We start from the raw sequence: 453360 nt of genomic DNA, 5'->3' as shown, positions 1-453360 counted from the left end.
TAACATCTAATAACGATCATAAATCGCTAAGGATGGTGACCTTCCTACAGAGGACTTTCACCTCATTAGTTCATGCCCATGCTGGGCGTACACAAGGCAAGCCAAAATCGTTGCGCTTCGCTCCACTGGACGCGCTAGCGCGCGCCTTTGCTTGCAGCGTTAAGCATCAGAGAGAGATATGAGTTCATCTGAAAATAATGAGTTCTTTAATGAAATTCAAACTGATCTAAAAGGCTAGATGAGCATCTTGACTCAATTAATAGAAATCTTAAGCACCATAATTTTCAAGAGATTAGTCGAAATACTGGAACAAACTCCCTTGAGCAACAGTTCACGGCTAATCCTAGTGGCGTTGGCGCTTTTGGGCCGGGCGGCGGAGCTGAGCAAAATGCTTTTAAGTAAACTGAAACGGCCAGCTTATTGGTGAATCGCGCTGTGGTTATGCTCGCTACTTGGCTGGTGAGCGCTTTGATGAATAAGCATTGTGTATAGCGGGTAAAGCGCTAAGACGATCAGCAGCGCAGCGAAACCGTAACGGGTGAGGGGGTTTTTAATTGCGCTGCGCAGGCCGCTACTCAAACTTCCTATGCTTAATACCGCTGGTGCAGTGCCCAAACCAAAACAGGCCATGAGTATGGCGGATTGGATGGCACTGCCGCTCAGTGCCGACCATGCCAGCGCACTGTAAATTAGTCCGCAGGGCAGGAAACCCCATAATCCACCGATCGCGATCGCTTTTGCTGGCGAGTCGATTGGAATAAGTCGTTTGCGCACAGGTTGTAATTTCTGCCAAACACGGCCACCTAATTGTTCAAGGATCGTTGCAATGCTGCTCCAGCCGGCAATGGACAGCGCCATAATGATGAGCATCACACTGGCGAGAATTCGCAATGCTTGGCTAATGGGCATGAGCTGTGTTGTCGCCAATGCGCCAGCGGCGGCAACTGAGCCGCCGAGAATAGCGCCGAGTAGGGCGTAACTCGAAATACGACCGAGCTGGAAGAGCACGCTGAAGTAGATATGCTGAAGATTCGCGGCGGTTTTTGTGCTGGTAATGATGGCGCCGCCAGGGTGCAGTGGCTGTGGTGGCGTAGTAGACGCGCCCAGCAGTCCCGCGATTCCGCCGCACATACCGACACAATGCGGGCTGCCGATTAAGCCCAGTAAAAATGCCGCAGAATAGCTAAGCACTTCAGGCATCATTATGGGGGTCTCGCTTTTCTGGCGGCACTGAACTGCGCGGTTTTTCTTCTTCGTCAAATAAGATGCGCTGTCCTTCGCGATCTAAATCGTCAAATTGTCTGTTGCCGACCGACCACCAAAATAAAAATATCGCTAAGCCGAAAAAAATCAGCGCAATGGGTAACAGAATAATTAAGCTAGCCATTGTAAGCCCCACTCGTTGTAAGTGTATTGCGTATTGGTGTGGCCTCAGCGGCATGTGAGGTGGAATCTGTTTGCTTTGCACCAATTCGCAGTGCATTTAATACCACAACAAGTGAGCTGGCAGACATGCCCAGTGCCGCCAACCAAGGTGGCACCAAGCCCATCGCCGCTAAGGGCAGTGCCATCAAATTATAGAGCAGTGCCCAGCTGAGGTTTTGTATAAGGATAGCTCTACTCAGTTTTGCTTTGCTAAACAACACAGCGATATTGTGAAGTTTATTATCGAGTAGTACCACGTCTGCTTGGGTGCGTGTTAATTCGCTAGCGCTGGTCATGGCAACCGAGATGTCGGCGCTGGCAATGACTGGCGCGTCGTTAATACCGTCGCCGACCATCATGACAACAGCACCCTGTGCTTGCAGGTTTTTAACATGGGCGAGCTTTTGCGCTGCGCTACACCCAGCCTGATAAGCATTTATGCCGAGTGCGCCGGCGACTTCGGCAACTTGTCCGGAGTTGTCGCCGCTGAGAATTTCAAGGCTAAGGCCGCTATTTTGCATGGCTTGCACCAACGACAGCGCGTCGGAGCGAATTTCGTCAGCAAGTTGAAAGTGGGCTAGGACGTTACTGTCGTCGGCGAGGTAAACATTCAAATGGGCGCTATGGTGTTGGCGGGGCACGTTACAAAATGCAGCGCTGCCAATGCGGTAGACCTTGCCGTTGATGCGGCCGCGAATTCCGGCGCCGCTGACCACTTCGCCATTTTCCACGTTATAGCGGGTACTTGCTACTTTACTGCTTTGTTTAAACGCATGGGCAATGGGGTGGTGAGACAGCTGTTCTAGGCTAGCCGCAATTTCCCGCGCGGTTTCGTCGCTGATACCACCGAACACGCGACACGACAAGATATGTGGGCGGCCCTCTGTGAGGGTGCCCGTTTTGTCAAATACAAGGTGACTGACGTTACGCATCTGTTCGAGAACGCGGCCATTTGTAAGCAAGACGCCTTGCCTACTGAGTGCTTTGATTGCGGCGGTATAGCTTGTTGGGGTTGCGAGTGATAGGGCGCAAGGACAGCTAACAACCAATACTGACAAGGCAATAATAAACGCTGATCCACCCTCGTGACTGTACCAGTAGGCATAGCTGACACCGGCTAATAGCATAACTAACATCACAAAATGACTGGCCATTCTGTCTGCTAGCTGCGCCACGGCTGGCTTGCTGGCTTGAGCTTGTTCTAATAATTCGGCTATTTTGGCCCAGGCGGTATCGCATGTCGTTTGGGTAATTTCAATATCGAGGTTACCATCGATATTGCCGCTCCCCGCCATCACGCTATCGCCAATACCACAGTGAACGGGCAAAAATTCGCCGCTAAATGCACTGCTTTCGATACTGCTTGTTCCGCGCCGAATAATGCCATCAACCGCTAAGGTTTCCCCTGGTTGCACGCTTATAAGGTCGCCGACCTTGAGCGATTTTACGCCCACCCATTCAAATTTGCTGTCGCCAAGCTGCGTGATTTTTCGGGCAGATGTCGGCAGCGATGTACCGCGATGCTGATACTGGCTTACCCGCAATTGCAAGTAGCGGCTCAGCAATAAGAAAAAGGTAAACATGCTTATGGTGTCGTAGTAAACGTGGGCGCCTTGGCTAATAGTGGATACAACACTCGCGGTATACGCTGCGGTTAAGGCAATCGAAACGGGTATATCCATGCCAGGATGGCCACGACGCAAAGAGCGCCATGCATTTTTAAAAAAGGGTTGTGCGGCGTAGAGCAGTGCCGGCGTGGTAATGATTAAGCTAAAGACCCTGAGTAATGTGCGGCTATTATGGTCGATCCCCTGAAAGTCTCCAGCGTAAAGACCAATGGCAACCATGCCTACTTGCATCATGCCGATGCCGGCTACACCCAGCCGGCGTAGAAGCCCCGTCATTTCTTCCTGCAGTTGAATGTCGCGGGTGGTCGCGGACCAGGGTAAGGCTTGGTAACCGAGTGCGTGAAAAGCCTTAAATATAGCGCTGGGGCTGAGTTGTTGCGGATTCCACCTTACCGTGGCGACAGCATTTTGCAGATGTACACTGACCGATTCAATGCCGTCTATGCGCAGTAGATGTTGTTCGATCAGCCAAGCGCACGCGGCGCAGCGCAAGCCACCAACACTAAAGCGGCTGACCCATGACGAACCGTCTTGCGTGGAGAAATCTTCGATTAATTCTTGTTGATCAAAACGGCTGTAATCGTCAATGCCTTCGCTGGGGGTAATAGCGGCGGCGGAACGCAAACGGTAGTAGTCGTTTAAACCTGCTGTAAGTATGCATTCGGCAACGGCCAGACAGCCGCCACAGCACATATTACGTTGGCTGCCATCCACTAAGAGTTGGAAATTGGCGCTGGCGGGAATAGTTTCGCCACAGTGGAAGCAGGCATTTGTCATGGCGTCTTCGCGCCTTGATTGTTGGCCTGATCGTCCATGACAAATTGCTGAGTGTGGTCAGTGTCAAACTCAGTTTTTAGACGCCAGCGACTCGCTTCATTGTTGTTGAATGACGCTAATGTAAGATACCAGCGCCCTGTAATACTCTGGGTGAGTTGCGCGCTGTAATGGTTTTCGCCGTCGTTGATAAGAACCGTTTGGAAGTCCAACTCTTCACTTGTCGGGTGTTGCCACAACAGAAGCAGTTGATTGTATTCGGTGAGGGCGGTGCCCTTGAGTGTAATTTCGATATCGCCGTTAGTTAGCTGCCCGCCAGCACTGAGCTGCATCTGGCTCGCAAATGCGTCTTGCTCAAGATAGCGATTTATCGCCAAGCCGTCTTTGTAATAGTCGTCGCGCACCAAGTTGTCGCTGTGGATAATTGCAATGACCAAGGTGATGATGCTGGCAATGACGACGGTGCCAGGTAATACAATTAAAAACCAAGGCCAGAATTGTCGATACCATTTTTCTGACGCGCCGTGTTTGATCTGCATAGATACATTCGCTGTCATGGTGGATTACTCGGCAGGCGCAAAAAAGCGACTTTCATGGCTAACAATGTCATTCTCGGCATCTAATCGCTGGGCGCGAAATTCAATATTAAAAAAACCGTGAACCTGCTGCTGGGCGTTAAGACGTAGGGTTATGGGAATATCAACGACCTCGCCACTGAGTATTTGAAATTCTACCGAACCAATGATGTCGACCGGGTAGGGGGCAGACACAGACAGTTGGTAGCGGTGATTCGCTTGTGTTTTATTTGCGACTTTCAGCGTGAAGCGATTGTCGATGGCGCCTTGCTCGCTTTGATAGTACAGCGCTTGGCGATCCCTTAGCACACTGACCTCAATCGTTTCACGATCGATTATGCGGTAGGCTAATAAACCGCACATCACCACAACAGCGAGGATATAGGCTAACAGTCGTGGTCTAAAAATCTGAGAAGGCTGGCCATTTAACGCGTTTTCAGTGGTATAGCTTATTAAACCTTTGGGATAGTCCATTTTTTCCATAACAGAGTCACAGGCATCAACGCACAGGGCGCAGCCGATACACTGATATTGCAGGCCGTCACGAATATCGATTCCGGTTGGGCAAACCTGAACGCAGAGCTGACAGTCAATGCAGTCACCTAAGCCAACATCGGCTGACTTTTCATTTCGTTTGCGCGAACCGCGTTGTTCACCGCGTTTTGGGTCGTAGGAAATGATTAAGGTGTTTGGGTCAAACATTGCCGATTGAAAACGCGCGTAAGGGCACATATACAGGCAAACCTGTTCGCGCAAATAGCCGGCGTTACCGTAGGTCGCTAAGGTAAAAAAGCCGATCCAAAAAGCTGCCCAGAGGTTTACGCTGAACGTAAAAAAGTCGTAGCTAAGATCCAAAATTGGCGTGAAATAGCCGACGAAAGTAAAGCCGGTATAAAAAGCCACCGCAAGCCACATGCTGTGTTTGACGAATTTTTTGGCAAACTTGCTCGCGGTATAGGGCGCAGCATCTAACTTGATACGCTGATTACGGCTTCCCTCAACTTTTTGTTCAATCCACATGAAAATGCTGGTCCACACCGTTTGCGGACAGCTGAAACCACACCATACCCGGCCAGCAAAATTGGTTACCGCAAATAGCATAAACGCCGCAATGATCAGCACCCATGCGAGCATGCTTAGATCTTGCGGCCAGAAGGTGATGCCGAGCACATGGAATTGACGGGCGGGCAGGTCAAACAGAACGGCTTGCCGGTCATCCCATTGTAACCACGGTAACAGGAAATACCCCATTAACAGCGGCCATCCGGTTAAGGTACGAATGCGTTGAAAAAAGCCCTCGATCTTTCGGGTGTATATTTTCTCTCGCTTTTGATACAGGTCGAGTTCCGCAACTTCTGCAGGAACAAATTCCTCGACCGGAATGCGATCAGGGTCGACGCCTACTGGGTTCCCACTGCTTTGCGAACCGGCCGATTCAGCACTCATGCTATTAATGGCTCCATCGCTGCTTTCAAGGTTTGTTCGTATTTTCAGCCGACGACAATTGGTAGACGTAGGCTGTCAGTAGATATATCTTCTCTTCGCTGAGTTTGTCGTGATGGGCCGGCATTTGTCCGTTGCGACCTTTGGCGATGCTTTGTTTTATACGACCGGCGTCACCACCATATAGCCAAATATTGTCACGGAGATTTGCTGCGCCCATCATTTGATTGCCGCTGCCATCTGCGCCATGGCACGCTGAACACATCATCGCAAATTGCTTGGCGGCGGGGTTGTCATCTGCGGTTGTCGCCTTGCTCAAGTTAACAACATAATCAGTCATGGCAGCCAGACCATCATGGCCGAGCATACTCCCCCAAGCAGGCATGCTGCCGCTGCGTCCATTGGTAATTGACGTGCGTATCTGCTCGGGCGAGCCGCCGTATAGCCAATCATGATCGCTGAGGTTAGGGAAACCATATGAGCCTTCAGCGTTAACGCCATGGCAAATTGCACAGTTGTTGGCGAAGATCCGCTTTCCGAGGCGCATGGCTTTTTTGTCCTGGGCCAGCGCAGGAATATCTTTGTTCATAAAGTCTTGATAAAGCGACTCGGTTGCCTGTTCAGCTTGCTGAACTTCGTTTTCCCATTTGCCTACGGATGTCCAGTTAAGTAGGCCTGGGAAATTCCCCATGCCGGGATACGCAATCAAATACCCGATGGCGAATACAATACTGGCGACAAACATCTTGAACCACCAAGACGGAAGCGGGTTGTCGTATTCTTCTATGCCGTCGTAGACGTGCCCAGTGGTTTGGTTCGCTTTTGTACTTTTAATCTTTCGGTTGCTAAAAAGTAACCAGGTAATAAGGACGATAGAGATGGTCGTTAGGACGACGATCCACATACTCCAAAAACTACTCATTGTGGCTCTCCACATCTTTTGCGTCAGATTTGCGTTTGCGGCTGATGTCGTCGTCGGCAAACGGCAGCAGGGCTGCATCTTCGAAATAGCTTTTACGGCTCTTGCGGAAAACACTAACGCTGAGGCTTATAAACGTAATAAATACTAACAGGGTTGCTATTGCTCTTAGGTTGTCTTGATCCATGGTTTCCGTCCTTCGCCTAGCGCTTGTACTTGAGCAGCGTGCCGAGCTGCTGCAAGTAGGCCACCATGGCATCAATTTCTTTTTTACCCGCCACTTGCTCTGCGGCACCCGCGATGTCGGCGTCGGTATAGGGCACGCCGACTTTACGTAACGCTGCCATATTCCTGCCGACCATATCGCCGTCAATGTCATTGTTAAATAACCAGGGGTAGGCGGGCATGATCGACTCCGGAACCACCGCGCGGGGGTCGAACAGATGGGCTCGATGCCATTCGTCGCTATAGCGTTCGCCGACACGTGCTAAATCTGGCCCAGTGCGTTTAGAGCCCCACAGAAAGGGGTGTTCATAAACACTTTCACCAGCCACAGAATAATGGCCGTAGCGCTCCGTTTCCGAGCGAAGCGGGCGAATCATTTGTGAATGACATACATGGCAGCCTTCACGTATATAAATATCGCGACCTGTTAACTGCATAGCGTTAAGCGGCTTTAAACCCTTAATTGGTTCGGTGGTCTCTTTTTGAAACGCTAAGGGTACAATTTCAACTAAGGCGCCAAAGCTAATGGCAATGATTATGAAAATAATCATTAGTCCGATATTTTTTTCAACGAGATCGTGATTCATGCCGCTACCTCCGCTGGGCTGCTAGCCGCTGCCAGTTCTTCGCCGTTGCGAATGGTCTGCCAAACATTCCATGCCATCACCAGCATGCCGAACAGGAAGATACTGCCGCCGATAAAGCGAACAATGTAGCCGGGATGACTCGCAACCACTGATTCTGCAAAGCTGTAAGTCAGGCTGCCGTCACTGTTGTAGGCGCGCCACATTAACCCCTGAACAATGCCGTTAACCCACATGGAAGCGATATACAGAACTGTGCCAATGGTCGATAGCCAAAAGTGCAAATTAATCGCCGGAATGCTGTGCATTTTTTCTTTTTCGAACAACACCGGGATCAGGTGATAAATGGTCCCGATGGAGATCATCGCCACCCAGCCAAGCGCACCTGAATGCACGTGACCAATCGTCCAATCGGTGTAGTGAGAAAGTGAATTGACGGTTTTAATCGCCATCATTGGCCCTTCAAAAGTCGACATGCCATAGAAGGACAGTGACACTACTAAGAATCGCAAAATCGGATCAGTGCGCAATTTATGCCAAGCGCCAGACAAGGTCATCATGCCGTTGATCATGCCGCCCCAAGAAGGCGCTAGCAGAATCAATGACATTACCATGCCTAGGCTTTGCGCCCAGTCAGGTAGTGCGGTGTAGTGCAAATGATGTGGGCCAGCCCAGATGTACACAGACACCAGCGCCCAAAAGTGAACGATTGATAAACGGTAGGAGTACACGGGCCGACCAGCCTGCTTAGGAACGAAGTAGTACATCATTCCCAAGAAGCCCGCCGTCAAATAAAAGCCGACAGCGTTATGCCCATACCACCATTGCACCATGGCATCTACTGCGCCGGAGTATATGGAATAGGATTTGGTCAAGCTAACCGGTACCGCTAGGCTGTTCACAATGTGCAGTACGGCCACGGTGATGATAAACGCACCGTAAAACCAGTTGGCCACATAGATGTGCGACATCCGCCTTTTCATGATGGTGCCAAAAAAGACAATGGCATAGGCCACCCAAACGAGGGTGATCAGAATATCAATTGGCCATTCTAATTCCGCATATTCTTTTGTACTGGTATAACCCATTGGTAAGGTTATGGCCGCCAGCACAATAACCAACTGCCAGCCCCAAAATACAAATGGGATCAGTGGACCGCCAGCGAGACGGGCTTGACAGGTGCGCTGCACCACATAGAAAGACGAACCCATTAACGCACAACCGCCAAAGGCAAAGATTACTGCGTTGGTGTGCAAGGGTCGAAGCCGGCCGAAGCTAAGCCAAGGAGTGTCAAAATTGAGTACCGGCCAGATCAGCTGGGCCGCAATCAGCACCCCGACAGACATGCCGACAATGCCCCAGACAACAGCCATAACGGTAAACATTTTCACCGCGCGGTAGTCGTATAGAGGTTGCTGGGTTTGCGAGTCCATTTGGATTCCTTTGAAAGTAAAATATATATTTTTGCGACCTATACCGCCGCGATTTATTGGAGACGACTTAGCGCGTTCTGCGCTTGCAACGTTCAGCTTTGCAGGCTTAACCGTCGACAAATACCGGCGCTAATCCCATTTCCCACAGAATGACAACGCCGCCCATAAGCGCCATAAATATCACCATGCACACCCCGACCACCGCAGAGGCGTAGAGAAAACCGCGCTCAGTGGGGATATTCATTACAATGGGAATGCCGACATAAAGTAGGTAAACCGCCCAGCTCAAACTGGCGATGCCGAGGAGCATATCTAGCCAAAAAATAGGGAAGAAGCCAGAGAGGCCAGCAATAAAAAGGGGGGTGGCGGTATAACTCGCCACGACCATGCCTTTGGTCATGGTCGACTCGCTGCCATAGGTTTCGGCCATCCAATGAATGAAGTAGCCGATAATGGCGAGGGCACCGAGCATGGCAATATAGAAAGCAATAACAATGCGCAAGGCACTGGCCGTTGTAAGTAATACTTGCTCGCCATCGCCGATGCTCCAACCGACGACGGTGGTACCGTAATACCACGCGAGACAGGGTCCAATTGCCAGAACAATGGCATAAAGCAGTTTGCTGGGCAGTGCGTTGGTAGGCACACGAGCAACAGCATGCCACTGTTTATGGGGTGAAAATAGAAATCCCAAGGGATTGCTGACAAAATTAGCCACGGCGTACTCGCTTGCGCTCATCTAATGATAATCGGCAAGATAGCAAAGCGATAATGCTGGCTAGTTGATCTACGTCAACTAAACTATGCTTTATGGTTAATTTGCGAGTCTGGGGCAAATTTAACCCCAATATAAAATTGGCTAATTAAGAGCGTGCAAAAAAACGCAGAGTTTAAGGAGCGTTGTATTACTTCAATATAGCTAAATTAGTGGCCTAGAGACGCAATGGTTTTTAGCGCATCGATATCGAGCACGACAAGTTCTTTCTTGTCGACTTCAATCAAACCCTGTTTTGCAAAGCGACTGAATACACGACTTACGGTCTCTATGGTAAGGCCAAGAAAGTTGCCGATGTCGGTACGAGACATAGGTAAGCGAATGTTTAAGGGCGATAAATTCCGGCGCGCATTGCGGGCAGAAATACTCACGATGAGTGAGGCTAAACGTTCCTCAGCAGTGTGTTTGCTGACGAGCGTGATATGGCGCTGATCCTCTACGATTTCTTGGCTAAGCAATTTGAAAAAGTGCTTTTGCATATTTGGGAGCTTACCGCTGAGGTCCTCGATATTTGCGAAGGGGATTTCGCAAATTGCCGATACCTCCATAGCCACGGCGGAGCTGGCGTAACGATTGTGGCCAATGCCGTCCATGCCGAGGATTTCACCTGGCAGATAAAAACCGGTTACTTGCTCTTCGCCACTATCTGACATGCTATAGGCTTTCACTGCGCCGGAGCGCACGGCGAAAACCGATGTGAAATTGTCATTTTCGCGATAGAGGTGTTGGCCTTTTTGCAAAGGTCGACCACGCTGCACAATTTCATCTAATTGCACAATTTCGTCTTGGGCCAGCGCCAGTGGTAAGCATATAGCGCTTAATCGGCAGCTTGCGCAATTGATTGCGGCGTTGTGCGGACAGTGCTTGTCTGACGGTGCGTTGTGCTCACTGACAGCGATCATGCTAGGTGTTTCCTTATAGCGTGTTTGATTACACTAGATGATACCTACTCTGACGTATTTTGTGGTCATATTTCAAGTGTATGGCATGACTTACTAATAAGGTGTCATAGTCTAAATGTGTGGGAATCTTTGGTAGGCTTGCTTTGTTAAATTGTTTTTGAGTAGCTCTGGGTATGTGCGTTGAGATATTGGTCAAAGACCATGCAAACATAGCGCAGCATCATCCGCCCGGTTTCAGTAATGGTGATGCCGTCGTGTTCGATGACGACGATACCGTCTTGTTGCATCTCCTCGAGCTTTGGCTGAACATCGGCGAACTTTTCCCAGAGCGATATACTAAATTTGTCGGTGAAAGCCTGAGCGGAAACCCGGAGATTACAAGCGAGTTGCATAATGACATAAGCCCGTATTTGGTCCTCAGTTGATTTTATGAGCCCTCTATCGATGGGGAGCTGGCCAGCGTCTAATTTCTTATAGTAGTCACTAATGTCGCGACTGTTTTGGGCATAGCAGTCACCGATGGCGCTGATGGCAGATACGCCAATGCCAAGCACATCCGGCGCTAAGGTGTTGGAATAGCCCTGAAAATTGCGCTGTAAATGCCCCTCTTTTTGGCACTGGGCTAGTTCATCCTCTGGTCGAACGAAATGGTCCATGCCGATGTATACATAGCCAGCCTCGATTAAACGCGTGGTCGCTAGGCTGAGCATGGCAAGTTTTTCACTGGCGCTGGGTAAATTGTGCCTCTCTATTGCCTTTTGCGCGGCAAAGCGCGCGGGCAAATGAGCGTAGTGGTACAAGGCGATTCTATCTGGTAATAGCGCAATAACGTCATCTAGTGTGTGGTTAAGCGTCGTGCAGTTTTGTCGTGGTAAACCGTAGATGAGATCAAAACTGATGGAGTTAAAGCGGTAAGCTCTTGCCGCGCCGACAAGTGCAATAATTTCCTCGGTATGCTGCACTCGGTTAATAGCTTGCTGCACATGTGGGTCAGTGTCTTGTATGCCAAAACTTAGACGATTAAAGCCCAAGCCGCGCAGTAACGCTAAGCGGTCGGGGCTTACTGTGCGTGGGTCAATTTCGATTGAGTACTCTCGTTCTTGATTGGCGTCCAAATTAAAATGACTTGCGAGTAAATGTACTAACTCTGTTAATTCTGCGTCGTCTAGATAGGTGGGGGTGCCGCCGCCAAAATGGAGCTGGGTTACTTGCCGCGTTGCGCCAATTTGCGTTGTCAGTAATTCAATTTCTATTGCTAGGTGATCGAGATATTCCCGCGCTACGCCGGGCTTTTTGGTGACAATTTTATTGCATCCACAGTAATAACACAGCCAGCGACAGAAGGGTAAGTGCACGTATAGCGACAAAGGGGCCGCAATCGGTCGCGCTCTTAATAGGTGCCGCTGGTAATCGTCTGCGGTGAATTGATCAGTAAATTGCAACGCGGTGGGGTAGGAAGTGTAACGTGGCCCCTGCGTGCTGTATTTAGCAATCAAGCCGGCTTCTAGCGCTAGCGGAGCAGTGCGCGGCTTTACTGCGGTAGTTTGTATAAGTGTTGTCATGGTTAGTGTAAGTCGCCACTTGTCAGAATGTGGCTTTGGTTTAGCGCTTTAGATCGTGAGATATATTCAAACTGAGCCAGATCATCGTTATTGGCTGTATTTCTGCGAAGGGCATTCGCCACGGACTGCCAGTCGGCTTCGTCGAAACGCGAGGTAATGGCGGAAAAAACACTCCGCTCGTCGTGAATATGGGAGATTTGCTTGCTGCAGTAATGCCTGCTTAAGCGCAGAACACTTGTTGTAGGTGCCGTCGCCGTTGCGCGTAGTTCGCTGTATATCAGCGAAAGCTGACTGCTCAGCGCCTCGAGGCTAGGGTGATCACGCAATAAGCTTTGTACGGCAACAATGTTGACATTGTCTTTGCGTAAAAGCTGATGGAATAGAATATCTTCGGTCGGATGGTGCCATATTTCAGGATAGACTTGTATGTAGTCCAGAATCTCGAGAATTCGATCGCAGTTGGGCGTTCCTTTATCAAGACCTGTCAGTAGATTGATCTCTTTACTCAGTAGATACATCATTTTCAAAATGCGCTGGTGGTCTTGTTCTAGCTGACTCAGTAGATATTGCATGGCCTTTGCTCTCGGGGTGTTAGCGATACTGGGCTGCGGTGATTAAATAATGCGTATAGAATCTAGCAACTTACAGCCCAGTCGAGTTTGATGTGAATCAACAAGCCGGTATTTAACGTTGCGCTATAATCTGCTTTTAATGCTAATTCGCGCCGAGGGTCGAATAGTCTATGGATGACTACAAAGAGATATTACGAGCCCTGCAAATTGAGTTAGTCAAACTACAGCGTCATTTTATTGCCTGTGAACACCGTATTTTGGTTATTGTTGAAGGCCGAGACGCCGCCGGTAAAGACGGTGTTATTAAGCGCTTGGTTCAGCATTTGAGCCCCCGCGAAACCCGGGTTGTCGCTCTGGGTAAACCTAGCGCGAGAGACGAGGCGACATGGTATTTCCAGCGCTACGTGCCTTATTTGCCCGCGTCTGGCGAATTCGTGATTTTTAACCGTAGTTGGTATAACCGCGCCGGTGTTGAACGCGTTATGGGCTTTTGCAGCGAGGAAGAATATCAGCGTTTTTTCCTGATGGTTGCGCCGTTTGAGCAGATGCTGATTGATTCAGGCATTCAATTGCGGAAATATTTTTTAGATATAGACAAATCTGAACAGCAGCAACGATTTCTAGCGCGAGAACAAGATCCGCTCGCGAATTGGAAAATCAGCCCTATTGATCGGGAGGCTCAGGTAAATTGGGCTAATTACAGCCACGCGCGAAATGAAATGCTGCGCCGTAGCCATAATGATATTGCGCCTTGGGTGATTATTCGGGCCAATAATAAAAAGGCGGCGCGCATTAATTTAATTAAAAGCTTGTTGTCTAGTTTGGACTATGAAGGCAAAGACGAGGCGCTTTTAAAAGCGGATTCAAAAATTATTCAGCGCTATAAACCGGAAATGCGCGATACCGGATTTTTGGCCGATTAATTTTGCCTTGGACCTGAGTAATTAAATACCGTGGCGGTCTTTAATCGTGTCTAACAGGCCTTTTGCTGCGATTTCAATTTGCTGGATAACACTATCAAAGCTGTGTTCATCGTCGTAGTAGGGGTCGGGTATCTGGCTATTCCCATTGTGCCCGCAGTAGTCCATTAGCAGCTTAATCTCACCGTCATAATCAGCTGGGGCCCACGCTAATACATTGGTGAGGTTCATGCGATCCATGGCAATGACATAGCTGGCATGCTGGTAATCATGATCATCAATCTGACGGGCAATTTGCTGCGTTATGTCGTAGCCAGCACGGCCCGCCGCTGCAATCGAGCGTGGATCCGGGGACTTGCCCAGGTTAAACGCCGCTGTACCACAAGAATCAACGCTGACTTTGTCAGCCAATCCCGCGTCGAGCACGTATTTTTCAAACACACCTTGGGCAGCGGGTGAGCGGCAGATATTGCCAAGGCAGACAAAAACAACATGGATCGGCATGCAAATCTCAGGCTTTGCTAGAAAGGCTCATTTAAGCACGCGAGTTGACCTTGCAGTATCACCCGTTTGACGGGGTTGTTTTTCGTGCCCGCAGCACCACGAATTTGCTGTCGGAGTTGATTGTTTCACAGTTGCCGAACAGTTTTTTGAGTAATACGTGGTAGCCAAGGTGCCGATTGCCGACTACACACAATACGCCGTCCGCGGTCAAATGCTTGTGGCTGTCGCGAAACATCTGGCGGGCGATTTGGTCGCCAACATGATGGTCTTGATGAAAGGGCGGATTACAGAGAATTAAATCGAAGTCGTCACCTCTATAAGCGTGAAGGCAGTCACTCGCACTAAATTGACTGCTGGACGCAGCCGCAAGATCACCTAAGTTTTGCCTCACATTATGCTTTGCGCTGTCTACGGCCAAAAATGAATCGTCAAAGAAATGAAGCTGGGCGTCGGGCCATTGTCTGGCGGCGCTTATACCAAGAACACCGTTGCCGCAGCCCAAGTCGGCGATATTGGCGGGGGCATCGAGCAGCGGCAGACTAGCAAGCATGATTCTACTGCCGAGATCGAGTTTGTCCCGAGAGAATACATTCGCGCGATTGGCTAGGACGATATCGTGGTCCACTAGCGAGATTGTTTTGGTGTCAGATTGCGGTGATTCGCTGATAATTTCGCCGTCCAAATGGATAAGGCGTGCCTTCTTTCTCGCTAAACTGGGTTTGGCCGTTGCAATATTTTTAGCAAAGGCACTTACAATATTCTGGTCAATATGGCGGGCCATCGCGGCGCCAATAAATTGAGCGCCATCCCGGCAGAGCGGGGCAAGGCATTGCAATTGGTAGTTTAGTAAGGACCGACTTTTGGGTAATCGATACAGTATGACATCGAACTCGCCGGTCGGTGGCGTAGTGGCAGGGCTAAATTGCGGGGCGGGGCGCTTGTTGCGCTCGGCATTTTCGGCGCTACAGAGCTCGCTAATGGCTGAGTCTGCCCACAGTGTGCAGCTGTATTGTGCTAACGCGGTACTTAAACTACCAAAACTGTCATTTACGATGAGGATTCTCGTGCTGTCAGCCAAGTTTAGTTCAGCGAGATAGTGGAGGAGATAGTCATCTGCTGCGTCCCACGCCTGAAGGGTTTCTCTGGGGCGAAACGGCCTACGGAATAAGGTGAGTTCGCCATAGGCAGAGTTAAATACGCGAGTTTCCATAGATTATATTCCGGCTGCTGGCTCTAGTAATAATTCACGAAGGCGGCCGCATTCGGCCTCGCCAAAGCCGAGACCGATTTCAACAAAACTGGCGAAATTGCCATAATGTTCATCAATACTTTTATAGGCTTCGTTCAAAAACCGCGACTGCACCTTAAACAGCACCCTGACAACATCTTCGTTAACCTGATGCATGGTCATTTCATTTATGTGGTGCACAATCCGCTCGATTCGTTCGCGAGTGAATGTATTGGTGGCAAGGTAATCATTCATTACGTCGTCGGCGCTCACCCCAAGAATTCGCAATAGTAAGGCCGCGGCCAATCCGGTGCGGTCTTTTCCTGCAGTGCAATGAAATACTTGTGGGTAGCTGCTGTCGTCTAATAAGGAGTGAAACCATTGTTTATACACTGGCGCAAAGCGTTCGATCATCTCGCGATTGGCCTCTATTAAAAATTGGGCCATGTCTTCGGCGGTGACGTCTTCTTGCTGGAGCCGGGCAGTGACCTTCTCTATTTGGGCTGCATCGACGGTGATTGGCAGGGCTTCGATGATAATATTACTTGTGGCTAATATGCTATGGGGTGACTCGCTGCGCTCTTCGTCTGAGCGAAAATCGACAATCTTGCGTAATTTCAAGCGCTCAAGGTAGAGTTGGTCTTGGTCAGATAACCCAGAGATTTTGTCAGCGCGGTAGACCATGCCCCATTTAACGCATAGTCCTGTGGCGGATTTAAAACCGCCGAGTTCGCGGAAATTATGCATATTATCAAAGGGCAGTTTGCGCCGCTTTTCTCGTTCAGGGTGGTCGAGCTCGGCGGGAATGAGGCGTTGTTCCGCCAATATCGATTCATCCTTAGCGGTGGGCAGGGCCTTTATTATATCTATTGGATTCATAAAAGGATTAACGACCTTCCGTAGATACCGAGCTTAAGTTGGTTGGCGATTGATTTTGATTTAGGGCGCTGGGTTGGCGGCTGGCGCGATATTCCCCCGGGGTCATCCCAGTCCACTTTTTAAACGAGCGATGAAAGGCACTCGGCTCATCAAAGCCGAGTAGGGCTGACACCGCGTTAATTTTTAATTCCGGTTGGTTTAACCAGCGGCAGGCGTGTTCTTTGCGCAGCTCATCTTTAAATTGTTGGTACGTAGTGTCGAGGTCTTTTAAGCGCCGTCGCAGGGTGCGGACTGACATGTGTAACTGTTCTGCCATGGCGACAACGCTGGGGAACTCATGACTTAAATCTGTGCCGATGATGCGCTTCATTTGCGATAGCAAAGAGCTGTCTTCATCCTCTTGGGCAACCAAGAGATGATAGGGCGCATTGCGAAGGAATTTACGCAAGGATTCTTCAGTATGTATTAACGGACAGTCGAGATTGTGTTCAGCAATCAGAAACGCGTTGTGCTCACTGCCGTAATATACTTCGCAGCCAAATAATTGTTCAAAATAATTACCTTTGTCTGGCCCTTCAATCTGCAAATAGACACCTAAAAGGTCTAGCGGTTTGCCTATCAGCCATTGGCAAAACCGGCGCCAAATCGCCATCATTCTGGCCGTGGTGTAACTGGCCTCTAATTCAGAGTGAAGCTGAGTGGTATCGACCAGCTCCGCGCTTTGGGCAAAGCGGTAGATGGCGGTGCCATTGCTGAGTCGTTCGACCGGCCGCTTAGGGGTATTGTGCATGTCGCTAAGGCTGCGGCAAAAATTGATAAATTCCGATGCCCGTTGCAGTGCTTGCTCTAAGGTTTCGCAGTGAATAATAAAGAGACAAAGCATCCTAAAGCTGCCCGCCGGTGTGCGCCGCTGTAGTCCTAGACCGAATGATTCATCTTGTAATAGCCACATAACCCGATTGTAAATTTGGCTGTAGTCGCGGCTGTCAATTAGGCTGTTTAAGTCCGCCCCGGCGGCCATAGGATTAAATGAGAGCTGCAGTGAGCGAAGTAGGTCCGCACTGCTATACCCCTGAGCTTCAGCAACTTGGAGCATACTGCGCGCATATTTAAGCGGTACGCGATCTTTATGGGGGGAATAACTGTTACGCACAAATAGCCTGCTGAAAGGGTGACGGTCTTGTTTACTCAGGAGGACAAGTTTACCGCGTATCACTGTGAAAATGGATTAAATATCCCCTGTGCGTGCGTAAGTACCGTGTTTAAACCCCTCCTTCACTTCATGCGAGCAGCCGCGTGGTCGCGATTTCAGGCCAGAAGTGGCAAGCGGTTGCGTGCTCGCTGCCCTCATTGGCTTGTAATATCGGGGCTTCTTGTTCACAGCGTGCTTGCCGATGTGGGCAGCGGGTGTGAAAGCGACAGCCCGAGGGCGGTGCAATAGGCGAGGGTAGATCGCCACTGATGTGCGCTTCAATGGGTGACGTTTCACCTAGACGGGGAATCGACGCTAACAGGCCCTGGGTATAAGGGTGTCTTGGCTGGCTATAGATGGACTCGGCATCGGCAATTTCTACTATTTGACCTAAGTACATCACGGCGATGCGGTCACTCATGTGCCGCACTACCGCTAAATCGTGGGAGATAAAAATGATGCTGAGTTTGAGTTTTTGTTGAATGTCCAAGAGCAGATTCAGAATTTGCGCCTGTACGGAGACATCAAGCGCGGATACCGCTTCGTCGCAGATTAAAATCTCAGGCTCTAGCGCAATGGCCCGCGCAATGCCGATGCGTTGGCGTTGGCCCCCGGAAAACTCATGAGGGTACTTACTGGCAGCACTTAGCGGCAAGCCAACCATTTCCAGTAATTCTGCCACGCGCCGCCGCCGACTTTCTCGATCACCAACCTTGTGGATGATGAGCGGCTCCTCAAGAATTACCTCAACGGTGTGGCGGCTATTTAAGGACTCAAAGGGATCTTGGAAAATCATTTGCAAGGCGCGGCGATATTTACGCATTGCGCTATCTGAGAGGCCAGCTATATCGGTCTCACGATAATGAACAGAACCAGCGTTTGGCTTATGTAAATTCAATAGCGCCTTGGCGAGACTGCTTTTGCCGCAACCAGATTCACCCACTAGCCCGAGAGTTTCGCCTTCGTACAGCTTAAAACTGACACCGTCTACGGCGCGCAGATAAGTGCGCGAGGAACGGAATAGCCCGCCGCCCTGACCAAAATGCAGTTGCAGCGCATTTACCTTAAGAATTGCCTTGTCGTTGTTCAAACTCATGGCGAAATACTTCTCCATAAATGGCATGCGACGCTTACTACCTCGTGGCTGTCCGCCTGTTTCGTGATGACTTCGTTAGCCGGGGGCGTTTGACAAATGTCTTGGGCATAGCGACAGCGGTTAGCGAACCGACAGCCCACAGGCATATTGTCGATTGCAGGGACTTGACCATCTAAGCTGTGCAGCGGCGATTTAGGTGGATGTCCCGCGCCGGGCAGTGAGGCGAGCAAGCCTTGGGTATAGGGATGACGTGCCTGGCTAAATATCTGCGTAGCGGGGCCGTATTCAACTATTTTACCCGCGTACATCACCGCTATGTGGTCGCTAAGCTGGGATACCAGCGCCAGATCGTGGGTGATAAAAAGCATGGCCATGCCATTTTTTGCCTGGAGCTTCTTCAATAATCTGACGATTTGTGCCTGTATCGTCACATCTAGCGCGGTGGTCGGCTCATCGGCGATGAGTAGCTCTGGCTCGCAGGCCAGTGCCATGGCGATCATGACCCGCTGACGCATACCGCCAGACAATTGATGGGGGTAGGCATTGAGGCGCTCTGCGGGCGCCGGAATGCCGACCTCAGTCAATAATTCTAAAACGCGGGCGCGGTGAATTGCGTTGGACTGTTTGGGGAAATGCAATTTCAGCACTTCCATAATCTGGCGGCCAATTTGCTGTACTGGATTCAGGGCGCTCATGGGGTCCTGAAATATAACCGCAATTTTGTGGCCGCGAATCTCGCGTAAAGCTTTGTTGTTTAACTGGCTTAAGTCACTGCCTTTGAAAAGTATCTTGCCACCGCTGCGCAAAGCTTGGGGTTTTGGCAGCAAATCGAGTATTGCCATTGCGGTAAGACTCTTCCCGCAGCCAGATTCACCCACCAGCCCCATCGTTTGGCCGGTGGCAATCGCAAAAGAGATTGCGCTAACCAATTCGCGTTGTATGCCATCGTCACCACGAATCGCGACGCTCAATTGTTCCACCGATAGCAAACTCATGGTGCGATTCCCCACGTTTTGTCCACGATGATTTCAGGGGGCAGGGAGTCGCCGTCGCCTTTAGCCTTTAGGATGTCCCGTCGGGCTTGCTTGTCTATCCAAAACAAACCGCCACTGCCGCCCAGCGGATCAAACAGCGAATCACTGGTACGGGTGCCGTGGTTTGGCGGCAATTTTAGCCAGCGCCAATACGCCTCGCGGGTATAAGGAACTTTGAAGGTTGGAATAAATGAGCCTTGATCGTGGATCATTTGCTCAAGCTCATGAGCAAGCTTAACGCGCTCGGCTTTATCGGTGCCCTTGCGATAGGCCATGATTTTGGCGTCCATGAGGGGGTTGTCAGTGTTCGTGACATTATTGGTCTGAGATATATGGGCGTTTTCAGAATGGTAAAACTCCCAGTATCTCGGCGACAATCCGCCACCAGACCAGCCCATCCATGCTGCCTGATGTTTATTCTCCATTATTTGCTTGAAGGCCGCCGACGGGTCGAGTAGCTGCAGTTTAAATTCGATCCCAGCCTTGAGTGCCTCCTGGCTCAAGATCACCAGGCGGTCGTTGTGGCCGCTATTGTAATAGGTGATGCGAATACTCAGCGGCTGTCCGTCTTTAACACGTATGCCGTTTTTATTGCGCGTGTCCCAACCGGCTTTATCAAGGTATTCACCGGCTTTTTTAAGATCAAATTCGCGGGCGCGAATTTTAGTATTGGTGTAGTCACCATAGCCCTCGTGAGCGCTTTGCAGCCGTTCGTAGTCACCATGTAATACGGTATTGATCACTTTATCGACATTGAGTGCATGGGCAATACCGTAGCGCACATTGATGTCGTCGAGCGGCCTAGCATCTTCGTTCAGAAACAGCCCGCTGATTGGCTGTGGCACATCATTGTAAAACTTAATTTTGCCGACATAGCCCTTTTCGTAGATATCGCCTTGCGCCTTTTTATGCCAAAAACGGGGCATCAGCAGGGGAAAATTATCTAGCTCGCCTTTGCGAAAATACTGGTAGGCAATATTAATGTCGCGAATAAGTTTTACTCGCAAATGATCTGGATTATAACGGTGTTTGAAATAGCGTTTATCGTTTGCCCACCAGTCCTTTTTGCGGCTAAATTCAACGTACTTTCCTTTGCGAATCTCGCTGATAATATAGGGGCCAGTGTTCGGCTCTACACGCCAGTTGTAATCCCTAACCCAATTTTCATCTAGGGTATGAAAGTGCTTCGGCACGGGAGACACGCTGTACTCAAATAGCATTTCATCTTGCGGCTTGGCCACTGCGCCTTCAATACCAATGGTGTGGTCGTCATATTTAACAAGATCGGTTATGACCTCGCTGAAATAATTGTTATACCACGGCGCCAGAATAAATTTCGAGCGCATAAACTCTAGGCCGAAAACGTAATCGTCGGCAGTAACCGGCTTGCCGTCCGACCACCGAGCGTCGGGGTCTAAACGAAAGTAAATGCTGTGGCCGTCGTCGCCAAACGCCCAGTGAGTAGCGAGTTCGGGTAGTGGGTTCAACGTATTGGGGTGTATGCCCACAAGGCTCAGATTATTGGCCCGCATATAGCCCGCAAAACTGCCATTAGAATCTGGCCCCACCAACCTCAGTGTTAGTGGGAAAGTGGTGACAAAGGTTCGGTATCGGCCGCCCGGTTTCGCGCTGGGGTCTGCAAATACCGGATCGCTCAGATTGCTTTGCCAGTCGAGCCCGCTAGGCAATGCGCTCGGCAATGCCCGCACAAGAGGGCTGCTAAAAACAGCGATAAGCAGCAGGAATACAAATTTATTCATAATAGCTAAATTGCCTTGGGTCATAGGCATCGCGAATGGCTTCGCCGATATAGGCGACGAGCATTAAAATAACCGTCATGGCGATAACAACCGAGCCGACTAACCACAATGATTCCAAATTCTCAGTGCCTTGTTTGAGCAGTTCACCCCAACTTGAAACCGGCGGTGGCAAGCCAAAGCCCAGATAATCCAATGCGGTGAGCGAGGTGATGCCCGAGGCAACAGAGAAGGGGATAAAGGTGACCAAGGTCGATACGCTATTGGGTAAAATGTGACGAAAAACAATTCGACTGCCAGAGGCACCGATTGCCCTAGCAGCCATTACATAGTCACGAGCGACTTCTTTATAGGTGGCGGTTCGCATATACCACGTCATCGCTGTCCAGCCAAAAAAAGCCATGATAAATAGCAGGCTCCAGAAACTGGGCGTAATAATAGAGGCCACAATCATAATGACGTACAGAAAGGGGATGTTTGACCATATTTCAATTATGCGTTGAAAGATCAAGTCAAAGGCGCCGCCCCAAAAGCCCATTAAACAGCCTATGGCGACGCCAATCGCGTAATTAAACACCAAAAGTAGCAGGGAAAAAACAATAGCCGTGCGGAAGCCGTAAAGCAGACGAGCAGCAACGTCGCGGCCACTGGTGTCAGTGCCCAGGTAATGTCCTGTGCTTAAAGAGGGTGCATGGGGTGGAAAATCACCAGCAATCAAATCCGTTTCCAAGGGGCTGTATGGAATTAGCGGCATTAACACCCAACCATTGCCGTTCTCGCTGAGTTGATTTTGCAGATCACGGTAATTCACTTCGTAGCTGTAATCTAAGCCGAACTCCTTACCACTGCGAACATCGCCGAATGTGGGGAAATACCATTGATTTTCATAGACCACCAGTAACGCCCGATTACTGGCAATGAGCTCGGCACCAAAGCTGCCTAGGGTTAACACGAGAAGAATCCACGTCGAGTAAAAGCCGCGTTTGGACTGCCGAAAGCGCTGCCACCGCTTTTTGGCAACCGGGTTGCGCAGGGTAAAAATACTCATGTGCTACTCCCTCCACCAAAGCGAATGCGGGGGTCCACCAACGCGACGCAAATATCGGAGAGAATATTGCCCAGCAAATAAAGAAGCGACGAGATAACCAGAATACCCATCACAATTGGGTAGTCCCGCTCAACAATGGCTTCGTAACCCAACAGTCCGATGCCGTCGATATTGAAAATGGTTTCTATCAAAAATGAGCCGCCCAAGAGCAATGAAATATTGTTGCCAAACGAGGTTGCGACGGGAATTAGGCTATTGCGCAGCGCATGGCCACTGACACTGGCGCTGCGGCTGAGGCCTTTGGCTGCGGCAGTGCGCATATAATCAGCTGACAAATTATCCATTAAGGCGTTTTTCATCATAAGCGTGGTAACAGCAAAACTGCCCGCTAAATAAGCGATGAGTGGCAGTGCCGCATGATGAAAAATGTCACCCGCTTTGGCAAGCGGCGAAAGCTCATCATAGTCGTCACTAATAAACCCGCCGAGAGGAAACCAATCCCAGTATCCCGCAAATAAAGAAATGAGCGCGATACCAATCACATAACTGGGTAGGGCGTAGCCCAAAAATACAAGCGCCGATGACCAGCTGTCCAGCGCGCTGCCGTGATACATGCCCTTGGCGAGCCCCAGGGGTATGCAGACTAAGTAAGTGAGCACGAGGGTGCATACGCCATAGAATATTGAAACCGGAAATCGCTCTTTTATTATTTGCCACACTGGGTCTTGGTAGCGGGTAGAGGTACCTAAATCAAACTGCACAACTTGTTTAAGCCAGCGCACATAGCTGCTGAGCATGGGCTGGTCAAAACCGTAGTAGTGCTTTAGTTCAGCAAGCTGCTCGTCAGAGAGGGTGCCGCCGCCTTGGCTGCGCTGCAACGATCCGGTTTCGCCGCCAAGCTGGGCCTGAATCATTAATTGTTCGATAGGCCCACCCGGAACTAGCCGGGTGACTGCGAATACCAATAAGGTAATGCCAATAAAGGTAGGAATAATTAATAAAAAACGGCGAACAAAATAGCCTGTCATAAATGCAGCAAAAACCTGAGTCGCGCTATGGGGCGTATACTATATCAAACCCATCAAAGGTCTGCGTGGGTAATGTCGACATACAAGGTTAGCGATTGTCCAGGCCGTAAATATTGGCTGGTTTTAATCGAGTTCCATTCAGCTATATCGCGGATGCGTAAATTGAAGCGGCTGGCAATTAGCGATAAAGAATCTCCATTGCGAACCTTGTAACCGACTTTACGGATAATTCCCTGATTGCTGGTATTGGGCGCCTTGCCCCATATAACGAGCTTTTGGCCGGGACGAATCGTGGCGTTACTCGCCAACTTATTCCAGTTGTTAATTTGTGTTGATTTCACACCGTACTTATTAGCGATGTCGCTGATGGTGTCGCCGCTAGCTACCGTGTGCTGAAGGCGACTGGCGTCGCTGCTGGCCTGACCGCGATTTAATCCCTTCAGCGGCGACAGACCATTACCGGCATCGGGGATAAGCAGTACTTGACCCACTTTTAAAAGGTCTTTGTCGAGCTGATTGCTCGCTCGTAGGGTTGCAACATCAACATGGTGCTCCCGACTAATACCAATGAGGTTGTCGCCACGCTCAACGGTATAGCGCTGCCAACGTACGCGGTCTCTGGGTGGAACCTTGGCTAGGCGTTGTTTAAATGTTTTTGATTTGCGGATCGGGATCAGTAATCGGTGCGGGCCATCAGGTGCCGTGACCCAGCGGTTGAAACCGGGGTTCAGGCGGTAAAGTTCGTCGACACTGATCTCCGCGAGCTTTGCTGCTTGGGCCAAGTCGATTTGGGTGCCAGTGTCTACAGCAACAAAATGCGCACTATTGGGAACCTTTGGCAGCGTTAAATTGTAACTGGCAGGATTTTGGAAAATTTTAACCAGTGCGAGCATCTTAGGAACGTAGTTTTCGGTTTCTTTGGGCAAATTCAGCGACCAAAAATCAGTCGGCAGGCCTTTTCGGGTGTTCTTGTTGATGGCTTTATTAACCGTGCCCGCGCCAGCATTGTATGCAGCGAGGGTGAGAAGCCAATCGCCGTCGAAGCGCTTATTTAAATCATTTAGGTAATCAAGCGCGGCATCGGTTGCGGTAATAACGTCGCGGCGGCCGTCGTACCACCAGTTTTGCTCTAAGCCGACGTGTTTAGCGGTACTTGGTATAAATTGCCACAAGCCCGATGCGCGGCCGTGGGAGTATGCAAATGGGTCGTAGGAACTTTCGACAAAGGGCAGCAAGGCCAGATCTGCCGGCATGCCCCTAGATTCTAAGTTTTCTAGAATATAAAAAATATAGCGGGCGGCGCGCTTGCTAACATTGGCGAGGTAATACGCGTGTTCAGCGTACCACTCTTCGCGCTCCTCTACGGCTTCTTGCTTAGCTAACTCACCAAAACTGAGTTCTCTTGCTAGCCTGATCCAGAGTTCTTCCGGACGCGCTGTCTTTTCTGCTTTTTGTGGAGTTACGCTGGCGACTGCCGTGGGTATGGGACGCTTTTTCTTTGTTTCCTCTGCCGATTTTGTACGCGTCGGGAGGTTTTTACTGTTGCTGCTGTAATATTCCGGTAATCCCTGGAGAGTATAGTGTGCGGGGTCTCCAGTCTGCTTTCTACGCTCAACGTCGCGCTGGTATTTGCACATACTTGCCGATCGGTGCTCAGCCTTTTCACAGTAGCGTGCATCACTGGCTGTGCGGACGTTACGGCGCTCCGGTGTCTGGGCGCAAGCCGCCATCAGAGACAGTAAAAGTGCACCAATTGTGAGTCTGTATATGTAACTTTTTATTTTCATAATAGTGCAATTATTCAGTTATAGTATTCAAAAGTCATCCTTCCATTTCCGTAGATTTGCAAAAATATCCTTTTCATCCCGACACTTACCTTCAGTGTGGGCATTTACGCTGGCCTGCACTGCACTTTTTCCTGTCCTCAGGAATGGATTGGTGAGCAACTCTAATGCCAATTTAGACGGCACAGTGGGTAGGCCCTCTGCACGACGCCGACTAGCGTCTGCAATCCGGTGTTCTAAATCTTGGTTCGACGGTTCCACTGTTTGGGCAAAACGGAGGTTGCTCAAGGTGTATTCGTGCGCGCAGTACACCGCCGTATTGGTGGGTAAAGCAGATATTAGTCCTAGCGACTCCAACATTTGTTCCGCAGTGCCCTCAAACAATCGCCCACAACCGCCTGCGAACAAGGTATCACCACAGAATAGCAGGGGGCTGGGTGCGCAGTCTGAGATGTAGTAAGCAATGTGATCTAATGTATGGCCTGGTACCGCGATGACCTCGATACGATGGCCGAATAACGTGAGGGCTTGACCGTGAGACATTCGTTGAGTAATACCCGGGCATTCATTGTTAGGCCCGTATACTGGCGCCTGAGGGTAATGCTCGCTTAGCAACTCAATACCGTTAACGTGGTCGTAATGGTGATGCGTAATCAGAATTGCGCTAAGCTTTAACTGATGCTCTTCTAGGTATTTTAGTACCGGCGCAGCATCGCCAGGATCGACAATAATTGCCTCTCCGTCGTGGGCGACACACCAGATATAGTTGTCGCTAAAAGCAGGTATGGGTGATATTGATAACATAATCATTATTTTGGGGTCGACAGCCCAGCTTAAACATTCTGATCACGACCTGCAATAGTGGGCCCTGGAATGTTTTATGGAGGATTAATATGGCGAAATGGCGAACACAGCACGCGCCCGACGTATTGTTGCCTGCCCTCAGAGGCTGGTTTCAAAGCAATGTTGGTCGCACAGTTTTGGCGGAAGAACGCGCTTTAATCGCTGGCGCAATCAGCGATACCAGTACCGCCAAGTATAATCTTCTCAATTTGAGTGTTATTCCCGACCGCTGCCCGATTGATGTCAATGTTTATCAGCGCCAATTTTGCCTAGGTGGTATCGGTCATTACGGTTTGAGCCAAGTGCTAGACGTGGTTTGTGACTTTGAGGAGCTGCCTGTCGCTAACGAGTCACAAGATGTGGTGTTGCTGCACCATTTGCTGGAATTTGTGGGCGACCCTCATCGCGTTCTACGCGAAGTTGAGCGGGTGATCGTGCCTCATGGCAAGGTCGTGATCTGCGGCATTAACCCCTACTCGCCACTGGCGATGCGAGGGTACCTCGGGCGCCTCAAGCGCAGTCCCATGTGGCAAAACCATGCATTAAGTTTGCACCGTATTAGTGACTGGCTGTCGCTACTGGGTTTTGAGGTCAATATTGTGGAATATGCTTTCCACCGACTGCCTTTAAATACCCCTAACTTCTTTATGACACATAAACCTGCATCGAAAAAGTTACCAATGGGTGGTGTTTTCGTGCTGAGCGCGACAAAATACCGCGCGCCCATGACCCCGACCCAAGAAAAGCCCATGAGCCGCGCTAAAATTCTTCGCCATCCTGCGATGGTCGGAGCAACTCGAAACATTAAAGCACGAGCAGATTATGAGTGACGTCCCAGAACAGGTTGAAATTTTTACCGACGGCGCCTGTCGCGGTAATCCAGGGCCTGGCGGCTGGGGCGCGCTGCTGCGCTATCAGGGTAAAGAACACAATCTGTTTGGCGGCGAACCCCAAACTACCAATAATCGCATGGAGTTAATGGCCGCTATTGAAGCGCTGCGCGCCTTAAAACGTCCCTGCGAGGTGGTTTTAACAACAGATTCGCAGTATGTGCGCCAAGGCATAACCGAGTGGATGGTGAACTGGAAAAAGCGCGGCTGGAAAACAGCCGCTAAGCAACCCGTTAAAAATGCAGACCTATGGCAGCAATTAGATGCGGCAGCGCAAGCCCATAAAGTTGATTGGCGCTGGGTGAAAGGCCACAGCGGTCACCGAGAAAATGACATTGCGGACGCCTTGGCGAACCGTGGTATTGACGAAATGAGAGGCGCGTAATATGCGGCAAATTGTCCTAGATACGGAAACAACAGGCTTAGATCCCGGCCAAGGTCACCGTATTATTGAAATAGGCTGCGTAGAGCTGGTTGACCGCAAACTCACTGGTCGTCATTACCATCAATATATTAACCCTGAGCGCGAGGTCGAGGCTGGGGCGATTGAAGTGCATGGTATTACCAATGACATGCTCAAGGATAAGCCCCTATTTGCCCAAATAGCCGATGACTTTTTGGACTTTATTCGCGGTGCGGAACTCGTTATTCACAATGCACCGTTTGATATTGGCTTCCTTGACGCTGAATTTAAGTATTTGGCACGCAACACCCCCAAAATAGCGTCTATATGTGGGGTCGTTGATACCTTGGTCATGGCGCGGCAAAAGCATCCGGGCCAACGCAATAGCCTCGATGCCCTATGTTCACGCTATTATGTTGATAACTCTCAGCGCGACTTACACGGCGCGCTGCTAGACGCTGAGATCCTGGCCGACGTCTACTTGCTGATGACCGGTGGGCAGACGGCCTTATCACTGGCGGCTGACGATGGGTCCCAACAGGGCGAGGGCGGCGTTGCCGGTGAGCATCGTCAAATTACAAGTATCCAAAAGCGGCCTCGCGTCATTATGGCGAGCAGCGATGAACTCGCCTCACACCAAAAGCAGTTGGCTGAAATTGATAAAAGCAGTGGTGGTAACTGTGTCTGGCAGCGGCCGGTCAGCGTCGAAAACTGAGACTTTTACCATGCTGTGATAGGTAAATTTCCTCAATAGTGCTGTGCTTCTCAGTCGTTTAGTGCTAAATAGTCTATAAATAACCGCTAGTTAAATGACTAAGTCAAAGCAAAACTTGATGACGGCCCGGCGGGCTATAAGGAAATTGTGTGGCACTGAAAGTGGAAATCAATACCAGCTCTTACGCAGTTGTGGCCGAAGAACTCGGTAAAACCCTGCAGCAGGCCACTAATGTTTTTGAAACGTTTTTGTCTGAACGCCACAACCTAAGCTTATTAGAACAATGCGAAGTCGATCTGCGCCAAATTGGCGGAACTTTGCGCCTATTACAAATCCCCGGAGCCGCGCTGCTTGCAGATGAAATGCGCGCACTGAGCCACGCGATCTTAAGTAGCACAACAGCTGTCCCAGAAGGGCAGCTAAACGCTCTTAGTACGGCGTTCTTTGTGCTGCCTCGGTATTTGGAGTTTGTGCAATCGCGGCACTCCGATATTCCGCTCATGGCGTTGTCTCACGCCAATGAGTTGCGTGCTGCTCATGGTCAACTTTTGTTGCCAGATAGCTACTTTGACACTGCCGAGAGCCCCTTGTTTAGTCGGGACTCCAATATTCGCTTACGCGGTAATCCCCTGGCGAACGCAGAGTTAGACATCGCCTTAAAGCGTATCCGCCACCTCTATCAAACCGGCCTCTTGGGTTTGCTGCGCGACGCGCAAGTTCCCTTACAACTGACAATCATGTCGCGAGCGGTTCGTCGGCTCTGTAATGTTATAGAGTCAGGCCCCCAGCAACGATTTTGGTTGCTTGCCGACGCCGTACTCGAGGCGTTTGTTAAGAATGGCTTAGAACTTAATGCGCACAGGAAAAAGGTGCTTGCCGGCTTGGAAGGGCAGCTGCGCGGCCGTATTAAGAATCGTTTGACCTTAAACGAAGTGCTGGAGCAAGAGTTACGGTATTTACTAACAATTAGTGCTTATCGTGACGGTATGACCGGTAAAATCATGAAAGTGGCGCAGATTGAACCCGCAGAGATCAGTGATGAGCAAATATGCTCACTGCGCAAATTGATGCTAGGTTTGAGCTATGACACGGTTTCCTCTGTCATTAACGAGCTTCGCGGCGAATTGCGCCACGCCAAAGATGTATTAGAGTTGCTGGCCCAACATCAACGCAGTGATGAAGAGGAAATTAAGCCACTCATCGCCGTGTTAAAACAAAGCGCTGACATTTTAATGGTCTTGAATTTACCTGCATTTGCGGGAAGCCTAAACGAACACACAAACACATTAGAAAGTTTGATCGGCCGAGATTTAGTTCAAGAGCGAGGCCAATTAGAAGACTTAGCCGAGACCTTGCTATTTATTGATGGCAGCCTGGCCCAGATCGACCGCCGCAAGTTAAATTATGAAGATCTCGGTGATTTAAGCATCGAACGCCGTGATGCGATTAGCGCCGACAATCAGCTCAGTGAGGCTCGCAGTATTGTTATTGAAGAGTCTAAAGCGGCCATCGGTATGGTGAAACGAGCTATTTCTGCCTATATTGAGTCCGATTTTGACAGCACTCATATTTCGAATTTACCCCAATTGCTAAATTCAGTACGGGGCGCATTTTATATGATTGGGGTGGCGAAGCTGCCGGAAGTCACTGGCGGAGCAACGGAATTTATTCGCGGATTTGTCGAGCGCCGCCATATTGATCCGGCCAAAGATGTTCAATCTCTAGAGACCTTGGCGGATGCGATGATCAGCATTGAGTATTTTCTTACCGAATTTGGGCGTCGCCATATTGCCGATGAGCGTATACTGCAAGTAGCAGAAGACAGTGTTGCACTGCTGCGCGCACCCAAGCAAGTCACAATCTGATGACCTTAGCACTATGACCTTGGACTATATTCTCATTCTTATTTCGGCCTTGGGATTATTGCTCTGTCTCTTGGCCGTGCTGCGCTTGCGCCGACATTTATTCAGCGGGTCGCTTGCAGTGATACTGACCTTTGTCTTTACTGCCGGCGTCATTCTTGTCAGTAAAGACGTCTTGAGTTATCGCAACCTAGCCGACGAGACCATGGTTGCCCGGGTGTTTGTTGGCGCTAATCAAGACGCTAAGCAGTTTTTGGTGAGTGTCGACACCCTCAATGGCCAGCCCCTGCAATCGTATTTATTAATGGGTGACCAGTGGCAGATTGATAGCCGGGTGATGCGCTGGCAGCTTCCTGCTGCACGTTTAGGCTTTGACAATCTATATCGCTTAGAGCGTTTGCTAGGTCGATACGCCGACATAGAAAACGAACGTAATGCCCCCCGCACAGTGTATTTACTGAGTCTTTCTGAACCACTTGATGTTTGGGATCTATTGCGTAGCAATGATTTTTTCCACAAGTGGGTGGAAGCCAATTACGGCAATGCAGTTTTTGCGCCGATGGTCGACGGCGCCCAATTTGGTGTCTATCTCGGCCGCAGTGGACTCTTTATTCGCCCCGAAAATCCAATAGCGGTCAAAGCCTTACGCAATTGGCCTGCTTGACTTAAACTACCTTGCCGTATGAATATGTGGCACTTTTAAAACCTCTCTGGGAGTACTTTTTTGGAATTTCTACTGGAATACGGCTTGTTTTTAGCCAAATCCATCACTGTGGTCGTTGCCTTTGTTGTGATTGTTAGCGCTATCGCGGTGGCGAGTCAGCGCAACAAAAAAGAGAGCACTGACGGTCATATAGAGGTGACAACGCTCAATCACCGCTATGAAGATTGGGAAGACTTGCTTAAGTTTGAGATTCTTGACGAAGACAGTTTTAAAAAAGAACGTAAGGCCAAGAAAAAGCAGCTAAAGGCTGACGCCAAGAAAAATGCTGATCAACACCGTAAACGTCTTTATGTACTTGATTTCGACGGTGATGTGAGTGCCTCGGATGTCGAATTTTTACGCCACGAGATTTCTGCCATCCTGACTGTTGCCCGGCCTGAAGATGAGATATTGCTGCGCCTTGAAAGTCCCGGCGGCATGGTGCACAGCTACGGCTTGGCGGCATCGCAATTACAGCGTATTCGCGCCCACGGCATTCCATTAACAATCGCCATCGACCGCGTTGCGGCAAGTGGTGGTTATATGATGGCCTGTATAGGCGATCGGATTATGTCAGCGCCTTTTGCTGTAATTGGCTCGATTGGTGTCGTGGCGCAACTGCCTAATTTTAACCGTCTGTTGAAAAAGCATGATGTGGATATTGAATTGCACACCGCCGGCGCTCATAAACGCACCCTGACCATGGTGGGTGAAAACACCGAAGAAGGCCGCAAAAAATTCATTGAAGAGCTAGAAGAAACCCACATTTTGTTCAAAGAATTTGTGAGTGAAAATCGTCCCCAACTGGAAATCGACAATATTGCTACCGGTGAGGTGTGGTACGGTTCTAAGGCGCTTGAAGTGAAGCTAGTTGACGAGATTCGCACTAGTGATGACTATTTGTTAAGTCAGCGTGCTGACAGCGATATTTACGCCGTTAGTTACCGTCAAAAGCGCAGTTTATCAGAACGTTTGGGCTTCGCAGCGGAAGGCGCAATGAATCGTACACTGGCGTCTTTACTCGCTAAACTGAGTCAAAACAGGTTTTAGGCGCCTGTATCTTGCATTTGAAATTATATCCATTGAGACCATATGCTAAGCCTTCTTTGAAGAAGGCTCCGGCGTCAATCAGACGGCAACGGGGCATTAAACTCTGGGAAGTTGCACTGGTGCTCGCCATCAGTTGCGGTATCGTGATTTTCATCAGTGTTATTGTAAATAAACGTATCGATACTGCGCTCAAAGAACAGGTGAACAGCGATTTTCGTCGTATCTCCATGGCCTTGCATCAGTACAAGCTCGACAATAAACGCTACCCAAGCAGCGAACAGGGCTTGATGGCGCTCTATTACGCACCCCAAATTGCCCCTCTAGCCGAGAAGTGGAACGGCCCATATATTAATCGTGAAACACTGATCCATGATCCATGGAAGAACGCGTATCGCTACCGCAGCTCAGATGCACCGCCAGGGTTTGAAATAACGAGCTTAGGTGCAGATGCAAAAAATGGTGGTAAAGGCCAGAATGCGGATGTGAGCGTTAGTTACCAAAGCGATGAACATTGATGCGCCAACGGCGTCTCTGTTCATTTGTTTGAAAGGTAATATCAAAAGGTTGAATTCAATAAAGGTTACTCTGGCGGCGCGCGATTTTTATCGAAGTCTCGATAAACAACCGCTCAGCGAAGCTAATTAACATATCCCCCGCGTAATTTAAATTTGCTTAGTGACGCCGTTGGGCGGGACTGTCAGTCTCTCGTTATTTTAGCGGTGGCTTGGCCTTCGACACTCTGTAATTTTACTCCCGGCCCCGGTCCAAAATTACCCCGAGGCCTTCTGTCACCCCCTATATAAGCCGAAATATCAAAACCAGGGCAAGTAAGGTTACCATCCAAGCAACCATGCTGCTGATGGATATGGTGCGCGAAAATACCCCATCGCTGCCATTAAGCGCGGCTAAGCGCTGCTCAAGTGCATTGCCTAGGCTGATGATACGACCGCGCACCGCCAGATCCACACTATTCACTAATCGGCCACAGGCATTAATCAGTCGTGGCACGGGCCGTCGATACATCCAATCGAAGTCCAGATTGGTAGATGGTAGCTCCGGCGGGTACATGCCTTTTAGATTCAGCCAAACAAACGCCAATGCTGAGAAAAACAGCAGCTGGGTCTGAGTGAGAATATGGCTCACATCATAGGCACTGTAATCGGTTGGGAAGGGCAGGTGTTGGTAAAGCAATTGTGGGAAGATACCTATCGCAAGGCACAGGGCCGCCGCGATGCTCATGGCGAGTAGCATATTCCACGGCGCTTCTTTGCAGCGAATACCTGAATCGTGTGCGAAAAACGCGAAGTAGGGGATTTTGATACCGGCGTGATGGAATACCCCTGCTGAGGCGAACAATAACAATAGCCAGACGATATTAAAGTGCTCTTTGAGCGCTGCCGACATGATCATGGATTTGCTGACAAATCCGCTGAACAAAGGGAAGGCCGATATCGACGCCGCGCCAACAATACAGAGTATGGCCGTTTTGGGCATAGACTTGTATAAACCGCCAAGCTCAGAGCCGTTAATGCGGCCGGTGCGGTATAGCACCGCGCCCATCGACATGAACAATAAGCCTTTAAAGATAACGTCGTTAAAGGCGTGGGCAACCGCGCCATTAATACCTAACTCAGTGCCGATACCTATGCCAACCATCATAAAGCCTAACTGGTTGACCAAGCTGTAGGCGAGGACTCGGCGCAAGTCGTTTTCAATAACGGCAAAGAAGATTGGAAAACACGCCATAGTAGCGCCGATATAAATCAGCATTTCGGTGCCAGGGAAGCTCCTAGCCATTGCGTACACCGCAACCTTGGTGGTAAAGGCGCTCAAAAATACGGTACCGGTTGGGGTCGCTTCCGGGTAGGCATCGGTTAGCCAGTTATGAAAGAACGGGAAAGCGCATTTAATGCCAAATGCCAAGAACATAAACCAACTGGCAATTGAATCGAGTCCGATTTCGGTAAACATCAGACTGCCACTTTCTTGGAAATAGAGAATGATGCCAACCAGCAGCAACAGTCCCGAAATTACCTGGATGATTAGGTAACGCATACCGGCGCTGTAGGCGGTATCAGTACGACGCGCCCAGATCAAAAAGACTGAGGTGACGGCCAGCATTTCCCAGAAAATGAATAAAGTCAGCAAATCGCCCGCAAAGACCGCCCCTAGAGCGCTGCCAGCGTAAAGCATAGCGGCGACCTGTTGGGTTCGATCCTTAACGTGCAGGGAATAAATGACACTGATCAAGGCAGCGATATGAAATAAATAGCCGAACAACAGACTCAAGCGATCGATATGAATTGGCTTGAGCGCCATGCCCATTAATTGAGTCTCAAGGCCAAAACCGCTCGGCAGCTGCCACAGGTTTAAAGCGCTGACAACAACGACCACAATTAATGCGGGGCCGCGCCATGTCGCGCCGCCAACTAAAGCGATTAACGCGCCAAGGTAAAAAATCAGAAACGGCGGTAACTCAATCCCCAGCATGAGTTTCCTCCTTGGTGCTCTGGTTTACTTGCTGATAATAATCTTCACTGCGCATCAAACCTTTGCGCATCCACTTAGCAACGAGCACAAGTACGACGCAGCCAATAAAGCCGTATACCGGATAAAAACCATACAGTCCCTCCCAGGGGTGCACAGAGTGGCGGTGAATGACGAAATCTAATCCAAATAGCACAGCGCAAATAACGTACAGGCTACGAAGTATCCAGCGCAGTGTCTCTGGGCGATCAAAAAAATCCTGGGAGTGGCTCATTGCGATCCCTCGGTGAAAATCTGGGATACCAACTCGAAAAGCGGGTTGGGAAAGAAAAATAACAAAATACAGGCGCCAGCCGTGATACATAAGGCAATAAGCGATGCTGTGGGCGCCTCTTTAATAGCGATTGGCCCGTCAGTTTGGGGCTCGCTAGGGAAGAAAGCGCGTAGCGGTATAGGTAGTAGGTAGGCGATGTTCAGCAGGGAGCTGAGCAACAGCACGGCCATTAATACCAGTTGATCTGTTTCTAGCGTCGCAGTGAGTAGCCACCACTTGCTCCAGGTTCCCGCTGTGGGCGGCAAGCCGATGATGCTGAGTGACGCAATAAAAAAGGCAATCATGGTGATTGGCATCCGTCGGCCTAGGCCGGCCATCTCACTAATATTGCTTTTGTGGCTAGCCACTAAAATTGCGCCAGCACAGAAGAACAGGGTGATTTTGCCAACTGCGTGCGTGGCGATATGCATCGCGCTGCCCACCACGCCGCTTTCAACCGCGAGCAGTGCACCAACGGTGATATAGCCGAGTTGGCTGACGGTGGAATAGGCCAGTCGAGCCTTGAGGTTATCTTGACGAAGCGCTACCAGCGAAGCCAACACCACGCCTGCACCGGCAAGATACAGCAGGTAATCGGTTGCCGGAATTTGCTGGAGGGTGTCTAGGCCAAAGATAAAGACCAGTATTTTAACGAGACTAAATACACCCGCCTTAACCACCGCCACCGCATGTAGCAGGGCGCTAACCGGGGTAGGGGCGACCATCGCCGCAGGTAACCAGCGATGAAAGGGCATTACCGCTGCTTTGGCAACGCCAAAAACATACAGCACCAGCAATACCGACAATAATGCGATGCCCGTTTGCTCGGGGAACACTCCGCCAGCCTGGAAATCAAGGGTGCCCGCGACCAGCCACGTCACGATGATGGCAGGTAGGAAGAAGGCAACAGACGTGCCCATCAAAATCCCGAGGTAAATCCGACCTCCCTGTTTGGCTTTTTCGGTGCCGGCGTGGGTCACTAGTGGATAAGTGCACAGCGACAGAACTTCGTAAAAAACAAATAGGGTAAATAGATTTTCTGCATAGGCAATCGCCATGACCGCCGCAATGGCAACCGCAAAACACACGTAAAAACGGGTTTGATTATCTTCCTTGTGGCCGCGCATATAACCAATGGCGTACAAGGTGGTTACCGGCCATAACACGCTGGCTACGAGGCTAAACAACATTCCCAAGGCATCAATTCTGAAGCTCAAACTGAGCCCAGGCACAATATCTACCCAGTGGCGTGTCAGTGATTGACCTTCATTAAAACTGTTGTATAGCTCGATGTTAATCAACAGGAGTGCTAAGCCGGCGAGTATGGATACCGCCTCGCGCAGATTAGGCATGCGGGCAAAAGCGAGTATGCCGACCACAGCGATTAACGGAGTGAAGATGGCGGCGTCAATTAGCATATTTGGTGCGCTCATTATGGGCGTCCCTCCTGCAATGCTATCGCCGCTTCGGCACTAATCGACACCGGCAAGCGGGTATCAATGCCAAAATAAATATTGCCGAATACCAGTAACCAGAGAGCCAGTAGCATTGCCAGTGGAGCTTCCTTGAGGGGCGTACTGTCGGCAGCTGGCTTAAAGTACAGCGCCTCCACAACCCGCCAGATGTAAACGATCGCGAGTAGCGACCCAATCATGATGAGTAACACCAATAACCACCGGTCTGACAGCGCAGCCGCCGACACCAGATACCATTTACTGATAAAACCAGCGGTAAGCGGAACACCAATTATGCTGAGTCCGCCGACCACAAAACCGAAACTGGTCCATGGCATTTTTCGACCCAAGCCCTGCATTGAGGTCAGGGTGGTGACGCCGATGCGGCAGGCGATTGCGGCAAGCGCCATAAAAAGGGTCGCTTTCATTAGTGCATGGTTGAACACATGCAGCAGCGTAGCCTGCAGCCCCAGGACACCGCCAATCCCTAGGCCCACAACCATATAACCGACCTGAGCCACACTGGAATAGGCAATAGCGCGTTTTACGTCTGCCTGATAAATAGCAGCAATTGACGCGCTGATTACCCCAGTGATACCCAGTACGATGAAAATTTCCTCAAGTGGGATATCGATTTGGCTGAAATGACTGGGGAATACCGTGTAAGTGAAACGGATCATCAGGTAAAGCGCGACCTTAGTGGCGCTTGCAGCCAAGAAGGTTGTAACAATCGATGGCGCGTGGGTGTAGGCGTTAGGTAGCCAAAGGTGAAGTGGGAACAACGCGAGCTTCAAACTAATCCCGACGATAATAAAAGCATACGCCGTAAATACGGTAGAGGAATCACTGGCCAATGGCAGACGTTGGGCTAAGTCTTGCATATTGAGCGTGCCGGTCATGATGTACATGAGACCGATGCCAATCAAAATAAAGGTCGCGCCGATCGTGCCCATGATCAAGTAACGAAAGGCCGCCCATAGGCTCTCTCTCTTTGGTCCCAGTGAGATGAGCGTATAAGTAGACAGCGATGAAACTTCTAAAAACACGAAGACGTTAAACGCGTCCCCTGTCGCCAATATCCCCAGTAAGCCAGCGAGGCAAAGTAGCCAAGCGACAAAAAAGATAGTTTGTTTTTCCGGGGCAATTTCAACGTCAATACTGCTCTGCGCGGCCAGTAACGCAACCGTGCTACTGCCAGAAACAATCAATAGCAGCCATGCATTGAGTAAATCAATGCGGTACTCGATACCCCAGGGCGCTTGCCAACCACCTAAGGCATAGCTAATTACACCTTGATGGTAGACCGTATGCAGCAACATGGCGGCGATACAAAAACTGAGGGCGCTGATAAGCAGGGCGAATAGCCATGCGAGTTTACCGCGGCCTAGAATCAGGCAGGCGGGTGCGCCGAGCAGTGGCAGAATAACTTGTAGAACGGGTAAATGGCTTAACACGAATGGTCTCGCTGCTGAATTTCAGACTCTTCAATAGTGCCGTAGGCTTTATTGATTCTTATCACGAGTGCCAGCCCCAGTGCGGTGGTGGCAATCCCGACTACGATCGCGGTGAGGATGAGAACATGGGGCAGCGGGTTGGAATAGACGGTGATGCTGTCATTCAAAATTGGCGCGCTGCCGCCATGTATTTTTCCTGCACTGATATAAAGAATAAAAACCGAGGTCTGAAAAATATTCAAACCAACGATCTTTTTAACCAGATTACCCTGTGCTATCACGATGAAAAAACCAACCATCATCAGTGCTACAACAATCCAATAGTTGTAGTGGGACATTAATAAGGTCATTCCTCTGCCTCTACTTGCTTATTCTGCTGGCCGGCGAAGCAATAAAAAATCATCACCATGACAGCCGCCACCGTAATGCCAACGCCAAGCTCGATAACAAGGATGCCAATGTGTTGACCGGTAATTGGGTTCTCGGCCAGCACTGAGTAATTCAAGAACTCACCGCCGTTAAGCATTGAGACCAGCCCCACCGATCCGTAGAGCAATACACCGAAGGCAGCGAGAACCCTTAAAAGAGCGGAGCTTACCACCTGCTGAGCGACATCGACGCCGAAAAACATGGTGTATAAAATAATGCCCGCAGCGAATATCACACCGGCTTGAAAGCCGCCACCAGGACCATAGTCACCGTGAAACTGCACATAAAGCGCAAATAACAGAATTGGCGGAATTAAAATTTTACTGACGATACGCAATACAGTGTGGTGTCGAGCGCCATTGCTTAGAGGTGCTTGGCTCGGAGCCGGTTTTAACATGAGCAAAGACAAAACGCCGATACCTGCGGTGAAAATAACGGCGACTTCGCCAAAGGTATCAAAACCACGATAGCTAGCCAGCACGGAGGTAACCATATTGGGTATACCTATTTCGGCGCCAGATTGTTCTATATAGCGCGGGGCTACATGTGTATGGGCTGGCGCAGTGGCTGAGCCAAATTCCGGCATACCAAAGGTAGCAATAATCAGCAGTGCACCAGTGATTGTTACCAGTATGAACGCAAAAAAATTGCGGCTACGGCTGGCTTGTTCCTTACGCCCGACCATTGCTAAGGTTAGCAGCATAAGTAGCGGCGATATCCCCGCACCAACGGCAGCCTCGGTAAATGCAACGTCGACGGCATCCATGAGGACGAAAAAACTCGCCGACAAAAACCCGTAAATGCCGGTTAGCATAACAACCGCAATCAGGTCGCGGCTGAGCACAATCCCTATTGCGGTAGCGAACAGCATGCTTAGCAAAGCAAGATCGATAAATAGTTCTATGGGGAAACCCTCCCCGCCGCAGCGGTGCCATTGTTATCATTAGTCATGGCGACCTCCCTTTGTTTCGTGTTCTTGATGGCGCCAAACGGCTTTCGCTAAAGCATGGCTTGATGTGGGGCTGGTAAACAAAATGAATAATAGAATCATAATCAGCTTGAGAAGAACCAAGCTCCAGCCAGCCAATAGCATCAAACCCATGAGAAGCAGGGTGGTTGCGAGTGTTTCGGTAACACCCGCTGCATGCATGCGACTGAGGGTGTCGGGAAATCGCAATACCCCCAGCGCGCCGGTAAAAATCAAGAAGCTGCCCAAAAGAAGCAGCGCACCACTTAGGAATTCTATTGCATCATTCATCGGCAGAGCGACCTTCCTCAGCTTTCTGAGTGTGTTCAAAATAGCGCAGAATTGCGATCACACTGATGAAATTCATTAGCGCGTAGAGCAGCGCAATATCCAGAAACTCTGGCCTGCCGAACAAGAAGCCCAGCACAGCAATAAGTAAAACCGTTTTGGTGCCAAATAAATTCGCGGCGAGCACACGGTCGAAGATACTCGGGCCCGCAAAGCCCCGAACCATCGCCATGGCCATAACCAGTAAGAGGGTGAAGGTTGTTACAGCCAGCATCATTTTTCCAATTGATCCACCCGACGGGACATTTCACCCGCGTCGAGATCATTAAGGTTGGCTTGAGTGAGGCCGTGTACTAAAACCTCGCTGTCGGAAAGTTCTACAGAAATTGTTCCGGGCGTAAGATTGATCGAGTTAGCATAGACAACCCGTCCAATGTCGGTCTTTTGCCCTACAGGAAAGCGTCTAGTGCCAGGGGAAATTGTGCTGCTACCCAGCCAGATGCGCTTTACTACGTCGATGTTACTGATAATGATCTGCACTACCAGCCAACTGTAATACCGAGGAAGGTGGCGGGTTAAGTGAATAGGCTGCGACTCATGATCAACTACGTCCATGCGATGACAGACCCAAACAACCAGTGCTACCGACACTACGCCAAAGGACAGCAATAAGCCGGTGTAGTGGCCGGAATTGGCGAGCCATATAGTGGCTAATAGCGCAGAAATACTAACCGTGTGTTTCATAGAGGCCTTAAGTATTTTTCTTGGTATTAATCGCTGCAACAGCAGTTGGTCTTTAATATTTGCATTAGCTCACTAAAGCCAGTGAGCATCTATCCAAATTAAGTTTCGCAAATTTAGCACGCTTAGCATTGTTGAGTAAGCAATAACGTCCGCTTTTTAATGCCCCGGTGCTCTTTTCCCTTTTGCACTCAACCTATTGTGGCGCTCAGCAGCGCTCACACAGCAAACAACTCTGCTACAGGGACACCCGCCTGCGAAAGAGGCCTTCAGTTCGAAGGGCTGCATGCAAGAGATGCCCAAGCTTAGCGTAAAGTAGCCTTTATAAACAAGCGTTTGGCTTAGTCATACAGTAGGCGGGGAGGCTGGTCGCCGTTTCAAGCGAAGCGGGGTTTATTTCATCTTACCTGCAGCCTAAATCATAGCTTGTGCCGCGAGGGGTATTATGGTGAGTAATCGTTTTTTATCCCCCGACAAGTGCACAGGGTGGTTTTATTAGCAAGTTTACCGGTGTGCTGTTAAACCTTTTGCTGAGGCGGACGCATTTTTTAGCCAGCAGCGGCTAACCGTTATTGGTCCAATCTCCAAACAAACTTTCCAGTTCATCACGAGGCTCTATGTTGCTGGAGTGAACTCCGTCCGCTAAGGCTCAAGGTCGGAGCTACTAGGAGGGCAATGCAATTTATCACTAACCAGCACAGCAACATCGAGGCCAGTGTGTGACTAAAAAAATGATGACCAAGGAGCATTTTATACCCACCCATGGCCCAACCTGCCGTTAGCGCTAGGACTACCATTTGGCGCCGTCGACGCCGTGACTTAGGTAAATAGTAAAGCGTTAACAGAGCAAAGCCAGCGCTGGCGTGGCCGGCAGGGAAGCATCGCTGCTGCTTTGTTGGCTGTTTCTCGGCAGGGTAGCGTTCAAATAATTTGAGATAGGGCAGCTCGCCGCCGAACTCACTCAGTGCATAGGGGCAGGCGACGTTCGTAGTGCCTTTTAATAAGGATACAGCGGCTGGGCCAAGGGGCAGGGCAAGCAATACAATAAGTAAGCCACGTTTGTAGTGTTGGACAAATGCCGCTTTTCGAAAAAACAGCACACTGGCTAACAACGCAAACTCAAAAAGGATTAAGAGCCTTTTAGGGCCATCGTAAAAGAAAAAATGACGCCAAGGATTTCCGTCTATCTGGAATAGCCAGCGCTGACTACTGGCATTGTAAAAGAAGCCCTGAATCCATAAATCCAAGTTACTCAACTCAAAGCACAGTATTACTACAATGAACGCAGCCAGAGTGTATTGAATATGCTTAGCGGGCGACATTGTGATTCTTCTCGTCTTCTTCGTCCTCCAGAACCACCAATTTTACCTCGGCAGCGGGCAAGAGCTCGGTCGTCACCTCAAACACCGCTAGCAGGGTGTCAAAAACCACATCGTGGGAGTTTGCCTGATCTCTTAATGCAAGTGACTGCGCGTAATCAATATCTGACGATGGGCCTATCCAAGCAATGACCGGAACATGAGTCTGCGCCTCGGGCGCAAAGCTATAAGGCATGCCGTGTAAATAAATACCCGACTCACCCAAGGATTCACCGTGGTCGCTAACATAGAACATTGCCGCCTCATACTTTGGCGAATTGGCTTTTAGCAGCGCGATGACCTGGGACAGGAAATAATCGGTGTAGAGAATCGTATTATCATAGGCATTTATAATCTCATCTTGCGTGCAATCGGCGAGCTCATTCGACTGACAGGCAGGGGTGAATTTTTCAAATTCCGCTGGGTAGCGACGGTGGTAGGCGGGGCCATGACTCCCCATTTGGTGTAACACAATCAAAATATCGCCACTTTTACCGTCAATATAGGCCTGCAAGCCATCCAACATGCCGATGTCGCGACATTCTTCATCGCAGGCGGGATTTAACGCGGCACTGCGAAAATTTTCAAATGGCACCCTGTCTGCCACGCCTTTAGAGTCTGAGTTATTATCACGCCACAGCACATTTACACCGGCTTTTTGCAGCAAATCTAGGCCGTTTTCGGTGTTTCTCGCGCTTTTTACATCAAAGCCATCATGCGCTGAGTAAGAAAACATGCACGGCACGGATATCGCTGTTGACGTTCCACAAGAATGAATATTACTGAAACTGATTAAATTAGCTTCGACGCTAAGCCGGGGATTGGTGTTTCGTTGGTAGCCATTTAAGGAAAAATGATCCGCTCGCGCAGTTTCACCAACCACGAGGATCACTAGCTCCGCATGGGCATCTTCGGTTTCCAAAATATTTGCCATCGCATCTAAGCCCATAAAAGGAAGCGGGGCAGATGTTGGCGCAAAGCTAGCGGCAAACTGCATGGCTGAGTAAATAGGGTATGCCGGACTAATATAGTAGCGAACTGTTTTGTGTTCCCTGAAAAAACTTGCGTATTGGCTGCTAAAACCAAACACGCAAATAGCCATAACGCCCACAGCTAACAGGCCAGTGAGCGCATGAAAGACTTTCTCGCGAACGAAAACAGTCGCTGGTGTTGGGAGCCACCAAAGCAAGACTACAGGCGCCACACCAAGGAAAAACACACGAAAAAGAAGGCCGCTACTGAATAAATCAATAGATTCTGCAGCGTCGGTTTCATAGACATTACGAATCATATCTAAATCGATAACCGTGCCGAACTGATCCGAAAAATACGAAGTCCCGGCGGCAGTTAATAAAAATAGGCTTACTGTCCATCGCCAAGGTAACACCAAGCTGAACGCCGACATCAAGAGCGTCAAACAAGCGGTCAACAAAATCGCTATCGACACCACAAAGCCCATATTATCTGCCACAGGATACAGTGCGAGCACTGCACGGAAAAACGTCAGATTTGCGGTGGCAACGAGGAATAATGCCGCGGCAATGATAATTCGGTTCGGGCTTAGGCGATAAGGCAAAGACATAAGGTTTCTCTGTAGTACACGCTGATCGCTATGTGGCGACGGATGATTCACTGAGCCAAATAGCGCGCAGTTAATATAATTAGCTGGTTCGCAGTGTAGCTAGCGTAACGGCCAATAATTAAGAAACGCTTAAGATTGATCATACACCGAACACCCATAACTTCGTATAATGTATATTATGTTAAATAAAGGAAAGAACTGAGCTAAACCTTGTTTGATATTTGGTCACCTGCGTAAGATCTGTCGCCAGAGTAAAATGACAGCGCTACTCATTAGCACTACTAACGCTACATAGAATGCTGACTCAAACACGGTAAACCATTTCGCGTAGCAATGCCCAGATGCACGAAAATACGGTGCACAGTAGTCTCGTTCAACCCACAGAAATAATTTGAGTAAGATTGCAGCTATCAATATTTCAACTAGCAATAAGCTGAAACCAAATAATAGCCATTTTCTCACGGGTTTCACTTGTGCGTGACTGTCGCTGCTGCGGTTAAAATCATTGTGAGGCTTCATTGTTTTCAGTTAATGGACAAGTACTGCGTTCAAACACGATGCCAGGCTGCGGGCCTGGCCGCCCTAGATTTAACACGCTAGGCTTGCTCCGCACGAATTTTGCCTCACAGTTATTGTTGTAGAAAACCGTTAGCGATAATAGATCGATGCTTTCTAGGCCCATCGCTACATATTGATGTTTGCGAATAAACTCAAGCATCGTCTCCACGTCCCTAAGATGAACAGCCGCTGGTACTAATGCGGCATTCCCTAAAACACTCCATCCGAGTAAAGCCGCGACAGCCGCCCTCTTAATCTGCTTCATGTTTCCACCTTTTTTAATTTTACATCTTGGCTGACGTTTCAATTAGCGCACGTTCAATTTCTCGTACCGTAGCTAATGCATAGCCACTTTCATCGATTTGACTTAAGCGATAACTGTTGGCCAAAGCCGAAATAGCGGGCAAAACTCGGGCAAAATAGTGTGCTAACTCCTCCGAATCAGGCGAGCTCAATATTATTTCACACTCTGCGGCAGCATTTTCGACCTGCCAGCCTATATTGCCCCAGTGGAATGACTTTTTCTGTTTACCTCGTGCATCCTTAAATTGCTTCATGAGTACTGTATTCATCTCAAGCTGGACGCCTACTTTACTGGCTCGATATTTGGTTATCGACGCCCTCTTTGGCGAATAAATAGACGCTGCCCTAGCCATAAAACGCAAGTATTTAAGGGTCAGCTGCAATTTTAGCCTAGTCCACGTGTTCACATAGTCCCCTTCACTCTAAAGGCGCTGGATCTAGCGTCGATAGGAACCAGCAACGTGTGTTCATTCCCGCTCAACCACCGCGAACATTAATGTATCAAGAGCAATATCGACGCTCGCTAAGCTGCCCCACCAGTCGCAGCCCGCAATACAAAGCGTCCCGGAAAGTAGGTTTTCGCTTGGCCGGTCAATATCGCTAATCGCATTGAAGGATTTACTATTTCCCCGTACGTAATACCAAACAGACCATTGCTTATCCTGTTTAAACATCCCAAGGGAAACCGATCCGTAAATGGGGTTTCTATGTTCAATAATGACCCAGTGACGATTGTTTACGGTTTCCTCAAAGGTAATAACCTCGTTAGCGCGGGCTTCTGCGACTAAGTGGTCCACTTGAGCAGCGTCCTCTATTATCCTTGGATTAAGCTGAGCTGCTGATGCATTTAAATACAGGCCAGTTTGAAACTCGCCAAGTAAATCATGCCAGTTATTCCATTGTAATTGCTGCCTGATAACACCGCTGAAATCACATTCGCAATTAACGGTCGTGCCATCTAGGCTCCAATTACTGGCAGCAGTAGTGCAGCCTTCAAGTTCATCAACGCTCCCTACGCCACCTACACTCGGGAGTGTTATTAATTGCCAGCTATTGTCTTTCCTCAGAACATAGACTTGCTCAAGCCCGACTCCCTCTAGGACTTCTGCCACAATAAAACTTGGAAAATCGGTACTTTTCTCAAGACAAACACCGTATAACTCGCCGCGATTCATTGGTCGTTCAAAAATATTATTCTTATCAATGCTAAGAGTTAACCTTCCAGGCTCATCAAATCCGCTAGAAATGCTAATCGCCATTGCCTTTTTGCCCGGCGCGGACAGCTGCCAACTACGGTTAGAAGCCTCTAATGCAAGGCTGAATTGAACAACAAAAAACAGAAAATGAAAGACCAATACGCGAGTCGCCAATACTGTGAATACCATCTAGCTATCACCTATGACATGCATCGAAAACCACATCGGACTTTGGCAGCCGAGGTCTTAAGCATGAACAAAAATATTGCATGGCCGCGCCCTCTTAAAATATCGATTAGGGCTTCGTGACAACAATTTTTATTTTATTCTCTGGCAACACCTGCCCCGACATACCTCGGGACATTTTATTGTCAGGGACTACCCACGTTTCACCTAGGCTATTGGCGGTTAAATAGCAAACCTCACCACCAAAAATAACACCAGGAGAACGGAACGGTATCAAACTACGCTCATCCTTGCAGGCTACACTCGCAATTTGCGGAGAGATCGAGCTGACGCCGGGGTAAAATCCCCACCACCCCGGAAAACCATTACTTACAGCTAGAATTTCTTTGGTTTCGCCTAGCGACAGGTAAATAGCCGTAGTATCATTTTTTGTCTCTATAAGAGATTCATAACTGGCTCTACTGCCAGCACAGGCCTGCAGTAATAAGCTGATGACAAGTAACATAATGATCTTAATGTGCATGATATGAACCCTGTACAGAATGTATTCAACAAGAATTGACCGATGCGGCACACTTCGCGCCCGCTAGCACCCCATAGGAATACTCATATTAATAACGGTTACCACATGCCAGCCAGCAGCCGTGTTCTCCTCAATCTTTAGGCGAACCGTACTAAGCGAAATTTCAACAGGCTTATAACCCTCGGGCCAGCCCTCACCCTCCAGTATGCTTAGCCACTGTTCACCGCCCGCGCGTAACACCTCTGCTTTGAGTTCTTGATCAGAAACCGCTGGAAAACAGTCGACATCAATGTCATTGAAATCGGGCAGCGTATATTCTCCGCCCTTCACTTCCGCGATACGATGCCATTGGGAGGTGCAGTGCTTCCAGTCAGTTAAATCGAGGTGAGGGCCTTCGGCTGTAACCGTCATACTGGTTTCGAGCTGAATAGTGGCGCGATAGTTTTTGCTATTTTTGTTAAGCAACTTTAGCGTACCTTTCGACAGGCTATCGCCAAGGTCTAGTGTATCTTTTATCTCCTTTTGGAGCGGCGCAGCGTATTTAATCGTTTTCTGAGGCGACGCTTCAGCGCTACTTAATAGCACAATACCATCGAGCGCATAGCTGAAATTTGCTAACAAAAGGGCTAGTGCTACGATGTAATATTTCATATATAACCCCATTCAAATATTGTCGCAGGAGATTAGGCGCGAGCTTATTTGATCCGAACTGCGTTAGCGAAAGGCAGCATTGCGCTATGTATGAGTGCATAGCGCAAAGACAATAACGGTAAATTCACTACAATAAAGTGAGCTGAGATGTACCCCGCTCACTTGCCCAAAAGACGCCTTTTAATTGTTGAACTCCCGCTTCACGAGCGGCCACGGCAAGTGCCTTTGCTTGTTTCTCGCCATAACGCTGTATTGAGAACGTCGCTTTACCAAAATCGCCCGGCTTTTTGGCGGGCCAGTGAGCCTCCCAATACCAAATTTCTTTAATGCAGCCGTCTTTAAGTTTGTAGCGCTTTGCATAGCGATAAACACCGGGAATGCCGGAGGTGTTGTGGCGCCTAGGGGCATTGCAGAATTGCTGGCGAGTCGTTGGTGGGTATTGGTCAATAACCTGATCCCGATGGGCTTTAGCAGCGAGTAAGGCTTTGCGTTTTCCACCGTAGGTTTTATCAGGGAAATTTTTAACGAGTAGTTTGTTCTGGCGCCGCAGACTCACCCGCCAAGCGTGTGTGCGGTAAATCTCATCGTCTATTCTGGAAATGCCATACATGGCCTTAGGTTTAGACATGTGTCCGGTGAGTCTCACTTCTTTAATAATTTAGGGTGTATATACACCAATTCTAAGCTAGTCAGCCTGTGACCAGCAATTTAGCGTTTCGGTCAATAGTCCGGCAAGGAGAAGCCCTAAGACAGTATAGTACCCTTCAAATGGTACGCATTCTGTCGAATGTCCTACCCAAAGCCTTATATGACAGCGGTGAGCTACAGCCGTTCCCCGCTAGACTTTATTGCGAGCTACCCATCATCCGGGAGGCTTGAACCTGGTAGCGCGATAACAAGCGCGCTAAGAGATGTAAGCAGCCGTAAAGCAACCCACTCAGCACAGCAAGAGAAAGGCCTATATACAAAAATAAATCTGGGGCTTGCATCATGGTCGACATCAACGACTCATGGTAATAAAAAAACCATTGGTGTTTATCTGGAAAGATCAGTGTGTGAAGTTTATAAAAGACGCTAACCCACCCGACTACCATGATCAGTATTGTGACGGCGCCGATCCAGAAGGCATTTGCCAGTAATAACTGGCGCCAAGATGGCAGACGCCAGGCTTTAGCAATAAAGGTCGCTAGAAGAGCCGCCCACACCAAATACAGTAATGGCTCGCCTTTTTGTAGGGTGCTAATTAAATTGGCAACATCTTGTAAGTGAATGATTTCGGCCTGGTGTAATAAGGGGCTGTTAATGCCTTTTTCGGGAATTGAATAGCGTATGTCAGCCAGGCCCGCGCCTTGATGACTAATCGAGTGACAAATTTGGCTAAATAATTCAATACGTTGTGCGCGAGTGGTGTCTGCAAAGCCCGTTCGATATATATTCTCTGGCCCATACTGACGAATATTCTCAGCAATCCCGATATGGTCATGCCAAAAGCCATAAAAAAAATCGCCGGCTAAGAGTAAATGCCAGGCGATAAACAAGCTGACGCTGAGCGTAAGTATGTTGTAGAGCATGTTACGGCTAATAATGGCAATATTCTGCACCATCTTTGCGTATTCCTAATTGGGTTCGGCGCCAAGCTTAGCTGATCTGCCTTGGGCTTGGTACCGTCTAAGCAATTTGGCATGCATTGCCACATCACCCCTAAAAGCCGAGTAGAATGAGGGTGTAAAATTTGCGCTAGGCTATTTAACAGAGACTTGCTGATGAGTATGACGAGCACCGGTATCGGTAAACGCATTATAAAAGATCTGCACCCTAAGCAAATCTTGGCCGCACTGGATGAAATTGATAGCAATGCGCCGAGCTATACCTTGAGCCGCCCCCATGCCCTGCGTCGAGTATTCGTGGTATTGGCCTGCGTTTCGGTCTGTTTGTTAATCATTCACTACCTTAAATACTCTTCGGTATTCCTCGCCCTACTGCAAATTTTGAGTGAAGTAGTCGATAAGCCATCGCATTATCTGTATCAGGCCCTTAGGCAGACAGGCTTCGTCGAGCTAATGACTTATGCTTGGTGGACAGCCTGGCACGTTGTTGGCTATGTACTGATTCCGGCACTCGTCATTAAACGCTATATTAAACTGCCCGTGGCTGATTTCGGTTGGCGCTGGAATAACACTAGCCAGCACTGGGCGGGCTATTTATTGCTACTCTCGCCAATATTACTTTTTGTCGTCATTGCCGCGTCTAACCGAGACTTTGTTGCCCACTACCCTTTTTATCGCTTGGCTGGGCGTAGCTGGTTCGACTTTCTCGCTTGGGAATGCCTTTATCTTAGCCAGTTCATATGCCTCGAATTTTTCTTCAGGGGGTTTTTCCTGCAGGCATTACGGCCCGCAGTGGGCGCCAATGCAGTATGGATAATGTGCGTGCCGTATCTAATGATTCACTTCCCTAAATTATGGCCGGAAGCCGGGGGAGCGATTTTGTTTGGGCTGTTTTTAGGGATTTTGGCGCTGCGTTCGGCGTCAATTTGGGGAGGATTCTTTGTACATGCCGGTGTTGCTGTGGGCATGGATGTGGCGTCGCTTTTGAAGCAGGGAAACATCCCCAAGGTTTTTTGGCCTTTCTAGCGCAGCTCTGTTCCGCGCGGCTAAGATTGAGTAAGCAAACAACGCTGGCGATTCTAGGTCGCCAGCGTTGGAGTTAAGCCTTACCCAAAACTCGCCGCTTTTTTGTATGCATCTCTGCCCTGGAGTTTACTCAGATACGCAAGGGTATTCGTTTTACCAGTAAGCATGTCATGCACAAAAGCGATCTCCAAAATCATGCACATCATGATATCTGCCGCCGTGAACCGATCCCCAGCAAAATAGTCCCTGCGGCTCAATGTCGCCTCTATGTAACTAAAATCGAGAGCGAGCTCTTTGGCAATATAGCCATCTAGCGGCTTATCACCCGCCCGTTCTTCGCGCTTCATAATCATGTTTATAATCACTGGCATGGCCAGAGAGCCTTCGGCGAAATGCAGCCACTCTAAGTAGTCGTAATAGCATGGCTCGCTTTTAGCCGGACGTAAGTTGTGTTGAGGAGTTTGGTCTAACAGGTATTCCATTACCGCGCCCGACTCACACAAAGTGCGCTCACCATCGACAATAACCGGTGATTTAGCGAGCGGATGAATTGCCGCAAGGCTCTCTGGCGCAAGATTAGTTTGCGAGTTGCGTTGGTGATGCACCACCTCGTAGGGTGTTTGCAGCTCTTCTAAAAGCCAAATTACGCGTTTTGAACGCGATTGATTTAGATGGTGAACAGTAATCATGTCGGCGCCTTTTAAATGAAGTAAAGTTTAGCGAGTCCTAAAACGAGAAGCTGACGCTTTCGCGTCAGCTCAACAAACATCGATTACACAGCCATCTCTAGGATTTGGCGGCTAATAACAGGCGTGACTTCGCCCTGTTCACCCAATTTCACCATGCCATGTTCAGTAAGTTTGGCAAGTAGCTCATCGATATGCTCCGCGCCAAGATCGACCTCTGACAGCCTGACAGGCAAGCCCATGGCGGTAAAAAACGCTTCGGTTGCGGCAATTGCCTGATCAACTCTAGCGTCTTCGTCTCCGTCCTTAATTCCCCAAACCCGGTCGGCGTACTGAAGCAGTTTTTCCCGCTTAACGCTCCGTCGTACTTTTAAAACTGCTGGCAGCACGATGGACAAAGTGCGGGCGTGGTCAATTCCGTGCGCTGCGGTAAGTTCATGGCCAATCATGTGGGTGGTCCAGTCTTGAGGAACACCAGCACCAATCAAGCCATTGAGGGCGAGGCTGGCAGCCCACATAATATTGCCGCGCACGGCAAGATCATTTTTAGTTGCTGGCGCCAGTGCCTTTGGCCCCTCTTCGATTAAGGTTTGCAAAAGTCCTTCAGCAAAGCGATCTTGCACTTTGGCATTAACGCTGTAAGTGAGGTACTGCTCCATGGTGTGGACAAAGGCATCAACGACGCCATTGCCTATTTGGCGATCTGACAAGCTCAATGTCACCGCGGGGTCGAGTACCGCAAATTTAGGCCTAACGAGGGGACTTGAAAATGCGCCTTTGTGGCCGTGGCGGGTAACCACCGCGCCGGAGTTACTCTCGGAACCCGTGGCAGGCAGGGTCAATACCACACCGATGTCCAGCGCCGCACGAATCCGCTCGCGCTTTGCAATAATGTCCCAAGGGTCTTGACCTTCGTAGCAGGCTGCAGCGGCAATAAACTTTGCGCCGTCGACTACAGAGCCGCCGCCAACGGCTAAGATATAGTCAAGGCTGTTTTCGGTAATCAAGGCTTGCGCCTTCATTAAGGTTTCATAGCTCGGGTTGGGTTCAATGCCAGAGAATTCCACAACACTATGATTGGCCAGTGCGAGGGAGAGCTGTTCGTAAATGCCATTATTTTTTATCGAACCACCGCCGTAAACTAATAGGATCTTGGCGTCGGCAGGTATTTCCTTGGTTATAACCTGAATTTGGCCCTCACCGAAATGGATGCGGGTTACGTTAGAGAAACTGAAATTCAACATGAAATACCCTTTTAATCACTTAAAAAAAGACTTGTACGGGTAGTCTACGCTAATCGTTTTTATACCAGTGATAAAACCTTAGCGAATCTACCCGCTAAAACTGTCCCACTGCAGCGAGGAGACGCATCAAAGCGCGGCTAAGATTATCACAGCTTATGGTTAAGGAAGTATTGTACAGCTGCCAATACCATCTGCGGCCAAGTCTTCGATGTAAATTTGGCCAGCGCTCGCCGTTGCCAAACGAGCCATACAGTCCGCAATGCTGACGCGATCCGTTGTGAGACCAGTAATAGGGTCTATTAGTAAGAGAAACGCAATATTTTCGATATCAGCAGGAATGGTACTTGGATCTGGCACTTCGTTTAATAGCACTTCACACTGACCAGTCAAATCGCCACCAAGCACTTTGGCAATATTAATATTGTAGCGGGTGGCGCTGGATATACAGTCCAAAATACTGACTTTTTCCGTTATGACCACCAATGCCAAGGGATCGGGATCGACAACATCTAAAAAAGGAATCTCGCTGTACACTGGCGCGCTTGGACCTGGATCGGTCGGTGTTAAGGGTCAACAACGGGGTCGAGTGGGTCAATTGGCGGGTCTACTGGATCTGTGGTGGTGTCGTCGTTATCTCCAGTAATTAATATTACCCCACCCTCTCCATTGTTGTTTGCAATATACGCCGAACGCCCTGAAAAATTAGTCGGCGAAGAGTTTTCGAATGCGTTGGGCTGCTGACCAGCGGACAAGCCGTCAAACGCGAAATAGGTGTTTGCCTCAATGGCGGAGGCGAAATCAAACATCTCCTGCAGGAGTGCATCGCGTATGGCGATCCAGCCAATGATTGTACCCACGAGCAAGGCAGCGGCGAGAAGCACCAGTTCTGTGGTGATCACATAGCCGGCCTGTTTAGCGCCTCTTACTTTAATTCGCAAATTGCGACGCAAGACTGAGCTCATCGCTCACAGCCAAACAATGCCGATGCATCGTCTAAAAATAAGGGCATATTAATCAATATGTTACGCATATTACTGTCATCTTATATCGGATTTAATTATAGAGTAGCAAGATGCGAGCCGTTATAGCGGTTAATTTCGCAAAGCCTAATATCCTCACTTTGCAACGAGGGGTCAAACCAAAGACCAACTTCTGCGTAAGAATCGCTTCGGGCATGAATAGCCCTTTCTCGCTTTTATCCCGAGATTCAGGGTGCTATGTCTCAGAATTTGCGCTGCGTGTAACGCCCCAGCTTGGTTCAAGCGAAATACCCTCTTCGCGATATTTTGCCCAATTATAATCCATTCTTACCACGCCACCCCTATGGCCATTTTTACAGCAGCGGCAATTTGAGCTGATTTAAGAATCTCACTCCAAATTTTTCGTATAACAGCAGAGTCTGATATACCCGGTTTATAAGGCTTAAATCACCTGTCATAGGCGATCATTTTTACGGTGACACCGCCTAAGATTAGGCTTTGGCACCGAATTTGCTGAGCCATGATTGAAAACCAACTTGTGTCATAGCTATTTATCTACGTGAGGAAATTACCATGAAAAAGCACTGCGTCGCCTTAACATTACTTTTATCAATTAGTGCCGTAAGTCACGCTCAAGACTTGCTGTCTGGAGCGCTTGGGCCCCTTAGCGGAAGCGCAATACCGTCATTAAACCTGCTTGATGCTGGCCTGCCAACGTCAGCTATCTTAGGCGGTTTAACCCCGCTCGCAATTGATACGGTCAATACTGCATTGCCACTGGTGAATAGTGTTCTGGTGAGTACGCTCCCACTCGTAACAGACCTAAGTAGCAGTGTTTTGGCAGGTTTAGGGCCTGTTGCAATTGACGGCGTAAATACTGCCTTGCCCTTGCTTAATGGTGTTTTGGCCAGCGGTTTATTGGATGCAGGCATTCCATTGGTAGGCGGAGATTTAACCGCTGGTTTACTCCCCATCGCCATTGACTTGGTAAATACAGCCGTTCCCGTGCTAGCTACCGTTTTGTAATGTTAGTCGCACTGCCCAGGTAATTTAATGTAGCTATGCAGTGCGACTTGTGTCTGATATATAAACGCAGCCATGATTGACTCGTTTTTTATAAGTGTGACATAGAGTGCGTTCACTCTCGCCATTGCAAGCTACCTTGAATTGGTTTCGCCTTACTTACTTGGTTTTAGTTAGGGCTGTCTCGCCGCTGCAAATATGCCAGTAATTGTCATCCAAATACGCTAGCTTTAACGCCGCAAGTTTTCGTAGCGCGTCATCAACGTCAAAGTCTAATTGGCACTGCCAGCGCTGGGAAAACCAAACCTCAATACGCTGATCGAGTTCTTGCGCGCTGAGGGGCTGGTGCGCCGCCAATAGAAAGTAGTAGGCCAGTAAGCTTTCTTTACACTCGGCTTCTTCAGCGTCGTCGAGTAGGCGATACAGAACCCCCGCATTATTATCCAGTAATTTAAAGTAGAGATTCCTCGTAAGCGCCTCGGTAAAACGCAATTTACGATTTTTAAAATTACTGAACTGTTTAAACAAATAGGCGCCAATAGTGCCAGCGCCCGCCAACAGTACAATGATGGCGTTGCGGTCTAATGTCACCGCTTCCTTGTGCCAACCCAGCCAAAAACCTAACAAAGACGCAGTTAAGACCAATGTCGCGCCAAGCTTGGTGGTGAGCACAATCCCTCCGCTCACGAGTGCGGGTATACCTATCATTAATTTGTCGCGCAAACGCATTCCAACTTGAGTGTTGGGGAAAAGCATTTCCAAGTCGGCGTCCGGCACGTTTTGGAATAGTTTCAACATAGTTGATCCGGGCCGACAGTCCGCCGCTGTGCTGCTTCCGTTCACGGTATCTTTAAAACGTAAATACAGGACAACTCTATCGTAATTAACAAAATGAACCGTCTTGCGCCACAGATTAAACGGCCCACGTATTTCTTCAGTGCGTTCGCTGGCGCCACGGGTGTACAGTAAGACCTCGTCAAAATCATCTAGGTTTACCATAAGTCTAATATGAAATAACGACGCAGAATCCAGTGCATTAGCAAGCGTCTCAGGGGTCACCTTGTCGTAATTCGCGCGTTCGAGTAACTGCGCTACCTGCTGCGCTAAGTCCTTGGCACTGGCCAAGCTATCGCTATTATCCAGATACACTAAACGAGTATCGGCGTCGGGATCTAGGCTGAAATAGGTATCTTTAAGAGCATGCTTGGTACGGTGAAAATCGTCGCGAAAGTGGCTTTCAATATGGGCGGCACCGGCCCTGAATTGCACCAGACTTTCCGCGTCTAACTGCCCTTCTTGTAGGCACATTTGTAAAATATCTGCACGACGAAACGGGATAAAGTGGAGTAAGGCCAGATTTGGCATGGCAACAACCTTTTGTCTTTATAGAGAGCGCTTTGTTTAGTTTAGAGGATTCCCTGCCTCGACATTGCCACGCAGCATAGGCTATTGTTTTTGCGAGGGGTAATGTTTTTGTCCTACAGTCCATCAATCTGCGAGAAAACATGCACGATCACCATCACCATAGCGCCTCAGAACGTATAGGTTGGGCTTTCGCCCTCAATTTTGCTTTTACCATCGTTGAGTTTGTTGGTGGGTATTTAACCAATAGCACGGCGATAATGGCGGACGCGGTTCATGATTTAGGAGATTGCCTTGCCATTGGCTCCGCCTGGGTGCTGAGTAAAATCTCCGACAAAGAGGCCAGTCACCACTATAGCTATGGTTATCGCCGTTTTTCCTTACTTGGCGCGCTAATCAACGGCGTGGTATTGGTGCTGGGCGCAGTGTGGATTTTGAGCGAGGCCATTCCGCGCTTGGCGCATCCAGAAATGCCTAATGCTACTGGAATGCTAGGTTTGGCCATACTGGGCGTGGCGGTTAACGGCTATGCAGCCTACAAATTAAGCCACGGCAAAACCCTGAACGAACGCATGCTCAACTGGCATTTACTTGAAGATGTCTTGGGCTGGGTTGCCATCCTAGTATTGTCCTTGGTGTTAATGGTGGTTGAACTCCCCATTTTAGACCCCCTGCTCTCCATCGGTTTTACCCTGTTTATCCTCTTTAATGTGGTCAAAACCTTAATCGAAACCCTGCGCCTATTCTTGCAAGCGACCCCAGATCGCGAGCTGCGCAGTCAAATTCAGGATGAACTGCTGGCCATCGACCATGTTAGTGACATTCATCACCTCCACCTTTGGTCCTTAGACGGTGAGCATCATGTGCTAACCGCCCACCTAATCCTGAATCAACATTACGCACAGCCCGAGTTAGTATCGCTCAAAGCGGCTATTGCCGCCGCGATGGCAAGGTACGAGCTAAGCCACACCACAATCGAACTGGAGTTTCCGGACGAATTTTGCCGAGACGCCTCAAAACATTCTCACTAATTAATGCGGTTAATTTACAGACCGCGCTATTGTGAATATTGCCAGTGCTATTCAGGCCCTGAGCAATGGAAATCATTGGCATATTTTATTGCCATTCGCTAGATTGCGCGCAATCGCTAGCCTGTCGAGTCTAGCGTCTAGTAAGAGGTTTGGTGTGACATGATAGATCCCGTCATTTTGTTTTTTATCTTCGGTCTCAGTGCCGGCCTGCTCCGCTCTGAGTTACGACTTCCCCCTGCCATTTACGACCTTGTTAGCATTATGTTACTGCTAACAATTGGTATGAAAGGCGGTATTGAACTTGCCAAACAGCCCTTTTTGGAACTGTTGCCGCAGATGCTCGTGGTGATTGCCCTCGGCATTGTATTGCCTTTAATCGCCTTCCCCTTACTACGTTACCTAGGCCGTTTCAGTCGTGTCGACGCCGCCTCAATCGCCGCGCACTACGGTTCGGTGAGTATGGGTACCTTTGCCGTTGCGGTTGCCTATATGAGCGCCCGAGGCATTTATTACGAGGAGCAAATGCCGCTGTTTGTGGTCATGCTGGAGATCCCTGCCATTCTAGTCGGCATAGTGATCGCCAAGGGATTTTCTAAGCAGACAAATTGGGCGCAAGTTGGCCACGAAGTTCTGCTGGGTAAGAGCATCATTCTGATGATTGGTGGCCTGCTCATTGGCTGGATCGCCGGTGAAGAACAACTGGCCTCAATCAAACCCCTATTCTTTGATTTGTTTAAAGGCATATTGGCGCTCTTCCTTTTAGAGATGGGCTTAATTACCTCTAAGCACGTCGGCAGCCTTAAAAAATACGGCCCTTTCCTGATCGTATTCGGGATCAGCATGCCGATGCTGTCGGCAGTGCTTGGCGCGAGCACCGGATGTTTATTAGGATTTTCAGTCGGCGGCACCGCAATGCTGGCCATTCTCGCCGCCAGCGCATCCTATATCGCGGTACCTGCGGCAATGCGGATCTCGGTACCGGAGGCCAACCCGACCTTGTCTTTGGCGGCGTCACTGGGTATCACCTTCCCCTTTAACGTGGTCATCGGCATCCCCATTTATTACGCGATGGCGGAATACATACACGCTTTTTTTGGAGCTTAAATAATGAGCGACAACATAAAAAAACTTTTAACCATTGTCACCGAAGCGGCGCTAGAAAATATCTTAATCAAGGATATTGAGCGCCTCGGCGCGCAGGGCTACACCATTACTGATGCCCGCGGCAAAGGTGGTCGAGGTAGTCGCAGTGCCGCCTGGGATGCCAGCGGCAATATTCGGATTGAGGTCGTTAGCGACGCGGCTATCGCCAGCCAGATTGCCAGCCACCTAAAAGAAACCTACTACGACAACTACGCCATGATTCTGTTTATGAGCGATGTTGAAGTGATTAGACCAGGGAAGTTTTAGCACGATTTGAGTCGCTACTTTAAGCCCCAACCTGCCGCAAAACTTATTATTTGTGGGGAGGGTCGCGGCTCCGCGATCCTCCAATTTTTTAAGACAGCAAATCGCCGCGTTCATTGGTCACTTTGGGTTTACGCCAAGCCAGCCTGTATAAGCCGGGAAGCACAAACAAAGTGAGCAACGTCGACGAGATAATGCCCCCTATCACAACTGTTGCCAGCGGTCGCTGAACCTCAGCCCCCGTACTCGTGTTAAGCGCCATTGGCAAAAAGCCCAGTGCCGCCACTAGGGCAACCATCAAGATCGGCCTTAGGCGGAGCATGGCGCCATCGTGAAGCGCTTTGTCTATTGGCGTACCGCGCTTTAGTTCATCTATAAATGCCGACACCATCATTACCCCCGTCAGCACGGAAACCCCGCACAGGGTGATAAAGCCAACTCCAGCGGTAATAGACAAAGGAATATCCCGTAGCCATAGCGCAATAACCCCGCCTGTTAAGGCCAGCGGCACACCGCTAAACACCAGTGCGGCATCTTTTGCTGAGCCAAAGGTCATCATCAACAGCGCAAAAATCATCACCAATGTGACCGGCACTAATAGGCTAAACGCTGGGATGCGGATTGTAGCTGCTCAAAGGTGCCACCGTATTCTAGCCAATAGCTCGGTGGAAGCGTTAGCTGCTGCGCAATTTCGCGCTGCACCTCGGCCACAAAGCCGCCTAAAAATACTAACCCAAAAAATTTAGCGGCGAGGACAAAAGCATAGCATCTTAAGAGCTAAATTAAACACCCACTAGGCGATCCAATCTCTGGGTAAAAAATACGCAGTGCTAAATTCTACTGAGCAACTGCGCTTTTTTTGTATTGAATTCATCTTCAGACAAGGCGCCGGCATCGCGCAATTGCGCCAACTTGCCTAGCAAATCCAAGGTTTGATTTACATCGTAGTTGGTATTGCTCGTATTTGAGTTGTTGCTGGCGGTATTTAAATTGCCGGAGTTTGCATTGCTGTGATTAGCCGGCGGATTATTTTGCGGTGCAAGCTGGCTTGGCGGAGCTTGTTTGAATTCAGTAGGCTGTGCAAAATTTGTCTGGGCTGGAGGCTGCATTCCTGGACCAGAAATTAAGGGTAGGTTATTGGTCGCAATGTTGCCGAACTGGCTAGTAAACGTTAGCGTTTGATTATTGCCCTGCTGCTGGCTCACCCCGCCAATATTGTGATTAAGGGTGTCGTATACCGAGACTTGACCATTTAATTCCACGGCAAGACGATTAGGGAAAACCGCATAACGGCTGTTATTTTGCGCGCCGCTACTAAACGGACTGCCCAGCTCCGCTGGCCACCACTGATTACTACCAGGCGTGCCCGCAGGAACAACCGGAAACATCTGATTATTGGCCAGCGCATTCGCCAGCTCACTGCATAAATTATTAACAGTGGCTTTTAGGCCATTATTGAACATATCGCCAACCATGGTCATGCCGCCGCGCATCCACTGCCCCGAGCCGCCAAGCTCTGGGCAATTGAATTGCGCCATAGTGCCACCACCGTTATTAACTGCAACAAGCATATGCACAACTGCGCCATAACTTAGGCCGTAACGCGAGGCGATATTATTGACGATATTTTCGCCGACATTGCTGAGCTTTTGCATAAAAACATCCTGTTAGATAAAAGGCGTATCTGGCGCCTCGCTGGCAGCAAACTCCGCTAGCAGCAATAATATGTTTTAGTGGGCAGGCTTTTAGTATAGCGCTGCAAATATGACACTTATGAATTGGCGGTGCAGTGATAAGAACTAGCCTTGGCAGGGCCTGCGTCAAAAATTGACTTAAAGAAAGTATGACTAGAGAAATGAAATGATAGGCATTTGCTTTACATAAAGCTATAAGCTTTGAAGAAATAGTGTTCAATTGAGCATAGTCGCTAGGGCCTCCTCCATACTTACTCTGTCATGCCCCATTACTGAGCAGAATATGAGTAGTTTTAATCCCGCGACGAGGACCGGAAAGCATTGGCATCGATGCCCAATTTGCGCAATTTAGCGCGCAGGGTACTCACATTAATACCTAGACGCTTGGCCGCGCCGAAGGGGCCATCTACTCGGCCCTTGGTGTCGGTGAGCACGTATTTAATATGCGCGGCAATCACCGCCTCTAACGACTCATCTACTGGGTCGCTGACGCTATTCACAAGGTCGGCTGCCTCACTTTTGTTAGGGCTTTTGAGCTTTGGCGACGGTGCGCCCAGCGCCATCTCTAAATCGAGATACTCGCCATGACCTAATATTACTGCGCGCTCCAGCACCGAGCCCAATTCCCTGATATTACCTGGCCAGCTATAGCGTTTTAAATTGCGCACATCTGCTGCCGACAACGGTGGCACCGGCACCCCCATGCGCATCGCGGCGCGCTGAATAAAATGCTTGGCGAGGTCTTCAATATCGTCAAGACGTTCATTCAGGGTTGGTAAGATGATCGGAAACACCGCGAGGCGATACCACAAATCCTCGCGAAAACTGCCCTCTTGTACCATTTTAGGGAGGTCGCGATGAGTGGCTGCAATCACCCTAACATCGACTTGCACGTCGTGCTCGCTGCCGACTTTTTGAATAATCCCGTCTTGTAACACACGCAGTAATCGCACCTGCGCCGCAGGGGGAAGCTCGCCCACCTCGTCAAGGAACAAAGTGCCGCCCCCTGCCCGCTCAAACCAACCACGTCGGCTGGCAAGCGCACCGGTGAAACTGCCTTTTTCGTGACCGAATAATTCGGAATCAATTAGTTCAGGGGGCAGCGCGCCGCAGTTAACGCGCAGAAACGGCCCGTTGTGGCGCGCCGAGCGCTCGTGAATCGCGCGGGCGATGACCTCTTTGCCCGCGCCAGTTTCGCCTAGAATAAGGACCCCAGCAGGGCTCGGCGCAACTTGATTAACACGGTGCATCACCTGCTTTAATCCGCCATCGGCGCCGACAATATTCTCTGAAATAGAACGCAGCCCCAGACGGCCCAAAAGGCTTTGGCGATCCGCCTCGGCTCTGACCCGCAAGCGCTGAATATGGGTGAGTTGTTGGTCATTCTCGATGCAGGCCAGCAGTGGTTCGGCGAGGGCGATGAGCTGCTCGCACTGACTGCTCGTGCATGCCGATTCGCATACCAAGACCGCAATACCCAGCATGCCTGTGTCACGCCGCAGCGGCATTAACACGGATATTCGCCCGTCGTAATCTGAGCCCAGCAGAATCCTGAGCGCAGCCCGATGCGTGGCATCGCTTTGCTCACTTAACTGTGCAGTAGCGCGCGCCCAGCGCTGAATCGTCTCTAATGCAGAGGCCTCAGTAATCGGCCGCTGAGTGAATATCTCGGGCACATACTCATCTCGCCAGCCACCGCTTAAGCGCCACTCATCGGCGCCGTTAAACGCAAATAAGTACAGCTCGTCGATACTCGTTATTTCCCGTAACACCGCAATAAGCGACGGCATTAGCTCGCTAAGCACGGCATGCTTTCCCGCTTCAGTCCACAGGGCAAGAAGGTGCTTATCAGCTTGAACAGTCATTTTCAGCGTCTTATTTGGCGTAAATTACGCTAAATATAGCGCATAAATACTTCATATATGACTAATTATTTTATAAGCCATAAAAGAAGATAAAAATAAGCTTATAAAACAGACCCTTAACGTCGCCAATAAAGCTGGCATAGAGTTTGACTATAAGATCCCAATTGCCATTTTCTGCTTTATAGGACTGTAAATGAAAACGCCACGCCGTACTCGTTTGTTCGCCCACCTCGCTGTGCCATTAGTGCTCGCCAGTTTGCTATCGACCACAACGGCTATTGCCAAAGATTACAGCTTGCTGAATGTTTCCTACGATCCAACCCGGGAACTGTATCAAGAGTTTAACGCTGAGTTCAGTCGCTACTGGAAGGAAAAAACCGGTGACCAAATTGCCATCAAGCAGTCTCACGGCGGTTCCGGCAAACAAGCTCGCTCAGTAATTGATGGTTTATCCGCCGATGTGGTGACGCTGGCGCTGGCCTACGACATCGACGTCATCAGCAAGCAAACCGGCAAATTGCCGGAAAACTGGCAATCGCAACTTGCCAGTAATAGTGCCCCCTACACGTCCACCATTGTGCTGCTGGTGCGTAAAAACAACCCGAAGAAAATCCACGATTGGGCCGACCTGATCAAACCTGGCGTTAGCGTGGTAACACCAAACCCTAAGACATCCGGCGGTGCGCGCTGGAATTACTTGGCCGCATACGCGTTTGCTAAACACGCCTACGGCAGTGATGCCGCTGCGGAAGAATTTATCAGCACCTTATTCAAACGGGTCAGCGTATTAGACACCGGTGCAAGAGCTGCAACCACGACCTTTGCCCAACGCGGCATTGGTGACGTGCTTATTACTTGGGAAAACGAAGCGTATTTAGCCCTCAATGAATTTGGCGCCGACAAATTCGAAATAGTATTGCCGTCGCTGTCAATTAAGGCAGAGCCTCCGGTTGCCGTGGTTGCTGCTAATGCCCAAAAGCACGGCGTGGCCACTATTGCGCAAGGCTATCTTGAGTATCTATACAGCCCCCAAGGGCAAACTATTATCGCCAAACATTATTTCCGCCCCGCTAAACCTGAGCTGATAAGCAGCGCGGAGATCCCTCATTTACCCGAACTCAAGTTAGTCAATATCAACCAAGAATTTGGCGGCTGGGAGCAGGTGCAAGCCAAGCACTTTAAAGATGGCGGCTTGTTTGACCAACTCTATCGGCCTCGTCGTTAATTACTGTGACCTAAACAATAAAGGCTAAGGCTGAAATCAGTATGAAATTCAAAACTAACTCGCCGCTCCCAGGCTTTGCGCCAGCGCTATTTTATACCGTGCTGTATCTCGCCCTGATCGTCGTTATTCCGCTGTCGGGTCTATTCTTTAAAACCGCCGAATTAGGTCTAGCGCAATTTTGGGATTTAATCTCTGGTGAACGGGTGACCCACGCCTTGATGATCTCCTTCGCCACTGCCTTAGCGGCGGCCATGATCAATGCGGTGTTTGGCTTAATTATCGCGTGGGTGTTTGTGCGTTATGACTTTACTGGCAAGGGTCTATTCGATGCCATTATCGACCTACCCTTTGCTCTGCCAACGGCGGTTGCCGGTATAGCGCTAAGCACCCTTTACTCGGGTAGCGGCTGGCTTGGCAACTTGTTTAACAAGGTCGGTATTGAAATTGCGTTTACCCCCATTGGTATTGTGATCGCATTGACCTTTATTGGCTTACCCTTTGTGGTGCGCAGTGTAGAGCCAGTGTTGCGGGAGCTGGAAAAAGAGCTTGAAGAAGCCGCCGCCTCGCTTGGCGCCAACCGCTGGCAAACCCTGTATCACGTGGTATTCCCCACCCTGCTGCCGGCTTTATTAAGCGGCTTTGCGCTGGCCTTTGCACGTGGCGTTGGCGAATACGGTTCGGTGATTTTTATTGCTGGTAACGTGCCCTATGTGTCTGAAGTGGCGCCTTTACTGATCGTAATTAAATTAGAGGAATACGATTACGCTGGCGCCACCGCAGTGGCCGCCGCCATGTTGCTCATTTCCTTTGTGCTGCTGATTCTCATTAATGCCTTACAAGCCTGGAGTCAGCGTTATAAAGCTAGCTCGGGCAATGTAAATGCTGCTCCAGATAAGGGGTTTGTCGCATGAACCCGTCTACGCAGAAAAATAGTATAAAAGTGGCAGGCCATTCGGCTATTAGTGAAGGCAAGCTCACGCGCTGGGTATTAACGACTATTGCGCTGAGTTTTTTAATACTGTTTTTGCTACTGCCCTTATTTACCGTGTTCGCCGAAGCATTACGCAATGGCTGGCAAACCTACGGCAAGGCCTTGAGCGATGCCGACGGCCTAGCGGCAATTAGGCTCACGATCATCGCCTCGGCGATTGCCGTACCCTTGAATCTTATTTTTGGGGTCGCAGCAGCCTGGTCAATTGCCAAGTTTGAGTTTCGCGGCAAGGTCTTATTAACCACCCTGATTGATTTGCCATTTTCGGTATCGCCAGTGGTCACCGGTTTGATCTTTGTGCTGATGTTTGGCGCCAGCGGCTGGGCGGCGCCTCTGCTAGAGGATACCGATATTCAAATTTTGTTTGCCCTGCCCGGCATTGTTTTAGTGAGTATCTTTGTCACCTTTCCGTTCATTGCACGGGAATTGATCCCGTTAATGCAGGAGCAAGGCAGCGACGAAGAACAAGCTGCCCTGAGTCTCGGCGCCAATGGCTGGCAGACGTTTTGGCATGTCACTCTGCCCAATATTCGCTGGGGTCTGCTCTATGGTGTGCTGCTCTGTAATGCCCGTGCCATGGGTGAGTTCGGTGCGGTGTCGGTGGTGTCTGGGCATATTCGCGGCGAAACCAATACCCTGCCCCTGCACGTGGAAATTCTTTACAACGAATACAACTTTGCCGCCGCCTTTGCCATGGCCTCGATTTTAGCCTCCTTGGCACTCGTGACGCTGGCCATAAAAGCCGTGCTTGAAAAAGCCCACGGCTTAAAACATTAATCTCGACGTTATTGGGAAACACAAACAATGGAAATTCAATTAAGCGGCATAAGCAAACAGTTTGGCCAATTTAAAGCCTTGAACAACGTTGGCCTTAATATTCAGTCCGGTGAACTATTAGCCTTGCTTGGACCGTCTGGCTCAGGCAAAACCACCTTGCTGCGCATTATTGCCGGACTAGAAAACGCTGACATTGGCAGCGTTTACTTTGACGGCGTGGACATGGCCAACACCCCATTGCGTGAGCGGCAAATTGGTTTTGTGTTTCAGCATTACGCCTTGTTTAAGCACATGACCCTGCGCGAGAACGTGAGCTTTGGCCTGCGGGTTAAAACCCGCGCCTTTCGTCGCCCCGCTGCAGCGATTCGCGCCCGCGCCGATGAATTATTAAAGCTAGTGCAATTGGGCGGTTTAGAAGATCGCTATCCCCACCAATTGTCTGGCGGCCAGCGTCAGCGTGTGGCCCTTGCCCGCGCTTTGGCTATCGACCCCAAAGTCCTGCTTCTTGACGAACCCTTCGGCGCCCTAGACGCCAAAGTCCGCAAAGAACTGCGGCAATGGCTGCGAGATTTGCACCAGCAAACCGGCGTCACTACGGTGTTCGTTACCCACGATCAAGAGGAAGCGCTAGAATTGGCCGACCGGGTGGTAATTATGCAAAAAGGCGAAATCGCCCAGCTCGGCAGTGTCGATCAAGTTTATGAACAACCCGCCTCGCCTCTGGTATTCGACTTTTTAGGCGACAGCAATATTATCGCCGCGCAATGGCGGGGCGACGTAGTGCATGTTGGCGACTCAGCAATCGGTGCCTATCCAAGCACGGCAAATACTGCCGTGCTGGATGAGGGCGCGGTCGATGTTTATGTTCGCCCCAGCGATTTACGCATTGCCGACGCTGAGCAAGCGGGCATAGACGTGGTGGTAAATAGCATTCAACGCACCGGGCCAATTGTGCGCGCCGAAGTTAGCTTTGCACATAGCACTTTTGCCCAAAGCCATTCCACCCTTCGTGTCGAGTTGCCGCATTTACATCACGATGTGCCCCGTTTCCAGACCGGCGCCACCTTGCGGCTACGTTTAATGCAGTTCAGCGTGTTTGCCCCGCAAACAATCACGCCAGTACGGGAGCAACTCAGCGCGCCAATTCTCATTGGCAGAGAGCGCGAACGTCTCGCCGGATAATGTTAATAAAGCCCTTGACCTTACCATTGTGGTAAGGTCAATGATCAAGCCTCGATCAACGGAGGGCTTAATCATGAGCGCATCTAAACGTAATACCCCTAGCAGTGTTCACAATAAAACGACGTTGCAACTGACTATTCTTGGATTGAACTGCGGCGCCTGCGTAGGCAGGATCACACGCGCGCTCAATGAACTTGACGGTATTGACGGGATCGAGATTAATTTGGCGGCTAAAACAGCAGACATCATCGTTAACGACGCCGACATTGATTCCGACACCATCATTGCCGCCATTGCTGAGGCGGGCTATCAGGCGTCACCGATAGCACTCGCTAACCATGAGTAAAGGAGCTAGCCATGACTGCAGCCGCACCTAACACCCACTCGACTCAGCAGAAACTCCGCTTTGGCATAGAAGGCATGAGCTGCGCCTCCTGCGTCAGCCACATTGAAAAAGCCTTAAACGCCGTCGATGGCGTTGCCAGCGTTAGCGTTAATTTAGCCACCGAAACGGCGCAAATTACCTTAGCCAAAGCGGTGCCCAGCGAACAACTGAGCGCGGCAGTTGAAAATGCGGGCTACCATGTAAGTACTAGCACGGTTCGCCTTAACATTGACGGCATGAGCTGCGCCTCTTGCGTTGGCAGAATTGAAAAAGCCTTGCAAGCAACACCCGGTGTGCTTGCGGTGAGCGTAAATTTAGCAACAGAAATCGCCAATATTGAAATTGCTAAAGATGCCATTAGCAGCGCCGAATTAATCGCGGCCGTCAGCAATGCGGGTTACCAAGCATCGCTAGACACTGAGCACGCCAAGGTAAAATCAGATACACAAAACAGCGCCTCCAATAAAGAAGCCCGCGCCGTTATTATTGGCGCCATTTTATCGGCGCCCTTATTTTTGCCGATGGTTTTCAGCGTGTTTGGCAGTCAGTGGATGGCGCCGGGCTGGCTGCAATTTCTACTCGCGACACCGGTACAGTTTTGGCTGGGCGCGCGCTTTTACCGCGCTGGCTGGGCCGCGATTAAAGCCAAAACCGGCAATATGGATTTACTGGTCGCGCTCGGCACCAGCGCCGCTTACGGCCTGAGTGTGTTTGAATTAGTGCGCCCGTATTTTGCGGAGCAGGCGCATGGCGGCGGCCATGCTAGCGGCCACTATTACTTTGAAGCCTCTGCGGTTGTTATTACCTTGGTGCTGCTGGGTAAATGGTTAGAAGGCCGCGCCAAACGCCAAACCACAGCGGCCATTCAGGCCCTGCAATCCCTGCGTCCCGCCACCGCGCGAGTTCGTGGCGAGAATGGTGACAAGGAAGTGGCCGTCGAGAATATTCGCAGCGGCGATTTGGTTATTGTAAAACCCGGCGAGCAAATCCCAGTAGACGGCGTGATTAAAGAAGGTTCCAGCCACATCGACGAGTCCATGCTCACTGGCGAGAACCTGCCGGTTAGCAAAGACGTGGGCGATAAGGTCACCGGCGGCGCGATCAATGCCGACGGCGTCTTACTGATTGAAACCACCGCAATCGGCAGCGAATCCACTCTATCTCGCATTATTCGCATGGTCGAAAATGCCCAAGCCGCCAAAGCGCCGATCCAACGTTTGGTAGATCAAGTCAGCGCGGTGTTTGTACCGGTGGTGTTAATTATTGCCCTCGCTACCTTGGTCACCTGGTGGATTTATAACGGCGATATTCAAGGCGCAATAATCAATGCGGTAGCGGTATTGGTTATCGCCTGCCCCTGCGCACTTGGTTTAGCCACGCCCACGGCGATCATGGCCGGTACTGGCGTGGCAGCAAAATACGGCATATTGATCAAAGACGCTGAAGCGCTGGAAATCGCCCACAAAACCACCACGGTGATTTTCGATAAAACCGGCACGTTAACAGTGGGCAAACCAAGCCTTACCGCCACCAAGGCTGTAAATGGCGATGAGCGCGAATTAATTCGCCTTGCGGCCGCCGTGCAATCCGGCAGCGACCATCCACTGGCAAAAGCGGTTATGGCGAGAGCCGAGGAACAAAATATCAGCGTTGACCAAGCCAGTAATGCCAAAGCCTTGGCCGGTCGCGGGGTGAGTGCCCATGTTAATGGGCAGCAACTAAGTCTGGGCAATACGCGCTTAATGAAAGAGCTGAATATTGATCTTGGCGATTTAGCACAAACCGCCGAAGACTTAGAAGCCCAAGGCAATACCCTGTCATGGTTGGCGGTTGAAGGTGCTAGTCCACAACTGATTGGTTTACTGGCCTTTGGCGACGAGATCAAAGCCTCCGCTGCCCAGGCCATCGCGCAACTGCGCGAGAAGGGAATAGAAACGATTATGCTCACCGGCGACAACCAAGGCAGCGCCAGCGCAGTTGCCAAAAAATTAGGCCTGAGCGATTTTATCGCCAATGTTTTGCCCGATGACAAGGCTAAGAAAGTCAGCCAACTGCGCAGCGAAGGCCGCGTTGTCGCCATGGTCGGCGACGGCATAAACGATGCCCCTGCCCTCGCCGCGGCCGATATTGGCATTGCCATGGCAACCGGTACAGACGTTGCTATGCACACCGCAGGTATTACCTTAATGCGCGGTGACCCAGCACTGGTGGCGGACGCGATTGCGATTTCCCAGCGCAGTTACCGTAAGATTAAACAAAACCTTTTTTGGGCCTTTATCTATAATGCTATCGGCATCCCGCTGGCCGCGTTTGGCTTATTAAGTCCCGTTATAGCCGGTGCGGCGATGGCCTTTAGCAGCGTGAGCGTGGTCAGCAATGCCCTACTATTGAAACGCTGGAGACCAGACAGCGTTAGCTCAAACAATGAGAAGGAAGGAGCCTGAGATGAATATTGGTGAAGCCGCCAAAGCCAGCGGCATATCGGCAAAAATGATCAGGCACTACGAGGGGATTGGTCTCATTGACCAATCTCACCGCAGCCCCGCGGGCTACCGTATTTATTCAAAAAATGACCTACATACGCTGAGTTTTGTTAAAAGCGCCCGCTCACTAGGTTTTTCTTTGGATCAAATAAAGCAGTTATTGTCGCTGTGGCAAGACCGCGAGCGCGCGAGTAGCGACGTAAAGGCCCTTGCGCTAAGCCATATAAAAGAACTGGATGACAAAATTGCCGAACTCAGCGCCATGCGGAACCTTTTGCAGAACTTAACTACCGAGTGCCATGGTGATGACCGTGCCGAGTGCCCCATACTTCAAGGTTTAGAGCAACCATGTGTTGGCGCTAGCACTAAAAAGACCTAGTATTAGTGTTAGATCGCAAACATATCGAACTTGTCTTTAGAAAATGAGTCTTATTACTACGCGTAAACTGCTGACAAATTATGAAGAAGATTCTTAACATCCATGTGCTTAGCTTCTTGATATTGATTTATTTCAGTAAATCAGTGCTTGCTGCTGCGCCGATGTTAATGATGAACCACCCAACTACCAGTCAAACTAACCCCCAGGCAATCGCGTCAGCAGATGGCCACTGTCTCGGCACAAGTCACAGTGATCATAACGGTCAACACCTCGGCCCAGAACAGCATGTCGAAATGAGTCAGCATTCCGCGGCCCACGGTGCTGGTGCAGGCGAGATTCAATGTGAGGCCACATGCCAATGCTGCGTCGGCAGTTGCAGCACCTTCGCCCTGCTTTCCGCAGACAACGCGAATCAGGCTATTAATTCACGTGATGTAACATCAGATTTCGATCTCCAATTACTTCCCCAGCACGCTTCCTCACTATTTAAACCCCCCATTTTTAGCTAATCACAGGCAAGTTGTGCCTGTATTACTAGCCAACTTATTAGCGCGTCGCACATATGGCGTTACGAATTAATTGTTTACTGACCATGCTTATTCGGCGTTATAACGTTTGATTGGCAGGTTTAGATTTCAACTTATTTTGGAAGTTTTCGATGAAGCATACTACGCACATTTCATCACCAACCCTAAGTACATTGGCCACCGCAAGCGTATCCCGGCGTCGGTTTGTGACCGGCGCGGCGAGCGCTGGTGCGCTTATTGGCTTAAGTGGCAGCCCCTTAAGCTGGGGCATAGAGAAAGCACCCACAGCAGTGGAGCAACAAACCTTAAGCGGCAAACATTTTGATTTGGATATTGGCTATCAGCCAGTCAACTTTACTGGTAAATCGAGAATAGCTACGGCTGTTAATGGCAGTGTGCCCGGCCCTATCTTACATTGGCGGGAAGGCGACGACATCACTCTGCGAGTTCGTAATCACCTCGCCCACGACAGTTCCATTCACTGGCATGGCATGATTTTACCTGCGGAAATGGATGGTGTTCCGGGAATGAGTTTTGCCGGCATTAAGCCCGGTGAGTATTTTGACTATGCCTTTAAAGTTCAGCAAAGCGGTACGTATTGGTATCACAGCCACTCTGGGTTTCAGGAGCAGACCGGCGTCTATGGCGCCATTGTGATCGAACCGAAAGAACCCGATCCAGTCGCTTACGACCGGGACTACGTGGTGCAGCTTTCTGACTGGTCAGATGAGGCGCCAGAAGATATTTACGCCAAGCTGAAAAAACGCGGTGATTACTATAATTTTAACGAACGTACCGCCGGTGATTTATGGCGAGATATTAAAGAGAAAGGTCTAAGCCAAACTTGGTCTGATCGCAGCATGTGGAATCAAATGCGCATGAGCGAGCGAGATATTGCCGACGTAACTGCATACACCTACACCTACCTAATGAACGGCGCAACGCCAGACCAAGGGTGGACGGGACTCTTTAAGCCGGGCGAAAAAATTCGTTTGCGATTTATCAACAGCGCCGCCATGACGATATTCGATGTGCGTATTCCCGGCCTTAAAATGACCGTGGTCGCTGCCGACGGCCAAAACGTCGAGCCCTTTACCATTGATGAATTCCGGATCGGCGTGGCAGAGACCTACGACGTCATTGTTGAGCCCAGTGACGACAGTGCATATTGCGTATTTGCGCAAAGCATAGACCGCAGTGGCTTTACGCGTGGCACCCTCAGCGCCAACCCAGCCTTAAGTGCAGCCATTCCGAATATGGACCCCGCCCCGGTTCTAAGCCACCGCGATATGGGCATGGCGATGGCAGGTATGAGCCATGGCGACCAAAACATGGGGGGCATGGCGGGAATGGATCACAGCCAGCACACTATGGGCAGCATGAAAGAAATGGATCACAGTGGCCATGATATGAGCAATATGAAAGGCATGGATCATAGTCAGCACGATATGGCCGCCATGAGCATGGCGATGCCAGCGCCTTTGGGCAAAGCGGGGTTTGGCAGCAGTAATGAAATCACCCATGTAAAAACCGAATTTGGCCCTCAGGTAGACGCCCGCGCCGACAGCCCGCAAAGCGGACTCGATGACCCCGGCATTGGTCTGCGCAACCACCAGCAGCTATATGGTCGTAAAGTATTGCGCTATAGCCAACTCCGCAACTTGCATCCAACTGAAGACCGCCGCGAACCCAGTCGTGAGATTCAGCTACACCTTACCGGCAATATGCACCGCTATATGTGGTCGGTAAATGGGATCCCCTTTGCGGATGCCGAGCCGCTTGCACTGAGTTTTGGCGAGCGCGTGCGCATCACCCTAGTAAACGACTCCATGATGACCCACCCTATCCATTTACACGGTGTGTGGAGCGAACTAGAAACCGGCGACCCTGAATACATTCCCCGTAAGCACACAATTATGGTTCAACCCGGTTCAAAAATCAGTTACCTCGTGACGGCAGATGCAATGGGCCGCTGGGCCTACCACTGCCACCTGCTCTACCACATGCCCGGTATGATGCGCGAAGTGCGCATCAGCCATAACGGAGGCGCAGTATGAAAATGACTAAGCGCGGATTCGCCGCGAGCGCACTGTGCGTGGCGGCAAACAATATTAGTCTTGCCCACGAGGCAGCCGACCCACTTATTAGCATGGTGTCGATAAACCAACTGGAACAGCGTCTTAAACACGATGCCCAAAGCAACGATCGCGATATTAGCAACTGGAATGCCGAAGTGTGGCTCGGTAAAAACCTCGACAAATTATGGCTAAAAACCGAAGGCGAATTGGTCGACGGCCAGCGTGAAGAATCTGAACTGCAAGTGCTTTACAGCCACGCGATAGCCCCCTACTGGGATCTTCAAACCGGGTGGCGCGGCGACTTTAACCCAGACCAAAACCAGCACTGGTTCGCGATTGGCCTACAAGGCTTAGCACCTTATTTCTTTGAAATAGACAGCGCGCTATTTTTTGGCGAAGGCGGCCAAACTGCATTGCGCATCGATGCTGAGTACGAACTCATGTTTACCCAGAAACTCATCCTTAGTCCCGAGCTAGAAACCACCCTTTATAGCCGCAATGCGCCAAAGTATGAGCAAGGCAGCGGCCTGGCTAAAATCGATGCAGGATTGCGCCTACGCTACGAAATTCGCCGCGAATTTGCGCCCTATATTGGCATTAATTGGTCAAAAAAATACGGCAATACTGCGGACCTTAGCAGAGCCGACGGCGGCGATATCGAAGCACTGCAATGGGTAGCCGGTATTCGCGCTTGGTTCTAATCACTATTTATCCGAGCCGCTGGCAATGCCAGCGGCTTGCGAGGCAAACACTATGACAAGATTAGTAATTAAGAATTGGCTATACCCCGCCCTCCTAATAATATTCGGCAGTGTTAGCCCGAGCTTCGCAGGCAGCGGCCACCAATCCTCTGCGGGCAAGGCAGATTGCGGCACACTCAAAACCTTACTCGACAATGGTGTCGCACCGCAGGATATTGCTAAAGACGCATTAGTCATGCAGGCAATGATGAGTAAATGTGCATCTCACTTCAAACCTAGCGTTGGTCCCACTGCTCACGACAGCCCGAGTCAACAGGGCCAAACTCCGGTTGCCCCTAAAGCTCAGACGGAAAGTGAGCCGGTAAAGAGCCACGACGATAGCCACGCTCATCAGCACTAGGCCTGCAAAAAAAAGGAACACCAAATGAAAATGCTAAAATCATTATTTGCCTTGGCAATGTTTGCTCTGATAGTTATTGCCGCAACAATATATGCAGGTGTCTACCCATTTGGGGCTGATACGCCCCACCATAAACTCACCTATTGGTTGCTGGACACCGCGCGGGATCGCTCGGTCACCGTAGCGTCTAAAGACATCACCGTTCCTGACTTACAACAAGTCGATTTGTTGATTAACGGCGCTACTGACTACAATGAAATGTGCTCAGCCTGCCACTTACAACCCGGACAGCAAAGCAGTGAGATGAGTCTTGGGCTTTATCCTGCCCCACCCAATCTCAGTACGCAGAACAGTGGAAAGATAACTAAGGAGAACCTGGCCAAACGACAATTTTGGACGATAAAACACGGTATAAAAGCATCTGGCATGCCCGCGTGGGGACCGACTCATAGTGACGAGCGGATATGGGCAATGGTGGCCTTTTTACAAAAACTGCCGGACATGACCGCCCTGCAATACCAAGTTTTAAGCCAGGCTGATTCCAAGCAAGAACATGGCCACGAAAATCATTAACGTATAGGGTCCATATCACGCCTTACTCGAAGTTGGCCCACGTACAAACTTTTGTAGCATTGCAGGCAGCAGCGTTAAATCCGCGATCAGCGCGATGATAATCGCCAAGCCAGTCAATAAGCCAAATAACACGCCGGGCACAAAATCAGAAAATACCAATAGCCCAAAGCCAAGCGCAATAATGAGCGACGTATAGATTAATGCATAACCTACACTGCGGTGGCTGCGGGCAACCGCCTCCTCTGGCGTGTGCGTGGCAAGTTCCTGCAGGTAGCGATGGGTGTAGTGAATGGTGTCATCTACCGCAATACCCATCGCGATAGCCGCAATTGTCATGGTCATGAAATCGAGTGGAATACCCGCCCAGCCCATAACCCCTAACACCGCAATCGCCGAGATAATATTGGGCACTATGGTAATCAAGGCAATGCGAAGCGACCTAAATATTATACAAAAGGCGATGCCTAGGGCGAGAAACACCGCGCCTAAACTGAGAATCTGGGAGGTGAATAGCTGATCTAACATTGCTTGATAAAGTACAAACAGGCCGCTGAGCTTGTAGTCTTCTGGCGCGACGCCCTGAGCCTGAATCTGCTTGTGGATGTCGGCAAGTAACACACCCCGATCAAGGTTCTCGGTACTGTCTTTAATTCTGGCACTAATACGCAGCTGCGCCGGCGGCTCAATAAAATAGCTACTGAGCAGATCTTCACGCACGTTTTTATCAAGCGTCCAATAAATGGCTGTGAGTTCGTATTCTGTTAGTGGTTTATTGTTGTTTAGCTGCTTTGCGAGTTGGGTGAAATTCACCACCGACAGCGTAGTACCCATGGCCTCAAACTCGGCCAGTGATTTTTGAATACTGTGGGCCGTCTGAACATCCCCAGCCCTTAGCAATAGATTTTTGTCGGGATTCGCTGCTTTTGGCGGCGTATAGACAATGTCTAGCTGAGTTGAACCGCCAAATTCATTGTCGATAAAGCTCAGTTCTTTATGAACATCTGTATCGCTAGCAAAATAATTGATGAAGCTGTTTTCGACATTTAAGCGCAGTGAGCCAAAGACACTGACGGCAAAAAAGGCAATGCTAAACACCATAATCAAGGTGCTGCGCTTGGTGCAAAACCCTTGCGCGGTTTGCATAACGCCGCTAAAAATACTGCTCGATTCTGTGACGTGCTCCCGAGGGAATAGCAGCAATAATGCGGGAAATAGCAGCAGCGTACAGACGATAGTCACCACCATGGCAATGATCATCATTAAGCCAAAGGTACTCACCGGTTCGATATTACTGAGTAGCAAGGAGGCAAAGCCCAAGGAGGTGGTAAAGCCAGCAAAAAAACATGGCGCAATTTTTTCTTTGAGTGTTTGCAATACAAGGTCTTTTTGGGAGGCCTCAGCTGCTTTTTCTGCTTCCTCGCGATATTGGACAATTAAGTGAATAACAATAGCGAGGCTTAATATTAGCTGTAGAGAAATGAAATTAGATGAAATCACCGTGGCTTTTAAACCCAAAAGTCCAAAGGCACCAACCGTAATAAATAGATTACTCGCGCAGCACGCCACCGTAATCAAAATCCAGCTGAAGCGGCGAAATATGGCATAAATTAAGATGCAGATCGCAAGGCCAATCGCGCCGCCAAACACCTTTAGGTCGTTCTGAATAATATTAATGAGCTGGTAGCCCAGAACATGCACGCCGCCGAGATAGAGGTCAGCGTCATTACGGTATTGTTTGATGATCTCACGGAGTTGCTCTACTTCTTGGTTGCGGCTGTCACGCAATGCATTTTCCAAGGGGGCAGCCTGTTGCTTTAGGCTCTTTAGTTTGGCTTTATCTGCTTTGCTTAAAGGGCCTTCGAGTCGCTTTTCCTGAATGGCAAGAATATTAGCATCGAGTTTTTGTAGCGTTAAATCTGGCTTAAACAGAACTTGAATGCCACTGGCAGTTTGTTCGTGATTCACCAACAGACCGTCATAAATGGGGTGATCTTTAAACAATGCCTTGAGTTCACGCTCGCTAAGATTAAGTCTATTCTGGGTGAATTCACTTGGTTCTAAATTCGCATTCAGGGCCCCTCCTGCCTTGCTCAGTAAGGGTACGTTCATTACCGAGCGTACAGTTTTTACGCGCTCTAGCGCTGAGACTTCGCGACTAATACGACTGATGTTGTCTAAACTTTGTGCAGAAAAAACGCCTCCGGCTTTGGGTTTGGGTTTGTAAACAATGATCAGGAACTCTTCTGGTGAAAATTGCTGATTGATTTTTTGACTTTGAATATAGTCGCGATTGTCTTCAGAAATTAGCGTGTCTGCAGAGGCATTAATTTCAAAACTCCGGCTATGCCAAGCAAAAAAGCCGACGAGCAGCGTAAACGCCAACAAAATCAGCTTATAACGGGCAAACAACGACGCAAGCATTGACGATTTCCTTGTTTATTTATTATCGGGCTTGTTGTTACCAGCAGACGGTTGAAATTGCTGGTCACGCAAAATGCCTTGTAAATACATGTTTCTGAAAAATAAATAGGGGTCGTCACTTTTGGCTCGGAGCGTCTCGTAACTTTCGGCTTGGGGCGCAAATGCCTGCAACTTATCGCCCGCCATAATATAGCTGGAATCGGGTTGTTGAGTGATATAGGGGATGGGGTTGAGAAAATAATCTGCCACTATTCCGGTGCCACTTCGCAGGTCCGCAGGGCCAACAAAGGGTAATACCAAGAACGTGCCATAGCCGCTGCCGTAGTGTGCCAGAGTGTCAGAAAACCCAGTTTCGTTCTTAGGCAAGGAAAACCACGCCGCCGCAGGGTCAAAAATGCCCGCAATACCAATGGTGGTATTAATCAGAAACCGCGCAGTGCTACTACCCGCTTTGCGAGGCTGCCATTGCAGTAAGTGATTAACAATATGAATGGGCGCTTTGATATTGGCGAATACATTACCAATACCCGCTTCAACGGGGTCCGGGGTAATGTAGCGGTAGCCTTTGGCAATCGGGATCAAGGCGTAGCGATAACTCACGTCATTGAAGGCAAATATTGCGCGATTAAAGCCCATTAAAGGGTCGTTATAGTCGCTTTCGTCGTAACTTACTACGGTGATTTCGTCATCATTTAACGCTTGCGGGGCGGTTGCTTCACTGGCGTAAAGCGCTTGGCTACTGCTTATTACACCGAGGAAAATCAGCATCACAAGCAGGTTTGTTAGTCGTTCCCGTGCACACAGCCCAAGAACTCGGCTTGCGCTATGCAAGGGAGGATTATCAAAAATTAGCATCCATTCACCACACCTTAATTTTATTTCTGCTGATACAACCCTATTCAGCGCTAAAATTTAGAAGGCAGTGTTGCTTAATCGTTCCCTTTTGCTATGGGTAGTTGTTGGCAGTGATGCCAAGGCTTAAACCTACTTGTGTCCCCAGCGCGCGGGCGTGCCCCGCACGTCCACATGCACAAAAGGCCCATGCGCTGAATTTTTATCGTAAAGGCCTACCCCGCCCATTAACTCGGGATGTTTACTGTGGCTTACCAATTTGTCGGCGATGGCGTAGAGGTATTCAGCGTCTTTAATGTTCGCCGCGCCGTCGTGGTTAATATCATCCATATAATCGTTAACCGGATTTACATCGATAAAAATATCCGCAGCGCCGCCGTAGATATGTCGGCTATTGGTAACATTGCCAATCGCTTTGTTGTAGTACGGCGTGCGATAGCCGCTCATGACCACAAAACTGTCAGCGCGAATGCCCTTGGCGTTCACGGTTCTTAGGAGCATTTCTAATTTCTCTAGCAAGCCAGTGTGCAGGAGTAAATACTTGGGGTAGCCGCCCTGCTGCTTACACAAGAATTGACCAAGTTTAAAATGGGGTGAAACGAATAAATTTTCTAGCTCTGGCGTGACCTCAATAAAGCCCTTGGGTGGCTGGTAGGTATCAAGCCCCTTTAATGCACTGGGGTAGTTACCAATCTGGTAGCCATTCAGCTTACCGTTAATAATCTGATTTGCTGGCCGCAGGACAAACATTTGAAGTGCGATCTGGGCCTTGTCTTTATTGCGCACGAGGTGAATTGGGTAATAGCCCGGTTTCGCGGGCGCAGTCCAAGTAAGATGCCCCGCCGCACTCAGTTTTAAATTTTGGCCGCCTAAACTGGCCGAATACTCACCCAGTTTTTGCTGTTTAAATTGAATACTGACAGCGTGACCTGGCATAACCGTGCGCATATTGGTGCTTGTGCGCAGTGGCTTTTTGTCAACCATAACGTTGAACGGCGCCAAACCAGGATCAAATTTAGGGCTTTCTTTTGCCTGTAGCAATGGCGTGTAAACACTCGCAACAGCGATTGCAATTAACAGTAGTAAATGGCGCTTTACGCTAAGACGATTTATGAACATTTAGTGCTCAATACGAATTAAGGGTTTATTTAATGCTTGCCACAATGGCTGATCACGCTCGTAGATATCGTTTCGGAAATTTAGAACGCCTTGGCGGTCTACCCACGCCGTCCAATATTCAATATGGATAGGCAGCGGTGTTTTTAAACTTACCGTTTCTGTTACGCCTTTGGCGATAGACGCCGCAATTCTTTCGCTATCCCAGCCCTGATCGCGCAGTAGAAATTCGGCCAGCTCTAGTGGGTCTGACACCCGGATACAGCCTGAGCTAAACGCCCGCTCGGCCTTTTTAAACAGCTCTCTCGACGGCGTGTCATGCAGATACACATCATGAGGGTTGGGAAACATAAATTTTACTTGCCCAAGCGCGTTTTGTGGGCCCGGACCCTGCACTAAGCGAAACGGAAAATTACGGGTGGTAATTTCGTTCCAGTGTATTGTGTAAGGGTCTATCGGCAATGCTGAATCACCGCGAAATACCCGAATGCCTAGCCGATTTAAATAACCGGGGTCTTTTTGAATATCAGGCAGCTTGTCTTGAACCGCCAATTTATACGGCACCGTCCACGTTGGATTTAACACCAAGTAGCGGATTTTATTGCTAAATACCGGCGTCTTGCGGTAGTTGCGGCCAACCACTACGGGTTTAACAAACACAGTTTCGTTGTGGTCGATGATTTTAAGCTCAAACGCCGCGATATTAACAAGCAAGTGCTTGTCGCCCAGATCTGCCGCCAGCCAGCGCCAGCGTTCCATATTGACAACAATCTGATTGGCGCGTTCCTTGGGGGAAATATTTATTGCCTTCATGGTTTCGCGGCCAATTATGCCGTCGGCTTCTAAGCCATGACGGCGCTGGAACACTTTTACGGCCTCCGCCAAGGCGGCGGTATACATTAGGGGTGATACGTCATCGGCGGGGTCTTCCCTCACTGCCGAGGGGTCGCTATTGTGCAGATCCCCCCACACTTTTAGCCGCTCGGTGATGGCGGGAATACGATTGTCGCTAGTGTTGGGTTTAAGCACTGGCGCCTCGGCAAGCGGGCGCTGCCAAGGTAGATTCGATAGTGCGTTCATTTTAGCGAGGGCAATTTTTAAACGGTAATAGCGACTTTGCTTGGGACGGAGACTGTCTAATGCTTTTGCGACATCGCCGTTATTCGTTACCCGTTGCAATAGCGCTGGTAAATTACTGTGGCGCCGATTTGCCTCCCACTCAGTGCTTAAGGCGAGTGGGTCGACCTTGCCGGCCTGCAAGTGGCTGGCAAGACTCAAAAATGCATCACTGAGTAAAATATCGAATGCGGCGACATCCTGAACGAGTGGATCCTTATTCAGTAGTGTTAGAATTTTAGCGCTGTGGTAATCCCGCGGTAATAGCCCTTCTTTTTCGATGTCCGCAATACTCGAAACCAGCACCCGTCCTTGGGCAGACAAGGTGTTAGCGGTAAACCAGGCGAATTCAAATTGGCGGTTGATATAAAAATTATTAATAATGTCTTTGTTGAGAACGGCCTCGTTTAACACTACCGCCGGGTAGCCACCTGACCAGTTTTCAATAGTCTGACGGAGTTGATCGTTGGCCAGACTAGTATTCGTGAACAGAAAACCACTAAGTAGCAAAATGCATAATTGAATGTTTTTCATAAGGCTAACTTGTCTCTGAGGAATAGCCGTTGGGCTGCGCTTAGTCAGCGTCATGATTAAACTCGGCCACGGGGCTTGCCGGTGTTAATTTAGCGGTGTGAAGCGCCGCTTGTGCGGCGTTCAATAATTCTTCTGCACTGCGAAACTCGCAGCCTAGGCCGTGGGTCGCCACGCCAATACAAAGTTGAATGCCAATATCCGTAACGCCGCCGAGTGGTCCTTTTTTGCTAGGCCGACTCAGTGTTTTAACGGCGTCGTACATACGCTGACAAACCATTTTTGCTTGGTCTATCGAGGTTCCCGAAAGAATAATAAGGAACTGCTCATCGCGATAGCGACTGAGAACATCGCCAGACCGCACGGTCCCTTCTACTACCTGCGCCATCTCATTAATAATGGCATCAGGTTCGGCAAGCCGCTTGTGTATCTCTTTTACATTCGTAATTTCGAGGAGCGCAAAGCTAATATTGCGATCCGTTCGCACGGCGATATCGAAGGCGTCGGGAATATAGCCATCGGCAAACTTACGCGAAAAGGCCTTTGTGGTTTTATCGTAGCGTTCTTCTTTGCTTAAGCTCGCAGCCCCGCTGTGTGAAGACTTATGATGGCCGCGTTGCAAGGTCGCAATATTCATTGCCGCGAGAGTGGCATTCGCCTCTTCCAACAGTTTGGACTGATTGGGACTTTCGGTGAGTTTAAGCTCGAACAAGGCTTCCATTTCCGGAATTTTGTCGTGCATGCGCTCAATCAAGGTGTCGATTTTTGCGGTGTTAAATTCCAGTATGCGCTGACACTGGATAACTAATTGATTTCTCGCGTCACTGGTTTCACCAAAAATAATATAGTCGGCTACCACGCCAGATAAGGCGACGCAGCGAACAAATAGACCGTCGCGGTCGCCAATGGCAAAAACGCCCGGCCGATGACTGTTTGCGATTGCCAAGGTTGTGCGATCGGCGAGGCCCCAATGCTTGCTCAGCCACGCACCCGCCTCAGCGTGGTCACCCCCCATGCGCTCAAGCTCGTATTCTCGCACCCGCTGGTGAAATATCTGGTCGCTTTGCAAGGACGCGTAAAAGTCGTCTTGGATGCGGTCGATCGCGATCATGCCAATGTCTTGCAATAACCCCGCTAAAAATAGCTCTTCTAGTCCTCGCTCTCCCGCCAGCCGACCCAGCTCAAGGGCGGCGCTGGCCGCCAAAAGAGAGCGCCGCCAAAACAGGGGGTAATGCAGACCTGAACCCCGGGGTTCTGTAATCGAAGATGTTAATGAAAAACTTAAAGCGAGATTAACAGTGGTATTTAAACCTAGCAGTACAATGGCTCGACGCAGGTTTTCAATCCTGTGTTCGTTTCCGTACAGCGGTGAATTAGCGTATTGCAGGGTCTTAGCGGCGAGTGCCGGGTCACTCGCGACTAGGTCAGCGATATTCTGCATATCGATCTCACCCTGCTGGGCGAGTGTAACGATGCGCGTCACCACCCGAGGAATAGACGGCAGGCGAGCGGTGTTTTCAATAAAAGGGCTTAAATCAATCGCCACAATCCCGTCCACTTTTAAAAATTAGGTTAAATACCGATATATTTAACCGCTACCGTAAACTCGTTGCTGCGCCGCGATGAGATATCGCCGCGCAGTTTTACTGTTAGCGTTTTTCGAATACCGTGGCAACTTGACGACTAAACATAACAGCCTGGCCATTCGGCCCCCAAATCGTCGCATTATTGTGAAAATAGCCGTTCCCTGCGGCAGCGCATCGATAATCACAATACCACCAATCCGATGTATCGGCAGCGGGTAAGTCACAGGGAAACTCCAAATACCAACTCAGTGAACTGCCCATGCCCGGCGGTTTAATCATATTTAAACCCGGCATCGGTGGCGCATCCGCCAGCGCAATTAAAGTCGCTATATCAATGTGTTGAGGTTGCGGAAAGCGCAGCCAGATGCCGAAATCGGCTGAGTCTGCACCGCTAAATGGCATTCCGCCATATTCAATTCGCATATCGAAATGTTGGGTGAAAGGCGGTGTAAGGCCCTCAATATAGGGTAGTTGCGCCAATCGTTCTGGGTCACCTACCGCCGGCATCTCAGGGCCAGCGAGCTTGATGTCTGACAAGCGGTCCTTGCCATAAGCCGCGCTGGCACTCAGCGCAACCTCGTCGCCACATATCAGTTCGCCCTGCAAATGGCTCACAGAGCCGCCAACCCGTAATTCGCGAAGCTGGACTTCATGTTTACCCGCTGGAACAGGCCCGACAAAAAGCACTGACAAGGCGCGTAAGCGGCGATCTGCCGCGACCTGCTTATTCATTGCCGCAACCACCAGCGCAGCACTCAGGCCGCCAAAGGCGGTTCGACCTTGCAACCAAGTATCGTCGACATCAACACTGTAACGATTTTTGTCTGCGGTGCTGGCAACGCCGCTCATCAGCGTTTGGAAATCACTCATTACTGCTCCTGTAAGGGGATATGCTTTAAAAACAGTGCACCGGAGGCTTAACCTCCGGTTTCAAAGTTGGCCTCAGGCTGGCCACTGGTAATCTTTATAGGTTTCACGGATGTCTTTTTTGCTGAGTTTACCCGTTGCCGTATGCGGAAGTGACTCAACAAATAGGCAGTCTTCCGGAATCCACCATTTGGCGACTTTATCGTCGAACCAGGCCAGCATTTCCTCACGACTTAGGCTTTCGCCGTCTTGTAATATCACCAATAGCAGCGGGCGCTCGCTCCACGTTGGGTGCGGCATACCTACAACGGCGGCCTCAGCAACCTTAGGGTGGTTTACCGCGCAGTTTTCCAATTCAATCGAGCTTATCCACTCGCCACCTGACTTAATGACATCTTTTACGCGGTCCGTGATTTTCATGTAGCCGTATTCGTCTATGCTCGCTACATCACCGGTTTCAAACCAGCCATCGGCGTCGAGAGTTTGGCCATCGTAGCGATAGTATTCCGCAATAATCCATGGCCCACGGACTTTTACGGCCCCGGCGCTCTCGCCATCCCAAGGCAACTCATTGTTTTCGGCGTCGACAATTTTCATTTCGACACCAAATACTGGACGCCCTTGTTTCAGACGCATTTTGTCGTATTGCTCTGGCGGCAATTCCGCAACAGCTGGCGCGACATTACCGTTAAAGGTTCCCAGGGGGTTCATTTCAGTCATGCCCCAGCCCTGCTGAACATCTACGCCATGTTTACGACGAAAATCGTCGAAGATGGTGTACGGACACGCCGCCCCGCCAACCGTTAAGCGATTAAGGCTTTCGACCGTTTTACCTGTTTTTTCAAGATAGTTGAGCAGCGCCAACCACACGGTCGGAACCCCGGCCGACACCGTTACTTTTTCTTCATTGATAAGCTGACAAAGGGTCTCACCGTCACCCATTTTTGGTCCGGGCATGACCAGCTTGGCGCCCGTCATCGGTGCGCTGTACACCATACCCCAGCCGTTTACATGGAACATCGGCACTATTGGCAAGGCCACATCTTTAATCGACAAACCGAATACGTCTGGCGCAATACTGGCATAGCAATGGAGTAAGGTTGAGCGGTGAGTATACATAACCCCTTTGGGGTTACCCGTTGTGCCGGAGGTGTAACACAGTGCCGACGGCGTATTTTCATCGAGTTCGGGCCAGTTAAATTCGTCACTCTCTGCCGCCAGTAGCTCGTCGTAACAATGGGCATTGCGAAGGCTGGTTTCCGGCATATGCGCCGCATCAGTCAGCACCACAAAGCCTTTTACGTCAGGCATTGTGTGCTGTAATTTTTCCAGTAAGGGGACAATCGTGAGGTCTACAAATATCCACTGATCTCGGCCGTGATTAACAATGTATTCTATTTGCTCGGGGAATAAGCGCGGGTTAATGGTGTGGCAAATCATGCCACTACACGACACCCCGTAGTAAATTTCTAAGTGCCGGTAGTCATTCCAAGCAAACGTCGCAATCGTGTCGCCTGTTTTAAGACCGAGGCGAACTAAGGCATTGGCGAGCTGCCTTGCCCGAGAAAATGCCTCGCGGTAGGTGCAACGATGGCGAGGGTTGTCTGCGGTAACAGACACTATTTCTACTCCGCCGTTCACGCGCTCTGCGTGCTTCATTAACGATGTGATGGTGAGCTGGGTGTTCATCATGGCATTTGTCATTATTACTCTCCTAAAAGCGTGCAGCGCTTGCCGCTACTATTAAAGTGTCGTGAATTAGCTACCTAACAAAACGCACACCATCAATATTGATTGGTGAACACGCCTGGTCTGGGCATTAGATCGGCGCTGCGGTTCTGTTGCCTAAGCTATTGGCGAAAGAATACAGTGCAGTTTTCGCCAGCCCCACAGCCCTGCATGGGCTTCGGAGCTGGCACATATTTATTGGTATGTAACTTTAACTAAACCAATTAACTTGTTGTAAATATAAAGATTATTAAAGCAATATAACAGTACTCTAAACGGTTTAAAACGCGCTCAGGGTGTGCTCATATTGGCTTCGCTCCAAAATGCCTTCATCGCGACAACCTTGTTTTCGTCATTGAAACTAAACTGATCGATGATTTCCATACGCACTTCACCGTTACCCGGATTTAGCTCAACCACAAAGGGAAAAACCGCATGATTGGCGGCCAAACGAACAGCGCCGTCAAGCCGCGCAGAAATTCCGGAACTAAATCCCACTTCATAGAATCGAAGGATGGCAGCTTTACCGATAATCAGCTCGCTTCCAACAGGATCTTCAATGGTGGCGTCGTCTGCAAACAAGTCATCGATGGTGGCTATATCATGGGCCGATAGCGCCTTTATATACCGCTCTACTGCTGCAATTTTGGGGTTCTTACTCACTTCAAATAGCTCCAACAGGTTCATTAGTAGACCTTTTTAGTGTAACGCGGTATATCAATAAGGAATATGTCATTTTTTATTAATAGACCTTCGGATGTCGCTCAGCGCTGTAATCGGTGCCGCAGCGGTGTAAGATACTTAAGATCACTAGGCTTTTAGATGCGGTATTTAATGGTTAATAAAAGATTCACCCGCAGTTACTGCGTTGTAGTTGCCCTTTTCCTTCAGCTGAGCACTGCCTGGGTTTCGGCCGAAGCGATAAAGCCACTCGCGCCGGAGTCAAGTCATGCCACCGCCATTCGCGACATGGTTAAGCAGCTCGACACCCGCCACTACGTAAAACTGGCGCTAAACGATGATTTGTCTGCTCATTTGCTCGACTCATTTTTAGATGACCTTGATCCAAATCGCCAGTTTTTGCTGCAAAGCGATATCAACGAATTCCAAAAATACCGAACGAGCTTAGACAATGAGCTTAAAAAGGCGCAACTCGACGCGGGCTTCGCGATTTTTAATCGTTACCGCCAGCGTATGATTGACCGCCTACAAAGCGCGCTAGACACCCTGCCAGAAACCATTAAGGCCATGGACTTCGAGGCGAATGAAGACATTCAACTCGATCGCGCCAAAGAAGCTTGGCCAAAAGACAGTGCCGCCGCCGATGAAATTTGGCGCAAGCAGATTAAAAACCGGGTGCTGGGCCTCCAGCTCGCCGGAAAAGACCAAGCGGGCATAATCGACTTGCTCAGCAAGCGCTTTAAAAACCAAATAAAGCGCATGAGCCAGCTTGAGTCCGAAGATGCATTTCAGCTTTATGCCAATGCCTTTGCTTCGCTCTACGACCCACACACCGACTACTTCTCTCCGCGTCTATCGGAAAACTTTCAGATCAATATGAGCCTCAAGCTCGAAGGTATTGGCGCCGTATTACAAATGGAAGACGACTACACCAAAGTCGTTCGCTTAGTCCCTGCTGGGCCGGCAGATAAACAGGGACAATTGCAGCCAGCCGATAAAATCATTGGTGTCGCGCAAGGTAAAAGCGGTGAAATGCAGGATGTTATCGGCTGGCGCTTAGATGACGTCGTCGATCTTATTCGCGGGGCCGCTGGCTCCTTTGTCCGACTCGATGTCATTCCAGCGATCGCACAAAGCGAGGAAGCCCGCCGGGAAATTATTATTGAACGCAATGAGGTCAAACTCGAAGACCAAAGCGCCAAGGGCGAACTAATCGAGTTTAAAGATAGCCACGGCGTAACACATCACGTCGGTGTTATTGATGTACCCACCTTCTATTTGGATTTTGAGGCCTACCGTTTAGGCGATACTGAATTTCGCAGCACTACCCGCGATGTTCACCGTATTCTTGGCGAGCTGCTCAGCCAGGGTGCCGAAGGCATTGTGATTGATCTGCGCGATAATGGCGGCGGCTCTCTCGCAGAAGCGAACGGCATGGTCGGCTTATTCATTGAATCGGGCCCGACCGTGCAAATTCGCCAGTCTAATTCACGGGTCATTCGCGAAGGTAAACGCCGCAGCTCAGCTTATTACTCCGGACCACTCGCGGTATTAATCAACCGGATGAGCGCCTCTGCGTCAGAAATTTTTGCTGGCGCAATTCAGGATTATCAGCGCGGTATCGTCATTGGCACTCAGTCTTTTGGTAAGGGCACAGTGCAGTCGGTTAACCCCCTGAGTCATGGCCAGCTCAAACTCACGGAGTCGAAGTTCTATCGCGTCTCCGGCGACAGCACCCAGAATCGAGGCGTCATTCCCGACATTGCCTTTCCACCACTATACGATCAGGACAAAATAGGCGAGAGCATCCTCGACAACGCCTTGAGCTGGGATCGCATTGAGCGCGCTAATCACCGCTACTATTTCGACCTAAAAGCCGGTCTGCAAACCCTTCAGCGTAAGCACGACAAGCGTATCGCCAAAGACCCTGACTTCTTATTCTTGCAGGAGCAAATCGCGGTTATTGAAAAAATGCGGAGTAAAACTCACTTGTCGCTGAATATCGATAAGCGCCGCAGTGAACGTGACGAGCAGAAAGCCCTGCAACTGGCGATGGAAAATCGTCGCCGGGTAGCCAAAGGTGAAGAGCCATTAAAAGCCTTAGAAGAAGACAAAATCGACGATGAGGGCATCGCACTCAATGGCGAAACTCCGGCGGACGATGCTGACGGCAAAGATAAAAAGAAAGAACCAGATCCGCTGCTGATTGAAGCCAGCCATATACTGGTAGATGCCATCCCTTACTTTTTGCCAGAGCGCCTGGCTAAACAGCCCTAGCTTAAGAATCCCTAGCGGCAAGATTTGCTGCTAGGGATTTGACTGCGCAGAACGCTATCGACTCGCCTCACGCATGGTAACAAACTCTTCCGCTACCGTTGGGTGAATGCCAATTGTTGAATCAAAATCAGCCTTGGTTGCACCCGCTTTAATCGCTACGGCTAAGCCCTGAATAATCTCACCAGCTTCGTCGCCCAGCATGTGAGCACCAACGACTTTATCGCTCGCTTTATCGACTATTAGCTTTAATAAGGTCTTAGTTTTATTGCCGCTCAGCGTGTGTTTGAGGTGAGTGAAGCGCGAAGTAAATACCGCTATGTCGGTAAATTTAGCCCTCGCCTCTTCTTCGCTATAGCCAACGGTGGCCAGATTGGGCTGTGAGAAGATCGCGGTAGGAATAAAATTGTAATCAACTGTCTTGGTTTCACCTTTGTATAGGCGTTTAGCGAGGTTCATCCCTTCTGCTAAGGCCACCGGCGTCAACTCCATGCCACCAGTGACATCGCCAACGGCATAGACCGACGGCTCGCTCGTTTGAAAGGTTTCATCTACGGCGATATAGCCCTTGTCGTTAAGCCTTACGCCGGTATTCTCCAGCCCTAAACCTTCCAGCAATGGCTTGCGGCCGGTGGCGTAAAGCACTTGATCGGTGACCATGCTCTCGCCGTTTTCTAAGCTCAGGCGATAGCGATCGCCCTCTTTTTCAATCGCGGTAACATTTTCATTGAAACGCAGCTTCACACCTTTGTTGCGCATTTCTTCGGCAAGCTGCTCCCGCATCTCCGTATCAAAGCCACGCAAAAACAAATCTCGACGGTAGATTTGATCTACTTCTACGCCTAAGCCGTGAAGAATACCGGCAAACTCAGTGGCGATATAACCGCCGCCGACGACAACAGCATGCTTCGGCAAGGTGTCGAGATAAAACACTTCATTCGAGCTGATAGCAAATTCCCGACCAGGAATATCCGGAATAAAGGGCCAGCCGCCTACCGCGATCAAAATGCGCTTTGCGGTGTATTCCTTGCCGTCCACACTCAGCGTGTGAGCGTCGACAAAACTGGCATGACCATTGAGAAGCTCAACCCCGGTATTACTCAGCAAATTACCGTAAATGCCGTTTAAGCGCTCAATTTCGCGGGTTTTATTGTCGCGCAGAGTCGGCCAATCAATCGGTTCGACCGCGCTTTGCCAGCCAAAGCCTTGGGCATCTTTAAAATCTTCGCGGTAATGGGCCGCGTAGCTAAACAGCTTTTTAGGGACGCAACCCACATTCACGCAGGTGCCACCCAAATAGCGCGATTCAGCAATGGCAACCTTGGCGCCAAAACCCGCTGACATCCGCGCGGCTCTAACGCCGCCAGAGCCTGCGCCGATCACAAATAAATCGTAGTCGTACTCAGTGTCAAAACCTTGCTGCGTCATTGCGCCTCCATAGATGGGTGTTTATCGGAGATGAGAGTCGATTGCCGCAGTGATGTTACACCGCGCCATTGGCGAGATCGTAATGTTCATACCAGGCGAGCTTTTCACGGAGTTTCACCACCTCACCGACAATAATGAGGGTTGGTGCTTGCACAGGCTCCTTAGCGAGGCGTTCAATCATGGTCGCCAAGGTGGCCACCACCACCTTTTGCTGGGGCGTCGTGCCCTGCTGAATAACGGCGATTGGCGTGTCACCACCGCGACCGTGGGCAATCAGCTGCGCGCAAATACTCGGCAAACCCACCAAGCCCATGTAAAACACCACGGTTTGCGTCGGGTGAACGAGTTCTGCCCACGGTAAATTCAAGCTGTGGTCTTTTAAATGTCCGGTCACAAAACGCACCGACTGAGCGTAATCACGGTGCGTAAGTGGAATACCGGAATAACTCGCGCAGCCAGAGGCGGCGGTAATCCCCGGCACCACCTGAAAAGGAATTTTTTCCTCGGCAAGTTCTTCTATCTCTTCGCCGCCACGGCCGAAAATAAACGGGTCGCCCCCCTTCAAGCGCGCAACTTTTTTACCCTCTTTGGCGTATTTAACCAGGAGTTTGTTTATATCTTGCTGGGGAACGGCGTGATCGGCTCTCGCTTTACCCACATATACCCGCTCAGCGTCTTTACGGCACATATCCACTATTGCCGGGGCAACCAAGCGGTCATAGAGCACCACATCTGCCCGTTGCAACAGGCGCAGCGCTTTAAAAGTCATTAAATCTGGGTCACCGGGACCCGCGCCAATTAAATACACTTCACCGCCCGCCGAGACCTCTGCTTTATCAATGGCCTTACTGAGCATCTCTGCAGCAACCTTGTCCTTGCCCGCAAACACCATTTCGGCGATTGGCCCCTGAAGCGTTTGCTCCCAAAAATGCCGACGTTCTTCAATGTCGTCAAAGCGGGCTTTCACGGCATCACGAAAACTGCCCACGAGCTGCGCCAAACGCCCAAAGGACGCCGGAATGCTCGCTTCTAGACGCGACCGCATCATCCTCGCTAATACCGGGCTCTTGCCACCACTGCTCACCGCAATCACCAGTGGTGAGCGATCTATAATCGCTGGCAATATCACACTGCAAAGCTCCGGATTGTCGACCACATTCACCGGAATCTGGCGAGCGTGGCAGGCCGCTGAGACTTGCTTGTTTAAGGCCTCATCATCCGTTGCCGCGATGACAAGAAACACCTCATCCAAGAGATGATCGCCGTAATCGCCGCGAATACATTCGCCCCCGGAGTTCATGCACAGGGTCGACAGCTCGGGCAAAATATCATGGGCAACAAGCCGTAATTGCGCACCTGACTTACACAGTAGTCGCGCTTTGCGGAGTGCGACCTGCCCTCCGCCCACCAATAAACAGGGCTTGTTACGCAGATCGGTGAACAGCGGCAAAAAATCCATGGCTTAGCAGTCTCCAGCTTGCAGGCTTTCGAGTCCGCCCATATAACCACGCAGCGCTTGTGGTACTAGCAATGAGCCGTCGGCCTGCTGATAATTCTCCAAGATAGCAACCAGGGTGCGCCCCACAGCCAAACCAGAACCGTTTAAGGTATGAAGTAATTCAGGCTTACCGGTTTCCGGATTGCGCCAGCGCGCCAGCATTCTGCGGGCTTGGAAATCGCCAAAATTGCTGCAAGACGAAATCTCTCGGTAAGCACTCTGCCCCGGCAGCCACACTTCTAAGTCATAGGTTTTCCGCGCAGAAAAACCTAAGTCACCACCACACAAAATAACTTTGCGGTACGGCAGTTCTAATAATTGCAAAATAGCTTCGGCGTGGCCGGTTAATGTTTCCAAGGCCTCGTCTGACTGATCTGGACGCACAAACTGCACCAACTCGACTTTTTCAAACTGATGCTGACGAATCATGCCTCGAGTATCGCGGCCATAACTGCCCGCCTCACTCCTAAAACAGGGTGTGTGGCAGGTAAAGCGCAAGCCTTTATCAAGTTCACTGGCTTCGACAATTGCGTCACGAAACATATTGGTGACCGGCACTTCGGCCGTCGGAATCAAGTAATACTCAGAATCGCCCTGCAATTTAAATAAATCAGCTTCAAATTTAGGCAACTGACCGGTGCCACGCAGTGACTCGGCGTTGACCAGATAAGGCACATACACCTCTTTATAGCCGTGTGCACGAGTATGGGTGTCTAGCATCAATTGAATTAACGCGCGGTGCATTCTGGCAAGGCCGCCGCGCATAACGGAAAAACGACTACCAGTGATCTTGGCCGCGGTATCAAAGTCGAGACCACCAAGATTTTCGCCCACATCGACGTGGTCTTTAACCTCAAAATCGAAATCCCGAGGACTGCCCCAGCGTAAAACCTCAATATTGCAGCTCTCGTCTTTCCCTTCAGGCACGTCATTTGCCGGTAGGTTTGGCACTGCCATTAATAGTTGATCTAGCGCCTCATTGGCGTCTTTGGCTTGTTGCTTTAGCGCTTCCAGTTCCGACTCTATTTTGGCCAAGGTTTCGTTAACTTGGGCTTTGGCTTCGTCGATGCTCAAGCCAGTTTTAATGAGTTCGCCGATTTGCTTGGAGGCTTTTTTACGCTCGGCCAGCAAGTTTTGGCTATTGATATCGGCCTGTTTCCGGCTGGCATCGAGGGCTTCAAACTGCACCGCATCAAATGTGAAGTACTTTTTATTCAGCGCCTCGGCGATGGCCTTTGAGTCCTGCCGAACCTGCTTAATATCTAACATTAAAATAAATCTCCAAGCATCTGTATTTATTCATTAATATAAATCAAATAGAACGTAAAAAAACAATTCCCAGCCAACATGCCACCACGCAACTGATGACCGTGCTAAGCATATAGGCAAGTGCTATAAGCACTTTTCCCGCCTCCAAAAGCGCCACCGACTCCAGCGAGAAGGTCGAGAAGGTCGTAAACGCGCCTAAAAAACCTACCATTAAGACATAGCGCCAATCGGCATGCAGTGCCGATTTTTCCGTGATCAGCACATAAACCGCGCCGATTACAAAAGAGCCAATAAAATTGACCGCAAACGTCCCCAACGGCCAGTAGGCCTGAGCCAAATAATGGCTAACAATTCGCCCGACCCCAAAGCGGCTAAGCGCACCAGTAGCGCCGCCGAGGGCAATTAGCAGATATATTTGCACGTGTGAAGGTCTCCAGACTGGCTCGCTATTCTACCCCATTCAAATCAACGATAGCGCTTGTCGCGGGCACTATCATCAAGCTCTTGCAAATATCGGAGCTTTTCGCCGATTTTTTTCTCAAGACCCCGATTTACTGGTTGATAGTAAACGCGGTCTTTTATCTCCTCGGGCAGGTAATTTTCCCCAGCAGCATAGGCATCAGGTTCGTCGTGGGCATAGCGGTAGCCGCCACCAAAGCCCTGTTCCTTCATCATACCCGTGGGCGCATTGCGCAAATGCATGGGCACGTCATAACTCGGCGACGCCGCAATTTCTTTGCGGACCGCATTATAAGCGGTATAAACCGCGTTGCTTTTAGGTGCGGCTGCGAGATAACACACCGCCTGCGCCATGGCCAATTCCCCTTCTGGGCTGCCAAGCCGCTCTTGGGTTTCCCATGCATCTAAGCATAACCGCAATGCCCTAGGATCCGCATTGCCAATATCTTCACTGGCCATACGCACTAAACGCCGGGCGACATATAAAGGCTCACAACCGCCATCAAGCATACGCGCAAACCAATACAGGGCGCCGTCTACCGAGCTGCCTCGCACCGATTTGTGCAATGCGGAAATCTGTTCGTAAAACAAATCACCGCCCTTATCAAAACGCCGGGGCTGACCACTCAGCACCTGGTCGATGATGCCCGCAGTTAATTCCGTGCTGTTGCTATTGCGCCCCAGCATGTCGCCCGCAATCTCAAGGACATTCAGCGCCCGGCGACCATCACCGTCAGCGTGGCGAGCAATGCGTTCAATTTGATCTGGGGCAAGTTGCCAGCCTTCGCAGCCGGCCGCGTGGGTGACAATATCCACAATCGCGGCATCGCTGAGCGGGTTTAATTGATAAACCCGCGCTCTGGATAGCAAGGCATTATTGATTTCAAAGGACGGGTTTTCAGTGGTCGCGCCAACAAAAATGATCGTACCATCTTCAACAAAAGGCAAAAATGCATCTTGTTGAGACTTATTAAAGCGGTGGACTTCATCGATAAACAAGATGGTGCGTCGCTGGAAAAACTGCTGCTGCTTTGCGTCATCAACCGCCGCGCGAATATCTTTCACTCCGGCTAAAACAGCGGAAATACTAATAAAGTGTGCGTCGCAGAGCTGGGCAATGAGTTGCGCCAAGGTGGTTTTACCCACCCCTGGTGGCCCCCAGAAGATCATGGAGTGCAGCTGACCGGAGTCTAAGGCGCGTCGAAGCGGCTTATCCGGCGCTAGCAGATGATCTTGACCCAGGTAGTGGTCAAGGGTTTGGGGTCGCATCCGCGCAGCCAGCGGCGCCTTGCTGGCTGTTTCAGTCAAGACTTCTTCGCCTCGGCCTCGTTGAATTCAAACTCCCGGTCGCTAAAGCGGTTATTGTATTTAGGATTAATAAATTCAATTTTAGTGGTTTGCTCAAGTGTGTCGGTCAAGCGCATTGCCGTGAGTTTGCCCCAGGTAAACATCAGCACCATTTCAGTAAAGGAGCCAGGTTCCTTGGGCAGCAGGATAAATTCACGGGCATTGCCATTCTTTTTGACGCTAACATCGTACTGCGCGGCAAGCTGATCAATAGTCATACTGATAATCATGGCAGGTGTTTGCGCCAAATTGGCGTCAAACGGCTCAGTATTCAGCTGCTCTAGGTCTGCGTCGTAACGCCACACGGTTTTACCATTACTGACCAAGAGGTAATGAAAGGGCTCGGTGCTTTCCCAGCGAATTTTATTCGGCCGCTTTAGCGCGATAGTGCCCTTGCTCTCTTGCAGCAACTGACCGTCGACATCTTTTACTTGCTGAACAAATTTCGCGTTCAGGCTTTGCGCACCAGAGAGATGCAGGTGCAGTTGCGCCACATCGCCCTCGGCAAACACGCTCATGGTAAAAACTGACAAACACAAAAAAACTAAGAATTGGCGCATGGATTCTACTTCTATTCAAATGGAGGTGGAGCCAGTACTTCGCGACTACCGTTACTGGCCATCTCAGTTACGACACCGGCAGCCTCCATTGTTTCAATTAATCGAGCGGCGCGATTATAGCCGATTCGCAATTTACGCTGCACTGCAGATATTGACGCCCGTCGACTTTTGGTTACATAGGCGACCGCTTCGTCGTAAAGCGCATCCGATTCACCATCATCGCCGCCGCCACCTTCAGGCGGCATGCCAGGCATAGCATCGGTAGTGCTGCCCTCTTCCAGCAAACCATCAATATATTGGGGCTCTCCGCGGCGCTTCCAATCTGCGACAACACGGTGCACTTCTTCATCAGAAACAAAGGCGCCGTGTACCCGGATGGGGATACCCGCTCCGGGTGGTAAATACAGCATATCGCCGTGACCAAGCAGCTGTTCTGCGCCACCTTGATCCAAGATGGTCCGAGAATCGATTTTAGAAGACACCTGAAAACCAATCCGCGTTGGTACGTTGGCCTTAATCAAGCCGGTAATAACATCAACCGAGGGGCGCTGGGTTGCGAGCAAAAGATGGATACCCGCCGCGCGAGCTTTTTGAGCGATACGCGCGATCAGCTCTTCAACCTTTTTACCTACAATCATCATCATGTCGGCAAATTCGTCGATAACAACAACAATCGACGGTAAAACTTCTAAATCTGGTGCCTGAGCTTCTTCTAGGCCTGCCTGATAGTGTTCCTCAGGTTTCCACAGTGGGTCTTTGATCGGCTCACCGGCCAAGATCGCATCTTTAACCTTGCGGTTAAAACCAGCGAGATTCCTAACCCCCATTTTCGACATTAACTTATAGCGACGCTCCATTTCCGCCACACACCAACGCAGACCATTGGCCGCGTCTTTCATGTCGGTAATAACCGGCGTAAGCAAATGGGGGATACCGTCGTAGACCGACAACTCTAGCATTTTGGGGTCAACCAGCATCAAACGCACTTCTTCCGGCGTTGATTTGTACAAAAGACTGATCAGCATAGCGTTAACACCGACCGACTTACCGGAGCCGGTGGTACCCGCGACCAATAAGTGAGGCATTTTGCCGAGGTCGGCACAGACCGGCTCACCGGAAATGTCATGCCCTAAGGCCAGCGTTAACGGCGACTTGCAGGCGTCGAAGGCTTCGGATGACAGCACATCGTGAAAATTAACAATCTCGCGATCTTCATTGGGAATTTCGATACCAACATAGGGCTTGCCTGGGATGACCTCCACGACTCGAACACTGACCACGGCGAGCGACCGCGCCAAATCCTTGACCAAATTTGATATTTTACTAACTTTCACGCCCGCGTCTGGCTCTAACTCAAAACGTGTAATAACTGGGCCGGGGAACACCGCGATGACTTTTGCCGACACGCCAAAGTCCAGTAATTTAATTTCCAACAACCGCGACATGGCCTCAAGGGTCTCAGGCGAATAGCCGCGATCGGGATTGTGAACAGCCTTGTCGAGCAGACTTAACGACGGCAAAGTACCCGTGACAGGGCCTTCGAATAAGGATTTTTGGCGTTCTTTATCTGGCCTTGCAGACTTTATCACCGGCTTTGGCGGCGGTGCGATTTGGGGTGGTATGCGGGTCTTTTGAATTTCCGTCTTTTTCGCTACTGATTCGTGGCGCTGCTGCTTGGCCGCTGCCGCCTTACGACGCTCTTCGCGCGCCATTTTATAGCTATACACAGCTTCACGGCTACGATCAAACAATCGCAACGTGGCAGCGCCAAGCGTATCCATGAGCCGAATCCACGATAAATCGGTAAACACAGTTAAACCAAATAACAATATGGCAATTAATAATAAGCGGCTACCAAACTCGTTAAAGGAGGTCATCGTGGCATTGCCTACGGCGTCGCCCAATACCCCGCCTGCGCCAAACGGTAGCCCGCTATTGCCATAATCGCCATTGGCCGCCAGGCCAGTACTGGAAATCATCACCAAAATCAGACCAATAAAACGCAGTACAAAAATCAGGGTATCAAACCCCGCCGGGCGGTAACGTTCCTTGAAAAGCCGCCAAGCCCTAAAACCCAGCATTGCCGGAAACAAGTAAGCCATATAACCAAATAAAGCAAAGAACACATCAGCCAACCAGGCCCCTACTGGACCACCGGTATTCACAATGCGATCGCCATTCCCGGTGCGCGACCAGCCCGGATCATTGCCGCTATAACTGAGTAGGGATACAAAAATGTAAATGCACACGGCAACAAAGGCGATCAACAAGCCCTCGCGCAAGCGCAAATTCAAAATTTCACGGTTTTCTACCATGGCTGTGGATGTTGATTTTGGCAAAAGAGAACGGTTTCCTAAATTTACACGTAAAAGACGCAAACCCTATGACAGGCGTTGAAAAAGCGAAAAGCGGCCCAATATTAGCACTATGTCATAAGACTTGTCGCCGCACACAGTTTTTGCCGCGCCTATGGAATTACCCTATGATATGCGTCTATTTTCAGTCATCCCGGTTTGAACTAAGTTCAATCCCCCTGCTTGGAACACAGTGAATCTATGAGCGACAGCCAACACCACCGTTTGATCATCCTCGGCTCCGGCCCTGCCGGTTACACTGCTGCGGTTTATGCTGCCCGCGCCAATTTGAACCCCGTGGTCATCACCGGTATTCAACAAGGCGGCCAATTAACGACCACCACTGACGTCGACAACTGGCCTGGCGACCAAAATGGCGTGCAAGGCCCCGAGCTAATGCAGAGAATGCAGGAGCACGCCGAGCGCTTCGACACCAAGGTGCTATTTGATCACATTGAGTCTGTGGATCTAAAAAACAAGCCATTCACGCTTAAAGGCAGTAAGACTTATACCTGCGATGCACTGATTATCGCGACGGGCGCCTCAGCGCAATACCTCGGCCTCCCTTCTGAAGATGCATTTATGGGCAAGGGTGTATCCGCATGTGCGACCTGTGACGGCTTTTTCTACCGTGGCAAAAAGGTCGCGGTTATTGGCGGCGGCAACACCGCAGTAGAAGAAGCGCTATACCTGTCGAACATCGCATCTGAAGTCACACTGGTTCACCGTCGCGACAGCCTGCGCTCAGAAAAGATCTTGCAGGACAAACTGCTAGAGCGCGCCGCTAACGGCAATATCAATATTCTCTGGAATCACCAGCTGGACGAAGTCCTTGGCGACGACAGCGGTGTAACAGGCTTGCGCTTAAACAGCACCAAAGGTGAAGGCAGTCAAGAAATTGACGTCGCCGGCGTATTTATCGCCATTGGCCACAAGCCCAACACGGATATTTTCCAAGGTCAGCTCGACATGAAAGACGGCTACCTGAAAATCCACAGCGGCACAGAAGGCAACGCGACCCGCACTAGCATCGAAGGTGTCTTTGCGGCTGGCGATGTCGCCGACCACATTTACCGTCAGGCGGTAACGTCTGCCGGTTTCGGCTGTATGGCTGCACTGGATGCTGAGCGTTATCTCGACGACTTAGCCTAAACGCGAGTAAATCAGCCGATGTCTGGCATACCTTGGCTTGATCCGGCTGATCTAAGCTTCCCCCCTATTGAGTCGGCTCTAGACGACCCCAACGGCCTTTTGGCCGTTGGCGGCGATCTCTGCCTGCCCCGCTTACTTAATGCATATCGGCAGGGCATCTTCCCGTGGTATGAAGAATCTCAGCCGATATTATGGTGGTCGCCGCAACCTCGTGCGGTGCTGCACCCCGAACGCGTATATATTAATCGCAGCCTTCGCAAAGCCCTGCGCCGAAATGATTTTGAGGTCAGCTTTGACCGCGATTTTGCCGGTGTCTTACTCGGCTGCGCCCAGCTTAGCCAGAAACGCCCAGGCACATGGATCACCGATGACATGCGCAAGGCTTACCAAGACCTGCACGACGCAGGCTGGGCACACTCAGTCGAAGTCTGGCGCGACAATAAGTTAATTGGCGGACTGTACGGCGTCGCGATTGGCCGCATGTTTTACGGCGAGTCAATGTTTAGCCAGGCAGCCAATGCTTCTAAAATCGCCTTTGTCCATCTCTGTGGCCAACTTCAGGAATGGGACTTCCCCCTCATTGATTGTCAGGTGAGTAACGATTATCTTGACAGTATGGGCGCGGAGGAAATGGATCGTGCGAGCTTTAAACAATACCTACAAATGTACACCAGCAGGGAATCCAAACCCAATAAATGGACCTTGGACTGGTATTACGGCAAACCGTCACCGGGCTGCCCATGACTGACGCCCAACAACTTAAGCTTTACGCGACCCACCCGCACCCCTGCAGCTATTTTGCTGACCGGGAAGCCAAAACCATTTTCATTGATCCCGAGGCCAAGATTTCTGGCCCGGTGTACAGCGAATTATCACGGCGTGGGTTTCGACGCAGTGGCAACCATCTCTACCGCCCCGACTGTGACGCCTGTAAAGCCTGTATCGCCAGCCGTGTTCCCGTTACGCTATTTAGGCCTTCACGCACCCAACGTCGCGTTGAGAAGCGCAATAATGACTTGGTCGCCCACATATTATCAGCACCCAACGCCGATGCTTACCCGCTCTATGAAAAATACATCAATGGCCGCCACCGTGATGGCGATATGTATCCGCCATCCAAGGACCAATTTGATAGTTTCTTAGGCCTAGGCACTGAAGACACACAATATGTGCATTTTTATCTGGGCGACGCATTAGTTGCCGTTGCGGTTACCGATGTGCTGAATGACGGCTTATCGGCAATTTATACGTTTTACGACCCCGAATACCCCCAGCGCAGCTTGGGTGTTTACGGTATTCTTTGGCAAATCGCGCGCTGTCACGACCTCGCCCTGCCCTATCTTTACCTGGGCTACTGGATTCGCGACTGCCAAAAAATGCGCTATAAAACCGATTATAAGCCCATCGAACTGCTTATGAGCGACCGCTGGCTGCGCTTAACGTAGTGATATTAGCCCAATCACCCCTGCAAATTGCCAACACGATCAAATTAGGGCAAAATGCGCGCAGTTTTGACGGCCACCAAGGCTAAAGTGCATCGCACTCAATTTTAAAAAACTCTCGAGGATAGTTGCCGAATGGCGAAAGAAGACCAGATCGAAATGGAAGGCGAAGTCATCGACACCTTGCCGAACACTACTTTTCGCGTGCGCTTAGAAAACGGCCACGTTGTCACTGCCCATATCTCAGGCAAAATGCGCAAGCATTACATCCGGATTCTAACGGGTGACAAGGTCAAGGTGGAATTAACCCCCTATGACCTAAGCAAAGGCCGCATCACTTTCCGCGGCCGCTAATAGATACCTGCTAATCGCAGGTCTGGCCCGCCTCTTCTTCAACTGCTTCCGCAGCAAGGGCCAGCTTGTCACCTTTCACGCTGACATTGACCACTCCACCGCATTTTTCCAGGCTGCCAAACAAGACCAGTTCGGCCAGCGGCTTTTTAATATGCTCTTGGATAATCCGCGCCATTGGCCGGGCACCCATGTGCTTATCGTAACCGTGCTCCACCAACCAGTGCCGCGCATCATCGTCTACGTGCAAGACGACTTTCTTGTCGTCCAACTGAGCCTGTAATTCCACTAGGAATTTATCAACTACGGTCAGCACAACATCGGGCTGCAGCGACTCAAAGGCAATAATGCTATCGAGCCGGTTGCGGAACTCCGGCGTGAACAAGCGATTAATCGCTTCGGTTGAATCCGTCTGGTTGTCTTGTTCAGTAAAGCCAATTGAACGACGGCTAATGCTTTCTGCGCCAGCGTTAGTGGTCATTACAAAGATTACATTGCGAAAATCCGCCTTGCGACCATTGTTATCGGTCAGCGAACCGTGATCCATAACCTGCAGTAGCAGATTAAAGAGATCAGGGTGAGCCTTTTCGATTTCATCTAACAGCACTACCGAGTGGGGGTGTTTGGTGACCGAGTCCGTCAATAATCCGCCCTGATCAAAACCAACATAACCTGGAGGCGCACCAATTAAACGGGAGACGGTGTGACGCTCCATATATTCTGACATATCGAAGCGAATCAACTCTAAACCCAACAGCTTCGCCAGCTGACGACAAATCTCAGTTTTACCAACACCGGTAGGGCCCGCCAGCAAGAAGCTGCCTATGGGCTTTTCAGGGGACTTAAGCCCCGCTCGCGCCAGCTTGATCGAGGCACTGAGTTCGGAAACCGCTTTGTCCTGACCAAAAACCACCATTTTCAGGTTGTCTTCTAACTTCACCAGTGATGCGCGATCATCTGAAGAAACACTCTTCGGCGGAATTCGGGCAATCTTTGCGATTATCGCTTCAATTTCCGGTACACCGATTTTCTCAATCCGGTTCTCGGGCTTTTGCAGGCGCTGATAGGCGCCAGCTTCATCGATGACGTCAATTGCCTTGTCGGGCAAAAAACGATCATTTATATAGCGCGCCGACAATTCTGCCGCCGAGCGCAAAGCACCATCGCTGTACTTTAATTCATGATGGCTTTCAAAGCGCGAGCGCAAACCCTTCAGAATAAAAAAAGTATCTTCAACAGAAGGCTCATTAATATCGACCTTCTGGAAGCGGCGACTTAGGGCGCGATCCTTGTCAAAAATACCGCGATATTCTTGGAATGTGGTCGAGCCTATGCAGCGCATCTGTCCAGAACTCAGCAGCGGCTTCAAGAGGTTCGACGCGTCCATTACGCCCCCAGAGGCCGCGCCTGCACCAATAATAGTGTGGATTTCGTCAATAAACAGAATTGCGCCGGGGCGCTTCTTGAGATCGGCAAGCAAACCTTTGAGGCGCTTTTCAAAATCGCCACGGTATTTCGTGCCCGCCAGCAAAGCGCCCATATCAAGCGAGTAAACGACGCTGCCAATCAACACGTCTGGCACTTCGCCATCGACGATGCGCTTAGCCAAACCTTCAGCTATCGCGGTTTTACCGACACCCGACTCACCCACTAACAAAGGATTGTTTTTGCGACGCCGGGTCAAAATTTGCGCTACCCGCTCCACTTCTTCGGCGCGACCAATTAAGGGGTCGATACGGCCGGCTTTGGCTTCGGCATTTAAGTTGGTGGTGAAATTATCTAATGGCTTCTGCTCTGGATCACCACCCTCACCTTCGGCATCTTGATTTTGGTCGTGCTCGATACCTTCCGCACCAGACACTTTAGAGATGCCGTGAGTAATATAATTCACCACATCGAGACGATTGACGCTCTGCGATTTCAAAAAATAAACCGCTTGGCTTTCTTGCTCACTAAAAATCGCCACCAATACATTCGCGCCAGTCACCTCCTGTTTTCCAGAAGATTGAACATGAAATACTGCGCGCTGAAGCACACGCTGAAAACCTAAGGTTGGCTGGGTGTCGCGCTCAACGTCGGTTTCGGGGATTCGCGGCGTGGTGGCCTCGACAAATTCTTTTAACTCGCCCTTGAGTTGCAGCAAGTCTGCACCACAAGCCACGAGCACCTTAACGGCGGCCTCGTTGTCTGCTAGTGCAAGTAACAGGTGTTCGACGGTCATGAATTCATGCCGACGGCTACGGGCCGACTTAAAGGCCTGACTCAATGTTGTTTCTAGGTCTTTGCTCAACATAGACTATATTCGCCTTCTGCAATTACCAGTTTTAGTCATCACTCTCTTCTATCTCAGCAAGTAACGGATGACCGTTGTCTCTAGCGTACTGATTCACCAGCGCCGATTTAGTCTCGGCAATGTCCTTGGTGAATATTCCACACACACCCTTACCCTTAGTGTGAACCGCGAGCATGATCTGTGTTGCGCGCTGACGATCCAAGTAAAAAAAGTCTTCTAAAACTTCGATCACAAATTCCATTGGCGTGTAATCGTCATTCAACAAGACCACAGCGTACATACGAGGTTTCTTGAGTTCTGGTTTCGACTCTTGAACCGCTATACCGCTGCCGTGATCGTCTTCGTCGGACTTATTCGCCATATTCTGTATATTAATTCGCATTTTCACTGACTTTACCTGAGCTTAGCACCACTGTAACCCTTCGCAATAGGGAAATTCACCAACTTCATATCTTACACACCTTTACTTGACGTCGTGGCCGGACTGTTTTAAAAATGGGGGCGGTATTAACAAATACAAGGTAGTTTTTGTAAACGTTAGAATAACTATAACGACAATTAAGGAAGAAAGGCTATGCAAAGCGGTGTTGTAAAGTGGTTCAATAACGCCAAAGGTTATGGATTCATCGTCTCCGAAAGCGGCGAAGATGAGATATTTGCGCACTACTCAGCAATTACTATGGACGGTTACAAGACCCTTAAAGCAGGTCAAAACGTCGTGTTTAAAGCTGAACCAGGGCCAAAAGGACTGCACGCTACCGACATAAAAGCAGCCGAAACGTCCGAATAGAGCTTACTGAAGAGAATACGCCACCAGCCTAGGCTGGTGGCGAGGACTTTTTACGCCATGTGCTTAACGATTGCATCACCGAACTCAGAACATTTCAGCAAGGTAGCACCTTCCATTAGACGCTCAAAGTCGTAGGTAACGGTCTTAGCCTGAATTGCACCGTTCATGCCGGTGATAATCAAATCCGCCGCTTCGTTCCAGCCCATGTGACGCAACATCATTTCGGCAGACAGAATCAATGAACCGGGGTTCACTTTATCTTGGCCGGTGTACTTAGGCGCAGTACCGTGAGTTGCTTCAAACAGTGCGATGTTATCGCTCAGGTTCGCACCTGGCGCGATACCAATACCACCGACCTGCGCAGCCAATGCATCAGACAGGTAGTCGCCGTTTAAGTTGAGTGTAGCAATTACGCTGTACTCGTCAGGGCGCAACAGCACCTGCTGAAGCATCGCGTCAGCAATAACGTCTTTAATGACGATATCTTTGCCGGTATTTGGGTTTTTAATGCTGACCCATGGACCGCCATCAATCAAGGTACCACCGAACTCTTCCATCGCTAGCTCGTAAGCCCAGTTTTTGAAAGCGCCTTCGGTGAACTTCATGATATTGCCTTTGTGCACGATGGTCAGTGACGGCAAATCTTGATCAATTGTGTACTGAATCGCTTTGCGAACCAGACGTACGGTACCTTCTTTAGAGACTGGCTTAATACCAATACCGCATTCCTGTGGGAAACGGATTTTAGTCACACCCATTTCTTCTTGGAGGAACTCAATCACTTTATCTGCTTCCGGCGTACCCGCCTTCCACTCGATACCCGCGTAGATATCTTCGGAGTTCTCACGGAAGATAACCATATTGGTCTTGCCTGGCTCTTTAACAGGTGAGGGCACACCCTCGAACCAACGCACTGGACGCTGACAAACATACAGGTCCAATTCTTGACGCAAGGCCACGTTCAATGAACGGAAGCCGCCGCCAACTGGCGTAGTTAACGGGCCTTTAATGCCTACTACGTAGTCTTTGATTGCGTCTAGCGTTTCAGCGGGAAACCAGTCGCCTTCATACAACTCAGCGGCTTTCTCGCCAGTGTAAATTTCCATCCAGCTGATTTTTTTCTTGCCTGAATAGGCTTTTGCTACGGCTGCATCAACTACGTTGATCATCACCGGAGTAATGTCGACCCCGATGCCATCACCTTCGATAAAAGGTATTACTGGCCGATCGGGTACGTTCAGGGAAAGATCCGCATTAACGGTGATTTTCTCGCCCTCTGCAGGTACCTTGATATGTTGGTATCCCATTTTTGACTCCATGGTTTATCAGTTAGTATCTGTGCTCGCACTTGCTCACAATACGAAGATTAACTGTATTAGGTACAATACAGCTTCGGTAAAAAGCGCGACATTGTAACACTTTATACCGAGATTTCTTCTATGAATGAGCCTATTTTAACGTGAGCGACATTTTTATTTTCAACAAGCCCTTTCAAGTAATGAGTCAATTCACTGACTCAGATGGCCGGGCCACCCTAGCTGATTACATCAGGATACCCGCCATTTATCCAGCGGGGCGCCTAGATTATGACTCTGAAGGCCTGATGATATTGACCGGCGACGGTGAGCTGCAGCACCAAATTAGTCACCCCCGGCATAAATTACGTAAAACGTATTGGGCGCAAGTGGAAGGCGAAATCAGTGACGATGCCCTCGCCCAGCTGCGTCGCGGGGTGATGCTTAAAGACGGACCCACCCTGCCCGCTCACGCCGAACGCATCGCCGAACCCACCTCACTGTGGCCACGAGATCCCCCGGTGCGGTACCGGGCAGCCATTCCCACATCATGGCTTAGCCTGCAAATAAGTGAGGGCCGCAATCGTCAAGTTCGGCGCATGACCGCCGCAGTGGGATTTCCCACCCTGCGTCTAGTTCGCGCCGCAATCGGCGACTGGAGCGTCGACAATCTCGCTCCCGGCGAACACCGCAAAATCACCCTTGGCGATGAATTTAAACGCTATGCCAGCCCCAAGAAATCGGCAGCAAGACCGCCTTTTCGGAAAACCAAGGGCAAAACCCTTGGCGCCAAACCGCGCAAACGTAGTCCTTAAGGCGTGGCAGCTGTTACAATTCCGCTTTTAGCATTTGGACTCCTCTATGGATTGGCAGCCCCACGTTACCGTGGCTACTCTCGTTGAGAATGACGGCAAGTTTCTCTTTGTTGAAGAAATCAAGAACGGACAACGAGTAATCAACCAGCCAGCAGGCCATCTTGAGCAAAACGAAAGTTTGCTAGAGGCGGCGCAGCGAGAAACGCTAGAAGAAACCCAATGGCGGGTTGAAATACTCGGCATAGTTGGCTTTGGCCTCTACACCGCCCCAGCCAACGGCGTAACCTACCAGCGCACCAGCTTTTTTGCGCGGCCTGTGGCGTTTTGTCCTGAACAAGCTTTAGACAGCGATATCGAGCAAGCCATATGGCTCAGCTATGACGAATTAAAGGAACGCCGAGCAATGCTACGCAGCCCGCTGGTATTGGAATGCCTAGAGCGCTACCTCAGCGGCCACCGCTACCCCCTATCGATGATTTACGGAACGCGTTGATGCACGAGAACACGCAACAAGACAATAGCAAGATTAAAGTGATCGTCGGTATGTCCGGCGGTGTCGACTCCTCGGTTTCAGCCCTGCTGTTAATGCAGCAAGGCTACCAGGTCGAAGGCCTGTTCATGAAAAACTGGGACGAAGACGACGGCACCGAATACTGCACGGCCAAAGATGACTTGGCCGACGCCGCCGCCGTCTGTAAAACCTTGGGCATTCATTTACACACCGCGAATTTCGCCAGCGAATACTGGGATAACGTTTTTGAGCATTTTTTAGCCGAATACAAGGCTGGACGCACTCCTAACCCAGATATTCTGTGTAATCGCGAAATTAAGTTTAAAGCCTTCCTCGATTACGCCTTGGTTTTAGGCGCGGATTATATCGCTACCGGTCACTACACCCGCCGTCGCGATGTTGATGGTCGCAGCCAGCTCCTTAAAGGCCTAGACGCAAACAAAGATCAAAGTTACTTCCTGCATGCCGTGGGGAGCGAACAGCTCGCCCGAACCCTATTCCCTGTTGGCGAAATTGAAAAACCCGAAGTTCGTGCTCTCGCCGAAGCAAACGGACTGATCACCCACAACAAAAAAGACAGTACCGGCATTTGCTTTATCGGAGAGCGCCGTTTCAAAGACTTTTTACAGCAATACCTTCCCGCCAAGCCCGGTCGTATTGAGAGCTTGGATGGCGAGGACATGGGCCAACACAGCGGCCTGATGTACCACACCATTGGCCAACGCCAGGGCTTGGGTATCGGCGGTGTAAAAGGCGGCGGCGAAGAGCCTTGGTATGTGGTCGATAAGGATTTAACCCGCAATGTTTTACTAGTCGCCCAAGGCGGCCAGCACCCAGCGCTGCTAAAACAAGCGCTACAGGTAGGCGAAATTCACTGGATTACCGGCCAAGCACCGCAATTCCCCTACGTTTGCAAGGCTAAAACCCGCTACCGGCAAGCAGACCAAGATTGTGAGATTCGCACCGTCGACGGTCGCTATGAAGTGCATTTCAGCGAAGCCCAGCGCGCAATTACCCCCGGCCAATCCGTGGTCTTTTACGATGGCGACATTTGCCTTGGCGGTGGCGTGATCGAAGCAGGGTTTAATTTATTATGAACAGCCCATTAAGCAAACCCGAGCAACTCGCTAGGCAGCAAACTCTCGCCCTCGCCGCCATTGTGCAGGGCACGGTACTGGTGGATCAAATCGCCCGCACCGGCCAAGCCGAACCCCAGGCGTTGGAAGCGTCAATCAACAGCCTCTTTGCCTTCTCCGCCACCACGGTAGAAGAGGCCTATGGCGGTATCGAAAATCTTGAAGTGGGCATTCGCGGCCTGCGCGACCTATTGAGCGGTAATGATTACGGTGAGCGCCGCGCGGTTATGCGCTATTGCCTCGGGGTTTTGCACCTGCACAAAAAGCTGCGGGGCGACGATACGACCGCCTCGCTGCTGCGCAACCGGCTGCAGCATGCAGCCAAAAACAAAGAGATGAATAATATTGATATCAGTAGCTTAAGCTCATCTCTTTCATCAATTTATCAAGATACGATTTCCAAATACAATTTCAGAATTCAAATTACCGGCAGCGCCCAAGAGCTGCAAAACCCGAATAATGCCGCGCGAATTCGCAGTCTACTGCTGGCATCAATTCGCGCCAGCTATTTGTGGCACCAAGCTGGCGGCAGTCGCTGGAAACTTATATTCCAGCGCAACCGACTTTTTGCCCAGACTAAACAGCTACTTGGCACTGAAATCCCTCGTTAACTCGTGTATTATTGCGCGCTTTCCGCAATAGCCGCCCCGCACAAAAAGGTATTGAACATGGACTTATCCGCGCTTTCCGCCGTCTCTCCCGTTGATGGCCGTTACGGCAGTAAAACCGCGCCACTGCGCCCCGTATTTAGTGAGTTTGGCCTAATCAAATACCGCTTAATCGTTGAAGTGCGGTGGCTCCAGGCGCTAGCGGCAAACCCTGGCGTGGTAGAAGTTCCCGCACTCAGCGAAGCAGCCAATGCCGCCTTAGAAGCATTAATTAGCGGTTTTAATGAAAGCGGCGCGCAAAAAGTAAAAGACATCGAAGCCACCACCAACCACGATGTCAAAGCTATTGAATATTTTATTAAAGAAGCGATCAGCAGCAATGCCGAACTGGCTGCAATCTCTGAATTTGTGCACTTTGCCTGCACCTCAGAAGACATAAACAACCTATCCCACGCTTTGATGCTGCGTGAAGGCCGTGAGATTTTGCTCGCTGACGCCGACGCGATCATCAATAAGCTCGCCGAGCAAGCCCGCGAATTTGCCGCCGTGCCCATGCTCGCCCGCACCCACGGCCAAACCGCGAGCCCGACGACCATGGGCAAAGAGTTCGCCAATGTGGTTGCTCGCCTGCGCCGCCAGCGCGATGCCATCGCCGATGTGGTGCTACTAGGCAAAATAAATGGTGCAGTAGGTAACTACAATGCCCACCTATCTGCCTACCCTGATATCGATTGGGAAGCCCATGCCGATGCTTTTATCAGCAAGCTTGGCATCACCTGGAATCGTTACACTACCCAGATCGAGCCTCACGATTACATCGCTGAGTTATTCGACGCTATTGCGCGCTTTAACACCATTTTGATCGACCTTGATCGTGATATTTGGGGCTATATCTCCTTGGGTTACTTCAAACAGCGCACTATTGCAGGCGAAGTGGGCTCCTCCACCATGCCTCATAAAGTAAACCCCATCGACTTTGAAAACTCCGAAGGCAATTTAGGCCTAGCCAATGCGGTGCTAAACCACTTAGCCGCGAAGCTACCTATTTCACGCTGGCAGCGGGACCTTACCGACTCCACCGTACTGCGTAATATGGGCGTCGGCATTGCCTATAGCACCATGGCGTATGCCGCCACTATGAAAGGTTTGAGCAAGCTGCAAATCAATGAGGCGCGCATCGCCGCCGACCTCGACGACAGCTGGGAAGTGCTCGCCGAGCCAATTCAAACGGTCATGCGCCGCTACGCCGTAGCAGAGCCCTATGAGAAGCTTAAAGCCCTCACTCGCGGCCAACGTATTACCGCCGAGATTCTCAAAGAGTTTGTTGAAACCCTTGAGATTCCAGAGTCCGCTAAAGCCGAATTGCGCGAGCTGACACCGGCGAAATACATCGGCAATGCCGTCGCCCAAGCACTGCGGATCTGATCGCCATGGCGCTGCAAGGATTTGATGCCCAGCATTTTCTGGATACCGCCTGGCAGCGCAAAGCAGTCTTAATCAAGGCCGCCCTGCCCGGGTTTGAATGTCCCTTAGACGGCAATGACCTTGCGGGCCTCGCCTGCGAAGAAGACGTCGATAGTCGTATTATTATTGAAGCTAAAGACGGCTGGGAATTGCGCAACGGGCCTTTTCAAGAAGACGATTTTGCCACCCTGCCAACATCTCACTGGACTTTATTAGTTCAGGGCGTAGATCAATACCTGCCGGAATTAGCCGATTTAATGGCGATGTTTCGTTTCCTGCCACGCTGGCGCACTGAAGATATTATGGTCAGTTATGCCACCGATGGCGGCAATGTTGGCCCGCATTACGACCAATACGATGTTTTTCTCGTTCAGGGCAGTGGCCAGCGCCGCTGGAAAATTGGCGGTCATTGCGGGCCAGACACCCCGTTGCACAGCCACCCCCAGCTTAAACTGCTACAACACTTTGAGACCGAACAAGAGTTTCTGCTCGAAGCGGGTGATATTCTCTATGTGCCGCCCGGCGTCGCCCACTGGGGCGTGGCCGAAGGCGACGATTGCATGACGCTGTCGGTGGGTTTTAGAGCGCCATCAGAAGCCGCACTGCTTGGGGATTTCAGCGATGAAATTGCCAGTCGCAGCGATGAGTCCAAGCGCTATCAAGACCCTCAGCTTAGCGCTGCCGCCAATCCTGGTGAAATATCCCCTGCCGTTCACGCGCAATTAAAAGCTGTATTGCTTAAACAACTCGACAATGACGCCCTGCTCGCGCGCTGGTTTGGCGAAATGATGACTCGGGTGCCGGATCAGAGTGAATTTCGCGACGACAGCCTCAGCCGCGACGACTTTGCAGAGCTGCGCGCCCAAGGTATAGACCTTCATCTGCGCCTAGGCGCCCGCCTGGCCTTCGATGAACAGCACCTCTTCGCCGACGGTGTGGCCTTTGCCTGCCCACCTCAGGATCGCGACGATGTGCGAGCGCTGTGTCAGATCGAATGCGGCAAATCGATAGGTAATTTCCGCAATTTTAGCGAAGAAATGCTGTACGCCTTGTATTGCAATGCTACGCTCTACTTTGATGACGACACTTACGATAGCTAAAGCCGATTGGGCACACCACGCCGGACTTCTCTCCGAAATCCGCCACCGCGTATTTGTCGACGAACAAGGTGTCCCAGAAGCGCTTGAACTCGACGAATTTGACTCCCTAGCCAGCCACTGGCTCGCCCGCATAGAAGATAAAGTCATTGGCACGGCCAGAATGCTAGACGGTGGTGCTATCGGCCGCATGGCGGTACTCAAGCCCTATCGTGGCAAAGGCGTTGGCAAAGCACTCATCAACGCCATTATCAAAGAAGCGGAAAAGCGCCAGTATCCGGCGGTAGAACTTGGCGCCCAAACTCACGCCATCGCCTTTTACGAAACCGCAGGCTTCCGGGTTAAAGGCCCTCGTTTTATGGACGCAGGTATCGCCCATCAACATATGTATCTACAACTAACATCGGACGCGCCACCCGGCTTTAACGTTGACCTTGGTCTGCGCGCCAATCCAGCGCAAGGCGTACTCGATCTATGCAAAAATGGCCGCTGGGAACTGCGTATTTTCAGTCATAGCCTCGAGCCAGCGCTGTTTGCAAATGCCGAATTTATTCGCTGTATTTATGAGTTTGCCCACCGCCATCAAGACAGCAAGGTATTCCTCATGATTTGCGAGGAGCGCCCGCTGCGGGAGACTCATCATCCGCTGGTTGAACTAAGCCGGCAGTATCGACATATTTTGCAACTGCGCACTCTTAGCATCGACTATACCGTGAATGCCGATGAGTATTTTATTGTGAGTGACGAAGACCATCTCATCACCTATCCTCATCAAAGCGAAATAGCACAGATTTCATCCTCAGATGACGAAGCCATTGCACGCCAGTATCGCATGAAGTTTGACCAGCTATGGCGCCACGCGGCAGAACCGCGCTCACTAAAGCCTTTTTATTGAATTAGGCTCACTCGGCGAGCATGACCCCCACTTCATTGTCTCTGTCCGCCAAGGTATAGCAGCGCAGGTTGCGGCAGGGTTCTTCACTTGCCGCCAGCAATTCGCCGCTGCGAATATCAAAGCGATAGCCATGTTGGGGGCAAACCAGTTCACCGCCCTCAACGTCTGAGCTGCGCAAAGGGTACTCACGGTGGGGACATTGACTTTCAATGAGGTAGCGCTGCCCGTCGATTTGCAGCAGCATGAGGTGATGGCTGTCTATTTTAAAGACCTTACGATAACCATCATAAAGATTGATCAATTTTTCGAGGCTGTAATATCGCATTGCAAGGCTACTGATTGATTTTCATCAGCTTAACCCATACCAAGGCCGCACGAAAAGCCTCCTTGACAGCCAGCGCAGCGCGGGCCCAGACTTTATGCAGCTCCTTTCATCCTTCTCGCGAATAAAGAGATGAACATGGTGAGATTAAGATTGAACTTCCCCCGGCCGCACAACAGCGCAACCGCCTTATTATTCGCGCTACTGACGCTATCAGCCTGTGGTGGCGGCAGCACCAATAGCCCTCCGAATACAACAACCTCTGATGACGCGGGTTTACTGCGCAGCATTGTCAGTAATGAGGAGTTTGTCAGTCAATTTCGCGCGGCATATATTCGCCCGACGTCCAGTAATAAGCAGCAGAATAGCACCATGCAGCCCGTTGCTGCCGAGGCAGGAGGCGCTACAGATAGCAATGGCAGCTACAGCACCACCTATACCCTTGAGTCCGATGTAGACGAATTTGATGTATTAAAGTACGACGGCGACCATCTTTACATCGCACCAACATTACAAGCCCGCTGCTGTTTTATAGCCCAGCGCGCGACTACCGCCGAAGCCAGCAGTTTTGCCCCGCCCTCGCCGGATCAATCTGGCGGCATTCGCATACTGAGCACCAAGCCAGATACGGCCAGCGCGATGGAGGTGGCCACTATTCCACTGCAAGAAGGTGAATACGTGCAGGGCTTGTATATTAGTGGCCCGCAACTGATCAGTATTGGCAGCACCCAATATTACGGCCCCTATGGCCGCCAATGGCTGGGGATTGGCAGTTGGCTGCAGCAGAACTTAAGTATTAAAATTTACGACACCACAACCATCACCGCGCCCGCGCTAAAGTGGGATATTGGTATTGAAGGCGGTTTAGTGGACAGCCGCCGCATTGGCGACACCCTCTATATCATCAGTCGCCACAGCCCCCAATTCGAGAATATTTACTACTACCCAAGCAATCAAAACGAGGCCGATGCCAATGCCCAGAAATTGGCAGCAATTCAGCCTCAAGACCTGATTCCGGTGTTGACGATTAATGGCGAATCCAGACTGCTGTTTACGCCACAAAACTGTCTACTTAGCCGCGACGATCAAGACCAGACCTACGCATACCCGGTTTATACTAGCGTTACCGCAATCCCCCTCACCTCACCTGGCACGGCAGAATCGGTGTGTTTCAACGAAGAAAGCAGCGGGCTTTATATTTCTCAAGAAGCCCTTTACCTCAGCCAATATCGTTATAGCGACAAAGGCGAAAGTACCCGTATTCATAAATTCAAACTCACTCTCGGCAGGCCAGAATACCGTGGTTCCGCCGACATTGCCGGCCAATTGTGGGGGCCGGGGCAAAGCGATTTCAGAATGTCTGAGCGCAATGGCCTGCTCCGTATCGTTACCACGGTATTCACCCATGACAACGAGGATCTTCGCGACCACCAGCTCAGTATATTAGGTGAAGCCTCGCAGTCTAAGACCTTGGAGCTTGTGGCTAGCCTGCCAAACGCTCGGCGTCCTCAAGAAATCGGCAAAGCCAATGAGGCCCTCTATGGCGTTCGTTTTATCGACGAGCGCGCCTACTTCGTTACGTTTGAACAAATCGACCCCTTATATATCATTGATCTCAGCGATCCGGCAGATCCCTATATTGCAGGCAAACTCGAGATTCCCGGCGTCTCAGACTTTCTCCACCCGGTCAGCAATGACTTATTATTAGGACTCGGCCGCGGCGGGCCTCAACAACAAAGCATAAAGTTGAGCCTATTTAATATCGCCGACATCACCCAGCCACAAGAACTTAATAGTGTGCTGCTTGGCGTTGACGGCGGCTGGAATTATTCCGAAGCCCAGTATAACCGGCACGCCTTCACCTACCTGCCGAGTAATACCGGCCCCGACCGTCTGGCCGTCCCAGTGCACTCCAATTATCAAAACCCAGACAACAGCTATAGCAGCGAAAATCGCCTATATCTCTTAGAAATCAATGCTAAAAGCATGCCTAGCACCGCGAGTGTCGACATCGTTGGCAGCATCATTGCCAGCCCAGCGCCCAATGCGACTTGGTACGGAGGCCAAAACAGATCCGTTCTAGACGGCAACGCAGTTTATTTCTTGTCAGGAGACGCTATGTGGGGCGGAATATGGGGTGACCCCACCACGCAATCGGGGCCGTATTGACGGCGCCGCGATAAAGGATAGGAGGCGATGAACGCTGTCGCTGCGACGCCCGTCAACACACGCCATTCCCTGCGGCAGTTACAGCAGATTAACTAACTCGATGTTTTCAGATCTCACATTTGCTATTATTCCTAGCGCCAACGTTAAAACACTAACAATAAGCCCTAGGCCATCCACTTTAAAATGTCGGAATTACGTTGAACCTACGAAGACTGAGCTACGGCATTGGCCTCGCACTTGCGCTGACCTTTGGTCTTGCTGCGGGCGTCCAATATCGGGAATTGCAGCACGCCCGGACGCAGCTCAAGGTATTACAACCCAGTGAAATTGATATCGGCTTCAGCCAGTCAATGAGTTTTCATCACCGCCAAGCTATCGCCATCGCGCAATTATTATTAGACGGCCGCCCCACGGGTTTGGCCGCATTGGCGCAGTCAATTGCGAGCAAGCAAATGCTTGAGCTGGGCCAAATGCAAGGTTGGCTTCGGCTCTGGAATCAAGCACTTCTGCCGCCTACACAAGAAATGACCTGGATGTTGCTTGGCAAGCAGCCTTTAGACGAGCAACTCAATCAATACTTAATTGCCTGTGGTAAATCTGCGGCCGGCATGCCGGGAATAGCGAGCAGTGAAGAACTTATGCAGTTGCAACGCTTAGACGGCCGGGCAAGAGACGCGTTATTTTTACGTTTAATGCTAAACCATCACCAGGGCGGCATACCCATGGCGCAATTTGCAGCGTCGCAAGCCAAACTGGCCGTCGTTCGCAAAATTGCGGCACAAATGACCCTAGATCAATCGCAAGAAATCCACCAGATACAAACAATACTTGCCGCGATTTCTGCGCCGGCAACAGACTAAACCGGCCACAATTTTGCCACTATATTCGCTAAGTACGATGAGGATCTTAATCATGAAACGCAGTATTTATATAAGTCTAATACTCATAGCTGCAAGCGGGCTTTTAGCCTGCAATTCAAACAATAGCTCCGCACCTACTCAAGCACCGCTTGTCGACGGGCCGAGTACACCCCGCGCCGAATGCGGCCCCGGCTCTCGCCCCGAAACCGGCATGCAGGGCCGCGTGTCCCAGGCCGATCATGACGCCGGCCTTGCCGAACTTGGCTTTAGCTGTAACACAGAGCTAGCGGGATCGTATTTTACCGCCAATGCAGTAGGCACCGTTGGCGGTTTTAAGGTCGAGCGCTATGTCGACAAAACCGGCCGCGAATGCGCTTATTACGATAGCACTCTGCTTTTTCCAAGCAATTTGCTTGATATGAATGCTGGCGTAAACGTGCTGGACATGAGCGACCCGACGAACCCACTTATGACGGCGCGCCTGGTAACACCGGCGATGCTCTCTCCCCACGAGTCTGTGGTGGTGTCGCAGCAGGCAGGTATTCTTGCTGCGGTAATGGGCAACCCCGCTTTTTACCCTGGTATAGTCGATGTTTATGACGTTTCGGAAGACTGCCGCAACCCAGTCTTAAAATCATCTGCACCGCTTGGCGTGCTAGGCCATGAAAGCGGTATGGCGCCCGACGGCAAGACCTTTTACTCATCGTCACCGGGAACGCCAACCCTGACGGCAGTGGATATTTCAGATCCAGCCCTCCCCAAGCATCTATGGACCGGCAACTACACTTCTCATGGTTTATCACTAAGTGATGACGGCAACCGCGCCTATCTCGCATCGGGCAATGGCTTCGGGGTATTAATTTTAGATGTCTCAGAAATCCAAGCGCGCAAAGCCAGCCCCCAAGTGTACGAAATTGCTCAGATCTCGTGGGACAATCAAACCATCCCCCAAAATGCCATGCCCTTTACCCGCAATGGCAAAGCCTACCTGCTGGAAATTGACGAATACTCAAGCAACGAGCCCGGCAACAACGCCTCAGTCACCTCCCACGGCAAATTTGTCGGCGCAGGCCGTATTATTGATATTACTGATGAGACTCAACCACGGGTCGTATCTGATCTACGCTTAGCGGTACACGAGCCTGAAAATCGCGACACCATTGCCAACGATCCCGGCGCCTTTAACCCCACCGGTGGTTATGCTGGGCACTACTGTTCAGTGCCAAGCCGAGTCAACCCCGACATCGCCGCTTGCAGCATGATTCTTTCTGGTCTACGGATATTTGATATTCGCAACCCAGAAAAGCCGAAAGAAATTGCGTATTACAATGCCCCCGTTCAACCTCGGGTCCTCACCGTACCCGCGCCAGCCAGTAACTGGGCGATGTCCCGTCCTGCTTTTGTCCCTGAGCGCAAAGAAATTTGGTATACCGATGGCTACAGCGGCTTCTATGCGATTCGTGTCACGAATGGAGTGTGGTAAGCCACCGCAAGGAGAAAGCACCGCTCAGGACGAGAGCGGTGTTCTTAGTACATGGCCACAGCAAATTTTCCCTAAAAAAATCAATGTAAAAGCGATCTCAGTGTTTACAATAGTGCCTCACGATGTCGACGCCTTGGTAAGCCTTTTACCCAGCGGAAGAATTGCCCAAATTTTGAGCGGTTTGTCACTGCAATTTCGGCTTTCACTCCTGTATTCGACCCATCTTAAAAACCCACAAACTGTATACCGACAGCGAGAGAATCATGGGCAATATTAAAAAAAGCTTGGCAGAATTGGCAGAGTATCTCGACGCCGAACTCGTGGGTGATGCAAACCACATCATTTCCGGCATAGCAGACTTACAAACAGCAAACAGCGCCGAGCTATCGTTTATCAATCAAGAGTCCTACGCCCAATATCTTGCCCAGTGTAAATCTGGCGCCGTCATTTTAAGCTGTGACTTTGCCGACAAATACAGCGGTAATAAACTCATCGTTAAAAACACCTATTTGGCGTATGCAAAAGTTTCAGCCCTCTTTGAATCCTTATCTGTGTTGGCTTCAGGTGCACACCCCTCGGCCGTGATTGCGGCCAGCGCCAAGATTGACGCCAGTGCTGCGATTGGCGCCAATTGCGTGATTGGTGAAAACGCCACCATTGGCGCAGGCGCCAAGCTGTATCCGGGCGTCGTTGTTGGTGATCGTGCCAGCATTGGTGACAATACGCTGATTCATCCAAACGCCGTCATTTACCACGGCGTTGCGCTAGGTAAAAACTGCATTGTTCACAGCGGCACCGTTCTTGGTTCAGATGGTTTTGGTTTTGCGCCGGTGCGCGGCGGCTGGGAAAAAATTCACCAGCTTGGCGCCGTTGTCATCGGCGACAATGTTGAAATTGGCTCAAATTGCTCGATAGACCGTGGCGCGCTTGGCGACACCGTCATCGGCGATAACGTCATCATCGACAACCTCGTTCACATCGCCCACAACGTTAAAATCGGTAAAGGCTCAGCCATTGCTGGCTGCGTCGGTATCGCCGGTAGCGCGACCCTTGGTGAAGGCTGTACAGTAGCGGGCGCCGTGGCCATCAATGGTCATATTACGATTGCTAATAACACCCATTTTCACGGTGGCACTATTGTCACCAAGGGCAATACCGAGCCAGGCGTTTTTGCTTCAGCACCACCGCAGCAAGACGTTAAAAAATGGCGCAGAAACTCCGTGCGCTACACCCAGCTCGACGATATGTCGAGCCGGATTCGGCAGTTAGAAAAGCAATTACAGGCCCTAATGGCCCAAAATCAAACTGACGAGCGTTAAAACTCGTCTAATTTCACCTAAATAATTTAGACAAACTCATTTATAGGGGCAAACCCGCTCAATATCCTGTATATTAGCGCCCTATTTTCAACCCAGCTTACAGAGAGCGCCATGACTGATTTATCCCTTTACAGAAATATTGGTATTTTCGCCCACGTCGATGCCGGTAAAACCACCACCACCGAGCGTATCCTTAAGCTGACGGGTAAAATTCATAAATTGGGTGAGGTTCACGAAGGTGAATCAACTACCGACTTTATGGAACAGGAAGCTGAGCGCGGTATTACCATCCAGTCGGCAGCGGTAAGTTGCTTCTGGAAAGGCCACCGCTTCAACGTTATCGACACACCGGGACACGTTGACTTCACCGTAGAAGTTTATCGCTCACTGAAAGTTCTTGACGGCGGTATCGGCGTATTCTGCGGTTCTGGCGGTGTTGAGCCCCAGTCTGAAACCAACTGGCGCTACGCGAACGACTCTAAAGTATCGCGCCTGATTTTCGTTAACAAACTCGACCGTATCGGCGCTGACTTCATTCGCGTTACCGATCAAGTCAAAAAAGTACTGGGTGCCAACCCATTAATCATGACGCTGCCAATCGGTCGTGAAGATCAGTTTTCTGGCGTTGTTGACCTGCTGAGCCGTAAAGCCTATGTATGGGACGAAACTGGTCAGCCTGAAAATTATGATGTCATTGATGTGCCAGCCGACATGGTTGACGACGTCGAGATGTACCGTGAGCAATTGGTTGAAACTGCACTTGAAGTAGACGACGACCTGTTAATGGCGTACATGGAAGGCGAAATGCCTTCAGACGAAGACGTTAAGCGCTGTATCCGTAAGGGTACGCTGGAATTGGCGTTCTTCCCAACTTACTGCGGCTCTGCATTCAAAAACAAAGGCATGCAGCTATTACTTGACGCGGTTGTTGAATACTTGCCAACCCCAACTGAAGTTAACCCACAGCCGTTAACTGACGAAGAAGGCAACGCCAACGGCAAATACGCAATCGTCTCTGCCGATGAGCCCTTCCGCGCACTTGCGTTCAAAATCATGGATGACCGTTTTGGCGCCCTGACTTTCGTACGCATCTACTCTGGTAAGCTGAACAAGGGTGACACCATCCTTAACTCCTTTACCGGTAAATCAGAACGCGTTGGCCGTATGGTTGAAATGCAAGCCGATGAGCGCAACGAATTGAGCAGCGCGCAAGCCGGTGACATCATCGCAATCGTGGGCATGAAGAACGTGCAAACTGGTCACACCCTGTGTGATCCTAAGCACCCATGTACACTTGAAGCCATGGTATTCCCAGAGCCCGTTATCTCGATCTCTGTTACGCCAAAAGACAAAGGCTCAACCGAGAAAATGGGTATTGCGATCGGTAAAATGGTTGCAGAAGATCCTACATTCCGCGTTGAAACCGATATCGACTCAGGTGAAACCATCCTTAAAGGTATGGGCGAATTGCACCTCGACATTAAAGTCGACATCCTTAAGCGTACGTACGGCGTTGATTTAACTGTAGGCCAGCCACAGGTTGCCTACCGTGAAACCATCACCAAAGAAATCGAAGACAGCTACACGCACAAGAAGCAGTCTGGTGGTTCTGGTCAGTACGGTAAGATTGACTACATCGTTAAACCGGGCGAAGCCAACACTGGCTTCACCTTCACCTCGAAAGTTGTTGGCGGTAACGTTCCTAAGGAATTCTTCCCCGCAATCGAGAAAGGTTTCCGCTCAATGATGGGTGTTGGTCCTCTGGCAGGTTTCCCCGTACTCGACGTTGAAGTAACGCTAGTAGACGGTGGTTTCCACGCAGTTGACTCCTCGGCAATCGCGTTTGAAATCGCGGCAAAAGGCGCTTTCCGCCAGTCTATGCCCAAAGCCGGCCCACAGCTGCTTGAGCCGGTGATGAAGGTAGACGTTTACAGCCCAGAAGATCACGTAGGTGATGTTATCGGTGACCTTAACCGTCGTCGCGGCATGATTTCTGGTCAAGAAGCCAACGTTACTGGTGTGCGTATTAAATCTGACGTACCGCTTTCAGAAATGTTTGGCTATATCAGCACCTTGCGTACCATGACCTCTGGTCGCGGTCAGTTCTCAATGGAGTTCTCTCACTACGCTGCTTGCCCAGCTAACGTAGCTGAAACAGTTATTGCCAAAGAGAAAGAAAAGAAAGCCGCTGCTGCTAAGTAATTTTAGCCTGCCGTAAAAAAAGCCCTGTCAGTGCAAACTGACAGGGCTTTTTTATGAACGGTGCATTTTTATTTCGTTACAGGGAACATCACAGCGCCCCGCGCTGCGCTCAGCGACCTTTGAATACCGCCTGACGCCGCTCTTTGAACGACGCCACACCTTCGGCGGCATCCTCACTTTGCATTAACGGCACCTCTCGAGCAACCAGATCTGCGCACTCATCGAGACCATTCAATAAATAATTGCGCGACGAGTCAAGACTGGCCTGTACCGCCAGAGGCGCTTGAGCCGCAATATTTTTCGCCAGCGACAAGCCGGCATCAAACACCTTATCGTCATCAACTACTTCCTGCACCATACCTATTCTAAGCGCGGTTTCGGCATCAAATTCATCACCAGTAAGCAAGTAGCGCTGGGCATTGGCGTAGCCAAACTCTTGAACCATTCTAACGGTGGCGCCGCCGCAGGCCATGATTCCTCGCCTAACTTCAATCTGCCCAAAGCGAGTTCCTCGCCCACAAATACGCACCTCGGCACCCAGGGCAAGCTCAATCCCAATGGTGTAACAAATGCCGTGTATTGCCATGACAATCGGTTTACGGCAACGATGCTCGGGGCGCAATCCCAGAGGGTCGCACTCATCAGGGGGAATCGCTGGCCATTCGCCCGAAGAAAAGACGTCAGTCCATTCCGGTAAATCTAAACCTGCGGTGAAATGCTTGCCATTTGCATAAACAAGGCCGCAATGTAAGTTACTGCTCGACTCGAGAAGCTTGTAGGCTCGCGCGACCTCATGCCAAGTATCATGATCAAAGGCGTTGTATTTCTCTGGCCGATTAAGGCCGATCAAAAGCACTTGGCCACGCTCTTCTATAATTACTTTGTTTATGGGCGTCATTTCATCTCCGTGAATAATTTATATGGCGAGTAGATTCGAAATACTAATCTTCAAAGATAGTAGCGCGAATGCCATAAAATGCCATCACGACAAAATAAACTGCACCTGATACTCAAACTGCGCCAAAATTGCATCGCCCTCGGCAGATGATTCTCGAGACACATCGAGCAAATCTGGAATTAGGCTCAAACCTAGGGAAACGATCGCTGCTACGGCGGCGCGCTTTTCTGGCAAGCTAAACCGCTCAAAGAGGCCGCGCTCATGAAAATCGCTGGCCATCTCTTCGACGATTTGTCGGACCTCGTTACGAATGGCACCGCGAATCAAGGCCGAACTACCTGCCCGCTCCCGCGCAATGAGAATAAATAAGGCCTCGTTACCCCTAATATAAGCAAAGGCTGCCTGTACCGACGCGGTGACAACGGCAGATTCTGTGTCAGCGTCACGCACCTCTTTCAACAAAGCCCTTAAGGTGCTGCCAACGTCGTTTACCAGCGCCAGACCAAGCTCTTCCATGGACGTAAAATGGCCATAAAATGCTGGCGGACTTAGGCCGCAAGCCTTGGTAATTCTACGCAAGCTTATTCCCGCCAAACCGCTTTGGTCTTCTGCGAGGAGCTCTAGAGCTGCATTCATTAATTTCTCTCGATTTCCTTTGCGGCTCTGCTTCGGCTTAACTGCGCTCATACCTTCCCCGTCTGCATGATATTTACTCGACACTAACTCTCGGCCGACATTATGTGTGAAACAGTGATCCTAGGACAAGTCCCTGATAAATCGGCAAATACTGAGCACAGTATACCTTAATAGAAATCCTATATTGACACTTGTTAAGTTAGCTTTTAAAGTACAACTTTACACATGTTAATATAGCGGAAGGCAATAATAAATGAACTCATCCGGCGAAGCACATTGGCAAGACCCAAAACGTTACCTTTGGTCACTCGGCTTACTGGTACCACTCCTTCCAATCTTTGGCGCACTGATTTACGTCCAGACCGGACAAATATGGGGCTGGTGGTTAGCGCCTGTTATTGTGTATTTCATCATTCCGGCATTAGATTATCTGATCGGAACAGATCGCTCTAACCCACCAGAGTCAGCGGTTAGCCAACTCGAAGCCGACAACTACTACAAATACATTGTTTACGCCTACATCCCGCTACAGTATGCGGGCACATTGATTACGGTGTGGTTCGCCGCCACCGAGCTAGGCGCACTAGGCATCATCGCCGGTTTATTCAGCTGCGCCTATGTAAATGGCATTGGTATTAACACCGGCCATGAATTAGGCCACAAGCGCGATGCGCTAAGTCAGTTTCTTGCCAAACTTGCACTCGCCCCGGTTGCCTATGGCCATTTCTATGTAGAGCATAATTTTGGCCATCACCGCCGAGTAGCCACACCAGAAGATCCTGCGAGCTCAAAAATGGGGGAAAGCTTTTGGCGTTTTCTACCCCGCACGGTAATTGGCAGCCTGCGCTCGGCCTGCGAAATTGAACGCCAGCGACTCGATCGCAAAGGGCTCGGCTTTTGGCATTGGCGTAACGATGTTTTACAAGCTTGGGCTATGACGCTCATACTATTCGGTGGCTGCACCGCAGTATTAGGCTGGCCAGCCCTTGCCTTTCTTGTTGTACAGGCCGCACTCGGTTCGTCTTTACTCGAAGTTATAAACTACGTTGAGCACTACGGCCTCTTGCGAGAGAAAGATGCCAACGGTCGTTATGAACGCTGCCTGCCGAAGCACTCATGGAACAGCAATCACATTGTTACCAACTTGGTGCTCTACCAACTACAACGTCACTCCGACCATCACGCTCACCCGAATCGCGCATTCCAAGCCTTGCGTCATTTCTCAGACAGCCCCCAGCTACCATCGGGTTACGCTTCAATGATGATGCTCGCCTACTTCCCACCCCTGTGGTTCAAAGTTATGGATCCCCGTGTTGTAGCGCACCACCGAGGCGAGTTTGCCAAAGCCAATGTGCACCCAAGCAAGGCCGAGAAATTAAAGATGTACTTCACATCAAGCCAGAACGGCGTCAGTGCATGAACAAGCATAAAACCAATAACGTGGAATATTACGGGGTAACCGCCCTGACCGAGGTGTACTAAAATGATAAAAAACAAAATTGGTATAATTGCGATATCTGCTGCAGCAATGCACAGCGCAAGCAGCACAGCCGCTCAGCTCGAAGAAGTGGTGGTTACGGCCCAGCTCCGCGAGCAAAGTCTGCAAGATGTGCCCGTTTCTGTCAGTGCTATTAGCGGCGCTAAAATGATGGAAGCTGGCTTGTCTAAAATTGAAGACCTACAAGCCTACGTGCCTAATTTCACCATGACCGAATCAAGTATCGGCACCGATATCTATATTCGCGGCATCGGCTCTGGGGAAAACCAAGGCTTTGAACAATCCGTCGGCATGTATGTGGATGGTATTTATTATGGCCGCGCGCAACTTGCCCGGGCCCCCTTTCTGGACTTAGAGCGGGTTGAAGTGCTGCGCGGACCGCAAAACATTTTACTCGGTAAAAACAGTATTGCTGGGGCAATTAACATCAGCACCGCGTCGCCAAGCGATGAAACTGAATTTTACGTGCAAGGTACTTTTGAGCCCGAGCTAAACGAGCAGGTTATCGACTTTGTCGCCTCTGGCCCCCTAAACGACAAGCTCAATGCACGCTTCTCAATGCGTCAGCGCCACACCGATGGCTTCGTAGAAAACCAAATACTAAATCGCGACGAGGCGCAGCGCGATGAAGCGACCTATCGCCTAAAGCTGGGCTGGGATATTGGCAATGACGCCGATGCCATGCTGAAATTTGAGCTTGGTAGTTTTGATGTCATTGGCCGCCAGTCAGAAATTATTAGCGACTACCCTTCCGACTCCGACATCTTCTTATTCACCGGCCGCACTTACGGCGAAATTTTAAACGACACCGTATTCCCAGATTTAGGTGCGGTTGGCGGTTTGCTCGGGTCCCTGCCCGCCGGTATTCGCAATTTAATACAGCTGCAAGATAACGGCTCGATTCTGAATATGCAGGCCGACGATTCGGTACTTGATGTTAAGGCGGATCGCAAACGCCACTCCAATGGCGACTTCAGTAATAACGATACCCAAAACATCACATTGAATCTGAACAAGTATGCCGACGGCGATACCTTTACCTCGATCACCTCGTATATGGCTTACCAATATGACGAAGAATGCGACTGCGATTTTACCGGCGCACCGCTGTTTCAAGTGGTTATGGAAGAAGAGTACGAGCAATTTAGCCAGGAATTCCGTTGGATATCAGCCCCTGGCGAAAATTTCGACCTGATTGCTGGCGCCTATTTTCAATATAACGATGTCTATTTCTTCGACTCGATTGTGCTCCCCTCAACCCTCATCCCGCAGCTGATAAACGCTGCCGATATTCTAGAGGCTGGCGGTCGCGGTGACATCGACCCGGGCGCCAATGGCAACACGGGGTTTGAATTACTTGGCATCGGTGACGCGGGTAACTCCTTGATCGATATCCGCTCGCCACGGGATTTCAAAAGCGACTCAATCATTGCATCCACCTTCGTCCAAGGTACCTGGATCATGAGTGACAGCTGGCGCTTAACCTTGGGTGGTCGCTATACCTTTGAGAAAAAGAGCGGCAGTCGCAGACTTGAATTCGGCTTGCCCGGCGGTTCCGTGCTCCCTATTGGTGAAACCGACACGGCGGCGGCAGTCACTTTTGCGGCAGAGCGGCACGATCTCGCGGGTAAACGCACCGAGTCACAGTTTGCGCCATTGCTCAATTTACAATGGGATATCAACGACGCCGCCATGGCTTATTTTTCTGCGCGACGTGGCTTTAAATCGGGCGGTTACGATGCCAGGTCAAACTCCTCGCCCAGCGCTGAGCCCACCGCAACGAATCCTACGGCGACCATCCCTAATCCGAGGGTGTTAATTGGTAGTTTTGAATTTGAAGAAGAGCGCGCAACCTCCTACGAATTTGGTTTAAAAACCAGTTTATTCGACGGTATTGCGGAATTGAATTCAGCCCTCTTTTACACCCAATTCGACAATTTACAGGTAAGCGTATTTGACGGAACTCTCGGCTTCAACGTGGGCAATGCGGCGGGCGCAGTCACCCAGGGTGTCGAGTTCGATGGCCGGATTGCCTTAAGCGAGCACATTATTCTTGGTGCAGGACTCGCGTTTTTGGATTTTGAGTTTCAGGATCATAAATTCGGCACCTGCATTCAAGATCAAATTCCCGACAACGCCAACGGCATCAACTGCGACTACAGCGGTAAAACCAACCAGTATGCCGCGGATTACTCCGGCAACGTGCTGCTGGGTTACGAGCGCGATTTAGGTAAATCACTGGTACTGCGCGCCAACCTAGATGCTATTTTCAGCGACGAGTATCATCCTTCGCCAAACTTGGATGACCGGGTAAAACAAGACGCGTTTGTTCAATTCAACGGGCGTATTTCAGTATCGTCTAGTGACGGGGTGTGGGAAGTGGCACTGCTGGGTAAAAACTTGACGGATGAGCTCATCATTCTTTACGCAATTGACACGCCGGTCGCCAAAAAAGTCATCGCGGGTACCACCACCCACCACGGTTTCACCAATCCCCCGCGAACCTTTGCGCTACAAGCCTCATATCGCTGGTAAAGATCAGATGCTTGCCGGTTTTGAGTTTAAACACGAAAAAACCGGCCTTTTTAACAGGCAGTGGCAGGCGCTTAAACACCCTGCGGCAGGGTATTAATCAACCCCCGAATTAAACGACCATTCGCACTAATCAAGGTAGAGCGAGATGAGCGGTAATCTTCCAACAGCCAATGCAATGCCGACTGACTAATGGCGCCAATCAGCGCGAGACCAGTGATGCGCGTCTCCTCTTCTGGCAATCGCCAATCCGGCAACATGGACTTACCGAGGTCGAGCAACAAATCAGCAAACTGCTCAATTCGCTTGGTATACAGCTCATCGATACGGGGGCTAACGCCGAGCACTTCCAACCAGCAAACCCGTGCAACGCGCGCATTTTCAAAGGCGGTAAAAAATGCCTCAAGGCCGGCGTCTATCGCGCCATTCGCGAGTTGTTCATTCGCTGAGGCATTAATTGCAGTGATGACCTCGGTTTGAATCTGGTCTAGCGACTCGGTATACACCGCCGCCAGCAGGTCTTCAGTGTCAGTAAAGGTTTTATAAAAATAGCGGTCCGTTAAGCCCGCTTGTTTACACAGCATTCGCACGGTGGTAGCGCGGTAACCAACAGTACCGAAGAGCTCCAAGCCCGCGTCCAAAAATTGACGGCGCTGACGCGCAAGCCGCTCCTCAGCACTTTCGCCGCCATAGATTCGCCCAGATTGCTTATTCTGGACACCAATTTGTCGTGTATTTTCCATGACAGTATTTGACGACAAGCGCCATCAGAAGTAAAGTGACGTCAACTGTCATCAGATAAAAATACTAGCCCTCAAGGAGAGGATTCAGGCATGCAAACTCAGCGCTATCGGGTAGTCATCATTGGCAGCGGCTTTGGTGGCCAATGCGCGGCTATCCGCTTGCAGGAACAGGGTGTCACCGACATCCGTATTCTTGAGCGCCGCGACTATATGGGTGGTACCTGGTGTCAAAACAGCTACCCCGGCGCAGCGGTAGATGTACAGTCGCCACTGTATTCAATCTCGTCAGAGCCCTACTCTTGGTCGCAGATGTTTGCCGAACAAGATGAACTGCAGCGCTACACCAATGCGGTAATAGACAAACACGGGCTGCGCGACAAGACCACGCTTAATGCCAATGTAAAACAAGTGGTTTGGAATGACGCAACTAAACACTGGTTAATAGAAACCGACTCTGCTGGCAGCTTCGAAGCCCAAATTCTAATTAACGCCTCAGGCCCGCTGAGTACTCCGATTATTCCTCAATTCCCTGGCAGGGACACGTTTAAGGGTAAAAGCTTCCACACCAATAGCTGGGATCACAGCTACGATTACACCGGCAAACGCGTGGCAATTATCGGCAGTGGCGCCAGCGCGGCCCAAGTCATTCCGGCTATTGCCAGCGAGGTTGATAAACTACATGTTTTCCAGCGCAGCCCGCACTGGGTGCTACCCCGCGCCGACCGCAAATTCTCCCCGTTACAGCGCAAGCTCCTTGGTTTTAAACCCCTTTACAAAGCGCTACGCTGGTCGATTTACTGGGGGCTTGAGACCCGCGTGCTCGGCTTTAAGTATTCAAAGACCTTGTTAAACTTACTCGCTGGCCGGGTGGCGTTAAAGCTGCTTAAAAATCAGGTACCCGATCCAGCGCTACGCAAAAAACTTACGCCGAGTTTCACCATTGGCTGTAAGCGCGTCATACTATCGAGCACCTTGTACCCTGCTCTGTCGCGCAGCAATGTCAGCGTACACGACCAGCACGACGGCATTAGCGCAATCACCGAAAGCGGTATACTCACCACAAAAGGCCAGCAAGTAGATGTCGACCTTATTGTTTGGTCTACCGGCTACGATGCCACCGACGGCCTGATCTCCTACCCAGTCATTGGCAAAGACCAAAAGCACCTTTCAAGCTTCTGGGCAGAATATCCCCGCGCTTATCTAGGCACGACGATACCAGGCTTCCCCAACTTATTTGTGGTCACCGGCCCCAACACCGGCATCGGCCATACCTCGGCAATTTTCGTGATTGAGTCGCAAATTAAATACATTACCGACAGCATTCGCCGTCTCGAGCAATCTGGCAAGCAAGCCATAGAAGTGCGCGCGCACGCCGAAGATGAATATACCCAAATGGTGCATTCCGAAATGGAAAAAACCGTGTGGAAGTCCGGCGGCTGTACCAGCTGGTATCAAAGCAAAAGCGGCCACATTGTCGCCATGTTCCCCGGCTTTAGCTTCACCTTTCGCCGCTTAGCCAGCCGCTTTAAATCAAAACACCACCAGTTCAGCTAAGGCAGATAAGATGAAAGACTTTAATAATAAGCTCATTGTTATTACCGGCGCGGGCTCAGGCATGGGCCGAGCCTATGCACTGGAGTTTGCCAAGCTCGGCGCACGCCTCGCCCTTAACGACTACGATAGCAAAGGCCTTACCGACACCATTGACTTAGTGCACAAACAAAGCCAAGTAGAGATTTATAGTGCCGTCTTCAACGTCGCCGACCGCGCCGCGATGGAGGACTTCGCCGCCAACGTAAAAGCCGCGCTTGGTAACGCCCATGTCATTATTAATAATGCGGGGGTGTCTGGCGCAGGCAAGCCGGTATGGGCGACACCGCTCTCGGCCATTGAGCGGGTTATGGGTATTAACTTCTACGGCGTCGTACACGGCACCCAAGTGTTTTTACCGCAGTTAATTGAAAATGGTGAAGGCGCCGTGGTCAATGTATCCAGTATCTTTGGTCTGATCGGTCCACCCAATCATTGCGACTATAGCGCCGCCAAGTTCGCGGTGCGCGGATTCACCCAGGCACTTATGGTTGAGCTACACGACAGTCCCATCAGCGTACACCTTGTGCACCCCGGCGGCATTGCCACCAATATTGCCAACGTGCCTCAGCACCAAGCGTTTTCAAAAAAATACCTATCTACGCCACCCGAGGCAATTGCGCGGTATGTCATTCGCGGCATTCGCAAAGGCACACCAAAAATCGTCTACGGCAGAGATTCGTTTAAAACCCGGCTCGGATCAAACTTCGCGCCCCTGCGCTTATTAAACAAACTCATATGGCGAGACATGCGTGACGTCATCGACCGCAGTGACTACCCGCTAACACCCTCCCCCAAAAACACTATTTCCACATCGATTAAAGAAAGGAATGCAGGATGAAGAAGTCCATTTTATTTGCCGCACTCGCAGTCACGGCCAGCCTTGCGATTTGGGCCAGTGTCACTTACCCACGCGTTGGCGGCGAAGTGCTGCACTTAGCCAGTAGCATTGAAACCAAAATTTACGGCCTTCATCGCGCCGAGGTCAACATCAGTGACAGTCGCATGATGAGTTGGCAAGGTGGCCCGCAAGAAGCCAAAGAAACCGTGGTCATGATTCACGGCTATAGCTCCGAGAAAACCGTGTGGATGCGCTTTGCCAGCCACTTCACCGACAGTTACCGGGTTTTAATTCTAGATTTGCCTGGCCACGGCGAAACCGCCTTTGATCCCGCCCTACAATACGACACCGTGAGTCAGGCTCGGCGTGTCGTAGAAGCAATGGACGCACTTAATATTAAACGCGCCCATATTATTGGCAACTCAATGGGTGGTTTTATCGCCGCGCAATTAGCACTACACCACGCCGAGCGCGTGCAAAGCGCCGTATTAATTGATGCCGCTGGCGTTGTTGCCCCTCAAGAAAGCGACATGGCCAAAATGCTCGCGTCGGGTCGCAATCCTTTTGAAATTCACAATCGCGATGAATTTATCGAATTCTACGCCATGACCATGGCCCAGCCCCCGTACTTACCGAAAATGATCTTAGACTATATGGCAGACGACTATATTGTTCGCCGCGAGTCACTCACCCGCATCTTCCAAGACTTCCATAACAGCGACTTTCTGGATGCGCGGCTATCTGAAATTCACGTTCCCGTACTGATATTGTGGGGCGAGCGTGACCGCCTGCTGCATATCAGCTCAGCTGCGGTATGGCAGAGCGGCATAGCCAATGCCGAACTCATCACCTACTCGAACCTTGGCCACATGCCGATGCTAGAAGCGCCCAGCCAGAGTGCAGAAGATGTTCTAACATTTCTTGCCAAGCATCCCTGAGCCGAGAATACGCAAACTCAGCGCTGACACATTAAGCCAGCGAAAATAAGAGTGAGGATATGGGCTCAGGTATGAAAACCTTTAAGGGCAAAGTCGCCATCGTCACTGGCGGTGGTGGCAACGGGATTGGCCATCACCTTGTGATGGCGCTTGCGCGACAAGGCGCCAAAATCGCCTTTTGTGATATTGCAAAACTCGATACCACAGCAACAAAATTGGCAGAACTTGGCGCCAACTACTACAGCGAAATGGTGGATATGGCCGACAAACAGGCTATCTCCCAGTTCATTGACAATGTACTCGCCCGCTTTTCCTGCATCGACCTGTTAATTAATAATGCCGGCATTGCCCTTGGTGATCTCAGCTTTGGCGAAGCGAGCGAGCAAGACTTTGAGAAAATCACCAACATCAATTATTGGGGTGTCATTCACACCACCCAGCGCTGTTACCCCCACCTGCTAAAGCGACCAGAGGCGGCGATTGTTAATCTCTCAAGCTCTCAGGGAATCCTTGCGCTACCCTATCTTGTGCCCTACTGCACCACTAAATTTGCAGTTCGCGGTTTCACCGACAGCCTACGTGCAGAGCACCACATACGCGGCATCCGCAATGTGACGGTGCACACCGTGCACCCCGGCGCCGTCGCAACCAACATCACCCTCAACGCTGACCATCACAATAGTGGCACCCAACAATTTCACGAAGACTTACAGCGCGGAACCCAGCCCGCCGACGCCGCCAACATTATTCTGCGCGGTGTGCAAAAAAATGTCGGCCGAATATTTATCAGTGATGGTCGTGCCCAAGACATACTCGCAAGAATGCTGCCCACTGCCTCGGTCTATATTGTAAAATTGATGATGCGGATCCGCGGGATTGCCGCCCGCTAAGCGATAGCCTAGCTCAAATGCTATAAGGCCATTCTTCGGGCTATTTTATCAATGTCATCATTTCTTCACAGCGCATCATTAGACTCTGCGAGCATAATTTCCGGAGTCTGTTATGTCATTACCTCGCGACCCAAAATCCCATCAATTTCCATTGCGACCCCTAACGCGTCGCCGCTTCGTGACAGGAAGTCTTGCCGGCGTAGCGTTAACCGCGTGCAATAGCGGTAGCAGCCGACGCGCTGACAGCAGTATCAAACCGCCAGAACCAATACCTACACCAAGTCCCGAGCCAGAACCCATACCTGACACCGAAGTAACTGGCCCGATGATGCCCCGCGGCCTACACGCAAGTTTGATTGGCGACAGCCATACCTCTAGAACCGTCACCTGGTTTACCGATGGTGAAGACGCGCCAGTGTCCTACTTAGAATATTCCTCATTTGAGCTAGGTCTAGACGAGTTCGCCATTCAAGACGACGCCTTTGAATTTAGCGTTGAGGCCAGCACATCACAAACCACCGGCATCGAAAGCTACACCCATCGCGCCAGTGCAGAGGGCATAGACCCCGACCGACCACTGCGCTACCGGGTTGGCTCCGACGAAGGCGGCTGGTCGGCAGTGTATATTGTAATGCCAAGCCCCCGCGACGAATGGAGCTTTATTCATTTCGGCGACCACGGCACCGGCGAACTGGCCCAGTTAGTCACCGCTGAAGTTATGCGTACCCCCGCTGATTTACTCATGTTGGCGGGTGACTTGTCCTATGCCAATGGCGATCAGCCAGTTTGGGATCTGTGGTTTGAACAAATGCAGCCACTGCTGGCACGCCGAATTACCATGGCCGCGCCGGGTAATCACGAACAAAAGGACTTTGGTGGCGACACCTTTAAAAATCGCTTTACTCACCCGCCTAAACCATTAACGTCGTCGTTTGGGCCTAGCGATCCAGGCAGTACCTTCTACTCCTTTGATTTCAATCGCGTGCACTTTTTAGTAACTACCGCTGGCGCCCTGATCGGCGACGGCACCCTACCAGAAGAGTTATTGAATATAGAAGCTGACCTTGCCAGTGCCGCACTACGGCGTCTGCGCGGCGAAATAGATTTCATCATTGTGATGCAGCACTTCACCATTTGGACAGACCAGCTTGATCGCAGCCCCGCGAATTTTAGCTTGGTGGCCTTAGAAGAAAATATATTTATGCGCTACGGCGTCGACATTGTCATTGTTGGTCATGACCACGTGTATCAGCGCTCAGCACCCATGTTTTTGGGCCTTCCCAATCCCTTGGGCTATGTACAAATGATGGTCGGCACTGGCGGCGCATCCATACGGTTATTTGATGATGACGGTCCGCAAATTTGGTCGGAGAGCACCTTTGTCGGCATTGGCTTTGCGCACTACAAAGTGAGTAAAGGAAAAATCAAAATAGACTATATTGGCGCACCGCCACTTGATATGTCCGATGTGGGCCGCGAATACAGCCAAGGTAATTTCGATGTCCTCGACAGCGTAGAAATCAATGCAAAATCAATACTGGCCTGCAGCCAATGCGCAATGCCTGCGCGAGGCCCCGAGATCCTAATGCATAATTTTGAGGCCATTGCTGCCCACACCCGGGACCGCAACCGCCGTGCTTTGCTGCATTGTGGCTAGCAACTGATCAGATTTAACTGCCAGCACCCTATCCATTAGACAGATGATTTTCTTAGCGCGAGCATTTACCCATGCCGCGCACGCCTAATCGCAGGGTAAAACAGCGAAGCTTGTTTTGCGCGTTTCCGCAATTTTCAGCCTTCTAGATGTAGTATGCTCAACGGAGAGATTAAAGTTTAATTAGCGACAGGTATTTCCCTCATGGCAGCAGGCTCACTTTTAGCCCTTTTTGACGATATTGCGACTTTATTAGACGACATCGCAAGCATGTCGAAAATCGCCGTTAAGAAAACAGCGGGTGTCTTGGGCGACGATTTAGCGGTAAACGCCGAACAAGTGGGTAATGTTCGCGCAGAACGCGAGTTGCCCGTGGTGTGGGCGGTTGCGAAAGGCTCACTACTTAATAAAATTATTATTGTCCCCGTCGTATTATTAGCCAGTATGTTCATGCCTTGGTTGATTACCCCGGTATTGATGATAGGTGGTGTCTATTTGTGCTTTGAGGGTGCTGAGAAGGTTTGGCACAGCATTACTCATCGCGGTGTTAAAGATCACTCGCAAAGCCGTGCGCTTTTACACAATAGCAATGCCGACTTACTAGAATTAGAAAAAAAACGCGTCAAAGGCGCAATTCAAACCGATTTTATTTTGAGTCTTGAAATCATCGTAATCGCTTTGAGTACCGTGCAGGAAGAAGCCTTTGCCAAGCAAGCTATGGTATTAGCCGTAGTCGCCATTGGCATTACCATTGGCGTTTACGGCTTGGTTGCGTTGATTGTTAAAATTGATGACCTTGGCCTGCTGTTACTTAAGGCAAAAAGTAACTTGGCCACAACGGCCGGCAATTTCTTGCTGTGGTTTGCACCAGCATTAATGAAAACCTTAACCGTAGTTGGCACCTTAGCGATGTTCCTAGTCGGTGGCGGCATTCTAAGCCACGGCTTTGATCACTATGCCAAGCTCGAATTCACGCTGGGTCACTTACATATTTTTAGCAATAGTTTTGCGAACGGCATTGTCCAAAACCTGTTCAACGGCCTTATTGGTATCGCTGCAGGGGCTGTTGTTGTGGCCTTGGTTTCACATTTTCACCGCCATCACCCAGAATAAATTAACTGGTTTAAAACGAGATTCAGCCAAGCACATCCATTTTTAAAGCAAAAAAAGGGCCGCATTTGCGGCCCTTAACATGAGAGAACAACGCCTTTGTTTAGGCTTTAAGCTTCTCTGACAAGAATAACCAGGTATCCAATACCGAATCGGGGTTCAGAGAAACGCTATCAATGCCCTGCTCCATTAGCCACTGGGCAAAGTCCGGGTGATCCGACGGGCCTTGGCCACAAATACCAATGTATTTACCGTGTTTTTTACAGGCGTCTATCGCCATTTTAAGCAGGGCTTTTACCGCGTCGTTACGCTCGTCGAATAAGTGCGCGATGAGGCCTGAATCACGATCCAAGCCAAGCGTGAGCTGGGTTAAATCATTGGAGCCAATTGAAAAGCCGTCGAAGTACTCAAGGAATTGCTCAGCCAGCAAGGCGTTGGCGGGAAGCTCGCACATCATAACGACTTTTAAGCCGTTTTCACCACGTTTAAGGCCATTGGCTTCAAGCAGTTCGATGACTTGCTTAGCTTCACCCACCGTGCGGACGAAAGGCACCATGATCTCGACATTGGTGAGATCCATGTCGTTGCGGACTTTTTTCAAGGCCCGGCATTCCATTTCAAAACATTCCCGGAAGGAGTCTGAAATGTAACGTGAGGCGCCACGGAAACCCAACATGGGGTTTTCTTCCGAGGGCTCGTACAAGCTGCCGCCGATCAAGTGAGCGTATTCATTGGATTTAAAATCGGACATCCGCACAATGACGCGCTTGGGGTAGAAGGCACTGGCGATAGTAGAGATACCTTCCACCAGTTTTTCTACATAGAACTCGGTTGGGCTTTCGTAGCCAGCAATACGACGCTTAATGGCGGTTTGCACGTCACGAGGTATATCATCGAAATTAATTAGCGCCTTGGGGTGCACACCAATCATACGGTTGATAATGAATTCCAAACGCGCCAAACCAACACCGGCATTGGGGTAGCCTTGGAAGTCAAACGCGCGGTCGGGGTTACCGACGTTCATCATCACTTTAAATGGCAGCTCAGGCATGGTGTCGAGCTTATTGCGATTGATGTCAAAATCAAGAATACCTTCGTAAACCATACCGGTATCGCCTTCGGCGCAAGATACCGTCACAGCTTTGCCGTCAGGCAGAAGCTCAGTAGCATCGCCACAGCCCACAACCGCAGGAATACCCATTTCTCGGGCAATAATCGCGGCGTGGCAGGTGCGCCCGCCACGGTTGGTAACAATGGCTGAGGCGCGCTTCATGACCGGTTCCCAGTCGGGGTCAGTCATGTCGGTGACCAGCACGTCGCCCTGCTGAACCTGATCCATTTCGCTGATGTTATTAATGATCCGCACCGGACCGGCGCCAATACGTTGACCAATTGAGCGGCCTTCGCACAGTACTGCGCCCTTTTCTTTAAGCAGGTAGCGCTCCATTAGGGTCGTAGACTCACGGCTCTTAACGGTTTCAGGGCGAGCTTGAACTATGTAGAGTTTGCCGTCGTCGCCGTCTTTCGCCCATTCAATGTCCATGGGACGACCGTAGTGCTGTTCAATGATCATGGCCTGTTTAGCCAAGCCCAGCACTTCTTCGTCATTAATACAAAACTGGTTGCGCTCGCCTTCGCTGACGTCCACGGTATCGACCGAGCGCCCCGCACTAGCATCGCTGCCATAAACCATTTTAATCATTTTGCTGCCGAGGTTACGGCGCAGTACTGCTGGGCGATCTTTCGCTAGGGTCGCTTTGTGAACATAGAACTCGTCAGGGTTAACCGCGCCCTGCACAACGGTTTCACCCAAACCGTAGGAGGCAGTGATAAACACCACGCCGTCAAAGCCAGATTCGGTATCCATCGAGAACATCACGCCAGCGGCGCCCGTCTCAGAACGCACCATGCGCTGAATGCCCGCCGACAAAGCGACATCGGCGTGTTCAAAGCCTTGGTGAACTCGGTAGGCAATGGCCCGGTCGTTGTACAAAGAGGCAAACACTTCCTTGATCGCGATCATAATATTGTCCAGGCCGCGAATATTCAGGAAGGTTTCCTGCTGACCAGCGAAGGACGCATCTGGTAAATCTTCCGCCGTTGCCGATGAGCGCACCGCGAAAGACATAGACTGATTGCCATCTACCAGTTGCTCATAGGCCTCAACCACGGCAGTATTAAGCGCCTGTGGGAAAGGTGTTTCAACAATCCACTGGCGAATGTTTTTACCGACCACGGCAAGACGTTTGACATCGTCGATGTCGAGGTCTTTTAACTCGGCGATAATGCGGTCGTTTAAGCCGCTTTGCTGAAGAAAGTCGCGAAACGCATCAGCGGTCGTAGCAAAGCCACCGGGAACCGAAACACCGGCCTGTGACAACTGGCTGATCATTTCGCCTAGGGATGCATTTTTACCGCCAACGCGGTCAACATCGTTCATTCCTAGATCGTTGAACCAGATTACGTATTCAGACACGTTATTATCTCCCGTATTACAAGACCGCGACGCGGTTAAAAGAGTGCATAAACTAAGCAGGGACTATACTAAGTGATGTAACTTGGAAATTCCCGTCGAAAAACACTGAGCCTTAGGTAAAAAAACTACATGACTCGCGCGGCCATATTTATATCAGACAGTACCGGAATCACAGCAGAGACCTTGGGGAGCAGTATTCTCTCCCAATTTGAGAACCAAAAATTTGACCATATCGTTATTCCCTACGTGGATACCCTTGCCAAAGCCCACTCGGCGGTAGAAAAAATTAACCGCGCAGCGGCAGAAACTGGCAATCAACCCATTGTTATAGATACCTTGGTTGACGAGAAAATTCGGGCGGTTATCGCCACTAGCCAAGGATTTATTATAGATGTACTTGGCACCTTTGTTAGTCAGTTGGAAATTGCCCTAGGCGAAGCACCCTCCCGCACCGTGGGTCGCGTCCAGAACGCCGTTCGCGACGCCGAGTACAAACTACGAATCGACGCCGTCAATTACGCCCTAGACAATGACGACGGTGCTCGCTTAAATCGCTACGATCAGGCTGAAGTCATTCTTATAGGTGTTTCTCGCAGTGGCAAAACCCCCACCTGTCTGTATCTTGCTATGCAATCAGGCGTATTTGTAGCGAATTACCCCATTACCGAAGAAGACATGGAAAACGACCGTTTACCAAAGCCTTTGCTGGAACACCGCAACCGACTCTTTGGTTTGACCATTGAAGCTGAACGCTTATCGGCTATTCGTAGTGAGCGCCGCCCCAATAGCCGCTATGCCTCCCTGCGACAATGTGAAGACGAACTGCGCCAGACCGAGGCCATGTTTATCCGTTTTGGTATTCCCTATCTGGACATAACTCACGCGTCGGTGGAAGAAATTGCAACCCGCGTTTTACTGGATACCGGCTTACGGGGGCATAAACGATAGTGACCACCCCAACTCAAGACAATGCGCAAGACGATCGTGTAGAACTTCCTTGCCGCGCCAACACCGCGATGGTCTTGCCCGGCGGCGGTGCGCGCGCCGCTTATCAAGTTGGCGTACTAAAAGCGCTGGCAGAGATTCACGGCAAACGCCCCGGCAATCCTTTCCCCATTATTGCGGGAACCTCTGCAGGGGGGATTAACGCGACGTCCCTTGCCGCCGGCGCCCACCACTTTACCGGCACCATCAAACAGCTGGAACTACTGTGGCGCGAGTTGTCGACGGATAAAATTTATCGCGCCGACCTATTTGGCGTGTTGCGCAATGCCCTGCGCCTTGCCCATTCACTATTTAATCCGACCAAGGCTGTCGTAAAGCCGGTAGCGCTGCTCGACAATAGTCCGCTACGTAAATTATTGAGTGAACACATTCGCTTCGAGAACATTAGCCGTAATATTCTCAACCGCGATTTAGAGGCGTTCTGTCTCACCGCCATGAATTACACAGAAGGCGTCTCAGAGACCTTTTTTCAAGGCGGCCCTCAGTATGCGGGCTGGCAGCGCTGGCGCCGCCAGGGCGTGGCAACCCCAATTCAGCTTCAACACCTAATGGCGTCTACGGCAATTCCGACCATTTTCCCGCCGGCTAAAATTGGTCGTTACTTTTACGGTGATGGCGCCCTGCGCCAATTGACGCCAATTAGCCCCGTCATCCACCTCGGGGCCAACCGCGTATTGGTTATTCCCGCTAACGGCCACAAACGCCAATATCCCAAGTTACCGAAAACGATTCAATCACCGGGCTTTGGGCAAATAATTGGCCACCTACTTAACAGCGCATTCATTGACAGCATTGAGACCGATATCGAGCGCCTAGAACGAATTAATGAACTTATCAGACTCATACCTGTAGACGACCTGAGTCTGATGGGCAAGGAGCTACTGCCAATAGACTGTATGGTCGTCAGCCCCAGTGAGGATATAGACCGGATCGCCGATGAACATGTGAAAGAACTGCCACGCAGCCTAAGAATGTTTTTGAGTGGTTCTGGTAGCAGTGGCGGTGGTGGTGTCAGTATCTCAAGTTATTTACTGTTCACACCGGAGTATTGCGGTAAGTTGATTGATCTCGGCTACCGTGATGGCATGGCGCAGCGACAGGAACTGACAGATTTCCTCTACCGCCCGGAAACCAAAGCCCCTGCACCTAAGTGATGAAGCTTACCGAGGTGTGATCTGATAACAGCTCACACCTACTTCAGGGCGTGGATGATTAAGTAAAAATCGTAAGGTTTCCGAGGACACGTCTGGCCCGAGTGCATCGGTTAATAAGATATCCCGTGGCGAGCCATCAGACGCCGCATTTGACCAAGCGTGGCCCATGCCGTGTATTAGCCAATACTCTGCTAAAAGACAGCCATTAGCATCCTTATAATATTCAATATCAAAACTGTGCCCCCCTACCTTGCTCCCCGATTCACTCTGCGTAGGCTCTCGAGCAATACTGTTATTATTGTTGCCGTCGTCAGCCCAATCGTTACTGCTCAAAAATTGCTGCACAATCAACCCAGCATTGGGGTATGGCACTTGAAGATCGCGATCACCTTGAATCACCAGCACCGGTACTACCCGCGCGGCACTGCCCATTGCCTGATATGCCAATTCACCTGATACCTCTGCCGGTAACAGCGCCACCGCCCCGGTACACGTTGTACCTTTAAATTCACAGCCAGCGTAAATCATTGCGCTGGCGTACACGTCCGGGAAATTAACGGCCAGAATATTCGCCATGGCGCCACCCGCAGAGATACCGCTAACAAACACCCGGCGGGCGTCAATACTCATTGATGCGCGTACTTGTTCGGTAATGCCCGCAATAATGGCGGGTTCCCCCACATCTCGGCCTTGATGTTCCGGCAGAAACCAATTCCAACATTTGCTGCCATTTGCCTCAGCAGTTTGCTCCGGGTAGACCACAATTAGGCCCGCCAGCTCTGCCAACTCGTTGAAGCGCGACCAGCGCGCCTCTTCATCGGCATTAGAACCGCAGCCGTGTAAATCAAGCAATAGCGGCCAGTCGCTGTCACTGCGATATTGCGACGGGGTATAAATTTTATAACTGCGGGCGCCGACATCGCTGCGATATTCATGGCGGGTAAAACTGCCTAGCTTTACGCCACTAACGGGGCTGTGTTGCGAGCCCCCACAGGCGGCTAAACCCCAGAAAAAACTGAGCACGAAATAACTAATTAATGTGTGTTTTTTATGCATTCATAGCCCCACAAAATGGCATCTTGGGAGGGCATTTACAGCTAAAATTGACTGTAAATTACTGTATTGCTAGGCTGCGGCAGTCACTCAATAGCGCCAGGTAAATTGACCATAAATCAGCCGAGGCTGCTCTGGTAGTTCAACGAAAATGCCTTCAAACAAATCGCCCTGTCGCACGCCGGTTCGCTCATCGCTCAGATTCTCGCCGACAATTTTAATGCTCCAGCCTTGCTCAGGATGGCTCAGGCCCCAGCTCGCCTTATAGCGAATGAAGCCCTCTTGGACTTTGCGATCATCTAGATCGATATCGAGGAACTGCTCGGAATACTGTTCAATGGTAAAGCTCGCGGTCATTTCAAAGCCGCTGTCCATTAACGGAATATTAAACAAGCCTGTCAGTGTATTATTCCACTTGGGCGTAAAGGGGAAGGATTTGCCGCTTGCATCACAACCGCCAGGTTCGGCGCGATCTGCGGGGCATTCATTATTTTTAAAATTCAGGTACTCGGTTTCGTTATAACCCAGGGTACCAACAAGGGTAAGCCACGTGAGCGCACGCCATTGGAAATCCCCTTCAACACCTTGTGCCCGCGCTTTTGCCGCATTGGTCACTCGCGCAATGCCGATACCAATATTGGCGCGATCTGCATCGCGAATAAGCACCTGAAAATCGTCAACGTCCATACGGTACAAGGCTACATTTAAAGCCAAAGTATTATCAAACCAGAAGGTTTTAGCGTTCAGGCTGTATTCGGTGGTGTATTCCGGGCCAAAGACGAGCTCGTCGTCGACATCACGAAATGAGAAGGCGTTAAATCCCCCGCCTTTGACTGCCTCGGCTTTATGAAAGAACAAACTAATATCATCGCTCGGGCGCCAGTTTATTGAGACCTTATATTGGAACTGGCTTTCCTGCATGGCGCGCTCTGCTTCAAACTCTTCCAAGCCCGCTTGGGGTAATACAACGGCTGGTTGAGGCTGGCTATAATACTGTTTCCACTGCGCATCTTTGTCTTCTTGGCCGTATCGCAAGCCCGCTTGCAAAGTCCAATCTTCACGAAAATGCCACTTAAATTCGCCAAACGCCGACAGAGATTCAGCGCGCTGTTCAAAAGTTTGAGTTACGTCTTCAAGCAGTACGCCCGCAGATTGCGCTGGGAAAAGTTCAAATACCCCTGGAATGGACAAACCTTCCTGGCTACCCGCGGCGGCTGCGGTTAAACCCAAAAACACGGGTAAGTCATAAACAAATCGAAAATAACTGTCGCCAATAATACGCTTTTGGTAGAAAACGCCAGCCACAAAATCGCTATTACCGAGATCCGCACCCCACAATTGATCAATGCCAAACAGCCCCGCCATCGTGGGGGAAACCAATTTGAGTTCAAGCGTATCGCTTGGCGAAGAATCGCCACCCTGGGTAAACGATGCGGGCGCGGGTGAAAAATCGAGATCAGCTTCCAGAAATTGTTCAAGCCGCGAATGCCCTGCCAAGGCCGTGGCGCTCCACTCGCCCATATCCAGATCCCATTGCGCGAGATAGGTTTTTATATTGACCTGTCGGCCATCCGGGTAGTCCATGGATGCCGTTAAATTTCCCTGTTCAAAATCGGTACCAGGATCAAATGCGCGTAAAAAATCCCGCACTTCTGCGCTAGCGCGAATAAGCTCCAAACCTGTCCCAAAATCGTCTAGATTCACCTCTTCATACGTTAGTTTTAAATGAGATTGTCCTAAATCCTTAAAAGCCAGCTTGGCGCGAAAACCGTCCCGCGAATACCCAAGGAAGCGGTCTTGCGCGCTGTCTACAAGGCGGGCCGTAGTATTGCGAACATACCCTTCGCGCTCGTCGACGAAACCCGCCAAACGAAAATCGAGAACACCCTCAAACAGCGGGCCACCGACCGCAAGCTCGGTTCGCTGCCGGTCGAGTTCGCCCTGTTGGTGGCTAAATTGCGCCGTCAATTCCTCGCTCGGGTCGTTGGTGATCATATGTATTAGGCCGGCAGTGGTGTTTTTGCCGAAGGTGGTACCCTGCGGCCCCCGCAAAACCTCAATGCGCTGTAAATCAAAGGTCGCCGCCAAAAAGTAGGGAATACGGGTATAGGGAATGCCGTCTATGGCTAAGCCCAAGGGCGGCTCAAAAGCCTTATTATTATTGTTAAAGGTGAAGCCCCGAGAATTCGGCGCGGCAAAAAAGCCTGCAGCGGTAATTTTAACGTTAGGCACAAAGAGCAGCGCCGACGCTAGATCGCTAATGCCCTGCTCGACAATAAAATCTGAGGTCATCACCGACAGTGAAATAGGCACATCCTGCACCGCTTGATCACGCTTTTGAGCGGTCACAATTACTTCTTCGATAGTTCTGCTGCGTTTATTGCCTTGAATTTTAGACGGGTCGCCACCAGTCAATTCTGCCGCAAAAACCAAAGTATTAATGCACAGCGACATTAACGCTAGTACGAGAATGTATAACTGTTTTGCTGTGACGCCCGGAACAAAAAACCAATAGTTTGATTTCATTGTGGCCTTCCCAACTCTCATTATTATTAAAGGGCATCAGTCGGCACCGAATAACGTCGTGCCGCTGACTTCCTGATTTCGTTAAATTAGCTATATAGCCGAATCCAATCAATCGATTGGTTGTAAATATATTTAGAGTCCGCTCGCTTGTCAACCGGCAAAACTATTGGGGAACATTTCCTTGTACTAAGATTATCGAGTTAAGCGCTTAGGTGCCGAAATACCATCTCAGGCCTGCGCTCCTTGTCAAAGGGTTTCCACTCGGCCAACTTGCCATGATTAGGATTGCCTGTTTTAGCGAAATTAACAAAGGCTGCGCACACAAAATCTGCAGTTTGGTGGTTTTTCGGACTATTGTTAAACAAGCCATTTGCCAGTGCGACATTATCAAACACCATAGGACAATCAGCACCGTGAATCGCCCCAACACCGGGAATGTCACTGGCTACGTCGAATTGATACAGCCATGTTCGCCCGCTGTGGGCTTTAGCATGGGCAATGGCTGCAGCTAACGTCGGCTGCCGAAAAACCATCTCGGTCAGCATGCGCTCTCTGATGGCGAGACCCGTGGCCCCTTTCATCGCCTTGCGATATTCAGCAAACATTGCTTTTGGCCCAGCTGCGCTGTGCAGTTCAGGGAAGAGTTTTACCATAATGCGACTGGCTAGCGAAGATGGCAGTGGCGCCGCCCGAGTGAATAAGCCGCCGTCATTGCTGGTGGTTCCCAACATCATATCAACATTATTTGGCGTGCCCTCTGCAAATATTTCAAGCACCGGTTTCGGCATAAAATCACCGCCACTGGCGTAACCCTTGGCGCGCAGAGGGTTGCTTTTAAATACACTCAGATCACCACCAACCAGGCCAAATGGCTTGGTATATAGCGCTGTGAGAGCGCGGTGTTGATCAATGCTCAGAGTCGCCAGATCAGTCAAGCTCAATCCAAGTTTAACCAAACACGCCTTGCTCAAACTGTGTTGCGCAGTGATCTCTGCGCCCGCCTCAGGAATACCACTCATGGCGATCACGCGCTTAAACAAACCTTTGGCCATCGGGCTTGCCGCTAAGGCGTAAACCGCACACGCGCCGGCGGATTCACCGAAAATCGTGACGTTTTCGCTATCGCCACCAAAGGCCTCGATATTGTCACGAACCCACTGCAGACCAAGAATCATGTCTAAAAAACCACGATTATCGATACTGGGTTGACCATCAACCATGCCGTCGAAATGCATAAACCCCTCAGCACCTAGCCGATATTGGATGTTAACCACGACTACCCCGCGCTTGGCTAAACTTTGGCCGTCGTAAAGGGGCAAATAAGCGCTCCCAGAATCGTAAGCACCGCCATGGATGTAGACCATCACCGCGAGTTTTGCATTTGACTTCGGCGCTGGCGTCCATACCGCTAGGTTTAAGCACGCCGCTCCTTCGGATAGACTCGCCAGCGGCCCAATCGCTTTTAAATAAGCGCTATTTGCAAACAGTTTAGGCCGATATTTCTCAAAATTTTGCAGTGCTATTGGCCCCGCAGTTTCGCAATTTAAGCAGGCCTTCCATGGCGCTGCAGCCTCCGGCGCCAGCCACCGCTTTGCGCCATGCAGCGGCTTTGCAAAGGGGATGCCTTTTACAGCAAGAACGCCGTCGTTCACGTAGCCTTGCACTAAACCACTTTGTGTTGCGATAACCGCTTGCATTAGGCACCCCGAATTTGTGATTAACTTTTTCCCAAAGCGCAGATTTTACGCCAGCCATCGCGATTCAATCCGAGCAGCCTCAATCCACACCAATCAACTGATTGGTTGTGCAATCCTAAATTTGCACTTAAGCTTTGTCAATTAATTCGCTATGATGGCCAGTGTCTTCAATCGCCATTTATTACGGGTTCTCTGTCATGGTTAGCAAACTCACCGTCAATCGCCGCTTGGTTAGCGCCACCGTAAAATTTCCTAAATCGGCTGAAGGCAATGGTACTCGCCAGCAAATATTACTCGGCGCTGTGCTGCTATTCGCTGAAAAAGGCTTTGTTGGCACGTCTATCAGAGATATTGCGAGCGAGGCGGGAATTAACTCCGCAACCCTTTATTCCCATTTCCCGTCTAAAGAGCACATTCTTGCCAAGGTCATCGAGATCGCCCATAAGGAACATGAAACCCAGCTGCGTCGCGCCTTACTTTCTAGCCAGCCCGATCCCCGTGAGCAACTCAGTAATATCGTACGCGCCCACGTAATGATGCACGCCGACTACCCCATGCTGGCAGTGGTCGCCAATAACGAGCTGCATGCGCTGTCGCCGCAATTAGGCGCACAAGCCTTTGAGGCGCGTAATCGCACCATCCAATTATTCGAAGAAATTGTCAGCAGCGGCGTAGAAAAGCAGCTCTTCGATCCAATCGACCAAACCCTGGCCGTGACGGCCATTGCTGGTATGGGCGTAAGGGTTGCGAATTGGTACTCGCCTGAGTATGGCAAAAGCCGGGAGGAAATCGCCGAAATTTACGCGGAATATGCGCGGCGTATTGTCGGGCTTAGTGCTGATTCGCGGACTGCGATATAAACAGTGGCTAGCCACGAACGGCCACACCACTAGAATTGAAATCACCGCAAGTAAGCCAAAGCCTAGAATTAGAGTCTTTTTTTCAAGTATCAACTGCCTATTAGCGCTTATCCCTCCGCAGTAAAATCTGTCACCCATCACAACTCGTACAAAGCTCATTAACACGGAGCTTTACATGCCATATTCACTGAAGCAGCTTGGTCTTTTCTTACTGTTATGCTCAGGCGTAATCCGCCCCCTATTCTCAGCAGAAAATGCGACGATTGCTTGGCAGGACTGGAGCCCAGAGGTCTTTAGTGAAGCTAAAAAAACCGGCAAACATATCATATTAAATGTCGAAGCCGTGTGGTGTCATTGGTGCCACGTAATGGACCAAACAACCTACGGCGACGCCACGGTTGCCGCCGCCATTGCCAAAGATTTCATTGCCATTAAAGTGGATCATGACGCCCACCCAGAAATCGCGGCACGCTACCGCGCGTGGGGCTGGCCGGCGACTATTTTTTACAATAGCGCAGGCGCAGAGATTGTAAAACGTGCTGGCTATATTCCGCCGCAATCAATGACAGCACTGCTCGCGGCAATCGTTCGCGACCCAAGCCCAGAAACTGCGGCTAGCCCTATCACGGTGAGCAATATACGCAGCACGCTTACAGCCGTGGATAAAGCAAAACTGATCGCCATGCATCAAAACAGCTACGATCCAAAATACGGCAGCCTCGCCATTGCCATGAAGTTTATCGACCCAGATTCTGTTGAATACGCGTTATTGCAGGGAATGAGTGGCGACAAAAGTGAACTGGCCCGCGCCAACAAAACCTTAACAGCGGCGTTACAGTTAGAAGACCCCGAGTGGCACGGCTTTTATCAATACTCAACGCACGGCGACTGGGATCACCCCCATTTTGAAAAAATCATGCGCACGCAAACTCGGCATATCAGGCTCTATGCTCAAGCCTATGCCGCCACGCAAGATAAAGCCTATAAAAACGCAGCTGAGCACACGCTTGCCTACCTCGACCGCTTTTTGAAATCACCTGAGGGTGGCTATTACACCAGTCAAGATGCGGATCTTGTGCAAGGCCAGAAAAGCGCGAGCTATTTCGAACTCAACAATAAGCAGCGTCTAGCCAGGGGTATTCCGCGGATTGATAAACAGCGCTACACCAGCGAGAACGCCAGTTTAATCTCAGCACTATCGAGGCTTTACAGTGCAACCGGACAAGACGCTGTTAAAGATCAGGCCGTCGCAATTGGGCAGTGGTTGCTTGCCAACCGGCAGCGCAGTGGCGGCGGTTTTAATCACGGCAGTAGCGACGACAATAGCCGCAATGACCGCAAGTTATTTTTGGCCGACAATATTAACGCACTCACGGCATTTACTGATCTGTATGAAATTACGGCAGATCGGCAATGGCTTAATCAGGCTATCGCCAGTGCCGATATTATTCGAGAACAGATTAGCGCTGCTGATTTAGTTGGTTTGCCTGCCGCCAGTGTCGACGCGCTCGATCCGCTGGCGCCTTATATCGACCTAGAAGAAAACATTCGCGCCAGTCGCGCGATAAATACCCTGTTTCACTACAGCGGACGGGCAGCAGACAAAACCTTAGCAGACAAGGCAATGGCCTATATTAGCAGTAGCGCTGTGATCGCAACGCGGTTTACCGAAGCCGGTATTTTATTGGCTGACGCTGAACTTAATCGCGACCCCTTACATTTGGTGGTGGTTGGATCCAAATCAGATGCATCGGCTGCTGAGCTATTTCGCGCCGCACTTAAGAGCTACCAAAGCTACCGAAGAATTGAATGGTGGGATCGCAGTGAGGGTGAATTAATCCATCACGATGTAGAATATCCTGTGCTACCTACGTCGGCAGCCTTTGTGTGCAATGACAAGCGCTGCTCTACGCCCATTTATCAGGCAGATAAAATTCAGGAAGTCATTCTACTTATAGAGGGCTTAGCAAAATAATGGTTTAGGCGTCATTTGACGCCTACGATAGCGTAAAGCCCTTTGAAACGAACGGCAACCTCACCGTTCACTTTAATTTCTGAACACAAATTAATTTTAGCGCGACCGCGCTCTTCATAGTGCGCAAAAAAACGCTGCCAATCGCTTTCGTCGGCGATCAGTGACTCTGCCACAATATCGTCGGGAATCGGCTTTAAGTATTCAATACTCGCCTCAGCTACCACAATATCGGGATCTAGGCCGTAATCGACACAGCGTAAATACGTCATGCCCCAGCAAGCCATTACCGCAACACAGTAAATACTGCCGCCAAAGGCGGTGAGCTTGTCATTAATACTAGGCCCCAAGGGAGCGTGTAATTGCAGACTTTTGCCGTCGTAGTGTTTGACACTGAGCTGCATATGCTGGGCAGTCGGCAAATACAAGCCAATAAAATCGTCTAGGGCCTTACCGTTCATGACTTAAATACCTAATTTTACAACGCCGTGTTTACTTTGCTGCCTGAAACAGCAGATTGATCAGCCTTGTTGCAGCAAGATACGGCGTAGTTTCACCGTTGGTGACTTTGTCGTTTAATTGGGGCAGCAATTCCCGTACTTCTGGGTTTTGCTTTAGCTTCATTTCCAGCATTTCGTGGAGCAGTTTATTCATCCACTCCCGCGCTTGGCGTGAGCGTTTTTCTTGCAGCGAGCCATTCTTAGTTGCGTCTATTTTAAAGCCGCTAATCATACCCCAAATGGCTTCGATATTTTCGTTCTTGATCGCCGAACAGCTCATCACTTGCGGCGTCCAAAAGGTATTGTGGCGCAATAAGTGAAGCGCGTTTTCGTAATGGCGCTTGGTTTGTTGGGCCAGATTAATACTCTCACCATCGGCCTTATTAATCACCAGCGCGTCAGCCAATTCAATAATGCCTTTTTTAATGCCCTGCAATTCATCGCCAGCATTGGGCAGCATCAGCACCATAAAGAAATCGACCATACTGGCGACTTCGTATTCCGACTGCCCTACCCCAACGGTTTCCACCAAGATCACGTCATAACCCGCCGCTTCGCAGAGCAGCATGGTTTCGCGGGTTTTTTGAGCGACACCGCCGAGGGAGCCTTCTGAGGGTGAGGGCCTGATAAACGCGTCTTTACTGCGCGACAGCATTTCCATACGGGTTTTGTCACCCAAAATGGAACCGCCGGCAATGGGCGAGCTGGGGTCAACAGCCAATACTGCAACCCGCTTACCCTGACTCAAAAGATACAGGCCAAAGGCCTCGATGAATGTGGATTTACCAACACCAGGAATGCCGGTAATCCCAATACGGATACTATTGCCAATACGAGGCAGCAATTGCTCTAGTAGCAACTGCGCCTCAGTGCGGTGCTCTACCCGCTTGCTCTCGACCAAGGTAATGGCCTTGGCCAGCGCGCGGGAATTGCCGGCTTGGAGTGCTTCAATGTCTATAGCCATAATATGCGTTACGCTGAATGGGAGACAGGAGACGCAAAAACCGCTCTGTTAGCGTTTTCCGTCTCCCCTTACTAGCCCTTATACGCCTCATTAATTGCATCCAACACGCCGCGTGCAGCGAGGGGGATTTTGGTACCGGGACCAAAGATGCCTTTAACACCGGCGGCATTAAGGAAGTCGTAATCTTGGCGTGGAATAACACCACCCGCGATGACGATGATGTCGTCGGCACCGGCTTTCTTCAGTTCTGAAATCAGTTCCGGGATAAGCGTCTTGTGACCAGCAGCCTGTGACGATACACCCACAACGTGCACGTCGTTTTCAACGGCTTGTTTGGCGACTTCTTCAGGGGTTGAGAACATGGGCGACAAGTCGATATCAAAACCAACGTCAGCAAAGGCGGTTGCGATAACTTTGGCGCCGCGGTCGTGACCGTCTTGGCCCATTTTGCAGACTAGCATACGCGGACGACGACCGTGCTTTTCAGCGAAGTCTTCGATGTCTTTGCTAATGCCCTGCCAGTTTTCGTCGTCTTGGTAAGCGCTACCGTAAACGCCAGATACCGTTTGTGACTGGGCGTTAAAACGACCGAATTCACGTTCCATAGCGAAAGAGATCTCCCCAACTGTTGCGCGTAAGCGCGTCGCTTTAACGGCCAGATCCAGCAAGTTACCTTCGCCGCCACAGGCGCACTGGTAAATCGCTTCAAGTGCTTCTTCAACGGCAGCTTCGTCCCGCGAGGCGCGAATTTTAGCCAGCGCAGCAACCTGAGATTCACGCACGGCGTTGTTGTCGATGTCGAGTACATCAACATCGTCTTCTTCGTCTAGGGTGTATTTGTTGACGCCAACGATGACGTCTTCACCGCGGTCGATACGCGCTTGTTTGCGCGCTGCGGATTCTTCAATGCGCAGTTTTGGCAGGCCAGTTTCAATGGCCTTGGCCATGCCGCCCTTCTCTTCGACTTCTTGAATCAATTCCCAAGCGCGGTCAGCGATGTCCTTGGTCAGCGATTCCATCATGTAGGAGCCGCCCCAGGGATCGACCACATTGGTGATACCGGTTTCTTCCTGAATAATCAGTTGGGTATTACGGGCGATACGTGAAGAGAACTGAGTTGGCAGTGCAATTGCTTCATCCAGGGCGTTGGTGTGCAGCGACTGAGTGCCGCCAAATACCGCCGCCATGGCCTCGATGGTGGTGCGCACGATATTGTTGTAAGGGTCTTGCTCGGTCAGCGACCAACCTGAAGTCTGGCTGTGGGTACGCAGCATTTTTGAGCGCTGATCTTTAGGCTCAAACTCAGAAACGATTTTAGCCCACAGCAAACGTGCCGCGCGCATTTTGGCGATTTCCATGTAAAAATTCATGCCTATGCCCCAGAAGAAGGACAGGCGGCCAGCGAACTTATCGATATCTAAGCCCGCAGCAATTGCAGTGCGGATGTATTCCTTACCATCGGCCAAGGTGTAAGCCAACTCTAGGGCCGCATCGGCGCCCGCTTCCTGGATGTGGTAACCAGAAATAGAGATGGTGTTGTACTTGGGCATATTACTAGAAGCATAGGCAATGATGTCGCCGATGATCTTCATTGACGGCAGTGGCGGGTAAATATAGGTGTTACGCACCATGAATTCTTTGAGGATGTCGTTCTGGATGGTGCCAGACAATTTATCCTGAGAAACGCCCTGCTCTTCCGCGGCAACGATATAACCTGCCAGTACGGGTAATACCGCGCCGTTCATGGTCATGGAAACGGAGACTTTGTCTAAGGGGATCTCGTTGAACAAGACCTTCATGTCTTCAACGGAGTCGATCGCAACACCAGCTTTACCGACGTCACCAGTAACCCGGGGGTGATCGGAGTCGTAACCGCGGTGCGTTGCCAAATCGAAGGCGACTGACACACCCTGACCACCAGCGGCGAGTGCTTTGCGGTAAAAGGCATTGGATTCTTCAGCGGTAGAGAAACCGGCGTACTGGCGAATTGTCCAAGGACGACCAGCGTACATGGTGGGCTGGGGGCCGCGAATAAAGGGCTCTATGCCAGGTAAGGTATTGGTATAGGGCAGATCTTTTACATCTTCCTGAGTGTATAAGGGCTTAACATCTATTCCTTCAGGGGTGTGCCAAACCAAGTCGTCGAGGGTTTGGTTGCTTTTCGCAAGGGCTTTATTGGCCAGTGCTTTCCACTCGTCTACGGATGTCTCGGGAGCTTTGTAATCTGCCATGGATTTACCTGTCATTGTCAGTGAGTTTGCGCCGCTTTTTGCATGCTGGATGCGCGGCTACAAATCGGGCTAATAATTAGTGGTGGTCGTCACCGGGCTGGCTGAGCTCGATGAGCACGCCATCACAGGACTTGGGATGAATAAAGATAACTTGGCAACCGTGGGCGCCAGGTGATGGCGCATCAGCCAAGAATTGATAGCCTAGGGCTTTGAGCCGCGCCACGTCAGCCACGATATCGTCGGTGCTGAAACACAGGTGATGTAGTCCGCCAGGTTTCTTTTCCAGATATTTGGCAATAGGGCCTTCGCCGCGCAAGGGGCTTACTAACTCGATGCTCGTTGATTTCAGTGGAAAGAAAGCAGTTGCGGTTTTGGCGCTCTCCACTTCTTCGCTGCCATCGTAATGCAGGCCAAAATCCGCCATAAATCGGGCAATGGCTTTCTCTAAATCGGGTACGGCAACAGCAATATGATCAAGACCAGTAATCATTGAAATTCTCCTTAGCTTAAATAGCGCTGGCAGCAGTGCTGCCAGCGCAGACAATCACTTCAATGTGGCGAGAAACTCGATGGTTTTCACGCGACGCATTTCGGCGACTTCCTCGGGGGTTTCAATAACAATCATCTCGTCAGGTATGATTTTAAACAAAGGCTGGCCTTTCTTAATGATCACACCGTCGCCTTCAACCAAGACCTTGGCAATGGTGCCGGAGAACGGCGCAATTACCTTGTTGAACATTTTCATGACTTCAACAATATACAGCGTATCGCCAGTATTAAAGTGATCACCTTCGCTAACGAATACATCCATACCCGGCGCTTCGCGGGGGTAATACATACCACCGCTGGCTGCCAACACCTCGTCTGACTTCGCGGCAGGTGGTGGCACCAATACTTTGGCCATCTGCTTTTGCAAGTCTTTGTTGGTGAGGCGCTCTGGAATGGTAATACTCAAATCAGGATTAACGCTCAGTTCACAGAAGCCGGTTTCAGTGGCGATATACATCAGCACGGCGAGGACTTCGGTGCCGGCGTAATAGCCCACGTGAGCGCTGCGCACCGCCAGCCACTCGTCACTGCTAAAGCCTTTTGGCGCTTTGTCGCTTGCCAGCAGCGCTTGCAAGGCTGGAAAATCCGCCGCGTCGACTTTCTCATTCAATGATTTGTAGAAGCTCACCGCCGCCGTCAGAATATCGTGATCGTGATCCCAGATCATATAACGAGCGGGCTTGCCCTTTTCAAAATCCATATTGAGGTAGTGGTAAAGCTTGTCCAGCATTTCAATAGGGTTAATCTGCCATTTAATTTCGCCATCGGCGATATGCAGATTGTCTTTGTTCATGCTCAGCCAGCCAGACATATAGTGTGGCTCAGCGAACAGCCGCTCCAAGGGCCGAATTAACAGCAGCTTTTTGGCATCGAGGGCTTCTGCCCACGCCTTGGCATTATCGCCTGCCGCCGCGACATACTTCTGGCGAATTTCGTTAAAGGCCACATCTAAATCAATCTGATTGGCCTGCTCCTTCAATAGGCCCACGGCAGTCAGGTACGGGACGATGAAATTGGTCGACGGGCGAGCGTTGATGCCGTTACCGATAAACCAATGAATCAAACCGTAATGAAACTCTAGGTTGGTCGACAAATCCTTGCCGCGCAACTCAGTACGACGCAGAATTTCAGCCAAGCGCTGATAGCTGCTCAGACGAGTTTCGCCGGTGGTCAGCAACAAGGCGATGTTAGAGTCATACGCACCGGCTAGGTGGTACTTCATGAAAACATCGGTGTCTGGGTTGTGAGTCGAAATACCCTGATCATCGCGAATTTCACCAGAAATTGCGTTAGACCAGTTTTCAATCACACCACCGGCGTGGGGCTGCAGCGCTTGGTTGGTGGCGTTCATTCGCGCTTCAACCGAGGTCTTTTCGCGCAGAATACGGGTCGGCTTGGGCAGTTTCTTGCCGTGACGCGCCAGTAAAACCATCACTTCAACCAAACTTTCGGCAATGAAATAGTCGCCAGAGTCGTCAGGGTTGGTGAATTTTAGTTTGTAGCACAGCTCAGTTACCCGGTGTTCAACCTGGATTCGGGTGTTCATTTCCATGAAGTAGTGCGCTTCGCCGTCGACAATACACTCAAAGGTGCCGAGTGAGTCCAGCTTAACCGCTTCACCAAAGATCGCCCCCTCCCGCTCCATATGCTGGAGAATAACAAGGTCTTTCTTCAGCTGCTCGGCTTCTGCGGTCTTGCCTGCAGCAGCGGCCACTTCAATCGCGGCTGCAAGTTCTTCTTCGGTAACCGATACTTCCAGCAATTTCTGTTCATGCATCTGCAATGAACAGTCGCGACCGCCCATCGTCATGCACCACTCGCCGTTACCCACCACCTGAATTTCTTGGTGACGGGTGGTGTCGATATTCATTTCGATCAGGACGTTTTTATTGTCGCCCACACCGTTAGTTTTCAGCTCGATTAAGCATTCCAACACCAAGGACGGAACATTGGCGGCGGCTTTTTCGACCTTCTCTTCGATGGTCGCGCCTTCATAGGAATTAGCCGACTGCAAAATGCGCTGACCTTTACCACCACCACCGGCTATCGCTTTTAAGCGAAAACGATTATTGGGTTTCTCAGTCAGCATACGCTTGGCTTCAACCTGCAATGCCGCACCAATTTCCGCAGCATTAACGATGTCGATATTGGCTTCGTAAGACGCTGCCAGCAAGGCTAAAGCCTGCTCTTCTTCGTCTTTACATGCGGCAAAATCAACATCGAGTTTGTGATCTTTGGCGCATTTAACTAAGCCATCTTTACCGTATTTAGCAAATAAGGCCAAGCTAGTGGCGTTATTCACGCCAGGAGTAACCGATACACCGGTTTCCAGCGCGGTGCGCTTGGCCTGATCCTTCATACCCGCAGATTTCTGGGTAAAGGAACAAGGCCCAATAAAGTTCAGCCCGGCCTTCTCCATGGACTCAACCATTTCAGCGTCTTCTGACATAAAGCCATAGCCCGCAAAAATTGAGTTATAGCCGTTGTCGTAAGCAATGCGGATAATCTGCTGAATGCGCTTTTGACGCTCTTCTTTAGTGGCGCCGCTGTAGTCTGGCACTCGGTGAACCCGGTCTGGGTCTGTTAGCGTGCGCAGCTCTGGGGCTAGGGCATTGGTATAGGTAATGGAATCTTTTTCAGAGAGCAAAATACCGTAGTGAGTGATGCCCATTTCATCGAATACATCCATGGCTTCCTTACGGATTGGGCCACGGCAAATAATCAATGGTTTCATGTCGTTACAGGCGAATGCTCTCACCCATTCTGATTTTGATTTAGCCAGTTTCCGGTCTTTATGGACCATAGGATTGCTCAAATAATAATTATTGCTTGCTTGCACGTCGAATAACCTCGTTAGCGAATCGTCTAATTCAATGGATTAAGAAACCGTTGCACGCAACGGGGGGTTAATGGAACTCCCGCTGCACACCACCCATGGGTTCAGGCTTATAGGCCTTGAGGTGCAGTTCCAGTTGCTCGCCCAGTACCTTGCGTAGGTCTGAGGGCATGACGATCTGGGATATTGATCCCAGGCTTAGTGCTTCATTTGGATTCATCAGCTCGCGTTCATAACGCTGAGTCAGCAGCAGTTCTTCTTGTTTCTGCCATGCGCCAACCGCGTCTTTCGCTGCGCTAACTGCTTCGGCCTCAGCCATACCGGCTTTGACATTCTGCGTCGTCGCCTCGGCGATCTTAGCTTTTAGCGAGCCGCGAATTTTGCGAACTTCATCTTTGTAAACGTACTCAACACCGGCAGGCCCCATTACCGCTAAGCGGGTGGTCGGCAGTGCGCAAACAAAGTCGGCACCTGTTGGGTAGTTGTTAAAGGCAGCGTAGGCACCGCCGAAGGCGTTGCGCACAATCATCAAAAAGCGCGGAGTGCGCAAATCAATAATCGCGTCGAGCATCGCGCGGCCTGCTTGCACAATACCGCCCGCCTCTTGTTCTTTACCAGGCAGGAAGCCGGTGGTGTCTTCCATGAAGATCACCGGAATATTGTAGACATTACAGAAACGGATAAAGCGCGCGTTTTTATAGGCCGCATCGATATCAATCTGGCCAGAGGCCACAGCCGAGTTGTTGGCGACAAAACCAACCACATTCCCGCCCATGCGACCCAAGGCGCAGACCGTGTTGCGAGCGCGCTCAGGCTGGATTTCAAAGAAATCGCCGTGGTCACACATCTGCTGAATGATAATGCTGATATCAAAGGGTGTGTTAAAACCAGTGGGGCTATTGAATGCTTTCTTTAATAGCAGGTCGATATCCCAAGTTTTGCGGGTAATCGGATCAGACGTCGGCTGAAAAGCCGGTGCTTCGCTGCTATTACTCGGCAGGTAATTTAGTAACTCTTTCACTTTACGCAGTGCGGCAACTTCATCGGGCACTACAAAGTCGGTTACGCCAGATTTAGAGTGAACACTTGGTCCGCCCAGTTCATCAGCAGTAACGTCTTCGCCCAGCACCGACTTAACAACACCTGGACCAGTTAGACCAAAGAAAGTGTCATTAGGCTGAATAACAAACGAGCCCTGACGTGGCAAATAAGACCCGCCACCGGCGTTATAGCCAAACATACACATAATCGATGGCACAACACCGTTGATTTTACGCAGCGCCGTAAAGGCTTCAGCGTAACCGTCTAGACCACCAACACCGGCCGGAATATAAGCACCTGCGGAGTCGTTCATGCCAACCAGCGGGATGCCCAATTTACCCGCTAGGCGGAATAAATTGGCTAATTTGGTGCCGTTGGTGGCATCCATAGAGCCAGCACGTACAGTGAAGTCATGGCCATAAATAGCCACGTCGCGACCATTTACTTTCAGCACAGCAGTCACTAACGATGCGCCATCCAGATTTTTACCCCAGTTTTGGTAAAGAATCTTCGGCTCGGTACCTGCGTCAGCTAAGACATCAATTCGTTCCCAGATCGACATCCGCTTCTTTTCGTGCTGCTTTTGAAAGCCTTTTACACCCGCCATTTTGCGGGGACGCTGCTGCAGGTCGTAACCTGCCTTTAGCGCGGCTTCGTATAGACCGGGGTCGTAGTCGATTTGACCGGGAACAGTGAATTCAAGCTCAGATTTCTGCTCAAAGGGGTTTTCTAATGAGGGAGTGAGTTTTGCTATTTTTGTCATGCCTGTCAGTTCCAGCTACATTTAAATGGTAACCCGCGAACATACCGCATGCGTGTTCCCTTTTATCGTTTCTGGGTTTCAGAAACTTGGGATTTGCGCCTGCAGGCATATTTGAAGTGCGGATATAATGAGAACTAACCGTTCTGTGTGGTGCATCGACGGCTTGGTGATTCTCAAAGCGGCGGCTAACAGTACTGGGAACATCCCCCTCTGTCAATCTGGACAGCCCTGCGGCGCGGCCCGACTCAATGATAAAACACTAGATTTTTCAGGCTCATAGCACGTAAAATTGGCGACTGTTTACAGCCTCGCATCACTTCTGAGCAACACTTCATGGCTAGCCTTTGCCGCGTATCCCTACCCTACCACCGCGATTCCAGCCGCTATTTTGCCGCAGTGAAGCATCTCCCGCTGCCGGTTTACTTAGATAGCGCTGCCGAGCATAACGAACGAGGACGTTGGGATATTATTTGCGCCGACCCAGAAGAAGTTATTTCAATAAATACAATAGACTATATCGACATCAATACATTAAGCATTAACATTGAGAATCGCTTAAATCACATTAATAAGACGTATCTCGACGCCCCTGACCTCGCCTTTAGCGGTGGCGCCGTCGGTTATTTAAGCTACGATTTCGGCGAGCAATTCCAAGCGCAACTCAACACCAGAAAGGACGACAACCCACTCGCCCACGTCGGAATCTACCCCTGGACCGTTATTGTCGATCATGAACGCGAGCGCTGCGAGCTGGTCGCTCAACCCCACTTGAGCAACGCCCGCGTCAGTGAGCTTGAGGTGCTTTTGCGTCAGGCAGCTCCCGAGGCCCCTGCCAGCAAATTCAGATTGACCAGTGCCTTTCAAAGCTCGCTGAACCCCGAAAGTTACGCCAAGGCTTTTCACAAAATCAAAGCCTATATCGACACCGGTGATTGCTACCAAATCAATTTAACCCGGGAATTTAGCGCTGACTTTAAAGGCGACCCGTGGTCGGCCTATTTGCGCCTGCGCGAGGTAGCCGCAGCGCCATTTTCAGCCTATATGGATTTCGGCAGCAGCCAATTTCTGTGCCTGTCGCCCGAGCGCCTTTTGGCAGCGCATGATCGCCAACTGCAAACCCAGCCAATTAAAGGCACGGCAGCGCGCAGCGATGACCCCGATGAAGACCTGCTGCTGGCAACGACCTTGCAGGGCAGCGCCAAAAATCGCGCAGAGAACATCATGATCGTAGATTTATTACGCAATGATTTTAGCAAGAGCTGCCAAACAGAAACGGTGATAACCGAAGCCCTTTGCGAGCTGCAAAGCTTTCGAACCGTACATCACCTTGTGAGCACGGTAACCGGCCACTTACGTGATGATCGCAGTGAATTTAGCGCCCTGCTCGACTGTTTTCCAGGCGGCTCAATAACTGGCGCGCCCAAACAACGCGCCATGGAGATCATTCGCGAGATTGAGCCTCACCGCCGCTCACTGTATTGCGGGAGTATTTTTTACCTAGGGCCAAAGGGCAAACTGGACAGTAATATTGCGATCCGCAGTTTCGTCTGCAATCAAGAAAAAATCAGGGGCTGGGCGGGTGGCGGCATTGTTGCCGACTCGGTACTTGAAGAGGAGTTTATTGAAACTGAAACCAAGATCAGCAAGCTGCTCGACGCACTTGCTGACCTTGATTAAGCCTAATGCAGGCGTTTAGCCTAATATCTTAAAGGCTCAGATTGCGATTGGACGCTTTAATAAACTCAAGCTTAAGTGCCTCGTAATCATGTACCGCAGGAAATTGCGGAAACTCTTTAATGACATTTGGCGGAGCCATAAACAAGATACCGGCATCGGCTTCAGCCAGCATCGTGGTGTCATTGTATGAATCTCCAGCTGCAATAACCCGGTAATACAAGGTTTTTAACGCCAATACCGCCTGACGCTTGGGATTAACCTGGCGGATTTTGTAATCCACAACCTTACCCAAGCTATCCGTTTCCAATTTATGGCACAGCAGGGTCGGCCAGCCCAACTGCTTCATTAGTGGGGCTGCAAACTCATAAAAGGTATCGGATAAAATTACCACCTGAAACCGCTCACGCAGCCAATCCAAAAACTCCCGTGCGCCTTCCATTGGTGCCATATCAGCGATCACTGCCTGAATATCAGGCAAACCCAAACCATTCTCTTCGAGTAAACGCAGGCGCTGCTGCATCAATACATCGTAGTCAGGAATATCACGGGTGGTTGCCTTCAAGGCCTCAATACCGGTGCGCTCGGCAAAATCGATCCAGATTTCAGGGATCAACACCCCTTCAAGGTCAAGACACGCAATTTCCACAAAAATACTCCTAATGAAATGAATAGCAGCGCTAGGCGCAATAAAATCCGCGTCAATCTAACGGCTTGAGGATCAGAAAGCAATGCTAGGAGCAAGTCGGACGCTAGAGGTCTGATGTCGGACGTAAAACCAAAATCGACACATTTCCGTTGAATTTTCGTCGGACGTCCGACATCAGACTTCCAACGTTCCCTCAATACATCGGCAATTCTATATCCGCAAATAACTCGTCCAACTCCATTTTGGTATGGCATTGATACGCCTTATCAACCAGGTCTGGTGTTAGATGCGGCGCGAACAGCTCTACAAAGTCATACATGAATTTGCGCATATAGGTGCCCCGACGAAAGCCAACTTTGGTAACACTCGGTTCAAATAAATGACTGGCATCCAGCGCGACGAGGTCAGCGTCAGTTACGGGGTCGTAGGCCATTTCGGCAACAATGCCGATCCCGAGACCGAGGCGAACATAGGTTTTAATCACATCGGCGTCGGTCGCGGTAAACACCACGCGCGGCTCAAGACCTTTGTTTAAAAAAGCCTCATCTAGCTTGGAACGCCCGGTAAAGCCGAATACATAGGTGACGATTGGGTGGAGCGCTACGTCTTCAATGCGCAAGGTTTTTATGGCCGCTAGCGGGTGATCTTTAGGTACCAAAATCGTTCTATTCCAGCGATAGCAAGGCATCATTATAAGATCGCTAAACAACTCAAGGGCCTCGGTAGCGATGGCAAAATCGACGCCAAAATTGGCGGCAAGCTCGGATATTTGCATCGGCGTCCCCTGATGCATATGCAGGGAAACCTCTGGATAGCGTTCAATAAAGGTCTTTATCACCTTGGGCAGTGCATAGCGCGCTTGCGTATGGGTGGTTGCGATGGACAAACTGCCCTTTTTGGGGTTTTTAAATTCTTGAGCGATATGCTTTATGCTTTCAGTTTTATAGAGAATCTCGCCGGCGGTTTTCAAGATCGCCTCCCCCGCTGGCGTGATACGGGTTAAATGCTTGCCATTGCGGGCAAACACTTCCACACCCAATTCATCTTCCAACATCCGGATTTGTTTGCTAATTCCCGGCTGCGAGGTAAACAAACTTTGCGCAGTTGCCGACACATTCATTTCATGATGCGCAACTTCCCAGATATATCGCAGCTGTTGCAACTTCATAAGGTAAACCCCCTAAAACAACACAATCTGAAATGAGCTAACTCGATTTTTATTATTGCGCGCTAACCGCACTAATTATCAATAATATTGGCGATGCCATGAGGCACATGCCCCGTCGACACATGCTCTTTAGCCGATTCACAATGTGCAGGTTGATCGTCAAAAAACACGTCTGCACCGTAGGCTGCCAAGAATTCGCCCTTTTCTAAGCCTCCTAAAAACAAAGACTCGTCAATACGAATATTCCATTCACGCAAGGTTCGAATAACCCGCTCATGAGCTGGCGCAGATCGCGCCGTAACCAATGCTATTCGTATTGGTGGTGCATTGTCTGGAAACTCCGATTGCAGCGTATTTAGCGCCGCTAGAAAAGCTTTAAACGGCCCGCCACTCAAAGGCGTGTTTGCCGCAGCGACCTCGCTAGCGGTAAAGGCATCGAGCCCGTCCCGCTTGAAGACTTGTTCAGCTTCGTCAGAGAAAATGACCGCGTCACCATCAAAGGCAAAGCGCAGTTCCCTATTACTTTGCGCGGGCGCTTTTTTCGATCTCGGCAATAAAGTCGCCGCGGCAACGCCACTGTCAAGCGCGCGGCGCACATCTTCCGCATCAGTAGACAAAAACAGATGACAGCCAAAAGCAGATACATAGCGATAAGGGCTTTCGCCACCACTAAACGCTGCCCGGCTAATATTCAAACCATAATGTTTAATGGAGTTAAATACCCGCAGGCCGGTATCCGCAGAATTGCGAGACAGCAGGATGACCTCGACTTTGGCGTCGTCTAAAAAGTCATTTAGCTTGAGTAAGCGTTCGACAATACCAAAGGCTTCGCCCGGCGCGAGCACTTCGTCTTCATGATCAATTTGGTATTTTTGATAGGCACCCAAGCCTTCGGATTCGTACACACGATGACTTTCATCCAGATCAAATAACGCTCTGGACGAGATTGCGACAACAAGCTTATTTTCAAGACCTTTGGGCATAGACGTATTTCTAAGAGCAATAGGCTCACTATACAAGAAGCCTCGGTTAAGGCAACAATTCCGGCGCCACGTTCGCGAGTATGGTCGCGACGTTATAAGCGCGGAAATTCACAGGTATCTCTGCGTCATTCGCTATTACTCGGCCAATATCGGCGATAAGCCCAGCATTTAAGGCTGCAAATATCGGCTTATTTATTTTTTCATTGTGAATCCTAGACGATAAAACCCCGATGATATGGGGGGTTCCGGAAATCGTTTGCAATAGCGCCGCGCCGCTTTGACCTTCGTGACTAAAGCAATCCAAGCTGTATATGTCACTTAAAGCCTGCTCTCCGCGCTGCCATAAGCTAGCGCGGCAACGAGAAAACCACAGGCTATGGCGGGCTTTGTCGCTTGGGTAGGCAAAGCTGTCTACCCAATTCACCGGATTACTCGCGAGCGGCACCGCCAAAATCGGGGGATTATTGATCGGCAAGGGCTGGGCTAACTTAAACAAGGCGATATCGGAACCACTGTAGCTCGCCACGTTCCCCGTGGCTTGATCGACAGGGTCATGCTCTCGGTGCACCCAAACACGACTCACTGCAATTGCATTCGCCAATACCAAGGGCGACGCAATGTAACGCAAGCTCAGTATTTGCTGAGAGCCATCTGGGGCGAACAAGCAATGGGCTGCCGAAATCAACCACTGCCCACTTAACTGACTTGCCGTGCAGCGAGACTCAAATAAACTGCCATCACGCTGCCGAAATCGACTAAGTAGCACCCCCGTGCGCGGTGCAGATCGCGGCGCCTGCCAAACTTGTTGACGGCTGTCCTCCGCGCCAGTAGCGCCAGCGGTCGAGCGGCGCTGCACATATAAGCCATCGATGGCGCCTTCTGTTCGCGGTATCTCATGCGCCCCACTTACTGGCATCCACGCCAGTTGCGGCATGCCTTGGGCATTACTCACTAGCACCCGCTGGTAATTTTCATGCTGCGCCAATACCACCACGCCATCGACATCCGGAAACGGCTGGCGAAAAGCGCGGTCTTTAAAAACACGCACAGCGCCTGTTGTAGAATACGGCAGTAAACTCGACAATTGATTAAGTACCGCCAAGGCTTTGTCTCTGCGCAGAGCGACACCGCTGTCTATTTCACGCTGAAAGTGTCGCAGCGCTTCTTCTGGGCTAAAAGACCTATCGAGATCCGCGAGTACAAACGCGCTGTGCAATATGCGCAGCTCATATCCCCAGCGCTCGGCTTTGCGGCTTCTTAAAGCATAGTCATACGAACGAGCTAAATTTGCGGTTACGCTGGGGCCACCCCAAAAATACAACTGCGCTAAATCTTGGGTGCGAGCCGAACAAAGACTGGCGGCATTCTTTTCTGCGGCAAGCAATTCAGCAACAAGATCGGCGCTGACAAGCAGTTCCGGCGATGCGCTTTTAGGATAAACACTCCGCTCGCAGTCGGCACTCGAATAACTGGCGCTCAGCAAAAAAACACCCAGTACGCACCGGCGCGCTATTAACTGCAGGCCAAGCCCGCTAAAATTCAGCAAAGTTTTGAGTCGGTACTTATGCATAGCACAACATGGATAGAACTCAGTAGCGAGGCGCTTCGTCACAATGCCAGCATCGTGCGTCAGCTTGCCCCCAAAGCCGCCATTCTAGCGATGCTTAAAGCCAATGGCTATGGCCACGGCGCTAGCTGGGTAGCCGAACAATTAAAGACCACCGTCAATGGTTTTGCAGTGGCGCGGCCCTGTGAAGCAAGGCTATTACGCGCGGCGAATCCGCAAGCCCGCATTCTCCTGCTCGGCACCCTGCTGGATTCGGACATCCTGTTTGAATGCGCCACCCTTGAACTGGATGTCGTGGTGCATGATCTTGCCACCGCCAAGCGCCTCGCTCAAACCCCGCTGCCAAGGCCCATCGCGGTGTGGCTTAAGCTCAATATTGGCATGAACCGATTGGGCATGTCGGCCACAGAATTCAGTGAAGCTCACAATTTACTCAGTGCGACAGACCATATCAGCACTATTCAGCACATGAGTCATTTCAGTGACGCCGAAGATATCGATCCGAGCCTAAGCCAGCAGCAAAGCCAGAAGTTGCTAACGCTAAGCAATAGTTTGGGAGAGTATCCGATTAGCATGGCGAACTCAGCGGCTATTATTGCCCACCCAGACACCCATCACGACTGGGTTCGGCCCGGCATTATGCTCTACGGAGACGATCCCACGCAGCGCTTATCCGGTGACCGGGCCTTAAAACCCGTTATGAATTTCAAAGCCAGGGTCATTGCTGTACGCAACGTCGCTGAAGCGGAAGGCGTAGGCTATAACCGCCGCTGGCGCGCAAAAACAGCGGCAAGAATCGCCACCGTGGCCGCTGGCTATGCCGATGGCTATCCCCGCAACGCGCCTGACGGCACGCCAGTTCTGGTTAACGGTCAGCGCGCGAGTCTGGCCGGTCGGGTATCTATGGACTTAATGACGATTGACGTAAGCCACTTGCCTACCACAGCCATCGGCGACGAAGTGAGCCTGTGGGGCGATGGGCTCCCCGCCGCTGAAATCGGCAAACACTGCGGCACCATTAGCTATGAGCTGTTTACGCGAATCACTGAACGAGTCGATCGCTTTTATCGCTAAGTAAAATAAGTAACCAGTGAATAGCGCGCCTATGGCCCCAAATTAAGCGCGCAGCAAGCCTATTGCGCAAGAATGCTCGGCAAACGCTCTTTAGTGAGACGAAACACCACCGGGCTCAGCAATAACAAGGCAATTAGATTCGGAATGGCCATTAAGGCGTTAAGGGTATCGGCCAGCAGCCAGATAAAGCCAAGATTCGCCATTGCGCCCATTGGAATCGCTAAAACCCACGCAATTCTAAACGGCTTAACGCCTTTCTCGCCAAAAAAGTAAACAACACATCGCTCTCCGTAATAGGACCAGCCTAGCATCGTGGTAAACGCAAAAATGGCCAAACCGACCGCGACAATATAGTGGCCGCCAGGAATCAAGGATTCAAATGAACTGGCAGACAAAGCCGCGCCGGTTTCCCCTGTTTGCCACTCCCCCGACAGTAAAATCACAAAGCCGGTCACTGAACACACCAAAATAGTGTCGATAAATGTGCCGAGCATTGCAATCATGCCCTGGCGCACCGAATTATTGGTCTTTGCCGCAGCGTGGGCTATTGGCGCGCTACCAAGTCCCGCTTCGTTTGAAAAAACACCGCGAGCAACACCGAAACGAATCGCCGCCACAATTCCTGCACCCGCAAAACCGCCTACTGCCGCAGTGCCGTTAAATGCCGAGTAAAATATTAACTCGACCACCCCCGGCAATGCCGAAAAATTCATTAACAGCACCAGTATTCCAACCGCCATATAGGCAATTGCCATGAAGGGTACTAAGTAACCGGCCACGCTCGCGATACGTTTCACGCCACCTAATATCACCAACCCCACGCCAACAAACATGACTAGGGCGCTGATCCACACAGGCACGCCAAAGGCACCGTTCATCGCGTCAGCGACCGAGTTTGCCTGCACGGTATTGCCTATGCCAAAACCGGCAATAGCGCCAAACACGGCAAAACACGTTGCCAGCCACTGCCAGCGTTTACCAAGGCCATTTTTAATATAATACATTGGCCCACCGCTAAAATTACCTTCGCTGTCCTGCTCGCGATAATGCACGGCGCAGACTGCCTCAGCGTATTTGGTGGCCATCCCCACTAGTGCCGTACACCACATCCAGAACAATGCGCCGGGCCCGCCTAAGGCAATTGCCGTCGCCACCCCCGCAATATTCCCCGTGCCAATAGTCGCAGAAAGCGAGGTCATTAAGGCCTGAAAAGGGCTTATCTCACCCTCCCCTGGCCCGCTCTTACGCCCTGCCAGCATTAATTTAAATGCCGGCCCAATTTGCCGTATAGGCATCAAGCGCAGGCCCACCATCAGGTAGGCGCCCGTGCCTAAAATGAGTACCAGCATCAGCGGCCCCCAAACGATGCCGTTGATAACACCGACAAATCCGCTTATCTGCTCCATTAATATTCCTTAAGTTTGTTGTTATTTGTCAGCTATTGGCGCTCAGGTATTTAAAAAGTCAAAGTGGCTGCGCTGGGGAAACAAGCCGTAAACCCCACCCGTATGAATAAATACAATATCACCGGTGCTACCAAAGCGACCTTTTTGCAGTTGATCTAACATGCCGAAAAAGGCCTTACCGGTATAGACCGGGTCGAGGACCAAGCCCTCGGTGGCGGCCGCATCAGCAATACAGCGGTAAATCTCATCGTCGGCCTGGGCGTAACCCGGGCCGACATAACCATCGATCACCTTTACTGACAAGCAATCAAGGTCTATGCCAGTTTGGTAGCGACGCTCCCAACTCTGCAGGTCGCTGTTCACTTTATTGACAAACCACGCCTCGTCGTCACAAACATTCACACCCCATACTTGGGCATCAATGCCGTAAGCCGCCACTCCGGCAGTCAATCCGGCTTGGGTGCCACCCGAGCCTGTTGCACAAATAATATGCTTTGGATCAATACCGTGACGCTGAAAATCATCCTGTAACTCCGCGCAGGCCTGCACATAGCCCCACACACCAATGGCATCTGAGGCGCCAGTGGGAATAATAAAGGCTTTACGACTACTACTCGCATAGGCTTTTTGACAGTCGAGCAGCAAGGAATCAAGTTCACGCTGAAACTGCGCCGGCGGATAATAAGAAATCTTGGCGCCAGCTAATTGATCTAGCAATAAATTGCCGTCGGCGCTATCGGCCCGATGGCCACGCAACAATAAATGGCATTTAAGCCCTAATTGCGCGCAGAGCAAAGCCGTAGCCCTGCAGTGATTCGATTGTATACCACCACACGTAATAACCGTGTCACAGCCTTCGGCAAGGGCTTGAGCAAGATTAAATTCCAATTTACGAATTTTATTGCCCGACAGCACACTCCCGCTGAGGTCATCGCGTTTCACCCAAATGCGCGGCCCACTATAGCGCTCACTGAGACGACTGAGGAGTTGCAGAGGTGTGGGTAGCTGAGCGAGGTGCAGACGAGGTGGATTGATCGCGCTTACAAAATCTGGCGGTGCGGTATTTCGACTTGATTCATCAGGCATATTGTCACCTGTAAAGAAAAGCGCCCTGCGATCGCAGAGCGCGGGCAATGTTTAAATTGCTTTTAGAGTGCCTTTAGGCAGAACGGCGTGAATTGATGAGCGTTGAAATTTCAATTCAACATTATCGGTAACACTCAGTGCAACATAGCTGTCGTCAATCTTGGTGACCTTGCCCAAAATACCACTGGTGGTCACAACTTCGTCACCCTTGGCCAGTGCCGCAACCATAGCGGCGTGTTCTTTCTGGCGCTTGCGCTGAGGGCGAATAGCAATGAAGTAAAACAGACCAAACATTAATACCAAGAAGCCTATCTGGAATAAATCGGCACCGGCGGGGGCACCTGCTGCACCAGCAGTCTGGGCATGGGCTTGGGAGATGAAAAAACTCATTACACGTCCTTCTCAATCAAACTATTGCTAAAAATAACACTGCAGGCAACGCGCCCGCAGTACTGAAAATACGCCTGCCATAGTACACAAGGCCAAACTTCAAAGCGAGTAATCGTAGTCCATGGTAAAGGGCGCGTGATCGGAGAAACGTTCGTCGGTATAGACGTCTGCAGCCTTAATCGTGGGAACTAATCCGGGCGTGACGACATGATAGTCGAGCCGCCACCCCACATTATTGGCATAGGCTTGGCCACGATTCGACCACCAGGTATACACCGCCTCCTGATTAATCTCACGAAAGGCATCAACAAAGCCGCCCTCCTCATAGACTTTATCCAGCCAGGCGCGCTCATGCGGTAAAAAACCCGAGTTCTTTTGATTGGCCTTCCAGTTCTTTAAATCAATTTCTTTGTGACAAATATTCCAATCCGCGCAAATCACGAGCTCCCGACCGCTGGCCTTGAGTTCAAGAAAATGAGGGTAGATCTTGGCGAGAAAAACATCTTTGCGGGCCTGCGCTTCCTCACCGCTAGAACCCGACGGCAGATACATGGAAATAACGCTGATATTATCGTAATCTGCTCGAATATAGCGCCCTTCGCTGTCTAGCGGGTCCCAGCCCAGCGCCGTCGTCACGTTATTCGGTGGTTTTTTGCAGTACATTGCAGTGCCGCTATAGCCTTTTTTAATCGCATCGCAGTAAATGGTGGTATAGCCTTCGGGATGGTACAACGGATCCTCAAGCTGATCGCGCTGCGCCTTGGTTTCCTGAATACAGACAACGTCGGCATCTTGCTTGGCCAGCCATTCAAAAAAGCCTTTGCGGCCCGCTGATCGAATACCATTGGTATTCGCAGTAATGATACGCACCAGTGCAACTCCTCGTAAAAAATTCGGTGCTCAGCTTACCAAAAACCGCAAAGGCAGGTTCACTTATTTACTAATGACCCTATTCATCCATTTGGATCATGCCCAGACCTGCCGACTAACCCTAATATGGGCGTCTAATACCTGAACAGAGATGGACAATAACAATGAGTCAATCCGGCCTAGAAGCGCTACTTGCAATTGAGCAAATCAAAAAACTTAAATATACCTACTTACGCGCAGTCGACACCCACGACTGGGATCTACTCGCCAGTACCCTGACGGCCGATTGCACCGCGCGATACGATGACGGCAAATACAGCTTCGATAACCGCGACGAACTCATAAGTGGTTTACGCGGCCATATGGACTCGCCGTCGGTACTGACCATGCACAATTGTCATCACCCCGAAATTGAGTTGGAGAGCCCCACTAACGCCAAGGGAATCTGGTATTTACAAGACCTCGTATTCAATAAAGAACAAAACTGGATGCTCTTTGGTACCGCTATTTACACCGACCACTACCGTATAGAAGATGGATTATGGAAGATCTGCCACACCGAATACGCGCGGATCATGGAGGCCGTAAATGCGCCAATCCCTGCTACCCTGACATTTACGCACAATATGTTTGAACCAAAGCCGTAAACCAAACGAATAAGTGATTAAAGATGAATGATATTGCCGCACGCCTAAACACCGCCACCGAACAGCTTTGCCAGCCCGGCGCACCCTTTGAAATAGAAACTCGGCAATGCGGTGATACCGAGCTACGATTCTATAAAAATGCGCCAAACACCCTGCGCGCGCTACTTGAGCCCGGCCGTGGATTTGGCGCCCAGGAGTTTTTGGTTTATCAGGATCAACGCCTGAGCTTCGATGATTTTTTCGCCCGCGCCGACGCATTAGCCTACTACTTAGTTTCCGAACTCAATATCAATAAGGGCGACCGCATTGCTATTGCGATGAGAAATAACCCCGAGTGGATGATTGCCTACTACGCGATTGTCAGTATCGGCGCGGTGGTGGTGCCATTAAACTCCTGGGGCAGCGCCGACGAATTAGCTTATGGCCTCGGTGACTCCATGGCCAAATGGGTGGTTTGCGACCAAGCACGCTATGACACAATTACCGCTGCACCAAGCGAGCTTGCTTGCCAAGTTATTTTGGTTGGCGCCACCGGCTCGGCAGAATACTTGAGCTTCGACGCTATTATTAACGCCCATCTCGGCGCGGCAATGCCGGAAGTGGATTGCGAGAGCGACGACATTGCGCAGATTATGTACACCTCTGGCACGACTGGTCGGCCCAAGGGTGCAGTGTCTAGCCACGGTAACATCTGCCAAGCCATCTTTAGCTTTGAATTTCACGGCACCTGCTCGGCCATGGCAAACCCAGAGGCGATTCGCAAAATGTTCAGTACGGGCTTTGCGCCCTGCACCTTACTCAGCGTCCCCCTCTTCCATGTTTCCGGTTGTTACGCGGCCTTCTTACTCAATCTACGCGCTGGTCGTAAAACCGTCATGATGTACAAATGGTCTGCGGAAGACGCGCTCGCCTTGATCGAAAAGGAGCGTGTCACCATCTTTAGCGCCGTGCCGTCGATGGTCGTGGATTTATTGCGCCACCCCAAGTTCAAGACGACCGATACTACCAGTTTGTTCTCTATTGGTGGCGGCGGCACGGCCTGCCCACCGAGCTTTAAAAGCACAATTAGCGAAAACCTCGGCGACGCCTACGTTGGCACTGGTTACGGCATGACCGAAACCAACGCAATTTGCGCCAGCTGCACCGGTGATGCGTATTTCTATAAGCCCAAAAGTGCCGGCACACTATCGCCGCTAGTCGAATGGCAAACCAGAAGCCCCGAGGGCGGTATTCTTGCTAAAGGTGAAGTAGGCGAAATTTGGCTGAAATCAGCCTGTAATATCACTGCCTACTGGAATAAACCAGAAGCCACCGCCGAAAATTTTGCACATGGGTGGATGGCCACGGGCGATATCGGCTATCTGGATGATGAAAACTTCGTGTTTTTGGTCGATCGAGCCAAAGACCTCATTATTCGCGGCGGTGAAAATATCTACCCTGCAGAAATAGAAGCCTGCCTCAGCCAGCATGCAGCGATTGCCGACAGCGCGATTATTGCAGTGCCCGATGAACGTCTGGGTGAAACGCCCGGCGCCGTCATCCGTATTCGCGACGGTGCCACGCTTAGCGAAACTGAAGTCAAAGACTATTTGGCGGATAAGCTCGCGGCCTTTAAGCAACCGAGCCATGTGTGGTTTGTGGAAGAGGAATTGCCGCGCAACGCCACCGGCAAAGTCCTCAAACGCGATCTCGTTCAGCGTTTCGTAAAATAGACTGCCTAATACACCCCCCTCTTTAAAATGAGGGGGTTGCGCTACTGGCTATAAGCCGTAATATCAGCGACATCATCTTTAATGTGAGTGTCGCTATGTTGTTTTTCTCTAAAAAGCGCGCCAAGCACGTGCTCGACGAAGGTGCCGCTGAACTCGACGACGCCACCCTTCAAAAGACCCTCAGCAATCGCCAAGGTATTCTCAACAGGGTGACCAACAACGCGTCACTCGCGCCGTATATCAGCCAAGTGAAAATACTGTTTAATTTGGTTCAAGATTACGTAAAGGGCGACTATCGAGAGGTGCCGTGGTGGTCACTGGGCTCAATAAGCACAGCCCTACTCTATATATTAATGCCAATGGACGCCCTCCCCGACTACATACCTGTAGCAGGCTTTCTCGATGACGCCGTGGTATTAAAACTGTGTCTCGATATGGTCACCAAAGATTTAACGAAATACCTAGAATTTAAGCAGGGAGGCAAATCATCCGGCGACACCGCTACAGACAATACTGCAGACAAGCTCAGCACCTAATACTCACCGGCCAGACGCCTGTTTTCAGCGCGCGGCTAGCCGGTGCATGCAAATAGACTACTGGGACAGTTCGTCCAGCACTTCCATAAGTGTTTCGTGGTGCGATTTGGTTTTAAATTTATCCATAATTTTAAGTAAGCGGCCGTCTTCACCAATAATAAAGGTGGTTCTAACAGTGCCCATATTTTCTTTACCCATAAACTTCTTCAGCTGCCAGCACCCGTATTTATCGATAATGGCGTGATCTTCGTCAGAGAGTAAGGGGAAGTTTAGCTCGTACTTGTCATAAAATTTCTTAATTTTGGCAACCGGATCAAAACTCACGCCCAGCACTTGGTAGCCCAGCTTATCCAATTCGCCGTGCACGTCTCGTAAGCCGCAGGCTTGCATAGTGCAGCCCGGCGTTGACGCTCTTGGGTAAAAATACAAGACCACGCCTTTTTTGCCCTTAAAGTCTTTTAAGCTAACGGTCTCTCCGTCTTGATCTTGCAGGCTGAATGCAGGTGCAAGATTGCCAACTTTTGGTAAAGCCACGTCAATTCTCCTTTGCTAATACACGTTGATTGATTAATTCGGCTCGCTATCGAGGTCAGTATTGTCCTCAAAATCCACATCAGCGCGATCTGTCAGCGCAACCGGTAAGGATTTTTTGACCTTGGCGCCGAGCGCCTCCAGACGGCTTACTCGGCCAACCAGGTTGCCACGCCCAACCGTCATACGGCTCATGGTTTTATCAAAGGCATCGCGGCCGCGATCCAAATGTTTGCCAATATCTTCTAAGGACTGCACAACCAGCGCAAACTGGTCGTGCAGCGCGCCGGCCTCTTTTGCGATTTTTTCAGCGTTTTGATTTTGTCGCTCGTAGCGCCAAATACTCTGCACCGTACGCAAGGTCGCGAGCAGGGTTGTTGGCCCCACCACAATGATGTTTTTCTCATACGCACTGCGGAATAGTTCTGGATCATGTTCAAAGGCCGCCATAAATGCGGCTTCTACTGGAATAAAAATAAACACAAAATCGAGGGTACGCAGGCCTTCAATATGCTCGTAGCCCTTGGTGCTCAAACCATTAATATGGGCTTTCACCGACTGGGCATGCTCTCGTAAAAATGCCTGGCGCTCGCCCTCATCTTCGCTGCTGCAATAACGTTCATAGGCAAGTAAAGAGACCTTGGCGTCAATAACAATGTCTTTATCGTCTGGCAGGCGCACAATAACATCGGGCTGACGTCGCTTGCCGCTCTCATCTGTAAAGCTCTGCTGGGTTAAGTACTCGTGACCCTTGCGCAGTCCAGACTCTTCGAGCACCCGCTCAAGAATGACTTCACCCCAATTGCCCTGGGCTTTGTTATCGCCTTTTAGCGCCCTAGTGAGATTTTGGGCTTCTTTACTGATATTGCGGTTCATCTCTTGGAGATTTTTAAGCTGCTCTTTAAGCTCACCACGCTCGCGATTTTCATCGCTATAGATATGGTCTACCCGGCCACGAAATTCAATGAGCTGGTCGCGAAAGGGCTTTAACTGCGACTCTAAAGCTTCGCGACTGTGGCTTTGAAAACGCTGACTTTTTTCGTCAAAAATGCGGTTCGCTAATTGCTCAAATTGATCCGTTAATTGCTTTTTGGCATCGCTGAGTAAGGCGATTTGCTCCGCGGTCGCGGTTTGCAGATGTTGATAGGCGCTCTGTTGGCGGGCAAGCTCCGTTTTTAACTCACTGCTGCTTTGCTCGTATTGGCTCACACTGGCACGGCTCGCCGCCAGTGCTTCGGCTTGCTGGGTCACGCGATCAACATTTACTGCTAGGTCGCGCTGACTTGTCTGTAATTGCTCTCGGCACGCCGTTAGACTGTGCTGCGCCTCAGCCAATTGCCTTGTTTGCTGCTCTATACTTAGCTGCAAACCCGCTATCTCGGATTGTCGCGCCTCAAGCTGAACGCCAGCAATTTTACGCTGAATAAAGAGCCCTGCGCCAAGACCAAGGCAAAGTGCTATTGCCGCGATACCGGCAATGATAAGTATTAATTGTTGATCCATGTAAACGTGGTCCCGAACTAGTCGACAACGCCACGCCGCAAATTACAATAATCTGATAAACGTGGCTTATTATTCATTTTCAGGGGCGCGCATAGTGCCGCTGGCTACCAGTACCGCATCGCCGCCAACCCTTACAACCATTGCCGCGGTCGCTTTTTTAACAAACTCTACCTTCAGCACACTCTGACGCTGGGCTTTGTGGCCACGCTCAAGCCAGAAGGCATGGGTGCCGTCGGCCAAGCCACGGGTTTCACATAAGCTCGCCACAAACGCGGGAATAGCGGCGCCCACCGGCGGACTTTCATCCTGCGCGATGTGGGCGCCCAGTATACGCAGATGAAAGTCTGTCTGCAGCGATTCCGTTTCGCTGCAATATACCAGCAGTTCGTTTACGGGCGCCGATCCCGCACTGCTGCGCGACCAAGCCTCTAAATTAAATCGCGCCCGGTAAACAGCGTCTAAGGAACGCAGCGGTACAATTAAATAAGAGGAATCACAACTCACAAACAAGGTTTTCGCTTTTAAAGTTTCAATGTCGTGAGCACCCAAGCCCAGCGCTGCTTGCAGCTCCTTAGCGTCCGGCACATAGCGGTCAACTTGAGCGTTCACCGACATCGACAGCTGAGTGAGCAAACGGTCCTCATGCTGAGACAGCATCACATCAAATACTTTATTGCCTTGGGAGAATTGAATCGTTGAATTTTCTTTGCTCGTTGCTAAGACTTTACTGTGCACCAACGCCCGAGCGGCCGCAACCACGCTATGGCTACCTACCGCCCTTTCACTTAAGGGAGAAAACACCTTTAATTCCGCACTTACTGTGCTTTTACCGGGTAACACAAACACGGTTTCTGGGTGGTTGACTTCCCTAGCAATTACCTGCATTTGCCTCGCGCTCAACCCTTCGGCTTGCGGAAATACGGTAATTTGGGCGCCGTTGAACGGCGTGGGGGTAAATACATCAACGGTATGAAATGCATAATCCATAGTGCAGTCCTCGAACAGGTAGAAACGAGCGTACTGTTTTAGTGCAATATAAACAGCAAGAATACCGCGGCTAAATTAAGCGGCGTTATTATCTTAACCATAGCCGGATTTATGCTTTAGCCCAAACAGCAAATGAATATTATTTCACTCGTCGAGGGTTTTCTTTGAATTCGGCTTCCAGCCTACCTGTTTAGCCCACAACGGACTTGGGGTACTCACTCTGATCGGGTACTGACCGGTTTTACGGTCTTCAAAATATTCCGTTAGCACATCGGTGACAATCGGAAAGGCAAGTTCTGACCACGGAATATCTGCTTCACTGAATAATTTAGATTCAAGGCTCTCTGGGCCGACGCCGAAATCGCCGTCTAAATTACCTCGATAAAACACATAAACTTGGTTGATGTGGGGGATATCAAATAAGCGGTATAGGGCTTCATCTTTTACTTTGGCGGCAGCCTCTTCAAGGGTTTCACGAAGCGCTCCGTCGAGCATGGTTTCACCGTTTTCCATGAAGCCAGCGGGAATTGTCCACGAGCCAATTCTCGGTGCAATAGCGCGACGACAAAGCAGTACTTGGTCGCCAGCAATAGGTAGACAACCCACAACAACTTTGGGGTTAACGTAATGTATTACTTCGCACTGGGGGCAAACATGGCGGAGACGATTATCGTCTGCGGGTATTTGCTGTATTAGCTTAGCCCCACAATTACTGCAAAAATTCATCAAGCCGCCACTCTCCTCATTACTCAGCGCAGTTCGCTGTATTTGCCCGCATGAAACACCAAGGGCTTGGCACCGGGCTTGGTTTCCATCTCAATGACTTTTCCGACCACAATGATATGATCGCCGCCATCGTAGCGGGCCCATGTTTCACACTCAAAGCTTGTTAAGCAATTGCGCAATACCGGTGCACCACTCTTACCAATACGAAACTGCTCGGGAACAAGGTCGTGATCATTCTTTTTAGAATACGCATTGGAAAGCGCCACTTGATCACTGGCCAAAAAATTTACCGTGAACATCTTGGTTTTATTAAAGGCATCGAGACACTCTGAGTCATTGCGTAGACTCCACAGTACCAGAGCCGGGTCCAAGGACACCGATGCAAAGGAATTAACGGTCATACCAAATGGCTGATAGCCTTCAGGATTGGCCGTTATTACACATACGCCGGTCGGGTATTGGCCAAGGGCATTTCTAAATTCACGCGGATCAAGACTCATAAGATTTCCTGTCAATTTTTATGTATGGCTTTTCGCCACTTTATTTGTGCGCTGCATTATACACAGCGCCATAAGCTTTGTTCATCGCCCTAGCTACGCCAAGTGGACGACAAAGCTTAGGAAAACGGCTCTAGTCCTGCCAACGCTTACGTGCCTGCTGGTCGGTTTGACGCGCATCTACCCAACGCTGCTCACCATTGAGAGTACACTCCTTTTTCCAAAAGGGCGCCTCAGTCTTCAAATAGTCCATAATAAATTCACAGCTTTGGAAGGCATCCTGGCGATGCGCTGCGCTCACCCCAACAAAAACGATTTGATCCTGGGGCTGAAGTACGCCAACCCGATGGATGACGGTAACAGCAAACAAGGGCCAGCGCTGCTGTGCACGATTGACTATTTCAGTAATGCATCGCTCGGTCATGCCGGGGTAATGTTCTAATTCCATGGTCAGTACATCATCGCCCTGATTACTGTCTCGCATCAGCCCGACGAACTGCACAATCGCCCCGCTCTGGCGCGAGTGTGAGGCTAGGGCTCGGCACTCTGCGCCCACATCAAAATCAGCTTCACCAACACGAACAATTACGCTCACATTAACCCCCTGTGACCGGTGGGTAAAAAGCGACTTCGTCGCCAACACTAATTGGGGTGTCGTCTCCAGCGAGATCTTGATTTACCGCGCACAGGGTGTTCTCCGCCGCTAAGACATCACACCACAGCGCACCACGCTCAGCTAAAGACGCCTTTAGCGCCGCCACGGTGCATTTTGTTAAATCAATATCAGCCCCAGACAAACTAATTTTGGCAGTACCAAGCAATTCGCGGTACTTAGCGAAAAACAATACCGTGATCATGATTTAGCCGCCTCATCAAACCGCCAGTCACCCGAGCGACCACCCGACTTTGCCAATAGGCGAATGTCGGTTACCTGCATCGCCTTATCGACGGCCTTGCACATGTCATAAATGGTCAATGCGGCCACAGACACCGCAGTCAAGGCCTCCATCTCGACCCCGGTCTGCCCTGCCAATTTACATATTGCTAAAATATCTACCGCGCTGCGCTCGTGGTCTAACGCAAATTCAAGTTTTACCGACGACAGCATAAGTGGATGGCACAGGGGAATAAGGTCTGCGCAACGCTTGGCACCTTGAATACCCGCAATTCTCGCGACGGCCAAAACATCGCCTTTTTTATGGCCACCGCTCGCAATTAGCGCGAGCGTTGCTGGCGCCATAATCACCGACCCTGCTGCTCGGGCCTCCCGCTGGGTAACGGCCTTATCGGTCACGTCGACCATCTGGGCGTTGCCTTGGGGGTCAAAATGGGTCAATTCACCGCTCATATTTTTACCACTGGACTCATTCACATTTCACTGCCACATAAGATAATAACTAACGCCAAAACTTAAGCGAATTTACCATCGGCGACAAAGGGGTTGGTTTCGCGTTCATGACCAAAGGTCGACGTTGGCCCGTGGCCCGGTATAAACGTCACGTCGTCACCTAAAGGCCAAAGCTTCGTTTGTATCGACGCTATTAGGGTGTCGTAATCACCGCGTGGGAAATCCGTACGCCCGATAGAACCTTGGAATATCACATCGCCAACAATCGCTAGGCGTGCTTGCTCATGGAAAAAAACAACGTGGCCGGGCGTGTGGCCTGGACAAAATTTAACCTGTAATTGCTGATTGCCAAAGCTGACCGAGTCTTCGTCGTCGAGCCAGCGGTCGGGCGTAAATGGGTCTGCATGAGGAAACCCGGTCATTTTGCACCATTCGGGCAATTTATCTATCCAGAAGGCATCTTCCTTTTGGGGTCCAATAATTTGAACACCGTATTTTTTCCGCATGACATCTGCCGCAGCGCAGTGATCCATATGGCCATGCGTCAAGTAAATAACCTCTAGGGTACCCCCGAGAGACGCAATAGCAGCCTCGATTTTATCAATATCACCACCGGGATCAAAAATCGCTGCTTTGCCGGTTTCCTCACAGACCATAACAGAGCAGTTCTGCTGATACGCCGTCACCGGCACGATTGAGCACTTTATCGTCATAAGTCGCCAGAATTCATTCTATAAAACCACAATGATAAGCAGTAAGCTGGCAAGTTAATAGGCTTGAACATTAAATGCCGTTATAGATGGAAACAATAGCGACCCACTTATTGATCAAGCTGAGAGATCACTCAAACCGGCAATGGCACAGCCAGATTCAGCATTACAGCGACAAGGGGGTTGGCCACGCTAGCGTCGCAGCCTGCTTAGGAAGGAAAAACGTAAATCACTTACAAATTCGAATTATTTGTACACTACCTGACCGCGGTACATTTGCCGAGTCTGCCGCTCAAGTGGCGTGTCCGCCGACACAGCGCCACTAGGCTTATCCCTTACAATCTTTGCGCCTCGATAGGTCATTTCCACTGATTGCGCATCGCGTGGCGGAGCAACAGCACCCTGCGTTACCTCAATTTGAAACGGAATACCCGCCAACTTCATGATTTCTACCACCGTTTTACGGGTGAAAGGATCACGGCTTTTTTTGCCTAAGTCTCCCACTGTTGTGAGCAACGCCGGATCAGCCAAGCGTATTCGCGTGCCAAACTCGGCGAAAATTCGAGAACGCAACTGCTGCAAGAGCGCCACCATTTCCGGAGAGTACACCATAGGATCCCTTAGAATATTTAATTGCCAAGCCACAGTGCAGCCATTAACTACTCGCGATACTCTAGCAATAAATATTCCAGAACATAAACATCAGCTAAATCAATGTATTAACGTAAAATACCTATGTTATTTGCACCCATATAGCGCAGCCACAACTTGGCGCACCACTAAGCAGCATTACCTAAAATGAAAACACATTGGCAATTGCCATTAAGCTGAAACTTCGTTAGAGTAGCCGCCCTTAAAACCAGCTCCACAATGGTTTTAAATAAAGATTTTGGTGAGGTGTCCGAGTGGCTGAAGGAGCACGCCTGGAAAGCGTGTAACGGGTTAAACTGTTCGAGGGTTCGAATCCCTCCCTCACCGCCATTTTGATATGAATATGGGCACCTGCAAAGAGGTGCCCATATTTCTATCTACCCTCGATATAATTGCTGCAAGGGGCAGAGGTACTGTTCATGCATCTGTGCAACATGCATAGTGTGAAACGGATGCACGTTAATAATGGCTTCAATATCGGCGCCGTTATTAGTCAAAGCATCAACTTCTGCTTTGAGCGAGGCATTTAGCGTATACGCGTCTAGCAACACATACTTGCCGCTCGCGCAGCGCAGCAATGATGCTTGGGTGCCAATATTTAACAGGCCACCAATTTTGAACTCACCGCGAATATTCCAGAAATCGTCCGCTATTTTTACAATTTTCTCACTCATAGCAATGCTCACCCACTCTCATTGACGACGCCAACCCTTCTTTTGATGCACGATGCCATAGCGATTCAGCAATTGATAGCAAAGAGCACCGATCACTCAGGCCGAGCATTCGGAAAAGCAAGAAACGAGAAAACGCAGGATAAACAGAAACTGAAAGAATGATTTACAGCTATAACGTGGGATGTAAATTAATGACAGGAGAATCATTTGTAAATGGAGGCGCGGGTCGGAATCGAACCGGCGTACACGGAGTTGCAGTCCGCTGCATGACCACTCTGCCACCGCGCCTAAAATCGTTTTTTCTACACGTTCACCGTGCACGCCGGTCGATACCGGCTATTTTATCGCCACGGGCGCTGGAGTTAAAATACCACTCAACCACCGCGTCAATATTGCTGAACTGCATAATGAATTGGAGCGGGAAAGGAGGCTCGAACTCCCGACCTCAACCTTGGCAAGGTTGCGCTCTACCAACTGAGCTATTCCCGCGTCACTACACTTGGATTTTTAGCTTGTTCCCACAAGTTCCGAAACACCTTTAAGCTGTGCTTTAAGAAGGCGCCTATTCTAGTCAGTCACCAAATTCTGTCAAGGAAAGTTGCTGATTTAACGTGATTTTTTTCTTAATCACCGGCTGTATCGCGTAAATCTGGCCATGCCGCATGGAGATAAATCAACATTGACCATAAAGTAAGCAGTGCTGCCGTGTATAAGCACACAATATTTGCGTAATACAAATAGCCTTGGTGCTCAGGCGAAACCAAAAGTAAGCCAAATATTGCGACCATTTGCATCGTTGTCTTAATTTTGCCCAAATACGATACCGCCACGCTGGTGCGTTTACCCAACTCGGCCATCCACTCACGCAGCGCGGAAATCACTATTTCGCGGCCAATAATAATAATTGCGGGTATGGTAAACCAAGAGGCGTCGTAGCGTTCAATGAGCAAAGCCAGCGCGACAGCCACCATTAGCTTGTCGGCAACAGGGTCGAGAAATGCGCCCAACGCCGTACTCTGTCCGAGTTTACGGGCGAGGTAACCGTCTAACCAATCGGTCATGGCCGCCACCGCAAATACGGCTGCGGTTAAAAAATAGGTATGCGCGATAGGCATATAAAATAAAACCACCAGCACCGGAATTAGCACAATTCGGAACAGGGTCAAGGCATTCGGTATATTCATAGTGGTCTCATCAAAGCAGCAACTCGTATTCTATTCGTTTTCTAAGCGCTGCGCAGGTCTTCGTAGATTTGTAAGGCAATTTTCTCGCTAATTCCCGGCACTCGTCGCAAATCTTCTACCCCAGCTTGCTTTACACCTTGTAAACCACCGAAATAGCGAAGCAACTCTCGACGCCGCTTGGCACCAACCCCCGGTATACCCTCAAGCGTAGATTGACGGCGCGTTTTGTCTCGCCTTGCCTTATGCCCAGTGATGGCAAAGCGGTGAGACTCATCGCGAATATGCTGAACTAGGTGCAGGGCCGGACTGTTATCCGGCAAGCTAATTTCACGGCCATCGTCACCGCGAATGAGTATTTCCAACCCCGCACGGCGATCACTGCCCTTCGCCACCCCGACCATCAGCAGATTATTGATGCCGAGTTCGGCCATTACCGTTTTTGCTTGGGTCAACTGGCCTTTGCCACCATCGATAAACAAAATATCTGGCATGAGCACCTCGCCCGCTTTGACCCGCGTATAGCGGCGACTAAGCGCTTGGTACATCGCCGCGTAATCGTCACCTGGGGCGATGCCGTCAATATTCATTTTACGGTAATCAGATTTTAGCGGCCCGTTGCCATCAAACACCACACAGGAGGCCACTGTGGCTTCGCCGCTGCTGTGACTGATATCAAAGCACTCTAGGCGCTCTGGAAGTTCTTCCAAGCCCAAGACCGCTTGCAAGGCCTTAAAGCGCTTCAGGCTGCTGGCAGACGAAGCAAGGCGATTTTTGAGGTTTTGTTCAGCGGCGGTCAGCGCTAAATTTTGCCATTTAGCCCGATTGCTGCGCACCTTGTGACTAAGTGACACTTGGCGCCCAGCCTGTTCAGTGAGGCTTGCCGCCAGTAAATCGCTGTCGTCGAGCATGATATTACTGATAATTTCCCGTGGAATATCGCTGGCGCCGCTACCAATAAGATAGTGCTGAGCCACAAAAGCCTCGATCTGCATCGCCAGCGGCTCTTCCAGCTGGCTTTTGGGGAAGTAACTACGACTACCCAACACTCGACCGCCGCGCACGCACACCAGCTGGATACAGACTTGGCCACCGTCCATGACGCCACCGAGAATATCCATATCGCCGGTTTCACCTTCAATGCATTGCGTGGACTGCACCTGCTGTAAATGGGCAATACGATCGCGTAAATCAGCGGCTTGTTCAAATTCCAGCGCCGCCGCGTGGCGCTCCATTTGGTTTGCTAAATCGGCCTGTATATCTGAACTTTTTCCCTTTAAAAACAATTCAGTATAGTTAACATCTACAGCATATTCTTTATCGCTAACAATGCCGACACAGGGCGCCGAACAGCGACCTATTTGGTATTGCAGGCAGGGTCGGCTGCGGCCTTTGTAATAGCTGTCTTCACACTGGCGCACCCGAAATACTTTCTGCAACCAGCTCAAACTTTCGCGCACCGCCGCAGCGCTGGGGTAAGGACCAAAATACTGACCTTTACCGGTTTTGCGGCCGCGATGAATACTCAAGCGTGGATGCTCGTGATCCGTACTCAAATAGATATAGGGGTAGGATTTATCATCCCGCAGCAGAATATTATAGGGCGGCTTGTACTGCTTGATGAGATTTTGTTCTAGCAGTAGCGCTTCACGCTCACTCGCTGTCACCGTCACTTCAATCTCGTGAATGCGCCCCACCAAGGCCATGGTTTTTGTGGTTAATCCACTGGCCCGAAAATAACTGCTCAAGCGCTTGCGCAAGTTTTTTGCCTTACCGACGTAAAGCACCTCGCCAGCAACGTTGAGCATTACATAAACCCCCGCCTTCTCCGTGACAGTTTTTAAGAAGCTCGCAGAGTCGAAAGGGGTTGGCTTCGAAGCGGTTTCATTTGGGGTAGCAGTCATGTCATTCAATGCACTACGGCTAAGCGCCGGGAGAGTCGATCAGGCCGTGACGAATAGCGAGGAGTGTGAGCTCTACGTCACCACCAATATCGAGTTTTTCAAAAATTCGGTAGCGGTAACTATTCACCGTTTTCGCTGAAATATGGAGCTGCTCAGCAATGTCCAATACCTTTTGGCAGTTAGCAATCATTAGGCTAATTTGCATTTCGCGCTCAGAGAGCGACTCAAAGGGTGATTCGACATCGCCACTAAAGCCCTTCAACGCAATCGCCTGTGCCACGCTCGGGCTTAAATAGCGCAACCCTTTAGCAACTTGCCTAACCGCCAAGACCATTTCTTCTTCCGAGGCTCCCTTGGTGACATAGGCCGAGGCACCAGCCTTAAGCAGGCGACTGGGCATAGGTTCTTGATCGTATGCGCTCAGCGCAATAATGCGCGTTGACGGCGACACCAAACGCAGTTTACGCGTTGCCTCTAAGCCGCCAATGCCAGGCATTCGCACGTCCATTAGCACTACATCGGGGCTTAATATTCGGCAGCTGCTAATTGCCTCTTCACCACTTGCCGCTTGGGCGATGACCGTAATACCGTCGGCATCATCGAGCATTCGCACTATTCCGGTACGCACCATAGCGTGATCGTCGGCAACCAAAACTGTAATCATGTATTTCCCTGCATCCAATGCCTGTAACAATACCACCGCAACCATGGCCTAACCAGCCTGCTGTGGTTCAATCCGCCAGCGATAATACCACTTTCCGAAAAGTGATATTAATTCTTCCTTGCGCGAGCCCCTTTCGCGCTGGGAGCGCGTGCTGCCAATGGCGCTGGGTGGGCGGCAACATCAACAGCAATGATCCCGATGCTAAATGTATTTTACGTGATCTGGTTTTTAGCCCCTTCGGCTTCATAAGAAAGTCTCGACCACAGCCTAAACTCAGTGACGCAACACAGGGATCACCGCCCAAGCTGGCTTCATCGTCGCTGTGATAACCCATACTGTCGTCGCCATTGCGGTAGTAGTTGAGCAAGGCACAGTTAAAGTCGTAGCCTGTATCTTCGGCAATACGCTCTCGTAGCGCGAGCACTTCTGGCGGCCATACATCTGCATAATGGCGGTGACCACTGTAACGATAGCTCAAGCCAGAATCCCCAACAAAGGCAACTAACCGTGGCGTCAGGTGGCGTCGGCCATATATGTCTAATATCGGCTGTTGCCAAGGGATATTCTCGCGCAGCTGCTCATACAAGGGATCGGGTTCGGCGATATACTGGGGATAATAATGTAAACCACCCCCCGCTAAAGGAATATGTTCGGCCTCAATAAACACGGGGCTCAATTTCGAGGTCGACATTGAATCGCGCGAGCACATCGGCCTGTATTGCATTGGCAAACGCCAAAACTTCCGCGCCGTCTGCGCCGTCGTAATTAACCAGCACAATGGCTTGGCGCGGGTGAATTCCCACCGCGCCACGCCGTCTACCCTTCCAGCCAGCCTGATCAACCAACCACGCTGCCGCGACTTTAAAGCGGCCATCGGCCATCGGCCAATGGGGCAACGCGGGGTATTGCGCGACCAGTTCGTGGGCAAGGCTCTTGGAAATAATCGGATTTTTAAAGAAGCTTCCGACATTCGGCTCCCGCCGATAGTCTGGCAGCTTATCAGCCCGCACCATAGCCACGGTCGCAGCGATCAGTTCCGGGCTGGGCGCTTGTTCGGGGGCTTGCGCCGCTAGGGCCTCAAGCAAGGCGGGATAACTAAGATTCGGCGCTGGCTTAGCACTCAAGCGCAATGTTATTGCGGTGATAATAAACACATCCCGCAATGCCCCCTTAAATACACTATCACGGTAGGCTAACTGGCAATCGGCGGCGGTTAAGGTGCGCAAGCCATTGAGGTTAATGTCCCAGCCAGTAACCGAGTCCAGTACGTTGGCCAGCTCTACGCCATAGGCGCCAATATTTTGTATTGGCGCGGCACCGGCTTGACCGGGAATAGAGATTAAATTTTCCAAGCCATACCAGCCTTGTGCCAAGCTGTACTTCACCAACTCGTCCCAATTCTCGCCAGCGGCTACAGTAACGAGGCGCTCGCCACCACTACTCTCGCAGCTAATGCCGCGCATCGCCATGCGAATAACCAAACCGTGAATATCGCCGCGTAGCACTAAATTGCTGCCACCGCCGATAAACACTCGCCGTAAACGCCGACGACGACTAAATTCAATTGCCTCACTAAGGCCATCAAGGCTGCTTACTTCAATAAAATAATCAGCAAGAACACTAATACCAAGCGTATTATACGGCCGTAAATCAACATGACGCTGAATATCCATTACAGCGCCGCGCCGTTGCCAAGGCCGTGATGAGCACAAATATGATGTAATAAACCTTCAGCGGCGTCTTCCACCAAGTCCAGCACCTCATCAAAGCCCTGCTCCCCACCGTAATAAGGATCCGGCACTTCGCGTCGTGCTGTGTGTTTCGCATAAGTCAAAAACAAACCTAGCTCACACTTCGCCTGGTGAGTGCGCATCGCCTGTAAATCCGCCAAATTACACTCATCCATGGCCAAAATATAATCAAAGGTTTGGAAGTCAGCTTTGCACACCTGTCGCGCGCGCAAAGATGAGAGATCATACTGGCGGCTCAGCGCTGCTGCCTGGCTGCGTTGATCGGGACTGCGACCGATGTGCCAGTCACCCGTGCCCGCCGAGTCAACCTGTATCTCGTCGTGTAGACCGGCATCGTTTAGGAGCTTCTGAAAGACACCGTGAGCCGTCGGCGAGCGACAAATATTGCCAAGACATACAAATAATACCTTGATGGCCATTAGCTGCTCGCCGCCAAAATTTTCCTGACATTTTGTAAGTCGGCTTCAGTATCAACGCCACCCGGAATATCGACACAGGCCGTGGCGATATGAATCCGCACACCGTTTTCCATCGCCCGCAATTGTTCTAATTTTTCAAAGCTCTCTAACACCCCCATGGGCCAGCGCACAAACTCGTGAAGAAAGCCCACCCGATAAGCATAGATGCCAATATGACGTAAAAAGGGTGCATTATCCGGCAGACTCAACTCCTCGCCAGCCCAGTCATCCCGACACCAAGGCATGGGTGCACGACTAAAATACAGCGCATAACCCTGCCTATCGGCAACAGCTTTAACGGCATTGGGATTAAAGATCACCTCAATATCGTTAATAGCCTCGCCCAGCGTTGCGATTCCCGCGCTAGGCTTGGCGGCCAAATTTTCGGCCACCTGCGCAATAGCCGCCTTGGGGATCAGGGGTTCATCGCCCTGCACATTGACGACGATTTCCTCGTCACTGAGCTGCAACTTAGTCACCACTTCTTGCAAGCGATCGGTGCCAGATTCATGGGTGGCAAGGGTCATAATCACTTCTGCGCCAAACCCCTGACAGACATCAAATACCCGCTGATCCTCAGTGGCAATCACCACCCGACTGGCATCGCTATCGACGGCTCGCTCCCAAACATGCTGAATCATGGGCTTTCCAGCAATATCGAGCAGCGGCTTGCCCGGCAAGCGGCTGGAAGCGAAACGGGCGGGAATGATAACGGTGTAAGACATGCTTGCTCCAAATGTAATTGATACTAGCGCGCTACTGCTGAAATATTAGCGACTGATGTCGACTTCTGCCAAACGCGAGCGCAACTGCGCATAAAATGCTTTATCTATCTCGCCAGTAACCGGCAACATCCAATGGGCTCTCTCGGCAAATAGCCGACATTTAACAGCATCCTTTTCCGTCATTAGTACTGGCAGTGACTCATCAAATTGTAAGTCGGCCACAGTATAAGGATGGTGGTCAGCAAATGGGTGTTCAATAAGCTCAAAGCCCGCCGCTTGCAGGCTGTGAAAAAACCGCTGAGGATTACCGATTCCCGCAACAGCGTGAATTCGGCGTTGGCTTAATGGCCAATCGACTAAGGCGCGCTGCTCGCCGCTGGCCAAATTTACCGCCGTCACGCCCCGTAAATCCATGGTATAACCACGTAAACGGCTATTGCCGCCATTGATTATGCGCAGGTCGATAGCGTTTGCGCGGCTTACCGGCTCGCGCAACGGCCCCACGGGCAAGCAGTGGCCATTACCAAAGCCGCGCTCGCCATCAATGACGAGAACCTCTATGTCGCGAGCTAGACGATAATGCTGTAAACCGTCGTCGCTAATAATGAGATCGCAAGCATGCTGCTGTACAAGCAATTTTGCTGCCGCCACGCGATCTGGCGCCACCGCCAACGGCAAGCCACTGCGCTGGTACATTAAAAAAGGCTCGTCCCCCGCTTCAACCGGTGTTGACTTGGCAGTGACTAAATAAGGGTATATTGGCGCGTTTCCGCCGTAGCCGCGACTAACAATTCCAACCTTATAACCTAGGCCTTGGCAGTATTCGGCCACCGCCAACACGACCGGAGTCTTACCACTGCCACCCACCGAAATATTGCCGATCACAATCAGCGGCACGCCACAGGACTGTGGCCGAATTAGACTGCGCCTCACTGCGGCGATTAGGCGATACAAATACGCTAGCGGAAGCAAAAGTAGCAAGCTTTTCGGCTTACCATACCAGGCGCGGTTCAGGCGTTGTTCCAATGCCACCTAAATCTATTCCTCAAAATTCTTGTGGTATAGCTGGGCGTAGCGCTGATTCAAGGCAAGCAGTTCATCGTGGCTGCCCTGCTCTTTTATTTGCCCCGCTTCCATTACCACGATTTGATCGGCCATTTCGATGGTGCTTAAGCGGTGGGCAATAACGATGGTAGTGCGACCTTTCATCACCTCTTCCATCGCTTTTTGAATATGACTTTCAGCGCGATTATCGAGGGCCGATGTGGCCTCATCAAATATTAAAATCGGCGCATCTTTTAGAAATGCGCGGGCAATCGCCAAACGCTGACGCTGGCCGCCGGACAGCATCACACCGTCTTCGCCAATCACAGTTTCTAGGCCGAGGGGAAGTTGGTCTATAAACTCACTGGCGTGGGCCGCCTCTATAGCGGCACGTACCTGTTCACGACTCGCCCCCGCCATTTTACCGTAAGCAATATTATTGAAAACAGTGTCGTTAAACAGCGTGACCTGCTGAGTCACCAAGGCCATTTTGTCGCGCAGATTGCTTAGCTGGTAATCTCGAACATCAACACCATCAAGCAGAATATCGCCTTGGTCATGTTCATAAAACCGCGACAACAGACTCACCAAGGTGGACTTGCCGGAGCCAGACAAGCCAACCAAGGCCAAGGACTTACCCGCCTCAACTTTTAAATTTATATTGCGTAATACCAGCTCAGAATCAGGACTATAGGCAAAGTTCAAATTACGTATTTCAATATCGCCGCGGGTTACATCACTGCGGTAAGTGCCCTCATCTTTCTCTTGTTCTGCGTCTATAAAATCAAAAATATCTTCCGCTGCCGCCAAACCTTTTTGAATAGTGCTGCTAACATCCGCCAGTTGCCGCATAGGTTTTGGCAAAAACAAGGCCGCCGACAAATATGCAACGAAGGCACCAGGCGACATTGAACCGCCAAGGCCCAAGGCTATCCAAATTAGCACGCCGGTGGCGAGCACAACTGGAAACTGAATCACTGACGGACTGATCGCGTTGTAATACGCCATCTTAATGTTTTGACTGCGGGTCCGACCACTGGCCTCAACAAATCGAGCGGTTTCAAAGGCGGTACCGTCGTAGAGGCGAATTTCACGATAAGCGCCAATCGACTCATTGGTCACTTGGTTGACATCGCTCATCGCATTTTGAATGTTTTTACTGAGCTTGCGAAACCGTTTACCCACCCAGTATACGGTGACAGCAATAATCGGCAGGGCAAGAAAAAACACCATGGTGAGTTTCCAATTGCTATACAGCAAGTAGGCGATAAGCCCGATCGCAAAGGTGCCCTCACGCAGCACGACTTTGGTCGCATTAACCGCCGCACCAGTGACTTGCTCGACATTAAAGGTAATTTTGGAAATCATCATGCCCGTGGAGTTTTGATCAAAATAACGACTGGGCATATGCAGCATTTTATTAAACAGCTCACAGCGCAAATTGTGAACCAAGCTATTAGAAACAATCGCGATAAAATAGTTACCGGCAAAGTAACCCATGCCTCGGACTAAGCCGAGCACAACCATCATTAACACAATCCACAACCGAGCGTCGGTTAGGACAAAGTCTTTGCCCCCCAAAGCCCACATTAATTTTGCCGACATACCACCTTCGCCGGGCACCATATTGCCGCCGATATAATCGACAATCAGCTGCATCATATCCGCAAGCAGTACCTGAACACCGGAAAATACCGAAAAGCCCAAAACACTGAATAAAAACATGGCCCACATCGGTATCACGTATTTCAGCAAGCGACCGTAAATAACGAGATCGGATTTATTGTTGTTACTCATATTACCGGGAATTCCTAGCGTTAACGGAGACGGAAAACAAAATCAGTTGGCTGGCACACTGCTATCGGGATCTTGGGTGGTTAAACTAAGTTTAGCAAAACCAAGTCGCCCCGCCGCGTCCATCGCGGTGATAACCGCTTGGTGAGGGCTTTTCGCATCAGCAGTAATAATGACCGGCAATTCAGTGTCGTCGCCAGCAATTTCGCGCATGCCAGCCATCAAGCCTTGTACGGTGTGATCGACTAAGGCCTGTTCATTAAGGCGGTAACGCCCTTGGGCGTCGATCACGACCTCCAAAACCTTAGTTTCCTGAGGAGCGATGTCACCTTGCGCGCTGGGCAACTCCAAATTAAGACGACTTTCTTTGGTAAATGTTGTCGACACCATAAAAAATATCAGCAGTAAAAACACCACATCAATTAGCGGGGTAAGATTAACCCCACTGTCATCCATGCGCTGGCGCTTAAATTTCACTATTTTTTACCCGCTGCGCTGTCTTTAATTTGCACTTCGCCGTGCATCGCATTGATGAGTTTCATGGCGTCTTGCTCCATTCGAACTACCAGCTCGTCAATGCGGCGCAAAAAATAGCGGTGCATAATCAAGGCAGGAATGGCCACACAGAGGCCTGAGGCAGTTGTGATTAAGGCTTCGGAGATACCACCAGCGAGCACCCCGGCGTTACCTGTGCCCTGCACCATAATCTCGGTAAATACTCTAATCATACCCAGCACAGTGCCTAGCAAACCAAGCAGCGGCGCAACCGCAGCAATAGTGCCCAACGCGTTAAGATAGCGTTCTAGGTCGTGAATTATGTGGGACGCCGTATCTTCAATACTCTCTTTCATAATATCGCGCCCAAATTTGGCGTTGGCCAAACCGGTGGCGAGAATTTGTGCCAGTGGCGAGCCGCGTCGTAACTCACGCAACTTTTCTGCATCGAGCTGCTTATTTTGCAACCACGCCCACACTTGATTTAATAAATTACGGGGAGCGACCTTATCAGGATTCAGTTTGAGAAAACGCTCTACACAGATAGCCAAAGCAATAATTGAAGACAAAATAATTGGCAGCATTAACCAGCCACCCGCTTTCACCAATTCAAGCACATCAGATCCCTACCATTTTTATGTGAGGGCATTATACGGAGGGAATGCCTCGGTAAGAAGTGAATCAGCCCTCGGAATTGAATTTCCGGCATAATTCAGGGCTTGTTGCTGGCGTTTCCCAGTAATAACGCCAGGCGCGAGCATAGCGAATATCCGCTAGCTCGCCGCCTTGAAAGCGAAATTGAATCGCGCCATGCAGGCCGGTGTGCCAGCAGCGACTACCCTGAGTTTGATAGCGACGAAGAACTGCTGTCGCGGGGTGGCCGTAGTGGTTATTGCGCCCAGCCGAAAACACCACCTCTGCGGGTGCAACCGCCGCAATAAACGCCGCTGATGACGAGGTATTGCTGCCGTGGTGTGGCGCCACCAACACATTTGCCGATAAATTATTGTTATGGGCACCCATCAACTTGCGTTCTATTTCTGCCTCGATATCCCCAGTGAGCAGGATAGAGGCCAGACCGGCACCAACCCTCATAACACAAGAAGCGTTATTACCGCGCTGACCACTGCCTATGCTCTTCAAAAACTCAAAGCGCACACCATCCCATTCCCAGGCTGGCGCTGTGTGGCAATCGCGCCCTTTTCTGTCCAGCTTCTCGATACCTTCGCCACGAAGAAATGTGACCACCGGCTGCTTTGCAAATAATGCGGACGCGGCACCCGCATGGTCGCGATCGCCATGGCTTAGCACCAACGCGTCTAAACGGCCTATAGCGAACTCCGCCAGCGCGGGCAAGACCACGGCATCGGCCGTATTAAAGCCGCTGCGAAAATCTGGCCCAACATCGTAAAGCAGCGTTTTCGTTTGGGTTTGCAGCAGCACCGCCAAACCCTGCCCAACATCGAGCACAGTCACCCAAAAATCACCCTTAGCCGGTCGTGGCGCAGGCCAATAAAACAAGGCCACCAAGGGAATTACAGCCAACCACTTGGCGGGCACCCCACGGGGTAAAAGTATGACTAGCGCGGCACCAACGCCCAAGCCCAGGGCTGTCGCCGGGGGATAATAATGAATTACCGGCTGCCACTGCGCCGCCAGCGCTAGGCCAAACTGCAAATGTTCGAGTAAGGCGTCCGCACAGGAAAAGAGCAAATCTGCCAGCCAAGGCCAGACCTTAAGTAGCAATAAGCCTGCAAACATGGCCGGTAAAATTAAAAAGCCCACTACTGGAATCGCCACCAGATTCGCGGGGATACTTGCCACACTAAAACCCAAGCCCCATAGACCCAATACTGGCAGCAAGCCAATCACCACCACCCACTGAGATCGCAGCAAACTTAAACTGCGTGGCTGACGCTGCCCTTGAAAAGACCAAAGCAGTAGGGCCACAGCAGCAAACGAGAGACTAAAACCCAGCTGATGAGGCGCTAGCGGGTCGATAACCAACACCAGTAGCATCGCAGCAAAATAGGACTGCCAAGGGCTAATCTGACGCCTAAAGCCATACGCCAACAAGGCCATCGCGGCCATTGCGGCTGCTCGCTGGGTCGGCACTGAAAATCCCGCCATCGCCGCATAGGTCAAGGCAAAGCCCATTGCCAACAGCGGCTTAAGCACGAAACCACGCTGATAAAAAAATATCGCGACGCGACCGAGCCCCCACCCCCACAGCAGGACCATGCCAATATGCATACCCGAGATGGCCATTAGATGGCTGGTACCCGTCTGCGCGAACAAGGCCCACTCCGCCGAGCTTATCGTACTGCGGTCAGCAAACAATAACGCTTTCATTATTCCACCATGACGATACTGGTCGAGGTGCGCGCTGGGGCCAGCGATCAAATGCTGCCGAAAGATCTCCGGCGAAAAAGGGGCTGCCGAAGCAGTAAACACCGCCGTTTCGGGGCGGCGAACATAGCCGGTAGCCGAATAGCCAGACACAAACAACCAGCGCCCATAATCAAAGGCGCCGGGGGACTGATAACCGTGGGGACGCCGCAAACGGAGCTGCGCATGCATGTTATCACCGAGGCTAGGCGGCCCCTCGCCGTACCAGTTTAGCCGCACTCGACCAAGGCCGTTAAGGTCGGTTATCGCGTCAAAGCGGTAATATGGCGGAAACTCACTACGCCGTTCTGGCGGCGTCAACACCCGAAAACTTAACGCAATATCCCGACCTTCGAGCGCCTGCGGCAATAACTGCGCGCTGCGCCACACTCCGTAGCTCGCGGCGTACCCCGCAGCAATTAAAAACGCTACTAAAGGCCAGCGCCAGCAGGGCCGTAACGCCACGCTGGCGGCTAAGCCGCTCAAAAGGCTAGCCGCTATAATGGTGTATGTTGGTAGCGCTGGAGCAAAAGCCACGCCGACTATTGCCACTATCGCCGCTGTCATCCATGACAACATGCTGGAGTACCCCAGTAGATCCGTGCATAATGGCGCCGCCCCGCTTATCGAGTATGCGGCTGGTTAAATTTCAACTGTCACACATGTGAACTAGAATTGAGCGGATGGCTCGTAAATTATTTAAACGTTGGTTACCGACTCCCGAAAAAATGCGCGAGCACCCCTCGGTCCGTATTTTTGGCAGTCTGTTACACGACCCCAATCTTTGGCACTTGAACCGCCGCTCAGTGAGCTTGGCGTTTTTCTTGGGCCTGTTCATTGCGTTTGTACCAATACCAACGCAAATGTTACTTGCCGCCCTCGCGGCGATTGTCTGCCGCGCTAATTTGCCCATTTCAGTGATGTTGGTATGGATTACCAATCCCATCACCATGCCCGCTATCTTTTACTTTACCTATAAAGTTGGCGCTACAGTAATGGGTATTCCCCCCAATTCATTCCACTTTGAATTGTCATGGGCATGGCTGGCAGAGGAATTCACCTATTTATGGCGTCCCTTGCTCGTCGGCTGTTTTTTAACCGGTCTATTAGCCGGGCTGGTTGGCGCCGCGAGCATTCATATTTTATGGCGCGTCCACGTCACACGGCGTTGGCGAAAACGCCGGGAAAGCCGCCTCAACCGCTAAACTCAATACCGCAAACATCGCCTAACTCGTGCGTAACGCTTCTGCTGGCGCCATTCGCGACGCTCGCCACGCGGGATAAATCGTTGCTAACAAACTCATAGCGTAGGCTAGCGCGCAGACAGCTAAAACATCGGGTATACGAATATCAGCGGGCAAATAGTTAATGGGATACACATCGCTTTGCAGCAACTGCAAGCCCCAAAAATGCTCAACAGCGGCAACTACATCGCCAATAAACGTTGCCAGCACCACCCCCAGCACCCCGCCAGCAGTCGAACCCACCGCACCGATCACCGCACCATAACTCAAAAAAATACGCAAAATATCGCCCTGGCTCGCACCTTGGCTGCGCAGAATACCAATATCAGCACGCTTGTCATTGACGACCATGACCAAGGTAGAAACCACATTAAACACCGCAACCCCCACCACAGCGAGCAGCATAATAACCACTAATTTACGGGACATTTGAATGGCATGGTACATATTGCCAAACTGCTGACTCCAGTCCTTGAGCATAAAGTCGCGACCGTGCACCGAGGCCAATTCCCATGCAATTTGTGGCGCGGCAAACACGTCTGTGACTGAGACGCGCAGCGACACTGGTGGCGGTTCAGCGAATAATGCCTGAGCCTGATCGATATGCATCAGCACCATTTGCTGATCCAGTTCTGTGCCCGTAGCCACCAACGCCGCGACCGTCATCTGTACAAAACGCACATTTTGACTTCCCGCCACCTGTGGCACACCCAAGGTCACCCGCTCCCCCTGCTCAACACCCAGACGCTCGGCGAGTGCCTTACCTAAAATCACGGTCTTACTGCCGGCGCTTAACACGTCTAAATCGACATAATCTTGGATAGTTGACACGCGCGCTTCGGCTACAGGCTCCACACCATAGAACAAGCCGGGTTCCACCAAGCCGCCCTTTATCAACATGGCGCTGCCTTGTACAAACGGTGCCGTTGCGAGCACAGCGGGATGGCGTTCGACGTCGCTTTGCAAGGTTTGCCAATCACTCTCGCCCACAGCCCAAGGCTGCAGCGTAATATGCGGTACCAAAGCCAATATGCGAGTCCGCATTTCACGGTCAAACCCGTTCATCACCGACAACACCGTCACTAGGAGCGCCACCCCCAGAACCAGCCCTGCCATTGACAGCCGCGACAAAAACGACACCAACTGACTTCCTGACCGGCCCGAGCTATACCGAAGGCCAATAAACACCGCCAGTGAACGCATCAGGCCACAGACTCCTGCAATTGGCCATCGGCGAGACTAAGCACCCGGTCCATCCGCCGAGCAAGCCGCATATCGTGTGTAACAATCACCAAGCTGGTTTGCAGCTCGCGATTTAATTCGAGCAACAGCGCCTGCACAGATTCTGCCGTGTCGCCGTCTAAATTGCCTGTGGGTTCATCCAATAACACACAGGCGGGACTATTCGCCAATGCGCGGGCAATGGCGACCCGCTGCCGCTCACCGCCAGACAATTGCGCGGGGCGGTGTTCTAAACGATGGCCCAAACCCACCCGCTCCAGCAACTCGCGGCTGCGAGCAAACGCCACCGCACGTTTCTCACCGCCAATGAGCAAGGGCATCGCCGCATTTTCCAGCGCAGAGAACTCGGCAAGCAAATGATGAAACTGGTATACAAAACCCAACTCTCGGTTGCGCAACCGGCTGCGATCTCGGTCGTTCATTTTTGCAATATCTTTGCCGCTAACCAGCACGCTACCTTCTGAGGGGGTATCTAGTCCGCCAAGCATATGCAGCAAGGTGGTCTTACCTGCACCCGAGGGACCAACAATCGCAATTCGCTCGCCACGACCAATATCGAGGTTTATATCATTCAGTATAGTGAGCTGCTCTGGCCCCTGAACAAAAAACTTATGTAGATCACGGCAGGCAAGCACTGAATCTGCCGGGACACTGAGATTAGACATAGACACCGTACTCGTTATTCATAACGCAGAGCTTCAGCGGGTTGCACTCGCGAAGCCTGCCAGGCCGGATATAGCGTCGCCAATAAACTGAGCAGTAAAGCAAAGCCACTGACAACCGCCACGTCTGACCACTGTAAATGGGAGGGAAGATGAGTAATAAAATAAACTTGCGGATTAAAGAGTTGCATCCCGCTTAATTGCTCGATAAACGCCACAACACCGCCGACATTTTGCGCGAGAGGCACACCGATGAGCAAGCCAAGACCAAGGCCAATCAAACCCGTCGCCATACCGTAAACAATAAAAATAGCCATGATTGAACCCGGCGTACTGCCCATAGTGCGCAGCACCGCAATTGAGCCCCGCTTAGCAGACACCGCCATACTCAAAATGGAAACAATATTAAAGGCGGCAATCAACACAATAAACAGCAGCAGCAGGCGCACCATTTGCTTTTCCATTTTTACGGCCTGAAATAGGCTGCCCTGACTGTCGCTCCAGCTTACGGCGAGACTGCCTTCTGGCAACTGAGCAGCGAGCACTGGCAGCAATTGCGGCGCCGCAAACATATCAGTTAATTGCAGGCGCAAGCCCTCAACATCGTCGCCGAGCTGGTAAAGCCGCTGTGCGTCGCGAATATGGATAAACGCACTCGTTGCGTCAAGCTGCGCCCCCGCGCTAAATACCCCACTGACCGTAAACTCTTTTTCGCGGGGGTATAGACCAAACGGTGTCACGGTCACTTTGGGCAAAATAACGGTCAGACCATCACCAATATTCACCCCCAGCTGCCGCGCGAGAATATCGCCAATAATAATCTGATACTGGCCGCTGCCATCATCGCTGAGGTAAGCACCGGCAATCATGTGCTCTGCCACCGAGGACACCCCGCGCTCTTGCTCAGGATCGATGCCGTACAAGGACACACCGCGCAAACGTTTAAAGACCGCCAGCATCGCCTTACCCCCAACATAGGGAGCAACCCCGCTTACCTGGGGATCATCGGCCAGCGAATTCGCGTAAGCCTGCCAGCCAGCTAAACGGCGCTGAGGGCCTTCAATATAACCGTGGGGGACGACAGATAGGACTCGCTGCTGCAATTCGCGCTCAAAGCCGTTCATCACTGACATCACAACAATCAATGAGACAACGCCAATTAACATACCCAGCAGTGAAAACCACGAGACTAGCGACAGAAAACGGTCATTTCCCGATGCACGTCGAAAATACCGAATACCAATCCGTAAATATAAGGGCACAGCCATAGGAAATTAATCGCAATCCAGATCGTAAATCAGCACCTATACTATCATTGCATGCGGGATTTATGAGAAAAGATATTTGCGCAATTTATGCGCCTTTTCAGCCGTTAACGCAAAAGCATTCGCTCAAGGGGATATACATGTTACTGATACTACACCCTAATATTCAGGAGTCAGACCCAGCCTTTAAGAAAACCATGAGCCATCTCCAGCAGTTATCCGGGGTAAAGATCAAACAACATGAGGTCAGCGGCCAGCTACAAAGCCTCAGAGAAATTTATTTGCTCGGCGACACTCACGCGTTGGATATTGAGGAGATTGAAAGCCTACCCGCGGTGGAAAAAGTCATTCGGATCTCAGAGGAATACCGCATTCTCGGCCGCCATAAGGCCAAAGGCGGACGCAGCGGTTTCCATTATCAGGGTTTAGCTTTTGATCAAGAGTCGCTACACATCTTTGCCGGGCTGTGCGCAGTAGATAATCCCAAACACGTCGAAGAAATGCTCCGCGCCCTGCAGGCCAACGGCCTGAATTGCACCCGCATGGGCGCCTACAAACCCCGTACCAATCCCTATGCTTTTCAGGGCCACGGCAAAGACTGCCTGCCCTGGGTATTTGATTTGGCTGGGAAATACGGCATTAAAGTGATCGCCATGGAAGTCACCCACGAAAGTCATATGCAGGAAATTGACCAAGCCCTCGTCGACGCCGGTCGCCCCTGCGGCGTGATCATGCAAATTGGTACTCGCAACACCCAGAATTTTGAACTCCTCAAAGCCATTGGCAAACAGAACGACTACCCCGCCCTACTAAAGCGTGGCTTTGGCATCACCCTCAATGAATCTTTAAACGCCGCAGAATATTTAGCCAGCGAAGGCAATAGCCAGGTAATTTTTTGCCTGCGAGGAATGAAAAGTGAATTCGGCGCGCCCCACCGCAATATGGTGGATTTCGCGCAGGTGCCAACCGTTAAACGCCTAACCAGAATGCCCGTGTGTATCGACCCCTCCCACTCCGTGGGCAGTCGCGATGTCGCGCCCGACGGGGTTTTAGAACTGTGTCACGCCACCGCCCAAGGGGTATTAGCGGGCGCCAATATGGTATTGGTCGATTTTCACCCAGCCCCAACAAAAGCCCTAGTCGACGGACCTCAAGCGCTAACGCTTAATGAGCTAGAGCCATTTTTGAAAGACATGGAGATTGCGAGGAAGGCTTATTTGGAGCGAGTCGGGGTTTGGCAGAACGCTTGATGGGAGACGGGAGACGCATTTATTCGCTACGCTCACTGTTCAAAGGCGAGCGCTTGTCTTTGCTTAGCGTCTATCGTCTCCCGTCAAGCATTTAGCAATTTTAACTAGCGTCGTAAAACGTCGTGCTCGATTTATTACGTGCAGCCGCTGCTGCATCGTTTTCCTCGGTGCATTTCTTCGGGTCATTACCGCACAAATCACAGATATAATCGGGTTCACTAAGGGCCGCGCCAACGCCGCCGCAAGAGCCGGCAATGGGCTTGCGCCCCATCAGTACGCCAATCGACATTGCGCCAACAATCAGTAACATCACAAAAAACGCAGCGAATACCGTCGCCATATTACTTCTCCTGCTCCAAATAAGGGGCAAATGTAGAGCTGTAGCGGCGTACAAAACCCGCTTCGCTCTTTTCAATAAGATAAATCGGAATTTGCAATTGTTCCGCTAATTTTAGGGCTTTGTCACCGCCCATCACCGAAAAGGCCGTTGCCATGGCATCGGCAAAGGCACAAGACGGGTCCAGCACCGTCACCGAGGCCAAATTATGAGTGATTGGCCGTCCGGTATTGGGGTCGATGGTGTGAGAGTAACGAACCCCCTCTTCCTCAAAGTAATTGCGATAATCACCCGAGGTAGCCACGCCGATATTACCTAAGCGTATGGGAATGGTATCAGAATTTTCCACATCGGGGTTTTCTACCCCAATACGCCACTGATCACCCCGGGGACTTAGTCCCGCTACACGCATCTCACCGCCGATCTCGACCAAATAATCGCTAGTGCCTAGGGACTCTAGCCACAGTGCAACCACGTCTACACCGTAACCTTTGGCGATCGCAGACAAATCGATGTGTAACTCACGATGTTTAAGGACTTTTTTATCAAGCAGGTCTAATTCAATCTGGTCAAAACCAACCTGCGCCAACGCCTTATTCACCGCTTCATCATTGGGCTTACCATCGTGCTTTACTGGGCCAAAACCCCATAAATCCACTAGCGGCCCAACGGTGACATCAAAAGCGCCATTACTCAGCCAACTGACCTCTGTCGCCAATAGCAAAATATCAAACAGCATAGGCATAACTGCATGCCCCGCTCCAACCGGCGCGCTGTTCAAGCGATTCAACTCTGAATCGGGAATATACGTTGACGCAAGCTGGTTAAAAGCCTGTAGACGCAGATCTAAAGCTTCTTTGAGCGCGGCGTCAGTCCACTCATCACCCGGTTGACGCAAGGTAATGTGGTAGGTGGTACCCATGGTACTGCCACTAATTTGCAAATATGGCGCTTGCTTTGCAGAACAGGCAGCCAAAAACAATAAAAGCAGCGCGAAGGCTGCTTTTATTGTGTTGCGCGGCAAATTACCCACCGAAGTCATCGAGAAGTATATTGTCTTGTTCAACACCGAGGTCTTCCAACATTTTGACAACAGCCGAGTTCATCATCGGCGGCCCACACATATAGAACTCACAGTCTTCCGGTGCTTGGTGATCTTTCAGGTAATTTTCAAACAATACCTGATGGATAAAGCCCGTCATGCCAGTCCAATTATCTTCGGGCTGAGGGTCAGAGAGCGCCAAATGCCACTCAAAATTCTCATTTTCAGCCGCCAGCTTATCGTACTCTTCCACGTAGAAGGCTTCACGCATAGAACGAGCGCCGTACCAGAACGTGATTTTACGTTTGCTCTTCAAACGCATCAGCTGGTCAAAAATATGCGAACGCATGGGCGCCATACCGGCACCACCGCCAACAAAGACCATTTCAGCGTCGGTGTCTTTAGCAAAGAACTCACCAAAGGGACCGTAAACCTTAACCTTATCGCCAGGCTTAAGACTAAACACCCAAGATGACATCTGACCAGGTGTTAAAGACAGATTGTTTGGCGGTGGCGTCGCGGCGCGGATATTGAACTTAACGACGCCCCGCTCTTCTGGATAATTCGCCATGGAATAAGCACGAATGACCGTCTCTTCCACTTTCGACTCAACATTTAAGAAGCCGAAACGCTCCCAGTCGCCTTTGTACTCGGCCGGAATATCAAAATCCGAATACTTAACGTGGTGCGGCGGGCATTCCAGCTGCACGTAACCGCCAGCCCGGAAGTTGACGTTTTCGCCTTCAGGCAATTTCAGGGTTAGTTCTTTAATGAAGGTTGCCACATTGGGGTTGGACTCGACAGTACACTCCCATTGTTTAACGCCAAAGACGTCTTCTGGCACTTCAATTTTCATGTCCTGCTTAACTGGCGTCTGGCAAGACAAACGCCAGCCTTCACGAGCTTCGCGAGGACTAAAATGCGCTTCTTCAGTGGCAAGCATCGAGCCACCACCTTCGCTAACAATACACTTACACTGGGCGCAGCTGCCGCCACCACCACAGGCCGACGCCAGGAACACGCCTTGACCAGATAAAGTGTTTAATAATTTATCGCCTGCTGGCACGGTAATGGTTTTTTCGCCATTGATCTCGATGGTGACATTGCCGCTGCTCACAAGGCGCGAGCGTGCGAACAAAATAATGCACACCAGCGACAATACAATCGCGGTAAACATGCCCACACCGAGAATAACTACTGTATTCATTAATTCTTCTCCAGTCTTCTCGGTTAGAGATCAATACCGCCGAAGGACATAAAGCCCAACGACATTAAGCCAACAGTGATGAAGGTTATACCCAGACCGCGCAGGCCCTCGGGAACATCGCTGTATTTGAGTTTTTCGCGGATACCTGCCAAGGCAACAATGGCTAGTGCCCAGCCAGTACCAGCGCCCGCGCCGTATACTACTGAATCGGCAAAGCCATAGTCGCGCTCAACCATGAACAGCGAGCCGCCCATAATTGCGCAGTTAACCGTGATCAAGGGCAGGAACACACCCAGCGCGTTGTAGAGCGCAGGCACATACTTGTCCAGCACCATTTCCATGATTTGCACTATGGCGGCGATAACACCGATATAGCTCAACAAGCCAAGAAAGCTCAAATCGACGTCGGGATAACCAGCCCAAGCCAGGGCGCCTTCGCGGAGCAAATGATTGTAGATCAGGCTATTGACCGGAACGGTCAGGGCCATCACCACGATAACCGCAATACCCAAACCGATAGCGGCTTGAATTTTTTTGGAAATCGCCAAAAAAGTACACATACCGAGGAAGAAGGCCAGCGCCATGTTTTCGATAAACACCGAGCGCACGAACAGGCTTATATAGTGTTCCATTAAAAGGCCTCCTTAACGCTGCGGGTATTTTTAGTAATTTTGAATTCTTCCTTTTCGACCTGTTCTGGTTTAGCCGAGCGCAATACCCAGATAAAAATACCAATCAGGAAGAAGGCACTTGGTGGCAATAACAGCAGCCCGTTTGGTACATACCAACCGCCATCGGTAATCAGCGGCAGTATTTCAAAACCAAGTAATTTACCAGAGCCAAACAATTCGCGAACCACGGCGATGCAAATAAGCACCACGCTGTAGCCCAGACCGTTACCAATGCCATCGACAAAGCTCGCCAACGGCGGGTTCTTCATCGCGAAGCCTTCAGCGCGGCCCATTACGATACAGTTGGTGATAATCAAACCAACAAATACCGACAGCTGCTTGCTGATGGCAAAGGCATAAGCCTTTAGCAGCTGGTCGACCACGATAACCAGCGAGGCAATAATCACCATCTGCACGATAATTCGGATGCTGTTCGGGATCTGTTTGCGGATCAGTGATACCGCGAAGCTTGAACAGCCCGTCACCAAGGTCACAGAAATACACATTACCAGCGTCACTTTAAGGCTGGAGGTCACCGCCAAGGCCGAGCAGATACCCAGTATCTGCAAGGCGATGGGGTTATTCTGTAAAATTGGCTTCGTTAGGGCTTCTCTCATTGTCGACATGGCTTATGCCTCCCCTGAACGCAAGTTGCTTAAAAATGATTTATAACCCAGCTCGCCCATCCAGAAGCGCAACAAATTGCTGACACCGCGACTGGTTAAGGTCGCACCGGAAAGCGCATCTACCTTGTTATCCGCATTGGGTGTGCTGCTGTCGACATTGCCTTTTACCAGCTCAATGGCCACATCGCCGTCATCGTAAATTTCTTTACCCGGCCAAATCGCTTTCCATTTTGGATTATCGACTTCACCACCGAGACCAGGGGTTTCGCCGTGATCGTAAAAACCTAAACCAGCTACCGTATTAAGGTCTTTTTCCAGAGCAAGAAAACCGTAGAGTGTTGACCACAGACCATAGCCGCGCACGGGTAAAATCACTTTATCAAAGTGGCCGTCTTTCTCGATTAAATACACCATGGCGTAGTTTTCTCGACGGCGAATTTTCGCCAAATCGTCTTCGCCCAAGGCAATAGAAGTCGCTGAATTTTTGGCGACTTTAGCCTGATCGAAGCCTTTTAAAGCGATCTCATCGGTGAATTTTCCGGTATTCAGATCAACAATTTTGGTAGTGACCTGCTTAAACTGCTCCTCGACGCTCTCGCCGGGAACTAATAAGCCCGCAGCAGCCAAGATATTGGCCTTGCGATCGAGGGCTTTATTGATTACCTGAGCCGGTTTCAGCATAACGGCTGCACTGGCAACAACCAGCGCGCAGACGATACACAGGGTAACGGCAACCAGTAGCGTTCTTGGAATACTGTCGTTATTAGCCACGTGCCAACCTCCGCTTGATATTTGCCTGCACCACAAAATGATCGATTAGCGGAGCGAATAAGTTAGCGAACAAAATTGCCAACATCATGCCCTCGGGGAAAGCCGGGTTCACTACGCGGATCAACACCACCATACAGCCTATCAAGGCGCCAAAAATCCACTTACCGGTATTGGTCATCGACGACGACACGGGGTCTGTCGCCATAAACATCATGCCAAAGGCAAAACCACCCAATACCAGATGCCAATGCCAAGGCATTGCCATCATTAAATTGTCACTTTGCATGGAGTTAAACAGCATCGACAGGCCAACCATGCCAATCAATACCCCAACCACGATGCGCCAAGAGGCAATACCGGTCCACAACAGCACTGCGCCACCGAGGAATATAGCCAAAGCCGACACTTCACCCATGGACCCGTGCATATTGCCTAAGAAGGCGTCCATCCACGTCATTTTTTCTTGCAGAACCGCCATGCCATCACTGGCCACAACAGACAGTGGCGTTGCGCCAGTAAAACCGTCAACTGCCGTCCACACTGCGTCGCCAGACATCTGCGCAGGATAAGCGAAGAACAGGAACGCGCGGCCCGCTAGAGCAGGGTTTAAGAAGTTTTTGCCGGTGCCGCCAAATACTTCTTTGGCGATGACTACGCCAAAGCTAATACCGAGGGCAACCTGCCACAGAGGAATACTCGGCGGGCAAATCAGCGCAAAGAGGATTGAAGTAACAAAGAAGCCTTCGTTAACCTCATGTCCGCGTTTCATGGCAAACAAGACTTCCCAGAAACCGCCAACAACAAATGTCACGGCGTAAACGGGAATGAAATACCAAAAGCCGTGCCAGAAATTATCCCAGAGGCTGGCAGGATCGTATCCCGCCATCATTGAGATCATGACATGACGCCAGCCTTCACCGGCGGCAATGCCAGAATCCAACATAATCTGGTTGGCTTGAAAGCCAATATTCCACATACCGTAGAACATCGCCGGAAACGCGCAGAACCAAACGGTAATCATAATCCGCTTTAGATCGACACCGTCACGGACATGCGCGTTGGTCTTAGTAACACTTGATGGTGAATAAAAAATCGTATCTGCTGCTTCGTAAAGCGCATACCATTTTTCGTAGCGGCCGCCCTTCTCAAAATGCGGCTCCATATCGTCGAGAATTTTTCTCAGCCCCATGACTTAACCCTCTTTCTCTATGCGGCTTAAATTGTCGCGAAGGATCGGGCCGTATTCATATTTGCCGGGGCAAACATAAGTGCACAGCGCGAGGTCTTCCTCGTCCAACTCTAAACATCCCAATGACTGCGCCATTTGGGTATCGCCCACAATGATTGACCGCAGCAACTGCGTCGGCAAAATATCCAGTGGCATCACCCGCTCGTAGGCGCCAACTGGCACCATGGCGCGTTCACTACCATTGGTATTGGTGGTGTAGGCAATCGACTTTTTAAAGAACTGCGATAAATAGATACGCAGCGCCGAGTGTTTGTTAACACCGGGCGACAACCAACCCAGAAAATCACGGTGATTACCTTCGGCCAAGACGGTTACCTGATTGTGGTAGCGGCCAAGGAAAGCCATCGCGCCACGCGCGGTGCGACCACCCAGCACTGACCCCGAAATAACCCGGTTATTGCCTGGACGAATTTGACCTGCGCACAATTCATCTAAACTCACACCAAGGCGAGTGCGAATCAAGCGAGGCTTTTCTACCTGGGGACCGGCAAGCGCAACAACACGCTCAGTGTTCAGTTGGCCAGTGGTAAACAATCTACCCATGGCAATAACGTCTTGGTAGCCGATAGACCACACCACTTTTGTCGCGCTAGCGCCTTCCAAAAAGTGGATATGCGTGCCGGCCAAGCCAGCCGGGTGGACACCGCCAAACTCCGCAACCCGCAGCTGTTCATTGTCTAAGCTCGGCACGCTGCTGCCCGGGGCAACACATAGATGCACCTTACCGTCGGTTAAACGGCACAATAGTTCCAAGCCATTACTAAAGTCAGCCTCAGCTTCGGCAATCACCACTGCGGGATCAGCCGCTAAGGGGTGAGTATCGATTGCGGTAACAAATATCGCCGCAGGACTACTGCCAATCGCTGGCACTTTACTAAATGGCCGAGTGCGCAGTGCCGTCCACAAACCGGACTGCTGAAGATTCTCAGCAACCTGCTCTGCACTTAGGGTACTAAGCGCACTCGCGTCGTATTTAGCAAAAGTTTCGAATTCATCGTCTTCAACGTCGATAACCACCGACTGCAGAACCCGCTTCTCGCCGCGATTAATCGCTGAGACAAGGCCGGTTGCTGGCGCGGTGTAGCGAACGCCGGAGTTTTTCTTGTCGGTAAACAATAATTGACCGGTTTTTACGCGATCACCGACTTTCACCGCCATGGTGGGTTTCATACCGAGGTAATCGAAACCGAGCACAGCTACCGCACGCACCTTTGAGCCAGGCTCAATGTGCTGAGCGGGACCACCGGATATGGGCAGATCTAAGCCCCTGGTAATTTTGATCATAAGGCTGTCTAACACTCTTATGGTTGAACGCGAAATTGCAAATCTGCGTAAACTCGGGCGTGAAAACGCGCCGGGAGCAACGCACAAACAACTTAAATGATTGTGCGCCCCAAAAACTGCGGCAAGTATAAAGACTCGCCGGACTGCTTACCACTGCTTGACTGATGATATCGGTCATCAGTGTAAACATTTACGGTCAGGGCTGGTTGGCGGCCAACTCAGCCCTCCCCCAATTAATCTTGGGGGTAAACCGCGTATTCAACACCGGCCATTTTTTCAAGCACGCGATGTACTTGGCAGCTATAGCCAAACTCATTGTCGTACCAGCAGTACAAAATGGCGCTTTTGCCATTCACGATAGTTGCTTGGCTGTCAAAAACACAGGCGTGACGCGAACCAACGAAGTCACTAGACACCACTTCGGGCGAGTTAGAGTAGTCTATTTGCTTGCGCAGTGGCGAGTGCAAAGCCACCTTGCGCATAAACTCATTCAACTCTTCTTTGGTCGTCGCCGTTTTCAGGTTGAGCTTTAATATTGCCAGTGACACATTCGGCGTGGGTACCCGAATCGCATTGCCGCTCAATTTACCTAACATTGCTGGCAATACTTTACCAACAGCCTTGGCGGCCCCAGTTTCAGAAATAACCATGTTTAGTGGTGCACTGCGGCCACGGCGATCGCCTTTGTGGTAATTGTCGATTAAGTTTTGGTCATTGGTGTAAGAGTGAACGGTTTCAACATGGCCATTCTCAACGCCAAACTTGTCGTCCAATACCTTCAGCGGCGGTGCAATAGCATTGGTGGTGCAGCTGGCGGCAGATATAATGGTATCTTCAGGTAAAATCTGATCGCTGTTTACGCCGTGCACGATATTCTTCATATCACCTTTGCCCGGCGCCGTCAGAATTACCTTGGCAATACCCGGACGACCGAGGTGAGTAGACAAGCCGTCAACATCGCGCCACTTGCCAGTGTTATCAACCAAAATAGCATCATTGATGCCATAGGCGGTGTAATCGACTTCTTCCGGTGAGTTGGCGTAAATCACCTTCACTTCAACGCCGTTCGCAACAAATGACTGACGCTCTTCATCAACGCGGATTGTACCGTTAAAAGGCCCGTGCACTGAGTCGCGACGCAGCAAGCTCACCCGCTTTACCAAATCATTTTCTGCACCGCCGTGGCGAACAACAACCGCACGCAGACGCAAATTAGCGCCGCCACCCGCCTTTTCAATCAATAGGCGGGCAACCAAGCGGCCAATACGACCAAAACCGTATAAAACCACGTCACGTGACGGACGGCCTGGTTCTTTCGCGCCGCCAATCAATTTAGCCACCTGACTGCGAACAAAATCTTCAACTGACTGGCCGCTAGCCTTGCCTGTTTCCTCGTAATTAACCGCAATACGCCCAGCGTCGATATGCGCAGTACCAAGGTCTAGCGTGGATAGCGCCTGAATAATGGGGAAGGTTTCAAACTCAGAAATTTCGTTTTGCTCAACCTGACGCACAAAGCGGTGGGCCTGCATGATATCCAGCACCGACAGGTTGACCAGATTCTTACCATAAATGTAGGTTTTAACGTTATTGGAGCGGTAAAGTTTACCAATTAGAGGGATCATCCCCTCTGCTAACGCTTCGCGCTCTTTCCAATCGGCGAAGTAATCATCAGGACGCTCACGTCTTCTTTCAGTCACGGCAGATACCCTTTGCATGGCGGGGAGGAGAAAATTGTGCGCGTATTATCTTTATTACTGCCCCCAAGTTCAACCGCCGATCGCCATCTGTGCAATGTAATAACTACCAATAGCGGGTTACAATGCACCATTTTTCATTGACCAAAGCAGAATTCCCCAACTGTGATTGAATTACCCGCAATTAATACCCCCCCTAAAGCTGGCGTTCTGCGCTGGGGACAATGCCCCTCCGCGAGCCACGGCCTCGTTGCCGCGGAATTAGCGAGATCGCTAAACCAGCCGGTACTCCTGCTGACAGCGGACACCGCCTCCGCCTATCAGCTTGAGCAAAACCTGCGTTTTTTTGCTGCCGAGCTACCCGTACGCCTGCTGCCTGATTGGGAGACGCTGCCTTACGATAATTTCTCACCCCATGAAGACATCGTTTCCGAACGCTTACGAACACTAAGTGAGCTGCCAACGATGGCAAACGGCATTTTGGTTGCGCCCATCAGCACCCTAATGCAGCGTATTGCGCCACCCGACTATGTGCGCCAACACAGCCTACTCCTTAAACGCGGCCAACAAGTCGACATCAGCACCTTCCGCTTAGAACTCGAAAAAAGCGGCTACCACCACGTAGATACGGTTTATCAGCACGGGGAATACGCAAGTCGTGGCGCGATTATTGACATATTCCCAATGGGCAGCGAATTCCCCTATCGTCTAGACCTCTTAGACCAAGAAATAGACAGTCTGCGCAGCTTCGACCCAGAAACCCAGCGCGGCATTGAGTCAGTTAACGAAATACGCTTATTACCGGGCAAAGAATTCCCTTTAGACGACAACGGTATCGCCCTCTTTCGCCGCCAGTGGCACGAACGCTTTAATGTCGATCATCGCAAATGCCCCATTTATCAAGATGTCAGTGATGGCATCGCACCCGCGGGCATCGAGTATTACCTACCGCTGTTCTTTCAACAAACCGGCACTCTATTTGACTACTTACCCGACAACACATGGGTGTTAAACACCACCGGAATTGAAGGGGCCGCCGAGCATTACTGGCAAGACATACAACAGCGCTATGAACAACGTTTAGGGGATTTACAGCGGCCAGTTTTGCCGCCAGCGGGCGTATTCCAAACCGTACCGGAACTCTTTGCCACCCTCAAAAACTATCCGCGCATTAGTTTGAGCGAAGGGGAGCTTCCCGCCGCCGCAGGCAGTTTTAATTTTGCCATTGCGACAGCGCCACCACTGAGCATAGATGCCAAACACAGCGACCCCATCGCCGCCTTACGCAGCTATAGTCAACACCGTAAAGTCTTGCTGTGCGCCGAATCTGCCGGGCGACGCGAAGCCTTAATTGATTTATTGGCCCGCCACAAACTGAAACCAACGTCCTTTGCCAGCTGGCGAGCCTTTGCCGACAGCAAAAGCGAATTTGGCATCACCATTGCGCCTATTGACGAAGGTATCTCAGGCGATACTCCCTACGCCTTTGCCCTCATTGCGGAGTCGCAACTCTTCGGCAAGCGAGTATCTCAGAGTCGTCGCCGCAAGAAAGCCGCCGCCAGCACCGCCGAGAGCGTGGTCAAAAACCTCGCGGAACTGCGTGTCGGCGCCCCCGTGGTGCACGCCGATCACGGCGTTGGCCGCTACTTAGGTTTGCAGTCACTCAATGTCGACCATCAAGCCAGCGAGTTTCTAGCCCTAGAGTACGCCGATGGCGCCAAACTCTACGTGCCGGTGGGCTCGCTGCAATTGATAAGCCGCTACAGTGGCGCCGACGACGACACCGCTCCCCTGCACCGACTCGGCACTGAGCAGTGGAGCAAAGCCAAACGCAAAGCCGCGGAAAAAATCCGCGATGTCGCCGCTGAGCTACTGGATATTTATGCTCGCCGCGAAGCTCGAGAAGGCCGAGCCTTTGAACTCAGCGACGAAGACTACCAACAATTCGCCGACGCGTTCCCCTTTGAGGAAACACCAGATCAGCAAGTCGCCATTGAAGCCGTACTAGACGACTTAAAATCGCTGCGCCCCATGGACCGCCTAGTTTGCGGCGATGTTGGCTTTGGTAAAACTGAGGTCGCGGTGCGCGCCGCCTTTGTCGCGGTGCAAAATGGCACTCAAGTAGCGATTTTAGTGCCCACCACCCTCCTCGCTCAGCAGCATTTTGAGTCCTTCCGCGACCGCTTTGCCGACTGGCCCGTAAACATCGAAGTGCTGTCGCGGTTTCGCAGCGCCGCCGAGCAAAAAGGCGTCATTGCTGAACTTCACGCCGGCAAGGTCGACATCTTGATCGGCACTCATAAATTGCTGAGTAACGACATTCGCTACAAAAACCTCGGCTTGGTTATTATTGACGAGGAGCACCGCTTTGGGGTTCGGCAAAAAGAAGCCTTGAAAAACCTCCGCGCCGAAGTCGATGTATTAACCATGACGGCCACGCCGATCCCTCGAACATTGAATATGTCGATGGCCGGCATTCGCGACTTATCTATCATCGCCACCCCGCCCGCTCGGCGCTTATCGGTCAAAACCTTTGTTAGGGAGTCTGACGACGGACTAATTAAAGAGGCAATCCTTCGCGAGATTTTACGGGGCGGCCAAGTTTACTACCTCCACAACGAGGTCAAAACCATTGAAAAAACCGCGCGCGACCTAGAGGCCATGATTCCCGAGTTGCGGATTGGCGTTGGCCACGGCCAAATGCGCGAGCGCGAACTTGAACAGGTGATGAGTGATTTTTACCACAAACGCCACAATGTCCTGGTGTGTTCAACAATTATTGAAACCGGCATCGACGTACCCAATGCCAACACCATCATTATTGACCGCGCTGACAAATTTGGCCTCGCCCAACTTCATCAGTTGCGCGGTCGCGTAGGTCGCTCTCACCACCAAGCCTACGCGTATTTGTTAACGCCCCCCGTGAAGCAATTGACCGGTGATGCACAAAAGCGTTTAACCGCCATCAGTGAGGCCGACACTTTAGGCGCGGGCTTCACCCTTGCCACCCAAGATATGGAAATTCGCGGCGCTGGCGAGCTATTGGGCGAGGGCCAAAGCGGCCAAATTCACTCGATAGGCTTCACCCTGTACATGGACATGCTCGACCGCGCGGTAAACGCGATAAAAGCTGGTAAGAAAATAAACCTTGAAGATAATAACGCTGACCATATCGACGTTAATTTACGCTTGCCGGCACTGATACCGGATGAATACTTACCCGATGTCCAAAGTAGGCTCATGCTCTATAAACGCATAGCGAGTGCCGTCGACAGCCACGAGTTGCGAGAATTACAGGTTGAGATGATCGATCGTTTTGGCCTGTTACCCAATCAGGTTAAAAACCTATTTCGCTGCGCCGAGATCCGGCTTCTTGCTGGCGCACTAGGATTAAGTAAAATTGAAGCCTCGAACCAAGGCGGCCGAGTGGAGTTTGCGGAAGACACCCAAGTCCACCCTTTAAATATCGTCAAACTCGTGCAAATGGCGCCAGCGCGCTACCAACTCGACGGCGCCAATGCCTTAAAATTCAAAGAGCCCTTAGAAGACCCTGTGCAACGCTTTGAATTTGTTGAAGCACTGCTCAGCAAGCTGGCAGCGAAACAATAGAACTGCGATAGTAGACCGCATTTAAAAATGAGACCGAGCACTATGAGTACACTAGATCACCGCCGTTACTATGCCTTATTCCTCCTACTGCTTTGGGGATTTAGCGCTGCGGCGTTCGGCCAAAATACCGATCGATTTCATATTGATATGGTGGTCTATGCCAATAATGATCCCGGCAATATGTATGAAGAAGACTGGCCCGACAATGTGCATTTACGCTACCCCAGAAAATGGGTGCGCCTGCAGACCAACACTAACTCACCGCGCATTGTCGACAGCAGCGACCCAGAGTTTGCCAAAGCGGCGCAATCCCTGCGTATGTCGTCCCGATACAGACCCCTGTTTCTAGCAAGCTGGGAACAAGATCTTCTGCCACGCAAAAAATCCCCAGCCATTTTGATTCAAGGGGGCAGGCAATTCGGAAAACACTATGAGCTCGAGGGCTATATTCGCATCGCCGTAGAGCGCTACCTGCATGTCGACACTAATCTTTGGCTGGTGCGCTACGGTAGTCACAGCGGTAATTATTATTTACCACACCAACCGCAAAGCTACGATGAGCCTGAAGAACTGTCTTCACTGGCCGACAAAGCCTTTGAAGACAGCCCAGAATACCGCCAATTTAAGCAGCAAAACCCTGATTTTCAGCCCAGTGCTCAAGCTCAGCAAGACGCAGACCATCCCATTGAGCAAATCGTGGTGATGAAACAACAGCGGCGGATGCGCAGTGATGAATTGCACTTTATTGACCACCCCAAATTTGGGGTCATTATTAAAGTAACAAAAATTAAAGCGCCGAAAGAATAAACCTGTGGCCGGGGCAATACTCCGGCCATCGGTTTAATAACAATTAATACTCGGCGATACAACGCGCCAGAATGGATTTAACCTGCACCATACCGGTATCGATAACGGCGCGAATATCTTCGATCGTAATCAGATTATCACTGAGCCCCGCGCCCGGGTTGACCACTAAAGATATCGACGCATAGTCAATCCCAGCCTCCCTGGCCAACGCTGCCTCTGGCATTGCGGTCATACCTACAATATCGTTACCGTCTCTAGCAAGACGCCGAATTTCTGCCGCCGTTTCCAAGCGCGGCCCTTGGGTCACTGCGTAAACCCCGTAGTCTTCAATCGCGATATTGGCATCTACCGCGGCATTAGCCAAACGAGAACGCAAATCCTGACTATAGGGGAAGCTAAAATCTATGTGCTCAACTTTGCCATTGTTACCGTCAAAAAAGGTGTGCTGGCGCCCCCAAGTGTAATCATTAATTTGATCTGGAATAGTAATAACACCTGCGACAAAGCGCTCACTAATGCCCCCCACCGCATTAACCGCAATCAAGGCATCAACACCGGCCTGCTGAAGCGCGGCAATATTCGCGCGGTAGTTAATCGCATGTGGCGGTATCTCATGCCCGTGACCATGACGGGCAAGAAACAAAAACTCAGCAGATTCATAGCGTATCCGTTGAACCAAGGCACTGGGCACACCGTAGGGCGTCTCCAGCGCAGTCTCTTCAAGCACCTCGGCACCTGGCCAATCACATAAACCCGTTCCGCCAATAACCGCTATTGTTTTACCCATTTTTAAACTCCGCAGTGTGCCCTTGGGCGCTCTCTATTGTAATAGGATCAAGCTTAACAGTGGTGGTAGGAAAGGCCACATCGCCACCAAGCTCATGAATGATATTTAGAATTTTCAGCAGTACATCTTGTTTAATTTTATGGTATTCAACCCAATTTGTGGTTTTGGTAAATGTATAAACAAAGAAATCTAAAGACGATGCGTTGTACGTATTGAAATTAACGATCAGAGTTTTACCTAAATCAATATCAGCATGATCTTCTAACATTGCCCTGACCCTGTTGATAATCTCCGGCAGACGCCCAGCATCTTCATAACGCACACCGATCGTTTCATAAATACGTCGATTCAACATGCGTGACGGATTTTCTACTGAGATTTGCGCAAATGTTGCATTCGGCACGTACAAGGGCCGTTGATCGAAAGTGCGAATGCGGGTTTGGCGCCAGCCAATATTTTCTACCGTGCCTTCAATGTTCTTGTCGGGAGAGCGTATCCAGTCACCAACCGAAAAGGGCCGATCTAAGTAAACCATTAGACCGCCGAAAAAATTAGCCAGTAAGTCTTTAGCGGCAAAACCGACTGCAATACCACCAATACCGCCGAACGCCAAAACACCGGAAATACTGTAGCCGAGATTTTGTAAAATCATTAATCCCGAGACAATAATCACCGCAGTGCGCACCAATTTACCCAGCGCCATCACTGTTGTGCGGTCAACAGCCTCGTCGCGAGCGGTGTATTCATCGGACAGCAAACGCAACTCAACCTGGCGTACCAGCGCCACTAAAAACCACGCCAGAATCAACACCACACCAACCGCGCGCAGCGAATCCAATGCAGAAAAGATTTCCGCCTCGGTCGACCGGCCGATAATTTCCAGTACATGACTCGTACCTACTGCCCAGACCATCAGTACCGCGGGTCTGCGCGCGGCTTCCAGCAAGGCGTCATCCCAGAGGTTATGCGTTGTCGAAAACTTAAGTGCTAGCCGCGCCACTAATCTACCAACAATTAAATTCGCCACCAAAATAATCAGCACAACGATAAACACGTCGCCCAACCACGGATATTGATCTGGCTGAAAACTGTCCCACCACTGTTTAAACATTACTGTAATCCGTCATCATTTCTATACAATTTCATTTCTAAGCCAACGCGGCTTATACAAATGCACCATAAAAACCCTAGTTTAATAATAAATAAGCAGTTTAAAAATAGGGCCTAGCCCACTGAATATACAGTGAATTGTATTAAAGACCCACCGTCGGCACCACGCGCCCCTTATTAGGCTAGCGAAAAATACCTACTAGACAGTATTTTCCTAAGTGTTAGTTTGAAGGCAGGCTTTAGCAGAGGTGGCAATCATGGCAAGACTAAGACCCCTGGTCGGTAAATGGTACAAAGATATGGAATCAGAGCAACTCTTTGAAGTTGTTGCAGTAGACGATGGCAGCGATTCAGTCGAAGCACAGTTAATTGACGGCGAGTTATGCCAATACGACATGGAAAGCTGGCGACAATTAAGTTTAGAGCAAGTTGAAGAGCCAGAAGACTGGCGAAATGCATTTGAGTTGAGTGACGATGACTATCGGTTTCTTGACGACACAATGGTTCCCGAGAGCTGGAATAATCCGCTATCCGAAATTGAAAGCGACGTTATTAACGGGCTGCTCGACGAGTACTGAACGCAAATTCATGCTTTAGCCGCAAGCGAATTGCAGAATTACCGCCACGGGTGACAACTGGCGGTTTTTTTATGTCTCATAAAAGCGCGAAGCCCAGATACGTGCGCTTACCCCATAGAATAAGCAAAGAAGTGCAGAAATCAAATGCAAACCGCTTAGGTGAATTTTTCAGCCAAAGTCTTGCCATCCAAAAAACACTGTATATACTACCAGTACCTGTATAGATAAACAGATACTAAAATTATGGAAAAGCTCACTGCACGGCAAGCCCAAATTTTGCAACTAATCAAAGACCATATCGCCGATACGGGCTACCCGCCTACCCGCGCTGATATTGCCAGGGTACTCGGCTTCCGCTCGCCCAACGCCGCAGAGGAGCACCTAAAAGCCCTCGCCCGCAAAGGCGCTATTGAGATTATTGCCGGCGCATCCAGAGGCATACGCTTACCCGAAAACTTAGGCATTCCTATAATAGGCCGTGTCGCCGCAGGTAATCCCATATTGGCTGAAGCCAACATCGAAGATTACTGCGATATGCCGGCGTCAATTTTCTCGCCCAACGCCGATTACTTCCTGCGAGTTAAAGGCGACAGCATGATCAACGTCGGCATTTTTGACAATGATCTTTTGGCCGTACACCGCTGCAGCGAAGCGCGTAACGGCCAAATCGTCGTCGCGCGAATCGACAATGAAGTCACCGTAAAGCGCTTTCAGCAGCAAAAAAGCAAATATCACGTTTCGCTGATTGCAGAAAACCCAGACTACGAACCTATTCAAGTTGATTTACGAGAACAGGAATTTGCCATCGAAGGATTAAGTGTTGGTGTACTAAGACGCGGGAGCTAATAACATGACTTGTATAGAACAGATACCACTACACTACGCATCTGAGTCGGCTGTTGCCGCAGGCCAGATTACTGAAATCACTATGCACAGCGACGCACACCTGTCCAAACCGTTACTGGCCGCCATGCTCATACAGCTCAGTGCCAACTCTGACCAACGTTGGCTGTGTTGGGTCGCAGACCGGCCCTTAAAGCCATTGCTCAGCGCCTCTAGCCATCAGCATGGTCAAAAAATTCTGCAAGTCGTATCTAACAGCCAACGGGATTTGAGTGAAATTGCTATCCGCGCGCTTGAGCGCGGTAAAAGTCACACGGTGGCAATACTGCTTGAAAGACCACTGCGTGACGATGAACGCCGAGCGCTGGCTACAGCTGCCAAGGCTGGTGCGGCAGAATGCTTAGTGATTCTGATGCAGGCCTAAAACAGATACTAGGCACGCTAGGCCTGAGTGCCGGGGCGTATAGTATTTTAATGGATTATTTTAGACTGCAATTCTGGGTCATCTAAATCGGCTTCAGCCTCGTCGGCAAAGCCTTCATCGGCAGCGGCAACAGACACTGCCTCAATGCCAGCCTGCACCATGGCACGGGCAATCTCGAGACAAGAGCCGTTGATATGCTCGCGGGTCTCCTCGGAAAAACGAATCGTCACCAAGGGGTTTTCATCACCTTCCGAGCGCTGTAAAACAACGTCACCGTTAGCAAGTTCAACCAATTCTAAATATGACAGCACAAAGGATTCCTTGATATCTCTAACGTCAACGCGACGCCGTTGGCGGTATTGTATCAAACCTCGTCAGCCTGACGCCAACCGCAGACTTAATTCAATACTCCATTAAGGTCGCGCGATGGCGGGCAATCATCGATTTCAATTCTATAAGGCACCCAGCTAAATCAGGCTTCACTGCCGATTCCGACTGACCGTCCCACGCCAACACACCTTGCGGCGCGCGGCTTGCGGTGGCGGTTTGAACAAAGGAATAATTTACGATTGTCGCTAGCCAGCCCGGTTCAACTTCCCGCCCGGCCAATTCCTCAATCTCTGGTGGCAGCTCATCGGCCACCAGAGAGCGGGCGTTAAACTGCCCCTCAGGCAATAACAGCCCAAACTTGGGCTGTTGGTCAATAAGGTCTGCAAGATGGCACTGATAAGCCAGCAGAAGCTGCCATGCCAGCGAATCCGAAGTCGCGCGCTGAATATGCCCACCCCAATCATGCGGATCGGAGGCTTCTAGCTGAGCGAGGTACTGCTCAGCAAAGTAGACGTGCAAATTACATTGGCCGCGAAAGCTTTCCTTTAAACTAGCCAATTACTTGCTCACCTTCGTTTTTTTAGCAGGCGCTTTCTTGGCAGCGGTCTTGGCTGCAGTCGTCTTGCTCGCTTTTGCTGCCTTCTCGCGGACCACCCACTTATCGTTTTCGTAAAACGCCGCCCAGCCCGAGGGCTTACCGTCGACTTCAGTCTGCACATACTGTTCTTTCGTTTTTCGGCTATAGCGAATGACGGCATCCCGTCCTTCTTTATCTTTCGCTGGCGCCGCAAACAAAAAGGCGTATTTCTCGTCAATTTCACTCTGATGAGGCAGTATTTCTTTAACCAGCGGCGCCCTAGTCTCCCGATTGCGGGGGAAGCCGCTTGCGGCCAAAAACAATCCCGCAGCACCATCGCGAAGAATATAGTGGTCATCAACTTTTTCGCACTGCAACTCAGGCATAGGCACTGGATCCATCTTCGGCGGCGCGGCTTCACCACTGCGTAACAACTTGCGGGTGTTTTTACAGTCTTCACCGGTGCAGCCAAAATACTTACCAAAGCGACCGGTCTTGAGCTGCATATCTAGCCCACACTTGTCGCATTCAATGAGTGGGCCTTCATAGCCTTTTACTTTAAAGCTGCCCTGCTCTATCTCATGACCACTGCAATCGGGGTTATTGCCACAAATATGTAATTTCCGCGTGGCGTCGATAACGTAGCTTTCCATGGCGGTATTGCATATACCGCAGCGATGTTTGCTGCGTAGCACCTTAGACTCCGCCTCATCGTCATCGCTGTCGATACTGACGAAATCTTCGGCGGGCACCAAGTTTATCGTCTGCTTGCAACGCTCTTTTGGCGGCAGCGCGTAGCCCGAACAGCCAAGGAAAACACCAGTGCTAGCGGTACGAATTTGCATGGTACGGCCGCAATTGGGGCAGGGAATATCTGTGCCAGTTGGCACATTGTTACGCATGCCCTCGCCTTCAGCTTCAGCGGCCTCAAGGGTCTTGCGGAATTCTGAATAAAACTCGTCGAGCAGTTTTTTCCAGTTTTTGTCACCCGCAGCCACTTCATCGAGCAGCTCTTCCATACGCGCAGTGAAGCTGTAATCCAGCAGGTTACTAAAGCTCTCCACCAAGCGATCGGTAACGATATCGCCCATTTTTTCAGCGTAAAAGCGCCGATTATCGACCCGAACATAGCCCCGATCTTGGATCGTAGAAATGATTGCCGCGTAAGTTGACGGCCGGCCAATCCCGCGCTTTTCCAACTCTTTAACCAGCGCCGCTTCAGAATAACGCGGTGATGGCTTGGTAAAATGCTGACTAGGATCAACTTTAACAAGTTCAAGCCGATCACCCACTTTGACATCAGGCAGCTCTTGATCTTCTTCCTTTTTGCTCACATTCGGCGGCTGCACTTTCATAAAGCCATCAAACAACACCACGCGGCCACGAGTGCGCAATTCATAATCACCTGCCGTAACCACAACGGAGGTACTGGTAAAACTGGCAGACGCCATTTGGCAGGCCACAAATTGACGCCAAATCAACACATAAAGCCGTTCAGCATCGCGCTCCATACCCGCCAATTGAGTCGGTTCGATATTCACATCGGAAGGCCGGATTGCTTCGTGAGCCTCTTGAGCGCCCTCCTTGCTCGAATACGACTTCGGTGCCTCCGGTAAGTAGGCCTTAGGGAAGTTACTGCTAATATAATCCCGGCAAGCCGCTACCGCGTCGACACTCAAATTCGTCGAATCAGTACGCATATAAGTGATGTAACCCGCCTCATAAAGCCGCTGAGCCATCATCATGGTTTTCTTAACGCCAAAGCCTAGCCGCGTACTCGCGGCCTGCTGCAGGGTGGAGGTAATATATGGCGCACTCGGGTGACTTTTTGTCGGTTTATCTTCACGCGCGGTTACCGTGTAATCGGCACTACGTAAAGCCGCTGTCGCTGCCATGGCATCAGCTTCATTGTCAGGGCGAAAATTGACGCCAGCCTGCTTTTTCACTTCGAGACGGAGCTGGCCCGCCGCAGAGCTGTTATCGGTATGAATTTGCCAGTATTCCTCGGGAATAAAGGCCCGAATTTCTTTTTCGCGGTCAACCACCAAGCGCACCGCAACCGATTGCACTCGGCCGGCCGAAAGCCCCCGAGCAATTTTTGCCCACAGCAATGGTGACACCATATAGCCCACCACGCGGTCTAAGAAACGGCGCGCTTGCTGAGCATTAACCCGATCAATATCCAGTTCGGTTGGCTTTTCAAATGCGGCCTGAATGGCCTTTTTTGTAATTTCATTAAACACCACACGCTTGTAGCGGCTGGCGTCGCCGCCAATAGCCTCACGCAGATGCCAGGCGATAGCCTCCCCCTCGCGGTCCAAATCCGTTGCGAGGTAGATGGTGTCGGCATTTTCGGCCAGCTTTTTCAGTTCGCTGACAACCTTTTCTTTACCTGGCAAAATTTCGTAATGCGCCGCCCAATCTTTTTCTGGGTCAATTCCCATACGGGCAATAAGCTGCTGCCGCGACTTCGTCTTCTTATGAATTTCTTTTTCTTCTGGCGCCATTTTACGTGTCAGCGCGGCCGCTTTAGCGCGCTCTTTAGGATCGACCGTGCTGGCTTTTGCACTGCCACTGGTTGGCAGGTCACGGATATGGCCAATACTGGACTTGACGATAAACTCGGAGCCCAAATACTTGTTAATGGTCTTCGCCTTAGCTGGCGATTCCACAATAACCAAAGATTTGCCCATATTATCCTTCTGCGATTAAGGTAAGTGCATGACGCCTTAGCGGCGAGAGGCGACATATATAAGTGTTCATTTCGTCAGGGTCAAGGGGATAGCCAAGGCTTTTTTATGCCAATGGGTTCACACCAAGGCCTCATTTGCGGGTTTTACCAGCTCAAAGCGAGGCAATGTTTTTCCTTTATATTCAACAAGTTCCGCGAACATTGCCAGGGGTCTAACCCAAAGTGCGGCAGCGCCGTAAAGCGGCCGATAAACAACCAGCAATTCTTCAGTCTCGCTGTGCGTCGCCACTTCGTATACTTGGTATTCACCCCCTTTATAGTGGCGATACAAGCCCTTAGGAATATCAGTAACCGTCAACCTTTTATCTTGGGGCAATTTCCAGTCTTCCTTTTTCAATAATCGTGTTGAGACACAGGGCGATATCCGCCACAACCTTTTCATCTGCCTGACGTTCCCGCCAGTAAACATGGAGACCAATTGGCGTAAATTCAAGCATCGTTGCATCGTTTGGCAGCAAATTGCGGCATTCAGTGATGAGCATCAAAATTTCTGGACTACAGGGCTCCAGATCGTCTTCCCCCTCAGGGATATCCAACAACCAGCACTTCCACGTCGGCAGTGGCTTTTTGTTATGCACCGAGCGGGTATAACAAACACCAAAAACATCTTCCTCGCGCCGGACCCGCTCGCGACGAGACTTTGGCATGGCCACAACTTTTACCGACAAACCATGCGCGCGAGCCGCAGCCCTCACTGCGGCCTGCTGGGATTGCCGACGCGAAGGCAAAATCCACATGATTGGCGCCAACATAAAGCCGATTACTGCAAAGCCGATTAGCCACGCCATAAATTTCCTTTGGTAAATACTGGACAGTTGGCAGGCTTTATACCTTAATAAGTGAGTAAATTGCGAATATAGTTGGAGCCCAAAATGCCAAACTACCGCCGCATCCTAGCCGCGATAGATCTCTCAGATGAAGCTGACGCCGTACTAGAGCGGGCTGCCGGTATGGCTGCCCTACACGACGCAGATCTCCATTTATTGCACGTAGTCGAACCCCTTAGCCTCGCCTACGGCGGTGATATCCCCATGGATTTTTCTGAAGTCCAGCAACAGCTACAGCAGCAGGCTGAGTCGGCACTAGGCAAGTTTGCCCAGCGTTTGAATATTCCCAAAAACCAATGCCACTTACTCACAGGCAGGCCCGACGCGCAGATTCATGAATTATGCGAAAGCCTAGACGCCGACCTTATTATTGTCGGCAGCCATGGCCGCAAAGGCTTGGCGCTGCTCTTAGGGTCCACCGCAAACGGCGTATTACACGGCGCCGAGTGCGACGTGCTCGCCGTGCGTGTTGGGCGCGAGGACTAAATTAGCTCGCCCTAATGCGCTCACTCGGCCAATTCAAGCCAGCGCTCCATACAGTGATCTAACTCCGCTTGCGTCGCAGTGATTTTATCCAAGACTTCGGCAATAGCGCTGGGATCTTGCTGATAAAAGCCCGCACTACCCGACTTCTCCGCGAGCTTTTCAAGACTTAGCTCTAAGTTTTCAATTTTACTTGGCAAGCCATCTAATTCGCGTTGATCTTTGTAACTCAGCTTGCGGGCTTTGGGACTAGGCTTTGGCGTAGCCTGAGCTGGTGAGGACGGCGCCTGATTAGCAGCCGGTGCCGCCTTTTGCTGCGCGAGCCTGCGCGACATATAGGCCGACACCTCACTGTAGCCACCGATATGCTCACTGATGACGCCCTGGCCTTCAAATAACAAACAACTACTCGCCACACTGTCGACAAATGAGCGGTCGTGACTTACCAGCAGCACCGTGCCGCTAAAATCAACCAATAGGCTTTCGAGCAGCTCGAGGGTTTCCATGTCCAGATCGTTGGTCGGTTCATCCATTACCAGCACGTTTGCTGGTTGACTAAACAAACAGGCCAACTGGACGCGCGCGCGCTCACCGCCAGATAAGACACCAAAGTGACTACGCGCCCGCTCAGGGCTAAACAAGAAATCACCGAGGTAACTCATGATATGACGGTCTTTACCGTTGATGGTGACGGCATCACGGCCCTGCCCAACAATATCAACAACTCGCTGACTTTCATCTAAACGATCACGAAGCTGATCAAAATAGGCCACTTGCAGATTGGTACCGGCCTTCACGGTACCGGATTGCGCCTCTAGCTCCCCTAAAATTAAGCGCAGCAAGGTGGTTTTACCGGCGCCATTCGGACCGATAAGTGCCAATTTGTCGCCGCGGCAAACCAGGAGGGATAAATTATCCACGAGCAGTTTACCCGGCACCGAAAAGGACACATCGGTGAGTTCGGCAACCACTTTACCGGTGCGATCGGCCTGATTGACGCTAAGATTGGCTGATCCTGATTGAACCCGGCGCCGAGACCGCTCAGAGCGCATACGCTCCAGGGCTCTAACACGGCCCTCGTTACGCGTGCGGCGCGCTTTGATACCCTGACGAATCCACACTTCCTCTTGCGCTAAACGCTTGTCAAACAGGGCATTATGCTCAGCCTCGATTTCAAGTGCGTGCTCACGAAGCTCTAAATAGCGGGTGTAATTGGTGTCGTAATTCGTCAGTATGCCGCGATCTAACTCAACGATACGGGTGGCGAGTTTTTCAATTAAGGCCCTGTCGTGTGTAACAAACAACACACAGCCTTGAAAAGACATTACGCACTGCTCCAGCCACAAAATGCCATCCAAGTCTAAGTGGTTGGTCGGTTCGTCCAGCAGTAAAATGTCGGGATCGCAAACTAGGGCTCGAGCCAAGGCCACACGGCGGCGCCAGCCACCAGACATGCTGCACACCTTGGCATCGGCGTCTAATTCAAGGCGCGTTAATATATTGTCGATTCGCTGCTGGAACGACCAACCATCATTGGTCTCGATCTCCCGCTGCAAATGCTCGAGCTCTTTTAGCTCGGCGTCGCCCATATCACCGATAATAAGCTCATGATACCGGCGTAATACCTTACCCAGGCCGGCAAGGCCATCGGCGACCACGTCGTAAATAGTTTCATCTGGGGAGGCAAAATCCAGAGTTTGCTCCATGCGCGCAATTTTAACGCCTGGCTGGCGCCAAACTTCACCAGCATCAACGGCGGCACTGCCTTCCACAATTCGCAGTAAAGTCGACTTTCCGCAGCCGTTTCGCCCAAGCAAGCAAACTCTATCCCCAGCTTCGAGTTGTAATTCGGCGTTATCCAGTACAATCTGTTGTCCAATACTATGCTGTAATTGTGTAGCACGTAACAAAGGCATATATTTGATCCAATATAGGGTCGGCAAAGGCCATGAGGCCCCAGCTAAGTCTTTTAACTCATCGAAAATTCACACGTCATGCAAGGCTGCAGGGATATGAACCGCTTTTTTACACTCTTGGTCGTACTGGCAATCCAGGCGACAACTGTTATTGCCGATCCCGCGACGGATAACAGCAGGAGATTATACCGCGAAGCACTCACCGAAATCAGCCGTGGCCACATAGCCAATGCCGAAAAGCTGACCCCACAGCTCAGCAATTACGCTTTATACCCTTATTTGGAGCTGGAATTACTCAAAGCGCAGATAAACCAGGTCTCACAACAAACGATTGACGTCTATCTACAGCAGTATGGGGACACCATCACCGGTCAACGTATCCGTCTAACATGGCTTAATAAATTACAGCGCAACCGCAATTGGGCACTGTATACCGAATACTACCGAAAAAGTTCATCTGTCCAAAACAGCTGCCACTACACCCATGCACTTCGTCAAACTGGCAAACATAGCGAGGCCAACGCCGCAGTGAGTGAACTTTGGAGCACACCCTACTCGCTCCCTAAAGAATGCGATACCCCGATCAAAGAATGGTTCGCCACGCTTAGCCCCGCCCAAACTGAGCAGCAGTATTGGCACCGTGCCAATTTAGCTCTAAACAGCGGGCAGACTGACATGGCTTTTTACCTGCTCAGCAAGGTAAAGGACAGCGAATCGTACGTCGAGATTTTGCGTAATCCCAACCTACTCTTTAGTAAAGGGCTGACACTAAGTGCCAATGACCGCAGCCGCGACATCGCCGTGCATACCTTAAAGCGTCTTGCCAAAGGTGACTTTGAGCGTACTAACACCTTTTGGCAACAATTAGACCGCCAGCTAAAATTCACGCCGAGTCAAAATTATGCCCTGCGTGACAGTATGGCTCGTCAAATCATTGCCAGCGACGCGGATTACACCCGCGACTGGGTAATGGCCACCGACCCTAACTACGAAGACCCCTATCTTACCGAGTGGCGTATTAGGCTCGCTTTAAAAGACGGCGACTGGGCCGCTGTGCAACATATTGCACAATTTCTTCCCGACGATAAAAAGCAGAAGGCGGACTGGCGCTACTGGGCTGCCCGAGCAGATATAGAACTGCGCGGTGAGCTCACTGTTAGCACCCAGCTAGCCCTACAAAAACTCGCAGCAGAGCGCGGTTACTATAGTTTTTTAGCAGCCGATATTCTTAACGAAGACTACCAGTTAAGCGCTAGCCGCACTCTAGACCCCGCATTAATCAGCGAGGTTGAACAACACAGCGCGATCGCCCGAGCTCGTGAGCTGTACCTCCTCGGCGACACCGGCACTTCAAATCTTGAATGGGCTTATGCGATGCGAAGCTTAAATAAGGCAGAGCAAGTCGCAGCAGCGCAACTGGCACTCAACTGGGGCTGGCATTACCAGTCAATTATGACGGCGCTGAAGGCAGATGCATGGGATGATTTAGAGCTCCGCTTCCCAACACCTCACCAAGACAATTTCCGCAAAGTTGCCAAGCGTGAAAAAATCCAGCTTAAATGGATTTACGCTATCGCCCGTCAAGAAAGTGCCTTTGCGCCCGCCGCCAATTCCCGCGTTGGCGCTCGCGGACTCATGCAATTAATGCCCGGCACCGCCAAACTCGTCGCCAGGCAAATGGGGCTGCCCAGCCCGAAAACCGAAGACCTCATCACCCCAGAAAAAAACATTGCGATGGGCGGCTTTTACCTCGGCCAATTACTGGAGCAGTTCGGCGGCAACCGCATATTGGCAACCGCGGCCTACAACGCCGGCCCCAGTCGTATTGAGCGCGTATTATTGCGCCAAACCAAAGATATGCCCGCCGACATATGGATAGAGAACCTGCCCTACGGTGAAACCCGGGAGTATATTAAAAACGTGTTAGCCTTCAGTGTTATTTACGCCGCCAAGCTTGATTTAGAGCGGCCACTACTAGCCCAAGAAGAGCGTCAAATTGCGCCAAAAAATCGCGCTACCGCACTTAAAAACTAGTTTAACGCCAGCACCTCCACCGCGTCGCCGAGCTTAATCTCACCCTCGCCGCGGTGGATCATATTTTGCCCAAAATACACTTCACCACCACGCTGGCGCTGGGCTTTTAATGCGCGAAACACATCTGCCTCTCTCGATGCATCATCCAGGTTCACCGTCGGAATCGCACATCGCGCGCACGCTTTCACTACGTCAAACTCAATATCACCGATTCGAATTCGTCGCCAATGATCTTCCGCGAACGGCACCGCACCCGAAATGACAATATTGGGACGAAAGCGCTGCATATCCACGCTGCGACCAAGCCCAGCACTGAGCTGCTGCAAGGAAGCCTCATTACAGAGTAAAAAGGGAAAGCCATCGGCGAAACCGAGCCTATCACCGCGCTCTGCAAACTGCAGGTCAACCTGACGGTAACTATAATCAGGCATATAACAAAGCCGCAGTGAAACACCAAGCTGAGCACTGAGCCAATTTGCCGCCGCATCACCGGCGTCTAGCGCGGTGCAGCTATCGTCCCAAATGCCAACGTATCGCTCCTTTTCACTGCCATCGAGACAAACCTCAATCGCGTCAGCGGGGGAATCTAGATGCCATAGACAGATATCGCCACCCTGATAGCGCGCGCCAATTCGACACATCTTCGGAAGCTGGCGCTGAGTCATAAACTGCCCACTGTCATCCACCACCATCCAGCGTCGATCGCGGTCAGGCCCCCAGCTCGTTATATGGGTACTTGCTTGACTATGTCCACGCAGCGACTTAACGGGGTATGAAAAAAGCCCGGAAACAACAAGACTCATCCCGTTACCTCCTCTCTGGCAAATGCCAAAACCGTAGCGCCGTCAAACGGCCAACGCAACTCAAGGTCACTGCCTGTATGCGTCAACACAGGGATAGACAGCGCATAGCGCTCGAGCAGATTATCGTCGTCAGCGATATCAACAACTTCAATCTGCCAATCGTAACCCTGCGACAAAAGCTCACTTAAAACGGCTTCTGCCAATTCACACAGATGGCACGCTGAAGTGCCATACAGTACAAATGACGTCACCGACGCCTGCGCGTCCATGCTGAACCTCCTTAATGGATATAGGCCAAAACAAAACAGCCCGGCATTGCCGGGCTGTTTTTATACGAAAATCGACAAGGCCTTATTATAAATCGTAACCCACTTCGTTGTGACAGGTAATATCCAAGCCTTGCGCTTCTTCGTCTGCGCTAACACGCAAGCCAATCAATTTATCGATTAGCACGAATAAGCCGTAACTAATAATAGCGGTATAGGCGAAGGTTGCACCAATACCAATCAATTGTACTTTGAGCTGCGACGCTATCGTCATACCTTCGGCGAGCCCCTGACCACTGAATACGCCCAGCTCACTGCTGGCGAAAATACCCGCCAAGAATGTCCCTAAAATGCCGCCAACACCGTGTACGGGAAATACATCAAGGGAGTCGTCAATTTTCCATACCTGCTTCATTGCTAAAGTAATGTAAAAACACACAATACCCGCACTTAAGCCAATCACCATAGCGCCCGCGGGGCCCACATAACCAGAAGCTGGCGTAATAGTACCCAAGCCTGCCACCATACCGGTTACCGCGCCTAAAGCACTTGGCTTGCCAAAGCGTTTCCACTCAATTGCCGACCAGGTTAAGCAGCCCGTTGCCGCAGAGAGGTGCGTCACGAGCATTGCCATACCGGCATCGCCATTAGCACCCAGAGCGCTGCCAGCGTTAAAGCCAAACCAGCCCACCCACAGCATACCCGCACCGATAAACGTCATGGTCAAATTGTGTGGCGGCAAGGCCATTTGACCGAAACCCTGACGTTTACCGAGTACTAGCGCAGCCACCAATGCAGCGACACCTGCGGTTATATGCACTACGGTACCACCGGCGAAATCGAGCAAGCCCATTTCCGCCAACCAACCACCACCCCATACCCAGTGGGTTACGGGTGCATAGACCAACAACAACCACAGCGCAGAAAATACCATTACCGCCGAGAATTTGATCCGCTCTGCAAAACCACCAATAATCAATGCTGGGGTAATAATGGCAAAGGTCATCTGGAACATAATAAAGACAGTTTCAGGAATATCGCCGCTGACGCTGTCTTCGCCCACGCCGGCCAGAAAGGCTTTGCTCAAGCCCCCCACAAAGGCGGTGCCCTCGCTGAAAGCCAAGCTATACCCAGCAACCACCCACAACAGCGAAGCGAGGCAGGTAATACTGAAACACTGCATCAATACGCTCAGTACGTTTTTGCTACGTACTAGGCCGCCGTAGAACAAGGCTAAGCCAGGCAATGTCATAAACAGAACAAGGGCTGTCGAGGTTAACATCCACGCGGTATTACCGGTATCGAGACTCTGAGCGAATCCCCACTGTGGTGCAAAAATAGTAGCGAGCAAAACTGCAATACGCAGAGGGCGCCAATTTCCCTTGTTTTTCATCAACAATATCTCCAAGTGCTAAATTAAACGCACCAATTTAGGTCGTTAATTATTTAATCGCTCGATATTGGGGCGAAAATGGCCAGCCTGAGATAGTCAGGCACCATCGCAAAACCCAATACAAAATAACTTAAGCCACTGTTTATAAAAACTTTAATTATTAGAGTCCATTCCAAGCACAGCAACTTAAATAAATGCGACATAAGATTTATGGGCTGGAGTTCCAGCAACGCACAAATAACTAGCAATATTCATGCCCAAACTTAGTGCGCAAGCACCATAAAATAGCACCAGTATTAAAAGACATTTGGCCCTTCAATTTAAATAGCGTAAAACAAGGTAAGACTTGGCGTTTTCAATTAATATTCTCCATCACGCACTGCGCGCCTCCTGAGCCCCCTTAATACCGGTAAAAGGCGCCTTTTAGCCTAAAAACCACAGCAATATAAGCGAACTCTATGAGCAGCGAGAACTATCAGCAACGCAAGACCTTTTTCGATCAGCTATTAACAATCTATGGTCGCAAGCCGGTACTTGAAGCCCTTCAAGATCCTGATATGCAGGTCTACAAGCTTCATCTCGCCCACAGCAACAAAGAAGACGGCATCATTCGCGAGCTACGCCAGCTCGCCGAACAACGCGGCATTGCGATTGAAATGCACGAGCGCAAAGCCCTGTCGCGCATTTCCAAAAACGGCAAACAAGATCAAGGGGTTGCCGCCGACCTGCAGCTCAGCGCCTACCAGCCTTGCAGCGCCATTAGTGGCGATCATTTACAGACAGCTCCGCGCCGCTATATTGCCCTAGACCGCATTACCAACCCGCAGAATCTCGGCATGATTATTCGCTCGGTGGCAGCCAGCGGTATTGACGGCCTAATTTTACCCCGCCGTGGCGGTGCGCCACTTACCGCCTTAGTTATAAAAGCCAGTGCTGGCACACTGTTTAAGGCGCCGATATACCACTGCGAGGACTTAGACGCAGAATTACTGCGCATGAAAGACGATGGCGCCACCCTATGCTGCTTGTCGTCCCACGCTGAACACTCGCTTTTTGATTACAAAGCGCAGGGCAGCATGGTTTATATTCTTGGCAATGAAACTGAGGGCGTGAGCCGCAACTTAGAAAAACGCTGTAATGCCCGCTTAAGAATCCCTATGCACAACGGCGTGGAATCGCTGAATGTCGCGGTAACAGCAGCCTTAATTGCCTTTAGTGGGATTTGATCGCGAGCGACAGAAGAAATAGCGCGCAAACACGAAGCAAGCTTTGCGTTTGCGCTCAGGCTTATTTGGCCAAATAAGCCATGGCCTGTTCAAGACCACCCAAGGTCATCGGATACATATGCCCCTCAAGCTGCTGTTCAACCATTTTAATCGACTGAGTCCAGCTCCAATCAGAGGGCGGCACTGGGTTTAACCAAGCTACTTTATCGTAGGTCTCGCGCAAACGTCGCATCCACGCCTCCCCCGCCTCTTCATTCCAATGCTCAACACTGCCGCCGGGCTGGACAATTTCGTAGGGCGACATCGACGCGTCACCCACAAAAATCACTTTATAGTCCGAACTGTATTTATGCAGGATATCCAGCATTTGAATACGCTCAGCGTGACGGCGCATATTGTTATCCCACACCGACTCATAGATGTAGTTGTGGAAATAATAATATTCCATGTGTTTGAATTCAGTGCGCGCAGCCGAGAACAGCTCCTCACAGACTTTAATATGCGGATCCATAGAACCGCCCACATCAAAGAACAACAGCACTTTCACAGCGTTGTGGCGCTCCGGCACCATCTTTAAATCGAGCATGCCACCATTCTTGGCCGTAGACGAAATAGTATCGTTGATATCTAATTCGTCGGCAGCGCCGGTGCGCGCAAATTTACGCAGGCGGCGCAGCGCAACTTTAATATTACGCGTACCCAGTTCAACGCTGTCGTCGAGATTTTTAAAATCCCGCCGTTCCCACACTTTAATCGCTTTTTTATTCTGACTTTCGCCGCCGATGCGGATACCTTCCGGATTGTAACCACTATGACCATAGGGCGAGGTGCCGCCGGTACCAATCCATTTGTTGCCGCCGGCGTGACGACCTTTTTGCTCGTCAAGACGCTTTTTAAACTCTTCTATCAGTTTATCCAGACCGCCTAACGACTCAATCTTGGCTTTTTCTTCTTCGCTAAGCTGCTTAAGAAACTCCTTGCGCAGCCAGTCATCAGGAATCATCGCTTCAATAATATCGTCGACGCTACTGAGGTCACTAAAATAGCGACCAAACGCTTTATCGAAACGGTCGTAATACTTCTCATCCTTGACCATGCACAACCGTGCCAACTGATAAAATTCGTCTACATCGACAAACGCCAGGCGTGCTTGCAGCCCCGCCAATAAATCGAGCAGTTCGCGGATGGTTACCGGCACACCGGCATTGCGTAAACTGAGAAAAAATTGAACTAGCATAATTTAATTGCGGCCATCGCGACGATGCATAAAGGCCAAACGCTCGAGCAAATGGACATCCTGCTCATTTTTCAATAGCGCGCCGTACAGCGGCGGTATGGCCTTACTGGCATCACGGTTCTTAAGAATTTCTCCGGGAATCTCATCCGCCAGTAACAACTTCAGCCAGTCTATTAATTCTGAAGTCGAGGGCTTTTTCTTTAAACCAGGAATTTTACGAATTTCAAAGAAAACTTCCATGGCCTCGGCCACCAGCTCTTTAGCGATATCTGGATAGTGAACCGCGACGATTTTCTGCATGGTTTCCCGGCTTGGGAAAGTAATAAAGTGGAAAAAGCAGCGACGCAAAAATGCATCTGGCAATTCTTTCTCGTTATTACTGGTAATGATAATAATTGGCCGATGCTTGGCTCTAATGGTTTCGCCGGTCTCGTAAACAAAGAATTCCATACGATCAAGTTCAACCAGCAAGTCGTTGGGGAATTCAATATCCGCCTTATCAATTTCATCAATCAGTAACACCACCTGCTCATCAGCGGCAAAAGCCTCCCAGAGCTTGCCGCGACGGATATAATTGCTGATATCTTTTACTTTCTCATTACCCAACTGAGAGTCGCGCAACCGCGAAACCGCATCGTACTCATACAGACCCTGCTGAGCCTTGGTAGTCGATTTAATGTGCCATTGAATTAACGTCTTGCCCATTGACTCGGCGACCTGTTCCGCCAATAAGGTTTTACCGGTACCCGGCTCCCCCTTGATTAACAGCGGGCGCTGTAATGTCACCGCCGCGTTGACAGCCATACTCAGGTCGTCAGTTGAAACATATGAATCAGTACCGGTAAATTTCATTCGTATTCCCTAAAACTTGTCGCACTGTTCTAAACTGTTCAGGCGATGATTAAAATGACTGCGCAGAAGACTACCCAAGCTGGCATTATAAGGCAATTACAAATCAGGCCAGCTATATAATCCACTTTCGGTGCCAGATTGGCGAAATAAAGCCAACTGCGCCTAATAATCGACATTTCAGGCTATTGGAGATGACCATGCCCGCCCCTTTTGATGATCTAAGCCTCACCATTGGTAACACCCCCCTCATTAAAGTTAAACGCATCAGCCAGCACAATATTCTGGTAAAAATGGAAAGCCGTAACCCAGCCAATAGCGTGAAGTGTCGTATCGGCGCCAATATGATCTGGCAGGCGGAGCAAGATGGTAACCTGAAAGCCGGTATGGAGATTGTTGAGCCCACCAGCGGGAACACGGGTATTGCTTTGGCTTTTGTGGCTGCCGCGCGGGGCTACCCCATCACTCTCACCATGCCCAGCACCATGAGTATGGAGCGACGCAAGGTCTTACTCGCGCTCGGCGCCAAACTGGTTCTGAGCGATGGCAGCAAGGGCATGAAAGCCGCTATTGCAGCCGCTGAAGCCATCGTAGCCAGCGACCCTGAACGCTATTTTATGCCCCAACAATTTAGCAATCCAGCGAACCCCGCCATTCATGAACGTACCACCGGCCCCGAAATATGGGAAGACACCAAGGGTGAAATTGATATTTTGGTCGCAGGGGTAGGCACCGGTGGCACGCTATCGGGCATATCGCGGTATATTAAAAACCAGTGTGGCAAGGCAATCACCACCATTGCCGTAGAACCCAGCTCCACTAACCTCATTCGCAGCGCACTCAATGGCGGCGAAGTACAGCATGCACCCCACAAAATTCAAGGTATCGGCGCGGGCTTTCTGCCCGACAATCTTGATTTGAGCATGGTCGATGCCGTGGAAGCCATCGACGACGACGAAGCCATGCAATGGGCGCACCGCTTAATGAAAGAGGAAGGCATTTTAGCCGGTATTTCTAGCGGTGCGGCAATGGCGGTAGCTGAGCGCGTCGCCAGTCGACCTGAAAACGCCGGTAAAACGATTGTGGCAATTCTTCCGGATTCGGCGGAACGCTATTTAAGCTCAGCCCTATTTGCCGGTACCTTTACTGAGATTGAGGGCTAAGTAAGGATTTTTTCAGGCCTAGCAACTCCGGGTTCTGGGCCAAAGACTCGTACTTCAAAAGCTCATCTATTTGCTGAACTCGCTGCTTTGGCTCTGCTGACGCAGCGATAATCGCTGCGCTCATCGCCGCAACTAAACGGTCTAGCTTTTTCATTACTTCGCGGTTGTGCGGATGCAGCACATAGGCCCGATCTAGGTAGTGCAGCGCACCGTTAATATCGCCAAACTTCAATGCTAAATCGGCTTCAGCTAAATGTGATGTCAACTGTTGCTGCACCGCGACCGGTAACTCGCTAAAGGGGATATCAGGCCCGATTTCCGGTTCATACACGGCAAAGAAAGCAATTGCCGACAGCACGACGACTAACAGCGCAACGCTAAGCTGCTTTACTCGCCGTCCGGCGCCACTAAATTGCCGATAAAATTGCCCCGCATCGGGACAGCGCGCGTCTCGGTCAAAGGCCAAGGCACTGTTTATGGCCTGCCACTGATAAAGTGGAATACCTTTGATTCGCTTTGGCTTTAAGCCTTGATCACGCGCGAGGGTGGCCTTTTTCTTAGCAAACGGGTGCTCGCCGGTATACAACTGGTAGGCAATGATCCCTATCGCATAGACATCGTCTGAGGTGTGCGGTGGCGCCGCAGCAAACATTTCACAGCTTGCGTAGCCTGGTGTCAGACCGACAACCTCACCAATATCATCTCCGCCCCCGTATAAGGCACGCGCTATACCAAAATCCAATACTTTTATAACGCCTTCATCGGTGACAAAAATATTGGCGGGTTTAAGATCCGAATGCACTATATTGCGTTTGTGAGCATAGGCAATCCCTTGCGCGAGCGCCTCAATATAGCTACGTGCATGACGCTGGCAATGCGCTCTATCATTGATGATTTCATCAAGCGTGCGGCCCTTTAATGCCTCCATGGTCATGAAGAACACATCACCGTCACGATCAAAATCGTAAACCGTAATAATATTGGGGTGAGCGAGCTTTTGTGACTTATCGGTCTCGCGCTGCAGCGCAATATAGGCGAGCGGGTCTTGCGAAAAGTCACCGGCGATCAGTTTTATCGCCACATAAGGGTCCTTGTGCTTGGCCTCTAACTTGCGCTCATCGACAGCGAGAAACACGGCCCCCATACCACCCTCACCCAGCTTTTTTTCAAGGCGAAACCGATCTTTGAGCACGCTACCAACATCAAAGCCCACGGCCTGGCCCGCCCCATTGGAGCCCCCCTCATCAATAAAAAAAGCGGTATTATCGCCCGCCTTACTACCCAGCTCAGTGGCATCACTTAGCTGGGTCGCTTCATCGTTTACCACGGCTGTCTTATCGTTGTTCGCGTCGACGCCAGCAGCCCCTTCACCGCGAGGCGATACCAGTTCAGTACCTTTTGCGTCAAAAGATACTCGTGTTGCGTCGTCATCGCACGCTGGGGAAACCAGGGTACTGACACGGGTTTTGTCCTGTTCACTCATTTTCAATCCTTAGCACCGACACCCCAATTGCCATTGAAACGGCGTAAACGGGCCCACTACTACTTGACAAAATCTGGCCACCGGTCGCGCCAGCAGCAGCGATGGTTAAAGTTCGGGACCAGCACTAGTTCGCCGCCGTGCCTAGCAATAAATGCCCGTGTCTGGTGGGACGGAACATTCTCGTCATTTTCACCAGCAAAATGCCGATACCGGATATGCCTGGGATAATGAGACAGCATAGGATTCAGCGATTCATTCAAAGGCAAATACCCATGATGTTTCGCCCATCCGTCAGTATCTAAGTTCGCCGCCACGGTAATCACCTCGTCTACCGATACCATATGAGCGAGCATTAACATTGCTAAGCTACCGCCGCCACTGTAACCAATCAAGCTGACGCTGCTAGCACCTCGCTCCGCTATCATGGCCTGCGCGGCGGCTGCCATACTGCGCACCACCGCCGCACTGTAACGCGCCGACGTCCACAGCCTCTCGTTGCACATTGGCTCATCGTGCAAGCCCAAATAGCAGGGCCGCCCCAAATAGACGACATCGGCCTCTGTATCAAGACTGGCCAAGCCTAAAACTAAAGGGTTTCTGGGCGTCGGGTCACTGGCAATATATCGACCGCGCAGCCAAGGACTACCATCACCATCGAGATAAATATGCAGTGTTTTTGTTGTCGTTGACTGAGGCTTGGCGTAAGTAACATGACGGAAGTTCAGCCCTTCAATAAGCCGCTTCGTCATACCAAAACGCTCTGCGGTGACGTCAATACGTTGAGCCGGCGTGGCACAGGCAGCGAGCATTAACATCCAAACAAAAATGAACACTGAACCTTGCCGAGGCGCATTCACTGATAAAGTACTAATTCCCCAGACCCTTAAGGTAATTCAAAGCGTAAGCCTAAGGTCGCGGTATATTTATTCATATAGTCATGCATTAACAAACGCTCATAAGCGGCATAGGCTGCCAAGCCGCACTTAAATTGCGCAGACACACCGAGGGAAAGCGCTAAGGTACTCGAATCCGGCTCGTCGGACTGATCAGAAATGCTCGCGAGGAAGCTCTTATCGGCATCATTCAAGGTCTGACCATTCGTCTTATAGGCATCACCCTGATCAAAATTAAATTCAGCCCGCACCGATGGCGACAGCACGCCCCAGGACTGCAATAAGGAATAGTCTGCCTGCAAAGCCAAACTCAAAACAGTAGAGTCAATATCTTGGGCATTAACACTGCGCACAGCCCCACTACCGGAGGCAGACCGCTCGGTGTAGCTGTCCACCTCACCTCGCATATATAAGGCCCGCACACTGGGGTTTAATCTCAGTGGGCCGTAGTTATAATCAGCGCCTAAGGTAAAATCAGCATACCAATAATCACCCTCTGTTGACGCCGAAAATGTATCGTTTGCAGTGCTACGATTCACATCAATATCGATTGCCCCATAGGCGAGAAACGCCGATATATAATGTTTGTCCCAATATTTAGCGCCGTGGCTTCCCAACATTAGCGACGACACCTCACTGCCACCCAAATGGCTGTCTAAATCACTATCGCCATCACTAACACTCACCGACAGGCCCGCAAAGCTTGCATTATCCACTCGGTAATCGAAGCCTAAGGTTATCGCATTGCTCTCTTGATCATAACCACCGCTGCTGGCCGTTGCCTCTCGATCCCGTTTGGTATATTCAGTAAAGCTGAACAAAGACAGGCGACTATCATCAAGTAGCGCATTATCAGCACTATCAGCACCAGCCGCGCCACCAAGATGTAGAAAATTCAAACCAGCTGTCTGATTAGTATCGCCTGATTTGGATCGCAAATTATTAATTTTATTGAGAACTGTCATTGCTAATTCTTTCGCCTGACTAGCACTGCCCTCAGTCACCGTGGCGCCACAGCTATCATTTAATTCTGTCGGAGTCGGTTCTGGGTTTCCACTTTCGGCGACCCTTATTGCCGTAGGTGATTCAAAACTTACGTACTCACCACCCGTGCCAACGCCCCCCGTGGGTGGCGGCGGATTCTCCGAGTTTGAATCAGTTTGCTTGCGAGCTTGGCAATTTTCAGCTGCACTCGCCGGTAAGGCCAGCGTTAAAGCGGCGAACAGCACCAGCAAAAACTCCATGTTTAGCGTTAAATTTTTCACTAGCAAATCTCCCTATCCAACTAAGCTGCCACCCATTTAACATTGTTGTAACAGCCTCTGATATGCCGACAAGCGCCTTGGGTTTATTGCGCTAGGCTATTGGGTACAAAGAAAAAATCACCTACTTCGTGCCCAGCCCCTTTTATACTTTTATAAACTGGCTCCTGAACAAACTGATTCGCCGCCGCGCGCACTTTTACCGGACCGCGTATGCTGGCATATAAATCCGGCGCAGAAAGCACGCCTTTATTTTTGCGTAAGATATCGATTAGTTCTTGGGCAAACACCGAATGATCCCCGCCGCCTTCATCAATAACAGGCTTATCTCCACCGGATGACAATAATAAGCGCGAGCGGCGTGGCAACTTATATTTAATATATTCACTGTTTGTCGAACTGGCGCTTTGCCCAAAAAACAAGTGCCCCGGTGCAGAAGAAAGCAAGCCGCCATAACAAGAATCGGCAATGACCAAAACCCGCTTCGCCTGAATACGACCTAAATGATTACTAATAAATTCATTGGAAACCCAAGAAGCATCATTCGGTGGCGGGTCCGCATTAATCGGCAGCCAATAGCCAGTATCGCGCTCGCCAATATTAATCATTGAACCATGGCCTGCGTAGTAGATAAGTAAATTGTCATTTTCGGTCAGCACGCTGTGAAGCTCATTTATCGCTTTCATAACGGTTAAGCGGTCGCTATCCAGTAATAATTGAACGTGGAAACCGTATTGTTTTTCGAGTATTTCCCCCACTTCTCGAGCGTCATTTAATGGCGTTTGTAAGTTCTCTAATTGGGCATAATTTCGATTACCAATGACTAAGGCGTAATAGCGGCCAAAATCCATGTCTGCCAACTTAATTTCACTGCCGAGCGTGTTCGACGCGGGACTGGCTTTGAGCGTTGTTGCGGGCGTACGCAAACGGGGAATAGTTGAAAGTTGGCGCTCCACGCTAGCGCGATCATCTTGGAGCGACTGAACCAACTGCGCCAACGTCACTAATTCGCTTGCGCCGTCCCCAGCCACACTAGGTGATTTATCATTATCGGCTAACTGTATTTTAAGTGCGTTGAGCTGACGCTCCATTAATGCGAGTTGATTGTTTTTACTCGCCAACTGCTTTTCCAGCTCACTGCGTAGGGCCATTTGTTCAGCGCGTGCAGCGTCTTGAAAAATCACACTATCGTCAGGTAGCCCCCAAGCATCGCGATATAAATTAAGGGCTTGTATTTTATCTTTCTCAACACCGAGGCCCTGCTCGTACATTGTTCCCAAATTAAATTGTGCGCTTTTATTTCCTTGCGCAGCCGCCTTTTGGTACCAAAGCACTGCGGCCTCATAATTTGGCTCAGTGCCAAGGCCCTTCTCAAAAATCTCGCCGACGGCCAACTGCGCCTCTGCGTCGCCCTGCTCTGCAGCTGGTAGCCATATTTTTAAGGCTGTTTTATAGTTGGCGCGATCGTAGGCAACATACTCCCCGCCACGAATATTGCAGTCTGCTGCGGTCGTTTTTATGGGCCGTCGCGGCGACAAATACGTCATATTGCCAAGCTTGCGCATTTGACCTGGTAACAGGCAGTCAACAATTTGCAAGCCAGCAATAAGTTCTTCAGTATTCACAGCTGGCGACTGCGCACTGCGGCTATCTTGGTTCGCCGCGCAAGACACCAGTATCGCCACACTGATTGCAACACTGAATCTAACAAGCCCGTATTGTATTTTCATACGATCTGCCTCTGTCATCTAATCCTTGATGAGCCGGAGCGTCTGCTGGCGAGTACTTCGTCTAAACAAACTCACGCCAATTGACGAAACACCATGTCAATACGTCCCAGACTAAGTAATTGACCGTCTTGCAACGCGACTTTGGGACTGGCTTCACCATTAACTCTAATACCATTGGTAGAGCCGATATCTTCCAGCCACCAGCTGCCACTTTTATGAATTAATTTAGCATGTAACATCGATACGCTTGGGTCATCAATTCTTATCTTTAGGTTTTCCTGACGCCCAATAGTCCAAAAAGTATCTGCATTTTTAGCCGACACCCCAAACACTAAACTGCGACCATCGGCAAAGAAAAACACCAGCGCAACTTCGGTGCTGGTTTGCTTTGCACTAATCGCTCGTTGAATTCGCTGATCTACCGCGTCCTTCGAATACTTTGTGCTGCGAATCGCAGTATCGGTCCATCCCGAGGGAAGTTGGTAGGATTGCTGAAATGACGTTAATTCACTATCGGGCTCATCTTCTATTACAACAGAGCCACCGCTAAAGTTATCTTTCTGAGGGAGTCGCGCAGCGACGATAGTACGCTCTTCTTCGGCGGTACTTTTTAGATAATATGCCGCTTCGCCAAATCGAATAACATCACCACCTTTAACGGCAGCGGGCCTTTTTAATAAGCGATTGTTAACACAGGTGCCATTCGTCGAGGCGAGATCTTCGAGTATCCACTCCCCGGCTATATAGCTTAACTTAGCGTGATGGCGAGATAGCAAGCCTTTGGCGATAGTAATATCACAGTCATTATCACGGCCGATAACCACCGATCCGCTTGCTATAGCGTAGGCTTCGTTGCCATCCAAGCTGACGAGTTTCAAATCCATTCGCTTACCTACTGAACTGCCTTTTGGCTTAAGATCAGCGCAGTCTAATTATTCATCTTGACCAAGCAATGGCTTGGGGGTCCAAGCCAAAGTATAGCGAATTAATACCAATATGGAATCCACTCTCAGCCAGGCGTTAACAAAATAACAGCCGTCCTTACAGCGATGGCTCCTTTCGCTCATTATTAGGGACTAATTTGGCACTTTTTTTCACTGCGGGACGAGATTTAGTCGGTTTCTGCTCAGAAGTAAACCAAGTCATGGCCGCCAACGCTAAAATCAATGCCAAAATTTGCCCTGCCGCCATAACGATGAGGATAGACATCGCATCCTCAATGCCCTCAGTTAATAAAGTCAGCGCCGCAGCAGCGCTACCCGGCACCCATAGTTCCGGCGATGCGGGGTGACGTCCAGGAATAAACAGAAAGGCGAGCCCGGCGAAAAATAGCCAGTAACGGACAAAAACCGACGAAATTCTTCGTAATAGTAAAAACCACACTAAAATGGCCAGCGCGCCAACGCCCATGTACACCTGCCACGCCAAGCGGTAATCGTCTAAATTAATCATGTGACACCTTAGTTTACCCAGTGAATAATGTGGTCTTCCAGCGATTCTTCAGCCACTGCCAGCTCACTGACGCAGCGGCCCCGCACTGAGATTTTAGCGCGGTGTACACTTTCATCGCTGTCGGACAGCAATGGATGCCACGGCGCCAACCGCCCCCCTTCGCTTAACACCCGATAAGCGCAGCTTGCAGGCAGCCAATGGAACTCACTGATATCATCAAATTTAAGCTGTATGCAATCGGGCACGCGCTGCCGACGATGGGAATAATCGCTACAACGACAGCTCGTGGTATCCAGTAAACGACAAGCAACATCGGTATAAAAAACGTCGCCGCTGTCCTCGTCCTCGAGTTTCTGTAAACAGCACTTACCACAACCGTCGCAGAGCAACTCCCACTCCTGCGCAGACATTTCGGCTAGGGATTTCACCTCCCAGAACGGGGGGCGCACGATGTCAGCCATCGCGCTCGGTCCCCACCATCGGGTTTAAACGCTCTGGCTGCGGCGGTAATTGCAGGTAAAAGCCATTGTCGGCGATCTCTTGCATCACCTTGCCCACGTCGGCGCGGGATAATTTGCGTTCAGCCGTTAACACTAGGGTCATCGCCCGCACAGGTTTACCAAACCGCAGCAGCAGTGCCTCTGGCACTTTGCTTAAATCTTCCTGATGATCGACATATAAATACATTCCCTCAGTACGAGGGCTGCGGTATACCGCGCAAATACGCTTCATTAATTTTTCCCGATTAGGCCTAGGAGCCCATCACCAACCAAGGGTTTACGCCAGCCGCTCAGCGCTGGTGGCAAAACGCCGACGCGGATCAATTCTTTTAAATCGCGTTTTTTAAGGAGCACTTCCGGCGCCACATCGACGGCTTCTGCCGCCGCCTCACCCAGCGCCTTCATTTGTTTTAACAGCTGGGTTTGCGCGGGCGTCAGCGGCTTTGGCGCGGCCGCTGGCAATTCGGTATCGGCGGCCCCGCGGGCCTGGCTAACCAGCTCCAAAATAACCTCGCCGTAACGGCGAATACTGCCCGGCGACAGGTCTTTGACACGCCCTAATTGTCCCAAGTCATTCGGCATTTGTCGGGCAATCTCAAAGCACACCGGATCCTTTATTACTCGGCCCCGCGGAATATTACGCTCTTTGGCTTCAATCTCACGCCAGGCGCAAAGCTGCTGCAGAGCATACTGCTGCCGCTGACTAAGCTTCCACAGCGATTTGATACGCTGATAATAGTCTTGGGGCAATGCTGGGCTTTCAGCTTGTGCCGTAATTCCCGCGCAGTCTTCTAGCCACCAATCTAAAGCCCCTTTCGCTTCTAAACGCTGCTTGAGCAGTGGGTAAACCTTTTGCAAATACAAAACATCTAGTGCTGCATAGGTACACTGACTTTCGCTTAGAGGACGGCGCAACCAGTCTGAGCGGGTTTCGCCCTTCTCCACGTGAATCCCAAGGCATTCCATAATCAGCTTTTGATAGCTAAGACCAAAACCCAAGCCTGCCAAGGCTGCGCCAATTTGCGTATCCAACAAAGGCTGCGGCACACATTGGAACAGGACTTGAAAGACCTCTAAATCCTCACTGCAAGAGTGGATAACCTTGGGAATATCCTGACACCGCAATAATTCAGTGAATGTCGACCAATCACTAATCTTAAGCGGGTCAATCAAATACAAACGGCCAGCGGCCCCAACTTGCAATAGACCAGCAATGGGGTAAAAGGTATCGGTGCGAATAAATTCGGTATCAATAGCCAAGAACTCGGCCTGCGCCCAAATTGCGCAATTCTCATTTAAAACGCTATCGCTATCAATATAGAGACAAGATTCCAGAGGGTCAGTCAATGCGTCGTCGTCCTTTAAGTGCGTGGGCAAGGGTGCCGCTGTCGACGTATTCTAACTCGCCACCCAATGGTACGCCGTGGGCAATCCGGCTCACCGCGACACCCCGGCTGCGCATTTGTTCGGTAATGTAATAAGCAGTGGCTTCGCCCTCAACCGTCGGGTTAGTGGCCAAAATCACCTCACTCACCGACAGTTCCTTCGCTCGCGTCAGAAGATGATCTATTCCAATCTCCTCTGGGCCAATACCATCAATGGGCGATAAATGCCCCATTAACACGAAGTAAAGCCCCTTGTAGTCGCCACTTTGCTCAAAGGCGACAACATCTGCTGGAGACTCAACGACACAGATCGTTTGGTTATCTCGACGGCTATCAGCGCAAATAAAACACTGTTCATTCTCCGTTAACGTGCGGCAGCTTTTACAGTGGCCTACCTTTTCTACAGCCTTGGCTAAGGCTGCCGATAATCGCGCGGCACCAGGCCGATTGCGTTCTAATAATTGAAAGCTCATACGCTGAGCCGACTTCGCGCCAACCCCAGGCAGACAACGTAGGGCATCAATTAATTCATCAATTAAGGGACTGTAGCTCATCGTTAAAATGGCATCTTAAAGCCAGGAGGCATACCCATTCCCGACAACATACCACCCATTTGATCTTTGCTACTCGCCTCGATCTTCCGCACAGCGTCGTTCATTGCCGCGGCGATTAAGTCTTCAAGTATTTCCTTGTCTTCACTCATTAAGCTCGGATCAATATTCACGCGGCGGACATCGTGGCGGCCCGTCATCGTCACCTTAACCAGGCCAGCACCGGATTCGCCCTGCACTTCCGCATTGGCTAATTCCTCTTGTGCTTTCTGCATTTTTTCCTGCATTTCAGCCGCTTTTTTCATTAACTCATTTAAATCTGGTTTCATCTGGCTATCTCTATGTTACTCAAACAATTCAACTTACAAGCTGGACCGACTCGATATCCAACACGCCGTCAAACTCAGCAATTAATTTATTCACCATAGGGTCGGCAATAAGTGCGTCCTTAGCAATCACCAAACGCTCATCTAAACAACGCTGACGGTAAGCAGCTGGGGTTTCAGTCGGCGTTGGCGCAATATGCACTGAAACCTGTAAGTTCGCCGCAAAATACTCACTGAGCATTTCACCTAAGCGCTCAATATGACGATCATTTAACAGCGCTGCATTGGCACCATCAATATTAAACGTGAGGCTACTATCGGTTTTTTCAAGGAGCTGGCAATGACTAGCAATGCTACCGAGCATACCGGGAAGACCAAACGTCTCAAATTGCTCTCGCCAAATCTGTTCAGAGAACATCGCCAAGCTGATTTTTTCTGCGCTTGCCGCTGCCACTGACGGCGTTTCAACCCGTGCAGTGCTTTCTGGCGGGGCGGGGGGCCGGCTTATTTCCGGTTCAGCAACGCGCGTTTCCGCTGCTGTATTTATGGACGCAGGAGTGGCTGGCATCACTGCTGGAGACGGCAACTCCGCTGCAGTGGGCTGTTCCTCCCAGGGCGGCAGCGAATCACGTCTTCGAGTATCTGCTGTGGGCTCGGCGCGCGGAGGCTGCGCCAGACTGGACGCCTCTTGAACGCTAGCCGGCGCGATACCTGTGTCGTCAACTCGCGGCGCGGGGGGCGGTGAACTGGCCACCGCTAATTCTGGCTTATTCGCTAAGGGCTTTTTTACAGAAACAGCGGCCTCCGCCGCTGACGGCACGCGGGTTAATCTCTGCCTAGGGCCTTCGATAACACCCTGAGGCTTAAAGGCCAGCATCCTGAGTAATAACATCTCTAAACCGGCCCGAGGATCAGGGGCTAAGCCCATGTCCCGGCGCCCCGCCAAGGCCATTTGATAGTAAAACTGAACATCCTCAGCGGTGACGGTCGCCGCTAAGTCTATAATTCGTTGGCGATCGCCCAAGCTATTATCCAAGCCTTCAGCGACCGTTTGCGCCACGGCCAAGCGATGCAGTACCACTAATAACTCGCTAACCACGCCCGCAAAATCAGCGCCCATTTCTGCCAGATCAGCCACAATCGCTAATAACGCAGCACCGTCGCTGGCGGCAAAGGCCTCAATTAGACGGTACACCGAACCGTGGTCTATTGTGCCCAACATTTGGCGCACATCAACTTCGGCTAACTTGCCCGAGCCAAAGGCAATCGCTTGGTCGGTCAAGCTCAGCGCGTCGCGCATACTGCCGTCAGCTGCGCGGCCCAGCAGCCACAGCGAGGGCTCTTCGTAATGAACCATCTCTTTTTCAAGTATGGTTTTAAGGTACTCTACAATACGTTCAGCGGTTAAATTTTTGAGATTGAACTGTAAGCAACGTGACAAAATTGTGGCGGGCAATTTTTGAGGGTCGGTCGTTGCGAGCAAAAATTTAACGTGCGCTGGCGGCTCCTCCAAGGTCTTTAACAAGGCGTTAAAGCTGCTGCTACTGAGCATGTGCACCTCGTCTATGAGGTAGACCTTGTAGCGACCTTGGCTTGGGGTGTACTGCACGTTGTCGAGTATTTCGCGGGTATCTTCCACCTTCGTGCGCGACGCCGCATCTACCTCAAGCAAATCAACAAAACGACCTTCATTGATGGCGACACAGGCGTGGCATTGGCCGCAGGGCTCGGAGCTAACGCCAACTTCACAGTTTAAACATTTGGCAAGAATCCGAGCGATAGTAGTCTTGCCCACCCCACGGGTGCCAGTGAACAAATAGGCATGATGCAGACGGTCGTGATCGAGGGCATTAACCAGTGCTTTAAGCACATGATTTTGGCCAGCCATTTCACGGAAGGTTTTCGGGCGCCACTTGCGCGCCAACACCTGATAGCTCATTGAATAATTCCTGACGTGGAAGCGGCAAGGATACACCAGCCCTGCGAGGACATAAACCAATGAAAGCAAACAGAAATGAATATAAAAGGAAGGTTTAACACTCTGGTGGCAGTCCAACCAGCCACACCCCGGCACACGATATGATAACTACCGTTGCTCCCTTCCAGGCCTGGCGGAGTTCGCTACCTCTCGTTGCGGGGGGACCGGAAGGACTACCGCAGAAAACACGTTTTAGGCTAGGCCTTAACGCGGGCGCTATTGTCGACGAAAGCCCGTAGACATGCAAGCGACCCACGCAGATATTCCCAAATATTCTCGATTAATCAATGCGCTATCAATCAAGGGTGCTGTTCAGCGCCCGGCGGAAATTTGGCCAACACCGCCGCCACGGTGTCCTGAATATAGCGCCGCCGCTCTTCTGGGGTATCCATATTTGGCATGACCCGCTTACTTGTGCCCCGCCACACCAACTTTTTGCTTTTGGCATCAATAATATCGATCATCAGGCTACTCTCTTCGTAGCTGCGTACCCAAACATCGTCATCATAGAAGTGGCCGTGACCAAAATAACCACGACCGTAGCCAGGCCGATAATCACAGTAATAACAAGGATAGTAGCTAAAATGGGTATACCACGAGCCAAAGCTATTAAAGTTTACCTTTTCCTCTTTGCCCAAGTGGTACGTCACCAACACCGAGGCTGGCACGCCGTCAAGCGCTCGACTCAGGCCCTTGACCGCTAATTGGGCATCAACAGCATCGGTCACTCGCTGACGAACCAAATCATTATCTAAATCAGCATTATTACCGCCGTCGGCCGCCTCCGTGCGCGGCAGCCAGGCAAATGTGGACACCCCAGCAAAATCATAGTCTGCGGCATAATCCGAGCTAACAGGAATACCTGCACAGGCCGATACCAGTGCGACCAATACAACAACAAGCGCTTTCTTAATCATTTCGTCGACTCCGAGCGACAAACTCAATAATAGCTATGGCTGCAAAACAACCCACAACGCCATTTGCCCACGCAACACTCTAATTAATAGACCGCCCTTGCTAGCGGCAAGCACAGCGCTGAACTCTTTAACATCTCTTACCCTGCGCTGATTCACCGACACAATCAAATCTCCTGGCAGCAACTTGCTCGCCGCCTCCGCATCACTGGCGACCTCCGCTACCGATACGCCCCTGCCATCCGGGGAATCTCGCAATACAACGCCCTTCAGTAAATAACTAACATCACCGCCCGGCGCACTTACCGCCGCCTTCAAAGCCGGTGTCGGCTTTAAGCGCGCATGCAGCGTTTTCCTTTTACCGTCGCGCAACACCGTAACCGCAATTTTGTCGCCAATCCGGCGCAAACCTACCGCATTGCGTAATTGGGCAGAGTTATAGACATCTTTATCGTCAATCGCGATCACCAAGTCACCAGGCTTGATGCCAGCATCGTCGGCTGCCGACTTATCCTGCACTTCCGCAATGATTGCGCCGCGCTGATGCTTGGGAAGCTTAAAGGCCTCGGCCAGCTCTGGGGTAAGATCTTGAATCACCACGCCAAGCTGACCGCGCTTAACCTCACCATGTTCCAAAATTTGATCAATACTCACTTTGGCCATATTAATTGGAATCGCAAAACCAATCCCAACATTCCCACCGGCAGGCGCCAATATGGCGGTATTCACCCCCACCAGCTCGCCGTGCAAATTCACAAGCGCACCGCCAGAATTGCCCGGGTTAATAGACGCATCGGTTTGAATAAAGTTTTCGTAACCCTCAATACCCAAACCGGTACGGCCCAAGGCGCTCACAATACCGGTGGTAACCGTCTGACCCAGACCAAAGGGATTGCCGATCGCCACCACGTAGTCGCCAACCTCTAGGTTCTCTGAATTAGCCAGTTTGACACTGCGCAGATCTTTGGCATCAATTTTCAACACGGCAATATCCACATCCGGATCAGAGCCAATTAACGTGGCAGTAAAGCTGCGACCGTCTTCCAAGGAAACGGTTATCTCATCAGCACCATTGATAACATGGTGATTGGTCAGTACGGTGCCCGCCTTCGCATCAATAATGACACCCGAGCCTGCACTCTGGGTACGGCGCTGCTGGGGGCGCATTTGCTGTTCAGGAACATTAAAAAAGCGGCGAAAAAAGGGGTCGTTTAATAAGGGATTTTGCTGAATATTTCGGGTGGTGTACGTGGAGATATTAACCACAGCTGGGTTTACGGTTTTCAGCATCGGCGCCAAACTTGGCAGCGTCCGCCCCTCAGCATCTTGCTGAGGAAATAAAGCAACGCTAACTTGGCTAAGGCCTAATAAAAAACACAAGAAAATGCCGTTAATAAACACCTTACGACGCCGATCGGCGCGATAATCCAGACTCTTCATAAGTCCCTAAACCCCCCTAGTCACTCGGAATGCTCACACACAACAAGCTTTAGAACAGCCCAGTACTCAAAAATTCCCCACTAACAGAATTTCTTGTTCAATCAATGATTAATGCAGGTTTAGCCCAGTTTTTCCGCCATCGACCGAGCTATTTCACTCTGTATGGTCGACTTAAAGGCCCCCATCATTAGCCCTAGCTTAATTTCCACTCGAACCTCCGCAGGCTCAAGTGAAATCCGCCCCTTTATACCTGAGCGCTGCACCACAACCTCATCGTCATTAACCCAGCTCGATTTAAGCTGATATTTATCATCCAGCTTAATGGCAAGTTGCCGAATCAAATCACGCAGCTCTTCAGGGGTTTTATTATGGCTTTGGCGAAGAGAAATAGTCGACACGAATCAAACACCTCTTATTAACGAGTTTATTCTAAACATCAAGGGCTAGTATGCCACAGTCCGTTATAGCAAAATCAATAGACTACAGGCTACTTCAACCATGAACTTCACACAGCTGCATGCCAAAGACTTTTCTTCAGGCAAAAAAAAACCGCTTTTCAGCGGTTTTTCAAAACTTTGGTGGAGCTAGGCGGGATCGAACCGCCGACCTCTTGCATGCCATGCAAGCGCTCTCCCAGCTGAGCTATAGCCCCAAAGCAGAGGATGCGCATATTAATGATCACCCTGAGCCTTGTCAACAAGTGGATGAAAAATCTCGTTAAATTCTTTGCGCCACCCACTCACACACAAAGAAAAATCCTTGTTACGCCCGAGCCTCGCAAGCCTGCTGATAACGTTTTTCTAGCTTTTTAAGACGCTTCTTACCCACGCCACCCAACACCTCTACCGCGTGACGCAACCGCGCCCGACTCATGTCTGGGCCGAGCACTTCCATGGAGTCAACTACCGAAATTGACGACGTGGTGCCCGCAATGGCGATAAACAGTGGCGGCATAAAATCTTTTAATTTTATGCCCAAACCGTCTGCGAGAGACTTAATTTCGGCAAAAATGGCATCGCGCTGCCAATCGTTCAAGGCTTCCAAACGCCATGCTGCGCACTGCAACAAAGTCAGCAGCTCCTCTTCCTCTAGATTCGATGACTCAAAACTCGCTGGCGTCAGCGGCAACATACCGGACAAGAAAAACCCAGCCAAGGGCGCCAAATCACTAAACACCTCTATGCGGGACTGCACATGGGGGATCATCTTCATCAGGGTATCGCGATTCAATGCCCACGCTTGCAAGCGATCGGCGAGCTGCTCTGGACTGCAGTCTTCACGCAGCCACAGACCATTGAGCCAGCGCAGCTTCTCCACATCGAAAATCGGCCCACCCAAACTCACCCGGGTGATATCAAAATGCGCAATCATGGTCTCTAGACTAAACTTTTCGCTCTCATCGGGCATAGACCAACCCATGCGGCCCAAATAATTCAACATTGCCTCGGGCAAAAAGCCCATGCGCTTATAATAATTGATGCTTGTCGGGTTCTTACGTTTACTGAGCTTACTTTTATCCGGGTTGCGCAACAGCGGCAAATGACACAGCACCGGCATTTCCCAGCCAAAATACTGGTACAGCAATTTGTGTTTGGGCGCCGAGTTTATCCACTCTTCGCCACGGAGCACGTGAGTGATCTCCATTAAATGATCGTCAACCACATTGGCGAGGTGGTAGGTTGGCAAGCCGTCAGACTTCAGCAGTATTTGAGCATCAACCTGCCCCCACTCCAGCTCAATTTTACCCCGCAGCATGTCATCGATCTCGCAGTGGCCGTCATCTTCTGGCACAAACATACGAATGACGTAAGGCTCGCCCGCGGCCGCTCGACGCGCGTTCTCGGCATCGTCTAATTTTAAATCGGAGTATTTAAGCGCAGTGTGACCGCCCGCCTCACGACGAGCTTCACGCAGTGTATCTAGCTCTGCTGGCGTGCGGTAACAGCGAAAGGCATGGCCTGCCGCAATCAATTGCTCGCAGTGCTCGCGATATATTTCACTGCGCTCACTTTGCCGATACGGCCCGTGGGGGCCGCTAACATCCGGACCTTCATCCCAGTCCAAACCCAACCAGCGCAGCGAATCAAAGATCGCCTGCTCCGACGCCGCTGTCGAACGCTGCTGATCGGTATCTTCAATGCGCAGCAAAAATTCCCCGCCCTGACTTTTGGCGAAGCAGTAATTAAACAGTGCAATATAAGCGGTGCCCACATGTGGGTCGCCAGTGGGGGACGGAGCAATACGGGTGCGAACAGTCATGGAGTGTTTATTACCATTTGAATACAATAGGACTTTCTACTAGGCACAATACCAAGCATTAACTGCATATTATACTTGTCCCCGCCAGTAGGTTTCACCTGCCGGGTTTGGTATTTCTAAGTAAGTGTCCAGGAAGCCCACTTTCCTAGTCTTTTTTGAGATAGAAGTTTGGCATTTTGACTACTACACCATTCACTCTTAAGCTCCCGAAGGCTAGCCATAAACGATAGACCGCCGCCAACGCCAATATTGAGTCGAGCTAAAACCCTTGAAAAACCTTGATGCTCCCTATAACCAACCTCAAAGTTCTTCTTTATCGAATCTATAAGTTCAAGTACTTAAGGGTTTAGAACGGATGTAACGAGACCGTGCCGCCTCCCAATATACAAATCAAAAAGACGTGAACAAACCAATCGATACTGCTGCGGCCCGGTAAATTGAATCACCATCGACCTTAGCTTTATCCGGCGACACGCTGACCTGGAGATTGAGCACCCGGAATAAATCGGCACCCAAAGAAATCATATCAATCTTTTCCCCTGCTAAATTTTTATTATAGGCAACATGAATAGACGGCAACCACCATGCCCCAGAATAGCCAACACCTGCAACCAACCATTGGTATTCAGAGCCCGTAACCGTCTCAACAGAATTAGTTTCAACACTACCAAATGCGCGAAAGCCGCTACCAGGAATCATATAGCTGCCGTCCAACATAAGCTGGGGGTCTAATTTATAGCTACTCGAATAACCTATTTTTCCAGCATATTTGGCAGCTGAATTACAATCTGCCTGTTCTGTCGGCGTAGGTTTACTAGCGCAGTTCATACCAAGTTCGGTGAAATCAAATTTTTCAGGAATTAAATTACGCAATACCACGCCTAAGTGCATTTCACTATTACTGACTACGGCCCCGACATCTAAACCAATCGCAAGCGTATTTTTCTTATTTAAGTCATAATTATCTTCTGCGCGATCCGATGCAGAATCATCATCGTCATCATCGTCATCCAAGACAATAAGCTGCTGACTTAAACTACCCTGCGTTATTTTCAATCGGCCGCCCAAGTTCAGATCAAAATCTTGATTTGCGAATTGAACCTTACCAAACTCATAGCCGTATGCCACCCCAAGCTGCGTAAAGACACCCGATTCAACATATACGGCAGCGTCAAAATTCAATTCTTGGGCGGCGCCATCATAGGTTAACTCATTGCCGTAACCGGTAAGCTTTACATCTGCACTACCTTCCAGGGTTACCGCGACAACCCCGCCAAAGGCTTTAAACATTACGGGTAGTACCGGCAAATTCAAATTAGCCTGGAGGTTCACATAGGCGTCATCGCCTAATTGAGCAACAAAACTATCGAACTCAGCTTTAATGGCATCAGCTTCAGCTTGCGTAACATCTTCGCCACCATCACTTTGCGCCGATTCCGCATTATCAACAGCCTCTTCCAAGCCATCTAAGCGGTCAGTTAAATTATCAACCTGACCGATTTCAAACGCGATCGCCGCTGGCAAGGCGAGTCCACCAACAATGAAATTTCGCGCGCCAAGCGCAATTGGCAGTACTGCCGGATTTGTAGCGGGAGATGGACTAAAAGTTGCCGAATACCCACCTTTGCTAATTAAGCTAGTACCCGCTGGCAAAGCGCCTGGCATAGCATTAAGTGCGTGGGGGACCAAACAAGTAGCACCGATCAACAGTAGACGACTATTGCATTTTAACATTACATCCTACTCCAGCATGGACCAAATTCATGGCCTAAATTCCATTTATCCCGCGCTCTGATTATTATTTCAGGCACGGAGCTAATCGCTAGCTTCAGTCTAATAGCAATCAAACAGAAATCGCAATCACTAAACAACACTTCTTTTAGGCTGTGCTGTAAGTATGCACGCGTAAAACGGTATGAATAGCTACTAAAAGGGTGCGTACCTCTTTAAACGCGGCTTTTAAAAACAGGCCTGAACCGCCTACCAAGCATTCAAAACTCATTAACTTAGGCGGCCATGACAAACACTGCTTAGCCACATCGATCAGGCCGAATAGGATCTTCGCTTTAATCATGCTTGTAGCCTGCTATTTACAACCAAAACACCGCTATTGTTGGTAAACTATATAATTGGTCGGGCTCCAAGCGGAGATCGTTTAGTATACCGATGCTCCCGAATACGGAATTGTCATTCACAAGCACGAATAGATTTAAAGAAGAGTCAACTTGCTAGAAACCTCAAAAAACATAGACACACCACCACTGAGCTCGCAAAAATTATTAAATAGGCGTTTTTGCGTCGCCCCGATGCTGGATTGGTCAGATCGCCACTGCCGCGCTTTCTGGCGTCAACTTAGCCGGCACGCCGTACTGTATACCGAAATGATCACCACCGGCGCCTTGATTCACGGCGACCACAAGCGTCATTTAGATTACAGCGATATTGAGCACCCTGTCGCGCTCCAGCTCGGCGGCAGCGATCCCGAAGCCCTCGCAATATCGGTGCGCATGGCCGAGCAATGGCATTACGACGAAGTTAACTTAAATTGCGGCTGCCCCTCCGACCGGGTTCAAAACGGCTTTTTTGGCGCCTGTTTAATGGCCAGACCCACTTTAGTAGCCGATTGCGTTAAGGCGATGAAAGACGCTGGCGACATCCCTATTACCGTAAAGCACCGCATCGGGATCGACGAACAAGAGGGCTACGGGCCACTGCAAGAATTTGTTGGCACCATTGCCGAGGCCGGAACTGACGCCGTTATTGTTCATGCTCGCAAAGCCTGGCTACAAGGTTTAAGTCCAAAAGAAAATCGCGAAATACCGCCCTTAAATTACGATTTGGTATACCAGCTAAAAAAAGATTTCCCTGACCTGGAAATTATCATCAACGGCGGCATCCAAACGCTTGAAGATGCCCGTTCGCAATTGTCATATGTCGATGGCATTATGATGGGCCGCAGTGCCTACCAAACACCGTATCTATTGGCGGAGGTGGATGAACACTTTTACCAGCAAGCCGCGACAGGCAAAACTCGGCGTGACATTATTCACGACTTTTTGCCTTATATTGAAGCGGAGCTGAGCAAGGGTACCCGGCTCAATCATATGACTCGGCATATATTAGGTCTCTTTAATGGCCAAGCAGGCGGCAAGCTATTTCGCCGCCATATCAGTGAAAATGCGCACCGTCCAGGCGCCGGCCTCGAAGTTCTCCACGACGCCCTGGCCTTTGTAGAGCGCAGCTGGTAGCAAACTAAATAAAGGATTAACAACAATGAGTAATAAGCTCGAGCAATTAAAGGCAATGACCGACGTGGTTGCCGATACCGGTGATATAGAAGCCATCGCCCGTTTTACGCCGCAGGATGCAACAACCAACCCGTCTTTAATTCTAAAAGCTGCAGCGCTACCCCAGTACAGTAAATTAATTAGCGACATCGTCTCGAGTAGCCTTAACGATCGCAGCAACCCTGAACAACTGCAGCGCGCGGCCACTCAACTCGCGGTAGAAATTGGCGCCGAAATCACCAAACTGGTGCCAGGCAAAGTATCTACTGAAGTAGACGCCCGCCTGTCCTTTAATACAGCCGCCATGATTAACGAAGGTCGGCGCATCGTTGAGCTTTATCAAGCTAAAGGTGTCGATAAAAGTCGTCTACTGATAAAGATAGCCTCCACTTGGGAAGGTATTGAAGCGGCTAAGGTGCTAGAGGAAGAAGGCATTGAGTGCAATCTAACCCTGCTTTTTAGCCTAATGCAGGCCGCAGCGTGCGCCGAGGCCGGTGCCACTTTAATTTCACCGTTTGTTGGTCGTATTCTCGACTGGCACCTAGCCCACGGCGCCACACCCGCCAACGCCGATGAAGATCCCGGCGTGCAATCGGTGAGCGCGATTTACAGCTATTACAAGCAACACAGCTACCAGACCGTTGTGATGGGCGCGAGCTTTCGCAACTGCGGCGAGATCGAAGCATTGGCCGGTTGTGACCGACTTACCATTAGCCCCGCCTTACTAAGCGAGCTAAAAGACGATTCCGGCACACTCCCCCGCCGCCTCACACCTGATATGGCGTTCACCCCCCACGCCAAGCTTGCCACCACTGAAACCGACTTCCGCTGGGCAATGAATGAAGACGCCATGGCCACTGAAAAATTGGCAGAAGGTATTCGCGCCTTTGCGGCAGACCAAGTCAAATTAGAAGGCTTACTGCGGGAGTGGAAGTAGTATGTTCGAAAAATTGATGCAGCTGTTTACGGTTACTGACGACAGCACCGCCGATGACAAAATGACACTAGAGCTGGTCACTGCCGCCCTGCTACTTGAAGTCAGCAAAGCTGATTTTCAGGAAGATCCTGCGGAAATTGACAAAATTCGCACTATTTTACTGCAACACTTTTCGGTGAGCCTTGGGGATATCAACGCGTTTATCGATCAGGCTAGGAATACCAGCGCGGACAGCACCTCGCTTTACCCCTTTACCCGTTACATTAATGACAACTGCAATAATATTGAGAAATACCAGCTTGTCTTAGCGCTGTGGGATGTCGCACTGGAAGATGGGCGAATCGATAAATACGAAGATCACCTGATCCGTAAAATAGCCGATCTAATTTATTTGCCCCACAGTGAGTTTATCAGGGCTAAATTAAGCGTGATTGGCAAGGAAACCAGCTAAAAGCACTGGCCTTCCAGCAGGGAAACTAACTCTCTAAATTTAGCGTGATTACTCTCGCTTAAGCCCATCAACGTGCGATGAGCTTCAAGCACCCGCTCCCGAACCCCTTCTTCGCTGGCATCCAGCACCGGTAACTCGCCAAGATCTTCATCATTTAACAGGGGTTCTTGACGAATACGGAACACGCGATCAAACCCCATGCTCTGCAGCACGCGGGTAATATCGGGGTTGGTGGATAAAATCAAAGGCACAAACTGGAATTTTTCTTTCGCTTTTATCGCCAACTTAGCCAGTAGCCCCAAGGTCGTGCTATCGACGTTGATGGCATCAGACAAATCGACGACCACACTAGCAAAACCCTCGACGGAGAACATCTCGTCAAAGAACTCATCCAACGTGGTACAAAGGGTCAGCCGCACATCGCCAACTAGCTTTATAACAAAGGCACCGTCCTGTCCCGCTACTAATATTCGACCAGGCTGCATTCGCCTATAACCTACTTACTACTAAAATTGCGATATCGTCCGGAGCCTCATCTATATCGAATAAACCAAAGACCTCGGCGAGCTCGATTGAGGAGTTTTGACCCTGCTTTAATAAATCGAGCAGAAGCTGTTCTTTATTTTCTAAGGTGTCACTGTTCAAGACTTCCAATATACCATCAGAGAATAGGCTCAGCACAGCCCCCGGCGGAAAACTGATCATATGATCGCTGAATTGGGCATCAGTAAACAAACCAACCGGCATATCATGCTCGGGTAAAAATGTCGCAGTGCCATTTACCGCAAGCACCGGAGCAGGCAAATGACCGGCAACCGAATAAGACAATTGGTTACATTTTAAATCGAAGGCCCCCACACAAAGGGTGACATGCTTGCCAATACCCATTTCAAGTAATTCGCGATTCGCAATCGCCAGCATTTTGGCTGGTGACAGTATGGCGGTCGACCCACGATGCAAAAAATCACTGCGCTTGCGCGCAAATAGGTTTTTCAAGAACACCGTAACAAAGGCTGAGCTCGCGCCATGCCCGGACACGTCTGCAACAAAAAAGACGGCGTGATCTTCACCTACCACAAAATAGTCGACAAAATCACCGCTCAGATAGAGCGACGGCAATATGTAGTGACAAAACTGATAGTTCGATATTTGCTTAGGGGTATCTGGCAGCAGCAATTGCTGTACGTGCTTACCTGCCTGCTGATCCTGCTGTAACAGGGTCAAGCTTTCCAATAACTCTCGATTGGCGCTTTCTAATTTATTGCGGTACGCCAAATTTTCGCGCTTTAAGGCCCCCCGCTCCAACGCCCGATCCAGTACATGCTTTATAACAGCAAGTTTTTCAGTCGGTAGCATCAGGTAATCGCTTGCACCATGGCGCACAGCGGCCAAGACGTCAGCCATACTCTTACGGCGAGAAAGACCGATGAGGGGCAGCTCGCGTGGGTCTGCGGCCATTTTTCCCAGCAGGTCTATACCGCGATCATCCGGAAAATCGATATCGATCATAACGATATCAATATCGTCTTCGCGGAAACTCGGCATCGCCAAAGCGCAGTCCGCAATAGGCACTACGTCCATACCAAGCTGTTCTAGGGAGGCTACGAGCTGAGCTTGAATTGCATCAGCCTGCTGAACCAGCAGTATCCGATGGGGTAAGGAGTTATTCATTCAGCCTTTTTACCCGCAACTGGACAGACACACAAGCAGCAATCGTGTGGAGGATTTACAGCCACCTGGACGCAAACTCTATTAGAAGTCGAAGGACTCGAAGTCTTCGTCGCCAAAGTCATCTTTGAGCTGACCGTCATTTATCAAGAACTCTCTACGCTGTAGATAGGCATCTTTGAAAAAAGTGTATTTATCACCCGACACAAGGCCTTCGGTGCCCAATAAACTCGCCCTAACTTGCAGTAAATCCAATAAGCTCATACCGTAGCGAGCCGCTTCGGGATCAACCGTGCCAGTCACTGACACATAGGAATCAACGCCCTGACCGGCACCATCGCGGAGGTTGCTCGGTCCTAAAAACGGCAGCACCAAATACGGCCCCGGCCCAACACCCCACACCGCCATTGTTTGGCCAAAATCTTCAGATTCGCGTTTTAAACCAATATAGCTAGCCACATCAAAAAAGCCGATGACCCCAACGGTAGTATTAATAATAAAACGACCACCATCCACAAGCGCGTCACTGGCTTTACCCTGCAACAAATCATTGGCCATATTTTTGATTTCGCCAATATTATTAAAGAAATTGGCGATACCTTGATCAACAATTGCAGGCGTAACCTGGCGATAGCCTCGGGCAACGGGCTGCACCAAGTATTCATCGGCCGTATTATTAAAAGCAAATACCCCGCGATTGAAACCTTCCCAAGGGTCTCGGGGATCGCCGTCACTCTCTGCGTTCACCCCAGCCACCCCCAGTACTGATAACAACATCAGTAAAGCACAGACTTTTCGTTGCATTGGCATCATCTACCCAAATCACTCTTTAAGTCTAAAACCGGCCAATACTATACCTAATAGGTCAGAAATTGGCACCAATTGGATTATTACCACTAATTCACCAGCAAAATATCCAGTTCCCGCATCTGGGCTAAAATCTCACTACCAAAGCCGACCACTGAGGCGTACTCAACGTGCAACTCATGGGCAATTTCAGCGAGAATTTCAGCACCATTTAATTCTGGCCGCTCAACGATAATGCTCAGCAACCTCGCCGTTACCTGATTTATTTCCAGAAACTGCACCTCGTCTTGGCGGTTTCGGTACACCACGATAAATGTCGGTTCAGCGCTCGGCGCTGTAGGCTGAAAATCACCACTAATGTGCTGAACCGGAAACTGGTAAGCCAAAGACCACGCGAGTGGCGATACCGCCCAACGAACCTTAAGTACATCCTCAACCGCCACGGCGGGGGGTAATTCTTGTTCGGCAATATCTAAAGCCAGCTCCACCCATTCATAATGGGCCAGCTCTCGCAAGAACACGGGATCAGTTTGTGAGTCTCGCTCCTCACTAAGATAAGTGAGAAACTCTTCAGCAATATGCAAAAAATAGGGACTTTGGCAGCAGTGACGACACATAAAATCTCGCACCATGCTATGCCATGCTTCGTCGCAATATAAACTTCGGCACACCGGAAATCCGTTACTGAGAAAGCCCTCAATATTATTAAAGAACAGATCCCGGTAAATCGCCATCCGCCGAGCTTCTATACCTTCTGGGCCTGAACAGGTATCAGGGTCGCGTACAAAGCGCGTCATACTCTCTTGGATTTGCTGAAAGTGCTTCATTACTCCGCGCACCCACTGGTAACGGCGCTGGCAAAACCCACCTTCGCTTGTGCCCGACGAATTTGCTGCACTTCCTGCAGTAAGTCCGCCATCGCAGGGAAGTTAAAATCCCGCTCTAATAACGTAGGCAGCGGCCCACAGAGTCGATAGGCCTCATCAAGTAAGGCCCACACCGGCTCAATAACATCAGCCCCATGGGTGTCCACCCGCAAGTCTTCAGCTTCATCAAAATGTCCGGCAATATGAATATAACGCGCTCTCGCCAAGGGTAAGGACCGCAAAAACTGATAAGGATCGTAATTGTGATTTACGCTATTCACAAAAACATTATTCACATCAAGCAGCAAATCACAGTCGGCCTCGGCCAATACCGCGTTGATAAATTCGCTTTCAGACATTGCTTGGCCTGGCGCCGCATAATACGAGGCATTTTCCAATAAAATTCGCTGCCCTAACACATCCTGAACTTGCCGAACGCGCGCCGCCACATGGTGTACCGCCTCTTCCGTAAAGGGAATGGGCAATAAATCATAAAGCTGACCTTCATCACCACAATAGGTCAGGTGCTCTGAATACAAAGGGCAGTCAAAATCCCGCATAAATTGTTTAATATCGCTTAATAAACGGGTATCGAGTGGCGCGAAGCCACCGATATTTAAAGACAAACCATGTAAATAAATTGGGTAGCGCGCTGCTAGCTCCCGAAATGAGCGGCCGAAGCGGCCGCCAATATGCAGCCAGTTTTCAGGAGCGACCTCAAGAAAATCCAGCTCCTTGCCTGCCAGAGATTTTAGCTCCGGCATTAAGCCGCGCCGCAAGCCCAAGCCCGCAAGTGCACTGGTTTGTTTACTCATGAGACTCGCCCATTCACACTGACCGCCTGTTGGATATGAAGCCCCTAATTAGCCATGTGTCCGGCGCCACACTTACCTTCACCGCATTTGCCCTCGGTGGCCGCCTTGCTTTTATCGGCACCGCATTTGGCTTCTCCACACTTGCCCTCATGCGCGGCTTTGGCTTTTTCAGCGCCACACTTACCGTCTCCGCATTTACCTTCATGCCCTGCTTTGGCGCCATCAGCCCCACATTTTGCTTCGCCGCATTTGCCTTCATGTGCCGCTTTGGCTTTGTCGGCACCACACTGCGCTTCAGTACCGGCCTTATCAGCGCCACATTTAGCTTCTGCTTTGGCGGCCTTATCGGCATTGCCCATCGCCAACTCGTAGCCAGACGCCATCGTTTTAGCCGCGAAAGGGTTTTCACCCGCCATCGCCGGGTGCATTGCGGATACCAAAAGCGCTGCGCCAAATGCAGCCGCCATTGGATTTTTGGTAAAGGCTTTCTGGGTCATTGTTATTCTCCATATCGGATCAGCAAGCAATTATTACGTCTACAACGACATGAGCATAGCAGTTTTAACCAACACCACTCATACGCAGTTTTAGTCGAATTCGATCTAGCAAAATACAGACGCGCTCAATTCAATAATGTTACATCTTGCACTAAGGCTTTCCAGAGAACCTTTAAACGCTTCTCCGAAACCGGCGTTCGGGTGCCCATATTCTGAGCAAACAGCGAAATGCGCAGTTCCTCCAGTTGCCAACGATAATCCATTACCAGCGGGTGACGACGATGTTTGTCTGGCAGCTTCTTAACAAACTCTGAAAATTGCTGCTGCAGCGGCTCAAGCACCAAGGTCGACTGCCGATCTCGCTGATAAGCGCCGTCCAGTTTACTAATCCGCTGGGAAATTGCCTGTAAATAACGCGGGTATTGCGCCAGTTCATCGCGACTGAGGTCGGTGATAAAGCCATCAAAAAACAAGGCATCTAACTGACGGTTGATGTCGTTGATACTATGGATCCAGCTAAGCGAATTCAGCTTTTTAAGGCTGCGACGAATATCCGCGTAATTGGCCAGTATTTTATTTAACAGCTCAGCACAGGCCTCGGCATCGGCAACAAAGCCAGCGCGGCCCCGCTCCCAAACTTGTTCAAATTCCACCTGGGTGTGGGGCAAAGCATCCTCGGTCAAAGCAAAGCAATTTTGGCTTGCAGCGAGCAGACAATCTTCCAACCAGCGCTTTTTTTGCTCACCCACCGCTGACAATTGTAATTGGGCCGTGTTGCTGCGAAACAAGCTCGCCCGCAAGCTCTTGCACTGCTGCACCAAGCGCAATAAGAGTAGGCGCTGAACGCCGCGCAAATTTGCCTGTCGAGCTTCGGTCTCGGTCTCGGCAAGACTTAACTCAACACTCTCGCCCTGATCCTGCAAACAGGGATAAGCGACCAAGGTTGCTCCGCCCTGCTTAAATTCATAACGAGACTCCAAGCGATCAAAATCCCAGCTAGTAAGCACCTTGGTTTCAAAGCCACTACCACGCTCTTCAGCAATGCCCTGCTGCACCTGCACCGCAAGCTCGGCGCACAGCGCCCGCAAATCGCGGCTTTGGGCCAGTAATTTGCCGGCGTTGTCCAGCACCCGAATATTCATGCGGTAAAAATTATCGATGTTATTGCGCGACCACTCGGCCACATCGATTTGCAGGCCGCTGATTTTGCGCAGCGCGTCCGCCAAGCTGGGCAACAGACCCACGTCATTGACCGCGAGCATTGGCAAGGCCTTGTCGACAAAATCTGGCACCGGCACCAATTGTTTGCGCTGGGCTTTTGGCAGATTTTTGAGCAGCGCAATGCACTTGTCTCGCAACAAGCCAGGCACCAACCATTCTAAGCGCCCCTCGGGTAGCTTTGGCAGATTCGCCAGCGGCACAGACACACTAACCCCGTCGGCGGGATGATTCGGCTCAAAATGATAGCTCAGCGCCAGTATCATGCCGGCGCAGTGCAAGGTATCTGGGAACTGCTCCTCAGTGACATCGCTGCCTGCATGACGCATTAATTCGCCACGGCTCAAAAACAACGTGCGCGGCGCCGCCGTCGTTTTTAACCAACTCTCGAGATGCGCCGCGGTAATGATGCCGTCTGGAATACGTTCGTCGTAGTAACGGAATAACTCATCGTCGGATATGAGAATATCTCGCCGCCGAGCCTTGTCTTCTAGCTCACCAATCTCCGCAATCAGCTTGCGGTTGTGGCGAAAGAATTCCGCTTTACCCAGATAGCGCCCCTCCACCAAGGCTTGGCGAATAAGAATTTCGCGGCTTTCTACCGGCGAGATAGGGCCATAGTGCACCCGCTTTTTATCGCGAATCAGCAAGCCGTAGAGCATCGTCTGCTCGAAGGCCATCACCCGACCACTGCGACTATGCCAATGGGGTTCGTAATAGCTGCGTTTTAACAGCTCGTCGTTGATGCCAAACACCCACTCGGGATCGATTTTAGCGACACAGCGCGCATAGAGCTGGGTGGTTTCCGCAAGCTCGGCAGCCACAATCCATTTTGGCGCTTTCTTAAATAACGAGGAACCTGGGAATATCCGCAATTTGCGGTTGCGCGCACCGAGATACTCCCGCTCTTCATCTTTGCAGGCTATCTGGCCCAAAAACCCCGGCAACAAGGCGCGATGAATACTGTCAAAATCAGCGGGCTCGCGATTGACCGGCAGCTTTAGTTGCCGACACATCAGGGTGATTTGGTGGTGAACCTCACGCCACTCCCGCATCCGCGTCCACGACAAAAACTCCCGCTGACAGAGTTTGCGCCACTGGCTGGCCGACAATGCTTGGCGCTGCTCCTCGGCGTAATCCCACAGGCCGACAAAGGCCATAAAATCGGAATCTGGCTGCCAAAAGCGGCGGTGTTTTTCATCGGCAGCTTGCTGCTTATCCGCGGGACGGTCGCGAGGATCTTGAATACTTAGCGCGCTGGCAATAATCAGCATTTCCCGCAAACAGCCGCCATCGGCTGCGGCCAGCAGCAAACGGCCAATACGTGGGTCAACTGGGAAGCGGCCCAGCTGTTGCCCTAATTTATTCAGTTTACCGTCACGCACCGCGCCTAATTCGGCCAACAGCGCAAAGCCGTCGTTCACAAACTTATTGTCCGGCGCGTCCACAAAGGGAAAGGCGCTGATATCCCCTAGTTTGAGCTGAAGCATTTGCAGTATAACGGCGGCAAGATTGGTACGCTGAATCTCTGGTTCGGTATACACCGGTCGACTCAGGTAGTCGGCCTCGCTATACAAACGATAAGCAATACCCGCAGCCACCCGTCCACAGCGACCGGCGCGCTGATTTGCGCTGGCTTGCGATATCGCTTCAATCGGCAAGCGCTGAACTTTGCTACGCACGCTATAGCGACTAATACGCGCGGTGCCACCATCGATTACATAGCGGATTCCGGGCACCGTCAGCGAGGTTTCGGCGACGTTGGTCGCTAATACCACCCGCCAGCCCCGCCGCCCGCGCAATTCAAAAATCCGCTGTTGCTCGGCGGTGCTCAGGCGTGAGTACAGTGGCAAGACCTCTGCCCCCGGCAAATCGGCCTTGCGCAAATGACGGGTCACATCGCGAATATCCCGCTCGCCGCTGAGAAACACCAAGGTGTCGCCGCTACGCTGGGCACCCTCAGCGATTAATTCGCGCAATACCGCTTCTACCGCCTCGCCAATATCATTGTCGGCACTCAGTTCCTCTTGGGGCCGGTAGCGATACTCAACGGGAAAGCTGCGACCAGACACCTCAATAACCGGCGCATTATCGAAGTGTTCAGAAAAGCGCGCCACATCAATCGTTGCCGAGGTGATAATCAGTTTTAAATCTGGCCGCTTGGGCAGCAGGGTTTTTAAATAGCCCAGCAAAAAATCGATATTCAGACTGCGCTCATGGGCCTCATCAATAATGATGGTGTCGTATTCGCTTAAAAAACGGTCGCGCTGAATAGCCGCCAGCAAAATACCGTCAGTCATTAATTTGATATAGCTATTGGGCGAGCTAACTTCTTGAAAGCGTATTTGAAAGGCCACGCCGTCACCCAGGGTGGTATCCAGCTCCTCGGCCAAACGCTGGGCCACGGCCCGCGCAGCCAAACGCCGGGGCTGAGTATGGGCGATTAAACCGGTAACCCCACGGCCCATAGCCAAACAAATTTTGGGGATTTGCGTGGTTTTACCCGAGCCGGTCTCCCCCGCCACAACCACGACTTGGTGAGCGGCGATGGCCGCGCGAATATCGTCGACCCGCTGGCTAACCGGCAAATCTGGCGGATACGCCACCGTCGGCAAATTTGCACGCCGCTGCAGAACTCGCGCCTGCGAGACCGTAAATCGCTCGACCAGTACTGCCAGCTTTTGACTAATGTCAGTGCCCGCCGCCGCTTGCTGCAGCAATTGGCGACAGGCGCGACCAAGCGCGAAGCGGTCCGCTTGCAAACAGCTCTCTAGCTGGCTCATTAGCGACTGCGGGTCCACTGCTGCAACAGCGGCTGAGCTTATTTCTGATCGAGTTTCAGACATACATTCCATTAAAAACAAAAAAGGCGCCATTTGGCGCCTTTTTACGATTACATAACAGCTAAACGATTATTTGTTAGCCTTGGCAAGCTTGGCAAGCTCCTCGTCGCGAAGTGAGCGACGCAATACCTTACCCACATTGGTCTTAGGCAGCTCGTCACGCACTTCAATATACCGAGGCATTTTATAGCCGGTGAGGCGTTCACGCAAAAATGCTTTTAGCTCAGTCACATCAATATCGCCTTTTTTAGCCGCGACAAAGATTTTAACCGCTTCCCCAGACTTCTCATCAGGCACACCAATTGCCGCACATTCAGCAATATTAGGGTGTCCGCTCAAAACGTCTTCAATTTCATTGGGGTAAACATTAAAGCCAGAGACGATAATCATGTCTTTCATGCGATCGACAATGCGCATATAGCCATCTTCTTGCACAACAGCAACGTCACCCGTGTGCAGCCAGCCATCGATAATGGTCTTTTCGGTCTCGTCGGGACGCTGCCAATAACCCATCATCACCTGCGGGCCACGCACGCACAATTCACCGCGCTCACCAACGCCCTTATCGACACCTTCAACTACAATGCGGATATCCGTGCCAGGCAAGGCCACACCTATCGTACCGATTTGGTTATTGCCGCCGGGATTAATAGACACGACAGGCGAAGTTTCGGTCAGACCATAGCCTTCGTAAACCTCTGCACCAGTGACTTCCATCCATTCTTTGGCTGCGCCTGCGGTTAAGGCCATACCACCAGACATGGTGGCTTTCACCGAGGAAAAATCTAAAGCCCGAAATTCGTCGTTATTGCACAGCTGCACAAACAGGGTGTTAATCCCACTCATCCCACTCCAGCGATAGCGCTTCATTTCTTTAATCACACTGCTAAGGTCACGGGGATTAGCAATTAACACGCCGTGGTTGCCCTGTAACATGACGCAGAACGACAGCATAAAAGAGTAAATATGGTATAGCGGCAGTGGCGACAGGAAGGTTTCTTCGCCTTCTTTAAGACCAAAGCTTTCAAACAGATTCTTACTCTGCAGAATATTGGCCATCAGATTGCGGTGGCTAATCATGGCGCCTTTCGACACACCCGTTGTACCACCGGTGTATTGCAGCAATGCAACTTCTTCAGCACCAGGGTTTGCTTGGGTAAATTGTCCGCTCTTGCCCTTGGCTAAAACACTGCGATATTTAATCGCATTTTTAAATTTAAACTTGGGTACCATCTTTTTAACGTGTTTAACGACATTATTGATGAGTAGCCGTTTTACCGTTGGGTGCAAATCGCCAATTTCAGTAACAATCACAAACTCGACTGGGGTTTCGTCGACAACCGCTGCCGCCGCTTCGGCAACATTGGCAAGGACGATCAGTGCTTTGGCGCCGGAATCATTTAGCTGGTGTTTTAATTCACGCTGGCTATAGAGCGGGTTGGTGTTCACCACGATCAAGCCGGCGCGAATAGCGCCAAAGAGCGCTACCGGGTATTGCAGAATATTGGGCATTTGCAGGGCAATTCGATCACCCACCCGCAAATTGGTGTTTTTTTGTAAATATGTCGCAAACTGCGCAGAGAGCTTATCAAGTTCGTTGTAAGTGATGGTTTCGCCCATACAGGACATGGCAGGCAAATCACCAAATTTGCTGACACAGTAATTAAACATCGCCCCCAAATTCGCATGTTGCGTCAAATCCACATCGTCAGGCATGCCCACTTTCGCGCGTGCTGCTTTAATAACTGCTGCAATACTTTCCATTTCTGCTGACAAAGTCGCCCCCTAGTATAGTGCTTGTTGTTATTGGCGCCGCACCCAAAAAATTCAGGCAAGCCGACCACTGATATTCAGCTAGGCAAGCTATCGACATTTGTATTCACTGTCAACACTAGCTATTTGCTGTTTTGACCTCTGCGGCCCGATATTGGTCAGGATCGATAAACATCAATTGCAATACCAATGCTCCTGGCCGCCGCAAATCCGCCCCAAGTACCAGCGCATTCAAGACCCCGTCAATTTGAGTCAGCGCAGGAATATTGAAGAGTAGCTGGCCACCCTCGTCGTCGCTCATCACCAGCGGCTCGGTTTTTGCGTTAATAACCTTAGCAAGTTCTGCCGTTAAAAATAGCAGATGCTCTTTAAACGCACTGAAATTCAAATTGCCTCGGAACTCTTGGGGCAATAATTGCAGTTTTATGCGCATTGTCGACTTATCTGGCATTGCCATATCGGACAGAATCAATTCTCGCCCCGCCTCCAACTCGCGGAAATAGCGCTTGGCTTCGGTACGTCCGGCATCGAGTAGGCCAGTCTTAAAAAGCGTTGCCGCTATAGCCAGTACACTCGGTGCATCCATTTTCACTTTCATTAATTATTGGTCCGTATTGTTAAATTTATTTGAGCTCAGACCATAAGCTTACTTTCTGAGCTTTAATATCTCTATATCTGCCAAGCGATGGCAGGCCGCCTCAGTGTCCACTTTTGTCGGTCGCAACCACGGCGGATTGGCACTGCATGCCGGTTCGGCCATTGGGCAACGCGGCGCAAACCGGCAGCCACTGTCCGTGGCCAATGGTGCCTTGTGACCCGCTGCTTTGCCAGTATTGGCAGCGATAACCTTCCGCGCCTTAATATTGCCATCTAAATGCGCCGCCAATAGTCGTGCGGTATAGGGGTGTCTAGGCCCCTCAAACAAGGCTGGGGTTGGCCCCAGTTCCACAATCTCACCTAGGTACATTACCGCTGTGCGCGTGGCCAAAAATCGCACCACCGCCAAATCATGGGCTATAAATAACATAGCGGTATTGTGCTCAGTTTGCAGCTCTTGTAATAAATTAATAATTTGCGCCTGCACCGACACGTCCAATGCGGAGACCGGTTCGTCGCAGATCACCAATTTTGGCTCGGCAATAAATGCCCTTGCTATGCCAATGCGCTGGCGCTGTCCCCCGGAGAGTTCATGAGGGTAACGCTCACCAGCAGATTGGGGTAAACCAACCCGCTCTAGCCAATAACAAGCCTTGTCACGCGCCACAGCCCCTGTCACGCCTTGGCTCCACAGCGGTTCCTGCAGGCTGGCGAGAATCGTCATTCGCGGGTTCAGACTGGCGTAGCTGTCTTGGAATACCATTTGAACCTGGGTGGACATCGCTTTAAATTGGCGACGACTATAATGACGTGGCATAGCTTGCCCGCCAATAATCAAGTCCCCCGCCGAACGCGGCTGTAAACCGGCAATAATTCGCCCCATGGTCGATTTTCCGGAGCCACTCTCCCCCACTAGGCCCAAAACCTCACCGGCCTTAATGTCGAGGTTAACGCCGTCGACTGCCGCTAATAAGCCCTCACCGCTAGCAAAGTGACAGCGTAACTCCCGCAGCTGAACAATTGCCGCACTCATTGCTCGCTCTCCCGCCAGCGCGCCGGGTGTTCAGGGTGCCACAACCAACACCGGGCCTGATGTGCCGCGGTGGATTCGCAGGGAAAATTCGGCGGCAACTGATCGCAAATTGCCATGCGCTCACAGCAGCGCGCCGCAAAACCGCAACCCTTAGGGGGGTGGCGTAAGTCCGGCGGGGTTCCGGCAATTGCCTCTAGGCGATGCGGGTTTTCCATATTCGGTACCGCACGCTTTAGGGCCTGGGTGTAGGGGTGGGCCTCGCGGCTAAACACATCCTGCAACGAGCCGGTTTCGACAGTTTGACCGGCGTACATCACCGACACCGAGTCGGCAATTTCAGCGACCACACCTAGATCGTGGGTAATAAATAACATCGCGGTGCCGCTGGACTCTCGCAATTCCCGCAAAATACTCAGCACCTCCGCTTGGACGGTAACATCGAGGGCGGTTGTTGGCTCGTCGGCAATCAATAACTGCGGTTCACAGACCACGGCCATGGCGATCATGGCGCGCTGTAACATGCCCCCAGAAAACTCGAAGGGGTATTGCGCAGCGCGCTGGGCGGGGTTGGCAATGGCCAGACGTTCCAAGAGCGCAATGGCCCGCATACGCGCCTCACGCTTCGACAAGCCCTTGTGAATGCGCAGGGGCTCGGCAATTTGACTGCCTATGGTCTGAGTGGGGTCGAGGGCGGTCATGGGGTTTTGAAAGATCATCGCGATCTCATTTCCCCGTATCCGACGCCATTCGCGTTCGCTCAACTGACGCATATCGCGACCGGCAAAGTCCCAGCGCGCAGCATTGGTCTGCGCGGTAGGCGGCATTAAATTCAATAGACTCATGGCCGTTACGGATTTACCGCAGCCCGACTCCCCCACCAAGGCTCGGCACTCGCCCGGCGCCAAACTCAGGGATACATCACGCACTGCTTGCACCGGCCCGATACTCACCTGCAAATTGTCCAGCTCGAGTAATTTCATGCCTTTGCCACCCCCGCCCGTCGATCGGTGGCATCTCGCAAGGCGTCGCCGAGTAGATTAAAGGCCAACACCGACACACTGATAAACAGCGCGGGCAGCAGCAATTGCCGAGGGTGGGACAATAAGGTTTTTATGCCGTCATTACACAACGCGCCCCACGACGTGGTCGGCGGCGACACGCCCATACCAATAAACGACAAGAAGGCCTCGGTAAAAATCGCTTGGGGAATAGCAAAGCTAAACGCAACCAAGATCATTGGCAGGACATTGGGAAGCATATGCCTAAGGATCACGCGACTGGTGCTGACCCCCGCTAGCTTTGCCGCCTCAACAAAGGCTTGACCACGCAAAGCCAGCACCTGGCCGCGAATGAGCCTGGCGCTTCCTGGCCAGCTCAGCATTAGCATGGCAACAATCAACGGCATAATGCCGTTTTCACCCGGGCCAATACCAAAGGCAACGCGAAATAAAATCATAAACAGTAAAAATGGCAGCGCGACGACAAAATCGACAAAGCGCATGGCAACTTGATCTACCCAGCCCCCGGCCAAGCCCGCAATTGCACCAAATATGCAACCAAAACTGATGTACAACAACGGCGCCACGACCCCAACAAACAGCGAGGTGCGACCACCCGCCATCAATCTGGCCAATATATCGCGCCCCAATGCATCAGTGCCCAAAGGGTGTCCGGGCATTTCAAGCCATTTGGCCTGGCGTCCCGACTTGCCCACCGGCACCAAACCTTGCAGTTGCGCTTCAAACAAAGATATTGCCGCTTCGGGACGAACCTCACGTGCCAGCAACAGCAAACCGCTATCCGCATCGGCAATGGTATAGCGGTAGATCTGATAGCTAAGCTGTAATTGATCCTGATAGTAGGCCTTATCTGTTTCTGCAATCGCCAAGCCCAAACCCGCCTTGTGGGCAGAGGCGCGGTATATACGGTAACGTCTAACCCCCTCTATCTGCGGCCATTGCAGACGGACAAACTCGGTATTGGCATCATGCACTACCAAACTCTGCGGCGGCTCGCTCACAGGCGGCTGCCACGGGCCGTTATCGCGGATTAAACGCACCGAATGCGGGCCGCTGGGACCAGCTGATATTTGCGAGAGCCACTGCTGCGACGGATCTTGACCCCACACCAGTGGCCCGATGCTCACAAACAATAATAGGGCGACTACCACCAATGAAGATAACACCACGGCGGGGGTTGCCATTTTCGGCAGAGGGACCGGAGCGATCTGTTCAAGATCCGCACTCGCCCAGGTGCGTCGCGCAAAGCGGAACACTGACATCGCCATTAGCGACCACCCCCGCCATGGAGCCGAATACGCGGGTCAATTAGGCCATAACTGATATCCACCAACACCACCACCAAGACTAAGAACGCGCCGTAAAAGACCGTCGTACCCATGATCACGGTGTAATCCAATTGCTGAACCGCTTGCACAAAGTAGCGCCCCAGACCGGGAATCGCAAAAATTAACTCCACCACAAAACCGCCCGTAGTCACCCCGGCAATCGTCGGCCCCAATTCAGTAACCACCGGCAATACCGCGTTGCGCAATTGATGATGCCAAAACAAGCGCAAACCATGGACACCCTTGGCCTTGGCTGCGGTGTTAAAATCTGCGTTTAAGACCTCCAGCATTGAGGCGCGCATAATCCGGCTCAAATACGCCATGGTGCCCAAGCCCAAGACCAGCGCCGGCACCCAAATATGATTGACACTTCCCCAACCGGCCACTGGCAGCAAGGTTTTGCCTGCGGCATTATTCATTGCCACAATAATTAACTGCGCCAAGCCAGCAATGACAAAACCCGGCACGGATATCGCGGCAATAACCCCGATCATCACCAAACGATCTGGCCAACGATTCCGGTAATAGGCTGCCACGGTGCCCGCCGCCACCCCGCCAACCAAGGCAATCAGCACAGCGGCAAGTCCCAAAATAGCTGAAATGGGGAAATGCTTACTAATAATGTCGTTAACTTTGCGGTTTTCTTGGGTAAAGGAAATACCAAAATCACCCTGCAGCATATTGCCCAAAAACAACTGGTACTGCTCAATCAAAGGTTTGTCTAAACCGTAGCGCGCCTCTAACTGCGCTCTCACTGCAGGTGACATGGCCTTTTCTTGGGTCAAAGGATCACCCGGCACCGCGTGCATGGCAAAAAAGGTTGCTGTTGCGATAAACCAAATGGTTATCGCACCGGACAAAAGTCGCTTAGCAATAAATTTCAGCATGGTTTAGCGCTCGATCCATGCATAGCGAAACAAGGGATCGCCGCCAAAAATATTGCGGCGCACGCCGCGCAACCGCGGGTTTTGCACATACAGTGCGCCGTTTTCATAGGTGGGTAGTATAGGCACGTCGTCAACCACAATGCGTTGGATCTGGGCCATGGCATTAAAACGCGTACGGGGGTCGTTACTGTTCTGGGCGACACGAATCCAGCGATCATAGAGCGCGTTATTATAGCGGCCACGGTTATTGTCATTCCACGAGGCAAACAAATCGGCAAAGGTCATAATGTCGTCATAGTCTGGCCCCCAGGCCGCCGACACTAAATCGAAGTCGCCGCGCCGCATTTTTTCTAGGCGCTGCTTAAAAACCTGCTGATCAATACGCAGCTCTATACCCAAACCATTTTTAAATAAATATTGATAGTACTCGGCCTCTTGTAAGGCGCGCGGACTGTCTCCTGCCAGCAACATTAACGGCGGTATTTCGCTTATACCCAATTCGGCTTTGGCTTTGCGAATATAGGCCCGCGCCGCGGCAATATCAGGATCAACCCGCAATACCGGGTACTCTTCGCGAAAGCTGCGTTTTAAACCCTTAACCGTAACCGGAAACAATGAATACGCGGGCTGGATACCCGGCAAGCCAATAATTTTATTCACCAGCACGGCGGGGTCAATCAAACGTTGAACCGCTTTACGAAAGGCCCGATTGGCCGTTATCCGACCTTCACGGAAATTAAACTCCAAGAAATAAAGAGAACCGGTGTGAAAATATTCAATATCAAACCCCCGCTTTACCGCCTCGTTTAATAGCCCGGTATCCAGCGGGGCCATGGCAATTTGCTGATCGCGAAATAGATTAAACTGGGAGCTTGGGTCGGCAGTAATATACGGCATATCAATTTCGTTAATCCGCACCGATGCCGAATGCCAATACTGGGGATTTTTACGCAGTTGCAAATGGGCGCCGTGTACCCATTTGGTTAATAAATACGGCCCATTTACCGTGAGTTTATCGGCGTCGGCGGCATAGCGCCCACCCCACTGCGCCAACACATCTTCACGCAGCGGTAAAAACGTCATGAACGCCGTTAAGCTTAGAAAATAGGGACAGGGGCTGCCAAATTCTACTTTTAGTTCGGTATCTGAAATGGCACGCACACCGAGTTCACTTGGGGCGAGCTTTCCCTCATTCACGGCTTCGGCGTTTTTAATTGGATAAAAAATAAACGCGTATTGTGACGCTGTTTTCGGATTTAAAGCATGCCGCCAGGCAAACACAAAGTCGTGCGCGGTCACCGGCTTGCCGTCGCTCCAGCGGGCGTCATCACGCAACCAGAAGTGCGCGCCATCGGCGTCTAATTGCCAGCGCAGCGCCACGCCGGGCGCAAGTTCACCGTCGGGGCCATAGACGAGAAGGCCTTCCATTAAGTGCGCCAGTATAAAACTCGCAATTGTGTCGGTAGCCACCGCACTATTGAGGGTTGGCGGCTCAGTGGCGAGTGCCAAAGTGACCTTTGCCTTGTCTGCATCCACGGCCTGGGTCCACGCCTGACCGGCCACAAGCAGCAAAAAGCACACCGCAAGGCTGTTACACCACCGTTTCCAAATCAACAAAATTTATACACCAAGGTTTTGCTCATATTCACTGTTACAATACTTTCCCTGCTAGTGCTGACATCCACTTTATAATGGCCACCAAACAAAACAATCCCTACTCGATACCCAGCGTAAAACTAGCGTGGGGCGATAATGGCCCAGACTCCAGCGAAATGCATGGTCCCCAGGAAGGCGAGCTTGATAGATGCCGCCATGTATTTTTGTCCCACAATAGACTCGCCGAACGTTGGTCTGCTCTGGACAGAGAAACTGCAGGAAGATTCACTATTATTGAAACAGGTTTCGGCACCGGCCTGAACTTTCTGCTGGCGTGGCAATTATGGCAGCAAACGGCGCCCCCAAACTGGCAGCTTCACTACGTCTCAATAGAGGAGCGCCCTTACTCCGTAGAGCAATTACGCCGCGTCCACGCGAGCTGGCCGGAACTCGCTTCTCTCGCCGCTATACTACAGCACAATTATCCACCGCTGTTACTGGGGCACCACCGTAGATTGTTGAATAGTGCACAACTTTGCTTGGATTTACTGTTTGGCAATGCGCACGACTGCCTTCCCGCCTTGCTTGACGCGCCGAGTTCGGCCGTTAACGATAAACTTAACACTGTAGCGTATGCCGATGCGTGGTTTTTAAACGGCACACCTCTCGCCAACGCGGAAACCAAGTGGCAAGAGCCACTGTTTGCCAGTATAGCCGCACTCAGCAAACCGGGCAGCAGTTTTGCCGCCGCCGCTGATTTTTGGGAACCGGGCTTGCGCGCGCAGGGCTTTAGCCTAGAAAAAATGACGGCGTATGACGGCGCGCAGCAAATCCTATGGGGCCGAGTGCCTCATGACATCGCCAGCAGCACCCCGCAACCCACTCCGGTTAATGTGCCCTGGCATTTACCTGCGCCGAAACAACAGGCTAAACATATTGTAGTCATTGGCGCCGGCCTTGCCGGTTGCAGCACTGCCAACGCGCTAGCGCAGCGCGGCTATCGGGTCACGGTTATTGAACGCCATATGCCCGCCAGCGGCGCATCGGGAAACCCCCAAGGTATTTTGTACACCAAGCTGTCTGCCGCCCCTGGCGACCTAAATCAATTTAACCTCGCCAGTTTTCTGTTTGCCCTCAGTCATTACCGAGACCTATTGAGCCAGGGGCGCATAGATGGTGAACTCTGTGGCGTTCTGCAGCTAGTGAAGTCTGAGCGGGAGATAAAGCAATTTAACAAACTCAAAGTGCTGCTAAATAATCAAGATTGGCTGCAATTTCTCAGCGACGACGAGCTCTACGCCAAGTCTGGGGTCTCCCTTAGCGGCCAGGCATTCTATTACCCCGGCGCTGGCTGGTTATCGCCGCCGAGCGTTTGTCATGCCATGCTCACACACCCCAATATTACACTGCTTAACAATACTGCGGCCTTGGCGCTGGCACACCGCGAGGGCGTATGGCAACTTTTAGACGATCAACAACGCTGTATTCAGCAAGCTGACACTGTCGTTATTGCCAATAGCAATGACGCTAGCCATTTTGCCCAAACCAGCTCCCTGCCCCTGAAAAGCATTCGCGGGCAACTGAGTTATTTACCTGTCGACGCACTAAACCAGTCCCCTACATCCGTGATTTGCCATGAAGGGTATTTAGCGCCAGCGATGGATGGACAGTTTTGTATCGGCGCGAGCTTTGATCTTCACAATAAAGACTGCGCGCTAATGACTGCCGATCACGACTGGAACCTCACGCAACTTAGCCATCTCGCCACCGGCTTGCTTAAACCCGATGCCGCGGCAATTGGTGGCCGCGCGGCCTTGCGCTGCGCGAGCACGGACTACATGCCAATCGTGGGTGCAGTGCCGCGCATTGAGGAATTCAAAAAAAACTACAAGGATTTAACAAAGGACGCCCGCCGCAAAATTCCTATCGCTGCGGCCAATCATCCCAATCTATACATTAATGTCGCCCACGGCTCCCGTGGCCTAACGTCCACCCCACTCTGCGCCGAATTACTGGCAAGTTATATTGCCGATGAGGTTCGCCCACTGCCCAGACAGCTGTGCGAAGCGCTCTCCCCCGCACGCTTTATTATTCGCAAGCTGATTCGCTCCCAGCTAATTTAAATCGCAACAAGACTCGACGCGCTAGCGAAAGACCGCACTATCTGTATGATAGAGACACTAACTTGACGATGATGTCGCCATGCGCAAACCCACTCGACTAGCAAACCGCTTACTTTTTCAATCCACCGCACACCTATTTTGCCTGTTGGCCGCGCTATTTGGCTCGGTTAACGCCCTTGCGGCCAAAAGTATCGACTACACCCTGATCGGCAGCTACCCCCACCAGCCCGCTTTATTCACCCAGGGCCTCGAGCTTTATCAGGGCAGGCTCTACGAAAGCAGCGGCTTGTACGGCCATTCAAAAATTGTGTCGCGCGCCTTCCCACCCAAGCCTCAAGACAGCATTACCGGCACCGTGCTGCCAAGCAACCTCTTCGCAGAAGGCCTAAGCCTATACCGAGGCAAGCTGTATATTCTCACTTGGCGTGCAGGCAAAGGCTTAATAGTGGACCCCCACCACTTTACGTTACTGGGTGTTTTCAACTATGAGGGCCAAGGCTGGGGCTTGTGCGCCAGTATTCATAAGGAGCGTGGTGATTATCTGGTAATGAGTAACGGTAGCGATCAACTGCAGTGGTTCGACGCCAACACCCTCACACTTAGTCACACGCTAAGCGTTAGCGATAATGGCGCCCCGGTGGATCAATTAAACGAGCTGGAATGCCGGGGCGACTACATTATTGCCAACCAGTGGCATGAGCAGCACTTACTTATTATTCACGCCCTCACTGGCGAGGTATTGGCCAAGGTCGATCTCAGCGCCCTCGCCCTTGACGCCGCGCAGTCGACCGCTCTCGACCCCGAGGCTGTAATGAATGGCATTGCCTACGACCCGGGCGACGACAGCTGGCTGGTTACCGGCAAACTCTGGCCCAAGATTTACCGTATTAAATTTGACCTAGACGATCTCAGTACCCCGCAAAAAGCGACCGCGCGATAAGTCATAGGCAAGCCCTTTTCCACCCGCTAGAATGCTAGACTTATTAATAGCACCGCCCAACACTCTGACATTTGGATAAAGCATGACTCAAGCAGCGCCTGTCGCAACAGCAAACCGCACAACCCCCGCAGCCTTCCCCAGTTTTACCTTAATCAGTAGCGAAGAAATACCTGCTCTCGGCGTGAGTATCGCAGAGTACCAACACATTAAAACCGGTGCCAGCCACTACCACATTGCCAGCGACAACCCCGAAAATGTCTTTTTAGTGGCGCTGCGCACCGTGCCCAAAGATTCCAGCGGCGTGGCCCATATTTTGGAGCACACGGCCCTGTGCGGCAGCGAAAAGTACCCTGTTCGCGACCCATTCTTCATGATGATCCGGCGCTCGCTGAACAGTTTCATGAACGCCTTTACCAGCTCGGACTGGACGGCCTACCCCTTTGCCAGCAGCAATCGCAAAGATTTTGAAAACCTGCTACAGGTTTATATGGACGCGGTGTTTTTTTCCCGTCTCCACCCATTGGATTTCGCCCAAGAAGGCCATCGCCTAGAATTCAAAGAGGCGGGCAACCCTGATTCTGAGTTGGAATTTAAGGGCGTCGTGTTCAATGAAATGAAAGGTGCAATGAGCTCAATTTCCAGTCAGCTCTGGCACACGCTCTGCAAATACTTATTCCCTAGCACCACCTACCACTACAACAGCGGCGGTGAACCTGAAGACATTCCCGATCTCAGCTATGACCAGCTCAAGTCCTTTTACGAGAGTCACTACCATCCCAGCAATGCCATTTTCATGACCTTTGGCGACATACCCGCCGCCGAACATCAGGCGCGTTTTGAAGAATTGGGCTTGGCGCGCTTTGAGGCCATCGACAGCCATATTGCCGTCGGTGACGAGAAGCGCTACCACGCGCCGATTCGCGTGCACGAGCGCTACCCCTTGCCGGCCGCTGAAAACAAAGGCGACAAAACCCACATCGTGGTCTCGTGGCTGTTGGGCAAAAGCACCCAATTAGAAACTTTATTGGAAGCCCAGCTGCTAGCCGGGGTTTTACTCGACAATAGCGCCAGCCCTTTGCTCCACGCCCTAGAGACCAGCACCTTAGGGAGTTCGCCCTCCCCCATGTGCGGGCTAGAAGACTCCATGCGAGAAATGGTGTTTGCCTGTGGACTCGAAGGCAGCAGCGCCGCCAAAGTTGAAGAAGTCGAAGCCTTGATTTTAGACACCCTACGCGATGTTGCTAAAAACGGCATTGCCAAAGAGGATGTTGATGCGGTTTTGCATCAATTAGAACTGCAGCAGCGGGAAATCGGCGGCGACGGCTATCCCTATGGCCTGCAACTTATTTTAACGGCACTGGGCAGTGCTACCCACCGTGGCAAGCCCATTGAGCTGCTGAATTTAGACCCTGCATTACAAGCTTTGCGCGAACGAGCGGCAAAGCCCGACTACATTAAACAATTAGCGCAATCGCTAATAGACAACCCCCATCGCGTCACCCTGGTGATGAGCCCCGACGAAAATATTCAGCAGCGCATTGAACAGGCTGAGAAGCAGCGCTTAGCTGACATTAAGGCCAATTTAAGTGCTGAAGAAAAACAGGCCATTATCGACCAGGCGAGCGCCTTAATTGAACGTCAAGCCCTTGAAGAAGATGACAGCATACTGCCCAAAGTCACCTTGGCGGACGTGCCTTTAGACATGCCGGCCCTGCATAGTGAGCACGCTATGTTCGGTAGCCTACCGTATACCCGTTATGGCCGAGGCACCAATGGCCTGGTATACCAACAACTATTGATCGCCCTGCCCGAACTAGACGACGAAGAATTATCGCTGCTGTCGCTCTATACCCAAGTATTGACCGAGCTTGGTCTCGGCGACCAAGACTACTTGCAGATTCAAGCGCGCCAAGCGCAAGTCTGTGGTGGCATCAGCGCCTATACCAGCATGCGCGGTGACATTACTGACGAACAGCAACTAAAAGCCTATTTAGTATTGTCGTCTAAAGCCCTGTTGCGCAACGCTAGCGCGCAAACCCAGCTTATGCGTGACACCTTAGAAACCCTACGTTTTGATGAGTCTGATCGGGTTCAAGACTTAGTTGCTCAGCTCAAAGCCCGCCGCGAGTCCAGCATCACCGGCAATGGCCACAGCCTCGCCATGACTGCCGCCAGCGCAGGCATGAGCCCCATCGCTAAAATCAGTGAGGCTTTGGGTGGTTTAAGCGGTATTCGCCAGCTCAAAAGCCTGAGCGAGCGCATTGACGCCCCTGCGGAATTAAGCAAACTCATGAGCCAACTCGCTGCCATTCACAGCAAAATGCTCAAGGCTGAACGCCAGCTATTGATTATTGCCGAAGCTGACCGTCTCGCCTCTTTGTGTGATGAAATCGCGCCACTTTGGCACGATTTTAATGCGCAAGCCAAAAGCAATTTTAGTTACCCGGCAGTGCGAGAAGTTAAAAAAGCATTTTGGGTGGCTAACTCGCAGGTGAACTTCTGTGCCAAGGCCTATCCTACCGTGCCCTCAGACCATCCTGACGCACCAGTATTAACGGTACTTGCCACCTATATGAAAAACGGTTTTTTACACCGTGTCATTCGCGAGCAAGGCGGCGCCTACGGCGGCGGTGCATCACAAGACTCAAACATCGCCGCCTTCCGTTTTTACTCTTACCGAGACCCGCGCCTTCAGGACACACTGGCTGATTTCGATAAATCCATAGACTGGATGCTCAACACCGCGGTATCGGCTCAGGGGCTTGAAGAGGCGGTTTTAGGCGTGGTCAGCAGTATTGATAAGCCCGGCTCTCCGGCTGGTGAAGCCAAACAAGATCACCACAGCAATGTCTTTGGCCGCACCTTAGCGCAGCGCAGACTTTTTCGGCAGCGCGTGCTCGCGGTCACTGCCGCAGATTTACAACGAGTCTGTGATTGCTATCTTAACAAGGGTGGCGCCAGCGTCGCGGTGCTGAGTAACGCCGCCAAGGCCGCAGAACTCAGCGACTGGTTAGCGGCGGAACATTTCAGTATTGAGCAATTGTAATGCTCACTTGTTTGGAAGCGTCGCCTGTTGAGCCAAGGCTTCGGAGCGCATTTTATTGTATTCGCGCTTTTGCTTGGCACTGAGCAAGGCGTAAAAATCGCGCTGTGTTTTTAGTAAACTTTCGGTATGAGCAGCAGATAAGCGCCCCGCTTCGCTGCTCATACGCAGAATAGCCGCGTTGTCGAGCCGCGCCAAATTGGCCGTGCGAATATTTTGCTGTACCGCAATCAAGCCCGCCCGAACCTTCGCCGCATCTTCCGCGAACCCCGCCATTAAAACCTTTACTTTTTGCTGCTGAGGGTCTGACAAATTTAACTTTGTCGTTAGCTCGTCAAATCGCGCCGCGTCTACGCCCCCAACTTGCGCAACGACCGGAGCTCCACTGCTACTTAGCGCAAGCGCTAACACTAAGGCGTTCAATTTTTTCATTTCAATAAGTCCTAATAGCAATAAACGTATACATAAATCACAAACTGCTGTGTAAGGCGCTTTAGAGCAAAGCGTTAATATGCTCTAAGTCATAACCTTTATACTGTAAATAGCGCATGCATTTAGCCCGCTCTCGGGGATCATCCAAATTAACACCGGCGTATTTTTTCAGGAATACCGCCTCGGCAACTGCGAACCAATCGACATCCTGCTCACTAAATTGTTCAACAATTAGCGCATCACTGATGCCACGCTGTCTAAGCTCGGCGCGAATCCGCTGGGGCCCATAGCCGCCCTGTACCCGCAGGCGAATAAACGAGCCCGTGAACCGCCGGTCTGACTGCAGGCCGTCTGCCGCCAGCGTATCCAAAACACGGTCAAGCTCATCGCTATCAGGAAATTTACGCGCCAGCTTAAGCGCCAATTCGCGGCGGGAATGCTCACGCCGTGCCAGATAATCCATTGCCTTTAAACGCACCGTTTTGGTGTCAATCTGCTTCAAAATACCCGTTTCACCTCAAAATTCAGCCAATCAGCTATAAAAGTGTCGAAATTCCCTAAGCTAACTTCGGCAACTACTTATTTCTTTCATTCTGTGTAACGCCCAAAGTAGGTAGCAAGGTCGAGAGGGAAAAAACTGCGCTATTCGACCCACCCTTTTACTCACGGAGAATGACCCATGTTAAACAAAATTACTAGCAAACTGGCTGCACTGAAAAATGACGAAAGTGGCGCCAGTGCAATTGAATACGCCGTTATGGCTGCCTTACTCGTTGTGATTATCGTGTTTGGTATTAGTTTACTCGGTGCCGGCGACGAAAATGCAGGTATAGGCAAAGCGCTTGGTAACATCGGTGACAAGCTAGAAGCAACTGCGACCCCATAAGCTGCACACTAGCTCCTATGTGGTCATTACCTCTGTTAATTATTATTGGGTATATTGACTGGCAGTATCGTCGAATACCCAATAGTTATTTGTTAGGTCTATTAGGGCTAGGTATTTACTCAAATATTGTATTGGTAGGCGGCGATTTAACGGCAGTAATCATTAATATCATCATTGCACTAGCACTGACGCTACCCGGTTATATCAAGGGCGTGCTTGGCGGCGGCGATGTTAAATTAATGCTAGCAATAACGCCGCTATATGCGCCGCTGCAATTGTTACTGGTGTTTTCTATTGGTATAGGCAGTTTACTGTTGTTAATGACATTCCTCCATATTGCGCAGCGGATGCCATTAACAAAAGCGTATTGCCCGAATATGGCATTTCAGCAAAGTCCCTTTCGGCGGGGCTTACCGCTGGGCACCGCAGTCGTTTTAGGAGCACTAACCTTACATTTCCAAAGCAGTTTTTAAGGTAGCACCACCTCGGTTATACCTTTGTAATATTGAGCACAGCATGGAGCACCGCAATGGCAAGACCTAATTTTTCTCGCGCTATTCAGCAGCGGCAAAAAGGCGCTGTCGCCATCGAATTTGTTTTCATCTTCCCCGTATTTTTCATTATCTGCTACGCCATTATTGTCTATGGCCTCGCGTTCATGCTCGTGCAAAACTTTACCTATGCGAGCGAAGAAGTCCTGCGCGCCGCCCTCGCTTGCGAAGACTGTTCAAGCGTAGAGGAATGGGAAACCCAAATTAACAATATCGCCAGTGTGCGCCTCAAAAAAAATGACGCCGACGGCTTACTCATTTACTCACCCGACTCCTTAAGTTGGGCAAGCGACTGCCGCGACGCCGCAACACCCGCCGCCGGCCAACCTGCCCTAGACGGCATTATATGCGAAGTAACAGTGAGTTCCGCACCACTGCTAGACGGAATTACGATGCCTGGTTTCGGCAAATTGCCTGACTTGCCTAACCTGCTGAGCGGGAAAGCCAGTCTGTTATTTTGACGCCATCTGGCAAATCGAATTGCCGCTAAGAGTAGGTATTTCATGCTCACAACGCAATACGAGGTACTCGCCACAAGACGTATACGTAGCACTCACAATGGCATCACTATGACACAACACTTAATATTAAATCACGACGGCAACAACGAATAGAAAACCGTTATCGACACCTTTCAGGGACACGACTATGCAAGCAAGGACTTTAAAGATTATCGCGGCACTGCTTATTATTAGTGCGGTGTTTATGGGGGTAATCGGCTACAAAATAAGCCAGGAAGACACGTCAAAAAGTCGTGCACTCGCTAAAGCGAGTCCGGCATCCGAGCCTAGTGACTTCACCTATGCGCAAAAGCTCCTTATTGTTAATCGCAGCATGGCAAAGGGCGAAATTATCACCGAAGAGGATGTGCAACTCATCCCCTACCCCCTGTTGATTGAAGATAGTTTCAGTAAGACAGCAGATATTCTCAACCAAAAACTCGAATCCAAAATTCCCGTGGGGGCGGTCATCCGCCAAAGTCACTTTGACAAGCAAAGCATGCTCTCGCCACATATTAACCCTGGCTACCGCGCACTCGCCATCAAGGTAAATGAAACTTCTAGTGCTGGCGGTTTTTTACAACCCGGTGACCGCGTTGACGTTATCTTCACTGCCAGAGCCTCGAAAGATACCTACAACAAAAGTATGTCTCGGCGCTTATTACAGAATATCCGTCTACTTGCCTTTGGTACCGATCTTGAACGTGATGACAAAGCCGTCGTCGTTGCCAACGGTAAAAAACCCTCCCAGTCGAAAGAAGACAAAGTGTCTGGAAAAAGCAGTCGCTCAGCGGTGCTTGAAATTGCCTTGGACGATATCGCCGTACTCAGCTTGGCGGAGGAAAGCGGTGAATTGCGCTTAGTTGCCATCGGTGAAAGTGACATGCTCGACGAGAGCCTAGCGGACGATACCCAGCCCAGCACAATGGATCCCAGTATTGCGGCAAAAAAACACATCAGTGATGCCGATAAAACCGCTTTTATTCGCGATGTTACCGGCCTAAAGCCGCCACCAGCCCCGAAGTCCGTCTATGTCTATAGCGGCGACTCTGTCGAAACCATTAAGGTGAGAAACTAATGAACGCGAGCGAAACCTCAGGCAAAGGAGTATCCATAATGAAAAACGGAATTATTTTCGGCTTGCTTCTCACGCTCATTAGTGTGGCGCAGGCAGCCCCCTACAAGACCTTGCGCATGACGCTGGGGGAACAACAGGCTTTAACAACTCAGCACAGTGTAAAGCGCAGCGCGATTGGCAACCCAGATGTCGCCAGCTTGCGAGTGCTTAACTCTAAGCAGTTTTTAATTACTGCAAAGCAAATTGGCTCTACTCAGCTATTGTTGTGGCAAGGTGGCGGCGAACCAACCACTTTTAAAATTGACGTGATACCCAATATTGCCAGCTCAAGCACCAGCGGCGTGGCCGTCGATGTTGCCGGTGATAAAACCGTCCTTCACGGCAAAACTCACTCCCTTAGCCAACACGCTCAGCTATTAGCCGCCGCGGGTGAGAATGTCGTAGATAACACTGTTCAGCAGGGTGCCATCCAAGTTCAAACGGATATACGAATCATTGAATACAGCCGTTCACAGTTGAAGCAAATAGGCACCGCGCTAGCCTACTCTGGTGGCGACACAGCATTGGCGATGGGCGCCGCCAACTTACTGCCCACCATTTCTGGTATGAGCGAGATCGCATCATTGATGGGCGGCTTGGTTACCTCGGGAAACAGCTCGTCTATTCTCATTGGTCACGCCGGCAAAAACTTTAGCGCGGCGGTCAATGCACTTCAGCAAAATGGCTATGCTTACACTTTGGCGGAACCGTCGTTGGTGAGCCTGTCTGGGCAAACCGCAAGTTTCTTAGCGGGGGGTGAATTTCCCTACCCAGTATCGGGCCAAGACGGACAAGTGCAAATCGAATTTAAAGAATTCGGCGTGCGGCTTCGCTTGACACCAACCATACTAAGTGAAAATAGTATTATGCTAAAAGTCGCGCCTGAAGTCAGTGATTTAGACTTCAGCAGCGGTGTACAAACCAGTGGGGTATCGGTGCCCGCACTGCGAGTCCGCCGAACTGACACCACTATTCAGCTTGCTCCCGGCGAAAGTTTTATTATCAGCGGCCTGGTCACCCGTAACACCTACAACAACGCCGACAAGATCCCCGGCCTTGGCGACATCCCCATTCTCGGTGCCCTCTTCCGCTCAACCCGCTTTGAGCAAGATGACAAAGAACTCGTGATGGTTGTAACACCGCACCTAGTTAAACCCATGGCAAAAAACACCGAACTTAGAGAACTACCTGGGGAAACTTACCAAGACTACACCCCCACTTTCACGTCAATGCTATTCGGCGACCCCCAAAAGGGTACTAAAACACCAAGTACTCGGCCTACCAGCGCCGGTGTCGGCTTCGCTAACTAATGACCAGGCAGGTATATCGCCATGAGATTAATTGAACGCAGAACATCACCGAATAAAGCGGAACACAGTGACGACTACGAAAAGCTGAAATCTGAGCTGCATAAATTCGTGATTGATCGTATTGAAGATGACAAGGTCATCTACGACGACAATCAAAAGAAACTCGAAGAAGCCATTTCCGCGTATATTCGTCAGTACTGCCGAATTTATGAAGCGGTCATTGACCGAGATACGTTCATCGCCCTAGAAAAACATATGTTAAATGAAATCGTCGGCTATGGGCCCCTGCAGGTACTATTAGATGACCCCACCATCAACGACATACTCATTAACGGGCCGCGAAATATCTACATCGAGCGTGCTGGGGTGCTAGAAAAAGCTGATATGCGCTTTTTAGACAACCGCCATGTTTTGCGCGTTATACGCCGCATGATCTCGCCACTTGGACGTCGTATAGATGAATCCAGCCCAATTGTCGACGGCCGTCTTGAGGACGGTAGCCGTATCAATGCGATCGTGCCACCACTTGCCTTAGACGGGCCATGCCTGTCTATTCGTAAATTTAGAAAAGACCCACTCACCGCTCAGGAATTATTGGCAAGCGGCTCTATTAGCGAAGACGTACTCGAATATTTAACCAATGCCGTTGCCACCAGAACCAATATTCTCATCAGCGGTGCAACTGGCTCGGGTAAAACCACATTACTCAATATTTTGAGTCAGTTTATTCCCACCACTGAGCGCATCGTCACTATTGAAGATGCCGCCGAATTACAGCTGCGCAACGGCCATGTAGTACGCCTAGAAACGCGCCCGGAAAATAATGAAGGTGTCGGGGAAGTCACCGCCCGCGAACTCGTTAAGAACGCACTGCGTATGCGGCCAGACCGCATTATTGTCGGTGAGAGTCGCGGCGGTGAGATTCTCGATGTTTTGCAGGCAATGAATACTGGCCACAACGGTTCTATGAGTACCGTTCACGCCAACTCCGCCCGTGATGCAATCACCCGTTTAGAGATGATGGTCGGCATTTCTGGTTTCAAAGGTAGCGGCGACTTGATCCTCAAAATGATTGGCAGCGCCCTGGATTTAGTTGTTCATATTGGTCGTAAAGCAGACGGCCGCCGCTGTGTACTCCAAATAGCAGAGCTGCACGTTATTAATAATGAACTAAGCCTTAAAGATATTTTCATCTACGACGACGCCACCAGAAAGGTGTTGCGCGTTGATGGCGCGAAAAACTCAGCACGGTCTCCAGACCTAGCCCACATCTAAGCCAAAGGAGTAAACGCTATGTTATGGATTGCACTAGCTCTGCTCTTGGCTGGACTGGCCTTTGTCGTGCTAATGATCAGCAGCGAGTCTACTGATCCGGTTCCGGAAGATGAGATCGTCGCCGAAGTCGGCGCCAGGCTTCCGCCATTTATAGAAAACTATTTGGGCAGTAACGGCGTCGAATTACCCCCCAGTATTGTGTACGCGGGCATCGCCATTACCGCGACCGGAATCGCCTTAAGCCTGTTGATTTTACCGGCTAAGATAAACGTCATCTCTGCCGTTACATTTTTGCTCGTTGCGTTTTCACTGGTTAAAATTATCGGTGCGCAACGCCGCGCCAAAATGCTCGCTCAGCTCCCCTCCTTTATCAATCAAGTCACCCGACGTTTGTCTGCCGGCGTTTCTGTTGAAAACGCTTTTGCAGACTCTGTCGAAACTTTAGAACGGCCGCTAGGCACTGTAATGCGTCGCATTGTTCGTCGCGTTCACTTTGGTTACGACCTGCACCAAGCCTTTGAGCGAGAAGCCCGAGTTAACAAGTTAAATGAATTCGACGTCTTGGCAACGGCATTGCGTATAAACGAACAATATGGCGGCAGCATACGCTCGATTCTGGACGATATTGTCGACATCCTCAGAATGCAGGATTCAGGTAAACGTGAACTGCGTGCAATGACAGGGGAAACCAGAGTGACGGCGGTGATTCTAGCGGCACTACCACCGGGCATCGCCGCTTATACCTTTTACAATAACCCAAAATTTTTGACCGACATGTGGCAAAACGCAGGCGGTCAACAAACGCTTATGGTCGCTGTCACTATGCAAATACTCGGCGTCATCGTTCTGTGGCGCATGATTAAATCGATTGGCAGCTGAGGAATACGTCATGGAAGTGCATCACCTCTATTATATTATCGGCGCCATCATACTCTGCACCGCACCGGTCATACTGCTGGCTATTGCCCACCTAGAAACGGCAGAATCGACTAAAAGCAAGGAGTTTGAATTTAGTTCAAAGGATATGTGGCGGCAATTACGTGAGGAAAACACGCATATCGCCTCACTATCTCAACTGCTTCGCCGTGCAGGATTATTAAATACTGAGCAGCAGGTCAACACAATTTCAATCACGTTGATTGCAATTAGCGCTACCGCTATATGTCTTGGTATATATACATATTTCAATGGGAGCCCACCAACAACCATACTGTTCATCATTACACTTGGCATTGTGTTACTGACTTATCTAGCCTATTTATTTTTAAAGAAGATAGCCCAGCAACGTCAAGAAAAATTAAATCAAGAAACTCTGATTTTAGTTCAAACCACAAGGATGCTTTGGCGAGTGGGACTTTCACTACCAAGAACACTGGCGATTATTTGCGATCAATTGCGCAATCTCGCGCCCACCTGCTCTCAGGAGCTTCAGCTCGCCGTAAACAAAATTGAATCTGGACAAAGCCAAGAGGAGTCGCTCTATGAGCTTATTGGCTGCACCAATGCGGAAGGTTTCAAAGAATACCTTATCGTTGTTCGCCAACAAGCCATAACCGGTGGCAGCATCGACAAAGCACTCGACGAATTATATCGACTATTACAGAACCGCCGCAAATTGGATTTACAAGAGGAAGTTAACAAGATGTCGGGAAAGATGTCCTTAGTCATGATGCTATTCTTATTTCCCGCCCTATTGATCGTTGTTGCTGGCCCAGCACTTATGTCGATTTCAAAAGCGCTGAGTAATCTAGGCTAATGACGCAGGAGCGCAAAAGCATGAAAAAACTGACCCTGTCGACAACCGTGGTACTGCTTGCATTGCTGGCTGGTTGTGCAAGTACATCCGCTACTCGACAAACGAGCGCGAGCAACTGTGATGTGCCAACCAGCAAGGAAGAGAGCATTAGCTTGGCGTTAATTGAGCAGCAGGTGCTAGAAAAACAGTACTACTCGGCATTGGCGTACTTAGAAAAAGCCTCAGATACCAATCCAAGAGTATTGCGGCTACGCGCCGAGGCGCAACGCAACACCGGCATGCTCAGTGAGGCCTACGCCAGCTACCGAGATCTCAGCCTGACCTGCCTGACCGCCTACGGCCACGCCGGTATGGCAAAAATCCTCGCCACCCGCGGTGATTTACCACAAGCCCACCAGCAAATGCTGAAAGCCCGACGACTGGCGCCAAGCAATGCGGATATCCGCAACGATTACGGTTTTATATTACTCGCGCATAAAAACTTCAAAGAAGCCCAGCGCGAATTTATGACTGCCCTGCAGCTGCAGCCAGGCCACCCTGTCGCCATAAGGAATATGGTCATAAGCCTCATATTAGACGGCGACAGCCGTACGGCGGTGCGCATGGCAAAAAATAATGGCATCGACTCATCGGAGTTTAAATTCCTATTGAGTCAAGCCAATGCGTTTAAACAACCTGCTCTGGCAGGCAGCAACAATATCTATCATGGAGCACCACTATGAAGCCCGTAATACTTGCCCTAGCACTAAGCGCCATCGCCACCGCTATTCCAAGCTTCGCTGAACCGGAGATTGTGTACACCCCAAACGCTAAGTTTGAAACCGTAACCAGTCGTTTATTAGCACAACAAAGCTCGGGCCAAAATGCCAGCACGCAAGAGCAGCATCTAAGCGGCAAGGTCAGCACCGAGGTGTATGAGCGTTATATTAAAAGTTTTTCGCACCCTATTCCTGAGCGCTTCAGCAAAGACTCATTTAAAACAGAGTAATCAGCATGCGAGCACAGCAAAAATTTAATCACCACCCTACTAAGCAGGCCGGTGTCATCACAATTTTGGCTGTGCTGATGATGCTGAGTTTATTTACCTTTGTCGCGGTGGTTGCTGATACTGGTCGACTTTATTTAGAAAAGCGCAGCCTGCAAAAAAATGCCGACTTAGCAGCGATGGAGACGGCATTAATCTACTGTCGTGATCAAAGCCTTGACGTAGAAGCCATGAGCATGGCAGATATGTACGTATTGTCGGCAAGCCGGAATGATTTTAAAGGCAACGACACCAATAGCAGCATCGCAATCAGTCGCACCGGAAATGCCGTTACCGTCAATCTTGTTCATACCGTGCCCGCCTCACTATTTTCTCAGTTACTTCCCTCTGAAGATAATGAGATCAGCCTCAGCGCAACGGCGACAGCAAAGGCTTGTGAACCAACCGCGCAAATTGCTATACGCAGCAACCTTATTTCCATAAACAGTCAACAAAGCAGCCTGCTGAATGCCGTGCTAGGCGATATACTTGGCGGAACACTCAATTTAAATATTGCCGCTTGGCAAGGCCTACTGAATACTAATGTCAATCTACTAGACTTACTCGATGCATTATCTATTAGCCTAGGAATCTCGGCTGGAGACTACGATAGCGTTCTAACAACCGCGCTATCGGTTGGTACCTTGCTAGACTTAACCGCGACTGTTTTAGACAACTCTGGCGCGACTACCGTAGCAACTAGCGTTGAAGACATCAGCAGCCTTGTGCCAGGCGACTTTGACAGCATTGCGCTCGGAGATCTGTTAAAGATCGGCGACGACCTGCCCGCAGCCGCACTTGACGTTCCTATAAACGTACTCAATCTAGTACAAGGTGGGCTCCAACTTGCAAATGAGAACAGCTTTGTAGCACTTAACCAAGCGGTGAACGTGTTTGGTCTCCTCAATGGAGAAATGGGGATAAATATCATCGAAGCCGCACAATTTTCGGCCATCGGTAACCCAGACTTTGACGACATTACCGCAAGAACTTCTCAGGCTGATATTTTTATTTCGCTAAGGTCTAGTTTGCTCAATGGTCTCGGTTTGGCAAGTATCTCACCACTACCAGCTCAAATAGACGTCATTGTTAAAGCGGCAACCGCAAATGCCAGCATCGTAAATGAAAGCCAAAATTGCGACGGTGGGCCAAGCAGTATAAATAGCAATACTAATACCAGTGCTGCGACGATCCAAATAGGCAGAATCGGTAATACCCCCGCTGCATCACGGGCTAATTTTGCGGCTGGTGGCTACACACTTAACCGTACACCTATCGCAAACATTACCGTATTAGGCATTCCAATCTTCCGACTTGAAATGAAGGCAACATTGACAGTGGCTAGTGGAACAACATTCATAAACCACGAACAGTCACCGTCCGAAGAATACCTGCCAGAAATTAAAGACGGAATTGGCGAAAACGCCTACTCTCCTACCGGCACAAATCTTGGCAACGTGCTCGGCTTACAGATCGACCTTAATCCTGTATTAATAGGTATAATCCCATTAGGATTTGTATTGAACCCGATTCTTAATTCGGTAACTGCGGTATTAGATGGCGTCCTTTCCGCTCTGTTAATCCCAATCATAAACCCGTTGCTAAACAGCGTTGGAACTAGCTTAGCTGGTGCCAATGTTGGCGCTGCCCTGACCTGTGAAAATGATAAAGTCAGACTGGTAAATTAAGCCCTCTGCTCACCCTCTAGTAAATGAGGGTGAGCCAACACACCCTCCAACTCCGCACCACATACTTGTCAGACACGAAAATTAAAAGTGCATACGCGCGCCAAAGGCTATTCCAACTCTGCGTTAAGACTTATAAAGTTCACTATCGGGTTTATACAGTATTTAAATATCAATACTTGAATAGCAAGCTCATCGCGCAGGGCTCAGTGCAGGCGAGGACGGTGCCCTAAATACCAGACTTGCTGTCCCATACCTACTGATTCTTTTACCGTGGCCGCACACAATCGTGTTGCGTTCCCGCTATTTGGGGCTATATTTCTACTATTGACTCTATTGCTTTCGGTCCAGCTAGGCAGACATTCGGCCCTTGACGGGTGTTTATGGATTACTTCACACGCGCTGGTTTGGAAAAGGAGTGCTAATATTGTCTCCATTCGCGATTGCTAACATAATACAATGCTTCGCAGACTCGACGCACAGGGGGCTTGCTTCCAATGACTACGTAAGCACCGAGCAGTATCGCCCTATGAAATAGCACCTCGCTGTTCATCACGGCCAGCATTGCTTACACCGAAACATTCGTCACTTGCACCTTATTTATTACATCACTGCCAACACACTGCCTGCTTATGAGAGCCAGCCATGACGTTTAATGACTACCTCACTGTACTTGCCAAAAATGACGGCTCCGATCTATTCCTCAGCACAGGGGCGCCCCCCTGCGCGAAATTCCATGGCAAATTAAAACCCCTAGATAAAGAAAGCTTTTCGCCAGGCGACATTAAAAAAATTGCCTATTCAATTATGGACGCGGGCCAGGTCGAAGAATTTGAACAAGAGTTAGAAATGAATCTCGCCTATCACATTCCTGGCGTGGGTCGCTTCAGAGTAAATATATTTAAGCAACGCAATGAAATATCGATGGTAGCCAGGAATATCGTTACCGACATCCCCAATGTCGATGCCCTAGGTCTACCGCCTATACTAAAAGACGTAATAATGACCAAGCGTGGTCTGGTACTATTCGTAGGTGCCACCGGCTCAGGTAAATCAACCTCCCTAGCTGCACTTATCGATCATCGCAACACCAATAGCAGCGGTCACATCATCACCATTGAAGACCCAATAGAGTTTATTCATCGCCACAAGCGCAGTATCGTCAACCAACGTGAAATCGGTATGGATACTAGGAGCTTTCACCAAGCCCTAAAAAACACCCTTCGCCAGGCGCCCGACGTTATTCTTATTGGTGAGATTCGCGACCGCGAAACCATGGAGCACGCCCTCGCCTTCGCAGAAACCGGCCATCTCTGTATTTCAACGCTGCACGCGAATAATGCCAACCAAGCTTTAGACCGTATTATCAATTTTTTCCCAGAAGAGCGCCGCAATCAGTTACTGCAAGACCTGTCGATGAACTTAAAGTGCTTTGTATCACAACGCTTAGTCCCCACTGAAGACGGCAAACGAGCCGCGGCCATTGAGATACTTCTCGGCACACCCACTGTCGCTCAAGCGATTCATAAAGGTGAAATTGAAACCATCAAAGAAATCATGCACAAGTCTGAAAACGTGGGCATGCAAACCTTTGACCTCGCCCTCTTCAATCTTTACGAGGCAGGTAAAATATCATTTGCAGAAACCTTAAAAAATGCGGATTCAGCGAACAACCTCCGCCTACGGATAAAACTGCACAGCAAACGTGGCATTCCGGCAGACGCGGCAGAAGACACCAATATCGACGAGAAAAAGTCCATATCGGCAATGAGTTTAAGTTTAGAAATGGATAATGATGAAGAGGGGCTGCCTGAGTAAGCGGCGGGACATGCACTAAAACGAAGATTGCAGCCACTTGGCGGCTGCAATCTTATGGTTATTTATTGCTTAATGCCGACTATTTCTCAGCAACAACGGACTCATCAACCACTTTCTTCGCTGTTGGCTTAGGCAGCAAGGCTTCGCGAACTTGGCTTTCAATTTCAGCGGCTATCTCAGGGTGTTCGGCCAAATATTTAGCCGCATTCGCCTTACCCTGGCCAATTTTATCACCTTTATAGGCATACCAAGCACCGGCTTTGTCGACCAAGCCCTGTTTGACGCCCAAGTCGATGACTTCGCCAAGACGGTAAATACCCTGTCCGTAAAGGATCTGAAATTCCGCTTGTTTAAAGGGTGGCGAAACCTTGTTTTTAACAACTTTAACTCGCGTTTCGTTACCAATCACTTCTTCACCGTCTTTGACCGCGCCGGTGCGGCGAATATCAAGACGTACTGACGCATAGAATTTTAGTGAATTACCACCAGATGTGGTTTCAGGGTTACCAAACATTACCCCGATTTTCATACGAATTTGGTTAATAAAAATAACGAGGCAGTTAGCGTTTTTAATATTACCCGTTAATTTACGTAGCGCCTGTGACATTAAGCGCGCTTGCAGACCAACATGGGTGTCGCCCATTTCACCTTCAATTTCGGCCTTGGGCACCAACGCGGCTACCGAGTCGATAACAATGACATCAACCGAGCCTGAGCGAACCAGCATATCGGTAATTTCCAATGCCTGCTCACCCGTATCTGGCTGGGAAACCAGCAAATCTTCAAGATTTACCCCCAACTTTTCCGCGTACTGAGGGTCTAGAGCGTGCTCAGCGTCCACAATCGCAACGGTTTTACCCGCTTTCTGGGCTTCGGCCATAACCTGTAAACACAGCGTGGTTTTACCAGAGGACTCTGGCCCGTAGATTTCAACTATTCGTCCATAAGGTAGGCCGCCAATGCCTAGGGCAATATCCAGTCCCAGCGAGCCAGTAGAGACAGATGGCATCACTTCCCGTGAGCTATCGCCCATTTTCATGATTGAACCCTTACCAAACTGGCGCTCAATCTGGCTAAGTGCCGATTCCAGTGCTTTTTGCTTATTGGGATCCATATGTTCTCTACCTTTTGTGAATACTGATATTAAAATGAATAATGGCTGACTAAACTACTGGCCAAACAACTGTATGTATAATCAGTATTATTCGCGCTATTGTCAATGCCAGAAGCTAAATTCTTTAGAACTCATCAAATCCGCTCTAGGGGATAAACTTAGGCCCACTTGCCTATCGCAAACATTTCATTGCTGTTAAGCCTAAAACAGCCTGTGTTAAAGTGCAGCCCAACTTTAGCTTAGCTCCCAGAGGCCACATGATTCCCTGGCAACACCTTGGCACAGCACAAATACCCAATAACGGCGGCGAGCTGAAACTAAGCCGACGCGGAGAGGAGTTCTCTATTCGTTTATCCGGGGTCCGTGGCGAACTGATGAACAGCCGCCTCTTTAATTCAGAAGAAGCACTGGCCGATTTGGCGTGCAAACAGCTTAAAGCCCGCGACAATAGCGAGGAAGTCTCAGGCGCTGAGATTTTAGTTGGCGGCCTCGGCATGGGCTACACGCTAGCAGCGGCACTGCGCGCGGTGGGCAGCACGAGCCAGGTCACTGTCGCGGAACTTATTCCGGCCGTTGTTGAATGGAATCAAGGGCCATTAGGCGATTGTGCTGGCCAGCCCTTGAACGACCCCAGAACAAAGGTTCACATTGGCGATGTGGCCGAACTATTACGCGACAACCCCAAAGCCTATGACGCTATTTTATTGGATGTCGACAACGGCCCAGAAGGCCTGACTCAAAACAACAACAATTGGCTGTATTCTCAAGCGGGGCTCGAAGACCTTTTTACCACCTTGCGGCCCGAAGGTGTATTGGCAATTTGGTCTGCCGGCGCCGACTCGATGTTTGCTATCCGCTTAAAGAAAGCGCGTTTCAAGGTCACTATCCACACTGTGCGCGCCCGCCCCGGTAAGGGCAGTCGCCACACGATATTTCTTGCCCAAAAGCCTTGGCAAGCAACGGATCAAGGTCGTTAACAACGGCAGAGAATTAGTGGTTTTTAATGCAATTTGCTATTCTTGCCTGCTTATATTTATTGTGTAATTTCATCGCAATTTTCAGCTTAAAGCCTGTACAACACACACTTTCGCCTAACGAATAAGGCCAATATCTAGCAATGACTAAAGACGCCAATACCAGCAGCGCCGAAGTATCTCACACGCCGATGATGGTTCAGTATTTAAAGATAAAAGCGGAACACCCCAATGAAGTGGTTTTTTACCGCATGGGCGACTTTTACGAGCTGTTTTTTGAAGACGCAAAAAAGGCGTCGGAGCTACTGGATATTACCCTCACCGCGCGCGGCAAAACCGGCGGCAACCCAATTCCCATGTGTGGCGTGCCCTACCACGCCGTTGAAGGTTATTTAGCCAAATTAGTCAAAGCCGGTGAATCGGTGGCAATTTGCGAACAAATCGGCGATCCGGCGACCAGCAAAGGCCCCGTTGAACGCGCCGTCGCACGCATTGTGACGCCCGGCACCATCAGCGACGAGGCGCTACTCGATGAGCGCCGCGATGCACTTCTTGTCGCAGCCTGTGGCGATTCAGGTGTATTCGGTATTGCCGTCTTAGACATGAGCAGCGGCCGTTTCCAAGTACTTGAGGTTAAAGGCCAGGCTGCACTTATTGGCGAATTACAGCGCCTGCGCCCGGCGGAACTCCTTATTGCGGACGACCTCCACATCGAAGACATGCCCAAATTTGGCGGTCTGCGCAAACTCGCTCCTTGGGAATTTGATTTTGATGCCGCCACACGCGGGCTCTGCCAACATTTTGGCGTGCAAGATCTGGCCGGTTTCGGCTGCGAGCAGCTTCATCATGGCGTCGCCGCCGCCGGTTGTCTGCTGCACTATGTTAAAGACACTCAGCGCAGCGCCCTGCCCCATATTCGCCAGCTCAAACATGAATCTCGCGATGACGCCGTAGCCATGGACGCCGCCACCCGGCGCAACTTAGAACTGGATCTAAACCTGAGTGGCGGCACCGAAAACACCCTGGCATCGGTGTTTGATCGCTGCCAAACCGCCATGGGCTCGCGACTTCTGCGCCGCTGGCTGCACCGACCATTGCGTAATCAAGCAGTTCTCAGCGCCCGCCAAAGTGGCGTGGTTGGGCTGATTGACAATTATCAGTTTGAAACCCTGCGCGCTACGCTTAAACAAATCGGTGATTTAGAACGTATTCTGTCCCGCGTTGGGCTGCGCTCGGCCCGGCCAAGAGACTTGTCACGCCTACAGCGCTCACTGGCAACTCTGCCCGAGTTACAAAGCCAATTAAAACCATTTGATATCCCGTATTTAAAAGACTTAGCGGAGCAGATCAGCGAATTCCCAAGTCTGGCTGACTTACTGAGCCGTGCCGTGGCCGAAAATCCGCCAATGGTACTGCGCGATGGCGGTGTCATCGCCGAAGGCTTTGACCCCGAGTTAGACGAGTTACGGAGCCTTAGCACCGATGCGGGTGAATACCTGTTGGCCATGGAGCGCCGCGAACGCGAGAAAACCGGATTAAGCACGCTAAAGGTCGGCTACAACCGTGTCCACGGCTATTACATTGAAATCAGCAAACTGCAGGCGCATCAAGCCCCGGTTGAATATATCCGCAGGCAAACCCTAAAAAATGCCGAGCGGTTTATCACCCCCGAACTAAAAACGTTTGAAGACAAAGCCCTAAGCAGTAAAAGTCGGGCCTTGGCGCGAGAAAAATTCCTCTACGAAAGCTTGCTCGACGCCTTGAATAAAGAGCTAGCCGCGCTGCAAACCAGCGCGCAAGGTTTGTGTGAACTCGATGTTATCGCCAACTTGGCCGAGCGCGCGGTTCAGCTCGATCTCTGCCAACCTGAGTTCAGTGACAAGCCATTACTGGATATCGAGCAAGGTCGTCACCCAGTCGTTGAAAGCGTGCTTGACGAACCCTTTATTGCCAACGATCTCAAGCTTGCCGACGACCGTCGCACCCTCATTATTACCGGCCCAAACATGGGCGGTAAATCGACGTATATGCGCCAAACCGCGCTCATTGTACTCTTGGCCCACATTGGTAGTTTTGTACCAGCCAAGTCCGTAAAGCTCAGTTTGGTGGATCAAATATTCACTCGCATAGGCTCCTCAGACGACCTTGCCGGTGGACGCTCGACCTTTATGGTAGAAATGACCGAAACGGCCAATATTCTGCACAACGCCACCGCAAAGAGCTTAATTTTAATGGATGAAATAGGCCGTGGCACCAGCACCTTCGACGGCTTATCACTGGCCTGGGCCTGTGCCATCGATCTCGCCGACCGCGTTCATGGCTTCACCTTGTTTGCAACCCACTACTTTGAATTAACTGTGCTACCGGAAACCTACCCCAAAGCCGCCAACGTGCACCTTGGAGTAACTGAGCACAACGACCATATTGTATTTTTACACCGAGTTGAAGAAGGTCCGGCTAACCGCAGCTACGGACTGCAGGTCGCCAAATTAGCCGGAATTCCAGCAAAAGTTGTCAGTGCGGCTAAAATCAAACTCCAACAATTGGAATCCCAGGCCATTAAACACGGTCAACTTAATACGGCAGGACCCCAAACCGATTTATTTGCCGCGCAAGCGGCGGCAGATCATCCAGTGGTCACTGAGCTTGAAGACATTAAACCCGACGACCTCAGTCCTCGCCAAGCCCATGAATTACTATATCGGCTAAAGGACTTATTGAAATAAGCCTTTAAACGGGCTAATGCGTAAAAACGATAATGCACAGTTAAATTATTGTTAAGGCTAAAGCTATACCCATATTTTTCACTGGTGTTACAATACCGCGCTCTGCGAGTTACTCAACCCACAGTCAGGATTTAAAAGGGGCTGACCAAAAATGACTTTTGTTGTAGGCGAAGATTGCATTAAGTGCAAACACACTGATTGTGTTGAAGTATGTCCGGTAGATTGTTTTTACGAAGGCCCGAATTTCCTCGTCATACACCCTGACGAATGTATTGACTGCGCGCTGTGTGAACCAGAATGCCCAGTCAACGCGATTTTCTCTGAAGACGAGCTGCCCGAAGACCAGCAAGTATTCTTAGAATTGAATGCGGAATTGGCTGAGGTTTGGCCTAATATAACTGAGATGAAAGCACCGCCAGCAGACGCTGAAGACTGGGCCAACAAACCCAACAAACTTCAGTACCTGGAACGCTAGGCTATTCGCTAACTGCGTAGTTTGCTTTCTGAACCATAAAAAAACCCGCAAACGCGGGTTTTTTTATGGTTCTAGCTATGGCGCTAACTCAGCTTAATGATTTTCAGCAAACAACGACGCTGCGTTTAAACCATTCGCCTCAAACAGCACTCGCATACTTTTCAGCGCTTCTACTTGTATTTGTCTCACCCGCTCCCGTGTTAGCCCGATCTCGCGGCCAACCTCTTCAAGGGTGGCTGGCTCATGGCCACGCAAGCCAAAACGACGCACCACAACTTCACGCTGTTTTGAGCTCAAATCGCCCAACCACAAATCGATACTGTTCGACAGATCTTCGCCCTGCAGAATATCGCTGGGATTCAGCGCCTGCGTATCGGCAAGGGTATCGAGTAAAACCTGATCTGAATCTTGCCCCACGGGGACATCAACAGAGCCGACACGGTCCTTTAAACCGCACAAGCGCTTCGCTTCAGCGACAGGCCTGTCTAGGGCTACCGCCATTTCCTCTGGCGAGGGCATATGATCGAGCTTTTGCGTTAATTCGCGCTCGGCGCGCAAATAGCTGTTTAGCTCCTTCACAACATGGATTGGCAATCGAATGGTGCGAGTTTGATTCATTATCGCCCGCTCAATCGTTTGACGAATCCACCACGTGGCGTAGGTTGAAAAACGAAATCCGCGCTCTGGATCAAACTTTTCTACCGCGCGAATTAAGCCGAGATTACCCTCTTCAACCAAATCTAACAGACTTAGACCGCGATTAAGATAACGTCGAGAAATTTTCACGACTAGGCGCAAATTGCTTTCGATCATGCGCTTGCGTCCAGACTCATCACCTTTTCTTGCGAGGCGAGAGAAATACACTTCCTCCTCAGCACTTAACAAAGGAGAAAAGCCAATTTCACTGAGATAGAGTTGGGTGGCGTCTAAATCGCTCGACTGGCGGCGACCACGGCCGGGCTTAGCGGCTATTTTACTGGGTTTCTCTGGTGCAGAATCTTCATCATCCCGCGCTTCTGAACCTTCCTGAATATCTGTGCTTGCTAGTACATCGTTGACACTTGAACGATGTCCATCTTTTTCATATACCCGCATCGTCGAATCCTTTTATACGTTTTTTATTGCTCGACTAAGTGATACTTAAGGCGTCTTACTGGCATTTATGACGTCAACGCCGTGGTAACAGCCTTAAAGGATCAACCGGTTTTCCGTCCATACGAACTTCAAAATGTAATTTCACTGAATCAGTACCGCTATCACCAACTTCGGCAATAAGCTGTCCCGCTTTAACCTTATCCCCCTCCCTAACCTTAATACGCCGATTATGTCCATAAGCACTTAAAAAACGATCTGAGTGTTTCAGTATCAGTAGATTGCCGTAACCAACCAAACCACTGCCTGCATACACTACTTCACCGCTTCGTGATGCATATACAGGCTCACCCATTTTACCTTTTATATCAATACCCTTGTGTTCTTGCCCACTCGCGACAAATGGTCTCACTACCGGGCCGTTCACCGGCCACTGCCAAGCCTCATTTACAGACTTTAACTGCACTGTTGGTTTGGGGTTAAGCCTGGCTACCCGCTCATTTTTAATATTGTTTGATTTCGGTATCGCGGACGTAGCGACGACATTTTTTGGCGAACTTGTCGATGCCAGCGGTTTATTACGCTCTTCTAGCAATATCGCCTGGCCAGGATAAATGGTGTATGGCGGCCTGAGACTGTTAGCAGACGCTAACCCTTGAAGCTCGAAACCATAGCGCCAAGCGATAGAGAACAAGGTGTCGCCGGAGCTCACAATATAATACGGAGGGGTGCGTTCTGCTGGATTATAACGATCAGAAACAGGGGCGAAACTGCCACTGGTAGTACAAGACGCCAAGACACAAATTACACTGCAAATACCAATAATTTGTTGCAATTTACTCATCACATTAAGGACCGATAAACCGCATGAAAAAACCTTTTTTTGGTAGATGACAATTTAATTTCAAAAATATTCGTGGCAACTTAATCCTATCAAAGCGTTTATGTCTCGGTTTTGAGTACTATTTGACCTTTCAACTGATTCTATTAGAAATAAATATTCTTAAGAAAATTAGGCTTTTTTGGCAAATCGCTCTATCAAGAGTACCAAAACACCACCAACCAATGCCAACGCCAATGAAAATAGCAATTGGGGATCGCCTTTTACAGCATATTGCCATGGCAAGACATTTTGCCAGCCCGGCGCCAAGGATTCAGCGAGGATACCGCCGGCGGCATCTAACTTCCAAGGCCAAATAATACTTAACGAGCCTATTAACAGGCCACTTAAGCCCGCTAAAAGCTGGGCGCGAAAATGATGCATAAGCCAAGACAATAAACGCACAAACAGCATTAACCCCACCCCGCAGCCGGCCATAAAGCTCAGCAGGGCAAGTATATCCATACTTTTTACAGCCTCAATCACCGGCTGATACATACCCAGAAGGAGCAAAATAAAGCTCCCCGATATGCCCGGTAAAATCATGGCACAAATCGCTAAGGCACCAGATAGGAATAAATTGAGCGGTGTACTGGCAATGTCAGCAGGACGAAATTCGCCTATCAACAGGGCGAAGCCAATACCGAACAATAGCCATCCGATTTGTCGGCCAGCGCCAGGAATCTGCCGGTACACCAATACCGCAGATGCCAGTATCAAGCCGAAAAACAAGGCCGCCAAGGGCACTGGGTGATGGTGTAATGCATAGGAAATAAAGCGCGCCAAGGACAAAACACTCGTCGCAATACCCAGCAGCAAGCTCATTAAAAAGCCGCCGTTGATGTGCTGCCAAAAAGCAGTAGGGCCCGATTGGAACAACAACTGAAGGGCCTGAATATTACACGATTTCAGACTTTCGATGAGCTCATCATAAATGCCCGTGATAAAGGCAATCGTACCACCCGACACACCAGGCACCACATCGGCAGCGCCCATGGCCAATCCGCGAATAAAAACCGCAGGATAAAATCCCTTCATTAAACTTCCTTCGTAGCCATAATTGACGTCGTTATCTCACTAAGACAATAAGCCCGCGAGCAAGGGTACAAATAATACAGGCTCAATGATTTGCTCTTGAATACCCTCTTCTGTCTTATCATAAACATAGAGGGCCTGCTGCTTGCCTTGCGGACCAATTGGTATCACTAATCGACCGCCCATCGCCAACTGCGCCAGCAGCTCTTGAGGGACTTCAGCAGGTGCCGCTGCCGATAAGATCGCGTCAAAAGGTCCCCGATCTTTCCAGCCCATGCCGCCGTCAGCATGGCGTAACTGAACATTGGTCAGGCCCAGCTGACGCAGACGCTGACGGGCTTTTTCTTGCAGGGGCCGAATTCGCTCAACACTAAACACCCGCCCTACTAGCTGAGCCAATATCGCGGTTTGATAGCCCGAGCCGGTCCCTACCTCCAAAACCCGTTCTCGTGGCCCATTTGCCAGCAGTAACTCCGTCATACGAGCAACAATATAAGGCTGCGACAAGGTTTGCTGAAAACCAATGGGTAGCGAGCTATCTTCGTAGGCGCGATGCGACAGAGCTTCATCGAGAAAGATATGGCGCGGCGTGCCGCGAATGACATTGAGAACCGTGTTATCAGTGATCCCGCGTTCACTCAAGCGCTCTATTAAACGGTCCCGGGTTCGCTGGGATGTCATCCCAATGCCTTGCAAATTTAAGATTGTCACCCAGTTATCTCTATTAACACTAATAAACAACGACGCTATTGCCGCCCCTAACTCGCCAGCGGGTAGCGAATTAATTCTCGCACAAGCGCTGTGGCGAAACAGCCCCTAGGCAAGGAAAAGCTCAGCTCCAGCGACTTATTACCCGTAAACTGCCACTGGAGATCTTGAGGTATCAGGCGCAGCGCCCGTCTCTCCATACTCAAACCATGTTTAAGCAAACCCACGCATAAGTCTTCCTGCAGGCTATACACCGCCTCTTCCGCACTGGCCGCGGCAGCACTCACCACGAGACGCCCAGCCTTACCGAACAGCGGTCCGGTGGGTTGAATATCGCCACTGGCTAATCGGGCCAACGTCTCCTCGTTGCGTTCAGCGCTAAACACGCTACCGCTGTCTCGCAGCGCGTAAATCTCGCCGTCTAAACCTGTGTTCCAACTGCCATCAAGCACCCGATTCGCCAATACGGTATTAAACAGGTAAGACCTGGCCGCAGAAAGATACATGCTGCGCTCAAAACGGCCCGGCGTTAACGTACCCGCAAACCACTGTTGGCAAGCGCTAATATTGCCGCCTTGGTGGCCAAAGCGCTGCTCACCAAAGTAATTCGGCACGCCCTGAGATAGCTGCGCCACTCGGTGGCCAAGATCGTCAAGATCACCCTCTAGGGCACTTAAGCACAAGGTGAATCGGTTATAGCGATGGCTGCCCAAACGCAGCTTTTGACGGTGGCGGCCCTTGCGCAGTATTTTCCAGGTTTCCGTTTCCGGCGCATCCCACGCGGGAAAGTTTTTACCTGGCAGATGCACGCAAAACCACTGACGAGTGATGGCATGGCGATCTTTCTGACCCGAATACGTGACGGCTTTGGGCTGCACACCCGCTAAGCGCGCCAATTGCCTAGCGACATACTCCGTATTATCACCGCGCTTTTCTATCCACAGCCAGTCAAACTCGCCATCGTCGCTAAATTCGACGGGGAAAACCTCTTCCACCACAAAATCTTCAGGTTGGGCTTTTAATACACCACTAAGCTGCGGAGTACCGAGTGCACGAGGCCAATCAGGCAACATCGCCACGCTCCAACAACACCACGGCGTCTACCGCAATACCTTCGCTGCGGCCGACAAAACCTAATTTTTCGGTGGTGGTTGCTTTTACGCTAATCTGGCCAATTTCTAGGTTCAAGGCCTTGGCAATGGACTCGCGCATGGCGGGAATAAAACTCGCGAGTTTAGGCGTTTGCGCTGCAATGGTGAGATCCGCATTGCCCAGCGCATAGCCCTCACGCTGGATTAATTGATAGCAATGCGTCAATAACTGCGCACTGTCAGCGCCTTTATAGCGCGGATCGGTATCTGGGAAGTGCTTGCCAATATCACCCAATGCCAAAGCCCCAAGCAATGCGTCACAGAGCGCATGAAGGGCAACATCACCATCTGAATGCGCAATGAGTCGGTACGCACACGGCACCCAAACCCCGCACAAATGAATGCCATCGCCCTCATCTAGGCGATGGACATCATAGCCATGGCCAATACGAATTCTAGTCATTCACGCCTCCAGCCAAAAAAGCCGTCGCTATAGTGAGGTCATCAGGATAGGTAATCTTAATATTACGGTGACTGCCTTCAACCAAGAGGGGCCGCCCGCCAAATTGCTCCATTGCCGAGGCCTCGTCGGTTACCGGCAAAGCGTGCTCACGACAGTGTTTGAGCGCAGCACGAAGCTCACCGTAACGAAATAGCTGCGGTGTTAACGCCCTCCACAATGCATTTCTATCAACTGTTTCGACCGCTTCTCGGAGGGCGTTGCCTCGTTTAACAGTATCAACCACCCGCGCCGCCAATATTGCTCCTAGCGGATGCTCACGACCCTTTAGCAATAAAGCTTGAACGTCGGCGTCACTAAGACAAGGCCTCGCAGCGTCATGCACCAGCACCCAATCCGTCGCCGCAGCACCGGTAAGCGCCGCAAGCGCCAGTTCTACAGACTCCGCGCGCTCTAGACCACCAGTGACAGATTTTACTTTTGGATGCTTAGCACAGGCGAGTTCGATAAAGGTCTTGTCATCCGCATGCAGCGCGACAAGCACCTCATTGATCTCAGGACAACGCAACAATGCAGCGATGCTGTGCTCAATGACCGTTTTGCCGGCTAAGGGCAAATATTGTTTAGGAAGGGCTGCGCCAAAGCGGCTGCCTCGACCTGCGGCGGGCACTACCGCCCAAAGGCGAGATACAACTGCCTTATCGTCAATCATGTTCGCACTGCCTGTTTCGTTTCAAGCTATTATTCTGTTCCAACTATTCTTCAACGATGAGATAGAAGGTCTCGTCGCTCTTAATCAGGCCCATATCATTGCGGGCGCGCTCTTCAATACTATCGAGATCGTTTTTTAAACTGCGTACTTCGCCATATAGGCGTTCATTACGCTGATTTAAATCGTCGTTAACTTTTTTCTGTTGAACGATATCCCGACGTAAACTGGTAATTTGCTCCCAACTACCCGTACCCGTCCACAGCCTAAACTGCAGCATCGTCAAAATGACCAGCAGTAATAAAAGCAATCGCCGGCGCGTCATAGTGCTGCCATCTCACTCATACCCATACTGATCCTCAATACCCCGCAACGTCATTTAAGGGGCAGCTTTTGCTGCCCCTTAAAACCTAAGCGCGGAATTCGTCACGACCACGGTATGCCGCACCCAACTCTGCCTCAATACGCAGCAAACGATTGTATTTAGCGACGCGATCTGAACGACACAACGAGCCTGTTTTAATTTGGCCGGCCGACGTCGCCACGGCCAAATCGGCAATTGTGGTGTCTTCGGTTTCACCAGAGCGATGCGAAATAACGGCGGTATAACCTGCATCCTTAGCCATCTTAATCGCGTCTAAGGTTTCAGTCAGCGAACCAATTTGGTTGAATTTAATCAGAATTGAGTTCGCAATTTTGTTATCAATACCACGCTTTAGAATTTTAGTATTGGTTACAAACAAATCGTCGCCGACCAGCTGTACACGGTCGCCAACTTTGCGCGTCAGAGTTGCCCAGCCATCCCAATCGCTTTCGTCCATGCCGTCTTCAATGGAGATAATCGGGTATTTCTGGCTCAGCTCATCTAAATAGCTCGCAAAGCCGTCAGCATCGAATTCTTTGCCTTCGCCGCTCAGCACGTATTTGCCATTCTTGTAAAATTCGGAAGACGCGCAATCCAGTGCCAGAGTGATGTCTTTGCCCAACTCGTAACCGGCGTTGGCAACGGCCTCAGCAATGGCTTCAAGTGCCGCTTCATTCGATGGCAAATTCGGTGCAAAACCGCCCTCGTCACCCACTGATGTGCTCAAACCGCGAGCCACTAACACTTTCTTCAACGAGTGAAAAATTTCCGCACCTTGGCGCAAGGCTTCAGCAAAAGTCGGCGCACCAACGGGCTGAATCATAAACTCTTGAATATCGACATTATTGTCGGCGTGCTCGCCGCCATTGATAATATTCATCATTGGCACCGGCATGGTGTACTGACCTTCGGTACCATTGATTTGCGCAATACGCTGGTACAGCGGAATACCCTTCTCAATCGCCACCGCTTTTGCCGCCGCCAACGAGACTGCCAAAATGGCGTTGGCGCCCAAGTTTGATTTGGTCTCAGTGCCGTCGGCAGCAATCATGGCATTGTCGATAGCGCGCTGATCTTCAGCGTCCATCCCCAGCAACAAGTCACGAATAGTTGTATTGATATTGGCAACGGCTTTAAGTACGCCTTTACCCAAGTAGCGGCTGGCGTCGCCATCGCGCAATTCTAGGGCTTCACGAGATCCCGTCGATGCCCCTGAGGGTGCACAAGCACTGCCTACAGCGCCAGATGCAAGTACAACATCCGCTTCAACGGTGGGGTTACCGCGAGAATCCAGGATCTCATACGCTTTAATATCGACAATCTCTGCCATGTGAGTTTTCTCCGTGTCAGTCTTTATAAAATTAAAAATCTATTGAATATCGAGTGTTGGCAAGGATTTCACAACATCGTCCACTGCCTTCATATGTTCGAGGAAGCCTTTAAGCGCAGATAAAGGTAGCGCACTGGGGCCGTCGCATTTGGCTTGATCGGGATTGGGGTGAGCCTCGAGAAACAAACCAGCGATGGCCAAGGCCATACCGGAGCGGCCAAGCTCGGCAACTTGATTGCGGCGTCCGCCCGACGCTGCGCCCATCGGGTCGCGGCATTGCAGTGCGTGAGTAACGTCAAAAATTAGCGGCGCACCGCCGCTGACATCGCGCATAATTTTAAAGCCGAGCATGTCGACAACGAGGTTGTCGTAGCCAAAATTACTGCCGCGCTCACACAGCATAATTTTGTCGTTACCGCACTCGGCAAATTTTTCGACAATATTCTTCATTTGCGCAGGACTTAAAAACTGCGGCTTTTTGATATTAATAACCGCATCGGTGGCCGCCATCGCCGCCACTAAGTCAGTTTGTCTGGCCAAGAATGCGGGCAACTGAATAACGTCACACACTTCAGCAACAGGGCCAGCCTGGTAAATTTCATGGACGTCGGTAATAACTGGGATGTTAAAAGTCTGCTTAATTTCCTGAAAAATGCGCAAACCTTCTTCCATTCCAGGCCCACGATAGGAGTGCACTGAGGAGCGATTGGCCTTATCAAAAGACGCTTTAAAAACGTAGGGAATGCCTAATTCAGCACACACCTTTACATAATGTTCGGCGACCTTCATGGCCATGTCCCGGGATTCAAGAACGTTCATGCCACCAAATAAAACAAAGGGCTTGTCATTCGCCACATCAATGCCGGCAACACTCACTACTTTATCTTTCATGTCTCTATTCCTTAAATCCCAATTCTAGCCTATGCACTGCACAGTGGTTTATTACGCTTTGCTGTGGGCGTATGCCGCGTTAACAAAGCCACTAAACAGCGGGTGACCATCGCGGGGTGTAGAGGTGAACTCAGGGTGGAATTGACAGGCAATAAACCACGGGTGATCGGGTATTTCTACCACCTCAACCAAGCTCTTGTCCGCTGACCAGCCGCCGACTTTCAAACCATTAGCCTGCATGCTCTCAACGTATTTATTGTTCACTTCGTAGCGATGACGATGGCGCTCGGTAATCAATTCGCTTCCGTAAACAGCACTTACCGCAGAACCTTCAACAAGATGACACTGCTGCGCTCCTAAACGCATACTGCCACCGAGGTCAGTATCTTCATTACGCTGTTCAACGCCGCCTTCAGCGGTGACCCACTCGGTTATCAAGCCAATCACTGGATCGCTGCACTTATCATCAAATTCAGTACTATTGGCGCCGCTAATACCCAAAACATTGCGGGCAAATTCAATAACCGCTACCTGCATCCCTAGGCAAATACCCAAGTAGGGAATTTTATTTTCTCTGGCATATTGTACGGTGAGAATTTTACCTTCCACGCCCCGGTTGCCAAAACCACCAGGCACCAGAATACCGTCAACGCCGTCGAGCACGCCGAGGCCTTCATTCTCGATAATTTCTGAGTCGATATAACGTACCGCCACCTTGGTACGACTGTGAATGCCCGCGTGTTTCAAGGCTTCGTTTAGCGATTTATAGGCATCAAGCAATTCCATGTATTTACCAACCATGGCGATTGTCACGGTCTGGTCTTGATGTAAATCGCCGTCAATAACAGTGTCCCACTCAGTCAGATCCGCTGGCGGGCAATCGAGGCCAAAGCGCTCAACAACCAGCTCATCCAAACCTTCTGACGCCAATAAAGATGGGATACGGTAAATTGAATCGACATCGCGCAACGGAATAACCGCGCGGGACTCAACATTCGTGAACAGCGCTATTTTATGGCGGCTGCTCAGATCGATTTCGTGATCTGAGCGGCACAGCAATATGTCAGGCTGTAAGCCAATAGAACGGAGTTCTTTAACAGAGTGCTGGGTGGGCTTGGTTTTGGTTTCACCGGCGGTGGCAATATACGGCACCAAGGTCAGGTGCATCAGCATTGAGCGTTTGGCACCTAATTCAACTTTTAACTGACGCGCCGCTTCAAAGAAGGGCAAGCCTTCAATGTCACCAACCGTGCCGCCAATTTCAACAATGGCGATATCGGCATCACCGGCACCCGCGAGAACTCGGCGCTTAATTTCATCGGTAATATGGGGAATTACCTGCACTGTGCCGCCAAGATAGTCACCGCGACGCTCTTTGCGCAACACGGTTTCATAAACGCGACCAGCGGTGAAATTATTACCTTTGGCCATTTTGGCGCGCACAAAGCGCTCGTAATGACCAAGATCAAGGTCGGTTTCTGCACCGTCTTCGGTAACAAATACCTCACCGTGCTGAAATGGACTCATGGTACCGGGGTCTACATTAATGTAGGGGTCCAGTTTCAACATAGTCACTTTGAGGCCGCGAGCCTCGAGAATAGCGCCCAGCGATGCTGAAGCGATGCCTTTACCGAGAGACGAAACAACACCGCCGGTGACGAATATAAAACGCGCCATGTCATGCCTTTTTGATAGTGCGATAAGATATAGGGCTGGAAAAAGCGGTGCTTCTTTGCCCCTTGAGATGGGACGTCAGTCTAACAGGAAGGCCCTAACGAAACAATGAAATTAGGCCTCCGTCGGACGCCGAGTCTCTGTTATAATGCGCCTCCAATTGCTTGCACATTCAAGGCCTTAGTACTATGCAACCCATGCTGAATATCGCATTGCGCGCCGCCCGTAAGGCGGGAGACATTATCGCTCGCGCATCTGAACAACTGGATCGCGTTCAAATCGAGTCCAAAGGCGAGAACGATTTTGTGACCGAAATCGACCGCAAAGCCGAGCAGGAGATCATTTATCACCTGCAAAAAGCTTATCCTGATCACGGTTTTCTGGGCGAAGAGTCCGGCGCGTCCGGCAATGCCGACAGCGATTACCAGTGGATTATCGACCCCATCGACGGCACAACCAACTTTGTGCGCGGCATTCCCCACTTTGCCATTTCGATTGCCTGTGTATTTCAGGGTCAAATCGAACACGCAGTGATTCTCGACCCGATTCGGCGCGAAGAATTTACCGCCAGCCGTGGTCGCGGTGCGCAGGTAAATGGCCGCAGAGTGCGGGTTACTATGAACCCGAGCTTAGAAGGCGCCTTAATCGGCACCGGCATTCCGTTTAAAGCCCATAACGCTCAACACCTGCCAGCTTATATGCGCAGCCTAGAAGCCGTGGCCGCGGAAACAGCGGGTGTCCGCCGTGCTGGTGCCGCCTCACTCGACTTAGCCTATGTTGCGGCCGGACGTCTCGACGGATTCTGGGAAATTGGCCTGAGCAAATGGGACATCGCGGCAGGCATCCTGCTCGTGCGCGAAGCCGGTGGTTTGGTCAGTGATTTCAGTGGCGGTGGCAATTATTTTGAAAGCGGCAATATCGTTGCAGCCAATCCCAAGTGCTTGAAGGGATTACTGCAGGCAGTGCGCCCGCATTTAGAGAAATTGCGATAGGGATTAGTCGGACGTCTGGAGTCGGATGTCTGACGTAAGGTCAAAAACATAGACACGATGTGTCTGTTGCAAAAAAAGCGCATCAAATGCGCTTTTTTTACGTCCGACCGCAGACGCCCGACTGCCTCCTCTTCCAACGTCAGACCCCAGACGTCAGACTCAACTTAAGGCAAATCATCTACCTCTGCCCCTTCCTTCTCCTGCACGATCAAGTCATCTTGGCTGATATTCATTGTTACCAGTAAGCTCGCGACGATGTAGATCGACGAGTACGTACCCACACCAATACCAACAAGTAGCGCGAGAGCGAAGCTGTGGATCATTTCGCCACCGACTACCGCCAAGGCAATCAATACCAATAAGGTGGTGCCGGAAGTAACCAAAGTACGGTCGAGGGTTTCAGTCAGCGAGATATTGATCACTTCAACCGCGTCGTGCTTACGTAATTTACGCAGGTTTTCACGAATTCGGTCCGCAACGACGATAGAATCGTTAAGCGAGTAACCGATTACCGCCAGAACGGCCGCCAATACGGTGAGATCGAAATCCCAGCCCACTAGGGCGAAAACACCCAAGGTTATGATGACATCATGGCCCAACGCCGCTACCGCACCGAGAGAAAACTTAATTTGGAAGCGCATCGCAACGTAAATAAGGACAACGACAAGCGCCAGCAACACAGCCAAACCACCCTGCTCGCGCAACTCTTCGCCTACCTGCGGACCGACAAATTCAATGCGGCGCAAATCGATTTCACCCGCCGCGCCGTTTTTCAGGACTTTCAGTACCTCTTCACCGAGAGTCGGGCTCATACCCTGTGGTAAACGCACCAACACATCAGTATCAGAACCAAAATTCACCACCACCGCGTTATCGTAGCCAGCAGTTTTAAGCTGATCCCTCACCTCTGGTAGGGCGACAGGCTCTTCGTAAATGACCTCAATTAAGGTGCCACCGGTAAAATCCAAGCCAAAATTCAGGCCTTTAAAGGCAAGCAAGCCAATTGCAACCACAACTAAACAGGTAGAAAGCACGGTGGCGAGCTTACGCAAGCCCATAAAATCGATAATTTTTGTATTCTCAGACATATGTTTCCCCTAGATCGCCAGCTTAGTGACGCGACGACCGCCGTAAAGCATATTCACAATTGCCCGTGTACCCATAATCGCAGTAAACATTGAGGTGATTATCCCCAGCGATAAGGTGACCGCAAAGCCGCGTACCGGCCCCGTTCCTACTGCATACAGAATTACTGCCACCAGCAAGGTCGTAATATTTGAGTCCATAATGGTGACAAAGGCGCGACCGTAACCCGCCTCAATTGCGTGCTGTACCGATAAGCCCGCTTTTAGCTCTTCTCGTATTCGCGAGAAAATCAGCACATTGGCGTCGACCGCCATACCCACGGTCAAAACGATACCCGCAATACCCGGTAGTGTGAGCGTGGCACCTAGCATCGACATACAGGCAGTGAGCAAAACAATATTAAAACCCAGCGCGGCAACGGCGATGACGCCAAACACGCGGTAGTACACCACCATAAACACCGCAACCAAACCAAGTCCGATTTTTACTGCATTGAAACCCTGAGCAATATTTTCAGCGCCCAGCGACGGCCCGACCGTGCGCTCTTCAACAAAGTCGATTGGCGCGGCAAGTGCACCAGCCCGCAGTAACAATGACAGCTCAGCTGCTTCCCCTGGCGCGTCTAAACCGGTAATCCGGAACTGAACACCAAGCGCATCTTTAATAGTGGCCAAACTGATAATTTTTTTCTCGTCATACGGCACTTTGACAATCTGCTCTTTGCCTTGCGCATCCACTTCATAATAAGTGCGACTTTTCCGCTCAATAAACAACACCCCTAAACGGCGATTGATATTGTGTCGAGTCATGCGGTGCATCAGCGTACCGCCCTCACTATCGAGCGTAATACTGACCTGGGGCATGCCGTTTTGGTCAAAACTGGCCTGGGCATTAGCGACCCGCTCGCCAGTTATCACCACGTCGCGCTCTAACCAAGCACTCGGCTCGCCTTGACCTGGGTTGCGAAATTCAAATTGCTCACGATCAGAAGTAGGCGCGTCATAACGAGCCTCTAATCTAAAGTCGAGGTTCGCGGTTTTACCCAAGATCCGCTTAGCTTCGGCAGTATCTTGAATACCGGGCAACTCAACCACAATCCGATTGCGGCCTTGGCGCTGCACCAAGGGCTCAGACACACCCAGCTCGTTCACGCGGTTGCGCAAAGTCGTTAAGTTTTGACCAACAGCGTAATCTTCAATCTCTTTGCGTTTGGCTTCACTGATTAAGGCGCTGAGATAAAAAGCGCTGTCTCCAACCGTTGAATCCACGCGCTGTGCGGTTAACTCAGTAAACTCTTTCTTGATGATACTCAATGCTGAGTCGCGCAATTCCGCCGACGTAAACTTACCGGTGATAACACCCTCGTCGCCCAAACTTACTAAACCACGCACACCGTCTTCACGCAGTTTCTTTTTAATTCCGGAATTATAGTGTTCAAGGCGAGTCGCAATGGCTGAATCGGTATCGACTTCAAGTAAGAAGTGCACCCCTCCACTCAGGTCGAGACCAAGCTTCATCGCTTGCGCACCAAGATTACTGAGCCATTGCGGCGTGTTCGACGCCAAATTCAAGGCCACAATAAAGCCGTCACCTAAACTGCGCTGCACTACCCGCTGAGCGCGGAGCTGCACGTCGGCATCGTACAAACGAATCAAGCCACTTTTACCAGTCTCATTGGCCTTTTCGCCAAAGTGCTTAATACCACTGGCTTCCAATGCCGCTGACAAGCGTTCCATCTGGGCTTGGTCAATGATGACACCACTGCTCTCCCCAGAAATCTGCAAAGCCGGGTCTGGCCGGTACAAATTGGGAACCGCGTACAGTAAACCTAAGCCCAGAACCGCCAAAATCAGCAGGTTTTTCCAGAGCGGATATTTATTTAACATTCTATTTCCACCAAAACCGCCTGTTGCGACGGTGTCCGTTTAACACTGGGCGAGACACCCCTAACACCCACACTACGAGACCTTCACACGCTAACTATTTTGCCCTCTGGCTACGTCAAAATCGTACTCAATCGGTCATTTATACTTATAAACTCCCTCTTTCCGTGCGCTTTTTCCTTGCCAGAGAACAAAATCTCGGCGTATGTGTGAAGGTCTCTACATATATATTAAGAGGCCGGTAAAAAACCGGCCTCTTAATATTAAACTTATCCCACCCAAACCCTAGCATTGCGGAATAAGCGCATCCAGCCGCTGTCCTCTACCGAGTTATCCGCGATCCAAGAGTTCTGCACGGTGCGGAAAACCCGTTCGGGGTGAGGCATCATGATGGTTACCCGACCATCGGCGCTACTGGCGCCAGCAATACCTGCCGGGGAACCATTCGGATTGGCCGGATACTGTTCGGTCACCGCCAAATGATTATCAATAAATTGTAGCGCCACTTTACCAGACCGCTGCAAATTACCGAGCTGACTCGCATCTGCAAACTCCGCACGCCCTTCTCCATGCGCAATTGCCACCGGCAAGTGAGAACCTGCCATGCCAGCAAGTAATATGGAGGGTGATTCTGGAATTTCAAGCTGGGCTACCCGCGCCTCGAACTGTTCTGAGCGGTTGCGCACAAAACGCGGCCAAAATTCCGCGCCAGGAATCAGCGAATGTAAATTCGACATCATCTGGCAACCATTGCAAACACCGAGAGAGAACGTATCTCCCCGCTGAAAATACGCGGCAAACTCATCTCTTGCTCTGGCATTGAACAAAATGGTTTTTGCCCAGCCCTCACCGGCGCCAAGTACGTCGCCGTAAGAGAAGCCACCACACGCAGCCAGCCCCTTAAAGTCAGCCAGACTCACGCGGCCACTGAGGATGTCGCTCATATGCACGTCAACCGCGCTAAAACCAGCGCGATCAAAGGCTGCAGCCATTTCCATTTGGCCGTTAACGCCCTGTTCGCGCAGTATCGCGACCCGAGGCCGCACACCCGTTTTAATGTAAGGCGCGGCAACATCCAGCTGGGCATCAAAACTGAGTTTGCTGCTCAAGCCGGGATCGGCCTCAACCAAGCCGTCGAACTCTTGCTGCGCGCACTCAGAATTATCCCGCAGCGCCTGCATGCGGTAGCTCAATTCCTGCCACTTGCGGTGAAAATCTAGGCGCTGGCCCCGCAACACGGTGCTACCGGCAAAACGCATCTGCACATCATTACCCGCCGTCGCGCTACCGATATTTTGAACAAGATCACTTAAATCATGCTCCGCAAATACCGCCATTACACCGCTAAGATCACTCGCCTTAACTTGGAGTACCGCACCGGCCTCTTCCGCAAACAGGGCACCATGAACCGTACCACCGGAGCCAAGATCTATATCTAAACCGCAATGGCCCGCAAAGGCCATTTCCAGCAATGTTATTGCGGTGCCGCCGTCAGAGCGGTCGTGGTAGGCAATTATTTTCTCGTCTTCTAGCAATTGCTGAACGGCATTAAAGAAGCCCGGCAGTAATTTGGGGTCATCAATGTCCGGCGCGGTATCACCAATCTGCTGATAAACCTGCGCCAAGCAAGAACCGCCGAGGCGTTGCTTACCTGCACCGAGATCAATCAGCAGCAAGGCGGTATCGCCCAAATCAGTACGCAATTGCGGGGTAACCGTCTTACGCACATCACTTACCGGACTAAATGCGGTGATAATTAAGGACATCGGTGCGGTGATGGCTTTATCTGCTTCATCGTCACGCCAAGTGGTGCGCATTGACATCGAGTCTTTGCCAACAGGGATAGTAATACCTAGCGCCGGGCAAAACTCCATGCCGACGGCTTTCACGGTATCAAACAAGACTTCGTCTTCGCCGCCGTAACCCGCGGCGCACATCCAGTTAGCCGACAGTTTTATATCTGAGAGCTTTTCAATGCGTGTTGCTGAGATATTGGTAATGGCTTCGGCCACCGCCATCCGACCCGAGGCCGGGCCATTAATCAAGGCTAACGGCGTGCGCTCACCCATGGCCATCGCTTCACCGGCGTAGGAATCATAGCTCACGGTCGTTACCGCGCAATCGGCCACTGGTACCTGCCATGGGCCAACCATCTGGTCACGGTGCACTTGCCCCGTAATAGATCGGTCACCAATGGTAATTAAAAAGCTTTTGCTCGCGATGGTTGGCAGCGCAAGCAAGCGTTCTAAGGCTTCATCCACTTTAATAGCCGCGGGCTCAAAGCTCGGCAAGCTTAATTTTTGACGGTTAAACTCACGATTCATCTTAGGTGGCTTGCCAAACAAAATCGACATCGGCAGATCGACGGGATTATTGTCAAAGTGGGTATCGCCAAGGCGCAGACGCTTATCACTAGTCGACTCGCCTACAACAGCGTAGGCCGCCCGCTCCCGCGCGCAAATTTCTTCGAACACCGCTAAGTCTTTCGGCGCAATCGCCATAACATAACGTTCTTGGGATTCGTTACACCAGATTTCCAGTGGCGACATACCCGGCTCGTCATTAGGCACTTTGCGCAGATCAAAATCACCGCCACAGCCGCCGTCTTTCACCAGCTCAGGAAAGGCGTTAGACAAGCCGCCGGCGCCAACATCGTGGATAAAGGCAATGGGGTTGTTTTCACCCATAGCCCAGCAGCGATCAATCACCTCTTGGCAACGGCGCTCCATTTCTGGGTTTTGGCGCTGTACCGAAGCGAAATCGAGGTCTTCAGTGGATGCGCCACTGCTCATAGATGAAGCCGCGCCCCCGCCCAAGCCGATCAACATTGCCGGGCCACCCAAGGCGATTAATTTATAACCGGCGGGAAATTCAGTCTTAAGCACATGTTCGGCTTTTACATTGCCGTAGCCGCCAGCAATCATAATGGGCTTGTGATAACCACGCCGCTCTTCGCCATTGGCGCCAAAGGCATTTTCTTCAAAGCTGCGGAAGTAACCACAAAGATTAGGTCGGCCAAATTCATTATTAAAAGCGGCGCCACCAATTGGGCCTTCCAACATAATATCTAATGCAGACACAATGCGACCCGGTTTACCGTAGTCGGCTTCCCAGGGCTGTTCATAACCGGGCACCCGCAAATTGGAGACGCTAAAGCCAGAAAGCCCAACCTTGGGCTTGGAGCCGCGCCCCACCGCGCCCTCATCGCGAATTTCGCCACCAGAACCGGTACCCGCACCTGAAAAGGGTGAAATCGCTGTGGGGTGATTATGGGTTTCGACCTTCATAAGAAGATGAATATCTTCTTCGTGGTAAGTGTACTCGGCCGTACCCGGCTCAGGGTAAAAACGCCCTGCACGATGCCCTTTAACCACGGCCGCATTATCGGAATAAGCGCTTAACACGTCTTCGCCACCTAACTGGTAGGTGTTTTTAATCATGCCAAACAGGGAGTGAGACTGAGCCTCACCATCGATTGTCCAGCTGGCATTAAATATTTTGTGACGGCAGTGCTCAGAGTTCGCCTGCGCGAACATCATTAATTCGACATCACTGGGATTACGACCCAATTGCTGGAAGCTTTCCAGCAAATAGTCAATTTCGTCCTCAGCTAATGCCAAACCCAACTCACTATTGGCTGCAACTAAGGCGTCACGGCCACCGACCAGCACATCCACCGCCTGCATCGGCTTGGGAGTTTGGCGGCTAAACAAAACCTCGGCGCCCTCAGGGCTGGTCAAAACCGTCTCGACCATGCGGTCGTGAATCGCCGCCAACAAGGCGCTGCGCTCGCCCTCTTCCAAAGGCGCGGCAAGATCAACGCGATACAAAACCCCACGTTCAATACGGGCGATCATATCAAGCCCGCAATTGCGGGCAATATCACTGGCCTTACTCGACCAAGGCGAAATAGTGCCAGGCCGCGGTACCACAAAGAAGCTCAGGCCATCACTCTCGGCAAATGCGGCGCGCGGCCCATATTGCAAGAGTTGGCTTAATACTGCTGTGCGCTCACTATCGAGCGCCACCGCGGTATCTACCAAGTGAATATATTGAGCGCTCAGTCCGCGCAGGCTGGGAATATCACCTGTCAAACTGGCCACTAATTTAGCTATGCGAAAATCTGAAAGCGCCGGAGCACCTGGAATAATGAGCATTCGGGGCGACAACCTTGATCGAATGGATTGAAGCCGGCCATTGTAAAGGAAATACGCGGGAAATTTTATCCCAAATACTCTTTATGGTGCGATCAATCGCTAAGCGATACAATCGAGGCCCAGATTCTCGGAGCGTCACACTTGCCAGATTGCCCCAAAACACGACGATTTCTATTGCGCGCCCTGCTGCCAGTGCTTTTTATTGGCCTTTTTACGCACTGCAGTGAAAATAACGACAAGCTCCAAAAAATTCGTGAAGACGGCGTTTTACGGGTAGTAACCCGCAATGGCGCCACCACTTATTATGAGAGCCAAGGCGCACCAGCCGGTTTTGAGTATCAATTGGCCCATGCCTTTGCCGAGCATTTAGGGGTAAAACTACAAATAATTCCGGTGGTTGGCTTCGACGAGGTGTTTGATAGCCTCGCCAATGGCAACGCCGATATCGCTGCAGCTGGCCTAAGCATTACCGCCGAGCGCCAAGACACGCTTGTTTTTGGCCCAAGCTACTTAAGCGTCAAGCAATTTTTTATCTACAACCGCGATGTAAATGCCCCCATAAAGAGCGCAAAAGACTTAATTGGCAAGCAAATCCGCGTATTAGGAAATACTGCCCACGTCAATTTATTGAACGAGCTAAAACAAACTCACCCTGAACTAACATGGGCTGAAAGCAGAGATTTTGAAACTATTGACCTCCTTGAACAGCTCGCCGATGGCCAAATCGACGCAACCATTATCAATTCCAATGAGTTTTACGCCAATCGCGCCTTTTATCCCAGCTTCCGTATCGGTTTTAGCGCCGGCAAACCCCGCAAACTGGCTTGGGCTATGCAAGCGACGCCGGGCAATGCGGGACTGACCAAGGCTATTGCTGAGTTTTTTAAAATCATGACTGGCAATGGTAAATTGCCGCGTTTAATTGAGCGCAACTTTACCTTCAATGAGCGCCGCACTTTTATCAACACACACGCTTTTTTACGACTTAAAGAGGAACGCCTCCCGAATGTGAAGGGTATGATCGAACAAGTCGCCATTGAGTTTGATTTAGACTGGCGCCTGTTGGCCGCCATTAGCTACCAGGAGTCACACTGGGATGCTGATGCAAGATCGCCCACCGGGGTAAGGGGCATGATGATGCTCACCCGCGCCACCGCAGAAGAACTGAACATTGAAGACCGCAGAGACCCCATGCAAAGCCTGCGGGGCGGTGCACGCTATTACAAAAAAATGCTTAGTCGACTGCCCAGCTCAATAGAGAGCCCAGATCGCAGCTGGTTTGCCCTCGCCGCCTACAATATTGGCCTTGGCCATGTTGAAGACGCACGAGTTATCACCGAACAATTAGGCGGCAACCCCAATCTGTGGAATGACGTGCGCGAAAACCTACCCTTACTCCGACAGAAAAAGTGGTTTAAACCCACGCGCTATGGCTATGCGCGCGGTGACGAAGCCGCTCGCTATGTCCGCAACATTCGCGATTATTATTCACTGCTAACCTGGGATGAACTGAATCGTTATCGCGTGCCGCCACCACGCATAGCCGCAGACTATTTACCGGCAGAATTTAATCGTGGTTTCGACGCCATGTAGACTGACAAAGCAAATACCTGAACTGAGTAGTCCGGCAAAAAGCAGCTCTCGCGCGCGAAAGCTGCCCAAGAACAGTAAAAACTAGCGAAGTGCCATCGGTATCAGCTGAGCTGCAGGCTTGTAGCCAGGAATCAAGCTGCCATTCTCTAGCACAATGGCAGGCGTACCTGTCACACCCATAGCGGCACCCAATTGATACTGAGCTGCGATTGGGTTATCACATTTCTTTGGCGTAACAAAACCGCCACTTTTCAAAGCATCCATTGCGGCATTGCGGTCATCAGCACACCACGCCGATGCCATCTTGTCATAGGTTGGGGTCCCTAAACCTGCGCGGGGGTAGGCCAGATAGCGAACCTCAATTCCCGCTGCATTCAGCTGCGGAACTTCCTGATGCAATTTCTGGCAGAAACCGCAATCCACATCGGTAAAGACGTAAATCGCGCCCTTAGCCTCTCCCTTAGGGCTAAAGATAATCATATCTTCCCGTTTAACCTCGCTCAGCCACTCTTTACGCTGAGGCGCGAGCTTTTTTTCGGCAACGCTCTCGATTCCCGCCGCGCTAATTTCAAACATATCACCGACGATAAAATATTTACCGTTTGCACTGGCATAAACCACCGGGCCGTTTTGCATGGTCACCAAATAAAGACCCGGCAACTCTTCGCTGGCGACAACTTTACTAATCACAATATCAGGACGAGTGGCTTTAAAAGAAGCCTTGATGGCGGCTTCCGCCGCCTTGTCTACCACTACACTGCCAGCATTGACTTGCATCGCAGGCAGCATGAGCCCGGCTAAAACAATCGCCCACAAAGCCCGACCGGCAATGTGCTTCTTTAAAATATTCAAATAATTTCTCCAAAAAATAATCGTAATACTGCCAAACCAGTATTTTAAGAAACCGTTCGAGACAACAAGTTCAGTCACCCCCAAGCAGCGTTAACCACGTGGATGATGCATGCTGTGCAATGACTTCATCCGCTCCCTCGCAACATGAGTATAAATCTGTGTCGTACTCAAATCACTGTGACCCAGCAATAATTGCACGACCCGCAAGTCAGCGCCATGATTTATCAAATGTGTTGCGAAAGCATGCCGCAAAGTGTGCGGAGAAATCTCACTACTCAGCCCTGCATTCAAAGCATGATACTTAACGCGATGCCAGAAAGTCTGCCGCGTCATCATCTGCCCGCGACGGCTAGGAAACACAACATCTGGCGCCGTGCCAGCCGCCAGTAAACTCGGCCGTCCCGCGCTCATAAACCGCTGTATCCAGAGACTCGCCTCTTCGCCGATGGGGACCAAACGCTCTTTATTACCCTTACCGACAACCCTCACTAAACCCTGAGATAGGCTGAGTTGAGCAAACTTTAAACCAACCAGCTCAGTAATGCGCAAGCCCGATGCATAAAGTAGCTCCAGCATGGCTTTGTCGCGCAACTCTAGGGGATCATCGGTATTTGGCGCCGCCAGCAAGGCTTCAACATCTTGCTCGCTCAACGATTTTGGCAAGGGCCGTCCCAGCTTGGGCGAGTCGATGTCCAACGTTGGATCTGCCGCTATACGCTGCTCTCGGCACTGCAGCCGATAAAAACCGCGTAAGCAGGATAGCATCCGCGCTGCACTGCGGGCCGAGAGCTTCCCAGCCCGCTGAGCCCCGAGGTAACTCAAGACATCAGCCTTGCTTATAGACAGCAAGCTCTGACCGCGAGAAGCCAGCCAGTCACTAAAGGCCTGCAAGTCCTGGCGGTAGGCCGAAATTGTATTTGCACTCAAGCCCTTTTCTAGCCACAAGCTGTCTGCATAGAGCTCAATAATATGGGTGTCCTGCATTCTGGGGTCCATACCGCCAGCAACCTCGGCTTTGCAAAAGTAAACTCGGAGTTTTCGCTCATCCTAAAACAAAAAAGGCAGCCAATGGCTGCCTTTTTTGAATCGCAAAAGAAAGTTTACGCTTTAGCGCCAAGCTTTTCTTTGATACGTGCCGCACGACCGCTCAGCTCACGCAAGTAGTACAGTTTGGCTTGACGAACGTCGCCGCGACGCTTGACTTGAATGCTTTCAATCAGCGGGCTGTAAGTCTGGAAAGTACGCTCTACACCAACGCCGTGGGAGATTTTACGTACGGTGAAAGCCGAGTTCAGGGCACGGCTACGAATGCCAATGACAACACCTTCGAAAGCCTGCAGACGCTCACGTGCACCTTCCTTAACTTTCACTTGGACAACAACGGTGTCACCGGGGCTGAAATCTGGCAGCTCTTTGGTGGACTGCTCTGCTTCCAGTGCGGCAATAATTTTGTTGGTGCTCATGGCATGCTCCTAAATTCAAAGGTTTGTAGCTTCGCAGCTAGATGTCAATTAATCGTCAAGCTCGCGGACAAATTCCGCCAGCAGTTTATTTTGTTCGTCGCTCAGCTCTACCTGTTCAAGTAAATCTCTGCGCCGCAACCATGTCCGACCCAGTGACTGCTTCAGCCGCCAGCGTCGTATCGCTTCATGATTACCACTTAACAGCACGTCTGGCACCGCCATGTCTCGGTAGTGCTCAGGCCGCGTGTAGTGCGGACAATCCAGCAAACCATCGGCGAAAGAATCTTGCTCTGCCGACAAATGATGACCCAACACACCCGGCAATAAACGACTTAATCCGTCAATCATTACCATGGCCGCTAACTCACCACCACTTAATACATAATCGCCAATCGACCATTCTTCGTCGACTTCGCTGTCAATCAGGCGCTCATCCACACCTTCATAACGCCCCGCCAACAACACCAGCGAAGGCTTTGCCGCCAACTCTGCCAATCCGGCTTGAGTCAATGGCCGCCCCTGAGGTGACAGATAAATCACTGTCGCCCCGGGCGCTACCGATGCCTTTGCAACCGCGATTGCACGCTGCAGCGGCTCGGTCTTCATCACCATACCTGGGCCGCCCCCATAGGGCCGATCATCCACAGTCTGATGACGATCCGTGGTGTAATCCCTCGGATTACAACACGTTATACTTAGCAATCTGTTCTGAACTGCTCGCCCCGTAACGCCGTAATCACGCACTGCGGCAAACATCTCGGGAAACAGGCTAACCACCGATATTTCCACGACACTGTCCCCTATGGCCCAGCCTCGTTGGCCTAGCACCTTTGCCCTGTCTAACTAGAACTCAGGATCCCAGTCCACTGACATGATCTTGGCGTCAAGATCGATATCCTTTACAAACTGCCCCGGCACGTAAGGAATCAAACGTTCCTTATCATCAATGCTGCCAGCGCACTTTCGCACTACCAGCACATCGTTGGCACCTGTTTCAAGGAGGTGATCCACCTCACCCAATAAACAGCTGTCACCGGAAGGCAGCAGTGTATTGACCTTCAGGCCAATCAACTGATGCCAATAATACTCATCACCTTCCAGCACCGGCAAGGCGTCATCAGCTACAGCAAGCTCTAAACCACAATATGCAGCTGCTGCATCGCGATCATCTACGCCCACCAAGTGACCGACTATGCCTTTGCCGTGAGGCCGACACTCGTCAAACTCGGCGCGCTGCCACTTTCCAGACTTGCAAAAGTAAACATCGCTGTAGCCAAAAAAATTACTTAGCGGGTCAGTGAAGGAATGTATCTTCACCCACCCTTTCACCCCATAAACCGCTGTAATCTTAGCGATTATCACCCGGCCTTGCGGGGCAAGCGCTGACATTTAAGCGGCAGCAGATGCGTCTTTCAGCAACTTTGCAACGCGATCTGACACTTGCGCGCCTTTAGACACCCAATGCTCAACGCGTGCATTATCAACACGTAGGCGCTCTTCATTGCCACGAGCAACTGGGTTGAAGAAACCAACACGTTCAATAAAACGGCCGTCGCGTGAAGTGCGGCTGTCAGTAACTGTCAGATGATAAAATGGGCGTTTTTTAGAACCACCACGTGCCAAACGAATAATGACCATTCTTGTTCCATTTCCTAGCATTTGGGCAGGCAAAAAACGCCTGCTTATCGAAAAATTCGAAGCATTTACTGGCCGAAGCCATAAAGGCGCGGAATTATAAGGGAATTAAGTGATATATGAAACACTTAGCGCGGTTTTTCTTCCACGGCCACCGCCCCAGGTAATATCATCGCGAAAATATCGAGAAAAAATCACGCACTTAAAACATTAAAATCTTAATTATCAGCATCTTAAACATTAATCAGAAGATTAAATCTAGCAGTAGCACACCGCTAACTCCACCTGGGAATTAACGGCCCTCAGACGCGTCCAACTAAGCCAAGACATCACATACCGGGAAAACGACCACCACCGGGCGGCATCATTCCACCCATGCCACGCATCATATTGGTCATTCCGCCCTTTTGCCCCATCTTCTTCATCATTTTAGCCATCTGCTTGTGCTGCTTGAGCAGACGGTTCAAATCCTGAATCTCAGTACCTGAACCCATAGTAATACGGCGCTTACGGGAGCCATTGAGCAAATCTGGATTGCGACGCTCGGCCGGTGTCATGGAGTTGATAAGCGCCTCCATGCGGGTAAACATTTTATTGTCGATCTGGCTTTGGGCCATTTGCGCCATATTGCCCATGCCCGGCAGTTTATCCAGCAAACTCTTCATGCCACCCATGTTCTGCATCTGCTGAAGCTGATCACGCAGATCCTCTAGATCGAATTTTTTACCCTTTTTAAGCTTTTTGGCGAGTTTTTCAGCTTTGTCTTTATCAAGTTTGGACTCGGCCTCATCAATAAGCGACAACATATCGCCCATACCGAGAATGCGCGACGCGATACGGTCTGGATAAAAGGGATCAAGTGCATCCGTCTTTTCACCAACACCCATAAACTTAATCGGCTTACCGGTAATATGACGCACTGACAAGGCTGCACCACCACGGCTATCGGCATCGGCCTTGGTTAGAATCACACCCGTCAGAGGCAACGCCTCGCCAAAGGCCTTAGCGGTATTGGCCGCATCCTGACCGGTCATGGCATCTACCACGAACAAGGTCTCAACTGGGTTAATCGCCGCATGCAGGTCTTTAATTTCAGTCATCATATCGGTATCGATATGAAGGCGACCCGCGGTATCAACAATCAGCACATCATAAAAACGCAGCTTCGCTTCGGCTATAGCCGCTTTAGCAATATCGACTGGCTTTTGCTCGAGATTACTGGGGAAGAATCCCGCGCCCACATCCGCCGCGAGGGTTTCAAGCTGCTTGATTGCCGCAGGCCGGTAGATGTCCGCACTAACCACAAGCACTTTTTTCTTGTGCTTTTCTTGCAAGAATTTAGCGAGCTTGGCAACCGAGGTGGTTTTACCTGCACCCTGCAAGCCCGCCATCAAGATGACGGCTGGCGGCTGGGTCGCCAAATTCAGGGCTTCATTTTTAAGCCCCATAATTTGCTCCAGCTCCTGCTGGACGATTTTAATGAACATCTGACCAGGGCTAAGACTTTTACTCACCTCCTGCCCAACCGCGCGACCGCGCACCGCGTCAACAAAGTCTTTTACTACTGGCAGCGCGACATCGGCCTCAAGCAAGGCCATGCGTACATCGCGCATAGCATCGCTAATATTGTCTTCGGTCAAACGCGCCTGACCAGTAACATGGCGCAGGGTCTGCGATAGACGTTCCGTTAAGCTCTCAAACATGCGTAAACTCTCTTAATATCTTTGATTCTGCAGAAGGTTTCAGGGAAAACGTGGTTCAAGTCGACATTATTGCGCGAACCCGCTTACAATCTTACCCACTTGTGTACTTCCGGCTTACACGATAGCGCAGCAGTATAACCGAGTCTCAAGACAGACCCAACGCTCAGTACACACATCAACGACATATTGGCCATACTGAACCTATGAATCTATACAGCAGCATCGCAGCAATCACGCTCTATCTTGTTGCCGCGGGCATCCAATACCGCTTAATTAACACCCCCATAAGCTACCGCAGCCTAGCGCCCGGCTTACTGGCCACCGCCTGTCACGCGCTCGCGGCCTTCACTGCTATTTCCACCTCTGCGGGCATGGACCTCGGCGTTATTCAGGTTTTATCCCTTATTACGTGGCTAATCTGTGTCATCACGCTCAGCGCCAGTTTGCGCCGCCCACTGCACAATTTATTAATTGCCCTATATCCGCTCGCTGCCATTAGTTTGGCTGCCGAACTCCTCATTCCAGGTAAACAGCAGTTTTTACAACACCAAAGCCCCGGCGTGTTAAGCCATATCCTGCTTTCTATACTCGCCTACAGCATGCTCACGATTGCCGCGGTGCAGGCCATTGTTCTCGCTTTGCAAAACCGCATGCTGCGCGACCACCAACTCAAGGGCCTGCCGAGTATTTTGCCGCCACTTCAAACCATGGAGGCGATGCTTTTTGAGTTAATCTGGGCTGGATTCGTTCTGCTGAGTTTGGCGATTACGACTGGCGCCGTCTATGTAGACGACATTCTCGCTCAGCACCTGCTCCACAAAACCGTGTTTTCAGTATTATCTTGGGTGCTGCTAGCAATTTTATTATGCGGCCGAGCGGCCTTAGGCTGGCGAGGCAATATCGCCATACGCTGGACGCTGTGGGCCTTTGCCTGTTTATTACTGGGCTACCTTGGCACCAAAATTGCCCTATCATTAATTATTCATTAATACCGAAGCCGAGATTACGCTTGTCGTGCCCCACATTTTTCTTCAAGATTGGCACTCATTTCATATTAAGGGGTTCTGGGCTTTTTGAACGAGGCACCGCTGGGTCTTCTCTTTGGCATATTAGCTGCACTTATCATTCTGTCCGGATTTTTTTCCGGCTCCGAAACCGGAATGATGTCCCTCAACAGATATCGCCTGCGGCATCGTGCCAAATCAGGCCATCGCGGCGCAAAGCGCGCATCCAAACTACTGGAAGAACCCGATAGCCTTATTAGCACGATCTTGATCGGCAATAATCTGGTTAATAATTTAGCTGCGTCGATCGCCACCATTCTTGCCATTCGCATGTATGGCGACAACGCGGTGGTGCCAGCATCAATATTGCTGACCCTGGTATTTTTAATATTTGCTGAAATTATCCCCAAAACCATTGCCGCCTATAAATCAGAAGCCGTTGCCTACACGGTCAGCCATGTCTTGCTACCGCTAAAATCGCTGCTATTTCCGGTCATTTGGATGGTTAGCCACGTTACCCATTTTGTCTTGCGGCTAACGCGCATCGAGAAAAACGACGGTTCAGAACATATTGGCTTAGAGGAATTGCGCACCATCGTCGGTGAAGCCGGGCACTTGATCCCCAAACACCACAAGGGGATGCTGATGAATATCCTCGATCTTGAGCAGATCACCGTCGACGATATTATGATTCCGCGCAATGAAGTGTTCGGCATTGATATCGACGCCAACACCGACACCATCATCCGCAAATTGCGCGACGCCGAGTTCACCCGCATTCCCGTTTACCAAAACGACATCGACAATATTGTTGGCATTCTCCATCAGCGCGACATTATCAATAGCGTCGATGAACAGGGCCGCGTGCAGCGCGACGCACTCCTGCAGGCCATACGCGACCCCTATTTTATTCCTGAAGGCACACCGCTCAACACCCAGCTATTTAACTTCCAGAAACAAAAGCGCCGGCTAGGTATTGTGGTCGATGAATATGGCGTGATGCAGGGCATAGTCACCCTTGAAGACTTGCTGGAAGAGATTGTTGGCGAGTTTACCTCTAATTTAAGCACCGATACTGAAGACATAATTCATCAGGCCGACGGCAGCTATTTAGTTGATGGCACCACCACCGTTCGCGACATTAACAAGATTATGAAATGGGAATTGCCCACCGACGGCCCCAAGACCCTCAATGGCCTTTTACTCGAAAAACTGGAGTCATTTCCAGAAGCCTCAGTCGGCGTATCAATAGGCCGCTACCGCTTTGAAATTATCGAAATGAAAGGCAATCTTATTCAGTCAGTCCGCGCGTATATTAAGCCCAAAACACGCCATTAAAGGTCATATTTGCTGCGGCAGCGCTGATTAGCAAGAAAAATCACCTCGCGCTTCGCCATATTGCTTAACGCAGACCAATCACTAATCTCATTCAGGCTGCGATAGCAGCCTGTGCAGATATCGTACTCATCCAAGGCGCAGACCGACACACACGGCGACGCCACCGGCTTCTCTTTTATCTCTACGCTCATTTCTCTGGCATCACCTGGGGACGAAGCTCAGCAATAAAGCGCTGACCATTTTCCACGTAATGCGCCGCAGACATCAGCAGTGCCGCCTGTTCTTCAGGGCTAAGCATGCGCTTAATTTTTGCTGGAGCACCCATTACCAGAGCACCATCAGGAATCTCCATACCTTCAGTTACCAGTGAGTTGGCGCCGATTAAACAGCCCCGACCAATCTTGGCACCGTTGAGCACCACTGAATTAATACCGATCAAACTACCTGCGCCAATGGTGCAGCCGTGCAGCATCACCTTATGCCCCACAGTGACATCCTCACCGATATGCATAGGGATACCCGCATCGGTATGCAGCACGGATGCGTCTTGAATATTGCTGCGCGCACCAATCACGATATCGTCTACATCACCGCGAATAACCACGTTAAACCAAATACTCGCCCGATCACCCACCGTGACCGAACCTATAACCGTCGCGTTATCGGCAATAAAATGCTCGCCGCCCTCAAGGGTGACGCGTCGATCACCCAGTTCATACAACATAAGAATTCCTCAATTTGCGCCAACAACACTGCCTTCCGACATTACTAAGAATGCCATAAAACCATGGCTATATTTGCACTAGCGGTAAAAATTCATAAGCGGGCTCTTCAAATGGGTGCGCAGCGACGAGCGCCGCCTTCACCGCGCTGGCGCAGTTGGCCGGACAAAGCAATTCAACCCGATACTCGGCGACCGACTCTAGATTCCCAAGCTCACCCAAAAACGGCGAGCTTCCGGCCATCGGCCGGAACTGCCCTTGCCCCAACACCTGCCAACAGCAGTGTTCATAATTTCCCTGGCGCCCAGCTCCCGCCGCAAATACGGCCGCCTTGACCACCTCAACATGACTAGCTGGCACAAAAAATACGAGCTTAAGTATCTGACTCGTCATTTTCTTCACTCCGCTGGGCAGATTGCTCTGCCTGATCCAATCGCACTTCTTGGCTGGCATAATACTCTGCGGCAAATTGCGCGAGACGCCCTTCCTCTATCGCCAAACGAATCGCCGCCATGTGATTTTGGTAGTAGCGCAAATTGTGGATGGTATTCAATTGCGCGCCGAGTATCTCTTTGCACTTATCTAAATGGTGCAAATAGGCACGGCTAAAATTCTGACAGGTATAGCAATCACAATTCGCATCCAGCGGCGCGGTGCTGGTTTTATGCGCTGCATTACGGATTTTAATCACCCCAGTAGAGGTGAACAAATGGCCGTTACGGGCATTGCGGGTAGGCATCACGCAGTCAAACATGTCTACGCCGCGCATTACGGCTTCTAGAATATCCGAGGGCTTACCCACGCCCATTAAGTAGCGGGGTTTGTCGGTGGGCAAATGATCTGCGAGGGAATCGAGCACCTTTAACATCTCGTCCTTGGGCTCCCCCACAGACAGGCCGCCAATGGCATAGCCGTCAAAGCCAACCTCGGCCAGCCCCGCGAGAGACTCCCGGCGCAGCTCAGGATACATACCGCCTTGGATGATACCGAACAAGGCCGCATCATTGCCGGCATGCGCCGCTTTACTACGCGCCCCCCAGCGCAGCGACAACTCCATAGATGTGCGCGCCTCGGCCTCTGTTGCAGGGTATGGCGTACATTCATCAAAGATCATCACAATATCGGAGCCCAGATCCCGCTGAATTTGCATTGAGGTCTCGGGATCAAGGTAAACACTGCTGCCATCCACCGGCGATTTAAACGACACCCCCGCTTCAGTGATTTTACGCAGTTTACCCAAGCTCCAAACCTGAAAGCCGCCCGAATCCGTCAATATTGGCCCACTCCAACCAATAAAGTCATGCAAGCTGCCGTGGGCTTTTACCACTTCTGTGCCCGGCCGCAGACTGAGGTGAAATGTATTACCCAGAATAATGTCTGCGCCAATTTCATGAATATCCCGCGGCAACATACCCTTTACCGTGCCGTAGGTACCCACCGGCATAAATGCGGGGGTTTCGACTTTGCCCCGAGGAAAATCCAAACATCCTCGCCGCGCCATACCATCAGTGGTTTTTAGCGCAAATTTCATGCGACAGTCGCTCATACAGTATTTCCTGTTATCTCGGTATTAGTAGCAGGAAACACCAACATGGCATCACCATAGCTAAAAAATCGGTACTGCTCGGCCACCGCTTCGCGATAGGCATTTAGTACAGCCGCTTGGCCTGCAAAGGCACTGACGAGCATGATCAAGGTCGATTCCGGCAAATGAAAATTCGTCACCATCATATCGACACTGCGAAATTGGTAGCCTGGGTAAATAAAAATCCGACTATCACCGGCAAAGGCCGCAATCTCGCCAGATTGCGAAGCGGACTCCAGGCTGCGAACGCTCGTTGTACCCACCGCCACTACGCGGCCACCACGAGCACGGGTGGCACCCACCTGCTCGACAACTTCCTCGGGCACTTCGATATATTCCGCGTGCATCTGGTGGTCACGAATATCATCGGCGCGCACCGGCTGAAACGTACCCGCGCCCACGTGCAAGGTCACAAAGGCAAGCTCGACGCCTTTCGCCACGCACTGTTGAATTAAGTTTTCCGTAAAGTGCAGGCCTGCCGTTGGCGCGGCCACCGCGCCATCACGACTCGCATAAACCGTTTGATAACGCTCGCGATCCTCTGCAGCATCCTCACGCTCTATATAGGGCGGCAGCGGCATATGCCCTAAACGAGACAAAACCGTCAACACCGGTTCAGCAAACTTAAGTTCAAATAGCGCATCGTGGCGACCAAGGACGGCAACAGACTCTGAGCCGGGGGCATCGGTATTATTTGCAGCGAGCAAGAGCGTCGCACCAGCCTTGGGCGATTTACTCGAGCGCACATGCGCCAACACACGATATTCGTCGACAATCCGCTCAACCAATATTTCAATTCGGCCACCGCTTTCTTTGGTGGCAAATAGCCTGGCAGGAATTACCCGCGTATTATTAAAGACCAGTAAATCACCCGCCCGCAAATAATCCGGCAGCGCCTTAAACTGACGATGTTCGCATTCTTGCTGGGCATTCAATACCAATAAACGACTGGCATCGCGCTCTGGCATTGGATAATAGGCGATGAGGCTTTCGGGAAGCTCAAAATTAAAGTCGCTGCGCCGCATAATGTCTGCTTTCATTTGGAAGGGCGCAAGATTAGCGGAATTTGTCAAAAGACTCCACTGAGGCAAGCAATTCCCGAGTTTTAGCGCTTAAATTGCAGATATATTAAGAAAACTGTCATGGTCGATTGACCCCAGAGAAAAGCTTGCTATAATCGCGCCCCAATCACATGCCAGTGTGGTGAAATTGGTAGACACGCTAGATTCAAAAGCGGTAGCGTGTACCAATTAAACCATGTAAGCTATTGATTGATAAGGGATTAAACTTTCCCACAACCCATTTTATGCTTGTCATAGGTTGTCATAGTTTGTAGTATGTTCTTGCAGTGCCGGTGTGGTGGAATTGGTAGACACGCCTGATTCAAAATCAGGTGCCTAACAGCGTGGCGGTTCGAGTCCGCCCATCGGTACCACTAATTTAAAAAGCCCTGCTCAGTGAGCGGGGCTTTTTTGTTTCCAGCACGCTGAAATAAGCCCGAAACAGCAGCCTTGTATTAAAACCTGCGCACAACGCTCAAGCCTACCTAAAACACACACCAGTGAATGTCACTTACGCCCGAAGGCTACTTTTGGTAAAAAGCAGACAGTCAAAAATTCCCAATCGGATGGAAGCCGGTAGTTTTATCTAAAGCCTTAACTCTTCAAGCACGCGCAGCGGTTTTAACGTCCGGATGCCTTGACTAGTTATATGACGTGCTCATTTATCAAGCGTATCCACGATTTCGTCTATCGCTAGAGTAAACTCGCTGGGAGCCTGTAGATACCACGCCTCATATACGGCTCTCAAAGCGGGCATACTGTAGAACAAAGGAATCTCAACTCTAAACTCTTCCCAAGCCGCATCACTGACAAGCCCCTCCCTATGATGCTCGAAGGTAATTTCTGCATAGGCCCAATAAAGAACCGCGTCAACTTCAGCCGCAGCAGCTTCGAGATCGGACAGGTTACCGTGATCCCTGTAGATTTGCATCCCAAATTGCCCCACCAGTTGTACGGAAAGGTGACCCACTGTTATAACCTTAAGTCATTGAACACCCCGTCCCTTCTGAGAGTTGAAGTGGGTTATATCATTCTGCAATTTGTGGCGATAATTGGTTTAAATTTCAGTGCAAATCAACAGATCGCTCTTAAGTACATCTTTTAACACGAAATTAATATCGCGGAGCGGGGCTGTATATTGCGGCATGGTAGAGACCTCATGTGCATGATGGCCGCGGCAGTGCCTGCCGGGCAATGTTGACGGTGACAACTATAGAGATTTTATTACGTCTTGCACGTGTTTTTAGATTAAGCAAATCTCAAAACATCTAAGGCTGTTTAACGCTCAACATTATAAAGCCAATAAAATCAAACTATTAGGAATTTTAGGCAAAAAAAACCCCGGAAAACCGGGGTTTTACAATCAGTGATTACTCATCGCAGTCCGCACTCAACCGCCACCGCTTCCTGGCAGAGCCGGATCAATCGCACCAGTAGGCGCTGCATCTACACAGGTTTCATATACTTTCACCGCTTCAGTTAAATCAACTGTAAGCAACCCAGCATCTATCACTAACTCAATACGATCAAACGCATTTTGAGAGAAGAACCCAAGTAAATACTTAACTTCGCTATTTGACGCTGCAGGGTCAGGGAAGCTAAACGCATCAGGGTTAAAAGAAGACGCAGGATCTTGTGGATCAAACGCTGGAAACAAGGCGTCATTAGTACGAATAACGCCCTGACCGAGCAGTGAAATCTCGGTGTTTTCACCAACACCGGCGCCACCAACAAACTCGTCACCCAAATAAGTTTTAACGCTAATCCGACGCGCAATACTTAAGTCAACAGATCCGTTTGGTATGCTTATAATGAAACCTGCGACCCGACCAGCAGGAATGGCTTCCGGCATGGTAACTTGCAAGGTTTGAGAACCTGTCACCCCCAAAAGGTCATCACCAAGTAGTATCGCATCAAGTATACCAACGTCGTAATTGACGATCGCAAATGAGGCTAAATCTAAATCAATCGCATTATCTGCTGACACTACCGAACAACCGTCTAACAGCGGCGCAGTCAAGTCAGTAATAGTACAAACCAAGCCAGTTTCGAGAGCTGCGACCGTTGAGCCTGCAGGCGCACCAGCAGTACATTCGTAGTTTTCAGCAATCACTGTCGTGTTACACGCTACCGCATTTCCGCTATCGTCAGTTTCCTGACCAGGGTTAGGTAGTGGGCAGTTATCAGTATCGTTAGGTACAGTGTCACCGTCGATGTCGTCGTCACAAACGTCACCAATACCGTCGCCATCGAAATCAGCTTGATCCGTATTTGCAAGAGCTGGGCAATTATCAACATCGTCTAAAACGTTGTCGTTATCGAAATCAGCTTCACAAGCATCACCTACACCATTATTACCGGCGTCATTTTGATCCGCGTTAGCCACTAAAGGACAGTTATCTGGCCCGTCTAAAACACCATCTCCATCATCGTCGGTATCACATGCATCACCATCTCCATCACCATCAGTGTCTACCTGGCTTGGATTAGCAACTAATGGACAGTTATCAGCATTATCAACTAGACCATCGGTATCCGAATCATCACAAGCATCGCCAATACCATTAACACTAACGGTATCTGCTTGATCAAAATTAGGCGTATTAGGGCAGTTATCGTTTGTATCCGCAATTAAGTCGCCATCAGCATCATCCTGACAAGCATCACCAATACCATCAAGGTCGGAATCGGTTTGGTCGGTATTTACAACCAATGGGCAATTATCTAGTGGGTCTCCAGCAGCATTTTTATCTTCAACGCCATCACCATCAGTATCAGCGTCACAAACATCACCCATACGATCGGCATCTAGATCTTCTTGACCAGAGTTTGCAGTAACACGGCAGTTATCAACAGTGTCTAGAACACCATCAGCGTCAGAATCATCACAAGCATCACCAATACCATCGCCATCTACGTCAGCTTGGTTTGTGTTTGCCACAAACGGACAGTTATCTAGGCCATTTAATACGCCATCGTTATCGCCATCTGACTCACATGCGTCACCGGTACCGTCACCATCTGAGTCCAGCTGGTTTTGGTTGCCCACTAACGGGCAGTTATCTGCACCATCTAGCACCGTGTCATTATCGTCGTCGCTATCACAGGCATCGCCTAGACCATCGCCATCAGTGTCTACTTGGCTAGCGTTTGAAATTGTGGGGCAGTTATCAATTGGATCAACGACACCATCAGAGTCGCCATCTTCGCAAACATCACCAGTACCGTTATTATTGGCATCTGCTTGATCGCTATTTGGAATTAACGGGCAGTTATCAACGTTGTTTAAGACTGTGTCACCGTCAGTATCGTCTTCACAAGCATCACCAACACCATCGGCATCAGCATCTTCTTGTCCAACGTTAGTAACTAATCGGCAATTGTCTGCACCATCGTTTATACCGTCGCCGTCATCATCAACGTCACAGGCATCACCAATACCATCTGAGTCAGTGTCGCGCTGATCAATATTTGATACGGCAATACAGTTATCGTTTGCATCAATGATAGAGTCGTTATCGCTGTCTTCGCAGACATCCCCAACACCATCATCGTCAGAGTCCGCTTGCCCGGGATTAGCCACTATTGGGCAATTATCCACTGCATCTAAGAAGCCGTCATTGTCGTTATCGGCATCACAAACATCGCCCTGTGCATCGCCATCTGTATTGCGCTGATCGACATTGGCTACATCAATACAATTATCGACAGAGTCCAAAACGCCGTCGCCATCGGTATCTACCAAAGTGCTAGGAGCATCTGCTTCCCCAGCACCAGCATTACCATCATTAGCTGACTTACACCCAGTCAACTGGAACGATGCGGCCATTACTATTAGTAATGCTATAGCCAATTTCTGCATTTGCATGCCCTGCCCCTTCAAACAATATTATTTATTACCGAGTAGTTAAACGAAACTCAACTCGTCGATTTGTTGCCCGCCCAGTAGGCGTATCATTACTCGCTAGAGGCGAAGATTCACCATACCCCCGTGCGACTAAACGATCAGACTCTATTCCATTTACACTTAAAAATCGTTTCACAGCCATAGCACGCTGTTGTGATAAATTTAAATTAAGGCTATCCGAGCCGACGCTATCCGTATGCCCGGCTATTTCAACATTGACGTTACGTTGACTCTTTAAAAATGACACAGACGACATCAACGTATTCTCGCCAACCTGCGTTAACTGAGCAGAGCCAGTTTCGAAAGTGATGTTTGCGATATTGATGATTTGTTGTTCAATAACGCAACCACGCCCATCTACACGCACACCGGGCAGCGTATTTGGGCATTCGTCATATTGATCAACAACATGATCACCGTCAGAATCCTTTGGTTGAACCTGCGTGTAAACCACCTTCTCTACAACAACTTCTTTTATCTGCTGAAAGGTGCCCAACGCAACCTCTAGACCCAAGCCAAAACGTATATCGGTACGTCCATCAAGATAATCATCTTGAAAATAGCGCGCTTCGCCGCGATACCGAAGCCATTGCAAATTAAAGATGCGTCCAACAAAGCCAACACCTACATTCCAATAAAACGAGTTTTCATCAAGTGAATCTGGAATGACGTCGTTCTCGGCACCGCCAATCCCCGCTAAAATAAACGGAGTGAATTGCTCTCTATCGCCAAAACCGTATTGAAGGTCTACACCACCGCCAGCCTGATAAAAATCACTGCCGTTGTTGTCGCCAGTTTCAAAGATGTTATCAAAATATAAACCCTCGATATAGAGGCGCTGGGTTAATGGAAAACCAAACCCTAATTGCCAACCGTTACTTGTAGACTCAACATTCCGATCAGAGTCGGTATTGGTCATGGTTCCCAAGGCATAAATGTGCGGATATTGCTCATCAGCGGCTAATGCGGGGACTGAGACAAAGCTAATCATGCTAACAAACAAAAATAAAACAGTAAGACCAATGCCTCTATACATCCCTAAACCTCTTTATTGGAGTCTGTAAATAATTCTGTTAAACTGCCAAGGTTAAATATAATCCGCTAAGCGGTCTGCAATATCAATTATAAATCGATTGAGTGCTGGCGTCCAATTTCTGATCGGCATTGTCCACTTTTTTGAAGCATTCTGGATCGCCAGATAAATAACTTTCTTCGCCGCGTCGTCCGTAGGAAACAACTTGCGCTTTTTGATCGCCTTGCGGATAACGCTGTTCAACGACTCGATGGCGTTGGTTGTATAGATGACTTTCCTAATGTCAGCAGGGTAATTAGGTTCTGCCAGTGCGCGCGCCACGATTTACTGATCTGCGGATACTGGTCATCCCAACGCTCGGCAAATTGATTCAGCGCCAATACTGCCTCGTCCTCGGTGACAGATCGGTATGACCGCTTTTGTGACACTAGAGCCAGACACATTCCGTGAACATAACCTCTTTGCCATTCTCGCCCGGGGTCGAGCAAAAAAGCACCGTTTCAAATATGTTATGGCAAATAGACTACTTGTTGCGTTGCTCATTATCTATAGAGCTAGGGAGCTCTCCGTGTTCATAACAGCAATCTAACAACGCCAAGTTTTGCACTCCCTTTCCATCGCAAACTCGTGACGGACAATAGTCGCATTTGTCATAGAGCAATTATCAAACAACTAAAACAGATAAAAACACTTATATTTCAACAACTTACAATTACACTGAAAGACGCGCTAGATTCAAAATCTGGTTCCCTCGGGAGTGGCGGTTCGAGTCCGCCCACTGGTACCAAAATACGCTGCGGTATCAATTACTTGCAGCTAGCGGAGAGCATGTATCTCTGCAATAAAAAAACCGCCTCCTTTTGGCGGTTTTTTTATTCCTCCAAATCAGCACTCTCCCACTACCGCAATCCAGCACTGTCAATTACGGAAAAACCGAGTAGACAAATCGCCACCCTTTTCTCACGATGACACATTGCTCTGTATCAAGCAGTCAGATTCCTTCATCGCATTCGATGTTACAGTACTGTAACATCGAGAGTTAGCCAAAATCGCAGCTTTTACCGGAGTTTTGCAATGCATCAATTACCTAAGGCGCTGCTTGCAGCCATTATAATTAGCTCCCTTGCAGCTTGCGGTGGAAGCTCCTCGAGTAGCAGCCGGCCTTCCACGCCGACAACGCCCAGCCCTCAATGCAGCGACGGCCTAGACAATGACCAAGACACCCTCATTGACAGCGCTGACCCCGGCTGCAGTAACGACCAAGACAACGACGAAACTGACCCACCACTTGACCCGCGGTTAAGCCGATATCAAATGAGCAACGCCTGCTGGGTAGTAAAAGCCGCCGGCAACGGCAAATATTTAGTCGCTGACGGAAGTAATTACAGCGCCACGGCTACCGACAGCGCTAGCGCTGAAGGGTTTTACCTAAAACCGACCGCGCTGGGCAGCTATATGTTCTATAACAGCAGTCGGCAGCTAATGGCGGCAGGCAGCGCGCCGGGCTTAACCAATCTGCCTAGCGCCAGTGCAAATGACAGTGCCGAATGGCGGATTTTGGCCAGCGGCGATACCACTAGCTACCCAGAAACACCTGCTTACCATGTAGAACCCAGCCCAGAACAAGTGACAAATTGGCACGGCTTTGTCGACCCCGCGATCAAGGCCGACACCTTTACAATCAGCGCCACCACACTAAATCGGAACTTGGCGATTGACGACACCGGCAATGTGCAAACCGTCGCCCCCGGTAGCGCGCCCGCCAACGAAGCCTTCATTTTTGAAGCGGCAGCAAATTGCGAAACGTTCCCCGAAGCACAGAGCAATTTCAGCGGCCAACCATTTAAAGGCACCCAGCCCGACGGTACGGTACTCGGCCACGCCGATGTTCACGTACATATTAGTGCCACTGAATTTCTGGGCGGCGCTCACTGGGGCAAACCCTTCCATAAATTTGGTGTAGAACAAGCACTGGGCAATTGCGCTGTAGACCACGGTGACGATGGCCGCCGCGACGTCGTCGGCGGGCTATTCAGCATGAATCCCAATGGTCACGCTACTGATGGCTGGCCAACGTTTAGCGAATGGCCAAAGCGCGACAATTTAATTCACGAGGCGATTTACTGGAAATGGTTGGAGCGCGCTTGGGCCGGCGGTTTGCGCGTTATCGTCAATGATTTAGTCGACAATGAAACCCTCTGTGAATTACAGCGCAATGTCTCTGGCGACCTCACTCAAGATTGCAATTCAATGAATAACGCTGGCCGCCAAGCTGGCACCATGTACGCCATGGAAAATTATATCGACGCCCAATACGGTGGTCCCGGCAAAGGCTTTTTCCAAATCGTGCATACGTCCGATGAAGCTCGCGCGGTCATTGAAGACGGTAAAATTGCCGTGGTCCTCGGCATAGAAATTTCTAATTTATTCGACTGTAAACTTAAATTTAACCCCCTCCGCCAGCAGCGGCCCCATGAAGAAGACGGCAGCGGCTTTCCAGAAAACAGCTATGAATGCACCGTGGAAGAAGGCAAGCCCAACTCCATCGTTACGCAAATGCAGCGGGTTCACGACTGGGGCGTACGGCAAATTATTTCCATTCACGAATTTGACAATGCCTTTGGCGGCAACGGCATATTTGACGGCTTAATTTTAAACCTAGGCACTCGTGAAAACAGCGGCGGCATACCGTCTGGAGACCTCGCAGGACTCACCAGTTTATTTAGTGGCCAACCAAATGAAGCGCAGTTCACCGAATTAGTCAGCAATCTACCCACTACCGAGCTGGCTACTGGCGAATGGTGGACGACCTACAATTGCCCAGAAGAAGGCAAAACAGCTGGGTTTACTGGCTATCTCTGGGGCAGCACTGGCGGTAGCACCCAAAGCTACCTGCCTCAGCCCGCCTGCATACCAACTGGGCAAGATGGCCGCTCTGGTGGAACAACGCCCTGCTACCCCGCCGATGTTCGCCAATGTAATGCCCGCTGGATGACGCCTGCGGGCTTATACACCTACGGTAAAATGATGGAAATGGGCTTTATCTTTGACTGGGATCACATGGAAATGGGAATGAAAACCCAAGCCCTAGAATTAGCGGAAGCACAAAACCCCGTTTACCCATTCGTGTCTACTCACGGCACGTTTGGCGGCACCACTATTGATCAAGCCACTCGCCTCATCGCGAATGGCGGCATACTGTACCCCAGCAATGGCTCCAGCAAGGGCTTTAGGGAAGACATGAACGAAACGGTGGGCATTTACGCCAACGCAATGACTAAACGCGCCACGGCGGGCAAGCCTTCGCTGCTGTTTGGCTTTGGCTACGGTACCGACACCAATGGCCTATCAGCCCAAACGGGGCCGCGCAACAACCCGGCAAACCCCATTGAATACCCCTTCACACTGTTTAGCGGCGCACCGTTCAATACCATGACTGAATTCGACAATGCCTCAGTCGTTAGCTTTGAGCAGCCCAATAGCGTCGATGCTGACGGCAATGTTAGCCGTACGTGGCATGAAGATCTTGACGGCAATGCCCACTACGGCATGCTCAGTGACTTTGTGAAAGAAATCGTCCTCGACAGCCCCAATGCCGCCAGCCAAGTGCGGCATTTATTCAACTCAGCTGAAGTGTTTTTGCAAACGTGGAAGCGCACCGAATTGGCCAGCGCAGCAATCCAAGCCAATGGCTTAAAGGACATCCCAGCCACGGCGCCAGCCATATTGCGCCCCGCTCCGCCAATAGGTGCCTACGCACCGTAAACCCCTTAATGTAGCGCTTTATCCAGCCCGCAATTGCGGGCTTTTTTATGACGAGTGCAAAACTTAGCTACCAATCGGCTGGGACAATATCCACAAACCACTGACCGTAAACACGAGCATCAGCACCAGTAAAGGCAACTGACTCAGCGTCGCATTACGCGAGGTTACAAAGCTGCGCAATGCAAGCACATGCGAAACGTAAACACTGACAATATGCCCCGCAATAATTAACGCCAGCTGGACATGCCATGTTGTGGAAGTATCGGGAATAAAAACGCGCTGCAGCCAGTTTGCGGTGCCAAACCAATTACTACCCCAGCCAAAGGGGTCCGACACCAAACTAACAATTTTAATGCCCTGAGTTTGAATCAAGGTGTAGTAATGGGCGACATGGTAGACCAGTGCTATGGGCAGCAAAGAATAGCTAAACCTAAGCAGCAGGACCTTGACTGGCACCGGCGATTTAGTAATGAACTTGCCCGCTGCAATAAAACTGGCAAACACCAATAAATATAAAAATGGTGACAACAGCAAACACAAACCTTGCCAATAGCTGTAGAGACGCGACATTGCTGCAAAAGCGACAAATGGATTAGTGTCAGTCCAGTATTGTAAAAAGCCGTGGTAAAAATCCAGCCAGAATAATTTTTTCCACACCACTGTTTCGTGAAGGCCGTCAAAGGCTGTTGAAGACAACATAAACAAAACAAAAACCAATAAACTTAGCTGCTGTGGTGGCTCCGCTAGCACGCCACTAAAGGGCATCCGCAGACGTAAATGCCCGCCCCCGCCGTGCGTATCACTCGGCTTGTAATCAATTGGCGCCATGACCGCAAGCAGCCTAAAGAACACGCCAAAAAACTCACAATACTCAAACCAATTGTGACGGCCGATTAAGGCCACCCCAAGAATATTTAGTGCGGTATAGCCTGTTAATAGCACCGCCAGCGCAGATGGCCCACTTTGAGCAAACAACTCAAACCAAATAAACCCAATATAGAGAATCAGTGCGGGCCAAAACGCCAAGAAACTCGGATAGCGCACGCAGCCGCGCAGCAAGCTGGGCCTGACCCGAGCGAGAATGTCGATCATGAATTGCCAAGGATTTATTACTGCGTAAAGATTGCCAAACACTACCGTTACGTAGCTAAAGCCCAAAACAAAAACAATCCAAAAAAACGTCATATTGAAATTGCCATAGGGATTGCGAACGCCCCAAAAGCCCGTTGCAATACAAAATAGCAAACTGCCAAGACTAAGTAGTTTCAACAATTTCAGCAATTGCCAGCGCTTAACGAGCTTGATAATGGTCGTGTCGCTGATATCGCAAACGCGCCCCTCGCGAGTTAGCAGCCGATCTCGGTCAACAAAAATTAAAACCAAAAAAGACGTGACTAAGGCGGCCACCGCGCCCCAGGCATACAGCCAGAACGGTAATGGCAAGGTATAAACAACACCAAAGGAATGAGCCTGGCTCTCGGTTGCCGCAACCAAGAAAAAAAGCAGTAATAGAGTAGACGGACACTTTGTACACATATTGCCAATTTCGCTAAAACAACATTAATGATCAAACAGATATCAATCACATCCAAGCTTGTTAGGATATCCCAATCAGCGCTTTCCTGCTTAGGTATGAGAAGTGAGCGACCTTTGACGCTGACGACAGCGGTAATCCCGATTTTTTAGCCCTTGCGACGGCCCTGCGCTTTCCAATCGCCTTAAGGGCTATTACACTCAGGCGCTTAATAATTCACTCGCGAGCAAATTTGTCGATGCCGGTAAGCGAATCACAGCGCCAACAATTAAAAGGGATCATCGAGCAGCTCAGCATAAGCATAGAAGCGAGCCAAACCCTGGGCGGCACCAGCAGTGAACTGGCCGAGATTGAATCGACATTACGGCAGCTAAATCAAAAAATGATGAAGCTCAGCAATCGCAAAATGTTAGAATTCTACGACCCCGATTACGGTAATGATCTACGTAAAATTCTGCCGTGTAGCCCGTTTAGCGGTTACTTCAACCCGATGGCGGCCAAGCTTAACATTTATAGCGTCGACGATACGGTGGTCGCCGAGGGCGAATTTGGCCTTATTCATCAAGGCCCACCCAATTGCGTGCATGGCGGCATTATCAGCGGGGTATACGACCAAGTACTAGCGTATTGTGGTATTGCCAACGGCACCCCCGGCTTTACTGCGAGCCTACGAGTTAACTACCTCAAGCCCACCCCACTCTTCAAACCCCTGCACTTTAGCTGCCAAATTATTAAGATCGATGAGCGGCAAATTCACATCGAAGGTAAATGCTATTGCGTAGAAGAGCTACTAAGTACCGCCGAAGGCCTATTTATTCATTATGAAAAACGCGACAATCCCTAGCTCAGCAGATTCAATTAAAGGACAGTCTCAGCAATGATAACAAAACAATTAAGCCCACTTGCGCTGGCATTCTGCCTGCTACCCAATACGGGCTTTGCCGACGAGTCCAACACTGAATCGACCCAAGAAGTCGTCTCCGTAACCGCGAATCGTATCGAAAAACAAATTAAGGAGCAGAGCCTGGCCATCAGTATTATCGACAAGCAAGATATCGATAATATCGGCCACACTCACATCAGTGAAATTCTCAGCCAAACTCCCGGCGTATGGATCAGTCGCGGCAACGGGCAAGAGCACCTCACCGCCATTCGCTCGGCGGTCCTTACTGGCGCAGGCAGTTGCGGTGCATTTTATTTTGCTGAAGATGGTATTCCCCTGCGTGCACCCGGCTTTTGTAATGTGAACGCCTTATTTGACGTCAATGCTGAGCAAGCCGAGCGCATCGAAGTCATTCGTGGCCCAGGTACCGCCGTTCACGGCTCAAATGCCTTAAACGGCGTAATAAATATCATTAGCGCCGCGCCCTCCGAGGAAGCTGAGACGCATCTTTCACTGGAAGGTGGCCCAGATGACTATGGCCGCGTAAAATTCAGCCACAGCGATACTAAAGGCAAGCATGGCTACCGCCTGAGTGCTCAAGGCAACCACGATGGCGGCTATAAAGACGATTCTGGCTTCGATCAACAGAAGCTCAATTTTCGCCATGATTTCCACGGTGATATATGGACAATTCAATCCCTGTTGTCTGCCAGTAATTTAAATCAAGAAACAGCGGGCTACCTGATCGGTAAAGACGCCTATAAAGATGCCAGCCGTAAGCGTGAAAACCCCAATCCTGAGGCCTTCCGCAACAGTCAGAGTGTCCGTTTTTATAGCCGCTTTGAACGTGAAGGCGACAAGGATTCACGATTTGTCGTCACCCCCTATGCACGCTTTACCGAAATGGCCTTTCTACAACACTTTCTTCCAGGTACGCCCCTTGAGGAAAATGGCGAACGCAGTGTTGGCGTACAAACCGCTTTTTACCAAAACTACAGTGAAAACGTCACCCTCTACAATGGCTTCGACATGGAGCTTACTAGCGCTTATTTAGAGCAAAGCCAAGCGCTCCCTGGCGTCGGCCCCTTCCCGACCGGCCAACACTACGACTACGATGTCGATGCATTCTATGCCGCGTGGTTTGTGGGTGGTGATTGGCAGGCGGCAAAAAACACCAAAATTAATTTTGGCGCGCGCTACGACCTGCAATTTTACGATTACCAAAATAATATGATTAGCGGCAATACCGCGGCTGATGGCAGTCCTTGCCTCCCGAGCGGCTGCCGCTATGCTCGCCCAACCGATGACAAAGAGCATTTTAAAAACAGCTCCTTTAACGCTGGCATTATTCAAAGTCTTAGCGCCAATACCGACCTCATTGCCAACGCCAGCCACGGCTTTCGCGCCCCCCAAGCAGCAGAGCTATATCGTCTACAGGCACAGCAACTCAATGCCGATCTCGACGAAGAGTCACTAAATAGCGTGGAATTTGGTTTTCGGGGAACTTGGCCAGCACTGAACTACCGGGTAGCCCTGTATTGGATGCAAAAAGACGATGTCATTATTCAAGACAGTACCCGCCGCAATATCAACGGCGGCAAAACCCTAGACCGTGGCATTGAAGCTGATTTTAATTGGCAGCTCAGCCAGACTCTCCAGTGGCAGCTACAGGCCAGCTATAGCAAGCACCAGTACGGCAATGACGCACTGGCGCCAGAAGGCAATGAACTAGACACCGCGCCCCGCCAATTAGCGAGCACCCGTCTGCGTTGGCAGCCATTTATTAGCAGCACCTTTGAATTTGAAGTGCAGTATCAGGGCGATTACTTCTTGGATGGCGACAATCTGCATCGTTACGAAGGGCACACCCTGGGCAATGTGCGCTGGCGCCAGCAATTGAATGAGCAGGTTTACACGGTATTGCGAATAAACAATGTTGCCGATATAGACTATGCAGAGCGCGCCGATTATGCTTTTGGAAACTACCGCTACTTTACCGGTGAACCCCGCGCAGCTTATATTGAAGTCGGCATCGACTTCTAAGTTGTTCAATACGGCCCTACTGGGCCGTATCTTCCTTACGCTTCACGCAAACTAAGCATTAGCGCTCTGCATAAAGTGACTCTCGCAGACCTACTTACGAAAACGCCGCCAAGCCAACCGCCTTGCGCGCCTTCGCCAACATCGGCGCGGCGTGGGCCCGCGCTTTTGCTGCGCCTTTCAACAACTCAGCTTCAAGCAGGACGCCATCGAGCAATAGCTCATCATAACGTTCGCGGGCTGGCGCAATATGAGCATTAATTAATTCAAACAGTTCCTTTTTAGCCTGCCCCCAGGCAATACCCTCAGCGAATTTTTTACGCATTTCTGCCGTTTGCTCAGGGCTGGCAAACGCTTGCCAAATTTCAAACACAGTAGAAGTATCGGGATCTTTCGGCTCGCCAGGTTCCAGCAAATTTGTTTTGATTTTATTGATGTGCTTTTGCAATTTCTTTTCAGGCAAAAATAACGGGATGGTATTGCCGTAGCTTTTACTCATTTTACGACCATCTAATCCACTTAGTACCGCAGCGTCATCACCAACCACAGCCTCTGGTAGCACAAAGGTGTCGCCGTAGAGATGATTAAATCGCTGGGCTATATCTCTGGCCATTTCAAGATGCTGTATCTGATCACGACCAACCGGCACTTTACTGGCGTTAAAGGTTAAAATATCAGCGGCCATCAAAATCGGGTAGCTAAACAAGCCCATCGTTACACCAAAATCAGGGTCGTCACCCTTCTGCTCATTGTCTTGCACCGCCGCCTTGTAGGCATGGGAGCGATTCATCAAGCCCTTGGCGCACACACAGGTTAAGATCCAACTTAATTCTGTAATTTCTGGGACGTCAGACTGGCGATAAAAAGTGGTCGCATCAGTGTCGAGACCAAGAGCCAACCACGTTGCGGCAATTTCGCGACTCGACTGATGAACCACGGCAGGTTCGTGGCTTTTAATAAGCGCGTGATAGTCGGCCAGAAAGAAAAACGCGTCGTACTCACCGCGCTGGCTTTCCGCAATAGCAGGTTGAATCGCCCCCACGTAATTACCTAAATGGGGTGTGCCGGTGGTGGTGATACCGGTAAGAACCCGCTGCTTGCCCATAATATAATCCTATTGCCGATACATAAGGCCGCCACAGCGACCTTGAATATGATGCGAATTTACAGCCGCTTATGATACTGGCTCGCCTCCTTGCTGTCACCGCAGTTCGCAGGTACAAAACTAGCACCACTATTTATTGCGGCCCTCAGCTACGCACTGTAATAACTGACGGTACAAGGGTGCCAGTTGCGGCCATGTCAGCGCCGCAACATCAGCCACGGGCAGATTCCCCGCACGCTTGCAGCTCAAAAAATACCCAAGCTTTTCACTCGCGCCTATCGCCTCTTCGGCAATATCATCACAGTGAGCATAACGAAACATTGACTCAAACCACTGGGGATAACACAGCCGATCGGGAACCAGTGGTGTGCAGCCTGCGGCAGCCGCCTGCAACACCGCTAGGCCTTGAAAGTCGTGTATTGCAGTCGACATCACCACGTCGCAGCTCATGATCAACTCTTGGTAATGCTGGGCGTCTTTTACAAAGCCAAACTGATTCAAAGTCAAACTACGGCTGCGACGAATGAGCATTTCAATTTGCTCAAATTCTGGGGGCCGCTGCCTGAATTGTTGCCCCGCAATATAAATATCCAGCGGCAAGCCTCGCTTGTCGCACTCCGATATTAAGGTCAGTAGACGGCCTGGCCCTTTGTCGTACTCCCAGCGGTGATTCCAAAGTACTTTAAGCCGATCACCCGCAGGCCGTAGCGTAATTGTTTGACTGCCGACAGCGACCCCCACCGGGAGAACGGTAGCACGGGCAAGTTGCCCTGCCACTTGCTCTCGCGGCGCATAATCCGGCAATTTCGCGAGTAGCTGGTCGCAGCCGTCCAACATTGTCTGGCGATTATAGTCACTATTAAAGACCACTTTATCCGCCGCTAACGCGGTATACAGATTCAATATTTGCGGCTCAACGCCTTGGCGCTGCAGCTGGCTTTGGGGGTAAGCAAACTGATTCTCATGAAAATACACCAGCGTTGGCCAACGACAAAGCTCAGGAACCAGGCCACGCAGGGCTGACAGGTCGGTCATTGATGTCGCTACGACCACGTCGTATTCTGCTGTAAGAATTTCGCGGTTCATCATCGCCCACGTCAAGCTATTGCCGCGAATACGCCAACTAAAATAGCGTGGCGGCAAGCTCAGTACCGTCCAGCTAAGTTCTGGTAAATGCAGTTTTAAGCCGTCTAACCAACTGCGATGACTGTCGGCGTGATAGGCCGACAAAACTAAAACCCGCATTTGTGTATCACCCTTTGTAAAACGCGTCGGCTAAAATAAAGCAAATTGACCCAGACGATAAGCTCCATTACCCTCTTGGCAATTATTTATTCCAGCCGCTGAGAAATGACTATGCATCAATATAAAACCCTGTTGTGGGAACAAGCCAACGGTATCGCTACAATCACCTTAAATCGACCTGATTCCGCCAACAGCCTTAATTTAGAGATGGCCCGTGAATTGATGCTCGCCGCCATGCGCTGCGATGAAGACGAGAATATTCGCGCAGTGATTATTACGGCCAGCGGCAAAATGTTCTGCGCTGGTGGCGATGTTATGAGTTTCCAAAATGCCGGCGATGATATTGGCCTATTACTGAAAGAAATTACGGCCTATTTGCATTCTGCAAATGCTCGCTTCGCCCGAATGTCGGCGCCGCTAATTGTTGCCGTAAACGGCACCGCCGCCGGTGCAGGCTTTAGCTTAGCGATTTCTGGTGATTTGGTTCTCGCCGCCGACAATGCCAAGTTCACCATGGCCTATACTGGCATTGGCGCCAGCCCCGACGGCAGTTCAACTCACTTTTTACCGCGTTTGATTGGCCTGCGTCGCGCTCAAGAACTGATGTTGACTAACCGCGTTTTAAGTGCCGAAGAAGCACTGGATTGGGGAATGCTAACCAAAGTCGTCAAGGCCGACGAGCTGTTAACAGAGGCCCAAACTTTAGCCCGTAAAATGGCCGACGGCCCCAGCCTCGCTCACGGCGAAATTAAATCTTTGTTGCTGTCTAGCTATGCCAACACCCTCGAAACCCAGCTCGAGCTGGAAAGCCGCGGCATCGCTAAATGCATGAACAGCAGCCAGGGCAAAGAAGGACTTAAGGCATTTAAAGAAAAGCGCAAGCCGACGTTTAACCCCAGCTAAACTACACGCCAGAATCGGTGTTGCAAACAGAATGTCAGTTTGCGACACCCAGCTCCGCCAAACCGTAGAACGCCACTAACACTTTGGTTAGTTTAAACGCGTCTTGGCTTCCCGCCAGCTCCCTGATCGAATGCATAGCAAAGGTTGGCACGCCAACATCCAAGGTTTTAACCCCGAGTGCCGCCGCGGTTAGCGGCCCTACCGTACTGCCACACGCCATATCACTGCGCACCACAAAGCTTTGCACGGCCACGTCCTCATCTGCGCACAGACGTCGAAATAGGGAGCTGGTGTCGCTGTTGGTGGCGTAGCGCTGATTGACGTTATTTTTAATAACCGGACCGGCATTTAACAAGGGGCCGTGATTGGTATCATGACGATCACTAAAATTAGGGTGAATACCGTGAGCATTATCTGCGGAAATCATCATTGAATTCGCCATCGCTCGCTGCAGACCCACCTCGTCGCCGGCAATCCGGCGCAAAACCGACTCCAGCATTGGCCCCTGCGCCCCTACCGCCGATTGACTACCTACCTCTTCGTGGTCATTGCACACTAATATTGTATGAGACTGGGCATCACTCGTTAACAAGGCCTGCATGCCAATATAACAAGACAGCAAATTATCCAGTCGCGCACTGGCAATAAAATCGCCATTCCAACCCACCATTGCGGCATTCTGACAATCGTAAAAGCTTAATTCGTAATCCAGCACCGTCGCAACATCGGCGACCCCTTGCGCGGCTAACGCCTCGGCCAACAAGGCGCGAAAGTCCTGTTTCTCGTCGCTTTGCAACAACACGACGGGCAAATCCTTTTGCGGATTAACTGTCCGACTATTATTTGCTTCGCGATCAAGATGTATTGCCAAACTGGGGATCAAGCCAACAGGACGCGTGATATTCAGCAAGCAGCTACGCATATCGCCTTGGCTATTTTCATAATTTACGCGCCCCGCCAAACCTAAATCCCGATCAAACCAAGGATTAAGTAAGGCACCGCCATAAACCTCCACGCCCACCTGAAAATAGCCGTGACGATGTAATTCCGGCGTCGGTTTAACTTTTAGGTTTGGACTATCAGTATGCGCACCGACCATTCGCCAGCCGCGTTGTAATAAATTGCTTTCGCCACAGGAAAACGCCACTAACGACGACCCGTTGCGTACCACAAAATAACGACCACCTGGTTTGAGCTGCCATTCATCACGCTCATCCAGCGCTTCAAACCCCGCCGCGCGCAAAGCGATGGCCATAGTCTCGACCGCGTGAAATGGCGTGGGGCTCGCATCTAAAAAGCGCAGCAAATCTTCATTAAAACCGTGTATATCGCTCATTTATTTCAACCTTTAACGACGCGACTCAGCGCCTTGCTGTAACGCGAGTAATAAACTGGAAGTATCGAGTTGACCGCCATCCAAATTTTGAACTTGACCATAAAATTGGTCGACCAGCGCGGTAACCGGCAGACTTACTTTACGCTGCCTAGCCTCATCCAACACATAGCCAAGGTCTTTACGCATCCAATCAACCGCAAAGCCAAAATCAAACTCGCCAGCGAGCATCGTTTTGGCACGATTATCCATTTGCCACGATTGGGCGGCGCCAGCACCAATGACATCGAGCACAGCGTTCATATTTAGCCCGGCCGCAGCGCCAAAGTGCATGCCCTCCGCCAGCCCTTGAACCAGACCAGCGATACAAATTTGATTTACCATTTTAGCTAACTGCCCTGAGCCAACCGGACCTAAACACTGATAACGAGTAGCATAGGCCGCCAAAACAGGTTCAATTCGCGCAAATACCGTTTCATCTCCGCCCGCCATTACCGTCAAGCGACCGTTAATGGCACCCGCTTCGCCACCAGATACTGGCGCATCAATAAAAGAGATACCGCGTTCCTGAGCGCAAGCGGCCATTTCTCTCGCCAATGCTGCCGAGGTAGTTGAGTGGTCAATCACTACGCCACCACGAGGCATGGCAGAAAACACCCCGCCCTCTCCGGCTAACACCTCTCGCACATCCGCGTCTGCACCTAGGCACACCGCGACAATTTCTGCCTCCGCCACGGCCTTAGCTAGGGTAGCGCTCGCTGCAATTTGGTATTGCGTAGACCACTGCTGCGCCTTGTCTTTGCTGCGGTTATACACCGACAAATCAAAACCTTTTTGCTGTAAATGACCGGCCATGGGGTAACCCATAGTACCTAAGCCAATAAAACAAACTTTCATATCCAGCCTCATGTTTTCAATACTTAATTAGCCAAGGCTGCAAACAAAATGCCCGCTAAAACAACGCGATAAATCGCAAAAGGCATCATTCCCATCCGCTCAACCCAGCGCATAAACACATGAATACAGGCGTAGGCGGTCACCGCCGACACAGCAAAACCAATAAACAACAAATCCCAGGGAACATCGGCGCTGCTCTGGATTAATTCCAATAACTTGTAGGAACCTGCCGCCGCAATAATTGGCATCGACAATAAAAAGGAAAAACGTGCGGAGTCACTGCGACTCAAGCCCAACATCAGCGCCGCCGTAATGGTAATGCCCGAGCGCGACGTTCCGGGAATGAGCGCGATGGCTTGTGCAAAACCAACAATCAACGCAATGCGTAAGCCAATGTCGGCAAGATGCTTGGTGTGCTTGGCGTACCGATCAACCAGACCCAAGATCACACCAAAAACCAATGTTGTAGTCGCCAACACATAACCGGTTCGCAAATTTAGCTCAATAAAATCATTAAAAATAAGCCCGGCAACAACGGCGGGAATAGTGGCAACAATAACCATCCACCCCAAGCGGCTATTTTCATTTTGCCCACCGCCGAAAAAACTGCCAAACCAATCCTTTAATATTCCGGCGACTTCAACGCGAAAATACCAAAGTACCGCCAGCAGCGAGCCTACATGTACTGCAACGTCAAACGCCAAACCTTGATCAGCCCAGCCAAGGAGCGTCTGAGGCAACACCAAATGCCCAGAACTGGACACCGGTAAAAATTCAGTGAGACCTTGAATTGCCGCCAGAATTACTGCTTGAAACGCATCCATTATGTTGTATTCCCTCAATCAATATTAGGATTTCTGCCAAGCGACACTGTCGCGTAAATACACGGGTTGGGCTAACTCGGCAGTGGTGTGTCGACCCGCTGAAAATTCACGATTTGCCAAGCGTAATACTGCGCTAGCTCTGGGATAAACCTCGACGTCAACCACATCCATTGTGCGGCTTAGACTAAAGCGCGACTGGTATGTCCAGCCACTCCCTATTCCCAAAATTCGGCCGCCCTCTGGCATGGTCTGAATACTTTCTGGGGTACGCAAACTATCGGGGATGATCGCTTCGGCAAAACCGGAAACAATTTGATATTGCCCCCAATAAATTTCATCCATGCGGGCATCTAAGGCGGGTAAAACAATATCGCCGTCACGGATTTGTCGATTTACTACAGCATCTTGAGCCAATGCCTGTAAAGTAGACACCGCGACAACGGGAATATTTTGCGAAAACGCAAGACCTTGAACAACTCCGGCGCAAACTCGTAAACCCGTGAACGAGCCGGGGCCCGCGGCAAAACCAATAGCATCAATTTGCGACAAACTCAGATCTGCTTCAGCGAGAATTTGAGCTACCATTGGCAATATAAATTGAGTGTGAGCACGGGGCAGCATGCGGAAATCTTCTATTTCTCGGCCCTGATGTAACAAGGCTACCGAGCACGCTTCTGTTGAAGCCTCTATCGCGAGTAAACTGCTCATGAAGGGAAAACCAAAAATTAAGTATGGCGTGAATCATACCATACTGAGATTAAGCACTTCATAAATTAGCAAGACATTCATTCACTATGACAGCAAAAAAAAGCACCACTCAAACAAATACAGTCACCGCCCTTATCTTGGCCGGCGGCGCGGGTCGCCGGATGAATGGCCAAGACAAAGGTTTACTTCTGTGGCAATCCAAGCCCCTCATTGCACACATTATTGACCGCCTACCTAAAGATGTTGCCCAGGTCTTAATTAGTTGCAACCGAAACATCGACCACTACCAGCAATACGCCGTTACCGTCTGCGATGTCTTGCCGGACTACCAAGGACCGCTAGCGGGGCTCTATGCCGCCTTGCAGACCATTAGCACCCACCAGACACTCATATTACCCTGCGACAGTCCAACACCGCCAAGGGATTTGCTAGACAGGCTAAGCCGAGAGCTGACAAAACACCAAGCGGATATTTGCTACGCCCACGATGGCGAACGCGGCCAGTACCTATTTGCTTTGCTCAATAATGAGCTCAAAACCCACTTAGCGGGATATTTACGCTCGGGCGAGCGCAGCGTCAATCAGTGGTACAAGCAACTGAACTGCGTGCATGCCGACTTCAGCGATCAGACCAGCGCTTTTCGCAACATCAATCAGCTCAGCGATTTTTCACCAGACGAAGAAATTTAAGGCATAAAAAAAGGGGAGCTGATTAAAGCTCCCCTTTTTCTAAGCAAACAACAAATTAATTGCTAGTCGGCTCAGTCGACGTTGCTACCGGGCTTGCCGCAGGTGCTGCCGCAGCTGCAGATTTCACCGGCGCGCGCTTGGCACGAGGCTTCTTAGCCGCAGGTGCCTTCTTGGCAGCTGGTGCCTTTTTCACTGCTACTTTTTTAACCGCAGGTGCCTTCTTGGCAGCTGGCGCTTTTTTCGCTGCTACTTTCTTAGCTGCGGGCTTCTTAGCCGCTACCTTTTTAGCTGGCGCTTTTACTGCGGCTTTCTTCGCAGCCACTTTCTTTGCTGGCGCTTTCTTTGCTGCAGCAGGCTTAGCGGCAATCTTTTTGGCTGGTGCTTTCTTTACAGTCGCTTTTTTGGCGGCAGTTTTCTTGGCACCACTGATCTTAGCGTTCAACTGTTTCACTGCCAGCTTGTGCTTGGCCAGTAATTTCTTCTCAATCAAGGCAACTTTAGCCTTATTCGCTGCAGCACGCTTCTTCTTAAAGCGCTGCTCGAACAATTTAACCGCTTTTGCCAGGTCGGCATCTGCTTTTTTGCTAAGTGCTGTTGAGCGCTCGGCAACTTTTTGGGTTATCGCCGTTTCAGAAGCCTTGATTCTGGCAACTGCCTTAATATTAGCAACGTCGACCTTGCTCGCTGCCACTTTAACGCGAGCCGCTTTTAACTTCGCATTCACTTTCTCTGCTGCAGCAACCGCACGCTTAACTGCATTTTTATCTGCTGCACGGGCTGTCTTTTTCGCCTTGGCGCGCGCCGCTTCAATTTTGGTTTTAGCGTCAGCAAGCGCTTTGCGCTCGTTGGCAACTAATGCCTCAACCTTCTTCAAACCTTCCTCAGCTTTAACAACTGCGGGGTTCGCTAAAGCGGCATTTTTACTTCTTGGTTTACGCTTTGCTGGGGCTGTTTTTGCACGTGCTTTTTTTGCTGCGGGCATCATGTATTCTCCTTGGCGTCGACGATGCTAGTTTAATTGCTCTAAAAATAGCACATAAAATAACCAACGCAAAAAAAAGTCCTTGAATTAAGTACAAATTCTTACTTTTTTACGAAAATAAATGCGTTTTTTCTTCAATAAATGACTTACAAAGTAAAAACATCAAATTTTGATGTGCCTCGCTGTCATTCAAACACGGGATGTAACGAAATTCTTCGCCGCCATTTTCGACAAAATATTCATGAACTTCGCCGTCAATTTCTTCAATTGTTTCTAAGCACTCAACGGCGAACGCGGGGCACAAAACATCCAATTTTTTTACCCCAGCCATTGCCAAGGCAATTACCGTTTTATCTGTGTACGGCTGCAACCATTCTGCCTTTCCTAAACGCGATTGATAGCTAAGCTGCCACTCGTTGTCATTCAAACCCAGCGTCGTTGCCAGCGCCGCCGCCGTCTCTTCGCAGTGACGCTGATAAGGGTCGCCCAACTCTACATTCCGTTTTGGTATACCGTGAAAAGACATCAATAAGCGCTCACCGCGGCCATGCTCAGACCAATACTGCCGAACGCTCTGCGCCAAAGCTTCAACATAAGCCACTTGACGATGGTAATTTCTAAGCCAAGACCACTGGGGAATATCTCGGCGTCGCGAAAAAACTCGGTTAATTTCATCGTGGACTGCCGCCGTTGTCGTTGCCGAATATTGCGGAAATAACGGCAGAAAAAACAAACGCTCGCAACCTGCCGCCAACAATTCGTCAACGGTGTCCGCAATTGATGTTTGCCCGTAATTCATTGCCAAACGAAGTTCAATTTCCTCACCCGGATAATGCGCCCCGATTTTCTTAGCGACGCCATCGACCAAGCGCTGGGAAAAATACCTCAACGGCGATGTGTCGTTCATCCAAATCTGCTGATATGCCTTAGCGACTCGAGGCGAGCGGAACGGCAAAATTATGCCATAGAGAATAGCAAGCCAAATTAAACGGGGTACCTCTACAACTCGGCGGTCAGAAAGAAACTGCTTTAAGAACTGCCGAACAGCCGAGGTAGTCGGTGCGGCGGGGGTACCCAAATTGATAAAAACAATCCCTGACTTCATGTGTGCACCTGCGTTAACAAATATCGGCAAGATAATAAGACATTCAGCATACTGAATGATAATAAAAAAGGGCGCCCTAAGGCGCCCTTTTTCGATCTTTCTTTGCGGTTTTAACCCGCAAGTGCAGCAAAAACCTTGCGCGTGATCTCTTCTACCGAACCAACGCCCTCAATGCGCGAATACTGCGGCGCATCACTGCCCTTGAGATTGCTATAAAAAGCAACCAAGGGTTTTGTTTGTTCGTGATAGACCTTGAGACGATTGCGAACTGTGTCTTCGTGATCATCTTCACGCTGCACCAGCTTTTCGCCCGTAATATCATCCACCCCATCTACCTTAGGGGGGTTATAAATAAGGTGATAGGTTCGGCCAGAACCCTCATGACTGCGTCGCCCACTCATGCGCGTTACGATTTCTTCGTCAGCTACGGCAATTTCGAGCACATTATCAATGCTCACACCGGCGGCAATCAGCGCTTCAGCTTGTGGAATTGTCCGAGGAAAACCATCAAACAGGAAACCATTTTGACAATCAGCTTCGGTAATCCGTTCTTTTACCAAGGCAATGATAATTTCATCAGACACTAGGCCGCCAGAGGACATCACTTCCTTTACCTGTAAACCCAAGGGGCTGCCAGCTTTCACTGCCGAGCGAAGCATGTCGCCGGTAGAAATCTGAGGAATCGCAAATTTCTCGGAAATAAACTGTGCCTGAGTACCTTTACCTGCCCCAGGAGGGCCCAATAATATAACGCGCATAGCGGGAAACTCCCCAATAATTACAATTTATAGCCTGCGCCGTAGGGGCCGCCGCAGCAAAAGCGCACAACGATACACAGCAATCGCCCAGCACACAAGACTTAAGGCGCCTCTACGACTAAAGGACGAGGCCACGAACCGTGGAAAACAGCTATTTCACACCGCGTAACGCTTAATGCCGGACACATACCTGAGCTCATGCCTTGAATCATTCAAAACACTACCGCGCGGGCCAAACCGCCCGCAATCAACAATGTAAATTGGGCTGTGGCTGCGCAAAACGACAACAATACAAAAAAGAGTTCCCTGACAATAAGGAATAGTATTTACGGCGATAATGCTAGCAAAAACACCCCTCTCATAGGTATTATTTATTTGTGGGTGGCTATTTTTTGCCACCCCTGGATGACAGGTACCGCATTATGAAAGTACGAGAATTGTTATCTCTTTGGGAAGAAACCGCCAGCGGCGCGCTAACAGCCGACTGCTATGAGGTTCGCCTATCCATAAAAGACGCCGCACGGTTAAATGCTTTGGCTGAGCTTTTCCCGCGCCGAAATATAGAGGAGTTAATCACCGACTTATTAAGTGCAGCCCTTGATGAGATGGAAAGCGTTATGCCCTACCGACAAGGCACTAAGGTAGTTGCCACGGACGAGCAAGGCGACCCCTTGTACGAAGACATCGGCCCTACCCCCCGCTACCTCTCGTTAACTGAAAAACACCTTAACCGCTACAAGCACCAAGAGAGCCACTAAGCTCAATGCAGGTCTTTTACCTAAAGACCTGCCGCTTTTGCTTCGTTCCAAAACAACTCCATTTGCGAGTTATGCTGGCCTTTGCCCGCGATGACGCCCGTTTCTTCACAGCGCTGCTCAACAAAGCGAAATCGTCGTTCGAATTTAGCGCAGGCACTGCGAGTCACCGCCTCAGCGTCCAAATTAAGGTGCCGCGCCACATTTACAGCAGAAAACAATACATCCCCCATCTCGTCGGCAATTTGCTTAGGATCAGTGCTTGCAATAGCCTCTTCAAGCTCGTCTATTTCCGCTCGAAATGCACTGATGACCTGCTGCAACTCCTGCCAGTCAAACCCCCGCTGTGCGGCTCTTTTTTGTAGCTTGGATGCACGCATTAGACCAGGCATTGCCATAGGCACATCGTCCATAGCGCTGTTCTGAGACTTTTGTCCACGCTCTTGCTGCTTAATTTCTTCCCAGCGCGCCTTAATTGCCTCGTCGTCCGGCGCATCAATCTTGCGCTCAGAATTCAATTCCCCACTCGGAAACACGTGGGGATGGCGCCGCAATAACTTCGCAACAATACCATCTACCACCTCGGCAAAACTAAACTGGGCGGTCTCCGCCGCTAGCTGGCTGTAAAATATAATCTGGAATAAGACATCACCCAGTTCTTGGCGAATTTGATCGCTATCACCTTGCTCAATAGCATCCACTAGCTCATATACTTCTTCCAGCGTGTGGGGCACGACACTCTTAAATGTTTGCTTTAAATCCCAAGGGCAGCCGGTATCGGGGTTCCGCAGCCTAGCCATTAAATACTGCAAATCATTAATAGTATAAGCCAAAATTAACTCTCTCTAATCCGGCGCACAGCCACAACGTTAGGCAAGCCATTAAGTCGATTAAATAGGTCGGACAAGGTCGCAAGGTCGCGAATTTCCAGACGAATATTCATAGTGGCCATGTGGTTAGCCTTATCGGTAACTGTGCTCATGGACAGGACATTGACTTTCTCGGTAGCTAACTGCGAGGTAATGTCGCGCAGCAAACCCTGTCGGTCGTAAGCTTCTAGCTCGATGTCCACGGGATAGGTTTCTATCTGGGTGTCCGCCCAGTCCACCGCGATAATGCGCTGTGGCTCGACACTCTGCAGCTGCAACAGTTTTTTGCAGTCTTGTAAATGCACGCTCACCCCTCGCCCAACGGTGATATAGCCCGCTATCGCTTCACCGGGTAAAGGCTTGCAACACTGAGCAAAATTAGTCAGTAAATTGCCCACCCCGCTAATACGTATCTGACTGCCGTCGCTACTTTTGGCGCTCGGCGCTCGCAATCTGAGGGCGGACTGCGGGTTATCCTCTTCCCTACCCGCCAAATTATGGGCGGCCTTAATTAACTGGAAAGTGCTAATTTCTCCAGCACCAACCGACGCATACATATCTTCGACACTTGCGCAGCGCATTAGATCAGCGAGGTATTTGTAATCAATGCTGTTCAAGGCCAAGCGTTTGAATTCTTTTTCCAACAACGCGCGACCGGCCAAAATATTGTCTTCTTTTGCCTGTAGTCGAAACCAATGCTGAACCTTGGTTCGCGCCCGCGATGTTTTAAGGTAGCCCAAATTACTTTGCAGCCAATCTCGACGAGGTTCGCTGTCTTTACCCGTTAAAATTTCGACTCGCTCGCCTGTCTTTAAAGTATAAGTGAGCGGCACGATCCGGCCATTCACCTTGGCGCCACGGCAACAATTCCCCACTTCAGTGTGGATATGGTAGGCAAAATCTAATGGCGTCGCGCCGTTTTGCAAATTGACCACATGGCCGTCTGGGGTAAAAACATAAACCCGATCTTGGGTATGGGTAAATTGCTCGGCAACATCGCTGCTGCTACCACTTTCCTCATGCCAATCTAGGACCTGACGCAGCCATGCAATTTTTTCGTCATAGCTATTGCTGCTTTTTGCACTTTTATCGGCGCCCTTATACATCCAGTGTGAACACACGCCAAACTCAGCTTCCTCGTGCATTGCGCGGGTACGAATTTGTATTTCCAATACTTTGCCGTCGGGCCCAATAACAGCGGTATGCAATGAGCGGTAACCATTTTCTTTGGGGTTGGCAATATAGTCGTCAAACTCATTGGGAATATTACGCCAAAGACCATGCACTAGACCTAGGGCGGCATAGCATGACTTTGTATCAGGGACCAATACGCGAACAGCGCGTATATCGTATACCTGGGAAAAACCGATGCCCTTGCGCTGCATTTTTCGCCAAATGCTGTAAATATGTTTTGCTCGCCCAGCAATATCGGCTTGGATATTGTCTGCAGCTAAAGCCTCTTCTAACATGGTTATGGCATGTTCAATATAATGCTGACGGTCTAAGCGTTTCTCATCGAGAAGCTTGGCAATTTTTTTATAGGCCAAAGGCTGCAGATACCGAAACGAGAGGTCTTCCAACTCCCATTTAATGTGCCCAATTCCCAGACGATGCGCTAGCGGCGCATAGATATCGGCCACTTCTCGGGCTACTCGGTAGCGCTTTTCTGGTTTGTTTTTTACCGCTCTTATTGCCGAGGTGCGCTCGGCAAGCTTGATAAGCGCTACGCGGACATCGTCTACCAGTGCTACCAGCATTTTGCGGATGGTTTCACTTTGCGCCTCGGACTGACCAAGCACCGGGGCGTCTAATTCAGCGTTGACCCGCGAAATCGCCGCCATGCCCAATACGCCATCTACCAACTTCGCGACGGGACGACCGAAATCACGCTCCAATGCCGACATGCTTAGGCGGCTTTCACGCACCGCCCTAAACAGCGTTGCCGCAATCAAACTGTCTTGATCCAAGTGTAAATCAGCGAGAATTTCGACCATTTCTAGCGCGGTAAAAAAACTACTCAGCCCCTCGGCCTTTGGTGCCTGCTCAGGCGCTGGTAGTGCCGCACACGCCTCAGCAACCGCGAGTGCCCGCTGTAGTTCGGCGCTATCAACTATTTGGTTATCCATCGGCAGCCGAGCAATCCAGCTCACAACATCCACTCGGCCATCATCGAGGAGTGGAAAATCTTCCCTTACTTTAACCATGGGTTACCACCATACGCAGTTCAAACACCGCAGTGTATCTAGTTGGCCAAGGCGGCATCGAACACACCCGTTGACAAGTACCGATCACCTCGGTCACATATAATTGCAACGATAATGGCATTTTCAAGATTTTCACTGATTCTCAAGGCCCCAGCCACTGCGCCACCCGAGGACACACCGCAAAAGATTCCCTCTTGCGCCGCGAGCGCGCGCATTGTGTTCTCCGCCGTCTCCTGATCCATATCAATAACCCGATCAACCCGCGCAGAGTCATAGATGCTAGGTAAATACGCCTCGGGCCAACGCCGAATACCCGGGATACTTGAACTGCCATCGGGCTGTAAACCTATGACTTCAATACTGGGGTTTTTCTCCTTTAAATAGCGAGATACGCCCATTATGGTGCCCGTGGTACCCATGGAGCTGACAAAGTGGGTAATGCGGCCGTCTGTTTGCTGCCAGATTTCCGGGCCGGTGCTGTCATAATGGGCTATGGGGTTATCAATATTAGAGAATTGATCCAAGACCTTGCCCTCACCTGCAGCCTGCATTTCCAGCGCCAAGTCTCTGGCCCCTTCCATGCCCGAGGCTTGGGATACCTCAACTAGCTTGGCGCCATAGGCCGCCATTGCCAGTTTACGCTCTACGCTCATATGGCTAGGCATGATAAGAATCATCTTATAACCCTTTATTGCTGCTGCCATGGCCAGCGCTATGCCAGTATTGCCGCTGGTGGCCTCGATTAGGGTATCACCGGGTACAATATCTCCGCGCTGTTCGGCATGCTCAATCATGCTCATCGCGGGGCGATCTTTAACTGAACCAGCCGGGTTATTACCTTCGAGCTTGACCAAAATCGTATTGCTCGTATTGCCCGGCAAACGCTGTAACCGTACTAAGGGCGTGTTACCAATATACTGATCAATCGTTGGAAACTCTTTCATATGGGAATTCAAACCTCTAAACACCGCTGACGGCTGTGTTAGCAAGCCAGCTATAGTACACATTGCCGATTACGTCATTGCAGCGTTAGTTTCTCTGCACAATAATAGCAGCGGTCGTATTTTTCGGTCATGATAATACCACTCCAACCCCAGAAGGCTCCACCAAGCAATGCCTAGGCGCTTAGGAATCCGAAAACTAATCTTGATTATGGGCTTATTGCCCGTACTCACACTATCTCTTGGTCTCAGTACCTATCTTATGTACAGCCAAATTCAAGAGCTGCGCAATATGATGACCGAGCGCGCGAAGACCTCTATCGAGCACCTCGCGATTATTGCCGAACATATGCTGGCATCAGATCATGGCGAGTCTTTACAACAAATTGCCACGGCCGCGCTAGAGGAGCAAGCCGTTAGAGCTGTGGGAATTTACAACGCTAAATTAGAGCGTATCGCCCAAGCAGGTCCTAGATCAAATTTGCCTGACGAGCAAATAGTGCAAGGCAGCGCCACAACGCAACTGTACTTTGAAAAAGACGGCCTCTTTATTCTACAGCCCATATTTAGTCCCGCAGAGCAAAATTCGCCCCCCCTAGGCTGGGTAGGCATGCAATTTAACTGGCAGCAACTTGAAATCCAGCAATACCAAACCCTGCTCATTGGCACAGTATTTTTAATCTGCTCAATCATTATTTGCATTCTGCTATGTAGCTACATCAATCAACTGTTAACCAGAGATTTAAACACTCTGCGCCAAACTGTGAGGCGAATGACTACCGGCCCCAAAAATTTCCACGCCCACATGCCTAGCAATGATGAATTCAGTGAAATTGCCGAAGAGCTAAACCTGCTTAATAATGCCCAGCAAAATGAGCTGCAGGAACTGCAGCGAAATATTGAGCAAAGCAATACCGATTTACGAGAGACCTTAGAAACCGTTGAAGTACAAAATATCGAGCTCGACCTAGCACGACGTGAAGCGGTAAATGCGAGTCGAATAAAATCAGAGTTTTTAGCCAATACTAGCCACGAAATTCGCACCCCACTCAATGGCATCATCGGTTTTAGCAATATTTTACTGAAGTCAGAGCTGGAAATTCGTCAGCGCGAAGCCATAGAAACTATCAACAGTTCAGCCAATAGCCTGTTAACCATCATTAATGATATTTTAGACTTTTCCAAACTCGAGGCGGGAAAATTAGTACTCGATAGCGCGCCGGTCAATCTCCGCGAGCTTATTGAAGGTACCTTGCAAATTCTCGCCCCTGGCGCCACCGATAAATCGCTGGAATTGATTCTAACGATCCAGCAAGAATGCCCCAAAACCGTATTAGCTGACGCCCTACGTTTAAAGCAAATCCTGACTAATCTAATTAATAATGCCATTAAATTCACGCAGGCGGGCCATATTCTAATAAACGTTCTGAGCAGTGATCACAACGAGCAACATGCCGCAATTACTATCCAAGTCAGCGATACCGGAATTGGCCTATCCAAAGAGCAGCAAAAGAAAATATTTAAAGATTTTGCTCAGGCCGACGCGTCAATTACCCGCCAGTACGGTGGCACGGGATTAGGACTGGTCATTGTCAAAGGCTTAATTGAGCAAATGGGCGGCGAAATCGGCATCGAAAGCGAGCTAGGGAAAGGCACTACTTTCTGGTTTACCATCAACTTCCCGATTGCCTACAACGCCATTAAATTACGCGATTTCACCACGCTTAAGAATAAATCAGTTGAGCTATATGATCCTAGTCCACTGCATGCAAACTCACTCAAGATGCTTTTCAATAGCTGGGGTTTGGTTGTTCGTCATTACAGTAATATTGATCATGTGCAGACCGACGCCGATTACCTCGTTATCTGTGTCGACAACCATGATGAACGCGCAGCGAATTTTATAACGCGCCTAAATTGCCCAGCTATTATTCTCAGCCCCTACACCCACGACCCCGATGAGAGTGACCAGCATTACTACCTGAGCAAACCCATCTCCCATATAAAATTATTTGACGCCCTCAATCGGGGAATAAAGGCTGCCACGCGCAGCAAAGCGCCAGCCTATTCCAATGTCAGCATTTTAGCCGTGGATGACAACCCCTCAAATCTACATATTTTAGAGCGATTTTTAAGTGATTTAGGCGTCACCACAACCCGCGCGAAAGACGGCAGTGAGGCCATACAGCGGTGCACAGAACAGTGCTTTGACCTTATCTTTATGGACATTCAAATGCCCAAAATGGACGGTATCGAAACTAGCTGCCGCATTCGCGCCAATGGCTTAAACCGCGAGACTCCCATTATCGCCCTCTCGGCATATCTGTCACCGGAAAACCCATTACAACTGCGGGAAGCCGGTATTAATGATTACCTCAGCAAGCCGATTACCGAGCATCAACTCGATGAGCTTCTTCATAATTATGTGGTGGAATCAAGCCTAATTGAGGTGCCGCGACCGGTGGATATCTCGCAGTGTCTAAAATTGAGCAAAGAGCGGCCAGCACTCGCAGCAGAAATGCTCGGGATGCTTTTGGAATGTTTAGTGAATAGTAAAAGCGAGCTTATCGCAGCCCAGCAACACAACGACCTCAACAGCCTTACAGAAGTCAACCACAGCCTCAAAGGTGCCTGCTGTTACACCGGCACCCCCATTTTACATCGCCGTGTTATCGAGCTTGAAGAAGCGCTTCAGAATAGCCATAACATCAATAATGCGGTTGTTAATGTCATCGCCGCCATCGACGAACTATTACAATGGCAAGGCGAACACGAGCTCAGTGCAGTATTCGAAAGCTAAAACGCACTTAATCCACTTTTAGCTTGGCGGGTAAATAATGCGCGACTACGCAGGGGCTTATTTCCTAGCAGGCCATGCAGCGCCAATCTACTGAGGCGTTTTGCAGCCAACTGCGCGTCACCGCTAAAATCCCCGTTTGCTAGTTGCAGCAGAACCTCGCCGGAAAATAGCGACGTCGTTACCGCGTCGTCAGCCAATATTATGCCTTCGTCAGGATGAAAAAAATAAAATCTATCAGGGTTAAATGCCAGACCGGAGCGATTGCAGTGGGTAAAGTTTAAACCGTAGCCCAGCTTTTCCAATAAGCCGAACTCAAAACGCCGCAGACTCTCTTCGAGTTGGACGCCGCCAATAAGCCGGGTCAAACACTGCGTGTACAATACAAAAATGTCAGCTTGGGGATCATGTTGATGCAGGAGGCGCTCTAGCAGCTCATTGACATACAAACCGCAGAACAAGGCCCGGCCCTGTAAACTGTAGCTTGCCTGATGCTGCACATCGAGAAGCGACTTTAACTCTCCCCGCCCCTGCCAACTGACGGACACCAAGTTAAAAGCCTGCAGATTCGCTCGCCAGGACTGTCTCGATTTACCGCCGCCACGCAAGCCCTTAGCAACACAGGTAAAACGGCCGTAATTAGGGCTAAAGAGGTTAACAAGAGCGCTAGTATCGCGGTATGGGCGAATATGCAAAACAAAACACGCTTCGCCATCAACGCGATTCATAACTTATTTCAAATTTATATCGGTGTAGCCTAAGCTGCGTAAAGCACGCTCGTCGTCTGACCAGCCAGACTTCACTTTAACCCACAGCCGCAACATGACTTTATTATCAAAAGCGCGCTCCATGTCTTTACGGGCCTCAGTACCGATTTGCCGAAGGCGGCTACCACCTTCACCGATAATGATCTTTTTTTGGCCGTCGCGTTCAACCAGAATCAATGCACTGATCTCGAGTAAACGCGGAGACTCGCTAAACTCTTCGATTTCTACGGTCATTGAGTAGGGAATTTCCTCCCCTAACTGACGCATAATCTTTTCCCGCACTAACTCTGCCGCCAAAAAGCGCTCGCTGCGGTTGGTTATTTGATCTTCAGGATACATATGATCGTTTTCAGGCAAGAAGCGCGCGATCACCTTTTCTAGCTCTTCGCGATTATGGCCCTGCAATGCCGACACAGGCACAACATCGGCAAATTTGTATTTGCTTTGCAATTCGTTTATCAAAGGCAGCAGCTGACCTTTGTCGTCCAGTCGATCTACCTTATTGATAACCAAAACGACGGGGCTACGCGCATTTTCGAGAATTCTTAACACCATCTCGTCGTCGTCGGTCCAGCGATCGCGATCTACCAAGAACAGGATTAAATCAACATCTTTAATCGCCGCACTCGCGGTTTTATTCATGTAGCGATTTAGGGCCTTCTCTTCTTTTAAGTGCATCCCAGGAGTGTCGACATAGATCGCCTGCACCTCACCTTCGGTCTTAATGCCAAGAACCTGGTGACGCGTGGTCTGGGGCTTGCGAGAAGTAATACTGAGCTTTTGCCCAAGAATATGGTTAAGCAAAGTCGATTTACCGACATTGGGACGACCAATAATAGCCACAAAGCCGCAGCGCTGTGGTCCCAACTGTGTATCTTCTCCACTCGAACTCATTCTATTTCCTTTAATGCCAACAACACCTTTTCGGCGGCGGCTTGTTCAGCTTTACGACGACTGCTTCCAGAAGCGGAGACAGACGACTTTAATAGGCTAATTGAGCAAGACACTATGAAGGTCTGCTGATGATCAGCACCAGCGGTTTCCACCAGCTGATAATCTGGCAAGGGCTGTTTGCGCCCTTGTAAAAACTCCTGCAACCGCGTTTTCGGGTCTTTATGGCTAGCGTCTGGGTTCAAAGATACTAATCTTGGCGCAAACCACGCTAACACCCTTTCGCGGCACACCTCAAAGCCAGCTTCCAAATAAATCGCACCAATAAGTGCTTCTACCGCATCGGCCAGAGTTGAGGCCCGACGTTGACCACCACTGTTTTTTTCACCGGCGCCCAGACGTAAGAAGCGACCTAATTCAAATTCCACGGCTACGGTAGCCAAGGTCTTGCCACTAACGAGGAGTGCACGGATTCGGCTTAAGTCACCCTCATCAACATCCGGAAAACGAAGATACAGGGCTTCAGCAATAATCATATTAAGTAGCGAGTCACCTAAAAACTCGACTCGCTCGTTATTCACCGCGCTAAAACTGCGATGGGTCATCGCCATCGTCAGTAGCTCGCTATCTTTAAAATGATAGCCGATTTTCTGGCAAACTTCGTCCAAACTAGCCAAGCTCAAGTCCGGGGCACAAGAAACTGCGCGTCGTCAAAGTGCACAACGGCGTCAACATTAAACATAATGGGTACCCTTTTCTCATATCGGGCATCGATAATAATACCTTTTTTGTCGGTACTAATTTTAATGTCTTTTAAGTCTACTGACTCTACTCGGTTAGTAATGAAACGGTTGGACAACTCTCTTCTAACCGAGGCCGGTGTCGCATCACTGCTACGAGATTCTTCCGTTATATCCGTAATAATACGGCTGAGCGTCCAATAATCCAGGTAGATTGGCGCCAAGCGTACGGCCAGAGTGGCAAAAAACAAGACCACGCCCAACACGCACAGCGCGGAGAGCATACTCATACCTTGCTGTTTTGCTTTCATGACTATTTCCTATATTAGCGTATGCGGCCTACGCGACTAAAACTGGGTAAATCATTGAAGGACTGCCAATGCATCCATATAGCAAAGGCCTGACCGACAATGTTTTGCTCCGGCACCTGCCCCCACACTCGACTATCGCTGCTATTGTCACGATTATCACCCATCATAAAGTAATGACCAGGTTTAACGGTGGTGACAAAGTCACCACGATAAATTCGCTTATCGTGGTGCACTAAATGGTCAACATTATCCAATTGCTCCTTAATAACTTGAGTAATTGGCTGCAGCGGCGGCACTTCGGCCAGCACAGTTTGCTGCACTAGCTCATCATTAATATAGAGCTGTTTGTTGATATAGCGAATTTCATCGCCGGGTAACCCAATTACCCGCTTAATAAAGTATCGCTTATCATTTGGCGGGAAAAACACCATTACGTCGCCACGTTTTGGTTCCCCAACCTCAAAAATTTTGGTGCCCAACACCGGCAAACGCAAACCGTAGTTGAATTTATTTACCAGTATGTAATCCCCCACCTCCAAACTCGGCACCATCGATGCAGACGGAATTTGAAAGGGTTCAATCACAAAAGAGCGCAACACCAAAACCACTAAAAGTACCGGAAAGAATGACCGTGCGTTTTCAGCAATCGGCAAGGGTCCAGCAAATTCATTTTTAAGTGAATCTTGGTCTTTTTTAATAAAATAGGTGATATAGACCGCGACGTTGCCGGCGCTGACATAGGCTTGACGAGCCTTTTCAAAGACAAAGCGGTCAAGCCCACCAATGATGCCGGCGATTATCGTTAACACCACTAAGGCTAAGGCAAAGTCCCCGTCCTTAATCAGCACCACACTGGCAATCCACACAAACCAGCCCAGCAAGACCAATCGATAAGTCCACTCGATCCAGCCCGGCAGTGCCTGTTGACGCAAAGTTGCTGCATCGGTGGCGGTGCGCTTTTCTGAGCACCACTGCAAGGCCTGCTGCATCTGGCGGCGGCCTTTTACTTCTTGGACTAACCATACGACTAAAGAAAGCGCCGCGACCGAGATCAGAATCAAATTTACCATGCGGCTAGTTTCCTTTAACCATCAATATTGAGCACAGCCAAAAACGCTGACTGGGGGATTTCAACATTACCCACCTGCTTCATGCGCTTTTTACCTGCTTTTTGTTTTTCTAACAGCTTGCGCTTACGCGACACATCGCCACCGTAGCATTTTGCTGTCACGTTTTTACGCAAAGCCTTAACCGTTTGCCGGGCAATAACTTGACCGCCAATCGCGGCCTGAATCGCCACATCGAACATTTGCCGTGGAATCAATTCCTGCATTTTTTCCACCAGCGCGCGGCCGCGGCTTTGGGCGATATCCCGATGAACAATCATGGCTAGCGCGTCAACGCGATCACCATTTATCAAGATATCCAATTTAACGAGATTAGCGGCCTCAAACCGCTCAAAACTATAATCTAATGAGGCAAAACCACGACTCACTGATTTTAAACGGTCAAAAAAGTCGAGTACAACCTCACTCATTGGAATTTCCCAATTAAGCGACACTTGCTGCCCTAAAAACTGCATATCTTTTTGGATACCACGCTTGGAAGCACACAAGCTAATGACATTACCTAAATGTTCCTGGGGCACAAGAATATTCACTCGCGCAATGGGCTCGCGAGTCTCTTCTAGCTCACCCGGATCAGGCATGGACGAGGGGTTATCGACCATTACGATCTGGCCATTTTTCTTTAACACTTCGTAGATAACGGTCGGCGCAGTGGTAATCAGGTCTAAATCGTATTCCCGCTCTAGACGCTCTTGAATGATTTCCATATGCAAGGTGCCAAGGAAACCGCAGCGGAAGCCAAAACCCAATGCATCAGAACTCTCTGGCTCATAAAACAAAGACGCGTCGTTTAAAGTCAATTTGCTCAGGGCATCACGAAAATCTTCGTAATCCTCGGTCGACACAGTAAATAGACCAGCGTAAACCTGCGGTTTTACCTTTTTAAAACCCGGTAAAGCAGGCACATTTGGGGTAGAGGCATGGGTAAAGGTATCCCCCACTGGTGCGCCGAGAATATCTTTAATACCGGCGATAATAAATCCTACTTCACCGGCTTTAAGAATCCCTGTAGACGTCTGTTTAGGTGTGAATATACCAACAACATCAACAATCTGCGGCTTACCCAGAGTTTTGCTGATGATTTTATCACCGCGTTTCAGGGTGCCATTTTTCACTCTAACAAGGGACACAACACCTTGGTAATTATCAAACCAAGAGTCGATGATCAGTGCTTGTAAGGGAGCTTCCGTATCGCCGACGGGTGGTGGTATTTTGGCCACCAAATGCTCCAGCGCTTCGTGGATACCCATCCCCGATTTTGCCGATACCGGCACTGCCTCTGACGCATCAACCCCAATAATTTCTTCAATCTCATGCTTTACTTTATCGGGGTCAGCCTGAGGCAGATCCATTTTATTAAGAATTGGCAAGACTTCGAGGCCCTGCTCTATCGCGGTATAACAGTTCGCTACCGACTGAGCTTCCACGCCCTGCGCCGCATCGACGACCAGCAGCGCACCTTCACAAGCCGCCAAGGAGCGCGAAACCTCATACGAGAAGTCGACGTGACCAGGAGTGTCAATGAAATTGAGCTGGTAGGTTTTACCATCATCAGCCAGGTAATTTAGGGTTACCGACTGGGCCTTTATCGTAATCCCCCGCTCGCGCTCAATATCCATTGAGTCAAGCACCTGGGCGGACATTTCACGCTCGGTTAATCCACCACAGGTCTGTATAAAGCGATCCGCTAGGGTCGATTTACCATGATCAATGTGGGCGATAATAGAGAAATTACGAATCAAATCGAGACTAGACACGCTCGCTTTATACCTCAGGGCAACAAAAATGATAAAAATTCAGGGGCGCGATTGTAGCGCAAAGCCGGGGGTCTAAGCTATGAATAGACTCAAACAGAGTGGGGGGAATTAAATACAGAGACCAGTTGCGGACCAGATACCGGCTTTTTCGCCAAAACCTTGGGCTGATATGCTGGGTTATTGCGATTTAACCGAGCATGAGCCCGCAACACCGCTAAGCCACCGACAAATCCAAACAAAGCCCCGCCCGCAGCGGCGACATCACCATCAACAAAATGGTTAATACTCGTCATGGCAATTAACATGGTCACCAACGGGAGCAAATAAACCAGCATTGCACCGCCGACTAAGGCGCGTTCAGGGATACAGATATCAACTTGATCATCTAAGCGGAAATCGTCTGCACACTGATTTTGCAGCATCACTCGCAGCTGATTGCGGCGCCCATCAAAGGCCTTGTTCATTAAACCCTGACCGCAACCTTTTTGCGCGCTGCAGCTACTGCAGGTACTGCGCTGAATAGTTTCAACCCATAAGGCGTCAGAATCGATCCCCACTACCCGCCCAGTCTCAGTGATCACTGCGCGGCCCAACTTAACGACTTAGCAACTTGCTTGGCCGTTAACATGGGCACTTCACCCACCACAGTGGCAAAACTGCCTTGTTCAGCAAAGGCAACGGTGTAACTCACCGAAGCGCCACGCCGCATGCCACCTTCAATAATCGCCGGAGAACCATCGGCCGCCTTGATCAAGGGCTCAACAAAAACGGACATTACTGCCAAGCCATCGGTATAGGTCATGCCTGCTTCATCATTATTTTCAGATTGCGCTAAGGTAAAGCCCGCGGGGATCCAATTTGGTCGCCAAGTACGCTGCGATACCAGCAATGCGGCGTCACCCACTTTATTGTCTCGATGCTGAACTTCTTTGGCGTCTTCGACTACTGGCTCGTCTGCCGAAATATTCAAGTTCAACATAACGTATTGAAAACGTTCTAAAACTTTGCCTTGCTGATTGACTATGTCGGAACGTAGCAACAGCCCGGTCTCTTTATCAAGGGACAATTTATAGCCAAGACGGTAGACATCTCGAGGACGAATCATCAAGTTTATCGCCTCGCGCCCAGCGACGCGGGCCGCCCCTTTCACTTCAAGATCGTAATAGCGGTAAAAACCCTGCTCTTCATCGCCACCAAACAAGCGAATTAACTGAGGACCTGGATGCACACAATTAACATCGTGACCGTGGTAGACCAAGTCCTGATGACTGCCATCTAGAGACTCAAGAGATTCAAACTCTTTGCCATCGCGAACGGTGTGGGTTATTCGGTAGCTACTAAGCTGATCACCCACCTGATAGCTTACTATTGCTCGGTAATTAAGCTCGCGATGACTATGGGTCATCTTATTGAGCAAATCGCTACCCGTTTCAGCACTGGGCTCTAAACTCGCAAGCTCGGGCTCCAAACTCAGCGCATAAGCACTGCCAAACATTAAACCCATCGCAACAATAGCAAGCCGCAATATCACGCTATTTAGACTCCTGAGACACAACCCGCGCATAAGACACCATTCCTTGGCCATTATTAAAGGCCGCACGGTCAGTATGCTTGCGCAAATAGGCTTCAAAACGTTTGCGTGCTTCAGCGTCGTCATTAAGCAACAAACCGGCTGGCGAGCCTTGTGCCTGAGCGTTAACGGCCACACCACCTACTGCCGGACTGGCTTGCGCGGGGTATACCCGACCACTAAGCCCGTTATTGTCAGCAACTTTAGGCGCAGCGCCACCAAAAATGCTACTTCCCATCGACCCCACTACAACCACAGTCGCAACACTGGCCGCAATGGCTAGCCCAGAAAACACCTGTTTCCAGCTAGTCGAATTGGCAGCGTATTGATCATTTTCAATCTCAGCCATCACCCGCGAAGAAATATCCCAGCCCACAAAACGCTGGTCATTGCCTTTAAGAAGATCTTGGCCGCGATGTAATTCAGCCCACTCACTGCGAACTGCCTTCTGATCCGCACTCAGAATTCGCCGCAATTCAAGTTCGCTGGCTTCGCCATCCATCAATGCGGACAGTGACTCTCTAACGATATCGCTCATATTTCCACCTCTTCGCCACCAATCTGGGCCTTAATTCGCATATCCACTGCCTCTCGAGCACGAAAAATTCGCGACCGAACCGTACCCACCGGGCAGTCCATGACCGATGCAATATCTTCGTAACTCAGACCATCAAACTCGCGCAAGCTCAAGGCCGAGCGTAAATCTTCAGGTAATGCCTTAATCGCATCTTGCACTACCTTTTTTAGCTCTTCACCGAACAGGTGGTTCTCGGGCGTTTCAATATCTTTGAGGGCCGAGGGACCATCAAAATATTCCGCATCCGCCGCATCGACATCGACCCCAGGGGGGCGACGGTTGCGGGCGACCAGATAGTTTTTTGCCGTATTAATGGCAATCCGGTACAGCCAAGTATAAAACGCACTGTCACCACGAAATTTTGGCAGCGCCCGATATGCTTTTACAAAGGCTTCCTGAGCAACATCTTGAATCTCGTCGTTATCCTTCACATAGCGTGAAATCAAACCAAAAATCTTGTGCTGATACTTGAGTACAAGAAGATCAAAGGCGCGCTTATCACCCTTTTGTACTCGCTCTACCAGCTGCTGATCCGTTTCTTTAGGCTGGGCCATGTTTGCTCACCGTCAGCCCTTCGGCAGCATGTATTGAGTAGACCGTAGTGGTCAAAAGAAGTTCTGTCATCGTATCCCTTTTTGGCAGTTAAACCCTTTTATGCGGCCAAGCTGCAGACAAATATTGGTAAGGCGGCGGTGTAACAGTATACTTTGCGCCAATTCACATCCCGAGCGGCATAATATAGCCGCACAGTGGCAGGAGCAAATACCGGGCATGAACCATTACCATTCCCACGATGTTTTGGTGGTAGGCAGCGGCGCTGCAGGCCTCACTCTGGCCTTACACCTTGCCGCCAGCGCCCGTATTGCGGTTATCTGCAAAGGCGAGCTCAATGCTGGCTCCACTTATTGGGCCCAGGGCGGCATTGCCGCCGTACTTCACGACGGTGACACTGTCGATGCCCACGTCAACGACACGCTCATCGCTGGCGCCCAACTCTGCCACGAAGACAGCGTGCGCTTTACCGTTCAAAATAGTAGTGACAGCATAAAGTGGCTGCTGTCCCAAGGCGTGCAATTCAGTCGTTTCGAACAGCACAGCGACACATTCCACCTAACCCGCGAAGGTGGCCACAGTCAGCGCCGCATTATTCACGCTGCAGACGCTACTGGTCGAGCCGTATCAGAAACCCTAACCCAACGCGCCATCGAAAACCCCAATATTGAAATTTTCACTAGCCACGTCGCTGTCGACCTAGTCATGCGCAATAATCGCTGCCACGGCGCATATGTGCTCAATAGAGACAGCGGCCATGTCGGATTGTTCCACGCCAAAGTGGTGGTACTGGCCACTGGCGGAGCAAATAAGGCCTATCTATATACCAGCAATCCCGACGGCGCCAGCGGTGACGGCATTGCCATGGCGTGGCGCGCTGGCTGTCGCGTCGCCAATATGGAGTTCAATCAATTTCACCCAACCTGCCTTTATCACCCCAAGGCAAAATCGTTTTTAATTACTGAAGCCATTCGTGGCGAAGGCGGAAAACTACTTTCGGCCACCGGCGAGCGCTTCATGTTTCGCTACGACGAACGCGGCGAGCTCGCCCCCCGCGACGTGGTCGCAAGGGCCATTGACCACGAGATGAAACGCCTTGGTAGCGACTGTGTCTATCTCGATATTAGCCATAAGTCGTCAGAGTTTTTGCTCGAACACTTCCCCACCATCAAAGCTCGCTGTCTCGAGCTGGGAATTGATATTGGTCGCGAGCCCATTCCGGTCGTTCCAGCAGCCCACTACACCTGCGGCGGCGTCATGGTTGACCAAAACGGCCGCACGGACATCCCCGCACTGTACGCGATTGGGGAGACCTCGTTTACTGGCTTACACGGCGCTAACCGCTTAGCCAGCAACTCCTTGCTTGAGTGTTTTGTGTATGGCACGTCTGCGGCCAAAGACATCCAGGCTCAGCTGGACAGCCTACCGTCACCGGAAATTGCCCCGCCGTGGGATGAGTCCCAAGTTACCGACTCGGACGAGGACGTAGTGATCTCTCACAACTGGGATGAACTACGCCGTTTTATGTGGGACTACGTGGGTATTGTCCGGACCAATAAGCGCCTACAGCGCGCACTCAACCGCGCAGCCTTACTCCAGCAAGAGATAGACGAATACTACTCAAACTACAAAGTCAGTAACGATTTGCTCGAATTACGCAATTTAGCCGTGGTCGCCGAACTAATCATTCGCTCAGCCATGGAGCGCAAAGAGAGCCGAGGCTTGCATTTCACCCTAGACTACCCAGAGACCTTAGACACCCCTGAAGACACTATTCTAATCCCAGAAAATTACCGAAAATCAGACTGACCATGGTCTTTCGGTAGACGCGCAAAGCGCGCAATGACCCGCAAGCGTCGAAAGGCTTGGGGGTCTACTTGGTCGGCTACAATCACGACACTAAAGCGTCGCCCGCCCCTATCTCGAAATCGCAGCACCAGCATATACGGCAAAAACGCCGCATCGCACCATTCCACAAGCTCACTATCTAATGCAGCGCGGCTCACTCGCCAGTTGTTTGCGGTAAACAGCAATTGCGTAACAGCACGTGGGCCGCTAAGCGCAACAGCGTGCCGCCAGTAATACAGCCCACTAAGCACAACAAAAGCCAGCCCAAGCAGTGCCCAACCCATCGGTAAAACCGCCACAAACACCCAAGCGACCGAGCTGTGTACAAACGCTAAATAAGCGGCCAAACAGCGCGACGGCTTTAACTCAAGATGCAGCGGCTTTGGCGTACGCATTAATAATACGAACAATTTTGACTAGCTCGGGATCCTCAGGCTCTACCCGACCCAAAAACCAACTAAAGAGCTCAGTGTCTTCACACTCCAGCAATTTAATAAAGCGCTGTTGATCCCCCTCGTCGAGATCGCGAAAGCGCTTTTGTACAAAAGGCTCCATGACCAGATCCAATTCCAGCATGCCACGACGGCAGGCCCAGCAAATTCGCTTGAACTCGTTTTCCGAAACCATTATTTTCCACTACGTCACTGCCCGCTTAAGCTAACCGCGCGCAAAACGCGTATTATAGCGTCAATCTGCGGCCAGCACACAGCAGTGCGCCCAGTAAGGAATTTAATCTCGACCGTTTTATCATTGAGACACTATGAACGCATTTTGGCAGCACCTCAGCGAAACCTATCCTGACAGTTATTTCAGCACCGGCTACTGGCAAGCCAGTAATCAAGATCGCCCCAGCGCCGAGGGGGGCCTGCAGCTCAGCCCCTTGAGTCAATACGGCTTTCTCGCGATCGAAGGCCCCGATTGCAGTAAATTCTTGCAGGGCCAAACCACCTGCGATTGGCGAGCCATCAGCACCGAACAAGCGTCGCTGGGCAGTTACTGTAATATTAAGGGCCGCATGGTTATTAGCTTTATTGCCGGTATGGCGTCACCAGAAACGGCGCTATTACGCCTGCAAGCCGACACTGCTGACAGCGGCCGTGACACATTAGGCAAATACATTGTGTTTTCCAAAGCCAAAATTCGTAACGCCAGTGATGAGCGCGTCGCCATCGGGATCAGCGGCAAATCTGCGCGTCAAGATTTACAGGCCATATTCACGGAACTGCCAAGTAAGGCGATGGCCCAGACAAGCAGCGACAAGGGCATTATTGTGCAGCTAGACGAGGCCGGCGAGCGTTTTGAGTACTGGGGCCTGAGTGAACACGCCATCAGTATTTGGCAAGAGCTCAGCCCCACGGCCAATATTTGTGGCGCGGACTACTGGGAGACCCTTAACATCGCCGCGGGCATTGGCGAGGTCTGCGCCAGCAGCCAAGATATGTTTATACCGCAGATGCTGAACTACCAAGTCATTGGCGGCGTGAGTTTTAGCAAGGGCTGCTATACCGGGCAAGAAGTCGTTGCCCGCATGCAATATCGGGGTAAACTCAAGCGTCGACTTTATAAAGCAACACTCCCAGCAAGCGGGCTAAATTACCCCCCGGGAACTGAATTATTTGGTGGCGAGGCTGCGCAAAGTATTGGCAATTTAGTGAGTATGGTAAGCGGCGACCAAAATAGCGAGTTACTCGCCGTGCTAACTGAAGACGCGGTGGCAAGTGGAGAAATTCATTTTGCCAACAGTTCAGCGCTGCTCACTGTCGCTGAACTGCCCTACGCTATTCCAAGTAAAGAATAGCGCTCAAACCCGCTTTAAAGCCATGCGCGTGCCGACAGTCATCATCGGCACAAGCAAGCGGTCATACCAAGCGGGAAACAGGCGCTGAACTTTATCTAAAAACCACGCGTCGCTACCAATCAACACCCGTGGTGTAGATTTTTGCATACCACGCATTATTTTCTTAGCAGCATAAGCCGGGCTCGTTGCCGCAATGCTATTGAACAGCGCCGCCGTTTTATCGACATCAGCCGCGCTGCCGGTGATCGAATGCAAATGCCGACCATTATTGGCAATATTGGTTTGAATGCCGCCGGGGTGAACCGTCACCACTTTTATTGCGGTCTCTCGCAGGTCTTGCCTCAGCGACTCGGAGTAACCTCTGACCGCAAATTTCGCCGCATTATAGGCCGACTGCGAAGGTACTGACAGCAAGCCAAACAGCGACGATATATTAACAATACAGGCCTCTGGGCGGCGCATTAATTCCGGCAAAAAGGCCTCCACGCCATTAATCACACCCCAGTAATTAATATTAAACAACCACTCCATTTGCGCCCTAGGTTGATCTGCCGCATGGCAGCTTAGCGCCACACCGGCGTTATTGATTACGCCATCGACCTCACCAAAATGATTTTTCACCTCATTCGCCCAGACCTGCATTGCAGTCTGATCGCCAACATCAACTGTGGAGAGCAGCAAAACCCCAACATCACCGAGTTTACGCAGGGCCTGTAAATTCGCACTATCAACATCCGACGCTGCAACGTTTGCCCCACTTGCCAACAAGCCCTCAACCAAGGCACGACCTATACCTGATGCTGCACCAGTAACCGCAATGACCTTATTTTTAAAATTTTTCACTACTTCCCCTTAGCTTTGTGCTGCCAGTTCAACTCCAAGTTCAGCTTCATCCTTACCCGAAGCTCCGGCCTCAACAAATTCATACTCTGCATTATTAAAACGCCGCGTACGCAGCCGGTATAGCCACGAAAAACTCGGCCACAAGGTGGTGTTTTTGCCGTCAGCCGTTAAATACCAACTATTGCAACCCGAGGTCCACGTGGTTCCTTTAAACCGGCGCTGCACATCTTCGTTAAATGCACGCTGAACCTCTGGCTTTACATTTATGTATTCATTTGGCGCAGCGCGCAAGGCACTTAAATACTGCAAAATATAATGAATTTGCGACTCAATATAAAAGATAACTGAGGTATTACCGGGCCCAGTATTTGGCCCCATGATGTAAAGTAAATTGGGGTAACCAGACACCGTCATGCCCTTATACGCCTCTGAGCCCGCAGCCCAATCGTCATTTAAGTCTCGTCCAGCCAAGCCCCGCACGGGCATCGGCGCGCCGGACACGGGCACTTTAAAACCGGTGGCTAGTACCAGCACATCCACCTCAAGGCGCTGGCCATCTGCGCTGTAAATCGCTTTCTCGTCAATATGGCTAAAGCCTGAACTCAACACACTGACGTTGCGCTGAGTTAACGCGGGGTAGTAATTATCTGACAGCAGCACTCGTTTACATCCCATTGCGTATTCGGGAGTAAGTTGCTTTCTTAGCACCGGATCCCTGACAATTTTTTTAAGGTAACGCCGCCCCATCGCCTCACCAAAACGAGTTAAGACGCTGTCCCACATAAATGCGGGCACCACGCTTTCGGCAATTAAATACTGGAGATTTCGAATAAGTCTCTGCAGAAATGGCCAACGCCGAAATCGAGCCTGACGAACCGTGCTTTGAGGCTGGTCAAATTTTGGCATAACCCAAGGCGGTGTACGTTGAAACAACGTCAAGGACGCCACCTCGGGCTGAATTGCGGGCACAACCTGAATCGCACTCGCGCCAGTACCAATTACCGCGACACGCTTACTTATAAGTGAATAGCCTTGATCCCATTCAGCGGTGTGCATAATTTTACCGCCAAACTTTTCTAGACCATCAATCTTGGGGTACTGAGGAATATTTAAGGCGCCAATCGCCAGCACTACTGCTCGCGCTTTTGCCTGCCTACCGTCAGCAAATTGGATTACCCACAGCCCCGTGTGTTCGTTAAACTCAAGTGAACTAACTGAGGTATTAAACTTAATATGCTGCTCTAATTGGTATTTATCCGCGCAGCGCTGTAAGTAGCGATGAATTTCCGCCCGCGGTCCATAGCTCCGTCCCCAATCTGGATTGGGTTCAAAAGAAAAAGAATACAAGTGCGACGGCACATCACAAGCGGCACCAGGGTAAATATTGTCGCGCCACACCCCACCAACATCAGCGGCCTGTTCGTAAATCACAAAATCGTCAACACCCTGTTGCCGCAATCGTATTGCTAAGCCCATACCGCCAAAACCGGCGCCAATGATGGCAACGCCTTGCTCCTCTGCGGTGTGATTATTATTCTTAGACATCGTGTTCTCTCGTCTTTACGTTACACATCAAAATTCATGCAATAACCGCGGGGTGCCCTAATACTTACAACACGGGCAAGTGACACACCCCAGCTCAAATCATGACATTGGCAATATGTTCGCGAATACTATCGACATAACGCACGCCCACTACCTGAATGAAACAGCCCAACAATATCAAGATAGCCACGAGGGCTGGCAGTGCACCAGTGCTAACCGCCGTTACGCGGCCGCACCGTAGGCATCAACTTCCGCCACCAAGGCATCGACGTCGTCAAGGAAATGGGCGTTATTGTGATCCCAGGGGTGAAAGCCTGGCTTGAAATAATCCAGCCAGTCAGGAATGCTGCGGCGTAGCACACCCGGTGAGCCCCATAAGAAGTTCATTACTTTGAACCAGCCCCGTATGTTCAGTGCTTGGCCTTCTTTGCGAACCAAGCCAATATGAAATGGGATGACCAGTAGCCAAAAGGTAAACGTCGCTGTTAACAGCGCGAGACAACGATGAATATAGCCTCGAACCCCACCGCCCATCACTTCCTGAAAAACATCGTAGGCTACAGCTTTATGTTCAGTTTCCTCAAGCGCATGCCATTTCCACAATGCGGCAAATCGTGGTTCAGCATCTTTGAGAATACGCGGTTCACTCAATACCATGTTCGCGAGAATTGCAGTGAGATGCTCCAGCGCTATCGTTCCCGCCAATTGCGTAATCTTGGGTGAGTAACGGCTCAAAAATTTCAGCAAACCCAAGACGAAGCGACCATAACGATCAGCGGGCAAGCCTTTATCTACTAAGGCCTGATTGTATTCCTCGTGCTCGCGTCCATGCATTGCCTCCTGGCCAATAAAGCCGCGTACAGACTCCTTGAGTGCGGGATCCTGAATTCGGCCTCGGTAATGACGCACACTGTCTATGAAAAAACGCTCGCCATCAGGGAAGAAAATAGATAAAGCGTTAAAGAAATGCGTGATGTGTGCCCCGCCAGCATGCCAATCGCCAATGCGCTCTTTTGGCAGATTAAACTCGAGATTGCGACGCACAGGTTGCACTATTTTTTTGCTCTGACCTTCCATAACACACTCCTCAACTAGACATATTATTATGTAACATTAATTAATGTTACATTAAATGTGCCATCAATTAATGTCAAGTTAAACTGGTTGAAATCTGAACAAATTTTACAGCCGCAGAGCCACCACACAGCGCACGACAACACGCGGCTAGCGCCGCGCTAAACGAAAGGGTGTAGCAATCAGAAAGGATTAAAATTGGCGTATTCAGGTCTCACTGCTTGCTTAGTCAGTGCCTTCAAGGTCTCAAAGGGATTGTCTACTATGAGCGCGTTCACCAAGCCTGCCGGCAAACCACCACCAGGATCTAAATGCAGCTGAAATATCACCTTGGTTTGCGTATCGCCTACTGGGCTTAGCTCAAAGAAGCCCTGCACCGCCTCCATACGAACCGCTGCCCCGGCTTTGGGCATAGCCTGCCTAGCCGGAGTGGGTAGCTTTTCAGGCGCAACCGAGCTCAATTTTACCGTGGTCACTCGGCTTACAGGATCTTGGCTAATTTCATTGCGCAAAATCATTTCTCGATCTTTCGCCGGCCAAGGAAAATCGTTTTTCAGATACTGATAACGATCTAATAAACTCGCCTTATAAAGTAATTTCGGTGATTTACAATTGTACATCCAGTTCGCAAAATTAGCGGTGTCGTCCAATACGGCCATCAACTGATTAAGCTCGGCGTCAACTATCACTTCACCGCGAAAGGCTTTGTAGTCCGAGCCAGCAACGGCGCCGGTATATACTTTTATGCCCTCAGCCTCTTTCGCAAGCTCCCAATCAATGGCCTGTGCACTAAAACCAGAAAAGACTAGACCGGTAAGCAGTATCAACTGTTTTATTTTCAACATTAAAACCAACTCCTTTTAGTGGAATTTAATAATAACGACGCTAAGCGCTAGCGTCGTTATCAACAAGTATCACATACGATAGGTAAATTGCATGGCAATTGAGCGAGGTGGCTCTAAGAAACCGGTATGACTGGTGGCGCCAAAAATCGTTTTTGATAAAGGCGTGTCAGCGGCGTAAACAATAATCACTTCGTCAGTGAGGTTTTTACCAACCAGCGCCAACTCCCACTGTTTATCAATGGCGCCAACACCGATGCGGCCATTCACTTTTACAAAACCATTTTGCTCAACCCGTGGATCGAGGTTGGAGGATGGGTTGTATTTATCCGTAAATACAAAATCCAAGCCAAGACCGATGCCCAAGGTCGGGCTAATGGGTCGCACATAACCGACCAGAAATGTACCTGACCAGTCGGCAACATACTGGTTGCTCATCCCGGTATAATCACAATTCACGCCGTTGCTTGCTGTTGGCGCTTGGTCTTGTCGACATTGGCCGTTTTCAAAATCCGTAAATTCAAAATCCATCACCGCGAGTGCGCCGCCGAGACTCAGATAATCGGTTAGCTGCCAGCGGCCATCCATTTCAATACCCATAGTCACAGCCTCCTTTGCATTACCAACATTAAAGCCTAAGGTGCCGTCAAAAATACTGATTTGCAGGTTATCGTATTGGGTGTAAAACGCGGCAAGGTTTATCTCCGCCGAACCATCGAGCAAGCCCGTTTTCAGACCTAATTCGAGGCTGGTCGCCTCCTCTTCTTCGTATTCAAAAGTACCGATTAGTACACTTTGATTAGCAACTACCGCACCGGGATTACGGGGCGTAGGCTCGGCACTTGGCGACATATTGGAGCGAGCATCAAAGCCGCCCGCTTTAACACCTTTAGTTGCGGTGAAGTAAGCCATGCCATCGGCAGAGTAATCCCACTGAAAGTTCAGTAGCGGGGAAAACGATTTTTCGGTGCGCGTGCCTCTTAGATCGTGCCGCTCAGCTGAAAACGTAATGCCTGAAACCGTATCTACCTCGCCGACGGGCAGCGAATTTCCATCGAGATCTGCCAAGTCGAGCTTACGACTACCGGTCTTTTTCTCTATAGTTTCGCGACCACCCAAGGTCATACGCCAATCATCACCAAAGTGGAACGTGGCCTGTAAGAATGCAGAAAATATATTCGATGTACTTAAAAATGTCCGTGGCGCGGTAATATTTTCAACTGCATTACCAGCATCACCAATCCCTAGAATTTCGGCGGGTGATCCGCCTAAAGGATTAGGATCAACATCACCCCGTCCACCCGCTTCAAGATAATCAGCCGCATTAAGTAACTGAACAACCACATCGGAATCTTGAATTAACTTATCGCGAAAATCGAGCTCATTGCGCTGCAAGTAAATACCGCCGATATATTCAAGTTTTTCGCCTCCTGGCGACATCCAACGCAACTCCTGGCTGAACTGAGAATAATCTTCGCCGAGTTCAAGTTTAAACAATTTAGCCGGAGTCGCATCACAATCGCATAGATCACTGTATTCGTAATGCATATAGCCGGTTATCGAGGTGAATTCGTGTCCGGACTCCGTACTATTAGTGACGTTTAACGTCAAATTACGGGTATCGTTATTACTGTAATTGCCATTAGAGGCCGCTTTGTAATCCTGATAATTATTGCGAACCGAATCGTCAGTATCTACGTTTACAACTCCCGGAAATTGGGTGTCATCAAGAATTTCCGCCTCAGTGCGGCCAGTAAACAAAAATACGTCGGAGGTGGAGGGTTCATCATTAATAATTTCGGCTTGGCGACCAAGGGAGTCAAAACTCCCCTCTTCTATCTTTAAGGACACCTTTGTTGCATCCGAGGCTTGCCAGTTAATTTTTAAGCGAAAGGTTTGCTGGTCATACTGCGGGCCATCTATTTTCTGAAACAAGTCCTCCATAAACCCACCATACTCACGCAAGCGTGCGGCGAATCTCACACCAACAGTATCGGTCAAAGGGCCCGACAGCATCAGATCATATACTTCTTCTTCAAAATTTGGCTCGTACAAAGTTGACAACAAGCCCTCGAAATACTCAGTCGAATCCGCCGTTATTAAGTTAACCGCGCCAGCGATACTGTTTTTGCCGTGCAGTATGTTTTGTGGACCACGCAAGACTTCAACCCGCGCCAAGTCAAGAAATGGCGCCCTCGCTAATTGTGCACGGCCGTAGTAAATGCCATCAACATACATTCCCACAGACTGTTCGAAGCCCTGATTCATGCCGGTGCCAATACCGCGAATATAAATATCAGTACTGATGCCACTCTCGGTAACCGTTAAATTGGGGACGTAAGCCTGGAGGTCTTCCATGCGGTTGATGCCCGCTTCCATCATTTTATCACCACCGATTGCGCTTACCGACACAGGGACATCCTGTAAACTCTGGGAGCGGTGCTGGGCGGTAACCACGACTTCTTCTAGCAACGCTGCATTTGCTAAGGGAGACAAAACGGCAGCAGTAAGCGTCCAATATGCGGCGAAAATGGAGCGAGCACTCATACACAAACCTCGAATCAAATTATTTTTATAAGACATAGCTTTATGGAACATAATTTGATGGTAAATTAGTGCCCACTCAAAACTAAGTCAAGTTATTTGTTTACACTGACAGCATCACAGCATTGCAACATTGGCTGAATTGACAAATAAAGCCTGTCAATCACAACGCCAATTGCAATTGGCGCTGGCTTTAGTAAGAATCAACGCCTTAGGGCTCACCATTACCCACCTCCCTTCATCGAGACGGCTACCTAGCGAAAATGAAATTTCCCGAAGACACCATCACGAGCATGGCCCAACTCTTACCTCAAGCGGGGCAAGCTGAAGACCACCGTGAACCGGACGTGCAGCGCGACTATTCGGTTGAACAACTGGCTATTGCCGCAAACACAACGGTTCGCAATATCCGCGCCTATCAAGACCGAGGGGTACTTCCACCGCCTGCGCTGCAGGGTCGCAAGGGTATATACAACAACCAACACCTATCGCGCTTGCGGCTAATCGCCAATTTATTAGATCGCGGCTACACCCTGTCCTCAATACGGGAATTATTGGCCGCACTAGAAGAAGGTGTAGGCCTAAGTGAAATACTGGGCATAGAAACGGCAGTTAACTCGCCGTGGACGAATGAGGCCCCGACCACACTCCCCATGACAGAGCTCGTAAGGATGTTTGGCACCAAACTCACGCCGTCAGCGATTAAAACAGCCCATGACCTGGGCCTATTTAGTGTCTCAGGCAGTAAAATGCGCGTATCCAGCATGAGCACCCTAAAAGTTGCCGAGGAGCTGTGTGCCACAGGCATCCCACTAGACGAGTTGCTCGACATTTTGCGCATGATGCGCGGCAACGTTCAGAAGGTGGCTAATGAGTTTGTTAAACTTGTGTCTCAGCACGTGCTGGAGCCTTACGCCGAGCAGAAATTACCGCCGAAGGAAGAGTTACCCAAAATTGCGGAACTGATATGGCGGCTCCGACCGCTAGCCGAGAAAGTCGTTGACGCAGAATTGGGTCGCGCCATGGAAATTGCCGCTAGTCGCTTTTTGGCCGACACCCTTGAAACCATTATGGACGACCTGCCTAAGGAATAAGCTGGAACGCCGGCTCGGGCAGTACCGGAATCTGCCAGTCTACCGCCTGCTGGCCGCGTGCCCTCAAATAGGCATTCGCCTGCGAGAAATGACCGCAGCCCAAAAACCCCCGATGAGCTGACAAAGGCGATGGATGAGCTGCGCGTAAAACCAAGTGACGATCTTGATCAATGTCCGCCCCTTTTTTTTGCGCCTGCGCACCCCAGAGCATAAACACCAGGCCTTCGCGCTCAGTGTTGAGGGTCGAGATAAGCGCCTCACTAAAGCGCTCCCAACCCTTGCCCTGATGAGACCCAGCCTTACCCTCTTCCACCGTGAACACGGTATTCAGCAGAAGCACACCCTGCTTCGCCCAGCTATCTAGACAGCCGTGGCGCGGGATTGGCAAATGCAGATCTCGGTGCAACTCCTTGTAGATATTTTTCAATGACGGCGGCGTTTTCACGCCAGGCAGCACCGAGAAACACAGGCCATGCGCCTGCCCCTCTGCGTGGTAAGGGTCTTGACCGAGAATAACCACTTTAACATCAGTCAATGGCGTAGACGCCAAAGCAGAAAACCATACTCTTTGCGGCGGAAAAATATTGGCGCCCGCGGCCTTTCGCTTTTCTAGAAAGACCATTAGGTCACAGTAGTAGTCTTGAGCAAACTCCCGCTCTAGCAGATCCTGCCAGGAGGAATCGACGGCACTCTCGGTCACTGCGTTAATGCCTAGCTGTCAGAAATAATAAATTCAAAACTGATACTCGCTCGTCGGTATTACATCAATTTCATCAAAATCGATAAAATTTTGACAGCTAGAAATCATTTTTTGGCAATTGGCTTGGTACTTTTCAGGGTCGCCTTTCGCCGCATAAAACACTTCAGGGTCTGTCATTGCGTCAGCGGGGAAACATTCTTCAACAATAGCGTGATAACAGCCCACATCACTACCGGCGAGTTCAGTTACCACATTTTGTACATAGCGAAAACTCGACTGCGTGTCGATGGCAATCTGGGTGTGTGTGCCCTGCCAGTAGCCTCGCCAGTCCTCATAGGCCATGCTCTGCGGACAACGCAGCAACGCCACCTGACTAAACCCTGGGGTCCGCTGTCCGCTTCCTACGCGCTGCGTTGTATTTTCAAGCGTTTCAAACTCTTCCACATGATAGCGACTATATTGAACGCAGCATGATTGAATGTATTCCTGAAGCACCAGCCGCTCTGCGTCCTCATCTAAATACAACGAGCACATTGCGTCAAATCCCTGTGCTGAATTCTCCATGCGCAACGCGGCGGCCGCAGCCACCGCGTCATCAACCAGATTCAACTGAACACGTTTAACCCCAGCTTGAGAAGCCAGTTCAGGCCCCAACCAAGATAATAGGCGCTGGTTAAAATCTGGCCCCGGCACACCAGCCCACATTAAATAAATAATTTTTTGCACGCATTCTCCTTATTTTTATAATGCAATTAATCATACATACCGCGTCCAGACTTACATGCTGATTGGCGGTGTCGCCGTGGAGGCATTATCAATCAACATTTCCGCCGCATTCACAAATTTCGACTCATCCGATGCCAAATACAGTACCAGCGCGGCAATATCTTCTGGCTCGCACATTGGGTGCTCAACCGTAGAGAGCGATTCGATCTCTTCTCTGGTGGCGGAATCTTGACCTGTTGCAACTTTAAATACCATCGGCGTTTTAACGCCATCCGGGTGAATAGAATTACAGCGGATGCCATTGCGCTTTTCACGGCAATACAAGGCTACCGATTTGGTCAATGCCATTACCGCACCTTTGCTCGCGCTGTACGCCGCCACAAAAGACATACCGTGAATCGCCGCCACCGAGGACATATTAATGATGGAACCACCATTACCCGACGCTTCCATTGCCGGTATTGCCGTCTTACAGCCCAGAAACACCCCCTCGCTATTTACCGCATTAACACGTCGGTAATCCTCAAGGCTACAATCGACAATATTGCCCAAAGTCATCATGCCAGCGTTGTTCACTAGCACATCCAAACGGCCAAAATGCGTCACGGCAGTACTCACCACCCGCTGCCAATCTTCTTCGCTCGTCACATTGTGCTTTACAAAAATGGCAGACTCACCAATTTGCGCGGCTACAGCCTGGCCGTCAGCTTCATTAAGGTCAGTCAGCACCACTTTCGCGCCCTCAGCCGCGAGCATGATCGCATCAGCCTTACCCATGCCGCTTGCCGCACCCGTCACAATGCATACCTTGCCGTTTACACGTCCCATTCCTGATTCCTCATTTTTATACTTCGTGTTAGCCCAACCCAAAGGTTACAGACCGATAACCAAGTAAATCACGGCAAGGCCCAAAAAAACAGTACATGGCTATTACCCTTTGGTAAGATTACGAAAAATAACATAGGTCGCGGTATGACTATTGCTAAATTGACTCTGACGCTCGCCATCTGCTCGCTACTATTACTCCTTATGGGTACTGCAGGCGCGCGCCTTCAGGCGTTTGACCACCAAATCGGCCTATTCATGTTTAGCCTTGCAGGCCTATTCAGCTTTATTAGTATTTGCACATCGGCACTGTTTACCCGGCGCGCAAAGCACGTCGAAGCGCGCCGCAAGCTGAGCAATGCCGCTCTAATAGCGCTGCCCGCCATTATTTTTTTTAGCCTCAGCCTATTCCAAGGCGCAGGCGCGCCGTTGATTCACGACGTTAGCACCGACCTCCGCACCCCCCCTGAATTCATTCAAGCCCACAACTTGCGTAAACCAAGTGACAATAGTCTCCACTACCCCCTCGCGAATATTCCACTGCAGCAGCAAGCCTACCCAGAACTAAACACCCTTAATAGCCCACTTTCAGTTCCCGATGCTCAAAAACGCGCAACCAAAATTGCTAGCGAAATGGGATGGCTGGTCTACTATCAGAATGACGGACATTTGGAGGCTGAAGCGCGCAGCTTTTGGTTTGGTTTTATCGACGACATTGTCATTAGAATTACCCCAACAGCCACGGGATCAGCGATTGACCTCCGCTCCACATCGCGCACAGGGAAAGGTGATCTAGGTGCTAATGCTAAGCGAATCAAGCAATTTCTTAACGCATTTAAAATACAACGCAGGTCCTAACAAAAAATCACTTAACTTCTGTAACACCGGTTAAGCTCAATGACAAACAGCTAAAGTTAGCCTATTGTTAATCATTAAGTGTAGTAGCAGAAACAAACAATAGAAATTGGAGCAAGATTTGTGTATCTAAAGCTATTGCCACGACCTACAGCTCGGATCTTAGGGAAAATAATACTTATCGGTGCCGGCGTAATATCCCCAATTACGAGCAGCGTATGGGCTGAGCAAAGCCCTGCGCCAACCATCACCGTCTTCGCTAACGCAAGCTCTGGGGTCAATGTTGACGAGTTAACACTAGGCAATTTAAGAGCAATATTCTCTGTCCGCAAACGAAGCTGGGACAACGACCTACCAATTAAAGTTTTTGTCTTAGCCGATCAAGAACCCTTGCACCAAAAATTTTGTAAAACCATTCTTAAAATATACCCATACGTACTGCGGGAACAGTGGGACCGCTTAACCTTTAGCGGCACCGGTATTCCACCCACTGTCGTTGGTAGCGAGGAGCAACTAAGGCAGGCAATAGCGAACACGCCTGGCGCAATTGGCTATGTCATGAGCCAACCCAAAATCTTGGTAAATAGCATTGACACGCATTACCGCCTTTTTGTGTCAAATAGCCCTGTCGGTGGCGAGGAATAAACATGCGTCTTTTATCAAACTTAGTGGCAGCCGCCCTAGCCTTAAGCGCTTCCTCATTCTGCTCAGCCTTGTCTTATATTGATAACGATCTTCAAATTCACGGTTTCTTTTCTCAAGGTTACTTACTCAGTGACGGAAATAATTTTTACGGCAACAGCCAGCGCGGTACAACCGATTTCATGGAGGCGGCGGTCAACGCCAACTACCGTGCCAGCCCTAAACTAAATCTCGCCGCACAAATCATTACCCGCGATGCAGGTACCTCCGATAATGGCGATGTGAAAATTGATTTTTTGTTTGCCGACTACAAAGCCATTGAGAATGAACTATCGGGGCTCGGGTTTCGACTCGGCCGCGTACGCAATAGCTTTGGCTTCTATAATGATACCCGTGACGTGCTATTCACGCGACCAACGATATTAATGCCACAGTCGGTCTATTTCGAGGGCAATGGTCTTCGTGAAATCCTGTTTGCATCAGATGGTGCACAGCTTTACAGCTACTGGGATGCTGAAGAAAACACAACCAGCTTATCCGTCACCTTTGGCCGCACCAAAAGCTTATCGGCAGATATTGTCAGCAATTTATTTGGTCGCACTGCTGCGTCCTTTATTGATCACGCTAATGTGCGAAACCCTATCTATGCGCAACTTAGTCACAGCAGAGATGGCGGCACCAGCAAATACGCAATATCTACTGTCAACATGCAACTAGAAGGGCAAGGAAGCTTTGGTGACATTGCGCTTTCAGCAAACGGCTATGTTCTATCAGCGCAAAAAAATCTCGCGAAGTGGACGTTTACCGCCGAGTATAGCCTCTTCACAACGGACTTCCGGTCAGCTTTCGGCAATCAAAGCCTCGATCTCGAATCGGCCTATGTGCAGAGCCAGTACAGATTAGCCCAGAATATCGTTCTTACTGGGCGCTACGAAATGAGTATTAATGATAAATCTCGGCCAAATCAATCCGACAGCCACCATCTCGTTGCCGGCATTAATTGGGCCCCAGCACCACAGTGGATGATTGCTGCCGATATTTACGGAATTCGAGGCACCAATGGCATACCTCACACTGACCACAACGATCCTCTAACTGAACGCACCGAGATATTAGCCATAATGGTAGGGTTTAGATTCTGAAAAACCTGGACACTGAAATTAATAACGACGGGGTAAAGGCAGACAACAAATCTACCTTTGGTCTGCAGCGCAAGCTCAGCATTGTACTCTTTCTAGCGGTATCGATCGTTATGGGGTCGCGCGGCTATATCGGTTATATGCAAACGGTGCAGTCTAATCAAGAGTCGGTGATTCAAGACCTTGAGAGCCTACAACAAACGTTCACGTCACTAACTGAACGATCCAACAATGAATTATTTCGCTTAGCGGACCAATATCGTATTCCTAGCGACAAAGAGTTCCAGCAAGGAAATCTTTCGCCGCCGTCACTGATGTCTAACATTGAATCAATTTATTACATTGATCTTGAAGGCCATATTCTTGCCGCCTCGCTGCAAGAGGGAATAGACCCTAAAGCAGTCCCCCCTTATATTTTTACTGCAATAAGCTCAATCGCAAAGAGCGGCCGCCCATTCGCAACGCTTCATTGCACACCATCCTGTGCGCAAAGCGTTTTCATCCCGGTAATTGCCACTGACGGACGCGAATTAATTATCAATATTAATCGCTCTGCAAGCCTGTTAATCCAAGATTTTTATGAGATAACACATACAGATATCGCGATACTGGACATGATCCAGAATGGCATGACTGCCAAACTAGATCAGGTATTAATCGCCAGTCAGGCCAACGACACCACGGAAATGGTAAATCGAATTGCTGGGCTAACGGAAATTAGCGCAAAACGCCCTACCGTCTTTTTTGACGCCGTAGGTGAGCAATATTACAGCGCACGTTTTTTCCCGTTACATCAAAATTCACCACCAAGAATCTATGCCGCAGTACTCAGAAATGAATCCAAATCGCGCGCGCACATAATTAATGAGCTAAAAAATATAATATTTTCAACACTATTAGCCCTCTTTTTAATAATAACGCTAATAGCCGTCATCCTGAAACCGTCGCTTGACCGACTGATGAGTTTAGCAAAAATTCTCCCACTGCTCCCTGACGGCCGCTTTAAAGATGCCCAAACGCTATTACAAGAGCACATGTCCAGCAAAAAATACACTGACGAAATAGACATCTTGCAGCGAACCACTGGCGAGGTTATCGACTCATTGGAGCGCATGAACGCCAGTGTTGACCAACACCGCAATGAACTAAAATCAAAAATTGAAGCTCTTACTGAAGCCAAAGTATTCAATGAGTTAATACTTGATGCCTCGCCTTTAACTGTAATTATTCATGACAGCGTCGGCACCATTCGCAATATAAACAAAATGGGCAGAGAGTTAACCGGACTCCACTTAAAGGCACCACAAAATGCCAATATTAATACGTGGGTAAGAAACGAAAATCAGAGCAAATCACTTTCGGCTTCCTTGCAAGGCATTACCGACACCACTGGCAAAAAATCCCAGGGCCAAATGCCCTTTTTTACCGATGACGGCCACAAACTGTATTTTCTGTGGACACACACTTGCCTGCACGTAAACGACGAGGCCCACATTCTTTCGATGGGCATCGACATCACCGAGCGCAAGGAAGCGGCCGAAAGCCTCCATTGGCTAGGCCAGCACGACCGTATTACTGGCTTACTCAATCGCAGTAGCTTTACCGAAAATGCCAATGAGCATATTGCGGAGCATCGCGATAACGACCTAATCGAATTAGTCATGTTCGATATTGATGACTTTGCAGTTTTCAATGATCGCTTTGGTTTCGACGCCGGAGATCGCTTATTAAACGGCCTCGCCGCACATTTACTTGATGCCCTACCAGAAAACAGCCCCCTAGCGAGAACAGGGTCTGGCGAATTTTGTGCAATTGTTCATCATCCTAGGAATTCAAATCAAAGTGTAAAAGACCTCGGCCTTGAAAAACTAACTCGCTACGCGTTCAGTAAGAATAATGTCAGCGAAGAGATCTGCCTTTCCATAGTCGTCGATAGTTACGATGACAGTTTAAGTGGTATCGACGAACTGATCTCCAACACCACCTCAACAATGATGAAAGTAAAAAACAAGGCCCGGGGAAGCCTTTATTACGCCGCAGAATCCGACGACACCAGCCGAGTGTCTCGGCACGAAAAGTACCGAATGAAAGAGCAGTTACAATCAGCGCTAAGTGGCAACCGTCTAGTGCTGTTTTATCAACCGATTTTAGACTTAAGCCTAAACAGCATTAGCCACTGCGAATGTTTAGTGCGCATGCTCGACGACGAAGCCCAATTTATTTCCCCTGCCCACTTCCTCGGTATCGCCGCCGAATCTGGCTTGATGCCACGATTAGACTTCTCGGTAATGGAAAAAGCCATGCGTCAGCAACGCTTATGGCAAGATTCGGGAATCCACACAGGGCTAAGCATCAACATCACCGCACCGACACTTGAACAACCTGACTTTGAAGAACGGTTAAACGAGATCTTAAAACGGACTGGCGCCAATCCCGACCGTCTAATCTTTGAGGTAGTCGAAACAGATGCCTTAGAGAACTTAAGTGCGGCCCGAAAATTACTTAATAATTTTAAAGCCGTAGGCGCTAAAGTCGCTTTTGACGACTTTGGCATTGGCTTTACTTCCTTTGAATATGTGCGCGAACTGCCGGTAGATTACATTAAAATTGACCAGTCCTTTATCCGCTTTATTCACGAGCGAGAGAGCGACCAAGTGCTGGTAAAATCAATGGTGGAAATGAGCCACAATCTCGGCAAAAAAGTTATTGTTGAAGGTGTAGAGAATCGCGAAGCCCTAGAAATTGTGCGGGATATGGGCGTAGAGTATGTGCAAGGTTATTATGTTTGCCGACCAATGCCTATCAGTGCACTGGATCTTTCATTGCGAATTCACGACTTTTAGCTGGCGATCGCATTACTGCTACGGGCGCCAGCTAAAGACTGCGTTGCTATTGCGTTCTAACCCGCGCTACTGCGCTTTTCCAGCCGGTGTAGCGCCGAGCGCGATCAACCTCATTCATCGCCGGATCAAAACCCCCTTCACACTGCCAGAGCGCGGCAATTTCCTCGAGAGACTCATACACGCCTAATTGCAAACCCGCTAAATACGCGGCGCCGAGTGCCGTCGTCTCGCTGACGAGTGGACGCTCGCAGCGACAGTCCAGCATATCGGCAAGGCGCTGCACTACCCAATCGTTAGCGACCATACCGCCGTCCACCCGCAGCGTCGCAAAGTCAGCGCCATCGCCGCGCATGGCTTCTAATAAATCGCGGGTTTGGTAACAGACCGACTCCAAGGCCGCTCGCGCAATATGAGCAATGCCGGTGTCTCGGGTCAGCCCCAAAATTGCGCCCCGCGCGTCTGGGTCCCAATACGGCGCACCCAGCCCGGTAAAAGCTGGCACCATATAAACACCGTTCGAACTTGCCACGCTTTCAGCCAAGGGCTGCGTCTCCGAGGCTGAACCGATGAGGTTTAAGCCATCGCGTAACCATTGCACAGCGGCACCGGCGACAAAAATACTTCCCTCTAAGGCATAGGTGACCTCACCTTTAATGCGGTAAGCCACCGTCGTCAGCAAGCGATGTTTGGAACTTAAGGCTTTGGCGCCGGTATTTAGCACCACAAAACACCCGGTACCGTAGGTGCTTTTCACCATGCCGGGTTTAAAGCACGCCTGACCAACGGTGGCCGCCTGCTGGTCGCCAATTAATGCGCAAATCGGTATCGCTGAGCCAAATAAGTCAGGTGTGCATCGGCCATAATCATCGCAACTGTCTTTTACTTCAGGCAATAGGATCTGAGGAATATTAAATAATTCCAGTAGTTCAGCATCCCATTGCTGCTTATGAATATTAAACAATAAGGTGCGCGATGCATTTGTCGCATCGGTGGCATGCTGCTCGCCGTCAGTTAGACGCCACAGCAAAAAGCTATCGATAGTACCAAACGCCAGTTCCCCAGCCTCTGCACGCCGCCGGGCGCCCTCGACATTATCTAGCAGCCACGCCACTTTAGTACCAGAGAAATACGGATCTAGCAGCAAGCCAGTACGCTGCGACACCAAGTCTTCAACACCCTGCGACTTTAACTCAGCGCACTGTTTAGCCGTACGACGGTCTTGCCAAACAATCGCTGGATAAATCGCTTTCCCCGTTTTCCTATCCCAGATCACCGTGGTTTCACGCTGATTAGTGATTCCAATTCCAGCAATCGCCGAAGCCTGTAGGCCAGCGTCCGCTATCGCCTTACTGCAACTATTTAAGGTCGTTTGCCAAATTTCCTCAGGGTCGTGCTCTACCCAGGCATCCTCAGGATAGTGCTGACTAAACTCCTCTTGGCCAAGCCCACAGACCTCACCCCGACTATTAAAGACGATTGCCCGTGAACTGGTAGTACCCTGATCAATCGCCAGCACATAAGTTTGCGTCATTTTTCATTACTCTTGTGAATTACATAGGGCAATGATGGCAGACTCCTCGGTCTGCGGCCATAAATCGGCGGGATTATTGCGCGCAATTAGAGCTTAGGCCAAAATTCCACCGTCGACGCGAATATGCTCGCCAGTAATATGACAGCCATCTTCGGACGCCAGCATAGCAACAACACCGGCCACGGTCTCGGGGCCTTTGGCGCCACTCAAGGAAGTGATACGGCTAAGCAAGTCAAAGTCAGCGTCTTCCGGAAAACTTAAGCCCTGCACCATATTGGTATTAATATCACCAGGGCAAACACAGTTCGCACGCACCCCGCGCTTTGCGTATTCAACCGCAATACTCCGAGTCAGGGCTAGCACTCCGCCCTTGCTTGCGCCGTAGGCTGCACCCCATGGCAAGCCCTGCAACGATGCCGTAGACGCCGCATTGACGATATTGCCCTGGGTTTTAAGCAATTCAGGTAAGGCGGCCTTACACAGCATAAATGTGCCGGTTAAATTTACTGCAATAACCTGCGACCACATGTCAAAGCTGGTCTCATGGCAATTTGAAAACCGTAAAATACCTGCCATATTGACGACAACATCAAGCTTACCGTAATGCGCCACACACGCTGCCACCGTCGTCTCAGCAGCGCCAAGCGCACTCACATCAAAACACTCAGCTACCGCCGTGCCGCCGGCCGCGCTGATTTCTTGAACTAAACTCGCCAAATCGTTTTGTTGGATATCCGTGCAATAGAGTTTACCGCCTTCTGCGGCGAGCCTCAGCGCACAAGCTCGACCAATACCAGAGCCAGCACCGGTAACTAACACCACTTTATCTGTAAATCGCTGCATACTGTGTCCTATTGTTATTTTTAAAAATGTATCGACAAATCTTATCGACATCACTGAACGGCCGATATGCCCCAATTGCAGTAGACCCAAACTCGCCAGTCACACTGCTGCGCCCAGTGACCCCATTTGCCAATGAGATGACGTGTTTCGTTCTTGTCTTAATTTCCTTGTCGACTAAGCTGGCCGCAACCGTAATAATTTTTTGCCATTAATACATTTGAGACCATCACCATGAGCGATCTCGACGACTTCCGCGCCAGCGTCAAAGCCTGGCTGCAGGACAACTGCCCAGTATCACAGCGCCAGCCCATTACCAGAGAAGAGCAGGTTTGGGGCGGCCGCAATATGAGTTTTCCGAGTGCCGACGCCAAATTATGGTTTGAGCGGATGCGCGACAAAGGGTGGACCGTGCCGGAATGGCCCTGCGAATTAGGCGGCGGCGGCTTAAATGAGCGCGAAGCAAAAATACTGAAAGAAGAAATGAAAGCCTTAGGCTGTCGTACTCCGCTGTATGACCTCGGTATTTGGATGCTCGGCCCCGCCGTATTGGAATATGGCAGCGAGGATCAACGTCGCCAACATATCCCCAAAATAGCCCGTGGTGAAGTGCGCTGGTGCCAAGGTTACTCCGAGCCCGGTGCCGGTTCCGATCTTGCTAGCCTGCAAACCCGCGCCGAAGACTGTGGCGACCACTTTTTAGTAAACGGCAGTAAAATTTGGACAACCAACGCCGATAAAGCTGACTGGATATTTTGCCTAGTGCGTACCGACCCGGATGCCAAAAAGCAGGAAGGTATCAGCTTTTTACTAATCGACATGGATCAGCCCGGCGTCACGGCAAAGCCCATTCCGCTGATTAGCGGCGACTCTGAGTTTTGCCAAACCTTTTTTGACGATGTCAAAGTACCTAAAAGTAATCTTATCGGCGAGTTAAATAAGGGCTGGTCGGTCGCCAAGTCTCTGCTCAAACACGAGCGCAAGCTTATGGCCGAGATTGGCGGCGACACCCCAGGACCAAGCTTTTCTCCAGTACAAGCAGCCTTAAAGTACGTTGGTTTAGATGCAGAAGGAAAGCTCAAAGATCGTGGCCTGCGCGAGCAATTGGTCGCCCATGAGATGCGCTTTCGGGCACTTGGGCTCACTCATTTCCGCAGTTTTGAAGAACGTATGCACGGCAATACCGATAACAGTATTCCCTTAATTATGAAGTATGTAGGCACAGAAGAAACCAAGCGCAAAGAAGAGGTCTTAATGGCAATTCTGGGCAATCGCGCCCTCGGCTGGGACGACCCAGAGTTTAGCGATGACGAGTTGCTAAGCAACCGAGGCTGGCTATTTTCAAAAGCCCTCTCGATTGCCGGCGGCACCTCCGAAGTGCAATTGAATATTATCGCCAAGCGCGTATTAGGACTTCCGGTATGAATGCCCGCAATCAATTCACGGTAAATACGCTTGTCGCAAACGCTAAGGAGACCCGCAATGCCACTCGTACTCAATGAAGAGCAGCGCTTGCTGAAAGATACCGCCAAAGATTTTTTAAATAAAACCGTGCCCGTTGAGGCGCTGCGACAACTTCGCGACAGCAAAGACGCGCTGGGGTATAAAGCAGAGCACTGGCAGAATATGTCGGAACTGGGCTGGGCAAGCATGATTATCCCCGAAGCCTATGACGGACTGGATTTCAGTTTTTTAGGCTTAGGTGCCGTACTTGAAGAGAGCGGCCGCACGCTGGCTGCCTCTCCCCTTTTTGCCAGTGTCGTGCTTGGTGCGTCTGCTATTATTATTGGCGGTAACGAAACACAAAAGGCAACACTATTACCGCAAATTGCGAGTGGTAATTTACGGTTTGCCCTCGCGCTTGACGAGAGCGCTCACCACAACCCTGACGATATTAACTGCACCGCAACAGCAACTGAAACCGGCTATAAGCTCAATGGCAGCAAGACGTTTGTTTTGGATGGCCACAGCGCCGATCAGCTCATTGTTGTCGCCCGCAGCCAGCCTCAAGGTTCCGGTCGAGATGGCCTGAGTTTGTTTATTGTCGATGCGAGCACTGCTGGCATTGAGCGTAAACGCCACTATATGCTCGACAGCCGCAATGCAGCGAGCATCCAATTTAATGATGTTCATGTCTCGCGTGAAGCGCTACTTGGCGATGCAGGCCACGGCTGGTCAATACTCGATAATGTTTTAGATCGCGGTCGCATTTGCCTTGCGGCAGAAATGCTCGGCGGCGCGCTAGAATGTTTTGAGCGCACGGTTAGCTATCTCAAAGAGCGAGATCAATTTGGCGTTAAAATTGGTACGTTCCAAGCCCTACAGCATCGCGCCGCGATCATGTTCACTGAGCTGGAATTAGCAAAATCGGTGGTATTAGATGGTTTGTCGGCTATTGACGAAAATAGAACTGACCTCGCACAGCTAGCCAGTTTAGCCAAGGCACGCTTGAACGATGTGTTTGAATTAGTGACAAATGAAGCCGTGCAAATGCATGGTGGCATCGGTGTTACCGACGAGCTGGATATCGGTTTATTCCTAAAGCGTTCCAGGGTAGCGAATCAAATCTTTGGCAACAGCAGCTTCCATCGCGACCGCTACGCCAGCCTCTGCGGCTATTAGCATAACAGCCCCTGCGCGATCGGCGCAGGGGCTGTTATTTTGCCCGTAACGAGATTTTAGAAGCGCAATACAAAGTCGGTATTATTGCGTGGTGCACCCAAAAACAGGGTTAAACTTTTAAACAACTCACTCCCAAGCGCTGGCGACAACGTCAGATTACCGCTCGCCCGACCACTATTCATCAGTTGTACCTGGCCACGCACACGGTTCGGATTATTCTCATCCACCAGCACTGCTAGCAAGCCATTTACACAACTCAACTCAGCAGATACTGGCGCAATAGTGCTGATACCGTCAATATCGCCAAGCAATGACGCCAAGGTGAGCGTACCGTCAATCGAACTGCAGCCGGTGTTACTCACGCTAGCCGAAGCGAGCACCAAATCGACGCTACCATCGAAACCCATACTCGGCAGCTGGGCAATGCCCATCAATTCAGCAATATTGCCATGAGCCTCAACATCGCGCAATTTAAGGGTATCTCCTGCCGCCAAACCCAGTAGCGCAGTCGTCTTGACTGGGCTAGCAATACTTACTGCCAAAGGCACGCCACGAAACAGCCCCATTGGACTAAGGCGCCACTGCAATTGACTGGCACTAATATCGCCGAATTGCACATGATCAATCTGCCCCCGCCACGCGCGGCCAGTGACCGTTCCGAGCTTCAGTTCCGGCACTTGTTTGACTAAAATATCCGTCACCAGCCACGCTGGGCTCGTCATCAACAAGCACACTAAAAAGAAGACCGTACCGCAAACAATCCACAGCGAACGCCTCATCCCTCGCCCCCAACTGATGCCCGCAAGGAAACACTGCCCGGCACATCCAACACGCTCATATTGACTGAATACAATGTCATACCCGTAGTAGATAGGGCTTCAATTAACTGCACTGCGCTAGTGTAGTCAGTGCTGGCCACCCATAAACTGTAGCGCCCAGCTGACTGCGGCTCAATGCGGTTAACATTAATACCCAGCGCCGCTGCCGCGCGAGTTATTTGTTGCTGTGGCGAGCCCGATAGCGCACTCGCTGCCCCATTGCCATGCGCCGCTTGCAATTGCTTTGCGGCTTGCTGCATCCAAACAAAGGAGCTGCGACGTTGTTCTACCCGAGTTTCGGCATTGTCGCGGGCCACCAGCAATGGCTGCCACAACAGCAGCCATACCATCAACGGCACCGCCACTGCGGCCCCGGCTATCAAGGTAATGCGCTCTTGCTCGGTGCGGCCCTCAAGTAGTTGATTTAGCCATTTCATTGCGCGTCACCCCGTATGCTTATCTGCCCAGCTATACCACCATCTTGCTGGCCGAACGCGCCCCGCTCCACATTGACGCCCTGCGCCTTTAGTGTCGCGAGCCACTGATCTATCACTTCATAGGAGGCGGCATTTAGAATTAACTTCATCACCGCGGGGTCGTTCTCATAATTTAGCTGTGCAAGCGTAATACCCGGCTTGGCCTTAGTCGTCGCCGCGACTTTTTCGAGCCAAGGCATCATCAAACCTTTACCACCCGCTTGCTCCAGCGCATTGAGCTGGCTGCGCATCTGACTGCGGGCATTCACCACCCGACTCCCCGGGAAGGTTTGTTGATATACCTCGACCATCGCCTGATCAAGCGCATCGGCATCACGATTATCCCGATAGGTCTGCAGCCCTATACTCATCCAATGCAGGCCCAGTAGCGTCAACAGCAAGATAAGCGGCCACCGCAAACGAGCAATGGCCTCCCCGCTTTCGTCTCTCAGTAAATACCGGCCACTTAATAATGACAGCGGCCAAGCTTGGAAGCCAAGTGCGAAGGCGTGCAGCCTATTTTTACATTGCTCGATAACATGCTCACCTGCGCCCAACAGACCTTCATCGCAGCCCCCAATGCAATACACCTGCATCGGCGCCGCGCTAAGTTCAGGCCCAACAACTTGCTGCCACACAGCAAAGTTTTCACTGCGCATGCCCACCGGCTGAGCATGAATATTCGCCGCCACTTGGGTATTGTCGATAACAACCGTATTGGGGGGTAACACTGCATAATCAGGTAGCAGCGCTTTAATGCGCAAACCGCTTTGTCGCAAAAGGTCTAAACAGGCTTTTACCACACTGTGATCTGCTACCAGCACATCAGCAGGCTGCTTTGCCTGCAATACACCAACCGCAATATGAACAGCGTCTAAATCAGTGCAGAGTTTATCTTCAAGTTGATAGGGCAACGCCGCCATACCAACCCGACCACCTTTGGGTAATACCACCCGATGGGCACTGACTGCCGCGCCGGGTAAAAGGGCGTAACAGGGTACCGCAGCGCAAGATTCTGCCAGCGTGCCGAGTTCACGCCCATTGGCCAGCACCCCTTCGGCAATCACCTTGTGATGCTCATTGTCCCAATGCAGCCACGGCACCGGTGCCTCTGCATCAAGGGGTAGATCTAATAACAACAACGCGCTCAAAAAACTTCTCCATACTCACGGGCATAGACAACTGCCTTGCCATTTTGTAACACGATTCGACTGTACAAATGCAGCTGGCGCTGTTCGTAAAAGACATCGCTCAGCCCCTTAAAATAACGCGAGCTGACGCCCAATCCCTGAATATAAATCGTTGGCAATGGCTCTTCAGCAGAAAGCCCTAATTCAGCAATAAAGCTTGCCACATCAGGCCAACCATTTTCCGGACGCCGCTCTAAAATCGCAAGTACTTCAGCAACGCTGAGTACATTGCCAATCGCCGCCGCGAGCAAAGGCGCTTGCGCCGGGCTAAGCGTATTGATATTTAATACTGTACTGACCTCGGGCAAAGCGCAGAGGTAGGGTGCCAGCCGCGACTGCTCATCCTCTTCAAACTCTGCAAATAGGCCCAGTTCACTGACCGAGTCTATCAAACTATTTGGCGGTAGATAGGGATAATCTTTGGCGGTGTAAAGCAAGTCTTCAGCACCGTAGATACCTTCTGGGGAAAAATCCTCGTCAATCCAATCTTGGGTGCGGCCCATAATAAATTCAGCGCGCTGCGGAGGAAATTCAAGATTGCTTAACAAGCCATTAAACACTTGCTCTGCAGTTGTTAACGCCGCGCTATCACCAGTCGTCGATTCGGGCTTATACAATGAATTAATATTAAAACAGGCCTGCTCATCGATAATTAAGCCGGCAATAGAGCCGCCGTCAATGGGGAAAACAATGTCCTTACGCGCCCAATCTTGGCCTAAATGCACCACGGACTCGCCAGCAATATCCTCCAGAGCAAATACCTCAATACGCTCCCCGCCAAGTGAATACCAATATGCCTGATCCATTATTCGCTGATTTAATAAGCGCTGACTGCTGTAACGCACGCCATCAACTAGCCCAACAGCGAGCACTACCATTACGGCAACAATCAATAAAACCATCATCAGCGCTGCGCCGCGCTGGCGAGCTCGCGTGGAAGACGTCACTGAATCGCCTCCGGCAACAAGACATTTAATCGAATATCGTCCCACACCCCAACCGCGGTCAACATGCGCAGCGCTTTGGGTTGACTGGCATTTATTTGGGTACTTGGTGGCCAAAAAGTCGACCAGCGCTCACCATCATACAATTCAACAACAAACTGACTCACGTCGGTCAACAAGACTTGACGCTGCCAATGGGTATTACTCGCAGGATCGGCCACACCCGCGCTGTAGCGAATTAACGCTTCGTCTTCTTTTACGTAACGAACCCGCTCTAACTTGCTGCCCAAGCCTCGGCCCGGTAAAACCCGGCGACCGGCATGAACAAACTCCAATTCGCTGTCTTCACCGACCTGGGCCGCAATAATATTTGCGGGCATTACGTCGCCCTGTGAATCTCTCGGAATACGCGGAGTAAGTTGCTCAATGTCGTGACGAAATATCGTCAACGCCAGCGCGAGGCGTTCAAGGTTCTGCTGACGCTGCTCAATAACCGCCTGATTATTAAGCGAGCTATTTAGCAATAGCGAACCTGCGGTGCCGATTAGCGCCATAATGCCGACCGCAATCAGTAACTCAACTAGGGTAAACCCCCGCACGCCATTATACGTTTTCATTTATTAAGGAATGCCGAACGCGTGGCCAACACATCTGCAGCGGTCTGCAATGTCACCGTTATGTCGACGCGACGAATGTCGGGGTGTGGCGTTTGCTCAACACTGCGCTGCCAATTAAAGTCAAAACCTGCCATGGATTCTTTACCACTATTATTCGTTCCATAGCCATCGCGAAGAATATCAATTAGGACATTGTGGGCCACCAAATCGGCAAACTGACGCTCTTCAATAGCGCTAATACTGCGCGCGCTCTCAGTGAGACTTTTGGTCAGCGTCACCGCCGCAGTGGCAAAGATCATCAGCGCAACCATAATCTCCAATAAGGTAAACCCACGCTGATGACCTTGTAAGTTAGTCCTCATGGTCGATCAACCGTAAGTTGCTCGTCAAAACTAAGTGACTCTGCGCCAGCCGTCGATAAGCGCCACTCAAAAGGCGAGATTTGACCGTCGGACAAAAACAACAACTGGGGGTTCACCTCTTGTTCCGTTTCCTCATTATCCAGTCGCGTTTTTTCGTGTATAACCTCACCGTCAACGAGAAGCTCGGTTTGAACATCATCGGCCAAGACGATATTTTTCGCTAACACACCCTGCACTATTTTTTGCCAGCCATCAGCGGTTAACACGTAAAAACTGCCGCGCTGACGCTGCCATTGCAAACCCAAACTATGACCACTAAAAACGGCCTCGGCACGCGCACTACGCAAACTACCAATCAGTTTAAAGCGCTGCTCTTGCAATAAAGCGCCGCCGTCTTTAGACGGCAGCGTCAATGCTGCGACACCACTGAGCAGGCCGATAATAAAAACAACGACCATTAATTCAAGCAGTGAAAAGCCGGACTCATTCCTGCCAGTTGACGATATCACGTGCGAGCCCTTCTCCACCCTCTTCCCCATCAGAACCGGTAGAGTACAAATCGAAAGGTCCGTGTTCACCCGGCTGGATATACACATACGGTGTTCCCCACGGGTCTTCAGGTAGGCGTTTGATATAGCCATTACTGCGATAATTTTTGGGTTGATTGCCCGTCTCTGGCCGCGTAATCAGCGCCTGCAAACCCTGGTTGGTACTGGGGTACACATGGTTATCAAGCTTGTACATGTCCAGTGCTTGCTCAAGCACCGAGATATCGGCACGGGCCTTCTCGACCATGGCGCGATCTTGGTTTTGTAAGACATTGGGGGCAACCACGGCAACTAGCAGACCCATAATAACGATAACAACCATAATTTCGAGAAGGGTAAAACCCGACTGCTGGCGTGCGATCCTATGCGACTTTTTTATTTCAAACATATCCACAAACTCCTAAAACTGAGTCAAATTATTCAACTGTAATATCGGCAGCATAATCGCTAATACAATGGATAAAACCACCCCACCCAAGACCACTATCAGTAGCGGCTCAAATAAGCTGACAAACATCTGTACCCGCTGCTGCAACTCCCGCTCAAGGTTGCTTGCAGCACGCTGAGTCATGGCCTCCATTTCACCACTGGCCTCACCACTGGCAATCATATAAATCGCAAGCGGGGGTAGTTCAGCCTCGTCCTGAAGACAGCGGCTAAAGCTTTTGCCTTCGCGCACTTGCTCCCGCACCAGCGCCATGCTTTTCTTTAAATGGGTATTACCCAAGGTATCGCAGGCCACTTTGAGGGTTTCCAAAAACGGCACACCAGACGACATCAAAATCGCGAGGGTTCGCAACATCCTCGCGGCATCTAGCTCCAGCATCAGCAATCCCCACAAGGGCAGCTTCAAAATAGCCTTGTCAGCTTGCAAGCGATGCTCTGGCGAATTCAGCCACCAACGCCCGAGCACCGCTACCGCAATAACGCCTAAAATAATGTATAGCCAATTCGCGATCAAACCGTCACTCAAGGTAATGAGCACGCGAGTTAGCGTCGGCAACGCTTGATCGTAGTGAGCAAATTGCGCGGTGACTTTGGGCACCACAAACGTCATTAAGGCGCCAACCACCGCTAGGGCAACAAACATTAGCACCACAGGATAAAGAGCCGCCTGAACAATAACGCCGCGCAGTTTTTGGCTGTCTTCGGTGTAATCTGCTAATTGGTCAAGAATTAACCCCAGATCACCGGATTTTTCTCCGGAGCTCACTAAGGCGCGAAACACCGGATTAAATACCTGAGGGTGTTCATTCAAACCATCGGCGAGTGAATGCCCTTCTAGCACCCGCGCCCGCAAATCCAATACCACTCGTTTCAGATAGGGCTTACGCGTATGTTTGGCGGTTGCCGCCAGCGCTTCTTCGAGGGGAATACCAGACTGAATCAAGGTGGCCAAATGCCGCACAAACAAAGCCAAATCGGCAATACCAACCCGCGCACCCGCAAAGCTGCGCCGCGCATTATCGGCGCGGGTCTTGTCACGGGTTTGCTTTAGGTCGATGGGAAACAATTGCTGATCACGCAGCATCTGCCGCGCTTGGCGGCTGGAGTCGGCCTCAATCATGCCTTTTTTATTGGCACCAGCACTGTCTAGGGCGCGGTATTCAAAGGCCGGCATTGCTGCTCTCGCGTACGCTGCGCAATAATTCGTCAAGGCTAGTTTGGCCGTCTAACACAAGGCGCCGCCCCTCACTCATCAAGGACGGCATATGATCACCAACTTGACGCAAAATATCTTGCTCACCAGCACGGTTGTGAATTAATTCTGCAACCTCGCGGTCAATCACCAGCAACTCGTACACGCCCTGTCTACCGCGATAGCCAGTGTGCTGACACTCCTCGCAACCTGCCGCATTAAAAGCGGCCTGACCTTCTAGTTTTGGGTCGCCCAACAACCGCGCCTCAGTCTTGTCTAACACAATGGGATGCCGACAAGTTTGACAGAGTTTTCTGACGAGACGCTGAGCTAATACGCCCTTCAAACTCGACGCAATCAAATACGGCTCCACGCCAATATCAACTAAGCGCGTCACCGCGCCAACGGCGGTATTGGTGTGCAAAGTCGACAGCACCAAGTGCCCAGTCAAAGAGGCTTGCACCGCAATCTCTGCGGTTTCTTGGTCGCGAATTTCACCAAGCATCACCACGTCGGGGTCTTGACGCAAGATCGCCCGCAGGCCCCGTGCGAAGGTCATACCGACCTTGGCGTGAACCTGGGTTTGGCCGATGCCTTCAATATCGTATTCCACCGGATCTTCGACGGTGAGAATATTTCGGCGCCGGTCGTTGAGAGCCATTAAACCCGCATATAAAGTCGTCGTCTTACCAGAGCCGGTTGGCCCGGTGACCAAAATAATTCCGTTAGGTTGTTGTAAAAGGTCTTTAAGAGTATCTAAGGTACGTGAGGGCATACCCAGTTGTTCTAAATCGATACGCGCTGCCTGCTTGTCTAGCAAACGCATTACCACTCGTTCACCGTAATTCGAGGGAATGGTCGATACCCGTACATCAACTGCACGGCCAGCAATGCGCAAAGAAACACGGCCATCTTGCGGCACCCGCTTTTCAGCAATATCGAGTCTAGACATAACCTTAATTCGCGACACCAGCAAGGGTGCCAAACGGCGGCTTGGGGTTAAAACCTCCTGCAAAATGCCGTCGACACGCAGGCGCACCGACATCGTTTTTTCATAAGTTTCAATATGAATATCAGAGGCATCACGTTTTAATGCTTCACCGAATAAGGCGTTGATTAAACGAATAACCGGCGCGTCGTCTTGCGCATCGAGCAGGTCTTGAGACTCGGGGATCTCTTCGGCGAGGCGATCGAGATCCACCTCACTGGAAATATCACCCATTGCCGACATCGCATCGCCCTGCTGACGCTGGAAGGTCTCATTAATTTTATCCTGTAAAACTTTTTCTTCACAGAGCGTAAATACTAAGGACTGGGGAATGACCCGCTGCACTTCGGCAAGCGCCGACGGTGGCGTTTGCTTGCAACACAGCAGCATTAATTCACCGCTGGCATTCTCTTCAATAAGAACGCGGTTACTGCGGGCGAAGGCATACGTTAAGGTTTGCGACATATTAGTGTGAAGCCTCGTTCACACTTACTAGGTCAGCATTGGCACAATCGCCCTCTGTTTCACAATCGGCGCGCAGTTCGGGCGCAGTTGCCTTATCTTCATTTGGCTGACGCTCACCGGAAATTTCGCTGCGCTTATCCACCGAGGGTTGAATTTGACGCTTTTCAACAGCGTCTTCGGCTGGCGACATTGGTGGCGGCACCGGCTTATGGGGCAATATATTTGGTGGCGATGCATCCATACCAGTCCATTCAGGCAGCACAGCGAGATCGGTAAATGGAAATAAATTAATGCCCTGCTCCGCCTTCACTAATTGCTCGGCGCGAATAAAGTTGTACTTGCGGGCACTTAAATCCGACAAAGTAGCTTGATCGCGTACAATAGTCGGACGAATAAATACCATCAAATTACGCTTAACCTTGCTAGTGCTGTCAGAGCGGAATAAACGGCCAAGAAATGGAATATCACCGAGCAAAGGCACCTTTGCAGACTGCTCCGTCACTTGGTCGTCAATTAAGCCGCCAAGCACAATTGTCGCGCCATCATTCACTAACACCGAGGTCTTAATGGTGCGTTTATTGGTGATGACATCAGCGGCGTTAGTTGATGGGCTTAATGAAGAAACTTCCTGCTCAATATTCAGCTGCACTGCGTCGCCTTCGTTTATCTGAGGCGTAAACAAAAGCTTGATACCCACTTCCTGACGGCTAATCGTCTGAAAGGGGTTGGTATTGGTGGAGCTTGCCGTTGAACCGGTAATGACCGGAATTTCTTGACCAACTAAAATGGACGCTTCTTCGTTATCCAAGGTCAATAGGCTTGGCGTAGACAAGATATTCGATTCTGAGTCACTTGCTAAGGCGGTTAACAAGGTAGCAAAACTAAAGGCGCCATCGCGCAGTTTACCGAGACCAATCGCCGCGCCGCGCACACCGCTAGCGGCCGCTGCCGCCGCCTCTTCACCCGCGAGTAAACTAATAATGCCAGGGGTACTACTGCTACCCGACGCGCCGCCGCCAAAGTTAATGCCACCGGCGGGCTGATTGCCGCCATTTGCCCCTTTAAACAACCATTGTACGCCCAGCTCTTTAGCGCGATTGTCTGAGACCTCGATAATAATTGCTTCAACCAAGACCTGGGCGCGGCGAATATCGAGATCGCGAATAACCGAGAGCAAATCGGTAATAATATGGGGGCTGCCCGACAGCACGATAGAATTGGTTTGCTCGTGGGCTTCTATATTAATTAATGACGACGAATCGCCCGCAGCGGCTGGCCGACCGGCAGCCTGGTCGCCTTTTACGATGGTATCGCTAATGCTTTTAAGCACCGGCGCTAAATCGACCGCTTTCGCGTATTTGAGGTATTGCACACGAATATTAGACTGGCTGCTCACTTCGCTGTCGAGATCAACCACCAAGCGTCGCAAATAGCTCCGCGCCTCATCGTCGCCAAACAAAATCAAAGTATTAGTGCGAGGATCAGCCGCGACAACCGGCTTGGAGGCTCCGCGTTTACGGGTTTGTTGCGATAGAACCTTAGTAAGAATACGCTCAACTTCTTCGGCCGAGGAGTTTTTTAAGACCACGGTTTCCATCAGTTGCGAATCAACCGAGTTGATGGCATTAATAATCGACATCAAACGCCGCACATTGGATTCGCGATCGGTAATCAGAATAATATTGGAGTCGGCGTAGCTCGTGATGACACCAACTTTATTATCGACCAGCGGCCGTAATGACTTAACCAGCTCATCGGCATCGGCATTTTGCAGCTGTGCGATACGGGTAATAATAGATTCGCTGCGGCCCGTTGCATTCCGACCAAGCTGCACCTCTATGCCCTCAATCTTTGCCGCTTGGTTGGGAATAACCTTGAGTATTCCGTCACCCACCTCAATGGCAGAGTAGCCCTCGACACCCAGCTGTAACAAAAATATTTGGTAAAGCTCGTCGGCATCGAGCTTACGATGACTCTGCACCGTAATTTTACCTTTGACCCGGCTATCAACCACAATGGTTTTACCAGTGAGCTTGGCGACGGTGTCAATAAATTCGCCAATATCAACATTTTGCATATCCAGCTCAAAGCGCTCGGCCAAGGCCGTGCCAGACACAGTTAGGAATAGGAAAAATGTGATGCTTAACTTCAGGAGCAAGGATTTCATAGATCAAATCTTTTGGTGAGTATGGTATCTGCGCGTTTAATCAGCAGCTCGTAGGAACTGGTGTTTTCCATCATTGTCATTAATTCTTGGGTCGACATATCGGAGAGTGGCTGACCATTAACCGACAGCAATACGTCGCCAGGCTCCAGTGACAACTGCGAGAATAGGCGTGTATCCCGCCCCGGTTTCACTTCATAACCGGTAAGCCTGCCGCCATCCATAACTGGGTTCACTGAAAAAAACCGTACTAACTGTAACGGGCTGTTTTGCACCGTGTCGCGGGGATCACCCACTAACTCGCGAATACCCGCGGCGGTTAAATCGACATTCTCCGAATTGCTTGGACGACTGCTCGTCGAGGCTGTCCGCAAACCGGTCGCACCCGCTTTCTGGTCTAGCTCGATTTTTTCTTGTTTACGATTGTTCTCAATAATTATGTGGTCTGCCAATACTGCGAGTAAGGTAACCGTACCCGGCACTTCAATTTTCTCACCGATACCATAGGCCTTCGTTTTATTGCCATGACGCAGTACCGCGACGCCACGTTCATCATTACCGGCGACCAGGCCGATTACGGTAATTTTTAGCGCACTGCGCCGAATGTCTTTTTGAATTTCTGTAGCGGCCACCGCGTTACTTGGCCGCAGGCCAAACAAGGGCACTGCCAGCAAACTCTGCACATCGTATTTTTTGGCGCTAGATTTACTTGTAGAGGTCGCGATTACTGGGCCGGCACTTGGTAGTTGCACGCCACGAAAGAGCGCTACCACCTGCCAACACAAACCTGCTAGCACAACCAACAGCAATGCGACTATTAAGGCAGTTAACCAACTGGCCAGCCGAGGCGAGAGCATCTTCACCCATGTCATAGTCTGCTCCACGTCTCAGTTATCCCCCTGAAAGAGGGCCAGGCGCCGAATAGTAGCCGAATAATATGACATTTTTCTTACATCATCCTGTGTAATGTGCGACACCCAAAGCAGGCGCTTGCGCGCCCCGCACTGCAGATTTGGGCCTATTTAAACACACAGTGCTTAGCGTAATCTTTGGCCTCATTGCCTGACCAATCGCCCTTGGGCTTACTTTCCATGGCTGCGCACCATGCATCACTGCCTACTTCCGGTGCACAGGCCGAAACTAGAACCACCGACAGGAGCAAAGCAATCACTATTATTGTTCTCTTCATGAGATTTTCCTAGCAGCACAAATATTCACAGAGTGTAACAGAGGGCGAACCCTACAGGCACGACCCCCAGCTCAATTACGCTGAAAAAACAGCGATAGCTCAAACTTCAACCATATCAAAGTCAAATTTACTAATACCGCAGTCTGGGCACTCCCAGTCTTCAGGCACGTCAGCCCAAGCCGTTCCCGCTGCAATACCATCATCAGGCCAGCCCTCAGCCTCATCGTATACAAATCCACAAATTACACATTCCCACTTTTTAAACTCGCTCACAAACATCTCCTCTTTGGGCTTAAGCGCCTGGCGATAGCAATATCGTTATTTCAGCTCGTGCACGGAGCCGACAGCTGCCGAGTATACTATTGAATCGGTGATGCAAATATTAAGTAAATTCAATAATGTATGCTATAGATATGCGGAAAAATGACCCGTCTTAAAACCGCAACAGCAACACCACGCGGTGTTCACCCCGCTCTAGAGTGATGGCCAACTGCTCAATATTCGCTAAAACACCATATATATCTGTTAGCCCTTCGCCGCTGGCCAAGGTTAATCCATTGATCGCAATGACTCGATCACCAGCCCGCAAAGGTAATGTTGCGAATAAGGCCTGATCTTTACCCGGCGACAAATAATAGCGCCGCTCACCCAAAGGGTCGACCCGAACCTCGACATCAACAACGCCGCGCAGAGAAAGCGGGCGCTGATATAAACGCTGGCGGTAATCCGCAATCAATCTCCTTACCGCGAGATTACTGCGCAAATCAACAATGTGCGGCTCAGCCAAATTTGACGCCTCATATTGCTCGCCATTTAGCGCAAAGGTGCCACCAGTAGACGTCAATCTCGGCGCCAACAACGCGTAGCCCCCACAATTATTGATCAGCACCGAATCTTCAAGAATCTTGGCAAGCATTACACAGCGCAAAATAGTATCGCCTGCGCGCCATTGCTGCACTTCACCGTCAACACTGAGCTGAGCAAACGCCCCGCCCTCGTCACTACCTAGCGCCAGTAGCTGAAGCTTGCGACGCGGCTGAGGATCTTCGCCGAAGGTACTGGCATTATCGGCATTAAAAATTATCTCCTCCTCACTTGCCGCATCACTCGCTGGGGACAGCGTATTTAGCATCACCAGCAATATTGCCGTTATCCCGCCAACACTCAATGCCTGAAGCCACTTCAACAACACACCAATCTCCTCTAACCGAATTAAAACCACGCCCTATATACGAGACAATACTGATACCAGATAATTACTGCAGGCCTGCCCCTAGGGTACAATAGCGCTTTTGTACAATGATGCCCTGCAATGCAATTACATCTCGCCCCAATGGAAGGCGTTGTTAACGCCCGGATGCGCGCCCTGCTTACCGCCGTGGGCGGCATAGATCGCTGCGTAACGGAATTCGTCCGCGTTAGCGATCAACTACTGCCGCCGCGGGTATTCCACCGCCTGTGCCCCGAGCTTAATAACAACGGTCTCACGCCCAGCGGCATACCCGTTTACGTGCAATTACTCGGCGGCGACCCAGGCCCAATGGCTGAAAATGCAGCCCGAGCAGCCAGCCTTGGCGCGCCCGGCATCGACACCAATTTTGGCTGCCCCGCAAAATGCGTTAATCGCCACCGCGGCGGCTCAGTTTTATTGGACGAACCAGAACTACTACACCAAATCATTAGCGCTATGCGCGCAGCTGTACCCAAGGCAATACCTGTGACCGCAAAGATTCGCCTGGGTTTTAAGGATAGCAGTCGACTCACTGAAATCGTCTCCGCTATCAGCGAAGCGGGCGCAAACGGTATCACCATTCACGCCCGTACCAAAGAGGATGGCTACAAGCCACCTGCGCACTGGCACCAACTTGCGCAAGTGCACAAAATCACAAATATACCCATTGTTGCTAATGGCGAGGTTTGGAGCCCCACCGACTTCACAGAGTGCCAAACCCAAAGCCATTGCGAAGATGTCATGCTGGGCCGAGGACTACTTGCGCGACCGGATCTTGCGCTTGAAATCAAATCAGCATCTGAAGGGCTGCACTATAAACGCAACACCTGGCCCACAACACTTCATCTTGTTGAAGCATTATTTGAAGATAGTATTTTAAATTGCGCGCCGCGCCACGTCGGCGGACCTATAAAGCAATGGCTGGGATACTTGCGCAGGGAATACCAAGAAGCACAGTTACTATTTGAGCGCATTAAACGCCTAAACACTGCAGCAGATATTACGGCGGCGCTCGACGAGCACCGCCACTACCTTGCCATAGCAGCCTAAAGAGCGCTAAGCCGTTAATTTAGCTTTTAGATAGTTCAGTTCATCCAAAGCGCCATCGTCGGTCTGCGAAAGCACGAACTTTTCGACCTTACCACCCACCAAAGGGATCTTCGCCTTACAGTGGTGGCTCACGACATACTCACAACCCGACGCTGTGGGCAGCAAAGACATTGTTGCACCCAGTTGCACAGGCTGCTTTTTAATCTCGATGCTCATCTTGCCTTCCCAGCCATCGCCTTTAGGCTGCCAGGTTTCAATAAACACCAAACTTTGCGGGCCATTAAACACCCGCGCCAAAACCGACGGCAACTCGCGCACCACCTCACGACTCATTTTAACTGTTACTTGCTCGCCATCCTCTTCCACATCGCACTCTGCACTTAGCTCACCTAGCGCTATACTTCGCTCTACGCGAAAGTCTGGGTCACACAACAATGCCCAAACCTCATCAATACTGCGGTCAAACTGACATTTAACAGCCATGGTGCATCCTCAAAAAATTGCATTATTTTTTATTAACACTGCCAGTTTAACCTATCAGTTCAGTCAGGCACACTATTTCTCAAACACCTGTTTATGCAGCAATATGCCCGAAAACATTGCCAGCGCGAAAACTAGGAATGAGCTTGCACCCGTTAACAGGGCGACAAGTGCTGGTGCGGGGCATAAGCCACTCAAACCCCAACCAGCACCAAACAAAACCGCACCCAATATAAGCTTAGTATCGACATCTTTCTTTGTTGGCAAAGCAAAGGCGTCGGCAAAGCGAGGTTTTTGCTGTTTAAACACCCAAAAAAAGCCTGGCGTGGTAATAAGGAGCGCCGCCCCCATCACGAGGGCAAGACTAGGATCCCACTGCCCAGTAAAGTCCAAAAAGTTTTGGACTTTAGCCGGATTTGCCATGCCTGACACTGTAATTCCAGCGCCAAACAAGGCGCCGGCAAGCACTATAAATAAGCGACTCATACACCCTCTCCCAACAAATGACGGACTATAAATACCGTTACTGCGCCACTCGCCATAAATACCACTGTAGCAACCATAGAGCGCTGTGAAAAACGTGAAATACCACACACACCGTGACCTGAAGTGCAGCCGCCCCCCATCCTTGTACCAACGCCGACCAACAGGCCCGCTACAACTAGCACCGGCGTCGACGCGACGCTCTGCACACCCGCCAAAGCGCCACTGAAATACGCAGCCAATATTGCACCAAGAAAAAGTCCTAGCAAAAAGCTTAATCGCCAAGTTCGCTCCTCGCCGCGCTCGCTTAGCGCCCCAGCTACGATGCCTGATATACCTGCGATTCGTCCCTTTGACCACATTAATAAGACAGCAGCCAAGCCAATTAAGCTGCCTCCAATTATTGCCAGCCAAGGTGTAAATAATGTGCTTTCTACCATCGCTACAAACCCCCAACATTAACTAAAATCTGCTTTAAAAACCTTTTGTGTGACAAGCGATAATATACCCCCCACGGTATAAGGCAGTATACCTTTATCACGATCAAAAACTAGCGACCAGAATTACGCGCGAGGCAACTTACGTTATACCGCCAGTTTCTTCAGCACAGCCTATACCGAACTCAAACGCCCGAATAGAGAAGCTGCCTTGTATCAAACCCAGAAACAACAAACCCCAGTATTTCTACTGGGGTTTGTGTAAAGCAAAGCGACCTAAGCAGACCGTATACGGCCCCGAAAGTACTTAAGCGCGAACCTGATTGCGAGTAATTTCCGCACCGAGATGATGGGGCTTGGCCTGAGCTAGCCGACTAAACTCCTCCGCCTCATAAACTTCCAGTATCTGACTGAGCTTTCGGCTTATCTTCGTACTCGCGCGAATCATTTCCAACTTAGGCCAAGTCGCCCGCTCACCCTCAAGTATAAAAAACTGTAATTCATCCGGTTTCAGTTCGGTCAATAGCTTGCGGGGGTCAAAAAAGCGGTATCGAGGAATAATATTAATATCGCCGGTGTACTCTTGATTAATAACGGAATAAACAATATTGGCAATCCGCCGCACCCGAGGAGAATTTTTGAAGTACTTTCTCGCGACGCTGCTACCGACTTTAGAGACTTCCTTAAGGCTGCGCCCACCTAACTGACGTAGTGCAGGCATTAAACCGCTATTTTCAGCTTTGGCATCATGGACAGCCCACAACACAATAGGATTGGTCTGGCTGACAATAAAGTGGTTCACACCATACAGACGAGCGAGCCGCTTGGCAGGAAGATCGTCACTTACCGAACCGTCAATCCAACGCCGAGTAGCAAGGTAAGGCTGGGGGTGGCCGTGCACATTTTTAGCTTCAAGCATGACGGGCGGATAAATTCCGGGAACAGCGCAGGACGCTAGCACCGCTTTACGAATATAAACATTGGGAGAAGCTATTGCATTCAAAAGCCGAGATGTCTGATGCACATCGGAGGGCGAAATGGAAATATTAATATGGCGCCCGGTGCGCTCAAAGGCCTCTTGAAAGGTAATGTCAGGAATCAGTTTAGCGATTTTTTCTTTTAATAGCTGATGATTAATCCGCGGCGAGGACTCAGACAAACGACCATTAACCAAGGCAACCTCAGTCAGCAACACCTTGCCCAAATTATCCACATCAAGAAAATGTTTTAACTCTTCATCTGTCCGCGTACCCAATACCGCGGCAATCATTGACCCAGCACTCGCACCAGAAATAACTTCCGGCAACAAATCCTGTTCTACCAAGGCTTTGACAACACCAACGTGGAAATTACCGAGCACCGCGCCACCGCTCAGCATTAACGCCGATTTACCGTAGCATTTACTCGCTCGTCTAAAGAAATCCAATCGCTCGAGAAAATTGGGGTGATCTGAGTCAAGCTGGGCTAGATGATCAAGTGAATCACTTATGGCATCCACATAATCGTGCACCAGCTGTTTGGTGCCAAATTTCGCCCTAGCGTACAGAACGGGCTTACCCATCCCGCCCATATTGCCATGAATACCTTCATTCAAGGAAAAGAGCAGACCGATATTATCGTTGTTCTCTCGAAAATAACGCAGCCGCTCCAAGCGCGATCGAATTGACGCATAATCATAGAGACTGGTTTTATCAATTTTCTTCCAATGCTCTCTACCAGAACAGCGATCATGCTCTTTCGCTAGCGCTTTCCACTCTTCATAGCTCGTTGAAAGCCGCAGCTTATTCTCTAGTTTCTTCACAATTTGCCCTATTCATCTAAACCACACACAGAGTTTATCAACAACACTGCTGTAAAACAGTAATCGATCTTCGAGACGCTGACTTAAGATGACGCCAACTGCGCTAGAGGCCCAATAAAACGCCGAAAAACCAATAGATTAACGAAATTACCTGCAATTTCACTGCAAAATCAGCCAAAAGTCATGTACTTCTTAAAAAACCAACAAACTCTCAGTGCCAGCTTAATTTAATACCATAATCTTATAACATGACTGCAGACAATGCTCTATGGCCCAAACCTGCGTTTTTTCCACAATAGGGCCACATCAATCCCGGATGCCATGGCGATAAGCGCATGCAGCATCTACCTGGCTAGTAAGAGAGCCTGCTAACGCCCCGACAATAGGTCTACGCTACGTCCTGTAAGTCTCGCAAGTCTTGTGGCTTGCCGTGTAAATGTCCTTGGGCGTAGTCAACCCCCAAAGCGCGGAGCTGATCCATAATTTCCTGCCGTTCCACAAACTCCGCTATCGTTCTCTTTCCCAGTACATGGCTTATGTCATTTATTGACCGCACCATGGCCTCGTGAACGGGGTTTTTGTCCATATCGTGGACAAAAAGCCCATCGATCTTCACAAAATCTACTGGCAGTTCTTGTAGATAGCCAAAAGACGACATTCCCGTACCAAAATCATCTAGCGCAAATTTCCCGCCCAACTCATGCACCCGATGAATAAAGCGAGTCACTACCGAGAAGTTCGTTATTGCCACGGTTTCAGTAATTTCAAAACAGATGATTTCCGGGTTCACCGTGCTGCGACGTAAGCAGCGGTAAACGAACTCTAAAAATGACTCCTGACACAGGGACTGGCCAGAAATATTAATGGAATACATTACATTCTGCGTGTTTAGCTCGGGATTACGCTGTAAATAATTGAAGAAGCTTTTAATTACCCAGCGGTCAATCTGAGGCATTAAACCAAAGCGCTCAGCCGCGGGCATAAATTGGCCTGGACTAAGTATTTCACCGTTATAACGCATGCGAACCAATAACTCGTTATACAAGGTCGTGCGCTTATTCTCATCAACCAACGGCAAGATTCGCTCGGTTACCAGACAAAAATCATCGGCCGCTAGCGCCTTATTAATTCTATGTACCCAATCCATGTCATCGTGTAAGCGACTAAGCTTCTTATCCTGGGTATCGTAAACATGCACCCGACCACGACCATCTTCTTTAGCTGAATACATCGCCACATCAGCTTGGCTCATCACCGCTTCGCGATCTAGGGAGTACTCGTCCACTAATACCACACCGATACTAATAGACACTTTATGCGTAATACCACTCCACATAAAGGTCATTCGCTTCACCGCCTTCACCAGGCGATTCGCGACAGAGCGGGCCTCAAAGGTGTCGACATTACTTAGTAAAACACCAAACTCATCACCACCCAAGCGACACAACATATCACCGGTAAAGAGTTCTAAATGCAAAGCCTGCGCAATATTTTTAATTAAATTATCACCAGACACATGGCCGCTGGTATCGTTAATTAGCTTAAACTGATCTATGTCGATGTAGAGCAAAGCGTGGGTACGAGAACTTGTCGCCGCGTCATTAACAAGATTGGCCAATCGCCGCTCAAATTCCTTTCGGCCCATTAGTTCAGTGAGTGGATCAAGGCCATTCTCACCGTCACCAAATAGTTCTTCCTGGTTATTCGCATTGGCAATTGCGACGCTGCAGCCAATTTTACTGCCATCGTCATCAAGTACATCAGACACTGACGCTAAATAGCGATTTTCACTATTTGACGCCAGTGCAACTAACAGAGGCTTGCCATAATGACCGATGCCAACTAACTGCTCGCTTAAAGATCGGCCGTTTAGCACGGTAACAAAAGGCAGTACTTCGGCCAAATTTTGACCTAACAAATCCATTAATGGGAGATCGGTTAGCAATTTAGTGGCTGCATTGACATACGTAATGCGACCATTAAGATCCACACAAAAAAGACTGTGTGAAAGATTGTTAAGCACTAATTCTGCTCGCATTATTTTTTCCTATTCCGCCAAGGGGATAGTAAAGTAAAACGTAGAACCTTTGCCAAGTTCAGATTCCAACCAAATTTTTCCACCGTGCCAACGCACTATTTTTTCACAAATAGCCAAGCCAACCCCAGACTCTTTAACCGCACCCTCTCCACTGTCGCGGTGAAACAAATTAAATAATCCGCTGTGATGCTCTGGCGCAATGCCAATACCGGCATCGCTGATTGAAAAAACCCAATTCCGCTCATGTGTTGTCGCGTTGATATAAATTTCAGGGGGCTTGCCTTCGGAGTAGCGAATCGCGTTGCTAATCAAATTTTGAAATAGCTGAATTAACTGGCGTCGGCAAACAAAAACCGTTGGCAGCGTTTCGCAGTGTAAATTGGCGTGACTTGTCTGAAACTCACTGTCCAAATTCAGCAGCACGTCACTAACAACAGAGTTACAGTCAACCATTTCTCGATTTTCATTAAAGCGACCAACCGACGTCAACGCGACTAACTTATTTAAAGCCGACTGCATCGCATAGACATTTTCGCGGATATCGAGAAATTCTTCGGCTAAACCTGTTGGTGGAAGCTCATTTACCCTAGCGCCAATTTTACGCATTGCGCCAACCACTTCGTTCAGCGGCATTTGCAAATCTCGAGCCGCCAAATGTGAGAGTTGTTCAATCTCGTTGACCAAACCAATAAGTTGGTGGCGACTTCTCGCCAATGCAATTAAATCTCGGTAAGACGATAGCGCGGTATAAATAACCGAAAAGAGACGATCTTGGGTTAATTCAGTTTTTGCCCGGTAATCATTAATGTCGTAAACTTTTAACACTCTACGCTCTGGCGCCAAACCTGGCTGACCAGTACGCAGGATAATGCGTACAAAATGATTACCAATTTCTTGACGAATAAACCTCGCCACATCCAAGCCGGCACTATCAGTTTCCATAACGACGTCGAGCAAAATAATCGCCGTGTCAGGATTTTCCTGAATCATCTGTCTCGCTTGCTCACCAGAGTAGGCGCTAACAAATTCCAAATGGCGACCACCAAAACTAAAGTCATGAAGTGCCAAACGGGTGACTACATGTATTTCCTCCTCATCATCAACAATGAGGACTTTCCACGCATTCTTGGCTGTTGTCGCCGAATCCTGTGTCAGCATAGTACTTTGCTCGCTTGCCAGAATAAGCTCATCATTACCTGCCATTTTATCTGGAATTTTTTTGCTATTGGTATTAGTCATGCTTATTCGACTCCAGCAGAGCGATTGTCTCGTGGGCTATTGCAACGTTTCTTACAAACAATTCAATCATCGCAATATCCGGAATTGAAAACACGTCCTTCGCCGACACATACAGCAGCTGCTCCATACCTGATTCGGTAATATAGTAGCTCACCCAGTAATTATCACCATAGTTGCTCGAGCGCTGTTTAATTGCCGTGCTTATTCGATCACCAACGTCGCTATCAAACGCTGAAATCTCTACTGTTCCTTGAAAATCTGAGTAGCAACCGGTAGCCGCCAGTATATTTAATGAGTCGCTTGCCGGCCGAGCCAGCATTCCACAGGTCTGTACTAACATGGCATGCTTGTTTAAATAAAGTAACGCGGTTAGCTGCTGCAAAACACCTTCAGCAAACGCAGCCAAATTACGACGTTCAAAAATATGGGCAGAAGCCTCAATCACTTTCAACAGACCTAACCGATTGTTCTCTATGGCCATCAAATCTCGATAGGAACACAAACTGGTGTACACGGTTGAAAAGAGCTTCTGTCTCGTTAACTCTGTTTTTTCTTTATAATCATTTATGTCGTATTGGGTTATTACTTCCAGCTCTGGGGCCTGTCCGGGCTGTCCGGTACGCAATACAATGCGCACAAACTTATTATTTAATTCACGACGAATATAGTGCACCAGATCAAGCCCGGCATGGTCGGTCTCCATTACCACGTCAAGTAGGATTAAGGCGATATCATCGTGTTGAGCAAGTAGCGCCCGCGCGTCTTCAGCAGAATAGGCACTAATAAACTGTAAACCACGCCCCGCCAATTCAAATCCCTCCAAGGCTAAACGAGTCACCGAGTGGACGACTTTTTCGTCGTCAACCAACAACAGTTTCCATGGCTCGAAAACACTATCTAACAAGGTCGCCGTCGATTCCGCAGCAAATTGCAACTTGTCGTTACCGTTTCCGTCAAACTGACTCATACAAACCTACCTTAGCGACGTCCGGGGGAAAGAAGAGGCTTATGCAGCTACCCTTGCCCACTTCACTGTCAATTTTGATTCGCCCGCAAAGCTGCTGAGTTACCAAGTTATACACAATATGTAAACCCAGGCCACTGCCGCCACTACCCCGCTTAGTTGTGAAGAAGGGGTCGCAAACTCTCGCCAAATGTTCCGCGGGAATTCCTCTGCCGTCATCGTTAAACTGCAGCGATATTTCCCCAGTTTCTGATGCCCAAACCTTCAATGTCAAATTACCTGCTTCGCCATTTGGATAGGCGTGGCTGATTGCATTCATGACTAAATTTGTCACTATTTGCGATATAGCGCCCGGATAAGAGCGAACGATCAATTCCTCATCACATTCTAGGGCGTAATTCAGTCCAGCTTTCCTGACTTGCGGGTAGAGGCTGTGCATTACCTCGCCCAAATACTCGCCAAGATTAAAGCGTCTAATCTCACTGTTACTCTGATCCACCGCCACACGCTTAAAGCTTTGAATTAAACCGGCCGCCCGCTCAAGATTGCCTAAAATCATCTGAGTTGCCGACACGGTTTGCTCCCAATATAGACGCAACGCCGACTGTGTTAAGTCGCCCTGATCATATCGCGCTTTGGCATTTTCGGTATTAGCCTGTAAGGTCGACGCAGCCGTTACTCCAACGCCAATTGGCGTATTTATTTCATGGGCGACACCGGCAACTAAGGCACCAAGGGAAGCCATCTTTTCGGTATTTATGAGTTGCTGCTGCGTCTGCTTTAGACGTTGTAAAGTGCCACTCAATTCACGATTACTGACATCAACCTCACAAATTCGCAATTCTAGCTCTCTACGCGCACTCAGCACTTCTTGATCACGACGCTCGACATCAGCAATCATGTCATTAAAATTATCGCAAAGTTGACCAAATTCATCGTCGGCAAACTTATCTGCGCGTAAACGATAATCTCTATTAAGACGGACTAAGCCTATAACCTTGAGCAAACTCACTATTGGCAGCAGTAGTTGTCGTCCCAACCAAGAGGAAAAACCGAAGGCAAAGAGCGCACTGGCCAGCATCATTAATATCGCCAACCACCAAATAGAGTGAATATAGTCACTTAAGTAATGATTATTGGTACGCAGCACCAGCCGTAAACCATCGTGTCGCGCACTCGGCACCACAACATGAAAATCATTTTTTGACAAAGTAGGTAACTCTGGGAGGCACGTTATCCCTCCCCGATCCGCTTGATACATGTACAACAGTTTTGTTTCTGACGCGCCAGAATACGCACAAACCGCGGCAATACTACTGTCTAGCGCTACCTTATCCATCGCCGACTCAAGGGCGTTTACGTCACCCTGCTCAAGCATTTTCCCTAGCAAGCCCGCTATGACAGAGTATTTTTCATGGCGGCTGGCGTTCGATACATTTACCGCCAAAAGCACACACATGCCGACAATCAAGCCACCAACCATAAAGGTGCTGACAATTAGCGACCATGCAAGTTTACGATCAAAGCTCGTTGTAACTAAAAAACGGCGCAATTCAGTCGTCATTCCAATAACAGTACATAAAAACCCCTTTCCAGTGGCACTTAACACAGATAAGCCGCTTAAGTGCGACTCAACTGCAACAGACTGAAGATAGACTAACTGTACTGCCTATACGCCTGTATATAAAATAGTGTCATCTACTTACAAAAAGCGCCGGCAATGCACCGAAGTCATTGATTTCAGGGAACCTTAGAATGATCTTTCCGTATTATTAGGATGTTTGACGAAGATGCGGGCTAAGGCGATATCATCGCGAAAGCCCCAAGCTAGATTGCTCGCAGAATGGCATCACTGCAAATAAAAATCGACTCTGTCATCTTGGAAAATGTCGGCGCCAGGCGCCAACAGCTCCATATAGCGATCAAAATACAGAAACTGTTTTAATAGCATCGTGAAGGCCCGGGGAAAGCGAATACCGTAGGTTCGGGCAATATCACCTAATTCACTCAACAATGAGGTAATACCATCAGCTTGCTTGTTTTCAAGAACCTTCTGAGGATCCAAGGCATTTAGGCCATCAAATAAATTACGAATATCTCGGGTCAACGCGGCTTCATCGACTACCTCACGGGTAATCCCGACACTAATCATCGATTGCGCCATCAGCTCATAGTTTTGTTCACTAATCGCCATGAATAAACTAAATATAGCCTGCCACGCCTCAGGCTGAATACGACCCACCATACCAAAATCAATAAATCCGACTCTGCCGTCATTGAGCAGCAGTAAATTGCCACTGTGCAAGTCGGCATGAAAAAACGCACATTGGGTCAGGCTTGCAAACCACGTATTGAGCGCATTGAACAGGCTGTTAGCTGGATCAAACCCCGCCTCGCCCTTCGCCATATCATTATTCAGCGCAGTGCCATACAAGCGCTCCATTGTGAGCACCTTTCGTGACGAGGCCTGACTATAGGGCTTTGGCGCAACCACATGGCTATTGCCACTTTGCAGCAAGAAGGCCCGAAACTGCGTTAGATTCTCTGCTTCTTTATAAAAATCGCACTCGTCGATCATGGATTGGTACATTTCTTCCACCAAACCCGCTACGGCGTCTTTGTCGGTATTGGGTAGAATCAATTCAAACAAACGAATACACAGGTATACCGCATTCATATCTGTCGTTAAAATTGCCTGTACACCCGGCTTTTGCACTTTAACCACAACGTCTTCACCGGTGACCAAGCGCGCTGCATGAACCTGTGCAATAGAGGCCGACGCCAAGGCATTCTCATCAAAATAAGCAAACACCTCGGCGATGGACTGGCCAAGATCATCTTCGATGATCTGTTTTATTTTATTAAAAGGCAGCGACGGGGTTTGATCTAGACAAAGCTGGAACTCGTCTACGTATTCCTTTGGAAAGATTGATGGTGAACTCGCAATAAACTGACCGAACTTAATATAGGTGGCCCCTAAATCTTCAAAAAGCTCGCGCAGCTCCCGCGGGCTTGGTTTACGGCGGCGCAATAGGCATTTTAGCGCCCTAGGGGAGACTGCCGACGCTGTCTGCAATACCCGCCACGACCCCCTCAGACCAAACTCTGCCAAGCTGATGCGGCGACCGGAGGTATCGGCCGCGGCACTTAAAAATTTCGTCTTCGATGCGGCCTGCATCACCTTTTCCCTGACGCTACTGGAAAGCTTTTTAGCCATTTTTCCTTAATCCTCTGCGGGCCAGTGCCCGAAAAATAATGCTGTCGATCAAAGTAACACCATTGTAATCAGATAGTGTCGCGCTGTAAGTTACACTTCTATTACTTGTCACCTTCAGTTCAAATACCAACACACTAACAAACTTATAATAATGGAGTCATGGCCAATGCAGGATACCCGCATCTTATACGCTGAGCAGCCCGTTAGCACTGCCGAGCAAGACCAAGTAACAGACACCTTATGCAGTAAAACCAACGCGCGGGAATATCAAATAAACGGGCAGACCGTCACCTTACCCGTCACTGTAAACAACGCCGCCATGCTCATGAATGTGTTTACGGTCAATGCCGCTAAAGCGCAAGCACTCATTGCCGACAGCGGATTTAAGGTTGTTGAAATACTGCCCGGCAAGGCGCTCATGCAATTGCTCGCCGTCGACTACCGAGAAAACGATTTAGGCGACTACAACGAAGCCGCCATTGTTTTTCCGGTAACCACGCCCGGCGAACGCAAGCCAATACCATTTTTTGGTGCGTTAAGCCGAATGATGCGCGGCCAACTTGGCAATTTTGTCTACCGCATGCCCGTCAATCAAGACTTTACCACTCATGCTGGGCGTTTTATCTGGGGCTTTCCAAAATGGGTTTGTCACGTCGACATTGATTTTGGGCCGAAAACTGCCTTTGCGCAGTTTCATGACGAAGGTCATGCCGTTTTCAGTATTAGCGCGCCAACAGGCGGCAAGACCATCGCCAAACCGCAGCGAGCACCGTCCTTGGCAATTCGCAACAAACAGGCCTGGAAAACGATTGGCATTACCGAAGGCGAGGGCTTAAGTTTCAAACTGGGCGGACAAGAGCCTGAGATCGGTGAAAAACACCCGCTAGCAATGGTATTGCGCAATCTCGGTCTACCTAAAAAGCCTCTGTTTAGTTTATCCATCCGCAAAGCCAAAATGCAATTTGATGGCCCTGAGGTTGTGAGCATTGGCGAGCCCTTTGAACGCTAGCCCCCTCCCCGTATCACACCCTGCTTAGCTGGCGGCCAAACCCGCCAGCAAACCACTTTGGGCAATACCGTCAAACAAAAACTGCATCGCCAAGGCGCAGAGCAACACCCCGAATACTCGGCTAATCATATGCATACCGGTAACGCCAAGCCAATTTTGCAAGCGGCTCGCCAGTAGCAATGCCCCCAGCGTCATCGCCATCACCAGCAGCAAAGCAACAACGACCGCGCCTTGCTCAAGGAAATTGCCCTCGGCATGGGCCATTAACAAAATTACCGCACCAATAGCACCAGGACCCGCGATAAGCGGCGTCGCCAAGGGAAACACAGCAATATCCGCCTTCTCTTCCGCCTCTAAATCTTCATCGGTGGTGGTCGTGGTGGCACCACTCCCTTTTACCGTGACGAGGTCGATGCCGATTAATAGCAGCAAAACCCCACCCGCAGCGCGTAACGCGGCTAGCGAGATCCCCAAGGCATTCAGTATCATCTCCCCAAGTACCGCAAACGCCAACAATATCCCAGTGGCGATCAACACCCCGCGAAGCGCTGTACGAGCGCGCTCTTTCGCCGAAAGACTACCCGTTAGCGCAGCAAACATGGCAGCGACATCAATAGGGCCAATGGTGGCAAAAAAAGTGGTCACCGAGACGCTAAAAGCCTCAATAACGGCGCTACTCAATACCATTAGGCAGCCTCAGTCTTTGCAATAGCGGCAGCCGCTTCGGCAATTAAAACCGGGCCGCGATATATAAAGCCGGTATAAACCTGAACCAAAGACGCCCCGGCCGCTATTTTTTCAGCCGCCGATTCGCCGTCACTAATACCGCCCACGCCAATGATAGGCAGACGACCCTGCAAGGCGTCAGCCAATATTCGAATAACCCGAGTTGAGCTATCTCGAACCGGCGCACCGCTCAAGCCCCCCATCTCGTCACCATGAGACAAACCGACAACAGCATCGCGAGCAATAGTGGTATTGGTGGCGATAACGCCATCAATGCCCTGCTCAACAAACACCTCGGCAACATTCCGAATATCGTCTTCAGCCATATCCGGCGCTATTTTTACTGCCATTGGCACATACTTACCGTGGGTGTCGGCCAAGCTCAATTGCGCCTTTTTTAACGCCGCTAACAAATCGATTAAAGGTTGCCCAAACTGTAAATCCCGTAAACCAGGCGTGTTTGGTGAGGACAAATTAACGGTGATATAACTCGCGTAGGGATACACGCTGCGCAAGCCAAGCAGATAATCATCGACGGCACGCTCGGCTGGCGTGTCTTTGTTTTTACCAATATTAATACCCAATACCCCGTTAAAGCCGCTGGCTTTAACCTGAGCCAGCAAATGCTCAAGACCGAGGTTGTTAAAGCCCATGCGATTAATAATCGCTTGGGCTTCCGGCAGCCTAAATAGACGCGGCTGCGGATTACCGGGCTGCGCCAAGGGGGTCACTGTGCCAACTTCAATAAAACCGAAACCCAAGGCCGCCAGCCCATTAATATGTTTAGCGTCTTTGTCTAAGCCTGCAGCTAAGCCCACGGGATTAGGGAATTCGATTCCCATAACGACACGGCTCTGGCGGGGTATGGGACGCGCCAACAAGCCGCTTAAGCCGCAGCGTTCAAGCAGAGAGATTAAAACTAAAGATAGATGGTGAGCACGCTCAGGGGACAAACAAAACAATAAGCGGCGTAAAACAGCATACATGAGAAAAACCTTATTTAGAAAGCCGCAGAAACCCAGAACTCAGCGAAAGGAGGAGCTCATTCCCCCTAAAAATTACGCGGAGGTGTGTAAACCGCACTCACGGTTCTCCGCCACTTTGGTGGGGTCGAAATAATGCTTACAACTTGGCAGTTTATGTTCACTCATATAAGCCTGCACATCAGCCTCGGTCCAGTAAAAAATCGGGGCGACCTTCAAAATACCGCGACCATCCCAAGACAATATATCGAGATTTTGTCTAAACTCCGTCTCCTCCTTGCGAATACCCGTCACCCATATTTTGGGCGCCAATTCCGCAAAGGCACGATTAAACGGCTCTAATTTAACTTGGCGGGTAAACTCCCGGTGCAGCTCAGGGTTGTCATCTGGATGCGGAATTCCGCCCATAATGGCATTGCGATGCTCTGCGGTAATCAAGGGGACATAGGGCTTCATATTCGGTTTAAGCAATTTTATCAATTGCTCTGCAACCCGGTAAGCGTCGGGCACATTATACCCGCTGTCCGCCCAAACCACCGGCATTTCCGGGGCCGCATCGGTCACTAACTTCAACATCACCGCCGCATTCGGTGAAAAGCTGGTAGACGCCATTATCGGCTCATTCAATGACACCGCCCAGCGAATAATTTCCTCGGCGGAGGCATTGCGCAGCGTACTATTTAAGGCGTCGAGATCAAGATCCATAATTTTGTCTATAAAAACGTTAACAGGCCGGCGACTTTAGCACAGCAGCCCCAAAATATAAATAAAAATCTTTAAAATCATACACTTATAACAAATACGAATATGGTTATAACAAAAGCAATGCTTATTCCTCGCTATACTCTTGCACACTTTTTGACACCACTTCATACACATCACTAGATAAATCCGGCTGCGCCAAAATCCGCTGTAATTCCGCACACATCAGCTGCTGCGCCGCCGGCAAATATTTCCGCCACTTAGTCAGCGGCACCAATAAGCGAGACGCAATTTGCGGGTTGCTGCGGTTTAGCACAATAACTTGATCGGCAAGGAAGCGATAACCGGCACCATCTTCGCGGTGAAAATTAACACTATTCTGCCCACAAAATGCACCGATTAAGGCCCGCACTTTATTGGGATTACGAATATCGAAGGCTGGGTGCGCCATCAGGCCTTGAACTGTTTCAAGCGTGCCCGGCAAACGACACATAGCTTGCACTTGGAACCACTGATTAATAACCAAGGGCTCGTGTTGCCAGTTTTGATAAAAGCGCTGAAGCGCTTCAGCCTTATACGGCGCAGCACTGTTTACCAGAGCATTAAGCGCCGCTAAACGATCTGTCATATTTTCACTGTGTTCAAATTGGCGAGTCGCTAGCTCACGGCCGGTGTCGTCATTTAATAACATCAGGTATGACAATGCGGTATTTTTCAGGCTGCGCTGGGCTATTTGTCCGGCATCAGCAGCATAAACGGCATTACTGGTACAGCGTGAATAACACGCCAGCAATTCCCCACGTAAAGCCTCGGCAATTGCCAAGCGCAAGGTCTCGCGCGCGCGGTGAAGGCCAAGCACATCAACAGGGTGAAATATCTCGGCCAAATACGCTTCAGAGGGCAGCTGCAGCATCATAGCCACCATTGCACCGTCCAAAGTCTCATCGCTAAGCAACGCTCGGCAGGCATCTAAATAAGCTGACTCAGGTGCGACATCACGCCCAGCAGCAATATCAGCAAGCGCTTGACTAATCTCCGCCAAGCCCAGTTGCTGACTGGCATCCCAGCGACAGAAACCGTCACTGTCGCTGCTCATCAAGCGCAACAGTTGCTCACGACTATAATCAAACTCCAGTTTCACTGGTGCAGAGAAGCCGCGCAGCAAGCTCGGTACTGGCTCCTCTTTAATTCCCGTGAAAATAAAACTCTGCTCGGCCTTCGTCACGTTCAATACCATTTCGGTATTGTCTGCGGTTTCAGTATTTAGCGCCGCATTCTGTAACTGTAAAGCGAGCTGACCGGCCTCCCCCAATAGCGCCACAGTAAAGGGAATATGGAACGGCGCCTTTTTGCTTTGGCCTGGGGTTGCTGGGCAGGACTGCTGCACATGCAGAGTATACGTTTGTGCTGCAGCGTCATACTCAGCACTTACCATCAGCTTGGGCGTACCTGCCTGAGAATACCAATTGCGGAACTGGCCCAGATCTACACCGCTGGCGTCTTCCATTGCCAACACAAAATCTTCGCAGGTAACCGCCTGACCATCGTGACGGTCGAAGTACAGGTCACTGCCCTTGCGGAACAGCTCTGGCCCCAATAGCGTGTGAATCATGCGCACCACTTCGGCGCCCTTTTCATACACTGTTACAGTGTAAAAATTCGAAATTTCAATAAAGGAATCGGGGCGAATCGGGTGCGCCATTGGCCCAGCGTCTTCGGCAAATTGCGCGGTGCGCAGCAGGGTAACATCTTCTACGCGCTTGACTGTTGGCGAGCCCATATCAGCAGAAAACTCGGCATCCCGAAAGACGGTAAAGCCTTCTTTTAAACTGAGCTGAAACCAGTCGCGGCAAGTGACTCGATTACCAGACCAGTTATGAAAATACTCGTGGGCTACTACCCCTTCGACCCGCTGAAAACCGGCGTCTGTCGTCGTTTCCGGCTTAGCCAAGACACAGGAAGTATTAAAAATATTGAGACTCTTGTTTTCCATTGCCCCCATATTAAAATCGTCAACGGCCACAATATTGAAAATATCGAGATCGTATTCTCGGCCATAAACCTCTTCGTCCCAACGCATTGCGTTTTTAAGGGACACCATTGCGTGCTCACATTTATCCGCGTCTTTGTCTTCAACGTAAATTTTAAGCGCCACCTCGCGACCGTTCATGGTTTTAAACCGGTCTTCCACACAGGCCAATTTGCCAGCAACCAAGGCGAATAAATAAGAGGGTTTTGGGAATGGGTCCTGCCAAACGGTTTTATGGCGACCGTCGGCTAATACTTCCGCCGCACTTAAATTGCCGTTAGACAGAAGTACCGGGTAGCGATGGGCATCGGCAATAATCTCAACGGTGAACACCGACATGACATCAGGCCGGTCCAGGTAATAGGTGATTTTGCGAAAGCCCTCGGCCTCACATTGAGTGCAAAACATACCGCTGGATTTATACAAACCTTCCAGCGAGGTATTGTCTTGGGGGCGAATGCGGGTTTCACAGCTCAGCACAAACTCGGCGGGCACACTAGCAATAATCAATTGCTCGCCACTTTGTGTCCATTCACTGGCATCAAGGGCGCGACCGTCAATAGCCAGCGAAATTAGCGCCAATTCGGTACCGTGGAGAGCGAGCGGCGCATTGCTTATTGTCGACGCTGGGTTGCGACGAATATGCAATTGCGAAGAGACCTTGGTGCTTTCTTCACCTAACTCAAATACCAGTGCAGTCGTATCAATCAAATACGCGGGAACTTGATATTCACTTAAATAAATCGTACTCGGCTGCGCGTCGCGCATGTAACTACTCCTGAGCCGCTATGACTCACTACTTAATGCAAGGTGATAACCGGCGTATTTACGGATATTAATCACGCCCGTGTCAAAAATCAGGTACTGGCCTTTAATACCCATCAACGTGCCTTCAATATTAGGCACTTTATCTAAATTAAAGGATTTTACTTTAAGGGGATATTCACTCACCGGGTATTCAATATGCTGCACAGGGATATCTGTTATTGGCTGAATTGCCTGCAAGCCAAAGCGTTGCTGCAAGGCAGCAATGTCGTCGGCGCACGCCACGGCAAGCGCATCACGTCGCGCAGCTAAATCAACACTGTCTGGAGAACCTTTTAACATGGCCTGCCAGCTGGTTTTATCGGCAACGTGGTTTTTGTAAAGGGTTTCCACTAAACCGGACTGCAGTCGGGTGCTAACACGAAAAATCGGCAAGGCGCTAACCGCGCCCTGATCGATCCAACGAGTGGGCACCTGAGTGCCTCGCGTAATTCCAACTTTTACACCAGATGAGTTAGCCAAATACACCACATGATCGATCATGCAATGACTTTCGCCCCACTCAGGTTCTCGGCAGGTTCCCGCCGCATAGTGGCATTTTTCTGGGCTGACAATACAAATATCGCACTGCGCCAAGCGCTGAAAACAAGGGTAGCAATAGCCTTGATTAAAGCTTTTTTTCGTCAAGCGGCCGCAGTGTACACAATTAATTTTCCCCTGAAAATCCAGCCCTAGCGTCTTGCCGATCAGCGCATTCATAGGCACTAGCTGATCGCCAATCGGCATACTGTAAGTGGCCAAATCACCGTCTAAATGGGTTTTCATTTTGGCCACAGCGCCGGCTATAACACGTTCGCTCATGGGCTTATTCCGCCCACTTCAGAATCTGGTCACCATCATCGTGACTGTGGTCGTCACCGCATACCTCACCCTCGGCCTTTTTACCGCGGTCGATATAACCTACCCGCTCAGTTTCGTCCTGCATTTTTAGGTCATAGGCAATAACCCCAGCCATACAGTGCTCCCGCTGCTCCACGGTTAACACCCTACCATCGGGCCACTTGCCAATTTCCACAGCACGCTTTAGCCCTTCGTAAATCGCCGGGGTAATATTGTCTACTAACTGTTCAAAATCCATCAATCACTCACTTCAAATAACTACTGATTAAGCCGCGCCGCAGTATATCAGCTCAGGCTTGATTCTGGCTTACGATCTAATAAAGCGGCGGCCAAACCTAAAATCAAGCCCAAAACCAAACCGCTGAGGTGCGCGGTGTTTGCCACTGCGCCCAGCCCAAGCAATTCAGTAAAGCCCGCCATACACACGAGCAACCAAACCAGCATCACCGCCGCAACGCCCTTAACCAAAGGAAATGGCGTCGCCGGCCGCAAGCGGTTCCACACCACGATATAGCCCAATAGGCCGTAAATCACACCGGACATACCGCCAAATAGCGACACGCCAGTCATTGCCTGTGCAATATTGGAACCCGCTGCAACCAACAAAACCAGACCTAAAATACGCACCGCACCTTGGCGTCGCTCGATCATACCGCCAAGCTCCCAAAGCCACAGGGCATTAAAGACGATATGCATAAGACCAAAATGCAAAAAAGCTGGGGTAATCACCCGCCACAACTCACCCCGAGGCCACTCGCCCTGCAGATCGCCACCGATAACGTGCAACTGATAAAAACTCAGCAATGGCAGGATTTCAAAATGGCGATCAACTACCGGCAGAATACTCCCAAGCAAACTCAATAGTAATAAAACCACAACGACTGGCGCTGTCGCCAAATTGCGATACCACGTTGATGGCGCCTTCGCGGTGACCGCTGTCGACTCAAGTCTTAGTTCAAGGTCGCCGGACTGCAGGCGCTCATATAAGTCTTTGACCTGCGTCACATGAGACTCTGCGCCAACCCACACCACCAACATACCCCGCTCTTCGCTAATTCGATGGGGCACCGATAACTGCCACAGTAGCGCCGAAAATTTTTCTAGATCAGCGGTAACCGGAATACGTAAACCGACAAACTCAGACATCCTCATCCTCTTTACCAATTTGTCCGCCCCAACCCAATTTATCACGACAACTGGCATAAAAACTGTGATCTAAAGGATGCACCAAACGCATCTTATGGGGCTTTTTACGCACATAAATAATGTCGCCGGGCTGGGTGGTAATACGCAATTGACCGTCACAAGTTACCGGCGGTTGAACCACATTATTCCTACCTACCACCATTTTGATTTCGCTTTTACCGTCAATCACGATCGGTCGACTACTCAGGGTGTGCGGGAACATGGGGACAATAACGATGGCATCCAAGCGCGGGTGCATGATTGGCCCCCCCGCCGACAAGGAATATGCCGTGGAACCGGTGGGCGTGGCAATGATTAAGCCGTCAGAACGTTGACGGTAAACAAATTCGCCATCTACATAGAGCTCAAACTCCATCATATGACCCGAGGTACCCGAATTCAGCACCACATCGTTGAGGGCGTCACCCTTGCCAACTGGCTGGCCGTCGCGCATCACTTCAACGTCAAGCAAAAATCGCTTCTCTAAATGGTAGTGACCATCGAGAACGGCACCAACTTGGCTTTCGATCTCATCTGGCGAAATATCGGTTAAAAAACCAAGCCGTCCGCGATTTACACCGAGCACTGGCGCGTTATGTCTCGCCAACGTACGCGCCGCCCCCAGCAGACTGCCATCTCCCCCCACCACAATAATAAGGTCACAAACCTCACCAATCATACGACGAGTAGAAACGCGCAAACCATGATCTGGTAAAAGCTCAGAAACCGCCTCATCGAGTACCACACTAAGGTCTCGTCCTTGCAAAAAATCGATCAAGCGCCGCAGCGTTTCCGACACACCGTTGCCCTCACGGCCGATCACACCTATATTGCGAAACTGTTCCATAATACCTACTGTTTGTACTTGGCCGCTTATTATACAGAAGCACGCTCAATATGACCGCTGTGCTAAAGTCTGAGACACAATAGCGCGTTAATGCAAACGAAACACCACCCCCTAGCGGATGGCCTTGCGCAGTTAGCGAGCTTTATGTCCCACAATGAAATCCTGGAGAAAACCATTTTTTCTGCCAATCAATATCCGTTTCGCTCCCCCTTGGTCACTGCGCTTGCCTGGAGTTGTTTCAGCCCGCCACTGCTCACCAGTATGTATTGCGCTGAAACAAAGGTCGCGACGCCGCACCTGCCTTTGACCAATGAACGCAAAGAATGGCTAAACGCACTCGATCGCGACGACCAAGCGCTGCAGCAATATATGCAGGCGCACTGCCACAGCAAACGACTTGGACTGGTTTTTGAAAGCCTCTGGCATTTTTTCTTGCAGGAAGACCCGGCCACCGAATTAATTGCCCACAATATCCCCGTGCGCGACGGCAATAAAACCCTTGGTGAATTTGATGTTCTTTATTATTGCCACAACACCCAACAAGCCATTCACCTAGAACTGGCGGTAAAGTTTTTCCTCGGCCTCAATGCCAGCCAACAACAACCTTCGCTCAGCCATTGGTTTGGCCCGAACCGCGCAGACCGCCTCGATCGCAAGCTTGCCCGACTCAGCCAACACCAATTACCCCTTGCACACACCGCCGCGGGCCGCGACGCACTGAGCAAATACGGCATTTCGGCACCGGCCCAGCAAATCCAAGTGAGCGGCATACTCTTCCACCGCGACGACGAAAAGGCCGCCCACCAAAGCCTGAACCCAATGCACCAACGCGGCCACTGGCAAACCCTAAGCGAATACATCCGCCTCACCGCTAGCAGCTCAGAATCGAAGCCCTGGCGCTACCTCGCAAAACCGCACTGGCTCGAGGGCCAATATGCAAACGCCACCGACCTTAACGCAGAGCTCCTTGAATTGGCTAGCGAACGGCCTATTATGGCAATTAACCCTGAGCAACAACGCCTTTTTATTGTTCCCGACCAGTGGCCAGAAGCTATCTAGTTCGCTCGAGACAACCCCTAAAGTAACTGGGGATAACCCCTACGCCCCTGCAAACCACCGCTATGAATAAGCAGCACCCGAGCACCTTCGGCAAACTCGCCTTTATTAATCATACAATCCACGGCAGAAGCCATCTTTGCGGTATACACCGGGTCAAGCCTAATACCGTAGCGCGCTTCAAAGCCCTGCATAAATTCTTGCAGCGGCGCCGATAACCGAGCGTAGGCGCCGCCATGAAAGCGGTGATCCAGCAACCAGTTCGCTCGATGATGATCGAGGGCAAGCTGCAAGCGCTGAATATCCGCGGCCATATACGCCTCCGCTTTTAGCACCGGAATCCCGATAAGCTGAACCCCGTCCGCGATCTGCGCTGATACGCCAGCCAAGGTTGTGCCCGTACCGCACGCTAACACCACGGCATGATAATCCTGCCCACGCCCCGGAATCAGTTCGACAATACCCCGGCAACCCTGAGCACCCAGCAGATTCGCGCCGCCTTCAGGTATCAAGTAGGGGCGTTTATACTGGGACGCAAGCTCAGCGACAAAACCCGCGTCGTGACGACGACGGTAATCACTGCGACTTAAAAAATGTAAATGCATTCCCCATGCAACGGCGTCTTGCAAGGTTGGACTTAAGTCACACCCAGAATCAGCGCGAACGCAGGCCACCGCTGCCAGACCCTGATCTTGCGCAATTGCCGCCAAAGCATGAAGATGATTTGAGAACGCCCCCCCAAAACTGAGCAAGGTTTCTGCACCAGCTGCCTTTGCCGCCGATAAATTCAGCGCCAACTTAAACCACTTATTGCCCGGTGCTAACGCATGTATTTTATCTAGGCGCAAGATATCCACGGTCACGGCGCGCTTAACAAAAACCCGGTGTATCAAGCTTGACACAGTTGCCCTACCGCTTTAGTCATCAGCGCAACGAATCACTATGCTCATGGCAGCGATCACTTTCACCAGGCCGGAATAATCGAGGTCGCATAATTTTGGGGATTGGCTCACCGCAGTACTGCCCATTGCCATCTCTGTGACGACAAATAGGCAGGCGATAATGCGCCAGCCACTCATGATACTGGCCATCCGGCACTTCACAGCGCGATGCCACATACGCGAGAGGATCGTTTAAATAGTTCGGCATTTCGTCCTGCGATATCACCAAATGTTCAACACCAGGATGATAGGCGACAAAGACCACGCCTTTTTCAGACATCGCCTGCAGAAGCTGATTATCACTGTTTAGCATTAAGCCGCGATTCTGCTCGCGCAAAACGCTTAGCTCTCGGCGCAAGTCAACAATTTCTTTGGCACGCAAATACAGTTCACGCTCGCGATCGCGCAGCGGTTCAGACAATTCGACGGCCTGCTCTTTGAGCTGGCGCTCTAAATTTTCCGCGTGCTCGGCGCGCAATACCGCTACTTGTTGCTTGTGATCACGACCGCCACGCTCCATTAGCGCGTCGATCTCTTCACTTTTTTGGGCAACAAGGCGCTTCTGGCTGGCAAACCGAGACTCCAGCTCTTTAAACCTCACATTTAAATCAGCTAAATGTTCTTTTTGGGCCTTGATTACCGACTCGCGCTCACGCAATTGCGCGGTTAACTCCTCCCCTAGCTGATCGAGCTTGCGCTGAAACGCCTCAGCCTGAGTGAGTAAATTCAATTTTTCAGCGCTGCGTGACGCCACCAGCTTCGCGCGATAGCGTCGATTAAAGACTGGGCCAAGATTACTGTTTGATAGCGGCTGGTTTACCGATGAGAGGGCTGTGGGCGTGCCTGGCGCTTCTGTTGCTGCAGGCGTTGCAGAGGCACGCGCAGAATCGACACTGACCGAAGATTTGAAAAAATCGGCAATACCCGATTGCGGCGCACCTCGACTATCGCGATCACTGATAATGCCAAGCCGATTTCGCTCTGCCGCCGCAATCATGCGCTGAAAAGTACCACCAGAAGCCATGTCTGGATCCCAGAGCTGGCGCCGATACCATGCCACCGGGCAAGCGCTGCGGCAGGCGACCTTAATTGGCCCAGCGCCAAGGTCTGGGCCATAACTGGCGTGATCCAACAAATGGCGCAGCGGAATATTCCAATTACCCGTTACCCGACCACGGGTATCAAAGCTGATCGTAAAAAAAACCGCCCCCAAAATTTTGAGGCTATCCTCTATCTGCACAAACGCCGCTTGCACTTCGTCGCCGGCAAAATCAGTAATGCCCACCACATCATCTAATACCGCTTCGAACTCAGAAAAAAACATTTCTTTAGCGACACTGTCGTCTTTGAAGAAAACAACTGCCTCGGTTAATGCCCCCAAGTGAACCTCCCAGCTTTGCTGAATGCACGGCAGTAAGCGCTGATTACGACAACGACCGATAACGAAGCATTATAGGAACACAATAGAGAAGCGGATAGTAAAACTGAACAAAATATGAATTGGAGCAATGGGGCAACGCAAGTGGTCGCAACGTGAAGGCATAAATAAAAACAGGGGGTTGGCGGACCGGACGGGACTCGAACCCGCGACCTCCGGCGTGACAGGCCGGCATTCTAACCAACTGAACTACCGGTCCAGAAACAGCATCAAACCTAATGCGATGCTGGCGCATCATTTAGGCAAGACAAAAAACAGGGGAGGTCTAAATAAAAAGTTGGCGGACCGGACGGGACTCGAACCCGCGACCTCCGGCGTGACAGGCCGGCATTCTAACCAACTGAACTACCGGTCCGCATACTTTTACACGATAATGGTGGGTGATGACGGGATCGAACCGCCGACCCTCTGCTTGTAAGGCAGATGCTCTCCCAGCTGAGCTAATCACCCTTCTCATCAATCGAGTGAGGCGCATTCTACAGCAAACTCCCCCCCTGTCAAACACTCTGGGGAAGTTTTTTACATTTTCTTTAAAAAAAGCCTATAACACTGATTTTGCTCATTTTTTATACAGAATACTGGCGCCAAGTAGCACTCAAAAATTGACCGTCGAGCACTGAACTAGCAACATGCTGTACACCGCTGCCGGAGCTGATTACCATTGGCGCAAATTTGGCGCAGCATATTCGCACCTTAGCCACCGCCACCTATTAACTACCCATTAAATTTGCCCGGAGCCCCACGTGGAAATATACAAAGACTTCACCTTTGAAGCTGCCCACTTACTCCCCAACGTTCCCCAAGGACATAAATGTGGCCGACTTCATGGCCATAGTTTTTTAATCAGACTATATATAGCTGGCGATATCGATCCGCACACTGGCTGGCTGATGGACTTCTCCGACATCAAGCAAATCTTCAAGCCAATATACGAGCAACTGGATCACAATTACTTAAATGACATACCGGGCCTCGAAAACCCAACAAGCGAAAATCTCGCTATTTGGATATGGCAGCAATTAAAACCCATTTTAAGTGCACTAAGTCAGGTCGAAGTACGGGAAACCTGCACCAGCGGATGCATTTACCGAGGCGAGTAGCACTTAAAGCCTGCATCAGCGCTGATCAAAGTTAAGCACCACGAGCGTATAAGGGAAAATACGTAACACGTTACATTACTAAACTCTTGACGTAACACTTATTCACAGATAGGGATGAGCAGTCACAAATCCATTACTTAAGCAGTAATATTTAATACAGATATTTCAAAACATTCGTAACTTACTGTATTTTAAAGACTTTATTAAAATGACTATTTTTTGAACAATTTGTTAAAGTCCCGATACGCTCTCCCTTTCAAGGCAGAACTTACAAGTTACCCACCAAGTTATCCACAGATACTGTGGACAACCTTGGGCAAATATTCATTCGCGAGACGTTACCATAAGAAAAACGTTAGATATTTCCTCAGATTCAAAATCAACGCATGAATGCAAGATTTTTTCGAATTATTATTGCTGCAACAATCCAAATATACCTTTACCTTAGCAAGCGATTAGTCTCTGCAGCGAAACAAGCAATCAGATGAAATATTAATGTAGTATTAGCGTCACAATTTTGTAGGATTGTCATATTTTTGTAATAAACACCCCCCACAATACGCCCAGTCCAGAAGGTCGCGTCACCAAAATTTAGGTTCACGACATTAATAGAAGACTAAATCAATTAACCCATTTAGCTTTTGCGGAGAGACATCCATGAAGCGTCTGTTATTACCAGCAAGTATCCTACTGGCCAGTGGCGCCCAGCTAGCCCATGCCGACCTCAGCTTTTACGGCAAAGCCAATGTCTCTTACCAGCAGACGGATCTGGAGAGCAAAGACACCGAGCAATGGGAGCTCAATAGCAATGCTTCTCGCATCGGGCTAAAAGGCTCCACGCCTATTGATAACACTGCCCTCACCGTTATTTACCAAGCTGAATATGAGATTGCCGTTGACACCGGCACCGCCGACTCCAAAAGCGGCAACACCTTCAAACAGCGCAACACCTTTGTCGGCATTCAAGGCGACTTTGGAACCCTGAGCGCAGGCCAGTTCGATACCGCCACCAAATTACTTGGCAAAGAAGTAGACCAGTTTAACGACTTAGTTATTGGCGACATTAAAAACATCATGGAAGGCGAAAATCGCCAAAAGAACATCGTGCAATACGCCAGCCCTACTGTCCTAGGCGGTTTAAGCTTTACTGCAGCGGTATCTCCTGGCGAAAATCGCGACGCCAATGAAGATAATGCCGCCGACGGTAATGTTTTCTCCGTGCAATACCAAACCAAGCAATTCTTGTTTGCGATTGCTCATGACACCGACATTGACGACTACGACACCACCCGCGCCATTTTCACCACCCGTCTTGGCCCAGTTGATCTCGGCGTATTGGTTCAAACTGCAGAATTGGCTGGTGAAGTCGACTCCCAGCAAGAAGACAGCGCACTGATTAGCGCCGCATTTAATGCCACCCACAAATGGGTATTAAAGGCGCAATACGGTGTTGGTGAAACAGAGCTAGTGACCGGTGACCAAGAAAAAACGCAAGCAGCACTTGGCGCTGATTACAAATTAAGTTCGGCGCTGACGGTCTTTGCCTATGCCGCCCAAGTGGAAAATGACACTGTCGGCGCGATAAGCACCACAGACAGTACTGCTGGCGCCGGCATTTGGTTTAAGTTCTAAAACTGCCACGGCCCTAAAGCCTCGCCAGGCCCTGCCTCGCGGGGCTTTTTACTTTCTAAAACAAGCCTCTCAGCGCCGATAGTGCATACCTCTTGACGGCCAAACCTCGCCCGGCGAATTTAATACACACTGACGCCCGACACCACCGAGCGGCGATTGCAGCTTGGATAATTAAACAAGACTGCTTGTACGCGGCGTATTGCTTGCGCCCTCAGAACGCTTGGCTACACTTCACGCATGCCGCGCTATTCGCTACGGCATAACTGCGTATCGTGTATTAGCTCGGCAACGCGGCCGACGATGGCCTTAGCGTGCCTTCATTTATGTAACTATGTTTGTAATGCGAGGATAAGCAGCAATGCCGATTATTGCCGTCACAAAAAAATATATGCCGGTACTGGCATTTAGCCTGCTAGCCGCCTGTGATCGTCCCGCGCCAATAACCGCCGCAGATGCGAATACCGACGCCTTTGGCAGCAGCGCGGCAACCGAAACGACAGCAAACATCAATCGCCAAGTTCTAAAAACGCTTCAACTTACTGACAACGCAGATTTCGACGACGCCAGCCGCGGGCTAATTGCTCGACCAGACGCCCTCACCATTGAGGGACCAAACGGCAGTATCGCCTGGCAACCCGCAAGCTATGATTTTATCCAAGGTGACGCACCCGCATCAGTAAACCCTAGCCTGTGGCGGCAGGCGCAACTCAACAATATCCACGGCTTATTCAAAGTGACCGACGGGGTCTACCAAGTTCGAGGGTTTGACTTGGCCAATCTGACCCTAATCGACGGCGAGCACGGCTGGATTGTGGTTGATCCGCTGACCAACAATCAAACAGCCGCAGCAGCCATCAATTTTGCATTTGAGCACCTGCCCAGAAAACCCATTAGCGCCATTCTGTTTACCCACAGCCACATCGACCATTTCGGCGGCGTGCTTGGCGCACTGGATGCTGGACAGACCGACATAGCCAAGGTCCGCGTTATTGCCCCCCTAGGCTTTCTAGAAGAAGCCACCAGCGAAAACATGCTGGCCGGACCAACCATGATGCGCCGTTCAGATTATATGTATGGCAGCACACTGCCGCGAAGCGAGCGAGGTCATGTAGATTCTGGGCTCGGCAAAGGCCCTTCCTACGGCAATATCAGTATTTTACCCCCCACCGAATCCATCGATCATACCGGCCAAACATTAACGATAGACGGCGTGGAATTTGTTTTTCAGAATGTTTCCGGCTCCGAGGCACCGGCGGAATTCACCTTCTATTTACCCGCGCACAAAGCGTTTTGCGGCGCCGAGCTTGTTTCACGGAATATGCACAATCTCTACACCTTGCGCGGTGCAAAAGTCCGCGACGCGCTCGCCTGGAGCGGGTTTATCGATGAGGCTAAAAATATGTTCAGCGCGGCAGACGTTTATTTTGCCAGTCACCACTGGCCAATTTGGGGCAGTCAACGTATCGCCAGCTTTTTAGAGATACAGCGTGACACCTATAAATATATTCACGACCAAACCCTACGGCTAGCCTACAAGGGCTATACCCCAAGCGAAATAGCCGAACAGATTAAATTGCCGGCAGCGCTGCAAGAGGGTTTCTCCAACCGCGGCTATTACGGTAGCTTGCGACACAATGCCCGCGCGGTATATCAACGCTATTTTGGTTGGTATGACGGCAACCCAGCCAACCTCGATCCCCTGCCGCCGGAACAGGCTGCGCAGCATTATGTGGCGGCCATGGGCGGCGCCGAACAGGTACTGGCTTTGGCGCAAAGCGCGTTTGACAGCGGAGAATATCGCTGGACAGCAACGTTACTAAATCACCTGGTTTTCGCCCAGCCAGCAAACAGCGACGCCAAAGCCCTACTGGCCCGCAACTATGAGCAGCTAGGCTACCAAGCAGAATCCGCACCGTGGCGCGACATTTATTTAACCGGCGCGAAAGAGCTTCGTCAGGGTAAACCTAAGAGCGCAGCCGAGCTGGCACTAGGCCGAGATATGGTTAAATTTGCCGCAAGATCAAATTTCTTCGATGTGATGGCCGCACAGCTAAATGCAGAGAAAGCCGAGGGAATGGCGATGACGATCAACTTCCATTTTACGGATCTGAACGAAAATCATGTCCTAACGCTAAAAAACTCGGTACTGCACCACACCCAGGCGGCTGCCGTAGAAAATGCCAATGCCACCCTTAAAATCAGCCACGAATTATTTTTAGATTTGGTACTGGGCAATGCCTCACTTAAAAAACTGATATTTTCCGATCAACTGTCTATCGAAGGCAGCAAAATTGACTTAGCGCGCTTTTTTGCGCTGCAAGACAAACCCCAAGGCGTGTTTGAGATCGTCCGCCCCTAAAAAGCCAGCAACCTAGGGGCCTGCCAAGGCAGGCCGCCCCCGATTAAGCTGGCAGTATTTTACGGACGATCGCCTCGCACTCGGCCTTACGCATATATTTCGGCACCGGGTATCCGTACAGGCCATGAGATTCCTTTAACGCCCGCCGCGCTAACTCTTCAACCATCTCTGGCTTCAGCGCATCACTGCTTTTAGGGACACCGATGCGGTCCTCTAAAGACCGAACCGCCTCGACCAATTTTTTGGCGCGCTCTAGGTCAGAATCTGCATCACTACCAATATCGGCAGCAGCAGCAATACGCGCCATTTGCGGCGCCGCCGTGTCACAGTAAAAGTCCAATACATGCGGCAAAAACAAGGCATTGGCCAGCCCATGAGGTATATGGCACAGCGCGCCTAGCTGATGGGCAAGACCGTGAACATAGCCCACATTAGTCACCGTAAAGGCCGCACCGGCATAACAACTCGCTACGGCCATCGCCTCTCTCGCCTCAAGGTTCTCTCCGTCGTTTACTGCTGTTTCTAAATATCGAAAAATCATTGCCGTTGCGGCAAGAGACTTTTTCAAGGTTTCCTCGGTTGCTTCGGTTGCCAGCGACGACTCTATCGCATGCGTTAAAGCGTCTATACCAGTCGCGGCGGTTATTGCCGGCGGCAATCCCGTCATCAAGCTTGCATCCAAGGCCACAGCATCCGGCACCAATTTCGGATCGACAATAAAACATTTTGTGCTGCTTGCTGTGTCCGTAATCACCGACACCATTGTCGCCTCCGAACCGGTGCCCGCCGTCGTTGGAATGCAATATAACGGGAGCCCTCGCTTCGCGACTTTAAAGAAACCCTCCATTTTTCTAGGCAGCTGCTCTGATCCTGCGCTAACCGCAATTACTTTAGCTGCGTCCAACGATGATCCACCACCGATCGCCAACACTGCGTCACAGCGCATTTTCCGGCAGAGCGCAATGCCACCCTCGACCTGCAAAAAATCGGGATCTGGTAGAATGGCATCATAGATTTCCACCGCAACGCCGACCTTTTCTAGCTCCGCAGTGACCCGGCCCACAAGCCCAAGCTCAACAAGCACGCTGTCGGTGACCACTAAAACACGTTTACAAGCAAATCGGCCAATTGCCCCGCACAGCGCAGTGGCGCTCCCAGCGCCGCTATAGATCATGGGCGACGGCACACTAATGAATTTCATGGTGATATGGCTAAGTACCGCCATTATTCGACTGTATAAGACTATTAGAAAATGCACGTAGTATCCCCAAATTGACAGTGACAACATAGTACAGCACGACTGCGTTTCCTCAAAGCCGCTGTTTAAAGCTAAACCACGGCGGTGGCTGCGAATTCGCCAAGCGCTATTAGCAGCCTGTTTAAACTCAATAACACAGCCATGAAAAAGCCCCACTAAACATGGCTTAGCAGGGCTTTTTCTGGCTATATTCGCTTATTTATTGACCGTTAAAGCGTGCAATCCAGCACAACCTTGCCGACGATATCGCCGCAATCCAAGCGGCGATGGATCTCCACGACATCATCTAAGGCAACGCGTTCGGCAATGGCTGGATGCAATTTTCCTTCCGCCAGCAGATTAAACAGCGCGCCAAGATCCTCGTTAAAGTCGCCTGGCCGCCGCTGACGGCGAGTTTGAATATTATAAAAACCAGAGGATTTACCATCTGGTAATAGCCGCCACAGCACAAGTAATTTGGTAAAGCCGAGCAACAACTGCGGCACCGTCTCTTGTCCTGTGGTCAACTGCAGGGCGCCAAAGGCGACTAGGCGACCACCTTTGCGCAGACAGCGATATGACACTGACCAACTTTGGCCGCCAAGCGTGTCAAATACCGCATCTACCCCACCCGGCGCTAATTCAGCAACACGCGCGCCAACATCTTCATTGCGGTAATCAATAAACTGGGCGCCCAGGCCTTCAATTAAGGCTTTTTTCGCTTGGGAGCCAGTGCCAATCATTTCCAAACCAAGTAGCGCGCCTAACTCCAGCAAGGCGCTGCCAACAGCACCGCCAGCAGCGTGAACGAGGCAGCGCTGCCCCGGCGCCAAGCTAATCTCGCGGGTGAGCATTTGATAGGCCGTGGTGTAGGACAAAATCATACACACTGCTTCCGCGGGGTCTAAGCCGGACGGTGCCACAACAAGCTGCTTAGCATCAACGCAGAGATATTGAGTATAACCACCAATGACCGGCATATCGGCCACAAACTGCCCCACCTGCAAATCGCTTACGCCTGGCCCGAGCTTGTCGACGATGCCAAACCAATCGTAACCCGGCGTAAACGGTGGCTTCTTTTTTACACCCGGATATTGACCCTGGCGAATAATCGTATCGGTGAAGCCCGTGCCCGCGCTGAGCACCTTAACTCTTACTTGCCCGTGTTCTGGTTCCGGTAAATTCGCTTCGGTCACAACGCGCAGGACGTCAGGTTTACCAAAAGCGCTAAGCTCTACTCTTTTATACATAATTCCCTCGAATCCGACACCGCAATGCTAAGGTCGGCAAACTTACATCAACCAAGCAATGAAATTGGCAAGCAGTGAAAAGAACCAGGTTTTAAGGCCCTTCCACCAATCGGATTGCGCTCTTAACTCTTTGTCGACATTCGCACGCTCTAAAATAAAAGCGTGTATTGCGTAAGCATCATCCTCGCTCAGCACCTCACCAAAGCCGACCATACCCGCTTTACTCATAATGCCATCGAGTACAATGGCATTAAAACTATTATGAAATGCGGCCGGTAAGTGACGCAGATCCGGGATCGCGCCATTAGAAATGGCTTCCGTACCATGACAGGCATTGCAGTAGGCGTAATAAAGATTACGGCCTTTCTCCAAAACCACCTCGTCAGTGCTTAGGCGTGGTGGTGGCTCGTGCAATTGCTTGAGCGGGTTTTCAGGTAGCACGCCATTGCCACCCAATTTAAAGGTAAGCACTCGGCTCGGCGGCGGGGTCACTTCGCGCTCCAAGCCCGCAATCAAGCCAAAGGCGCCGCCCCATCCGGCAAGAATAGTCACGTATTGCTCGCCATCAACGGTATAGGTCACCGGTGGCGCCATCACGCCGGTTTTTGCCGGAAATGACCAAAGCTTCTCGCCGTTATCCGCGCGGAAGGCCAGCACTTCACCGTCGGCCGAACCCTGAAACACTAAGCCGCCACCGGTCGCTAAAATGCCACCGTTCCAGGTTAATTTATGGGAAACCTGCCACGCGGCCTCCTGCTTAACTGGGTCCCAAGCCAGCAGGCTACCCTGGGTGATCTTGCTGGTCAGTAACTGCGACAATATTGGATCTGCAACTGCGGGTTGCTGCAAATATATCCCCAGATTCCACTGCCCCCACTGATGGAGATACTCCTCAACCGAGTTGTATTCAAACAAGCTGCTTATCGCCGGTATATAAACCAGCCCAGTCTGCGGGCTGTAGGCCATGGCCTGCCAGTTGTGCGCGCCCATAGATGACGGCCGAATCAGTTCAGGCGCGTCACGGTAACGGGCATTATCTGCCTCCACCGGACGTCCAGTCTCTAGATCATAATGGCTAGCCCAATTCACGTCCGCATAGGGCTCTGCCGACAACAACTTGCCAGACTGACGATCAATAACGAAGAAAAAGCCATTTTTAGGGGCATGCCAAATAACCTTGCGCTGCTCTCCCGCAATCGCCATATCGGCCAACATAATGTGCTGAGTGGCGGTGTAGTCCCACGACTCGGCAGGGGTTTCTTGGTAATGCCAAATATATTCACCGCTATCAGGGTTCAGTGCCACTATCGACGACAAGTAAAGATTGTCGCCACCCTCGGGGCTACGAATTTTGGCATTCCACGGCGAGCCATTGCCAACGCCAATATAGAGCTGGTCTAACTCGTCATCGTAAACAATAGAATCCCATACCGTGCCACCACCGCCGTATTCCCACCACTTGCCGGTCCATGTCTTTGCCGCCCGCGCCATGGCTTCGTTCTCAAAGCCATCGGCAGGGTTTGCCGGAACGGTGTAAAACCGCCAAAGTTCTTTACCGGTATTTACGTCAAAGGCACTAACATAGCCACGTACGCCGTATTCCGCACCGCCATTACCAATAAACACCTTACCTTTAGCCACTCGCGGCGCACCCGTTATGGTGTAAGGGTAGGCCTTCAAATCTGCCGTGGCGGTTTCCCAGAGTACGTCACCACTCGCCGCATCCAGTGCGATCAGACGGGCGTCGAGGGTGCCAAAAATAATTTTACCTTCGTAGACAGCAACACCGCGATTAACAACATCGCAACACGCCATCTTGGCCCACTCTTTGGGTACTTTGGGATCGTATTTCCACAGTAGGCGACCATCGCGGGCATCCAGCGCGTAAACAACACTCCAATTGCCCGTCACGTAAATAACGCCATCAACAACAATAGGCGTCGCTTCTAAACCGCGATTAAAATCGGTATCAAAGGCCCACGCCAGCCCTAACTTAGCAACGTTACCAACATTGATCTGATCGAGTTCGCTATAGCGCTGTTCTTTATAGTCCTTACCGTAAGACAGCCAGTTTGCACTGTCATTACGGGAAATACGCTCGGTTGTAACATCCTTTGCAGTGTCGGCATTGACAAATATTGAGGCAGTAAAAAGAGTGGCCATTGCCAGAGCACAGGCAAAACCAAAGAGCGTTTTCATCGCAATTTCCAGTCGTTGTTATTAGCTGTATGCGCCCCTAGCCAAAACCTAAACAGAGCGCGCGTCTATCTATTATTATTGATTAACAGCTAAGAATATCTACGCCAAACTCAGTAGAGACAGTTCATTCACTATGCGGTCTGAATCCTCTTTTGTCAGCGTAAAAAGACCGTATTTCGACTATATCTTTTTCATAGTCGCCGGTGGGGTGAAATGCAGGCCCCATGCCCACCACATTCAAATTGGTGTCAACATAAGCCATGTAAATCGGCACCCCCGCCCCCACCGCAATATGATAAAAGCCGGCCTTCCAGTGATTCACCTTACTACGAGTGCCTTCTGGGGTAATGATTACCACTAACTCATCGCGCTCATTAAAATTAGCCACCATTTGCTCGACGGTATTATGTTTTTTGCGTCGATCAATACCGATGCCGCCAAACCAGCGCATCAGTGCGCCAAAAGGCCCTGCTGGAAACAAGGTATGCTTGCCGATCCAATGCACATCCAAGCCTAATATAAAAGACGCCGCCATCATTGTGGGAAAGTCCCAGTTGCTGGTGTGCGGCGCGGCGATCAAAACATATTTTTTATCTTTGGGCTTTTCGCCCTCTATCCGCCAACCCCTTAAGCGGGTTAGCGCCATAAAAACCAAACGAAAAAAGCCACTAACCAATGGCGTTTTAAAAATTGTACGTGTTTGCATGAAATAACAACGCCTTAATGTCTTGGCCTAAACGCCAAACGCGATTTGCGGAGCAGGAAAATTAGCAAAAGCAGAGCCAGAACAAGCACCCTGCTTTTGACGCGAGCACTTCAGATTACTCTTAATCTTTAAAATCTGCGGATTTGCCTTCACTGGTGGCGCCAATAGCCAGCATCACATCCTCAAAACTCAGCATGCCAGCATTCCAAGTTGCCTGATAATTCAGGGCGTCGGCTACACTGTGATCACGGCTATACAGCAACATTTGCTTAGTACCGCGAATGGCCAATGGCGATTTGCGCGCAATATCTTGAGCAAGCTCTGAAACCGACTCAATCATTTCTTCATAAGAGTCGTAAGCGCGATTAACCAAGCCAATTTTTTCGGCTTCAGCAGCGTAAACATTACGACCAGTATAGGCTAGTTCCCTGACAATTCCCTGGGGCACAATATGCGGCAAACGCTGCAAAGTACCAACATCAGCGACCATGCCGATATCAATTTCTTTTATAGAAAATTTCACGCCCTCACAGCAAAAGCGCATATCGCAGGCACTGACAATATCGACACCGCCGCCAACACAGCTGCCTTGAATTGCCGCAATAACAGGCTTGCGACAACGTTCAATAGCGGTAAGATTGCCCTGCAAGCGCAAAATAACACCGCGAAATTGTTCAATAAACCGGGATTTTTCTACACCATCCGCGCCCTGACCAAGGCCAGCAAACATAGCCAGATCAATGCCCGCACAAAAATGTCGACCTTCACCACACAGCACCACTACACGTACACTTGGCTCGGTATCTAACCATTCAAAGCAGGCTTGAATTTCGGCCCACATTGGCTCATTCATTGCGTTAGCTTTCTCGGGGCGGTTTAAGGCGACCCACGCAACGTGCTCTTCTAACTGTACCGCTAAAGTGGTGTACAGCGGAGGGGTAACAGTATTCATTATTATCTCCAGTCTTTTACATAATCGGCCATTTTTAGCGCCGGTAGCGGCTTGGCTCGGCCATCACGGCTGCCAATATAAATAAAGCCCGCTATCTCTTCATTGGCCGAAAGTCCCAAGCCTGCCATAACATGGGCATCAAAGGCGTTAGACCCGGTGCGCCAAATACCCGCATAACCCAGCGCGTCCGTCGCTAATAAAATGCCGTGGGCGGCACAGGCTGCCGACATTTGCTGTTCAATGCGGGGGACTTTTAGATGTTCTTGTATGCAGCTAATTACCACAATAATAAGCGGCGCACGCAGCGGTTGCTGTCGGAAACGCTGGAGCTCGGCTTCGCCGATCGCAGGCTCTCGGTGCAAGGCCGCCTCGGCAAACAAATCCCCGAGCGCGCTCAAACCCGCACCCCGAATTTGCAAAAAACGCCACGGTCGCAAGCGACTGTGATCTGGCGCGCGCATTGCCGCCGCGAAAATTTCGGCCAATTCCTGCTCAGAAGGGCCCGGGCTTGCTAGCTTGGCAGCAGAGTTACGACTTTTAAGTAAATCAAGCGCATCCATTAAATTTCTTGCCTCGCGCCAATGCGCAACTGCTTTAACTGGCCACTGCTCACCGCCTCGCCCGACTCATAGAATTGCTTCATGCTAAGTGCGATATCGTATATTACGCCGCGAAATACTTTGCGCAGCAAACGCTCGTATAAAATACGCCCTAGCGGCCCCCAGCGCATATCAAAAGCAAGGCTGGCGGTTAATGCAGTACGGCTATGGCCAGCGTCTTCAATCCGGTAGCGAAATATCGCCTGCCGAAATGGCGGCGGCGCGCCCTTCTCGCCTTTATGCAAGCGAATAACAAAGCCATGGCCTTCGTTCCATTCGGTCACGGTCTCATCCATGCCTTTTCCGGAGCGCTGATACACCCGCCGACTTGCGCCTAAACCGCTCGCATTCTCGCTGGTTATTTCAGTGCGGGTAACCGCAGGGACATAGTTGTGGGCCAGCGACAAATCTTTGAGCAAAGCCCACGCCTCTTCCCGGGGCAGATCAATAACGACTCGGGCCGTTGCCTCGTGCTTCATGGTATATATCCTTAAGCAAAAAAAATCCCCCGACATTGCGGGGGATATATTCAACCATGAATTCAAAGTGCTGTCTTGAGCAATAACACCTGACTGGACACTAGAGCTAGGATATTCTCTTTGAAAACATCTATTCTAGGGGAAATAAACGGTCAAAATCTGCAGCGTAAAGAGATATCCATTCAGCAGCAGCCTCCTCACTATTAAGGATTCGCGACTCAAACTGCTCTACTTCACGCCGATAATGCTCAATTTGACACAATTGTTCGACCATTCTCGCCCGAAACACATCTTTTCCGGCGTGAAACTGAATGCCTAATTGGTATTTTTCGCGCTGCGGCCGACACCAAACCACCGTACCGCGACCACTTGATTCCTCCGAGATCGAGGGCACATAAAACTCCACTCGACTCCCTGCTTTAATCTCACGGGCAACCAAACAGGACAAACCAGCCATACTCACATCATGCATATGCGCATGGCGTGCCCCAGCTTCGCTCAGTATTTTCACATCCAGTGGTATATCACTGGGATGACGAACAAACTCTCTCATAATCCTCTGGCCTTATACCAAATATAGCCATGACATTTAGCCATAGGACCGTGCTGAGCTATATCCGTATTTTCCCTAAAGGAAGCGCACTTTCCCCTTATAATGCCTATTTCAGCCACTGGGCAAAGGGCGATTCAATATTGAGGTCTACTTTAGCGGCCCAGCCTTTAATACCAATACCATCGCGACTCATACTCAAGTCTTCACCGCTCAGCACATTTTCACCGAATTTATACAACACATCGAAGCCGGTCTCACTCGCCTTATTATCGTAAGCGGTTGCTCGGTCACGGCTCTGTTCCTGGCGCCCAAGATAGCTTTGCCACGCTTTGGCGCCGTGCCGACCTTGAAGTAACTTTTTACTCAAGTTCGGTGACAGCAGCGCTGCCGAGGCATTATTTCCGCCAAAGCCTTTGGCGTTCAATACAGCTACATCAAGGCTGTCTTCCTCAACTTCCATATGCTCTTTTTGTAGGCGTAAATTACTATCCTGCACATCGTCAGCAATATGATCTATGGTATTGATACCGGGAATAATATTGTCATTCCAAACTCCCAAACTCGCTATTAACTGATCTCCCGAGGACGCACCAATACTATGGCCTAGGTAGGCTTTAATCGCCGCCACCGGCCACTTCTCGATACCAAAGGTCTTGGCAACTTCATTGAGAATATGAGACTCAGACACACGATTTTGCGGGGTACTGGTGCCATGTGACTGCACAAAACTGCGATGTTTAATCGCTTTATCGCCGACAATGCCCGCCGCCGCTGCCAGCGCCTTTGCAACCGTGAGGTAATTACCAACGCCAGGTGAAGAAATCGATTTTTTATAACCGTCAGCATTAACAAACACATCAGGTACCGAACCGTGTATCTGCGCACCCAACTCCATCGCCAAATCATCGTCAAAGAGCACAATAAACTGAGATGATTCAGAAACAGTAAAGCCACAGTTACTACTAAAGGGACGGCTGGCCCGGCGGTGATCTGGCTCGCTCAAGCCTTTGCCGGCATCTAGCTTCAATAAATCGGCATCTGAAGCAAGCGCTCCCATGGTGTAATAGCCGTCAATGATATTTGGATCAATAGCCGACTCGGCTACACCAACCACGGCAACGCGAATTTTACCGCTGCGTATTTCATTCACAGCTTGGCGCAAATTATAAAAGAACGTAGCGCACGCACCGAGACTAGGCCCACTGGTGCCCACGCTACCCAACACATAGGCGCTAACAAAATCAGCCGGCATATCCGCCAAACCAAGCGCCAAATTTTTCGAGCTCACCCTACCGCCATTGGCGCGGGCCGACAGCAAACCGCCGAAGCCATTTTCGTCAAGCTGCGCCATCGCCGAACTGGCATACACCCCCATCTGGTCTGGCTTTATGCGATCCATCACCGCCTGCCATTCAATCCCCATCGCATTCAGCGCGTCGGAAACACCGCAGATTGCGAGCTGCAAGCCCCGCGGATGGCTACGCGACGGATACAGCGCACCGGGATCAAAGCCCGTCGGAAATTGCCCTGCCGAGGAAACTTCAATTTTACGCGTAGTCGGCAACAAAATATTACAGCCGCCGCTAATACTAACCGATACTTTACCGCTTCCTAATTCTTGTACAGTCCAGCCTGCGGGTAGCTCATCAGGTAAATCCCGCGCCCGAGTAACAAACTGTAAATCACCGTCACGACCGCTCATGGCCATGCGTTTATTCCAGCCCACTTGGTCGGTGTTAAAAATATTGCCTTCAATCTTACGGATAAGTGTGTGCTCCAGAATATAGCGACGCTGTGCCTCGTCACCGGCCATTTCTGGTGGTAAACCCATAATGGCCGATAGACTCTGGAAGGTCTGTGTCGCTTTTTCCTGAGATAGCGCGTCAATCACCATTCGGCGATAACCATGGTGAAATGAACTACGACCGGCGGGATTAACGCCACCAAAACCAACAATTACGGGAAGCTTACTCACACTTATTCCTTGTCTTTAGCGATTGCTATTTCAGTAGGTAGTCTAACGGTGTTAGGCTATTTTAAATATAATATAACCGCCAAAAAATGAGACGTATGTGTCAGCCATGAAACGAGTCGCCCTTCTAGCATTTCACGACGCCCTCGCCACCAGCATTAGCCTGCCGATGGAGCTCTTAACAGCAGCAAACAGCGTGTCTAAACTAAAAGAGCGTGCGCCCCTGCTTGAAATCGAAATTATTGGTTTAGACCCCGCGCCTATTCACGTATCGGGCGGCATGCAGATCACCCCCAACACCACACTTTGCACCGACGAAAACTACGACCTCATCATTATTCCCAGCCGTTGGCGACATCCTCACCGAGGCGCACCGACCCGTCCTGAAATCCAAGATTGGTTAAAACGGCAGGAACGTCGTGGTGCAGATATTTGCGCCGTGGGCAATGCCAGCTATTTCCTCGCCGAAGCGGGATTACTAAACAAGCGAGTAGCAACCACTCACTGGCACTATTTTGACGACTTCGCTAACCGCTACCCGCAAGTGATTCTGCATCGTGATTACCTCATTACCCAAGCTGACAACCTCTTCTGCACCGGTAGCGTTAACTCAGCAGCGGACTTAGTAATACACCTCATTGACCGCTATTGGGGCCCATCAATTGCCCGCCGGGTAGCCCAGCAGTTCTCGCCAGAAAGCCGCCGCCCGTTCTCCCGCAACAGTTACCGTGTTGACCGCAATGACCTGCACCGCGATGAAACCATTGCCCTAGCCCAAAATTGGTTAGCAAGACACTTGAATGAAGCATTTAACATCAAAGACCTCGCTCACCTCAGCGGCCTAAGCGAGCGGAGCTTTCATCGCCGGTTTAGGCAAGCCACCGGCCTACCGCCACTGCAATACATGCAGAAAATGCGCTTAGAGTTAGCTCAAGACCTCCTGCAAAACAGTAATCTTTCCATTGAGGAAATAGGTCAGCAATGTGGCTATAACGACAGCAGCTATTTCTGCCGCTTATTTAAGCAACACAACACAAGCAGCCCAGGTGAATACCGTCGCGCAGTGCGCCGTAAACTATTTGAAGTAAACAAGTCAGGCTAGCTAAAAATTGAAAAAAACAGAGATTTATGGCTAAATACGCCACTTTTTTTCTACAATTCACCCTCGCCAATCACGCCGGTTTCACTGGGCAAAACCCACATTGAACAGCCGCTTAATTTAAGGAAAAAACTTTATGTCCAATTCCGTTTATATTGTTTCCGGAACCCGTACGCCAATGGGCAGTATGTTAGGCTCATTAAGCGCGATGACTGCGGTCGAGTTAGGCACAACCGCCATCGCCGAAGCAGTTAAGCGCGCCAATATCAACGCCGCTAACATCGACGATGTCATTATGGGTTGCGTCTTACCAGCAGGTCTCAAGCAAGGCCCCGCGCGCCAAGCCGCAATCATGGCAGGCATTCCTAATTCAACGGGCGCGGTTACGATCAACAAGCTCTGCGGATCTGGCATGCAAGCCACTATTTATGCTCACGACCAAATTAAAGCGGGCAGCTGCGATATTGTCGTCGCCGGTGGCATGGAGAGCATGAGCAATGCGCCACATATCGTCCTCAATGCACGCAAAGGCGTAGGCACTGGCGCCAAAGGATTTGAAGATCACATGTTCTTTGACGGACTGCAGGACGCCTACACGGGTCGAATGATGGGCAGCTTTGCTCAGCAAACTGCCGATGACAATCAATTTACCCGCGAGCAAATGGATGCTTACGCCATTGAGTCACTCAATCGGGCCCGCACCGCGATTGAAAATGGTTCACTGAAAGCCGAAACCGCGCCAGTCACCGTGAAAACCCGCAAGGGCGAGACTGTGGTAACTGACGATGAGCAACCTCTCACCGCATCTATTGAGAAAGTAGCAACGCTGCGGCCCGCTTTTTCAAAGGACGGCACTATCACCGCCGCCAATGCGAGCTCGATTTCTGATGGTGCTTCAGCATTGGTGTTAATGAGCGAAGCAGCCCTAGCCGAAACTGGCACAAAGCCCCTCGCTCGCATTGTCGCCCACAGTCGCCAGTCTCTTGAACCCGAGCTATTCACCACCGCCCCGGTTGGCGCGATGCAGAAAGTGTTAGCCAAAGCGGGTTGGAGCAAGGACGACGTTGATTTATGGGAAATCAACGAAGCTTTCGCTATGGTGACCATGTTAGCAATACGCGACTTGGAATTAGACCATGCCAAAGTCAATGTTCACGGCGGCGCGTGCGCCCAGGGCCACCCCGTTGGCTCCACTGGCGCACGTATTATTGTGAGTTTAATCTATGCTTTGCAGCAATACGGAAAGAAACGCGGTGTCGCATCACTGTGTATCGGAGGTGGTGAAGCGCTCGCGGTGGCAATCGAGCTAAGCTAAGCTTGTAGCGGCTCCCTTTGCGGACCGCTTTACACCTATCTTTTCCTGCTGTACTCAAGCAGCAAGTCGCACTAGACTTGCTGCTAAATTCCCCGAGGAAGTTTGAATGCCCGACATCGGTCGCGTTAACCGGCTTACGGTCAGCCGCCAATCACCTGCTGGCTTTTATCTCGATGGTGGTAACTTAGGAGACATTTTCCTCAGTAGAAAAAACGCACCTGAGAATTGCCAAATCGGTGATATTGTCGACGGTTTTATTCACCACCATAGTGATGGCAGCTTAATTGCGAGCAGTAAAACGCCACTGGCACAGTTAGGGGATGTTGCTCTGCTAAAGATCGCTCAGATCAATGATACCGGTGCATTTTTGGATTGGGGACTAGATAAAGAGCTGCTACTCCCCTATGCCGAGCATATGGGTGAAATCACCGCTGGCAAAAAAGCCCTGGTCAAAATTTACTTAGACAAAAGTTACCGCATAGTGGCTTCGATGAAGCTCGACGAGTTTATCGAAGATACGGCCCCTCATTTAAGCCGAGGCCAACGCTTTGACGTTATCGTTGCCGGTAAAACAGAGCTGGGATATAAAGCGGTTATCGATAATGAATACTGGGGCCTACTCTACGATAGCGACTTACTTCGACCACTGCGCAAAGGCGAAACACTTACTGCCTATGTTAAAAAGGTTCGCGACGACGGCCGTATCGACCTCAGCATCCAACCTATTAATATTGGCGGCAACGATATTGCAGCCAAGATCATTGCCCAACTTGAAGCCAATGACGGCTTTCTTGCCATCGGCGACAAAAGCCCACCAGAAGCGATCTATAGTTTGTTTGGCGTTAGTAAAAAGATCTTTAAACAAGCCATCGGCCGCTTATATAAGCAGAAGCGCATCGGTATAGAGGACCAAGGCATACGTCTATTAAAACCCTAAGCAATCTAAGAGCACCGGAACACTTATGGACACGACGGAATTTTTAAATAACAGCCTAGTCCCCGTGCGACTTGCTGCTATCGACAAAGACGGCTTCCCAGTGATTTGCTCGCTGTGGTTTATTTATCAAGAGGGTGAATTGCTGTGCGCAAGCCACGCATCCGCAAAAATTATTCGCTTATTAAAAGCCAACCCTAACTGCGCATTTGAAGTGTCGGTTAACTCTGTGCCTTATAAAGGCGTGCGTGGCAAGGCAATAGCAAGTTTAAAAAGCGACTCAGAGGGCGTGGTATTAAGCAGATTAATCGCCCGTTACCTCGGTGACAGTCAACCGGGCTTAAGGCAATGGCTGCTCAGCCGCCGCGCCGATGAGTATGCAATTCATTTAAAAATAACCAGCCAATCAGATTGGGACTTTAGTGCGCGGATGCAAGGCAGCTAGGGTATAAGCCTGAAAATCGCTGCCTTTATCCTACTCAATGAAGCGCGCTATTATTTGGCGCGCTTGAACTTCTCACCTAGACCAGCAAACAAAACGTAAAACAAAGGCACAAATATCGTCGCCACAAACGTGGCCACTAACATACCTCCGATAACCCCCGTACCGAGTGAAACGCGACTCCCCGCCCCGGCACCACTGGCCAGTGCTAATGGCAAGCAGCCGAGCGTAAAGGCTAAAGACGTCATTACAATGGGACGAAAACGCAAGCGAATTGCATCTACCGCAGCGTCAGCGAGCGACATACCTTGACGCTGCTTTTGCATCGCAAATTCCACGATCAAAATGGCATTTTTACTCGCCAAACCGATCAAGCACACCAAGCCAATTTGGAAATAAATATCATTTTCCAGACCTCGCATCCACGTTGCGGCAATTGCGCCTAATATCGCAAAAGGTACCGCCAAAATAACCGCCGCAGGAACCATCCAACGCTCGTACTGCGCAGCGAGAATAAGGAACACCATCAACACCGCTAAAACAAATGCCTGGCCACCAGAGCCGCCAGAAGCCTTCTCTTGATAGGAGCTCCCCACCCACCCCAAGGTGAAATTACGCCCCAGAATATCAGCCGCAACGCGATCTAGCGCCGCAATAGCATCACCGGAACTGTAACCTTGCGCGGGATTACCCAACACCTTGGCAGCCGGAAAACCGTTAAATCTGCTCACCGCATCAGGGCCAACAATCCGCTCGACACGCAACAATGTTCGCAAGGAAACCAGATTACCACTCACCGAGCGCACAAATACTTTGCTTAAATCTTCCGGACTGCCGCGAAAGTCCTCTTCGGATTGCAGGTTTACCTGAAAACTACGACCAAATAATGTGAAGTCATTTACGTACAAGCTACCAAACGTCGCCTGCATTGTACTGAACACATCGGCGACCGGCACGCCAAGACTCAGCGCTTTTTCTCTATCTAAAAACAGGCGATACTGTGGGGTATTAATATCGAAAGTACTGTACACCCCCTGAAGTTCCGGCTGCTCATTGGCTTTTTGAATAAAGCGATTTAACTCCTCAGCCATGATCGTCATATCACTGTCGCCACGGTTTTGCACATACAACTCAAAGCCACCGGTCGTACTTAAACCAATAATTGGCGGCGGGTTAAACGCAAACATCACACCATCCAGCAAGTCGTGACCCAAGCGTGGCAAGCGCTGCGCCACTGCGACAGAGCTTTGCGCCGCCTCTGGCCGTTCAGACCAATCTTTGAGCATAACAAACGACACGCCCGCGTTGGTTTTCTGAGCAGACGACAAAATATCAAAGCCGGCAAATGTCATCACACCTTTGACTTCATCTTCCTTAAGAATGCGCTGATTCATCGGGTCGGTTACCGCCACCGTACGTGACAGCGACGCTGCCGGCGGCGTTTTGTACACCATAACGACGTAGCCTTGGTCTTCTGCTGGCACCAAACCTTTCGGGACAGTTTGAAACAAAAACCACGTTGAAGCGATAAGGACGGAAAACATCAACAAGCCCAATATTCGGTGATTAAGCACCCAGCTGGTTGCCGATACATAGCCGTTGCGAAGGCCGTTAAACCCGCGGTTAAACCCACCCAAAAAGCCACGTTCCGCCGGTTTGTGATCTTTGGTTTTTAGCATCATAGAGCACAATGCTGGGGTCAGTGTTAACGCAACAATACCCGATAAAATAACGGAAACCGAAATAGAAACCGCGAATTGCCGGTACATCTCACCGGTAAGACCGTCCATAAAAACAACGGGGAGGAATACAGCGCAAAGCACCAATACAATAGCAATTAGAGGTCCAGACACCTCCTCCATTGCCCGTTTGACTGCAGTATTGGCATCGACATGCTGCTCTTCCATGATGCGCTCAACATTTTCAATAACGATAATAGCGTCATCTACTACAATGCCGATGGCAAGAATAAGACCGAATAGCGTCAGCAAATTAATCGAAAAACCAACAATATAAAGACCGGCAAACGTGCCTATGATCGATACCGGAATCGCCAGCAGAGGAATAATTGTTGCGCGCACATTTTGCAGAAACAAAAACATGACGAGCACTACCAGCAGCAGAGCTTCAAAAAATGTTGCTACCACTTCTTTAATTGAGTGTTCGACAAATACCGTCGTATCAAAAGCGAGATCGAGATTAACACCCTCTGGCAGTTTCTCCCGCACTGCCGCTAGCACCGCCTGCGCCTCAGCCCCCGTTTCTAATGCATTCGCACCAGGCTGCAGGTACATAGCAACAGGAACTGCCGGTTGGCCATTAAAGGCCCCTTGAAACGCGTAGTCTTTAGCCCCTAATTCCACCCGCGCCACGTCACCTAAACGAAGCGTGGCACCAGAATTACTTGACCGTAAAATGATGTGCTCAAATTCCGCCACCGTCGCTAACCGCCCCTGCGTGGTCACGGTGTAAGTAAACGGCGCTTCCTTCACCATGGGCTCAGCCGCAAATTTACCAGCGGCAAAATTGGCGTTTTGCTCGCTCACCGCCCGCGCCACATCGGCGGGTGTTAGGGCGAATTCAGCCAAACGATCTGGCTGCAACCAAATTCGCATCGAATAGTCTTTGGCGCCCAATAAGCGCGCATCGCCAATACCGGGCAATCGGCGCAGCTCGTCGACGATATTTAATAATGCGTAATTACTCAGGTAAATTGCATCGTACTGGGGGTTATCTGAGGTTAGCGCGTAGATCATCAAAATACTGGTCGACCGCTTACTGACCTGAATACCTAATCGCTTTACCGCCTCTGGCAACCGGTTCTCGGCAACGGCAACGCGATTACTAACGTTAATCGCGGCCTGATCGGGGTCGGTACCGGTGGCAAAAACAACGCTGATACTCACCACACCTGAACTCGACGCCTGTGTAGACATATACAGCATGCCGTCTACACCATTAATTTGCTGCTCTAGCGGCGCCGCGACGGTTTCAGCTAAGGTTTCAGCATTAGCACCGGGGTAACTTGCCGTAACAACTATTTCTGGTGGCAAAAACTCTGGATACAAGGCAATAGGCAAACGCCCCATTGCGGTGGCACCGGCCAATAAAATCATTAAGGACAAAACAATCGACAATACCGGCCGGTCTATAAAAAAGCGCGCACTCACTGGGCTTTACCCTCCACAGTAAGCGCGTCGGCAGAGCCCTCAGCGACTATTTCGGTTGGCGCTAACAATGTACCAGCCTGCACCCTCGATACGCCGTCAACAACAACGAGATCCGCAACACTTAAACCGGATTCAATGATGACGCCTTCTTCTGACTCCAAACCCAGCGTCACATTTACGATTTCCGCGCGATTATCCTTATCAACACGATACACATAAATACCCTGAGCGCTCTGCATAATAGCTCGTGCGGGTACAACAATAGATCGCAGACTAACCAAACCGTGCAACCGCACCCGCAAAAATTGACCCGGCAACAAACTGCTATCGGGATTGGGTACGGTAGCCCGCAATTGAACCGTACCCGTCATTTTATCTATTGCGCTTTCGGTAAAATCAACATGCCCAAGATACGGATAGGTATCATCTGGCCCAAGAATAATTTCCACCTCGCGCTTGCCTTCGGCAAACTCGACTTCACCACGCTCAATCATTCGGCGAATACTGAGCATCAGCTTATCTGGCAGTGAAACATTGACGAGTATCGGGTCTAGCTGCGTTATTTCAGTGAGTAAACTATTCCCTGGCCCGACGAGACTGCCTTCTGATAGCTGTTCACGGCTCGTCATACCTGCAATCGGCGCCCGCACCTGAGTGTAATCCAAGTTGATCTGCGCAGCCTCAACCTCTGCTTCAGCAAGCTGCACTGCCGCCTTTGCAAAATTTAGATCAGACTCCGCGTCATCGCGCTCACGACGACTAATAGCATTGGTCTTAATAAGCTCGCCAGCACGTTCCCAGCGCCGCGCCGCCGCCGATAGCCCTGCATTAGCCTGCGCCAACTGCGCTTTGCTGCGATTAAGCGCCACCTGAAAGGGTGCAGAGTCAATTTGAAACAATAACTGCCCGGCTTTCACTGCCTGGCCTTCAGTATATGTTCGACGCAGTAAGATTCCCTCAACTCGCGCTCGTATCTGCACTTCCTTAGAGCCCATTGCGCGACCGGGATACAAGCCACCAATAGGCACCGCGTGCGCTTCTGCCCGCAGCACATTCACTGTAACAGCAGGCCGCTCTAGCGCAGCTTGCGGCTGATCATCGCAGCCACTCACCGCAAATATCGCCGCCAGCAGCGCAAACACAGGCATTAAGGAACGAGGGGTGAACTGAATACCAAATACCATCTGCAACCTCTGACGGAGACTTCCCATAATTCAAGCACTTTACATACATACCCGCATGTATGTAAAGTGCTTGAACTAAAAACTTCTAAGAATATAAAATGCCATGAGACGCTCCAAGGCTGACGCCGAAATTACCCGCTGCTCCATATTAGACGCCGCCGCGGACCTCTTTGCCAAGCAAGGTATTAGCAGAACCCGGCTCGATGACATCGCCTCATCAGCGGGCGTAACCCGAGGAGCGATTTATTGGCACTTCAGTGATAAAGAATCATTAATAGCCGCCATGATTGACCGCGTCAGTGCACCAACTGAAGCGGCGATGGAAGCCCTCAACACAGCTGAGACTGACACCCCCTCACTAGACACCTTAAAACAAGTTGTCGTAGATGCCTTTAGCCGAACCTACAACACTCCGGCAGCAGCGCAAATTACTCGCTTTATTCTGCGCTACGCTCTCAGCGACGAAACAGCGCTCCTAAACGCCCATATTGAACGCAATCGACAAATTAGCTTTGCGCACATTCAGCGGTTTATTGAAAAGGCGCAAACGGCTGGCTTAGTGACATCTGAACTCCGCCCCGAATGCATTACCAATCATATCCGCTCTCATATTACGGGCCTTTTTCATCAGCACCTCAGCAGCCCGCCCCCCGGCATTAGCCCCGACGATGTTGCCGCCTCTATGGACTTGGTCCTAAAAGGGCTTAGACCAGCAGCTAAATAATCACCACAATACAGCGGCAGCAACGCCAGAGGTCAGCAATCATTACGCAACAAACTTATTGATCGCTAACGGCAGCGCGATATCAAAATGCATCCCGCTCCCCATCTGCGTACTGACCTTAATCTGCCCCTGCAATTGCTGCCGGACAATATTGTAGACGAGGTGCAAACCCAAACCGGTACCACCAGATCCACGGCGAGTCGTAAAAAAAGGCTCAAAAACCTGCTTTGCATGCTCAGCCGCCATCCCGATACCATTATCGCTAAACACCAAATTAACACCCGATTCATGCTGACTAACCGTCAGGGAAATCCGGCCGTGCTCACCCTCAGAAAATGCATGTATCAAACTATTATTTAATAAATTAATAACCACCTGCGCTAAGCCTCCCGGCACAGTACGCAAGGATATTGTCCGCGGGCAGTCCAATACCACCTCGTGGCCGCTACGCCGATAACTCGGCGACAGGTGCACAAACACATCACTTAGATATTCGTATAAATTAATATCTCGGGTCTCCGCCGTCGCTTGATCTACAGACACCTGTTTAAAACTACTTATCAAGCTCCCGGCTCGCTGTATATTAGCCAGTACAATGCGCGACGCTTCTTGCAAACGCTGCAGTAACTCAGAGAGCTCAATAGACGGCTCACTCTGTGCCGGGAGTATTTCATGCAAGCGCCGCAAATCTGCAGACAGCGTCGATTCAGCGGTAATAGCGATGCCAAGCGGCGTATTTAATTCGTGGGCGAACCCAGCCACTAAGCCGCCCAAGGATGCCATTTTTTCCGCCTCAACTAAGTGCTCTTGGGTCTCCTGCAACTGGGCGAGCATGAACTTAAGCTCATCACCCACCACTTCAGATCGGTGCTTTTGGCCCGTTAGCACCAAAAACGACATACCTAGCAAACCAGTAAACAGCAAACCAGCTGCCAGCATCACCCACGGCACCACCGACCGCGTACCGACAAGAAACGACTGATTAGCGTCTGCTTGGAACAGCCACTCTTGATCGGCAACGCGCAAAACTCTGCGTTCAACAAACAATGCGCCTCGGCCCAGCGGGTCATTGCTATCACTACGATAAAGGGCGCCCCCCGCGGCATCAAAAACCGACACTGACACCCCCTGTAAAAAATCTGGCGTCAGCAAAAAGCCCATAAGGTCTTTAACTCGAAATACGCCAGACACATAACCCGCCAGCACATCATCGCCACCTTTAGCAGACATATTCACCGGCAGGTAAATAACAACACCCTGCTGATTGCCGCTCTCTTGCACAAGGCGAATGGGGTCGGTTACCGCGGGCGCTCGAGTATCCGCAGCACGCAATAAAGCTTTACGCGGAAGGTCTGCCGAACCAATATCATAGGCCAAAGCACTTAAATTTTTGTTCAAAGGTTCAATGTAGCGAATAACAACGTAATCGTCGTGTTTTTCTTGAAGAACCAACTCACCATTATCATCTCGCCGCGTTATAAATACGGGCGCCTGCATTTCAGCGCTCATCTGAGACTCCAGCAACTGGCGACCCTCACCCGCAACCCTGACATTCCAAGCTACGGCCTGAAAACCCGGATTCCGCGCCAAAATTCCGTCTGCAAACACACGAAAATCGGCTTGAGTCACCTCTTTAGACGCTGCAAACAAACCTTGGACCGAATACAAGGTAGCCAAATGCGCATCAATTACCGATTGCGCGCGCTGAAACACCTGCTCACTGCGACCATTAAAATCGGCTTGCTGTCTACCGAGTTCCCAACGACTTGCAGTAACATACAAGCTGACAATAACAAACGTCGCGCCGAGCAAAACTGCGGGTAAAATTCTGCTACGACTACGCCAAACCTCCCGGGGCTGCGCATAAAAAACAAACATCAGGGTGGCGAATATCATGACCCCCAGACCATCACCAACCCACCAGGTGAACCAGTTAAACCAATAATTCTCAGTCGCGAGCTTCCCCGTGAGCCAAAGTGCCGACGCCCCCACTGTTGCCCCAGGAATACAACCGATGCCACAGCCGTATAAAATAAAACGCCAAACAGACTGAACCGTGTCTAACTCAGCGGGATAGCCAACAAAACGCCGCAGCAGCCAAACCCCGACAACGGCTTGCACGCTAGCGCCAATGCTAACAACAAGAGGAAGCCATAGCGTGGGATAAAATTCTTCCCAAGCCTCACTCTGAAAGCCAGCGAGATCAATATTGACAAAAAAGGAACCTAGCAGGACGCCGGGCCAAAGGTGGTAACCATTGAATAACAACAAAGCCAATGCGAGACCGGCTGCAGGCCAAATTGCTGTTGCATAACCTGGAGGAATTGCCAGCAAAAGTGCGAGCTTTCCGGCAATTAAATACAGCACTGCAACCAGCACTATCCCTAGAAAGCCTTGTTTAAACATTTGCCAGCCATTTTCGTAAAATCGTGTTTTTAACGTTGTTTACAACCATCCTGGCATACTCGTATTTTCCTAATATTCAAGCACTAAGCTCGGCGTTGGCAGCATAAAGACCAGTTTATCGGCGTAGCGCGCCGCGCCACCATAGGTATATCTGCCTAATACCATTAAATATTCAAATTCCATCAAGGCACTTTTGCCCAATTTTCGCCCCCCAGGATTCCTACCATACACCCGAAAAACAGCCGTCCATAACCACGAAGCATGGCGCTATCATCTTAATTTATCGCGCTTTTACCTGAAATAGATACCGCCTGCAGAACACACATTTATCGCATATCGCGGCCAGTTGTAATATCCTAGGTCGTTTACCCGATAACAAAACAGTTAACCACAATGGATCTACAAAGATGCTCATAGGAATCCCAAAAGAACTCGCTACCGATGAAAACCGGGTAGCGATCATTCCGACAGATGCCAAAAAGCTAGTACGGGCCGGCGCGACACTGCAAGTTGAAGCGGGCCTAGGCTTAGGCAGTGGCTTCAGCGACCAGGAATACACCGACGCCGGCGCCACTGTCAGCAGTGATCGTCAGGCCATCCTCGCCTCAGCAGATATCATTCTGCGGATCAACAAACCTAGTATAGATGAAATCGGCCAAATGAAAGCCGGCTGCATTCATATCAGCTATTTGGATCCGTTTAATGAACATTCGCTAATTAAGGCCTTCCGCGACCAGGGTGTTAGCGCGATCAGCATGGAAATGATTCCACGCAGCACGCGCTCACAGAAAATGGATGCACTAAGCTCCCAAGCCAGCTTGGCAGGCTACGTGATGGTATTACTCGCCACCACTAAATTACCACGCATCCTTCCAATGATGATGACCCCTGCCGGCACCCTAAAGCCGTCAACGACGTTTATCATTGGCGCGGGTGTTGCCGGTCTACAGGCTATTGCTACCGCAAAGCGCCTCGGCTCGAAGGTTGTTGCTTTTGACACCCGCTCGGTCGTCGCTGAGCAAGTGCGCTCACTCGGCGGCAAGTTCCTCGAAATCGACTTAGGCGAAACAGGGCAAACCAAAGATGGCTACGCGGTAGCCCTAACTGAGGAGCAAATGAAACTTCAGTTAGAAGGCCAGAAGAAGCAAATTGCTGAGTCCGATATTGTTATCACCACCGCCCAGCTATTTGGTCGCAAACCGCCAGTACTGATAACCAGCGACATGATAAAGGGCATGAAGCCAGGCTCTGTCATTGTCGACATGGCAGCGGAGAGCGGCGGTAACGTCGAAGGCTCCGTAGCTGGCAAAACCGTGGTTGTTGACGGCGTTACTATTATTGGCGACGGCAATTGGTCTAACTTTGTCTGCCGCGACGCGAGCCAAATGTACTCATCCAACCTCTTCAACCTCGTTGATGAAGGCTGGAACGGCGATGACAAGAAAATGGTTATCGACATGGAAAACGATATTCTCCAAGGCTGTGTGATTACCCACGGCGGCGAGATCGTTAACGAAACCATTAAAAACCTAATTAACTAGGAGAAGATGATGGAAATAGTATTTCTGGCTTTCATCTTAATGCTGTCTATATTTTTAGGCTTTGAGCTGATCAATAAAGTCCCCGCAACCCTGCACACGCCACTCATGTCAGGTTCTAACGCCATATCGGGCATTACCCTGGTTGGCGCACTTACTTCCGCCGGCGCCGAGCACACTGTGCTTGCCACCGTTCTTGGCACCATTGCAGTTGCCATGGCCACCATCAACGTCATTGGCGGCTATATGGTCACCGACCGCATGTTAGCAATGTTCAAGAAGAAAGGAGGCGCTAAATAATGGGCATTGAATTACTGGTTAACCTGTCCTACGTGGCAGCTGCCGTTCTGTTTATTTTTGGCTTAAAAATGTTGGGCTCACCAGCGACTGCCCGCAAAGGTAACCTCGTCTCAGCACTGGGTATGTTTATTGCTGTCGTGATTACGCTGTTAGATCAAAGCATTATCGACTACAAGTGGATTTTGGCCGGTGTCGTGGCCGGTGGCGCTATTGGCGCCCTAGTGGCCCGCCGCGTTGAAATGACAGGCATGCCCGAAATGGTTGCACTGTTTAACGGCTTTGGCGGTATAGCGAGCTTATTCGTAGGCTGGGCAGCCCTTTACGGTATGGACGCCAACACCTTCCAACTGATCACCATTGTTCTGTCAATTCTGATCGGCGGCGTGACATTCTCAGGCAGCATGATTGCCTGGGGCAAGCTTAGCGAGCGCATCGCAGGTAAGCCTATGGTGTTCGGCGGACAGCGGATTTTCAATATTCTGCTGATCGTTGCCATTATTGCCGCCTCGGCGATGTTCACCCTGAATCCCGCAACACCTATCTACTTATATGTTGTCATTGGTTTGGCACTACTGCTCGGCATCATGCTGGTCATCCCTATCGGCGGCGCCGATATGCCAGTGGTAATTTCCTTGCTGAACAGCTACTCAGGCCTCGCCGCTTGCGCCGCTGGTCTCGCCATTAATAACATCATCCTGATTGTGGCCGGTGCCCTAGTTGGCGCCAGCGGTATTATCCTGACACAAATTATGTGTAAAGCGATGAACCGCTCCTTAAGCAATGTTCTGTTCAGCGGATTTAGCGCTGTATCAGCAACAGGCGCTGCAGCTAAGATCGAAGGCGAAGCCAAGGCGATGACCGCAGAAGATGCGTATTACGTCCTTGAAGCCGCTGCCAGCGTGGTAATTGTACCTGGTTACGGCATGGCGGTTGCGCAGGCTCAGCACGTCGTGAAAGAGCTTCAGGAGCTTCTCGAAAAAAATGGCGCGGAAGTCGTTTATGCCATTCACCCAGTTGCGGGCCGCATGCCCGGTCATATGAACGTACTGCTTGCTGAAGCTGACGTTTCTTATGACTTGCTACTGGAAATGGATGCCGTCAACCCGCGCATGGAAACCTTCGACGTAGCGATTGTTATTGGCGCCAACGACGTAGTTAACCCCGCCGCTCGTGAAATGGAAGGCAGCCCAATCTATGGCATGCCCGTTATCAACGTTGATATGGCGCGTAACGTGTTTGTTATGAAGCGCTCCATGGCCTCGGGCTTTGCCGGCATCGACAACCCGCTGTTCTTTAAAGAGAACACGCGGATGCTGTTTGGTGACGCGAAAGAAATGCTAGGCAATATCATTAAAGCCTTTAACTAAGGTTTTAATTGCACAGCAAAACGGGCTCCTAGGAGCCCGTTTTTTTATCTAGATATAAACCGCAAGCCCTTAGGTTTCGACGGCCAGACAAAGCGCCGGTAAAATTTCATCCAATAAGGTCTTTAAACTTAATAACGAATCACGACTCACTCCAAGCTTAGCCGCCAACTTTTCTGGTATCTCACTGCACGCATCCTGCAAGGCCACACCAGCCTCACTCAGGTAAACAAGCACCATTCGCTCATCTTGGCCAGCGCGCTGCCGATGTATAAACCCCTGCTGCTCTAAGCGCTTCAATAAGGGCGTTAGCGTATTCGTATTAAGTAAGGCTTTATCCCCCACCACTTTTATAGAACACGGCGCATGCTCCCACAAAATCATCATGACAATATACTGCGGATACGTTAGCCCCAGCGGGGTCAAATACGTCTGATACAGCCGAGTAATAAGCCGAGAGCTTGCATACAAAGGAAAACACAACTGATTTTCTAGCTGCAGCTGCGCAAGCTTTGGCGGCGTCGCACTCAAATCTGTACTCATGCCGCTAGCGCGGCTTCGATATCGGCAACAATACTCTCAGGCTTAGTGGTTGGTGCAAAACGCTTTATCGCCTGACCATCTTTACCGACTAAAAACTTTGTGAAATTCCATTTCACTGCATTACTCAAGGTGCCCGGTGCCGCCTTTTTCAAATAGGCAAACAAGGGGTGGGCATTTTTACCGTTTACATCAATTTTTTCGGTGATCGGAAAACTGACGCCGTAATTCACCAAACAACTGCCCTCAATCGTGCCAGCATCGCCAGGTTCTTGGTTGGCAAACTGATTACACGGCGCACCCAGTATGACCAGCCCCTGATCCTTGTATTTTTCGTAAAGCGCCTGCAAACCTTCATATTGCGGTGTAAGGCCACACTTGCTTGCAGTATTAACCACCAGCACCACATTGCCTTTATAAGCAGATAAATCCAGCGCTTTACCCTGCAAGCTACGAATTTCAAAATCGTATAGCGTACTCATTCTGTACTCCTTTAAATTAAGCAAAATCAGCCAGTAACAATTACAACATCAACAATCGCCATTAAAACAGCTAACTATATCGCACGCAACTATATCGTGCGCGATATATTAAAATTCAAGTTTACGATAAAAATGCCGTTAAGATGAATATAACGCCCTCGAGCACCTACTCAGCTATGGTTATTATCAATCCGAGCAACGCAACTCAGCCTGCAGCATTCAATCGCCCCGCTGGGCCCGCACCAATATTACCGATAGACAAGGTACTCAACGCCGTTGTCATGGGCCAGCGCGCAGACCATCTTTATGAACTTGCTTCAGGCAATCTGCGACTGATGGCAGAAAGCCAAACCGCACTGCGACGCGGTGAGCAACTATTGCTGCAGGTCACCGGCAAAGATGCCCAGCAGCGCCCCACCCTCCAAGTTATTAACGCCAGCCCCAACACCCTCAACCCCCTGCTAAAAGCGATGCTACCTCAGCAGCAGGGCGTCAATCAATTGCTCGCCAATATCAGCCAGCTAATCAGTAGCCCTGCTAGCAACACCGCGCTCAACAAAGCCAGCAACGAATTCCTCGGTATCCTCCCGTCGCGCCAGCAAGTCTCCAATCCTGCCGGCCTCCTAAATGCCATTCAAAGCAGCGGCTTCTTTATGGAAAGCAATCTCGCCGCCAGCATAGCGCCGCCGGGCGACCTGAAAGGCGCCCTGCTAAGGCTCGCACAAAAACTTGAGAACTTACGGCTGAGCATCGCGGCAAGCCCGCAAGAGAGCGCAAGTAAAGCCGCAAAGCTTAGCCAGGACTACAGTGGATTGGCACGAGGGGCTGGCACAAAACTCGACTCGTCGCTATTAGTAAACGGCCAAACAAACCCAGACCAATCGCTCAATAGCCATAAACCCCATTTTGGCCAGAACACCAACTACAACAGGCCGATTCCAAATAGCGATTTGCCTGGCGTATTGCGCTCGCAACCTCGACTTTTACCCGAATTAGGGAGTCTAAAGCTCAGCCAAGAAGCCTTAGTAAAACAACTACTACAAGATTGCCGTGGTGCGATTGCCAGGCTCGAATCCCATCAACTGCTCCACCTACAGCAAAAAGACCCATTACAAAACCAATACCTAATTGAGGTACCTGTTCGAGATGACGACGGCATCGATGTCTGGCAGCTACAGCTACAATGGCTACGTGCACGAGAAGAACAGGAGCATTCACCCGAAAATACCAAATCGGATACTGAACAGCACCAGCGACGGTGGCAGATTAATCTAAACTTCGAGCTTCCGGGATTGGGTGCCATCAATACCCTTGTAAGTCAGCAGGGTAAGCAAATCGCAATTAGCTTTAACACCGAAATTCAGGCTACCCGCAGCCTGATTGACGCGCACCAACATGAACTTAGCCAGCGCTTGACGGAACAAGGCCTTGTCGACACAGAAATTCAAACACACACAGGCATTACCCCAGCGCCAAGCTCACCGCTTATTAGCCAGTCACTACTGGAAGACCAAGCATGACGACTACGCCAGGTGAAATTGCAGTTTCCTTACACTATGATGGCCGTAATGCACCCACAGTCAGCGCCAAAGGCGAAGGTGAACTTGCGCGGCAAATACTAATGATTGCCATCGAGCACGATATACCAATATACCGCAATCAGCAGCTCCTCCAACTCCTCAGCCATGTAGAGCTTGAGAGCGAAATACCCAAGGAGCTCTATATTGCTGTTGCCGAAATCATTGCCTTTGCCTATCGACTAAAAAATAAAACACCAGACAGCACCAACAAAGAGGCGAGCAGCAATCGCACTGAAGACACTCAGCCTTAAGAAAGACAGGGAACGCGAAAGGTCATTCACGATGAGGAATGACCTGGTAAGTATTAGCGCGTGAGCTTCCACGTAAAACGAAGCTGGGTCAAAGACTCAACCGCTTTACCGTTAACTAACTCGGGTTCAAACTTACATTTAGACAAAGCAGACAAGGCGCGATAGTCCAAACGGCGTGTACCACTGGTTTCAATAATCCGGCCGTCCTGCACAACGCCGGTGGCATCAAGTGAAAACTCCATGGTAACAGTACCCTGCTGCCCTAGCCGGACAGATTCATCCGGGTACTGCGGCCGAGCGCAGCTATCCCAATCAATTGACGCGGCGCGGCGACTAACAACCGCGGGCTTAACGTCTTCTTTAGTCGACACACCGCCAATAGGCGACGCCTTAGCCGGTGCTTCTTTTTGGCGCGCCGCCGCAATTGCCTGCTGACGCTCCTTTTCAGCATTTTTGGCCCGGGTCTCCGCAGCCTCCGCAGCTCGGGCTGCGGCCTCAGCTGCAGCCTGAGCCATTGCCAGTGCAGCAGACTGCTCTTGCAGAGTGGCTAATTGCTGCTGCTGAAGTTTACTCTGCTCATGCTGACTAAACTCGCCATCTAGTCGGCGCTGCCATTCAGCGAGCACAGCTTGCTCCTCCGATTGCAGTGCCTCACCATTCTGCGCAGTGCTGAGCTCAAAGGTCGCCGCTTCGCTCGCGGCGGTTCTCGTTACACTTTGATCTCCACCCGACGACAAAAACGCCGCTAACCCCGCCGCAGCACAAACACCCAATAAAGAAATCGCAATTACAGATTCAGCTGACTGTCCAAATCCGGTCTTTCTTGGCGATGCCGCTGCTTCCATCATTTCACTCACTATTCAACCTCCGACTTTACGCAGCTATGCTGTCAAACCAAACAAACGACCGATCCGCTTAAATACTCCACGAGTATCATTTGCTGGCGGTGGCGCAGCCTCTGCGGCAATACGTAACGTTTGGGCCGGATTTTTTTGCAATATCTCATAGCGACGCATGGCTAAATTGACACTACCACGCAATAAACCCTCGCTAATTGGCTTGCTTAAAAAACGATAAATTTGCCCGCGATTTATCAGATCGATACCCTGTTCTGCATCAGACTGCCCAGTTAACACTATGGCAACTAAGCTCGGATGATGCTGCCGAAGTGCACTAAGCAGGTCGGTAACGACCTCTCCTCCCACGGTTAGCTCTGTAATGATCACGCCTATCTTATGTTTTTCAAGCTGTTCGAGACCTTCATCGAGGTTTCTGGCGGAGTACACTGCTCGCTCACGACCAAGCACCCGCTGCAAGGTATCACGAGTAGCTTCGTCATCATCCAAAATCAAGGTACCAACATCGTCAATACCCGGAATATAAACCTTCTCGTTAATATCTTCTTCTACCGCTAATTCAACATGCTCGATAGCTGACGCCTTCACCGCCGCCGCAATGGTTTGGCGCAAATCGACATTAGACCAAGGTTTATTAATAAAACGGAAAATCTCACCATCATTAATCGCCGCCAAAATAGCGCTTAAATCAGAGTAGCCGGTGAGTAAAACCCGAATCGCACGGGGACGAATATCTTTAGCCGAGCGCAGCACTTCGACACCAGTCATCTCCGGCATCCGCTGGTCACTCACGACGACATCGACATCACCCTCTCGGAGAATATCCAATGCAGCAGCACCAGAGTTCGCCGTAACGACATCGTAATCTTTACGAAACAAAGCCTTTAGTGCTACCAAAATGCGCGGTTCATCATCAATGAATAAGATACGCGGCTTTTGTTCCGCAACGTCCACACTTGCCAATTCATCCATTATTATTCTCCAAGCAAAACCACGTCATTCGCAGGCGAAACATCTGCCGCTTTTCCAGCTTTCTTAATCGGCAGTCGAACCACAAACTCGGTGCCTTTCCCAAGTTCTGATTCAACTTGGATCGTGCCACCGTGATCTTCAATAATCCGGAATACAATCGACAAACCTAAACCAGTGCCCTTGCCCACGGCCTTCGTCGTAAAAAACGGCTCAAATATATGAGCACGAGTATCTTCATCCATACCACTGCCATTATCTCGAATAGCAACTTCCACATCGCCATCGACCTGGCGCGTGGCAATTTGAATCAAGCCCTGGCCATCCATCGCTTGCGCGGCATTATTAATAAGATTAAGAAAAACTTGGTTTAATTGCGAAGGTGCACAGCTTATCTCTGGTAGCTCAGCGAAATTTCGCTCAACACTAACTCCATCCTTAAGCTGGTTATTACAAATTTTAAGCGCGGTATCGATACCGGCGTTCAAATCAAACAGTTGCGACTGGGAACGATCAACACGACTGAAGTCCTTGAGACTCATAACCAATTCTGAGATTTGATTCAGGCCGTACTCGACGTCGGCCAGCAATACATCAAATTCCTCAAGGCTTTCCGCATCGACCTCTTGCCCCATGCCCTGCAAGGACTCACGAATAATCTCAACATTACTGCTGGCATAACCCAGCGGCGTATTGATTTCATGGGCAACGCCCGCAACCATTTGCCCGAGTGAGGCCATTTTTTCAGACTGGATAAGCTGACCTTGCTGCATCTTCAAATCGTCTAAGGCCTTGCTAAGTGCCTGAGTTCGCTTATTTACGATTTGCTCTAGATTACTATTGGTATCCTGCAATTCATTGTTCGCACTGTCCAAGGCAGAGAAGCTTGAACGCAAACGCACCGCGATCAGCCCGAATGCCAGCAACAGCGCAACCGCATATACCGCGAGAGTTTGACGATAGCGACGGGCGGTGTCTTGTAGACCCTGAAAATGATCCTCATAGGCCAATTGTAAACTCTGTAAAGCCGCGCCTGTCTCGATTGCGTCAAACTGGCCAATTAATTTCTGTAAATCATCGCGACTGCTGCGTAGCAAGCTTACGGTTTCAAGGAGGTGGCCTAAGGCGCCCCGTGCAGCATCATTATCAAGCTGTTCCGCAGCCTCGCCAACCTCGGCCGCCAGCTGATCAATGACAAAAGCATTCTCCGGCGAGGACTGTAAGCTGTAGGCTGTTGCCTCTTGAAGTAACATCATTATGCGTTTACGAAGTGACTCTGAGCTATTCACCGCAGGCGCATTCAGCACTGAAATGCCGGCCACACGCATCACCGAAAAATATTGCGCCAAACGCGCCAACCGCGCCGAATAATCATTCAGCAACGTCAATTTATCGCCCGCTTGGGTTCGGTATACCTGTAAAGATTGATTAATATCCCGGCTCAAATCACTTAAGCCAGCCTTACCACTGCTTAAGGAACTCTGCGCGACGTCAAATCGGTCTCGCGCCAATTCAAGCTCTCTAGCGCCTGATTCAAGCGCTAATCGCGCTCGCAATATCTGCTGATTAAGCTCAACGTCAGCTTTAGCGGCACTGTCTATTTGCTCTAGGCGGATTACATGGAGCCCTGTCTCTAAGGGGTTACGCAGCATTTTCCATAGTAAAAAGACAATCAAGCTCAAGGCCAAAGACACCGCTAACACCACGAGCAAGCGCTGCAGCGTAAAACCACCAGCGCGTCTTTTTAAGATTGCCATCTTGTTACGATCTAACATAAACCTCATCGATGATTTTCTTATTATTGGTTTAGTCGGCACAATATCTCCTTGAACTTAAAACCTTATTTGACTCCCTGAGAATGTCAGCGTACCCGCCCCGTCGAGCGATTTAGATAGCGATATTCATAAAGGCCTTAATCGGAATCTTCGTTATAAGCTTATTATTGGAATCACTGCTGTCCCGTTAAGGAGAAATAAAAAAGCCTGATTCCACCACAATTGATACAATGAGATTGTCTAGAAAACACTGTATTAATAGAGGGAA

General features: G+C 50.4%; 415 protein-coding genes, 8 tRNA genes, 1 other RNA gene and 2 pseudogenes. 130 read left to right on the top strand and 296 right to left on the bottom strand.

The window, feature by feature from the left end; translation table 11 throughout:
• Nucleotides 1–417 precede the first annotated feature (417 nt).
• The 13 genes from HNQ57_RS09280 to HNQ57_RS09220 all read right to left on the bottom strand — a co-directional run bounded on the left by HNQ57_RS09280 (nucleotide 418) and on the right by HNQ57_RS09220 (nucleotide 12817).
• Nucleotides 418–1203: a sulfite exporter TauE/SafE family protein gene (locus HNQ57_RS09280; RefSeq protein WP_184462429.1), complete on the bottom strand. Its 786-nt coding sequence runs from the start codon at nucleotides 1201–1203 to the stop codon at nucleotides 418–420.
• Entirely contained in the window at nucleotides 1193–1387 is a 195-nt protein-coding gene (gene ccoS, locus HNQ57_RS09275; protein WP_184462428.1) for a cbb3-type cytochrome oxidase assembly protein CcoS, read from the bottom strand. Before ccoS ends, HNQ57_RS09280 begins: the two co-directional genes overlap by 11 nt.
• A complete protein-coding gene (locus HNQ57_RS09270) occupies nucleotides 1380–3830 on the bottom strand; it encodes a heavy metal translocating P-type ATPase (protein ID WP_184462427.1) in 2451 nt (816 codons plus the stop codon). Before HNQ57_RS09270 ends, ccoS begins: the two co-directional genes overlap by 8 nt.
• Entirely contained in the window at nucleotides 3827–4384 is a 558-nt protein-coding gene (locus HNQ57_RS09265) for a FixH family protein (protein WP_184462426.1), read from the bottom strand. The genes HNQ57_RS09270 and HNQ57_RS09265 overlap by 4 nt, the downstream gene beginning before the upstream one ends.
• 6 nt (nucleotides 4385–4390) lie before the next feature.
• Nucleotides 4391–5848 carry a cytochrome c oxidase accessory protein CcoG gene (gene ccoG, locus HNQ57_RS09260; RefSeq protein ID WP_184462425.1) on the bottom strand — a complete coding sequence of 486 codons (1458 nt, stop codon included), beginning with the start codon at nucleotides 5846–5848 and terminating at the stop codon, nucleotides 4391–4393.
• 25 nt (nucleotides 5849–5873) lie between these two features.
• On the bottom strand, nucleotides 5874–6767 hold the full coding sequence (ccoP, locus tag HNQ57_RS09255; RefSeq protein WP_184462424.1) for a cytochrome-c oxidase, cbb3-type subunit III: 894 nt from the start codon (nucleotides 6765–6767) through the stop codon (nucleotides 5874–5876).
• Nucleotides 6760–6951 carry a cbb3-type cytochrome oxidase subunit 3 gene (locus HNQ57_RS09250; RefSeq protein WP_184462423.1) on the bottom strand — a complete coding sequence of 64 codons (192 nt, stop codon included), beginning with the start codon at nucleotides 6949–6951 and terminating at the stop codon, nucleotides 6760–6762. Before HNQ57_RS09250 ends, ccoP begins: the two co-directional genes overlap by 8 nt.
• 16 nt (nucleotides 6952–6967) lie before the next feature.
• On the bottom strand, nucleotides 6968–7576 hold the full coding sequence (gene ccoO, locus HNQ57_RS09245; protein ID WP_184462422.1) for a cytochrome-c oxidase, cbb3-type subunit II: 609 nt from the start codon (nucleotides 7574–7576) through the stop codon (nucleotides 6968–6970).
• Complete coding sequence (gene ccoN / locus HNQ57_RS09240) at nucleotides 7573–9006, bottom strand: cytochrome-c oxidase, cbb3-type subunit I (RefSeq protein WP_184462421.1); 1434 nt, start codon at nucleotides 9004–9006, stop codon at nucleotides 7573–7575. The genes ccoO and ccoN overlap by 4 nt, the downstream gene beginning before the upstream one ends.
• A 106-nt stretch (nucleotides 9007–9112) precedes the next feature.
• Nucleotides 9113–9745, bottom strand: a complete 633-nt coding sequence (locus tag HNQ57_RS09235) for a Yip1 family protein (RefSeq protein WP_184462420.1) — start codon at nucleotides 9743–9745, stop codon at nucleotides 9113–9115.
• Between the two features lie 185 nt (nucleotides 9746–9930).
• A complete protein-coding gene (fnr, locus tag HNQ57_RS09230) occupies nucleotides 9931–10683 on the bottom strand; it encodes a fumarate/nitrate reduction transcriptional regulator Fnr (protein ID WP_184462419.1) in 753 nt (250 codons plus the stop codon).
• Between the two features lie 146 nt (nucleotides 10684–10829).
• Nucleotides 10830–12245, bottom strand: a complete 1416-nt coding sequence (gene hemN / locus HNQ57_RS09225; RefSeq protein ID WP_184462418.1) for an oxygen-independent coproporphyrinogen III oxidase — start codon at nucleotides 12243–12245, stop codon at nucleotides 10830–10832.
• Nucleotides 12246–12247: 2 nt separating this feature from the next.
• Nucleotides 12248–12817 carry a hemerythrin domain-containing protein gene (locus HNQ57_RS09220; RefSeq protein ID WP_184462417.1) on the bottom strand — a complete coding sequence of 190 codons (570 nt, stop codon included), beginning with the start codon at nucleotides 12815–12817 and terminating at the stop codon, nucleotides 12248–12250.
• A gap of 170 nt (nucleotides 12818–12987) precedes the next feature.
• On the opposite strand from HNQ57_RS09220, the gene ppk2 reads away from it, so the two are divergent.
• A complete protein-coding gene (gene ppk2 / locus HNQ57_RS09215) occupies nucleotides 12988–13740 on the top strand; it encodes a polyphosphate kinase 2 (protein WP_184462416.1) in 753 nt (250 codons plus the stop codon).
• Between the two features lie 21 nt (nucleotides 13741–13761).
• Here the strand turns inward: ppk2 and HNQ57_RS09210 are convergent, their stop codons facing one another.
• The 11 genes from HNQ57_RS09210 to gloB form a co-directional block, all read right to left on the bottom strand.
• Nucleotides 13762–14241 carry a low molecular weight protein-tyrosine-phosphatase gene (locus HNQ57_RS09210; protein WP_184462415.1) on the bottom strand — a complete coding sequence of 160 codons (480 nt, stop codon included), beginning with the start codon at nucleotides 14239–14241 and terminating at the stop codon, nucleotides 13762–13764.
• A gap of 58 nt (nucleotides 14242–14299) precedes the next feature.
• A complete protein-coding gene (locus tag HNQ57_RS09205) occupies nucleotides 14300–15451 on the bottom strand; it encodes a methyltransferase (protein WP_184462414.1) in 1152 nt (383 codons plus the stop codon).
• A gap of 3 nt (nucleotides 15452–15454) precedes the next feature.
• Nucleotides 15455–16348: a tyrosine-protein phosphatase gene (locus HNQ57_RS09200; RefSeq protein WP_184462413.1), complete on the bottom strand. Its 894-nt coding sequence runs from the start codon at nucleotides 16346–16348 to the stop codon at nucleotides 15455–15457.
• 7 nt (nucleotides 16349–16355) lie between these two features.
• A complete protein-coding gene (locus HNQ57_RS09195) occupies nucleotides 16356–17501 on the bottom strand; it encodes an AraC family transcriptional regulator (RefSeq protein ID WP_184462412.1) in 1146 nt (381 codons plus the stop codon).
• Nucleotides 17502–17628: 127 nt separating this feature from the next.
• Nucleotides 17629–18636 (bottom strand): ABC transporter ATP-binding protein, encoded by a 1008-nt coding sequence (locus tag HNQ57_RS09190; RefSeq protein ID WP_184462411.1) that lies wholly within the window; start codon nucleotides 18634–18636, stop codon nucleotides 17629–17631.
• A complete protein-coding gene (locus HNQ57_RS09185) occupies nucleotides 18633–19631 on the bottom strand; it encodes an ABC transporter ATP-binding protein (RefSeq protein ID WP_184462410.1) in 999 nt (332 codons plus the stop codon). The genes HNQ57_RS09190 and HNQ57_RS09185 overlap by 4 nt, the downstream gene beginning before the upstream one ends.
• The gene (locus tag HNQ57_RS09180; RefSeq protein ID WP_184462409.1) at nucleotides 19628–21430 is read right to left on the bottom strand and encodes an extracellular solute-binding protein; all 1803 of its coding nucleotides are present in this window, start codon (nucleotides 21428–21430) and stop codon (nucleotides 19628–19630) included. The genes HNQ57_RS09185 and HNQ57_RS09180 overlap by 4 nt, the downstream gene beginning before the upstream one ends.
• Complete coding sequence (locus HNQ57_RS09175; protein WP_184462408.1) at nucleotides 21423–22475, bottom strand: ABC transporter permease; 1053 nt, start codon at nucleotides 22473–22475, stop codon at nucleotides 21423–21425. The genes HNQ57_RS09180 and HNQ57_RS09175 overlap by 8 nt, the downstream gene beginning before the upstream one ends.
• Entirely contained in the window at nucleotides 22472–23503 is a 1032-nt protein-coding gene (locus HNQ57_RS09170; protein WP_008250173.1) for an ABC transporter permease subunit, read from the bottom strand. The genes HNQ57_RS09175 and HNQ57_RS09170 overlap by 4 nt, the downstream gene beginning before the upstream one ends.
• Before the next feature lie 53 nt (nucleotides 23504–23556).
• A complete protein-coding gene (locus HNQ57_RS09165) occupies nucleotides 23557–25140 on the bottom strand; it encodes a lytic transglycosylase (protein ID WP_184462407.1) in 1584 nt (527 codons plus the stop codon).
• Nucleotides 25141–25317: 177 nt separating this feature from the next.
• Nucleotides 25318–26097, bottom strand: coding sequence for a hydroxyacylglutathione hydrolase (gene gloB, locus HNQ57_RS09160; RefSeq protein WP_221301634.1), 780 nt, complete (start codon nucleotides 26095–26097; stop codon nucleotides 25318–25320).
• Between the two features lie 83 nt (nucleotides 26098–26180).
• Between gloB and HNQ57_RS09155 the strand changes: the two genes are divergently transcribed.
• The 7 genes from HNQ57_RS09155 to gspG (HNQ57_RS09125) all read left to right on the top strand — a co-directional run bounded on the left by HNQ57_RS09155 (nucleotide 26181) and on the right by gspG (HNQ57_RS09125) (nucleotide 32268).
• Nucleotides 26181–26960 (top strand): class I SAM-dependent methyltransferase, encoded by a 780-nt coding sequence (locus HNQ57_RS09155; RefSeq protein ID WP_184462406.1) that lies wholly within the window; start codon nucleotides 26181–26183, stop codon nucleotides 26958–26960.
• On the top strand, nucleotides 26953–27405 hold the full coding sequence (gene rnhA, locus HNQ57_RS09150) for a ribonuclease HI (RefSeq protein WP_184462405.1): 453 nt from the start codon (nucleotides 26953–26955) through the stop codon (nucleotides 27403–27405). Before HNQ57_RS09155 ends, rnhA begins: the two co-directional genes overlap by 8 nt.
• Before the next feature lies 1 nt (nucleotide 27406).
• The gene (gene dnaQ / locus HNQ57_RS09145) at nucleotides 27407–28138 is read left to right on the top strand and encodes a DNA polymerase III subunit epsilon (RefSeq protein WP_184462404.1); all 732 of its coding nucleotides are present in this window, start codon (nucleotides 27407–27409) and stop codon (nucleotides 28136–28138) included.
• Between the two features lie 149 nt (nucleotides 28139–28287).
• Nucleotides 28288–30003 (top strand): FimL-related protein, encoded by a 1716-nt coding sequence (locus HNQ57_RS09140; protein ID WP_184462403.1) that lies wholly within the window; start codon nucleotides 28288–28290, stop codon nucleotides 30001–30003.
• Nucleotides 30004–30016: 13 nt separating this feature from the next.
• Entirely contained in the window at nucleotides 30017–30664 is a 648-nt protein-coding gene (locus tag HNQ57_RS09135) for a cation/multidrug efflux pump (RefSeq protein WP_184462402.1), read from the top strand.
• A 60-nt stretch (nucleotides 30665–30724) separates the two neighbouring features.
• Complete coding sequence (sohB, locus tag HNQ57_RS09130; protein WP_184462401.1) at nucleotides 30725–31753, top strand: protease SohB; 1029 nt, start codon at nucleotides 30725–30727, stop codon at nucleotides 31751–31753.
• 11 nt (nucleotides 31754–31764) lie between these two features.
• The gene (gene gspG / locus HNQ57_RS09125; protein WP_338112947.1) at nucleotides 31765–32268 is read left to right on the top strand and encodes a type II secretion system major pseudopilin GspG; all 504 of its coding nucleotides are present in this window, start codon (nucleotides 31765–31767) and stop codon (nucleotides 32266–32268) included.
• 280 nt (nucleotides 32269–32548) lie between these two features.
• Here the strand turns inward: gspG (HNQ57_RS09125) and HNQ57_RS09120 are convergent, their stop codons facing one another.
• The 18 genes from HNQ57_RS09120 to HNQ57_RS09035 form a co-directional block, all read right to left on the bottom strand.
• Nucleotides 32549–34243 carry a Na(+)/H(+) antiporter subunit D gene (locus HNQ57_RS09120; protein WP_184462399.1) on the bottom strand — a complete coding sequence of 565 codons (1695 nt, stop codon included), beginning with the start codon at nucleotides 34241–34243 and terminating at the stop codon, nucleotides 32549–32551.
• The gene (locus HNQ57_RS09115; protein WP_184462398.1) at nucleotides 34230–34514 is read right to left on the bottom strand and encodes a hypothetical protein; all 285 of its coding nucleotides are present in this window, start codon (nucleotides 34512–34514) and stop codon (nucleotides 34230–34232) included. Before HNQ57_RS09115 ends, HNQ57_RS09120 begins: the two co-directional genes overlap by 14 nt.
• Nucleotides 34511–35986, bottom strand: a complete 1476-nt coding sequence (locus tag HNQ57_RS09110) for a proton-conducting transporter transmembrane domain-containing protein (protein WP_184462397.1) — start codon at nucleotides 35984–35986, stop codon at nucleotides 34511–34513. Before HNQ57_RS09110 ends, HNQ57_RS09115 begins: the two co-directional genes overlap by 4 nt.
• Nucleotides 35986–37461, bottom strand: a complete 1476-nt coding sequence (locus HNQ57_RS09105; RefSeq protein WP_184462396.1) for a monovalent cation/H+ antiporter subunit D family protein — start codon at nucleotides 37459–37461, stop codon at nucleotides 35986–35988. The genes HNQ57_RS09110 and HNQ57_RS09105 overlap by 1 nt, the downstream gene beginning before the upstream one ends.
• Nucleotides 37455–37799 carry a cation:proton antiporter subunit C gene (locus HNQ57_RS09100; RefSeq protein ID WP_226968328.1) on the bottom strand — a complete coding sequence of 115 codons (345 nt, stop codon included), beginning with the start codon at nucleotides 37797–37799 and terminating at the stop codon, nucleotides 37455–37457. Before HNQ57_RS09100 ends, HNQ57_RS09105 begins: the two co-directional genes overlap by 7 nt.
• 8 nt (nucleotides 37800–37807) lie before the next feature.
• Nucleotides 37808–38782 carry a Na(+)/H(+) antiporter subunit B gene (locus HNQ57_RS09095; protein ID WP_226968334.1) on the bottom strand — a complete coding sequence of 325 codons (975 nt, stop codon included), beginning with the start codon at nucleotides 38780–38782 and terminating at the stop codon, nucleotides 37808–37810.
• A gap of 51 nt (nucleotides 38783–38833) precedes the next feature.
• On the bottom strand, nucleotides 38834–39148 hold the full coding sequence (gene mnhG / locus HNQ57_RS09090) for a monovalent cation/H(+) antiporter subunit G (protein ID WP_184462395.1): 315 nt from the start codon (nucleotides 39146–39148) through the stop codon (nucleotides 38834–38836).
• On the bottom strand, nucleotides 39141–39422 hold the full coding sequence (locus tag HNQ57_RS09085; RefSeq protein ID WP_184462394.1) for an MrpF/PhaF family protein: 282 nt from the start codon (nucleotides 39420–39422) through the stop codon (nucleotides 39141–39143). The genes mnhG and HNQ57_RS09085 overlap by 8 nt, the downstream gene beginning before the upstream one ends.
• A complete protein-coding gene (locus HNQ57_RS09080) occupies nucleotides 39419–39889 on the bottom strand; it encodes a Na+/H+ antiporter subunit E (protein ID WP_184462393.1) in 471 nt (156 codons plus the stop codon). The genes HNQ57_RS09085 and HNQ57_RS09080 overlap by 4 nt, the downstream gene beginning before the upstream one ends.
• A 602-nt stretch (nucleotides 39890–40491) precedes the next feature.
• A complete protein-coding gene (locus HNQ57_RS09075; RefSeq protein WP_184462392.1) occupies nucleotides 40492–41208 on the bottom strand; it encodes a phosphatase PAP2 family protein in 717 nt (238 codons plus the stop codon).
• A complete protein-coding gene (locus HNQ57_RS09070; RefSeq protein WP_184462391.1) occupies nucleotides 41195–42826 on the bottom strand; it encodes a phosphoethanolamine transferase in 1632 nt (543 codons plus the stop codon). Before HNQ57_RS09070 ends, HNQ57_RS09075 begins: the two co-directional genes overlap by 14 nt.
• 502 nt (nucleotides 42827–43328) lie before the next feature.
• The gene (locus HNQ57_RS09065) at nucleotides 43329–43649 is read right to left on the bottom strand and encodes a ssr3402 family protein (protein WP_184462390.1); all 321 of its coding nucleotides are present in this window, start codon (nucleotides 43647–43649) and stop codon (nucleotides 43329–43331) included.
• Nucleotides 43650–43668: 19 nt separating this feature from the next.
• Entirely contained in the window at nucleotides 43669–43956 is a 288-nt protein-coding gene (locus HNQ57_RS09060; RefSeq protein WP_184462389.1) for a hypothetical protein, read from the bottom strand.
• A 198-nt stretch (nucleotides 43957–44154) separates the two neighbouring features.
• Nucleotides 44155–45072, bottom strand: a complete 918-nt coding sequence (locus tag HNQ57_RS09055; RefSeq protein WP_184462388.1) for a hypothetical protein — start codon at nucleotides 45070–45072, stop codon at nucleotides 44155–44157.
• Nucleotides 45073–45178: 106 nt separating this feature from the next.
• A complete protein-coding gene (locus HNQ57_RS09050; RefSeq protein WP_184462387.1) occupies nucleotides 45179–45592 on the bottom strand; it encodes a hypothetical protein in 414 nt (137 codons plus the stop codon).
• A gap of 63 nt (nucleotides 45593–45655) precedes the next feature.
• On the bottom strand, nucleotides 45656–46243 hold the full coding sequence (locus HNQ57_RS09045) for a hypothetical protein (protein ID WP_184462386.1): 588 nt from the start codon (nucleotides 46241–46243) through the stop codon (nucleotides 45656–45658).
• Nucleotides 46244–46370: 127 nt separating this feature from the next.
• Entirely contained in the window at nucleotides 46371–46871 is a 501-nt protein-coding gene (locus HNQ57_RS09040; RefSeq protein WP_184462385.1) for an AP2/ERF family transcription factor, read from the bottom strand.
• A gap of 217 nt (nucleotides 46872–47088) precedes the next feature.
• A complete protein-coding gene (locus HNQ57_RS09035; protein WP_184462384.1) occupies nucleotides 47089–47847 on the bottom strand; it encodes a lipoprotein intramolecular transacylase Lit in 759 nt (252 codons plus the stop codon).
• A 159-nt stretch (nucleotides 47848–48006) separates the two neighbouring features.
• Between HNQ57_RS09035 and HNQ57_RS09030 the strand changes: the two genes are divergently transcribed.
• The gene (locus tag HNQ57_RS09030) at nucleotides 48007–48876 is read left to right on the top strand and encodes a CPBP family intramembrane glutamic endopeptidase (RefSeq protein WP_184462383.1); all 870 of its coding nucleotides are present in this window, start codon (nucleotides 48007–48009) and stop codon (nucleotides 48874–48876) included.
• An 80-nt stretch (nucleotides 48877–48956) separates the two neighbouring features.
• Here HNQ57_RS09030 and HNQ57_RS09025 read toward each other — a convergent pair whose 3' ends face one another.
• The 4 genes from HNQ57_RS09025 to HNQ57_RS09010 all read right to left on the bottom strand — a co-directional run bounded on the left by HNQ57_RS09025 (nucleotide 48957) and on the right by HNQ57_RS09010 (nucleotide 51768).
• Nucleotides 48957–49565: a glutathione S-transferase family protein gene (locus HNQ57_RS09025; RefSeq protein ID WP_184462382.1), complete on the bottom strand. Its 609-nt coding sequence runs from the start codon at nucleotides 49563–49565 to the stop codon at nucleotides 48957–48959.
• Nucleotides 49566–49648: 83 nt separating this feature from the next.
• Entirely contained in the window at nucleotides 49649–50806 is a 1158-nt protein-coding gene (locus HNQ57_RS09020; protein ID WP_184462381.1) for an iron-containing alcohol dehydrogenase, read from the bottom strand.
• Between the two features lie 159 nt (nucleotides 50807–50965).
• Nucleotides 50966–51340, bottom strand: a complete 375-nt coding sequence (locus tag HNQ57_RS09015; RefSeq protein WP_184462380.1) for a hypothetical protein — start codon at nucleotides 51338–51340, stop codon at nucleotides 50966–50968.
• Between the two features lie 29 nt (nucleotides 51341–51369).
• The gene (locus HNQ57_RS09010) at nucleotides 51370–51768 is read right to left on the bottom strand and encodes a hypothetical protein (protein WP_184462379.1); all 399 of its coding nucleotides are present in this window, start codon (nucleotides 51766–51768) and stop codon (nucleotides 51370–51372) included.
• Nucleotides 51769–52359: 591 nt separating this feature from the next.
• Between HNQ57_RS09010 and HNQ57_RS09005 the strand changes: the two genes are divergently transcribed.
• Nucleotides 52360–52812 (top strand): hypothetical protein, encoded by a 453-nt coding sequence (locus HNQ57_RS09005; protein ID WP_184462378.1) that lies wholly within the window; start codon nucleotides 52360–52362, stop codon nucleotides 52810–52812.
• 156 nt (nucleotides 52813–52968) lie between these two features.
• Here HNQ57_RS09005 and HNQ57_RS09000 read toward each other — a convergent pair whose 3' ends face one another.
• Nucleotides 52969–54174 carry a TMEM143 family protein gene (locus HNQ57_RS09000; RefSeq protein ID WP_184462377.1) on the bottom strand — a complete coding sequence of 402 codons (1206 nt, stop codon included), beginning with the start codon at nucleotides 54172–54174 and terminating at the stop codon, nucleotides 52969–52971.
• Nucleotides 54175–54314: 140 nt separating this feature from the next.
• On the opposite strand from HNQ57_RS09000, the gene HNQ57_RS08995 reads away from it, so the two are divergent.
• The 3 genes from HNQ57_RS08995 (at nucleotide 54315) to HNQ57_RS08985 (ending at nucleotide 56612) form a co-directional block, all read left to right on the top strand.
• The gene (locus HNQ57_RS08995) at nucleotides 54315–55202 is read left to right on the top strand and encodes a cation diffusion facilitator family transporter (protein ID WP_184462376.1); all 888 of its coding nucleotides are present in this window, start codon (nucleotides 54315–54317) and stop codon (nucleotides 55200–55202) included.
• A 159-nt stretch (nucleotides 55203–55361) separates the two neighbouring features.
• On the top strand, nucleotides 55362–56306 hold the full coding sequence (locus HNQ57_RS08990) for a sodium-dependent bicarbonate transport family permease (protein WP_184462375.1): 945 nt from the start codon (nucleotides 55362–55364) through the stop codon (nucleotides 56304–56306).
• A gap of 3 nt (nucleotides 56307–56309) precedes the next feature.
• Nucleotides 56310–56612: a P-II family nitrogen regulator gene (locus HNQ57_RS08985; protein ID WP_184462374.1), complete on the top strand. Its 303-nt coding sequence runs from the start codon at nucleotides 56310–56312 to the stop codon at nucleotides 56610–56612.
• Between the two features lie 88 nt (nucleotides 56613–56700).
• Here HNQ57_RS08985 and HNQ57_RS08980 read toward each other — a convergent pair.
• The 3 genes and pseudogenes from HNQ57_RS08980 to HNQ57_RS17705 form a co-directional block, all read right to left on the bottom strand.
• Nucleotides 56701–57332, bottom strand: a pseudogene (locus HNQ57_RS08980) (efflux RND transporter permease subunit); the annotation flags it as partial.
• A 107-nt stretch (nucleotides 57333–57439) separates the two neighbouring features.
• The gene (locus tag HNQ57_RS08975; RefSeq protein ID WP_184462373.1) at nucleotides 57440–58264 is read right to left on the bottom strand and encodes an SHOCT domain-containing protein; all 825 of its coding nucleotides are present in this window, start codon (nucleotides 58262–58264) and stop codon (nucleotides 57440–57442) included.
• A 332-nt stretch (nucleotides 58265–58596) separates the two neighbouring features.
• Nucleotides 58597–60168 carry a sigma-54 interaction domain-containing protein gene (locus HNQ57_RS17705; protein ID WP_221301632.1) on the bottom strand — a complete coding sequence of 524 codons (1572 nt, stop codon included), beginning with the start codon at nucleotides 60166–60168 and terminating at the stop codon, nucleotides 58597–58599.
• 193 nt (nucleotides 60169–60361) lie between these two features.
• Between HNQ57_RS17705 and HNQ57_RS08965 the strand changes: the two genes are divergently transcribed.
• The 12 genes from HNQ57_RS08965 to HNQ57_RS08910 all read left to right on the top strand — a co-directional run bounded on the left by HNQ57_RS08965 (nucleotide 60362) and on the right by HNQ57_RS08910 (nucleotide 71869).
• Complete coding sequence (locus HNQ57_RS08965) at nucleotides 60362–61393, top strand: sulfate ABC transporter substrate-binding protein (RefSeq protein WP_226968326.1); 1032 nt, start codon at nucleotides 60362–60364, stop codon at nucleotides 61391–61393.
• Nucleotides 61394–61434: 41 nt separating this feature from the next.
• A complete protein-coding gene (cysT, locus tag HNQ57_RS08960) occupies nucleotides 61435–62304 on the top strand; it encodes a sulfate ABC transporter permease subunit CysT (RefSeq protein ID WP_184462372.1) in 870 nt (289 codons plus the stop codon).
• A complete protein-coding gene (gene cysW, locus HNQ57_RS08955; RefSeq protein WP_184462371.1) occupies nucleotides 62301–63161 on the top strand; it encodes a sulfate ABC transporter permease subunit CysW in 861 nt (286 codons plus the stop codon). The genes cysT and cysW overlap by 4 nt, the downstream gene beginning before the upstream one ends.
• 27 nt (nucleotides 63162–63188) lie before the next feature.
• A complete protein-coding gene (locus HNQ57_RS08950) occupies nucleotides 63189–64343 on the top strand; it encodes a sulfate/molybdate ABC transporter ATP-binding protein (protein ID WP_184462370.1) in 1155 nt (384 codons plus the stop codon).
• 73 nt (nucleotides 64344–64416) lie between these two features.
• A complete protein-coding gene (locus tag HNQ57_RS08945) occupies nucleotides 64417–64689 on the top strand; it encodes a heavy-metal-associated domain-containing protein (RefSeq protein ID WP_184462369.1) in 273 nt (90 codons plus the stop codon).
• 11 nt (nucleotides 64690–64700) lie between these two features.
• Nucleotides 64701–67172: a heavy metal translocating P-type ATPase gene (locus tag HNQ57_RS08940; protein ID WP_184462368.1), complete on the top strand. Its 2472-nt coding sequence runs from the start codon at nucleotides 64701–64703 to the stop codon at nucleotides 67170–67172.
• A gap of 1 nt (nucleotide 67173) precedes the next feature.
• Nucleotides 67174–67590 (top strand): Cu(I)-responsive transcriptional regulator, encoded by a 417-nt coding sequence (gene cueR, locus HNQ57_RS08935; RefSeq protein WP_184462367.1) that lies wholly within the window; start codon nucleotides 67174–67176, stop codon nucleotides 67588–67590.
• A gap of 80 nt (nucleotides 67591–67670) precedes the next feature.
• On the top strand, nucleotides 67671–68099 hold the full coding sequence (locus tag HNQ57_RS08930; RefSeq protein ID WP_184462366.1) for a hypothetical protein: 429 nt from the start codon (nucleotides 67671–67673) through the stop codon (nucleotides 68097–68099).
• Between the two features lie 149 nt (nucleotides 68100–68248).
• Complete coding sequence (locus HNQ57_RS08925) at nucleotides 68249–70174, top strand: copper resistance system multicopper oxidase (RefSeq protein WP_184462365.1); 1926 nt, start codon at nucleotides 68249–68251, stop codon at nucleotides 70172–70174.
• On the top strand, nucleotides 70171–70896 hold the full coding sequence (locus HNQ57_RS08920; protein ID WP_184462364.1) for a copper resistance protein B: 726 nt from the start codon (nucleotides 70171–70173) through the stop codon (nucleotides 70894–70896). Before HNQ57_RS08925 ends, HNQ57_RS08920 begins: the two co-directional genes overlap by 4 nt.
• A 52-nt stretch (nucleotides 70897–70948) precedes the next feature.
• Nucleotides 70949–71296, top strand: coding sequence for a hypothetical protein (locus HNQ57_RS08915; RefSeq protein WP_184462363.1), 348 nt, complete (start codon nucleotides 70949–70951; stop codon nucleotides 71294–71296).
• Between the two features lie 24 nt (nucleotides 71297–71320).
• Nucleotides 71321–71869 (top strand): c-type cytochrome, encoded by a 549-nt coding sequence (locus HNQ57_RS08910; RefSeq protein WP_184462362.1) that lies wholly within the window; start codon nucleotides 71321–71323, stop codon nucleotides 71867–71869.
• Between the two features lie 15 nt (nucleotides 71870–71884).
• On the opposite strand, the gene HNQ57_RS08905 is transcribed toward HNQ57_RS08910, so the two are convergent.
• From HNQ57_RS08905 to HNQ57_RS08870, 8 genes are all read right to left on the bottom strand, one after another.
• Complete coding sequence (locus tag HNQ57_RS08905; RefSeq protein WP_184462361.1) at nucleotides 71885–74290, bottom strand: efflux RND transporter permease subunit; 2406 nt, start codon at nucleotides 74288–74290, stop codon at nucleotides 71885–71887.
• A gap of 15 nt (nucleotides 74291–74305) precedes the next feature.
• Nucleotides 74306–75145, bottom strand: coding sequence for an MlaA family lipoprotein (locus HNQ57_RS08900; RefSeq protein WP_226968325.1), 840 nt, complete (start codon nucleotides 75143–75145; stop codon nucleotides 74306–74308).
• Between the two features lie 129 nt (nucleotides 75146–75274).
• Complete coding sequence (locus HNQ57_RS08895) at nucleotides 75275–76261, bottom strand: D-Ala-D-Ala carboxypeptidase family metallohydrolase (protein ID WP_184462360.1); 987 nt, start codon at nucleotides 76259–76261, stop codon at nucleotides 75275–75277.
• The gene (locus HNQ57_RS08890) at nucleotides 76262–77908 is read right to left on the bottom strand and encodes a L,D-transpeptidase family protein (protein WP_184462359.1); all 1647 of its coding nucleotides are present in this window, start codon (nucleotides 77906–77908) and stop codon (nucleotides 76262–76264) included.
• 40 nt (nucleotides 77909–77948) lie between these two features.
• Nucleotides 77949–79451, bottom strand: a complete 1503-nt coding sequence (locus tag HNQ57_RS08885) for a GGDEF domain-containing protein (protein WP_184462358.1) — start codon at nucleotides 79449–79451, stop codon at nucleotides 77949–77951.
• A 103-nt stretch (nucleotides 79452–79554) separates the two neighbouring features.
• Nucleotides 79555–80361 carry an acyl-CoA thioesterase gene (locus HNQ57_RS08880; RefSeq protein ID WP_184462357.1) on the bottom strand — a complete coding sequence of 269 codons (807 nt, stop codon included), beginning with the start codon at nucleotides 80359–80361 and terminating at the stop codon, nucleotides 79555–79557.
• Between the two features lie 72 nt (nucleotides 80362–80433).
• Nucleotides 80434–82062, bottom strand: coding sequence for a long-chain fatty acid--CoA ligase (locus tag HNQ57_RS08875; protein WP_184462356.1), 1629 nt, complete (start codon nucleotides 82060–82062; stop codon nucleotides 80434–80436).
• 315 nt (nucleotides 82063–82377) lie between these two features.
• The gene (locus HNQ57_RS08870; RefSeq protein WP_184462355.1) at nucleotides 82378–82773 is read right to left on the bottom strand and encodes a nuclear transport factor 2 family protein; all 396 of its coding nucleotides are present in this window, start codon (nucleotides 82771–82773) and stop codon (nucleotides 82378–82380) included.
• Between the two features lie 147 nt (nucleotides 82774–82920).
• Here HNQ57_RS08870 and HNQ57_RS08865 point away from each other — a divergent pair, with 147 nt between their 5' ends.
• A complete protein-coding gene (locus HNQ57_RS08865) occupies nucleotides 82921–85044 on the top strand; it encodes a carboxy terminal-processing peptidase (protein ID WP_226968324.1) in 2124 nt (707 codons plus the stop codon).
• A 54-nt stretch (nucleotides 85045–85098) separates the two neighbouring features.
• On the opposite strand, the gene gorA is transcribed toward HNQ57_RS08865, so the two are convergent.
• From gorA to HNQ57_RS08830, 7 genes are read right to left on the bottom strand one after another with little or no spacing between them, the layout of a single operon-like run.
• The gene (gene gorA, locus HNQ57_RS08860; protein ID WP_184462353.1) at nucleotides 85099–86469 is read right to left on the bottom strand and encodes a glutathione-disulfide reductase; all 1371 of its coding nucleotides are present in this window, start codon (nucleotides 86467–86469) and stop codon (nucleotides 85099–85101) included.
• A gap of 55 nt (nucleotides 86470–86524) precedes the next feature.
• Entirely contained in the window at nucleotides 86525–87928 is a 1404-nt protein-coding gene (gene cysG / locus HNQ57_RS08855) for a siroheme synthase CysG (protein ID WP_184462352.1), read from the bottom strand.
• Between the two features lie 3 nt (nucleotides 87929–87931).
• Nucleotides 87932–89236 carry a serine--tRNA ligase gene (serS, locus tag HNQ57_RS08850; RefSeq protein WP_184462351.1) on the bottom strand — a complete coding sequence of 435 codons (1305 nt, stop codon included), beginning with the start codon at nucleotides 89234–89236 and terminating at the stop codon, nucleotides 87932–87934.
• Between the two features lie 43 nt (nucleotides 89237–89279).
• Nucleotides 89280–89657, bottom strand: coding sequence for a fluoride efflux transporter CrcB (crcB, locus tag HNQ57_RS08845; protein WP_184462350.1), 378 nt, complete (start codon nucleotides 89655–89657; stop codon nucleotides 89280–89282).
• 44 nt (nucleotides 89658–89701) lie between these two features.
• On the bottom strand, nucleotides 89702–90964 hold the full coding sequence (locus HNQ57_RS08840) for a replication-associated recombination protein A (RefSeq protein WP_184462443.1): 1263 nt from the start codon (nucleotides 90962–90964) through the stop codon (nucleotides 89702–89704).
• 35 nt (nucleotides 90965–90999) lie between these two features.
• Nucleotides 91000–91602 (bottom strand): outer membrane lipoprotein periplasmic chaperone LolA, encoded by a 603-nt coding sequence (gene lolA / locus HNQ57_RS08835; protein ID WP_184462349.1) that lies wholly within the window; start codon nucleotides 91600–91602, stop codon nucleotides 91000–91002.
• 11 nt (nucleotides 91603–91613) lie between these two features.
• A complete protein-coding gene (locus tag HNQ57_RS08830) occupies nucleotides 91614–93917 on the bottom strand; it encodes a DNA translocase FtsK (RefSeq protein ID WP_184462442.1) in 2304 nt (767 codons plus the stop codon).
• A 240-nt stretch (nucleotides 93918–94157) separates the two neighbouring features.
• Between HNQ57_RS08830 and trxB the strand changes: the two genes are divergently transcribed.
• The 4 genes from trxB to infA all read left to right on the top strand — a co-directional run bounded on the left by trxB (nucleotide 94158) and on the right by infA (nucleotide 96904).
• On the top strand, nucleotides 94158–95108 hold the full coding sequence (gene trxB, locus HNQ57_RS08825; RefSeq protein ID WP_184462348.1) for a thioredoxin-disulfide reductase: 951 nt from the start codon (nucleotides 94158–94160) through the stop codon (nucleotides 95106–95108).
• An 18-nt stretch (nucleotides 95109–95126) separates the two neighbouring features.
• Nucleotides 95127–95852 carry a leucyl/phenylalanyl-tRNA--protein transferase gene (gene aat, locus HNQ57_RS08820; RefSeq protein WP_184462347.1) on the top strand — a complete coding sequence of 242 codons (726 nt, stop codon included), beginning with the start codon at nucleotides 95127–95129 and terminating at the stop codon, nucleotides 95850–95852.
• Nucleotides 95849–96553, top strand: coding sequence for an arginyltransferase (locus tag HNQ57_RS08815; protein WP_184462346.1), 705 nt, complete (start codon nucleotides 95849–95851; stop codon nucleotides 96551–96553). The genes aat and HNQ57_RS08815 overlap by 4 nt, the downstream gene beginning before the upstream one ends.
• A 132-nt stretch (nucleotides 96554–96685) precedes the next feature.
• Entirely contained in the window at nucleotides 96686–96904 is a 219-nt protein-coding gene (infA, locus tag HNQ57_RS08810; protein WP_008247839.1) for a translation initiation factor IF-1, read from the top strand.
• A gap of 10 nt (nucleotides 96905–96914) precedes the next feature.
• Here the strand turns inward: infA and clpA are convergent, their stop codons facing one another.
• On the bottom strand, nucleotides 96915–99194 hold the full coding sequence (gene clpA / locus HNQ57_RS08805) for an ATP-dependent Clp protease ATP-binding subunit ClpA (protein WP_184462345.1): 2280 nt from the start codon (nucleotides 99192–99194) through the stop codon (nucleotides 96915–96917).
• Between the two features lie 31 nt (nucleotides 99195–99225).
• Complete coding sequence (gene clpS / locus HNQ57_RS08800) at nucleotides 99226–99555, bottom strand: ATP-dependent Clp protease adapter ClpS (RefSeq protein ID WP_184462441.1); 330 nt, start codon at nucleotides 99553–99555, stop codon at nucleotides 99226–99228.
• Between the two features lie 213 nt (nucleotides 99556–99768).
• Between clpS and cspD the strand changes: the two genes are divergently transcribed.
• Nucleotides 99769–99984, top strand: coding sequence for a cold shock domain-containing protein CspD (gene cspD / locus HNQ57_RS08795; RefSeq protein WP_008247833.1), 216 nt, complete (start codon nucleotides 99769–99771; stop codon nucleotides 99982–99984).
• 50 nt (nucleotides 99985–100034) lie between these two features.
• Here cspD and icd read toward each other — a convergent pair whose 3' ends face one another.
• A complete protein-coding gene (icd, locus tag HNQ57_RS08790) occupies nucleotides 100035–101291 on the bottom strand; it encodes an NADP-dependent isocitrate dehydrogenase (RefSeq protein WP_184462344.1) in 1257 nt (418 codons plus the stop codon).
• A 152-nt stretch (nucleotides 101292–101443) separates the two neighbouring features.
• Here icd and HNQ57_RS08785 point away from each other — a divergent pair, with 152 nt between their 5' ends.
• Genes HNQ57_RS08785 through HNQ57_RS08755 form a run of 7 tightly spaced genes read left to right on the top strand, consistent with a single transcriptional unit; the run spans nucleotide 101444 to nucleotide 107805 of the window.
• A complete protein-coding gene (locus tag HNQ57_RS08785; protein WP_184462343.1) occupies nucleotides 101444–102094 on the top strand; it encodes a pseudouridine synthase in 651 nt (216 codons plus the stop codon).
• A 46-nt stretch (nucleotides 102095–102140) separates the two neighbouring features.
• Nucleotides 102141–102587, top strand: coding sequence for an NUDIX hydrolase (locus HNQ57_RS08780; protein WP_008247827.1), 447 nt, complete (start codon nucleotides 102141–102143; stop codon nucleotides 102585–102587).
• A complete protein-coding gene (gene mnmA / locus HNQ57_RS08775) occupies nucleotides 102587–103702 on the top strand; it encodes a tRNA 2-thiouridine(34) synthase MnmA (protein WP_184462342.1) in 1116 nt (371 codons plus the stop codon). Before HNQ57_RS08780 ends, mnmA begins: the two co-directional genes overlap by 1 nt.
• On the top strand, nucleotides 103699–104352 hold the full coding sequence (gene hflD, locus HNQ57_RS08770; protein WP_184462341.1) for a high frequency lysogenization protein HflD: 654 nt from the start codon (nucleotides 103699–103701) through the stop codon (nucleotides 104350–104352). The genes mnmA and hflD overlap by 4 nt, the downstream gene beginning before the upstream one ends.
• A gap of 57 nt (nucleotides 104353–104409) precedes the next feature.
• Nucleotides 104410–105774 (top strand): adenylosuccinate lyase, encoded by a 1365-nt coding sequence (gene purB / locus HNQ57_RS08765; protein ID WP_008247820.1) that lies wholly within the window; start codon nucleotides 104410–104412, stop codon nucleotides 105772–105774.
• 5 nt (nucleotides 105775–105779) lie between these two features.
• Entirely contained in the window at nucleotides 105780–106913 is a 1134-nt protein-coding gene (locus tag HNQ57_RS08760; RefSeq protein ID WP_184462340.1) for a cupin domain-containing protein, read from the top strand.
• Nucleotides 106891–107805 (top strand): GNAT family N-acetyltransferase, encoded by a 915-nt coding sequence (locus HNQ57_RS08755; protein WP_184462339.1) that lies wholly within the window; start codon nucleotides 106891–106893, stop codon nucleotides 107803–107805. The genes HNQ57_RS08760 and HNQ57_RS08755 overlap by 23 nt, the downstream gene beginning before the upstream one ends.
• 7 nt (nucleotides 107806–107812) lie before the next feature.
• Here the strand turns inward: HNQ57_RS08755 and HNQ57_RS08750 are convergent, their stop codons facing one another.
• On the bottom strand, nucleotides 107813–108130 hold the full coding sequence (locus tag HNQ57_RS08750; protein ID WP_008247813.1) for a Rieske (2Fe-2S) protein: 318 nt from the start codon (nucleotides 108128–108130) through the stop codon (nucleotides 107813–107815).
• Nucleotides 108131–108265: 135 nt separating this feature from the next.
• On the opposite strand from HNQ57_RS08750, the gene HNQ57_RS08745 reads away from it, so the two are divergent.
• The 5 genes from HNQ57_RS08745 to fusA all read left to right on the top strand — a co-directional run bounded on the left by HNQ57_RS08745 (nucleotide 108266) and on the right by fusA (nucleotide 116160).
• On the top strand, nucleotides 108266–110296 hold the full coding sequence (locus HNQ57_RS08745) for a beta-propeller domain-containing protein (protein ID WP_184462338.1): 2031 nt from the start codon (nucleotides 108266–108268) through the stop codon (nucleotides 110294–110296).
• Between the two features lie 197 nt (nucleotides 110297–110493).
• Complete coding sequence (locus tag HNQ57_RS08740) at nucleotides 110494–111156, top strand: DUF305 domain-containing protein (protein ID WP_184462337.1); 663 nt, start codon at nucleotides 110494–110496, stop codon at nucleotides 111154–111156.
• 52 nt (nucleotides 111157–111208) lie between these two features.
• Nucleotides 111209–112639: an LVIVD repeat-containing protein gene (locus HNQ57_RS08735; protein WP_184462336.1), complete on the top strand. Its 1431-nt coding sequence runs from the start codon at nucleotides 111209–111211 to the stop codon at nucleotides 112637–112639.
• A 263-nt stretch (nucleotides 112640–112902) separates the two neighbouring features.
• On the top strand, nucleotides 112903–113958 hold the full coding sequence (gene lpxD / locus HNQ57_RS08730) for a UDP-3-O-(3-hydroxymyristoyl)glucosamine N-acyltransferase (RefSeq protein ID WP_184462335.1): 1056 nt from the start codon (nucleotides 112903–112905) through the stop codon (nucleotides 113956–113958).
• A 111-nt stretch (nucleotides 113959–114069) separates the two neighbouring features.
• Nucleotides 114070–116160, top strand: coding sequence for an elongation factor G (gene fusA / locus HNQ57_RS08725; protein ID WP_184462334.1), 2091 nt, complete (start codon nucleotides 114070–114072; stop codon nucleotides 116158–116160).
• Between the two features lie 109 nt (nucleotides 116161–116269).
• Here fusA and HNQ57_RS08720 read toward each other — a convergent pair whose 3' ends face one another.
• Nucleotides 116270–117058, bottom strand: a complete 789-nt coding sequence (locus HNQ57_RS08720) for a crotonase/enoyl-CoA hydratase family protein (protein WP_221301630.1) — start codon at nucleotides 117056–117058, stop codon at nucleotides 116270–116272.
• Nucleotides 117059–117142: 84 nt separating this feature from the next.
• Entirely contained in the window at nucleotides 117143–117745 is a 603-nt protein-coding gene (locus HNQ57_RS08715; RefSeq protein ID WP_184462333.1) for a TetR family transcriptional regulator, read from the bottom strand.
• Nucleotides 117746–117947: 202 nt separating this feature from the next.
• On the opposite strand from HNQ57_RS08715, the gene HNQ57_RS08710 reads away from it, so the two are divergent.
• On the top strand, nucleotides 117948–119114 hold the full coding sequence (locus HNQ57_RS08710; protein WP_184462332.1) for an alkane 1-monooxygenase: 1167 nt from the start codon (nucleotides 117948–117950) through the stop codon (nucleotides 119112–119114).
• Nucleotides 119115–119177: 63 nt separating this feature from the next.
• A complete protein-coding gene (locus HNQ57_RS08705) occupies nucleotides 119178–121727 on the top strand; it encodes a TonB-dependent receptor (protein WP_184462331.1) in 2550 nt (849 codons plus the stop codon).
• Nucleotides 121728–121798: 71 nt separating this feature from the next.
• On the opposite strand, the gene HNQ57_RS08700 is transcribed toward HNQ57_RS08705, so the two are convergent.
• Nucleotides 121799–122467 (bottom strand): TetR/AcrR family transcriptional regulator, encoded by a 669-nt coding sequence (locus HNQ57_RS08700; protein ID WP_184462330.1) that lies wholly within the window; start codon nucleotides 122465–122467, stop codon nucleotides 121799–121801.
• A gap of 90 nt (nucleotides 122468–122557) precedes the next feature.
• Between HNQ57_RS08700 and HNQ57_RS08695 the strand changes: the two genes are divergently transcribed.
• The 6 genes from HNQ57_RS08695 (at nucleotide 122558) to HNQ57_RS08670 (ending at nucleotide 129493) form a co-directional block, all read left to right on the top strand.
• Complete coding sequence (locus HNQ57_RS08695; protein ID WP_184462329.1) at nucleotides 122558–124021, top strand: flavin-containing monooxygenase; 1464 nt, start codon at nucleotides 122558–122560, stop codon at nucleotides 124019–124021.
• A 10-nt stretch (nucleotides 124022–124031) separates the two neighbouring features.
• Nucleotides 124032–124898 (top strand): SDR family NAD(P)-dependent oxidoreductase, encoded by an 867-nt coding sequence (locus tag HNQ57_RS08690; protein ID WP_184462328.1) that lies wholly within the window; start codon nucleotides 124032–124034, stop codon nucleotides 124896–124898.
• Nucleotides 124895–125836, top strand: coding sequence for an alpha/beta fold hydrolase (locus HNQ57_RS08685; RefSeq protein ID WP_184462327.1), 942 nt, complete (start codon nucleotides 124895–124897; stop codon nucleotides 125834–125836). Before HNQ57_RS08690 ends, HNQ57_RS08685 begins: the two co-directional genes overlap by 4 nt.
• A 71-nt stretch (nucleotides 125837–125907) precedes the next feature.
• On the top strand, nucleotides 125908–126726 hold the full coding sequence (locus tag HNQ57_RS08680) for an SDR family NAD(P)-dependent oxidoreductase (RefSeq protein ID WP_184462326.1): 819 nt from the start codon (nucleotides 125908–125910) through the stop codon (nucleotides 126724–126726).
• 112 nt (nucleotides 126727–126838) lie between these two features.
• Nucleotides 126839–128383, top strand: a complete 1545-nt coding sequence (locus tag HNQ57_RS08675; protein WP_184462325.1) for a purple acid phosphatase family protein — start codon at nucleotides 126839–126841, stop codon at nucleotides 128381–128383.
• Between the two features lie 201 nt (nucleotides 128384–128584).
• Entirely contained in the window at nucleotides 128585–129493 is a 909-nt protein-coding gene (locus HNQ57_RS08670; protein ID WP_184462324.1) for a DUF808 domain-containing protein, read from the top strand.
• Nucleotides 129494–129593: 100 nt separating this feature from the next.
• On the opposite strand, the gene ppsA is transcribed toward HNQ57_RS08670, so the two are convergent.
• Nucleotides 129594–131966, bottom strand: coding sequence for a phosphoenolpyruvate synthase (gene ppsA, locus HNQ57_RS08665; RefSeq protein WP_184462323.1), 2373 nt, complete (start codon nucleotides 131964–131966; stop codon nucleotides 129594–129596).
• Nucleotides 131967–132095: 129 nt separating this feature from the next.
• Between ppsA and ppsR the strand changes: the two genes are divergently transcribed.
• Both ppsR and HNQ57_RS08655 read left to right on the top strand, forming a co-directional pair.
• Nucleotides 132096–132914, top strand: a complete 819-nt coding sequence (ppsR, locus tag HNQ57_RS08660; RefSeq protein WP_184462322.1) for a posphoenolpyruvate synthetase regulatory kinase/phosphorylase PpsR — start codon at nucleotides 132096–132098, stop codon at nucleotides 132912–132914.
• Nucleotides 132914–134125 (top strand): patatin-like phospholipase family protein, encoded by a 1212-nt coding sequence (locus HNQ57_RS08655; protein ID WP_226968323.1) that lies wholly within the window; start codon nucleotides 132914–132916, stop codon nucleotides 134123–134125. The genes ppsR and HNQ57_RS08655 overlap by 1 nt, the downstream gene beginning before the upstream one ends.
• 6 nt (nucleotides 134126–134131) lie before the next feature.
• Here HNQ57_RS08655 and HNQ57_RS08650 read toward each other — a convergent pair whose 3' ends face one another.
• The 3 genes from HNQ57_RS08650 to HNQ57_RS08640 form a co-directional block, all read right to left on the bottom strand.
• Nucleotides 134132–135181, bottom strand: a complete 1050-nt coding sequence (locus HNQ57_RS08650; protein ID WP_184462321.1) for an extracellular catalytic domain type 1 short-chain-length polyhydroxyalkanoate depolymerase — start codon at nucleotides 135179–135181, stop codon at nucleotides 134132–134134.
• Nucleotides 135182–135268: 87 nt separating this feature from the next.
• A complete protein-coding gene (locus tag HNQ57_RS08645; protein ID WP_184462320.1) occupies nucleotides 135269–137704 on the bottom strand; it encodes a TonB-dependent receptor in 2436 nt (811 codons plus the stop codon).
• A gap of 200 nt (nucleotides 137705–137904) precedes the next feature.
• A complete protein-coding gene (locus HNQ57_RS08640; RefSeq protein WP_184462319.1) occupies nucleotides 137905–139401 on the bottom strand; it encodes a carboxylesterase/lipase family protein in 1497 nt (498 codons plus the stop codon).
• A 197-nt stretch (nucleotides 139402–139598) separates the two neighbouring features.
• Here HNQ57_RS08640 and HNQ57_RS08635 point away from each other — a divergent pair, with 197 nt between their 5' ends.
• Together HNQ57_RS08635 and HNQ57_RS08630 are read left to right on the top strand one after the other, a co-directional pair.
• Nucleotides 139599–140261 carry a TetR/AcrR family transcriptional regulator gene (locus HNQ57_RS08635; protein ID WP_184462318.1) on the top strand — a complete coding sequence of 221 codons (663 nt, stop codon included), beginning with the start codon at nucleotides 139599–139601 and terminating at the stop codon, nucleotides 140259–140261.
• A gap of 175 nt (nucleotides 140262–140436) precedes the next feature.
• A complete protein-coding gene (locus HNQ57_RS08630) occupies nucleotides 140437–142236 on the top strand; it encodes a thioredoxin domain-containing protein (protein ID WP_184462317.1) in 1800 nt (599 codons plus the stop codon).
• Nucleotides 142237–142247: 11 nt separating this feature from the next.
• Here HNQ57_RS08630 and HNQ57_RS08625 read toward each other — a convergent pair whose 3' ends face one another.
• The 6 genes from HNQ57_RS08625 to HNQ57_RS08600 all read right to left on the bottom strand — a co-directional run bounded on the left by HNQ57_RS08625 (nucleotide 142248) and on the right by HNQ57_RS08600 (nucleotide 151117).
• Nucleotides 142248–142694, bottom strand: coding sequence for a YiiD C-terminal domain-containing protein (locus tag HNQ57_RS08625; protein ID WP_184462316.1), 447 nt, complete (start codon nucleotides 142692–142694; stop codon nucleotides 142248–142250).
• Nucleotides 142695–142725: 31 nt separating this feature from the next.
• The gene (gene meaB, locus HNQ57_RS08620; protein WP_184462315.1) at nucleotides 142726–143697 is read right to left on the bottom strand and encodes a methylmalonyl Co-A mutase-associated GTPase MeaB; all 972 of its coding nucleotides are present in this window, start codon (nucleotides 143695–143697) and stop codon (nucleotides 142726–142728) included.
• 71 nt (nucleotides 143698–143768) lie between these two features.
• Nucleotides 143769–145928: a methylmalonyl-CoA mutase gene (gene scpA, locus HNQ57_RS08615; protein ID WP_184462314.1), complete on the bottom strand. Its 2160-nt coding sequence runs from the start codon at nucleotides 145926–145928 to the stop codon at nucleotides 143769–143771.
• 76 nt (nucleotides 145929–146004) lie between these two features.
• Entirely contained in the window at nucleotides 146005–146418 is a 414-nt protein-coding gene (mce, locus tag HNQ57_RS08610; protein ID WP_008247763.1) for a methylmalonyl-CoA epimerase, read from the bottom strand.
• A 54-nt stretch (nucleotides 146419–146472) separates the two neighbouring features.
• Nucleotides 146473–149280: a biotin/lipoyl-containing protein gene (locus HNQ57_RS08605; RefSeq protein ID WP_184462313.1), complete on the bottom strand. Its 2808-nt coding sequence runs from the start codon at nucleotides 149278–149280 to the stop codon at nucleotides 146473–146475.
• A gap of 103 nt (nucleotides 149281–149383) precedes the next feature.
• Nucleotides 149384–151117 carry an acyl-CoA carboxylase subunit beta gene (locus tag HNQ57_RS08600; protein ID WP_184462312.1) on the bottom strand — a complete coding sequence of 578 codons (1734 nt, stop codon included), beginning with the start codon at nucleotides 151115–151117 and terminating at the stop codon, nucleotides 149384–149386.
• 333 nt (nucleotides 151118–151450) lie between these two features.
• Here HNQ57_RS08600 and HNQ57_RS08595 point away from each other — a divergent pair, with 333 nt between their 5' ends.
• Entirely contained in the window at nucleotides 151451–152794 is a 1344-nt protein-coding gene (locus HNQ57_RS08595; protein ID WP_184462311.1) for an anthranilate synthase component I family protein, read from the top strand.
• A gap of 28 nt (nucleotides 152795–152822) precedes the next feature.
• On the opposite strand, the gene thrH is transcribed toward HNQ57_RS08595, so the two are convergent.
• The 4 genes from thrH to HNQ57_RS08575 form a co-directional block, all read right to left on the bottom strand.
• A complete protein-coding gene (gene thrH, locus HNQ57_RS08590) occupies nucleotides 152823–153440 on the bottom strand; it encodes a bifunctional phosphoserine phosphatase/homoserine phosphotransferase ThrH (protein WP_184462310.1) in 618 nt (205 codons plus the stop codon).
• Nucleotides 153441–153633: 193 nt separating this feature from the next.
• Nucleotides 153634–154608, bottom strand: a complete 975-nt coding sequence (gene cysB / locus HNQ57_RS08585; RefSeq protein ID WP_184462309.1) for an HTH-type transcriptional regulator CysB — start codon at nucleotides 154606–154608, stop codon at nucleotides 153634–153636.
• Between the two features lie 71 nt (nucleotides 154609–154679).
• The gene (locus HNQ57_RS08580; protein ID WP_184462308.1) at nucleotides 154680–155591 is read right to left on the bottom strand and encodes a 5'-nucleotidase; all 912 of its coding nucleotides are present in this window, start codon (nucleotides 155589–155591) and stop codon (nucleotides 154680–154682) included.
• 46 nt (nucleotides 155592–155637) lie between these two features.
• A complete protein-coding gene (locus tag HNQ57_RS08575; RefSeq protein ID WP_184462307.1) occupies nucleotides 155638–157161 on the bottom strand; it encodes a trypsin-like serine peptidase in 1524 nt (507 codons plus the stop codon).
• Between HNQ57_RS08575 and alr the strand changes: the two genes are divergently transcribed.
• Complete coding sequence (alr, locus tag HNQ57_RS08570) at nucleotides 157156–158232, top strand: alanine racemase (protein WP_184462306.1); 1077 nt, start codon at nucleotides 157156–157158, stop codon at nucleotides 158230–158232. The two genes, HNQ57_RS08575 and alr, sit on opposite strands and share 6 nt — an antisense overlap.
• Before the next feature lie 59 nt (nucleotides 158233–158291).
• Here the strand turns inward: alr and HNQ57_RS08565 are convergent, their stop codons facing one another.
• The 4 genes from HNQ57_RS08565 to HNQ57_RS08550 form a co-directional block, all read right to left on the bottom strand.
• Entirely contained in the window at nucleotides 158292–159638 is a 1347-nt protein-coding gene (locus tag HNQ57_RS08565; protein WP_184462305.1) for an alanine/glycine:cation symporter family protein, read from the bottom strand.
• A 42-nt stretch (nucleotides 159639–159680) separates the two neighbouring features.
• On the bottom strand, nucleotides 159681–160724 hold the full coding sequence (locus HNQ57_RS08560) for a 1-aminocyclopropane-1-carboxylate deaminase/D-cysteine desulfhydrase (protein WP_184462304.1): 1044 nt from the start codon (nucleotides 160722–160724) through the stop codon (nucleotides 159681–159683).
• Nucleotides 160725–160775: 51 nt separating this feature from the next.
• Entirely contained in the window at nucleotides 160776–161114 is a 339-nt protein-coding gene (gene yajC / locus HNQ57_RS08555; RefSeq protein WP_008247730.1) for a preprotein translocase subunit YajC, read from the bottom strand.
• A 99-nt stretch (nucleotides 161115–161213) separates the two neighbouring features.
• Entirely contained in the window at nucleotides 161214–161984 is a 771-nt protein-coding gene (locus tag HNQ57_RS08550) for an exodeoxyribonuclease III (protein WP_184462303.1), read from the bottom strand.
• A gap of 164 nt (nucleotides 161985–162148) precedes the next feature.
• Between HNQ57_RS08550 and HNQ57_RS08545 the strand changes: the two genes are divergently transcribed.
• From HNQ57_RS08545 to HNQ57_RS08535, 3 genes are all read left to right on the top strand, one after another.
• Nucleotides 162149–162631 carry a nuclear transport factor 2 family protein gene (locus tag HNQ57_RS08545; RefSeq protein WP_184462302.1) on the top strand — a complete coding sequence of 161 codons (483 nt, stop codon included), beginning with the start codon at nucleotides 162149–162151 and terminating at the stop codon, nucleotides 162629–162631.
• 23 nt (nucleotides 162632–162654) lie between these two features.
• Complete coding sequence (locus HNQ57_RS08540; protein ID WP_184462301.1) at nucleotides 162655–164343, top strand: class I adenylate-forming enzyme family protein; 1689 nt, start codon at nucleotides 162655–162657, stop codon at nucleotides 164341–164343.
• A 95-nt stretch (nucleotides 164344–164438) separates the two neighbouring features.
• On the top strand, nucleotides 164439–164879 hold the full coding sequence (locus tag HNQ57_RS08535; RefSeq protein ID WP_184462300.1) for a YkvA family protein: 441 nt from the start codon (nucleotides 164439–164441) through the stop codon (nucleotides 164877–164879).
• Nucleotides 164880–164936: 57 nt separating this feature from the next.
• Here HNQ57_RS08535 and bcp read toward each other — a convergent pair whose 3' ends face one another.
• From bcp to HNQ57_RS08485, 10 genes are all read right to left on the bottom strand, one after another.
• Nucleotides 164937–165413: a thioredoxin-dependent thiol peroxidase gene (gene bcp / locus HNQ57_RS08530; RefSeq protein ID WP_184462299.1), complete on the bottom strand. Its 477-nt coding sequence runs from the start codon at nucleotides 165411–165413 to the stop codon at nucleotides 164937–164939.
• Nucleotides 165414–165446: 33 nt separating this feature from the next.
• A complete protein-coding gene (locus HNQ57_RS08525) occupies nucleotides 165447–166913 on the bottom strand; it encodes a DNA recombination protein RmuC (RefSeq protein WP_184462298.1) in 1467 nt (488 codons plus the stop codon).
• 69 nt (nucleotides 166914–166982) lie between these two features.
• Nucleotides 166983–167900, bottom strand: coding sequence for a PhzF family phenazine biosynthesis protein (locus tag HNQ57_RS08520; protein WP_184462297.1), 918 nt, complete (start codon nucleotides 167898–167900; stop codon nucleotides 166983–166985).
• Between the two features lie 144 nt (nucleotides 167901–168044).
• Complete coding sequence (locus HNQ57_RS08515; protein WP_184462438.1) at nucleotides 168045–168626, bottom strand: NUDIX hydrolase; 582 nt, start codon at nucleotides 168624–168626, stop codon at nucleotides 168045–168047.
• 23 nt (nucleotides 168627–168649) lie between these two features.
• The gene (locus HNQ57_RS08510; RefSeq protein WP_184462296.1) at nucleotides 168650–169126 is read right to left on the bottom strand and encodes a flavin reductase family protein; all 477 of its coding nucleotides are present in this window, start codon (nucleotides 169124–169126) and stop codon (nucleotides 168650–168652) included.
• 130 nt (nucleotides 169127–169256) lie between these two features.
• Nucleotides 169257–169709, bottom strand: a complete 453-nt coding sequence (gene moaE / locus HNQ57_RS08505; protein ID WP_226968332.1) for a molybdopterin synthase catalytic subunit MoaE — start codon at nucleotides 169707–169709, stop codon at nucleotides 169257–169259.
• 10 nt (nucleotides 169710–169719) lie between these two features.
• Nucleotides 169720–169980, bottom strand: a complete 261-nt coding sequence (locus HNQ57_RS08500; protein ID WP_184462294.1) for a MoaD/ThiS family protein — start codon at nucleotides 169978–169980, stop codon at nucleotides 169720–169722.
• Nucleotides 169977–170471, bottom strand: a complete 495-nt coding sequence (moaC, locus tag HNQ57_RS08495; RefSeq protein WP_184462437.1) for a cyclic pyranopterin monophosphate synthase MoaC — start codon at nucleotides 170469–170471, stop codon at nucleotides 169977–169979. The genes HNQ57_RS08500 and moaC overlap by 4 nt, the downstream gene beginning before the upstream one ends.
• Before the next feature lie 62 nt (nucleotides 170472–170533).
• Entirely contained in the window at nucleotides 170534–171184 is a 651-nt protein-coding gene (locus HNQ57_RS08490) for an MBL fold metallo-hydrolase (RefSeq protein WP_221301629.1), read from the bottom strand.
• Between the two features lie 243 nt (nucleotides 171185–171427).
• The gene (locus tag HNQ57_RS08485) at nucleotides 171428–171793 is read right to left on the bottom strand and encodes a hypothetical protein (protein WP_184462293.1); all 366 of its coding nucleotides are present in this window, start codon (nucleotides 171791–171793) and stop codon (nucleotides 171428–171430) included.
• A gap of 279 nt (nucleotides 171794–172072) precedes the next feature.
• On the opposite strand from HNQ57_RS08485, the gene HNQ57_RS08480 reads away from it, so the two are divergent.
• A tRNA-Ser gene (locus HNQ57_RS08480) sits at nucleotides 172073–172162 on the top strand.
• 47 nt (nucleotides 172163–172209) lie between these two features.
• Here the strand turns inward: HNQ57_RS08480 and HNQ57_RS08475 are convergent.
• From HNQ57_RS08475 to HNQ57_RS08405, 15 genes are all read right to left on the bottom strand, one after another.
• The gene (locus HNQ57_RS08475; protein WP_221301628.1) at nucleotides 172210–172506 is read right to left on the bottom strand and encodes a hypothetical protein; all 297 of its coding nucleotides are present in this window, start codon (nucleotides 172504–172506) and stop codon (nucleotides 172210–172212) included.
• Nucleotides 172507–172720: 214 nt separating this feature from the next.
• Nucleotides 172721–172794, bottom strand: a tRNA-Cys gene (locus tag HNQ57_RS08470).
• Between the two features lie 125 nt (nucleotides 172795–172919).
• Nucleotides 172920–172995: transfer RNA gene (locus HNQ57_RS08465), tRNA-Gly, on the bottom strand.
• A gap of 134 nt (nucleotides 172996–173129) precedes the next feature.
• Nucleotides 173130–173690: a CDP-diacylglycerol--glycerol-3-phosphate 3-phosphatidyltransferase gene (pgsA, locus tag HNQ57_RS08460; RefSeq protein ID WP_008247695.1), complete on the bottom strand. Its 561-nt coding sequence runs from the start codon at nucleotides 173688–173690 to the stop codon at nucleotides 173130–173132.
• Nucleotides 173691–173731: 41 nt separating this feature from the next.
• A complete protein-coding gene (gene uvrC, locus HNQ57_RS08455) occupies nucleotides 173732–175591 on the bottom strand; it encodes an excinuclease ABC subunit UvrC (protein WP_184462292.1) in 1860 nt (619 codons plus the stop codon).
• Nucleotides 175592–175610: 19 nt separating this feature from the next.
• Nucleotides 175611–176255, bottom strand: coding sequence for a UvrY/SirA/GacA family response regulator transcription factor (gene uvrY / locus HNQ57_RS08450; RefSeq protein WP_184462291.1), 645 nt, complete (start codon nucleotides 176253–176255; stop codon nucleotides 175611–175613).
• A 67-nt stretch (nucleotides 176256–176322) separates the two neighbouring features.
• The gene (locus tag HNQ57_RS08445) at nucleotides 176323–176946 is read right to left on the bottom strand and encodes an alpha-ketoglutarate-dependent dioxygenase AlkB family protein (protein WP_184462290.1); all 624 of its coding nucleotides are present in this window, start codon (nucleotides 176944–176946) and stop codon (nucleotides 176323–176325) included.
• Complete coding sequence (gene murB / locus HNQ57_RS08440) at nucleotides 176912–177928, bottom strand: UDP-N-acetylmuramate dehydrogenase (RefSeq protein ID WP_184462289.1); 1017 nt, start codon at nucleotides 177926–177928, stop codon at nucleotides 176912–176914. The genes HNQ57_RS08445 and murB overlap by 35 nt, the downstream gene beginning before the upstream one ends.
• Nucleotides 177928–178425, bottom strand: a complete 498-nt coding sequence (locus HNQ57_RS08435; protein ID WP_184462288.1) for a low molecular weight protein-tyrosine-phosphatase — start codon at nucleotides 178423–178425, stop codon at nucleotides 177928–177930. Before HNQ57_RS08435 ends, murB begins: the two co-directional genes overlap by 1 nt.
• Nucleotides 178425–179189 (bottom strand): 3-deoxy-manno-octulosonate cytidylyltransferase, encoded by a 765-nt coding sequence (kdsB, locus tag HNQ57_RS08430; protein ID WP_184462287.1) that lies wholly within the window; start codon nucleotides 179187–179189, stop codon nucleotides 178425–178427. Before kdsB ends, HNQ57_RS08435 begins: the two co-directional genes overlap by 1 nt.
• A 45-nt stretch (nucleotides 179190–179234) precedes the next feature.
• Nucleotides 179235–180221, bottom strand: coding sequence for a tetraacyldisaccharide 4'-kinase (gene lpxK / locus HNQ57_RS08425; RefSeq protein WP_221301627.1), 987 nt, complete (start codon nucleotides 180219–180221; stop codon nucleotides 179235–179237).
• A 6-nt stretch (nucleotides 180222–180227) separates the two neighbouring features.
• Nucleotides 180228–182030, bottom strand: a complete 1803-nt coding sequence (gene msbA / locus HNQ57_RS08420) for a lipid A export permease/ATP-binding protein MsbA (RefSeq protein WP_184462286.1) — start codon at nucleotides 182028–182030, stop codon at nucleotides 180228–180230.
• A 42-nt stretch (nucleotides 182031–182072) separates the two neighbouring features.
• Nucleotides 182073–182504, bottom strand: coding sequence for an ExbD/TolR family protein (locus tag HNQ57_RS08415; protein WP_184462285.1), 432 nt, complete (start codon nucleotides 182502–182504; stop codon nucleotides 182073–182075).
• Nucleotides 182504–183139: a MotA/TolQ/ExbB proton channel family protein gene (locus tag HNQ57_RS08410; protein ID WP_184462284.1), complete on the bottom strand. Its 636-nt coding sequence runs from the start codon at nucleotides 183137–183139 to the stop codon at nucleotides 182504–182506. Before HNQ57_RS08410 ends, HNQ57_RS08415 begins: the two co-directional genes overlap by 1 nt.
• A 64-nt stretch (nucleotides 183140–183203) precedes the next feature.
• The gene (locus HNQ57_RS08405) at nucleotides 183204–185489 is read right to left on the bottom strand and encodes a DNA internalization-related competence protein ComEC/Rec2 (RefSeq protein WP_184462283.1); all 2286 of its coding nucleotides are present in this window, start codon (nucleotides 185487–185489) and stop codon (nucleotides 183204–183206) included.
• 104 nt (nucleotides 185490–185593) lie between these two features.
• On the opposite strand from HNQ57_RS08405, the gene HNQ57_RS08400 reads away from it, so the two are divergent.
• Complete coding sequence (locus HNQ57_RS08400; RefSeq protein WP_008247675.1) at nucleotides 185594–186115, top strand: DUF2062 domain-containing protein; 522 nt, start codon at nucleotides 185594–185596, stop codon at nucleotides 186113–186115.
• Between the two features lie 21 nt (nucleotides 186116–186136).
• On the opposite strand, the gene HNQ57_RS08395 is transcribed toward HNQ57_RS08400, so the two are convergent.
• The 3 genes from HNQ57_RS08395 to HNQ57_RS08385 are packed head-to-tail and all read right to left on the bottom strand — an operon-like array spanning nucleotide 186137 to nucleotide 189326.
• Entirely contained in the window at nucleotides 186137–187357 is a 1221-nt protein-coding gene (locus tag HNQ57_RS08395) for a lipoprotein-releasing ABC transporter permease subunit (RefSeq protein WP_184462282.1), read from the bottom strand.
• The gene (lolD, locus tag HNQ57_RS08390; protein WP_184462281.1) at nucleotides 187357–188061 is read right to left on the bottom strand and encodes a lipoprotein-releasing ABC transporter ATP-binding protein LolD; all 705 of its coding nucleotides are present in this window, start codon (nucleotides 188059–188061) and stop codon (nucleotides 187357–187359) included. Before lolD ends, HNQ57_RS08395 begins: the two co-directional genes overlap by 1 nt.
• Before the next feature lie 14 nt (nucleotides 188062–188075).
• On the bottom strand, nucleotides 188076–189326 hold the full coding sequence (locus tag HNQ57_RS08385; protein WP_184462280.1) for a lipoprotein-releasing ABC transporter permease subunit: 1251 nt from the start codon (nucleotides 189324–189326) through the stop codon (nucleotides 188076–188078).
• Nucleotides 189327–189463: 137 nt separating this feature from the next.
• Between HNQ57_RS08385 and HNQ57_RS08380 the strand changes: the two genes are divergently transcribed.
• Entirely contained in the window at nucleotides 189464–190573 is a 1110-nt protein-coding gene (locus tag HNQ57_RS08380; protein ID WP_184462279.1) for a 3-deoxy-7-phosphoheptulonate synthase, read from the top strand.
• Nucleotides 190574–190673: 100 nt separating this feature from the next.
• Here the strand turns inward: HNQ57_RS08380 and nqrM are convergent, their stop codons facing one another.
• The 9 genes from nqrM to HNQ57_RS08335 form a co-directional block, all read right to left on the bottom strand.
• A complete protein-coding gene (nqrM, locus tag HNQ57_RS08375; protein WP_184462278.1) occupies nucleotides 190674–190913 on the bottom strand; it encodes a (Na+)-NQR maturation NqrM in 240 nt (79 codons plus the stop codon).
• 1 nt (nucleotide 190914) lies between these two features.
• Entirely contained in the window at nucleotides 190915–191832 is a 918-nt protein-coding gene (locus HNQ57_RS08370; protein WP_226968322.1) for an FAD:protein FMN transferase, read from the bottom strand.
• A 103-nt stretch (nucleotides 191833–191935) separates the two neighbouring features.
• Complete coding sequence (nqrF, locus tag HNQ57_RS08365) at nucleotides 191936–193159, bottom strand: NADH:ubiquinone reductase (Na(+)-transporting) subunit F (RefSeq protein WP_184462277.1); 1224 nt, start codon at nucleotides 193157–193159, stop codon at nucleotides 191936–191938.
• Nucleotides 193160–193182: 23 nt separating this feature from the next.
• Nucleotides 193183–193791: an NADH:ubiquinone reductase (Na(+)-transporting) subunit E gene (gene nqrE, locus HNQ57_RS08360; RefSeq protein ID WP_159240261.1), complete on the bottom strand. Its 609-nt coding sequence runs from the start codon at nucleotides 193789–193791 to the stop codon at nucleotides 193183–193185.
• Nucleotides 193791–194456 carry an NADH:ubiquinone reductase (Na(+)-transporting) subunit D gene (locus HNQ57_RS08355; protein ID WP_184462276.1) on the bottom strand — a complete coding sequence of 222 codons (666 nt, stop codon included), beginning with the start codon at nucleotides 194454–194456 and terminating at the stop codon, nucleotides 193791–193793. Before HNQ57_RS08355 ends, nqrE begins: the two co-directional genes overlap by 1 nt.
• A 3-nt stretch (nucleotides 194457–194459) precedes the next feature.
• Nucleotides 194460–195227 (bottom strand): Na(+)-translocating NADH-quinone reductase subunit C, encoded by a 768-nt coding sequence (locus HNQ57_RS08350; protein WP_184462275.1) that lies wholly within the window; start codon nucleotides 195225–195227, stop codon nucleotides 194460–194462.
• The gene (locus HNQ57_RS08345; RefSeq protein WP_184462274.1) at nucleotides 195220–196416 is read right to left on the bottom strand and encodes an NADH:ubiquinone reductase (Na(+)-transporting) subunit B; all 1197 of its coding nucleotides are present in this window, start codon (nucleotides 196414–196416) and stop codon (nucleotides 195220–195222) included. Before HNQ57_RS08345 ends, HNQ57_RS08350 begins: the two co-directional genes overlap by 8 nt.
• A gap of 3 nt (nucleotides 196417–196419) precedes the next feature.
• On the bottom strand, nucleotides 196420–197760 hold the full coding sequence (locus HNQ57_RS08340; RefSeq protein WP_184462273.1) for a Na(+)-translocating NADH-quinone reductase subunit A: 1341 nt from the start codon (nucleotides 197758–197760) through the stop codon (nucleotides 196420–196422).
• Nucleotides 197761–197993: 233 nt separating this feature from the next.
• Nucleotides 197994–199460: a glyceraldehyde-3-phosphate dehydrogenase gene (locus HNQ57_RS08335; RefSeq protein WP_420825305.1), complete on the bottom strand. Its 1467-nt coding sequence runs from the start codon at nucleotides 199458–199460 to the stop codon at nucleotides 197994–197996.
• A 162-nt stretch (nucleotides 199461–199622) separates the two neighbouring features.
• Between HNQ57_RS08335 and mfd the strand changes: the two genes are divergently transcribed.
• Nucleotides 199623–203066, top strand: a complete 3444-nt coding sequence (mfd, locus tag HNQ57_RS08330; protein ID WP_184462271.1) for a transcription-repair coupling factor — start codon at nucleotides 199623–199625, stop codon at nucleotides 203064–203066.
• Between the two features lie 42 nt (nucleotides 203067–203108).
• Complete coding sequence (locus tag HNQ57_RS08325; RefSeq protein ID WP_184462270.1) at nucleotides 203109–203873, top strand: CsiV family protein; 765 nt, start codon at nucleotides 203109–203111, stop codon at nucleotides 203871–203873.
• 43 nt (nucleotides 203874–203916) lie between these two features.
• On the opposite strand, the gene HNQ57_RS08320 is transcribed toward HNQ57_RS08325, so the two are convergent.
• Nucleotides 203917–204660, bottom strand: coding sequence for an S-methyl-5'-thioinosine phosphorylase (locus HNQ57_RS08320; protein ID WP_184462269.1), 744 nt, complete (start codon nucleotides 204658–204660; stop codon nucleotides 203917–203919).
• Nucleotides 204653–205771 (bottom strand): mechanosensitive ion channel family protein, encoded by a 1119-nt coding sequence (locus tag HNQ57_RS08315; protein WP_184462268.1) that lies wholly within the window; start codon nucleotides 205769–205771, stop codon nucleotides 204653–204655. The genes HNQ57_RS08320 and HNQ57_RS08315 overlap by 8 nt, the downstream gene beginning before the upstream one ends.
• A 256-nt stretch (nucleotides 205772–206027) precedes the next feature.
• Here HNQ57_RS08315 and HNQ57_RS08310 point away from each other — a divergent pair, with 256 nt between their 5' ends.
• From HNQ57_RS08310 to HNQ57_RS08300, 3 genes are all read left to right on the top strand, one after another.
• Nucleotides 206028–206348 (top strand): DUF6763 family protein, encoded by a 321-nt coding sequence (locus HNQ57_RS08310; protein ID WP_226968321.1) that lies wholly within the window; start codon nucleotides 206028–206030, stop codon nucleotides 206346–206348.
• Nucleotides 206349–206591: 243 nt separating this feature from the next.
• Nucleotides 206592–207194: a transcriptional repressor LexA gene (gene lexA, locus HNQ57_RS08305; RefSeq protein ID WP_184462267.1), complete on the top strand. Its 603-nt coding sequence runs from the start codon at nucleotides 206592–206594 to the stop codon at nucleotides 207192–207194.
• Nucleotides 207195–207198: 4 nt separating this feature from the next.
• Nucleotides 207199–207615: a hypothetical protein gene (locus HNQ57_RS08300; RefSeq protein WP_008247637.1), complete on the top strand. Its 417-nt coding sequence runs from the start codon at nucleotides 207199–207201 to the stop codon at nucleotides 207613–207615.
• A 47-nt stretch (nucleotides 207616–207662) separates the two neighbouring features.
• Here HNQ57_RS08300 and HNQ57_RS08295 read toward each other — a convergent pair whose 3' ends face one another.
• The 5 genes from HNQ57_RS08295 to HNQ57_RS08275 all read right to left on the bottom strand — a co-directional run bounded on the left by HNQ57_RS08295 (nucleotide 207663) and on the right by HNQ57_RS08275 (nucleotide 212062).
• Nucleotides 207663–207926: a hypothetical protein gene (locus HNQ57_RS08295; protein ID WP_184462266.1), complete on the bottom strand. Its 264-nt coding sequence runs from the start codon at nucleotides 207924–207926 to the stop codon at nucleotides 207663–207665.
• 91 nt (nucleotides 207927–208017) lie between these two features.
• The gene (locus HNQ57_RS08290; protein ID WP_184462265.1) at nucleotides 208018–208503 is read right to left on the bottom strand and encodes a hypothetical protein; all 486 of its coding nucleotides are present in this window, start codon (nucleotides 208501–208503) and stop codon (nucleotides 208018–208020) included.
• Complete coding sequence (gene topA, locus HNQ57_RS08285; RefSeq protein ID WP_184462264.1) at nucleotides 208504–211215, bottom strand: type I DNA topoisomerase; 2712 nt, start codon at nucleotides 211213–211215, stop codon at nucleotides 208504–208506. It abuts the gene before it with no gap.
• A 117-nt stretch (nucleotides 211216–211332) separates the two neighbouring features.
• Nucleotides 211333–211572: a DUF1653 domain-containing protein gene (locus tag HNQ57_RS08280; RefSeq protein ID WP_226968320.1), complete on the bottom strand. Its 240-nt coding sequence runs from the start codon at nucleotides 211570–211572 to the stop codon at nucleotides 211333–211335.
• A 4-nt stretch (nucleotides 211573–211576) separates the two neighbouring features.
• On the bottom strand, nucleotides 211577–212062 hold the full coding sequence (locus HNQ57_RS08275; RefSeq protein WP_184462262.1) for a hypothetical protein: 486 nt from the start codon (nucleotides 212060–212062) through the stop codon (nucleotides 211577–211579).
• Nucleotides 212063–212146: 84 nt separating this feature from the next.
• On the opposite strand from HNQ57_RS08275, the gene HNQ57_RS08270 reads away from it, so the two are divergent.
• On the top strand, nucleotides 212147–212587 hold the full coding sequence (locus tag HNQ57_RS08270; protein WP_184462261.1) for a universal stress protein: 441 nt from the start codon (nucleotides 212147–212149) through the stop codon (nucleotides 212585–212587).
• Nucleotides 212588–212607: 20 nt separating this feature from the next.
• Here HNQ57_RS08270 and HNQ57_RS08265 read toward each other — a convergent pair whose 3' ends face one another.
• Nucleotides 212608–214500 (bottom strand): ATP-binding cassette domain-containing protein, encoded by a 1893-nt coding sequence (locus HNQ57_RS08265; RefSeq protein ID WP_184462260.1) that lies wholly within the window; start codon nucleotides 214498–214500, stop codon nucleotides 212608–212610.
• A 96-nt stretch (nucleotides 214501–214596) separates the two neighbouring features.
• Here HNQ57_RS08265 and HNQ57_RS08260 point away from each other — a divergent pair, with 96 nt between their 5' ends.
• Nucleotides 214597–216534, top strand: a complete 1938-nt coding sequence (locus HNQ57_RS08260; RefSeq protein ID WP_184462259.1) for a transglycosylase SLT domain-containing protein — start codon at nucleotides 214597–214599, stop codon at nucleotides 216532–216534.
• On the opposite strand, the gene HNQ57_RS08255 is transcribed toward HNQ57_RS08260, so the two are convergent.
• From HNQ57_RS08255 to HNQ57_RS08245, 3 genes are all read right to left on the bottom strand, one after another.
• A complete protein-coding gene (locus HNQ57_RS08255; RefSeq protein WP_184462258.1) occupies nucleotides 216531–217337 on the bottom strand; it encodes an MOSC domain-containing protein in 807 nt (268 codons plus the stop codon). The genes HNQ57_RS08260 and HNQ57_RS08255 overlap by 4 nt on opposite strands.
• The gene (locus HNQ57_RS08250) at nucleotides 217334–217606 is read right to left on the bottom strand and encodes a glutaredoxin family protein (protein ID WP_184462257.1); all 273 of its coding nucleotides are present in this window, start codon (nucleotides 217604–217606) and stop codon (nucleotides 217334–217336) included. The genes HNQ57_RS08255 and HNQ57_RS08250 overlap by 4 nt, the downstream gene beginning before the upstream one ends.
• Nucleotides 217607–217691: 85 nt before the next feature.
• Complete coding sequence (locus tag HNQ57_RS08245; protein ID WP_184462256.1) at nucleotides 217692–218996, bottom strand: ammonium transporter; 1305 nt, start codon at nucleotides 218994–218996, stop codon at nucleotides 217692–217694.
• A gap of 458 nt (nucleotides 218997–219454) precedes the next feature.
• On the opposite strand from HNQ57_RS08245, the gene HNQ57_RS08240 reads away from it, so the two are divergent.
• A complete protein-coding gene (locus HNQ57_RS08240; protein ID WP_184462255.1) occupies nucleotides 219455–220222 on the top strand; it encodes a TrmH family RNA methyltransferase in 768 nt (255 codons plus the stop codon).
• 61 nt (nucleotides 220223–220283) lie between these two features.
• On the opposite strand, the gene HNQ57_RS08235 is transcribed toward HNQ57_RS08240, so the two are convergent.
• Both HNQ57_RS08235 and HNQ57_RS08230 read right to left on the bottom strand, forming a co-directional pair.
• Nucleotides 220284–221459, bottom strand: coding sequence for a vWA domain-containing protein (locus tag HNQ57_RS08235; RefSeq protein ID WP_184462254.1), 1176 nt, complete (start codon nucleotides 221457–221459; stop codon nucleotides 220284–220286).
• A gap of 3 nt (nucleotides 221460–221462) precedes the next feature.
• A complete protein-coding gene (locus HNQ57_RS08230; RefSeq protein WP_184462253.1) occupies nucleotides 221463–222311 on the bottom strand; it encodes an AAA family ATPase in 849 nt (282 codons plus the stop codon).
• A gap of 197 nt (nucleotides 222312–222508) precedes the next feature.
• Here HNQ57_RS08230 and cysK point away from each other — a divergent pair, with 197 nt between their 5' ends.
• Complete coding sequence (gene cysK / locus HNQ57_RS08225) at nucleotides 222509–223471, top strand: cysteine synthase A (RefSeq protein ID WP_184462252.1); 963 nt, start codon at nucleotides 222509–222511, stop codon at nucleotides 223469–223471.
• Here cysK and HNQ57_RS08220 read toward each other — a convergent pair.
• The 20 genes from HNQ57_RS08220 to HNQ57_RS08125 form a co-directional block, all read right to left on the bottom strand.
• Entirely contained in the window at nucleotides 223452–224954 is a 1503-nt protein-coding gene (locus HNQ57_RS08220) for a serine/threonine-protein kinase (RefSeq protein ID WP_184462251.1), read from the bottom strand. The two genes, cysK and HNQ57_RS08220, sit on opposite strands and share 20 nt — an antisense overlap.
• Before the next feature lie 59 nt (nucleotides 224955–225013).
• The gene (locus HNQ57_RS08215) at nucleotides 225014–225787 is read right to left on the bottom strand and encodes an alpha/beta hydrolase (protein WP_184462250.1); all 774 of its coding nucleotides are present in this window, start codon (nucleotides 225785–225787) and stop codon (nucleotides 225014–225016) included.
• A 50-nt stretch (nucleotides 225788–225837) separates the two neighbouring features.
• Nucleotides 225838–227112 (bottom strand): autotransporter outer membrane beta-barrel domain-containing protein, encoded by a 1275-nt coding sequence (locus HNQ57_RS08210; protein ID WP_184462249.1) that lies wholly within the window; start codon nucleotides 227110–227112, stop codon nucleotides 225838–225840.
• 83 nt (nucleotides 227113–227195) lie between these two features.
• Nucleotides 227196–228839 carry a caspase family protein gene (locus tag HNQ57_RS08205; protein WP_184462248.1) on the bottom strand — a complete coding sequence of 548 codons (1644 nt, stop codon included), beginning with the start codon at nucleotides 228837–228839 and terminating at the stop codon, nucleotides 227196–227198.
• Between the two features lie 71 nt (nucleotides 228840–228910).
• Nucleotides 228911–229723, bottom strand: a complete 813-nt coding sequence (locus tag HNQ57_RS08200; protein ID WP_184462247.1) for an FHA domain-containing protein — start codon at nucleotides 229721–229723, stop codon at nucleotides 228911–228913.
• A gap of 157 nt (nucleotides 229724–229880) precedes the next feature.
• A complete protein-coding gene (locus HNQ57_RS08195) occupies nucleotides 229881–230291 on the bottom strand; it encodes a hypothetical protein (RefSeq protein ID WP_184462246.1) in 411 nt (136 codons plus the stop codon).
• An 8-nt stretch (nucleotides 230292–230299) separates the two neighbouring features.
• Nucleotides 230300–230752, bottom strand: coding sequence for a YcgN family cysteine cluster protein (locus tag HNQ57_RS08190; protein ID WP_184462245.1), 453 nt, complete (start codon nucleotides 230750–230752; stop codon nucleotides 230300–230302).
• A complete protein-coding gene (locus tag HNQ57_RS08185) occupies nucleotides 230745–231023 on the bottom strand; it encodes a YcgL domain-containing protein (RefSeq protein ID WP_184462244.1) in 279 nt (92 codons plus the stop codon). The genes HNQ57_RS08190 and HNQ57_RS08185 overlap by 8 nt, the downstream gene beginning before the upstream one ends.
• Nucleotides 231023–232138: a ribonuclease D gene (rnd, locus tag HNQ57_RS08180; protein WP_184462243.1), complete on the bottom strand. Its 1116-nt coding sequence runs from the start codon at nucleotides 232136–232138 to the stop codon at nucleotides 231023–231025. Before rnd ends, HNQ57_RS08185 begins: the two co-directional genes overlap by 1 nt.
• A complete protein-coding gene (recR, locus tag HNQ57_RS08175; protein ID WP_184462242.1) occupies nucleotides 232131–232730 on the bottom strand; it encodes a recombination mediator RecR in 600 nt (199 codons plus the stop codon). The genes rnd and recR overlap by 8 nt, the downstream gene beginning before the upstream one ends.
• Nucleotides 232731–232732: 2 nt before the next feature.
• Nucleotides 232733–233056 carry a YbaB/EbfC family nucleoid-associated protein gene (locus HNQ57_RS08170; RefSeq protein WP_184462241.1) on the bottom strand — a complete coding sequence of 108 codons (324 nt, stop codon included), beginning with the start codon at nucleotides 233054–233056 and terminating at the stop codon, nucleotides 232733–232735.
• A gap of 28 nt (nucleotides 233057–233084) precedes the next feature.
• Nucleotides 233085–234992, bottom strand: coding sequence for a DNA polymerase III subunit gamma/tau (gene dnaX / locus HNQ57_RS08165; protein ID WP_184462240.1), 1908 nt, complete (start codon nucleotides 234990–234992; stop codon nucleotides 233085–233087).
• A gap of 112 nt (nucleotides 234993–235104) precedes the next feature.
• Nucleotides 235105–235201: signal recognition particle sRNA small type (ffs, locus tag HNQ57_RS08160), an RNA gene on the bottom strand.
• A gap of 129 nt (nucleotides 235202–235330) precedes the next feature.
• Nucleotides 235331–235948: a DUF4136 domain-containing protein gene (locus tag HNQ57_RS08155; protein ID WP_184462239.1), complete on the bottom strand. Its 618-nt coding sequence runs from the start codon at nucleotides 235946–235948 to the stop codon at nucleotides 235331–235333.
• 33 nt (nucleotides 235949–235981) lie between these two features.
• On the bottom strand, nucleotides 235982–237385 hold the full coding sequence (locus tag HNQ57_RS08150; protein ID WP_184462238.1) for a DegQ family serine endoprotease: 1404 nt from the start codon (nucleotides 237383–237385) through the stop codon (nucleotides 235982–235984).
• A gap of 119 nt (nucleotides 237386–237504) precedes the next feature.
• A complete protein-coding gene (locus HNQ57_RS08145) occupies nucleotides 237505–237783 on the bottom strand; it encodes a polyhydroxyalkanoic acid system family protein (RefSeq protein WP_184462237.1) in 279 nt (92 codons plus the stop codon).
• A gap of 178 nt (nucleotides 237784–237961) precedes the next feature.
• Nucleotides 237962–238037: transfer RNA gene (locus HNQ57_RS08140), tRNA-Ala, on the bottom strand.
• Between the two features lie 110 nt (nucleotides 238038–238147).
• Nucleotides 238148–239644, bottom strand: a complete 1497-nt coding sequence (gene gltX / locus HNQ57_RS08135) for a glutamate--tRNA ligase (protein WP_184462236.1) — start codon at nucleotides 239642–239644, stop codon at nucleotides 238148–238150.
• 390 nt (nucleotides 239645–240034) lie between these two features.
• Nucleotides 240035–241378 (bottom strand): conjugal transfer protein TraF, encoded by a 1344-nt coding sequence (traF, locus tag HNQ57_RS08130; protein WP_184462235.1) that lies wholly within the window; start codon nucleotides 241376–241378, stop codon nucleotides 240035–240037.
• A gap of 145 nt (nucleotides 241379–241523) precedes the next feature.
• Nucleotides 241524–241718: a hypothetical protein gene (locus HNQ57_RS08125; RefSeq protein ID WP_184462234.1), complete on the bottom strand. Its 195-nt coding sequence runs from the start codon at nucleotides 241716–241718 to the stop codon at nucleotides 241524–241526.
• A gap of 232 nt (nucleotides 241719–241950) precedes the next feature.
• Here HNQ57_RS08125 and dusA point away from each other — a divergent pair, with 232 nt between their 5' ends.
• The 3 genes from dusA to HNQ57_RS08110 are packed head-to-tail and all read left to right on the top strand — an operon-like array spanning nucleotide 241951 to nucleotide 244319.
• Nucleotides 241951–242892, top strand: a complete 942-nt coding sequence (dusA, locus tag HNQ57_RS08120; protein ID WP_244966152.1) for a tRNA dihydrouridine(20/20a) synthase DusA — start codon at nucleotides 241951–241953, stop codon at nucleotides 242890–242892.
• Nucleotides 242893–242917: 25 nt separating this feature from the next.
• Complete coding sequence (gene tal / locus HNQ57_RS08115) at nucleotides 242918–243868, top strand: transaldolase (protein ID WP_184462233.1); 951 nt, start codon at nucleotides 242918–242920, stop codon at nucleotides 243866–243868.
• Between the two features lies 1 nt (nucleotide 243869).
• Nucleotides 243870–244319: a tellurite resistance TerB family protein gene (locus HNQ57_RS08110; protein WP_184462232.1), complete on the top strand. Its 450-nt coding sequence runs from the start codon at nucleotides 243870–243872 to the stop codon at nucleotides 244317–244319.
• Here the strand turns inward: HNQ57_RS08110 and HNQ57_RS08105 are convergent.
• The 14 genes from HNQ57_RS08105 to HNQ57_RS08040 all read right to left on the bottom strand — a co-directional run bounded on the left by HNQ57_RS08105 (nucleotide 244316) and on the right by HNQ57_RS08040 (nucleotide 261287).
• Nucleotides 244316–244804 (bottom strand): STAS domain-containing protein, encoded by a 489-nt coding sequence (locus HNQ57_RS08105; protein WP_008247574.1) that lies wholly within the window; start codon nucleotides 244802–244804, stop codon nucleotides 244316–244318. The two genes, HNQ57_RS08110 and HNQ57_RS08105, sit on opposite strands and share 4 nt — an antisense overlap.
• A gap of 4 nt (nucleotides 244805–244808) precedes the next feature.
• Complete coding sequence (locus HNQ57_RS08100) at nucleotides 244809–245990, bottom strand: PP2C family protein-serine/threonine phosphatase (protein WP_184462231.1); 1182 nt, start codon at nucleotides 245988–245990, stop codon at nucleotides 244809–244811.
• An 81-nt stretch (nucleotides 245991–246071) separates the two neighbouring features.
• Entirely contained in the window at nucleotides 246072–246791 is a 720-nt protein-coding gene (locus tag HNQ57_RS08095) for an MlaA family lipoprotein (protein WP_226968318.1), read from the bottom strand.
• A 92-nt stretch (nucleotides 246792–246883) separates the two neighbouring features.
• Nucleotides 246884–247621, bottom strand: a complete 738-nt coding sequence (locus tag HNQ57_RS08090; protein WP_184462229.1) for an HvfC family RiPP maturation protein — start codon at nucleotides 247619–247621, stop codon at nucleotides 246884–246886.
• Entirely contained in the window at nucleotides 247621–248475 is an 855-nt protein-coding gene (locus HNQ57_RS08085; RefSeq protein WP_184462228.1) for an HvfB family MNIO-type RiPP peptide maturase, read from the bottom strand. The genes HNQ57_RS08090 and HNQ57_RS08085 overlap by 1 nt, the downstream gene beginning before the upstream one ends.
• Before the next feature lie 44 nt (nucleotides 248476–248519).
• Nucleotides 248520–248972, bottom strand: coding sequence for an HvfA family oxazolone/thioamide-modified RiPP metallophore (locus HNQ57_RS08080; RefSeq protein WP_184462227.1), 453 nt, complete (start codon nucleotides 248970–248972; stop codon nucleotides 248520–248522).
• Between the two features lie 125 nt (nucleotides 248973–249097).
• Complete coding sequence (hrpA, locus tag HNQ57_RS08075; RefSeq protein ID WP_226968317.1) at nucleotides 249098–253036, bottom strand: ATP-dependent RNA helicase HrpA; 3939 nt, start codon at nucleotides 253034–253036, stop codon at nucleotides 249098–249100.
• A 66-nt stretch (nucleotides 253037–253102) separates the two neighbouring features.
• Entirely contained in the window at nucleotides 253103–254797 is a 1695-nt protein-coding gene (locus HNQ57_RS08070) for an AMP-binding protein (RefSeq protein WP_184462432.1), read from the bottom strand.
• Between the two features lie 127 nt (nucleotides 254798–254924).
• The gene (locus tag HNQ57_RS08065) at nucleotides 254925–255404 is read right to left on the bottom strand and encodes a hypothetical protein (protein ID WP_184462225.1); all 480 of its coding nucleotides are present in this window, start codon (nucleotides 255402–255404) and stop codon (nucleotides 254925–254927) included.
• A 48-nt stretch (nucleotides 255405–255452) separates the two neighbouring features.
• Nucleotides 255453–256436, bottom strand: a complete 984-nt coding sequence (locus HNQ57_RS08060) for an oligopeptide/dipeptide ABC transporter ATP-binding protein (protein WP_184462224.1) — start codon at nucleotides 256434–256436, stop codon at nucleotides 255453–255455.
• The gene (locus tag HNQ57_RS08055) at nucleotides 256433–257416 is read right to left on the bottom strand and encodes an ABC transporter ATP-binding protein (RefSeq protein WP_184462223.1); all 984 of its coding nucleotides are present in this window, start codon (nucleotides 257414–257416) and stop codon (nucleotides 256433–256435) included. The genes HNQ57_RS08060 and HNQ57_RS08055 overlap by 4 nt, the downstream gene beginning before the upstream one ends.
• On the bottom strand, nucleotides 257413–258723 hold the full coding sequence (locus HNQ57_RS08050; protein WP_184462222.1) for an ABC transporter permease: 1311 nt from the start codon (nucleotides 258721–258723) through the stop codon (nucleotides 257413–257415). Before HNQ57_RS08050 ends, HNQ57_RS08055 begins: the two co-directional genes overlap by 4 nt.
• Complete coding sequence (locus tag HNQ57_RS08045) at nucleotides 258723–259670, bottom strand: ABC transporter permease (RefSeq protein WP_184462221.1); 948 nt, start codon at nucleotides 259668–259670, stop codon at nucleotides 258723–258725. The genes HNQ57_RS08050 and HNQ57_RS08045 overlap by 1 nt, the downstream gene beginning before the upstream one ends.
• A 3-nt stretch (nucleotides 259671–259673) precedes the next feature.
• On the bottom strand, nucleotides 259674–261287 hold the full coding sequence (locus tag HNQ57_RS08040) for a peptide ABC transporter substrate-binding protein (protein WP_184462220.1): 1614 nt from the start codon (nucleotides 261285–261287) through the stop codon (nucleotides 259674–259676).
• 74 nt (nucleotides 261288–261361) lie between these two features.
• Between HNQ57_RS08040 and mnmC the strand changes: the two genes are divergently transcribed.
• The 3 genes from mnmC to HNQ57_RS08025 all read left to right on the top strand — a co-directional run bounded on the left by mnmC (nucleotide 261362) and on the right by HNQ57_RS08025 (nucleotide 267375).
• Nucleotides 261362–263389, top strand: coding sequence for a bifunctional tRNA (5-methylaminomethyl-2-thiouridine)(34)-methyltransferase MnmC2/FAD-dependent 5-carboxymethylaminomethyl-2-thiouridine(34) oxidoreductase MnmC1 (gene mnmC / locus HNQ57_RS08035; protein WP_184462219.1), 2028 nt, complete (start codon nucleotides 261362–261364; stop codon nucleotides 263387–263389).
• Between the two features lie 79 nt (nucleotides 263390–263468).
• Complete coding sequence (locus tag HNQ57_RS08030; RefSeq protein WP_184462218.1) at nucleotides 263469–264329, top strand: glutaminyl-peptide cyclotransferase; 861 nt, start codon at nucleotides 263469–263471, stop codon at nucleotides 264327–264329.
• 82 nt (nucleotides 264330–264411) lie between these two features.
• On the top strand, nucleotides 264412–267375 hold the full coding sequence (locus HNQ57_RS08025) for an insulinase family protein (protein WP_184462217.1): 2964 nt from the start codon (nucleotides 264412–264414) through the stop codon (nucleotides 267373–267375).
• Nucleotides 267376–267378: 3 nt separating this feature from the next.
• On the opposite strand, the gene HNQ57_RS08020 is transcribed toward HNQ57_RS08025, so the two are convergent.
• Together HNQ57_RS08020 and HNQ57_RS08015 are read right to left on the bottom strand one after the other, a co-directional pair.
• Nucleotides 267379–267804: a Spy/CpxP family protein refolding chaperone gene (locus HNQ57_RS08020; protein WP_184462216.1), complete on the bottom strand. Its 426-nt coding sequence runs from the start codon at nucleotides 267802–267804 to the stop codon at nucleotides 267379–267381.
• Nucleotides 267805–267865: 61 nt separating this feature from the next.
• Nucleotides 267866–268306, bottom strand: coding sequence for a regulatory protein RecX (locus HNQ57_RS08015; protein ID WP_184462215.1), 441 nt, complete (start codon nucleotides 268304–268306; stop codon nucleotides 267866–267868).
• Between the two features lie 177 nt (nucleotides 268307–268483).
• Here HNQ57_RS08015 and HNQ57_RS08010 point away from each other — a divergent pair, with 177 nt between their 5' ends.
• The 12 genes from HNQ57_RS08010 to HNQ57_RS07955 all read left to right on the top strand — a co-directional run bounded on the left by HNQ57_RS08010 (nucleotide 268484) and on the right by HNQ57_RS07955 (nucleotide 279726).
• Entirely contained in the window at nucleotides 268484–268690 is a 207-nt protein-coding gene (locus HNQ57_RS08010; protein WP_184462214.1) for a Flp family type IVb pilin, read from the top strand.
• A gap of 17 nt (nucleotides 268691–268707) precedes the next feature.
• Nucleotides 268708–269163: a prepilin peptidase gene (locus HNQ57_RS08005; protein ID WP_184462213.1), complete on the top strand. Its 456-nt coding sequence runs from the start codon at nucleotides 268708–268710 to the stop codon at nucleotides 269161–269163.
• 56 nt (nucleotides 269164–269219) lie between these two features.
• Nucleotides 269220–269702, top strand: coding sequence for a TadE/TadG family type IV pilus assembly protein (locus tag HNQ57_RS08000; protein WP_184462212.1), 483 nt, complete (start codon nucleotides 269220–269222; stop codon nucleotides 269700–269702).
• 187 nt (nucleotides 269703–269889) lie between these two features.
• Nucleotides 269890–270819, top strand: coding sequence for a Flp pilus assembly protein CpaB (gene cpaB, locus HNQ57_RS07995; protein ID WP_184462211.1), 930 nt, complete (start codon nucleotides 269890–269892; stop codon nucleotides 270817–270819).
• 38 nt (nucleotides 270820–270857) lie between these two features.
• Nucleotides 270858–272168 carry a type II and III secretion system protein family protein gene (locus HNQ57_RS07990; RefSeq protein ID WP_184462210.1) on the top strand — a complete coding sequence of 437 codons (1311 nt, stop codon included), beginning with the start codon at nucleotides 270858–270860 and terminating at the stop codon, nucleotides 272166–272168.
• Between the two features lie 21 nt (nucleotides 272169–272189).
• A complete protein-coding gene (locus HNQ57_RS07985; protein ID WP_184462209.1) occupies nucleotides 272190–273443 on the top strand; it encodes a TadA family conjugal transfer-associated ATPase in 1254 nt (417 codons plus the stop codon).
• An 18-nt stretch (nucleotides 273444–273461) separates the two neighbouring features.
• Nucleotides 273462–274322 carry a type II secretion system F family protein gene (locus HNQ57_RS07980; RefSeq protein WP_184462208.1) on the top strand — a complete coding sequence of 287 codons (861 nt, stop codon included), beginning with the start codon at nucleotides 273462–273464 and terminating at the stop codon, nucleotides 274320–274322.
• A gap of 10 nt (nucleotides 274323–274332) precedes the next feature.
• Nucleotides 274333–275199: a type II secretion system F family protein gene (locus HNQ57_RS07975; protein WP_184462207.1), complete on the top strand. Its 867-nt coding sequence runs from the start codon at nucleotides 274333–274335 to the stop codon at nucleotides 275197–275199.
• A 20-nt stretch (nucleotides 275200–275219) separates the two neighbouring features.
• On the top strand, nucleotides 275220–275921 hold the full coding sequence (locus HNQ57_RS07970) for a tetratricopeptide repeat protein (protein ID WP_184462206.1): 702 nt from the start codon (nucleotides 275220–275222) through the stop codon (nucleotides 275919–275921).
• A complete protein-coding gene (locus tag HNQ57_RS07965) occupies nucleotides 275918–276187 on the top strand; it encodes a DUF3613 domain-containing protein (RefSeq protein ID WP_184462205.1) in 270 nt (89 codons plus the stop codon). Before HNQ57_RS07970 ends, HNQ57_RS07965 begins: the two co-directional genes overlap by 4 nt.
• A 5-nt stretch (nucleotides 276188–276192) precedes the next feature.
• Complete coding sequence (locus HNQ57_RS07960; RefSeq protein ID WP_184462204.1) at nucleotides 276193–277911, top strand: pilus assembly protein TadG-related protein; 1719 nt, start codon at nucleotides 276193–276195, stop codon at nucleotides 277909–277911.
• 642 nt (nucleotides 277912–278553) lie between these two features.
• On the top strand, nucleotides 278554–279726 hold the full coding sequence (locus tag HNQ57_RS07955; protein WP_184462203.1) for a PilT/PilU family type 4a pilus ATPase: 1173 nt from the start codon (nucleotides 278554–278556) through the stop codon (nucleotides 279724–279726).
• 79 nt (nucleotides 279727–279805) lie between these two features.
• Here the strand turns inward: HNQ57_RS07955 and recA are convergent, their stop codons facing one another.
• Entirely contained in the window at nucleotides 279806–280840 is a 1035-nt protein-coding gene (recA, locus tag HNQ57_RS07950) for a recombinase RecA (protein WP_184462202.1), read from the bottom strand.
• A gap of 257 nt (nucleotides 280841–281097) precedes the next feature.
• On the opposite strand from recA, the gene HNQ57_RS07945 reads away from it, so the two are divergent.
• The 3 genes from HNQ57_RS07945 to fdxA all read left to right on the top strand — a co-directional run bounded on the left by HNQ57_RS07945 (nucleotide 281098) and on the right by fdxA (nucleotide 285015).
• On the top strand, nucleotides 281098–281817 hold the full coding sequence (locus tag HNQ57_RS07945) for a spermidine synthase (RefSeq protein WP_184462201.1): 720 nt from the start codon (nucleotides 281098–281100) through the stop codon (nucleotides 281815–281817).
• Between the two features lie 140 nt (nucleotides 281818–281957).
• Nucleotides 281958–284540, top strand: a complete 2583-nt coding sequence (gene mutS / locus HNQ57_RS07940) for a DNA mismatch repair protein MutS (RefSeq protein WP_184462200.1) — start codon at nucleotides 281958–281960, stop codon at nucleotides 284538–284540.
• Nucleotides 284541–284691: 151 nt separating this feature from the next.
• Nucleotides 284692–285015 carry a ferredoxin FdxA gene (fdxA, locus tag HNQ57_RS07935; protein WP_184462199.1) on the top strand — a complete coding sequence of 108 codons (324 nt, stop codon included), beginning with the start codon at nucleotides 284692–284694 and terminating at the stop codon, nucleotides 285013–285015.
• Nucleotides 285016–285108: 93 nt separating this feature from the next.
• On the opposite strand, the gene rpoS is transcribed toward fdxA, so the two are convergent.
• The 11 genes from rpoS to HNQ57_RS07880 all read right to left on the bottom strand — a co-directional run bounded on the left by rpoS (nucleotide 285109) and on the right by HNQ57_RS07880 (nucleotide 295252).
• Entirely contained in the window at nucleotides 285109–286110 is a 1002-nt protein-coding gene (gene rpoS, locus HNQ57_RS07930; RefSeq protein WP_184462198.1) for an RNA polymerase sigma factor RpoS, read from the bottom strand.
• 73 nt (nucleotides 286111–286183) lie between these two features.
• Nucleotides 286184–286951 carry a peptidoglycan DD-metalloendopeptidase family protein gene (locus tag HNQ57_RS07925; RefSeq protein WP_221301625.1) on the bottom strand — a complete coding sequence of 256 codons (768 nt, stop codon included), beginning with the start codon at nucleotides 286949–286951 and terminating at the stop codon, nucleotides 286184–286186.
• A gap of 168 nt (nucleotides 286952–287119) precedes the next feature.
• Nucleotides 287120–288025 carry a DUF368 domain-containing protein gene (locus HNQ57_RS07920; protein ID WP_184462196.1) on the bottom strand — a complete coding sequence of 302 codons (906 nt, stop codon included), beginning with the start codon at nucleotides 288023–288025 and terminating at the stop codon, nucleotides 287120–287122.
• A gap of 39 nt (nucleotides 288026–288064) precedes the next feature.
• A complete protein-coding gene (locus HNQ57_RS07915) occupies nucleotides 288065–288703 on the bottom strand; it encodes a protein-L-isoaspartate(D-aspartate) O-methyltransferase (protein ID WP_008247511.1) in 639 nt (212 codons plus the stop codon).
• A 77-nt stretch (nucleotides 288704–288780) separates the two neighbouring features.
• Entirely contained in the window at nucleotides 288781–289803 is a 1023-nt protein-coding gene (gene truD, locus HNQ57_RS07910; RefSeq protein WP_184462195.1) for a tRNA pseudouridine(13) synthase TruD, read from the bottom strand.
• The gene (gene ispF / locus HNQ57_RS07905; RefSeq protein ID WP_184462194.1) at nucleotides 289793–290284 is read right to left on the bottom strand and encodes a 2-C-methyl-D-erythritol 2,4-cyclodiphosphate synthase; all 492 of its coding nucleotides are present in this window, start codon (nucleotides 290282–290284) and stop codon (nucleotides 289793–289795) included. Before ispF ends, truD begins: the two co-directional genes overlap by 11 nt.
• Nucleotides 290277–290993, bottom strand: a complete 717-nt coding sequence (gene ispD, locus HNQ57_RS07900) for a 2-C-methyl-D-erythritol 4-phosphate cytidylyltransferase (protein ID WP_184462193.1) — start codon at nucleotides 290991–290993, stop codon at nucleotides 290277–290279. The genes ispF and ispD overlap by 8 nt, the downstream gene beginning before the upstream one ends.
• Nucleotides 290994–291036: 43 nt before the next feature.
• Nucleotides 291037–291315 carry a cell division protein FtsB gene (gene ftsB, locus HNQ57_RS07895; protein WP_184462192.1) on the bottom strand — a complete coding sequence of 93 codons (279 nt, stop codon included), beginning with the start codon at nucleotides 291313–291315 and terminating at the stop codon, nucleotides 291037–291039.
• Nucleotides 291316–291400: 85 nt separating this feature from the next.
• On the bottom strand, nucleotides 291401–292684 hold the full coding sequence (eno, locus tag HNQ57_RS07890; RefSeq protein ID WP_184462191.1) for a phosphopyruvate hydratase: 1284 nt from the start codon (nucleotides 292682–292684) through the stop codon (nucleotides 291401–291403).
• Between the two features lie 39 nt (nucleotides 292685–292723).
• The gene (kdsA, locus tag HNQ57_RS07885; RefSeq protein ID WP_184462190.1) at nucleotides 292724–293575 is read right to left on the bottom strand and encodes a 3-deoxy-8-phosphooctulonate synthase; all 852 of its coding nucleotides are present in this window, start codon (nucleotides 293573–293575) and stop codon (nucleotides 292724–292726) included.
• 51 nt (nucleotides 293576–293626) lie between these two features.
• Nucleotides 293627–295252: a CTP synthase gene (locus HNQ57_RS07880; RefSeq protein ID WP_184462189.1), complete on the bottom strand. Its 1626-nt coding sequence runs from the start codon at nucleotides 295250–295252 to the stop codon at nucleotides 293627–293629.
• A gap of 185 nt (nucleotides 295253–295437) precedes the next feature.
• Between HNQ57_RS07880 and HNQ57_RS07875 the strand changes: the two genes are divergently transcribed.
• Nucleotides 295438–296241 carry an inositol monophosphatase family protein gene (locus HNQ57_RS07875; protein WP_008247495.1) on the top strand — a complete coding sequence of 268 codons (804 nt, stop codon included), beginning with the start codon at nucleotides 295438–295440 and terminating at the stop codon, nucleotides 296239–296241.
• Nucleotides 296242–296405: 164 nt separating this feature from the next.
• On the opposite strand, the gene secF is transcribed toward HNQ57_RS07875, so the two are convergent.
• From secF to purL, 3 genes are all read right to left on the bottom strand, one after another.
• On the bottom strand, nucleotides 296406–297329 hold the full coding sequence (secF, locus tag HNQ57_RS07870) for a protein translocase subunit SecF (RefSeq protein ID WP_184462188.1): 924 nt from the start codon (nucleotides 297327–297329) through the stop codon (nucleotides 296406–296408).
• A 9-nt stretch (nucleotides 297330–297338) separates the two neighbouring features.
• The gene (gene secD / locus HNQ57_RS07865) at nucleotides 297339–299213 is read right to left on the bottom strand and encodes a protein translocase subunit SecD (protein ID WP_184462187.1); all 1875 of its coding nucleotides are present in this window, start codon (nucleotides 299211–299213) and stop codon (nucleotides 297339–297341) included.
• Between the two features lie 266 nt (nucleotides 299214–299479).
• The gene (gene purL / locus HNQ57_RS07860; RefSeq protein WP_184462186.1) at nucleotides 299480–303367 is read right to left on the bottom strand and encodes a phosphoribosylformylglycinamidine synthase; all 3888 of its coding nucleotides are present in this window, start codon (nucleotides 303365–303367) and stop codon (nucleotides 299480–299482) included.
• Between the two features lie 141 nt (nucleotides 303368–303508).
• Between purL and mltF the strand changes: the two genes are divergently transcribed.
• Complete coding sequence (gene mltF / locus HNQ57_RS07855; RefSeq protein ID WP_184462185.1) at nucleotides 303509–304960, top strand: membrane-bound lytic murein transglycosylase MltF; 1452 nt, start codon at nucleotides 303509–303511, stop codon at nucleotides 304958–304960.
• An 81-nt stretch (nucleotides 304961–305041) separates the two neighbouring features.
• On the opposite strand, the gene HNQ57_RS07850 is transcribed toward mltF, so the two are convergent.
• The 7 genes from HNQ57_RS07850 to ffh form a co-directional block, all read right to left on the bottom strand.
• Nucleotides 305042–305812 carry a DsbC family protein gene (locus HNQ57_RS07850; protein ID WP_184462184.1) on the bottom strand — a complete coding sequence of 257 codons (771 nt, stop codon included), beginning with the start codon at nucleotides 305810–305812 and terminating at the stop codon, nucleotides 305042–305044.
• A 90-nt stretch (nucleotides 305813–305902) separates the two neighbouring features.
• On the bottom strand, nucleotides 305903–306796 hold the full coding sequence (xerD, locus tag HNQ57_RS07845) for a site-specific tyrosine recombinase XerD (protein WP_226968316.1): 894 nt from the start codon (nucleotides 306794–306796) through the stop codon (nucleotides 305903–305905).
• Between the two features lie 116 nt (nucleotides 306797–306912).
• Nucleotides 306913–307275 (bottom strand): 50S ribosomal protein L19, encoded by a 363-nt coding sequence (gene rplS / locus HNQ57_RS07840; RefSeq protein WP_008247482.1) that lies wholly within the window; start codon nucleotides 307273–307275, stop codon nucleotides 306913–306915.
• A gap of 48 nt (nucleotides 307276–307323) precedes the next feature.
• Nucleotides 307324–308064 (bottom strand): tRNA (guanosine(37)-N1)-methyltransferase TrmD, encoded by a 741-nt coding sequence (gene trmD / locus HNQ57_RS07835; RefSeq protein ID WP_184462182.1) that lies wholly within the window; start codon nucleotides 308062–308064, stop codon nucleotides 307324–307326.
• 54 nt (nucleotides 308065–308118) lie between these two features.
• Nucleotides 308119–308664, bottom strand: coding sequence for a ribosome maturation factor RimM (gene rimM, locus HNQ57_RS07830; protein WP_184462181.1), 546 nt, complete (start codon nucleotides 308662–308664; stop codon nucleotides 308119–308121).
• Nucleotides 308665–308913, bottom strand: a complete 249-nt coding sequence (rpsP, locus tag HNQ57_RS07825) for a 30S ribosomal protein S16 (protein WP_184462180.1) — start codon at nucleotides 308911–308913, stop codon at nucleotides 308665–308667.
• 326 nt (nucleotides 308914–309239) lie between these two features.
• The gene (ffh, locus tag HNQ57_RS07820) at nucleotides 309240–310613 is read right to left on the bottom strand and encodes a signal recognition particle protein (protein WP_184462179.1); all 1374 of its coding nucleotides are present in this window, start codon (nucleotides 310611–310613) and stop codon (nucleotides 309240–309242) included.
• Nucleotides 310614–310816: 203 nt separating this feature from the next.
• On the opposite strand from ffh, the gene HNQ57_RS07815 reads away from it, so the two are divergent.
• A complete protein-coding gene (locus HNQ57_RS07815) occupies nucleotides 310817–311602 on the top strand; it encodes a cytochrome C assembly family protein (protein WP_184462178.1) in 786 nt (261 codons plus the stop codon).
• Nucleotides 311603–311686: 84 nt separating this feature from the next.
• Entirely contained in the window at nucleotides 311687–312955 is a 1269-nt protein-coding gene (locus HNQ57_RS07810) for an HlyC/CorC family transporter (protein WP_184462170.1), read from the top strand.
• Here HNQ57_RS07810 and HNQ57_RS07805 read toward each other — a convergent pair.
• The 5 genes from HNQ57_RS07805 to queA all read right to left on the bottom strand — a co-directional run bounded on the left by HNQ57_RS07805 (nucleotide 312952) and on the right by queA (nucleotide 316287).
• Complete coding sequence (locus HNQ57_RS07805) at nucleotides 312952–313146, bottom strand: DUF1289 domain-containing protein (protein ID WP_008247455.1); 195 nt, start codon at nucleotides 313144–313146, stop codon at nucleotides 312952–312954. The genes HNQ57_RS07810 and HNQ57_RS07805 overlap by 4 nt on opposite strands.
• Complete coding sequence (locus HNQ57_RS07800; RefSeq protein ID WP_184462168.1) at nucleotides 313143–313679, bottom strand: gamma carbonic anhydrase family protein; 537 nt, start codon at nucleotides 313677–313679, stop codon at nucleotides 313143–313145. The genes HNQ57_RS07805 and HNQ57_RS07800 overlap by 4 nt, the downstream gene beginning before the upstream one ends.
• Before the next feature lie 67 nt (nucleotides 313680–313746).
• On the bottom strand, nucleotides 313747–314070 hold the full coding sequence (locus tag HNQ57_RS07795; RefSeq protein ID WP_221301624.1) for a YqfO family protein: 324 nt from the start codon (nucleotides 314068–314070) through the stop codon (nucleotides 313747–313749).
• On the bottom strand, nucleotides 314051–315208 hold the full coding sequence (tgt, locus tag HNQ57_RS07790) for a tRNA guanosine(34) transglycosylase Tgt (RefSeq protein ID WP_476726648.1): 1158 nt from the start codon (nucleotides 315206–315208) through the stop codon (nucleotides 314051–314053). Before tgt ends, HNQ57_RS07795 begins: the two co-directional genes overlap by 20 nt.
• 11 nt (nucleotides 315209–315219) lie before the next feature.
• On the bottom strand, nucleotides 315220–316287 hold the full coding sequence (gene queA / locus HNQ57_RS07785; RefSeq protein WP_184462430.1) for a tRNA preQ1(34) S-adenosylmethionine ribosyltransferase-isomerase QueA: 1068 nt from the start codon (nucleotides 316285–316287) through the stop codon (nucleotides 315220–315222).
• Between the two features lie 325 nt (nucleotides 316288–316612).
• Between queA and HNQ57_RS07780 the strand changes: the two genes are divergently transcribed.
• Nucleotides 316613–316697 (top strand) — tRNA-Leu (locus HNQ57_RS07780).
• Nucleotides 316698–316981: 284 nt separating this feature from the next.
• On the opposite strand, the gene HNQ57_RS07775 is transcribed toward HNQ57_RS07780, so the two are convergent.
• From HNQ57_RS07775 to HNQ57_RS07755, 4 genes and pseudogenes are all read right to left on the bottom strand, one after another.
• A complete protein-coding gene (locus HNQ57_RS07775; RefSeq protein WP_184462164.1) occupies nucleotides 316982–317293 on the bottom strand; it encodes a hypothetical protein in 312 nt (103 codons plus the stop codon).
• Nucleotides 317294–317713: 420 nt separating this feature from the next.
• A complete protein-coding gene (locus tag HNQ57_RS07765; RefSeq protein ID WP_184462160.1) occupies nucleotides 317714–320191 on the bottom strand; it encodes a thrombospondin type 3 repeat-containing protein in 2478 nt (825 codons plus the stop codon).
• Nucleotides 320192–320219: 28 nt separating this feature from the next.
• Entirely contained in the window at nucleotides 320220–321266 is a 1047-nt protein-coding gene (locus tag HNQ57_RS07760) for an OmpA family protein (RefSeq protein WP_184462158.1), read from the bottom strand.
• Nucleotides 321267–321317: 51 nt separating this feature from the next.
• Nucleotides 321318–321682 (bottom strand): annotated as a pseudogene (locus HNQ57_RS07755) (transposase); the annotation flags it as partial.
• Between the two features lie 655 nt (nucleotides 321683–322337).
• Here HNQ57_RS07755 and HNQ57_RS07750 point away from each other — a divergent pair.
• Entirely contained in the window at nucleotides 322338–325028 is a 2691-nt protein-coding gene (locus HNQ57_RS07750; RefSeq protein WP_184462157.1) for a hypothetical protein, read from the top strand.
• Nucleotides 325029–325091: 63 nt separating this feature from the next.
• Here HNQ57_RS07750 and HNQ57_RS07745 read toward each other — a convergent pair whose 3' ends face one another.
• Nucleotides 325092–326564: a hypothetical protein gene (locus tag HNQ57_RS07745; protein WP_184462155.1), complete on the bottom strand. Its 1473-nt coding sequence runs from the start codon at nucleotides 326562–326564 to the stop codon at nucleotides 325092–325094.
• Between the two features lie 236 nt (nucleotides 326565–326800).
• On the opposite strand from HNQ57_RS07745, the gene HNQ57_RS07740 reads away from it, so the two are divergent.
• Complete coding sequence (locus HNQ57_RS07740; protein ID WP_184462153.1) at nucleotides 326801–327406, top strand: PaaI family thioesterase; 606 nt, start codon at nucleotides 326801–326803, stop codon at nucleotides 327404–327406.
• Nucleotides 327407–327439: 33 nt separating this feature from the next.
• The gene (locus HNQ57_RS07735) at nucleotides 327440–329488 is read left to right on the top strand and encodes a TonB-dependent receptor (RefSeq protein WP_184462151.1); all 2049 of its coding nucleotides are present in this window, start codon (nucleotides 327440–327442) and stop codon (nucleotides 329486–329488) included.
• A gap of 94 nt (nucleotides 329489–329582) precedes the next feature.
• Here the strand turns inward: HNQ57_RS07735 and trpS are convergent, their stop codons facing one another.
• Nucleotides 329583–330590, bottom strand: coding sequence for a tryptophan--tRNA ligase (gene trpS / locus HNQ57_RS07730; RefSeq protein ID WP_184462149.1), 1008 nt, complete (start codon nucleotides 330588–330590; stop codon nucleotides 329583–329585).
• A 129-nt stretch (nucleotides 330591–330719) separates the two neighbouring features.
• Nucleotides 330720–331835, bottom strand: coding sequence for a tRNA-queuosine alpha-mannosyltransferase domain-containing protein (locus HNQ57_RS07725; protein ID WP_184462147.1), 1116 nt, complete (start codon nucleotides 331833–331835; stop codon nucleotides 330720–330722).
• 111 nt (nucleotides 331836–331946) lie between these two features.
• On the opposite strand from HNQ57_RS07725, the gene HNQ57_RS07720 reads away from it, so the two are divergent.
• Complete coding sequence (locus HNQ57_RS07720; RefSeq protein WP_184462145.1) at nucleotides 331947–332738, top strand: enoyl-CoA hydratase/isomerase family protein; 792 nt, start codon at nucleotides 331947–331949, stop codon at nucleotides 332736–332738.
• A 34-nt stretch (nucleotides 332739–332772) separates the two neighbouring features.
• Here the strand turns inward: HNQ57_RS07720 and HNQ57_RS07715 are convergent, their stop codons facing one another.
• From HNQ57_RS07715 to tsaB, 4 genes are read right to left on the bottom strand one after another with little or no spacing between them, the layout of a single operon-like run.
• Nucleotides 332773–334074 carry a M18 family aminopeptidase gene (locus HNQ57_RS07715; RefSeq protein ID WP_184462143.1) on the bottom strand — a complete coding sequence of 434 codons (1302 nt, stop codon included), beginning with the start codon at nucleotides 334072–334074 and terminating at the stop codon, nucleotides 332773–332775.
• A gap of 12 nt (nucleotides 334075–334086) precedes the next feature.
• Nucleotides 334087–334968, bottom strand: coding sequence for an NAD(P)-dependent oxidoreductase (locus tag HNQ57_RS07710; protein WP_184462141.1), 882 nt, complete (start codon nucleotides 334966–334968; stop codon nucleotides 334087–334089).
• A 23-nt stretch (nucleotides 334969–334991) separates the two neighbouring features.
• Nucleotides 334992–335792, bottom strand: coding sequence for an undecaprenyl-diphosphate phosphatase (locus HNQ57_RS07705; protein ID WP_184462139.1), 801 nt, complete (start codon nucleotides 335790–335792; stop codon nucleotides 334992–334994).
• A gap of 24 nt (nucleotides 335793–335816) precedes the next feature.
• The gene (gene tsaB, locus HNQ57_RS07700; protein WP_184462138.1) at nucleotides 335817–336500 is read right to left on the bottom strand and encodes a tRNA (adenosine(37)-N6)-threonylcarbamoyltransferase complex dimerization subunit type 1 TsaB; all 684 of its coding nucleotides are present in this window, start codon (nucleotides 336498–336500) and stop codon (nucleotides 335817–335819) included.
• A gap of 86 nt (nucleotides 336501–336586) precedes the next feature.
• On the opposite strand from tsaB, the gene mobA reads away from it, so the two are divergent.
• On the top strand, nucleotides 336587–337189 hold the full coding sequence (gene mobA, locus HNQ57_RS07695; protein WP_184462136.1) for a molybdenum cofactor guanylyltransferase MobA: 603 nt from the start codon (nucleotides 336587–336589) through the stop codon (nucleotides 337187–337189).
• Nucleotides 337190–337244: 55 nt separating this feature from the next.
• On the opposite strand, the gene HNQ57_RS07690 is transcribed toward mobA, so the two are convergent.
• The 3 genes from HNQ57_RS07690 to adk form a co-directional block, all read right to left on the bottom strand.
• Nucleotides 337245–338174, bottom strand: coding sequence for a hypothetical protein (locus tag HNQ57_RS07690; RefSeq protein WP_184462134.1), 930 nt, complete (start codon nucleotides 338172–338174; stop codon nucleotides 337245–337247).
• Between the two features lie 106 nt (nucleotides 338175–338280).
• Complete coding sequence (gene hemH / locus HNQ57_RS07685) at nucleotides 338281–339276, bottom strand: ferrochelatase (protein WP_184462133.1); 996 nt, start codon at nucleotides 339274–339276, stop codon at nucleotides 338281–338283.
• A 110-nt stretch (nucleotides 339277–339386) separates the two neighbouring features.
• Nucleotides 339387–340034, bottom strand: a complete 648-nt coding sequence (adk, locus tag HNQ57_RS07680) for an adenylate kinase (RefSeq protein WP_184462131.1) — start codon at nucleotides 340032–340034, stop codon at nucleotides 339387–339389.
• Nucleotides 340035–340456: 422 nt separating this feature from the next.
• Between adk and HNQ57_RS07675 the strand changes: the two genes are divergently transcribed.
• Nucleotides 340457–340792: a type 1 pili tip component gene (locus HNQ57_RS07675; RefSeq protein WP_184462129.1), complete on the top strand. Its 336-nt coding sequence runs from the start codon at nucleotides 340457–340459 to the stop codon at nucleotides 340790–340792.
• A gap of 20 nt (nucleotides 340793–340812) precedes the next feature.
• Here the strand turns inward: HNQ57_RS07675 and mazG are convergent, their stop codons facing one another.
• Genes mazG through cysM form a run of 3 tightly spaced genes read right to left on the bottom strand, consistent with a single transcriptional unit; the run spans nucleotide 340813 to nucleotide 344806 of the window.
• Nucleotides 340813–341622 carry a nucleoside triphosphate pyrophosphohydrolase gene (gene mazG / locus HNQ57_RS07670; protein WP_184462127.1) on the bottom strand — a complete coding sequence of 270 codons (810 nt, stop codon included), beginning with the start codon at nucleotides 341620–341622 and terminating at the stop codon, nucleotides 340813–340815.
• Nucleotides 341623–341624: 2 nt separating this feature from the next.
• Nucleotides 341625–343862, bottom strand: a complete 2238-nt coding sequence (relA, locus tag HNQ57_RS07665; protein WP_184462125.1) for a GTP diphosphokinase — start codon at nucleotides 343860–343862, stop codon at nucleotides 341625–341627.
• A gap of 38 nt (nucleotides 343863–343900) precedes the next feature.
• The gene (gene cysM, locus HNQ57_RS07660; RefSeq protein ID WP_184462124.1) at nucleotides 343901–344806 is read right to left on the bottom strand and encodes a cysteine synthase CysM; all 906 of its coding nucleotides are present in this window, start codon (nucleotides 344804–344806) and stop codon (nucleotides 343901–343903) included.
• Nucleotides 344807–344975: 169 nt separating this feature from the next.
• On the opposite strand from cysM, the gene HNQ57_RS07655 reads away from it, so the two are divergent.
• Complete coding sequence (locus tag HNQ57_RS07655; RefSeq protein ID WP_184462122.1) at nucleotides 344976–347603, top strand: ATP-binding protein; 2628 nt, start codon at nucleotides 344976–344978, stop codon at nucleotides 347601–347603.
• Here HNQ57_RS07655 and recO read toward each other — a convergent pair.
• The 10 genes from recO to rpoE form a co-directional block, all read right to left on the bottom strand.
• Nucleotides 347600–348328, bottom strand: coding sequence for a DNA repair protein RecO (recO, locus tag HNQ57_RS07650; protein ID WP_184462121.1), 729 nt, complete (start codon nucleotides 348326–348328; stop codon nucleotides 347600–347602). The genes HNQ57_RS07655 and recO overlap by 4 nt on opposite strands.
• A gap of 3 nt (nucleotides 348329–348331) precedes the next feature.
• Nucleotides 348332–349261, bottom strand: coding sequence for a GTPase Era (era, locus tag HNQ57_RS07645; protein WP_184462118.1), 930 nt, complete (start codon nucleotides 349259–349261; stop codon nucleotides 348332–348334).
• Nucleotides 349258–349935 carry a ribonuclease III gene (rnc, locus tag HNQ57_RS07640; protein ID WP_184462116.1) on the bottom strand — a complete coding sequence of 226 codons (678 nt, stop codon included), beginning with the start codon at nucleotides 349933–349935 and terminating at the stop codon, nucleotides 349258–349260. Before rnc ends, era begins: the two co-directional genes overlap by 4 nt.
• Nucleotides 349936–349937: 2 nt before the next feature.
• Nucleotides 349938–350309, bottom strand: coding sequence for a DUF4845 domain-containing protein (locus tag HNQ57_RS07635; RefSeq protein ID WP_184462113.1), 372 nt, complete (start codon nucleotides 350307–350309; stop codon nucleotides 349938–349940).
• Between the two features lie 14 nt (nucleotides 350310–350323).
• Nucleotides 350324–351379: a signal peptidase I gene (lepB, locus tag HNQ57_RS07630; RefSeq protein ID WP_184462112.1), complete on the bottom strand. Its 1056-nt coding sequence runs from the start codon at nucleotides 351377–351379 to the stop codon at nucleotides 350324–350326.
• 14 nt (nucleotides 351380–351393) lie between these two features.
• Nucleotides 351394–353193, bottom strand: coding sequence for a translation elongation factor 4 (gene lepA, locus HNQ57_RS07625; RefSeq protein WP_184462111.1), 1800 nt, complete (start codon nucleotides 353191–353193; stop codon nucleotides 351394–351396).
• An 89-nt stretch (nucleotides 353194–353282) separates the two neighbouring features.
• On the bottom strand, nucleotides 353283–353774 hold the full coding sequence (locus HNQ57_RS07620) for a SoxR reducing system RseC family protein (protein WP_184462110.1): 492 nt from the start codon (nucleotides 353772–353774) through the stop codon (nucleotides 353283–353285).
• Nucleotides 353771–354724, bottom strand: a complete 954-nt coding sequence (locus tag HNQ57_RS07615) for a MucB/RseB C-terminal domain-containing protein (protein WP_184462109.1) — start codon at nucleotides 354722–354724, stop codon at nucleotides 353771–353773. Before HNQ57_RS07615 ends, HNQ57_RS07620 begins: the two co-directional genes overlap by 4 nt.
• Nucleotide 354725: 1 nt before the next feature.
• Complete coding sequence (locus HNQ57_RS07610; RefSeq protein WP_184462108.1) at nucleotides 354726–355301, bottom strand: sigma-E factor negative regulatory protein; 576 nt, start codon at nucleotides 355299–355301, stop codon at nucleotides 354726–354728.
• On the bottom strand, nucleotides 355298–355894 hold the full coding sequence (gene rpoE / locus HNQ57_RS07605; RefSeq protein WP_008247373.1) for an RNA polymerase sigma factor RpoE: 597 nt from the start codon (nucleotides 355892–355894) through the stop codon (nucleotides 355298–355300). Before rpoE ends, HNQ57_RS07610 begins: the two co-directional genes overlap by 4 nt.
• A gap of 217 nt (nucleotides 355895–356111) precedes the next feature.
• Here rpoE and nadB point away from each other — a divergent pair, with 217 nt between their 5' ends.
• Nucleotides 356112–357701 (top strand): L-aspartate oxidase, encoded by a 1590-nt coding sequence (nadB, locus tag HNQ57_RS07600; RefSeq protein WP_184462106.1) that lies wholly within the window; start codon nucleotides 356112–356114, stop codon nucleotides 357699–357701.
• Here nadB and HNQ57_RS07595 read toward each other — a convergent pair.
• Together HNQ57_RS07595 and HNQ57_RS07590 are read right to left on the bottom strand one after the other, a co-directional pair.
• The gene (locus HNQ57_RS07595) at nucleotides 357683–358135 is read right to left on the bottom strand and encodes a protein YgfX (RefSeq protein ID WP_184462104.1); all 453 of its coding nucleotides are present in this window, start codon (nucleotides 358133–358135) and stop codon (nucleotides 357683–357685) included. The genes nadB and HNQ57_RS07595 overlap by 19 nt on opposite strands.
• Nucleotides 358107–358367: an FAD assembly factor SdhE gene (locus HNQ57_RS07590; RefSeq protein WP_184462102.1), complete on the bottom strand. Its 261-nt coding sequence runs from the start codon at nucleotides 358365–358367 to the stop codon at nucleotides 358107–358109. The genes HNQ57_RS07595 and HNQ57_RS07590 overlap by 29 nt, the downstream gene beginning before the upstream one ends.
• Nucleotides 358368–358500: 133 nt before the next feature.
• Between HNQ57_RS07590 and ygfZ the strand changes: the two genes are divergently transcribed.
• On the top strand, nucleotides 358501–359538 hold the full coding sequence (ygfZ, locus tag HNQ57_RS07585) for a CAF17-like 4Fe-4S cluster assembly/insertion protein YgfZ (RefSeq protein ID WP_184462101.1): 1038 nt from the start codon (nucleotides 358501–358503) through the stop codon (nucleotides 359536–359538).
• A gap of 3 nt (nucleotides 359539–359541) precedes the next feature.
• Here the strand turns inward: ygfZ and HNQ57_RS07580 are convergent, their stop codons facing one another.
• The 5 genes from HNQ57_RS07580 to HNQ57_RS07560 form a co-directional block, all read right to left on the bottom strand.
• Complete coding sequence (locus HNQ57_RS07580; protein ID WP_184462100.1) at nucleotides 359542–360381, bottom strand: SDR family NAD(P)-dependent oxidoreductase; 840 nt, start codon at nucleotides 360379–360381, stop codon at nucleotides 359542–359544.
• Nucleotides 360382–360390: 9 nt separating this feature from the next.
• Nucleotides 360391–361926, bottom strand: coding sequence for a flavin-containing monooxygenase (locus HNQ57_RS07575; protein ID WP_184462099.1), 1536 nt, complete (start codon nucleotides 361924–361926; stop codon nucleotides 360391–360393).
• Nucleotides 361927–362148: 222 nt separating this feature from the next.
• Nucleotides 362149–363003 carry a metal-dependent hydrolase gene (locus HNQ57_RS07570; RefSeq protein ID WP_184462098.1) on the bottom strand — a complete coding sequence of 285 codons (855 nt, stop codon included), beginning with the start codon at nucleotides 363001–363003 and terminating at the stop codon, nucleotides 362149–362151.
• Nucleotides 363004–363182: 179 nt separating this feature from the next.
• Nucleotides 363183–363845, bottom strand: coding sequence for an START domain-containing protein (locus tag HNQ57_RS07565; protein WP_184462097.1), 663 nt, complete (start codon nucleotides 363843–363845; stop codon nucleotides 363183–363185).
• Between the two features lie 69 nt (nucleotides 363846–363914).
• Entirely contained in the window at nucleotides 363915–366389 is a 2475-nt protein-coding gene (locus tag HNQ57_RS07560) for a TonB-dependent receptor (protein WP_184462096.1), read from the bottom strand.
• A gap of 260 nt (nucleotides 366390–366649) precedes the next feature.
• Here HNQ57_RS07560 and HNQ57_RS07555 point away from each other — a divergent pair, with 260 nt between their 5' ends.
• Nucleotides 366650–367480 (top strand): MerR family transcriptional regulator, encoded by an 831-nt coding sequence (locus tag HNQ57_RS07555; RefSeq protein WP_184462095.1) that lies wholly within the window; start codon nucleotides 366650–366652, stop codon nucleotides 367478–367480.
• Here the strand turns inward: HNQ57_RS07555 and ung are convergent.
• From ung to HNQ57_RS07540, 3 genes are read right to left on the bottom strand one after another with little or no spacing between them, the layout of a single operon-like run.
• Nucleotides 367470–368180 carry a uracil-DNA glycosylase gene (gene ung / locus HNQ57_RS07550; protein ID WP_184462094.1) on the bottom strand — a complete coding sequence of 237 codons (711 nt, stop codon included), beginning with the start codon at nucleotides 368178–368180 and terminating at the stop codon, nucleotides 367470–367472. The genes HNQ57_RS07555 and ung overlap by 11 nt on opposite strands.
• Before the next feature lie 33 nt (nucleotides 368181–368213).
• Nucleotides 368214–368906, bottom strand: a complete 693-nt coding sequence (locus HNQ57_RS18175; protein WP_184462092.1) for an EthD domain-containing protein — start codon at nucleotides 368904–368906, stop codon at nucleotides 368214–368216.
• Nucleotides 368907–368957: 51 nt separating this feature from the next.
• Nucleotides 368958–369734, bottom strand: coding sequence for a glucose 1-dehydrogenase (locus HNQ57_RS07540; RefSeq protein ID WP_184462091.1), 777 nt, complete (start codon nucleotides 369732–369734; stop codon nucleotides 368958–368960).
• A 144-nt stretch (nucleotides 369735–369878) separates the two neighbouring features.
• On the opposite strand from HNQ57_RS07540, the gene HNQ57_RS07535 reads away from it, so the two are divergent.
• From HNQ57_RS07535 to HNQ57_RS07520, 4 genes are all read left to right on the top strand, one after another.
• Nucleotides 369879–370589, top strand: a complete 711-nt coding sequence (locus HNQ57_RS07535; protein WP_184462089.1) for a DUF1499 domain-containing protein — start codon at nucleotides 369879–369881, stop codon at nucleotides 370587–370589.
• A gap of 120 nt (nucleotides 370590–370709) precedes the next feature.
• On the top strand, nucleotides 370710–371231 hold the full coding sequence (locus HNQ57_RS07530; protein WP_184462086.1) for a type 2 periplasmic-binding domain-containing protein: 522 nt from the start codon (nucleotides 370710–370712) through the stop codon (nucleotides 371229–371231).
• Nucleotides 371232–371233: 2 nt separating this feature from the next.
• A complete protein-coding gene (locus HNQ57_RS07525; protein ID WP_184462084.1) occupies nucleotides 371234–372370 on the top strand; it encodes a TonB-dependent receptor in 1137 nt (378 codons plus the stop codon).
• Nucleotides 372371–372480: 110 nt separating this feature from the next.
• Entirely contained in the window at nucleotides 372481–375210 is a 2730-nt protein-coding gene (locus HNQ57_RS07520) for a bifunctional diguanylate cyclase/phosphodiesterase (protein ID WP_184462083.1), read from the top strand.
• 46 nt (nucleotides 375211–375256) lie between these two features.
• On the opposite strand, the gene glpK is transcribed toward HNQ57_RS07520, so the two are convergent.
• Both glpK and HNQ57_RS07510 read right to left on the bottom strand, forming a co-directional pair.
• Nucleotides 375257–376741, bottom strand: a complete 1485-nt coding sequence (glpK, locus tag HNQ57_RS07515; protein ID WP_184462081.1) for a glycerol kinase GlpK — start codon at nucleotides 376739–376741, stop codon at nucleotides 375257–375259.
• Nucleotides 376742–376834: 93 nt separating this feature from the next.
• Entirely contained in the window at nucleotides 376835–377584 is a 750-nt protein-coding gene (locus HNQ57_RS07510) for an SDR family NAD(P)-dependent oxidoreductase (protein WP_184462078.1), read from the bottom strand.
• 231 nt (nucleotides 377585–377815) lie between these two features.
• Between HNQ57_RS07510 and HNQ57_RS07505 the strand changes: the two genes are divergently transcribed.
• Nucleotides 377816–379006, top strand: coding sequence for an acyl-CoA dehydrogenase family protein (locus HNQ57_RS07505; protein WP_184462076.1), 1191 nt, complete (start codon nucleotides 377816–377818; stop codon nucleotides 379004–379006).
• Between the two features lie 57 nt (nucleotides 379007–379063).
• Entirely contained in the window at nucleotides 379064–380203 is a 1140-nt protein-coding gene (locus HNQ57_RS07500) for an acyl-CoA dehydrogenase family protein (protein ID WP_184462075.1), read from the top strand.
• 56 nt (nucleotides 380204–380259) lie between these two features.
• Here HNQ57_RS07500 and gspN read toward each other — a convergent pair whose 3' ends face one another.
• The 15 genes from gspN to HNQ57_RS07425 all read right to left on the bottom strand — a co-directional run bounded on the left by gspN (nucleotide 380260) and on the right by HNQ57_RS07425 (nucleotide 392795).
• Nucleotides 380260–380982 carry a type II secretion system protein N gene (gspN, locus tag HNQ57_RS07495; RefSeq protein ID WP_184462073.1) on the bottom strand — a complete coding sequence of 241 codons (723 nt, stop codon included), beginning with the start codon at nucleotides 380980–380982 and terminating at the stop codon, nucleotides 380260–380262.
• Entirely contained in the window at nucleotides 380979–381458 is a 480-nt protein-coding gene (gspM, locus tag HNQ57_RS07490) for a type II secretion system protein GspM (protein WP_184462071.1), read from the bottom strand. Before gspM ends, gspN begins: the two co-directional genes overlap by 4 nt.
• Nucleotides 381455–382648, bottom strand: coding sequence for a type II secretion system protein GspL (gene gspL, locus HNQ57_RS07485; RefSeq protein ID WP_184462069.1), 1194 nt, complete (start codon nucleotides 382646–382648; stop codon nucleotides 381455–381457). The genes gspM and gspL overlap by 4 nt, the downstream gene beginning before the upstream one ends.
• Nucleotides 382645–383634 (bottom strand): type II secretion system minor pseudopilin GspK, encoded by a 990-nt coding sequence (gene gspK / locus HNQ57_RS07480; RefSeq protein WP_184462067.1) that lies wholly within the window; start codon nucleotides 383632–383634, stop codon nucleotides 382645–382647. The genes gspL and gspK overlap by 4 nt, the downstream gene beginning before the upstream one ends.
• Entirely contained in the window at nucleotides 383631–384248 is a 618-nt protein-coding gene (gene gspJ, locus HNQ57_RS07475; protein ID WP_184462065.1) for a type II secretion system minor pseudopilin GspJ, read from the bottom strand. Before gspJ ends, gspK begins: the two co-directional genes overlap by 4 nt.
• Nucleotides 384245–384610 carry a type II secretion system minor pseudopilin GspI gene (gspI, locus tag HNQ57_RS07470; RefSeq protein ID WP_184462063.1) on the bottom strand — a complete coding sequence of 122 codons (366 nt, stop codon included), beginning with the start codon at nucleotides 384608–384610 and terminating at the stop codon, nucleotides 384245–384247. Before gspI ends, gspJ begins: the two co-directional genes overlap by 4 nt.
• On the bottom strand, nucleotides 384607–385119 hold the full coding sequence (gene gspH / locus HNQ57_RS07465) for a type II secretion system minor pseudopilin GspH (protein WP_184462061.1): 513 nt from the start codon (nucleotides 385117–385119) through the stop codon (nucleotides 384607–384609). The genes gspI and gspH overlap by 4 nt, the downstream gene beginning before the upstream one ends.
• Nucleotides 385094–385546, bottom strand: a complete 453-nt coding sequence (gspG, locus tag HNQ57_RS07460; RefSeq protein WP_184462059.1) for a type II secretion system major pseudopilin GspG — start codon at nucleotides 385544–385546, stop codon at nucleotides 385094–385096. Before gspG (HNQ57_RS07460) ends, gspH begins: the two co-directional genes overlap by 26 nt.
• Before the next feature lie 12 nt (nucleotides 385547–385558).
• On the bottom strand, nucleotides 385559–386779 hold the full coding sequence (gene gspF, locus HNQ57_RS07455) for a type II secretion system inner membrane protein GspF (RefSeq protein ID WP_184462057.1): 1221 nt from the start codon (nucleotides 386777–386779) through the stop codon (nucleotides 385559–385561).
• Complete coding sequence (gene gspE / locus HNQ57_RS07450; RefSeq protein ID WP_184462055.1) at nucleotides 386766–388250, bottom strand: type II secretion system ATPase GspE; 1485 nt, start codon at nucleotides 388248–388250, stop codon at nucleotides 386766–386768. The genes gspF and gspE overlap by 14 nt, the downstream gene beginning before the upstream one ends.
• A gap of 1 nt (nucleotide 388251) precedes the next feature.
• Nucleotides 388252–390417: a type II secretion system secretin GspD gene (gene gspD, locus HNQ57_RS07445; RefSeq protein WP_184462053.1), complete on the bottom strand. Its 2166-nt coding sequence runs from the start codon at nucleotides 390415–390417 to the stop codon at nucleotides 388252–388254.
• Complete coding sequence (gene gspC / locus HNQ57_RS07440) at nucleotides 390414–391286, bottom strand: type II secretion system protein GspC (RefSeq protein ID WP_184462052.1); 873 nt, start codon at nucleotides 391284–391286, stop codon at nucleotides 390414–390416. Before gspC ends, gspD begins: the two co-directional genes overlap by 4 nt.
• A 146-nt stretch (nucleotides 391287–391432) precedes the next feature.
• Nucleotides 391433–391603, bottom strand: coding sequence for a DUF3012 domain-containing protein (locus HNQ57_RS07435; RefSeq protein WP_184462050.1), 171 nt, complete (start codon nucleotides 391601–391603; stop codon nucleotides 391433–391435).
• Nucleotides 391604–391702: 99 nt separating this feature from the next.
• The gene (locus HNQ57_RS07430; RefSeq protein ID WP_040802670.1) at nucleotides 391703–391882 is read right to left on the bottom strand and encodes a rubredoxin; all 180 of its coding nucleotides are present in this window, start codon (nucleotides 391880–391882) and stop codon (nucleotides 391703–391705) included.
• Between the two features lie 154 nt (nucleotides 391883–392036).
• Complete coding sequence (locus tag HNQ57_RS07425; RefSeq protein ID WP_184462048.1) at nucleotides 392037–392795, bottom strand: hypothetical protein; 759 nt, start codon at nucleotides 392793–392795, stop codon at nucleotides 392037–392039.
• 120 nt (nucleotides 392796–392915) lie between these two features.
• Between HNQ57_RS07425 and HNQ57_RS07420 the strand changes: the two genes are divergently transcribed.
• Complete coding sequence (locus tag HNQ57_RS07420; protein ID WP_184462046.1) at nucleotides 392916–393884, top strand: tRNA-dihydrouridine synthase; 969 nt, start codon at nucleotides 392916–392918, stop codon at nucleotides 393882–393884.
• 6 nt (nucleotides 393885–393890) lie between these two features.
• Here the strand turns inward: HNQ57_RS07420 and HNQ57_RS07415 are convergent, their stop codons facing one another.
• The 9 genes from HNQ57_RS07415 to HNQ57_RS07375 form a co-directional block, all read right to left on the bottom strand.
• Nucleotides 393891–394367, bottom strand: coding sequence for a DUF2505 domain-containing protein (locus HNQ57_RS07415; protein ID WP_184462045.1), 477 nt, complete (start codon nucleotides 394365–394367; stop codon nucleotides 393891–393893).
• Between the two features lie 72 nt (nucleotides 394368–394439).
• Nucleotides 394440–394850 carry a DUF6691 family protein gene (locus tag HNQ57_RS07410; RefSeq protein ID WP_184462043.1) on the bottom strand — a complete coding sequence of 137 codons (411 nt, stop codon included), beginning with the start codon at nucleotides 394848–394850 and terminating at the stop codon, nucleotides 394440–394442.
• Complete coding sequence (locus HNQ57_RS07405; protein WP_184462041.1) at nucleotides 394847–395287, bottom strand: YeeE/YedE family protein; 441 nt, start codon at nucleotides 395285–395287, stop codon at nucleotides 394847–394849. Before HNQ57_RS07405 ends, HNQ57_RS07410 begins: the two co-directional genes overlap by 4 nt.
• 304 nt (nucleotides 395288–395591) lie before the next feature.
• The gene (locus tag HNQ57_RS07400; RefSeq protein WP_184462039.1) at nucleotides 395592–397085 is read right to left on the bottom strand and encodes a DUF3336 domain-containing protein; all 1494 of its coding nucleotides are present in this window, start codon (nucleotides 397083–397085) and stop codon (nucleotides 395592–395594) included.
• Nucleotides 397086–397473: 388 nt separating this feature from the next.
• On the bottom strand, nucleotides 397474–399123 hold the full coding sequence (locus tag HNQ57_RS07395) for a putative bifunctional diguanylate cyclase/phosphodiesterase (protein ID WP_184462037.1): 1650 nt from the start codon (nucleotides 399121–399123) through the stop codon (nucleotides 397474–397476).
• 9 nt (nucleotides 399124–399132) lie between these two features.
• Nucleotides 399133–400362, bottom strand: coding sequence for a sensor histidine kinase (locus HNQ57_RS07390; protein ID WP_184462035.1), 1230 nt, complete (start codon nucleotides 400360–400362; stop codon nucleotides 399133–399135).
• Nucleotides 400355–401329 carry a DUF3369 domain-containing protein gene (locus HNQ57_RS07385; RefSeq protein ID WP_184462033.1) on the bottom strand — a complete coding sequence of 325 codons (975 nt, stop codon included), beginning with the start codon at nucleotides 401327–401329 and terminating at the stop codon, nucleotides 400355–400357. The genes HNQ57_RS07390 and HNQ57_RS07385 overlap by 8 nt, the downstream gene beginning before the upstream one ends.
• Nucleotides 401316–402890, bottom strand: coding sequence for a sensor histidine kinase (locus HNQ57_RS07380; protein ID WP_184462031.1), 1575 nt, complete (start codon nucleotides 402888–402890; stop codon nucleotides 401316–401318). The genes HNQ57_RS07385 and HNQ57_RS07380 overlap by 14 nt, the downstream gene beginning before the upstream one ends.
• A gap of 285 nt (nucleotides 402891–403175) precedes the next feature.
• Nucleotides 403176–404543 (bottom strand): ABC1 kinase family protein, encoded by a 1368-nt coding sequence (locus tag HNQ57_RS07375; protein ID WP_184462030.1) that lies wholly within the window; start codon nucleotides 404541–404543, stop codon nucleotides 403176–403178.
• Nucleotides 404544–404709: 166 nt separating this feature from the next.
• Between HNQ57_RS07375 and HNQ57_RS07370 the strand changes: the two genes are divergently transcribed.
• Nucleotides 404710–405552 (top strand): acetoacetate decarboxylase family protein, encoded by an 843-nt coding sequence (locus HNQ57_RS07370; RefSeq protein WP_184462028.1) that lies wholly within the window; start codon nucleotides 404710–404712, stop codon nucleotides 405550–405552.
• Between the two features lie 24 nt (nucleotides 405553–405576).
• Here the strand turns inward: HNQ57_RS07370 and HNQ57_RS07365 are convergent, their stop codons facing one another.
• The 8 genes from HNQ57_RS07365 to HNQ57_RS07330 all read right to left on the bottom strand — a co-directional run bounded on the left by HNQ57_RS07365 (nucleotide 405577) and on the right by HNQ57_RS07330 (nucleotide 413689).
• Nucleotides 405577–406239, bottom strand: a complete 663-nt coding sequence (locus HNQ57_RS07365) for a MarC family protein (RefSeq protein ID WP_008247276.1) — start codon at nucleotides 406237–406239, stop codon at nucleotides 405577–405579.
• Nucleotides 406239–407264: a quinone-dependent dihydroorotate dehydrogenase gene (locus tag HNQ57_RS07360; RefSeq protein WP_184462027.1), complete on the bottom strand. Its 1026-nt coding sequence runs from the start codon at nucleotides 407262–407264 to the stop codon at nucleotides 406239–406241. The genes HNQ57_RS07365 and HNQ57_RS07360 overlap by 1 nt, the downstream gene beginning before the upstream one ends.
• Before the next feature lie 72 nt (nucleotides 407265–407336).
• Nucleotides 407337–407966, bottom strand: coding sequence for a phosphoadenosine phosphosulfate reductase domain-containing protein (locus HNQ57_RS07355; protein ID WP_184462025.1), 630 nt, complete (start codon nucleotides 407964–407966; stop codon nucleotides 407337–407339).
• A 124-nt stretch (nucleotides 407967–408090) separates the two neighbouring features.
• The gene (pepN, locus tag HNQ57_RS07350) at nucleotides 408091–410760 is read right to left on the bottom strand and encodes an aminopeptidase N (protein WP_184462024.1); all 2670 of its coding nucleotides are present in this window, start codon (nucleotides 410758–410760) and stop codon (nucleotides 408091–408093) included.
• A gap of 18 nt (nucleotides 410761–410778) precedes the next feature.
• Nucleotides 410779–411618 carry a DUF2797 domain-containing protein gene (locus HNQ57_RS07345; protein WP_184462022.1) on the bottom strand — a complete coding sequence of 280 codons (840 nt, stop codon included), beginning with the start codon at nucleotides 411616–411618 and terminating at the stop codon, nucleotides 410779–410781.
• Between the two features lie 4 nt (nucleotides 411619–411622).
• A complete protein-coding gene (locus HNQ57_RS07340; protein ID WP_008247261.1) occupies nucleotides 411623–411895 on the bottom strand; it encodes a YeaC family protein in 273 nt (90 codons plus the stop codon).
• Nucleotides 411896–411942: 47 nt separating this feature from the next.
• The gene (locus HNQ57_RS07335) at nucleotides 411943–412803 is read right to left on the bottom strand and encodes a rhomboid family intramembrane serine protease (protein WP_184462020.1); all 861 of its coding nucleotides are present in this window, start codon (nucleotides 412801–412803) and stop codon (nucleotides 411943–411945) included.
• Nucleotides 412796–413689 carry an NAD(+) kinase gene (locus HNQ57_RS07330; protein ID WP_184462018.1) on the bottom strand — a complete coding sequence of 298 codons (894 nt, stop codon included), beginning with the start codon at nucleotides 413687–413689 and terminating at the stop codon, nucleotides 412796–412798. The genes HNQ57_RS07335 and HNQ57_RS07330 overlap by 8 nt, the downstream gene beginning before the upstream one ends.
• Before the next feature lie 90 nt (nucleotides 413690–413779).
• Here HNQ57_RS07330 and HNQ57_RS07325 point away from each other — a divergent pair, with 90 nt between their 5' ends.
• Nucleotides 413780–414748, top strand: coding sequence for a DUF1853 family protein (locus HNQ57_RS07325; RefSeq protein WP_184462016.1), 969 nt, complete (start codon nucleotides 413780–413782; stop codon nucleotides 414746–414748).
• A 17-nt stretch (nucleotides 414749–414765) separates the two neighbouring features.
• Here the strand turns inward: HNQ57_RS07325 and HNQ57_RS07320 are convergent, their stop codons facing one another.
• From HNQ57_RS07320 to HNQ57_RS07300, 5 genes are all read right to left on the bottom strand, one after another.
• Nucleotides 414766–415647, bottom strand: coding sequence for a 1-aminocyclopropane-1-carboxylate deaminase/D-cysteine desulfhydrase (locus HNQ57_RS07320; protein ID WP_184462015.1), 882 nt, complete (start codon nucleotides 415645–415647; stop codon nucleotides 414766–414768).
• Between the two features lie 22 nt (nucleotides 415648–415669).
• Nucleotides 415670–417067 (bottom strand): hypothetical protein, encoded by a 1398-nt coding sequence (locus HNQ57_RS07315; protein ID WP_184462013.1) that lies wholly within the window; start codon nucleotides 417065–417067, stop codon nucleotides 415670–415672.
• A gap of 179 nt (nucleotides 417068–417246) precedes the next feature.
• A tRNA-Asp gene (locus tag HNQ57_RS07310) sits at nucleotides 417247–417323 on the bottom strand.
• A 79-nt stretch (nucleotides 417324–417402) separates the two neighbouring features.
• Nucleotides 417403–417479 (bottom strand) — tRNA-Asp (locus HNQ57_RS07305).
• A gap of 19 nt (nucleotides 417480–417498) precedes the next feature.
• Nucleotides 417499–417574 (bottom strand) — tRNA-Val (locus HNQ57_RS07300).
• Between the two features lie 293 nt (nucleotides 417575–417867).
• Between HNQ57_RS07300 and queD the strand changes: the two genes are divergently transcribed.
• The 3 genes from queD to HNQ57_RS07285 all read left to right on the top strand — a co-directional run bounded on the left by queD (nucleotide 417868) and on the right by HNQ57_RS07285 (nucleotide 422215).
• Complete coding sequence (gene queD, locus HNQ57_RS07295) at nucleotides 417868–418224, top strand: 6-carboxytetrahydropterin synthase QueD (RefSeq protein ID WP_008247250.1); 357 nt, start codon at nucleotides 417868–417870, stop codon at nucleotides 418222–418224.
• Between the two features lie 657 nt (nucleotides 418225–418881).
• Nucleotides 418882–419856, top strand: coding sequence for a porin (locus tag HNQ57_RS07290; protein WP_184462012.1), 975 nt, complete (start codon nucleotides 418882–418884; stop codon nucleotides 419854–419856).
• 358 nt (nucleotides 419857–420214) lie between these two features.
• Entirely contained in the window at nucleotides 420215–422215 is a 2001-nt protein-coding gene (locus HNQ57_RS07285; RefSeq protein ID WP_184462011.1) for an alkyl/aryl-sulfatase, read from the top strand.
• A gap of 43 nt (nucleotides 422216–422258) precedes the next feature.
• Here HNQ57_RS07285 and HNQ57_RS07280 read toward each other — a convergent pair whose 3' ends face one another.
• From HNQ57_RS07280 to HNQ57_RS07240, 9 genes are all read right to left on the bottom strand, one after another.
• A complete protein-coding gene (locus tag HNQ57_RS07280; protein WP_184462010.1) occupies nucleotides 422259–423473 on the bottom strand; it encodes an iron-containing alcohol dehydrogenase in 1215 nt (404 codons plus the stop codon).
• 209 nt (nucleotides 423474–423682) lie between these two features.
• A complete protein-coding gene (locus HNQ57_RS07275) occupies nucleotides 423683–424702 on the bottom strand; it encodes a medium chain dehydrogenase/reductase family protein (RefSeq protein WP_184462008.1) in 1020 nt (339 codons plus the stop codon).
• Between the two features lie 42 nt (nucleotides 424703–424744).
• The gene (locus HNQ57_RS07270) at nucleotides 424745–426901 is read right to left on the bottom strand and encodes a PQQ-dependent dehydrogenase, methanol/ethanol family (RefSeq protein ID WP_184462006.1); all 2157 of its coding nucleotides are present in this window, start codon (nucleotides 426899–426901) and stop codon (nucleotides 424745–424747) included.
• A 124-nt stretch (nucleotides 426902–427025) separates the two neighbouring features.
• Nucleotides 427026–427607, bottom strand: a complete 582-nt coding sequence (locus HNQ57_RS07265) for a lysophospholipid acyltransferase family protein (RefSeq protein ID WP_184462004.1) — start codon at nucleotides 427605–427607, stop codon at nucleotides 427026–427028.
• 121 nt (nucleotides 427608–427728) lie between these two features.
• Nucleotides 427729–428559 (bottom strand): crotonase/enoyl-CoA hydratase family protein, encoded by an 831-nt coding sequence (locus HNQ57_RS07260; protein WP_184462002.1) that lies wholly within the window; start codon nucleotides 428557–428559, stop codon nucleotides 427729–427731.
• Between the two features lie 2 nt (nucleotides 428560–428561).
• Entirely contained in the window at nucleotides 428562–429119 is a 558-nt protein-coding gene (locus HNQ57_RS07255; RefSeq protein WP_184462000.1) for a nitroreductase family protein, read from the bottom strand.
• The gene (locus HNQ57_RS07250) at nucleotides 429119–429637 is read right to left on the bottom strand and encodes an SRPBCC family protein (protein WP_184461998.1); all 519 of its coding nucleotides are present in this window, start codon (nucleotides 429635–429637) and stop codon (nucleotides 429119–429121) included. The genes HNQ57_RS07255 and HNQ57_RS07250 overlap by 1 nt, the downstream gene beginning before the upstream one ends.
• 130 nt (nucleotides 429638–429767) lie before the next feature.
• Nucleotides 429768–430190 carry a PilZ domain-containing protein gene (locus tag HNQ57_RS07245; RefSeq protein ID WP_184461996.1) on the bottom strand — a complete coding sequence of 141 codons (423 nt, stop codon included), beginning with the start codon at nucleotides 430188–430190 and terminating at the stop codon, nucleotides 429768–429770.
• A gap of 106 nt (nucleotides 430191–430296) precedes the next feature.
• Nucleotides 430297–432165: a beta-ketoacyl synthase gene (locus tag HNQ57_RS07240; RefSeq protein ID WP_184461994.1), complete on the bottom strand. Its 1869-nt coding sequence runs from the start codon at nucleotides 432163–432165 to the stop codon at nucleotides 430297–430299.
• Nucleotides 432166–432271: 106 nt separating this feature from the next.
• Between HNQ57_RS07240 and HNQ57_RS07235 the strand changes: the two genes are divergently transcribed.
• From HNQ57_RS07235 to HNQ57_RS07220, 4 genes are all read left to right on the top strand, one after another.
• Entirely contained in the window at nucleotides 432272–433264 is a 993-nt protein-coding gene (locus tag HNQ57_RS07235) for a GlxA family transcriptional regulator (protein ID WP_184461992.1), read from the top strand.
• A 133-nt stretch (nucleotides 433265–433397) separates the two neighbouring features.
• Nucleotides 433398–434576: a thiolase family protein gene (locus HNQ57_RS07230; RefSeq protein WP_184461991.1), complete on the top strand. Its 1179-nt coding sequence runs from the start codon at nucleotides 433398–433400 to the stop codon at nucleotides 434574–434576.
• A gap of 106 nt (nucleotides 434577–434682) precedes the next feature.
• On the top strand, nucleotides 434683–435513 hold the full coding sequence (locus HNQ57_RS07225; RefSeq protein ID WP_184461989.1) for a CvfB family protein: 831 nt from the start codon (nucleotides 434683–434685) through the stop codon (nucleotides 435511–435513).
• Between the two features lie 25 nt (nucleotides 435514–435538).
• Complete coding sequence (locus HNQ57_RS07220; RefSeq protein ID WP_184461987.1) at nucleotides 435539–435955, top strand: pyridoxamine 5'-phosphate oxidase family protein; 417 nt, start codon at nucleotides 435539–435541, stop codon at nucleotides 435953–435955.
• Nucleotides 435956–436005: 50 nt separating this feature from the next.
• Here the strand turns inward: HNQ57_RS07220 and HNQ57_RS07215 are convergent, their stop codons facing one another.
• Complete coding sequence (locus HNQ57_RS07215) at nucleotides 436006–439122, bottom strand: efflux RND transporter permease subunit (protein ID WP_184461985.1); 3117 nt, start codon at nucleotides 439120–439122, stop codon at nucleotides 436006–436008.
• Nucleotides 439119–440306: an efflux RND transporter periplasmic adaptor subunit gene (locus HNQ57_RS07210; protein ID WP_184461983.1), complete on the bottom strand. Its 1188-nt coding sequence runs from the start codon at nucleotides 440304–440306 to the stop codon at nucleotides 439119–439121. The genes HNQ57_RS07215 and HNQ57_RS07210 overlap by 4 nt, the downstream gene beginning before the upstream one ends.
• 103 nt (nucleotides 440307–440409) lie before the next feature.
• Here HNQ57_RS07210 and HNQ57_RS07205 point away from each other — a divergent pair, with 103 nt between their 5' ends.
• Nucleotides 440410–441030, top strand: coding sequence for a TetR family transcriptional regulator (locus HNQ57_RS07205; RefSeq protein ID WP_184461982.1), 621 nt, complete (start codon nucleotides 440410–440412; stop codon nucleotides 441028–441030).
• Nucleotides 441031–441072: 42 nt separating this feature from the next.
• Here the strand turns inward: HNQ57_RS07205 and HNQ57_RS07200 are convergent, their stop codons facing one another.
• Nucleotides 441073–443436, bottom strand: a complete 2364-nt coding sequence (locus HNQ57_RS07200; protein ID WP_184461980.1) for a CHASE domain-containing protein — start codon at nucleotides 443434–443436, stop codon at nucleotides 441073–441075.
• Nucleotides 443437–443843: 407 nt separating this feature from the next.
• Between HNQ57_RS07200 and HNQ57_RS07195 the strand changes: the two genes are divergently transcribed.
• The 3 genes from HNQ57_RS07195 to HNQ57_RS07185 are packed head-to-tail and all read left to right on the top strand — an operon-like array spanning nucleotide 443844 to nucleotide 446641.
• Nucleotides 443844–444977 carry an NAD(P) transhydrogenase subunit alpha gene (locus tag HNQ57_RS07195; RefSeq protein WP_184461978.1) on the top strand — a complete coding sequence of 378 codons (1134 nt, stop codon included), beginning with the start codon at nucleotides 443844–443846 and terminating at the stop codon, nucleotides 444975–444977.
• A 9-nt stretch (nucleotides 444978–444986) separates the two neighbouring features.
• Nucleotides 444987–445274: an NAD(P) transhydrogenase subunit alpha part 2 gene (locus tag HNQ57_RS07190; RefSeq protein ID WP_184461977.1), complete on the top strand. Its 288-nt coding sequence runs from the start codon at nucleotides 444987–444989 to the stop codon at nucleotides 445272–445274.
• Entirely contained in the window at nucleotides 445274–446641 is a 1368-nt protein-coding gene (locus tag HNQ57_RS07185) for an NAD(P)(+) transhydrogenase (Re/Si-specific) subunit beta (protein ID WP_184461975.1), read from the top strand. The genes HNQ57_RS07190 and HNQ57_RS07185 overlap by 1 nt, the downstream gene beginning before the upstream one ends.
• Before the next feature lie 69 nt (nucleotides 446642–446710).
• On the opposite strand, the gene HNQ57_RS07180 is transcribed toward HNQ57_RS07185, so the two are convergent.
• Together HNQ57_RS07180 and HNQ57_RS07175 are read right to left on the bottom strand one after the other, a co-directional pair.
• Nucleotides 446711–447181 carry a MarR family winged helix-turn-helix transcriptional regulator gene (locus HNQ57_RS07180; RefSeq protein WP_184461973.1) on the bottom strand — a complete coding sequence of 157 codons (471 nt, stop codon included), beginning with the start codon at nucleotides 447179–447181 and terminating at the stop codon, nucleotides 446711–446713.
• Entirely contained in the window at nucleotides 447178–447660 is a 483-nt protein-coding gene (locus HNQ57_RS07175; RefSeq protein WP_184461971.1) for a glutathione peroxidase, read from the bottom strand. The genes HNQ57_RS07180 and HNQ57_RS07175 overlap by 4 nt, the downstream gene beginning before the upstream one ends.
• 143 nt (nucleotides 447661–447803) lie before the next feature.
• On the opposite strand from HNQ57_RS07175, the gene fliK reads away from it, so the two are divergent.
• Both fliK and HNQ57_RS07165 read left to right on the top strand, forming a co-directional pair.
• Nucleotides 447804–449180: a flagellar hook-length control protein FliK gene (fliK, locus tag HNQ57_RS07170; protein ID WP_184461969.1), complete on the top strand. Its 1377-nt coding sequence runs from the start codon at nucleotides 447804–447806 to the stop codon at nucleotides 449178–449180.
• Nucleotides 449177–449491 (top strand): EscU/YscU/HrcU family type III secretion system export apparatus switch protein, encoded by a 315-nt coding sequence (locus HNQ57_RS07165; RefSeq protein WP_184461967.1) that lies wholly within the window; start codon nucleotides 449177–449179, stop codon nucleotides 449489–449491. The genes fliK and HNQ57_RS07165 overlap by 4 nt, the downstream gene beginning before the upstream one ends.
• Nucleotides 449492–449544: 53 nt before the next feature.
• On the opposite strand, the gene HNQ57_RS07160 is transcribed toward HNQ57_RS07165, so the two are convergent.
• From HNQ57_RS07160 to HNQ57_RS07150, 3 genes are read right to left on the bottom strand one after another with little or no spacing between them, the layout of a single operon-like run.
• Nucleotides 449545–450339 (bottom strand): energy transducer TonB, encoded by a 795-nt coding sequence (locus tag HNQ57_RS07160; protein WP_226968330.1) that lies wholly within the window; start codon nucleotides 450337–450339, stop codon nucleotides 449545–449547.
• A 33-nt stretch (nucleotides 450340–450372) separates the two neighbouring features.
• Nucleotides 450373–451320, bottom strand: a complete 948-nt coding sequence (locus tag HNQ57_RS07155; RefSeq protein ID WP_184461963.1) for a response regulator — start codon at nucleotides 451318–451320, stop codon at nucleotides 450373–450375.
• A gap of 2 nt (nucleotides 451321–451322) precedes the next feature.
• A complete protein-coding gene (locus tag HNQ57_RS07150; protein ID WP_184461961.1) occupies nucleotides 451323–453092 on the bottom strand; it encodes a DAHL domain-containing protein in 1770 nt (589 codons plus the stop codon).
• Nucleotides 453093–453360: the final 268 nt, after the last annotated feature.

Source organism: Zhongshania antarctica, assembly GCF_014202945.1.
In the GTDB taxonomy this organism is placed as follows: Bacteria; Pseudomonadota; Gammaproteobacteria; order Pseudomonadales; family Spongiibacteraceae; genus Spongiibacter; species Spongiibacter antarcticus.
Note: the sequence above shows the minus strand (reverse complement) of the source record. Positions and strands in the feature narration are given on the sequence as shown.

Excerpts from the sequence above, each read along its gene's own strand:
- HNQ57_RS09280 (WP_184462429.1), bottom strand. The coding sequence starts at position 1,203 with ATGATGCCTGAAGTGCTTAGCTATTCTGCGGCATTTTTACTGGGCTTA.
- ccoS (WP_184462428.1), bottom strand. The coding sequence starts at position 1,387 with ATGGCTAGCTTAATTATTCTGTTACCCATTGCGCTGATTTTTTTCGGC.
- HNQ57_RS09270 (WP_184462427.1), bottom strand. The coding sequence starts at position 3,830 with ATGACAAATGCCTGCTTCCACTGTGGCGAAACTATTCCCGCCAGCGCC.
- HNQ57_RS09265 (WP_184462426.1), bottom strand. The coding sequence starts at position 4,384 with ATGACAGCGAATGTATCTATGCAGATCAAACACGGCGCGTCAGAAAAA.
- ccoG (WP_184462425.1), bottom strand. The coding sequence starts at position 5,848 with ATGAGTGCTGAATCGGCCGGTTCGCAAAGCAGTGGGAACCCAGTAGGC.
- ccoP (WP_184462424.1), bottom strand. The coding sequence starts at position 6,767 with ATGAGTAGTTTTTGGAGTATGTGGATCGTCGTCCTAACGACCATCTCT.
- HNQ57_RS09250 (WP_184462423.1), bottom strand. The coding sequence starts at position 6,951 with ATGGATCAAGACAACCTAAGAGCAATAGCAACCCTGTTAGTATTTATT.
- ccoO (WP_184462422.1), bottom strand. The coding sequence starts at position 7,576 with ATGAATCACGATCTCGTTGAAAAAAATATCGGACTAATGATTATTTTC.
- ccoN (WP_184462421.1), bottom strand. The coding sequence starts at position 9,006 with ATGGACTCGCAAACCCAGCAACCTCTATACGACTACCGCGCGGTGAAA.
- HNQ57_RS09235 (WP_184462420.1), bottom strand. The coding sequence starts at position 9,745 with ATGAGCGCAAGCGAGTACGCCGTGGCTAATTTTGTCAGCAATCCCTTG.
- fnr (WP_184462419.1), bottom strand. The coding sequence starts at position 10,683 with ATGATCGCTGTCAGTGAGCACAACGCACCGTCAGACAAGCACTGTCCG.
- hemN (WP_184462418.1), bottom strand. The coding sequence starts at position 12,245 with ATGACAACACTTATACAAACTACCGCAGTAAAGCCGCGCACTGCTCCG.
- HNQ57_RS09220 (WP_184462417.1), bottom strand. The coding sequence starts at position 12,817 with ATGCAATATCTACTGAGTCAGCTAGAACAAGACCACCAGCGCATTTTG.
- ppk2 (WP_184462416.1), top strand. The coding sequence starts at position 12,988 with ATGGATGACTACAAAGAGATATTACGAGCCCTGCAAATTGAGTTAGTC.
- HNQ57_RS09210 (WP_184462415.1), bottom strand. The coding sequence starts at position 14,241 with ATGCCGATCCATGTTGTTTTTGTCTGCCTTGGCAATATCTGCCGCTCA.
- HNQ57_RS09205 (WP_184462414.1), bottom strand. The coding sequence starts at position 15,451 with ATGGAAACTCGCGTATTTAACTCTGCCTATGGCGAACTCACCTTATTC.
- HNQ57_RS09200 (WP_184462413.1), bottom strand. The coding sequence starts at position 16,348 with ATGAATCCAATAGATATAATAAAGGCCCTGCCCACCGCTAAGGATGAA.
- HNQ57_RS09190 (WP_184462411.1), bottom strand. The coding sequence starts at position 18,636 with ATGAGTTTGAACAACGACAAGGCAATTCTTAAGGTAAATGCGCTGCAA.
- HNQ57_RS09185 (WP_184462410.1), bottom strand. The coding sequence starts at position 19,631 with ATGAGTTTGCTATCGGTGGAACAATTGAGCGTCGCGATTCGTGGTGAC.
- HNQ57_RS09180 (WP_184462409.1), bottom strand. The coding sequence starts at position 21,430 with ATGAATAAATTTGTATTCCTGCTGCTTATCGCTGTTTTTAGCAGCCCT.
- HNQ57_RS09175 (WP_184462408.1), bottom strand. The coding sequence starts at position 22,475 with ATGAGTATTTTTACCCTGCGCAACCCGGTTGCCAAAAAGCGGTGGCAG.
- HNQ57_RS09170 (WP_008250173.1), bottom strand. The coding sequence starts at position 23,503 with ATGACAGGCTATTTTGTTCGCCGTTTTTTATTAATTATTCCTACCTTT.
- HNQ57_RS09165 (WP_184462407.1), bottom strand. The coding sequence starts at position 25,140 with ATGTGCAAATACCAGCGCGACGTTGAGCGTAGAAAGCAGACTGGAGAC.
- gloB (WP_221301634.1), bottom strand. The coding sequence starts at position 26,097 with ATGATTATGTTATCAATATCACCCATACCTGCTTTTAGCGACAACTAT.
- HNQ57_RS09155 (WP_184462406.1), top strand. The coding sequence starts at position 26,181 with ATGGCGAAATGGCGAACACAGCACGCGCCCGACGTATTGTTGCCTGCC.
- rnhA (WP_184462405.1), top strand. The coding sequence starts at position 26,953 with ATGAGTGACGTCCCAGAACAGGTTGAAATTTTTACCGACGGCGCCTGT.
- dnaQ (WP_184462404.1), top strand. The coding sequence starts at position 27,407 with ATGCGGCAAATTGTCCTAGATACGGAAACAACAGGCTTAGATCCCGGC.
- HNQ57_RS09135 (WP_184462402.1), top strand. The coding sequence starts at position 30,017 with ATGACCTTGGACTATATTCTCATTCTTATTTCGGCCTTGGGATTATTG.
- HNQ57_RS09120 (WP_184462399.1), bottom strand. The coding sequence starts at position 34,243 with ATGCTGGGGATTGAGTTACCGCCGTTTCTGATTTTTTACCTTGGCGCG.
- HNQ57_RS09115 (WP_184462398.1), bottom strand. The coding sequence starts at position 34,514 with ATGAGCCACTCCCAGGATTTTTTTGATCGCCCAGAGACACTGCGCTGG.
- HNQ57_RS09110 (WP_184462397.1), bottom strand. The coding sequence starts at position 35,986 with ATGAGCGCACCAAATATGCTAATTGACGCCGCCATCTTCACTCCGTTA.
- HNQ57_RS09100 (WP_226968328.1), bottom strand. The coding sequence starts at position 37,799 with ATGTCCCACTACAACTATTGGATTGTTGTAGCACTGATGATGGTTGGT.
- mnhG (WP_184462395.1), bottom strand. The coding sequence starts at position 39,148 with ATGAATGATGCAATAGAATTCCTAAGTGGTGCGCTGCTTCTTTTGGGC.
- HNQ57_RS09085 (WP_184462394.1), bottom strand. The coding sequence starts at position 39,422 with ATGATGCTGGCTGTAACAACCTTCACCCTCTTACTGGTTATGGCCATG.
- HNQ57_RS09080 (WP_184462393.1), bottom strand. The coding sequence starts at position 39,889 with ATGAAACACACGGTTAGTATTTCTGCGCTATTAGCCACTATATGGCTC.
- HNQ57_RS09075 (WP_184462392.1), bottom strand. The coding sequence starts at position 41,208 with ATGTCGCCCGCTAAGCATATTCAATACACTCTGGCTGCGTTCATTGTA.
- HNQ57_RS09070 (WP_184462391.1), bottom strand. The coding sequence starts at position 42,826 with ATGTCTTTGCCTTATCGCCTAAGCCCGAACCGAATTATCATTGCCGCG.
- HNQ57_RS09065 (WP_184462390.1), bottom strand. The coding sequence starts at position 43,649 with ATGAAGCAGATTAAGAGGGCGGCTGTCGCGGCTTTACTCGGATGGAGT.
- HNQ57_RS09060 (WP_184462389.1), bottom strand. The coding sequence starts at position 43,956 with ATGAATACAGTACTCATGAAGCAATTTAAGGATGCACGAGGTAAACAG.
- HNQ57_RS09055 (WP_184462388.1), bottom strand. The coding sequence starts at position 45,072 with ATGGTATTCACAGTATTGGCGACTCGCGTATTGGTCTTTCATTTTCTG.
- HNQ57_RS09050 (WP_184462387.1), bottom strand. The coding sequence starts at position 45,592 with ATGCACATTAAGATCATTATGTTACTTGTCATCAGCTTATTACTGCAG.
- HNQ57_RS09045 (WP_184462386.1), bottom strand. The coding sequence starts at position 46,243 with ATGAAATATTACATCGTAGCACTAGCCCTTTTGTTAGCAAATTTCAGC.
- HNQ57_RS09040 (WP_184462385.1), bottom strand. The coding sequence starts at position 46,871 with ATGTCTAAACCTAAGGCCATGTATGGCATTTCCAGAATAGACGATGAG.
- HNQ57_RS09035 (WP_184462384.1), bottom strand. The coding sequence starts at position 47,847 with ATGGTGCAGAATATTGCCATTATTAGCCGTAACATGCTCTACAACATA.
- HNQ57_RS09030 (WP_184462383.1), top strand. The coding sequence starts at position 48,007 with ATGAGTATGACGAGCACCGGTATCGGTAAACGCATTATAAAAGATCTG.
- HNQ57_RS09025 (WP_184462382.1), bottom strand. The coding sequence starts at position 49,565 with ATGATTACTGTTCACCATCTAAATCAATCGCGTTCAAAACGCGTAATT.
- HNQ57_RS09020 (WP_184462381.1), bottom strand. The coding sequence starts at position 50,806 with ATGTTGAATTTCAGTTTCTCTAACGTAACCCGCATCCATTTCGGTGAG.
- HNQ57_RS09010 (WP_184462379.1), bottom strand. The coding sequence starts at position 51,768 with ATGAGCTCAGTCTTGCGTCGCAATTTGCGAATTAAAGTAAGAGGCGCT.
- HNQ57_RS09005 (WP_184462378.1), top strand. The coding sequence starts at position 52,360 with ATGAAAAAGCACTGCGTCGCCTTAACATTACTTTTATCAATTAGTGCC.
- HNQ57_RS09000 (WP_184462377.1), bottom strand. The coding sequence starts at position 54,174 with ATGCCAAATCTGGCCTTACTCCACTTTATCCCGTTTCGTCGTGCAGAT.
- HNQ57_RS08995 (WP_184462376.1), top strand. The coding sequence starts at position 54,315 with ATGCACGATCACCATCACCATAGCGCCTCAGAACGTATAGGTTGGGCT.
- HNQ57_RS08990 (WP_184462375.1), top strand. The coding sequence starts at position 55,362 with ATGATAGATCCCGTCATTTTGTTTTTTATCTTCGGTCTCAGTGCCGGC.
- HNQ57_RS08985 (WP_184462374.1), top strand. The coding sequence starts at position 56,310 with ATGAGCGACAACATAAAAAAACTTTTAACCATTGTCACCGAAGCGGCG.
- HNQ57_RS08975 (WP_184462373.1), bottom strand. The coding sequence starts at position 58,264 with ATGCAAAAGCTCAGCAATGTCGGCGAAAATATCGTCAATAATATCGCC.
- HNQ57_RS17705 (WP_221301632.1), bottom strand. The coding sequence starts at position 60,168 with ATGACTGTTCAAGCTGATAAGCACCTTCTTGCCCTGTGGACTGAAGCG.
- HNQ57_RS08965 (WP_226968326.1), top strand. The coding sequence starts at position 60,362 with ATGAAAACGCCACGCCGTACTCGTTTGTTCGCCCACCTCGCTGTGCCA.
- cysT (WP_184462372.1), top strand. The coding sequence starts at position 61,435 with ATGAAATTCAAAACTAACTCGCCGCTCCCAGGCTTTGCGCCAGCGCTA.
- cysW (WP_184462371.1), top strand. The coding sequence starts at position 62,301 with ATGAACCCGTCTACGCAGAAAAATAGTATAAAAGTGGCAGGCCATTCG.
- HNQ57_RS08950 (WP_184462370.1), top strand. The coding sequence starts at position 63,189 with ATGGAAATTCAATTAAGCGGCATAAGCAAACAGTTTGGCCAATTTAAA.
- HNQ57_RS08945 (WP_184462369.1), top strand. The coding sequence starts at position 64,417 with ATGAGCGCATCTAAACGTAATACCCCTAGCAGTGTTCACAATAAAACG.
- HNQ57_RS08940 (WP_184462368.1), top strand. The coding sequence starts at position 64,701 with ATGACTGCAGCCGCACCTAACACCCACTCGACTCAGCAGAAACTCCGC.
- cueR (WP_184462367.1), top strand. The coding sequence starts at position 67,174 with ATGAATATTGGTGAAGCCGCCAAAGCCAGCGGCATATCGGCAAAAATG.
- HNQ57_RS08930 (WP_184462366.1), top strand. The coding sequence starts at position 67,671 with ATGAAGAAGATTCTTAACATCCATGTGCTTAGCTTCTTGATATTGATT.
- HNQ57_RS08925 (WP_184462365.1), top strand. The coding sequence starts at position 68,249 with ATGAAGCATACTACGCACATTTCATCACCAACCCTAAGTACATTGGCC.
- HNQ57_RS08920 (WP_184462364.1), top strand. The coding sequence starts at position 70,171 with ATGAAAATGACTAAGCGCGGATTCGCCGCGAGCGCACTGTGCGTGGCG.
- HNQ57_RS08915 (WP_184462363.1), top strand. The coding sequence starts at position 70,949 with ATGACAAGATTAGTAATTAAGAATTGGCTATACCCCGCCCTCCTAATA.
- HNQ57_RS08910 (WP_184462362.1), top strand. The coding sequence starts at position 71,321 with ATGAAAATGCTAAAATCATTATTTGCCTTGGCAATGTTTGCTCTGATA.
- HNQ57_RS08905 (WP_184462361.1), bottom strand. The coding sequence starts at position 74,290 with ATGCTTGCGTCGTTGTTTGCCCGTTATAAGCTGATTTTGTTGGCGTTT.
- HNQ57_RS08900 (WP_226968325.1), bottom strand. The coding sequence starts at position 75,145 with ATGCTAATTTTTGATAATCCTCCCTTGCATAGCGCAAGCCGAGTTCTT.
- HNQ57_RS08895 (WP_184462360.1), bottom strand. The coding sequence starts at position 76,261 with ATGTTCATAAATCGTCTTAGCGTAAAGCGCCATTTACTACTGTTAATT.
- HNQ57_RS08890 (WP_184462359.1), bottom strand. The coding sequence starts at position 77,908 with ATGAAAAACATTCAATTATGCATTTTGCTACTTAGTGGTTTTCTGTTC.
- HNQ57_RS08880 (WP_184462357.1), bottom strand. The coding sequence starts at position 80,361 with ATGAGTGATTTCCAAACGCTGATGAGCGGCGTTGCCAGCACCGCAGAC.
- HNQ57_RS08875 (WP_184462356.1), bottom strand. The coding sequence starts at position 82,062 with ATGACAAATGCCATGATGAACACCCAGCTCACCATCACATCGTTAATG.
- HNQ57_RS08870 (WP_184462355.1), bottom strand. The coding sequence starts at position 82,773 with ATGAACCTGTTGGAGCTATTTGAAGTGAGTAAGAACCCCAAAATTGCA.
- HNQ57_RS08865 (WP_226968324.1), top strand. The coding sequence starts at position 82,921 with ATGGTTAATAAAAGATTCACCCGCAGTTACTGCGTTGTAGTTGCCCTT.
- gorA (WP_184462353.1), bottom strand. The coding sequence starts at position 86,469 with ATGACGCAGCAAGGTTTTGACACTGAGTACGACTACGATTTATTTGTG.
- cysG (WP_184462352.1), bottom strand. The coding sequence starts at position 87,928 with ATGGATTTTTTGCCGCTGTTCACCGATCTGCGTAACAAGCCCTGTTTA.
- serS (WP_184462351.1), bottom strand. The coding sequence starts at position 89,236 with ATGTTAGATATTAAGCAGGTTCGGCAGGACTCAAAGGCCATCGCCGAG.
- HNQ57_RS08840 (WP_184462443.1), bottom strand. The coding sequence starts at position 90,964 with ATGCGACCCCAAACCCTTGACCACTACCTGGGTCAAGATCATCTGCTA.
- lolA (WP_184462349.1), bottom strand. The coding sequence starts at position 91,602 with ATGCGCCAATTCTTAGTTTTTTTGTGTTTGTCAGTTTTTACCATGAGC.
- HNQ57_RS08830 (WP_184462442.1), bottom strand. The coding sequence starts at position 93,917 with ATGGTAGAAAACCGTGAAATTTTGAATTTGCGCTTGCGCGAGGGCTTG.
- trxB (WP_184462348.1), top strand. The coding sequence starts at position 94,158 with ATGAGCGACAGCCAACACCACCGTTTGATCATCCTCGGCTCCGGCCCT.
- aat (WP_184462347.1), top strand. The coding sequence starts at position 95,127 with ATGTCTGGCATACCTTGGCTTGATCCGGCTGATCTAAGCTTCCCCCCT.
- HNQ57_RS08815 (WP_184462346.1), top strand. The coding sequence starts at position 95,849 with ATGACTGACGCCCAACAACTTAAGCTTTACGCGACCCACCCGCACCCC.
- infA (WP_008247839.1), top strand. The coding sequence starts at position 96,686 with ATGGCGAAAGAAGACCAGATCGAAATGGAAGGCGAAGTCATCGACACC.
- clpA (WP_184462345.1), bottom strand. The coding sequence starts at position 99,194 with ATGTTGAGCAAAGACCTAGAAACAACATTGAGTCAGGCCTTTAAGTCG.
- clpS (WP_184462441.1), bottom strand. The coding sequence starts at position 99,555 with ATGGCGAATAAGTCCGACGAAGACGATCACGGCAGCGGTATAGCGGTT.
- cspD (WP_008247833.1), top strand. The coding sequence starts at position 99,769 with ATGCAAAGCGGTGTTGTAAAGTGGTTCAATAACGCCAAAGGTTATGGA.
- icd (WP_184462344.1), bottom strand. The coding sequence starts at position 101,291 with ATGGGATACCAACATATCAAGGTACCTGCAGAGGGCGAGAAAATCACC.
- HNQ57_RS08780 (WP_008247827.1), top strand. The coding sequence starts at position 102,141 with ATGGATTGGCAGCCCCACGTTACCGTGGCTACTCTCGTTGAGAATGAC.
- mnmA (WP_184462342.1), top strand. The coding sequence starts at position 102,587 with ATGCACGAGAACACGCAACAAGACAATAGCAAGATTAAAGTGATCGTC.
- hflD (WP_184462341.1), top strand. The coding sequence starts at position 103,699 with ATGAACAGCCCATTAAGCAAACCCGAGCAACTCGCTAGGCAGCAAACT.
- purB (WP_008247820.1), top strand. The coding sequence starts at position 104,410 with ATGGACTTATCCGCGCTTTCCGCCGTCTCTCCCGTTGATGGCCGTTAC.
- HNQ57_RS08760 (WP_184462340.1), top strand. The coding sequence starts at position 105,780 with ATGGCGCTGCAAGGATTTGATGCCCAGCATTTTCTGGATACCGCCTGG.
- HNQ57_RS08755 (WP_184462339.1), top strand. The coding sequence starts at position 106,891 with ATGACGACACTTACGATAGCTAAAGCCGATTGGGCACACCACGCCGGA.
- HNQ57_RS08750 (WP_008247813.1), bottom strand. The coding sequence starts at position 108,130 with ATGCGATATTACAGCCTCGAAAAATTGATCAATCTTTATGATGGTTAT.
- HNQ57_RS08745 (WP_184462338.1), top strand. The coding sequence starts at position 108,266 with ATGGTGAGATTAAGATTGAACTTCCCCCGGCCGCACAACAGCGCAACC.
- HNQ57_RS08735 (WP_184462336.1), top strand. The coding sequence starts at position 111,209 with ATGAAACGCAGTATTTATATAAGTCTAATACTCATAGCTGCAAGCGGG.
- lpxD (WP_184462335.1), top strand. The coding sequence starts at position 112,903 with ATGGGCAATATTAAAAAAAGCTTGGCAGAATTGGCAGAGTATCTCGAC.
- fusA (WP_184462334.1), top strand. The coding sequence starts at position 114,070 with ATGACTGATTTATCCCTTTACAGAAATATTGGTATTTTCGCCCACGTC.
- HNQ57_RS08720 (WP_221301630.1), bottom strand. The coding sequence starts at position 117,058 with ATGACGCCCATAAACAAAGTAATTATAGAAGAGCGTGGCCAAGTGCTT.
- HNQ57_RS08715 (WP_184462333.1), bottom strand. The coding sequence starts at position 117,745 with ATGAGCGCAGTTAAGCCGAAGCAGAGCCGCAAAGGAAATCGAGAGAAA.
- HNQ57_RS08710 (WP_184462332.1), top strand. The coding sequence starts at position 117,948 with ATGAACTCATCCGGCGAAGCACATTGGCAAGACCCAAAACGTTACCTT.
- HNQ57_RS08705 (WP_184462331.1), top strand. The coding sequence starts at position 119,178 with ATGATAAAAAACAAAATTGGTATAATTGCGATATCTGCTGCAGCAATG.
- HNQ57_RS08700 (WP_184462330.1), bottom strand. The coding sequence starts at position 122,467 with ATGGAAAATACACGACAAATTGGTGTCCAGAATAAGCAATCTGGGCGA.
- HNQ57_RS08695 (WP_184462329.1), top strand. The coding sequence starts at position 122,558 with ATGCAAACTCAGCGCTATCGGGTAGTCATCATTGGCAGCGGCTTTGGT.
- HNQ57_RS08690 (WP_184462328.1), top strand. The coding sequence starts at position 124,032 with ATGAAAGACTTTAATAATAAGCTCATTGTTATTACCGGCGCGGGCTCA.
- HNQ57_RS08685 (WP_184462327.1), top strand. The coding sequence starts at position 124,895 with ATGAAGAAGTCCATTTTATTTGCCGCACTCGCAGTCACGGCCAGCCTT.
- HNQ57_RS08680 (WP_184462326.1), top strand. The coding sequence starts at position 125,908 with ATGAAAACCTTTAAGGGCAAAGTCGCCATCGTCACTGGCGGTGGTGGC.
- HNQ57_RS08675 (WP_184462325.1), top strand. The coding sequence starts at position 126,839 with ATGTCATTACCTCGCGACCCAAAATCCCATCAATTTCCATTGCGACCC.
- HNQ57_RS08670 (WP_184462324.1), top strand. The coding sequence starts at position 128,585 with ATGGCAGCAGGCTCACTTTTAGCCCTTTTTGACGATATTGCGACTTTA.
- ppsR (WP_184462322.1), top strand. The coding sequence starts at position 132,096 with ATGACTCGCGCGGCCATATTTATATCAGACAGTACCGGAATCACAGCA.
- HNQ57_RS08650 (WP_184462321.1), bottom strand. The coding sequence starts at position 135,181 with ATGCATAAAAAACACACATTAATTAGTTATTTCGTGCTCAGTTTTTTC.
- HNQ57_RS08645 (WP_184462320.1), bottom strand. The coding sequence starts at position 137,704 with ATGAAATCAAACTATTGGTTTTTTGTTCCGGGCGTCACAGCAAAACAG.
- HNQ57_RS08640 (WP_184462319.1), bottom strand. The coding sequence starts at position 139,401 with ATGCAAGCGGTTATCGCAACACAAAGTGGTTTAGTGCAAGGCTACGTG.
- HNQ57_RS08635 (WP_184462318.1), top strand. The coding sequence starts at position 139,599 with ATGGTTAGCAAACTCACCGTCAATCGCCGCTTGGTTAGCGCCACCGTA.
- HNQ57_RS08630 (WP_184462317.1), top strand. The coding sequence starts at position 140,437 with ATGCCATATTCACTGAAGCAGCTTGGTCTTTTCTTACTGTTATGCTCA.
- HNQ57_RS08625 (WP_184462316.1), bottom strand. The coding sequence starts at position 142,694 with ATGAACGGTAAGGCCCTAGACGATTTTATTGGCTTGTATTTGCCGACT.
- meaB (WP_184462315.1), bottom strand. The coding sequence starts at position 143,697 with ATGGCTATAGACATTGAAGCACTCCAAGCCGGCAATTCCCGCGCGCTG.
- scpA (WP_184462314.1), bottom strand. The coding sequence starts at position 145,928 with ATGGCAGATTACAAAGCTCCCGAGACATCCGTAGACGAGTGGAAAGCA.
- mce (WP_008247763.1), bottom strand. The coding sequence starts at position 146,418 with ATGATTACTGGTCTTGATCATATTGCTGTTGCCGTACCCGATTTAGAG.
- HNQ57_RS08605 (WP_184462313.1), bottom strand. The coding sequence starts at position 149,280 with ATGGTCCATAAAGACCGGAAACTGGCTAAATCAAAATCAGAATGGGTG.
- HNQ57_RS08600 (WP_184462312.1), bottom strand. The coding sequence starts at position 151,117 with ATGACAAAAATAGCAAAACTCACTCCCTCATTAGAAAACCCCTTTGAG.
- HNQ57_RS08595 (WP_184462311.1), top strand. The coding sequence starts at position 151,451 with ATGGCTAGCCTTTGCCGCGTATCCCTACCCTACCACCGCGATTCCAGC.
- cysB (WP_184462309.1), bottom strand. The coding sequence starts at position 154,608 with ATGAAGTTGCAACAGCTGCGATATATCTGGGAAGTTGCGCATCATGAA.
- HNQ57_RS08580 (WP_184462308.1), bottom strand. The coding sequence starts at position 155,591 with ATGCCCAAAGGTCTTGAAAATAAGCTTGTTGTCGCAATCTCGTCCAGA.
- alr (WP_184462306.1), top strand. The coding sequence starts at position 157,156 with ATGCATAGCACAACATGGATAGAACTCAGTAGCGAGGCGCTTCGTCAC.
- HNQ57_RS08575 (WP_184462307.1), bottom strand. The coding sequence starts at position 157,161 with ATGCATAAGTACCGACTCAAAACTTTGCTGAATTTTAGCGGGCTTGGC.
- HNQ57_RS08565 (WP_184462305.1), bottom strand. The coding sequence starts at position 159,638 with ATGGAGCAGATAAGCGGATTTGTCGGTGTTATCAACGGCATCGTTTGG.
- HNQ57_RS08560 (WP_184462304.1), bottom strand. The coding sequence starts at position 160,724 with ATGCCTGATGAATCAAGTCGAAATACCGCACCGCCAGATTTTGTAAGC.
- yajC (WP_008247730.1), bottom strand. The coding sequence starts at position 161,114 with ATGAGTTTTTTCATCTCCCAAGCCCATGCCCAGACTGCTGGTGCAGCA.
- HNQ57_RS08545 (WP_184462302.1), top strand. The coding sequence starts at position 162,149 with ATGAGTCAATCCGGCCTAGAAGCGCTACTTGCAATTGAGCAAATCAAA.
- HNQ57_RS08540 (WP_184462301.1), top strand. The coding sequence starts at position 162,655 with ATGAATGATATTGCCGCACGCCTAAACACCGCCACCGAACAGCTTTGC.
- HNQ57_RS08535 (WP_184462300.1), top strand. The coding sequence starts at position 164,439 with ATGTTGTTTTTCTCTAAAAAGCGCGCCAAGCACGTGCTCGACGAAGGT.
- HNQ57_RS08525 (WP_184462298.1), bottom strand. The coding sequence starts at position 166,913 with ATGGATCAACAATTAATACTTATCATTGCCGGTATCGCGGCAATAGCA.
- HNQ57_RS08520 (WP_184462297.1), bottom strand. The coding sequence starts at position 167,900 with ATGGATTATGCATTTCATACCGTTGATGTATTTACCCCCACGCCGTTC.
- HNQ57_RS08515 (WP_184462438.1), bottom strand. The coding sequence starts at position 168,626 with ATGAATTTTTGCAGTAATTGTGGGGCTAAGCTAATACAGCAAATACCC.
- HNQ57_RS08510 (WP_184462296.1), bottom strand. The coding sequence starts at position 169,126 with ATGAGTCTTGATCCGCGTGAATTTAGAAATGCCCTTGGCCAATACCCG.
- HNQ57_RS08500 (WP_184462294.1), bottom strand. The coding sequence starts at position 169,980 with ATGATCACGGTATTGTTTTTCGCTAAGTACCGCGAATTGCTTGGTACT.
- moaC (WP_184462437.1), bottom strand. The coding sequence starts at position 170,471 with ATGAGCGGTGAATTGACCCATTTTGACCCCCAAGGCAACGCCCAGATG.
- HNQ57_RS08490 (WP_221301629.1), bottom strand. The coding sequence starts at position 171,184 with ATGACGATAAAGTGCTCAATCGTGCCGGTGACGGCGTATCAGCAGAAC.
- HNQ57_RS08485 (WP_184462293.1), bottom strand. The coding sequence starts at position 171,793 with ATGGTGTACTCTCCGGAAATGGTGGCGCTCTTGCAGCAGTTGCGTTCT.
- HNQ57_RS08475 (WP_221301628.1), bottom strand. The coding sequence starts at position 172,506 with ATGAGTGAGAAAATTGTAAAAATAGCGGACGATTTCTGGAATATTCGC.
- pgsA (WP_008247695.1), bottom strand. The coding sequence starts at position 173,690 with ATGAATATACCGAATGCCTTGACCCTGTTCCGAATTGTGCTAATTCCG.
- uvrC (WP_184462292.1), bottom strand. The coding sequence starts at position 175,591 with ATGACTGCTACCCCAAATGAAACCGCTTCGAAGCCAACCCCTTTCGAC.
- uvrY (WP_184462291.1), bottom strand. The coding sequence starts at position 176,255 with ATGATTACAGTTTTGGTTGCCGACGATCACGCTATGGTGCGTACCGGA.
- HNQ57_RS08445 (WP_184462290.1), bottom strand. The coding sequence starts at position 176,946 with ATGTCGACCTCGAAATTGAGCCCCGTGTTTATTGAGGCCGAACATATT.
- murB (WP_184462289.1), bottom strand. The coding sequence starts at position 177,928 with ATGGATATTCAGCGTCATGTTGATTTACGGCCGTATAATACGCTTGGT.
- HNQ57_RS08435 (WP_184462288.1), bottom strand. The coding sequence starts at position 178,425 with ATGGCCATCAAGGTATTATTTGTATGTCTTGGCAATATTTGTCGCTCG.
- kdsB (WP_184462287.1), bottom strand. The coding sequence starts at position 179,189 with ATGTCTTACACCGTTATCATTCCCGCCCGTTTCGCTTCCAGCCGCTTG.
- msbA (WP_184462286.1), bottom strand. The coding sequence starts at position 182,030 with ATGAGTAACAACAATAAATCCGATCTCGTTATTTACGGTCGCTTGCTG.
- HNQ57_RS08405 (WP_184462283.1), bottom strand. The coding sequence starts at position 185,489 with ATGTTGTCATGGATGACAGCGGCGATAGTGGCAATAGTCGGCGTGGCT.
- HNQ57_RS08400 (WP_008247675.1), top strand. The coding sequence starts at position 185,594 with ATGGCTCGTAAATTATTTAAACGTTGGTTACCGACTCCCGAAAAAATG.
- HNQ57_RS08395 (WP_184462282.1), bottom strand. The coding sequence starts at position 187,357 with ATGCGTTCACTGGCGGTGTTTATTGGCCTTCGGTATAGCTCGGGCCGG.
- lolD (WP_184462281.1), bottom strand. The coding sequence starts at position 188,061 with ATGTCTAATCTCAGTGTCCCGGCAGATTCAGTGCTTGCCTGCCGTGAT.
- HNQ57_RS08385 (WP_184462280.1), bottom strand. The coding sequence starts at position 189,326 with ATGGCTGTGCCCTTATATTTACGGATTGGTATTCGGTATTTTCGACGT.
- HNQ57_RS08380 (WP_184462279.1), top strand. The coding sequence starts at position 189,464 with ATGTTACTGATACTACACCCTAATATTCAGGAGTCAGACCCAGCCTTT.
- nqrM (WP_184462278.1), bottom strand. The coding sequence starts at position 190,913 with ATGGCGACGGTATTCGCTGCGTTTTTTGTGATGTTACTGATTGTTGGC.
- HNQ57_RS08370 (WP_226968322.1), bottom strand. The coding sequence starts at position 191,832 with ATGGGTACCACCTACCACATTACCTTGCGTCAACCGGGTGATGAGTGG.
- nqrF (WP_184462277.1), bottom strand. The coding sequence starts at position 193,159 with ATGAATACAGTAGTTATTCTCGGTGTGGGCATGTTTACCGCGATTGTA.
- nqrE (WP_159240261.1), bottom strand. The coding sequence starts at position 193,791 with ATGGAACACTATATAAGCCTGTTCGTGCGCTCGGTGTTTATCGAAAAC.
- HNQ57_RS08355 (WP_184462276.1), bottom strand. The coding sequence starts at position 194,456 with ATGTCGACAATGAGAGAAGCCCTAACGAAGCCAATTTTACAGAATAAC.
- HNQ57_RS08345 (WP_184462274.1), bottom strand. The coding sequence starts at position 196,416 with ATGGGGCTGAGAAAAATTCTCGACGATATGGAGCCGCATTTTGAGAAG.
- HNQ57_RS08340 (WP_184462273.1), bottom strand. The coding sequence starts at position 197,760 with ATGATCAAAATTACCAGGGGCTTAGATCTGCCCATATCCGGTGGTCCC.
- HNQ57_RS08325 (WP_184462270.1), top strand. The coding sequence starts at position 203,109 with ATGAGTACACTAGATCACCGCCGTTACTATGCCTTATTCCTCCTACTG.
- HNQ57_RS08320 (WP_184462269.1), bottom strand. The coding sequence starts at position 204,660 with ATGGGTAAAACAATAGCGGTTATTGGCGGAACGGGTTTATGTGATTGG.
- HNQ57_RS08315 (WP_184462268.1), bottom strand. The coding sequence starts at position 205,771 with ATGTTTAAACAGTGGTGGGACAGTTTTCAGCCAGATCAATATCCGTGG.
- HNQ57_RS08310 (WP_226968321.1), top strand. The coding sequence starts at position 206,028 with ATGGCAAGACTAAGACCCCTGGTCGGTAAATGGTACAAAGATATGGAA.
- lexA (WP_184462267.1), top strand. The coding sequence starts at position 206,592 with ATGGAAAAGCTCACTGCACGGCAAGCCCAAATTTTGCAACTAATCAAA.
- HNQ57_RS08300 (WP_008247637.1), top strand. The coding sequence starts at position 207,199 with ATGACTTGTATAGAACAGATACCACTACACTACGCATCTGAGTCGGCT.
- topA (WP_184462264.1), bottom strand. The coding sequence starts at position 211,215 with ATGGGCAAATCTTTGGTTATTGTGGAATCGCCAGCTAAGGCGAAGACC.
- HNQ57_RS08275 (WP_184462262.1), bottom strand. The coding sequence starts at position 212,062 with ATGGCGTGGCTAATCGGCTTTGCAGTAATCGGCTTTATGTTGGCGCCA.
- HNQ57_RS08270 (WP_184462261.1), top strand. The coding sequence starts at position 212,147 with ATGCCAAACTACCGCCGCATCCTAGCCGCGATAGATCTCTCAGATGAA.
- HNQ57_RS08265 (WP_184462260.1), bottom strand. The coding sequence starts at position 214,500 with ATGCCTTTGTTACGTGCTACACAATTACAGCATAGTATTGGACAACAG.
- HNQ57_RS08260 (WP_184462259.1), top strand. The coding sequence starts at position 214,597 with ATGAACCGCTTTTTTACACTCTTGGTCGTACTGGCAATCCAGGCGACA.
- HNQ57_RS08255 (WP_184462258.1), bottom strand. The coding sequence starts at position 217,337 with ATGAGTCTTGTTGTTTCCGGGCTTTTTTCATACCCCGTTAAGTCGCTG.
- HNQ57_RS08250 (WP_184462257.1), bottom strand. The coding sequence starts at position 217,606 with ATGGACGCGCAGGCGTCGGTGACGTCATTTGTACTGTATGGCACTTCA.
- HNQ57_RS08245 (WP_184462256.1), bottom strand. The coding sequence starts at position 218,996 with ATGAAAAACAAGGGAAATTGGCGCCCTCTGCGTATTGCAGTTTTGCTC.
- HNQ57_RS08240 (WP_184462255.1), top strand. The coding sequence starts at position 219,455 with ATGAGCAGCGAGAACTATCAGCAACGCAAGACCTTTTTCGATCAGCTA.
- HNQ57_RS08235 (WP_184462254.1), bottom strand. The coding sequence starts at position 221,459 with ATGCTAGTTCAATTTTTTCTCAGTTTACGCAATGCCGGTGTGCCGGTA.
- HNQ57_RS08230 (WP_184462253.1), bottom strand. The coding sequence starts at position 222,311 with ATGAAATTTACCGGTACTGATTCATATGTTTCAACTGACGACCTGAGT.
- cysK (WP_184462252.1), top strand. The coding sequence starts at position 222,509 with ATGCCCGCCCCTTTTGATGATCTAAGCCTCACCATTGGTAACACCCCC.
- HNQ57_RS08220 (WP_184462251.1), bottom strand. The coding sequence starts at position 224,954 with ATGAGTGAACAGGACAAAACCCGTGTCAGTACCCTGGTTTCCCCAGCG.
- HNQ57_RS08205 (WP_184462248.1), bottom strand. The coding sequence starts at position 228,839 with ATGAAAATACAATACGGGCTTGTTAGATTCAGTGTTGCAATCAGTGTG.
- HNQ57_RS08200 (WP_184462247.1), bottom strand. The coding sequence starts at position 229,723 with ATGGATTTGAAACTCGTCAGCTTGGATGGCAACGAAGCCTACGCTATA.
- HNQ57_RS08195 (WP_184462246.1), bottom strand. The coding sequence starts at position 230,291 with ATGATTAATTTAGACGATTACCGCTTGGCGTGGCAGGTGTACATGGGC.
- HNQ57_RS08190 (WP_184462245.1), bottom strand. The coding sequence starts at position 230,752 with ATGGCTGACATCGTGCGCCCCCCGTTCTGGGAGGTGAAATCCCTAGCC.
- HNQ57_RS08185 (WP_184462244.1), bottom strand. The coding sequence starts at position 231,023 with ATGAAGCGTATTTGCGCGGTATACCGCAGCCCTCGTACTGAGGGAATG.
- recR (WP_184462242.1), bottom strand. The coding sequence starts at position 232,730 with ATGAGCTACAGTCCCTTAATTGATGAATTAATTGATGCCCTACGTTGT.
- HNQ57_RS08170 (WP_184462241.1), bottom strand. The coding sequence starts at position 233,056 with ATGAAACCAGATTTAAATGAGTTAATGAAAAAAGCGGCTGAAATGCAG.
- dnaX (WP_184462240.1), bottom strand. The coding sequence starts at position 234,992 with ATGAGCTATCAGGTGTTGGCGCGCAAGTGGCGCCCGAAAACCTTCCGT.
- HNQ57_RS08155 (WP_184462239.1), bottom strand. The coding sequence starts at position 235,948 with ATGATTAAGAAAGCGCTTGTTGTTGTATTGGTCGCACTGGTATCGGCC.
- HNQ57_RS08150 (WP_184462238.1), bottom strand. The coding sequence starts at position 237,385 with ATGAAGAGTCTGGATTATCGCGCCGATCGGCGTCGTAAGGTGTTTATT.
- gltX (WP_184462236.1), bottom strand. The coding sequence starts at position 239,644 with ATGACTGTTCGCACCCGTATTGCTCCGTCCCCCACTGGCGACCCACAT.
- traF (WP_184462235.1), bottom strand. The coding sequence starts at position 241,378 with ATGTTAAAATGCAATAGTCGTCTACTGTTGATCGGTGCTACTTGTTTG.
- HNQ57_RS08125 (WP_184462234.1), bottom strand. The coding sequence starts at position 241,718 with ATGATTAAAGCGAAGATCCTATTCGGCCTGATCGATGTGGCTAAGCAG.
- dusA (WP_244966152.1), top strand. The coding sequence starts at position 241,951 with ATGCTGGATTGGTCAGATCGCCACTGCCGCGCTTTCTGGCGTCAACTT.
- tal (WP_184462233.1), top strand. The coding sequence starts at position 242,918 with ATGAGTAATAAGCTCGAGCAATTAAAGGCAATGACCGACGTGGTTGCC.
- HNQ57_RS08110 (WP_184462232.1), top strand. The coding sequence starts at position 243,870 with ATGTTCGAAAAATTGATGCAGCTGTTTACGGTTACTGACGACAGCACC.
- HNQ57_RS08105 (WP_008247574.1), bottom strand. The coding sequence starts at position 244,804 with ATGCAGCCTGGTCGAATATTAGTAGCGGGACAGGACGGTGCCTTTGTT.
- HNQ57_RS08100 (WP_184462231.1), bottom strand. The coding sequence starts at position 245,990 with ATGAATAACTCCTTACCCCATCGGATACTGCTGGTTCAGCAGGCTGAT.
- HNQ57_RS08095 (WP_226968318.1), bottom strand. The coding sequence starts at position 246,791 with ATGCAACGAAAAGTCTGTGCTTTACTGATGTTGTTATCAGTACTGGGG.
- HNQ57_RS08090 (WP_184462229.1), bottom strand. The coding sequence starts at position 247,621 with ATGAAGCACTTTCAGCAAATCCAAGAGAGTATGACGCGCTTTGTACGC.
- HNQ57_RS08085 (WP_184462228.1), bottom strand. The coding sequence starts at position 248,475 with ATGAGTAAACAAACCAGTGCACTTGCGGGCTTGGGCTTGCGGCGCGGC.
- HNQ57_RS08080 (WP_184462227.1), bottom strand. The coding sequence starts at position 248,972 with ATGACCCAGAAAGCCTTTACCAAAAATCCAATGGCGGCTGCATTTGGC.
- hrpA (WP_226968317.1), bottom strand. The coding sequence starts at position 253,036 with ATGTCTGAAACTCGATCAGAAATAAGCTCAGCCGCTGTTGCAGCAGTG.
- HNQ57_RS08070 (WP_184462432.1), bottom strand. The coding sequence starts at position 254,797 with ATGGAAAGTATTGCAGCAGTTATTAAAGCAGCACGCGCGAAAGTGGGC.
- HNQ57_RS08065 (WP_184462225.1), bottom strand. The coding sequence starts at position 255,404 with ATGAAAGTGAAAATGGATGCACCGAGTGTACTGGCTATAGCGGCAACG.
- HNQ57_RS08060 (WP_184462224.1), bottom strand. The coding sequence starts at position 256,436 with ATGAGTGCGGCAATTGTTCAGCTGCGGGAGTTACGCTGTCACTTTGCT.
- HNQ57_RS08055 (WP_184462223.1), bottom strand. The coding sequence starts at position 257,416 with ATGAAATTACTCGAGCTGGACAATTTGCAGGTGAGTATCGGGCCGGTG.
- HNQ57_RS08050 (WP_184462222.1), bottom strand. The coding sequence starts at position 258,723 with ATGGCGATGTCAGTGTTCCGCTTTGCGCGACGCACCTGGGCGAGTGCG.
- HNQ57_RS08045 (WP_184462221.1), bottom strand. The coding sequence starts at position 259,670 with ATGCTGAAATTTATTGCTAAGCGACTTTTGTCCGGTGCGATAACCATT.
- mnmC (WP_184462219.1), top strand. The coding sequence starts at position 261,362 with ATGGCCACCAAACAAAACAATCCCTACTCGATACCCAGCGTAAAACTA.
- HNQ57_RS08030 (WP_184462218.1), top strand. The coding sequence starts at position 263,469 with ATGCGCAAACCCACTCGACTAGCAAACCGCTTACTTTTTCAATCCACC.
- HNQ57_RS08025 (WP_184462217.1), top strand. The coding sequence starts at position 264,412 with ATGACTCAAGCAGCGCCTGTCGCAACAGCAAACCGCACAACCCCCGCA.
- HNQ57_RS08020 (WP_184462216.1), bottom strand. The coding sequence starts at position 267,804 with ATGAAAAAATTGAACGCCTTAGTGTTAGCGCTTGCGCTAAGTAGCAGT.
- HNQ57_RS08010 (WP_184462214.1), top strand. The coding sequence starts at position 268,484 with ATGTTAAACAAAATTACTAGCAAACTGGCTGCACTGAAAAATGACGAA.
- HNQ57_RS08005 (WP_184462213.1), top strand. The coding sequence starts at position 268,708 with ATGTGGTCATTACCTCTGTTAATTATTATTGGGTATATTGACTGGCAG.
- HNQ57_RS08000 (WP_184462212.1), top strand. The coding sequence starts at position 269,220 with ATGGCAAGACCTAATTTTTCTCGCGCTATTCAGCAGCGGCAAAAAGGC.
- cpaB (WP_184462211.1), top strand. The coding sequence starts at position 269,890 with ATGCAAGCAAGGACTTTAAAGATTATCGCGGCACTGCTTATTATTAGT.
- HNQ57_RS07990 (WP_184462210.1), top strand. The coding sequence starts at position 270,858 with ATGAAAAACGGAATTATTTTCGGCTTGCTTCTCACGCTCATTAGTGTG.
- HNQ57_RS07985 (WP_184462209.1), top strand. The coding sequence starts at position 272,190 with ATGAGATTAATTGAACGCAGAACATCACCGAATAAAGCGGAACACAGT.
- HNQ57_RS07980 (WP_184462208.1), top strand. The coding sequence starts at position 273,462 with ATGTTATGGATTGCACTAGCTCTGCTCTTGGCTGGACTGGCCTTTGTC.
- HNQ57_RS07975 (WP_184462207.1), top strand. The coding sequence starts at position 274,333 with ATGGAAGTGCATCACCTCTATTATATTATCGGCGCCATCATACTCTGC.
- HNQ57_RS07970 (WP_184462206.1), top strand. The coding sequence starts at position 275,220 with ATGAAAAAACTGACCCTGTCGACAACCGTGGTACTGCTTGCATTGCTG.
- HNQ57_RS07965 (WP_184462205.1), top strand. The coding sequence starts at position 275,918 with ATGAAGCCCGTAATACTTGCCCTAGCACTAAGCGCCATCGCCACCGCT.
- HNQ57_RS07960 (WP_184462204.1), top strand. The coding sequence starts at position 276,193 with ATGCGAGCACAGCAAAAATTTAATCACCACCCTACTAAGCAGGCCGGT.
- HNQ57_RS07955 (WP_184462203.1), top strand. The coding sequence starts at position 278,554 with ATGACGTTTAATGACTACCTCACTGTACTTGCCAAAAATGACGGCTCC.
- recA (WP_184462202.1), bottom strand. The coding sequence starts at position 280,840 with ATGGATCCCAATAAGCAAAAAGCACTGGAATCGGCACTTAGCCAGATT.
- HNQ57_RS07945 (WP_184462201.1), top strand. The coding sequence starts at position 281,098 with ATGATTCCCTGGCAACACCTTGGCACAGCACAAATACCCAATAACGGC.
- mutS (WP_184462200.1), top strand. The coding sequence starts at position 281,958 with ATGACTAAAGACGCCAATACCAGCAGCGCCGAAGTATCTCACACGCCG.
- fdxA (WP_184462199.1), top strand. The coding sequence starts at position 284,692 with ATGACTTTTGTTGTAGGCGAAGATTGCATTAAGTGCAAACACACTGAT.
- rpoS (WP_184462198.1), bottom strand. The coding sequence starts at position 286,110 with ATGCGGGTATATGAAAAAGATGGACATCGTTCAAGTGTCAACGATGTA.
- HNQ57_RS07925 (WP_221301625.1), bottom strand. The coding sequence starts at position 286,951 with ATGAGTAAATTGCAACAAATTATTGGTATTTGCAGTGTAATTTGTGTC.
- HNQ57_RS07920 (WP_184462196.1), bottom strand. The coding sequence starts at position 288,025 with ATGAAGGGATTTTATCCTGCGGTTTTTATTCGCGGATTGGCCATGGGC.
- HNQ57_RS07915 (WP_008247511.1), bottom strand. The coding sequence starts at position 288,703 with ATGACATCCCAGCGAACCCGGGACCGTTTAATAGAGCGCTTGAGTGAA.
- truD (WP_184462195.1), bottom strand. The coding sequence starts at position 289,803 with ATGTTGCCTGATTGGCCTCGTGCACTCGGTACTCCGCAGCTTAGTGGT.
- ispF (WP_184462194.1), bottom strand. The coding sequence starts at position 290,284 with ATGACTAGAATTCGTATTGGCCATGGCTATGATGTCCATCGCCTAGAT.
- ispD (WP_184462193.1), bottom strand. The coding sequence starts at position 290,993 with ATGATTGACGATAAGGCAGTTGTATCTCGCCTTTGGGCGGTAGTGCCC.
- ftsB (WP_184462192.1), bottom strand. The coding sequence starts at position 291,315 with ATGACGCGCCGGCGATTGCTTTTATTACTGCTGGTCATTTTGACGATG.
- eno (WP_184462191.1), bottom strand. The coding sequence starts at position 292,684 with ATGGCAGAGATTGTCGATATTAAAGCGTATGAGATCCTGGATTCTCGC.
- kdsA (WP_184462190.1), bottom strand. The coding sequence starts at position 293,575 with ATGAAAGATAAAGTAGTGAGTGTTGCCGGCATTGATGTGGCGAATGAC.
- HNQ57_RS07880 (WP_184462189.1), bottom strand. The coding sequence starts at position 295,252 with ATGGCGCGTTTTATATTCGTCACCGGCGGTGTTGTTTCGTCTCTCGGT.
- HNQ57_RS07875 (WP_008247495.1), top strand. The coding sequence starts at position 295,438 with ATGCAACCCATGCTGAATATCGCATTGCGCGCCGCCCGTAAGGCGGGA.
- secF (WP_184462188.1), bottom strand. The coding sequence starts at position 297,329 with ATGTCTGAGAATACAAAAATTATCGATTTTATGGGCTTGCGTAAGCTC.
- secD (WP_184462187.1), bottom strand. The coding sequence starts at position 299,213 with ATGTTAAATAAATATCCGCTCTGGAAAAACCTGCTGATTTTGGCGGTT.
- purL (WP_184462186.1), bottom strand. The coding sequence starts at position 303,367 with ATGCTCATTATTCCAGGTGCTCCGGCGCTTTCAGATTTTCGCATAGCT.
- xerD (WP_226968316.1), bottom strand. The coding sequence starts at position 306,796 with ATGCAGGACACCCATATTATTGAGCTCTATGCAGACAGCTTGTGGCTA.
- rplS (WP_008247482.1), bottom strand. The coding sequence starts at position 307,275 with ATGAGCACCAACAAAATTATTGCCGCACTGGAAGCAGAGCAGTCCACC.
- rimM (WP_184462181.1), bottom strand. The coding sequence starts at position 308,664 with ATGTCAGCGCTTGCCCCGCAAGGCCGGGTGATAATCGCTAAGATTACA.
- rpsP (WP_184462180.1), bottom strand. The coding sequence starts at position 308,913 with ATGGTCATTATTCGTTTGGCACGTGGTGGTTCTAAAAAACGCCCATTT.
- ffh (WP_184462179.1), bottom strand. The coding sequence starts at position 310,613 with ATGTTTGAGAGCTTAACGGAACGTCTATCGCAGACCCTGCGCCATGTT.
- HNQ57_RS07815 (WP_184462178.1), top strand. The coding sequence starts at position 310,817 with ATGAATCTATACAGCAGCATCGCAGCAATCACGCTCTATCTTGTTGCC.
- HNQ57_RS07805 (WP_008247455.1), bottom strand. The coding sequence starts at position 313,146 with ATGAGCGTAGAGATAAAAGAGAAGCCGGTGGCGTCGCCGTGTGTGTCG.
- HNQ57_RS07800 (WP_184462168.1), bottom strand. The coding sequence starts at position 313,679 with ATGTTGTATGAACTGGGTGATCGACGCGTCACCCTTGAGGGCGGCGAG.
- HNQ57_RS07795 (WP_221301624.1), bottom strand. The coding sequence starts at position 314,070 with ATGACGAGTCAGATACTTAAGCTCGTATTTTTTGTGCCAGCTAGTCAT.
- tgt (WP_476726648.1), bottom strand. The coding sequence starts at position 315,208 with ATGAAATTTGCGCTAAAAACCACTGATGGTATGGCGCGGCGAGGATGT.
- queA (WP_184462430.1), bottom strand. The coding sequence starts at position 316,287 with ATGCGGCGCAGCGACTTTAATTTTGAGCTTCCCGAAAGCCTCATCGCC.
- HNQ57_RS07765 (WP_184462160.1), bottom strand. The coding sequence starts at position 320,191 with ATGCAAATGCAGAAATTGGCTATAGCATTACTAATAGTAATGGCCGCA.
- HNQ57_RS07760 (WP_184462158.1), bottom strand. The coding sequence starts at position 321,266 with ATGTATAGAGGCATTGGTCTTACTGTTTTATTTTTGTTTGTTAGCATG.
- HNQ57_RS07750 (WP_184462157.1), top strand. The coding sequence starts at position 322,338 with ATGCATCAATTACCTAAGGCGCTGCTTGCAGCCATTATAATTAGCTCC.
- HNQ57_RS07745 (WP_184462155.1), bottom strand. The coding sequence starts at position 326,564 with ATGTGTACAAAGTGTCCGTCTACTCTATTACTGCTTTTTTTCTTGGTT.
- HNQ57_RS07740 (WP_184462153.1), top strand. The coding sequence starts at position 326,801 with ATGCCGGTAAGCGAATCACAGCGCCAACAATTAAAAGGGATCATCGAG.
- HNQ57_RS07735 (WP_184462151.1), top strand. The coding sequence starts at position 327,440 with ATGATAACAAAACAATTAAGCCCACTTGCGCTGGCATTCTGCCTGCTA.
- trpS (WP_184462149.1), bottom strand. The coding sequence starts at position 330,590 with ATGGGCAAGCAGCGGGTTCTTACCGGTATCACCACCACCGGCACACCC.
- HNQ57_RS07725 (WP_184462147.1), bottom strand. The coding sequence starts at position 331,835 with ATGCGGGTTTTAGTTTTGTCGGCCTATCACGCCGACAGTCATCGCAGT.
- HNQ57_RS07720 (WP_184462145.1), top strand. The coding sequence starts at position 331,947 with ATGCATCAATATAAAACCCTGTTGTGGGAACAAGCCAACGGTATCGCT.
- HNQ57_RS07715 (WP_184462143.1), bottom strand. The coding sequence starts at position 334,074 with ATGAGCGATATACACGGTTTTAATGAAGATTTGCTGCGCTTTTTAGAT.
- HNQ57_RS07710 (WP_184462141.1), bottom strand. The coding sequence starts at position 334,968 with ATGAAAGTTTGTTTTATTGGCTTAGGTACTATGGGTTACCCCATGGCC.
- HNQ57_RS07705 (WP_184462139.1), bottom strand. The coding sequence starts at position 335,792 with ATGGATGCGTTTCAAGCAGTAATTCTGGCGGCAATTCAAGGTCTCACT.
- tsaB (WP_184462138.1), bottom strand. The coding sequence starts at position 336,500 with ATGAGCAGTTTACTCGCGATAGAGGCTTCAACAGAAGCGTGCTCGGTA.
- mobA (WP_184462136.1), top strand. The coding sequence starts at position 336,587 with ATGACAGCAAAAAAAAGCACCACTCAAACAAATACAGTCACCGCCCTT.
- HNQ57_RS07690 (WP_184462134.1), bottom strand. The coding sequence starts at position 338,174 with ATGATGCCCGCAGCAAAAAAAGCACGTGCAAAAACAGCCCCAGCAAAG.
- hemH (WP_184462133.1), bottom strand. The coding sequence starts at position 339,276 with ATGAAGTCAGGGATTGTTTTTATCAATTTGGGTACCCCCGCCGCACCG.
- adk (WP_184462131.1), bottom strand. The coding sequence starts at position 340,034 with ATGCGCGTTATATTATTGGGCCCTCCTGGGGCAGGTAAAGGTACTCAG.
- HNQ57_RS07675 (WP_184462129.1), top strand. The coding sequence starts at position 340,457 with ATGAAAGTACGAGAATTGTTATCTCTTTGGGAAGAAACCGCCAGCGGC.
- relA (WP_184462125.1), bottom strand. The coding sequence starts at position 343,862 with ATGGTTAAAGTAAGGGAAGATTTTCCACTCCTCGATGATGGCCGAGTG.
- cysM (WP_184462124.1), bottom strand. The coding sequence starts at position 344,806 with ATGAAAGAGTTTCCAACGATTGATCAGTATATTGGTAACACGCCCTTA.
- HNQ57_RS07655 (WP_184462122.1), top strand. The coding sequence starts at position 344,976 with ATGCCTAGGCGCTTAGGAATCCGAAAACTAATCTTGATTATGGGCTTA.
- recO (WP_184462121.1), bottom strand. The coding sequence starts at position 348,328 with ATGAATCGCGTTGATGGCGAAGCGTGTTTTGTTTTGCATATTCGCCCA.
- era (WP_184462118.1), bottom strand. The coding sequence starts at position 349,261 with ATGAGTTCGAGTGGAGAAGATACACAGTTGGGACCACAGCGCTGCGGC.
- HNQ57_RS07635 (WP_184462113.1), bottom strand. The coding sequence starts at position 350,309 with ATGAAAGCAAAACAGCAAGGTATGAGTATGCTCTCCGCGCTGTGCGTG.
- lepB (WP_184462112.1), bottom strand. The coding sequence starts at position 351,379 with ATGGTAAATTTGATTCTGATCTCGGTCGCGGCGCTTTCTTTAGTCGTA.
- HNQ57_RS07610 (WP_184462108.1), bottom strand. The coding sequence starts at position 355,301 with ATGAGCGATATCGTTAGAGAGTCACTGTCCGCATTGATGGATGGCGAA.
- rpoE (WP_008247373.1), bottom strand. The coding sequence starts at position 355,894 with ATGGCCCAGCCTAAAGAAACGGATCAGCAGCTGGTAGAGCGAGTACAA.
- nadB (WP_184462106.1), top strand. The coding sequence starts at position 356,112 with ATGAACCATTACCATTCCCACGATGTTTTGGTGGTAGGCAGCGGCGCT.
- HNQ57_RS07595 (WP_184462104.1), bottom strand. The coding sequence starts at position 358,135 with ATGCGTACGCCAAAGCCGCTGCATCTTGAGTTAAAGCCGTCGCGCTGT.
- HNQ57_RS07590 (WP_184462102.1), bottom strand. The coding sequence starts at position 358,367 with ATGGTTTCGGAAAACGAGTTCAAGCGAATTTGCTGGGCCTGCCGTCGT.
- ygfZ (WP_184462101.1), top strand. The coding sequence starts at position 358,501 with ATGAACGCATTTTGGCAGCACCTCAGCGAAACCTATCCTGACAGTTAT.
- HNQ57_RS07575 (WP_184462099.1), bottom strand. The coding sequence starts at position 361,926 with ATGTCTAAGAATAATAATCACACCGCAGAGGAGCAAGGCGTTGCCATC.
- HNQ57_RS07570 (WP_184462098.1), bottom strand. The coding sequence starts at position 363,003 with ATGGAAGGTCAGAGCAAAAAAATAGTGCAACCTGTGCGTCGCAATCTC.
- HNQ57_RS07565 (WP_184462097.1), bottom strand. The coding sequence starts at position 363,845 with ATGTTGAAAATAAAACAGTTGATACTGCTTACCGGTCTAGTCTTTTCT.
- HNQ57_RS07560 (WP_184462096.1), bottom strand. The coding sequence starts at position 366,389 with ATGAGTGCTCGCTCCATTTTCGCCGCATATTGGACGCTTACTGCTGCC.
- HNQ57_RS07555 (WP_184462095.1), top strand. The coding sequence starts at position 366,650 with ATGAAATTTCCCGAAGACACCATCACGAGCATGGCCCAACTCTTACCT.
- HNQ57_RS07540 (WP_184462091.1), bottom strand. The coding sequence starts at position 369,734 with ATGGGACGTGTAAACGGCAAGGTATGCATTGTGACGGGTGCGGCAAGC.
- HNQ57_RS07535 (WP_184462089.1), top strand. The coding sequence starts at position 369,879 with ATGACTATTGCTAAATTGACTCTGACGCTCGCCATCTGCTCGCTACTA.
- HNQ57_RS07525 (WP_184462084.1), top strand. The coding sequence starts at position 371,234 with ATGCGTCTTTTATCAAACTTAGTGGCAGCCGCCCTAGCCTTAAGCGCT.
- HNQ57_RS07520 (WP_184462083.1), top strand. The coding sequence starts at position 372,481 with ATGGGGTCGCGCGGCTATATCGGTTATATGCAAACGGTGCAGTCTAAT.
- glpK (WP_184462081.1), bottom strand. The coding sequence starts at position 376,741 with ATGACGCAAACTTATGTGCTGGCGATTGATCAGGGTACTACCAGTTCA.
- HNQ57_RS07510 (WP_184462078.1), bottom strand. The coding sequence starts at position 377,584 with ATGCAGCGATTTACAGATAAAGTGGTGTTAGTTACCGGTGCTGGCTCT.
- HNQ57_RS07505 (WP_184462076.1), top strand. The coding sequence starts at position 377,816 with ATGAGCGATCTCGACGACTTCCGCGCCAGCGTCAAAGCCTGGCTGCAG.
- HNQ57_RS07500 (WP_184462075.1), top strand. The coding sequence starts at position 379,064 with ATGCCACTCGTACTCAATGAAGAGCAGCGCTTGCTGAAAGATACCGCC.
- gspN (WP_184462073.1), bottom strand. The coding sequence starts at position 380,982 with ATGAGGCGTTCGCTGTGGATTGTTTGCGGTACGGTCTTCTTTTTAGTG.
- gspM (WP_184462071.1), bottom strand. The coding sequence starts at position 381,458 with ATGAAATGGCTAAATCAACTACTTGAGGGCCGCACCGAGCAAGAGCGC.
- gspJ (WP_184462065.1), bottom strand. The coding sequence starts at position 384,248 with ATGAAAACGTATAATGGCGTGCGGGGGTTTACCCTAGTTGAGTTACTG.
- gspI (WP_184462063.1), bottom strand. The coding sequence starts at position 384,610 with ATGAGGACTAACTTACAAGGTCATCAGCGTGGGTTTACCTTATTGGAG.
- gspG (WP_184462059.1), bottom strand. The coding sequence starts at position 385,546 with ATGTTTGAAATAAAAAAGTCGCATAGGATCGCACGCCAGCAGTCGGGT.
- gspF (WP_184462057.1), bottom strand. The coding sequence starts at position 386,779 with ATGCCGGCCTTTGAATACCGCGCCCTAGACAGTGCTGGTGCCAATAAA.
- gspE (WP_184462055.1), bottom strand. The coding sequence starts at position 388,250 with ATGTCGCAAACCTTAACGTATGCCTTCGCCCGCAGTAACCGCGTTCTT.
- gspD (WP_184462053.1), bottom strand. The coding sequence starts at position 390,417 with ATGAAATCCTTGCTCCTGAAGTTAAGCATCACATTTTTCCTATTCCTA.
- gspC (WP_184462052.1), bottom strand. The coding sequence starts at position 391,286 with ATGACATGGGTGAAGATGCTCTCGCCTCGGCTGGCCAGTTGGTTAACT.
- HNQ57_RS07435 (WP_184462050.1), bottom strand. The coding sequence starts at position 391,603 with ATGAAGAGAACAATAATAGTGATTGCTTTGCTCCTGTCGGTGGTTCTA.
- HNQ57_RS07430 (WP_040802670.1), bottom strand. The coding sequence starts at position 391,882 with ATGTTTGTGAGCGAGTTTAAAAAGTGGGAATGTGTAATTTGTGGATTT.
- HNQ57_RS07420 (WP_184462046.1), top strand. The coding sequence starts at position 392,916 with ATGCAATTACATCTCGCCCCAATGGAAGGCGTTGTTAACGCCCGGATG.
- HNQ57_RS07415 (WP_184462045.1), bottom strand. The coding sequence starts at position 394,367 with ATGGCTGTTAAATGTCAGTTTGACCGCAGTATTGATGAGGTTTGGGCA.
- HNQ57_RS07410 (WP_184462043.1), bottom strand. The coding sequence starts at position 394,850 with ATGAGTCGCTTATTTATAGTGCTTGCCGGCGCCTTGTTTGGCGCTGGA.
- HNQ57_RS07405 (WP_184462041.1), bottom strand. The coding sequence starts at position 395,287 with ATGGTAGAAAGCACATTATTTACACCTTGGCTGGCAATAATTGGAGGC.
- HNQ57_RS07395 (WP_184462037.1), bottom strand. The coding sequence starts at position 399,123 with ATGCGAGCAGAATTAGTGCTTAACAATCTTTCACACAGTCTTTTTTGT.
- HNQ57_RS07390 (WP_184462035.1), bottom strand. The coding sequence starts at position 400,362 with ATGACTAATACCAATAGCAAAAAAATTCCAGATAAAATGGCAGGTAAT.
- HNQ57_RS07385 (WP_184462033.1), bottom strand. The coding sequence starts at position 401,329 with ATGAGTCAGTTTGACGGAAACGGTAACGACAAGTTGCAATTTGCTGCG.
- HNQ57_RS07380 (WP_184462031.1), bottom strand. The coding sequence starts at position 402,890 with ATGACGACTGAATTGCGCCGTTTTTTAGTTACAACGAGCTTTGATCGT.
- HNQ57_RS07375 (WP_184462030.1), bottom strand. The coding sequence starts at position 404,543 with ATGGCTAAAAAGCTTTCCAGTAGCGTCAGGGAAAAGGTGATGCAGGCC.
- HNQ57_RS07370 (WP_184462028.1), top strand. The coding sequence starts at position 404,710 with ATGCAGGATACCCGCATCTTATACGCTGAGCAGCCCGTTAGCACTGCC.
- HNQ57_RS07365 (WP_008247276.1), bottom strand. The coding sequence starts at position 406,239 with ATGGTATTGAGTAGCGCCGTTATTGAGGCTTTTAGCGTCTCGGTGACC.
- HNQ57_RS07360 (WP_184462027.1), bottom strand. The coding sequence starts at position 407,264 with ATGTATGCTGTTTTACGCCGCTTATTGTTTTGTTTGTCCCCTGAGCGT.
- HNQ57_RS07355 (WP_184462025.1), bottom strand. The coding sequence starts at position 407,966 with ATGGATCTTGATCTCGACGCCTTAAATAGTACGCTGCGCAATGCCTCC.
- pepN (WP_184462024.1), bottom strand. The coding sequence starts at position 410,760 with ATGCGCGACGCGCAGCCGAGTACGATTTATTTAAGTGAATATCAAGTT.
- HNQ57_RS07345 (WP_184462022.1), bottom strand. The coding sequence starts at position 411,618 with ATGAGCGAACGTGTTATAGCCGGCGCTGTGGCCAAAATGAAAACCCAT.
- HNQ57_RS07340 (WP_008247261.1), bottom strand. The coding sequence starts at position 411,895 with ATGGATTTTGAACAGTTAGTAGACAATATTACCCCGGCGATTTACGAA.
- HNQ57_RS07335 (WP_184462020.1), bottom strand. The coding sequence starts at position 412,803 with ATGTCTGAGTTTGTCGGTTTACGTATTCCGGTTACCGCTGATCTAGAA.
- HNQ57_RS07330 (WP_184462018.1), bottom strand. The coding sequence starts at position 413,689 with ATGGAACAGTTTCGCAATATAGGTGTGATCGGCCGTGAGGGCAACGGT.
- HNQ57_RS07325 (WP_184462016.1), top strand. The coding sequence starts at position 413,780 with ATGCAAACGAAACACCACCCCCTAGCGGATGGCCTTGCGCAGTTAGCG.
- HNQ57_RS07290 (WP_184462012.1), top strand. The coding sequence starts at position 418,882 with ATGAAGCGTCTGTTATTACCAGCAAGTATCCTACTGGCCAGTGGCGCC.
- HNQ57_RS07285 (WP_184462011.1), top strand. The coding sequence starts at position 420,215 with ATGCCGATTATTGCCGTCACAAAAAAATATATGCCGGTACTGGCATTT.
- HNQ57_RS07275 (WP_184462008.1), bottom strand. The coding sequence starts at position 424,702 with ATGTATAAAAGAGTAGAGCTTAGCGCTTTTGGTAAACCTGACGTCCTG.
- HNQ57_RS07270 (WP_184462006.1), bottom strand. The coding sequence starts at position 426,901 with ATGAAAACGCTCTTTGGTTTTGCCTGTGCTCTGGCAATGGCCACTCTT.
- HNQ57_RS07265 (WP_184462004.1), bottom strand. The coding sequence starts at position 427,607 with ATGCAAACACGTACAATTTTTAAAACGCCATTGGTTAGTGGCTTTTTT.
- HNQ57_RS07260 (WP_184462002.1), bottom strand. The coding sequence starts at position 428,559 with ATGAATACTGTTACCCCTCCGCTGTACACCACTTTAGCGGTACAGTTA.
- HNQ57_RS07255 (WP_184462000.1), bottom strand. The coding sequence starts at position 429,119 with ATGGATGCGCTTGATTTACTTAAAAGTCGTAACTCTGCTGCCAAGCTA.
- HNQ57_RS07250 (WP_184461998.1), bottom strand. The coding sequence starts at position 429,637 with ATGAAGCACGAGGCAACGGCCCGAGTCGTTATTGATCTGCCCCGGGAA.
- HNQ57_RS07245 (WP_184461996.1), bottom strand. The coding sequence starts at position 430,190 with ATGAGAGAGTTTGTTCGTCATCCCAGTGATATACCACTGGATGTGAAA.
- HNQ57_RS07235 (WP_184461992.1), top strand. The coding sequence starts at position 432,272 with ATGAAACGAGTCGCCCTTCTAGCATTTCACGACGCCCTCGCCACCAGC.
- HNQ57_RS07230 (WP_184461991.1), top strand. The coding sequence starts at position 433,398 with ATGTCCAATTCCGTTTATATTGTTTCCGGAACCCGTACGCCAATGGGC.
- HNQ57_RS07225 (WP_184461989.1), top strand. The coding sequence starts at position 434,683 with ATGCCCGACATCGGTCGCGTTAACCGGCTTACGGTCAGCCGCCAATCA.
- HNQ57_RS07220 (WP_184461987.1), top strand. The coding sequence starts at position 435,539 with ATGGACACGACGGAATTTTTAAATAACAGCCTAGTCCCCGTGCGACTT.
- HNQ57_RS07210 (WP_184461983.1), bottom strand. The coding sequence starts at position 440,306 with ATGGTATTTGGTATTCAGTTCACCCCTCGTTCCTTAATGCCTGTGTTT.
- HNQ57_RS07205 (WP_184461982.1), top strand. The coding sequence starts at position 440,410 with ATGAGACGCTCCAAGGCTGACGCCGAAATTACCCGCTGCTCCATATTA.
- HNQ57_RS07200 (WP_184461980.1), bottom strand. The coding sequence starts at position 443,436 with ATGTTTAAACAAGGCTTTCTAGGGATAGTGCTGGTTGCAGTGCTGTAT.
- HNQ57_RS07195 (WP_184461978.1), top strand. The coding sequence starts at position 443,844 with ATGCTCATAGGAATCCCAAAAGAACTCGCTACCGATGAAAACCGGGTA.
- HNQ57_RS07190 (WP_184461977.1), top strand. The coding sequence starts at position 444,987 with ATGGAAATAGTATTTCTGGCTTTCATCTTAATGCTGTCTATATTTTTA.
- HNQ57_RS07185 (WP_184461975.1), top strand. The coding sequence starts at position 445,274 with ATGGGCATTGAATTACTGGTTAACCTGTCCTACGTGGCAGCTGCCGTT.
- HNQ57_RS07180 (WP_184461973.1), bottom strand. The coding sequence starts at position 447,181 with ATGAGTACAGATTTGAGTGCGACGCCGCCAAAGCTTGCGCAGCTGCAG.
- HNQ57_RS07175 (WP_184461971.1), bottom strand. The coding sequence starts at position 447,660 with ATGAGTACGCTATACGATTTTGAAATTCGTAGCTTGCAGGGTAAAGCG.
- fliK (WP_184461969.1), top strand. The coding sequence starts at position 447,804 with ATGAATATAACGCCCTCGAGCACCTACTCAGCTATGGTTATTATCAAT.
- HNQ57_RS07165 (WP_184461967.1), top strand. The coding sequence starts at position 449,177 with ATGACGACTACGCCAGGTGAAATTGCAGTTTCCTTACACTATGATGGC.
- HNQ57_RS07160 (WP_226968330.1), bottom strand. The coding sequence starts at position 450,339 with ATGATGGAAGCAGCGGCATCGCCAAGAAAGACCGGATTTGGACAGTCA.
- HNQ57_RS07155 (WP_184461963.1), bottom strand. The coding sequence starts at position 451,320 with ATGGATGAATTGGCAAGTGTGGACGTTGCGGAACAAAAGCCGCGTATC.
- HNQ57_RS07150 (WP_184461961.1), bottom strand. The coding sequence starts at position 453,092 with ATGTTAGATCGTAACAAGATGGCAATCTTAAAAAGACGCGCTGGTGGT.